The 461,373-nt window shown below is 35.4% G+C and carries 451 protein-coding genes, 17 tRNA genes, 7 pseudogenes, 1 riboswitch and 1 other annotated feature (2 of these 477 running past the window's edge); of the genes and pseudogenes, 356 read left to right on the top strand and 119 right to left on the bottom strand.

What is annotated here, in order from left to right; translation table 11 throughout:
• Nucleotides 1-185 carry the 3' end of an HAD-IIB family hydrolase gene (locus MKX82_RS21725; RefSeq protein WP_237943478.1) on the top strand. The gene continues 661 nt to the left of window position 1, outside the view, so only the last 185 of its 846 coding nucleotides appear in the window; the start codon falls outside the window, past its left edge; the stop codon is at nucleotides 183-185.
• A 169-nt stretch (nucleotides 186-354) separates the two neighbouring features.
• On the opposite strand, the gene MKX82_RS21730 is transcribed toward MKX82_RS21725, so the two are convergent.
• A complete protein-coding gene (locus tag MKX82_RS21730) occupies nucleotides 355-1,374 on the bottom strand; it encodes a LacI family DNA-binding transcriptional regulator (protein WP_233319404.1) in 1,020 nt (339 codons plus the stop codon).
• Between the two features lie 343 nt (nucleotides 1,375-1,717).
• Here MKX82_RS21730 and MKX82_RS21735 point away from each other — a divergent pair, with 343 nt between their 5' ends.
• The 9 genes from MKX82_RS21735 (at nucleotide 1,718) to MKX82_RS21775 (ending at nucleotide 12,967) form a co-directional block, all read left to right on the top strand.
• A complete protein-coding gene (locus tag MKX82_RS21735) occupies nucleotides 1,718-3,388 on the top strand; it encodes a glycoside hydrolase family 13 protein (RefSeq protein WP_341080014.1) in 1,671 nt (556 codons plus the stop codon).
• A gap of 76 nt (nucleotides 3,389-3,464) precedes the next feature.
• Entirely contained in the window at nucleotides 3,465-5,111 is a 1,647-nt protein-coding gene (locus MKX82_RS21740; RefSeq protein ID WP_251647831.1) for a PTS transporter subunit IIBC, read from the top strand.
• 4 nt (nucleotides 5,112-5,115) lie between these two features.
• Complete coding sequence (locus tag MKX82_RS21745) at nucleotides 5,116-5,922, top strand: endonuclease/exonuclease/phosphatase family protein (RefSeq protein WP_341080016.1); 807 nt, start codon at nucleotides 5,116-5,118, stop codon at nucleotides 5,920-5,922.
• 544 nt (nucleotides 5,923-6,466) lie between these two features.
• Nucleotides 6,467-6,922, top strand: coding sequence for a nuclear transport factor 2 family protein (locus MKX82_RS21750; RefSeq protein WP_341080017.1), 456 nt, complete (start codon nucleotides 6,467-6,469; stop codon nucleotides 6,920-6,922).
• A 68-nt stretch (nucleotides 6,923-6,990) separates the two neighbouring features.
• Complete coding sequence (locus MKX82_RS21755) at nucleotides 6,991-7,446, top strand: nuclear transport factor 2 family protein (RefSeq protein WP_341080018.1); 456 nt, start codon at nucleotides 6,991-6,993, stop codon at nucleotides 7,444-7,446.
• 68 nt (nucleotides 7,447-7,514) lie between these two features.
• Nucleotides 7,515-7,970 (top strand): nuclear transport factor 2 family protein, encoded by a 456-nt coding sequence (locus MKX82_RS21760; protein ID WP_341080019.1) that lies wholly within the window; start codon nucleotides 7,515-7,517, stop codon nucleotides 7,968-7,970.
• Nucleotides 7,971-8,094: 124 nt separating this feature from the next.
• Nucleotides 8,095-8,682, top strand: a complete 588-nt coding sequence (locus tag MKX82_RS21765; protein ID WP_341080020.1) for a TetR/AcrR family transcriptional regulator — start codon at nucleotides 8,095-8,097, stop codon at nucleotides 8,680-8,682.
• A gap of 98 nt (nucleotides 8,683-8,780) precedes the next feature.
• Nucleotides 8,781-10,220 carry an MFS transporter gene (locus tag MKX82_RS21770; protein WP_341080021.1) on the top strand — a complete coding sequence of 480 codons (1,440 nt, stop codon included), beginning with the start codon at nucleotides 8,781-8,783 and terminating at the stop codon, nucleotides 10,218-10,220.
• 629 nt (nucleotides 10,221-10,849) lie between these two features.
• Nucleotides 10,850-12,967, top strand: coding sequence for a transglycosylase domain-containing protein (locus MKX82_RS21775; RefSeq protein WP_341080022.1), 2,118 nt, complete (start codon nucleotides 10,850-10,852; stop codon nucleotides 12,965-12,967).
• Nucleotides 12,968-13,027: 60 nt separating this feature from the next.
• Here MKX82_RS21775 and MKX82_RS21780 read toward each other — a convergent pair whose 3' ends face one another.
• Nucleotides 13,028-14,407: an MFS transporter gene (locus MKX82_RS21780; protein ID WP_341080023.1), complete on the bottom strand. Its 1,380-nt coding sequence runs from the start codon at nucleotides 14,405-14,407 to the stop codon at nucleotides 13,028-13,030.
• A gap of 173 nt (nucleotides 14,408-14,580) precedes the next feature.
• On the opposite strand from MKX82_RS21780, the gene MKX82_RS21785 reads away from it, so the two are divergent.
• Together MKX82_RS21785 and MKX82_RS21790 are read left to right on the top strand one after the other, a co-directional pair.
• The gene (locus tag MKX82_RS21785; protein WP_341080025.1) at nucleotides 14,581-14,895 is read left to right on the top strand and encodes an ArsR/SmtB family transcription factor; all 315 of its coding nucleotides are present in this window, start codon (nucleotides 14,581-14,583) and stop codon (nucleotides 14,893-14,895) included.
• Nucleotides 14,896-15,323: 428 nt separating this feature from the next.
• Nucleotides 15,324-15,896: a suppressor of fused domain protein gene (locus MKX82_RS21790; protein ID WP_233319420.1), complete on the top strand. Its 573-nt coding sequence runs from the start codon at nucleotides 15,324-15,326 to the stop codon at nucleotides 15,894-15,896.
• 323 nt (nucleotides 15,897-16,219) lie between these two features.
• Here MKX82_RS21790 and MKX82_RS21795 read toward each other — a convergent pair whose 3' ends face one another.
• Entirely contained in the window at nucleotides 16,220-16,579 is a 360-nt protein-coding gene (locus MKX82_RS21795) for a hypothetical protein (protein ID WP_341080029.1), read from the bottom strand.
• A gap of 1,182 nt (nucleotides 16,580-17,761) precedes the next feature.
• Nucleotides 17,762-18,145, bottom strand: a complete 384-nt coding sequence (locus MKX82_RS21800) for a RidA family protein (protein ID WP_341080031.1) — start codon at nucleotides 18,143-18,145, stop codon at nucleotides 17,762-17,764.
• A gap of 105 nt (nucleotides 18,146-18,250) precedes the next feature.
• Here MKX82_RS21800 and MKX82_RS21805 point away from each other — a divergent pair, with 105 nt between their 5' ends.
• The gene (locus MKX82_RS21805; RefSeq protein ID WP_233318003.1) at nucleotides 18,251-18,589 is read left to right on the top strand and encodes a winged helix-turn-helix transcriptional regulator; all 339 of its coding nucleotides are present in this window, start codon (nucleotides 18,251-18,253) and stop codon (nucleotides 18,587-18,589) included.
• 219 nt (nucleotides 18,590-18,808) lie between these two features.
• On the opposite strand, the gene MKX82_RS21810 is transcribed toward MKX82_RS21805, so the two are convergent.
• Nucleotides 18,809-19,165 carry a winged helix-turn-helix transcriptional regulator gene (locus MKX82_RS21810; RefSeq protein ID WP_341080033.1) on the bottom strand — a complete coding sequence of 119 codons (357 nt, stop codon included), beginning with the start codon at nucleotides 19,163-19,165 and terminating at the stop codon, nucleotides 18,809-18,811.
• A gap of 167 nt (nucleotides 19,166-19,332) precedes the next feature.
• On the opposite strand from MKX82_RS21810, the gene MKX82_RS21815 reads away from it, so the two are divergent.
• Complete coding sequence (locus MKX82_RS21815; protein WP_341080035.1) at nucleotides 19,333-20,079, top strand: SDR family NAD(P)-dependent oxidoreductase; 747 nt, start codon at nucleotides 19,333-19,335, stop codon at nucleotides 20,077-20,079.
• Nucleotides 20,080-20,665: 586 nt separating this feature from the next.
• On the opposite strand, the gene MKX82_RS21820 is transcribed toward MKX82_RS21815, so the two are convergent.
• Nucleotides 20,666-20,809, bottom strand: coding sequence for a hypothetical protein (locus tag MKX82_RS21820; RefSeq protein WP_341080037.1), 144 nt, complete (start codon nucleotides 20,807-20,809; stop codon nucleotides 20,666-20,668).
• A gap of 707 nt (nucleotides 20,810-21,516) precedes the next feature.
• Between MKX82_RS21820 and MKX82_RS30445 the strand changes: the two genes are divergently transcribed.
• Nucleotides 21,517-21,888, top strand: a complete 372-nt coding sequence (locus MKX82_RS30445; RefSeq protein ID WP_445738862.1) for a CBO0543 family protein — start codon at nucleotides 21,517-21,519, stop codon at nucleotides 21,886-21,888.
• A gap of 157 nt (nucleotides 21,889-22,045) precedes the next feature.
• Here MKX82_RS30445 and MKX82_RS21825 read toward each other — a convergent pair whose 3' ends face one another.
• The 3 genes from MKX82_RS21825 to MKX82_RS21835 form a co-directional block, all read right to left on the bottom strand.
• Complete coding sequence (locus MKX82_RS21825) at nucleotides 22,046-23,380, bottom strand: TrkH family potassium uptake protein (RefSeq protein WP_445738863.1); 1,335 nt, start codon at nucleotides 23,378-23,380, stop codon at nucleotides 22,046-22,048.
• Between the two features lie 232 nt (nucleotides 23,381-23,612).
• Nucleotides 23,613-24,182 (bottom strand): CBO0543 family protein, encoded by a 570-nt coding sequence (locus MKX82_RS21830; protein ID WP_341080040.1) that lies wholly within the window; start codon nucleotides 24,180-24,182, stop codon nucleotides 23,613-23,615.
• Nucleotides 24,183-24,653: 471 nt separating this feature from the next.
• Nucleotides 24,654-25,499, bottom strand: coding sequence for a LysR family transcriptional regulator (locus tag MKX82_RS21835; RefSeq protein WP_341080042.1), 846 nt, complete (start codon nucleotides 25,497-25,499; stop codon nucleotides 24,654-24,656).
• Between the two features lie 132 nt (nucleotides 25,500-25,631).
• Here MKX82_RS21835 and MKX82_RS21840 point away from each other — a divergent pair, with 132 nt between their 5' ends.
• The 12 genes and pseudogenes from MKX82_RS21840 (at nucleotide 25,632) to MKX82_RS21895 (ending at nucleotide 38,648) form a co-directional block, all read left to right on the top strand.
• Complete coding sequence (locus MKX82_RS21840) at nucleotides 25,632-26,375, top strand: SDR family NAD(P)-dependent oxidoreductase (RefSeq protein ID WP_233318082.1); 744 nt, start codon at nucleotides 25,632-25,634, stop codon at nucleotides 26,373-26,375.
• Nucleotides 26,376-26,584: 209 nt separating this feature from the next.
• Nucleotides 26,585-27,067: an HXXEE domain-containing protein gene (locus MKX82_RS21845; protein ID WP_341080045.1), complete on the top strand. Its 483-nt coding sequence runs from the start codon at nucleotides 26,585-26,587 to the stop codon at nucleotides 27,065-27,067.
• A 545-nt stretch (nucleotides 27,068-27,612) separates the two neighbouring features.
• Nucleotides 27,613-29,178, top strand: coding sequence for a phytoene desaturase family protein (locus MKX82_RS21850; RefSeq protein ID WP_341080047.1), 1,566 nt, complete (start codon nucleotides 27,613-27,615; stop codon nucleotides 29,176-29,178).
• The gene (locus MKX82_RS21855) at nucleotides 29,165-30,043 is read left to right on the top strand and encodes a phytoene/squalene synthase family protein (protein ID WP_251647824.1); all 879 of its coding nucleotides are present in this window, start codon (nucleotides 29,165-29,167) and stop codon (nucleotides 30,041-30,043) included. The genes MKX82_RS21850 and MKX82_RS21855 overlap by 14 nt, the downstream gene beginning before the upstream one ends.
• Nucleotides 30,044-30,078: 35 nt before the next feature.
• Complete coding sequence (fni, locus tag MKX82_RS21860; protein WP_341080049.1) at nucleotides 30,079-31,140, top strand: type 2 isopentenyl-diphosphate Delta-isomerase; 1,062 nt, start codon at nucleotides 30,079-30,081, stop codon at nucleotides 31,138-31,140.
• A gap of 288 nt (nucleotides 31,141-31,428) precedes the next feature.
• Entirely contained in the window at nucleotides 31,429-32,163 is a 735-nt protein-coding gene (locus MKX82_RS21865) for a carotenoid biosynthesis protein (RefSeq protein ID WP_341080050.1), read from the top strand.
• Nucleotides 32,160-32,822 (top strand): lysophospholipid acyltransferase family protein, encoded by a 663-nt coding sequence (locus MKX82_RS21870; RefSeq protein WP_233318066.1) that lies wholly within the window; start codon nucleotides 32,160-32,162, stop codon nucleotides 32,820-32,822. Before MKX82_RS21865 ends, MKX82_RS21870 begins: the two co-directional genes overlap by 4 nt.
• Before the next feature lie 14 nt (nucleotides 32,823-32,836).
• A complete protein-coding gene (locus MKX82_RS21875) occupies nucleotides 32,837-33,943 on the top strand; it encodes a glycosyltransferase (protein ID WP_341080052.1) in 1,107 nt (368 codons plus the stop codon).
• Complete coding sequence (locus MKX82_RS21880; protein WP_341080054.1) at nucleotides 33,940-35,412, top strand: phytoene desaturase family protein; 1,473 nt, start codon at nucleotides 33,940-33,942, stop codon at nucleotides 35,410-35,412. Before MKX82_RS21875 ends, MKX82_RS21880 begins: the two co-directional genes overlap by 4 nt.
• Before the next feature lie 196 nt (nucleotides 35,413-35,608).
• A complete protein-coding gene (locus tag MKX82_RS21885; protein WP_341080056.1) occupies nucleotides 35,609-36,019 on the top strand; it encodes a DUF1801 domain-containing protein in 411 nt (136 codons plus the stop codon).
• Between the two features lie 196 nt (nucleotides 36,020-36,215).
• Nucleotides 36,216-37,282, top strand: a pseudogene (locus MKX82_RS21890) (helix-turn-helix domain-containing protein).
• 733 nt (nucleotides 37,283-38,015) lie between these two features.
• Complete coding sequence (locus MKX82_RS21895) at nucleotides 38,016-38,648, top strand: trimeric intracellular cation channel family protein (protein WP_233318041.1); 633 nt, start codon at nucleotides 38,016-38,018, stop codon at nucleotides 38,646-38,648.
• Between the two features lie 411 nt (nucleotides 38,649-39,059).
• Here the strand turns inward: MKX82_RS21895 and pdxR (MKX82_RS21900) are convergent, their stop codons facing one another.
• Nucleotides 39,060-40,457 (bottom strand): MocR-like pyridoxine biosynthesis transcription factor PdxR, encoded by a 1,398-nt coding sequence (pdxR, locus tag MKX82_RS21900; RefSeq protein WP_341080058.1) that lies wholly within the window; start codon nucleotides 40,455-40,457, stop codon nucleotides 39,060-39,062.
• Nucleotides 40,458-40,596: 139 nt separating this feature from the next.
• On the opposite strand from pdxR (MKX82_RS21900), the gene MKX82_RS21905 reads away from it, so the two are divergent.
• From MKX82_RS21905 to MKX82_RS22030, 26 genes are all read left to right on the top strand, one after another.
• Complete coding sequence (locus MKX82_RS21905; protein WP_233318035.1) at nucleotides 40,597-41,124, top strand: ECF transporter S component; 528 nt, start codon at nucleotides 40,597-40,599, stop codon at nucleotides 41,122-41,124.
• Between the two features lie 266 nt (nucleotides 41,125-41,390).
• Nucleotides 41,391-41,465: transfer RNA gene (locus MKX82_RS21910), tRNA-Glu, on the top strand.
• A gap of 6 nt (nucleotides 41,466-41,471) precedes the next feature.
• Nucleotides 41,472-41,547: transfer RNA gene (locus MKX82_RS21915), tRNA-Val, on the top strand.
• A gap of 7 nt (nucleotides 41,548-41,554) precedes the next feature.
• Nucleotides 41,555-41,630 (top strand) — tRNA-Thr (locus MKX82_RS21920).
• 16 nt (nucleotides 41,631-41,646) lie between these two features.
• Nucleotides 41,647-41,722: transfer RNA gene (locus tag MKX82_RS21925), tRNA-Lys, on the top strand.
• 5 nt (nucleotides 41,723-41,727) lie between these two features.
• Nucleotides 41,728-41,812: transfer RNA gene (locus tag MKX82_RS21930), tRNA-Leu, on the top strand.
• 18 nt (nucleotides 41,813-41,830) lie between these two features.
• Nucleotides 41,831-41,905: transfer RNA gene (locus tag MKX82_RS21935), tRNA-Gly, on the top strand.
• A 15-nt stretch (nucleotides 41,906-41,920) separates the two neighbouring features.
• Nucleotides 41,921-42,009, top strand: a tRNA-Leu gene (locus MKX82_RS21940).
• 18 nt (nucleotides 42,010-42,027) lie between these two features.
• Nucleotides 42,028-42,104 (top strand) — tRNA-Arg (locus MKX82_RS21945).
• A 3-nt stretch (nucleotides 42,105-42,107) separates the two neighbouring features.
• Nucleotides 42,108-42,184: transfer RNA gene (locus tag MKX82_RS21950), tRNA-Pro, on the top strand.
• Between the two features lie 19 nt (nucleotides 42,185-42,203).
• Nucleotides 42,204-42,279, top strand: a tRNA-Ala gene (locus MKX82_RS21955).
• A gap of 4 nt (nucleotides 42,280-42,283) precedes the next feature.
• Nucleotides 42,284-42,376: transfer RNA gene (locus tag MKX82_RS21960), tRNA-Ser, on the top strand.
• Nucleotides 42,377-42,398: 22 nt separating this feature from the next.
• Nucleotides 42,399-42,472: transfer RNA gene (locus tag MKX82_RS21965), tRNA-Met, on the top strand.
• Nucleotides 42,473-42,475: 3 nt separating this feature from the next.
• Nucleotides 42,476-42,552 (top strand) — tRNA-Asp (locus tag MKX82_RS21970).
• 3 nt (nucleotides 42,553-42,555) lie between these two features.
• Nucleotides 42,556-42,629, top strand: a tRNA-Trp gene (locus MKX82_RS21975).
• Between the two features lie 80 nt (nucleotides 42,630-42,709).
• Nucleotides 42,710-42,783, top strand: a tRNA-Gly gene (locus MKX82_RS21980).
• Nucleotides 42,784-42,787: 4 nt separating this feature from the next.
• Nucleotides 42,788-42,864 (top strand) — tRNA-Ile (locus tag MKX82_RS21985).
• A 20-nt stretch (nucleotides 42,865-42,884) separates the two neighbouring features.
• Nucleotides 42,885-42,959, top strand: a tRNA-Asn gene (locus MKX82_RS21990).
• 542 nt (nucleotides 42,960-43,501) lie between these two features.
• The gene (locus MKX82_RS21995; protein WP_233318032.1) at nucleotides 43,502-45,244 is read left to right on the top strand and encodes a sensor histidine kinase; all 1,743 of its coding nucleotides are present in this window, start codon (nucleotides 43,502-43,504) and stop codon (nucleotides 45,242-45,244) included.
• Nucleotides 45,245-45,321: 77 nt separating this feature from the next.
• The gene (locus MKX82_RS22000) at nucleotides 45,322-45,993 is read left to right on the top strand and encodes a response regulator transcription factor (protein WP_233318029.1); all 672 of its coding nucleotides are present in this window, start codon (nucleotides 45,322-45,324) and stop codon (nucleotides 45,991-45,993) included.
• A 17-nt stretch (nucleotides 45,994-46,010) separates the two neighbouring features.
• The gene (locus MKX82_RS22005) at nucleotides 46,011-46,157 is read left to right on the top strand and encodes a teichoic acid D-Ala incorporation-associated protein DltX (RefSeq protein WP_233318026.1); all 147 of its coding nucleotides are present in this window, start codon (nucleotides 46,011-46,013) and stop codon (nucleotides 46,155-46,157) included.
• A gap of 17 nt (nucleotides 46,158-46,174) precedes the next feature.
• Nucleotides 46,175-47,677: a D-alanine--poly(phosphoribitol) ligase subunit DltA gene (gene dltA / locus MKX82_RS22010; protein WP_341080062.1), complete on the top strand. Its 1,503-nt coding sequence runs from the start codon at nucleotides 46,175-46,177 to the stop codon at nucleotides 47,675-47,677.
• Nucleotides 47,674-48,831 (top strand): D-alanyl-lipoteichoic acid biosynthesis protein DltB, encoded by a 1,158-nt coding sequence (gene dltB, locus MKX82_RS22015; protein WP_341080065.1) that lies wholly within the window; start codon nucleotides 47,674-47,676, stop codon nucleotides 48,829-48,831. The genes dltA and dltB overlap by 4 nt, the downstream gene beginning before the upstream one ends.
• Before the next feature lie 14 nt (nucleotides 48,832-48,845).
• The gene (gene dltC, locus MKX82_RS22020; protein ID WP_237943517.1) at nucleotides 48,846-49,082 is read left to right on the top strand and encodes a D-alanine--poly(phosphoribitol) ligase subunit DltC; all 237 of its coding nucleotides are present in this window, start codon (nucleotides 48,846-48,848) and stop codon (nucleotides 49,080-49,082) included.
• On the top strand, nucleotides 49,082-50,242 hold the full coding sequence (gene dltD, locus MKX82_RS22025; RefSeq protein ID WP_341080067.1) for a D-alanyl-lipoteichoic acid biosynthesis protein DltD: 1,161 nt from the start codon (nucleotides 49,082-49,084) through the stop codon (nucleotides 50,240-50,242). Before dltC ends, dltD begins: the two co-directional genes overlap by 1 nt.
• Nucleotides 50,243-50,728: 486 nt before the next feature.
• Entirely contained in the window at nucleotides 50,729-51,100 is a 372-nt protein-coding gene (locus MKX82_RS22030; RefSeq protein WP_341080069.1) for a DUF5412 family protein, read from the top strand.
• A gap of 742 nt (nucleotides 51,101-51,842) precedes the next feature.
• Here the strand turns inward: MKX82_RS22030 and MKX82_RS22035 are convergent.
• Together MKX82_RS22035 and MKX82_RS22040 are read right to left on the bottom strand one after the other, a co-directional pair.
• Nucleotides 51,843-52,316 carry a hypothetical protein gene (locus tag MKX82_RS22035; protein ID WP_341080070.1) on the bottom strand — a complete coding sequence of 158 codons (474 nt, stop codon included), beginning with the start codon at nucleotides 52,314-52,316 and terminating at the stop codon, nucleotides 51,843-51,845.
• Between the two features lie 274 nt (nucleotides 52,317-52,590).
• Complete coding sequence (locus tag MKX82_RS22040; RefSeq protein WP_341080072.1) at nucleotides 52,591-53,955, bottom strand: TrkH family potassium uptake protein; 1,365 nt, start codon at nucleotides 53,953-53,955, stop codon at nucleotides 52,591-52,593.
• A gap of 252 nt (nucleotides 53,956-54,207) precedes the next feature.
• Between MKX82_RS22040 and MKX82_RS22045 the strand changes: the two genes are divergently transcribed.
• The 9 genes from MKX82_RS22045 to MKX82_RS22085 all read left to right on the top strand — a co-directional run bounded on the left by MKX82_RS22045 (nucleotide 54,208) and on the right by MKX82_RS22085 (nucleotide 65,521).
• Nucleotides 54,208-56,031, top strand: a complete 1,824-nt coding sequence (locus tag MKX82_RS22045) for an APC family permease (protein WP_341080074.1) — start codon at nucleotides 54,208-54,210, stop codon at nucleotides 56,029-56,031.
• Nucleotides 56,032-56,139: 108 nt separating this feature from the next.
• Nucleotides 56,140-57,321 carry a Ger(x)C family spore germination protein gene (locus tag MKX82_RS22050; RefSeq protein WP_341080075.1) on the top strand — a complete coding sequence of 394 codons (1,182 nt, stop codon included), beginning with the start codon at nucleotides 56,140-56,142 and terminating at the stop codon, nucleotides 57,319-57,321.
• 1,159 nt (nucleotides 57,322-58,480) lie between these two features.
• Nucleotides 58,481-58,741 carry a hypothetical protein gene (locus MKX82_RS22055; protein ID WP_341080077.1) on the top strand — a complete coding sequence of 87 codons (261 nt, stop codon included), beginning with the start codon at nucleotides 58,481-58,483 and terminating at the stop codon, nucleotides 58,739-58,741.
• A gap of 234 nt (nucleotides 58,742-58,975) precedes the next feature.
• Nucleotides 58,976-59,449: a hypothetical protein gene (locus MKX82_RS22060; RefSeq protein ID WP_341080078.1), complete on the top strand. Its 474-nt coding sequence runs from the start codon at nucleotides 58,976-58,978 to the stop codon at nucleotides 59,447-59,449.
• A gap of 870 nt (nucleotides 59,450-60,319) precedes the next feature.
• A complete protein-coding gene (locus tag MKX82_RS22065) occupies nucleotides 60,320-61,519 on the top strand; it encodes a MerR family transcriptional regulator (RefSeq protein ID WP_341080080.1) in 1,200 nt (399 codons plus the stop codon).
• Between the two features lie 2 nt (nucleotides 61,520-61,521).
• Entirely contained in the window at nucleotides 61,522-62,538 is a 1,017-nt protein-coding gene (gene nudK / locus MKX82_RS22070; RefSeq protein ID WP_341080082.1) for a GDP-mannose pyrophosphatase NudK, read from the top strand.
• 153 nt (nucleotides 62,539-62,691) lie between these two features.
• Entirely contained in the window at nucleotides 62,692-63,135 is a 444-nt protein-coding gene (locus MKX82_RS22075) for a DinB family protein (protein WP_341080083.1), read from the top strand.
• Nucleotides 63,136-63,487: 352 nt separating this feature from the next.
• Nucleotides 63,488-64,924: an MDR family MFS transporter gene (locus MKX82_RS22080; RefSeq protein WP_341081590.1), complete on the top strand. Its 1,437-nt coding sequence runs from the start codon at nucleotides 63,488-63,490 to the stop codon at nucleotides 64,922-64,924.
• 162 nt (nucleotides 64,925-65,086) lie between these two features.
• Nucleotides 65,087-65,521 (top strand): MarR family winged helix-turn-helix transcriptional regulator, encoded by a 435-nt coding sequence (locus MKX82_RS22085; RefSeq protein WP_341080084.1) that lies wholly within the window; start codon nucleotides 65,087-65,089, stop codon nucleotides 65,519-65,521.
• Between the two features lie 73 nt (nucleotides 65,522-65,594).
• Here MKX82_RS22085 and MKX82_RS22090 read toward each other — a convergent pair whose 3' ends face one another.
• Nucleotides 65,595-67,136 (bottom strand): PucR family transcriptional regulator, encoded by a 1,542-nt coding sequence (locus tag MKX82_RS22090; RefSeq protein ID WP_341080085.1) that lies wholly within the window; start codon nucleotides 67,134-67,136, stop codon nucleotides 65,595-65,597.
• A 159-nt stretch (nucleotides 67,137-67,295) separates the two neighbouring features.
• Between MKX82_RS22090 and MKX82_RS22095 the strand changes: the two genes are divergently transcribed.
• From MKX82_RS22095 to MKX82_RS22120, 6 genes are all read left to right on the top strand, one after another.
• Nucleotides 67,296-69,227 (top strand): beta-glucoside-specific PTS transporter subunit IIABC, encoded by a 1,932-nt coding sequence (locus tag MKX82_RS22095; protein ID WP_341080086.1) that lies wholly within the window; start codon nucleotides 67,296-67,298, stop codon nucleotides 69,225-69,227.
• Nucleotides 69,228-69,304: 77 nt separating this feature from the next.
• Nucleotides 69,305-70,702, top strand: a complete 1,398-nt coding sequence (ascB, locus tag MKX82_RS22100; protein WP_341080088.1) for a 6-phospho-beta-glucosidase — start codon at nucleotides 69,305-69,307, stop codon at nucleotides 70,700-70,702.
• Nucleotides 70,703-71,064: 362 nt separating this feature from the next.
• A complete protein-coding gene (locus tag MKX82_RS22105) occupies nucleotides 71,065-71,451 on the top strand; it encodes a hypothetical protein (RefSeq protein WP_341080089.1) in 387 nt (128 codons plus the stop codon).
• Nucleotides 71,452-72,519: 1,068 nt separating this feature from the next.
• Nucleotides 72,520-72,870 (top strand): hypothetical protein, encoded by a 351-nt coding sequence (locus MKX82_RS22110; protein WP_445738864.1) that lies wholly within the window; start codon nucleotides 72,520-72,522, stop codon nucleotides 72,868-72,870.
• A gap of 182 nt (nucleotides 72,871-73,052) precedes the next feature.
• Complete coding sequence (locus MKX82_RS22115) at nucleotides 73,053-73,424, top strand: cupin (protein ID WP_341080090.1); 372 nt, start codon at nucleotides 73,053-73,055, stop codon at nucleotides 73,422-73,424.
• A 231-nt stretch (nucleotides 73,425-73,655) separates the two neighbouring features.
• Nucleotides 73,656-74,219, top strand: coding sequence for a hypothetical protein (locus MKX82_RS22120; protein ID WP_233317287.1), 564 nt, complete (start codon nucleotides 73,656-73,658; stop codon nucleotides 74,217-74,219).
• Between the two features lie 225 nt (nucleotides 74,220-74,444).
• Here the strand turns inward: MKX82_RS22120 and MKX82_RS22125 are convergent, their stop codons facing one another.
• From MKX82_RS22125 to MKX82_RS22135, 3 genes are all read right to left on the bottom strand, one after another.
• The gene (locus MKX82_RS22125; RefSeq protein ID WP_341080092.1) at nucleotides 74,445-74,861 is read right to left on the bottom strand and encodes a DUF4304 domain-containing protein; all 417 of its coding nucleotides are present in this window, start codon (nucleotides 74,859-74,861) and stop codon (nucleotides 74,445-74,447) included.
• A gap of 382 nt (nucleotides 74,862-75,243) precedes the next feature.
• Nucleotides 75,244-76,626, bottom strand: coding sequence for an MFS transporter (locus tag MKX82_RS22130; protein WP_341080093.1), 1,383 nt, complete (start codon nucleotides 76,624-76,626; stop codon nucleotides 75,244-75,246).
• 358 nt (nucleotides 76,627-76,984) lie between these two features.
• Entirely contained in the window at nucleotides 76,985-78,907 is a 1,923-nt protein-coding gene (locus tag MKX82_RS22135; RefSeq protein WP_341080095.1) for a right-handed parallel beta-helix repeat-containing protein, read from the bottom strand.
• Between the two features lie 124 nt (nucleotides 78,908-79,031).
• Between MKX82_RS22135 and MKX82_RS22140 the strand changes: the two genes are divergently transcribed.
• The 7 genes from MKX82_RS22140 (at nucleotide 79,032) to MKX82_RS22170 (ending at nucleotide 88,680) form a co-directional block, all read left to right on the top strand.
• Complete coding sequence (locus MKX82_RS22140) at nucleotides 79,032-79,787, top strand: AraC family transcriptional regulator (RefSeq protein WP_341080097.1); 756 nt, start codon at nucleotides 79,032-79,034, stop codon at nucleotides 79,785-79,787.
• A 385-nt stretch (nucleotides 79,788-80,172) separates the two neighbouring features.
• On the top strand, nucleotides 80,173-81,612 hold the full coding sequence (locus MKX82_RS22145; RefSeq protein ID WP_341080099.1) for an MDR family MFS transporter: 1,440 nt from the start codon (nucleotides 80,173-80,175) through the stop codon (nucleotides 81,610-81,612).
• 364 nt (nucleotides 81,613-81,976) lie between these two features.
• Entirely contained in the window at nucleotides 81,977-84,004 is a 2,028-nt protein-coding gene (locus MKX82_RS22150; protein WP_341080102.1) for a Na+/H+ antiporter, read from the top strand.
• 420 nt (nucleotides 84,005-84,424) lie between these two features.
• A complete protein-coding gene (locus MKX82_RS22155; protein WP_341080103.1) occupies nucleotides 84,425-85,594 on the top strand; it encodes an FAD-dependent oxidoreductase in 1,170 nt (389 codons plus the stop codon).
• A 37-nt stretch (nucleotides 85,595-85,631) separates the two neighbouring features.
• Nucleotides 85,632-86,312 (top strand): TetR/AcrR family transcriptional regulator, encoded by a 681-nt coding sequence (locus MKX82_RS22160; RefSeq protein ID WP_341080104.1) that lies wholly within the window; start codon nucleotides 85,632-85,634, stop codon nucleotides 86,310-86,312.
• A gap of 553 nt (nucleotides 86,313-86,865) precedes the next feature.
• A complete protein-coding gene (locus MKX82_RS22165) occupies nucleotides 86,866-87,411 on the top strand; it encodes a DUF3841 domain-containing protein (protein WP_341080105.1) in 546 nt (181 codons plus the stop codon).
• A gap of 795 nt (nucleotides 87,412-88,206) precedes the next feature.
• Nucleotides 88,207-88,680, top strand: a complete 474-nt coding sequence (locus MKX82_RS22170) for a DinB family protein (RefSeq protein ID WP_341080106.1) — start codon at nucleotides 88,207-88,209, stop codon at nucleotides 88,678-88,680.
• 229 nt (nucleotides 88,681-88,909) lie between these two features.
• Here MKX82_RS22170 and MKX82_RS22175 read toward each other — a convergent pair whose 3' ends face one another.
• Nucleotides 88,910-89,908, bottom strand: a complete 999-nt coding sequence (locus MKX82_RS22175) for a DUF3231 family protein (protein ID WP_341080108.1) — start codon at nucleotides 89,906-89,908, stop codon at nucleotides 88,910-88,912.
• A 356-nt stretch (nucleotides 89,909-90,264) separates the two neighbouring features.
• Nucleotides 90,265-91,239 (bottom strand): NAD(P)H-dependent flavin oxidoreductase, encoded by a 975-nt coding sequence (locus MKX82_RS22180; protein WP_341080109.1) that lies wholly within the window; start codon nucleotides 91,237-91,239, stop codon nucleotides 90,265-90,267.
• A gap of 255 nt (nucleotides 91,240-91,494) precedes the next feature.
• Here MKX82_RS22180 and MKX82_RS22185 point away from each other — a divergent pair, with 255 nt between their 5' ends.
• The 11 genes and pseudogenes from MKX82_RS22185 (at nucleotide 91,495) to MKX82_RS22235 (ending at nucleotide 102,666) form a co-directional block, all read left to right on the top strand.
• Entirely contained in the window at nucleotides 91,495-92,337 is an 843-nt protein-coding gene (locus MKX82_RS22185) for a MerR family transcriptional regulator (RefSeq protein WP_341080111.1), read from the top strand.
• Nucleotides 92,338-92,535: 198 nt separating this feature from the next.
• The gene (locus MKX82_RS22190; RefSeq protein ID WP_237943546.1) at nucleotides 92,536-92,997 is read left to right on the top strand and encodes an ester cyclase; all 462 of its coding nucleotides are present in this window, start codon (nucleotides 92,536-92,538) and stop codon (nucleotides 92,995-92,997) included.
• Between the two features lie 285 nt (nucleotides 92,998-93,282).
• Complete coding sequence (locus MKX82_RS22195; RefSeq protein ID WP_233317964.1) at nucleotides 93,283-94,137, top strand: MurR/RpiR family transcriptional regulator; 855 nt, start codon at nucleotides 93,283-93,285, stop codon at nucleotides 94,135-94,137.
• A gap of 202 nt (nucleotides 94,138-94,339) precedes the next feature.
• Nucleotides 94,340-96,205 (top strand): beta-glucoside-specific PTS transporter subunit IIABC, encoded by a 1,866-nt coding sequence (locus MKX82_RS22200; protein WP_233317961.1) that lies wholly within the window; start codon nucleotides 94,340-94,342, stop codon nucleotides 96,203-96,205.
• Between the two features lie 65 nt (nucleotides 96,206-96,270).
• Complete coding sequence (locus MKX82_RS22205) at nucleotides 96,271-97,725, top strand: glycoside hydrolase family 1 protein (RefSeq protein WP_341080124.1); 1,455 nt, start codon at nucleotides 96,271-96,273, stop codon at nucleotides 97,723-97,725.
• The gene (locus tag MKX82_RS22210) at nucleotides 97,722-98,588 is read left to right on the top strand and encodes an arginase family protein (RefSeq protein ID WP_233317956.1); all 867 of its coding nucleotides are present in this window, start codon (nucleotides 97,722-97,724) and stop codon (nucleotides 98,586-98,588) included. The genes MKX82_RS22205 and MKX82_RS22210 overlap by 4 nt, the downstream gene beginning before the upstream one ends.
• Nucleotides 98,589-98,661: 73 nt before the next feature.
• Nucleotides 98,662-99,300: a YczE/YyaS/YitT family protein gene (locus tag MKX82_RS22215; RefSeq protein WP_341080125.1), complete on the top strand. Its 639-nt coding sequence runs from the start codon at nucleotides 98,662-98,664 to the stop codon at nucleotides 99,298-99,300.
• Nucleotides 99,301-99,313: 13 nt separating this feature from the next.
• Nucleotides 99,314-100,012, top strand: a complete 699-nt coding sequence (locus tag MKX82_RS22220; protein WP_341080126.1) for a cyclase family protein — start codon at nucleotides 99,314-99,316, stop codon at nucleotides 100,010-100,012.
• A gap of 37 nt (nucleotides 100,013-100,049) precedes the next feature.
• Nucleotides 100,050-100,649 (top strand): annotated as a pseudogene (locus tag MKX82_RS22225) (IS3 family transposase); the annotation flags it as partial.
• A gap of 511 nt (nucleotides 100,650-101,160) precedes the next feature.
• Nucleotides 101,161-102,012, top strand: coding sequence for an ABC transporter ATP-binding protein (locus tag MKX82_RS22230; protein ID WP_341080127.1), 852 nt, complete (start codon nucleotides 101,161-101,163; stop codon nucleotides 102,010-102,012).
• Nucleotides 102,013-102,666: an ABC-2 transporter permease gene (locus MKX82_RS22235; RefSeq protein WP_341080128.1), complete on the top strand. Its 654-nt coding sequence runs from the start codon at nucleotides 102,013-102,015 to the stop codon at nucleotides 102,664-102,666. It abuts the gene before it with no gap.
• 152 nt (nucleotides 102,667-102,818) lie between these two features.
• Here the strand turns inward: MKX82_RS22235 and pdxR (MKX82_RS22240) are convergent, their stop codons facing one another.
• Nucleotides 102,819-104,195, bottom strand: coding sequence for a MocR-like pyridoxine biosynthesis transcription factor PdxR (gene pdxR, locus MKX82_RS22240; RefSeq protein WP_341080129.1), 1,377 nt, complete (start codon nucleotides 104,193-104,195; stop codon nucleotides 102,819-102,821).
• Between the two features lie 184 nt (nucleotides 104,196-104,379).
• Between pdxR (MKX82_RS22240) and MKX82_RS22245 the strand changes: the two genes are divergently transcribed.
• Complete coding sequence (locus MKX82_RS22245) at nucleotides 104,380-105,249, top strand: dihydrodipicolinate synthase family protein (protein ID WP_341080131.1); 870 nt, start codon at nucleotides 104,380-104,382, stop codon at nucleotides 105,247-105,249.
• Nucleotides 105,250-105,582: 333 nt separating this feature from the next.
• Here MKX82_RS22245 and MKX82_RS22250 read toward each other — a convergent pair whose 3' ends face one another.
• Both MKX82_RS22250 and MKX82_RS22255 read right to left on the bottom strand, forming a co-directional pair.
• Complete coding sequence (locus MKX82_RS22250) at nucleotides 105,583-106,986, bottom strand: MFS transporter (protein ID WP_341080133.1); 1,404 nt, start codon at nucleotides 106,984-106,986, stop codon at nucleotides 105,583-105,585.
• A gap of 523 nt (nucleotides 106,987-107,509) precedes the next feature.
• Nucleotides 107,510-107,716 carry a hypothetical protein gene (locus MKX82_RS22255; RefSeq protein ID WP_341080134.1) on the bottom strand — a complete coding sequence of 69 codons (207 nt, stop codon included), beginning with the start codon at nucleotides 107,714-107,716 and terminating at the stop codon, nucleotides 107,510-107,512.
• Between the two features lie 185 nt (nucleotides 107,717-107,901).
• Between MKX82_RS22255 and MKX82_RS22260 the strand changes: the two genes are divergently transcribed.
• On the top strand, nucleotides 107,902-108,342 hold the full coding sequence (locus tag MKX82_RS22260) for a CoxG family protein (protein WP_237943566.1): 441 nt from the start codon (nucleotides 107,902-107,904) through the stop codon (nucleotides 108,340-108,342).
• A gap of 350 nt (nucleotides 108,343-108,692) precedes the next feature.
• Here the strand turns inward: MKX82_RS22260 and MKX82_RS22265 are convergent, their stop codons facing one another.
• The 4 genes from MKX82_RS22265 to MKX82_RS22280 are packed head-to-tail and all read right to left on the bottom strand — an operon-like array spanning nucleotide 108,693 to nucleotide 110,197.
• Nucleotides 108,693-108,821, bottom strand: coding sequence for a hypothetical protein (locus MKX82_RS22265; protein WP_325169594.1), 129 nt, complete (start codon nucleotides 108,819-108,821; stop codon nucleotides 108,693-108,695).
• A 38-nt stretch (nucleotides 108,822-108,859) separates the two neighbouring features.
• Entirely contained in the window at nucleotides 108,860-109,384 is a 525-nt protein-coding gene (locus tag MKX82_RS22270; RefSeq protein ID WP_233317929.1) for a permease, read from the bottom strand.
• A complete protein-coding gene (locus MKX82_RS22275; protein ID WP_341080163.1) occupies nucleotides 109,381-109,863 on the bottom strand; it encodes a hypothetical protein in 483 nt (160 codons plus the stop codon). The genes MKX82_RS22270 and MKX82_RS22275 overlap by 4 nt, the downstream gene beginning before the upstream one ends.
• 4 nt (nucleotides 109,864-109,867) lie before the next feature.
• A complete protein-coding gene (locus MKX82_RS22280; RefSeq protein ID WP_237943567.1) occupies nucleotides 109,868-110,197 on the bottom strand; it encodes a PadR family transcriptional regulator in 330 nt (109 codons plus the stop codon).
• Between the two features lie 395 nt (nucleotides 110,198-110,592).
• On the opposite strand from MKX82_RS22280, the gene MKX82_RS22285 reads away from it, so the two are divergent.
• On the top strand, nucleotides 110,593-111,048 hold the full coding sequence (locus MKX82_RS22285) for a DinB family protein (protein WP_237943570.1): 456 nt from the start codon (nucleotides 110,593-110,595) through the stop codon (nucleotides 111,046-111,048).
• Nucleotides 111,049-111,583: 535 nt separating this feature from the next.
• On the opposite strand, the gene MKX82_RS22290 is transcribed toward MKX82_RS22285, so the two are convergent.
• Nucleotides 111,584-112,042: a nucleoside deaminase gene (locus tag MKX82_RS22290; protein WP_233317920.1), complete on the bottom strand. Its 459-nt coding sequence runs from the start codon at nucleotides 112,040-112,042 to the stop codon at nucleotides 111,584-111,586.
• Between the two features lie 255 nt (nucleotides 112,043-112,297).
• Here MKX82_RS22290 and MKX82_RS22295 point away from each other — a divergent pair, with 255 nt between their 5' ends.
• From MKX82_RS22295 to MKX82_RS22430, 30 genes are all read left to right on the top strand, one after another.
• Nucleotides 112,298-112,849 (top strand): sigma-70 family RNA polymerase sigma factor, encoded by a 552-nt coding sequence (locus MKX82_RS22295; RefSeq protein WP_341080175.1) that lies wholly within the window; start codon nucleotides 112,298-112,300, stop codon nucleotides 112,847-112,849.
• 3 nt (nucleotides 112,850-112,852) lie between these two features.
• A complete protein-coding gene (locus MKX82_RS22300) occupies nucleotides 112,853-113,287 on the top strand; it encodes a PadR family transcriptional regulator (protein ID WP_341080177.1) in 435 nt (144 codons plus the stop codon).
• A complete protein-coding gene (locus MKX82_RS22305) occupies nucleotides 113,284-114,615 on the top strand; it encodes an FtsW/RodA/SpoVE family cell cycle protein (RefSeq protein WP_341080180.1) in 1,332 nt (443 codons plus the stop codon). The genes MKX82_RS22300 and MKX82_RS22305 overlap by 4 nt, the downstream gene beginning before the upstream one ends.
• Nucleotides 114,616-115,401: 786 nt before the next feature.
• Nucleotides 115,402-115,575, top strand: coding sequence for a hypothetical protein (locus tag MKX82_RS22310; protein ID WP_341080182.1), 174 nt, complete (start codon nucleotides 115,402-115,404; stop codon nucleotides 115,573-115,575).
• A gap of 366 nt (nucleotides 115,576-115,941) precedes the next feature.
• Nucleotides 115,942-116,118 carry a hypothetical protein gene (locus MKX82_RS22315; protein ID WP_341080184.1) on the top strand — a complete coding sequence of 59 codons (177 nt, stop codon included), beginning with the start codon at nucleotides 115,942-115,944 and terminating at the stop codon, nucleotides 116,116-116,118.
• A gap of 532 nt (nucleotides 116,119-116,650) precedes the next feature.
• Entirely contained in the window at nucleotides 116,651-117,019 is a 369-nt protein-coding gene (locus MKX82_RS22320; protein ID WP_341080186.1) for a hypothetical protein, read from the top strand.
• An 884-nt stretch (nucleotides 117,020-117,903) separates the two neighbouring features.
• Entirely contained in the window at nucleotides 117,904-118,587 is a 684-nt protein-coding gene (locus tag MKX82_RS22325; RefSeq protein WP_341080188.1) for a hypothetical protein, read from the top strand.
• 362 nt (nucleotides 118,588-118,949) lie between these two features.
• On the top strand, nucleotides 118,950-119,444 hold the full coding sequence (locus MKX82_RS22330) for a hypothetical protein (protein WP_341080190.1): 495 nt from the start codon (nucleotides 118,950-118,952) through the stop codon (nucleotides 119,442-119,444).
• Nucleotides 119,445-119,720: 276 nt separating this feature from the next.
• Nucleotides 119,721-120,017 carry a hypothetical protein gene (locus MKX82_RS22335; protein ID WP_341080192.1) on the top strand — a complete coding sequence of 99 codons (297 nt, stop codon included), beginning with the start codon at nucleotides 119,721-119,723 and terminating at the stop codon, nucleotides 120,015-120,017.
• Complete coding sequence (locus MKX82_RS30450; RefSeq protein WP_445738865.1) at nucleotides 120,017-120,184, top strand: hypothetical protein; 168 nt, start codon at nucleotides 120,017-120,019, stop codon at nucleotides 120,182-120,184. The genes MKX82_RS22335 and MKX82_RS30450 overlap by 1 nt, the downstream gene beginning before the upstream one ends.
• Nucleotides 120,185-120,649: 465 nt before the next feature.
• Nucleotides 120,650-121,405 (top strand): kanamycin nucleotidyltransferase C-terminal domain-containing protein, encoded by a 756-nt coding sequence (locus MKX82_RS22340; RefSeq protein ID WP_341080195.1) that lies wholly within the window; start codon nucleotides 120,650-120,652, stop codon nucleotides 121,403-121,405.
• 101 nt (nucleotides 121,406-121,506) lie between these two features.
• Nucleotides 121,507-122,226: a GNAT family N-acetyltransferase gene (locus MKX82_RS22345; RefSeq protein ID WP_341080197.1), complete on the top strand. Its 720-nt coding sequence runs from the start codon at nucleotides 121,507-121,509 to the stop codon at nucleotides 122,224-122,226.
• Between the two features lie 43 nt (nucleotides 122,227-122,269).
• A complete protein-coding gene (locus MKX82_RS22350; protein ID WP_341080199.1) occupies nucleotides 122,270-122,767 on the top strand; it encodes a GrpB family protein in 498 nt (165 codons plus the stop codon).
• 582 nt (nucleotides 122,768-123,349) lie between these two features.
• The gene (locus MKX82_RS22355) at nucleotides 123,350-124,012 is read left to right on the top strand and encodes a hypothetical protein (protein ID WP_341080200.1); all 663 of its coding nucleotides are present in this window, start codon (nucleotides 123,350-123,352) and stop codon (nucleotides 124,010-124,012) included.
• A 265-nt stretch (nucleotides 124,013-124,277) separates the two neighbouring features.
• A complete protein-coding gene (locus tag MKX82_RS22360) occupies nucleotides 124,278-124,841 on the top strand; it encodes a hypothetical protein (protein ID WP_233317287.1) in 564 nt (187 codons plus the stop codon).
• Nucleotides 124,842-125,130: 289 nt separating this feature from the next.
• Nucleotides 125,131-125,601 carry a VanZ family protein gene (locus MKX82_RS22365; RefSeq protein WP_341080201.1) on the top strand — a complete coding sequence of 157 codons (471 nt, stop codon included), beginning with the start codon at nucleotides 125,131-125,133 and terminating at the stop codon, nucleotides 125,599-125,601.
• A 381-nt stretch (nucleotides 125,602-125,982) separates the two neighbouring features.
• Nucleotides 125,983-126,426, top strand: a complete 444-nt coding sequence (locus MKX82_RS22370) for an ASCH domain-containing protein (protein ID WP_341080202.1) — start codon at nucleotides 125,983-125,985, stop codon at nucleotides 126,424-126,426.
• A 341-nt stretch (nucleotides 126,427-126,767) separates the two neighbouring features.
• Nucleotides 126,768-128,192, top strand: a complete 1,425-nt coding sequence (locus MKX82_RS22375) for a spore germination protein (protein ID WP_341080203.1) — start codon at nucleotides 126,768-126,770, stop codon at nucleotides 128,190-128,192.
• Nucleotides 128,193-128,735: 543 nt separating this feature from the next.
• On the top strand, nucleotides 128,736-129,755 hold the full coding sequence (locus tag MKX82_RS22380; protein WP_341080204.1) for a S8 family serine peptidase: 1,020 nt from the start codon (nucleotides 128,736-128,738) through the stop codon (nucleotides 129,753-129,755).
• Nucleotide 129,756: 1 nt separating this feature from the next.
• Nucleotides 129,757-130,689 (top strand): SAR2788 family putative toxin, encoded by a 933-nt coding sequence (locus MKX82_RS22385; RefSeq protein WP_341080205.1) that lies wholly within the window; start codon nucleotides 129,757-129,759, stop codon nucleotides 130,687-130,689.
• Nucleotides 130,690-130,720: 31 nt separating this feature from the next.
• Entirely contained in the window at nucleotides 130,721-131,185 is a 465-nt protein-coding gene (locus tag MKX82_RS22390) for a stage III sporulation protein AH (protein WP_341080207.1), read from the top strand.
• Nucleotides 131,186-131,396: 211 nt separating this feature from the next.
• Complete coding sequence (locus MKX82_RS30455; protein ID WP_445738850.1) at nucleotides 131,397-131,543, top strand: helix-turn-helix domain-containing protein; 147 nt, start codon at nucleotides 131,397-131,399, stop codon at nucleotides 131,541-131,543.
• Nucleotides 131,544-131,879: 336 nt separating this feature from the next.
• Entirely contained in the window at nucleotides 131,880-132,395 is a 516-nt protein-coding gene (locus MKX82_RS22395; protein ID WP_341080209.1) for a phosphoribosylanthranilate isomerase, read from the top strand.
• Between the two features lie 257 nt (nucleotides 132,396-132,652).
• Nucleotides 132,653-133,279, top strand: coding sequence for an SMI1/KNR4 family protein (locus MKX82_RS22400; protein ID WP_341080211.1), 627 nt, complete (start codon nucleotides 132,653-132,655; stop codon nucleotides 133,277-133,279).
• Between the two features lie 159 nt (nucleotides 133,280-133,438).
• Entirely contained in the window at nucleotides 133,439-133,591 is a 153-nt protein-coding gene (locus MKX82_RS22405) for a hypothetical protein (protein WP_341080214.1), read from the top strand.
• 226 nt (nucleotides 133,592-133,817) lie between these two features.
• Nucleotides 133,818-134,183: a Type 1 glutamine amidotransferase-like domain-containing protein gene (locus MKX82_RS22410; protein WP_341081594.1), complete on the top strand. Its 366-nt coding sequence runs from the start codon at nucleotides 133,818-133,820 to the stop codon at nucleotides 134,181-134,183.
• A gap of 46 nt (nucleotides 134,184-134,229) precedes the next feature.
• Nucleotides 134,230-134,409, top strand: coding sequence for a hypothetical protein (locus tag MKX82_RS22415; RefSeq protein ID WP_341080216.1), 180 nt, complete (start codon nucleotides 134,230-134,232; stop codon nucleotides 134,407-134,409).
• A gap of 115 nt (nucleotides 134,410-134,524) precedes the next feature.
• Nucleotides 134,525-135,115 (top strand): hypothetical protein, encoded by a 591-nt coding sequence (locus MKX82_RS22420; RefSeq protein ID WP_341080217.1) that lies wholly within the window; start codon nucleotides 134,525-134,527, stop codon nucleotides 135,113-135,115.
• A 261-nt stretch (nucleotides 135,116-135,376) separates the two neighbouring features.
• Nucleotides 135,377-136,030, top strand: coding sequence for a hypothetical protein (locus MKX82_RS22425; RefSeq protein ID WP_341080219.1), 654 nt, complete (start codon nucleotides 135,377-135,379; stop codon nucleotides 136,028-136,030).
• 646 nt (nucleotides 136,031-136,676) lie between these two features.
• Nucleotides 136,677-137,303 (top strand): DUF4304 domain-containing protein, encoded by a 627-nt coding sequence (locus tag MKX82_RS22430; protein ID WP_341080221.1) that lies wholly within the window; start codon nucleotides 136,677-136,679, stop codon nucleotides 137,301-137,303.
• 324 nt (nucleotides 137,304-137,627) lie between these two features.
• Here MKX82_RS22430 and MKX82_RS22435 read toward each other — a convergent pair whose 3' ends face one another.
• Nucleotides 137,628-137,771, bottom strand: a complete 144-nt coding sequence (locus tag MKX82_RS22435) for a hypothetical protein (protein ID WP_341080223.1) — start codon at nucleotides 137,769-137,771, stop codon at nucleotides 137,628-137,630.
• 174 nt (nucleotides 137,772-137,945) lie between these two features.
• The gene (locus tag MKX82_RS22440) at nucleotides 137,946-138,206 is read right to left on the bottom strand and encodes a hypothetical protein (RefSeq protein WP_341080225.1); all 261 of its coding nucleotides are present in this window, start codon (nucleotides 138,204-138,206) and stop codon (nucleotides 137,946-137,948) included.
• A gap of 303 nt (nucleotides 138,207-138,509) precedes the next feature.
• Between MKX82_RS22440 and MKX82_RS22445 the strand changes: the two genes are divergently transcribed.
• On the top strand, nucleotides 138,510-138,983 hold the full coding sequence (locus MKX82_RS22445) for a hypothetical protein (protein WP_233317273.1): 474 nt from the start codon (nucleotides 138,510-138,512) through the stop codon (nucleotides 138,981-138,983).
• Nucleotides 138,984-139,365: 382 nt separating this feature from the next.
• On the opposite strand, the gene MKX82_RS22450 is transcribed toward MKX82_RS22445, so the two are convergent.
• The 3 genes from MKX82_RS22450 to MKX82_RS22460 all read right to left on the bottom strand — a co-directional run bounded on the left by MKX82_RS22450 (nucleotide 139,366) and on the right by MKX82_RS22460 (nucleotide 142,018).
• Nucleotides 139,366-139,806: a hypothetical protein gene (locus tag MKX82_RS22450; RefSeq protein WP_341080227.1), complete on the bottom strand. Its 441-nt coding sequence runs from the start codon at nucleotides 139,804-139,806 to the stop codon at nucleotides 139,366-139,368.
• A 416-nt stretch (nucleotides 139,807-140,222) separates the two neighbouring features.
• Nucleotides 140,223-140,861, bottom strand: coding sequence for a glycosyltransferase (locus MKX82_RS22455; RefSeq protein WP_237943612.1), 639 nt, complete (start codon nucleotides 140,859-140,861; stop codon nucleotides 140,223-140,225).
• 302 nt (nucleotides 140,862-141,163) lie between these two features.
• Complete coding sequence (locus MKX82_RS22460; protein WP_341080231.1) at nucleotides 141,164-142,018, bottom strand: LysR family transcriptional regulator; 855 nt, start codon at nucleotides 142,016-142,018, stop codon at nucleotides 141,164-141,166.
• A gap of 135 nt (nucleotides 142,019-142,153) precedes the next feature.
• Between MKX82_RS22460 and MKX82_RS22465 the strand changes: the two genes are divergently transcribed.
• Together MKX82_RS22465 and MKX82_RS22470 are read left to right on the top strand one after the other, a co-directional pair.
• Nucleotides 142,154-143,248, top strand: coding sequence for an NADH:flavin oxidoreductase (locus MKX82_RS22465; protein WP_341080233.1), 1,095 nt, complete (start codon nucleotides 142,154-142,156; stop codon nucleotides 143,246-143,248).
• Between the two features lie 135 nt (nucleotides 143,249-143,383).
• Complete coding sequence (locus tag MKX82_RS22470; RefSeq protein WP_341080235.1) at nucleotides 143,384-144,031, top strand: DsbA family oxidoreductase; 648 nt, start codon at nucleotides 143,384-143,386, stop codon at nucleotides 144,029-144,031.
• Nucleotides 144,032-144,225: 194 nt separating this feature from the next.
• Here MKX82_RS22470 and MKX82_RS22475 read toward each other — a convergent pair whose 3' ends face one another.
• On the bottom strand, nucleotides 144,226-145,038 hold the full coding sequence (locus tag MKX82_RS22475; protein WP_341080236.1) for an AraC family transcriptional regulator: 813 nt from the start codon (nucleotides 145,036-145,038) through the stop codon (nucleotides 144,226-144,228).
• 509 nt (nucleotides 145,039-145,547) lie between these two features.
• On the opposite strand from MKX82_RS22475, the gene MKX82_RS22480 reads away from it, so the two are divergent.
• The 6 genes from MKX82_RS22480 (at nucleotide 145,548) to MKX82_RS22505 (ending at nucleotide 152,008) form a co-directional block, all read left to right on the top strand.
• The gene (locus tag MKX82_RS22480; protein ID WP_341080238.1) at nucleotides 145,548-147,098 is read left to right on the top strand and encodes an extracellular solute-binding protein; all 1,551 of its coding nucleotides are present in this window, start codon (nucleotides 145,548-145,550) and stop codon (nucleotides 147,096-147,098) included.
• A 74-nt stretch (nucleotides 147,099-147,172) separates the two neighbouring features.
• Nucleotides 147,173-148,327 carry a glycoside hydrolase family 88 protein gene (locus tag MKX82_RS22485; protein ID WP_233317265.1) on the top strand — a complete coding sequence of 385 codons (1,155 nt, stop codon included), beginning with the start codon at nucleotides 147,173-147,175 and terminating at the stop codon, nucleotides 148,325-148,327.
• Between the two features lie 154 nt (nucleotides 148,328-148,481).
• Nucleotides 148,482-149,450 carry an ABC transporter permease gene (locus MKX82_RS22490; protein ID WP_233317264.1) on the top strand — a complete coding sequence of 323 codons (969 nt, stop codon included), beginning with the start codon at nucleotides 148,482-148,484 and terminating at the stop codon, nucleotides 149,448-149,450.
• Between the two features lie 19 nt (nucleotides 149,451-149,469).
• Complete coding sequence (locus MKX82_RS22495) at nucleotides 149,470-150,372, top strand: carbohydrate ABC transporter permease (RefSeq protein ID WP_233317263.1); 903 nt, start codon at nucleotides 149,470-149,472, stop codon at nucleotides 150,370-150,372.
• A gap of 10 nt (nucleotides 150,373-150,382) precedes the next feature.
• Nucleotides 150,383-151,006: a YesL family protein gene (locus MKX82_RS22500; protein ID WP_237943633.1), complete on the top strand. Its 624-nt coding sequence runs from the start codon at nucleotides 150,383-150,385 to the stop codon at nucleotides 151,004-151,006.
• 504 nt (nucleotides 151,007-151,510) lie between these two features.
• Nucleotides 151,511-152,008: an HPP family protein gene (locus MKX82_RS22505; protein WP_341081596.1), complete on the top strand. Its 498-nt coding sequence runs from the start codon at nucleotides 151,511-151,513 to the stop codon at nucleotides 152,006-152,008.
• Nucleotides 152,009-152,785: 777 nt separating this feature from the next.
• Here the strand turns inward: MKX82_RS22505 and MKX82_RS22510 are convergent.
• Nucleotides 152,786-153,601 carry a Cof-type HAD-IIB family hydrolase gene (locus tag MKX82_RS22510; protein WP_233317294.1) on the bottom strand — a complete coding sequence of 272 codons (816 nt, stop codon included), beginning with the start codon at nucleotides 153,599-153,601 and terminating at the stop codon, nucleotides 152,786-152,788.
• Between the two features lie 192 nt (nucleotides 153,602-153,793).
• Here MKX82_RS22510 and MKX82_RS22515 point away from each other — a divergent pair, with 192 nt between their 5' ends.
• From MKX82_RS22515 to MKX82_RS22540, 6 genes are all read left to right on the top strand, one after another.
• Complete coding sequence (locus MKX82_RS22515; RefSeq protein ID WP_341080246.1) at nucleotides 153,794-154,693, top strand: AraC family transcriptional regulator; 900 nt, start codon at nucleotides 153,794-153,796, stop codon at nucleotides 154,691-154,693.
• Nucleotides 154,694-155,138: 445 nt separating this feature from the next.
• The gene (locus MKX82_RS22520) at nucleotides 155,139-156,521 is read left to right on the top strand and encodes an MATE family efflux transporter (RefSeq protein WP_341080248.1); all 1,383 of its coding nucleotides are present in this window, start codon (nucleotides 155,139-155,141) and stop codon (nucleotides 156,519-156,521) included.
• A 31-nt stretch (nucleotides 156,522-156,552) separates the two neighbouring features.
• On the top strand, nucleotides 156,553-157,173 hold the full coding sequence (locus MKX82_RS22525; protein ID WP_341080250.1) for a sugar O-acetyltransferase: 621 nt from the start codon (nucleotides 156,553-156,555) through the stop codon (nucleotides 157,171-157,173).
• A 114-nt stretch (nucleotides 157,174-157,287) separates the two neighbouring features.
• Nucleotides 157,288-158,004 (top strand): GntR family transcriptional regulator, encoded by a 717-nt coding sequence (locus MKX82_RS22530; protein ID WP_341080252.1) that lies wholly within the window; start codon nucleotides 157,288-157,290, stop codon nucleotides 158,002-158,004.
• Between the two features lie 172 nt (nucleotides 158,005-158,176).
• Complete coding sequence (locus MKX82_RS22535) at nucleotides 158,177-158,458, top strand: HPr family phosphocarrier protein (RefSeq protein ID WP_233317258.1); 282 nt, start codon at nucleotides 158,177-158,179, stop codon at nucleotides 158,456-158,458.
• Between the two features lie 368 nt (nucleotides 158,459-158,826).
• Nucleotides 158,827-161,484 (top strand): glycoside hydrolase family 3 C-terminal domain-containing protein, encoded by a 2,658-nt coding sequence (locus tag MKX82_RS22540; RefSeq protein WP_341080256.1) that lies wholly within the window; start codon nucleotides 158,827-158,829, stop codon nucleotides 161,482-161,484.
• Between the two features lie 284 nt (nucleotides 161,485-161,768).
• Here MKX82_RS22540 and MKX82_RS22545 read toward each other — a convergent pair whose 3' ends face one another.
• The gene (locus MKX82_RS22545; protein WP_341080258.1) at nucleotides 161,769-163,034 is read right to left on the bottom strand and encodes a helix-turn-helix domain-containing protein; all 1,266 of its coding nucleotides are present in this window, start codon (nucleotides 163,032-163,034) and stop codon (nucleotides 161,769-161,771) included.
• Nucleotides 163,035-163,378: 344 nt separating this feature from the next.
• Here MKX82_RS22545 and MKX82_RS22550 point away from each other — a divergent pair, with 344 nt between their 5' ends.
• The 6 genes from MKX82_RS22550 to MKX82_RS22575 all read left to right on the top strand — a co-directional run bounded on the left by MKX82_RS22550 (nucleotide 163,379) and on the right by MKX82_RS22575 (nucleotide 169,569).
• Nucleotides 163,379-164,689, top strand: coding sequence for an ABC transporter substrate-binding protein (locus tag MKX82_RS22550; RefSeq protein ID WP_237943657.1), 1,311 nt, complete (start codon nucleotides 163,379-163,381; stop codon nucleotides 164,687-164,689).
• A gap of 133 nt (nucleotides 164,690-164,822) precedes the next feature.
• Complete coding sequence (locus tag MKX82_RS22555) at nucleotides 164,823-165,677, top strand: carbohydrate ABC transporter permease (RefSeq protein WP_341081598.1); 855 nt, start codon at nucleotides 164,823-164,825, stop codon at nucleotides 165,675-165,677.
• A complete protein-coding gene (locus MKX82_RS22560) occupies nucleotides 165,677-166,504 on the top strand; it encodes a carbohydrate ABC transporter permease (protein WP_237943658.1) in 828 nt (275 codons plus the stop codon). The genes MKX82_RS22555 and MKX82_RS22560 overlap by 1 nt, the downstream gene beginning before the upstream one ends.
• A gap of 51 nt (nucleotides 166,505-166,555) precedes the next feature.
• Complete coding sequence (locus MKX82_RS22565) at nucleotides 166,556-168,607, top strand: beta-galactosidase (protein ID WP_341080262.1); 2,052 nt, start codon at nucleotides 166,556-166,558, stop codon at nucleotides 168,605-168,607.
• A gap of 385 nt (nucleotides 168,608-168,992) precedes the next feature.
• A complete protein-coding gene (locus MKX82_RS22570; protein WP_237943660.1) occupies nucleotides 168,993-169,130 on the top strand; it encodes a hypothetical protein in 138 nt (45 codons plus the stop codon).
• A gap of 163 nt (nucleotides 169,131-169,293) precedes the next feature.
• Nucleotides 169,294-169,569 (top strand): hypothetical protein, encoded by a 276-nt coding sequence (locus MKX82_RS22575; protein WP_237943661.1) that lies wholly within the window; start codon nucleotides 169,294-169,296, stop codon nucleotides 169,567-169,569.
• Between the two features lie 655 nt (nucleotides 169,570-170,224).
• Here MKX82_RS22575 and MKX82_RS22580 read toward each other — a convergent pair.
• Complete coding sequence (locus MKX82_RS22580; RefSeq protein WP_237943663.1) at nucleotides 170,225-171,037, bottom strand: MerR family transcriptional regulator; 813 nt, start codon at nucleotides 171,035-171,037, stop codon at nucleotides 170,225-170,227.
• Nucleotides 171,038-171,138: 101 nt separating this feature from the next.
• Between MKX82_RS22580 and MKX82_RS22585 the strand changes: the two genes are divergently transcribed.
• Nucleotides 171,139-172,350: an MFS transporter gene (locus tag MKX82_RS22585; protein WP_251647857.1), complete on the top strand. Its 1,212-nt coding sequence runs from the start codon at nucleotides 171,139-171,141 to the stop codon at nucleotides 172,348-172,350.
• 146 nt (nucleotides 172,351-172,496) lie between these two features.
• Here MKX82_RS22585 and MKX82_RS22590 read toward each other — a convergent pair whose 3' ends face one another.
• Genes MKX82_RS22590 through MKX82_RS22600 form a run of 3 tightly spaced genes read right to left on the bottom strand, consistent with a single transcriptional unit; the run spans nucleotide 172,497 to nucleotide 175,545 of the window.
• On the bottom strand, nucleotides 172,497-173,591 hold the full coding sequence (locus MKX82_RS22590; protein WP_341081600.1) for a Gfo/Idh/MocA family protein: 1,095 nt from the start codon (nucleotides 173,589-173,591) through the stop codon (nucleotides 172,497-172,499).
• 34 nt (nucleotides 173,592-173,625) lie between these two features.
• Complete coding sequence (locus MKX82_RS22595; RefSeq protein ID WP_251647861.1) at nucleotides 173,626-174,363, bottom strand: ThuA domain-containing protein; 738 nt, start codon at nucleotides 174,361-174,363, stop codon at nucleotides 173,626-173,628.
• 27 nt (nucleotides 174,364-174,390) lie between these two features.
• Entirely contained in the window at nucleotides 174,391-175,545 is a 1,155-nt protein-coding gene (locus tag MKX82_RS22600) for a Gfo/Idh/MocA family protein (RefSeq protein WP_341080268.1), read from the bottom strand.
• A gap of 264 nt (nucleotides 175,546-175,809) precedes the next feature.
• On the opposite strand from MKX82_RS22600, the gene MKX82_RS22605 reads away from it, so the two are divergent.
• The 7 genes from MKX82_RS22605 to MKX82_RS22635 all read left to right on the top strand — a co-directional run bounded on the left by MKX82_RS22605 (nucleotide 175,810) and on the right by MKX82_RS22635 (nucleotide 183,645).
• A complete protein-coding gene (locus MKX82_RS22605) occupies nucleotides 175,810-176,661 on the top strand; it encodes a helix-turn-helix domain-containing protein (RefSeq protein ID WP_341080270.1) in 852 nt (283 codons plus the stop codon).
• Between the two features lie 1,351 nt (nucleotides 176,662-178,012).
• Complete coding sequence (locus MKX82_RS22610) at nucleotides 178,013-178,342, top strand: PadR family transcriptional regulator (protein WP_341080272.1); 330 nt, start codon at nucleotides 178,013-178,015, stop codon at nucleotides 178,340-178,342.
• A gap of 667 nt (nucleotides 178,343-179,009) precedes the next feature.
• Nucleotides 179,010-179,501 (top strand): hypothetical protein, encoded by a 492-nt coding sequence (locus MKX82_RS22615; RefSeq protein WP_341080273.1) that lies wholly within the window; start codon nucleotides 179,010-179,012, stop codon nucleotides 179,499-179,501.
• Between the two features lie 13 nt (nucleotides 179,502-179,514).
• Entirely contained in the window at nucleotides 179,515-180,534 is a 1,020-nt protein-coding gene (locus MKX82_RS22620) for a hypothetical protein (protein ID WP_341080275.1), read from the top strand.
• 283 nt (nucleotides 180,535-180,817) lie between these two features.
• Nucleotides 180,818-181,678 (top strand): EamA family transporter, encoded by an 861-nt coding sequence (locus MKX82_RS22625; RefSeq protein WP_233317241.1) that lies wholly within the window; start codon nucleotides 180,818-180,820, stop codon nucleotides 181,676-181,678.
• Between the two features lie 271 nt (nucleotides 181,679-181,949).
• Complete coding sequence (locus MKX82_RS22630) at nucleotides 181,950-183,128, top strand: MFS transporter (protein WP_251647874.1); 1,179 nt, start codon at nucleotides 181,950-181,952, stop codon at nucleotides 183,126-183,128.
• 106 nt (nucleotides 183,129-183,234) lie between these two features.
• Complete coding sequence (locus MKX82_RS22635; protein ID WP_251647876.1) at nucleotides 183,235-183,645, top strand: MerR family transcriptional regulator; 411 nt, start codon at nucleotides 183,235-183,237, stop codon at nucleotides 183,643-183,645.
• Between the two features lie 75 nt (nucleotides 183,646-183,720).
• Here the strand turns inward: MKX82_RS22635 and MKX82_RS22640 are convergent, their stop codons facing one another.
• Nucleotides 183,721-184,272: a CBO0543 family protein gene (locus tag MKX82_RS22640; protein WP_251647878.1), complete on the bottom strand. Its 552-nt coding sequence runs from the start codon at nucleotides 184,270-184,272 to the stop codon at nucleotides 183,721-183,723.
• A 257-nt stretch (nucleotides 184,273-184,529) separates the two neighbouring features.
• Here MKX82_RS22640 and MKX82_RS22645 point away from each other — a divergent pair, with 257 nt between their 5' ends.
• Together MKX82_RS22645 and MKX82_RS22650 are read left to right on the top strand one after the other, a co-directional pair.
• Nucleotides 184,530-185,885 carry a TrkH family potassium uptake protein gene (locus MKX82_RS22645; protein ID WP_341080282.1) on the top strand — a complete coding sequence of 452 codons (1,356 nt, stop codon included), beginning with the start codon at nucleotides 184,530-184,532 and terminating at the stop codon, nucleotides 185,883-185,885.
• A 113-nt stretch (nucleotides 185,886-185,998) separates the two neighbouring features.
• Nucleotides 185,999-186,439 (top strand): cell wall hydrolase, encoded by a 441-nt coding sequence (locus tag MKX82_RS22650; RefSeq protein ID WP_233317235.1) that lies wholly within the window; start codon nucleotides 185,999-186,001, stop codon nucleotides 186,437-186,439.
• A gap of 116 nt (nucleotides 186,440-186,555) precedes the next feature.
• On the opposite strand, the gene MKX82_RS22655 is transcribed toward MKX82_RS22650, so the two are convergent.
• Nucleotides 186,556-186,918 (bottom strand): hypothetical protein, encoded by a 363-nt coding sequence (locus MKX82_RS22655; RefSeq protein ID WP_341080284.1) that lies wholly within the window; start codon nucleotides 186,916-186,918, stop codon nucleotides 186,556-186,558.
• Nucleotides 186,919-187,136: 218 nt separating this feature from the next.
• Here MKX82_RS22655 and MKX82_RS22660 point away from each other — a divergent pair, with 218 nt between their 5' ends.
• The gene (locus MKX82_RS22660; protein WP_341080287.1) at nucleotides 187,137-189,215 is read left to right on the top strand and encodes a methyl-accepting chemotaxis protein; all 2,079 of its coding nucleotides are present in this window, start codon (nucleotides 187,137-187,139) and stop codon (nucleotides 189,213-189,215) included.
• Between the two features lie 125 nt (nucleotides 189,216-189,340).
• Here MKX82_RS22660 and MKX82_RS22665 read toward each other — a convergent pair whose 3' ends face one another.
• Nucleotides 189,341-190,183 carry an SDR family NAD(P)-dependent oxidoreductase gene (locus tag MKX82_RS22665; RefSeq protein WP_341080288.1) on the bottom strand — a complete coding sequence of 281 codons (843 nt, stop codon included), beginning with the start codon at nucleotides 190,181-190,183 and terminating at the stop codon, nucleotides 189,341-189,343.
• A 135-nt stretch (nucleotides 190,184-190,318) separates the two neighbouring features.
• Here MKX82_RS22665 and MKX82_RS22670 point away from each other — a divergent pair, with 135 nt between their 5' ends.
• Entirely contained in the window at nucleotides 190,319-190,678 is a 360-nt protein-coding gene (locus MKX82_RS22670) for a MerR family transcriptional regulator (RefSeq protein WP_341080290.1), read from the top strand.
• A gap of 89 nt (nucleotides 190,679-190,767) precedes the next feature.
• On the opposite strand, the gene MKX82_RS22675 is transcribed toward MKX82_RS22670, so the two are convergent.
• From MKX82_RS22675 to MKX82_RS22685, 3 genes and pseudogenes are all read right to left on the bottom strand, one after another.
• On the bottom strand, nucleotides 190,768-191,238 hold the full coding sequence (locus MKX82_RS22675) for a FixH family protein (protein WP_341080292.1): 471 nt from the start codon (nucleotides 191,236-191,238) through the stop codon (nucleotides 190,768-190,770).
• A 26-nt stretch (nucleotides 191,239-191,264) separates the two neighbouring features.
• Nucleotides 191,265-192,611 (bottom strand): annotated as a pseudogene (locus MKX82_RS22680) (PepSY-associated TM helix domain-containing protein); the annotation flags it as partial.
• A gap of 47 nt (nucleotides 192,612-192,658) precedes the next feature.
• On the bottom strand, nucleotides 192,659-193,231 hold the full coding sequence (locus tag MKX82_RS22685; RefSeq protein WP_237943711.1) for a DeoR family transcriptional regulator: 573 nt from the start codon (nucleotides 193,229-193,231) through the stop codon (nucleotides 192,659-192,661).
• A 256-nt stretch (nucleotides 193,232-193,487) separates the two neighbouring features.
• On the opposite strand from MKX82_RS22685, the gene MKX82_RS22690 reads away from it, so the two are divergent.
• Nucleotides 193,488-194,126 carry a YcnI family copper-binding membrane protein gene (locus MKX82_RS22690; protein ID WP_233317227.1) on the top strand — a complete coding sequence of 213 codons (639 nt, stop codon included), beginning with the start codon at nucleotides 193,488-193,490 and terminating at the stop codon, nucleotides 194,124-194,126.
• Nucleotides 194,127-194,216: 90 nt separating this feature from the next.
• On the opposite strand, the gene pdxR (MKX82_RS22695) is transcribed toward MKX82_RS22690, so the two are convergent.
• Nucleotides 194,217-195,638, bottom strand: coding sequence for a MocR-like pyridoxine biosynthesis transcription factor PdxR (gene pdxR / locus MKX82_RS22695; RefSeq protein ID WP_341080298.1), 1,422 nt, complete (start codon nucleotides 195,636-195,638; stop codon nucleotides 194,217-194,219).
• 146 nt (nucleotides 195,639-195,784) lie between these two features.
• Here pdxR (MKX82_RS22695) and pdxS point away from each other — a divergent pair, with 146 nt between their 5' ends.
• A complete protein-coding gene (gene pdxS / locus MKX82_RS22700) occupies nucleotides 195,785-196,666 on the top strand; it encodes a pyridoxal 5'-phosphate synthase lyase subunit PdxS (RefSeq protein WP_233317225.1) in 882 nt (293 codons plus the stop codon).
• A gap of 444 nt (nucleotides 196,667-197,110) precedes the next feature.
• Nucleotides 197,111-197,956 carry an aldo/keto reductase gene (locus tag MKX82_RS22705; RefSeq protein ID WP_341080300.1) on the top strand — a complete coding sequence of 282 codons (846 nt, stop codon included), beginning with the start codon at nucleotides 197,111-197,113 and terminating at the stop codon, nucleotides 197,954-197,956.
• An 84-nt stretch (nucleotides 197,957-198,040) separates the two neighbouring features.
• Here MKX82_RS22705 and MKX82_RS22710 read toward each other — a convergent pair whose 3' ends face one another.
• Complete coding sequence (locus MKX82_RS22710) at nucleotides 198,041-199,045, bottom strand: aldo/keto reductase (protein WP_341080303.1); 1,005 nt, start codon at nucleotides 199,043-199,045, stop codon at nucleotides 198,041-198,043.
• Between the two features lie 599 nt (nucleotides 199,046-199,644).
• Here MKX82_RS22710 and MKX82_RS22715 point away from each other — a divergent pair.
• The 16 genes from MKX82_RS22715 (at nucleotide 199,645) to mnhG (ending at nucleotide 213,766) form a co-directional block, all read left to right on the top strand.
• A complete protein-coding gene (locus tag MKX82_RS22715) occupies nucleotides 199,645-200,802 on the top strand; it encodes a sulfite reductase subunit alpha (protein ID WP_341080305.1) in 1,158 nt (385 codons plus the stop codon).
• A 347-nt stretch (nucleotides 200,803-201,149) separates the two neighbouring features.
• Nucleotides 201,150-201,470 (top strand): PadR family transcriptional regulator, encoded by a 321-nt coding sequence (locus MKX82_RS22720; protein ID WP_233317292.1) that lies wholly within the window; start codon nucleotides 201,150-201,152, stop codon nucleotides 201,468-201,470.
• A 51-nt stretch (nucleotides 201,471-201,521) separates the two neighbouring features.
• Nucleotides 201,522-201,863: a DUF1048 domain-containing protein gene (locus tag MKX82_RS22725; protein WP_233317221.1), complete on the top strand. Its 342-nt coding sequence runs from the start codon at nucleotides 201,522-201,524 to the stop codon at nucleotides 201,861-201,863.
• A 234-nt stretch (nucleotides 201,864-202,097) separates the two neighbouring features.
• Complete coding sequence (locus MKX82_RS22730; protein WP_341080307.1) at nucleotides 202,098-202,859, top strand: ABC transporter ATP-binding protein; 762 nt, start codon at nucleotides 202,098-202,100, stop codon at nucleotides 202,857-202,859.
• Nucleotides 202,860-203,609, top strand: a complete 750-nt coding sequence (locus MKX82_RS22735; protein WP_341080309.1) for an ABC transporter permease — start codon at nucleotides 202,860-202,862, stop codon at nucleotides 203,607-203,609. It abuts the gene before it with no gap.
• 200 nt (nucleotides 203,610-203,809) lie between these two features.
• Nucleotides 203,810-204,346, top strand: a complete 537-nt coding sequence (locus MKX82_RS22740; protein WP_233317218.1) for a sigma-70 family RNA polymerase sigma factor — start codon at nucleotides 203,810-203,812, stop codon at nucleotides 204,344-204,346.
• Between the two features lie 4 nt (nucleotides 204,347-204,350).
• Nucleotides 204,351-205,271, top strand: a complete 921-nt coding sequence (locus MKX82_RS22745) for a hypothetical protein (RefSeq protein ID WP_341080313.1) — start codon at nucleotides 204,351-204,353, stop codon at nucleotides 205,269-205,271.
• 153 nt (nucleotides 205,272-205,424) lie between these two features.
• Entirely contained in the window at nucleotides 205,425-206,180 is a 756-nt protein-coding gene (locus tag MKX82_RS22750) for a lysozyme inhibitor LprI family protein (RefSeq protein ID WP_341080315.1), read from the top strand.
• A 61-nt stretch (nucleotides 206,181-206,241) separates the two neighbouring features.
• Nucleotides 206,242-207,054, top strand: a complete 813-nt coding sequence (locus MKX82_RS22755; RefSeq protein WP_341080317.1) for an SMI1/KNR4 family protein — start codon at nucleotides 206,242-206,244, stop codon at nucleotides 207,052-207,054.
• A 980-nt stretch (nucleotides 207,055-208,034) separates the two neighbouring features.
• Nucleotides 208,035-210,434: a Na+/H+ antiporter subunit A gene (locus MKX82_RS22760; protein WP_341080318.1), complete on the top strand. Its 2,400-nt coding sequence runs from the start codon at nucleotides 208,035-208,037 to the stop codon at nucleotides 210,432-210,434.
• Nucleotides 210,421-210,843 (top strand): Na(+)/H(+) antiporter subunit B, encoded by a 423-nt coding sequence (locus MKX82_RS22765; protein WP_233317291.1) that lies wholly within the window; start codon nucleotides 210,421-210,423, stop codon nucleotides 210,841-210,843. The genes MKX82_RS22760 and MKX82_RS22765 overlap by 14 nt, the downstream gene beginning before the upstream one ends.
• A complete protein-coding gene (locus MKX82_RS22770; RefSeq protein ID WP_233317213.1) occupies nucleotides 210,843-211,184 on the top strand; it encodes a Na(+)/H(+) antiporter subunit C in 342 nt (113 codons plus the stop codon). The genes MKX82_RS22765 and MKX82_RS22770 overlap by 1 nt, the downstream gene beginning before the upstream one ends.
• Entirely contained in the window at nucleotides 211,177-212,658 is a 1,482-nt protein-coding gene (locus MKX82_RS22775) for a Na+/H+ antiporter subunit D (protein WP_341080321.1), read from the top strand. The genes MKX82_RS22770 and MKX82_RS22775 overlap by 8 nt, the downstream gene beginning before the upstream one ends.
• Nucleotides 212,659-212,662: 4 nt before the next feature.
• Nucleotides 212,663-213,139: a Na+/H+ antiporter subunit E gene (locus MKX82_RS22780; protein ID WP_341080322.1), complete on the top strand. Its 477-nt coding sequence runs from the start codon at nucleotides 212,663-212,665 to the stop codon at nucleotides 213,137-213,139.
• 14 nt (nucleotides 213,140-213,153) lie between these two features.
• Complete coding sequence (locus tag MKX82_RS22785) at nucleotides 213,154-213,423, top strand: Na(+)/H(+) antiporter subunit F1 (RefSeq protein ID WP_396953849.1); 270 nt, start codon at nucleotides 213,154-213,156, stop codon at nucleotides 213,421-213,423.
• Nucleotides 213,407-213,766, top strand: a complete 360-nt coding sequence (gene mnhG, locus MKX82_RS22790; protein ID WP_233317209.1) for a monovalent cation/H(+) antiporter subunit G — start codon at nucleotides 213,407-213,409, stop codon at nucleotides 213,764-213,766. Before MKX82_RS22785 ends, mnhG begins: the two co-directional genes overlap by 17 nt.
• Before the next feature lie 75 nt (nucleotides 213,767-213,841).
• Here mnhG and MKX82_RS22795 read toward each other — a convergent pair whose 3' ends face one another.
• The gene (locus tag MKX82_RS22795; protein WP_341080327.1) at nucleotides 213,842-214,618 is read right to left on the bottom strand and encodes a YibE/F family protein; all 777 of its coding nucleotides are present in this window, start codon (nucleotides 214,616-214,618) and stop codon (nucleotides 213,842-213,844) included.
• Entirely contained in the window at nucleotides 214,615-215,715 is a 1,101-nt protein-coding gene (locus tag MKX82_RS22800) for a YibE/F family protein (protein ID WP_341081602.1), read from the bottom strand. The genes MKX82_RS22795 and MKX82_RS22800 overlap by 4 nt, the downstream gene beginning before the upstream one ends.
• 845 nt (nucleotides 215,716-216,560) lie before the next feature.
• Here MKX82_RS22800 and MKX82_RS22805 point away from each other — a divergent pair.
• On the top strand, nucleotides 216,561-217,085 hold the full coding sequence (locus MKX82_RS22805) for a Ger(x)C family spore germination C-terminal domain-containing protein (RefSeq protein ID WP_341080328.1): 525 nt from the start codon (nucleotides 216,561-216,563) through the stop codon (nucleotides 217,083-217,085).
• A 107-nt stretch (nucleotides 217,086-217,192) separates the two neighbouring features.
• Here MKX82_RS22805 and MKX82_RS22810 read toward each other — a convergent pair whose 3' ends face one another.
• On the bottom strand, nucleotides 217,193-218,644 hold the full coding sequence (locus tag MKX82_RS22810) for a DHA2 family efflux MFS transporter permease subunit (protein WP_341080329.1): 1,452 nt from the start codon (nucleotides 218,642-218,644) through the stop codon (nucleotides 217,193-217,195).
• A 172-nt stretch (nucleotides 218,645-218,816) separates the two neighbouring features.
• On the opposite strand from MKX82_RS22810, the gene MKX82_RS22815 reads away from it, so the two are divergent.
• The 6 genes from MKX82_RS22815 to MKX82_RS22840 all read left to right on the top strand — a co-directional run bounded on the left by MKX82_RS22815 (nucleotide 218,817) and on the right by MKX82_RS22840 (nucleotide 224,454).
• Complete coding sequence (locus MKX82_RS22815; protein WP_341080331.1) at nucleotides 218,817-219,362, top strand: TetR/AcrR family transcriptional regulator; 546 nt, start codon at nucleotides 218,817-218,819, stop codon at nucleotides 219,360-219,362.
• A gap of 246 nt (nucleotides 219,363-219,608) precedes the next feature.
• Nucleotides 219,609-220,607, top strand: coding sequence for a DUF3231 family protein (locus tag MKX82_RS22820; RefSeq protein WP_341080333.1), 999 nt, complete (start codon nucleotides 219,609-219,611; stop codon nucleotides 220,605-220,607).
• 403 nt (nucleotides 220,608-221,010) lie between these two features.
• Nucleotides 221,011-221,781, top strand: a complete 771-nt coding sequence (locus tag MKX82_RS22825) for a hypothetical protein (RefSeq protein WP_341080335.1) — start codon at nucleotides 221,011-221,013, stop codon at nucleotides 221,779-221,781.
• Nucleotides 221,782-221,783: 2 nt separating this feature from the next.
• On the top strand, nucleotides 221,784-222,236 hold the full coding sequence (locus MKX82_RS22830) for a hypothetical protein (protein ID WP_233317201.1): 453 nt from the start codon (nucleotides 221,784-221,786) through the stop codon (nucleotides 222,234-222,236).
• Between the two features lie 171 nt (nucleotides 222,237-222,407).
• A riboswitch (SAM riboswitch) is annotated at nucleotides 222,408-222,515 on the top strand.
• A gap of 103 nt (nucleotides 222,516-222,618) precedes the next feature.
• The gene (locus tag MKX82_RS22835; RefSeq protein WP_341080337.1) at nucleotides 222,619-223,899 is read left to right on the top strand and encodes a Na+/H+ antiporter NhaC family protein; all 1,281 of its coding nucleotides are present in this window, start codon (nucleotides 222,619-222,621) and stop codon (nucleotides 223,897-223,899) included.
• 378 nt (nucleotides 223,900-224,277) lie between these two features.
• The gene (locus MKX82_RS22840; RefSeq protein WP_341080340.1) at nucleotides 224,278-224,454 is read left to right on the top strand and encodes an SE1832 family protein; all 177 of its coding nucleotides are present in this window, start codon (nucleotides 224,278-224,280) and stop codon (nucleotides 224,452-224,454) included.
• Between the two features lie 92 nt (nucleotides 224,455-224,546).
• Here the strand turns inward: MKX82_RS22840 and MKX82_RS22845 are convergent.
• Nucleotides 224,547-224,687: pseudogene (locus tag MKX82_RS22845) on the bottom strand (DUF3231 family protein); the annotation flags it as partial.
• A 435-nt stretch (nucleotides 224,688-225,122) separates the two neighbouring features.
• Here MKX82_RS22845 and MKX82_RS22850 point away from each other — a divergent pair.
• The 3 genes from MKX82_RS22850 (at nucleotide 225,123) to rpsN (ending at nucleotide 226,807) form a co-directional block, all read left to right on the top strand.
• A complete protein-coding gene (locus tag MKX82_RS22850) occupies nucleotides 225,123-226,298 on the top strand; it encodes a GTP-binding protein (protein ID WP_341081605.1) in 1,176 nt (391 codons plus the stop codon).
• 23 nt (nucleotides 226,299-226,321) lie between these two features.
• Nucleotides 226,322-226,471, top strand: a complete 150-nt coding sequence (gene rpmG / locus MKX82_RS22855) for a 50S ribosomal protein L33 (RefSeq protein WP_233317196.1) — start codon at nucleotides 226,322-226,324, stop codon at nucleotides 226,469-226,471.
• Between the two features lie 66 nt (nucleotides 226,472-226,537).
• Nucleotides 226,538-226,807 carry a 30S ribosomal protein S14 gene (gene rpsN / locus MKX82_RS22860; protein WP_233317195.1) on the top strand — a complete coding sequence of 90 codons (270 nt, stop codon included), beginning with the start codon at nucleotides 226,538-226,540 and terminating at the stop codon, nucleotides 226,805-226,807.
• Between the two features lie 69 nt (nucleotides 226,808-226,876).
• On the opposite strand, the gene MKX82_RS22865 is transcribed toward rpsN, so the two are convergent.
• The 3 genes from MKX82_RS22865 to MKX82_RS22875 all read right to left on the bottom strand — a co-directional run bounded on the left by MKX82_RS22865 (nucleotide 226,877) and on the right by MKX82_RS22875 (nucleotide 230,534).
• On the bottom strand, nucleotides 226,877-228,541 hold the full coding sequence (locus tag MKX82_RS22865; RefSeq protein WP_341080342.1) for a nucleoside recognition domain-containing protein: 1,665 nt from the start codon (nucleotides 228,539-228,541) through the stop codon (nucleotides 226,877-226,879).
• Nucleotides 228,535-229,635: an NAD(P)/FAD-dependent oxidoreductase gene (locus tag MKX82_RS22870; RefSeq protein WP_341080344.1), complete on the bottom strand. Its 1,101-nt coding sequence runs from the start codon at nucleotides 229,633-229,635 to the stop codon at nucleotides 228,535-228,537. Before MKX82_RS22870 ends, MKX82_RS22865 begins: the two co-directional genes overlap by 7 nt.
• Before the next feature lie 323 nt (nucleotides 229,636-229,958).
• Nucleotides 229,959-230,534 (bottom strand): TetR/AcrR family transcriptional regulator, encoded by a 576-nt coding sequence (locus MKX82_RS22875; protein ID WP_233317192.1) that lies wholly within the window; start codon nucleotides 230,532-230,534, stop codon nucleotides 229,959-229,961.
• A gap of 239 nt (nucleotides 230,535-230,773) precedes the next feature.
• Between MKX82_RS22875 and MKX82_RS22880 the strand changes: the two genes are divergently transcribed.
• The 4 genes from MKX82_RS22880 to MKX82_RS22895 all read left to right on the top strand — a co-directional run bounded on the left by MKX82_RS22880 (nucleotide 230,774) and on the right by MKX82_RS22895 (nucleotide 234,163).
• Entirely contained in the window at nucleotides 230,774-231,994 is a 1,221-nt protein-coding gene (locus MKX82_RS22880) for an MFS transporter (protein ID WP_341080346.1), read from the top strand.
• A 229-nt stretch (nucleotides 231,995-232,223) separates the two neighbouring features.
• Nucleotides 232,224-232,736: a DoxX family protein gene (locus MKX82_RS22885; protein ID WP_341080348.1), complete on the top strand. Its 513-nt coding sequence runs from the start codon at nucleotides 232,224-232,226 to the stop codon at nucleotides 232,734-232,736.
• Between the two features lie 185 nt (nucleotides 232,737-232,921).
• Nucleotides 232,922-233,476, top strand: coding sequence for a thioredoxin domain-containing protein (locus MKX82_RS22890; protein ID WP_341081607.1), 555 nt, complete (start codon nucleotides 232,922-232,924; stop codon nucleotides 233,474-233,476).
• A gap of 126 nt (nucleotides 233,477-233,602) precedes the next feature.
• A complete protein-coding gene (locus MKX82_RS22895; RefSeq protein WP_341080349.1) occupies nucleotides 233,603-234,163 on the top strand; it encodes a hypothetical protein in 561 nt (186 codons plus the stop codon).
• A gap of 1,463 nt (nucleotides 234,164-235,626) precedes the next feature.
• On the opposite strand, the gene MKX82_RS22900 is transcribed toward MKX82_RS22895, so the two are convergent.
• Nucleotides 235,627-236,226: an SET domain-containing protein gene (locus MKX82_RS22900; RefSeq protein ID WP_341080350.1), complete on the bottom strand. Its 600-nt coding sequence runs from the start codon at nucleotides 236,224-236,226 to the stop codon at nucleotides 235,627-235,629.
• 259 nt (nucleotides 236,227-236,485) lie between these two features.
• On the opposite strand from MKX82_RS22900, the gene MKX82_RS22905 reads away from it, so the two are divergent.
• A complete protein-coding gene (locus MKX82_RS22905; protein ID WP_341080351.1) occupies nucleotides 236,486-237,748 on the top strand; it encodes an S-adenosylmethionine decarboxylase related protein in 1,263 nt (420 codons plus the stop codon).
• Nucleotides 237,749-238,687: 939 nt separating this feature from the next.
• On the opposite strand, the pseudogene MKX82_RS22910 reads toward MKX82_RS22905, so the two are convergent.
• The 3 genes and pseudogenes from MKX82_RS22910 to MKX82_RS22920 form a co-directional block, all read right to left on the bottom strand.
• A pseudogene (locus MKX82_RS22910) lies at nucleotides 238,688-239,029 on the bottom strand (type 1 glutamine amidotransferase domain-containing protein); the annotation flags it as partial.
• A gap of 54 nt (nucleotides 239,030-239,083) precedes the next feature.
• Nucleotides 239,084-240,040 (bottom strand): SDR family NAD(P)-dependent oxidoreductase, encoded by a 957-nt coding sequence (locus MKX82_RS22915; protein WP_341080353.1) that lies wholly within the window; start codon nucleotides 240,038-240,040, stop codon nucleotides 239,084-239,086.
• 69 nt (nucleotides 240,041-240,109) lie between these two features.
• Entirely contained in the window at nucleotides 240,110-240,634 is a 525-nt protein-coding gene (locus MKX82_RS22920; protein ID WP_341080355.1) for a TetR/AcrR family transcriptional regulator, read from the bottom strand.
• Nucleotides 240,635-241,700: 1,066 nt separating this feature from the next.
• Between MKX82_RS22920 and MKX82_RS22925 the strand changes: the two genes are divergently transcribed.
• The 4 genes from MKX82_RS22925 to MKX82_RS22940 all read left to right on the top strand — a co-directional run bounded on the left by MKX82_RS22925 (nucleotide 241,701) and on the right by MKX82_RS22940 (nucleotide 244,699).
• On the top strand, nucleotides 241,701-242,087 hold the full coding sequence (locus MKX82_RS22925; RefSeq protein ID WP_341080358.1) for a collagen-like protein: 387 nt from the start codon (nucleotides 241,701-241,703) through the stop codon (nucleotides 242,085-242,087).
• A 221-nt stretch (nucleotides 242,088-242,308) separates the two neighbouring features.
• A complete protein-coding gene (locus tag MKX82_RS22930) occupies nucleotides 242,309-243,160 on the top strand; it encodes a protein-glutamine gamma-glutamyltransferase (protein ID WP_341080363.1) in 852 nt (283 codons plus the stop codon).
• Between the two features lie 145 nt (nucleotides 243,161-243,305).
• The gene (locus tag MKX82_RS30460) at nucleotides 243,306-243,509 is read left to right on the top strand and encodes a YjcZ family sporulation protein (RefSeq protein WP_396953853.1); all 204 of its coding nucleotides are present in this window, start codon (nucleotides 243,306-243,308) and stop codon (nucleotides 243,507-243,509) included.
• Nucleotides 243,510-244,120: 611 nt separating this feature from the next.
• Nucleotides 244,121-244,699, top strand: a complete 579-nt coding sequence (locus tag MKX82_RS22940) for a hypothetical protein (RefSeq protein ID WP_341080367.1) — start codon at nucleotides 244,121-244,123, stop codon at nucleotides 244,697-244,699.
• Between the two features lie 103 nt (nucleotides 244,700-244,802).
• Here MKX82_RS22940 and MKX82_RS22945 read toward each other — a convergent pair whose 3' ends face one another.
• A complete protein-coding gene (locus MKX82_RS22945) occupies nucleotides 244,803-245,624 on the bottom strand; it encodes a MerR family transcriptional regulator (RefSeq protein WP_341080368.1) in 822 nt (273 codons plus the stop codon).
• A gap of 100 nt (nucleotides 245,625-245,724) precedes the next feature.
• Between MKX82_RS22945 and MKX82_RS22950 the strand changes: the two genes are divergently transcribed.
• The 5 genes and pseudogenes from MKX82_RS22950 to MKX82_RS22970 all read left to right on the top strand — a co-directional run bounded on the left by MKX82_RS22950 (nucleotide 245,725) and on the right by MKX82_RS22970 (nucleotide 249,303).
• Nucleotides 245,725-246,186 carry a GNAT family N-acetyltransferase gene (locus tag MKX82_RS22950; protein ID WP_341080369.1) on the top strand — a complete coding sequence of 154 codons (462 nt, stop codon included), beginning with the start codon at nucleotides 245,725-245,727 and terminating at the stop codon, nucleotides 246,184-246,186.
• A gap of 47 nt (nucleotides 246,187-246,233) precedes the next feature.
• Complete coding sequence (locus tag MKX82_RS22955; protein ID WP_341080370.1) at nucleotides 246,234-246,782, top strand: GNAT family N-acetyltransferase; 549 nt, start codon at nucleotides 246,234-246,236, stop codon at nucleotides 246,780-246,782.
• Between the two features lie 110 nt (nucleotides 246,783-246,892).
• Nucleotides 246,893-247,111, top strand: a complete 219-nt coding sequence (locus tag MKX82_RS22960; protein ID WP_341080371.1) for a hypothetical protein — start codon at nucleotides 246,893-246,895, stop codon at nucleotides 247,109-247,111.
• A gap of 101 nt (nucleotides 247,112-247,212) precedes the next feature.
• Nucleotides 247,213-248,166, top strand: a complete 954-nt coding sequence (locus MKX82_RS22965; protein ID WP_341080373.1) for a sensor domain-containing diguanylate cyclase — start codon at nucleotides 247,213-247,215, stop codon at nucleotides 248,164-248,166.
• Between the two features lie 240 nt (nucleotides 248,167-248,406).
• Nucleotides 248,407-249,303, top strand: a pseudogene (locus MKX82_RS22970) (EamA family transporter).
• A gap of 52 nt (nucleotides 249,304-249,355) precedes the next feature.
• Here MKX82_RS22970 and MKX82_RS22975 read toward each other — a convergent pair.
• The 3 genes from MKX82_RS22975 to MKX82_RS22985 all read right to left on the bottom strand — a co-directional run bounded on the left by MKX82_RS22975 (nucleotide 249,356) and on the right by MKX82_RS22985 (nucleotide 251,875).
• A complete protein-coding gene (locus MKX82_RS22975) occupies nucleotides 249,356-250,063 on the bottom strand; it encodes an SDR family oxidoreductase (RefSeq protein ID WP_341080376.1) in 708 nt (235 codons plus the stop codon).
• Between the two features lie 29 nt (nucleotides 250,064-250,092).
• Nucleotides 250,093-251,268 (bottom strand): MFS transporter, encoded by a 1,176-nt coding sequence (locus tag MKX82_RS22980; RefSeq protein ID WP_445738866.1) that lies wholly within the window; start codon nucleotides 251,266-251,268, stop codon nucleotides 250,093-250,095.
• Between the two features lie 196 nt (nucleotides 251,269-251,464).
• On the bottom strand, nucleotides 251,465-251,875 hold the full coding sequence (locus MKX82_RS22985) for a MerR family transcriptional regulator (protein ID WP_233315596.1): 411 nt from the start codon (nucleotides 251,873-251,875) through the stop codon (nucleotides 251,465-251,467).
• A 318-nt stretch (nucleotides 251,876-252,193) separates the two neighbouring features.
• On the opposite strand from MKX82_RS22985, the gene MKX82_RS22990 reads away from it, so the two are divergent.
• Complete coding sequence (locus tag MKX82_RS22990) at nucleotides 252,194-252,448, top strand: HPr family phosphocarrier protein (protein WP_237943991.1); 255 nt, start codon at nucleotides 252,194-252,196, stop codon at nucleotides 252,446-252,448.
• A gap of 190 nt (nucleotides 252,449-252,638) precedes the next feature.
• Here MKX82_RS22990 and MKX82_RS22995 read toward each other — a convergent pair whose 3' ends face one another.
• The gene (locus MKX82_RS22995; protein ID WP_341080385.1) at nucleotides 252,639-253,385 is read right to left on the bottom strand and encodes an SDR family oxidoreductase; all 747 of its coding nucleotides are present in this window, start codon (nucleotides 253,383-253,385) and stop codon (nucleotides 252,639-252,641) included.
• Between the two features lie 311 nt (nucleotides 253,386-253,696).
• Here MKX82_RS22995 and MKX82_RS23000 point away from each other — a divergent pair, with 311 nt between their 5' ends.
• The 7 genes from MKX82_RS23000 (at nucleotide 253,697) to MKX82_RS23030 (ending at nucleotide 261,633) form a co-directional block, all read left to right on the top strand.
• Entirely contained in the window at nucleotides 253,697-253,882 is a 186-nt protein-coding gene (locus tag MKX82_RS23000; RefSeq protein ID WP_341080387.1) for a hypothetical protein, read from the top strand.
• A 344-nt stretch (nucleotides 253,883-254,226) separates the two neighbouring features.
• Nucleotides 254,227-254,520, top strand: a complete 294-nt coding sequence (locus tag MKX82_RS23005) for an HPr family phosphocarrier protein (protein ID WP_233315591.1) — start codon at nucleotides 254,227-254,229, stop codon at nucleotides 254,518-254,520.
• A gap of 101 nt (nucleotides 254,521-254,621) precedes the next feature.
• Nucleotides 254,622-255,293 carry an NAD(P)H-dependent oxidoreductase gene (locus tag MKX82_RS23010; protein WP_233315590.1) on the top strand — a complete coding sequence of 224 codons (672 nt, stop codon included), beginning with the start codon at nucleotides 254,622-254,624 and terminating at the stop codon, nucleotides 255,291-255,293.
• Between the two features lie 312 nt (nucleotides 255,294-255,605).
• The gene (locus tag MKX82_RS23015; RefSeq protein WP_341080390.1) at nucleotides 255,606-256,109 is read left to right on the top strand and encodes a MarR family winged helix-turn-helix transcriptional regulator; all 504 of its coding nucleotides are present in this window, start codon (nucleotides 255,606-255,608) and stop codon (nucleotides 256,107-256,109) included.
• A gap of 198 nt (nucleotides 256,110-256,307) precedes the next feature.
• Nucleotides 256,308-257,759: a cardiolipin synthase gene (gene cls / locus MKX82_RS23020; protein WP_237943996.1), complete on the top strand. Its 1,452-nt coding sequence runs from the start codon at nucleotides 256,308-256,310 to the stop codon at nucleotides 257,757-257,759.
• Nucleotides 257,760-258,047: 288 nt separating this feature from the next.
• Nucleotides 258,048-259,805, top strand: coding sequence for an ABC transporter ATP-binding protein (locus MKX82_RS23025; protein WP_341080392.1), 1,758 nt, complete (start codon nucleotides 258,048-258,050; stop codon nucleotides 259,803-259,805).
• A gap of 85 nt (nucleotides 259,806-259,890) precedes the next feature.
• On the top strand, nucleotides 259,891-261,633 hold the full coding sequence (locus MKX82_RS23030; protein WP_445738867.1) for an ABC transporter ATP-binding protein: 1,743 nt from the start codon (nucleotides 259,891-259,893) through the stop codon (nucleotides 261,631-261,633).
• Between the two features lie 75 nt (nucleotides 261,634-261,708).
• On the opposite strand, the gene MKX82_RS23035 is transcribed toward MKX82_RS23030, so the two are convergent.
• On the bottom strand, nucleotides 261,709-262,593 hold the full coding sequence (locus MKX82_RS23035) for a hypothetical protein (protein ID WP_341080393.1): 885 nt from the start codon (nucleotides 262,591-262,593) through the stop codon (nucleotides 261,709-261,711).
• Nucleotides 262,583-263,050: a flavodoxin domain-containing protein gene (locus MKX82_RS23040; RefSeq protein WP_233315585.1), complete on the bottom strand. Its 468-nt coding sequence runs from the start codon at nucleotides 263,048-263,050 to the stop codon at nucleotides 262,583-262,585. The genes MKX82_RS23035 and MKX82_RS23040 overlap by 11 nt, the downstream gene beginning before the upstream one ends.
• Before the next feature lie 271 nt (nucleotides 263,051-263,321).
• On the opposite strand from MKX82_RS23040, the gene MKX82_RS23045 reads away from it, so the two are divergent.
• The 6 genes from MKX82_RS23045 to MKX82_RS23070 all read left to right on the top strand — a co-directional run bounded on the left by MKX82_RS23045 (nucleotide 263,322) and on the right by MKX82_RS23070 (nucleotide 267,614).
• Nucleotides 263,322-263,642, top strand: a complete 321-nt coding sequence (locus MKX82_RS23045) for a PadR family transcriptional regulator (RefSeq protein WP_233315584.1) — start codon at nucleotides 263,322-263,324, stop codon at nucleotides 263,640-263,642.
• Nucleotides 263,635-264,234 carry a DUF1700 domain-containing protein gene (locus tag MKX82_RS23050; RefSeq protein WP_341080396.1) on the top strand — a complete coding sequence of 200 codons (600 nt, stop codon included), beginning with the start codon at nucleotides 263,635-263,637 and terminating at the stop codon, nucleotides 264,232-264,234. The genes MKX82_RS23045 and MKX82_RS23050 overlap by 8 nt, the downstream gene beginning before the upstream one ends.
• Complete coding sequence (locus tag MKX82_RS23055) at nucleotides 264,235-265,200, top strand: DUF4097 family beta strand repeat-containing protein (RefSeq protein WP_341080397.1); 966 nt, start codon at nucleotides 264,235-264,237, stop codon at nucleotides 265,198-265,200.
• A 155-nt stretch (nucleotides 265,201-265,355) separates the two neighbouring features.
• On the top strand, nucleotides 265,356-265,733 hold the full coding sequence (locus MKX82_RS23060; RefSeq protein WP_341080399.1) for a VOC family protein: 378 nt from the start codon (nucleotides 265,356-265,358) through the stop codon (nucleotides 265,731-265,733).
• 75 nt (nucleotides 265,734-265,808) lie between these two features.
• Entirely contained in the window at nucleotides 265,809-266,255 is a 447-nt protein-coding gene (locus MKX82_RS23065) for a GNAT family N-acetyltransferase (protein WP_341080401.1), read from the top strand.
• 363 nt (nucleotides 266,256-266,618) lie between these two features.
• A complete protein-coding gene (locus tag MKX82_RS23070; protein ID WP_445738868.1) occupies nucleotides 266,619-267,614 on the top strand; it encodes a glycosyl hydrolase family 18 protein in 996 nt (331 codons plus the stop codon).
• Nucleotides 267,615-267,673: 59 nt separating this feature from the next.
• Here the strand turns inward: MKX82_RS23070 and MKX82_RS23075 are convergent, their stop codons facing one another.
• Nucleotides 267,674-268,555, bottom strand: coding sequence for a LysR family transcriptional regulator (locus MKX82_RS23075; RefSeq protein WP_233315578.1), 882 nt, complete (start codon nucleotides 268,553-268,555; stop codon nucleotides 267,674-267,676).
• Nucleotides 268,556-268,679: 124 nt separating this feature from the next.
• Between MKX82_RS23075 and MKX82_RS23080 the strand changes: the two genes are divergently transcribed.
• From MKX82_RS23080 to MKX82_RS23155, 16 genes are all read left to right on the top strand, one after another.
• Nucleotides 268,680-269,588 carry a DMT family transporter gene (locus MKX82_RS23080; protein WP_341080406.1) on the top strand — a complete coding sequence of 303 codons (909 nt, stop codon included), beginning with the start codon at nucleotides 268,680-268,682 and terminating at the stop codon, nucleotides 269,586-269,588.
• A gap of 99 nt (nucleotides 269,589-269,687) precedes the next feature.
• Complete coding sequence (locus tag MKX82_RS23085; protein ID WP_341080408.1) at nucleotides 269,688-270,590, top strand: DMT family transporter; 903 nt, start codon at nucleotides 269,688-269,690, stop codon at nucleotides 270,588-270,590.
• 241 nt (nucleotides 270,591-270,831) lie between these two features.
• Nucleotides 270,832-271,080, top strand: a complete 249-nt coding sequence (locus MKX82_RS23090; protein ID WP_233315575.1) for a hypothetical protein — start codon at nucleotides 270,832-270,834, stop codon at nucleotides 271,078-271,080.
• Nucleotides 271,081-271,094: 14 nt separating this feature from the next.
• Nucleotides 271,095-271,469 carry a nuclear transport factor 2 family protein gene (locus MKX82_RS23095; protein WP_341080414.1) on the top strand — a complete coding sequence of 125 codons (375 nt, stop codon included), beginning with the start codon at nucleotides 271,095-271,097 and terminating at the stop codon, nucleotides 271,467-271,469.
• A gap of 12 nt (nucleotides 271,470-271,481) precedes the next feature.
• The gene (locus MKX82_RS23100; RefSeq protein WP_233315573.1) at nucleotides 271,482-272,099 is read left to right on the top strand and encodes an NUDIX hydrolase; all 618 of its coding nucleotides are present in this window, start codon (nucleotides 271,482-271,484) and stop codon (nucleotides 272,097-272,099) included.
• Nucleotides 272,100-272,330: 231 nt separating this feature from the next.
• Nucleotides 272,331-273,269: a ring-cleaving dioxygenase gene (locus MKX82_RS23105; protein ID WP_233315572.1), complete on the top strand. Its 939-nt coding sequence runs from the start codon at nucleotides 272,331-272,333 to the stop codon at nucleotides 273,267-273,269.
• 90 nt (nucleotides 273,270-273,359) lie between these two features.
• Nucleotides 273,360-273,749, top strand: a complete 390-nt coding sequence (locus MKX82_RS23110) for a DoxX family protein (RefSeq protein WP_341080418.1) — start codon at nucleotides 273,360-273,362, stop codon at nucleotides 273,747-273,749.
• Nucleotides 273,750-273,893: 144 nt separating this feature from the next.
• Nucleotides 273,894-274,877, top strand: a complete 984-nt coding sequence (locus MKX82_RS23115; RefSeq protein ID WP_233315570.1) for a ring-cleaving dioxygenase — start codon at nucleotides 273,894-273,896, stop codon at nucleotides 274,875-274,877.
• A gap of 16 nt (nucleotides 274,878-274,893) precedes the next feature.
• Nucleotides 274,894-275,490: an NADPH-dependent FMN reductase gene (locus MKX82_RS23120; protein ID WP_233315569.1), complete on the top strand. Its 597-nt coding sequence runs from the start codon at nucleotides 274,894-274,896 to the stop codon at nucleotides 275,488-275,490.
• 474 nt (nucleotides 275,491-275,964) lie between these two features.
• Nucleotides 275,965-276,699, top strand: a complete 735-nt coding sequence (locus MKX82_RS23125) for a polysaccharide deacetylase family protein (protein ID WP_341081611.1) — start codon at nucleotides 275,965-275,967, stop codon at nucleotides 276,697-276,699.
• A 140-nt stretch (nucleotides 276,700-276,839) separates the two neighbouring features.
• Entirely contained in the window at nucleotides 276,840-277,730 is an 891-nt protein-coding gene (locus tag MKX82_RS23130) for an anti sigma factor C-terminal domain-containing protein (RefSeq protein WP_341080421.1), read from the top strand.
• On the top strand, nucleotides 277,727-278,362 hold the full coding sequence (locus MKX82_RS23135) for a GyrI-like domain-containing protein (protein ID WP_341080423.1): 636 nt from the start codon (nucleotides 277,727-277,729) through the stop codon (nucleotides 278,360-278,362). The genes MKX82_RS23130 and MKX82_RS23135 overlap by 4 nt, the downstream gene beginning before the upstream one ends.
• Nucleotides 278,363-278,471: 109 nt before the next feature.
• Complete coding sequence (locus MKX82_RS23140) at nucleotides 278,472-278,669, top strand: acetyltransferase (protein ID WP_233315566.1); 198 nt, start codon at nucleotides 278,472-278,474, stop codon at nucleotides 278,667-278,669.
• A 54-nt stretch (nucleotides 278,670-278,723) separates the two neighbouring features.
• The gene (locus tag MKX82_RS23145; protein WP_341080425.1) at nucleotides 278,724-279,332 is read left to right on the top strand and encodes a transglutaminase-like domain-containing protein; all 609 of its coding nucleotides are present in this window, start codon (nucleotides 278,724-278,726) and stop codon (nucleotides 279,330-279,332) included.
• Between the two features lie 27 nt (nucleotides 279,333-279,359).
• Nucleotides 279,360-279,905 (top strand): uridine kinase, encoded by a 546-nt coding sequence (locus MKX82_RS23150; protein ID WP_341080427.1) that lies wholly within the window; start codon nucleotides 279,360-279,362, stop codon nucleotides 279,903-279,905.
• A gap of 2 nt (nucleotides 279,906-279,907) precedes the next feature.
• Nucleotides 279,908-280,372 (top strand): NUDIX domain-containing protein, encoded by a 465-nt coding sequence (locus MKX82_RS23155; protein ID WP_237944038.1) that lies wholly within the window; start codon nucleotides 279,908-279,910, stop codon nucleotides 280,370-280,372.
• 46 nt (nucleotides 280,373-280,418) lie between these two features.
• Here MKX82_RS23155 and MKX82_RS23160 read toward each other — a convergent pair whose 3' ends face one another.
• The 3 genes from MKX82_RS23160 to MKX82_RS23170 form a co-directional block, all read right to left on the bottom strand.
• Nucleotides 280,419-280,835: a DUF1284 domain-containing protein gene (locus tag MKX82_RS23160; protein ID WP_341081613.1), complete on the bottom strand. Its 417-nt coding sequence runs from the start codon at nucleotides 280,833-280,835 to the stop codon at nucleotides 280,419-280,421.
• 175 nt (nucleotides 280,836-281,010) lie between these two features.
• Nucleotides 281,011-282,744, bottom strand: coding sequence for an ABC transporter ATP-binding protein (locus MKX82_RS23165; protein WP_237944040.1), 1,734 nt, complete (start codon nucleotides 282,742-282,744; stop codon nucleotides 281,011-281,013).
• A gap of 280 nt (nucleotides 282,745-283,024) precedes the next feature.
• The gene (locus MKX82_RS23170) at nucleotides 283,025-283,312 is read right to left on the bottom strand and encodes an HPr family phosphocarrier protein (protein WP_233315561.1); all 288 of its coding nucleotides are present in this window, start codon (nucleotides 283,310-283,312) and stop codon (nucleotides 283,025-283,027) included.
• 187 nt (nucleotides 283,313-283,499) lie between these two features.
• Between MKX82_RS23170 and MKX82_RS23175 the strand changes: the two genes are divergently transcribed.
• Nucleotides 283,500-284,414: an AraC family transcriptional regulator gene (locus MKX82_RS23175; RefSeq protein ID WP_341080430.1), complete on the top strand. Its 915-nt coding sequence runs from the start codon at nucleotides 283,500-283,502 to the stop codon at nucleotides 284,412-284,414.
• 43 nt (nucleotides 284,415-284,457) lie between these two features.
• On the opposite strand, the gene MKX82_RS23180 is transcribed toward MKX82_RS23175, so the two are convergent.
• A complete protein-coding gene (locus MKX82_RS23180) occupies nucleotides 284,458-284,853 on the bottom strand; it encodes a cupin domain-containing protein (protein WP_341081615.1) in 396 nt (131 codons plus the stop codon).
• Nucleotides 284,854-284,857: 4 nt separating this feature from the next.
• Nucleotides 284,858-285,190, bottom strand: a complete 333-nt coding sequence (locus MKX82_RS23185) for a carboxymuconolactone decarboxylase family protein (RefSeq protein WP_233315558.1) — start codon at nucleotides 285,188-285,190, stop codon at nucleotides 284,858-284,860.
• A gap of 168 nt (nucleotides 285,191-285,358) precedes the next feature.
• On the opposite strand from MKX82_RS23185, the gene MKX82_RS23190 reads away from it, so the two are divergent.
• The 16 genes from MKX82_RS23190 (at nucleotide 285,359) to MKX82_RS23265 (ending at nucleotide 309,165) form a co-directional block, all read left to right on the top strand.
• Nucleotides 285,359-285,760, top strand: a complete 402-nt coding sequence (locus MKX82_RS23190; RefSeq protein ID WP_237944046.1) for a MerR family transcriptional regulator — start codon at nucleotides 285,359-285,361, stop codon at nucleotides 285,758-285,760.
• Between the two features lie 199 nt (nucleotides 285,761-285,959).
• The gene (locus MKX82_RS23195; protein ID WP_233315556.1) at nucleotides 285,960-287,159 is read left to right on the top strand and encodes an MFS transporter; all 1,200 of its coding nucleotides are present in this window, start codon (nucleotides 285,960-285,962) and stop codon (nucleotides 287,157-287,159) included.
• Between the two features lie 305 nt (nucleotides 287,160-287,464).
• On the top strand, nucleotides 287,465-288,220 hold the full coding sequence (locus MKX82_RS23200) for an SDR family oxidoreductase (protein WP_233315555.1): 756 nt from the start codon (nucleotides 287,465-287,467) through the stop codon (nucleotides 288,218-288,220).
• A gap of 259 nt (nucleotides 288,221-288,479) precedes the next feature.
• Complete coding sequence (locus tag MKX82_RS23205) at nucleotides 288,480-291,182, top strand: alpha-mannosidase (protein WP_341080435.1); 2,703 nt, start codon at nucleotides 288,480-288,482, stop codon at nucleotides 291,180-291,182.
• Entirely contained in the window at nucleotides 291,179-292,504 is a 1,326-nt protein-coding gene (locus MKX82_RS23210) for a glycoside hydrolase family 125 protein (RefSeq protein ID WP_341080437.1), read from the top strand. The genes MKX82_RS23205 and MKX82_RS23210 overlap by 4 nt, the downstream gene beginning before the upstream one ends.
• Nucleotides 292,505-292,519: 15 nt before the next feature.
• Nucleotides 292,520-293,146 carry a YesL family protein gene (locus tag MKX82_RS23215; RefSeq protein WP_341080439.1) on the top strand — a complete coding sequence of 209 codons (627 nt, stop codon included), beginning with the start codon at nucleotides 292,520-292,522 and terminating at the stop codon, nucleotides 293,144-293,146.
• Between the two features lie 19 nt (nucleotides 293,147-293,165).
• Nucleotides 293,166-295,046, top strand: a complete 1,881-nt coding sequence (locus MKX82_RS23220) for a beta-N-acetylhexosaminidase (RefSeq protein WP_341080441.1) — start codon at nucleotides 293,166-293,168, stop codon at nucleotides 295,044-295,046.
• Nucleotides 295,047-295,063: 17 nt separating this feature from the next.
• Nucleotides 295,064-298,168 carry an alpha-mannosidase gene (locus tag MKX82_RS23225; protein WP_341080444.1) on the top strand — a complete coding sequence of 1,035 codons (3,105 nt, stop codon included), beginning with the start codon at nucleotides 295,064-295,066 and terminating at the stop codon, nucleotides 298,166-298,168.
• 183 nt (nucleotides 298,169-298,351) lie between these two features.
• Nucleotides 298,352-299,281, top strand: a complete 930-nt coding sequence (locus MKX82_RS23230) for an ABC transporter permease (RefSeq protein ID WP_341080448.1) — start codon at nucleotides 298,352-298,354, stop codon at nucleotides 299,279-299,281.
• 48 nt (nucleotides 299,282-299,329) lie between these two features.
• On the top strand, nucleotides 299,330-300,319 hold the full coding sequence (locus MKX82_RS23235; RefSeq protein WP_233315548.1) for a carbohydrate ABC transporter permease: 990 nt from the start codon (nucleotides 299,330-299,332) through the stop codon (nucleotides 300,317-300,319).
• A gap of 23 nt (nucleotides 300,320-300,342) precedes the next feature.
• Nucleotides 300,343-301,797, top strand: a complete 1,455-nt coding sequence (locus tag MKX82_RS23240; RefSeq protein ID WP_341080450.1) for an ABC transporter substrate-binding protein — start codon at nucleotides 300,343-300,345, stop codon at nucleotides 301,795-301,797.
• Between the two features lie 209 nt (nucleotides 301,798-302,006).
• The gene (locus MKX82_RS23245) at nucleotides 302,007-303,461 is read left to right on the top strand and encodes an ABC transporter substrate-binding protein (protein WP_233315546.1); all 1,455 of its coding nucleotides are present in this window, start codon (nucleotides 302,007-302,009) and stop codon (nucleotides 303,459-303,461) included.
• 96 nt (nucleotides 303,462-303,557) lie between these two features.
• Nucleotides 303,558-305,342 (top strand): sensor histidine kinase, encoded by a 1,785-nt coding sequence (locus MKX82_RS23250; protein ID WP_233315545.1) that lies wholly within the window; start codon nucleotides 303,558-303,560, stop codon nucleotides 305,340-305,342.
• The gene (locus tag MKX82_RS23255) at nucleotides 305,335-306,840 is read left to right on the top strand and encodes a response regulator transcription factor (RefSeq protein WP_341080456.1); all 1,506 of its coding nucleotides are present in this window, start codon (nucleotides 305,335-305,337) and stop codon (nucleotides 306,838-306,840) included. Before MKX82_RS23250 ends, MKX82_RS23255 begins: the two co-directional genes overlap by 8 nt.
• A gap of 20 nt (nucleotides 306,841-306,860) precedes the next feature.
• On the top strand, nucleotides 306,861-308,246 hold the full coding sequence (locus tag MKX82_RS23260; RefSeq protein ID WP_341080458.1) for a glycoside hydrolase family 1 protein: 1,386 nt from the start codon (nucleotides 306,861-306,863) through the stop codon (nucleotides 308,244-308,246).
• Nucleotides 308,247-308,250: 4 nt separating this feature from the next.
• Nucleotides 308,251-309,165, top strand: a complete 915-nt coding sequence (locus MKX82_RS23265) for an ROK family protein (protein ID WP_341080460.1) — start codon at nucleotides 308,251-308,253, stop codon at nucleotides 309,163-309,165.
• Between the two features lie 156 nt (nucleotides 309,166-309,321).
• Here the strand turns inward: MKX82_RS23265 and MKX82_RS23270 are convergent, their stop codons facing one another.
• Complete coding sequence (locus tag MKX82_RS23270; RefSeq protein WP_341080462.1) at nucleotides 309,322-310,617, bottom strand: sensor histidine kinase; 1,296 nt, start codon at nucleotides 310,615-310,617, stop codon at nucleotides 309,322-309,324.
• Nucleotides 310,614-311,324: a LytR/AlgR family response regulator transcription factor gene (locus MKX82_RS23275; protein WP_341080464.1), complete on the bottom strand. Its 711-nt coding sequence runs from the start codon at nucleotides 311,322-311,324 to the stop codon at nucleotides 310,614-310,616. Before MKX82_RS23275 ends, MKX82_RS23270 begins: the two co-directional genes overlap by 4 nt.
• Nucleotides 311,325-311,798: 474 nt before the next feature.
• On the opposite strand from MKX82_RS23275, the gene MKX82_RS23280 reads away from it, so the two are divergent.
• From MKX82_RS23280 to MKX82_RS23340, 13 genes are all read left to right on the top strand, one after another.
• Nucleotides 311,799-312,935 (top strand): ThiF family adenylyltransferase, encoded by a 1,137-nt coding sequence (locus tag MKX82_RS23280; protein WP_341080465.1) that lies wholly within the window; start codon nucleotides 311,799-311,801, stop codon nucleotides 312,933-312,935.
• Between the two features lie 18 nt (nucleotides 312,936-312,953).
• Entirely contained in the window at nucleotides 312,954-313,862 is a 909-nt protein-coding gene (locus MKX82_RS23285; protein ID WP_341080467.1) for a hypothetical protein, read from the top strand.
• Nucleotides 313,863-313,911: 49 nt separating this feature from the next.
• Nucleotides 313,912-314,835: an ABC transporter ATP-binding protein gene (locus MKX82_RS23290; RefSeq protein ID WP_341080469.1), complete on the top strand. Its 924-nt coding sequence runs from the start codon at nucleotides 313,912-313,914 to the stop codon at nucleotides 314,833-314,835.
• Nucleotides 314,832-315,584, top strand: a complete 753-nt coding sequence (locus tag MKX82_RS23295; RefSeq protein ID WP_341080471.1) for an ABC transporter permease — start codon at nucleotides 314,832-314,834, stop codon at nucleotides 315,582-315,584. Before MKX82_RS23290 ends, MKX82_RS23295 begins: the two co-directional genes overlap by 4 nt.
• A gap of 3 nt (nucleotides 315,585-315,587) precedes the next feature.
• Nucleotides 315,588-316,325: an ABC transporter ATP-binding protein gene (locus MKX82_RS23300; RefSeq protein WP_341080473.1), complete on the top strand. Its 738-nt coding sequence runs from the start codon at nucleotides 315,588-315,590 to the stop codon at nucleotides 316,323-316,325.
• Nucleotides 316,322-317,035 (top strand): hypothetical protein, encoded by a 714-nt coding sequence (locus MKX82_RS23305; RefSeq protein ID WP_341080475.1) that lies wholly within the window; start codon nucleotides 316,322-316,324, stop codon nucleotides 317,033-317,035. Before MKX82_RS23300 ends, MKX82_RS23305 begins: the two co-directional genes overlap by 4 nt.
• A 427-nt stretch (nucleotides 317,036-317,462) precedes the next feature.
• Nucleotides 317,463-320,504, top strand: coding sequence for an endo-beta-N-acetylglucosaminidase (locus MKX82_RS23310; RefSeq protein WP_341080477.1), 3,042 nt, complete (start codon nucleotides 317,463-317,465; stop codon nucleotides 320,502-320,504).
• A gap of 26 nt (nucleotides 320,505-320,530) precedes the next feature.
• Nucleotides 320,531-323,656, top strand: coding sequence for an alpha-mannosidase (locus MKX82_RS23315; protein WP_341080479.1), 3,126 nt, complete (start codon nucleotides 320,531-320,533; stop codon nucleotides 323,654-323,656).
• A 14-nt stretch (nucleotides 323,657-323,670) separates the two neighbouring features.
• The gene (locus MKX82_RS23320) at nucleotides 323,671-325,953 is read left to right on the top strand and encodes a glycoside hydrolase family 3 N-terminal domain-containing protein (protein WP_341080481.1); all 2,283 of its coding nucleotides are present in this window, start codon (nucleotides 323,671-323,673) and stop codon (nucleotides 325,951-325,953) included.
• Between the two features lie 377 nt (nucleotides 325,954-326,330).
• The gene (locus MKX82_RS23325) at nucleotides 326,331-327,572 is read left to right on the top strand and encodes an MFS transporter (protein WP_341080483.1); all 1,242 of its coding nucleotides are present in this window, start codon (nucleotides 326,331-326,333) and stop codon (nucleotides 327,570-327,572) included.
• A 174-nt stretch (nucleotides 327,573-327,746) separates the two neighbouring features.
• Nucleotides 327,747-328,331: an AAA family ATPase gene (locus MKX82_RS23330; RefSeq protein ID WP_251646933.1), complete on the top strand. Its 585-nt coding sequence runs from the start codon at nucleotides 327,747-327,749 to the stop codon at nucleotides 328,329-328,331.
• A 13-nt stretch (nucleotides 328,332-328,344) separates the two neighbouring features.
• Nucleotides 328,345-328,857 carry a GrpB family protein gene (locus tag MKX82_RS23335; protein WP_233315536.1) on the top strand — a complete coding sequence of 171 codons (513 nt, stop codon included), beginning with the start codon at nucleotides 328,345-328,347 and terminating at the stop codon, nucleotides 328,855-328,857.
• Between the two features lie 42 nt (nucleotides 328,858-328,899).
• Nucleotides 328,900-329,502 carry a hypothetical protein gene (locus tag MKX82_RS23340; RefSeq protein WP_341080486.1) on the top strand — a complete coding sequence of 201 codons (603 nt, stop codon included), beginning with the start codon at nucleotides 328,900-328,902 and terminating at the stop codon, nucleotides 329,500-329,502.
• 68 nt (nucleotides 329,503-329,570) lie between these two features.
• Here the strand turns inward: MKX82_RS23340 and MKX82_RS23345 are convergent, their stop codons facing one another.
• Nucleotides 329,571-331,205, bottom strand: a complete 1,635-nt coding sequence (locus MKX82_RS23345) for an alkaline phosphatase (RefSeq protein ID WP_341080489.1) — start codon at nucleotides 331,203-331,205, stop codon at nucleotides 329,571-329,573.
• Between the two features lie 212 nt (nucleotides 331,206-331,417).
• Entirely contained in the window at nucleotides 331,418-331,768 is a 351-nt protein-coding gene (locus MKX82_RS23350) for a hypothetical protein (RefSeq protein ID WP_341080490.1), read from the bottom strand.
• Between the two features lie 170 nt (nucleotides 331,769-331,938).
• Here MKX82_RS23350 and MKX82_RS23355 point away from each other — a divergent pair, with 170 nt between their 5' ends.
• The 6 genes from MKX82_RS23355 to MKX82_RS23380 all read left to right on the top strand — a co-directional run bounded on the left by MKX82_RS23355 (nucleotide 331,939) and on the right by MKX82_RS23380 (nucleotide 335,770).
• The gene (locus MKX82_RS23355; RefSeq protein WP_233315532.1) at nucleotides 331,939-332,085 is read left to right on the top strand and encodes a hypothetical protein; all 147 of its coding nucleotides are present in this window, start codon (nucleotides 331,939-331,941) and stop codon (nucleotides 332,083-332,085) included.
• Between the two features lie 122 nt (nucleotides 332,086-332,207).
• Entirely contained in the window at nucleotides 332,208-333,167 is a 960-nt protein-coding gene (locus MKX82_RS23360) for a LacI family DNA-binding transcriptional regulator (RefSeq protein ID WP_251646925.1), read from the top strand.
• Between the two features lie 120 nt (nucleotides 333,168-333,287).
• Complete coding sequence (locus tag MKX82_RS23365; protein WP_341080492.1) at nucleotides 333,288-333,746, top strand: YrvL family regulatory protein; 459 nt, start codon at nucleotides 333,288-333,290, stop codon at nucleotides 333,744-333,746.
• Between the two features lie 84 nt (nucleotides 333,747-333,830).
• Complete coding sequence (locus tag MKX82_RS23370) at nucleotides 333,831-334,082, top strand: hypothetical protein (protein WP_341080494.1); 252 nt, start codon at nucleotides 333,831-333,833, stop codon at nucleotides 334,080-334,082.
• A 445-nt stretch (nucleotides 334,083-334,527) separates the two neighbouring features.
• Nucleotides 334,528-335,271 carry a siderophore biosynthesis protein gene (locus MKX82_RS23375; protein WP_341081617.1) on the top strand — a complete coding sequence of 248 codons (744 nt, stop codon included), beginning with the start codon at nucleotides 334,528-334,530 and terminating at the stop codon, nucleotides 335,269-335,271.
• A gap of 43 nt (nucleotides 335,272-335,314) precedes the next feature.
• Nucleotides 335,315-335,770: a coproporphyrinogen III oxidase gene (locus tag MKX82_RS23380; RefSeq protein WP_341080496.1), complete on the top strand. Its 456-nt coding sequence runs from the start codon at nucleotides 335,315-335,317 to the stop codon at nucleotides 335,768-335,770.
• 165 nt (nucleotides 335,771-335,935) lie between these two features.
• Here the strand turns inward: MKX82_RS23380 and MKX82_RS23385 are convergent, their stop codons facing one another.
• Both MKX82_RS23385 and MKX82_RS23390 read right to left on the bottom strand, forming a co-directional pair.
• On the bottom strand, nucleotides 335,936-336,310 hold the full coding sequence (locus MKX82_RS23385) for an MmcQ/YjbR family DNA-binding protein (RefSeq protein WP_341080498.1): 375 nt from the start codon (nucleotides 336,308-336,310) through the stop codon (nucleotides 335,936-335,938).
• Between the two features lie 159 nt (nucleotides 336,311-336,469).
• Complete coding sequence (locus MKX82_RS23390; protein WP_341080500.1) at nucleotides 336,470-337,231, bottom strand: MBL fold metallo-hydrolase; 762 nt, start codon at nucleotides 337,229-337,231, stop codon at nucleotides 336,470-336,472.
• Between the two features lie 128 nt (nucleotides 337,232-337,359).
• Here MKX82_RS23390 and MKX82_RS23395 point away from each other — a divergent pair, with 128 nt between their 5' ends.
• Nucleotides 337,360-337,773: an Lrp/AsnC family transcriptional regulator gene (locus MKX82_RS23395; RefSeq protein ID WP_341080502.1), complete on the top strand. Its 414-nt coding sequence runs from the start codon at nucleotides 337,360-337,362 to the stop codon at nucleotides 337,771-337,773.
• A gap of 36 nt (nucleotides 337,774-337,809) precedes the next feature.
• Nucleotides 337,810-338,268 carry a DUF2691 family protein gene (locus MKX82_RS23400; protein WP_341080504.1) on the top strand — a complete coding sequence of 153 codons (459 nt, stop codon included), beginning with the start codon at nucleotides 337,810-337,812 and terminating at the stop codon, nucleotides 338,266-338,268.
• 75 nt (nucleotides 338,269-338,343) lie between these two features.
• Here MKX82_RS23400 and MKX82_RS23405 read toward each other — a convergent pair whose 3' ends face one another.
• A complete protein-coding gene (locus tag MKX82_RS23405) occupies nucleotides 338,344-340,062 on the bottom strand; it encodes a glycoside hydrolase family 2 protein (protein WP_341080505.1) in 1,719 nt (572 codons plus the stop codon).
• Between the two features lie 157 nt (nucleotides 340,063-340,219).
• On the opposite strand from MKX82_RS23405, the gene MKX82_RS23410 reads away from it, so the two are divergent.
• The 5 genes from MKX82_RS23410 (at nucleotide 340,220) to MKX82_RS23430 (ending at nucleotide 343,085) form a co-directional block, all read left to right on the top strand.
• Nucleotides 340,220-341,056: an AraC family transcriptional regulator gene (locus MKX82_RS23410; protein WP_341081619.1), complete on the top strand. Its 837-nt coding sequence runs from the start codon at nucleotides 340,220-340,222 to the stop codon at nucleotides 341,054-341,056.
• Between the two features lie 149 nt (nucleotides 341,057-341,205).
• Nucleotides 341,206-341,799, top strand: coding sequence for a hypothetical protein (locus MKX82_RS23415; protein ID WP_341080507.1), 594 nt, complete (start codon nucleotides 341,206-341,208; stop codon nucleotides 341,797-341,799).
• A 59-nt stretch (nucleotides 341,800-341,858) separates the two neighbouring features.
• A complete protein-coding gene (locus tag MKX82_RS23420) occupies nucleotides 341,859-342,062 on the top strand; it encodes a hypothetical protein (RefSeq protein WP_341080509.1) in 204 nt (67 codons plus the stop codon).
• Between the two features lie 45 nt (nucleotides 342,063-342,107).
• Entirely contained in the window at nucleotides 342,108-342,608 is a 501-nt protein-coding gene (locus MKX82_RS23425) for an NUDIX hydrolase (RefSeq protein WP_341080511.1), read from the top strand.
• Between the two features lie 51 nt (nucleotides 342,609-342,659).
• On the top strand, nucleotides 342,660-343,085 hold the full coding sequence (locus tag MKX82_RS23430; RefSeq protein ID WP_237942405.1) for a stage III sporulation protein AH: 426 nt from the start codon (nucleotides 342,660-342,662) through the stop codon (nucleotides 343,083-343,085).
• A 25-nt stretch (nucleotides 343,086-343,110) separates the two neighbouring features.
• Here MKX82_RS23430 and MKX82_RS23435 read toward each other — a convergent pair whose 3' ends face one another.
• Entirely contained in the window at nucleotides 343,111-343,983 is an 873-nt protein-coding gene (locus MKX82_RS23435) for an AraC family transcriptional regulator (RefSeq protein WP_251646910.1), read from the bottom strand.
• 167 nt (nucleotides 343,984-344,150) lie between these two features.
• Here MKX82_RS23435 and MKX82_RS23440 point away from each other — a divergent pair, with 167 nt between their 5' ends.
• Together MKX82_RS23440 and MKX82_RS23445 are read left to right on the top strand one after the other, a co-directional pair.
• Nucleotides 344,151-345,302 (top strand): DUF2264 domain-containing protein, encoded by a 1,152-nt coding sequence (locus MKX82_RS23440; RefSeq protein ID WP_341080512.1) that lies wholly within the window; start codon nucleotides 344,151-344,153, stop codon nucleotides 345,300-345,302.
• A 48-nt stretch (nucleotides 345,303-345,350) separates the two neighbouring features.
• Nucleotides 345,351-346,529 (top strand): glycoside hydrolase family 88 protein, encoded by a 1,179-nt coding sequence (locus tag MKX82_RS23445; RefSeq protein ID WP_341080514.1) that lies wholly within the window; start codon nucleotides 345,351-345,353, stop codon nucleotides 346,527-346,529.
• Between the two features lie 43 nt (nucleotides 346,530-346,572).
• Here the strand turns inward: MKX82_RS23445 and MKX82_RS23450 are convergent, their stop codons facing one another.
• The 4 genes from MKX82_RS23450 to MKX82_RS23465 all read right to left on the bottom strand — a co-directional run bounded on the left by MKX82_RS23450 (nucleotide 346,573) and on the right by MKX82_RS23465 (nucleotide 349,217).
• The gene (locus tag MKX82_RS23450) at nucleotides 346,573-346,845 is read right to left on the bottom strand and encodes a hypothetical protein (RefSeq protein ID WP_233315517.1); all 273 of its coding nucleotides are present in this window, start codon (nucleotides 346,843-346,845) and stop codon (nucleotides 346,573-346,575) included.
• Nucleotide 346,846: 1 nt separating this feature from the next.
• Complete coding sequence (locus MKX82_RS23455; RefSeq protein ID WP_233315516.1) at nucleotides 346,847-347,236, bottom strand: SHOCT-like domain-containing protein; 390 nt, start codon at nucleotides 347,234-347,236, stop codon at nucleotides 346,847-346,849.
• Nucleotides 347,237-347,611 (bottom strand): DUF2089 domain-containing protein, encoded by a 375-nt coding sequence (locus tag MKX82_RS23460; protein ID WP_233315515.1) that lies wholly within the window; start codon nucleotides 347,609-347,611, stop codon nucleotides 347,237-347,239.
• Nucleotides 347,612-348,329: 718 nt separating this feature from the next.
• Nucleotides 348,330-349,217: an AraC family transcriptional regulator gene (locus tag MKX82_RS23465; protein WP_341080518.1), complete on the bottom strand. Its 888-nt coding sequence runs from the start codon at nucleotides 349,215-349,217 to the stop codon at nucleotides 348,330-348,332.
• A 203-nt stretch (nucleotides 349,218-349,420) separates the two neighbouring features.
• On the opposite strand from MKX82_RS23465, the gene MKX82_RS23470 reads away from it, so the two are divergent.
• The 4 genes from MKX82_RS23470 (at nucleotide 349,421) to MKX82_RS23485 (ending at nucleotide 354,366) form a co-directional block, all read left to right on the top strand.
• On the top strand, nucleotides 349,421-352,144 hold the full coding sequence (locus MKX82_RS23470) for a family 78 glycoside hydrolase catalytic domain (protein ID WP_341080521.1): 2,724 nt from the start codon (nucleotides 349,421-349,423) through the stop codon (nucleotides 352,142-352,144).
• A gap of 104 nt (nucleotides 352,145-352,248) precedes the next feature.
• Complete coding sequence (locus tag MKX82_RS23475; RefSeq protein ID WP_341080526.1) at nucleotides 352,249-353,589, top strand: MFS transporter; 1,341 nt, start codon at nucleotides 352,249-352,251, stop codon at nucleotides 353,587-353,589.
• An 81-nt stretch (nucleotides 353,590-353,670) separates the two neighbouring features.
• Nucleotides 353,671-354,162 carry an HIT family protein gene (locus MKX82_RS23480; protein ID WP_341080528.1) on the top strand — a complete coding sequence of 164 codons (492 nt, stop codon included), beginning with the start codon at nucleotides 353,671-353,673 and terminating at the stop codon, nucleotides 354,160-354,162.
• Between the two features lie 72 nt (nucleotides 354,163-354,234).
• Entirely contained in the window at nucleotides 354,235-354,366 is a 132-nt protein-coding gene (locus MKX82_RS23485; protein WP_233315513.1) for a YuzL family protein, read from the top strand.
• Nucleotides 354,367-354,405: 39 nt separating this feature from the next.
• Here MKX82_RS23485 and MKX82_RS23490 read toward each other — a convergent pair whose 3' ends face one another.
• Both MKX82_RS23490 and MKX82_RS23495 read right to left on the bottom strand, forming a co-directional pair.
• On the bottom strand, nucleotides 354,406-355,242 hold the full coding sequence (locus tag MKX82_RS23490; protein WP_233315512.1) for an STAS domain-containing protein: 837 nt from the start codon (nucleotides 355,240-355,242) through the stop codon (nucleotides 354,406-354,408).
• A 147-nt stretch (nucleotides 355,243-355,389) separates the two neighbouring features.
• Nucleotides 355,390-356,211: an STAS domain-containing protein gene (locus MKX82_RS23495; protein ID WP_341080533.1), complete on the bottom strand. Its 822-nt coding sequence runs from the start codon at nucleotides 356,209-356,211 to the stop codon at nucleotides 355,390-355,392.
• A gap of 189 nt (nucleotides 356,212-356,400) precedes the next feature.
• On the opposite strand from MKX82_RS23495, the gene MKX82_RS23500 reads away from it, so the two are divergent.
• Entirely contained in the window at nucleotides 356,401-358,326 is a 1,926-nt protein-coding gene (locus tag MKX82_RS23500) for a beta-glucoside-specific PTS transporter subunit IIABC (RefSeq protein ID WP_341080534.1), read from the top strand.
• 22 nt (nucleotides 358,327-358,348) lie between these two features.
• On the top strand, nucleotides 358,349-359,758 hold the full coding sequence (locus MKX82_RS23505; protein WP_341080536.1) for a 6-phospho-beta-glucosidase: 1,410 nt from the start codon (nucleotides 358,349-358,351) through the stop codon (nucleotides 359,756-359,758).
• A 45-nt stretch (nucleotides 359,759-359,803) separates the two neighbouring features.
• On the opposite strand, the gene MKX82_RS23510 is transcribed toward MKX82_RS23505, so the two are convergent.
• Both MKX82_RS23510 and MKX82_RS23515 read right to left on the bottom strand, forming a co-directional pair.
• Nucleotides 359,804-360,910, bottom strand: coding sequence for a GGDEF domain-containing protein (locus tag MKX82_RS23510; protein ID WP_341080539.1), 1,107 nt, complete (start codon nucleotides 360,908-360,910; stop codon nucleotides 359,804-359,806).
• A 162-nt stretch (nucleotides 360,911-361,072) separates the two neighbouring features.
• Nucleotides 361,073-361,240 carry a hypothetical protein gene (locus MKX82_RS23515; protein WP_237942420.1) on the bottom strand — a complete coding sequence of 56 codons (168 nt, stop codon included), beginning with the start codon at nucleotides 361,238-361,240 and terminating at the stop codon, nucleotides 361,073-361,075.
• A gap of 175 nt (nucleotides 361,241-361,415) precedes the next feature.
• Nucleotides 361,416-361,640: a binding site (T-box leader), on the top strand.
• 40 nt (nucleotides 361,641-361,680) lie between these two features.
• Here MKX82_RS23515 and argS point away from each other — a divergent pair.
• The 3 genes from argS (at nucleotide 361,681) to MKX82_RS23530 (ending at nucleotide 364,322) form a co-directional block, all read left to right on the top strand.
• Nucleotides 361,681-363,363 (top strand): arginine--tRNA ligase, encoded by a 1,683-nt coding sequence (gene argS / locus MKX82_RS23520; protein WP_341080543.1) that lies wholly within the window; start codon nucleotides 361,681-361,683, stop codon nucleotides 363,361-363,363.
• A 107-nt stretch (nucleotides 363,364-363,470) separates the two neighbouring features.
• Nucleotides 363,471-363,770, top strand: coding sequence for a hypothetical protein (locus MKX82_RS23525; protein WP_341080544.1), 300 nt, complete (start codon nucleotides 363,471-363,473; stop codon nucleotides 363,768-363,770).
• Nucleotides 363,771-364,157: 387 nt separating this feature from the next.
• On the top strand, nucleotides 364,158-364,322 hold the full coding sequence (locus MKX82_RS23530) for a hypothetical protein (protein ID WP_341080547.1): 165 nt from the start codon (nucleotides 364,158-364,160) through the stop codon (nucleotides 364,320-364,322).
• Nucleotides 364,323-364,538: 216 nt separating this feature from the next.
• Here the strand turns inward: MKX82_RS23530 and MKX82_RS23535 are convergent, their stop codons facing one another.
• Nucleotides 364,539-366,020 (bottom strand): glycoside hydrolase family 30 protein, encoded by a 1,482-nt coding sequence (locus tag MKX82_RS23535; RefSeq protein ID WP_341080550.1) that lies wholly within the window; start codon nucleotides 366,018-366,020, stop codon nucleotides 364,539-364,541.
• Between the two features lie 93 nt (nucleotides 366,021-366,113).
• Nucleotides 366,114-368,822: a beta-glucosidase gene (locus tag MKX82_RS23540; RefSeq protein WP_341080553.1), complete on the bottom strand. Its 2,709-nt coding sequence runs from the start codon at nucleotides 368,820-368,822 to the stop codon at nucleotides 366,114-366,116.
• A gap of 149 nt (nucleotides 368,823-368,971) precedes the next feature.
• On the opposite strand from MKX82_RS23540, the gene MKX82_RS23545 reads away from it, so the two are divergent.
• Nucleotides 368,972-369,118 carry a hypothetical protein gene (locus MKX82_RS23545; RefSeq protein ID WP_237942430.1) on the top strand — a complete coding sequence of 49 codons (147 nt, stop codon included), beginning with the start codon at nucleotides 368,972-368,974 and terminating at the stop codon, nucleotides 369,116-369,118.
• Nucleotides 369,119-369,308: 190 nt separating this feature from the next.
• Here MKX82_RS23545 and MKX82_RS23550 read toward each other — a convergent pair whose 3' ends face one another.
• The 6 genes from MKX82_RS23550 to MKX82_RS23575 form a co-directional block, all read right to left on the bottom strand.
• A complete protein-coding gene (locus tag MKX82_RS23550; RefSeq protein ID WP_233315502.1) occupies nucleotides 369,309-369,947 on the bottom strand; it encodes a nitroreductase family protein in 639 nt (212 codons plus the stop codon).
• Between the two features lie 294 nt (nucleotides 369,948-370,241).
• Entirely contained in the window at nucleotides 370,242-370,580 is a 339-nt protein-coding gene (locus MKX82_RS23555) for an AzlD domain-containing protein (protein WP_341080559.1), read from the bottom strand.
• Nucleotides 370,571-371,302, bottom strand: coding sequence for an AzlC family ABC transporter permease (locus MKX82_RS23560; protein WP_251647892.1), 732 nt, complete (start codon nucleotides 371,300-371,302; stop codon nucleotides 370,571-370,573). Before MKX82_RS23560 ends, MKX82_RS23555 begins: the two co-directional genes overlap by 10 nt.
• A gap of 76 nt (nucleotides 371,303-371,378) precedes the next feature.
• The gene (locus MKX82_RS23565; RefSeq protein ID WP_341081621.1) at nucleotides 371,379-372,188 is read right to left on the bottom strand and encodes a TrmB family transcriptional regulator; all 810 of its coding nucleotides are present in this window, start codon (nucleotides 372,186-372,188) and stop codon (nucleotides 371,379-371,381) included.
• Nucleotides 372,189-372,381: 193 nt separating this feature from the next.
• Nucleotides 372,382-373,179 carry a MerR family transcriptional regulator gene (locus tag MKX82_RS23570; protein WP_233315499.1) on the bottom strand — a complete coding sequence of 266 codons (798 nt, stop codon included), beginning with the start codon at nucleotides 373,177-373,179 and terminating at the stop codon, nucleotides 372,382-372,384.
• A 51-nt stretch (nucleotides 373,180-373,230) separates the two neighbouring features.
• On the bottom strand, nucleotides 373,231-373,824 hold the full coding sequence (locus MKX82_RS23575; protein WP_233315498.1) for a GNAT family N-acetyltransferase: 594 nt from the start codon (nucleotides 373,822-373,824) through the stop codon (nucleotides 373,231-373,233).
• Nucleotides 373,825-374,221: 397 nt separating this feature from the next.
• Between MKX82_RS23575 and hutP the strand changes: the two genes are divergently transcribed.
• The 9 genes from hutP to MKX82_RS23620 all read left to right on the top strand — a co-directional run bounded on the left by hutP (nucleotide 374,222) and on the right by MKX82_RS23620 (nucleotide 385,655).
• Nucleotides 374,222-374,650 carry a hut operon transcriptional regulator HutP gene (gene hutP, locus MKX82_RS23580; RefSeq protein ID WP_233315659.1) on the top strand — a complete coding sequence of 143 codons (429 nt, stop codon included), beginning with the start codon at nucleotides 374,222-374,224 and terminating at the stop codon, nucleotides 374,648-374,650.
• 208 nt (nucleotides 374,651-374,858) lie between these two features.
• Nucleotides 374,859-376,370: a histidine ammonia-lyase gene (hutH, locus tag MKX82_RS23585; protein WP_233315497.1), complete on the top strand. Its 1,512-nt coding sequence runs from the start codon at nucleotides 374,859-374,861 to the stop codon at nucleotides 376,368-376,370.
• Nucleotides 376,371-376,434: 64 nt separating this feature from the next.
• Complete coding sequence (gene hutU / locus MKX82_RS23590) at nucleotides 376,435-378,093, top strand: urocanate hydratase (protein WP_341080564.1); 1,659 nt, start codon at nucleotides 376,435-376,437, stop codon at nucleotides 378,091-378,093.
• 14 nt (nucleotides 378,094-378,107) lie between these two features.
• A complete protein-coding gene (gene hutI, locus MKX82_RS23595) occupies nucleotides 378,108-379,382 on the top strand; it encodes an imidazolonepropionase (RefSeq protein WP_341080566.1) in 1,275 nt (424 codons plus the stop codon).
• On the top strand, nucleotides 379,379-380,638 hold the full coding sequence (locus tag MKX82_RS23600; protein ID WP_341080568.1) for a Zn-dependent hydrolase: 1,260 nt from the start codon (nucleotides 379,379-379,381) through the stop codon (nucleotides 380,636-380,638). The genes hutI and MKX82_RS23600 overlap by 4 nt, the downstream gene beginning before the upstream one ends.
• Before the next feature lie 13 nt (nucleotides 380,639-380,651).
• Complete coding sequence (locus tag MKX82_RS23605; RefSeq protein ID WP_341080569.1) at nucleotides 380,652-381,977, top strand: amidohydrolase family protein; 1,326 nt, start codon at nucleotides 380,652-380,654, stop codon at nucleotides 381,975-381,977.
• Between the two features lie 126 nt (nucleotides 381,978-382,103).
• Nucleotides 382,104-383,270, top strand: a complete 1,167-nt coding sequence (locus tag MKX82_RS23610; RefSeq protein ID WP_341080570.1) for an FtsW/RodA/SpoVE family cell cycle protein — start codon at nucleotides 382,104-382,106, stop codon at nucleotides 383,268-383,270.
• A gap of 275 nt (nucleotides 383,271-383,545) precedes the next feature.
• Nucleotides 383,546-384,316, top strand: coding sequence for a TerC family protein (locus MKX82_RS23615; RefSeq protein ID WP_233315491.1), 771 nt, complete (start codon nucleotides 383,546-383,548; stop codon nucleotides 384,314-384,316).
• A 112-nt stretch (nucleotides 384,317-384,428) separates the two neighbouring features.
• On the top strand, nucleotides 384,429-385,655 hold the full coding sequence (locus tag MKX82_RS23620) for a TolB family protein (RefSeq protein WP_341080571.1): 1,227 nt from the start codon (nucleotides 384,429-384,431) through the stop codon (nucleotides 385,653-385,655).
• Between the two features lie 43 nt (nucleotides 385,656-385,698).
• On the opposite strand, the gene MKX82_RS23625 is transcribed toward MKX82_RS23620, so the two are convergent.
• Nucleotides 385,699-386,334 carry a YczE/YyaS/YitT family protein gene (locus MKX82_RS23625; protein ID WP_237942450.1) on the bottom strand — a complete coding sequence of 212 codons (636 nt, stop codon included), beginning with the start codon at nucleotides 386,332-386,334 and terminating at the stop codon, nucleotides 385,699-385,701.
• A 126-nt stretch (nucleotides 386,335-386,460) separates the two neighbouring features.
• Here MKX82_RS23625 and MKX82_RS23630 point away from each other — a divergent pair, with 126 nt between their 5' ends.
• A complete protein-coding gene (locus tag MKX82_RS23630; RefSeq protein WP_341080575.1) occupies nucleotides 386,461-386,976 on the top strand; it encodes a GNAT family N-acetyltransferase in 516 nt (171 codons plus the stop codon).
• Between the two features lie 57 nt (nucleotides 386,977-387,033).
• Here the strand turns inward: MKX82_RS23630 and MKX82_RS23635 are convergent, their stop codons facing one another.
• The 4 genes from MKX82_RS23635 to MKX82_RS23650 form a co-directional block, all read right to left on the bottom strand.
• The gene (locus MKX82_RS23635) at nucleotides 387,034-387,372 is read right to left on the bottom strand and encodes a hypothetical protein (RefSeq protein ID WP_341080578.1); all 339 of its coding nucleotides are present in this window, start codon (nucleotides 387,370-387,372) and stop codon (nucleotides 387,034-387,036) included.
• 14 nt (nucleotides 387,373-387,386) lie between these two features.
• Nucleotides 387,387-387,854, bottom strand: a complete 468-nt coding sequence (locus MKX82_RS23640; RefSeq protein ID WP_233315487.1) for a DMT family transporter — start codon at nucleotides 387,852-387,854, stop codon at nucleotides 387,387-387,389.
• Nucleotides 387,855-387,866: 12 nt separating this feature from the next.
• A complete protein-coding gene (locus MKX82_RS23645; RefSeq protein WP_233315486.1) occupies nucleotides 387,867-388,295 on the bottom strand; it encodes a DMT family transporter in 429 nt (142 codons plus the stop codon).
• 82 nt (nucleotides 388,296-388,377) lie between these two features.
• Nucleotides 388,378-388,692, bottom strand: a complete 315-nt coding sequence (locus tag MKX82_RS23650; RefSeq protein WP_233315485.1) for an ArsR/SmtB family transcription factor — start codon at nucleotides 388,690-388,692, stop codon at nucleotides 388,378-388,380.
• A gap of 164 nt (nucleotides 388,693-388,856) precedes the next feature.
• Here MKX82_RS23650 and MKX82_RS23655 point away from each other — a divergent pair, with 164 nt between their 5' ends.
• From MKX82_RS23655 to MKX82_RS23675, 5 genes are all read left to right on the top strand, one after another.
• Nucleotides 388,857-389,435 carry a LysE family translocator gene (locus MKX82_RS23655; RefSeq protein WP_233315484.1) on the top strand — a complete coding sequence of 193 codons (579 nt, stop codon included), beginning with the start codon at nucleotides 388,857-388,859 and terminating at the stop codon, nucleotides 389,433-389,435.
• Between the two features lie 23 nt (nucleotides 389,436-389,458).
• Complete coding sequence (locus tag MKX82_RS23660) at nucleotides 389,459-390,235, top strand: AraC family transcriptional regulator (protein WP_251647910.1); 777 nt, start codon at nucleotides 389,459-389,461, stop codon at nucleotides 390,233-390,235.
• A 111-nt stretch (nucleotides 390,236-390,346) separates the two neighbouring features.
• Entirely contained in the window at nucleotides 390,347-390,487 is a 141-nt protein-coding gene (locus tag MKX82_RS23665; protein ID WP_233315482.1) for a hypothetical protein, read from the top strand.
• A gap of 29 nt (nucleotides 390,488-390,516) precedes the next feature.
• On the top strand, nucleotides 390,517-390,756 hold the full coding sequence (locus tag MKX82_RS23670) for a hypothetical protein (RefSeq protein ID WP_233315481.1): 240 nt from the start codon (nucleotides 390,517-390,519) through the stop codon (nucleotides 390,754-390,756).
• Between the two features lie 142 nt (nucleotides 390,757-390,898).
• Entirely contained in the window at nucleotides 390,899-391,939 is a 1,041-nt protein-coding gene (locus MKX82_RS23675; RefSeq protein ID WP_233315480.1) for an NAD(P)-dependent alcohol dehydrogenase, read from the top strand.
• A gap of 67 nt (nucleotides 391,940-392,006) precedes the next feature.
• Here MKX82_RS23675 and MKX82_RS23680 read toward each other — a convergent pair whose 3' ends face one another.
• A complete protein-coding gene (locus tag MKX82_RS23680) occupies nucleotides 392,007-392,894 on the bottom strand; it encodes a LysR family transcriptional regulator (protein WP_251647912.1) in 888 nt (295 codons plus the stop codon).
• 230 nt (nucleotides 392,895-393,124) lie between these two features.
• Here MKX82_RS23680 and MKX82_RS23685 point away from each other — a divergent pair, with 230 nt between their 5' ends.
• On the top strand, nucleotides 393,125-394,297 hold the full coding sequence (locus MKX82_RS23685; RefSeq protein ID WP_341080588.1) for an MFS transporter: 1,173 nt from the start codon (nucleotides 393,125-393,127) through the stop codon (nucleotides 394,295-394,297).
• A gap of 30 nt (nucleotides 394,298-394,327) precedes the next feature.
• On the top strand, nucleotides 394,328-394,594 hold the full coding sequence (locus MKX82_RS23690; protein ID WP_233315477.1) for an HPr family phosphocarrier protein: 267 nt from the start codon (nucleotides 394,328-394,330) through the stop codon (nucleotides 394,592-394,594).
• A gap of 31 nt (nucleotides 394,595-394,625) precedes the next feature.
• Here MKX82_RS23690 and MKX82_RS23695 read toward each other — a convergent pair whose 3' ends face one another.
• The 3 genes from MKX82_RS23695 to MKX82_RS23705 form a co-directional block, all read right to left on the bottom strand.
• On the bottom strand, nucleotides 394,626-395,105 hold the full coding sequence (locus MKX82_RS23695) for a hypothetical protein (RefSeq protein WP_341080590.1): 480 nt from the start codon (nucleotides 395,103-395,105) through the stop codon (nucleotides 394,626-394,628).
• A 77-nt stretch (nucleotides 395,106-395,182) separates the two neighbouring features.
• A complete protein-coding gene (locus MKX82_RS23700; RefSeq protein ID WP_341080592.1) occupies nucleotides 395,183-396,259 on the bottom strand; it encodes a saccharopine dehydrogenase family protein in 1,077 nt (358 codons plus the stop codon).
• 241 nt (nucleotides 396,260-396,500) lie between these two features.
• Nucleotides 396,501-397,016, bottom strand: a complete 516-nt coding sequence (locus MKX82_RS23705; protein ID WP_233315474.1) for a CBO0543 family protein — start codon at nucleotides 397,014-397,016, stop codon at nucleotides 396,501-396,503.
• 116 nt (nucleotides 397,017-397,132) lie between these two features.
• Here MKX82_RS23705 and MKX82_RS23710 point away from each other — a divergent pair, with 116 nt between their 5' ends.
• Both MKX82_RS23710 and MKX82_RS23715 read left to right on the top strand, forming a co-directional pair.
• A complete protein-coding gene (locus MKX82_RS23710; protein WP_341080594.1) occupies nucleotides 397,133-397,507 on the top strand; it encodes a hypothetical protein in 375 nt (124 codons plus the stop codon).
• An 80-nt stretch (nucleotides 397,508-397,587) separates the two neighbouring features.
• On the top strand, nucleotides 397,588-398,130 hold the full coding sequence (locus MKX82_RS23715; protein ID WP_233315472.1) for an RBBP9/YdeN family alpha/beta hydrolase: 543 nt from the start codon (nucleotides 397,588-397,590) through the stop codon (nucleotides 398,128-398,130).
• A gap of 39 nt (nucleotides 398,131-398,169) precedes the next feature.
• Here MKX82_RS23715 and MKX82_RS23720 read toward each other — a convergent pair whose 3' ends face one another.
• A complete protein-coding gene (locus tag MKX82_RS23720) occupies nucleotides 398,170-399,093 on the bottom strand; it encodes a helix-turn-helix transcriptional regulator (protein ID WP_341080597.1) in 924 nt (307 codons plus the stop codon).
• Nucleotides 399,094-399,241: 148 nt separating this feature from the next.
• Between MKX82_RS23720 and modA the strand changes: the two genes are divergently transcribed.
• The 6 genes from modA to MKX82_RS23750 all read left to right on the top strand — a co-directional run bounded on the left by modA (nucleotide 399,242) and on the right by MKX82_RS23750 (nucleotide 404,006).
• Entirely contained in the window at nucleotides 399,242-400,051 is an 810-nt protein-coding gene (gene modA, locus MKX82_RS23725) for a molybdate ABC transporter substrate-binding protein (protein WP_341080598.1), read from the top strand.
• 5 nt (nucleotides 400,052-400,056) lie between these two features.
• The gene (gene modB / locus MKX82_RS23730) at nucleotides 400,057-400,713 is read left to right on the top strand and encodes a molybdate ABC transporter permease subunit (RefSeq protein ID WP_251647919.1); all 657 of its coding nucleotides are present in this window, start codon (nucleotides 400,057-400,059) and stop codon (nucleotides 400,711-400,713) included.
• A gap of 80 nt (nucleotides 400,714-400,793) precedes the next feature.
• Complete coding sequence (locus MKX82_RS23735; protein WP_341080602.1) at nucleotides 400,794-401,009, top strand: hypothetical protein; 216 nt, start codon at nucleotides 400,794-400,796, stop codon at nucleotides 401,007-401,009.
• A 138-nt stretch (nucleotides 401,010-401,147) separates the two neighbouring features.
• The gene (locus tag MKX82_RS23740; RefSeq protein WP_233315467.1) at nucleotides 401,148-401,783 is read left to right on the top strand and encodes a LysE family transporter; all 636 of its coding nucleotides are present in this window, start codon (nucleotides 401,148-401,150) and stop codon (nucleotides 401,781-401,783) included.
• 250 nt (nucleotides 401,784-402,033) lie between these two features.
• The gene (locus MKX82_RS23745; RefSeq protein ID WP_341080604.1) at nucleotides 402,034-402,633 is read left to right on the top strand and encodes a histidine phosphatase family protein; all 600 of its coding nucleotides are present in this window, start codon (nucleotides 402,034-402,036) and stop codon (nucleotides 402,631-402,633) included.
• Nucleotides 402,634-403,307: 674 nt separating this feature from the next.
• A complete protein-coding gene (locus MKX82_RS23750; RefSeq protein ID WP_237942470.1) occupies nucleotides 403,308-404,006 on the top strand; it encodes a hypothetical protein in 699 nt (232 codons plus the stop codon).
• 211 nt (nucleotides 404,007-404,217) lie between these two features.
• Here MKX82_RS23750 and MKX82_RS23755 read toward each other — a convergent pair whose 3' ends face one another.
• Nucleotides 404,218-404,667, bottom strand: coding sequence for a rhodanese-like domain-containing protein (locus MKX82_RS23755; RefSeq protein WP_237942471.1), 450 nt, complete (start codon nucleotides 404,665-404,667; stop codon nucleotides 404,218-404,220).
• A gap of 112 nt (nucleotides 404,668-404,779) precedes the next feature.
• Between MKX82_RS23755 and MKX82_RS23760 the strand changes: the two genes are divergently transcribed.
• The 6 genes from MKX82_RS23760 to MKX82_RS23785 all read left to right on the top strand — a co-directional run bounded on the left by MKX82_RS23760 (nucleotide 404,780) and on the right by MKX82_RS23785 (nucleotide 409,171).
• Nucleotides 404,780-405,661, top strand: a complete 882-nt coding sequence (locus MKX82_RS23760; protein WP_237942473.1) for a LysR family transcriptional regulator — start codon at nucleotides 404,780-404,782, stop codon at nucleotides 405,659-405,661.
• Between the two features lie 265 nt (nucleotides 405,662-405,926).
• On the top strand, nucleotides 405,927-406,106 hold the full coding sequence (locus MKX82_RS23765) for a hypothetical protein (RefSeq protein ID WP_233315462.1): 180 nt from the start codon (nucleotides 405,927-405,929) through the stop codon (nucleotides 406,104-406,106).
• A gap of 98 nt (nucleotides 406,107-406,204) precedes the next feature.
• Nucleotides 406,205-406,516, top strand: a complete 312-nt coding sequence (locus MKX82_RS23770) for a DUF6980 family protein (protein ID WP_248574489.1) — start codon at nucleotides 406,205-406,207, stop codon at nucleotides 406,514-406,516.
• A 331-nt stretch (nucleotides 406,517-406,847) separates the two neighbouring features.
• A complete protein-coding gene (locus tag MKX82_RS23775; RefSeq protein WP_341080612.1) occupies nucleotides 406,848-407,645 on the top strand; it encodes a phosphotransferase enzyme family protein in 798 nt (265 codons plus the stop codon).
• 84 nt (nucleotides 407,646-407,729) lie between these two features.
• Nucleotides 407,730-408,167, top strand: coding sequence for a GNAT family N-acetyltransferase (locus MKX82_RS23780; RefSeq protein WP_233315459.1), 438 nt, complete (start codon nucleotides 407,730-407,732; stop codon nucleotides 408,165-408,167).
• 170 nt (nucleotides 408,168-408,337) lie between these two features.
• Nucleotides 408,338-409,171: a hypothetical protein gene (locus tag MKX82_RS23785; protein ID WP_341080614.1), complete on the top strand. Its 834-nt coding sequence runs from the start codon at nucleotides 408,338-408,340 to the stop codon at nucleotides 409,169-409,171.
• Nucleotides 409,172-409,383: 212 nt separating this feature from the next.
• Here the strand turns inward: MKX82_RS23785 and MKX82_RS23790 are convergent, their stop codons facing one another.
• From MKX82_RS23790 to MKX82_RS23800, 3 genes are all read right to left on the bottom strand, one after another.
• The gene (locus MKX82_RS23790) at nucleotides 409,384-409,602 is read right to left on the bottom strand and encodes a hypothetical protein (RefSeq protein ID WP_341080616.1); all 219 of its coding nucleotides are present in this window, start codon (nucleotides 409,600-409,602) and stop codon (nucleotides 409,384-409,386) included.
• Nucleotides 409,603-409,831: 229 nt separating this feature from the next.
• The gene (locus MKX82_RS23795) at nucleotides 409,832-410,140 is read right to left on the bottom strand and encodes a monooxygenase (RefSeq protein WP_233315457.1); all 309 of its coding nucleotides are present in this window, start codon (nucleotides 410,138-410,140) and stop codon (nucleotides 409,832-409,834) included.
• A gap of 15 nt (nucleotides 410,141-410,155) precedes the next feature.
• Nucleotides 410,156-411,076 carry a DsbA family protein gene (locus MKX82_RS23800; protein ID WP_341080619.1) on the bottom strand — a complete coding sequence of 307 codons (921 nt, stop codon included), beginning with the start codon at nucleotides 411,074-411,076 and terminating at the stop codon, nucleotides 410,156-410,158.
• A gap of 173 nt (nucleotides 411,077-411,249) precedes the next feature.
• Between MKX82_RS23800 and MKX82_RS23805 the strand changes: the two genes are divergently transcribed.
• The 4 genes and pseudogenes from MKX82_RS23805 (at nucleotide 411,250) to MKX82_RS23820 (ending at nucleotide 414,387) form a co-directional block, all read left to right on the top strand.
• Nucleotides 411,250-411,819 carry a TetR/AcrR family transcriptional regulator gene (locus MKX82_RS23805; RefSeq protein ID WP_341081624.1) on the top strand — a complete coding sequence of 190 codons (570 nt, stop codon included), beginning with the start codon at nucleotides 411,250-411,252 and terminating at the stop codon, nucleotides 411,817-411,819.
• 748 nt (nucleotides 411,820-412,567) lie between these two features.
• Complete coding sequence (locus MKX82_RS23810) at nucleotides 412,568-412,777, top strand: hypothetical protein (protein WP_341080622.1); 210 nt, start codon at nucleotides 412,568-412,570, stop codon at nucleotides 412,775-412,777.
• Between the two features lie 128 nt (nucleotides 412,778-412,905).
• Nucleotides 412,906-413,385: pseudogene (locus MKX82_RS23815) on the top strand (histidine phosphatase family protein); the annotation flags it as partial.
• Between the two features lie 141 nt (nucleotides 413,386-413,526).
• On the top strand, nucleotides 413,527-414,387 hold the full coding sequence (locus MKX82_RS23820) for a phosphotransferase (protein ID WP_237942488.1): 861 nt from the start codon (nucleotides 413,527-413,529) through the stop codon (nucleotides 414,385-414,387).
• Between the two features lie 42 nt (nucleotides 414,388-414,429).
• Here MKX82_RS23820 and MKX82_RS23825 read toward each other — a convergent pair whose 3' ends face one another.
• A complete protein-coding gene (locus MKX82_RS23825; RefSeq protein WP_237942490.1) occupies nucleotides 414,430-414,975 on the bottom strand; it encodes a PadR family transcriptional regulator in 546 nt (181 codons plus the stop codon).
• Between the two features lie 303 nt (nucleotides 414,976-415,278).
• On the opposite strand from MKX82_RS23825, the gene MKX82_RS23830 reads away from it, so the two are divergent.
• From MKX82_RS23830 to MKX82_RS23850, 5 genes are all read left to right on the top strand, one after another.
• Nucleotides 415,279-416,016, top strand: coding sequence for an alpha/beta fold hydrolase (locus tag MKX82_RS23830; RefSeq protein WP_341080625.1), 738 nt, complete (start codon nucleotides 415,279-415,281; stop codon nucleotides 416,014-416,016).
• A 19-nt stretch (nucleotides 416,017-416,035) separates the two neighbouring features.
• Complete coding sequence (locus MKX82_RS23835; protein WP_341080627.1) at nucleotides 416,036-416,692, top strand: hypothetical protein; 657 nt, start codon at nucleotides 416,036-416,038, stop codon at nucleotides 416,690-416,692.
• Between the two features lie 117 nt (nucleotides 416,693-416,809).
• Nucleotides 416,810-417,394, top strand: a complete 585-nt coding sequence (locus MKX82_RS23840; protein WP_233315446.1) for a hypothetical protein — start codon at nucleotides 416,810-416,812, stop codon at nucleotides 417,392-417,394.
• A 160-nt stretch (nucleotides 417,395-417,554) separates the two neighbouring features.
• Nucleotides 417,555-418,103: a DUF4240 domain-containing protein gene (locus MKX82_RS23845; protein ID WP_341080632.1), complete on the top strand. Its 549-nt coding sequence runs from the start codon at nucleotides 417,555-417,557 to the stop codon at nucleotides 418,101-418,103.
• Nucleotides 418,104-418,266: 163 nt separating this feature from the next.
• Nucleotides 418,267-418,581, top strand: coding sequence for a DUF3221 domain-containing protein (locus MKX82_RS23850; protein ID WP_341080635.1), 315 nt, complete (start codon nucleotides 418,267-418,269; stop codon nucleotides 418,579-418,581).
• Nucleotides 418,582-418,832: 251 nt separating this feature from the next.
• Here MKX82_RS23850 and MKX82_RS23855 read toward each other — a convergent pair whose 3' ends face one another.
• On the bottom strand, nucleotides 418,833-419,621 hold the full coding sequence (locus MKX82_RS23855) for a PhzF family phenazine biosynthesis protein (RefSeq protein ID WP_237942503.1): 789 nt from the start codon (nucleotides 419,619-419,621) through the stop codon (nucleotides 418,833-418,835).
• A gap of 141 nt (nucleotides 419,622-419,762) precedes the next feature.
• Between MKX82_RS23855 and MKX82_RS23860 the strand changes: the two genes are divergently transcribed.
• Nucleotides 419,763-420,554, top strand: coding sequence for a phosphotransferase family protein (locus tag MKX82_RS23860; RefSeq protein WP_233315442.1), 792 nt, complete (start codon nucleotides 419,763-419,765; stop codon nucleotides 420,552-420,554).
• A gap of 94 nt (nucleotides 420,555-420,648) precedes the next feature.
• Here the strand turns inward: MKX82_RS23860 and MKX82_RS23865 are convergent, their stop codons facing one another.
• Nucleotides 420,649-420,858: a hypothetical protein gene (locus tag MKX82_RS23865; RefSeq protein ID WP_237942506.1), complete on the bottom strand. Its 210-nt coding sequence runs from the start codon at nucleotides 420,856-420,858 to the stop codon at nucleotides 420,649-420,651.
• A 179-nt stretch (nucleotides 420,859-421,037) separates the two neighbouring features.
• On the opposite strand from MKX82_RS23865, the gene MKX82_RS23870 reads away from it, so the two are divergent.
• The 6 genes from MKX82_RS23870 (at nucleotide 421,038) to MKX82_RS23895 (ending at nucleotide 426,670) form a co-directional block, all read left to right on the top strand.
• A complete protein-coding gene (locus MKX82_RS23870; protein WP_233315440.1) occupies nucleotides 421,038-421,616 on the top strand; it encodes a DUF6944 family repetitive protein in 579 nt (192 codons plus the stop codon).
• Nucleotides 421,617-421,765: 149 nt separating this feature from the next.
• Nucleotides 421,766-422,758 carry a DUF3231 family protein gene (locus MKX82_RS23875; RefSeq protein ID WP_237942511.1) on the top strand — a complete coding sequence of 331 codons (993 nt, stop codon included), beginning with the start codon at nucleotides 421,766-421,768 and terminating at the stop codon, nucleotides 422,756-422,758.
• A 174-nt stretch (nucleotides 422,759-422,932) separates the two neighbouring features.
• Nucleotides 422,933-424,120: a Ger(x)C family spore germination protein gene (locus MKX82_RS23880; RefSeq protein ID WP_341080638.1), complete on the top strand. Its 1,188-nt coding sequence runs from the start codon at nucleotides 422,933-422,935 to the stop codon at nucleotides 424,118-424,120.
• A gap of 359 nt (nucleotides 424,121-424,479) precedes the next feature.
• The gene (locus MKX82_RS23885) at nucleotides 424,480-425,679 is read left to right on the top strand and encodes an MFS transporter (RefSeq protein WP_237942515.1); all 1,200 of its coding nucleotides are present in this window, start codon (nucleotides 424,480-424,482) and stop codon (nucleotides 425,677-425,679) included.
• A 25-nt stretch (nucleotides 425,680-425,704) separates the two neighbouring features.
• A complete protein-coding gene (locus MKX82_RS23890) occupies nucleotides 425,705-426,265 on the top strand; it encodes a sugar O-acetyltransferase (protein ID WP_341080639.1) in 561 nt (186 codons plus the stop codon).
• Nucleotides 426,266-426,289: 24 nt separating this feature from the next.
• Complete coding sequence (locus tag MKX82_RS23895) at nucleotides 426,290-426,670, top strand: VOC family protein (protein WP_341080640.1); 381 nt, start codon at nucleotides 426,290-426,292, stop codon at nucleotides 426,668-426,670.
• A gap of 43 nt (nucleotides 426,671-426,713) precedes the next feature.
• Here the strand turns inward: MKX82_RS23895 and MKX82_RS23900 are convergent, their stop codons facing one another.
• Complete coding sequence (locus tag MKX82_RS23900) at nucleotides 426,714-427,757, bottom strand: 2,3-butanediol dehydrogenase (RefSeq protein WP_233315434.1); 1,044 nt, start codon at nucleotides 427,755-427,757, stop codon at nucleotides 426,714-426,716.
• 131 nt (nucleotides 427,758-427,888) lie between these two features.
• Between MKX82_RS23900 and MKX82_RS23905 the strand changes: the two genes are divergently transcribed.
• Entirely contained in the window at nucleotides 427,889-428,812 is a 924-nt protein-coding gene (locus tag MKX82_RS23905) for a LysR family transcriptional regulator (RefSeq protein WP_341080642.1), read from the top strand.
• Nucleotides 428,813-428,904: 92 nt separating this feature from the next.
• On the opposite strand, the gene alsR is transcribed toward MKX82_RS23905, so the two are convergent.
• Nucleotides 428,905-429,792, bottom strand: coding sequence for an acetoin biosynthesis transcriptional regulator AlsR (gene alsR, locus MKX82_RS23910; protein WP_237942524.1), 888 nt, complete (start codon nucleotides 429,790-429,792; stop codon nucleotides 428,905-428,907).
• Nucleotides 429,793-429,944: 152 nt separating this feature from the next.
• Between alsR and alsS the strand changes: the two genes are divergently transcribed.
• From alsS to MKX82_RS23965, 11 genes are all read left to right on the top strand, one after another.
• On the top strand, nucleotides 429,945-431,660 hold the full coding sequence (alsS, locus tag MKX82_RS23915; RefSeq protein ID WP_237942526.1) for an acetolactate synthase AlsS: 1,716 nt from the start codon (nucleotides 429,945-429,947) through the stop codon (nucleotides 431,658-431,660).
• Nucleotides 431,661-431,711: 51 nt separating this feature from the next.
• Nucleotides 431,712-432,485, top strand: a complete 774-nt coding sequence (budA, locus tag MKX82_RS23920) for an acetolactate decarboxylase (protein ID WP_445738851.1) — start codon at nucleotides 431,712-431,714, stop codon at nucleotides 432,483-432,485.
• A gap of 196 nt (nucleotides 432,486-432,681) precedes the next feature.
• Nucleotides 432,682-433,125, top strand: a complete 444-nt coding sequence (locus MKX82_RS23925) for an Rrf2 family transcriptional regulator (protein WP_341080648.1) — start codon at nucleotides 432,682-432,684, stop codon at nucleotides 433,123-433,125.
• A 62-nt stretch (nucleotides 433,126-433,187) separates the two neighbouring features.
• Nucleotides 433,188-434,087: an NAD(P)/FAD-dependent oxidoreductase gene (locus MKX82_RS23930; RefSeq protein ID WP_233315429.1), complete on the top strand. Its 900-nt coding sequence runs from the start codon at nucleotides 433,188-433,190 to the stop codon at nucleotides 434,085-434,087.
• A 301-nt stretch (nucleotides 434,088-434,388) separates the two neighbouring features.
• The gene (locus tag MKX82_RS23935; RefSeq protein WP_233315428.1) at nucleotides 434,389-435,825 is read left to right on the top strand and encodes a glycoside hydrolase family 1 protein; all 1,437 of its coding nucleotides are present in this window, start codon (nucleotides 434,389-434,391) and stop codon (nucleotides 435,823-435,825) included.
• A gap of 213 nt (nucleotides 435,826-436,038) precedes the next feature.
• Nucleotides 436,039-436,407: a DUF2750 domain-containing protein gene (locus MKX82_RS23940; protein ID WP_341080650.1), complete on the top strand. Its 369-nt coding sequence runs from the start codon at nucleotides 436,039-436,041 to the stop codon at nucleotides 436,405-436,407.
• Between the two features lie 137 nt (nucleotides 436,408-436,544).
• Nucleotides 436,545-437,003 carry a MarR family winged helix-turn-helix transcriptional regulator gene (locus tag MKX82_RS23945; protein WP_341080652.1) on the top strand — a complete coding sequence of 153 codons (459 nt, stop codon included), beginning with the start codon at nucleotides 436,545-436,547 and terminating at the stop codon, nucleotides 437,001-437,003.
• A gap of 124 nt (nucleotides 437,004-437,127) precedes the next feature.
• Nucleotides 437,128-437,454 carry an antibiotic biosynthesis monooxygenase family protein gene (locus MKX82_RS23950; RefSeq protein ID WP_233315426.1) on the top strand — a complete coding sequence of 109 codons (327 nt, stop codon included), beginning with the start codon at nucleotides 437,128-437,130 and terminating at the stop codon, nucleotides 437,452-437,454.
• Nucleotides 437,455-437,477: 23 nt separating this feature from the next.
• Nucleotides 437,478-437,735 (top strand): DUF2798 domain-containing protein, encoded by a 258-nt coding sequence (locus tag MKX82_RS23955; RefSeq protein WP_237942534.1) that lies wholly within the window; start codon nucleotides 437,478-437,480, stop codon nucleotides 437,733-437,735.
• A 205-nt stretch (nucleotides 437,736-437,940) separates the two neighbouring features.
• Nucleotides 437,941-439,281: an MFS transporter gene (locus MKX82_RS23960; RefSeq protein WP_237942536.1), complete on the top strand. Its 1,341-nt coding sequence runs from the start codon at nucleotides 437,941-437,943 to the stop codon at nucleotides 439,279-439,281.
• Entirely contained in the window at nucleotides 439,271-442,051 is a 2,781-nt protein-coding gene (locus MKX82_RS23965; protein ID WP_445738852.1) for a family 78 glycoside hydrolase catalytic domain, read from the top strand. Before MKX82_RS23960 ends, MKX82_RS23965 begins: the two co-directional genes overlap by 11 nt.
• A gap of 44 nt (nucleotides 442,052-442,095) precedes the next feature.
• Here the strand turns inward: MKX82_RS23965 and MKX82_RS23970 are convergent, their stop codons facing one another.
• Nucleotides 442,096-442,911 (bottom strand): MurR/RpiR family transcriptional regulator, encoded by an 816-nt coding sequence (locus tag MKX82_RS23970; protein ID WP_341080657.1) that lies wholly within the window; start codon nucleotides 442,909-442,911, stop codon nucleotides 442,096-442,098.
• Nucleotides 442,912-443,074: 163 nt separating this feature from the next.
• On the opposite strand from MKX82_RS23970, the gene MKX82_RS23975 reads away from it, so the two are divergent.
• The 9 genes from MKX82_RS23975 to MKX82_RS24015 all read left to right on the top strand — a co-directional run bounded on the left by MKX82_RS23975 (nucleotide 443,075) and on the right by MKX82_RS24015 (nucleotide 448,985).
• Nucleotides 443,075-443,932 (top strand): cell division protein FtsQ, encoded by an 858-nt coding sequence (locus MKX82_RS23975; protein ID WP_341080658.1) that lies wholly within the window; start codon nucleotides 443,075-443,077, stop codon nucleotides 443,930-443,932.
• A complete protein-coding gene (locus MKX82_RS23980) occupies nucleotides 443,929-445,632 on the top strand; it encodes an ABC transporter ATP-binding protein (protein WP_341080659.1) in 1,704 nt (567 codons plus the stop codon). The genes MKX82_RS23975 and MKX82_RS23980 overlap by 4 nt, the downstream gene beginning before the upstream one ends.
• Complete coding sequence (locus MKX82_RS23985; protein WP_233315419.1) at nucleotides 445,611-446,420, top strand: energy-coupling factor transporter transmembrane component T family protein; 810 nt, start codon at nucleotides 445,611-445,613, stop codon at nucleotides 446,418-446,420. Before MKX82_RS23980 ends, MKX82_RS23985 begins: the two co-directional genes overlap by 22 nt.
• Before the next feature lie 30 nt (nucleotides 446,421-446,450).
• The gene (locus tag MKX82_RS23990) at nucleotides 446,451-447,221 is read left to right on the top strand and encodes a PHP domain-containing protein (protein WP_341080660.1); all 771 of its coding nucleotides are present in this window, start codon (nucleotides 446,451-446,453) and stop codon (nucleotides 447,219-447,221) included.
• Nucleotides 447,222-447,320: 99 nt separating this feature from the next.
• Entirely contained in the window at nucleotides 447,321-447,533 is a 213-nt protein-coding gene (locus MKX82_RS23995) for a DUF6366 family protein (protein WP_341080663.1), read from the top strand.
• 41 nt (nucleotides 447,534-447,574) lie between these two features.
• Nucleotides 447,575-447,910 (top strand): MmcQ/YjbR family DNA-binding protein, encoded by a 336-nt coding sequence (locus MKX82_RS24000; protein WP_341080665.1) that lies wholly within the window; start codon nucleotides 447,575-447,577, stop codon nucleotides 447,908-447,910.
• A gap of 76 nt (nucleotides 447,911-447,986) precedes the next feature.
• Entirely contained in the window at nucleotides 447,987-448,463 is a 477-nt protein-coding gene (locus tag MKX82_RS24005; protein WP_233315415.1) for a small multi-drug export protein, read from the top strand.
• Nucleotides 448,464-448,495: 32 nt separating this feature from the next.
• Nucleotides 448,496-448,678 carry a PspC domain-containing protein gene (locus MKX82_RS24010; RefSeq protein WP_341080667.1) on the top strand — a complete coding sequence of 61 codons (183 nt, stop codon included), beginning with the start codon at nucleotides 448,496-448,498 and terminating at the stop codon, nucleotides 448,676-448,678.
• A 121-nt stretch (nucleotides 448,679-448,799) separates the two neighbouring features.
• Nucleotides 448,800-448,985, top strand: a complete 186-nt coding sequence (locus MKX82_RS24015) for a hypothetical protein (RefSeq protein WP_233315413.1) — start codon at nucleotides 448,800-448,802, stop codon at nucleotides 448,983-448,985.
• A gap of 372 nt (nucleotides 448,986-449,357) precedes the next feature.
• Here MKX82_RS24015 and MKX82_RS24020 read toward each other — a convergent pair whose 3' ends face one another.
• Nucleotides 449,358-449,855: a DMT family transporter gene (locus MKX82_RS24020; RefSeq protein ID WP_341080671.1), complete on the bottom strand. Its 498-nt coding sequence runs from the start codon at nucleotides 449,853-449,855 to the stop codon at nucleotides 449,358-449,360.
• 221 nt (nucleotides 449,856-450,076) lie between these two features.
• Here MKX82_RS24020 and MKX82_RS24025 point away from each other — a divergent pair, with 221 nt between their 5' ends.
• The 4 genes from MKX82_RS24025 (at nucleotide 450,077) to MKX82_RS24040 (ending at nucleotide 452,114) form a co-directional block, all read left to right on the top strand.
• Nucleotides 450,077-450,475 carry a cytidine deaminase gene (locus MKX82_RS24025; protein ID WP_233315411.1) on the top strand — a complete coding sequence of 133 codons (399 nt, stop codon included), beginning with the start codon at nucleotides 450,077-450,079 and terminating at the stop codon, nucleotides 450,473-450,475.
• A 207-nt stretch (nucleotides 450,476-450,682) separates the two neighbouring features.
• On the top strand, nucleotides 450,683-451,129 hold the full coding sequence (locus tag MKX82_RS24030) for a hypothetical protein (protein ID WP_233315410.1): 447 nt from the start codon (nucleotides 450,683-450,685) through the stop codon (nucleotides 451,127-451,129).
• Nucleotides 451,130-451,131: 2 nt separating this feature from the next.
• Nucleotides 451,132-451,350: a helix-turn-helix transcriptional regulator gene (locus MKX82_RS24035; protein ID WP_233315409.1), complete on the top strand. Its 219-nt coding sequence runs from the start codon at nucleotides 451,132-451,134 to the stop codon at nucleotides 451,348-451,350.
• Between the two features lie 47 nt (nucleotides 451,351-451,397).
• A complete protein-coding gene (locus MKX82_RS24040; protein WP_233315408.1) occupies nucleotides 451,398-452,114 on the top strand; it encodes a DUF4386 domain-containing protein in 717 nt (238 codons plus the stop codon).
• Nucleotides 452,115-452,198: 84 nt separating this feature from the next.
• Here MKX82_RS24040 and MKX82_RS24045 read toward each other — a convergent pair whose 3' ends face one another.
• Entirely contained in the window at nucleotides 452,199-453,251 is a 1,053-nt protein-coding gene (locus tag MKX82_RS24045) for a LacI family DNA-binding transcriptional regulator (protein ID WP_237942547.1), read from the bottom strand.
• 231 nt (nucleotides 453,252-453,482) lie between these two features.
• Between MKX82_RS24045 and MKX82_RS24050 the strand changes: the two genes are divergently transcribed.
• The 4 genes from MKX82_RS24050 to MKX82_RS24065 all read left to right on the top strand — a co-directional run bounded on the left by MKX82_RS24050 (nucleotide 453,483) and on the right by MKX82_RS24065 (nucleotide 458,863).
• Nucleotides 453,483-454,763 (top strand): apiosidase-like domain-containing protein, encoded by a 1,281-nt coding sequence (locus tag MKX82_RS24050; protein ID WP_341080679.1) that lies wholly within the window; start codon nucleotides 453,483-453,485, stop codon nucleotides 454,761-454,763.
• A 28-nt stretch (nucleotides 454,764-454,791) separates the two neighbouring features.
• Nucleotides 454,792-455,826, top strand: coding sequence for a Gfo/Idh/MocA family protein (locus MKX82_RS24055; protein WP_341080681.1), 1,035 nt, complete (start codon nucleotides 454,792-454,794; stop codon nucleotides 455,824-455,826).
• Between the two features lie 8 nt (nucleotides 455,827-455,834).
• The gene (eutH, locus tag MKX82_RS24060; RefSeq protein ID WP_341080682.1) at nucleotides 455,835-456,926 is read left to right on the top strand and encodes an ethanolamine utilization protein EutH; all 1,092 of its coding nucleotides are present in this window, start codon (nucleotides 455,835-455,837) and stop codon (nucleotides 456,924-456,926) included.
• 71 nt (nucleotides 456,927-456,997) lie between these two features.
• On the top strand, nucleotides 456,998-458,863 hold the full coding sequence (locus tag MKX82_RS24065; protein ID WP_341080684.1) for a beta-glucoside-specific PTS transporter subunit IIABC: 1,866 nt from the start codon (nucleotides 456,998-457,000) through the stop codon (nucleotides 458,861-458,863).
• A gap of 244 nt (nucleotides 458,864-459,107) precedes the next feature.
• On the opposite strand, the gene MKX82_RS24070 is transcribed toward MKX82_RS24065, so the two are convergent.
• The 3 genes from MKX82_RS24070 to MKX82_RS24080 form a co-directional block, all read right to left on the bottom strand.
• Nucleotides 459,108-459,983, bottom strand: coding sequence for a DMT family transporter (locus MKX82_RS24070; protein WP_341080688.1), 876 nt, complete (start codon nucleotides 459,981-459,983; stop codon nucleotides 459,108-459,110).
• A gap of 197 nt (nucleotides 459,984-460,180) precedes the next feature.
• Nucleotides 460,181-461,041, bottom strand: coding sequence for an HAD family hydrolase (locus MKX82_RS24075; RefSeq protein ID WP_233315402.1), 861 nt, complete (start codon nucleotides 461,039-461,041; stop codon nucleotides 460,181-460,183).
• Between the two features lie 84 nt (nucleotides 461,042-461,125).
• On the bottom strand, nucleotides 461,126-461,373 hold the final stretch of the coding sequence (locus tag MKX82_RS24080; protein ID WP_233315401.1) for a TrmB family transcriptional regulator. Its footprint extends 538 nt past the window's final position; the window shows 248 of its 786 coding nt (coding positions 539-786); its start codon lies beyond the right edge, outside the window; its stop codon occupies nucleotides 461,126-461,128.

The raw sequence follows: 461,373 nt of genomic DNA on the forward strand, positions 1-461,373 counted from the left end.
AGTTAGGACCAGAAAATGCGATTGCATTTGGAGATAGCGGAAATGATATTAAAATGTTACATGCAGTGGAATATGGATATTTACTTCAAAATGCAACACAAGAGGCTAAAAATGCTTTCCCTAATATATCAGAAGATGAATACTCTAAAGGAATCAAAATGACTTTAAACAAAATTATCGGATAAAGAAGAGTGAAATAAAAAGTAGGGATTTCCGGTTCAGGTAGGGTGGATAGTATGAAAATAAGCTATTTATTAGGGAGATTACCGTGAAATAATAATGATAAAAACCCCATCATTATGTTGGGGTTTTTGGAATGTTTTACGCTAGAGAAAAAACTTCTAAATTATAAATTTATATCCTTTGACTGGTCTGTCGTTCAACTAATCGATGTGGTACAATGACTTGTTTAGCTTCCTGACCGGGATTTTTTATTAGATCCAATAGGCAGTCTGCAGCATGATAACCTAGATTAAAAATATCAATATCTACTGTTGTCAATGGAGGTCTAGTAAATTCACTCAACATTAAATTATTAAAACTAACAATGGAGAGGTCCTTAGGTATGGAGTACCCCATTTTATCAATTGTGCCCATAATGCTAAAGGACAATAAATCATCCTTTACAATAAGAGCAGTTGGCGGTGACTGCAAGGACATCAACCTTGAGATTTCTTTTATTCCTCCATCATTAAGGAGTTCTTCTTTCACAATATATTCTTCTTGATATGGTATGTTAGCATCTTGTAATGCTTTTTTATATCCAAGTATCCGGTCCATCGAAACAACTGAATCTAAACTTCCGCAGACATAGGCAATTCGTTTATGTCCAAGTCGGATAAGGTGGTCTGTCACATCTTTACCTGCTTGAACATTATCGTTATCGACGTGAGTAATTTGGTTGACATTATTATATGGCTTACCGATAACTGAGAATGGAAACTTCTCTTCTTGAAGGAAAGACATAATTTTATCATCAATACTTGAATAGAGAATGATAACACCATCTACTCTGCCACCATGTAACATTCGCTCAACACCTTCCAGGCTCTCCTGTTCACTTTGTCCTGTTGACATATAAATAGCAAAATCTTCTTCATGTGCCTTCGTACTGATTCCTCTTATTACTTCAGGAAAGAAAGGATTCTGAAAGACTTTATCTACTGAACTTGGCATGACAAGGCCGATTGATTGTGTACTACGGTTTGCGAGGCTTCTAGCATTATAATTAGGATGGTAGCCTAAAGACTCCATTGCTTCTCTTACTCGGTTCTTCGTTTTTTCACTTATACGTGGATTGTTTGCGATGACTCTTGAAACTGTAGATGGAGCGACTTTTGCAAGCTTAGCTACATCTTTAATAGTTACTGACATAAATTTTCACTCCAAATCTCCTAGTACATACATTGTATAGAATTATTTGTGTTAGGTTTTTATAAGGTTAATCAATTTTAAGAATTTGGCTGCTTAATGGTGATAATTTTGGTATTTTCAGTTCATTTTCTTTTATTATAGCTTATTTACCCAATAGGAAGTTCCAGTAAAATCTTAACGAATAAAAATGTTTTTTCATAGTTACATTTTGTTTAGCAATAAATTAGCATAAATAAATAACAAGTAATAAAAAAGAGGTAGCATTATAAAGTTTTTGCGCAAACGGTTGCATAAGTAAATAAGTTATGTTAATCTCGTTATTAGTAAGAGAGGGGTCTTTATAATGAATAAAAATAAATGGTGGAAAGAAGCAGTTGCTTATCAAATTTATCCGCGCAGTTTCATGGACTCAAATGGTGATGGAATTGGTGATATTCAAGGAATCATATCCAAACTGGATTATTTAAAAAATCTAGGGATAGATATTATTTGGGTTTGCCCGATTTACAAGTCGCCAAATGATGATAACGGTTACGATATTAGTGACTATAAAGATATCTTAAGTGAATTTGGGTCTATGACTGATTTCGATCAATTATTAGATGAGGTCCATGCAAGAGGTATGAAACTGATTATGGATCTTGTTATTAATCATACTTCTGATGAACATCCTTGGTTTATTGAAGCTCGTTCTTCAAAAGAAAATGAATACCGAGATTATTATATATGGCATTCAGGTATTGATGGTGAAGAACCGAATAACTGGGAATCTATCTTTGGAGGCTCAGCATGGCAGTATGATGAAAAGACGGAGGAATACTATCTTCATGTATTTTCTAAAAAACAGCCTGATTTAAACTGGGAAAATCCAAGTGTCCGCCAAGAATTATACGAAATGATTAATTGGTGGTTAAATAAAGGAATAGATGGTTTCCGTGTCGATGCCATTTCTCATATTAAAAAGGTTGCAGGATTCCCTAACATGCCTAATCCAGAGAATAAACGTTATGTACCGTCGTTTGATGGGCATATGAACCGCCCGGGAATTAATACTTTCCTTGACGAATTAAAACGTGAAACCTTTGATAATTATGATATTGTGACTGTAGGTGAAGCCAACGGGGTATCTGTCGAAGAAGCCGATTTATGGGTAGGTGAAGAAAATGGGAAATTTAATATGGTTTTCCAATTTCAACATTTAGAGCTTTGGAATAAAAGTGTAAATAATGGTTTAGATATTCATGCTTTGAAAAACACCCTTACCAAATGGCAAAAAGGCCTGGAGGATAATGGATGGAATGCCTTGTTTTTTGAAAATCATGATCAGCCGCGTTCTGTTTCCACTTGGGGAAATGATAAGGAGTATTGGGCTGAATCTGCTAAATGTTTGGCAACGCTGTATTTTTTAATGCAAGGAACACCATTTGTATATCAAGGTCAAGAAATTGGGATGACTAATGTTCAATTTCCAGCTATTGAGGATTACAATGATGTTGCAATTAAGAACTTATATAAATTGGAAAAAGAAAATGGGAAACCTCATGAAGAGATAATGGAGATTATTTGGAAAACGGGTCGAGATAATTCAAGAACACCAATGCAATGGAGCGACGATTTAAATGCAGGGTTTACTACAGGGAAACCATGGATGAAAGTAAATCAGAACTTTAGGAATATAAATGTTGACCTGGCGTTAGAAAATCCAAACTCTATCTATCATTATTATAAAAAACTTATAGACTTACGAAAAGAAAATAAGGTTCTTGTTTATGGCGCTTATGATTTGATATTAGAAGAACACGATCAAATTTATGCATATACACGAACATTAAATACCGAAAAAATGCTTATTATTACAAACCTGTTTCCACAGATTACAAAATTTGTCTTACCTGCAGATCTTACAGTTGAATCAACAGAGTTGTTAATTAGTAATTACGAAGTTGACAATGGTGATGAAATAAAAGAAATCACCTTAAGTCCTTATGAAGCTAGGGTATATCGTTTAAACTAAGATGAATAAAGCATGCACATTTGTGCAAACGTTTGCCTAAAAATAAATTTAATTGGTAGTAGGAGGATGTCAGAAAATGAAAATACTTTCATTTGATTTTTGGCAGAAATTTGGTAAGGCATTACTTGTTGTTGTCGCAGTTATGCCGGCAGCAGGTATTATGATTTCGCTTGGGAAATTGGTTAGTATGACTGGTGGGGATTTGACAGTTATCCAAACAATAGCACGAGTTATGGAGGACATTGGCTGGGGAATCATTGGGAATCTTCATGTGCTGTTTGCCGTAGCTATTGGTGGTTCTTGGGCGAAGGAACGTGCGGGTGGTGCTTTTGCAGCATTAATTGCTTTCATTCTAGTGAACCGAATTACTGGTAATATTTTTGGTGTAAATAGTGAGATGCTAGCTGATCCTAAAGCAACTGTTCAATCTTTATTTGGTAGTGAATTAATTGTTAAAGATTATTTTACATCGATTCTTGGCGCACCGGCGTTAAACATGGGGGTTTTTGTAGGTATTATCTCGGGTTTCTTAGGAGCTACTCTATTTAATAAATTTTATAATTATGATAAGTTACCACAATCACTTGCATTCTTTAATGGTAAAAGGTTTGTTCCATTTGTAGTAATTGTTGGCTCAGTTGTAACCGCTCTCGTTTTATCAATTGTATGGCCATTTATTCAAGGATTATTAAATGATTTTGGTCGTTGGATTGCAACTTCTCGCGATACAGCACCTGTTATTGCTCCATTTATTTATGGTGCATTAGAACGTTTACTATTACCATTTGGTCTACATCATATGTTAACTGTTCCAATGAACTATACAGAACTTGGAGGAACATATCAAATCTTAACAGGTTCTAGTGTTGGACAAACAGTAGCCGGACAAGATCCTCTATGGCTAGCGTGGATTGCTGACTTAAATAATTTTCTTGCAGCTGGTGATGTAGAAAGTTATAAACAGTTATTAAATGAGATAACACCTGCACGTTTTAAAGTAGGACAGATGATACTTTCATGTGCTGCTTTGATAGGTATTGCATTGGCGATGTATCGCAATGTAGATAAGGATAAGCAAAAAAAATATAAATCTATGTTCTTGTCAGCTGGATTGGCTGTATTTTTAACTGGTGTCACTGAACCAATCGAGTTTATGTTCATGTTTGCTGCTCCAATTTTGTATATAGCATATGCAATTATGACTGGTTTAGCTTTTGCAATTGTTGATATTATTGATATACGAGTTCACGCCTTTGGAGTAATTGAACTATTAACTCGTTCACCAATGATTATTAAAGCAGGCTTATGGTTAGATTTAGTTAATTTTGTAATCGCTTGTGCAGTGTTTTTCGGATTAAACTTCTTCGTAGCTTCGTTTTTGATTAAAAAATTCAATTTCCCAACTCCTGGACGTGCTGGCAATTATATCGAGGAGGAAAATGGGGAGTCGAACCAAGAAGGGAAAACTGCCAACACAAATGATAATTCACTTGCAACGACGATTATTGGGTTATTAGGCGGCAGAGATAATATTGAAGATGTTGATGCTTGTATGACCAGATTGCGTGTAACGGTAAAGGACACAAATGCCGTTTCTACAGAACAGCAATGGAAGCAAAATGGCGCGTTAGGCTTAATAGTAAAAGATAAAGGGGTACAAGCAATTTATGGTCCTAAAGCAGATGTCTTAAAATCAGACATTCAAGACCGCTTAGGAATGTAAGATTATGAAACTATTAACTTTAAACTGCCACTCTTGGCTAGAAGAAAATCAGCTGGATAAAATAAAATACCTTGCTAAAACAATTAAAGAAAAATCGTATGACGTCATTGCTCTTCAAGAGGTGAGTCAATCGATTAGCGAAATACTTATAAAGGAAAATATTAAAAAAGATAATTATGGACTTGTTTTACTAGATGAACTTTATAAGCTTGGAGTAACAGATTATCAATTAGTTTGGGATTTTTCTCATATCGGATTTGATATATATGAGGAAGGACTAGCTATTCTTACAAAACATCCCATTATAGAAAAATACTCATTTTTTGTGACAAATAGCAGGGATACAAATTACTGGAAAACAAGAAAGATTGTTGGTGCAAAAATATCCTACGACAATCAACCTATCTCTTTTTATTCCTGTCATCTAGGCTGGTGGCATGATGAAGAAGAGCCATTTAAAAATCAAGTTGATTCTCTTTTGAATTGTATTCCAAAGGAAGATAGGTTCTACTTAATGGGGGATTTTAACAATAATGCATCTATTAAAGATGGAGGCTATGATTATTTAATAAGCCAAGGTCTTTTTGATACGTATCACCTTGCTGAAGAAAAAGATAATGGCATAACTGTTCAAGGTAATATAGATGGCTGGGACAAAAATAAACAAGATCTTCGAATCGATTTAATACTAACAGGACAACTAGAGCCGATTAATTATTCAGGTGTTATTTTTAATGGGAAAACAAAAAGGATTATTTCGGACCATTTTGGAGTCGAAATAGAAGTGGATAACCATAAACAAAGCGGCTGATTGAAAGTCATTGGTTAAATAGAAACAACTGTAAAGTTATACTGTTTTAAAGTGTGAGCGATATAGCTTCTCCGTTGTTTCCCTTTGCGAGTATGGCTGCCTTGAATGCCTAATTTCTCTAATGTTTTGTGGTATTGCTTAGATGTGAAACCTTATTTAAAGAAGTTGTTTAAATCGTATTGTATCAAAAATGGGGCTTTTAATTGAATAAGAATACATTGAAGAATCGCTTTCCTTTTCTTAGGGAAAGCGATTTTTAATTTTCCTTACTAATACAGAACCGTAACTATTATGGTCATTTTGATTTATAGGAGGCAGTATTCCTGTAATAATGAAGTGAGCCGTATAATAAACTTGGCAGTATATTTCTGATAATCAAAAATTATTTATATTTTTTATTGACTGAACGGTCTGGAAAGTGATATGATGAATTCATCAAGAAGGAAAGCTTGCTGAAACGGTAAGAAATAGCTTGAAATACAGCAACTTATTTTTTTGATCTATTTAGACTGAAGAGTCAAAAAAGAAAATGGAGGAAAAAACAATGACAAACCAAACATTAACACAAGAAGCAATCCGAGAAAGAGCACAGGAGGCGTTCCGAAATCATCTGAAGCATTTATCGGGAGGCAACATTAAGGCGTGGGTAGAGCTATGGGAAGAGAACGGTGTTCTTGAATTTCCATATGGTCCATCAGGGTTTCCAGAAAAGAAAGAAGGAAAAGAAGAGCTTTATGAGTATATGCAAAACTTCCCGCAGCACTTCGAAGTGAATTTCACAGAACTGGAGTTTCATTTGACGGTAGATCCAGAGTTGGTCATCGCAGAATTTAAGTCCGTCGGCAAGCATAGAGAAACAGGCAACCCGTATAATCAAACGTATATAAGTGTGGTAGAAACAAAAGATGGAAAGATTACTCGATACCGTGATTTCTGGAATCCGTTAGTTGCGATAGAGTCCGTCGGCAGTGTCGATGAAGCAGTACAATTCTCAGACTAAAGCAAAAAAAAGATATTTTTTTACTAAAAATAGACTGAAAGGTCAAAAATAATAAGGAGGAAAAAACAATGACAAATCAAACATTAACACAAGAAGCAATCCGAGAAAGAGCACAGGAGGCATTCCGAAATCATCTGAAGCATTTATCGGGAGGCAACATTAAGGTGTGGGTAGAACTGTGGGAGGAAAACGGTGTTCTCGAATTTCCATACGGTCCAACAGGGTTTCCAGAAAAGAAAGAGGGAAAAGAAGAGCTTTATGAGTATATGCAAAACTTCCCGCAGCACTTCGAAGTAAATTTCACAGAACTGGAGTTTCACTTGACGGTAGATCCAGAGTTGGTCATCGCAGAATTTAAGTCGGTCGGCAAGCATCGAGAAACAGGCAACCCGTATAATCAAACGTATATAAGTGTGGTGGAAACAAAAGATGGAAAGATTACTCGATACCGTGATTTCTGGAATCCGCTGGTTGCGATAGAGTCCGTCGGTAGTGTCGATGAAGCAGTACAATTCTCAGAGTAAAGCAAAAAAAAGATATTTTTTTACTAAATATAGACTGAAAGGTCAAAAATAATAAGGAGGAAAAAACAATGACAAATCAAACATTAACACAAGAAGCAATCCGAGAAAGAGCACAGGAGGCATTCCGAAATCATCTGAAGCATTTATCGGGAGGCGACATTAAGGCGTGGGTAGAACTATGGGAGGAGAACGGTGTTCTCGAATTTCCATACGGTCCAACAGGGTTTCCAGAAAAGAAAGAGGGAAAAGAAGAGCTTTATGAGTATATGCAAAACTTCCCGCAGCACTTCGAAGTAAATTTCACAGAACTGGAGTTTCACTTGACGGTAGATCCAGAGTTGGTCATCGCAGAATTTAAGTCGGTCGGCAAGCATCGAGAAACAGGCAACCCGTATAATCAAACGTATATAAGTGTGGTGGAAACAAAAGATGGAAAGATTACTCGATACCGTGATTTCTGGAATCCGTTAGTTGCGATAGAGTCCGTCGGCAGTGTCGATGAAGCAGTACAATTCTCAGAGTAAGGTTTGACTCGAATTTAGAACATGTAACAATTCTATTTAAATGAAATAGGCTTAAACTAATTTCTATTCTTGACTGAATGTTCTAGTAAAGGTAGTATTTTGAGAAGGAAGGAGGCGAATCAATTTGGCTCGAAGTAAGGAATTTGACACTAACCTAGTTCTGCATAAAGCTATGGAAGTGTTTGGTCATTACGGATACGAGGGAACATCTCTACAACTTCTACTAGAAGGCTTGGGTATAGCCCGTCAAAGTTTATATGATACTTATGGTACGAAGCGAGATCTTTTTATCAAGGCTGTAAGTCATTATGTAAATGAAAAATCGACTAATGTCGTTGATTATTTAGAACAGACTAACCCTGTTAAAAAAGCTATTTCAGATATTTTCTCCGTTATTGTTGAAACTTTAAATGATGAACAGCGCCGCAGGGAATGTTTTATTTTAAATAGTGCAATAGATCAAATACCGCATGATCCTGAAATTGCTGAGTTATTTAAACAAGATAAAATTCGCTTAGAAAATGCGCTCTATGAAGCTTTACTTCGCGGACAGGAACAGGGTGAGTTTAGTCCACAACAGGACTTACGGGCACTTGCGCAGTATTTATACCACGCTCGATATGCTTTAACACAAGCAGCAAAATTCACCGAGGATTCAAACGTTATTGAACAAATAACAACAGTTACTTTATCAGTATTTGATAATAAATGAAGCGTTAGAGCGCTTCATTTATTATTGAAAATATTAGACTGAACAGTCAAAAAACCTAAAATTGTTAGGTTTAGTCTTAATAAAAGGAGAGTTAGAAAATGAATTCAGATAAAACCAAAGGAATAGCTTTATTTATACTGGCCATATCTCAGCTAGTTATGGCACTCGATTATACCATTATTTTTGTGGCAATGCCTTCGCTTGGAAATGAACTTGGTTTTACAACAAACCATTTACAGTGGGTTGTAAGTGCCTATTCCTTAACGTTTGGTGGGTTATTGCTTATTGGAGGTCGTTTATCCGATCTTTTAGGTAGAAGACGTATGTTTATTATTGCTATGGGCCTATTTGGACTAGGTTCACTCCTTGGTGGCTTAGCAGAATCTCAACTAATGTTAATTACAGCAAGGGGATTGCAGGGGCTAGGTGCAGCCTTACTATCACCAGCAACGTTATCACTTATCATGTCTAATTTTAAGGAAGGAAAAGAAAGAAATCGGGCATTGGGGATTTGGGCTTCTATGGGTGGTGTTGGAATGTCCCTAGGCCTTCTGCTTGGAGGTCTACTTACTAGTTATGTTGGTTGGGAAGCAACATTTTTCGTAAATGTACCGATTGCCATTTTGGTAATTATTCTTGCACCAATAGTACTTAAAGAAAGTAAGAATTTATCAGCAGCGAAGGGTTTTGATATCGCGGGTACGATATCGGCTACACTCGGTTTATTGCTTTCCGTGTATTATCTCATTCAAGCTCCAGCAGAAGGTTGGTTTAGTAAATCGACACTTCCGTTTGTTATGATCGGAGTAGTTCTATTGATTTCATTTGTGGTAATTGAAAAAAGAACAAAAGAACCCTTAATTTCTTTTCAAATGTTTCATAATCGGAACCTAACTGGAGCCGCACTAACTGCATTCTTATTTTCAGCTTCTTTTGGCTCCCTTTATTACTTTTTAACCCTTTATACACAGGGAGTATTGGAATATTCAGCGATAGAATCTGGTCTTAGTTTCCTGCCACTAACTCTTAGTGCCTTTGTAGGTGCAAAGTTAATAAATAAGATGCTTAGCTCTTTTGGAGTGGCAGGAACAATTGGAATCGGAATGGGACTTGGAATCATCGGTTTCCTTTTATTAAGTAGACTTTCGGTAACGGGCTCCTTCATAGAGATAATCCCTGGTACAGTTATTATCGGTATCGGTCAGGCACTTGTTTTTACAACGATGTTTATAGCGGGTAGCACAGGTGTCAGTAAAAAAGAGCAGGGTGTAGCTTCTGCCCTTATCTCTACAGGTCAACAGATAGGAGGAGCCATTGGTTTAGCTGTTATTATGGCGATTATATCAGCAAGTCTCGGATCGAATTCTTCCTCAATGGAAATGATGTTACCATCAGATCTAAATAGTGCCGTCCATATCGCATTTCTAATCTCGGCAGCCATTACTTTGCTTGGTATTTTAGTGGCGTTTGTTACCCTTAAACAGCCTAGTCAAATAAATAAAGAAGAGGAAAATACCAACATTACAATAACCCATTAAATAAATATATCCAGCTGCAGACTTGCAGCTGTTTTTTTTAGTCTATGGCATTCCTGTAGAAAAGAGCATTGTTAATTTATCAATCAGGGCTGTATAGAAAAAAGGTCAAATAAAAAGAGAGCTTTTTTCAATGGTACATATGCTTATAACTTTATGAAGGGTAAGGAACAATACTATGTACAGTTAGTAAATTATGCTGCAAAGTTTCGAAGTTAATTCAGTGTGAGAGTAAAGAAGTTTGCAGAAATTAGCATGATAAATCGTGATTTTAATAGGGTAGTATGTCCTGGGATAATTGAATAAATTTAAAAAAATTACATAATTACGGAGATTTATTTAGGTACTTTTAGCTTCATTCTTATATTATTTTATTTAATAATGTTTCCATCCGTTTAATTTATAGTGCGTGTTGCCCCTTCAAACAAATTAGGCTTATATTTATAATTGTCTCTGGAGATGGAAGAAAGTCCTATCATATAAGATTCTTTTTAAATAAGGCAATAAAATGCAAAGTAAATCGAGTGAAGAAATTAATAACAATTTCATTTCACATTTGGGGTAGGTTTTTATCCTATAGCAATCCATATGGTTATCAACATCTTAAGAAGGTAGGAATAAACTTGGGAAGAATGGAAAGAAGGCAGAACCGAAGCACTACTCCACGTATTTGGAGAAATTGGAGTTCTAAAGGTTTTAAGATTAGGCTTTTAGTAATCTTTTTAGCGATAGTCATATTATCCGTTATTATACTAAATATTTTTATATGGACAAGAGATGTTAGTAAACTAGAAGATCCTGCTCCTCAGTCAACGATTATTTATGACCAAAGTGGAGCTGTGGCCAGTAAAATATCGGTTTCAAATATTGAAGGTGTAGGTATTAAACAAATTCCTGAGGATATGATTCATGCTGTTATTGCAACAGAAGACCAGCGCTTTTACAAGCATAATGGAATTAATTATATAGCCATTATTAAGGCATTTGCTAGTAATATCATTAGCGGTGAAGTCGTGAAAGGTGGAAGCACTGTAACACAACAGTTAGCCAAAAATGCCTTTTTAACTCAAGAACGTACATATACTCGAAAAATTAAAGAACTTATCATTACTAAAAAAATTGAACGAACCTATTCTAAGGACGAAATTATGGAAAAATATTTAAACCAAATTTATTTTGGCGAAGGTGCGTGGGGAATCCAGCGTGCAGCACAAACTTACTTTGGGAAGGATGTTAGTGAATTAACTTTAGCTGAATCAGCTATGATCGCAGGGTTAATCAAAGCTCCATCCATATTATCTCCTTTTAAAAATATGGAGAAATCAATTGAAAGAAGAGATGTTGTTTTATCATTAATGGAAAAGGAAGGCTATATCACTAAAAGTGATGTTAAAAAAGCAAAGGAACAATCAATAGTATTAGAGGGGAAAAAGATGGATGACTATAAAGGAAAGTATCCTTCTTACGTAGATTATATTATTGAGGAAGCAACTCAAAAATACGGATTAACCGAAAATGAGATTCTTTCAGGTGGACTTCATATTTATACAGAACTAAATCCTACCATACAAAAAGCTGCCGAGGAAGTGTATAAAGAGGACGCGTTATTTCCTGAAAGCCAAGCAGATCAATTAATTCAGAGCGGAGCCGTTTTCATCAATCCTTCAACCGGCGGGATTAACGCAATTGTAGGTGAAAGAGGAGAACATACATTTCGGGGATTTAACCATGCTACTCAACTAAAGAGACAGCCTGGTTCTACAATGAAACCATTGTCTGTATATACACCAGCCATAGAACAAGGCTATGATATTTATGATATGTTACAGGATAATCCGATTAATATTGATGGATATCAACCTAAAAACTACGATAATCAATACAGAGGTCAAGTAACGATGTATGATGCGGTAGTACATTCCTATAATGTACCACCTGTATGGTTATTGCAGAAAATCGGATTGGAACATGGGGCAAATGCTGTAAAAAGATTTGGAATTGAATTGGAGGAAGCTGATTATACGCCAGGTTTAGCTCTTGGCGGCATGAGTAAAGGAACTTCTCCTCTATCAATGGCCCAAGCATATTCCGCTTTCCCTAATAATGGAACAATGGTAGATTCACACTCCATTAAAGTAATAGAAGATGCAAATGGAAATACTCTTGCAAAGTGGAAAGAAAATGCCATCCGAGTAACTGAACCAATAATCGCTCAAAAAATGACCTATATGCTTAAAGGAGTCGTAGAAAAAGGAACAGGGATTAAGGCTCAAGTGGAAGGATTGGAGATTGCAGGTAAAACAGGAACTACACAACTCCCATTTGCTAATAATGATGGGGCAAAGGATCACTGGTTTGTGGGCTATACGCCAGAAATCGTAGGAGCAATTTGGTTAGGATACGATAAAACAGACGCTCAACACTTTCTATCAAGTACAAGTGGTTCAAGTGTTACAACAATTTTTAAAGAAATAATATCTCGCTCTAAATCAGAATTCACTAAAAAAGACTTTGCTCTCTCATTAATTGGAAAACAGTTAAGTGAGCAAAAAAAGAGAGAAGAAGAACAAAAGAAGAAGGAAGAGCAAAAGAAGGTAGAAGAAAAGAAATTAGAAGAAGAGAAAAAGATAGAAGATAAAAAGAAAGAAAAGGAAAAAGTAAACAAAGAAGTAAAAAAAGAAGAGAAGGCACAGGAGAAAGAAAAGAAGAAAAAAGAGAAAGAGAAAGAGAAAGAGAAAGAGAAAGAGTAAATAGCTTCAATTGAAAAACTTTCAAAAAATAACCACTCATACAGAGTGGTTATTTTTTATTTAAATTTTGCTTGCTTGTGTAATGGGTGTATATTTCCTATACAAAAATGTACTTAAAACACCCACTACAGCGAGCAATGCTAAGCCCCAGTAAATATTAGAATACGCGACTGCTAAGGACAGTTGGTGCTGTTTTTCTAAAGCAATTGCCACTATAGCTACTCCGAATGCACCACTAAAAAACTGAAGCAGTTGAAATAAACCCATCCCTGAACCTATAAACTTCCTATCAAGCACACGAGAAATTTCATTAGATAAACAGCTAGAAAGTGCTGTAAATGCCAGACTAAGAATCATATAGGTAATCATTGCTCCTATCCAATTGTGTCCAATTAAAATGGCGAAGAGGATTATAGAAGAAAGCAATACAATAGGGCCATACTTTAAAAAATAACCATTTCCAAAGCGGTCAATCACTCGGCCAACCATACGTGATGAAATAATAGCGAGTAAGGAACCGGGAAATATAATTAATCCTGCATGCCCTGCTGAAAAGTGAAAATTTTGAGTCAATATTTGAGGCAACAAAAATAATGTAGCGAAATTACATATATAACCAGTTATGCCTAGCAAAACGAGAATTAAATAAGGCCGGTTTGAAAACAAAGACGGAAGTACAAATGGATCCTTCGTTTTACGAATACGGATTACAAAGAGAACTAACGCGATTAGTCCAGCAATAAGGATAATCCAATTCTGGTTCGTTGTGAACAGAAGCAAAAAGGTCGTACCAAAAGCAAGTAATACCCCACCGAGAAAATCAAATGTCCCTTTGCTTGGTAATTCTTTAGGCAGTGCAAAAGCCATTAAGGGAATTAGTAAAAGAACAAATGAAGTAAGGATAAATAGCCAATGCCAACCCAAATTGTCAACAATTAGTCCTCCAACAACAGGCCCCGTACCTAATCCTAGTGAAACAGCAGACATATTGATCGCCATAGCTGCACCACGACGTTCGATAGGGATATAACGTGTATAAAGCACCATAGAAAGTGAAATAATACCGCCTGCACCTGAAGCCTGCACAATCCTACATAGAAGCAATGTAAGGAAACTATTACTGAAAAATCCAACTAAACTGGCGATTCCTAAAGCCAATACGCCAATAATCAACAGCCTTTTAAGCGGTACAAAATCAGATAAACGACTAAATGTTATCGAAGAAATAGCAAACATAATAGAATATCCCGACACAATCCATGAAGCTGTGGACGAGGAAATGTAAAAATCTAATATTACATCAGGTAAGGCTAAATTAAACATGGATGTATTCATAAGAGCCAATACAATAGCTATGCAAATTGTAATGATTGTAAATCCTTCCCGTGCTAAAAGTGGCTGCTCTGAATTAACCATTGACGGGTTTTTGACTAAACTCATACCATCTCTCCTTTATTTTTTCATATTATGTATTAAGTTTTATTGTTCGTAAACAAGCGAACAATTGAAGTATAGCATGAGGTACTGTAAAATACAATTTGTATTTAGACAAAAAAGTTAATATATAAATTATTAATAATTTGCCGTGGTAAATATATATGGAGGGAAAAATAATGAAATCTCTACATCATCCGGATCGCAAAGACTTCATGTTACCAGCTGTTCTACATGCGCTAAGTGATCCAATTCGTCTAAAAATGGTGGCACAAATGCATAACAGTGGAGAACAAGCCTGTAAGAATTTTGATGTTCCGATTGCTAATTCTACAAGGTCTCAGCATATACGTACATTGCGTGAAGCCGGAATTACTTTTACTCGTTTTGAAGGGACTAAACGTTTGTTGTCACTTCGAACAGAAGACTTGAATGCACGCTTTCCTGGTTTGTTAGATTCAATATTAAATGTTTATGACAAAGAAGAGATTTAGAAGGTAAATTAGGTTAATAAATAAACAAAAATAACCACTCTTTATAAGTGGTTATTTTTCTTATCAACAGTGATAATAAGCATTTTCGTAAATCACTAAAGTATCTTTTTTTACTTAACAAGTAAAAAAGAAAGGGAACTTTGATAATTGCTTTTTTGTAGGAGAATATTTATATATAGTGGTTTAATAAAAAGAGGACAAACCTTACAGATTAATTGAAAGGGGCAATATTTAGTACTTCCATTCTTATAGTCACGCAACTATTATGAGTGTGTGATACACAAGATTTGTTGGGGAAAATTGACGTGGCATAGTACCAAGCTCCTTTAGGTTAGTATGATAAGTGTACTAGCCCTTATATTTTCTGTCCAACTTAGTGTAGCCGATTCAGTATATTAAATGTAAACCATAAGAATTGGGGAGATTAAATGATTGTTTCACAAGAAAATAAGGTTCTTGCAAGAACAGCACTTAAAGCATTTGAAGGAAAGTCCAATGTTTTTAAATATTGGGATGAAAACAATATAAGTTCAGTCGATATTCTTTCTTGTGAAGATAAAAATTTTGAAGGTATTTTATCTTACTCTACTGTTGGCTTATCCGATTTTTCTATTGGATATGAGGATAATAGGGTACCGTTAAGGTGTGAATTCGTGGGGGCAAGTGAATTTGATTGTTTTGCCAATATTATAGCAACCTGTGCGTTTAATATAATCAATTCTAAATTTGATTGCTCATTTGGAACTATCTATAAAGACATAGTGAAAATGTATTTGCCTGAAAGCCCAATGAAACATATTTTATTTCTATCGCCTTTTCTTTGGGAAGATAAATTGAAAACAATTAATTTTGAGAAAAAACAAGTGGCTTGGTTAATGGCTATTCCGATTTCGGAAGATGAAAAGATTTATGCGGATAAAAACGGAATAAAGGCTTTGGAAGCACTATTTTATGAGAACCAAATTAATGTTTTTAATTTAGAAAGGGATTCAGTCATTTAAATATCCTAAAGGGGGCTTTATTCAACAAGGATTTTATTGAGATTAAATTCATATTACATTAAAAAATATTACTAACAACAGATTTTTACTCTTGATGGATTTTAATTAGTATATAAAAGAGGTTTTTCCTAAAATATCTTCAATTGGAACAGTCCCAAATTCGCTACTACCCAGGGAAGTACACCTTTAAGGAGGTTTTTAATGAGTAGGAGGTTTATCACCTAATATAAAGATATGATTGATTCCTTGTCCATTGTGGATACCGTATTTAGAATAAAAATTTTAACAGAAAAAGAGGCTTTCCTTTGAAAAGCCTCTTTCTATTATTTATATTTTATAGTAACCTCTGTAAAATTATCGGGATGCATATAGTCAAACACATATTTTATAATTAATTCGTTAGAATCTTTAGACATGATCTGATAGGAACCATTATAAAATGGTTTATAACCATTATTAGTTTGAATATTAACCAGGTGTTTCATGTACAAACCTGTTTTTGACATCTGATAAATCTCAGTATACCCGGTTTCACGGGCAATAAATTTTTGTTTATAATCAGGTGAATAAAAAGAGGTGTATTCAGCATCGTTTAATATTAAGTTGATAAGGAAAGTAATGCCTAAAAATAATATGCTGAATATAATTACTATCACTCTAATAAATTTCATTTTTATTTCCATAAAAATTATATAGGTAAAAGAAAGTACAGTTGTAAATATAGTAACTATTTTTATAAAACTATTGGTTAATCTAAACGATGAAATGTTTATTTGTATGTATATATTTTTATGATTCAAAATAAATATTAGCAGCAACAAGAAAATACTTAATAATAGAGTAATAATTGATATTTTAAATAACCTTTTACTTGGAAAATTCATCTGAAAATACACCTACTAGAGAAAATCTCATTAGAATGCTTATTACTTAATTTCTAATTAAATATATAACACCTCATTAACAATCTTTTTATATACTCTCCATTTATAATAACTGTTTTTAATTTCTCTAAGCAACTATGAAGATAATCTATGTATTTAAGTAACTAACTAAAATGCTAGATTGTTTTGGAGTCATTTTTATCTAATTAAACATAATGTAGTAATTTAACACTTCAAATTATTTATAAGATTGCATATTAAAAGATACAAGGTAAAAGAAATGATAGAAAAAAACACAACTTCTATAATTATTTCTACTGCATATTAGGAAGATTTATGGGAGACTAATCCTAAATTAAGTATATAAACATAATTTTGTTAAGTAAATAATGTATGATTCCTGAAAAAATTAGAAAGAGTATGGAATAAGATTTAACATAAACCCTTTATTATAAAGGGGCTTTTTTTTGCTCGTCTAAAAACTATATATATGTCACAAACAGAGCAGCATTCATATAATAAATGAACAAATCATGTTTATGGTAGAAACAGGGCAGGTTTGTTCAAGTGAAAACATTCACAAATAATGGAGGTGGTAGGGGAGTAATACCATGGACTGTACTTTTAATTAATTCCTATCTAATTAGACTCACGATTTTTCCATTTCTTTTAACCCATTAATATCTTGTTCATTTTTAATTATCATCTAATGTCTCCTAGTTTCGTTATCTCGTATCTTTATAATGCTTATTATTATATGGTAATAAGCGATAATTAGATACGGCCTTTCTCACATGTCGCTATGAGGATATGGCGTAATCGAGGCAGGTTTATGACAAAAGCAATAAGGAATTACAGATAACAATATTATCTGTAATGATACTTGCTTTTATTTCATTCAAAATCATTACAGATTTAATTGTTATAATATGACCTAAATAGGGTTGACATAATTTACTTTGTGTTTAAAATGTAGCTTGCTTATTCAGTGTGTGCGACAGCCTTGACTTCAATCAATTGCTCTGGGAATGCCAGGTAAGTCACGCCGATGAGGCTGCCAGCTGGTCTGTGTTGTTCTAGATATTCCTTGAACAGACTGATGACAGGCTCGGAGTGCTCTTGTGGATTTGTTAGAAAGATTTCCACATAAGCGAGGTTGGACTTCGTGACACCAAATTCCTCCAATACTCGATCGAGGTTCTCAAATGTTTGTCGCGTCTGAGCTTCAATATTCTCCTTGCCAATAAACATACCATCCTTATCGTGGGAAAATTGACCAGAAATATAGATAGTACCGTTGACGCTGTATCCTTGTGTAATGCCGTGATCCCATAGGTCGTGATTGTAGGTTTTAATATTAGTCATTTTTTCTCTCCTTTATTTCAAAGTAAGGTAAGTATAAAATGAAAACAAAGAAAAAAATAGTACGCACTATTTAGATAGCTACTACCAGAAAGGATAGTGTCAAATATGAGTATGGCTGATTTTAAAGAAAAGGGAAATATCCAAGAGACACCTTTCGGATATACATTGTCTGTTGTTGGAGGGAAATGGAAAATGTTAATTCTGTATCTCCTTTCGGAAAATCAACCCGTTCGCTTTAATGAGATGAAAAGAAGATTAGGTACTATCACCTTTAAAACATTGAGTTCACAACTTAAAGATTTGGAAGCAGATGGGATGGTTAGACGAAAAGAATATCCTCAAATCCCTCCTAAAGTGGAATACAGTCTTACACATAAAGGAGAAACGCTATTACCTGTTTTAGAACAGTTATGTGAATGGGGAGAAAAAAACCGTGATAATTAACTTCTTTTGTATAGTTAATGGGAACCCATTTGGAAACAGAGTGAGACTAATTGACATTTTAGAACAGAAAACAGTTACCTAATTGGGTAGCTGTTTTCTGTTCTAAAAGTCGTGCCAGCAACCCTGTAGTCGAGACAATCTTCTTGGAATTATTATGCCCTCATCCCAGTGCAACATAAAACGCCCTAACATATAAGGTGTTAAAATTTGTATTCCTTATTATGAAGCCTCTTCTGGTGGTACGATTTCGAATTCACCTTCTGCATACTCTTGCTCTGCATAATGGCCTCCCCATTGACAGAGCTGCTGCAAGATAGGTTTAAGAGATTCTCCAAGTTCAGTGGATGAATATTCAACCTTTGGCGGTACTTGATTATACATCTTTCTGCTCACGAGTCCACTGGCTTCAAGCTCTCTAAGTGTTTGAATCAGCATTTTCTGAGTTATATTTGGGACAATGCGCTTTAATTCACTCGTTCTCTTTGGTCCATTCATTAAAAAGTATAATACAAGACCTTTCCATTTTCCGCCAATAACTTCCTTTGTCACTTCAAAACCACAACTAAATTTTTTCATGTCTAAACCTCTCCATTCCACATTTATTACTTTTTAGTTACTATATCACAAAAAAGTGGGTACTTCCGATAATGTGCTTACTGAAGGATACTATATCTTGTAAGTTGTTCTTCAAGTACTTAAAGGTACTAGACATAAAATAAATTAATTCTAAAGGAGTGTTAAGTATGGGTAAATTTGAAGGTAAAATAGCGCTTGTAACGGGAGGAACAAGTGGGATTGGTCTTGCTACTGCACTAAAGTTTGTAAACGAAGGTGCATATGTTTATATCACAGGTCGCAGACAAAACGAACTGGATAAAGCTGTTAACCAAATTGGCAAGAACGTAACCGGTGTTCAAGGGGATATTTCTAAGCTTGAAGACTTAGACAAACTATATGACATTATAAAGCAGGAAAAAGGTAAGTTGGACATTCTTTTTGCTAATGCAGGCACCGGCAACTTCCTTCCATTAGGTAAAATTACGGAAGAGCAGGTTGATAGAACGTTCGACATTAATGTTAAAGGAACCATCTTTACTGTTCAAAAAGCATTATCACTATTCCCGAACAAAAAAGGGTCTATTATTGTAACGGGCTCTACTGCTGGATCAATTGGAAACCCAGCGTTTAGTGTATATGGAGCATCTAAAGCAGCATTAAGAGCACTAGTTCGCAACTGGATTCTTGACCTAAAAGGTACTGAAATCCGTGTAAATGTGGTTAGTCCAGGAGTTATTCTTACACCTGCCTACGATGAGCTTTTTGGTGATGCACTTGAAGAAGTAATGGAAAATAACAGTAATACTGTTCCAGCTGGAAAAGTTGGGACACCTGAAGAAGTTGCAAACGCTGTATCTTTCCTTGCTTCAGACGAAAGCAGTTACTTGACGGGTGTTGAATTGTTCGTAGATGGTGGGCTAGCACAGGTTTAATTTAACATCGCAGAGTACAAATGGTTCCGAAAAAAGGTTAATGGGGCACTATTTAAAGAAGTCAAATAAAAAAGTCGTTTTCCTTTAAGGACAGGGAATTCGACTTTTTTATGTTTGAATTTGCTTAACCTGGTAAATCCGCATTTTCCTGACGCTTCCCCTAAATGAACTGTAAAAAGGACCACTTCGTGAAGAAATGTACTTAAAGTAACGGGGGCGGTAGTTAAAGAACAGCGATAATTACATATGATTTTTTTTACTATACAGCACCTCTTAGGTTATTGCTTTGCCATGTTATCAAAATGCCACGAGAGAAAAGTCGAACAAATCTTTAGGATCCTTAATTGCTGTCAATTGAAGTTGCTAATATGAATAATGAATAGGTTCCCAAAAGGGGAACCTAAACAAGCAACAGTGTAAGGGTTTCTTATACATACGCTATAAATCTACAAGTCTGCGTTAAATTCTTATAAACGCTCATTTACTGAGTGAAACTTCGTATCTTAAAGATAAGTGTTTGGTAATTGAGTATGTTAGTGAGAGAAGTAAATCTAACAGTAGAAACACTAACAAGCTAAGGAAAAGCCTAGCGATTAGATAGTTTTTTTACTCTTTTGTTAGTACTAATAGCAATAACTATAAGTACTGCACTGAACATGCTGGAGAGTATTGCTGCACCAACACCCATCCACATAATTGTAATAAGTTTTCCTTTGTAATTAGGGAACATAGGAGACCTCCTATTTTGTTTTTTTTCTAATATTTGTTTCTTAGGTGAACTTTATACATAGTAATAACTGTTTTTTTGCTTAGGGCACTAATTGGGCAGGATAGTCTATTTACACAAAAATATTTTAACAACTACCGTCCTGACATAAAGCGTAAAGCAGCCTAGAATTTAAAACTAAACTTATACAAATAATAACCTAAAGTAATTGTCTATAGGTGATGATTAATGAGTCCATTGGTGGGTCTTTACTTATTTACCTTGGTTCTTAGTGTTATTCTTTGATCAAGGTAGTGCGCCCTATTTAATGGATTGTTGCATTTATTTGAACACAAATATATAAATGGTTTTTTAGTCTGTTTTGATAATGACTGTCATGTCTTTCATTATGTACATGTATCAAAAGTGCAATATACTGTCATACTAAAATGTTATAAGAAGACTCAGTTGCCATAGGCAGCTGTTTTTTATGTACCCATAAATATAGAGAACCTTCAAAAAAGTTTGATAGAGTGCAACAAGAAGGAGGACTAGCATATCAGGTTTTAGCAACTTCTCCCTTTTCATAATATCTGTGGATGTTTATGGGAAACATAATAACAATACAGTATACCTGAGGACGGTAGCGTACTATGTTACTTATGATTTTGACTATTATAATTTTTAATATGATTGTTTACATTATGCCGAAGAGACTTTCGAAAGTGGAAATGTATGTAACATCCTTATTTGCAATAGGATTACATTTATTATTTGATATATTCTTGGATGTAAAATATGGATTATACGGATACTTTGATCCCCAATTTGTAAACTGGGAGATGTTAGGTGTTACTTTTGGAATTTATCCAGCTGTAAATATAATCTTTCTTAATTTTTTTCCCTTTCATCAAAAATTTTTGAGAAAGGCTTTCTATACAATAATGTGTTCTGGTATGGCTGTTTTATATGAATTGATAGCAGTTCACACAGATCTTTTTTACTATAATGGTTGGAATATAATTTATTCTGCTTTTTTGTATCCTTTTTTGTTCCTCAGCTTAATGTGGAATTATTATTTTATTAAGAAGCTGAAAGAATGACAAATATACTATAAAACTTCAGTAGCAACTTGTTGAACCTAGGGGTTTTTCTTGAAGATGAAAGCTCCTATTACCATTACTAACAGGGAAATTAGTTTAAGTACTATCCTTCAAAAGTAAAAATAATCCTCCTTATTGGAGGATTATTTTTATTGTTTTAACCAATTATTATTTTTTCTTCAGCGTATTTATAAGGTAGCTTGTTTTGTTTTTTGGCTAATGCGAATGCTATTGTCAGTGGTCCAACCCGTCCGATGAACATTAGAAGGGAAATAAAAATTTTTCCAACTGGACTTAAATCAGGAGTTATTCCTAAGGACATGCCTACCGTTGCAAAAGCCGAGATAACTTCAAATAAAATTACATTTAATGGTGCATCTTCTGTGATTGTTAAAATAAACGAAATAAATGAAACAATACCTATAGAATAAACTGTTATGGCGAATGCTCTGTGAACTAAATCCTTTGGAATACGTCTTTCCATTATGTTAATATCATCATTCCCTCTAATTAAGTTCCAAACTGCAAGAAGGATTATTATAAATGTTGTAACTTTAATGCCACCAGCTGTACCACCTGAACCTCCACCAATAAACATTAAAATCATTGTAACAAATTGAGTGCTCAATGTTATTTCAGACATATTTAAACTGTTAAATCCAGCAGTCCTGGGGACTACTGCATGAAAATAAGCACCTAAAAATTTGTCTTTTAGAGATAAGGGCCCCAATGTCCCAGTATTATTGAATTCTAATACAAATATAAGAATAGTAGGAACAGTGATTAGGAACGCTGTGATCCATAGAACTAATTTTGAATGTAAAGAAAGCTTTCCTGAAAACTTTTTTCTCCAAATATCTAGGATAACCGTGTAGCCAAGTCCTCCAATGAGTAATAAAGAAGTTAGAATAAAAACTACAGTAAAGTCTCCTGCATAACCAGTGATACTTCGATAATCTCCCATTATGTCAAAACCTGCATTATTAAAAGCAGAGATGGAGTGAAAAATACCATAATAGATAGAAGTTGAAAAACCAAAGTCAGCAGACCAGCGAATAGCTAAAAACAAAGCACCAATGGCTTCAAATAGGAAGGTGAAAAGGATAATAAACTTTACAAGTCTTACCATGCCTTCTAGTGAAAGCTGATTTAAAGATTCTTGAATCATCAATCTTCCTTTTAATCCAATGTTCTTTCCAAGAAATATTGCGATGATAACACCAATAGTCATAAATCCCAAACCACCAGTTTGGATTAAAAATAAAAGTACACATTGACCAAAGATTGTGAAGGTGGTCCCTGTATCAACTACGACTAATCCAGTAACACAAACGGCAGAAGTTGCCTCAAAGATAGCATCGAGAAAGGAAAGTTCATGACCATCATTTGTTGATATTGGTAACATAAGCAGAAGCGCACCAAAAAAAATGAGTGTTAAAAATCCAACAGATAATATTTGGGCAGGATTAAATTTTAATAATTTTCCCATCATATTTATATCTTCTCGCTTAGTTATTCTCACAATTTATCCTCCAAATTTAATAGCATATATACAACTCGAGGTTACACTATTTTGTTAAATTCTACAATTTACTATTAATTAAAAAACAGTATCTAGGACATTCCTAGCTACTGTTTTTATCTAATTAAGATCCCTCGCTAAATGAAACTTTGACGAACTAATAATTAAAGATTTTGATTTTTGTATACTATCTGAAGCAGATTTATTTTTTTGACGTTTGATTTTTAATAATAATGAATAATTTGGTAACCCAATAAGCTATGTATGCAACAGCAATATCAATAAGAAAGAGGTAAGTTAACTTCATTCCCTTATACATTATTAGCAATTCTACTTTCTTTAATAGGTAACCAAAAGCATAAGCAAATAAAGCAGAAAGTATGATTGTATAAAGATAAAAATTTTTACTTTTATTAGAGCAATATTGATATAGAAGCATAAAACAAACAGGTAATAAGACAGCAGTAACAGTAATACCCATAGGAAGAAAATGTGTAAATCCATGGGGATGAATTAAGTAATTGTTTTGAGATAATATGCTATCAATATTTGACCAAGTAACATGAACTATTAACCCGAAAAAACAGATTTCAAATAATCGTTTTCTATCTATTTTAAAATAAAGAATGGTTAAAGGAATTAAGATCGACATGATATTAAACCAAAAATACCAAGTCTTCCAATTAGAATATTTCATCCAGTGATCCACACGCAGTTCACTAATTCTTTCTTTATAATCAAAAATAGATTGGAGAATATCTTGTTCGTTCAATCAAATCACTCCGTATAATAATCTTTAACTTGATAATTATACTTCCCAAAAAGCGTTCTTTTTATTTTTGTTCAAGGTAGCATTTCTGAAGGAGTTTTTAAATTTCTATACCTGAAAATTGAACGGATATTAAGGGGGGGTTCTAAAAAATGGGAACGTTGATCCAGTAAATAAAAATGCCTTTTTGCTGTATTACTAACCTTGGAGAATTTCTGTAATAACTGAACATGAGGTTTATCTGAAAAGACCTCTTGATAAGAAAAATGTGTCCTGAGCTGGCCAGCAAAAAGGAACAAAATATCTATTCGGAGGTCTCACCATGATTTATAACCAAAAGTACAAAATAGCTCAAACGCCTAATACTTTGATGGTTGGTATTGATATAGATAAACATAATCATGTAGCTAGAGCAGAGGAATATCCCTGGAATAGAACTAGGTTCTGCTTGGATAATACTTAAGAAGTGGTTATCTAGTTATTTAACTGCAAAAACCGAATGAATTTTTTTAAACTTGGTGATTGCTGTTTTCTGGATTTGATTAAAAAGTCTATTTTTATTTTTTTAGGCAGTTCTGTGAAAATGATTTCTTGTGTAGTTTTTCGAGTTTCTGCAATGTCTGCCGGAATTATGCTAATGCCAAGTCCGTCATGAACTGCCTGAATAATGGATTCTAGTGTATCAAACTCAATAATATTGGAACTATGGAAATTGCTTTCTTTGGGCAAGTCCAATAATTGTTTTCTATATATACAATTTATATCACTATTAACTAGTAACTTATAATTAGATTGCCTATCATTTGAATTAAGGTTAGGGGAGATTAGTACAATTTTCTCAAAGTAACTATAAACAATTTCACACTCAGATTTACTTTGGCTACTATGTACAAAAATACCATCTACTTCACCATAGAAAAGCATTTCTTCTAACTTTATTTTATTACTTGTTCTCACTTTTACATCAATATTATTATATTCTTTAAAGAAAGAAGATAGTAAGTGAGGAATTTTGACTGCAGAAATTGTTTGAGTGGCCCCTATTTTTAATGATTCTCTCCATTTGTTAGGATTAACTGCTGTCTTAGCTTCATCTATTAATTGTAGTATTTTATTTGTATAATCTAATAATTTTTTTCCTTCTTCAGTCAATGTTACTCCTCGATTATTTCGCAAAAATAATCGAACACCTAGTTCTTCTTCTAAATTCTTAATCCGTTGACTAACATTTGGCTGTACATATCCCAATTTATCAGCAGCTCTAGATACTGATTGCAGTTCCGCAACTTGTTTGAAGATTTTTAATTCGTGACTTTCCACTGGTTTCACCTTCTCACTGATATCATTTAAAATGATATCTATCTCATTATTTTGTATTATACTCTTCATTTTGACTAAAGCATAATGTAGTGGTACAGATAAAATAAAATCTAAGAAAGGATGATTTTAAAAATGAATTTAATGGATAAAGTAGTAATCATTACTGGAGGTGGAACTGGAATAGGAAGAGCTACAGCTTTAAAACTAGCTTCTGAAGGTGCAAAAGTAGTAATAAATTATAGGCAATCAGAAAATGAAGCTCATAAAGTTGTCAATGAGATTAAACAAAATGGCGGGACAGCTATTGCTTATAAAGCCAATGTAGCAAATGAAAACGAAGTAAATGAATTAGTATCTCAAACTATTCAAACTTTTGGATCTGTCGATGGATTAGTTAACAATGCGAGTGTTACAGCTCAAATAGATATGGATGACTTAGATGCTGTAACAGATGATGTCTGGGATTCTCTGTTCAGTATAAATGTGAAGGGCATGTTCTATTGTGTAAAAGCTGTTGTCCCTTATATGAAAAAACAAAAATCAGGGTCTATCGTAAATATGGGGAGTGTAGCTGGAATGACTGGAATAGGTTCGTCTATCCCATATGCAGCAACAAAATCAGCAATTCACACAATGACAAAATCATTGGCTATCGCTTTGGCACCTTCGATAAGAGTTAATAGCATTTCTCCTGGAGCTGTAGAAACAAAGTGGTGGGCTGGAAATGAAGACAAGATGTTTCAACTTGCAGGTAAATTACCATTACAGAGGATTTCCACACCAGAAGATATTGCAGATGCTATAATTTTTCAACTAACTCAAGAATCTATAACAGGTCAAGTATTTACTATAGATAATGGTCAAACTCTCTTTTAAAGCGATTGCTTATAGGTGCTTGTTCTGTTTGTCATTAAGGTCATTAAGACCAATCCAAACCATAAGACACTAAAGGGTTATTGTGTCTTATAGTTAAATCGCTTTGTTTAACAAACATGCAGCATTGTTGTATCCGAAAATATATGCTCAGTGTAACTTATTTGAAAAATAGACGGATACAAATAAGTACTTGGAAGGGGGAAAGGTAGGTGGCTTATTTAGTCATATTTTTTTGTATGGCAATCACACTACATAATATGGAGGAAGCAATTTGGTTACCTAGGTGGTCTCAACATTCTTCGCAGTTTCAAAAGCCAGTTACTCCAGGTGAATTTCATTTTGCTGTTCTTGTAGTTACAGTTTTGGCATACTTATCTGCATTTAGTTATCTATATAGACCAGAATCAAATTTAACAAAATGGATTTTCATAGGTTTTTTAGGTTCTATGATTTTCAATGCAATATTTCCACATTTAATTGCAACGGTTTTGATGAAAAAATATGCACCAGGCCTACTTACTGGCTTATTGCTGAACATGGCAATAAATTCATTTGTCATTTATCAAATGTTTGCACAGAATTTTATTGTTTGGAAAGAGTTAATAATTTCTACTATAGTTGTAGGAATTATATTATTAGCACTTATTCCGGTATTATTTAAGATTGGTGGAAGTATATCTCCCAATTCATAGGTTCATTTGGAGTAAAGTGTGGGCTTTGATGATGTACTTCCAGATCTTTCGGATAATATATATTTTAGTAGATAGGAGTCAGCAAACTAATAAAATGTAAGAAATGAAAAAAATTAAACAAAAAAGGTTTCAACAGAATGGAAAGAGGGTAGTAAGTAAAAATGCGCCTATATAATGTATTAGACAGGTGCACAGAAGGATGGATAATCCCAATTTTTTTATGCTTTTTAAAAGTGAGAAAGCAATCTTATGTTAATTTTGTAATCTTTACCTGAATCGTTGGTTGGTTTGGATAGCTGTATGTTGACAAGGAACACGTATCTATTGATAATAAAGTTGTTTGAATATCACCTTATCGATTGATAAGGTGATATATTTAGCAGTCATTTATCAACTGATAAGAAGATATTTGTACATCCTCCTTATCAGTTGATAAGCAGTTTGTTTAGTTATTTACCTTATCAATTGATAACCAAGGGTTCATCAAGTTTTTTAATCTTCAAAAACAAATTAAAAAAAGATACAATAGGGGGCAGTTTTCAACAATGAAGAAAAAAGTGGCTATTATTGGTGCAGGTGTTGCAGGATTAGCAAGTGCTATCCGTTTGCAGCATGCTGGCTATCAAGTGGAAATATATGAAAAAGAGGCTATTGCGGGAGGGAAAATGCACCGCATCGAAAAGGATGGCTTTCAATTTGACTTAGGACCATCGATTGTGATGATGCCGGAGTTATACAGAGAAATCTTTGAACTGGTCGGACGCAATCCAGATGATTATATTCCGATGGAAAGATTAGATCCTATGTATTCTGTTTTCTTTGGAAGCGGAAAAAAAGGGTACCATGAGATTTCTTCTGACTTAGTGGAATTAATGAAAACATTTGAACATGTAAGTGAAAAAGATGCAGAAGGCTTTTTAAAATACTTGCAGTTGATTTATGAGCGTTTTATGGTTGCGAAAAATCATTTTCTGCAGCGTCCTTTCCGAAATAAAAGGGACTTCTATAATCCGGCAACTTTGTATCAAGCATTAAAGCTAAAGACCTTTGATAGTGCCGACAATTTTATTAGTAAATATGTTCAGAATGAGCAGTTAAAGCAAATGATTAGTTTTCAAACTTTATATATCGGCGTTTCTCCATATAACGGCCCGTCTCTCTATTCGATGATTCCAATGATTGAGTTTTTCTATGGAGTTTGGTTTATAAAAGGCGGCATGTATACGATGGCTAAGTCAATGGAGCGCTTATTTCTTGAGCTTGGTGGCAAGGTTTTTTATCAATCCTCTGTCGATGAAATTATGATTGATAATCAAGTGGCAAAAGGCATTAAGGTGAATGGTAAAGAAATTCTGGCCGACAAGGTTATTTGTAATGCTGATTTTCCCTATGCTGTGAAAAATCTTGTAAAAGATATCAAAGCAAAAGGAAAATATACAGATAAAAAGATTGATAGTATGGACTATTCTTGTTCTTGCTTCATCTTGTACTTAGGAATGAATAAGAAATATGAGCAATTAAAAACTGCGCACAGCTTTTTCTTTGGAGACGACTTAAAGAAGAACTTAGACGATATTTTCTCTGGAGAAAAACTGGAGAATCCTTCTTTCTATGTATACAATGCTTCCAAACTAGATCCAACATTGGCTCCAGAAGGGAAGGATGGACTATATATTCTTGTCCCAGTATCTGATTTGTCTACAGCTAAATACGAATGGTCAGATGAAACAATATCGTATTATCGTTCTCAGGTCTTTCAAACGCTTAGTCAAGTCGAGGGGCTAGAAGGAATTGAAGAGGATATTATCTCCGAAACCTGTATGACGCCAATAGATTTCGCCGAAAAGTTTAACGCTTATAACGGAGCTTGCTTTGGATTACGGCCTACGTTAGCCCAAAGTAACCATTTAAGACCACAAAGCAAGGCAAAAAATTGTGAAAACCTATATTTTACAGGAAGCAGCACACATCCAGGAGCTGGGGTTCCAATTGTATTATTATCAGCAAAAATTGCTACAGAGGAATTAATGTTAGATGATTCTGTTTCCACCGAAGCAACGCAAACACAAGCATTTCAGTCAGCAGGAGGGGTTGCAAATGAGGGAAGCTAAAACCGTTGATTTGCTTCAAAACGACTATTTATACTGTGAGAATGTTATTAAACAGAATTCGGCAAGTTTTTACCAAGCATTTAAAAAATTACCAAAAGACAAGGCTAATGCTGTGTATGCCATCTATGCATTTTGCCGCAATGCAGATGACAGTGTTGATGAAACAAGAGACAAATCTACCCAGTTAAAGAATTGGCAGGACTTGTACCATCAACTTCAGCTTTTTGAAAAGGGAGAGGAAATTTCATCCCCTCTTTGGAGGGCATTACGAGATGTTTTTACCCGTTATGAGATGGATATTAAACCTTTCTACGAGCAATTAGAGGGACAGAGAATGGACATTAACTTTAAGCAGCCTTCTACGTTAGCCGAGTTAGAAAGGTATTGTTATTATGTAGCAGGAACGGTTGGTTTAATGCTCCTCCCTATTCTTGCAACGGAAAACCATCAGCATTTGCATGGCTATGCTGTTGAGTTAGGGGTAGCTATGCAATTGACTAATATTCTTCGAGATGTTGGGGAGGATTATCGGAATAACCGCATTTATTTACCAAAAGACCTGCTTCAGATGGAAAATTACAAGCAGCAGGATTTGGAATCTAGCAACATTAACTCCTCATTTATAAGCGTATGGGAGAAAATAGCGAACCGTTCGGAAGAGCTTTATGAGTTATTTCAAGTGGGGATTGATTATTTTGATAAAGACAGTCAATTACATGTTCTCCTTTCAGCACTTATTTATAAAGAAATATTAAAAGTAGTCAGGGAAAGCGGATATGACTGCTTTCAAAAACGAAACTATGTTTCACAAGAAAATATGTATCGATTGAAGCAAGTGGTGGAGGGATTAACAGTGAGTTTGTAACTCATTAATTAGAAGATTTGGGAGCTGTATAGTTTATGGACACAATTAGACAAAATCGAAAAGCAGATCATATTAACATAGCATTAACATCACCATTTACTTTAAGTTCCGATTTTGATGAGCTGTCATTCATTCACCGCTCCTTGCCGGAAGTGGGAATGGATGATATTCAGCTCCAGACCAATATCGGTCCTTTAACGCTTGACTATCCAATCTTTATTAATGCGATGACAGGAGGCAGTGAGAAATCAGGAGTGATTAATGCTTCTCTTGCAGAAGCTGCCAGTGAAACAGGAATTGCGATGGCAGTTGGTTCCCAGCATGCTGCCATCCGAGAGGAAGAGCTTGCTCATACATTTAAAGTGGTGCGGAAAAAAAACCCGAACGGTCTTGTATTTGCAAATATTGGTGCAGATGCGCCGCTGGATTATGCATTAAAAGCCATTGACATGCTAGAGGCTGATGCCCTGCAAGTTCATTTGAATGTACCGCAGGAACTGGTTATGCCAGAAGGAGAGCGTACTTTCACTAGTTTACTTGCTAAACTGGAAAAATTATCAGCTACACTGCATGTCCCTGTTATCGTCAAGGAAACCGGATTCGGGATGAGCACAGAAACGCTCATGCAGCTACAGAATGCTGGTATTCAATATGTTGATCTAGGAGGAAAAGGCGGCACTAATTTCATTCATATTGAAAATGAGCGCAGAAGTAAACGGGATTTTGAGTATTTAAAAGATTGGGGCCAATCGACTGTCGTGTCGTTGTTAGAAGCACAGTCAGTATTAGATGAGCTGACGATTATCGCTTCAGGAGGAATACGTAACCCCCTTGACGCAGTAAAATCCTTCTCTTTAGGAGCTTCCGCCGCTGGGATTGCCGGACCATTTTTAAAGATTCTTCACGACCAAGGAGTTGCTGGACTAATAATGGAGCTCGAGGTGTGGAAGGAACATTTAAGAATGCTGCTTCTTCTCCAAGGAGAAAAATCTATTCCAAATCTCAAGCAATGTCCCATTATAGCTGGCGGCAAGGTTAGGGAATGGTGCGAAGCAAGAGGTATTGACTGGCAAAGACTTGCGAGAAGGAAGCCGTGAATAGCAATTTATTTTAGGTAATAGGCATTTCTATCGGGAACCTAAACTAACCGTCTCTACTGAAAAACTAATGTCTTCTTTAAGCTTTTAAGGTTGCTAGGAAAATCAAAACCTAACAATTAATGGCTAAATAGAATGCTGCGTTCAGGAGACAATGTAGCCGTTGGAAATGCAAGTGCTTATAAAAATGTAATTAGTCTTCAAGCAGGAATATTCATTTCTATATTTGTCTCGTCTTTGTATATAGATAATGTAAATATTTGCTTAAATAATGAGAAGGAGAGTTCTATGAGTTTTGGCAATGTTCTATTTCGTTTTTTTATATTTTGGTATATTTGCGGAGTGATTCTTCTCACGTTTGATCTGCTGCCTGCTTGGCTTGAATGGGCGAACGCTGTTTTTCTAATTTTAAGCGGCCTTTTGGCAATAGTTTATTTCTCTAAAAAGTTTGGAAAAAAAGCTGGATTTTTGATTAGTGTGGTTATTTTCCTGTTTTCCTATCTTGCAGAATTCATAGGATCATCTTATGGAATTTTATTTGGGGATTATTATTATACCAATCGGTTTGCTCCCAATCTATTTGACGTGCCAATAGCGATTGGTTTTGCATGGCTAATGGTAATGGGAACCTCTCATGCATTGGCTTGTGCTATCACAGAAAAGAAATGGCTTCAGCCGATTATCGGTGCCTGTGTTGCTGTAATTATCGATCTTATTATTGATCCTGTCGCATTTAAACTAAAACAATATTGGATATGGGAGGAGGATGGAGTGTACTATGACATTCCATTCAGCAACTTTTTAGGATGGTTTATTGTGGCACTTGTTCTTCATGTATTTATCTTATTTTTCTCACCAAACAAAAATATTTTCTGGGAAAAACGGATGTTTTTACTATTTGCCCTTACAATAACCATGTTTGTTTTGCTTGCAGCAACCGGTGAACTTCTTTTTGCAGGCATCCTGACAGCCTGCCTGGCAGGACTGACACTATATGCTGCTATAAGAAGGAAACGAACATGATTGAAGCTAAAAAAGACGTTGTTTTTAATAAACTGTTTTCTATTTTTCATAAGAGAATGCTTGCCTTCTCCTTTGATAAAATCTATTGGCAAGAATCTAGTAAACTGCCGTCCTTTCCTGGCATATTTGTCTGCAACCACTCTTCCTGGTGGGATGGGCTCATCTACTATCAGCTGACGAAGACTGTTATTCTGCAGGATATGTATATTATGATGCATGAACAGGGACTGAAGCAGTTTCCATACTTTAAAAAACTTGGAGCCTTCTCAATTGACCGCTCCAGCCCAAAAGAAATTTTAAAAACAATGAGGTATGCTGAGGTGTTGCTGAAACAAGGAAAAAGTGTATGGCTTTTTCCTCAGGGTGATGAGTACCACCTGGAAAAACGCCCGCTGCAATTTCAGCCAGGAACTTTATATCTGCAGGAAAAGCTTCCCGAAATACCCATTATACCTGTCTGCTTCTACTATTCTTTTGCACACAAACGAAAGCCTGAGGCATGGATAAAAGCAGGAAATCCATTGTATAGCAATGACCTGCCGGGAGATTCGAGGTTTGAAAAAACCTTATTACTTGAAAAGAAATGCACTGACGCGTTGGATGGCTTGAAAAACGATGTGATCAGCGAAAAAACGAAGCATTTCGTAAACTTACTGTAAGGAGCAATGTCTAGATGGTTCTATTTTTAATCACCAGTCTCTTCCTATTTTTCCTATGGACATTGTGGAATATGAGCGGACTCCCAGGTCTTCCTGCTCCTAATATAAATAAAAACTTTCAGCCGCTTGTGTCAGTTTTAGTTCCGTTAAGAAACGAAGCACGGAACGTGGATGGACTAATCAGCAGCCTTAAGTCATTAACATACCCTCATCTGGAAATCCTTCTTCTGGATGACGGCTCAACAGATGAGACTTTGTCCTTGCTGCAGGAAAAAACGTTAGGTGACAGCCGTTTTAAGATTTTAAGAGGGAGAGAACTTCCAGCAGGGTGGGCTGGCAAGGTGCATGCCTGTCATCAGCTGCAGGAAAAAGCAAAAGGAGAGTATTTCCTTTTCATTGATGCAGATGTCCGTCTAAAATCGGGAGTGATTGAAAAAGCACTTACACTGGTAAAGAAAGAAAATGCCAAGCTGTTAACAGGGTTTCCCTCCTTTGAAGTTCCAGGAATTTTGAGCAAGCTTCTGATTCCGATGATGCATTTTGTTGTGCTATTCCACCTCCCGATTCATCTTGCGAATAAGGGCAAGATGCCTGCCGCAACGGCTGCCAATGGAGTATTCATGTTTTTTGAAAGAAGGGCCTATCTAGAAATAGGCGGCCACGCTTCAGTCCAGACTTCTATAGTGGAAGATGTTCATCTGGCAAGACAAATGAAGAGATCAGGAGGCAAAGTCTGCTTGGGCAATATAAGTAATGACGTTTCATGCCGGATGTACGAACGGAATAGTGAGGTATGGGAAGGTTTTATAAAGAATATTTTTTCAGGCCTTGGCCGTTCTGTCATGATGGTGATGCTCTTAAGCGTATTTTATGGCTTTTTTTATGTGCTGCCTGGGGTTTTATTGGTATACGGGCTATGGATGTTTCAGCCGCTCTATGTGTTTCCTTATCTCCTGATTGTCCTGCAGCGCATGTTAGTGGACTGGAAAGCAAATCAGCATTTATCTCTATCATTTTTCATGCCGTTGTCGGCAGCAGCACTGGTTATTATCATGAATGCTTCTATGTGGAGATGGATCAGGAAAAAGCCTTATAGCTGGAAAGGGAGACAGTATTCATGAAGAAAAAGGTGTTAATCATTGGCGGCGGACTGGCAGGATTGTCAGCAGCCATAACGCTAGCCAACAAAGGATTTGATGTAGAACTGTTCGAAAAGAATAAGCATTTCGGAGGTAAATTAATGTCTGTAGCATTAGGGGATTATACTTTTGATTTCGGACCGAATACCATCACCATGCCAGAGGTATTCCGGAAAGTGATTGAACAGACAGGTGACAAGGCTGAAGACTATTTCCATATGATTAAGCTTGAATATCATACGAGAAATGTGTTTTCTGATGGAACGTCCTTTGATCTTTCGAGCAGCAGGGAATATATGATGCAGCAGTTGAATCAGATGGATCCTGCACATAAATATGATGATTTTTTAAAAGAGATTACAAGATTATTTAAGTTATCTGAGAAACACTTCCTGCCAAAAACATTTCAATCATGGCAGGATTATTTGTCGCCATCACTTGGGGCAGCTCTCTTGCAGGTGAGGCCGCTGCAAAGCCTCAACAGCTTTTTTCGGCAGTATTTTTCACATCCTCATGTACTTCAGGCTTTTAATCGATATTCGACTTACATTGGCTCGTCTCCCTATAAGACTCCTGCCACATTTGCCATGATTGCCTATTTGGAAATGATTGGCGGAGTTTATTATGTCGAGGGAGGTAATGTGACAATTGCCGAAGCCTATGCAAAAATAGCAAAAAAACTGGGTGCTAAGCTACACGCCGACTCACCTGTGAAAAAAGTCATCGTAAAAAACAAAAAAGCAATAGGCATAGAGCTGGAGGATGGGGAGAAAATACATGGGGATTATTTTATTATGAATGCAGATTTACTCAAAGCTTATCCCGAGCTGGTTAGCGAAAGCGACCGTCCCTCCTTTCCGAACTCAAAGGCAGCAGGTCTATCACCTTCCACATCAGCTTTTGTAGTCCTTGCAGGTGTTAACAAACGGTTTTCAGAGCTGAGGCATCACAATGTCTATTTTTCCGATAACTATGAACAGGAATTCATTGATCTATTCAAACACAAGCAGTACAGCAGTGAGCCTACCATTTACATCAGCAATTCTTCCTATACAGAGCCTGACCGTTCGCCAGGGGGAAGCAATCTTTTTATACTGGCAAATGCTCCAGCCCTTCCTGCTGATGGAAAACTGCAGGTGAATCCGGAAATGTATAAAGAGCTAATTTATCAAAAACTCTCAACCTTTGGACTTGCGCTGAAGGATAATATCGTAGAAGAAAAAGTTTATACACCTTCTGATATCGCTGCTCAATTCGGCTCATTCCGCGGGGCGCTTTATGGTCTATCTTCCAATCGAAAAAAAGATGCCTTTTTACGTCCCAAAAACGTGAGCAAGGATATCGCCAATCTCTTTTTCGCAGGAGGAAGCACACATCCTGGCGGCGGGTCGCCAATCGTGACATTGAGCGGTATGAATACGGCCAATTTAATTATTAAGGCAGAAAAATAGCTGGAAAAAAGCTAGAGAAGCACGTCATAGTTTCTCTAGCTTTTTTTCTTGTCAGAAGCGCCTGCTTTTCTTCATCTTATAAAAAGTTTTTAGGGAAACATCTTTTTGCATGAAATGGGGCTTGTTTTCTAGAATGTAATAATGATGACAATAATGTAAGTAAGTATGTACACAGAGAAGAGGAGAGAACCCAGATATGTATGAACCGAAGTTGAAAGAAACGGACAACAGTGTCATTGGTTTTATAGAAGGTGTGGAAAATGAGAAAAAGAAGGCAGATGCCTATCAGTTATTAAAAATTTTTGAAGAGGTAACTGGCTATGATGCAAAAATGTGGGGTCCAAGTATTATAGGCTTTGGCAGCTATCATTATAAGTATGCATCAGGACATGAAGGAGATGCGCCTTTAGTCGGTTTTTCTCCAAGGAAGGCAAAAATTAGTCTTTATTTGGCCTATGAAAGTGATGAAAGGGAAAAATTATTAGAAAGCTTTGGTAAACACACGAAGAGTAAGGCTTGTATTTATGTGAATAAATTAGCTGATATTGATACAAATGTGTTAAAGGAACTAATTAAATATACATTAGAAACATATCAGAACGACTAAAGTTATTGCCATAGTTCCAGGCTTTATGCCCTATTAACTTTTTATAATAGAAGGAATGTATAAATTAAGCGATTTATATAAAAAGAGGTATAATACAAGCTTTTTTACGTAAAAAGGATAGGAGATAAGATGAACACAAGAAATATCAAAAAATAGAAATTAATACCTCTTATTATGTATATAGGAGTGAGACAATATGAATGAACAGGTACAGCTTATGTTTGATTGGATTGAAGCTAATTTAAAAAATCAATTTTCCTTAGATGAACTTTCAAATTATATGGGATATTCCCCTTACTATTGTTCATTTAAATTTCACCAGATAACTGGAATAAGTATAAGATGTTATATTCTTCTTAGAAGATTGTATTTATCTACGGAAGACCTGGCGGAAAATTAAAAAATTATCGATGTTACAATGGATTATGATTACTCTTCACAAGAAGTGTATAGCAGAGCATTTAAAACTATTTTTGGTATCAATACCAGATTAACAAGTTTCCTGTTCAATCAGTTGTTAAACTCACTCTTGATAAAAATGGGGAGTGGTTTAATATGAATATTTCTAAAAAAATGGAGGTTGAAAAGCTACTGCATGAGCAGAGTGATCTCTTTGATAAAGATGTAATACATATATTGAATGGGCAAGTTATGTATGAGGAGTTTAAAGATAACAAACTAATGGGAAATGCTGATTATGCTCCATTTAATGAAGCAATGTGTATGAACGAAACTACTGAACGTATTTTTGAGAAAGAGTTTATATATACTCGCGCTACTGGCCATCATGAACTAGTAGAAGGATATATGGAAAAAGTTATAGTTCCTTTAGATAATCTTTTTAATAAAGAGTATAAATGTATCGTATTGTGGTTTGGAGAAGACATGTTTTGCCAAATGAATCTGCTAACTATACTTTCGTATCTGGAGCAGTCAGGCTACAAGGGAAAAGTGTTCTTAAATAGTTTCAGAGAGGATGAGTTTAAAGTTAATCAAACGGAAATTAAATTAGGTTGTTATTATTCGGTATATAAAGAAGTGTTGGTTAATCATACTAAACCATCTCATGAACTAGTCCCTGTTATGTATCAAGCAATAAACATGTATTTAGAAATGCTAAGAGAAGATAATGAGGTGGTGAAATTTATCAAAAAAAATAAAGATATATCAACAAATGAACTAATCCAGAAGTTGTTTAATCTTTTCCCAACAATAGGTTACGGAGATACACAATATAAAGAGATAATTAGTAAAATTAGATGAGGCTCAGTAGCAATAACACAATCCCAATATTGTGAACTAATTCTATATTTTTAAGGGGCTTTCTCTATTAAAAGGAAAGTCCCTTTATTTGTTTCATTTTCTTTTAGACAAAATGACTAACCTTTAATTGTAATAGACAATAATATATAGTTTTCTACATTAATTGTATTCTTTGCCATGTTATCTAGATGCCACGAGGGAAATGTCCAATAGAGCTCAAGATTCTTAATTGCTGCCAATAGGAACGCTCCCTAAAAATCAATGGACATGTTACCAAGAAGGGGTACCTATACAGCCAATAAGAAAGTGTTTAAATTTGGTGGTGAATACGTCTAACCCTTCGATATATAAGGGATCAGGCGTATTTTTATTATATTCAATTTTCATTCAAATAAGGATTAACGAGTTAACGCTCATTTACTGCGTGTTCAAAAGGTATAATAGTTTGATTATTTCCCTGTCTTTTCGCCACGGGCAAGTATTCTAGGAACACGATTGTACTGAAAAGATAACCTTTTTTGTTGAAGGAAATGTAATGCGAAAAGACAATCTAGGATGGTTGCTTCAAAGCGAAATAATAATTAAAGATAAATGTTTGATTGGCTTAGGTAGAGAGTTTAAGAGATTTATAATGGCCCAATGAACAAAAAATAAATTTAGGTTGTATAAATGCATAGTCAGAATTTATAATTATATGGGTTATTAAAGAAATAAAGATAGGAGCAAAAGAGTTATGTCCTGGGACATTTGGAATTATCTCGGCACTATCGCATTTGCGATTAGTGGGGCGCTTATTGCCTCGGAAGAAGATTATGACCTGATCGGATACTATGCATTAGGCTTTATAACTGCTTTTGGAGGCGGAGCTATACGGAATTTATTGATAGGGGTGCCAGTTTCGGCATTATGGGAACAAAACACATTATTTCTACTAACATTCCTATTGATTACGGTCATATATTTTATACCTATTCAAAAAATTGTTAGTTGGAAGCATTGGTATTATTCATTTGGTCTAACAGATGCGGTTGGATTAGTGGCTTTCGCCATTCAAGGTGCTCTTTACGCGAAAAATTCAGGATTACCTGCAAGTGCTAGTATTGCTTCTGCTTTATTAACCGGTGTAGGTGGAGGTATCATTCGAGATGCCTTAGCGAAAAGACAGCCATTTGTTTTTAAATATGAACTATATGCTTTTTGGACTATCATTACGGGGGCTTTAATAGGTCTTAATTTTATTAATGGGACTATCGAAACTTACGTATTATTTATAGTAATTGTTGTCTTAAGGATGTTGTCTTTAAAATATAAATGGCATATTCCAAGGCCAAAAAGACAAGCATCTAATACTGAAAAAGCAATTTAATCATAGTGAAATTTTCTTCGAGCAGGGCACACCAGATAAAAAAGAAGTCTGGGATAAGCATTGTTGCAGGAACTTTTTATTGAAATAACTCCTAGTGAGTGGCTGTTTTATTTAAACAGGAATAACAGTGAAGATTTGTGAAATGAATGATTTAGTTTTATAAGGTTTAAATCATGCTGCCGCAACGGTAGCTTTTTTTTATGTGAAAAAAGGGTTATTAAAAAGATCAAAATTGATAAAATCGCTCCGTCAAAAATTAAAGCCTCGAAAAAGACTTTTGAACACCCAAAAGGGGGATTTGTTATCTCAGAACTACAGTTAGGAAGAGGGTAACTAAATAAAAAAACTGTCAAAACCACATAGTCATAAAAATACCGGAAAGCTCTTCCGGCATTTTATGACTGCCTCTAATTATTTTGCTATTCCCCAACACTGCATTAATTGGTGAATACTGTCCTCAATTTTTTCTAGTGGAATACCGCCAAATCCTAACAAAAATGTTGGATACTTATATTCTATTGGTTTTAACAGATAATCAGTTACCGGGTAAATGGCGATGGAGCTTTCTGCCGCAATTGTTTTTAACTCCTTTTCACTTTTCTGCAGGGGAAGGGAAATTAAAATATGCATCCCAGCCTGATCTCCGGTGATAATGACTTCAGGATAATCTGTTTTAAAGATATGGGTCAGTTTATCAAGCTTTTTATGGTAAATTTTCCGCATACGGTTTAGGTGTTTTGAAAAATAACCGTCTTTCATGAAGCTGGCTACTATATGCTGGTCAAATCTCGGAACTGTTGCTGAATAATAACTGAAAGTTTCTTTATATTTTTTTAGCAATGTTGAAGGCAAAACAAAATAAGCCACTCGTAATGAAGGCATTAATGACTTGGTAAACGTACTCAGATAAATCACCTTATCGTTTTTGTCCATTCCTTGCAATGCGGGAATCGGTTTTCCAGTGTAACGAAATTCACTGTCGTAATCATCTTCAATGATGTAGCGATTTTCAACTTTTGCTGCCCAATGCAATAACTGTGTTCTTCTCGTGGCGGAAAGAACTGCACCTGTCGGAAATTGGTGCGAAGGGGTGATGTAAACCACATTTGCGTTTGTTTTTTTTAGTTCATCTACAATTAATCCATCTTCATCAACTGGAATCGGAATTGCTTTGTTTTGCAGATGAATTCTTGGGATTGCTGAATAGCCAGGATTTTCGAGGGCGAAGTTTGAATCATTTTCAAGCAGCCTTAAAATCATAGGAAGAAGTTGTTCCGTTCCAGAACCAATCACTATTTGCTCCGGTTTACACACAATCCCCCTTGATTGATAAAGATATTTTGCTATTTCAGTCCGTAACGCGTATTCTCCTTGGGGTTCTCCAATCTGCAGCAGCTCCTTGGAAGGAAGATCATATAGATTTTTTGCATATTTTCTCCACTGTGAAAAAGGAAAGGAATCTGTATCAATTTTTCCTGGGTGAAAGTCAAACTGGATAATTTTTTCCTCAGTATCCTCCACTGGCAGCTCGACCTGCTCTGTTCCGATATAAGGTAATTCATTAATATCCTCTACAAAAAAACCAACCCGCGGTTTTGAGACAATAAAGCCCTCTGCAATCAGCTGAGCATATGCAACTTCTATGGTTGTTTGACTGATATTTAAAAAATCGGCCAACTTTTTTTTAGATGGCAGCTTTGTTCCAACTTCAATTTGTTGGCTCAAAATGGCAGTTTTAATTCCAATATAAAGCTGTTCATACAAGGGTTTTGTTGCATGTTTATTCAATTCAAACATTAGCATATCCATTCAAGAATCCTCCTCTCTGACCATGTTATATTTTAAAAAAGTGGCACTTTTTATATTGTCAGATTTCATTATACTAGTAATCATTAAAGAAGTGGAGATTCTTTTGAACACACACTCCGAAATAACGAGGGGGATTTACATGTTTACGACAGAACATAATAAAACGAGAACTCTGGTTCTTAATGCACTTTTTATTACCTTAACTTTCCTAGCTACTATGTTTATCAACATTAGGCTGCCACTGATGGGTAACGGGGGCCTCATTCATTTAGGTAACGTGCCGCTTTTGATTGCTGCCTTTGTATTTGGTAAAAAATCAGGCGCAATAGTGGGAGCCTTCGGAATGGCTCTGTTCGATATTGTTTCAGGCTGGACATTATGGGCTCCGTTTACATTTGTTATCGTTGGTGCAATGGGATATGTAGCTGGCCTTATTGCTGAAAAGATGCCTGGCAAAAAGGTATACGTACACGTACTGGCAGTGGCTGTTGCCCTGATTATCAAAGTTGTCGGCTACTATTTTACAGAAGTTATCCTTTATAGCAACTGGATTCAGCCGTTCGGCTCTATCCCAGGTAACATCATGCAGCTCGTTATTGCCGGTATCATCGTCGTGCCTCTAGCAAATGGGTTTAAGCAAAGAATTGGGCGTTCTAAATCAATCTAGTTTTGATGACCGGCTCTGTCCGGTCTTTTTGTTCGAATACTTTTGTAGCGTGAAGTTTTTAATGAAGCGGGAGTTACCTTAATATCAGTAAAAGTGGTGGCTAAGATCCAATTTAAAATGTCTAATCCACATGGAGGGTTAGCCACTTATATAAATTTATTTAAAAAAATATAAAAAATATGTTGACGAATATAATATAGTTTTTATATAATAACTTTTGTCGCCAAATAAGAAGTTTAATTGGCTACTAGAATTAATGGTAAACTGGCCCATTGGTCAAGCGGTTAAGACACCGCCCTTTCACGGCGGTAACACGGGTTCGAATCCCGTATGGGTCACCAATATTCGGAGGATTAGCTCAGCTGGGAGAGCATCTGCCTTACAAGCAGAGGGTCGGCGGTTCGATCCCGTCATCCTCCACCATATAAATGCCGATGTAGCTCAATTGGTAGAGCAACTGACTTGTAATCAGTAGGTTGGGGGTTCAAGTCCTCTCGTCGGCACCATCTTTTAAAATGAGATGAGTCATTAGCTCAGTTGGTAGAGCATCTGACTTTTAATCAGAGGGTCGCAGGTTCGAATCCTGCATGACTCACCATTTACGCGGGTGTGGCGGAATTGGCAGACGCACTAGACTTAGGATCTAGCGCCGCAAGGCGTGGGGGTTCGACTCCCTTCACCCGCACCATTTAATTTCATACTCTAAGCGGAAGTAGTTCAGTGGTAGAACACCACCTTGCCAAGGTGGGGGTCGCGAGTTCGAACCTCGTCTTCCGCTCCAATTTTTAAAAACAATGCCGGGGTGGCGGAACTGGCAGACGCACAGGACTTAAAATCCTGCGGTAGGTGACTACCGTACCGGTTCGATTCCGGTCCTCGGCACCATTGTTTTTCGAAAATTTAGCGCCCGTAGCTCAATTGGATAGAGCGTCTGACTACGGATCAGAAGGTTATGGGTTCGACTCCTTTCGGGCGCGCCATATCGGGAAGTAGCTCAGCTTGGTAGAGCACTTGGTTTGGGACCAAGGGGTCGCAGGTTCGAATCCTGTCTTCCCGACCATTAATATCCCAAAAATAACGGGGCCTTAGCTCAGCTGGGAGAGCGCCTGCCTTGCACGCAGGAGGTCAGCGGTTCGATCCCGCTAGGCTCCACCAATACGGAGGAATACCCAAGTCCGGCTGAAGGGATCGGTCTTGAAAACCGACAGGCGGGTCAAACCGCGCAGGGGTTCGAATCCCCTTTCCTCCTCCATTAGTTAAATAAATAATATTATCGCGGGGTGGAGCAGTCTGGTAGCTCGTCGGGCTCATAACCCGAAGGTCGCAGGTTCAAATCCTGTCCCCGCAATCTGGTCCGGTAGTTCAGTTGGTTAGAATGCCTGCCTGTCACGCAGGAGGTCGCGGGTTCGAGTCCCGTCCGGACCGCCATTTAGGAGTATAGTTTAAAGGTAGAACAGAGGTCTCCAAAACCTCCGGTGTGGGTTCAATTCCTACTACTCCTGCCAATAATAATATTATGGCAGGTGCTTAACAGTTCGAATGAACCAGTTTAGCCACATCTTAAATCTTTTTTACAACCTATTATGCGGGTGTAGTTTAATGGTAAAACCTCAGCCTTCCAAGCTGATGTCGTGAGTTCGATTCTCATCACCCGCTCCAATATGGGCCTATAGCTCAGCTGGTTAGAGCGCACGCCTGATAAGCGTGAGGTCGATGGTTCGAGTCCATTTAGGCCCACCATATAATACATACTTTTTTGTTCCGCAGTAGCTCAGTGGTAGAGCAATCGGCTGTTAACCGATCGGTCGTAGGTTCGAGTCCTACCTGCGGAGCCATTTTTTTATCTATTTAAAATACTGAATATTCAAACATATTAATATGTACCTATAGTTGTTTTGATAGAACTACGGATTTTTAAGTCAATATAAGTGTTTAAATCCATTAATCGTTATTTGTTAGGCTTATGTCTAGTTAGCTAAACCGAAAATATTCCTTTAATAATATAATAGAGAGGTTTAGTGAGCATTAATCGATGAAAAGATTAATGCTCCTTTTATTGTGGAATTAACTGAAGCATCTAGTAGAAGAAATGTGAAAAAGGTTAACTTTGTGTAAGGACATTAATCAGTGCAGGCAGGCATCTAATTACTAGATGTTTTTTTATTTTAAATAAGTAGTTGATGTTAACAAGGCTGTCTAAATCATACATCTATTTTGCCAATGATACCTTCATTTCTGATGGAAATGCTCAAGTAAAAAAAGGTTCCACAACATCAAAAAGATGGTTACTATATGAAGTGGTGTTTGTGGACACACAAAAAACATACGAATAGCTTAAGTTATTAATAAACAGTCGTATGAAATAAAGGAGTAGAACATGAGAAAACGCGGTATTACCGTTAAATTATTTGCTGTAACAGCTTTATTCTTTTTGGTGTTTTACGCCATGATTATGATATTTCAATTGTCATTATTTGATCGTTTCTATCAGCATCATAAAACGAAAGAAGCAGCAAATCGCATACATCAATTAGCAGAAGGTTATGAGGAAAACTCCTGGAGCGAAGCGGAACTGACAAAACAGACTTTATCTTACATGAGGAAGTCCAAAAGTCCGTTGACGATTGTGGACGAAGAAGGTTTTCAGTTAGTTCAGGATCCGTTTAATATTATGCTGGAAACAGGAGATGGAAATGTAGTAGAAGTATCGCTGTCCTTACTAGTCTCGTCTTACGGACAACAGTTACAAGCATTGAATATCAAAGAGGGAGATACATTGATTGTTCGAGGAGAACCAGATGCTAAGGTTCCTACGGTCATTTATCCATCTGTTATTACAAAGAATTCGTCAAGTGCAGGGGAAGATCCAATCGAGAATGAAGTGGCTATTGAAGGAAAGGTAAAAAGCATTTCGCTGCCTAAGGGTGGAATGATTAATAGAGGACTAGGAATACTCTATGATGCGTTGTTGGAATGGTTCCCGCTTGAGGAGGAACAGTTAAAGCAGCTTACTGAAGGGGAAAGTCTGCAGTTGGATTGGGTGGAATCATGGAGTGGAAAACATAATTTAGTACTAATTGAGCCAATTAAGAAAGATGGAGAAATGCAATTTATGTTCTCTGTCACATCTATTCAGGAAATTAAAGATACCAATGAAGCACTTCGAATATTTTATATATATATCGGCATTATTGGCTTTATTCTCATCATTTTGTTGTCGCTATTCTATTCCCGTCTTGTCAGCAGACCATTGATTAAATTGAATGAAATGGCAAAAAAAATGGTGCATCTAGACTTCTCATCGGCGAAGCCGATTAAGCAGAAGGATGAGCTTGGGAGCCTTTCAAACAATATGCTTGTTATGGCACAGAATTTAGATGTTGCATTAAATGACTTGAAACAAGCTAATGGAAAGCTAAAGCGTGATATGGAAAGACGTGTGCAGATGGAAAAGGAGCAGCGCGAGTTCTTCGAGCATGCGTCCCATGAACTGAAGACGCCGCTCAGCATTGTCAAAAGCTTCGCTGAGGGGCTGCAGGATGGTGTTAGTCCGGATAAGCATGACCACTATGTAGAAGTGATCATTGAGGAGTCAGAAAAGATGGAAGTGCTTATTAAAGATATGCTCGATTTGGCTAAGTTGGAGAACGGTGCGATTAAACTAAGAAAAACATCTTTTTTGCTTAGTGAAATGATTGAGGTATTGGCCTCTAAATTATTCTGTATTGCGCAAGAGAAAAATGTTGTCATTGAAATCATGCCGAAGAATGAACAGCATATTTTGGCGGATTATGAGTGGATGGAACGAGTAATGCAAAATCTTCTTATTAATGCGGTTCGGCACAGTGAGCCTAATTCTGTTATTGTGATTCGAATTGAATTGGATCAGGAAAATGGCGGTTGTGTGTTCAAAATTGAGAATAAAGGCCAGCAAATACCAAGTGAGCATCTGGATAATATTTGGAAAAGGTTCTATAGGACTGAATCTTCGCGAAGCCGAATGACAGGTGGTACAGGCTTAGGGTTGGCGATTGTCCAGCAAATACTTAACTTGCATGGATTTCATTATGGTGCGGAAAACATGCCAGACGGTGTACGTTTCTATGTTCATTTCAAATAATGGTAATAATTTCTTATTAGGACACATGAAAGACATATAACCTTGTTAATATCTATAAATTGGAAGGAAGATTCACGATGGGGAAGAAAGTATTGCTTGTCGAGGATGAAGTGAGAATTCGAGAAGTTGTAGCTGATTATTTCAAAAAGGACGGTTGGGAAGTGTATGAAACGGATAATGGCAGCAGTGCGATAGATTGGTTTGATGCCATTTATCCGGATTTAGTCATTCTCGATATCATGATGCCGCAAATGGATGGATTTGCTGTCACCAAGCAGGTACGAATGAGTTCTGGTGTACCGATTATTCTGCTGACAGCGAAATCCAGTGACGATGATAAAATTCATGGTTTTGAACTTGGGGCCGATGATTATGTTACGAAGCCATTCAGCCCAAAAGTATTAGTAGCACGTGCTAATTCTTTAATGAAACGGGCAAACGAACATTACTTGCCGACTGGTCATATGCTAAGCTTCGGTGAAGCAATCGTTAATACGAAGTCCCATCAGCTTCAGCTCGGGGGCCAACAGGTCGAATTGACGCCAAAAGAATATGAATTATTGGTGTTCTTGCTTCAGCATAAAAATAATGTCCTTTCACGGGAAACAATTTTGAATCACGTATGGGGATTTGACTTCGATGGTGATAGTCGAGTTGTGGATACACATATAAAAAAGCTAAGAGCTAAATTAAGCTTTGAATCACATCATATCCGGACTGTTATTGGAACCGGCTATAAATTTGAATAAAAGAAAGGAGAGAGAAGATGAATAAGCTTAAACAGCTGTATATGCACACTGGCGTCCGGTTTGCTTTACATACTTGTTTTTATTTGGCTATCCTCGTTACCTTATTTTTGATGTACGGCTTCCATACGGCCAATACTGGCAACTATATTTATAATGATTTCTAAATGGAGAAGATAATAAAATGAAACTTTTAACTCGTATTGCACAGCATGCGGAAAGAAAACCGGAGCATATTGCATATCGTACAGAGGATCAGGTGCTGACCTATGGAATGCTTTGGGACAAATCGAGGAGACTAGCAAGCTTATTACATGCCATTCAGCTCGAGCGGCAGACGCCAATTGTTGTGTATGGACATATGGCAACTGATATGCCGGTAGCGTTCCTTTCCTGTGTGCAGGCTGGATACCCTTATATACCGGTAGATACATCCATTCCAATGGAACGGGTGCGTCTTATCGTCGAAAAATCTGGTGCTGGATTAGTAATTAATACAACAGATAGCAAGCTGGATTTTGATAGTGTTGCAGTTTTACATATGCTAAACCTGGAATTGGAACAAGAAGAGCTTATTGGCGATGAGTACTGGGTCCATCTTGAAGAAGTTTTTTACACCATTTATACTTCCGGCAGTACAGGAAATCCGAAAGGTGTTCAAATAACTGCAGCAAATCTGCAATCTTTTACCGATTGGATGACAGGTGACTTTCCATTAGATGAAGGAAAAGTATTCTTGAATCAGGCGCCTTTTTCATTCGATTTGTCTGTGATGGACTTTTATCCAGCGTTACAGAGCGGAGGCTCCATTCATGCGCTAGAGAAAGATGTAAGCAATAAGCCGAAGCTTTTGTTTGAGAACTTGAGCCGCTCTGCCTTGCAAGTGTGGACATCGACACCATCCTTCGTGCAAATGTGTTTTCCAAATCCAGATTTTAATGACAAGATGCTTCCAGAGCTTGAAGTATTTCTTTTCTGTGGAGAAGTACTGCCGCTAGCTGTGGCCAAGGAGCTGAAAGCACGTTTCCCAAAAGCAAGGATTTTTAATACCTATGGGCCAACAGAAGCAACAGTGGCTGTGACGTCTATCGAGATTACAGAAGAATTGCTTGCGAAAGAGAAGGCTCTGCCAGTTGGCTACCCAAAATCTGATATGCGTATTTTCGTTGTGGATGAATTGGATAATCCGTTGCCAGAAGGGGAAAAAGGGGAGCTTATTCTTGCTGGGCCAAGTGTGTCAAAAGGCTATCTAGGTGAGCCGCTACTGACAGAAAATGCATTCGGCATGATTAACGGAATGAATGCCTATCGTACCGGAGATGCCGGCATTATTCAAGACGGGTTGGTGTACTGCCAAGGCAGAATGGATTTTCAGATCAAGCTTCATGGCTACCGGATGGAGCTGGAAGAGATTGAGTTCCACCTTAATCTGTCTGATTTTATTAAGGCTGCGATTATTATTCCTTATGCACCAAACGAAGAAATTGAATACTTGATTGCGGCAGTTGTGCCGGCGGACCATGATTTTGATAAGGAATACAAACTGACAGCTGCAATTCGCAAAGATCTTGCTCTGCGCTTGCCAGCATATATGATTCCGCGTAAGTTCTCGTATCATACTTCTATTCCAATGACGATAAATGGAAAAGCAGACCGCAAGAAAATGAAGGAAGAGGTATTCGCATGACCCCGTATAGCTCGTTCCTTTTCTTTATTATTCTAGGTATCTTGCTTCTGCCGACAATGATACTCGGCATAATGGGCAAGCGCCTGCGTTATTATAATGTTTTTGTCTCAATTGTTGTATTGGCTATTATATTTTCAGGAGGGAACGCGGGCTTTTTCTCATTAGTAGTCTTCACCATCCTTCAAGTTATATTGGTCAAAGGCTATATTTCGTATCGACAGACAAAGAATAGCAGCCTCGTATTCTATGTAATAAGTTTTCTATCCATCCTGCCATTAATTTTATCCAAGATTTTACCGATTTTGGCAGTGGATAATTGGGCTAGTTTTCTAGGTATCTCTTATCTGACATTCCGAGCTGTCCAAATTATTATTGAAACAAGAGATGGTTTGATTAAGCAGCAGCTCTCGATTTTTAAGCTTGTTAATTTTATGCTGTTTTACCCGACAATTTCCTCGGGTCCTATTGACCGCTTCCGCAGATTCCAGAAGGATGAAGAAAAGCGCTGGAAACCGGAGGAGTACAAAGAGCTGCTATATAAAGGGATCAACAAAATCTTCCTTGGGTTTTTGTATAAATTTATAATCGGCTATTGCATTAATACGTACTTCATTATGAATCTAGATTATATTGCAGATGGTAAGTTTTCATATCACCTGTTGTACATGTACAGCTATAGCTTGTACCTATTCTTCGACTTTGCCGGCTATACGGCATTTGCAGTCGGAGTCAGTTATATAATGGGTATCCGGTCACCGGAGAACTTTAATAAACCATTTATCAGCCGCAACATCAAGGATTTCTGGAACCGATGGCATATGTCACTGTCGTTCTGGTTCCGTGATTATGTGTTCATGCGCTTTGTCTTCCTCATAAGGAAGAAAAAATGGATACAAAACAAAATGCTCGTTTCGAATTTAGGTTATATCCTGCTGTTCCTGCTGATGGGAGCATGGCATGGATTAGAAATTCAGTACATCATTTATGGAGCATATCATGCCATGATGATGACCGGATTTAATTTCTTCGAGACTTGGAATAAAAAACATAAACGCTGGCCAACAGGAAAAGCAATGACAATGGTGTCTATCATCATCACTTTCCATGTCGTTTGCTTCGGTTTTTATCTGTTTTCCGGCAAACCATTTCAATAAAAGGGGATATATAAATGAATTTTAAAGAAGAAGTACTACAAGTTATTGCAGAAGTTTGTCAAGATGATGTTGTGAAAGAAGAGCTTGATTTGGATTTATTCGATTCAGGACTAATTGATTCTTTTGGAACAGTAGAATTACTAGTTAAATTCCAGGATCAGCTTGATATTAATGTACCAATTACGGAGTTCGACCGAGATACATGGAATACACCAAATGCTATCGTTGACCGTCTGAATGAGTTGAAATAATGAAGAAAAAGTATTTGTTTGGACCAATCATTCTTGCATTGGTCCTGTTTGCCGGGGTTGTATTCGTACCCGTATCATGGCTGGCTAAGTTAGTTCCTGCTGATCGCTTGGAGGAATCGGCTATCAGTCTGGAGCCAAATATGTTTCAAGGAACCTATTTACAAAGTGAAATGCTCAAACATTCAAAGTATGTTCCGATTTATGGTTCTTCAGAATTATCGCGCTGGGATCCATTCCATCCATCAAATTATTTTGAAACGAACGCAGCTCCCTTCACACCTTATTTAGTAGGAAAAGGCGGAATGACCTCTATTATTCACGACTTAAACTTTGCAACCCATGCCGCTCGATTGAAGAACAAGCAAATGGTCATCATCGTATCACCGCAATGGTTTGTAAAGCATGGTACAGACGAGCAGCATTTTGCACCAAACTATTCCTCTCTGCAAGCATACGAGCTTCCTTTCAATAAGGAAGTGGACGAGCAGGTGAAACGAAAATTGATGCAACGCCTGATGACGTATAATGCAGTCAAGAATGATACCATTCTTTATCAGCTTTATGACGCTTATCTGAATGATAAAAAGATTAAGTTTAATATTTTATCAGTTCCTGCAAAGACCTATCTTTCCGTACTGAAGAAAAAGGATTTGTACTTCACACTTCTGAATGATTCAACCACTAATAGGCATCAATCAGCTGAAGTTAAGGATAAGACATGGGAAGAATTGCAAACACAAGCTGATTCTTATGGAGAAGAACGAACACAGCAGTCCGAATTTTATATTGATGACAAAGTATATAATCATAAGAAGCACTCCATCAAGGAAATGAAAGGAAAGAATAAAGGCCGTTCCTATGCAGAATCACCAGAATACGATGATTTCCAGCTGATGCTTGATATACTCAAGCAATCTGGCGCCGAACCGCTTTTTGTCATTATCCCGGTTAATGGCGCTTACTATGATTACACAGGCTTTCCCGAAAAAGGCCGGCAAGACTATTACACTCGTATAAAGACACAAATAAATGATAGCGGATTTACTTACGCCGATTACTCTGACTATGAATACGAGCCTTATTTTATGCGTGACACAATTCATATCGGCTGGAAAGGCTGGGTATATTTAGATGAGGATATGCAGAAATTCCTTGAATAGCAGGAAGGGACGATTCACCTAATGGTGAGTCGTTTTTTTTTGCTATGAACAGTCTCGATTTTGCTAATAAGTAAAATTTACTACCAATAAATATTAAAAAATATCATAAGAAAATTATTCACAGAATTATCACTTTACTCACAAAAACATCCCATTATTGATATTCCATTATATTCTATTATTTCGTATTATATTCTTAAAGCTGCCAAGTGGTAGATTTTTTATTTATAGTTAATAAAATGTCGGCATATCTTATTAAATGAAGATAAACTTTCTTGTGTCGCAAACAGGGCAGTTTTGTTTAAGTACATTTATTCACAATGTCACCTAAAATAACTGCTTATAATTTATGTACCAACCATCTTATCGAGTTAGAAAATGGTATTAAAATAAGATCGGTAGTGCTATTTATTTAGAAAAGATAGGCTTTTTTAAAGCAAGGGAAAAGGTCATTAATGATGTTTTACTATAATTAGGAGGATACTATTGAAAAAGAGAAAATTAATTATAAGTTTACTGCTTTCCATAATACTTATAATAATACTGCTAGCTTACGGCATTTACCGGTGGTCCGTTAATATGAATAATCTACCTAAGGGAGACTTTCTATCAGAGGTTGAATCTCCTAATGGGGAATATACTATAAAAGCTTATCTTTCAAGTGGGGGAGCTACTACAGGTTATGCAGTAAGAGGGGAATTAATCTTTAATAAAGAGGATAAAAAGACTAAAAATATTTATTGGGATTACCCACAGGATAAAGCAATAATAGAATGGAAAGATAACAAAACAGTTATTATAAATAATCATAAATTAGATATACTTAGGGATACTTACCATTTTAGACAAATAGATTAAGTCTAACTCTTTAATACGAGAGAACGTTTTATTAATCATAAATAGTTTTGTACCCATTAGCAGCCATTAATTAGGCTGCTATTTTTGGTAAAAAAACATGATAGTCTTCCATGATAAAAGAAAAGAGTATTGCTTATGTAACAATCATGGCAGTTTTGTTTAAGTACATTTATTCACACAATGATGATTGAAGCAAAATCTAATAATGCCTTAAGACTCTTTGTAACCTTATAAAATAAGTTTTGTTATATATGCACATAATATAGTCGAGCATTTAATTGTGCTTGCTGACAAAGAAGAGTCTAACGTATGTTAGACTCTTCTATTTTGTGTATTAGCATAATTTATAATTGCTCTGATAAATATAACTAATTCTATATGAATGAGGTTTTTTGGCGTAATTTGGAAATTAATTTTCTGTTTTGAGAAATGATTACACTGCTATAAATAGTAGTTGCAACAATACTTAAAATAGAAAAGAGTACCATAATCATAAATTGTTCATTAGAACGCATGGGAATACCTCCATAAGGATTTCTATACTTTAGTTTATAAATCTAAGGGGATTTTATACACTGTTAGAAATAAGATAAAAAACGATTTGCACCTATTTATGAAGCTCACCTGGCAGGTTAAGTTAACAAGATTTGAATCCTTTGTATAGATGAGGCAATAAAAGAACCCTGGTTTGAACAACAATTAAACTAGGGTTCTTTGGTATAGTATATATAAATAAATATTCTCATTTACTTTCATTATTATTCCTTCTTGAAGGTTCAACAAATAATGATTGATACAAGTAGTTAAGTATTGCTACTGCAATGCTTAGTAAGAAAAGTTGCTTTCGGCTCATTCTTACCAATTTATATACTCCAAGCTTCTCTGCTAATGTAGTTAACGGATAAGCAAATAAATAATCAGCAAAAACGTTAGTAATTAAATATATCCAAAATCTTTTATAGGTTAATTTGAAAATCCAAAAGTTTAGAATCGTAAAAGGTCCAAAAACAAAAGAGACATCTGTTGCTAATTTTGGAAATATAGGTTTTCTTACTTTCCACCATTTTAAATTTTGGGAAAGCTCACTTATTAGTGCAATAACCAAGTCACTAAAAATAATAGTGGGCAGGAAGCGAAGTAAGGAGTTTTTTCCAAGATATCTTATAGATAACCAAGGTAATACCAATAATAAATACATTTTCCATTTCCCTTTCATATAAAACCTCCGAAAATATACTAGCTACATTATAAACAATGGTATTCTCACCTAAAATTACTCCTTATATTCAAGTTGTTATTACTATTGTAAAAGCCGTTGTTATTTTACTTGATAATGCTTGTTATTGAACTATCATGGCAGCATTCCTGTAAATAGACGAACATGAACTTATGAAGGAAAAATGGCAGATTTATTTAAGTACAGTTTTTCACAAAATATAATAATCCTCCTTAGGAGGAGGATTATTATAAGAGTTATATAGTATGAAATTTTAACCAATCATAATTTTTTCTTCTGCGTATTTATAAGGTAATTTGTTATGTTTTTTGGCTAATGCAAAGGCTATTGTCAATGGTCCAACTCGTCCTATAAACATTAGAAGGGAAATAACAATTTTGCCAACTGGACTTAAATCAGGGGTTATTCCTAATGACATGCCTACCGTAGCAAAAGCCGAAATAACTTCAAATAAAATTGCGTTTAGTGGTGCATCTTCTGTAATCGTTAAAATAAACGAAATAAATGTAACAATACCTATAGAATATACTGTTATGGCAAATGCTCTATATACTAAATCTTTGGGAATACGTCTTTCCATTATGTTTATATCATCATTTCCTCGGATTAAGTTCCAGACGGCGAGAAGAATTATGATAAATGTTGTCACTTTAATTCCTCCAGCAGTTCCACCAGAACCTCCACCAATAAACATTAAAATCATCGTAACAAATTGAGTGCTCAGTGTTAATTCAGGCATATTTAAACTGTTGAATCCGGCAGTTCTTGGGACTACTGCATGAAAATAAGCTCCTAAAATTTTATCTTTTAGAGATAAGGGACCCAATGTCCCAGGATTTTTGAATTCTAATACAAATATAAGAATAGTGGGAAGAACGATAAGGAAAGCTGTGATCCATAAGACTAATTTTGAATGTAAAGAGAGCTTTCCTGAAAACCTATTTTTCCAAATATCTAATATAACCGTGTAACCAAGTCCTCCAATGAGTAATAAAGAAGTTAGAATAAAAACTACAGTAAAGTCTCCAGCATAGCCAGTGATACTACGATAATCTCCCATTATATCAAACCCTGCGTTATTAAATGCCGAAATAGAGTGAAATATACCATAATAGATAGAAGTTGGGAAACCAAAGTCAGGAGACCAACGAATAGCCAAAAACATAGCACCAATTGCCTCGAATAGTAAGGTAAAAAGGAGGATGAATTTTACTAGTCGTACCATACCTTCTAGTGAAAGCTGATTTAACGATTCTTGAATTATCAATCTTCCTTTTAATCCAATGTTTTTACCAAGGAATATGGCAATGACAACACCGATTGTCATAAATCCCAAACCACCAGTTTGGATTAGGAATAAAAGTACACATTGACCAAAGACTGTAAAGGTAGTACCGGTATCTACTACAACTAACCCAGTAACACAAACAGCAGAAGTTGCTTCAAATATAGCATCGATAAAGGAAAGTTCATGACCATCATTTGTTGAAATTGGTAACATAAGTAGAAGCGTACCAATAAAAATGAGTATTAGAAAACCAATCGATAGTATTTGAGCAGGATTAAATTTAAGTAACTTTCCAATACCAATACGGTCAGCTATATTATTTCTTCTCACAATATCCTCCAACTTTATACAAGAATAAATGAAGTTTACACCGTATTGTTAAAAACTTCAAATATTCATAAGGGAATCTTTTATTAGCTTTTGATTTTCAAAAATAGCAGGTATTTAAAAACAATACTATATAAATAAAAATGTTTATTTACAGCATGATAAATGCAGTAGTATGATATATGAGTTTCGTTGCGAGTTTATTTATTTGTTTAGGGGAACATAAAAAGTGAATACATACTATAGAGGTGTAACATGATTTCGTTAAAGAGATTATTAATTGGAAGACCGTTAAAATCGAATGCATTAGGAGAACAAAGAATCAATAAAAAAAAGGCATTAGCCATCCTCTCATCCGATGCTTTATCTTCCGTGGCTTATGGACCGGAACAGATATTATTAGTATTAGTAACGTTAGGTACGGCAGCCTATTGGTATTCTTTGCCCATTGCTGTGGGAGTACTAGTTTTACTAACTGCTTTAATATTATCTTACCGTCAAATCATTTTTGCTTATCCACATGGTGGAGGGGCATACGTAGTATCAAAAAATAATTTAGGTACTAATGTAGGATTGGTTGCTGGTAGTTCTTTGTTAGTAGATTATATTTTAACAGTTGCTGTAAGTGTCTCGGCTGGAACAGATGCTATTACTTCAGCTTTTCCAGGGCTGCACTCATACAACATCTTAATTTCTGTATTTTTTGTGATAGTTTTAACGATATTAAACTTGAGGGGTGTCACTGAATCTGCTTCTGTTTTAGCGTATCCTGTTTACTTATTTGTTTTAGCTCTATTCATTATGATTGGGGTAGGATTATTTAATGTTGTTACTGGAAAAGTGCCAGAGCAATTACATTCTCCAATTGGTACTCCTATTCAAGGCGTAACTTTATTCCTGCTCCTAAGAGCATTTGCTTCTGGTAGTTCGGCGTTAACAGGGGTAGAAGCAATTTCGAACGCCATACCTAATTTTAAAGAACCGGCACCTAATAATGCTGCTAAAACTTTAATAGCGATGGGTGTTTTACTAGCCATTTTATTTACTGGAATTGTTTCTCTAGCTTATTTCTATGGCGTTTCTCCACGTGAAGATGTAACAGTGGTCTCCCAAATTGCCGAAGAAATATTCGGTAGAAACGGAATGTATTATTTTGTTCAAGGGACAACGGCACTAATTCTTATTTTAGCAGCTAATACAGGGTATACGGCATTCCCGTTATTAGCAGTGAACTTAGCAAAAGATAAGTTTATTCCAAGGATGTTTACCATTAGAGGAGATCGTTTAGGTTATTCAAATGGTATTTTGTTTTTAGCTTTCTTTTCCATTATCCTGATTATTGTATTTGAAGGAAAAACAGAGTCCCTCATTCCTTTGTATGCGGTAGGAGTATTTATTCCATTTACGTTATCTCAAACAGGGATGGTACTTAAATGGTTGCGAGAAAAGCCAGAAGGTTGGAAAGGAAAACTTATTATTAATACCCTTGGTGCTATTATTTGCTTAATAGTGACCATGATGTTTTTCCTTACAAAGTTCTCTCAAGTTTGGCCAGTATTGATATTCGTTCCGGTTATTGTGTATTTGTTTTATAAGATAAAAAAACACTATGATTCTGTAGGAGAACAATTGCGAATTACTGACTTAGCTGAAGTGGAAGAAATATCAGGTAATGTTATTGTTGTACCTGTTGCAGGCATTACTCGTGTTGTGAATAATTCACTTGCCTATGCAAAATCTTTGAATCCTGATAAATTAATTGCTGTTTATGTTGCATTTAGCCGGGAGGATGAGAGAAGATTTGAAGAGAAGTGGAATGAATGGCAACCCGATGTTCGCCTTGTTACCTTACATTCCCAATATCGAAGTATTATCCAGCCTTTAACTAAATTTATAGATACGGTGGAACATAAGGCAGGAGAGTCAGATTATCGGGTAACAGTAGTTATACCGCAGTTTGTACTACGAAAAGGATGGCATAATATTTTGCATAACCAGTCTAGCTTATTAATTAGAACCTTTTTACTTTACAAAAGAAATGTCATCGTTTCTACAGTACCTTATCACTTTAAAGAATAACATAGAATAAAAAAAGATACCTAAAGGTATCTTTTTTTATTCTAAGCAGGATATTATAACCAAACTTACTGCAAAATAACTATATACTTATTATGAGGTGTTATAGATATGAAATTGTTAAAAGGTTTATCATGTCTATTCTTGCTTATTTTTTTGACTGGGTGTTGGGATCGAAGAGAATTAGGAGACGTTTCTATTGTTACGGGAATGGCTGTAGATAAAGGAGAAACGTTTAAGTATAAATTAACTATTGAAACTACGGAAGCAAGAGAAATGAGTTACCAAACAGCAGCAGGTTTAGCCCCATCAACTGTTTCTTCGTTAGAAGGTAATAATATTGGAGAACTGACTTCTAAATTTAATATTATGAATGCTACCCATCCTGTTTATTCCCATACAAGAGTGTTAGTTATTAGTGAGGAAATAGTGGAGGATGGATTGTTAGAGTTCATGGATTTTTTCGATCGTAACAGAGAAATAAGAGATGATTTTGCCATTGTAGTTGCAAGAGGTTCCGATGCTGGTGATATCCTGAAAGTAAACAATATGTACAAAAAAAGTCCTTCACTAAAACTCTTTACTCAATTAAATACGATGCAAAAAGAGTGGGGAGGAGCTCCAGATATTAGGTTAAATGATTATACTCGTATTTACATCTCATATGGCCAAGCACCAGTACTGCCTGCTATAAAGTTAGTGGGTGATCCAAAAAAAGGTGGAAATATTGAAAATTTGAAAAGTGAGGATCCAGAAAGTGAAATAGACCTTCATTCCATGGCGGTTCTTAAACTTGGGAAACTTGCAGGATATGCCTCAATGAATGAAGTTCGCGATATGCTTTTCGTACAAAATAAAATTAAAAGCACAGAAATAACTTCTAATTGTACCAAAGGAAAATTTGGATATAGTATTACTAATTCAAAAACAAAAGTTACTGCCAAAGAGTTAAATGGAATTCCCCATTTTTATATTAAAATTAAAACGGAAGGTACTTTAGATGGAACGGAATGTGTTCAAGATTTCAAGAATCCTTATGCATTTGAGGGATTAGAGGAATCTATTAATAAAAAGATGGAAACAGAAATAAAAGAATTTTTTCATAAAACAAAAGAGGAATTTAATGCAGATGTTTTTGGATTAGGAGAACTGCTGAGAGAACAAGATTATAAGCATTTTAAGAAATACAAGGACACATGGGATGATGGTTATGCTAAAGCACAAATACATATTACTTTTAATTCAGAAATCAAAAGAAGTGGATTAAGGAAAGATCGTTATATAATGAAATAAAAATATTAACATAAAAAGGTTAACAATAAATAGAACTAAATTTAAGTGGTTAAAATATATTCACAGTCTATACTTTCTGGAAAAAATGGGATTTTTCTTTTGGTCCAGATAGGAGTACAAACAAACAACAAAATGCGTTGAAAAACTAGGCATATTTGCGTAAAGAGCATGCTTCAAAATAAAAATTACCATGGATTGGACAAGTGCCGTATCTATAATGGACAAGGGATAATATTATATATTAGGTGAATAACCGAAACCATCTTACTTATAAAAACCTCCTTAAAGGTGTACCGTGGTCCTGGTGCACCTGTATTTATTATTTAATCCTTAGGTAAGAGTGTCCATATATATCGTTTCTAAGTGGATTTATTAAACCAAACAAAGAGTGCGTAATGCACTCATAATGATCTATGCTGGAGGTTTGGTACAGATAAATGACTTAATAACATCCTATGCGGCATGTCCTTATTTTGACACATAAATAGATGAATTTAAAATTAGCAATGTCTCTTATTAAACATATTATATAATGATTCCATCACTCAATTGTATTCGGAGACAACCTTGGTGGGGTTGTCTCCTATATAAGTAAAAGAGGTATACCCAGTAACTAAGAGTTAGGAGAAGCTTGACCAGACTTTTACGAAGTTTTTTAGAACAAGTATCGAAAGCAAAACTTATTGAATAATATATTGAGACTATTTAGTCTTAAGCTTTCCTTTTAATGAAGAATCAAATTTGAACTCTATAGATGCCAGTAGAGTTCTTTTTTTGACTTCTCCTAAGAGCAAAAGAAGGTGTACCTTTTGGCACACCTTACCCTATAAGGGGTTTGGAGAAAATTGAAAAAATGACTTGTGACTTCCACATCACACTATAGTCTATTCACTTATGTAATTTTTTTGAACGGCACTTGTCCAAATGGCAGTATTTTTGTGAGTTAGTCTGTGAGAAAGATAGGTGCTTTCTGTAATAAACAAAGACAATCCTGAATGCGTCACTAACTGGACAGTTTCATGAAAGACAGAATTGCAAAAAACTTGGAGGGATTTTGTAAATAATCAAAGAGATTGTCTACTTGATTTCTTTATCTGGAAAATTTTATTTGTCTTATTAGTTCCTTTCCTTGATAATTAATAGGAAATGGAGATGTAATATGGGAAAAGAAATTAAAATTAATATTAAGTTTTTTGATTTAGACCTAAATAAAGAAATTTATTTTACAGAAGAAATACTTTTGGCTGCTAATCCCCTATTAACTCCACAATTAATAATTAAAGATGGAACTAATTTGAATGGGTTACTATTAACCTTCAAAAGTGTAGTAAAAAGCATAGTTGGAATAAAGGTTGAATTTGAAGATACATTCTCTAGAGAAGAACGAACTATTACTATTAAGATAAAAAAAGTGCCATAATCTGAAAATATTTAAAGGAAAGTGCTCATAATTTTCAAAGGTGATGTAGAAAAATCAGCTCTACAGAATTTAAATTGTCCAGTAACATAAAAATTTATTCATAATATTTACTAATGAGTTTTCCTTATGATATGTCGTTATTTGACGAGCAATAATGTTTGTCCATTTATTTCCTTTCTCTAATAATTAAGGGGAGGGGAGGTAAAGGAGATAAATACTAAAATTCATATAGAAATGTTGTGTAAGGATATATTAAAAAAACATAATCTGGACAATATTATTTTAGAGGAATTTAATGATCCAACTTATGTTATGTCTTATAACCATCGTGATAAAACAATTAGATTTAACAGGGATACTTTATTCAAGGATTATAAGAATACGAGTTACGGATTAAGTTTCGATGAATACATAGTTATTATTATGTATCATGAAATAGGTCATGCGTTAGATGGCAGTATGGACTTAATAATGCAAAGAATTTCTGTACACGAAGAAACTATTATTAATAACTTCGGATCAGAAAATGATTATGGTTATCAAAGGCAGCAAATAATTGATGACTATATGACATTAGAAATAAATGCTTGGAAGATTGCAGAAGCTCTAATAGCTGAAGTTTATTTAATGACTGAGTTTCATAATATAAAGAATGATTCACTTGAAGAATCTGAAAAGTTTATAAGAGATAAAATAGGGCGTTTGTAATGACGCCTTTTTATTTTGGAGAAAGGAAGGTTATTAACATTCATTGTTCCGACTTTCCAACAGCAAGGACTAAACCAAAATGAAAGGGTGAAGAATATGTCTTTGAGAAACCAAGTATTACAGTTTAGACCAGATAACTAGTTATAGAATAGTGAACTAAGTTTAGATGTTGAATACTATCAGCATTGGCAGTATTAAATGAAAAATTTGGCAGTTAGTGAAAGAAGGATTAAGTAAAACCATCAATGCTAACTATTGATGGTTTTACTTAATCCTATAGATGAGTAATTTTTGTTTAACTAAAAAAATAGAGTTTGTATCAGGATCTATAATTTCTAATAATCCATTTTCATGATTAAAGAAACAAAAGTGTATTTTACTGTTGTATATAACTTTTTGACCGAACGAGATAATACTAATATGGTCTAAATACTTGGCTGTTGACATGACAATATTTTCTTAGCCCCCTTCACTGTATAAAGGGAAGGTGACTAAGAAAAGTCTAATAGAACCCAATATAATATGTGATGTATAGAAACCGTAACATAGTACTTGCCTATAAGTAAATCCCGTTTTACTTATCAAATGATAGAAATTAAACTGAAAAATAGTCTCACATTTAGAATTTTTTTTTATGTTACTAAAATGGCAGGATAGTGAAAGAAGGGGTTATTGGAAATAGTGAAGAATTACATATCTTTAATAAGCTTTTTGGAGGGGGTTATTTGCGTGGTCGATCACAACCACGTAAGTACCGGGCTGGTATATCGAATGATTAATTTTTGCTTGAAGGTGACGTTACGTTACCTTGTACAATGAAATTTGTAGACTGTATGGAAGAAAATTTGGAATGAGAAAGGAGGGAAGGTTTTGACAAAAAAAATAGATTATTTGACGACCGGACAGCTTGCTAAAAGTACTGGGATAACAGTTAGGACATTACGATATTATGATCAAATTGGTCTATTAATTCCCCAAGACTATGGTACAGGTTCAACTCGTTTGTATACAAAGGACGACATAATACGGCTTCAGCGGATTCAAGTACTGAAGTATTTAGGTCTGTCTCTTCAAGAAATTCAGGATATTTTGAATACGGATACTCAATCTAAAGGAGAGATTAGACACTCTTTACAAGCGCAGCTTGATGTTATTTACCAGAAAATCGCTCATATGGTACACGTTGTTCGAGCAATTCAAAAAATAATGGAGCTCACGACAAATGGAACCCATGAGTTTGATATAGATCAATTGGTAGATGTTATTCAAACCATACAGATGGAGCAGAACTGGGGGGAACAGTACCGTACTGCGTCCCTACTTCAATCGAGGATAAACCTGTACGATAAGTTCAGTACCAATCCACTTGGTTGGCATCGTTGGGTCTTTAATCAGTTGAAGGTATGCAACAACGATGCCCATGTTCTCGAATTAGGCTGTGGAGATGGTACCTTTTGGGTAAGAAATGCTGAAGTACTTCCAAGCAATTGGCGCATCACGCTTACTGATATTTCGATAGGGATGGTGGAAGAAGCACGTTGTAACTTGGCTGGTAGAGAAGCCCAGTTTAAATTTTTGGCTGTTGATACGCAGCAAATCCCTTTTCATGACGGACAGTTTGATTTGGTCATCGCGAACAATATGCTCTATCACGTACCTGATATGCCAAGGGCGCTCCAAGAGATGAATCGTGTATTAAAACCAGGCGGTGTGGTGTGTCTCTCTACTATGAGCACGCGGCATCTTCAAGAGATAGACCATTTAGCTGCGGGATTCGATTCCAAATTACGCGTTCTGGACGACGTCATTTATCGATTTCACCTTGATAACGGAGAAAGATTGTTGTCGGACTACTTCAAAGATATCCAACTACTCCAATATGAAGATCGCCTACTGGTCACCGAAGCTGAAACTCTCATTAACTATATGATATCGACACCTATGATCATCCGTGAAAAGCTTTCTGGAGATAAGATTGACGAATTCCGAACTTATATCAACCAAGCTCTTAAGCAGAGCGGAGTAATGGAAATGACAAAAGAGAATGGGATTTTTCTAGGGAGGAAATGACGATGACAATGGAAAACGAAAACGAAAACCCAAGAGTAAGAAATATAAACGAAGAACTTTTATCGAATAATTGGTACTTACTCAAAAAGGTTACGTTTGAATATAAAAAGGACAACGGACAATGGGAGACACAATCCCGTGAAGTTTATGACCGTGGGAACGGTGCTACGATCTTGCTGTATAATCGGCAAAAACAAACTGTGGTACTGACTAAACAGTTTCGAATGCCTACTTATCAAAATGGCAATGAGTCGGGAATGCTTATTGAAACCTGTGCAGGTCTTCTTGATAAAGAAACACCAGAAGAAAGTATTTTGAGAGAGACTAGGGAAGAAACGGGATACCAAGTCAACCGTGTTCAAAAGGTTGGCGAAGCTTATATGTCACCTGGATCCGTGACAGAACTTCTGTACTTTTATGTGGCTGAGTATACTGAGGATCTGCTAGTGGGAAAGGGTGGAGGTTTAGAAGAGGAGCAGGAAAACATCGAAGTGATAGAACTGCCGTTTCAAAAAGCTCTCGACATGATTCAAACCGGTGAAATCAGGGACGGCAAAACGATCATACTGCTTCAGTACGTGCAAATCCATGGACTACTTAAGGTAAAGAAAAAGACTCAGAAACCTATGCATATCCTTGTTGCAGGTCCTTACCGTTCTGGTACAAATGACGACCCTAAGTTAATTGAGCAGAATGTCCAATTTATGAATGAAATTAGTCTTCAAGTTTACGAACTAGGACACTTGCCAGTCCTTGGGGAATGGTATGCATTACCTCTTATCGCGACAGCCGGATCAACGAATATTGGGGATGAAATTTTTAATCGAATTTTCCATCCTTCTTCTGTCCGCTTACTTGATCACTGTAACGCAGTACTACGGGTTGGAGGAGCATCGCAAGGAGCTGATGAAATGGTAAAGGTAGCAAGGGAGAAGGGCCTTCAAGTTTATGAACGAATTGAGGATATTCCACTAGTAGTAAAGACAATGGATAAGAAGAGCAACCAAGTGTGTATTTGAAATTAAGTTGAACCGTTTTAAAAAAGAGAGAGCTTCTCAAAAAACTGAACAGGCAAGAAAATACTGTAACTATATTGGCATTTTAGTTAAGATGGAGTATTAATGGATAAGAAGAATATTGATTTTTAGATACATGTTAAAGGGGTGTTGAGAGTGGAGGATATAATTAATGAAATAAACCACTGGATACAAGCATTACCAAAGAAATACAACTCTATGTCAGATATAGAAATATCAAATCGTCCATTACCAAATAAATGGTCTAAAAAAGAGATATTAGGACATCTTTGTGACTCTGCAATAAATAATATTCAGAGGTTTGTAGAAATTCAATATACGGAGCAACCTTATGTCATCCAATCGTATAATCAAGAACAATGGGTCGTAGTTCAGAATTATCAAGAAAGACCACTTGATGAAATACTGACTCTTTTTCAAGACCTCAATAAGCAAGTGATTAATATCATTAAGAATATTCCTTCCGAGAAATTAACCTATCTTTGTAATATTGGGAATACTCAAAAAACATTAAAATGGCTTATACAGGACTACCTTAACCATATGGAGCATCATATTAACAAGCAAATCTTAATTTAATTGAGTTAACGGGGCATTACTGAAGCATCAGTAATGCTTTTTTCTACTTTAAGTAACAGGCCAGCATTGCTGTAATAGCTGAAAAAACAGCTTATGGAAGAAACATGGCAGGTTTGTTTAAGTACACTTATTCACAAAGACGAAGTACTTGATGGCTTAGAACAAGCTTTTTGAATCAACTTGTTATTTTATGCTTATGTAAAAAGGTCAGCCTATAAAGCTAGACAAAAACCACAAAGTGTTTGCATATGCACATATCATGCGGTATTATAATTTATGTGCATATGCACATTATTTTGATATTTATGTGCGTACGCACATAATAATTTGTTAGGGGGAATAAGTTTTGGAAATCGTCAATGGTAAGAATAAAGTGAAGAGTGAAGTGAAAACTTTACCTATATTATTTTCATTATTAGCGGCAGCCTTTATTGGTATGTTTAGCGAAATGTCTCTTAATGTTGCGTTAAGTAGCTTAATGGAGGAATTAAATATAACTGCTTCCACTGTCCAATGGTTAACTACAGGCTACATGTTAGTTATTAGTATTCTAGTACCCATTTCTGCATTGTTAATACAATGGTTTACTACAAGACAATTGTTTTTAACATCCATGATCTTATTTACATTTGGCACTATAATTGCAGCGATTTCACCAACTTTTACAATATTACTCATAGGGAGATTAATACAAGCTGCTGGTACAGGACTGTTAATCCCCTTAATGTTTAATACTGTCTTAACAATTACTCCACCTCAAAAAAGAGGTTCTATTATGGGAATTGTCGGACTTACTATCATGTTTGCCCCAGCAATTGGACCAACATTGTCAGGATTGATAATACAAAACTTGCATTGGCATTGGTTATTTTGGGTTCTTTTACCATTTCTGCTTATTATCATAGGTATAGGTTATGTTAATATCCAAAATATATCAGAAATATCAAAACCAAAGATTGATTTAATATCTATTATCTTGTCTACGATTGCATTTGGTGGTTTAGTTTATGGACTTAGTAGTGCAGGAGAAGGAGAGGGTGGTTGGTCATCACCAGCAACAATTTATTCCCTTATTATGGGAATTATAGCCCTGATTTTGTTCATATTACGACAGTTTATGATGAAACAGCCTTTGGTAAACTTAAGAGCATTTAAATATCCAATGTTCAGTTTAGGCGTAGTGTTGGTAATGATTTCAATGATGGTACCATTCGCTTTTTTAATACTCATGCCAATGTATCTTCAAAATTCACTTGGTTTAACGGTTTTTGTCTCAGGATTAGTACTATTACCTGGTGGAACTGTAAATGGATTTATGTCACCAGTGACAGGTTATTTTTTTGATAAATTTGGACCAAAACCTTTAGTTATTCCAGGATTACTTATAGGAGCTGTTGCATTATGGTTTTTTACAGATCTGACCACTTCAACAACAATAATAACTGTTATAATAATCCATTGTGTCTTAATGTTCGGTATGTCTATGGTAATGATGCCAGCTCAAACAAATGGGCTAAACCAGTTGCCGCGGGAACTTTATCCACATGGTACAGCAATTATGAACACTCTTCAACAGCTTGCAGGTGCAATGGGAACAGCATTATGTGTAACCATTATGTCTGCAGGACAAGAAAACTATATGAAAGACTTAGATCATCCACTTGGTGCTAATGATATAAAAGAAGCATTGACAGCGGGTATACAGAATGGTTTTATGTTTGGTCTAATACTTGCCATTATCGGTTTTGTCTTTGCTATCTTCATTAGAAAATCACATCATTCTCAATAAATTTACACAATATGTTTAGGTAGGAATTTCGATTTCCTGCCTTTTTTCATAATAATATTTATCTAATAATGAAATATATTTATTTGCTAATTGTTTTGAAAATCAATAATATAAACAGTTGTATATGCACATTATTTCAACTTAGTGAAAGGATGCTTATTTATGAAGAATTATAGATTTGAGGAATCTTTAGGACATAAGATTGAAATTTGTTCACGACTAATGAGTGCCCAGTTAAATCAAAGATTTAAGAATTCAAATTATCCCGTTACTTCTGAACAGTGGGGGGTAATAAATGTTCTTCTTGATAAAGATGGTATTTCTCAAAACCAACTTGCTAACGAGTTGCAAAAAAATCATACTTCCATTTCAAGGTTGATTGATAACTTAATTAAAAAGGGATTAATTAGACGAATCAATGATCCAAATGATGGACGTACAAATTTAATATGTTTAACTAAAAAGGGAAGAGAATTACAATTAGGTGTTAAGCAACAAGTACAAAATCATTTGGAAAATGTACTTGATGGAATTGAAACAAATGATATTATTATTTGCACAAAAGTCCTCGACAATATTATTAGTAATTTGAAATGACTTATAATTTTTATCATGTTTAAACGATAAACAAGGAGACTAGTTTGGAAACTTGCTCCTTGTTTTACAAAAACTAATGTAATTGATGATTAAAATAATGTAAGATCTTTATGGTTAACTGAATATTAAATCTTTCCTCCCCATTATTCAAATCTAATGCAAATAGTTCCTTGATTTTGTTGATTCGATAAAACAAAGTATTCTTGTGGATATGTAAGTTATTTGAAACCAGTGCTGGATTATTGATATAGGTTAAATATTCATTTAGAGTCTCCAGTAAGTTTGTGTTATACAATGTATCGTACTCAATAATTTTCAATACTTTTGAATTGAAGATCGTTTCTAGATGTGATTCTTTATTAAATACATTAATTAAATGGTATACCAGATAGTCCTGATAAGCATATAAATATTGTCCTTTGCTAAGAGAGGTTCCTAATTCATAAGCAATAATAGCTTGCTGATAATATTTGTTAGTATCGACTAAGGAGGTATATATGTTGCTTACTGATGCTATCAATTTGTTGGCCATCAAATAATCTAGTAAGGATTCATTTTCTAGAAAAATCGAAACATCCATATTTTCGCTACTGATAATAAAAATAATTTTATTATCGAAAAGTATCCAACGGTTATTTGGTAAAAAGACTGCTACTCTCTCTGCAACTAATTCAGCTTTTTGAGTTGTAAGGTTACTTTCCTTTATAAATAAACTGAAGATAATAAAATGAGAATTTGTTTTCCAATTAATTTGTTTTAGACGAAAATTTAAAATGGAATTACTCGTTATTTGGTTGTTTAACAATTCAGATAGAAAGAAACTATGGTTTAATCCTTTATTTCTTCTCAAAAAACTACTTTTTTCAAGTTCTAAAGAAATAAGCGAGCATAAAAAGTTTACTATCTCAAAATCATATCTAGAAAAGCTATGATTGACCTCAATAACAGCTATATGTGCCACTTCGACATCTTGTATATAAATATGTCCATGCATCCAACCGTTTCTTAAATAATCAGAGTTATCATAATATGGATAACGTGCTTTACGAGTATTCTCATAAATTTTATGCTTTTGTAAATGTTCCATGTTCTGGTTGGAAAGGTAACCAAATTCCTTTTGTTCTTTAATATCTGATCGATAATTAACTGCATCTTGTGACATGGCAATAATTTTAGAACTTGCATCAATCAGAATAATTGGGTTAATTAAGAATTGGTGTGTTAGTTCAATTTTCTCTGATAATGAAGAACTTGTGTTAAAAAGCGTAAATAGCTTCTGTTTGTCATATGAAAGTTTAATATCTAATTCTAATATATTAGTAATTTCCTCGTATAATTTCGGTACATTGTAATCCACATTAATATTAATAATATTCCAGTTGTCAATCTTAGGTTGCATCCATGTTTTTGAATTGACTAAAAGTACACTAATGTTATTTCCTCCGATTATTGTAGGCAAATCTTCAGCTAATCCTATATACAAAATTCCTTCTTTTAAAGTTGTTTGATTCTTTAGTAGGCGAACTGAATATATTTCAATTTCTGGATACTCACTTGATAACCAAACAGGAGTACCCATTGATGAAAATTCGTTTACTAATAATGTAAGATTCATTTCATGCTTTACCCCTTTTGTGTTATAACACAATTTTATTAAGTGTTTATAGTTGAAATTTTAAAATGAGATACATTGGAAACGGTTTAATTATTATATATTATTAATTTGTAATAAACAACAACGTTGTGTTACATCATAATGAGGAGGTTAACTTAATTGGGAAAATATGATGAATTAGCAAAAAAAATAATAGATAATGTTGGTGGAAATAAAAACGTTTATAGTCTAATGCATTGTATCACTAGGTTACGATTTAAAGTAAAGGATGAAAGTAAAGTAAATATACAAGAATTAAAAAAACTCAACGGTGTAGTCACAGCACAGAAAAGTGGTGAAGAATTTCAAGTAGTTATTGGAAATCATGTCGGAGAAGTATATAAAACTGTATTATCTATAAGCGATATTCCTCAAACTTCTAGTGAAGGATCAATCTCAACTGAGAAGAAAGGTCTTTTCGCAAAGTTTGTTGGTATGATCTCGGGTATTATTGTTCCAATAATAGGGATTTTGACAGCTGCAGGGTTAATGAAAGGTTTGTTATCCTTGTTTACGTCATTACATTGGCTAGATAGTACTTCTGGTACTTACCAAATTCTTTATACAATTGGCGATGGCTTGTTTTACTTCTTTCCAGTTTTCCTAGGATATACTGCGGCCAAGAAATTTAATTTAGACCATTTTGTTGGAATGGCAATAGGTGCAAGTTTAATATATCCTACTATAGTTCAATTAGTTCATGGTGAACCACTTTATACTATATTCACAGGAACTATTCTGCAATCGAACGTAAACTTAACCTTCTTAGGAATTCCAGTTATTTTAGTAAGTTATACATCAACACTCATACCAATAATTGTTGCCTGCTATGCTGCTTCAAAAGTTCAAAAAATCTTATCTAAATTTATTCCTAACGTAGTTAAGATGTTTTTGTTGCCACTAGGAACTTTAATAATTATAGTTCCCCTTACATTTATAGTTATTGGACCAGTAACTACACTTATTGGAAATTTAATTGGTGTAGCTACAACTTCTTTGTTTGCATTAAATTCGGGGATTGCTGGTATTTTATTCGGTGGTTTATGGCAAATACTTGTTATGTTAGGTCTTAACTGGGTGTTTTTCCCAATAGCTATTAATAATATTGCTACATTAGGTTTTAACTCTGTAACAGTTACAAACTTTGCTGCTACCTTTGCTCAAACAGCAGTCGTCCTAGCAATTCTTATTAAAACTAAAGATAAAAATTTAAAATCAATGGCTATTCCGGCTGCAATTTCTGGATTCTTTGGTGTAACAGAACCTGCAATTTATGGGATTACCCTACCTAGAAAAAAACCATTTATCATTAGTTGTATAGGTGCTGCTATTGGTGGAGGTATCATTGGTTTTGCTGGTGTAAAAAGTTATATTATGGGTGGTGTGGGGTTGTTTGCACTTCCGAATTTTATTAATCCGGAAACTGGTAGTATGAATGGGCCAATATCTGCAATTATAGCTGTTTTAATCGCTATGTTAATTAGCTTTATATTAACATATATTACATTCAAAGATGACAAAGGAGAAGTTGATAATAAAAGCCTCCAGCAAGTAGAAGAATTGGAAAACAAGGAGCAGGTAGTTAAAATAGCTGATTCAGAAATATATTCACCCATAAAAGGTAAATTATTCTCTTTATCAAAAGTAAATGACCCAACATTTGCAGAAGGCTTGCTCGGAAACGGTGTAGCCATACTACCATCAGTTGGTCAGGTTGTCTCACCTTGTAACGGAACTATCATTACTGTCTTCCCTACAAAACATGCTATAGCCATTAAGTCAGATAGTGGGGCGGAAATTTTAATTCATATAGGTCTTGATACTGTCAAACTAAATGGACAATATTTTACTGCATTTGTTCAAGAAGGTGACTCTATAAAAATAGGGGATAAATTGGTCGAATTCGATATAGAAGGCATTAAAGCGGAGGGTTATGACATAATGACTCCATTAGTTATCACAAATACTGTAGAATTTGGTGATGTTATCAGTACCAGTATTTTAGAAAAAGAAATAGATGAAAAAGAAGTTATCTTAACATTGAAAAAATAATAATTATACCTATGTATTTAGTAGAGAAAATTAATGAATTTTGATTGTCTCTAAAAAGAATAAGGAGAGTGGAATAAATGGGGAATGAGGTAGAATTTCCAAAAGACTTCCTATGGGGAGGAGCTATTTCAGCTATTCAAACTGAAGGAGCATTTGATAAAGATGGGAGGGGATTGTCTGTATTTGACGTATATCCTAAAGGCGGTCCCACTCCAACTATCCCGTTTAGTGAAGGAAGGTATAACTATAAGGAAGCAATTGACTTTTATAGTAATTACAAAGATGATATAGCTTTGTTTGCGGAGATGGGATTTAAAGTTCTTCGTACATCCATTTCTTGGACGCGTATATTCCCTAGTGGGGATGACGTTGAACCCAATGAAAAAGGATTACAGTTTTATGACGATGTATTTGACGAATTATTGAGGAATGGAATCCAGCCATTAGTTACTTTATTGCATTTGGATTTCCCCTATTCTCTCGTAGAAAATTATGGTGGATGGAATAATCGAAAAACAGTTGAATTATTTGAAAGATATGCAAGAACTGTTTTCGAGAGATATAAAGACAAAGTGAAGTATTGGATAACTCTTAACGAAATTAATATTATATTGCATAGACCACATTTAGTAGGCGTTAGCCTTGGTGAGAATAAATATCAGTCTATCTATCAGTCTGCGCATCATCAGTTAGTAGCTAGTGCACTAGCGGTAAAGGCCTGTCATGAGATTATACCTGACGCAAAAATTGGTTGTATGCTTGGTGCAATGCCATTTTATCCATACTCTTGTAAACCAGAAGATGTTTTTGAAGGTTTACTTAGAGATCAAAGTACGTTCTTTTTTTCAGATATACAAGCAAAGGGCTATTATCCATACTTCACAAAAAAATTATTTAAAGAAAAGAAAGTTACACTTGATATACAACCGGAAGATGAAAGAATTCTATCTGAGAACTTAGTGGATTTTGTTTCTTTTAGTTATTATATGAGTTTAACTATTGCTAAAGATTTACATGGTAAGGAGACAACAAGTGGAAATTTATTTGGTGGGTTGAAAAACCCGTATATTCCTTCTTCAGAGTGGGGATGGCAAATAGATCCATTAGGTTTAAGGATAACTATGCATCAACTTTATCAACGATATGAGAAGCCATTATTTATTGTAGAAAACGGTCTAGGATCTTTTGATAAGCTAGAAGAGGACAAGTCCGTACATGACCAGTATCGAGTAGAATATCTTAAAGAACATTTTAAAGCAGCTGCAAATGGAATTGAGGATGGCATAGAACTGCTTGGATTTGCAGTTTGGGGTCCAATAGATCTCGTTAGTGCATCAACTGGACAAATGAATAAACGTTATGGTTTTATCTATGTAGATAAAGATGATGATGGCAATGGAAATCTTGAAAGATACAAGAAAGATTCCTTTTACTGGTACAAAGAAGTAATTGCAACAAATGGAGAATCACTTTAATAGTTGAGTAAAATCAGCCATACTTTTGGACTGCTCTTTACTCTTCCTGTGGATTTATATAAGAACTCACCTAATAATCGTTCTGCCGAACAATTTAATTTAGTGGTAAGTGGTAGCATTTACTGTAAAAAGTATTATTTGTGAATAAATGTACTTAGACAACAGGGGGCTTTCCTTAAATATAAGGAGCCCTTTTATTATGTCGCTAAAAGGGCAGTTTTGTTGAAGAAGGTTTTAAGATTGAAAAGAGTATTGTGACGTTAATTGAAAATGAAGACCTATCTGAAAAAATCACTTAAAGTAATATAAGAAACCTTTTATTTTAAAGAACGTAATAAAAGAAGGGACAGGGAGGTAAATTTATGAATGATCATATAATTTTTTTTATTATAGGTGCGTTTGTTTTATTAATACTAATTCCATTCTTTATTATTAGAGATATAAAAAATGGTAAGAATCTAACCGATATCTTTACTTCTAACATGAAATTTTTATTGTTAATGTTAATATTTGTGGGTGAAGTATTAAGGTCAATTTTATCTACTGAATCAATGAATTACTTTAATCAAACACTATTCCTTTTCTGTATGATGTTTGGAGTTACACCAGCAATATTTTTAATGGTATATCACCTTAAAAATGACATTAAGAAATTGAGTAATCCAAAAGAGTACAAACACTATTGGGTATACAAGATTAGATACATATTAATCACACTACAAATTAGTTTATTAATAATTGGAAAATGATATTTAAAGTAACTAGGGACCATACTGTTTAATATTTACAAACTGCATAGTTTTCGTTCTGATATGTGCTAACCGGTTAATAATTAAGGTGATGTAATAAAGAGTGTTATGCCAGAAAGGATTATTGCTCTGGCACTAACAGGGCAGTTTAGTTTAACAAGGAAAATCACACTAAATATAGAAATAAACTTATATGAGCTAACCTAAATAAGATAACTTGTTAATATGGAGGTATCTATGCCAACTTTAAAAATAGGAAATGTTTGTGTAAATAGGAATTCAAACTGAGATACGGTAATTATAAACGAATTTAGTGCAATAAAAGAAAGTATTAATTATATTAATGAGTTTAATGTAACGAACGTAGATATAGAGGACTTTGATTGTTATGATTTAAATTTCCTGAGTGATTGCCCAGATATTGAAAAGCTGTCGGTACATAATCATTTTGTGAAAGATCTAGGTGGTATTTATGAGTTGAAAAAATTAAGAGTGTTGACAATTAATGAAACCACTACAAAAGTAGAATTCAGAATACACGAGATAAAAAACTTAGAAGAATTATATGGTACATTACCGAAAAACACCATAGGAATTAATGAGTTAAATAAATTAAAAAAGGTTGCATTGTGGGGTTATAAACCTAAATCAAAGAGTCTTAATGAATTTAAAAACTTGATAAGTTTAAATGAACTTAGCTTGACACAATCAAACCTCCACACACTTGATGGTATTGAAGAATTAGTAAATTTAAAGAGCCTGGGATTGTACTACCTAAGAACATTAGCTGATATAACAGCATTGAAAAATTTAATTGCTCCAGTTTACGAATTGTCTTTTGAGAATTGTAAAAAAATAGAGGATTTTTCTCCTATTCAAAATTTAAAGAAACTTGAAGATCTTAAAATAATATCCTGTGGTGATATACAATCTCTTAGCTTTGTTCCAAAATTAACAAAACTTAAAAGTCTAGTGTTCCCGGAAACAAATATCTTAGATGAAAATTTAACAGTTTGTAATGGAATTGAGTATGTTCATTATACGAAACAGAAACTTAAAACAAAGCAGATTTCAGGTGGAAAAGTTAGTCTTCATGATTTAACCAAACCTACATATGAGTGGACTAGCAGATTGGCTGATGGAGATGAGATATTTAATCCAGAAAATATTGAATCCACCAACAAGGTTCTTGATGCATATATTAACAACCTAATAAAACTAGGAGTTAATCCTAAAAAGAAAGAAATAATACATTTTGTTAAAGATGTTGTAATCAGCATAAATGAACTAAATGAAAACAATGATTATTTTATTGAGACAATGGAGAGAGAAGAGCTGTGTGAGTATATTATTCAAGCAGCCAATATAGCTGGTTTACAAACCTATGAAGACATTACCGAACCATGGAGAGAGTGGTAAAGAAAACACCTTGGGAATCGCTACTGTGGTTTTTCTTATTAAAGAAAATTGTCAGCATTTCTGTAATATATTAAAACATAGCTTATAGCACAAACGGGGCAGGATAGTGGAAGAAGGATTTTATTAATGTATTGTAGAAGGTAATTCATACATCAATAAAATTCTTATTCTAGGAGGCTTGTATGGAGTTTTATAAATTTGATAAGGACAATGGTATAAATGTTTCAAAGTTCAACTCTAATTTTATTATGTCTCGTATTATTCAAACTGACCAGGAAACAAATATTGGTTGTATGCATTTGGAAAGGAACGGTATTGTAGGTTACCACCAAGCGGTAGTTCCTCAGCTTCTTTTAATACTGAACGGAGAAGGCTATGTAAGGAATGAAACATCTGAATATTATAAAGTGGTATCTGGAGATGCTGTATTCTGGGAAAAAGATGAGTGGCATGAAACAAAAAGCAGAGAAGGTCTAACTGCTATTGTAATTGAAAGTAAGAAATTGGAACCTTCCTTATTTATGCAGTTGGAAAATAAATTGGTTAAGGACTAAGGGAGATTTCCATTTACTAAGGAAATCTCCCTTTCTGTCACTATCAGGGCAGGTTTGTTGAAGAAGAATTAAAATTAAAATAGCCATATACTTACTGAATTTTAAAATAGGTAATTAATCAAGAACGGAGTGTTCCATAAATGATTATTATTTATAACTAGTTAGTATTCTGTTTAAATAGCTTAGCTTTAGGCATAACTTAGCTAACATTAATAGTAGGAAGTGAACATAATGTCGGTTTTTATTCAAAATAGCGATATAAGCATTATTAACTCAATTAAGTTTAAAAAGAGGAATCTCACAGTTTTAAGTCTTGGAGTAAATTTTAGAGATCTTGAAGGTTTTTCAAATAATTTTATAAAAAATACTTTTGAGTTTCCTTTATTCTTTGTATTATCAACTGAGTTAATGGATGATGAAGATATAGAAAAGGTGAAGGAATTACATATTGATTATGTATGTAATAAAAAAAATGAATGGATGATTCTTAAAGTAGAGTCTGCTGCTCAATTAAAACTAACAACGAGATATTGTGAGGGGTTTGCTTCTAATGGTTTCCGTTCGTTTATGATAAAAGGTGAGAGTTTACTATTGGGTGAGTTATGTCCAAGTGTGAATTGGAATCATCCAATAGAATTCCCTGATCTTAATTGGGACAAGGTAATAACCTTAATTGATATAGATGAAGTTGGGTTAACGGTATTCACTGATGATAATAGAATCAATAGTACATTAAAATTGTTAAATTATATTCCTAAAGAGTATGAAATTGATTTGAAGAATTGTGATATTTAATTTAAAAGTTCATAAGCTAACAGGTCTTTCCTTAAATAATGGAAGGTTCTTTTTTATACAACAATCTGGTCAGAATCCTTATAATAACTTAAGCATTAACCAGTGCAGTTTATGTGCTTCTGGTACTATCATGGCAGGATAGTGAAAGAAGGATTAAGTAAAACCATCAATGCTAAACTATTGATGGTTTTACTTAACCCTAAGGGAAATACTAAAAAGAATTGCCTATTTATATAGAGAAGAAATCCATGTTCTATCAGAGGTATGTAGAAGATTCAGTACACTATTGGCAACTTCAATGTAATCTTGGTCGCTTTTTGCAGATTCAAAATTAAACCATATACCGTCTTCTTCTAAAGATTCACTTCCTAATCTAAACCGATCATTTATAAAATGTGCAGTTACTTTATTTGGTGGAAGCTTTTCTCCCCTAATAACGGGGGTATCTTCCTTAGAACAACTAGCTAACTCAACAACAAATGAGCCTCCCCAATTGTTGAATTGAAAGGTAATTAAATCAATGTTATTCTCATTTATTCTTCTGAAATGTGGAAGTGATCCCTTGAAATTTTGTTCTCTTAGGATTGGGATTACTACTTGTTTTAAAGCATTATCCATTTTCTTTCTTTCAATAGAGGCCATTCTATTACTCCTTAGAATGATTTTTCCTTACTTAAATTACGGTTTATGTTTTTATTTTAGTTGATTTTTCTTTGTAGAACAATCGTGGCAGGTTAGTTCAAGAAGCATTTAGAAAAATGAAGCAACAAACCCATCAATAATTGGCATTGATGGGTTTACTTAATTCTATAAAAAGTAGTTTTTTTCTAACTAAAAATATGGGGAGTGAATCAATCTACTTTTCTAATATTCCATTTTTACGATTAAAAAGCAAAGAGTATTTTTTTATGGGGTTTTAATTTTAAAACTAATTTCAATTTTTGTACTTCAAATTGTACATTCTACTTAGATGTAATAGAAATCCTAGTTATTTTATTTTATTTTTTCCAATTTTAAATACTATTTATTGTCTAGTTTTTAATATAGAAAGAATTCGCTTATGTTCCTTTTCATCCAAGTTATAAAAGAATATTGCAGCAAGTTCAATTATAACAAATACAGCCGGAATGACGGTCAAAGTCATCAAAATACCGTGTAATGCTTCTGGCGTTTGTGTTTGATTGGCAATATACCCAAATTTGGCCAAAATCAAACCAGGAACAATGCCTCCAATTGCCATGCCGAATTTGAAGAAAAATCCAACTAATGCATAGATAACACCACTCGCACGTTTACCAGTCTTATATTCGCCATAATCAATAGTTTCAGGTATTAACGCCCATGTAAATGCACCTGCTGTAAGTGTACCTAGTGCGGTTATTAAACGTCCAACAAATACCAGTGGAATAAAGGTTGGTGGAATAATGAATAAAGCTAATAATCCGATTGCTTTTAATAATAAAGCTGTAAATAATAGTTTTTTCTTACCCATCCATTTATACATCAATGGCATTAAAGGCATTAGAATGAGGGCAGGTAAAGTTCCCATTAGACCGTACCATTTTACTAACTCAGGCCTTGCTACATTATAAGTTACATAATAAATTCCAACAGAGTTAACAATAGAGTTTACCCCAAAGTTAAGTATAAAGAAAAAGCATACTATAATTAGAGGACGATTTGTTTTTAATTGTATCCAAATATCTTTGAAATTAATTTCAGCTTCTTTTGAATGATTAAGTGGTACGCGTTCTTTTGTGGTATAAAAGCAGACCAGCAATAAAATTGCTCCAAAAATACCCATGATAGTCATAGTAATTTGCCATCCGGTGTCTTTTTCTCCCGTCATATTTGTGAAAATTCCAGCTAAGAGGGGTACACCGAATGAAACAATCAATCCACCAATATTTCCGAAAAGCATACGGACAGAGGTCAAGCTGACAACTTCAGTGTTATCTTGAGTAATAGCAGATGTAAGTGCTGCATACGGAATGTTTATTACTGAATAAGTAATGGATAATAAAATATAGGTCGTATAAGCATAAACTAGCTTCACAGGATCAGAGAAACCCGGTGTTGTAAAGCAGAGAATCGCCACACCGGCAAATGGAAAAGCGCCATATAAAAGGTAAGGACGAAATCTGCCATATTTGGTCTTAGTCTTATCAATAACTGCACCAATAAATGGATCAAGAATCGCATCAACGATACGAACAATTAGAAACATTAATCCAGCAGCAGCGGCTGTAATTCCAAAAATGTCCGTATAAAAAAATAATAAATAACTACTTACAGTTTGGTAGATGAAATTACAGGCTAAATCCCCAGTGGCATAGCCGATTTTTTCATTCAGTCTTATTTTTTGACTTGAATTTCCTATAAGATGTTCTGCAGTACTTGTTTTCATTTTAATCCTCCGTGATTGTTTTATAAGGTTAAAATCAAAATACTTAGAAACTTTCTAAAAAAAACAATGTGTAAACACTTACAAAAATATATAGGTTAAGTCTTACTACTGAATGAAAAAGTAGCAGGGAGTATGTTGTTTCATGTATGGTGTCAAAAACAAATTTTTTGACACCATAGTCCAATAATATTTAAAATTGAATACATTGCTCACAGTAGGTAGATTTTGACATGTTCTTTGCTACTTCAACATTTATTACTCCATTATTATAGTTCCAATTATAAGTTTGGAGTTCTATTAGACTGAATAAAAAGGTAAAAGATAAAGCGTTTTCATTTCGTGGTTTTTAAAATGTTTATTAACCCCAAATTTTTATGTTATTTTTCCCCTTTTTTAATTTAAGGATTGGTCCAAGTATGCCTTTTTCCATTCTTTTTTCTCCTAAATAATCTGTATCTAAATTTACTTCGCTTCCGTCTGGATTTTCAAAATCTGCATCTGCAATTCGGACTCTATTCAATGTTTTAGTGCCTAAAATACTTCCGTACATGTCCTCGAAATTTTCGGGCAACTCGATAGAAAGATAGACTTCATTTCCCTCTTCAATTACTTTTAGGCTTGTATTGAATTTTTCTACTTCTAGTTTTTCAAGCTCCTTATTAAAAGGTTTAGCTCCATTTATGTATGCATTATTGTTAATATAAACCGGTTGTTCTACTTGCATAAAGCCTTCTACACTTGGACAATCAGGCTCAATTGACTTAATATATTCCTCCAATGAAGTTGTATAACCATTGTAATGAGCAGTACCAACACCTTCAAGACCTTCCTCCCCGATAAAGATATTATTGTAAAAACGATCATCTCCTCCATAAGTAACTGCAAACCCCTTAATCTTAGTACTATGTGGAATATGATATGGAGTTGAACGATTAAGCATTTTCCGATGAACCATTTTTCCACGAATTAAATTGTTTACGTAGGCCCCTCCTTGGGCATGATTATCTAAAGCATAATCTGCAGTTAAAATATTGTGATCGACGATATATGGGCCACTGCTCACCTCTATAAACAAGTCTCTATTATTTTTGTAGTAAAGATTACCACTAACTCTGGTTCCTTGTGTCTGCCAATCTAGCCATGTACCTAAAGAACAATCATGGATTCGATTGTGTAATATTTGTACATCAATAGCAGCGTGGAGTTTTATACCTGCAATCTCATGTCCATAAAACTCTCGCTTTAAAGCAATATTATATATATGATTGTTATAGATTTCGCTAAATACACAGCCTAAATGACCAACAATAGCATTCTGACCACAATTATATATTGTGTTGTTTCGAATAATATGTGAACCAATTTTCTCTTTACTCCAACCAGCTTGTTCTGCAAGAAAGATAGTTTCTATTTGATATAGGTAGCCTGGCTTGTCTTTTCGTTTAGTTCGATAGTTGTCTCCTGTGGAAATGTCTTTCCCAATGCTAATACCACTACATTTAGAGTCATGGATAATATTGTCTTCTATAATCCATCCTTTGCTCCAATGAGGACCTATTAGCCCCGGCTGATCGGCTGTCGGAGGAGTCCATGGAGTTGCTGCCTGTGCCATTTCAAAGCCTCTTACCGTAATATAATCAATGCCTGTTTCTTCTGGATAAAAGCAACTTTTTCTAACGTTTATTTCTACTAATTCTTCGTTAGGATAATAATCGTGAAAATTAGCGTAGATTGTTGTCTGGTTGGCATCCACTTCTGAAAACCAGACATACTTTGTTTGATCTGGATTATGGACAGGAACAATTTTCTCTGTCCAATGGTCTAATACTTCCAATTGTATTGTGGGATTTAGTACTTGCTCTAAATTTTCAGCTTCATAAAAAGACATTCCATTAAGATATACATCACCCAGATGTTTTCCAGGGTTATATGCAACCCAATCTCCAAAAATCTCTTCCCTATAAGGGTTAAAGTTTCCAAAGTAATCATTAGATAATACTACTTTCCATACTGATCCTTCGACATGATTCCAATTTTGGATCTGCTCTGAACCTTTAATAACTACTTTCTCTCCATCGGCGGCTTTGTAGGTAATCCTTCTCGTATTACTTAATCCTGGATTCTTTGGTTTCACCCACTCTCGATACTCACCTTTATGGACAATAATAGTATCTCCAGCTATTGCAATTGATGCTGCCTGAGTTATTGTTGAAAATGGTTTTTGTCTTGAGCCATCCCCGTATTCTGAGCCATTTTTTGCTACATGATATTTTGAAGCCATCGTATTTCCTCCTTATCTGATTGGTATCTTAATCAAATTATAAGAATTAGAAGAGCTAAAATATATACATGACATGGTATAATAATGGTCAATATTAGTGTTTTTATGAAGGGGGAAATAGATTATGGTGTTTTTTGAACATTACGGACTTAAAGAGCAGGAATCATTTAAATATTTCACCTTAGTTAATAGTAATTTTCCTCTTCACTTTCACCGAGCATATGAATTTATTATTGTTCATGAGGGGGAATTGTTAGTAACAATTAATAAAAAGGAATATATACTTCGTAAAAATGATTTAGCATTTATTTTTAATAATCAATTACATGAATTAAAAATGATTACTCAGTCAAACATTACAATCTTGATTTTTTCTCCTGAATTAATTGGACATTTTTTTATGAATTACAAAGGATATATTCCAGAAAACAATGTATTGCATCTAACCCATTTGCCTAATATCAAAGGGTTAGACTCCATTTATCAACAAAAAAGTTTTTTATATGATATTTGTAGTAAATTGGTAAGTAAAACTAATTTTATTCCAGTAACCCATTCCCCAAAAACTAAAGTCCTATACAAAATTCTACTTTATGTGGATACAAATTATATGAATGATTGCACATTAAAAGTTGTTGCGAAAAATCTTCAATATGATTATGCATATGTATCTAAACTTTTTGTTCAAATGACTAATATGACATTTACGGAATACCTTATGCATTATCGGGTTTCACAAGCATGTTATTTATTAAAAAATAGTGAAAATACTATATCCGAAATAGCGATGGACTGTGGTTTTAATAATATTCGTTCTTTTAATAGAAATTTTAAAAAAATTACTAAAAAATCTCCCAGACAATATAAGGAGTCTTCTTAAAATTTATAAATCTTGAACATACTAGGTATTTGCCTTCTTATGAAAATAGATAATTCTGGTTATCCTTTGTTGAATAAGAAGGTCATAAATTTCTTATTCCAACTGAATTTTTAAGATATTATGCTAATGAAAATTATAATAATGTAAAGTTTTTCAGGGATTTAACACACGTTCTTTTATTGGTGAAAGTAAAGAGTTAATTAAGCCTTCACCTTAGAAATGATTGGTATGACTAGGTAGTTTGGATAGATGAAGAAGGAAATTGATGACAAATACGAATGGTGTTCTTGACGAACGTTGTTCGTGATGATATAAATAGGAAGACCTTATTAAAGTAAATTAAACACGTTTCAAAATTTATAACAGAAAGAAGTGTGATTCTATAATGTCTTTAATAAATAATTCTGGAAGTTCACAAACTGCCTTTTCATTAAAACAAATTTTACCAGTACTACTTGCAGTAGCATCGGGGATGTTCCTCGTCATACTAGACAGCACAATCATGAATGTGGCTGTTCCAAAATTGGTAAATGCCTTTCATACCAATCTCAGTACCATCCAATGGGTGATTACGGCATATACATTGTCACTGTCAGCCGTTATTCCGCTCGCTGGATGGTTCTCGGACCGTTTCTCTCCAAAACGGATGTTTATGACAAGTATTGTGTTGTTTGTTTTGGCTTCTGTGTTGTGTGCCATGGCGCAGACACCTAATCAACTGATTATTTTCCGTATCCTTCAAGGGCTTGGGGGAGGCATGGTTGCTCCAATTGGGATTGCAACCGTATTTTCCGTTTCTCCACCTGATAAACGTGGTTCAGTTATGGGTATTCTTGGTATCCCGATGTTACTTGCACCGATTCTTGGCCCAGTTTTATCTGGATGGCTTATTGAGTATATAAATTGGCACTGGATATTTTACATCAATGTGCCAGTTGGACTACTCGCATTATTCATGGCAGGGAGGTATCTACCTAAAGTAAAACCGCGGAATAATAGTAAACTTGATTTGGTCGGCGCAATATTGGCACCTATTACCTTTGCTTCACTTGTATTTGCGGTACATCAAGCGGGTGAGAGGGGATGGTCTAATTCATGGACTATTGGTTCCCTCGTATGCGGCATCCTTTTTCTAGCAATATTCATTTGGCACGAACTGCGTCAGAAATCTCCGCTTCTGGAGCTTAGAGTTTTCCGTTCTCGTGCATTCGTACATGGAATTATCGTTGCATGGCTTAATCAGATTGCGTTGTTCGGCAGTATTCTGTTATTCCCTTTGTTTTTGCAACAGGTGAAGGGACTCTCACCTCTGGAGGCAGGACTATATATCATTCCGCAAGCAATTCTTACTACGATTGGGATTAATCTCGGTGGAAAATTGTTTGACCGATATGGTGTTCGTCCTGTGGCAATTACAGGGATTATTTCCTTGTCTGTTTCATTATTTGCACTAACACAACTCAATGCTCAAACAAGCCCGGTTTACATTATGACCAGCTTTGCATTTGCAGGTCTAGGTCAAGGCTTGACTATGATGCAAATCAATACTCATGTGCTTAAATCTGCTCCAAAGGAACTTGTTAGCCGAGTAACACCAATCACAACTTCTGCTCAACAAATAATGTCCTCATTCGGTGTGACGTTTACGACAGCTTATCTTTCTATTCAAATTAGAGAGCTTCCAGCCAATTTTTCATTAGAACAGCTTGGTGAAGCTTTCGGCAATACATTCTGGATAACCCTTTGTTTTTCGCTTGTGGCACTCGTGCTTAGTTTCTTCTTCACAAAACGTGCGCTTCCATCCCAGAAGGCTAAAGCAAAGTAACACGATCTTTGTTAGGAAGGTTGAAAAGGATTTATTGTTAGTTTTACTTCCTTTAAACGATGTTATTTAGGAATTTAGCATTTATGCAATGCATAAATGCTAAACAACTCTTTAATAGGACAGCCCAACTAATAGGGCTGTCCTATTAAAGTCGTCTGTGTTATAACGAATTGCTTAAACAAAGACATTTCCAGTAGAAAGACACTAATAAGTAATATTGGAAAGTTTAGCTCTAGTTGTCTAGTTTGTATAGTCTAGAATAACTCCTACATACTAAGATTTATCGCCTTGAAAACATAGGCTTTGTAATTAAAAGGAACTGAAGAAAATTTTGTTTTGCGATATGACAAAGGAGAATAACGAAATGGAAATCTTAATGACCATTATATTACTGCTAGTGTGTTTAATAATTTCTAATATTATTAGCCACTATTTACCATTTATACCTACTGCTCTGACCCAGATTACTTTTGGAATCGCGTTAGCTCTCCTATCAAATGAATTCCATCTAGAAATCGAATCGGAGTGGTTTTTACTACTCTTCGTTGCTCCACTTCTCTACAATGATGGAAGACATTTTCCAAGAGATGAGTTATGGAAAATGCGGGCTCCGATTTTGGGTAATGCAGTTGTTCTAGTCCTGTTAACTACTCTTGGTGGAGGGTACTTTATCCATTGGCTTATTCCTAATATTCCTATACCTGCAGCCTTCGCTCTAGCAGCCATTCTGTCACCTACAGACCCAGTCGCGGTAAACGGTATTGCAAAGCGCGTGCGTCTTCCTGAGGCAGTATTGAATCTTGTAAGAGGAGAGTCACTTATAAATGATGCCTCTGGACTAGTTGCTTTCAATTATGCGGTAGCTGCAGTAGTTACAGGTTACTTTTCAGTAAAGGAAGCAATATATGACTTTTCATATATGTTTATCATTGGTGCTATTTTAGGAATCGTACTTAGTTTGTTATTGACGTGGATTCGATACAGCTTACGCAAAAGAGGAATCAGTGACGTTACTTTACATTCATTACTTCAATTAATGTCTCCATTTTTAATATATATCATCACGGAAGAGTGCTTTCATGCTTCCGGGGTCATTGCAGTAGTGGTAGGGGGAATTGTTCATTCACTGCTTCGAGAAAAAACGGAACGTATGCAGGCGGAGGAACAGGTTTTAACCGAAAACATTTGGACCACGCTTTCGTTTATCTTAAATGGAACTGTATTCCTACTGCTAGGCTTGATCATTCCTAATTCTATAGGCTCAACAATCGAGAATCCTAACATTCAAACTTTTCTTGCAGTAGGTTATGTATTGGCAATAGGAGGAGCAATATTGGCAATCAGATTTATATGGTCATACGTGTTTTCTTATTATGAGTATTGGTTCAAAAGAAGGAAGATTGTAGATAAACCGACGGTGAAAATGACCCTATTAATCAGTTTAACCGGGGTTCGTGGGGCTGTGACGATGGCCGGAGTCTTGTCCATTCCGCTTGTGACTATGAGTGGAGAGGCTTTCCCTGAGCGTTCCCTGCTATTATTCATAGCTGCAGGTGTTATTTTGTTCACATTAATTGTAGCTACCATATTCCTTCCCTTAATTAGTAGAGAAGATATACCTGACGGGAAGCTATCTAATTATTTGGATGTTAATACAGCCAAGAACAAGTTGCTTCTAGCATCTTTGAAGCAGATGCGATTACAAATAAACGAAGAAAACGAAACTGCTGCATATCAATTGATGGACGATTTTAAGGCATTGTTTAATCAATCTGATTTTGAAAAGGGATTAACGGAGAATAGTAGTACTGAATTTGTACAAAAGGTAACGGAAGTTCGTTTAATGGCTTTGAAATCAGAGAAGAAATACATACAGGATACGAGAGATAAAGGGGAAATGAATGAAGAATTGTTTGAACTCTTCATGAAAATCTTAGATCTGCGAGAAGAGATGCTTTTACAAAATGTTCAATCTCGGTTTGGACTCCTCATCCGAAATGTATTTCGAGACTGGAAACGTTCGAACAGTAAACGTTCAAAAGGTGGAAAAGATCGATTGGTACAAAAACAAGAAGGAAAACAACATCTTATTAAAGCTTCCCAAATTGCACTAGAACAACTAGAAGCCCTGGCGAATGAGTACGAGGAACCGAGCATCATATATACTGTCATTTATGATTATCGGAAAATAATTACTGCTAATGGGACTCCAAAATTCAATGCAAAAATTGAGGCTCAAAAAGAAGAACTTCGTATTATGTTGATGGATGTACAACGTACGGAAATACGAAGGATGTACCAAAATGGCGAAATAAGCAACGAACAAACAAAAGACTTGCGAAGAATGGTTAATTATTTCGAGAGTGCAGCGCTTATCGAGCATACAGAATAATGGGAAATTCAAGTTGGGATTTATTATTAAAATCATAACAAAAAGAGTCGCTATATAGCGACTTTTTTAGCCAAAAAATATATATTTCATGGCAACTTAATGGCGAAATCCATATACTTTGGATAAAATTCCTAAAAAAATAAACGAACATTGTTCTTTACGAACGATGTTCGTTATGGTATAACATATATGTACCCGATTTAATAAGGTCTAAAGAAAGTTTAATTTGAAGGTACTAAGTATTTTTATAAAAAAGGTAAAGAATATATTCTAAGTTATAGACCAAACTATAGGCGTTATCTCTTAGCTACTTTTTAACATATAGTTTGATTTGTAAAAGAATAAATGTAGTTTATTTTTTTAACTTAAAACGAACGATGTTCGTTAAGTTCAAGAATTAATTATTAGGAGGATTACAACATGAATGAAAATAAACGTATAGCAATTATTGGTGGAGGCCCAGGAGGATTAACACTTGCTCTACTATTACAACGCAATGGTATGCAGCCTGTCATCTATGAACGAGAACAACTTGACATGAACAGTCAAAGAGGTGGTTCTCTTGATATTCATGAAGAATCAGGACAAATGGCACTTAAAGAAGCTGGTCTTTACGAGGATTTTCAGAAAATTGCTCGTTATGAAGGGGAGGATTTCCGTCTTCTTGATAAAGATGGGAAAATTTTCATTGATGAAATAACTGCACCTGATGAAAAGGGTGACCGACCTGAAATTGATCGTGGCGCGCTTTGTGATCTTCTATTAAACGCTCTTGATAAAAGCTGTATAAAATACGGATATAAGTTAGAAAAGGCTGTTTCACTCGATAATGGTATGACAGAACTTCATTTTGAGAACGGATTTGTAGAAACGGTTGATTGCCTTGTTGGGGCAGACGGAGCATTTTCACGTGTTCGTCCGTTGCTAACGAATACAGATATTAAATATACTGGCCTAACGTTCTTTGAACTTAATATACTGAACGTGGCAGAAAATCATCCAGATTTGTTTGAATTCAACAGACGTGGTAAAGTATTTGCTTTAGGCGATAATAAAGGGATTCTTGCTCAACTAAATGGGGATGGTAGAATAAAAGTATATGTTAGTCTAAGAGTTGATAAAGACTGGCCAGATAAAAACGGTATTTCTATGGATAAGCCTATTGAAGCAAAAGAAAAATTATTAGATATACTTAGTGACTGGGACGAAGATCTTAAGAGATACATTCGATATGCAGAAGACTCTATCATACAAAGACGAATTTATATGCTACCAATTGATTTCAAGTGGGAACGTAATCCTGGTGTTACTCTTATTGGGGATGCAGCTCATGTAATGTCACCATTTGCAGGTGAAGGTGTTAACTTGGCAATGTTTGATGCGATGAATTTAGCTCTTTCCATTATCCGAAATAATGATTTTGCTAGTGCAATTGAAGAATATGAAGAAAAAATGTATGAGTATGCCTCAGAAAAGGCACAGGAATCACAGGATAACTTAGAGTTAAGTTTCTCTGATAATGCAGCTCAAAAGTTTTTAGATTTAATGAATTCATTACATGAGCAATACAATAATGAACAAAACAATTGATATTTACTAATTTATTTTACCATGGTATAAAGTAATTATGGAAAATTCGAATCGAAAAATAATTAGTCGCAGGGATCGACCAGCTAAAGAACCATTAAGTCATGAACTTATCATACGAACAGCCTATGAACTTCTTAAAGAGCAGGGTGTTACAGGTATGAGCATGCGTAAGGTTGCAAAAGCATTGGATACTGGCCCGTCATCATTGTATGTTTATGTTAAAAATTTTCAAGAATTAAGTTCATTGGTATTGGATTATGGCCTTGGCCAAATGGTTTTACCTGAGCCAAAACAAAATTCATGGAAGGGAAATTTATTTGGAGCATTGAACACATATTTCTTGTTACTACACGAGGAACCTGGTCTCGCAGAACTTTCTTTCTCTACTATTCCGAGAGGGACAAACTTTCTAAGATTGACTGAATACATCCTTGCTACCTTGCTGGAGGGTGGAGTTAAGTCTAGATCAGCAGCATGGGGAGTAGACCTGTTATTACTCTACGTTTCTTCAGTAGCATATGAACGTACTTCAAGGAAAAAGAATGGAAATATGCAAATAGCTGATATTAAAGAAATCTTTCAAAGTGCGGACCCAGTTCTGTTTCCAATTCTATTCAGTCTAGGTGAGGAAATGTTTTCTGGAGATACAGAGTCAATGGAACGCTTTCACTGGGGACTTGAAGTACTATTACACGGAATTCTACATTTCAACAAATAGTAAATAGTATGGTTCAGAATTTTTAAAAAGAACAATTGGCTTAATGATTGGGCCTCTTGTTCTTTTTTTATTAAAAATGTAAAAAATGTTAGTAAAAGTTTATGTTGTGATTTTCAATATTCATTTTGCTTAATAACGAATGTAACTCAAGACAAGTATGACACAAAGGCATACTAACCAAATCCTAACCAATTATATGAACAGTAAAAACGGAAGCTTTGTGAAGAAATACACTTAAACTAACGGGGGCGATAGTTTAACTAGAATTATAATAGACCGGATAATTTTAAATCTAATTTTTTCCTCCTAATACGAAAGGAATAACTACGCCTAATCAACCCAATCATTAATTAGGATAAAAAGTCAGCCCATAAAATATTAGTACGAATTAAAAAATCAATTATGATTAAAAAATTCCTTTCTTTTTTAGTACGAGTTTGCAGTGGAAATTTACCTATTCATTGATAGTAATAGACACAGAACAAGCATTAAAGCTAAAATAATGAAACGTAGAAAAATAATGATGGGAAAAGAGATGTAAGGTTGGTGTAATATGAAAGTTTATACAGTACAACGGTTAGAAACATATTACCGAATGAGGGAACAAGGATATTTAATCGGTGATGAGAAGTTCGTTTGGGAAGACTTTAAGAAACCTTACCAATGGATGATGCAGCAAATGGAAAAGAAGATTGAAGGATACAACGGAAAGGACTACCCTATTTGGGTTTGGAAGAGAAAAGTTAATAGAAATGAACATGCTTTGCTTAGTAAAGGGATAAAAGGAGTAATACTTACTTTAGAAATACCTGAAGATAAAATTTTATGGTCTGACTTTGATCATTGGCATTTTGTACTTAATAATGGTCCAATTACAGAGTCAGAGGACGAATGGGAAAGATATTTAGAGGATGAGGAGAGTTATCCTACTGAAGATTCGTGGGAAAAGATTTTTGACTTTAATCTATTGAGAAGTCTCGATAATGACTGGAATGGTAAATTCAATGAAGACTGGATTCAAGGTGTTACACCAAAGATTACTATGAGTATGGTCAAAAAAGTAACAAGATTTATTGCTAAAGGTAGTAAACATTATTAATCCCTTTCTTATTAAAAGTCTTTCTCTCTGTGGATAAAGGTAAAATGCAAATATTTTGGAACAAACTTGGCAGCATTTCTGTATTAAAGGAAAATTTGTAAAATAATATATTTAGGCTATAGTTGAATTAGAGGAAAATCCTATATGTCCAAAATTAATCCGACACGCCCCTATAGATTATATTTAATATTATTATCGCCTTGTGCCAGATAAAAAAGTAAAAGTATATTCGTATTTCAAGAAGCTTAATTGCTACCAGATAAATTTAGCAACAAAACGACCAAAAAGGTAAAAAATTACTTACATAATAATAGTATGTAGTTTATTTAACAGACAAGAGAAGAAGTATAAACAAGAAATATAAAATCTGTAAGTCTGCGTTAAATTCTTATTCGTGAAACTGCGTATTTAAGAGAATCATCCCACAAAGCTATTTATTGATTTAAACTAACTGATAATCTCCATTCGTTTGTTTAAAAAATAAACCTTCATTTTTGTAGAACTGATAATTCTATGTATCTCTATATTAATTTAAGTTGCGAACTATGTACAAGAGACAAAGGCTAACAGGGAATTTAGTTTAACGAGGTAACTTAGATGTAATTTTAACTTGTTGAGTTTTTTACGATAGGAGGTTCATCTTTCTTAAAAAATAGATAATTTCAGTTCGTGAAAATGGGGTAGCATCAAACGTAAAAAAGTATTTTTAATAGGTTAAACATGTAGCCAACAGGATTAATGTATACCTTTCTTGAATAAATTAAAATAGGTGAAAAAAGGGGGATATATATTAATATGAACGTTTACAGCAATGGTGTTATCAAACAAATGGAATTGGCTGTTAACTCTATAATTAAGTTAATAGACACTATAAGTGAGGAAGAACTGAATATAAGGCCGACTGCTGGTAAATGGTCAATTGGTGAGCTACTTTCACATATATCTGTTTTATGCAAAGCAGATTTTTTAATCGGTGCTGGTGCTTCAGAAGAGGAATTAGACCATTTCTATGTAGATTCTGAACCAGAAGCTACTAAATTAGCAATAAAGGAAGCCCTTATTAACAATTTTAATTATTTAAAGGAAGGCGTAACATTATTACGGGAAGAGGAGTTGTTACGTGAAACCACTTCTTTTTTTGGAGTAAAACATTCTAGATACGAATGGCTGTTGGATACACAGGCTCATCTATTTCATCACCGTGCACAGTTACACTCATTAATCGTACATGTATTGAAGCGTGAGCCGAACGTCCAATTATTTGAGTAAGGAACGATTGCTATCGGGTGTTATAATTTGAGATACTTGCGGAAATTCTCTCAATAAGGATAAACAAATAGTCCTAAGGGGAGCATTAAACAGAGCAGTGTTAACACTTTTTTTGGCTTTAATTTACAGTATTCATGGAATAAATTGTCCAAATGTCGCATTCTGGGCAGTTTAGTGAAAGAATAATTAATAAACTCTTGCCCTACCAATATGGAAGGGCAAGAGTTTGTTAATTCTTTTTAGCAATTTCGTTCCTATTAGGTGCAAGTGGTGGTTGTTCTAACCATTTATTTTTCACCATAAGATCAAACCAATTTTTGGTAACTAAAAGATTTTGTAGAATAGTCTTCTCATAAGTGGCTACAAGATCTGTTCTCATGGCTGAAGCCAAGCCAGCGCCATGATAATTTTGGGCAGCTTGAAATAAAAAACCCATATGGAAAAGCATTAACTTATCTGAAAATGGTGAGTCAGTAGAGGTGGTAACTTCTGTTTCCAATGATTTTGGAACGGGTAAATTATCCGCTTGAAGTATTTTTGCTAATGCTTTTATTTGGCCATCTGCTGTCTTTTCTGACTCAGTTAGAAATTTTCTTACTTCTTTAGATTCTGCTACCTGTGAGAATGCAATGGAAAGAGTTTTAGCCATTATACTTTTCTTAAGGTTCAAGGAAAGACTTACAATTTCTGTAGCGGCAAGCATTCTACCTTTTCCCAAAAAACCATCACTAAAATCTTTACTGCTAATAAAAGTTGGGTGTTCGTACGAATAGTATAGTGGATCCCTTTGAAATAAACCTTTCTCAAGCAATAACTCAATTGTTTTATGATACATTTTATTTCCTGCAGTACTACATGAATCGTAAAAAGTTCTCAAATCTTTTCTGACTGAAATACATAGTGCTGTGTTATGCCCTAAAGTTCCATGTATAGTCATGATGTGTAAATAATTTAGGCAAAATGCATCTGAAAACAATTTCTGTTTTCCAAGATATAAGTCAGTTTCATTAAATCCAATGGGAACAGGAAATCCTTCTTTAACGAAGAAATTACCAATTTCGTTTTTTTGTTGGCCAAATGTCTTAATAGCGATATTAAATAGTTCCTTTATTGCTTTATCTTCTATAATGGAAAACATATACTTATTAATAATATTTGTGGCTGTTCCATTTATATACTCTGCCCATAAGGAACCTATTTCAGAAGAAGTAAGGGCTGATTTTTCCATATAAATTCACCTCCATCATAATATTTCCAAATGTATTCAGAATATGCTCTGTACTAAAGCCCAAAAAATTAAAGATTCCTAAATATTTGTGGAAAATTGGAGGGATGGCTGCTAGGCAATAGTCTTTTTTAGAAATGCAGCCAGCTTATTTGTGCTTCAAGCGGTAAGGTAATCAAGTATTTTAGGGGACACTTTTTCTTATGTGATAACCAGGCAAGCATTTCGTATATATAAGACGTAAGTTAGTGTTCAATAAAAAATCTTAAAAAACTGGTAAAAACCGATGCTATATCCTAAGGATTTTACCAGTTCCAGCTTTTACTTGAAGATAATATGATTGTGGTTCCTAAATGCCTTTACTTAATAAAGTCAGCCATTAATTCCTTGACTATATCTTCGCATGTCTTTACATCCTTAATGAGATCAATAGCGGTATTTACTGAAACAATCCCCGCATCCATTTTCCCTTCTAGCATTCCAGTGCGAATGCCACCGTCTTCACTTATTTTTTTATTCACTAGATCAGAAGGTAACCCATTTTTGTACAAATTCTCGTATTCTTGAGCTGCTTCATTAGGTATGGAACGTTGGTTGGCAGAAACTGAAAGAAGGTCAGTACCTTTTGAATGAATAATTTGTTGCTTTGTTGTATCTGAAGCAGGGCATTCATTGGAAACAATAAAACGAGTACCCACATAAACGCCTACAGCTCCAAGAGCAAAAGCTGCTCTCACACCACGGATATCATTAATTCCACCTGTAGCAATTACGGGTATATCAACTGAATCTACAATAGTTGGAACAATGGAAAATGTTCCAATTGCTTGTTGCGGAATAACACCACCTTCATCATAACCTGTAGCTATAATGATATCAGCGCCTGCTTCTTCGGCAATTCTTGCAGCTTCAGTTGTAGGAGTTAATTCACGATGGATTATTACACCTCCTTGATTCTTGATCTCTTTAAATACTTGACGATTTACATTTCCAACTGTTACAAAATATTTAACACCCTCATCAAAAGCTACATGGAGAGTAGTTCGAACATAAAATCCGTTATCGTCCATTCCTTCTTCAGGTAGGATAATATTTACCGCAAATGGTTTATCCGTTAGTGATTTAATTTTTCGTATTTCATTACGGATTCTTTCCTCCGTGTTAATTTGTCTAGCTCCATCTTTCTTTGGTCCAGCGTTGGGACCTAATACTCCCATTCCTCCTGCATTCGAAACAGCAGCAACCATGTTTGCGTTTGTAATCCAGTTCATGGCAGCTTGCACGATAGGATATTTTATACCGAGTATCTTACATACTCTATTGTTATTCATCATTATCACTCTACTTCCTTTATAAAAATATTTGATCTGTATCAGAGTATAAACTCTATAGTAAGAATAGAGTCAATAATTATTTGTTGAATATGCAAAAAATCATATGAAAAGGATATGGGGAATGACGAGAGTGAAAGGAAACAAATTATTGACTTTCTAAATGGTTGTATTTATATTACAAAAAAGAACAAAATGAAAAGTAGCTATAGAATTAAGTTGATTTGCTTCTAAAGAGGATAGAAAGGGAATTTTAAAATGAACGAACATTTTTCAATCGGGGAAACTGCGAAGCTGAACAATATTTCTATTCAAACATTGCGGTACTATGATAGGCTAGGAATTTTTAAACCGGATTATACTGATCCGAGTAATGGATATAGATACTATCATATTAGTCAATTCTTTTATCTTGATATTATAAAATATTTAAAAAGCATACAAACTCCATTAGAAGAAATTAAACAGATTATCCTAAATACACCGCAAGATATGCGAAACTTTCTACAACAACAAGAGACTGTAATTGAAAATGAGTTTAAAAAATTGCAAGATGCAAAATGCATATTAGAGAAGAAAAAACGTCAACTAAACGAACAGTTAGAAATTTGCGGGAAAGAAAGAGGAAAAGTCTATTACCGTACGATAAAAGAAGAACGGGTTTTAATTATGCCTACAGTTTCACTCACTCCTTATAATGGTCGTCCAGGTCTTTATGTTAGAAAGTTGGCTAACGTATTAGAAGAGAAGGGATGTATCATAGATAATCAGTATGGATATATCTTTCCTTTGAAATCATATAAAGATACTCCCATTAACTATGAGTTTATTTATACATCAGTATCAGAAGAAAGTCTAAATATAGAAGCACCAATGACCCTAGATACAATTACCTCAGGAGATTATGTTTGTATTGCATTTGATAGAACAGAGAATAATAATGAGTACAATCATTATTATCAAATGCTCTATCATTATATTGAATCTAATAAAATTCAAACCGAGGGGAAGGTTTATGAAGTTTCTCTTCCTACAAATTATAGTTCATTAAAAGAAGAGGCATTTCTTATTGAATTGAGAGTGAAAAGAATACATCAGTAAAAAAGGTCCTACTGTATGGTAGGAGCTTTTTTTATTTTTTTGGTGGATGTAATAGAAGGGAAGAGGTGAGATTGCTATACATAACGTATGCTGTATTGGGATACATAAAAATCAGTTGACCCTATTCCTACTATAGGGTTTATGATTTGGTTCGTAGAGCGCTACTAAAAATAGAAAAGACATTTAGGAGGTACTATTTTGAATATACTAGAGAATAATAAAGAAATTGTTAGAAAATTTATTACTGAGGCTTTACCAACTAACGATGTAGATTACGTTCGTCAAGTTGTATCAAAGGATGCTGTTACCCATAGAGCTGGCTTTGCCGCACTTTATGAAGCTACAGGTGATGCAATTCCGAAAAAAGGAAACTTCTTAGAGTGGATGACAGAAGGTTGGGCTGTACTGCACGGTGCATTGAGTGAGCAAAAGGTGGAAATGAACTCCATTGTTGCAGAAGGAAATAAAGTCATTGCACAATTTCATTATTATGTAACTCATAAAGATACATTCGTTGGAATGCCTGCTACTTATAAAAGAATAGAGTGGGATGAGGTGGGTATCTTTGAATTTAATGAAGATGGACAAATAACTGATATGTGGTATATGTGTGAAGAAATCAAATTGGCAATGGAAATAGGCTTTAAGCTAGAAAAATAATAGTTGTCCATAAATATTAGTAACTGTTATTGCTAATCTATTATTTACAAAATGTGTTTGTAGTAAAATTTTATTTTCTGCCAAAAAACCTGCTAAGCAACTCTTGGCAGGTTTTTTGGCAGTGTTACTTTGTTTTTCTATTGTTAAAAACTGTAATATTGGCTTTAGTATTGCAGATTATGTTGTGCTTACTATCTTTAGCTCTAGTGAATATGAATTTCTACCAATCGGTCCCTTGATGTAAAATGAGATAAAGTGAATAATCTGTCTGGGAGTGAAAAAGGAATGCTTATTGAACAATTGGAAAATAAAATAGAATTTACTTCTTCTGAAATACAAATAGCGAATTATATTCTTGAACACGCCTTAGAATCGGTTGAATTAACTGCTGAAGAACTTGGTAAGAGATCGTATACCAGCAAGGCCACTGTTCTTCGGTTTTGTAAAAAGTTAGGAATTTCTAGCTATAATGAATTCCGTCGAAAACTAGAACTTGAAATAGTTGAAAAGGAAAGACTAATTCAAATTCTAGAAAAGGAACCTTTTAATAAAAACAGTTCGGTTAAGGAGATAGTAAATATTGTTCCTTCTGTGTATGACAAATCAATTACTAACACTAAAATGATGTTAAATTATAACTCATTAAATAGAGTTATCAATCAATTAAAAAAAGCAGATAAAATAGATATTTATGGTCAGGGAATAACGTATAGTTGCGCAACAGCTGCTATGTTTAAGTTTCTTTCTATCGGTATTGAGTGTTCAGCACAAACAGGTATTAATGAACATTACATAATGGCTACTAAAAAACATAAAAATAGGGTGGCGATAATTGTATCTTTTACAGGCGGGAATCCTGCCATGATTAAAACTGCAAAATATCTTAAGGGAGTAGGAACCTATATTATTGGAATCGGCGGTGCTGAGTCCGATAACTTGAAAAAGGAATGTAATGAATATATAGAGATAAATTCAAAACAGCTTATCATGAGTATGGAGGTGCTGACACCATTCATTTCCATTACTTACATCTTTGATCTTTTGTTCTCTGCACTTTTAATCTCTGATTTTGACAACAATTTAGAATATGCCTTAGACGTTATTGATTATGAAAAGAGAAAAGAAAAAGATAACTTTTAAAAGTCATTTGATTTAGTCAAATGACTTTTTATTATGGACCAGGAGTGTCAAAGGAGATGTTTTAAATAGAGCTTTTTATGAACTATGGGACCGATATCCATTAAATCTAATGTATTCTGAATTATTTTTCGATATTATCTAACTAATATAAAAGCGCTTTTATAAAGATCTTTCCCAAACTGGTTAACGGGGGTTATTAACAATGAATGATAAGCAACTAGCAGAGGAGATTCTCAGATTTAGCGGTGGTGAAAGTAATATTAAAGGAGTTACTCATTGCGTTACTCGTTTACGTTTATCGGTAAATGACACAAACGTAATTAAAGTGAATGATATACAAATATTGCCTGGTGTGTTGGGTGTCAACATAGTCGGAAATCAACTTCAAGTAATCCTTGGAGGAAAAGTTTATGCAATATATGATGCTTTTCTTCCGCTTGTAAACGCATCAAGTTCTAATGGTGAAGGCAAGGGGGGCAATAAAGAAAGTCTAATTAGTCGGTTTTTAGATACACTTTCTGGTATTTTCACACCTATTATTCCCGCAATTATTGGAGCAGGCTTACTTAAAGGAATAATGATATTTTTAATGTTCTATAATATTGTATCTACTGAAAGTGATATCTATAAATTTTTAAATATTTTTTCAGATTCAGCATTCTATTTTATCCCACTATTATTGGCCTTCAGCACAGCAACAAGATTCAAGTGTAATCCTTATGTTGCTGTCGCGATTGCAGGTATTTTAGTTCATCCTAGCTTAATAACTATGATGAATGAATCTAGTTCACTGAAGTTTATTGGAATTCCTATTACTAATGCAAGTTATGCAAGTAGTGTACTGCCAATAATTTTAGGTGTTTGGCTTATGTCTTATGTAGAAAGATGGTTAACAAATGTTATTCCTAAAATTTTAAAAACAATATTAGTTCCTTTATTGACTGTGCTTATTGTTGCACCAATTATTTTAGCTGTATTAGGTCCGATTGGAACAATAGTTGGAAATTCAATAGGTCAAGGATTTATTGATTTTTACTTAAACTTTGGCATACTTGCTGGGGCTGTATTAGGTGCTGTTTATCCATTCCTTGTTATCTTAGGTATGCATGTCGGGTTTACACCAGTTATGGTTCAATCACTATCAAAGTTTGGTGTGGATTATATGATGGCACTTTTTGTTGCAGCTAATTCTGCTCAAGCAGGAGCAACTTTTGCCGTATACACAAAAACCAAAAATAAAGGATTCAAGGCTTTAGCAGGTACTGCTGCTTTAAATGCATTTATAGGAATTACAGAACCAGCATTATTTGGCGTGACGACCAAGCTGAAGAGACCTTTAATTGCTGTATCAATAGGTGGTGCTTTAGGAGGAGCAATTGCTGGTGCCTTTCATGTTCAAGCATCTGGTATGGGAACAGGTCCTATTGCAGGTATTCCGTTATTTTTAGGTCCAACCTTTATCTATTTTGTAATAAGTAGTCTTGTCTCCTTGGTAGTGGCCTTTATTCTTACATTAGTAATTGGTTTTGATGATATCCCTGAAGAAAATACAACTACAAATACTAAAAAGAGTGAAAATCATAAACGTGCTGTAACAGAAACCGAAGAGAAGCAGAAGATTTTTAGTCCATTATCAGGAAGCGTCATACCACTTGATCAAGTAAATGATAAAGTCTTTTCACAAAAGATGATGGGGGATGGTATTGCGATTCGTCCAAATATCGGAAAAGCAGTTGCACCTTTTGATGGGGTTGTTGAAATGGTGTTTGATACTAAACATGCGATTGGCTTAAAAAGTAATAATGGTTGTGAACTGCTAATACATGTCGGCTTAGATACTGTTGAATTAAAAGGTGAATTCTTTATATCACATGTAACTAATGGTCAAGAGGTTAAAGCCGGTGATTTACTGTTGGAGTTTGATATAGAGCAAATCCAAAAAACTGGCTATGATACTACAACACCAGTGATTATTACAAATAGTAGCGCCTTTGAGTTTGTAACAGGTTCAAACAAAACAGAATCAAATTCAGGTGATGTACTTTTTGAGGTAGTTGCTGCACACTGAAATGTTTATTTACCTTATTGAACAAACATTTACAACTTAGACAAAAAGAAAGAGGGTAAAAAGAAATGGTAAAAGAATTAAAAGCAGGATTCCCTAAGGATTTTCTCTGGGGAGGAGCTTTAGCAGCTAGTCAATGTGAAGGAGCATCATTAGAAGATGGGAAAAAGTGGACAACAGGTGACGCAATGCCGTATGGGGTATTTGGTGATGTTGTCATCCCTCCCCCTGAAAATTATTTAAAAAAGGAAGCTATCGATTTCTATCATCGTTATAAAGAAGATATAACGTTATTTGGCGAAATGGGTTTTAAGATTTTAAGAATCTCGATTTCATGGGCACGGATTTTTCCTAATGGCGATGAAACAGAACCAAATGAGAAGGGTTTAAAATTCTACGATGATCTTATTGATGAACTCCATAAACATGGAATAGAAGTTATGGTTACACTCGTCCACTTTGAAATACCGCTGTATTTAGCAACTGAATATGGCGGTTGGACCAATCGGAAGATGATTGATTTTTATCAGCACTTTGTAGAAACAGTTTATACTCGTTACAAAGATAAGGTAAAGTATTGGCTTACTTTTAATGAAATAAACGTAATCTTAGATGCACCTTTTAACGGGGGAGGAATTCAAGGAAAGTCAGAAGAAATTGATAAATCTATTCTTTATCAAGCTATTCATCACCAGTTTGTAGCAAGTGCTTTAGCTACAAAAATTGGTCATGAAATTAATCCGGAATTTAAAATTGGTTGTATGGTTGCTAACAGTCCATACTATCCTTTAACACCAAATCCAGATGATATACAAGAAGCATTAAATCGTGACCGGGAAACATTATTCTTTGCTGATGTACATGCCCGTGGACAATATCCTGGATATATGAAACGTTATTTTAAGGAAAATAACATCCACATTGAAGTAACTAAAGAAGATGAAGAATTAATGAAGCAGCATACTGTCGACTATATTTCTTTCAGTTACTACATGAGTTACTGTGCGACTGCTGATCCAGAATTAAATATTCAGGAACTTGGAAATGTGAAAAGTACGGTGAAAAATCCATACCTTAAAGCAAGCGACTGGGGATGGCAGATTGATCCGAAAGGCCTAAGATATGCGTTAAATCAATTCTACGATCGCTATCAGCTACCATTATTTATTGTCGAAAATGGTTTAGGTGCAGTTGATGAACTAGTTCCTGATGAGAAAGGAAGTTACACAGTAATTGACGATTACCGTATAAATTACTTGAAAGAGCATCTTCAGCAAGTATCTGAAGCAATTAAAGATGGTGTTGAGCTACTAGGATATACAAGCTGGGGGCCAATAGATATTGTAAGTAATACTGTTTCTGAAATGAAGAAACGATATGGTTTTATTTATGTAGATAAACACAATGATTGCAGCGGGACGCTTGAACGTTACAAGAAGAAAAGTTTTGATTGGTATAAAAATGTAATTGAGTCTAATGGTGAGTCTTTATTTGAAGGTTTAGAAAGGGTGGATAAAAAATGAGTAAAAAAACAATAAGAATTTTATTACCACAATGGCAAGGTGGTAATGACCCGAGATATGCTTTTGGAGCTGAATTATTAGCACATATTGCACCTAAAAGTAAAACAAGCGAGACTTTTGAAGTGGCAGTAGACAAAGACTTCGGAAAAAAATTAGAAGTTGAAAATGGCGTTATTGGAGAGCAAGTATTATTTAAGCAAATGGAAGATACAGCAAGAATTCTAGACGAACAGCAACCTGATAGAGTTATTATTTTCGGAGGTGATTGTTCAATAGATCAAGTTCCTTTTGATTATCTAAATGGAAAATATACAGGGAAGCTGGGGGTATTATGGTTGGATGCGCATCCCGACGTTTCAACACCAAATGATTGGCCAAATGTTCATGCAATGGTATTAGGCAATTTGCTTGGAAAAGGAGCACCACGATTTGCATCGAAAGTAAAAAATCCAATCTCAACAACCCACGTAATGTATGCGGGATTAATAGAGAAGAATCTGGGTGATAAAGAAGAAAAAACAGTAAAAGAGTTGAATTTACAATTTGCTGGTCCAGATGAGTTAAGGGACAGCAGTCAGCTAATTATTGATTGGATCGAAAAGAATCAAATTGAATATTTAGCTGTGCACTTCGATTTAGATGTTTTATCACCGACAGATTTCCGTTCTATTTTACCTGCTGAACCATATTTAGAAAATTTTGAGCCTGCAATCGGCGAGATGACGCTTGCACAAGTAGTTCGAATTTTAAAAGATGTTTCAACAAAAGCAGAAATTGTAGGTCTTGGAATTGCTGAACACTTGCCTTGGGATGCTATTAACCTTAGAAAGGCACTATCTGAAATCTCTATCTTTAATGACTAAGCAACGGAAAAATCGACTAATACATTTAGTCGATTTTTTCGAAAGAAATTTTGATAGCCAGAAGAGGAGCACTATGAAAAAGAATCTTTCTATAAGAATTAGTATGATGCTAGTTGGTAATTTAATGGTTGGATTTGCTATTGCATTATTTCGCATTACTAACCTTGGTACTGATCCATTTACAACGATGAATTTAGGATTAAGTAGTTTTACTAAACTTTCATTTGGTTTTTATACATTACTAGTAAATCTTATTTTAGTTTTGTTCGCCTTACTGTTTGTTAGAAATCAAATTGGTTTAGGGACTATTATCAATATGATTGGTAGTGGTTATATTGCTGATTTCTTTGTATATATGTATATTTACAGTTTTGGTAGTAATTTATCGTTAGCCCTTAAATTGGTAATTTTGGTGTTAGCTGTTTTTGTAATAACTCTAGGATTCTCCATCTACTTAACTTCTGAATTAGGAGTTGCACCTTACGATACGATAGCTCTCATTATTATTAAGCTTAGTAATAACAAAATTCCCTTTGCTGCAGCAAGAGTAATGACAGATTTAACATGTGTCATTGTTGGATTTTCATTTGGAGCAGTTGTAGGGATTAGTACTGTAATTACAGCATTTTTCACAGGTCCGCTAGTACAATTCTTTAAAAAACGTGTATATACAATGTTAATTGAAAAAGAACAGAAACAAGAAGTTGTATAAGGAGGAATAAAGGATGAGTTTTTTTGGTGAATCAGCAAAATTAAAGTACATTGATCTTAGCCACTCTGTTGAAAATGGAACGGTAACATACCCGGGAGATCCTCCAGTATTAATTGAAAATTATCTTAGTAGGGATATGATCTCTAAGCAGAATGGAGGAGGACCAAACTCTGGTGCAGAAATCAATAAAATTACGTTGGTTAGTACTAGTGGGACATATTTAGATGCTCCTTATCATGTTTTCAAGGATGGGAAAAAGATTAAAGATTGCCCATTAGAAAAGCTTGTCAACATCCCTTCCGTAGTAGTCACATTAGCAGACGATAGAAATTATTTTGATGTGAAGGATATTGAAGGTTTAGATTTAAAAGACAAAGCAGTTTTATTTTACAGTGGACACGACAAATTTTTTATGACACCCGAATATGGGGTGAATTCAGCATACTTAACAATTGATTTGGCTAGGGCACTAGTAGAAAATCAAGTAGCGTTTGTAGGTATTGATACCCCTCTTGTAGATGATATTTCTAATCTTTCTGACAATGGTACACCAGTACACTATATTCTTCTAGGTGAAGAAATCCCTATATGTGAAGATATGACAAACTTACAAGCATTACCTAGTGATGGATTTATGATAACCGCAGTGCCTCCCGCTGTAGCCATAGAAAGTTTTCTTGCGAGGGTATTTGCAACTGTAATAGATAAATAAAGAAGATTGGAAAAGACGCTACAGTTAAGGTTGCGATATCATGACAAAATCAAAAATTCGTTCGATAACCAAGAAAAAATACCGTCCATACTCCAGCCGAGAAAAAGTGATGGAACGCAAGAACCTATTAAATAGAGACTTTTCGACCACCACTATCAATGAGAAATGGGTCGCATATATCACCTACATTCACACGGTAAGAGACCGATGGTGTTACCTGGCTTCCGTAATGGATTTACATTTCAAGAAAATTGTAGGTTTTTCGTTTTCTCGTTCCATTACAACCGACTTAGTAATGACTGCTTTAGGAAACGCCTACTCTACTCAAAAGCCAGCTAAAGGTTTACTTCTACACACAGATTTAGGTTCACCATACACTAGCTCAGCATTTATACATTACGTTCAATCTCATGGTATCAGCCAAAAAGGTTGTCCTTATGATAATGCCTGTATCGAGTCCTTTCACGCTATTTTAAAGAAAGAAGAAGTAAATCATGTACAATATTCAAACTACCACACAGCCAAACTAGCGATGTTTCAATTTATTGAAGGTTGGTACAACAGAAAAAGAATACATAGTAGTTTGGATTACAATACTCTCCAGACAGTGGAAGATCAAATGAAACAATCAGCGTAGTACTTAACTTTTTTGTGTCTAAAATATTGACTCAAATCCACTAAGATATAAATTTGCAGGTCATTAAAAGACTTATAGAAACATTATCAGGTCATTAAAAGACTTATAGAAACATTATATAAAAGCAAACGACAGAATCTCGATTAAAAATAGATTAAGAATTATGTCTTAATATTAAAAAAAGATTAAAATTAATGGTAAAAAACTTGAAATTAAATTGTTGGTTTTTTATAATGTATGTAATCATTAATTAATTGGAATAAAAATGGATAATATGGATATTTAAGTAACGTAATGAAAAACCTCTATTAGAACTACACACATAACTTCATAACTAAATAGTTTGACCCGCTCCTAAAAAATATATTATTTCCTAGATATATAAAATATTAAATTAAATTAAATATATACATACCTTAGTACTCAAATGAATGTGCACTTTAATCTATCGATTATATCTTAATTAAAGAATAATTATTGATATAGGGGTTGAAAATATGGGAGTGAAAAGATGGTAAACCTACTAGAAATAAAAAATATTAGTAAATCATTTGAGAATAAGGAGGTCTTAAAAGACATTACATTTAATGTTCTACCTGGCTCAATAGTTGGATTTATTGGTGATAATGGGGCAGGGAAATCAACAACATTTAAAACTATTTTAGGATTAATCACAAAAAATAGTGGTAAAGTCAAAATTTTCGGTGAAGAAAATTTAAATAAAAATAGTAAGTTAAAGGAAGATATAGGAGTGGTGTTTGATGCTATGAATCTACCTGCTCATCTTACAATAAAGCAACTAAATAGAGTTTTTAATAAATTGTTTAAGGGCTGGAATCAACAAGAATTTTTTCGTTTGGTTAAATCTTTCTCTTTACCTATAGATAAAAAAGTGAATAAATTTTCACGAGGAATGTCTATGAAATTATCTGTTGCTGTAGCATTATCTCATAATGCAAAGTTATTAATCCTTGATGAAGCAACCGGAGGTTTAGATCCTTCTTCCCGAGAAACATTGTTAGAAGAGTTAAAACGTTTTGTAAGTGAAAATAATGGAGGAATATTACTTTCTTCTCATATTATGAGTGATGTAGAAAAATTAGCTAGTCACATCATATTTATTAAGGATGGCGAAATCATACTGAACGAAGAGAAAAACAAGGTTTATGAACACTATGCAATTGTAAATGTTGATATGAAACTGTTTGATTTAATCAATAGCAATATAGTGGTTGCAAAAAGGAATAATGGTTCTCAAATGACTGTCCTTGTTTCGAATAAAGACAAATTGCCATCCGAAGTTGTAGCTAAGAATATCTCAATGGAAGAATTGAGTATCTTGTTAACAAGGAGTGAGTTATAAGTGCTCGGTTTACTCTTAACAAACTATTATTTGGTTTATCGCAGTTTCTTTGCATATACAGGATTAGCTATATTGGTCTCTGGGTTAATCTTGTACTTTGGAGATACCTCAATGTATCGTATAACTGCAATGTTAATAATCTTGCTTATGTCAATGCCTGCACTAGAAGTCATTAAATATGAAGGTAAGACTGGTTATGATAAATATGTCTTAACACTACCTGTCACTAGAAAAAATATTGTACAAAGTCATTATTTTTTCTATCTGTTAGTTGTATTTATTGGGTCGTTATTATCATACGGATTCTTTTATGTTTATGGTTTAATTACAGATATAACAATAGATGGTATTTTTAATATAGTTTCATTTGGTATTTATATAGTTCTTTTTGCTGGATCTATAGTTTATCCCCTTCTTTATATATTTGGGTCAGAAAAATCAGATGCTATTGTAATTGGAGGTGGAATTGGCGGTCTTTTTTCGACTTTTGCTTTACAAAGTTTAGTTGGAAATATATTAGAAAAATTACCGACTTATAACCAACAAATAGATTCATCATTTTACGTTTCAATTATATATATAATTTTTGGAATTCTCATTTATTTTCTTTCGTTCTTTATCGCTGTAATTATTTATCAAAAGAAAGACTTTTAATTAAATATAAGATGATTCAAACGAATTAATTATTGAATACCAAAGGAAGAATTTTTTCTAGAAAAGTTGTTGCTTTATGTTATAACGGCATTAATATACATATTAAGATGCCATGTAGTTGTTAGTAATTTACTAACGACTACATGGTATTTTTATGACCAAGCTTCTTTTAAAAGATGAACCCCTAATTGAATTTCTTCACATGTTAGGTTGCTAAAGCCAAGCTTTATAGTGGGCTCATTCATGTGATTTTCTAGCGTATATATGGAGGTAGGATACACTACTACTTCATATAATGAAGCGCGATTGATTAACCATTCTTCAGTACGGTTAAGATGGAGTTTAACGAGCACAAATAATCCAGACTGTTCTCCAATTATCGTTATAGTTTGTTTGAAATGACTCTTTAATTCTGAAACGATATAATTCATTTTTTGCTTATAAACAAGACGCATTCGTTTAAGATGGCGATTCCATTCACCATCTTTCATAAATTTAGCCATTGCAAGCTGATTATGAAGCGAAGCAGGGCTTTCAAAAAGGTAAAATTGCTTTTTATACTGGTTTATTAATGAATCTGGAAGAACCATATAACTTATACGTATTCCAGGAAGAAATGACTTCGAAAAGTTCCCAAAGTAAATGACTCTTGTTGAATCAATGGAAGCTAATGCTGGGAATGGTTGCTGTGTATAACGGAATTCACTATCATAATCATCTTCAATAATATATCCCTGTCTGACACTGGCCCAATTTATAAGCTTTAACCTTTCTTGTATGGACATACTAACGCCTATTGGACTTTGGTGAGATGGTGTTACATAAATCAGTCTTGATTCCTTCTGATTTAGTGTAGAAAAATCTGTACCTGTTTCACAAACAGGTACCGTTTCCAATATAAAATCATGAAACTTCAAAGCTTCTCTAGCACCAACATATCCTGGATCTTCAACAATAAAGCTAGAGAAATTTTCCCTCAGAAGCTTCCCTAAATTAATTAACATAGGCTGAGTGCCACTGCTGATTATGATATTATTTGCATTTGTTTTGAGTCCACGAGATTGAAATAAATAGGCTGCAATTTGTTCACGTAAGCATTCTTCACCAAAAGGGTCTCCATATTGATAACTATGGTGCATAGTTAGAACTTGATTGGTCACTCTTCTCCAAGTTTTCAATGGGAAATGCTGTTGATCTACGGTTCCTGCTCGGAAATCAATGCGGACATTTTTTAATTCTTTTTTTTCATTTTTAGTTGGCATTTTTACACTTTGATATAAAAGCGGATCTAATTCGTTTACAAAATAGCCTTTACGTCCATCACTACGAATATAACCTTCTGCCAAAAGTTGTTCATAGGCATTAAGTGTAGTATTTCTGCTTACCGAAAGGGAGTCTGCAAGTTGACGAATAGATGGCAGCTGTTCGTTAACGGAGATATTTCCATTCTCAATATATAATTTAAACTGTTCGTAAATTTGTTTGTATTTCGGTGCGTCGTCATTAAGAGCAAAAATAGTATTTTTCATTAAATGCCACCCTTGACATGTTTATTTGTTCATAATTGTACCTTTTTTTATGTCAGATTACATTATAGAATTTTTCTGAAGCCATCTATAAAACTTAATATTTCCCAATGATGAAGCAGGTATAAAGAACTTGATTCTAAGTGGCACAAGTGGTGAAGAAAATAAAATATAAGGAGAACTTGAAATGAAAAATCCTTTTCTTGAATTCAGTATTGCGATGGTAACACCGTTTACTTATGACGGTAAGCTTAATTTAGACGGTATACCGCCATTAATTGATTACTATAAAAAGAATAATGTTCCCTCCTTACTGATTAGTGGATCTACAGGAGAGCAACATTCTATGACTATAGAAGAACGTATTACTTTATTTCATAAAGTAAAAGAAGCAGCGAAAAATGAAGTTCTACTTTATGGAGGAGTTGCAGCAGTTCAAACGAAAGATGCGATTTCACTGGCTATTGAAGCAGAAGAAGCTGGTTTAAATGGAATTATGTTAGGTTTCCCTCCATACCTCCGAATTAATCAAGAGGAAGCCTTTCATTATGTAGCAAAGGTTTGTTCCCATACTTCTTTACCAATTATGCTATATAATAACCCTCCAAGAACTGGTTTTAGTTTAAATATAGAAACATTATTTAGATTAGTTAAACAGTTCCCTCAGATTATTGCATTAAAGGAAGCGGGTGATCGAGCTACAGTAAAGGAAGTAAAAGAAAAACTCGGTTCTTCATTTATTGTATTAACTGGATCAGACCAAACTATATTAGAAGATGCTGAACTTGGTTTTAATGGTATTTCTAGTGTGTTAGGAAATGTATTTCCTAACGAAATACATGAGATAGTTAAACAAATAAAGTCTGGTAAGATTAATGTTGCAAAGGAGCTACTCTCTAAACTGTCCCCTTATATGAAGACTATTACAGAGATTGGAGCACTTCGAGCCATTAAGTATATATTAGATAAGCAAAATGTATCTGCAGGTATTTGTCGGGAACCCATTTCTACTTTAAACAAAGAGGAGCAAATAATAATTGATGGTTTTCTTAAATAGTTAAGAAAAGAAGCAGTCGTTGAAGAAGTATAAACAAGTATCATTAAATTTATATTGGGAAATGCGTAGAAACCTTGGTGTGTAAAGGATTAGACGTATTTTTCAATTTCAACTTAAGAAGGATAAACACTTATATTGGAGTTAACACTTTTATAGTTATGTGTAATTTATTTCAATTAATACTAAAAAAAGCACCAGCAAGTATGCTGATGCTTTAATCTATTGAGAACTCTATACATATAAACACGTTCTCTTTCAACCTTTGATGTAATAATAAGCTAAAAAAGTGTCAGTCGAACCTTGTCTGATTGGTGATTATTAATAAAGTTTGCTTTATTCTTGTTCCGTCCGCCACCATAGTGCATCCTCAGGATTCTCAACAACTTCTTTAAATTCAGATTTCGTCGCAACTGTTGGATAAGATCCTTTTAAGGATTTTCCTGTAGTACTCTTAAATAAGAATAGTATTACAAAGAATCCGACAAGGCTTACGATTGTTAAATACCAGGCAGGCGCTAAGTTATTGCCTGTTTGGTGAACAAGCCAGGTGGAAACTAATGGTGTAGTACCTCCAAATATGGAAACAGAGACATTAAATGTTACAGATAGTGTTCGGTAGCGTATATCGGTATAAAACATTGCTGGCAATGAACCGGGCATGGAGCCTTCATATGTTGCAAGCAGTACGCCCAGAATAAGGATACCTAACGAAATAAATAGTAAGCCATTCAGATTCACGAAATAAAAAGCTAGTACAGATAAGAGTGATAGTCCGCCTAAACCAATTAAGAAGACATTTTTATTACCAATGTTATCACTTAACTTACCAAATAGTAATGTAAGTGGCACCATGATGACCATCACAAGTGTAATTAAAATAGTACCGGTCGTGCTTGATAAACCAATTATCTCGTTTAAATAGGAAGGCATGTAGGATAGTAGCATATAATTTGTCACATTAAAGAAGGCTACAGATACGAAACAGACTATTATATCTTTTTTATGATTTCTTAGAATAGAAAAGAAGCCTTCTTCTGTTTGTTCTTCAGCTTCAGTAGAAGAAATTTCATTTTCAAAAATAGGTGATTCCTCTAAGGTTTTTCTCAGGTACATTCCAATAAGTCCTAGCGGTAAACCAAGCAAGAATGGGATTCTCCATCCCCATGTGGCCATCTGTTCATCAGATAATGCGACAAAAAGTATGCTTGCTACGAGGGAAGCCAATATATACCCAGTTAGGGTACCAATTTCTAATCCACTTCCGAGGATGCTGCGCTTATTGTCAGGAGATGATTCAGCAATATAGACCATTGCACCAGCATATTCGCCTCCAGTTGAAAAGCCTTGAATAATTCTTGCGACTAATAACAGGATGGGAGCCCATATACCAATTTGATCATAAGTAGGTAATAAACCGATCAATAAGGTAGAAAAGGCCATTAAAATAATGGTTGTAGTTAAGACGACTTTTCTTCCTGCTTTATCACCAATTTTACCGAAGATAATACCGCCTAATGGACGCATTAAAAAGGCAATGGCGAAAGTCGCGAAAGTAAATATTAATTTTAACTCGTCATTTTGTACTGCACTAAAAAAGTTCTGGCTAATAATAACAGCTAAGTAGGAATATAAACCAAAATCAAACCATTCCATTGCATTTCCAACCCCAGTTGCAAACACACTTTTCTTTGCCGTTTGGATATCTACGATGTTAATCTTCTTCTTGTTAAACTTCATTTTTTCAACTCCGTAGTCTGTGGTTATACAAAGACAACAAATAAGTTAAACGGATGCTACTTATCATGCTGCTTACATGTATCATATTGTGCACAAAAGCATCTGCGGCATACTAAAAGTAAAAGATTCGAGCAGTGCCAAATTCTTCAGGTTAAAATTAATAACAAAAGTAAGTTATTCAAAAAAGGGGAATAGTTGTTCCCTCCACGTATTAAGTCCTTAAGTGTTCACTTTCAATCGTTCTCCTTATAAAACCTTTGATTTTATCGCATACTAATTACCCGAAGGAATCTAATGTTATGTGAAAAAACTTAGTAAGGTGTGCTTATAATGCCATTCAGATAGGGTTAACTATTTTGAGTTTTAAAGTAGCAATAAGAAGAACGATTATATAATTTACATCGGAGAAAATTGATGATATCAAAAGAGGAAAGAAAGTGGAGAAATAATAACCATAATAATCAGGGAGAACAGATATATGTTGCTATTAATACGATGGTTTACACTGGATAGACACAAGGAATTAAATAAATGATTTTGGTTGAACTATTACTTTCTCTTCACCTTTAAATAAGAAGGCTGGCAAACTTCCTACTACTTCTATACCTGTTTTACTAATGGGAATTCCAGTTTCTTTTGGTAAACACCTAACAGAAGATACTAGCCTTAAATTAACTGAATAGCCTTTCTTTATGTGATAAATTCCATAAAGAATAGTATTAAGTAACATAAAAGTCGTTTGAAAACGGAAGTGCTGTTTATTTCATTAAACAGCTGGGTTGTGGAGAATGTAAATAATTGGGGAAGTGGAAGTAGGAAAGCTATGTGTCATTATAGATGAAAGTTTATGATTTTTATGTAATAATTAAACTGTAGAGATGTAAAGTTACATACATAGGGAAGGTGGGGGTCATAATGGCAACAGGAACTCATACTGTAGTAGTTCCAGTAGATGTACAAGCAGTTTGGGATTATGTCAGTGATCTTGAAAAATGGGCAACGACAGTACCAGCCTATAAAGAACATAAAATCATAAATGACAAGCAATCTATTTGGACATTTGAAGGTAGTCTGAAAGGCATTAAAAAAACAATACAAGCACAGGTAGATATTACCGAATGGAATGAACCTTCAAATATTAAATTTGAACTAAAAGGTTTATCAGATAATTTTTCAGGAAGCGGTCTCTTTACTGCAGAAGATATTAATGGTGAAACAATGATGACTTGTACGGTGGAAATCCATGCAGGCGGATTATCTGGTGCAATGTTAACACCAATTATTAAATTGGCAGTTCCGAAAGTAGCATCTCGTTTAACAGAATCTATCGCACGTAAAATAGCAGTATACTCATAGTTTTCAAGATTGAATGTATTATAGATGATACATTCTGTAGTGGCTAATATAATGATATCTTGCTCTGCTAGAAATTTTATAATTAGCGGAAAGGGGGCTGTCCAAAAAGGATGGCCTCTTTTTTTATATTCAGGATTACTTTTCTAATAAAACTAAAGTGGCAGCACTTCTGTAATAAATGAAAAAAATCTTGCTTATGTAACAATCGGTGCAGTTTTGTGTTTAGTAAGCATATGAAAATAATAGGTGCAATAAGACAAAATAAAAGGACTAATTAAGACAATTAGTCCTTAGAAAGCAGGAGTTACACCCATTTGATTAATGAATTTTACAAAGGCCTATTATAGGAGTTAATGATTCTCTACTATTTTCAACCTCGATATCGGCCAAAATAAAATTTTAGAAAGTTCCAGCAATATTATCTTTTGGAATACTCCAATTTGGCGACTATCTTTACTATCTCTTCTATTATCCCCCATAACAACGCAAATCTGAATTGTCCTTAATGCTTTTAAATCTAGATTTTCTTTTTTATTTCATATTTTAAATTTTTGTCGGTCATAAATTTTTCGAAAAGAATTCCTGTTAAATAGTAAAACACGAGGCCAAAACAAATGTGAATAAGTGTAAATTTAGAGCCAAATGAAGTGATTTCATAGACTATAACTGGTAATTTCACTGTTGACCAAGCTCCTAAAAAAAACACTATATAGCGGACACTTGCTCCTTTTTTTAATAATAATACTGCAATTGGAAAGGCAATATAAAGAGGGCCTGCAGCCACCGTTGCTAATATTATAGTAAAGAAGACTCCGTATATCCCTGATTTTTCACCCATATACCGAATAAGTGATTCTTTCTTTACCCATTGATCTAATAATCCCACCAAGATGAATATAGGAGGAAGTAGGAATAACATATCTAAAATACTTTTACTAGTTATCTGAACGGTTTTCAAAGCTATAGAGTGATTTATAAACGCAATTATAAGAAGCCCTAATAATAAGATGAAAAAGAACCGATATTCTTTTAGCTTTGTCATGTCATTACCACCCCAATAATCAATCCGAATAGAAGAGACATTATTATGGCAGAAATATTTCGGGCATAAGCAAATCTTCTTCCGAAAGTTTTTTGTTCCATAGATAAAGTTACAAGTCCTACTGACATCATTGTTGACATTAATACGGCTACTTGTGGAAGCGCGGCACCATTTTGAATTAATGTATGTCCAAGAGGAAAGACAATAAAGCTCGGTACTAAAGCAATAGAGCCGATGATTGTTGAGTAAATGATACCTAGTAAGCCCGAAGTTTCACCAATAATTGATGAGATAAGAGTCGGAGTAAATAACGATAATGCAAGCCCAATAAAAAGCATTATGGCTAATAAATCCGGTAAAACATTGCGAAACATTTTCCATGAACTCAATAAGGCAGCCTTTGTTTTATGTTTGTCTTTTATGAAGGAAATTCCCAAATAAATAGCGGCAATAGTATAAAGAATAATTCCACTAATCATTATTTTAATCGTTCCATTCTTTATATCTTTCTAGGAAAAACGATAAATTTTTAATTTTTTCTTCAATATCTATTTTAAATTCCTCTAATCTCTTTTTACCAACATCAGTGATTTTGTACATCCTTATTGGTTTATCTCTTTCAGATGCATCAAGATAAGACTCTACAGAACCTTCTTCCTCTAATTTTTTTAGTGTGCGATATAAGATCGAACTATCAATGGGATTAATGGGAAGTTCTTCCTCGCATTTTTGTAGGAGTTTCCCTCCATAGTTATCGCCCTCTGTTAAAAACAGCAATAGAAATGCACCTGTATGTCTCCCAGTATGTTTCATAAAGTATAAAACCTCCTTATTTTTTATCAATAATAAAGTACTGTTAATAACAGTATGCTGTAGATAACAGTATTGTGTCAATTTTTTATTGATTATTAAAAACTTTATTTGAAGGAATAAAAAGGGGAATTATGGATTTACCAAGTGTTATAGCGAATTAATAAAATTTTATACCGACTGTTTTAGGATGCATTTCTTTTTTTACTGAGGGGGAAGCATTCCTCTAATATATTACCTACGAAAAACCAAATTTGTGAAGTGATACACTTAAATTGACTGGGGCATTAATGCTTTTATTGGCTATGGTGCTAACATGGCACTATAGCGGAAGAAGGGATATTTACGACTTTAGAAGAATATTGTTTTTTAGATACATATTAAAGGAGTGTATGAGTGTGGAAGATATAATTAATGCAATAAACCACTGGATACAAGCATTACCAAAGAAATACAACTCTATGTCAGATACAGAAATATCAAACCGCCCATTACCAAATAAATGGTCTAAAAAAGAGATATTAGGACATCTTTGTGACTCTGCAATAAATAATATTCAGAGGTTTGTGGATATTCAATATACGGAGCAACCTTATGTCATCCAATCTTATAATCAAGAACAATGGGTTGTAGTTCAGAATTATCAAGAAAGGCCGCTTGATGAAATACTGACTCTTTTTCAAAACCTCAATAAGCAAGTGATAAATATCATTAAGAATATTCCTTCTGAGAAATTAACCTATCTTTGTGATATTGGGAATAGCCAAAAAACATTACAATGGCTTATACAGGACTACCTTAACCATATGGAACATCATATTAACAAACAAATCTTAATTAAGGGAAACGACTAAATCTTAATTCCATTGAACTAACAGGGGAGTTTAGTGAAAGAAGGATGAAGCAAAACAAAACCATCAATGCTAAACTATTGATGGTTTTACTTAATCCTATAAAGCTTGTATCAGGATCTATTATTTCTAATAATCCATTTTCATGATTAGAAAAGCAAAAGTGTATTTTACTTTTGTATATAACTTTTTGACCGAACGAAATATTACTAATATGGTCTAAATTCTTGGCTGTCGACATGATTTATAAAGGGAAGGTGACTAAGAAAAGTCTAATAGGACCCAATCTATTATGTGATGTATTTTAACGGTAACATAGTACTTGCCCATAAGTAAATCTTGTTGTACTTATCAACGGATAAGAATAAAATTAACAAACAGTCTCCATTTAGAATTAATTTTCTATGTTACTATAGGGGCAGTTTTGTTAATAAAAAATTCAACTATAGAAACAAATGGCTAGTAATGAGAATTCAAATATCCATGTCATTCTAAGGTGCTTGAATAACATGGATAAATATTGCTGTGAACTATAATGTTAATGAGCAAATTTGTACCCTTCAAATACTTTTAACCCTTCAACATTTAAAACTTGTTCTACTACTACTGGCTTATTTGGACTTTTTTCAATAACTTCTTTACATGAAATCATGATATTACTACCTGCAATTTTGGCTAGCTGATCATGAGATACACTGTAGACTATTTTGCCTAAATTAGACCATACCATTGCCCCTGTACACATCACACAAGGTTCACAGCTGGTATACAAAGTATATTCGCTAAGATCAAAAATGTTATTTTCAGAGCAAAAAGTACGAATAAGTCCGATTTCAGCATGGTGCGTAGGATCACAATAACTATTAATTTTATTTTCACCAAACATTACTATTTCGTTATTTTTTACTAAGATAGCACCGAATGGTTCATTTCCATCCTCTCTAGCCTTTAAAGCCATTTTAATGGCTATTTCAATAAAATCTTCATCTTTTGTCATAAATAGTCCCTCCTGTCCGATGCTATTATAACGGAAAATTAAACAGTATGAAACTGAGTCATTCCGTTGAACAGTAATGCACAATTCGAGGATGCTGAAAAAAAATAAAGCTTAAGTGGACTAGAGTTAAACATTACGATCGCTACGTAGGTTATTTTCTTATACCTTAGATTATAGAAGGTCATAAAAATCCAATATTTTTCAAACCAAATGAAGGTTAGCTACGTCTATTATATGTGAGAGGGTGATAACAAGATGAATGGACTAAAACAACTGGCGGTGACAGATGAAAGTATGTTGCTTGAGAGAGAGGAAATAATTGATCAATTAATGCAAGAATATAGCGATGATATCCTGCATCTCGTATATACATATGTTAAAAATCGAACGACAGCAGAAGATTTAACACAGGAGATATTTTTAAAATGTTATGAAAAGTTAAATCAGTTTAATCAGCAGGCAACACTAAAAACATGGGTATATCGTATTGCTAGTAATCATTGTAAGGACTACTTAAGAAGCTGGCATTATCGCAAAATAACGCTTAGCGATAAAATTTTGGAGTATATACCTTCGAAATCAAAACAGGTTGAAGAAGAGATTATCGCGAATAGTGAAGGAAACATCTTAACAAATGCTGTCATGAATTTACCTCTAAAGTACAGAGAAGTAGTATTTCTGCATTATTATGAAGAACTATCTTTAGCCGAAATAAGTAAGATTACGACAGTAAATATAAATACAATAAAAACTAGGTTAAAACGTGCAAAAGAATTATTAAAAGACAAGATGATCGAGGAGGTTTAGGAGATGAATGATCCATTTACTAACCTGAAGAGTTCGATGAAAAAATCAATTTTTAAGGATTTTTCTTTTTCCAATGAAAGAAAAAATGCGGTGAAAGAATCCATTCGTATGAGACAATCTCAATCACAATTTCACTCCTGGAAAATAGAAACCATCATAGCTATATTAGAATCGGTTCAGCATGAATCAAAGGATGGCTACAATATTTCTACCCAACTTTTTCAAAAAAGTGAACATACTTTCCAAAAAAATGAAGGGCAGCTTTATTCACTTTTACATCTACTAGAAAATAAAGAAATTCTTCATTCAAAATGGATAAACAAAAAGAAATATTACTCCTTAAATTCCAAAGGGGGAAAATACTTAGCTACCTATAAACAAGATAAATCAAAACAAGAGTTATCCCTTAAACACTTACTAGAGGAGGCGTCCTTATGAGTTCTCCCAAATTTGAAGAATTTTTAAGTAAAGTAACTTCCAAAGTGAAATCTAAGGAAGCCCACAACATGATAAAAAAAGAGCTTATTCATCATCTGCAAGAGTTAAGTCAATCTTACAAAAAGAGAGGGTTTTCTAAAGAGGATGCAGAGGAAAAGGCGATTCAAGAAATGGGAAATCCATTTACTATTGGGGAGAGATTAAATCCCCTACATAAGCCGAAAATGGATTGGGTTCTAATTGTGTTATTTGTTCTTTTTGCTGGTATTAGTTTTCTCCCGTTAGTTGATGGGATTCCTGAATTTTCCCTATCAGGTACCTATTTTATAGGGAGACAGACAATTTGGTACACCCTGGCTATTCTTGTAATCATGGGATTCCTTTTCTTTGATTACCAAAAATTAAAGAACGGATGGATATACTTTTATGCGATAGGCCTATTGATCCATTTATATCTTCATCTTTTTGGAATTATGACCAACGGAGCAAAGAAGTGGGTTTCCCTCCCAGGCCTGACGGTCGATGGAACCATGATGAGCTTATTTTTCTTTTTTCTTGCTTGGGCTGGTATTTTTAACAAAATAAATGAGTTTCGTAGTTGGGAAAAACAAGGTTTACTGTTTGTTTTATTTTGGATTCCCATCTCGCTCTACATGATGGTGCCAGACTTTATGGTTAGTATTATTTACTTCTTCTGCATACTTGGGATGTTTGCTTTCGCTCGAATCCATAAGAAATTAGCTGTAAATCTGATCCTAACAAATCTATTGGCTGTTATTATTTTCATTATTATGTTCTACATGACCTCACGTCAAAGTTATTTGTTAACTAGATTATCTGCTTTTATAAACCCTACTGCCGATTCAAATGGAGCAGGATATATGTATAAGGCGATTAGGAATGTCCTTTCAGAAGCGGGATGGTTCGGTAACGGACTTTCCAACGAGTTGAATTTTCAATTGTTACCAGAATCACATACAGATTTTGCTTTTCCCTTCCTCGTCTATTCTCTTGGCTGGGCTTTCGGATTCGTTCTATGTTTGATTCTACTGATATTTATTTCAAGGATCTCAAAAAATGCGTTTAAAACACAGGACCTCTATGGGAGATTGATCGTAATAGGTGGTGCTACATTGTTTGCGGTTCCTACTACCTGGAACATTTTAATGAGCTTTGGAGTGGTGCCTATAATGGGAATTTCTCTGCCTTTTATTAGTTATGGAGGCAGTGCGATACTCTTTTACGCTGCTGTTTTAGGACTCATTTTAAATGTTTATCGAAGAAAAGATCTTGTAGAACCCACGATTGCAGATGAAAATAAAAGTTAAAGTCGAACATGTAATTGCTTAAAAAGGGCGACAGCTAAAGTAATAGTTGTCGCCCTTCCCTTATTGAACTATTGGAGGCTTTTGTTGAATAAGAGGATCATTCTATATGGCCAAAATTAATCGGTAACTCCCTTTGAATTTTTACTTTATTAGGTTATCCAAATGTTTCATGAAAAAAGTGAAAGTATGACCCGTATTTCAAGATGCTTAATTGTTTCGAGATGCATGCATCTTGAAACAAGAACGAATGATATTTCCATCAAAAGGAGAAAGTAAAATTTCAATATCTAGGTTCTTAAAAAGAAAAGAGAATAAGTTTAAACATACTATAAATAATAAATATATAAATCTACAAGTTTTCGTTAAATATAGATAAACGCTTAATAATCTTCAAAATAAAAATGTCTAAACCCTTGGTATATATGGGATTAGACGTTTTTTTTATTATAACATATTTTCAATCTAAGAAGGATTAACGCTTGTCTTAGGAGTTAACGCTTATTTCCTGCGTTAAACTAAGTATTTAAGAGATTAGGGGATGTTTATTGAGGAGCATTCCTGTAATAAATGAAAACTTAGCTTGTGGAAGAAACATGGCAGGTTAGCGCAATAACAATGGAATTAGTTTTTTAAGGGATTGCATTAGCAATCCCTTAGGTTTTTTATTGAGTTCAAATTCCTTAATAAATTCGTCTTATTTACAAATATTACTAATCGTAATATGATGATAGTTAAATAGTTATTTATACCTCCATTAAATGAAAAAGGTTAGGAGTAATAAAACTCATGAAAATACTTGGCACAATTCTTTTTAGCTTTTTCGTAGCGTTTTTAGTCTCAAAAATTCCTTATGTAGCTGAAGTTTTACGATATGAAATCCATGGTATGTTAACTGTAGCTATTTTTGTTATTCTAATTTTTATTTACAAAGAATTATTAAGCTTAAAAAAGAATAAATAAATTTACATAAACATGGTAGTACTCCTATATTATATTAAAAATAGATTATGGAAGAAACGCATGTGAGCGCAATAACTTTAATCTATTTCAATGAGACCTAATTAATAAAGAAATGTATAGAAATAAATTAGAAAAAATGTATGTGCAATATGCTTAGAGAATAACTATATCCAACTAGAAAGGAGAGAAGTTATCTTGATGGATTATGCTAAACCTATACTTAAAAAGGTTAATGAATAAGGTGAATTCATTAAAGCCAGCATCTATGTAATGGTTGGATTTTTATTAATATTAGTAGGTTATGGTGTTGGACGTTTAATTGGAATGATTGCATTTTAAGTAATAGATATATTTAGGAGGAAAAAAATGAGCTGGATTGTTAGAAAAGGACATTGGTTTTTGTTATTAGTTGTCTGTTTTTCTTTAATTAAAGATTTGACAACATCTACACATATATCTGTGAAAATCCTTTCTATCCTTTGTTTATTTGCAGCTTTATTTGTTGTATTAACTATAGAAAAGGGTAGAAAAAGGATAAATTAGCTTATGGTAGAAACATGGCAGTATAGTGAAATAGTAGAAATTTATAGGAACTAAACTGTAAGTAATACGTATATGTAAAATAATGTGATTTTTTTCCGGAGGTCATAGTTGCCTTTTTTTATCTAATGTAGGAAATTATAGTAAAGGAGTTGATAATATTTATGGAACTTTTAATTAAAGGTCTTTATGGCATTGGGGAAGCTATTGCAGTTTTTGCTATGTCAGCTTGGAATAAGATCTACAAAGTTGAAAATAATTAATTTATCATATGAAATAGCTAATAAACAAAACACTCTCTAGATGGAGAGTGTTTTGTTTATAAATAAATGAATAGCTCTATTCTTGTGTCACAAACGTGGCAGTTTAGTTGAAGAAGGAGAAGAATTCAAGTTTGACCTAAAAAATCCGTCTTAGTTAAAAGAATGCAAATTCAATAGTTAAAATTGTGGCAGTTTGGAAATATGAAAAAGGGTTTAAGTTTAATGGTATAATCTAGCTTAGGTAAAGACCACATCTCACTGGAGGGATTAATTTGTTAAATGAAGATATAGAAATAATTTTAAGTAAAATTGAGGAACTTGAAAGTTATGATGTTGAGATTGAAGTAGATGATCCTGAAATTGAATCTATATCTATTCACCTATTTTCAAGAGAAGAATTTGAAGAAGGTCAGTTAGGATATAGAATTGACGAAGATAGCAATTCTTTAACAGGGGATAACGAGGGTGATTGGAAAGAAAATTGGTATGTTATTGGATACGATGAACTTGTAGGAGACCCAATTTTTATTGATATAAAAAATAAAAACTATCCTGTATTGACCGCAATACACGGTGAAGGAGATTGGGAACCAGAAGTAATGTACTCCTCATTAAATGAATTTTTAGAATATGTATCTTAAAAAGGACGGTTTTACCAAGTCCTTTTTTATGTGATTTTATTAAGGATTTTGAATGCTAAAATAACCAATTATTTTAACTTTCCCTGCGAAAAGAAAACCTGTTATGCGGCAGCTCCATATTTTTTTTACTAACAGGGCAGGTTAGTGAAAGAAGGATTAAGTAAAACCATCAATGCTAAACTATTGATGGTTTTACTTAATCCTATAAATGAGCAATTTTTGTCTAACTAAAAAAATGGAGTTTGTAGCAGTATCTATAATTTCTAATAATCCATTATCATGGTTAAAGAAACAAAAGTGTATTTTACTATTGTATATAACTTTTTGACCGAACGTGATATTAGTAAAATGTTCTAGATTTTTGGCTGTTGACATGACTATATCTTCTTAGCCTCCTTCACTGTATAAAGGGAAGGTGACTAAGAAAAGTCTAATAGGACCCAATATATAATGTGATGTATTAAAACGGTAACATAGTACTTGCCTATAAGTAAATCCCGTTTTACTTATCAAATGATAGAAATTAAACTAAAAAATAGTCTCGTATTTAAATCTTACTAAAGTGGAAGGATAACTAAATAACATTTAAAAACAAAGAAAACCCTCGTTTAAATAGTGAGGGTTTTACGTGATAAGGAACAAAATCCAATCAAACCTTTTATAACTTTCCCCACCTGGTAAGAATTATTCTATAAGCACGATGCTGATAATTAAAAATCCTCCATATGGTAGAAACGTGGCAGCATTCCTGTAATAAATTAAAACCTTTCTTCTGGAACAATCAGGGCAGTTTACTTTAAGTACACTATTTCACAAACTAATGAATTTTTAAAGTGAAAATCACTGTATAATAAAGTTATTAACTATTCTAACTGGGGGCAAGTATGGTTGAAGTATGGATTGTAGAAGAAAAAGTTACAAATAAATTTTTAGATGAATCAGGGCATCATATAAGGATTGATGGAGAATTAGATACTGCATTTTTTATTGGTGCCGATGGAGAAGGATATGCAGAACGAAATAAAAACTATTTATTAGATTATTTACTTTGCCAAAACAAGTTTCCTTTTTATATTACCTTTATGGTCGATGATGGCCAAACAGATGAATATATTGAATTTTTTAATGAGAATAGAATGGAATACTCCTTAAAGATACTTGAAGAAAAAAGAACTTATTATAATTACTCGGGGAAGCACCAATACAACCCTCCATGCTTTACTGTAAAAATTAACGATTCGAATTCTTTAGTTTTGTTACTAAATGAAACATATTGGTTGCCAACTCAAAATGAGTTTTATTCCATTTCCTTTTCTGATAATTTAAAGTTTGAATTAAGAGAAGTAAAAGAGTGGGGAAGAAAAAGAAAACGTTCCATTCCGATTTTTAAGATAGAGCAAGAAACTACATTTATTACAATTTTTCCTGATGGACATGGTTTTTACTTATTTTCAAATGACAATAAATACAATAGTCTTAATAAAATTATTAAAACCTTGCCGAAAGGTACAGTTATAACACAGATAAACGATACATTAGTTAATATTGAAAACGTTAAAGAAGAATAATGTTTAACCAAAAAAGAGATCTCTCATTAGATAATTGAGGTCTTTTTCTTATGTAAAAATGGCAACATTCCTATAATAAGTGTAGAGATCGATTTTATGTCACAAACGGAGCGGCTTTCCTGTAATGAATGAAAATTAGCTTATGGTAGTAACATGGCAGCATTCCTGTAATAAAGGTAGAACCTTTCTTATGTTACAATCATGGCAGTTTAACAGAAAAAGAAAATTTCTGTTTTATAGCTACTAGGTGAACGATTTAAGTAGAATGGGCAAATTAAATTATACTATAGGAAAAATTTATATTACACTTAGTATTTTGGTATATAATGGATATATAAATGAAATATAATTTGGAGGTTTTTATGTTTTTAGTTTCTAAGTCCATGGATACACTTATTGAAAGCCTAAGTAATCATACTGAAACTCTTATAAAAAAATTAAAGGAAATACAAAAATACAATTTTTCCCCAGATATTGATTTATTAGATTTTGTAGTTTTTATGAATCAAACCTCATTTGATATTAGGATGTTTTCTATGGATAGGGAAAATAATGAAGTATTTAAAAAATCAGAGGATTCGTTGCTATTTGCTGGTAGCCAAGGAATAATCTCAGATGTGGAATTTAGACACATACTAGATGAACAGTTTGATGAATTTTACAGCTTTTATGAGGAAAATGAAGAAGAGTTATGGCCAAAGGAAGAAAAAGCAATTACAGAATGGTTTCAAAATTGTTGGAAAGCTGCTGAAACAGATGTTTTAAAACTACCTACTTATTTTGTTTTCCATGACGCTTCTGATTCATTCGAATTAACTTCCTGGAAATGGATAAATGAAAATGAGAAATACTCATGATTAAGCTCTATATATTATATCCTTATAAAGCAAAAGCCTACTAGAGTAGGCTTTTGCTTTACCACTCAAATATGGTAGTTAGTGGAGAACTTTCTACCAATGTAACAGACGTGGCAGCATTACTGTAATAAATGAACAAAACAGTGTTTATGGAAGAAACAGGGCAGTTTAGCCTGAGAAGAATATTTTAAAAGCCTATAAAATACGCCTTTTCTTTTCTATTGCAACTTTTACATAGGAACTTAAAATGTTAATCTTATTTTAGAAAGTAGGTGTATGATGAAAGATACATATTTTTTAAAATTTCCATATGCTGAATTATGCTCACAAGATGGAATGTCTTCGTTTAAGATTTGTAGTTATGAATATGCTTATCCCGATGCGGATAACAAGTATGATTTGGATTGGCATAAAAATTACCTAATACTAACTGTTCCAAGATTTAAAGCAGAAATCAATGAGATTATCTTAGAGGGACGTCTTATAAACCACTATATTCATGAGCTTCATTCTTTCTCCAATCTTCATAAGAAAAAATCGTTTTTGAACCCCTGGAGCCTTATTTTGAATTAATATTTAAGTTAAATAGAAGAAAAAAGGTCGATATTAATGGTTGTGTACGTTACCCAATGGATTCGACTACTTTTCTTCAGTTTGATTTTGAAACAGATTTAACATACGTAGATGTATTTATTAAGGGATTAGAATCTATCTTAGCGAAATATCCAATCAAAATATAGGTATATTCCTCCTAAGTAAACAACTGTTATAACAACAAACAAATCAGTCTACAGTTATAATAAACTCACATACAAACATGCTATAATCCTTGTGGGTCTATGGGTTGGCTTAACTATACCCATTGTGTTAACAGTTGGTTTTATACTCCTTAAACCACTGGTTATGGCTGATAGTACCGGCATAAGTATGCTTGTCTTTGGGCTATTAGTTATTATTGTGGATGTATATATAGGGATAAAAATATATCAAAAGAAAATTGCACCCTGGTTAGATATTAAAAAGAAAAAAAGAAACTACCCTTAACCTATGAGGACTTTCCATTTTAGTGGAAAGTCTATTTCTTATGTAACAATCAGGGCAGTTTAGTGGAAGAAGGATTTGAAGAAATTAGGAGGGAATTAACTGGTTTTGTTGAATCCTAATGGCATGTAATGCGTTAATATGCGATTGGGAGTTGTAAAAAAATGACTTGGATGCCAAATAAGTTCTCCAATGAAGAAAGATTTGAAGTTGCATATGAAATACTTAATGAGTTACTAAGTAAATACAAGAAAAACCTTCTCACTGTTGCGATTGAAGGATCTACCGCAAAGGGAATGGATGGCCCTGAATCCGACTTAGAATTAAGAGTAGTAATAAATGGGCGAGAGAGCAGTTGGGAAGCCTTTTTTTACAAAGGTATGTTTGTTGGAATTAGTTTTAGTACTCTAGAAAAAATGAAAACGAAAGCAAGAAGTATTGATTATGAGTGGCCAGTAAAAAGTGATTCTCTTTTTACATGTAAAGTTTTATATGATCCAACAAATCTCTATGAAAAAATAAGGAATATTGCAAAAAAAGCAGAAGAGCAAGTGGACTTTAACATCTTAATTAAAGATGCACTTACAGATATGTATGAACATGTTTATAAAATTTTTGCAATAAAGGATACAGAGTCTATACTTGCTGCGCATGAATCAAGACAAGTTGCTTATTGGGCGGTAATGTCCGTTGGCTTAAAAAATAAGCACAGATATTTATCAAGTAGGACAATGTATAAAGAAAGTTTTGAGTTGGAATGTTTGCCTGAAGAATTTGAACAGAAAATACGTGGCTTACTATCTTTAAATACGGATGTCCAAAGTTTAAAAAATAATGTGGGAGGATTATGGGTTTCTATTCTTAATTGGATTGAAAATATTAATATAAATCTTGAAAAAACGGAACTTTCCTTTTTATAAAAGAGGTACTGTATATCAACTTACTTGTTTCTAAGCATCAGGGCATGCATTTTAAATAACTTACAAAGGAAACAGTAACATTGTTTAGGGAGTGAGAATAAATGGATAAACTGCTCCAGCAGTTACAAAGTGTCGGTGTTCATTACATTAAAAGTGATCGTTTAATCATTTTAGAAATTCTGGAGAATAATATTACTCAAGCTTCAGAAATAGATATGCTAATAAACAAGCTATTAAATAAACTGAAAAACAGTAAGCTAAAAAAAATAAAGTTTGAGTGTCCTAAAACATTATTAGATAGCTTGAATATTACTAAAACTAAAATGAAAATTGTTGGTGAGAGGGCTATATATACGAGGCCTTTTACAACACCATTAGATAATTTGGTACCAAATTATGAGATTTGGTCAATTTCTGAGCATAACTCTATCTCCTTTTTATCTGATGTAATGCGTAAAAATTTTATTGATACAGAGAAATTTTTAATAGGAATGAGGACGGAGCTTCCATCGCAAGCAGAGAAAATGTATACAGTGTACATAGTAAATAATAAACCAGTTGGTGTAGTTTTTCCTCATATAGAACCGAATACAGACAAAGAAGGTCGCATTTTTTGGATAGGCATTCATCCGAATTTTATAGGGACAGGGATGGGTAAGAACTTACATTCAATCGGATTATACAGATTGAAAAATGATTTTAAGGCAAATTATTACTTAGGAATGACTCAAGTTGATAATATTCCGATGAGAAATATTATGGTATCAAACGCTTGCATTCAAAATAAAAATACAGTCATTTCTTTACAATATTCCATTTAATAATAGTTTGTTCGTAAAGTAATTAAAGTATGGGGAGGGAACCATGGAACAAGTTAAATTTTTTGAAAGCAGTCTTTTTAGTGCAGATGTTGAGAAATCTTTACTAGTACATAAGAAGATCATTAAAGAATATCTTCCAGAAGCTGATGTTCAGCACGTTGGAAGTACTGCTATACCTAAAAGTTTGACCAAAGGAGATTTGGATATACAAGTACGTGTATCTTCTCAACATTTCTCAAGGGCAGTTCAATTACTTTCATCCTTGTATGAAAGTAATAACGGTAGTGTGAAAACGGAGTTTTTTAGAGCTTTTAAAAAGGATTCGACTATTCCTCCTTTAGGTATTCAATTAACTGTAATTGGCTCTGAATATGATTTCTTTTGGAAATTCCGGGATGTTTTATTACATAATGAAGCTTATAGAATCGAATATGATAACTTAAAGAGAGAGTTTGAAGGAAAAGAGATGGATGAGTATAGAAAGCAAAAAAATATTTTTTTCCAAAAACTAATGCAAACTCCTGAATTTAAAAAACTTTAAACGTTTATTATTATTTTTTTGCTTCTTCACTAACGGGGCAGCATTCCTGTAATAAAAGAAAGCTAGCTTATGGTAGAAACATGGCAGGATAGCTTAAGTACAATTTTTCACAATATTTATCATTTCCCAGATTGTTTCTTATAGCTATAATAAAGATTGAGTACAAAGGAAAAATAAGGAAAATGAGTTTGAGATATGAACCTTGTTAAATATTTTAGTATACAGTGTGCACTAATTGGTGTAATTATCCTAACTAATTTCTACCTAGGAAGTTATATTGGTAAGCCATTTACATACACGGACTTAATGGCAATACTTATTGAATTCACTATACTGATTCTTGCTTTAACTCTTTTTGATAAATTAAAAAAACATCTAAAAACTATTCCTGTATTTAGCAAGGTTTCACTTTCTGTATTAGCATTTTTTATTGCGTTTATCTTTATAGGAATTATAACAGGAGAAATACAGTTTTAATTCTTATTTCACTAAAATGGCAGTTTAAGTGAATAAACAGTAATTCCAAAATTGATATAAGATAAAAAATATAAATACTATATGTCTGTTTTCTAAGGAGGACGTATGAATAAGGAAGAAATTGTTAAAGAAATCAAATCACATCTTAATAATACAAGTAATTCACAAACAGTATCAGAAATCCAAGATTTTTTAATTGAATTATTAAATTATGATTTTCGATTACTTGATGGAATAGTATCAGAAGTGAAAATAAAGCAACCTAAAAAAACTAAGTATTTTAAACAAATAAAAGTAGGTCAAATCTTTGAAATTTACCTTGATGATATTCAAAAGTATAATTATGGTGTGATTATTAAAGGAGATTTACTCCTTAATAAGGATGACAGTATTATCATAGGATATATAGATGCTTTCTCAGAGATCCCTTTAAATGTAGAAGAAATAAATAGGTATATTAGAAAGCATAAGTTTTTAATGATTGCTAATTCTGGATATGCATCAATAATGAGTTATGATTGGAAGTTGACTAGTCAGTATACTGAGGTTATATTTTCTGATGAAGAATTACATAACATTGAATATGTTGCTTGTATGGAAGGGACTTATTACAGAAGCAAGGGAATTAGTGACAGAGAAATATTTGATTGTGACATAATTGAAGAGAAAGCGGCTTTAAAAATACAAAACCCATTGGGGATAGTTGGAGATTTGGCCATTGTGGATATCTTGATAGAAAGATTTAAGAAAAAGCATATATTAAAATAGAGATAACTTTACTTTATGTATTAAATAAACGGAGCAGCATTCCTGTAATCATTGAAATAACCATTCTTATGTCACAATCATGGCAGGTTTGTTGAAGAAGAATTAAAATTAAAATAGCCATATACTTACTGAATTTTAAAATAGGTAATTAATCAAGAACGGAGTGTTCCATAAATGATTATTATTTATAACTAGTTAGTATTCTGTTTAAATAGCTTAGCTTTAGGCATAACTTAGCTAACATTAATAGTAGGAAGTGAACATAATGTCGGTTTTTATTCAAAATAGCGATATCAGCATTATTAACTCAATTAAGTTTAAAAAGAGGAATCTCACAGTTTTAAGTCTTGGAGTAAATTTTAGAGATCTTGAAGGTTTTTCAAATAATTTTATAAAAAATACTTTTGAGTTTCCTTTATTCTTTGTATTATCAACTGAGTTAATGGATGATGAAGATATAGAAAAGGTGAAGGAATTACATATTGATTATGTATGTAATAAAAAAAATGAATGGATGATTCTTAAAGTAGAGTCTGCTGCTCAATTAAAACTAACAACGAGATATTGTGAGGGGTTTGCTTCTAATGGTTTCCGTTCGTTTATGATAAAAGGTGAGAGTTTACTATTGGGTGAGTTATGTCCAAGTGTGAATTGGAATCATCCAATAGAATTCCCTGATCTTAATTGGGACAAGGTAATAACCTTAATTGATATAGATGAAGTTGGGTTAACGGTATTCACTGATGATAATAGAATCAATAGTACATTAAAATTGTTAAATTATATTCCTAAAGAGTATGAAATTGATTTGAAGAATTGTGATATTTAATTTAAAAGTTCATAAGCTAACAGGTCTTTCCTTAAATAATGGAAGGTTCTTTTTTATACAACAATCTGGTCAGAATCCTTATAATAACTTAAGCATTAACCAGTGCAGTTTATGTGCTTCTGGTACTATCATGGCAGGATAGTTTAAGTTAAATTATTCACAAACAAAAACTATTTTAAGGAAAATAAAACTTACCTTGATGTAGACTCGTCTATTAATTGGAAGGGAGTAAACAAAATGAAACAAGTAAGTATATGAAACATATCAAGTAATGGGGGAAAGAAGTAAAATGAAAAAAATAATAAAAGTAATTCTAAATATAAGCTTTATATTTTATTTATCAGCTTTGGTATATTTACTGTTTTTAGGCTCAAGAGGATATTTTTGGTCAGAAATATCTTTGATAGAATATTTAAAGTACTCATCTAATTTTGTTCCATTTAAAACTATTAGTACTTATATTATGGCAATGATCGACGGAAGTATGAACATGGATATACCTATAAAAAACCTTTTTGGTAACTTATTTATGTTTTTACCAATGGGTATTTATCTGCCTTATTATACAAAAAAGTTATCAAAATTATTTACTTATAGTATATCGATGATGCTATTGTTATTTTTGATTGAATTAATACAAGTAATTACAAGATTAGGAAGTTTTGATATTGATGATTTCATTCTAAATATGTTTGGTGCTTTAATGGGTTTTTGTATTTGCAATATAAAAGTTGTTCAGAAGTACTTTGCCATAGTATAGAGAATAAAACTTGAATTTAACTAGAGGGGATAATGTGATTGGGACTTAAATAGTGAATTAATATCCTTAATAAATTAGAATCAAAAAATATATTTTACAAGCTAAACAAAGTTAGAGATCAAGCTATATGGAAATTGCAGTTCCAGGTCAACGTTGGGAAGTGGAGTTTATGGAAGATGGTACTGTAGAAATTGAAAAGTCATTAGCGATGGAGACTTTTATGATGGTAAGGAAATAGAAACCCTGATAAAAGATTTTAGTCACTAGTTCAAAACGTCATATCACTAACGAGGCAGGATAGTGCAAGAAGGATAATTCAAAGTAACCTAGAATAAGTATTTAGATTGAAGGATTTAAAATATTAATAAAGGAAGTAGTCAAATGAATAACAGGGTTAAAGAATTTTGGAATCAATTTTGTATAGACACCCAAAAAGAAGGGGTTCAATATATAGATGCTTTCCAATTTGGTGCTTCTGCTGATTGGTTAGCAGAATTAGTTGTTAATGGAAAAAAGACAGCTACAACTTCCGGTTTCGTGTTTTATGAAAAGGAAAAAGAAGATATTCCTAAAGTTGGTGAACATTATATTGTTTTAAATGGTAAGGAAAATCCAGTTGCTGTTATTGAAATTGAATCTGTTCAAATTGTTCCAATGAATGAGGTAACCGAGGAATTTGCTTTAGCCGAGGGTGAAGGTGATTATCAATTCTGGTGGGATGCTCACCGGAAGTTCTTTACAGAATTATTAAAAGAATATGATATAGCATTTACACCCAATATGTTAGTTGTGTGTGAACGATTTAAAAAAGTATATCCTAAATAAGCAAAGCAAATGATAAATAATAATAAATACATTTGATTTAATAGTTATACCCTATTCCTAAAAACAAGTTGAATATAGCCAACTTGTTTTTTTATTTTAAAAGTTTAGCATTCCTGTTATAAATATTTTTCTTGTACCACAAACAGGGCAGTATTCCTGTGAAAAATGAAAACTTAGCTTATGGAAGAAACGAAGCAGTTTAGCTCAAGAAGTTTCTTACTACTGATGTTTATAGAAAGAGGAGATTAGAATGTTCTAATCTCCTTTTCCTTAATGAAACAAGAATAAAAAAATACCTAAATTCAAATGATATGTTTAATATAACTTCCCGGGGAGCTATCATGAACATAAAAGTAAATATATCATTAGAAGAAAATATAAATAATATGAAAAAGAAATTCCATTATTCAAATGAATTAAAAATAAGGAATATTAAACCTAATGAGATTATTATTATTTATTTGGATGGAATTATTGATTCAAAACTAATACAGGAATATGTTATTAAACCAATGTTGTTAGATTCCATTAATGTTGAGAATCCACATAGTATAAACCAGAAATTAGAAAGGATTATTGAATCAGTAGAAATAAAATATTCAAGTCTATTTGATAACCTAGTAGATGCTATAGTGAGTGGAGATACTGTAATGTTTATAAATGGTTATTCAAATGGCATAATCTTTCCTTCCGGAGAGTGGAAAGAAAGAAGCATTGAAGAATCAATAGGAGAGCGTTCTCCGAGAGGACCAGTAATCGGATTAACAGAAAAACTTAAAACGAACATTAACATATTAAGAAGTTCTATAAAAACTCCGGATTTGTGTGTAGAAAATATGGAGATAGGTATGCAAGCCAAAACAAGCGTTTCTATACTATACTTAAATGGAATTGTAGATATTGATATTCTTGTCGAAGTCAAAGAAAGGATCAATAAATTAAAGGACATAAAATATCTTCCTAATTCAAGAATTGTAGAAGATGCCATTGAAGGTTGGCCACCTGCAATTTTTCCGTTAGTTAGCTCATATGAGAGGATTGATTCCATTACATCCTCCTTATTCGAAGGAAGAGTAATTGTGTTAATCGATGGAATTCCTCATGCTATTGTTGCACCATCTTTATTCATGGAATCCCTTCAAGCACCCGATGAGTATCATGTGAAATTCGGTAGATTCTCTATACGTTTTCTTAGATTTTTAGGATTACTTGCAGGTATCTACCTGCCTGCAATTTACATTGCTTTATTTAATTTTCATTTGGAATCTTTTTCAAAAAAACATGTTAAGCTATTATTTACTAATGGAGAATTTATTTCCCCTTTCTGGGAAATCGTAATATTACTTTTAATCATAAGGGTTTTAATTGATGCTTCCTTTCGACTACCAAAAAGTGCTGTATTATTAGTCTCCCTCATTGGTACTATTGTTATTGGGCAAACTGCAGTTACGGCTAAGCTTATTCATCCTGTTTGTCTAATAATAGTTGGGATTACTACTTTATCTAGTTTTTTGGTAATAAATAAAGGGTTTGCCGCAGCAGAAAATATTCTTAGGATTATTATGCTTATTATTAGTTATTTCTTTGATTTTGTAGGATTAACTATAATGACAACCCTATTGATTATTTATTTAATTAGTTTAAAATCTGTAGGGGTCCCTTATTTCGCTCCTTTGATTCCATTAAGGATCAATGAACTAAAAGATACTTTGTATAGAGGGAATTTAAAGAAATTAATCAATAGTAAACATACATTTCGTGAATAAAACTAGTTAGAATATAAACGGTAAGGTAACAATTAAAATGAAGGAAAAAATAAATGGTTTATAATTATTAAAGAGAATTTCATCAATAAAGACAGATGCCATAGGCATCTGTCTTTTATATAACAAAGGGATATCATCTCTCAGTTTGTGAATTATTCCACTTAAAGAAACGGGGCAGGTTTGTTTAAGTTCATTTATTCACAATATATTAAAAAGAACATTAAATACTTTCTTTCTATAATTAGTACTAGTACTTTTTGTAAATATTTCAATAAAGATCACCTCCTAGAAAAATACTAACATCCTTATTTTCTTTAATACAATTAATAAGACTGGAATAATAGGGTTAAAAAGAAAGAAGTTGCAATTTAAAATAGACCCAGGCGCAATAATACAATTGTACAGCAATCAGCAAGATCTCTTTGATTGTTTTTTATTTAATCTATCAACATCAATTGTTTAAGATAGAGTCTTATATATTTTTTAAAACTAAAATTGTAAGCATGTTTAATTAAAAAAGTTATTTTACTATATTCAGAATCTTTGATAAAATATTTTTTAATGGTAAAAGGAGGTGAATATAGTATAAAAAGGTATTTATACATTTGGATAATAATTCTTTTAATTATCGGAGTGACTACTTTAATTTTTTTAAAAGGAATCATTGAATCCCAGGATGAAAAGTCTGAATTAATAGATTTTAGTAATGCAGGGGAGGAAGAATCCGATGATGTTAGTACTTCACAGATTATACCATGGGGAATAACCGCAATTGGAGGTCCTTTTCCAGTTTCAAATCAAACAAAAAAAATTAAAGTAGCAATTTTAGATAGTGGAATTAATAAAAACCATCCAGACTTAAGGAATAAAGTTGTTAAAGAGTTTAACGCTATCAATCCAAAAGATCCAGTAATAGATGACTATGGCCATGGAACTGCTATAGCTGGGATAATTGCTGCAAATGATAATTCTGAAGGGGTAATTGGGGTTTCGCAAAATGCACTTTTATATTCAGTGAAAGTTTTAGATAAGCATGGAAATGGCAATATAGATACTCTAGTAAAAGCTATAAGTTGGTGTATAAAAAACAAAGTTGATATTATTAATCTTAGTTTTGGTTTAACAAATGATAACGAAGTACTATACAATAAAATTAAGGAAGCAAATAAAAAAGGAATTATTATTGTTGCAGCGGCTGGGAATAACATTGGTTTAAAAACAGACTATCCTGCCAGATATAAAGAAGTAATTTCTGTTAATCCAACAAATAAGGAATATAAATATATTACTGAATTATCTTCTAAGGGAAAAATTGATTACACCTTGCCGGGTGTACAAATTCTAACAACTACAAAAGACGGTAAATATGCAGAATTTGAGGGTTCTTCTATTGCTACAGCATACTTAACTGGATTACTGGCTGTTTTATTAGGTGATAAAGATAAGTACTCTATAAACAACGAAAACTATTTAAGCTCTATTAATAAACACTCATATACTCTGGGTTCAAAAGAATTGTTCGGGAATGGATTTATTAAAATAGATAAGAAAGGGAGTAAATAAAATGGATAATTTAAAAATACTTAATATATATAATAAAAGGAAATTTATATCCTTCGCTATAATTCTTGTACTTCTTTTGGGGTTGATACCACCAAATTTAGTGAAAGCTGAGGAAACTGATAATATTGAAGAGCAACTAAGTGAAGAGTTAGGGTTAGACCCTTCAAACTCCAATCTAAATATTGAACATAAAGATAATGAATTCATTATTAACACAGAGATCAACCTTCTAGATGAAAATACTTCTTTTCCTTCACAAGAAAGTACTTCATTTAGTGAAGAAATAGACAACATAGGTGTATCTTTAGTAATAAACTTAGACACCGATACAGTCATGATACAATCTAAAGAAACAAACATTAATGGTGATGAGGAAGAGAAAGAATATACTTTGGATTTATCTTCTTCTACAGATAACGAAGTAAAAGGAACAATTGAAGACAGGGACACTGGAAATACTTATAACTATAATCCAAATGAAGTAACTGCTTCTGCTAGAGCAGCTATACCTGCGGGTGTTAAAATAGCACAAAAAGTCTTAGATAAACTGATAAAAGCAGGTTATGCAGCAATATTAGCGGGTTCTACTTACATTGTAGTAGATGAGTTTTATAAATTAAAAAAGACTAAGTCTCATTATCGTGCTGAAATTCATAATGACCAACTTTTTATTGGTGGAGGTATTTCTAAGTCTGCTGCTATAAATCGTTTGAAATCTGGTTATGATACTTGGTCAACAAATAGTTCGGGTGCAAAGTCTGTAGCACAAGGGGCAAGCCCTGTAAATACTTCTACTAAATCAGAAGTTGATAAGAAAGGAACAGGGAAAGTAAGACATTATCACCCCTTAAAATCAATAAATACGGGTGAAAGATTAAAAGCTGGTAAAATGAAAAGATCGGTGCATGCATTTTTCGGTAAAGCTGAACGGTAAAACCACTAAATTTTTTTATTAGGAGTTACTTATGAATACCAAAACGATTTTTATTACTAAGAATCCAACTAAAGATGTTTATGCTTCATTAATTGATATTGCAATTAAATACTGTGATAAGTTCCAATTAATTCTTAGAACTGATTTAGGAGTTAAGGCCAGTAGTTATAATGTATTAATAAATAGATTGCAGTCTTCATTTATCATGAAAAAGGAAGAGTCTGAGTGGGCAAGTACTGCTTTAGAAGAAAGTGATAAAGCTGAAGTTTACTACTATACTGCTGATGAGAATGCAAAACAAGTACTTAAAAGCTTCTCGAATTCTCTTTATAATTGGCAACATCCAAATTTACTTGAAGATTTGTCCTTCTTTAAAGATGATAAGGAATGGTTGGTTACTGTAAGTCATGAAGAGATTTGTGAAATTTATCCCACTAGTAGCGTTGAAATAGAGGAATTAAAAAACCTTAATGGTTTAAAGTTTAAATTTAAATAAGATTTAACTTTAAAAAGTACACAATTACTAGTGATTGTGTACTTTTTAAATTGTAGGAACTTACAAATCGCTTTAAAGGAATGGTCAACTTGAAAACTCTGTATAACCATATCTTATGAACGCGAGTATTGATTTAGCAATATATTTCAATGCGAGAGCATGTTTATAATGGTTTAAAATATAAAACATTAAATGTGATCAATAAGTATGGATGACTTATAATAGAGAATTACGTAACAAAATATATTCATATAGAAAAGCACTTAATATGACTATAACCCAACTTGCTAAATTGTCAGGAATGTCTCAAGGTACTTTTACGGTTATCATTCAATTACTAATTAAAAATAGTGATTAATTAGCAGTAACTATTTCAGATATTCTGCCTGGAGAAAATTTCGGAAATAATCAGGTGGATGTGTCAATTGAGGAGTTATTTTTCTCCCTTTTATGAAAATGTAATATCACCAAGATAGGTTACCTAGTCTTATTTACTGAGTGGATTTAATAATATGCCACTAAGTTGGTAAAATCCCTGTAATAATTGATGCATATTAAGGAAAAGGTTATTAAGTTCTTAGGGAACTAACAGGGCAGCATTCCTGTAATAACTGAATTAACCACTCTTATGTCACAATCATGGCAGTTTTGTTGAAGAAGATTTATGGTGACTAAAGGTAAAACGGGGGGTCAAATGGATAATTATAAGTTTAATGAGTTTATTAAAATTGCAAAAATGCTAAATGATAATGAAATTATTCCCTTGTTAATGGGTTCAGTTGGTTTAGAAGTCGTTACGGGAAAGAGTTGGGATGCAAAAGACTTAGATATTCATGTACCAGGTGATAAAAGAGGGTGGGAAGTCCCGCCCGAATTTAATATATATAACTGGAATAATATAGTCAACATTATGAATTCAATGGAATATAGACTAATTGATTTGCATGAACATGAATTTTCTAAAGAGGGATTATCAGTTGAAATTGGTATTATTAACACTTTACCAAGTTTCGCAGGAATACAATTAGAGGAGTTAGAAATGCACCAAATGGGAGAGATAAAATATTATTTACTAAATCATGATCAATACTTAAGTGTTTACGAATCTTCATCCAAGGATAGTTACCGAGCAGATAACAATAATAATAAAGATATTAAAAAAATAGATTATTTAAAACGAAGGATATTGGGAAACCAAAAATTATACTAAATCTAATGGGTTAATCGGTGCTTTACATAAAAATCTTTGGGCTTATTAGACGGCTCTTTTTCTTATTCAACAAAGTGGCCATATTCTTGTTCTAAGTGACTAATCATATTCTTGTGTCACAAACGGGGCAGGTTTGTTTAAGTGAAACTAATCACAATAAACTCTAAACTATATTTATTGAATCAGTATAAAGGATTTTAATAATTTTAATCGAAATTACTCATAGTTATTTATCCGAGAGCATCATGGAGGAAGAAATGAAGAAAGTAATAAACATGATTAATCAATGTTCGAAAGTGGCAAGTGTGTCGTTAGTTGAATTGAAAAAAGCAGAAAAAGAAATTGGTGCTATGTTTCCGGAGGAATACAAAGAACTCTTTTTAGAAACAAATAACGCAAAATTTGGTGATTGGACTTTATTCCCTATCCAAACTAAGGATAAATCAGTACTACCAATTGATATTTTAAGTCATAATCGAGAGAACAGACCGGCAAATATGCCAAGTGATATGGTTTGTATAGGGGAAAATATCAACGGTGATAAACCTTGCTACCGTATTAGAAAGAGATTTATGCAGGAACTAATCTTTATTTGGAGTGATAAAACTGGATTAAGTGATTGTAAAGCATCAACTTTTAGCCAATTTATTGATTGGTATGTACCGAAAGTAAGTAATAAGCCTAAAACAGTGGGTACTTTTACAGTTGAAAGTGGAAAGTTAATTGTAACTGATCCATGTTATCTGGAGAATGAAGAAGAACTTCAAATCATACTTTCTAATGTAAAAAACGGGAAATGGACAGCAAGTCTTAATTACAATGATGAAGAAGTTGTTGAAAGTCTACTTGTATTTTATGGAGAAAAGATATCAAGTGGAAAATAGCATGAATGTGATAAACCAATTGGGGTTGACTCGGCACAAGCTGGAATATTTGATCTTGCAGTATTCGGTATCGATGATGCCATCAATTATGAAGTAAAAAATTTTTATGACATAGAGATAGACGAAGTTGGATTAAAATATTATGTTGCATGTTGTGATATGGTTGCTTCTGATGCACAAGGAGGAGTTGTTCCTAGTGGGGCTGTTTCAATGTCTGGATATGGTGACGGAATGTACGAGGTGAAAGTAAAATATAACCTTTCTAAAGAGGTTGTTGGAGTGAAGATTGAATTTGGAGATGATGATGGTTAATACCACTCTGCATAACGGATAGGAAATACTTTTTCTTGTTCAAATATAAAGGGGGAGAAAGTATTATTAGCTGCTTAGGCAGCTTTTTTGTTTGGTCCACTAACAGGGGCAGCATTCCTGTAATAAAGGAAAGACTAGCTTATGGGGGGTAAAATGGGTTGCTTTTTTTTCAGGAGGTGGAGATAAGGAACAAACGAAGGAAATAGACCAAGAATTTATAAAACAAATCAATCTAAACAAACCATTACTATATATACCAATAGCGATGGATGGGGCTATTCCATTTGATGAATGCTATAAATGGATTAATAGTGTTTTTAAACCTTTGGGTATTCAGGAAATAACAATGTGGACCGATTTGAGTAATAAAACTCTGGAGGATCTAAAACAGTTTTCAGCTATCTACATTGGCGGAGGAAATACATTTAGTTTACTAAATGCTATACAAATTTCCAAGCTTGATAAGGTATTAGAGGAATATATAGAAAATGAAGGTGTAATCTATGGAGGAAGTGCGGGAGCCATAATATTGGGTGCGAATATTACTTGTTCTCATATGGACGCTAACAAAACCAACTTGCAGAATTTTTGAGGGATTAAACTATATTCAAGGTTATTCCTTATGGTGTCACTATGAAATGGAAAATGACAGTTTGATATGGAGTTATATCAAACAAAATAAAAAGACTGTAATTGCTTTGCCAGAAGATACTGGAATTTTCTATAGTAAATCAGGTATAGAAGTAATAGGAACTTCACCAGCCTTCATATTTAAAGATGATGGTAAAATAATAGTTCAACCAAAATCATATATTTAACTCCTTGTTCAGCTAAAGATGCTATCCTTTAAATAACTGGATAGCCTTTTCTTGTGCATCGTGGCAGCAGTCCCGTAATAAATGAAAATTTGGTAACTGGTGGTGAAATAAAAGAATGATATCAAACATTTCAAAAGCGTTAGAAGATGGTCAATTTTTAAGTGATGTGTTTCTAAGTCTTGATGGATTAAAAATTAATAATGATGATTTAGAGTTAACTATTCAAGTAACTTATGAAAATAATGATGAAATACTACAACTTTGGAAAGTAACCTGTACAGATTTTAGGGAGCATCAGTTAAATGTACACTATTTCGAGGAATTTAAGGTATTAGATGATCACGTATATCTTTGGAAATACAATAATTCTTTAGCGGATTTATTTTTTAAGGGAGTTTGTTATGATATTAATCAAGTGGTAAGAGAGTTGTATATTAATCACTCTAATAAAGTAAAAGGACAGATACCTATGGAAAAATATCTAAATCTCACTGGAGATTTAGTGGATTTATTACAGCAGGGAGAAGGGTTATTTAGTAAAGGTCCCCTTAATATAATCAAGGTACACGAAAAGGTATTGTCTAACAATGGATTTAAGACAACAATTATAGATTATTCAAACACTGAAAGTGGACCATTCAAGTTGCTTATGTTTGAAGATTCTTTCGTTGTGGCAAAAAGTTTTAAGGCAATACAAATGTTTTAAATTTTATGATTAAGTGTCGTGGCTGATCCTTTAGGTAAATGTATAAAACTCTACACTTATATAACAATCGGGGCAGCAGTCCCGTAATAAAGAAAAGAGCCTTGCTTATGTAACAATCAGGGCAGCATTCCTATAATAATTAAAAAACTATCATATTATGGAATGGAAGAAACGGGGCAGTTTAGTTTAATAAGCCTAAATGATATGATAAAAGAAATATTGGCAATATGGGGTTGAATCAAAATGGATAATTGGAGGAATATGGCGATTTGGTTTGAACAAATACCAGATAATCTTCAAGCTTACTTTAACTTGAAGGAAGATGAATTTAATGCGATTCAGTTTGAAAACATTCAATATTTAACTCTTTGGCATCATAAAAAGAGTAAGTTAGGCAACTTTGTTGATATTCCAGAAAATCTGCTCTATTTAGAATTAAACTGGTCCAATATACAAGATTTCCAGGGTATAGTAAAAATGAATAAATTAAAGCGTTTAGAGTTACATTATTGTACTAAATTACAAAATGATTCTGGTCTGTCTGGATTAGTCGATACGCTAGAACATTTACATATTAATCAATCAAAGAAATTTGCACCAAGCGAAGAATTATTATCTCTGAAGAATCTTCGTGTTTTGTGTCTTACTTCTTGTGGTAATCTTGAGAATCTGAATTTTTTACATCAATTTCCTAATCTAATTGACTTTAGATTTGTTAATACTAATGTGTTAGATGGTGACTTAACACCAATTTTAGACCATCCAACTATTCGAAGTGTGGGCTTTCTGAATAAGAGACATTACAATATTAAAGATGTTGAGATAGATGCTTTATTAAAGGATAAAAATGGTGGAGAGGAATTTCAAACTGTTATTAAGTATGGAAAAAATGAAACTTTTAGATATATTTATTAATTAAAATTGTTATTGAACTACTAACGTGGCGTTAATCCATTAAGGATTAATGCCATTATTTCTTATATCTCTTTTGGAACTATCGGGGCAGCATTCCTGTAATAATGAAAACTTGTCTAAGGAAGAAACAGGGCAGTTTAGTGAAAGAAGGATTAAGTAAAACCATCAATGCTAACTATTGATGGTTTTACTTAATCCTAAAAATGAGTGATTTTTGTCTAACTAAAAAAATAGAGTTTGTATTAGGATCTATGATTTCTAATAATCCATTTTCATGATTAAAAAAACAAAAGTGTATTTTACTGTTGTATATAACGTTTTGACCGAAAGTGATATTACTAATATGGTCTAAAGCAGTTGACATAATCTGTTTTTCTAGCCCCCTTCACTATATAAAGGGAAGGTGACTAAAAAAAGTCTAATAGGACCCAATATATTATATGATTTATTAAAACCGTAACATAGTACTGGCCCCTAAGTAAATCCTGTTGTACTTATCAAATGATAAGAATTAAACAACAAAATAGTCTCGCATTTTTAATTTTTTGTGTTACAAAATGGCAGGTTAGTGTAATAAAGTTATGGAGGATTTATAATAAACGAAGGAGAATATAACTCATCAGAAAAACGAAATGGAGAATAAAAGATGGTTATGCAGGAAGTATTTAAACAACTTATAAAAAATGAAATTGCTCCTTTATTTAAAGAAAATGGTTTTAAAAAGAAAGGGAATAATTTTGCAAAGCTATTCTCGGATTTTGCATGGACTGTAAATATCCAATCATCTAAGTGGAATACAAAAGAAGAAGTAGAGTTTACTATCAACACTGGAATTTTTACAGATAAATTATATGGTATGGGTTATAGAAAGGAACCACCCAAATTTCCAACAGAAATTAATTCAGTTCTAAGACACCGAATTTCTGAACTGAAAAATGAACAGGATTACTGGTATAAAATTAACTTATCGAGTGACCTAGAGAAAGTGAAAGATGAAGTGAGAAGTGACATAGAAAATCTTGTTTTTCCGTATTTCAAGAAATTCCAAACAATTGAAGACGTTATGCAAGAGATGAAAAGAGAAGAAGCAGAAGACTTTTATGGTAGCGATTTTGATCTTACTATTTTGTATCAAGTTTATGGATTTAATAAGGAAGCACAAGAAAGAATGATGAAAGCATACAATCATTACGATTATATACAAGATAGGGAATATATTAGGGATCTGGCTGACGAATTAAATTTATCGATAGATAAACAAAACACTCTCTAGATGGAGAGTGTTTTGTTTATAAATAAATGAATAGCTCTATTCTTGTGTCACAAACGAGGCAGATTAGTGGAAGTGAAATTTTGTACAAGTTTTGATTGTGATGCTACAAAAAAGATTTCTAACTTTTGGTTAGGAATCTTTTTGTACTAAATATATTTAGGTGAAAGTATAGATTATCATCATATAGTTATCCTTTTACTATTTTCACCATTTTGAAATTAATTTATATTTAGGTACCTTCCAAAAAAAAGTAATAGTCCACTTAATGATTAGTAGAATGAACAACATACTCTATAAGGTTTAAGGGAGGTGGGGGATAAATAATTATTCAGGAATCCGTATTCTTAATTTATCAATTGAATAGCTTAATTCTTCTATTGCATTATTTAATTGGAATATTTCTATACCTATAAAGATTAAGGTTATTAAAATTGCTGATAAAAGAATGTATAAAAGGCTTTTATTCATAATTTCTCCTCCGTAATTAATAAATTTTAAACTAACTGTATTTTTTATCATAGATAATTGAGATTTATCTGTGAATAGTTTTCATATCAATATAGCCATTATGGTTACTTATCTGATGGTTTTGCTTGGCTAAAAAATAACCCAATAGGATCCATATCTATCATTAGAATAGAATTATGCCATGGGTTGTTCATTATCATCTTCCAATATCTGATTGAGAAGAACAAACAATGCATCCTGCGCATCCATTTCGGAAATAACTATACTTCTATCAACAAAAACATGTGCAGCTAACTGATCCCATTCTTCTAATGTTTTAATTTGTTCTAAACCTGCTTTTACTACTTCATGTTGTCCTTTTCCTGCAAAAATCCCTACACGATTTTTGTCCCATTTATCACCATATATATTTGATAAGTAGCCATAAAGATTCATTATTTACCTCCTTTATCATTTTGAATTCTTCATAATTTGATTTGCATATTTAAACCTTAACATAGTCATATACATGTTCAATAGTTGTTTCAAATAAAGTGAAGATAACAAATTTCACTAATAAATATACTAGGTAAAAACCAACTTTGTGAAAGATTACACTTAAACAATAGGGGGCTTTTGTTGAATAAGAGGATCATTCTATATGGCCAAAATTAATCGGTAAATGATATCTTCATTTAATAATTCTTCTTATTTTAGGGGAAATTAACTCGGATATTAGTTTGCATTGGAGGTTACTCAGTGAAAATAAAAATAAAAAAATATTCAAAAACAATGGCAATGTTAATTTTAATTATTCCTTGGTTAACAGTACCTTTATTAGGAAAAGAATCTATAAAGCGTTTTTTGCCCGCTGGAATATTTATATCTTTCATTGTTCACATGTTTAATTTTGTAGCCAAAAAGCGTAAATGGTGGTTTTGGTACCAAATTCTATCTCCGAAGATAACTTGGGTATTCCCTTTTACATGGGGACCGTTTTTAGTCGGATCTTTATGGATACTAAAGTATACGTATGGGAAAATTTTTAGTTATTTAGTGTTAAATTTAATTGTAGATGGAGCATTCACGTATATATTTGTTTCTTTCTTTAAAAAAATAAAAATTTTTGCGTTGTCAAAATTTAAGAAATTTCAATTACTATGTATATTTATGATTGATACCTTGTTATTGTATTTATTTCAATTTGTTCTCGAGAAGCAAAAAGGGAAATGATCATTAAGTGAGCGTTAATTTAGAAATAATTAATGCTCTTTTTTCTGGCAATTTATTCTAATTGAATTTTCTTCTTAAAAATGAATGTTTAGAAGTAAGTGTGAAGTTCACTTATATAGACAAGAGAAGAAGTATTAACAAAGTATTTATGAATCTACAAGTCTGCGTTAAATTATTATTAATGTTTAATAATATTCATGGTTTACTCAGGCACTAATGGTAGTTTAATTTAAATGAACCATGACATAAAAATATCTTATACTGGAATATTGTCTGTCCTTATTAACATTTTCCTTTTTAGTGTATTCAGTTCGAAGAAATAAACGACTGAGGGGAATATAAAACCTATTGTTCCAGTTGTTTAAATTAAAGGATTTTTAATCTAATTTGTTAATATTAAAGGATTATAATCTGATAATACTTCCATTACTTCATCACGAGTAATATAAACATGATGCTCTAAATTTGGATGTGTCGTGCTATTGAAAAGGGGATTTTGATTGTCAAACCAATTAATGTATTCTGAGTTTTCCATTTTAAAAAAATATGCTTTTCCTTTTTCTTTTAAATTTGATTCATCAACCTCTAAATTATATAAACCAAACCTTCCTATCTCTGTTGTATATCTAAAGGACCAAACAAAATATTCCATAGGTCCGTTTAATTGGTTATATACAATTTCCGTTATATTGTCGTCATAATCTTCCAGGATTATTTTAAAATAGTCATCATGTTTAATAATACCCCTAAAAAGAATATGAACAGGATGATCAGAGTTTAGGTTTGTTTGTGGTTGCCAAATTTTTAGACTCTCAACGTGCATATGCTTCTCCCCTTATTGTTCATATGTAATCTTACCCCACGATTTCCCCTTACTAACTTGATATCTTGGTACCGGTTTTTCGGTTTCTCTGTACTCATGTACTTAATAAGTAAATGTTTTCCCTTCACTATTCATATAATTTTGGGGGCAATTGTGTTGTACGTTCTGCATTTTTCTTTTGTATTGCTATTATAATTAATTATTATTCAATTAGTATTGTCTTTATTTAAAAAGTTGAAAGGAAAAAAATTTCTTATAACAACATTAATGGGAAACATTAAATTATTGATTGGATAATTAGACCTTAACAAAAATTTCCCTTTTTTCTGTCCAGCTATATTTACCAATAGCGAGGGAGTGGCTATCAATAATATGACAGGCACCTCTAATAGAAATAGAGGTGCCTGTTCCATTTATTATTTGAATTTATCAGGAAACTGTTTTACAACTCCAGTTGAAATAGCATCAGCCATTATGATTATATGAGTTACACCCTCATCAATTGAGATGATTCTAGCATTCCAGTCTTTTTCCAGGCTTGCAGTTAAATCATTTGTGACTAATTGGAGATGCATAGCTAATAATTTCTTTAGCTCTTCCTTTTTGAGGAAAGGGTTGGCTTCACTGAGAAAAGCAGCTATATCATCTGCATTTCTATCCCATTCTTTGTTTAGCTGAGTCACTGTAGTTTTATTTCCGCTTTTAGCTGCATCTATAATTTTTCCTGCTATAACAATATGCTCCTTAAGCAGCTCTGTCAGTTTGTTCCCTGCTTTCTCGCCGTAAACAGGCTTTATTGCATTTCCAATATCCTCTTGATTTTTTAGAAGTCTCGTCAGAACCTGTTTTTGATCCTCTGCACCTGCTGTAGTTGCGCTTGTAATATAGTTGCTTGTCCACAAAACATGATCTAACCAAAGCTTTCGGAAATTATTTTCAAAATCTACCTGTGATTGGCTAATGTGTTTTTCTTGCGGTTTAGCGTAAGTATTTGTTCCCGTCACCATGATTAAGGAAAAAAGCAAAATCCAGCTCATTAAAAATATCTTTTTCATCAAAAATTGCTCCTTATTAGTTAGTAATTGCTTATATTATTTTCAATAGTTCTGGATTTTTTATACATAATAAACGGATTTAATGATGCTGTTTAGAAGGATATTTTTTAAGCTACAATTGGTTCTTAGAAAAAATTTGTTCGGACAAGAGAGGAAGTATAAATAATGAATATATAAAGCTGCATTCTGCGTCTTATTAACGTTTAAAATGCTTAGTAAAAAAACTTCTAATCCTTGATAGAAGTTTTTTATTGCCAACGCCATTTTTCTACGTAAAACTGCGGTATTTAAAAAAGACATTGTTACTCCCAAGTTATTGAGTGCTTCTGCACAAGACTTATCATACTGCTTATAGATGGTGACAACCATTTATCTTTGTGATAAGCCAAATAAGTGGATAGTGAATTTTGTTCTTTTGTAACTTCTTCTCCTATGAAGATCCCGCCTTTAAGTTCTTCTTTTACAGAAAAGTATGGAACAAGTGATACGCCTAACCCAGCTTTTACACAGTGTTTGATTGCTTCTATACTTTGGAATTCTAGACTATCTTTAATATCTAATTGATTTAATGAAATATATTCGTCAAATACAGATTTATAACTGCATCTTAAATCGGAATATAGCGCTGTATTTAAAGCATCTTTTTTATTTTTAGGCTGGATGAAGACCATTCTTTCTTTTACTAATTCTCCTATATGCAACTCTTCTTGTTTCCAATTTTCCTTTTCTAATATTAAAGCTAAATCTATATCACCACTCTGGAGGCTCTTAGTAACATCATAATTTTCTAATGACTTAACGTGAAGGCTCACTTTCGGATATTTCTGCTTGAATTCAAGCAGAATCTGAGGAATTCGGCAAATGGTTAATGATTCCGATATTCCAATGGTTAATTCACCTTGAGGTTCCTTTTCAATAGTAAGTGACTGATTGTAAAGCTCAATTATTTGATTTGCATACGGAAGAAATTGCTTACCGAAGTGAGTTAATATTATTTTTTTTCCGAGACGGTCAAAAAGTGGATTACCTAATACCTTTTCTAGTTCTTTAACATGGGTAGTAATAGAAGACTGTGCGTAACCCAAGTGTTCTGCTGCTTTATTAAATCCGTTCTTTTCAACGATGGTTTTAAATGTAATTAAATGGCGAAGCTCCAAACTAACATCTCCTAATAATAGTTCAATATTTTTGAACTATCCTATCAAATATATTCGTTTTACTAAACTGTACTCTTCATTTAAGCTAATAACAGTGAGGATGTCAATTACTTAATACAACAGGAGGAAAATGACTTGGATAAAAGTATTTTGTTTCAATCTTTAATAATGAATAAAACAGAATTAAAAAATAGAGTTGGACTAGCACCAATGACTCGAATTAGTGCGACAGTAGACGGATATGTTACGGATAAGATGGTCAAATATTACCGTTCTTTCGCAAAAGGTGGATTTGGGTTAATTATTACAGAAGGTACGTATATTGATGATAAAAGTAGCCAAACGTATCAATATCAACCAGGTATTGCATTGGATGGACAAGCACAAGCTTGGAAAAAGGTTGTGGATGCCGTTCATGAAGAAGGCGGTAAAATTTTTATGCAGTTACAGCATAGTGGACCACTCTCACAAGGAAGTCACTTTTCAAAGGACACAATTGCCCCATCAGCAGTAAAGCCTAAAGGCGAACAGCTTAAATTTTATTTCGGAGAAGGGGAGTTTAATGTTCCGAAAGAAATGACAAAAGAAGAAATGAATGATGTGAAAAAAAGCTTCGTAAATGCTGCTCAAAGAGCAAAGGCTGTTGGATTTGATGGGGTTGAAATCCATGGTGCCAATGGTTATCTCTTAGATGCATTTCTTACAGAATATACAAACCTGCGCACTGATGAATATGGTGGAAGTACTGAAAACCGAGTAAGATATTTAGTTGAAATTGCATCTGAAGTGACTAAAGCTATTGGAAATGATTTCATAGTTGGAATGCGAATCTCTCAATCACAAGTAAACGATTATTTCTACAAATGGTCAGGAAAAGAAGAAGATGCAAAAATTATTTTCACTTCCTTAGGTCAATCAGGCTTAGACTATATTCACGTCACAGAGCTCGAAGCATGGCAGCCAGCATTTGATGGAGGAGAGGAATCTTTAGTTTCTTTAGCGAAAAAATATAGCCAACTGCCCATAATTGCGAATGGTCAATTAGAAAAAATAGAAAAAGCTGCTGAAATCTTAAATAGCGGTGATGCTGATATTGTAACATTAGGAAAAGGTGCTTTAGCTGATCACGATTGGGTTAAAAAAGTGAAAAATAACGAAGCTTTATCAGTATTTAAACCAAATGATGTGCTTTACCCAGCAGCTAATATTAAGGATTTCGAGATTGAATAGAGGCGATTAAAGAAAACGGGCAACAGCAGGATCAACAATTCCCCATTTTATCTGATGTAGCAGTTGTTTTTATGTAAGCCAAAAACATGGCTTTGCAAAAGTAGGAGATTATGAATCAAATCGGAGTGAAGCATTTTGACAGTCAAAATTAAAGTTTATTCAGATTATGTGTGCCCTTTCTGTTTCTTGGCAGAAGCACCATTAGAAGAAGCGATAAAAGGAAAAGATGTAGACATAGAATGGATGCCATTTGAGCTGCGTCCGTATCCAAACGAAACGTTAAGGCCAGAAGGAGATTATTTACAAAGAACTTGGAAGCAGTCTGTTTACCCAATGGCTGATAGGATGGGAATTAAGATTGTCTTACCAAATGTATCACCACAACCTTATACTCACTTGGCATTTGAAGGTTTTCAATATGCTAAGGAGAAGGGAAGGGGAAATGAGTATAACATTCGTTTACTGCGTGCGTTTTTCCAAGAAGAACAAGATATTAGTAACATGGATGTTCTTACAAAGCTAGCAGGTGAGGTTGGCCTCGATGTACAAGCATATCGAACGGCACTGGAAAATAGAACGTTTCGTGATGAACACCAAAAGGCATTACAACATGCTTATACTGAAGCTAACATATCTGCAGTTCCTACCTTTATTATAGGAGATACAGTCGCTGCAGGTATTCATTCGAAGGAAAATCTAGAGAGAATCATAAATGAAGAAAAAAGCAAGCAGAATTCTAGTGAAATACCGGAAGGACTGGCTTGTGGAATTGATGGATGCTAAAAATTAGTAAATTTAAGATTCGTTTACTTTGAGCGATACTTCTAGTATCGCTCTATTCATTTGTTTAAAGGGACGGCGAATTCGCCTAAATCAAAGAGACACATGGGAAAAATCTGAAGCACAATTCCTAACAGGCGAGCTTTTAAGAAAACTTTCTTTATTGCTTATTCTAAAACATTACATATCCGTAAATTTTAATACTTACTTGTGCTTTCAAAAAACGGCATATTACGATAATCGGATGGATTTCTGCCGGTTTCTTTTTTAAATTGACGAAAGAAATGTACTTCGGAAGAGTAACCACACATTTCTGAAATGTCATTCAATGTCAATTCTGTATGAGCAATGAGATATTTAGCTTGATCAATTCTGAACCGAATTACGTCTTTGTGGAAAGAGATGCCAAAAAGTTTCCTGTACAAATGCTGGAAATAGGAGGTGCTTATTCCTAAAGTAGAGGCAACGTTCTCTGCCTTGTACGACTGCATGACATCAGACTGAATGCGTAATCGTAAATCTCTTAATTTTGAATGAAAAGGACTATAGTTATCATCACTGCCTATTTCAAGATAGTAGGACATTAGTTTATTAATAAGGACTTGAAGAAGTATTGAAACATTTTGCTTCTTAAATTCTTCTCTTGAATAGTTATACTCCCAAATAATTTCTTGAAAGATAATATTAATATGCCTGGAATCAGCTAGATATATAAGAGTATTAAGAGGAAAGTTCATCTTGTCTAAAATCGTAGGATCATGTGATTCAAAGCGCAGCCAGTCATCAATATACACTCCATCTGGATTCTCGTAGTAATAAGGAGTGTTAGGACTAATAATTATAGCTTCGTTAGGTCGACCTTTCATGGATACACCGTTAACATTATAGATTGCATTGGATTTCAGTGATAATAAAACATAACAAGGGATACCATGGGGTTTTGACATTCTAAACGTTAAAGGATGACGCATATTTATTCCGCCATTTATTATCGAAAAAAGTTCGTTCATTTAGAATGCTCCTTCCTATAATGCTAGCGATACTAGTGATGAAGTAAGTTTAGAAGTATTGCTTTTAAGGAAACTTTCAAATTTTTGTATAAAGCTAAGTCTAGTGTCATGTCTACGTTAATTACATTCTATTTTCAGGGTCTATGCTTCACTTAATATTTTAATAGTTGATTTGGCGCGTTTTGAAACGCTCACAAATATTTGAATTTATTATATTATAATCAGAAAATTTTTCATAGGGTTCTTGTTCAATTGTTCTAAACATGGCAGAAAACAAAAAAGTTAAAAATGTTAGTATTTATAAATTACGTAATTGTTTTTGAACTCGGTTTTAAATAAACTACAAATACAGTTTGGTACTGATTTTCCATAAAATCTTTCGAAAGGATCGAAAGATTTTTAAAGAAACCAAATTGTAAGCGTAACCATAAGCGTGATTATGTTTTAAGCAGTAGATTTTTATCAGTGCGATAAAAATTATTAATTAGTGAAAGGGGAGAGAGGTACGAATGAAAAAATTAAAAAAGTTATGTTTTTTCACATTCCTTATTGTGTCAGTAGTATTAGCTGGTTGTCAGAACAATAAATCGAATGCAGTGGAGGATGGGACATTAACTATTTGGAGTACGTGGATGACGCCTAGTCCAACAGTCAAAAGCTATGAGGAATCACCTTTTCATCAAAATTTAGAAAAGGAATCTGGTGTTAAATTAAAATGGCAGTTTCCAACGGAAGGTTCAGACTGGAGCCAGGCGTTTAATTTAATGCTCTCTGAAAAACAATTACCTGACCTGATTTATTATGGCTGGATGGGAGTGGCTGATAAATACATTAATGAAGGGGCCATACGAGATCTGACAAAAGATATTGAGGAAAAAGCACCAAACTATTGGAAGTTTTTAAAAGAACATCCTGAGTTTGATCGTGCAATGAAAACGGATGATGGAAAGTATTATATGTTTGGCTTCTTTAGAGAACAGCCGTATCAAGCTTCTTACATGGGGCCAATGATTCGCCAAGATTGGCTAGAGGAACAGAACTTATCAATGCCCGAAAATATTGCAGATTGGACCAAAACTATTGAAATTTTCCATGAGAAATATGGTGCTCAATTAACCTTTCAAACTGGTTGGCGTATGAGTCCAGGATTTGCAGGGGCCTTTGATGCTCATGGGTCATTTGACACTCGTTATTTCATTGATAAGAATGGCCAAGTACAGTTAGCACAAGCTCAGCCTGAATGGAGAAATTATATGGCTTGGTTTAACGATTTATATAAGAAAAACTTAATTGATCCTGATTTTGCAACAATTGATGATCAAGGCGTGAAAACAAAGGCATCTCAAGATAAAACTGGTGCAACTATCATGAATGCCGGAACTTTATTAGCAATGAATACGGATGCAACAACAAATGAAACGGGTGCCGAGTGGGTAGGCGCACCATATCCGAATCAAGCAGATGGCACAAAATCAGCATCAATCTTCACAGAAGATTTATATAATGCACAAGGCATCGCAATCTCAACATCATTACCAGAAGAAGAATTGGATGAAGCGTTTAAATTTTTAGACTGGGCTTACACGGAAGAAGGAATGCAATACTGGAATTTTGGTAAAGAAGGTGAAAGTTGGGAAATGGTAGATGGGCAACCTACCTTTACTGACTTAATAACAGAAAATAAGTTAGGTAAAGATGAAGCAATTGCTCTTTATACAGGTAACTGGTTATCCGGACAAGGTGTTCAACTTTCACGATTTATTGAACAACGTTTGGATGAACCATCATTTAATGCTTCAAATTCATGGTCAGATGGTCAAGAAGAGGCAATCGACTCTATTTTCCCTGCAGCTGTTTCTATGACATCTGAGGAACGTAAAGAAGCTTCTAATCTTGAAAATACGATAAATACTTATGTTAAGGAACATGCATTAAAATTTGTGACTGGAGAGGAAAGCCTAGACAAGTTTGATGACTTTGTAAAGGAATTAAATAATCAAGGCTTGGAACGACTGTTAGAAATTCGTCAAGCTGCCTATGAACGTTATTTAAAGCGCTAAATATCCATAAGCTGATACCTATTTTTGAAGGTTATCAGCTTTAAAATCATTATTACTATTAGGAGTGAAGAAGCTTGGTTGGAAGGTATCAAACGGAATTTGAAACGTATTTAGATAAATGTGTAGACAAATTAAAGTGGGTAAGTGAAAGGAATCGCAATGGAATTCCTTATTATGTATTAGAGGATGGTAAATACAACAATATGGATAATGCATATACCAAGTCAACCACAGGCGATGTTAGTTGGTGGACGAATGGTTTTTTTGCAGGTATGCTGTGGCAGCTTTACAACTATACTCGAGAAGAAAAGTATCGTGAATGGGCAAGAATTCAAGAAGTCAAATTGGATCGATGTTTTGATATTTTTCAAGGTTTAAATCATGATGTAGGTTTTATGTGGCTGCATACATCGGTGGCAAACTATCAAATGACACAGGATCCTAAGGCAAAAGTGCGTGCTGTCCATGCGGCTAATATTCTTGCTGGACGGTTTAATCTTAAAGGAAATTTCATACGTGCGTGGGGTGGGATAGATAATCACTGTACAGGGTTGGCTATCATTGATTGTTTAATGAACTTATCGTTATTGTATTGGGCAACAGAAGAAACCGGTGATCCTAGATTCGAACAAATCGCACGTGCACATGCGGATATGGCACTTGACCAGTTTATACGTGAGGATGGTTCAGTCCATCATATTGTGAAATTCGATGCTGCAACAGGAGAAGTAATAGAAGCGGAGCGCGGTCAGGGATATGAGGTAGGAAGCAGCTGGACTCGTGGTCAAGCTTGGGGTATTTATGGTTTTGTGAATAGCTTCCTTCATACAAAGGATGAACGCTACCTTGATGCGTCAAAAGAAATTGCAGATTATTTTATAAAGCACTTACCTGATTCGCATCTAGCACCTATTGACTTTCAACAGCCTGCAGAAGATGACTTTGAAGATAATAGTGCAACTTGTATTGCCATTTGCGGATTGTTGGATTTGGGAAAAGCACTCAATAAAGAAAAAACAGATGGAAACAAATATATTGAGGTTGCAGAAGAAATGCTAAAAGCTCTTTGTGAAAATCGTTTGTGTTTAGATTCGACTAGCGAAGCATTGGTGGAACGTTGCGCAGTTGCCTACCATTTTGACAAACATATAACAACGTTAATTTATGCTGATTATTTTCTACTGGAGGCATTACTAAAGGTTAACAATCAAGAATTAAAAATGTGGTAAGGGAACGACCGAACCACTAATGTTGTTGAATTGGAAGGATGTTCAGGATGTTGTAAAGTGAGTGTCTTTGGTCTAAACGATTGAACAACTTGGGGTGTCGCTCTTAGTTGGTAAAAGAATCGAAAATGGATGATTGTTGAAAGGGGGAAAAAAGTTGTCGGACAATAACCTAGCAATAAACAATAACCTACCAACAGAGAATAATCCGAAAATTAGTTTTTATAGTAAGTTAAAGAAAGATTTTCAACTTAATAAGATAAAGTATTTAATGGTATTGCCTGTAATAATTTACTTTCTTATCTTTGCTTATAAACCAATGTATGGGTTACTGATGGTTTTCCAAGATTTTAGTCCTCGTTTAGGTATATCGGGGAGTACATGGGTTGGATTTGAGAATTTTCAGCGCTTTTTTGCTGATCCGAGTGCTTGGCGTATCGTTAAAAACACATTTAACATTAGCTTTTGGAGTTTAGTATTTGGCTTTCCAGCACCAATTATTTTAGCGCTACTGATTAACGAAATTAGAAATAAGTTTTTTAAACGTATCGTCCAAACTGTTTCCTACATGCCTTACTTTATATCCATCGTAGTTTTATGCAGTTTAATTAAGTTTTTTACACAATCCGATGGACTAATTCCCGAATTCTTTAGCTATTTTGGGATTGAAAAGACTAATTTATTAGCAGAACCTAGTGCTTTTGTTCCGATTTATGTAATTTCGGATATATGGCAAACAATCGGCTGGGATTCTATCATCTATCTAGCAGCCTTAGCTGGTATTGATCAAGAACAATATGAAGCTGCAAGAATAGATGGTGCCAGCAAATTACAACAGATTTTCCACATTACTCTCCCAGGATTGAAAACAACGATTATAATCTTGTTAATATTGCGAATGGGAACGTTGCTTAACATGGGGTTTGAAAAGATCTTGCTTCTTTACTCTCCATCCACTTATTCAGTGGCAGATGTAATATCAACTTATGTTTACCGTATGGGTATATTAAATGCGGATTATAGTTATGCAGCAGCAATTGGACTACTCAATACATTAGTTAACGTTACATTGTTGTTAATAACGAACCGCTTAGCAAAGAAATTCGCAGGTTCTGGCCTATTCTAATAGAAAGGTGGTTGAAGATATGCTTAGAAAACGAAAAGTTAGATCACTGAGAGAAAGTAAAGGCGACCGAGTTTTCTCTTATATTAATACTATTATCATGATATTAGTAATCATCGCTTGTTTTTACCCTATATGGTATGTAATCGTCGCTTCATTCTCCAGTTCAGCGGCGATTAATGCGAATATTGGAAAATTAATTTTCCCAAAAGATTTTACTCTAGGGGCCTATTCTAAAGCGTTAAGCCACCCGTTAATTATCTCTGGTTTTCGAAATATCTTTTTGATGTTGTTAATCTCCTTGCCTATTAATATGTTAATGACCATTCTGTGTGGGTATTTTATGGCTTCCAAGAATGTATTGTGGAAAAATGCGATCGTTTCCTTTTTTATGTTTACGATGTTCTTCCATGGTGGCTTAATTCCGAGCTTCTTGAACCAAAAAGAATTGGGCTTATATAACAATATTTGGGCATTAATTATCCCAGGTGCACTGAGTTTGTTTAATGCCATAATTTGCAAATCTGCCATTGAAGGAATTCCTGATAGCTTGGTAGAATCAGCGAAAATAGATGGTGCTGGGGATTTTACCATTCTAGGAAAGATTCTAGTTCCAGTAATTAAACCGACTTTGGCAGTTTTGTTGCTGTATTATGGTGTTGGATTATGGAATAACTGGTTTAATGCGTCCATTTATATTACAGATAATGATTTATTACCAATCCAAAACATTTTAAGGGCTGTTTTATTAGCAAATAATGCATCGCTAAATCAAGGGGCTGCAAGTGCAGATGTTGTTAACCAATATGCTGAGACGATTAAGTATGCAGCTATTTGTATCTCAACTATTCCAATTCTATGTATCTATCCATTCCTGCAAAAATACTTCGTAAAGGGTGTTATGATTGGGTCCGTAAAAGGTTAGGAGGTACTTAATGCTGAAGCATTTTATAGATTCAAATAGTAAAATTTATAAGTTTTCATCCTATCTAATGGATTTGTTTACATTAAATCTGCTGTTTTTAATTACCTGTTTACCAATAGTTACAATTGGTGCCAGCACATTAGCTCTCTCAAGAGTTACTATGAAAATGGCAGAAGGGAAATTGTCTTTTCCAACAAAAACTTATTTGCAGGAGTGGAAAGACAACTTTCTTCGTGGAACTACAATTGAGCTGATTTTGATCATTTATGGAGTTTTGTTAGTTGTTGCGATAAGGCTGTTACCAATTCTCCCGATTATATCCTTTGTTATTGTAGGTGTTGGTATTCTCTTAGCGTTAATTACCTTTGTAGTATTTTGCATCTTTATTTTTCCGTACAGTGCACGTTATGAGAATTCATTGCTAGGTAGCTTTCGTGTCGTATTACAGGTTTCTTCATTAAATCCTAAAATAACAGCTGGTTTGCTAATCCTTATAATTGCTGTAGCAGCAATAATGTCATTAGATCCTTTTTGGTTAATCTTTGTTTCTTTCTTCTTTTTTATGATTGGTTTTTCAACAGTCAGCTTTGGTATTTCTCATATTTCTTTAAAGCTTTTTACCCCTTATGAGTAGAAAAAAATCTGAAACTATATAAGATAATTCCATTATGTTCATTGATTAATGCTAATCAGATTAATTTGTTATACCTGGATTGGTTAACCTACAAAAGCATTGGATGAAAACAGCAAGATAAGATGAGAGGGCATTTCCTTTATTACTGTTTTTAATGATGTGATTAACATATCAAGTATAAGTTTATACGAAAACAAAAAGGCATCGGTTCTTGTGAGCTTACAGATGTCTTTTTGTTTTTTTTGATTACATAACTTGTTAGTATATATGTTTTGTATAGTGTTTCGTTAAAACTATCGAGGGAAAATGAAGGGTTCTTTGCAACTTTTAAATGTTCTATTGTTATAAACATGACATGCAAATTAAGAAGTAATGGGATTCACTAAAAATAAGAAGTAGTGTAATATATTTAGGATAGTTTTTTAACAAGGAGGCAGACATCTTTTGATTACAGAAGGAAATCTTGCAAAAAAGGAACATAATGATGAAAATACTTCCTATTTAATGAAAATGAAAGGGGGAGGGGAAAAGAGCCCTCTGAAAGTAAATATAAATGATATTATAACAGGATTTATGGGTGGAGCTATAACCATTTTTATTCTCGGTTTATTAACACGTTTTACCTATACTCCTTTGCTAATAGCTTCATTTGGTGCAAGTTGTGTATTAGCATTCGGACTCTGGAATTCACCATTATCACAGCCTAGAAATATTATAGGGGGCCATTTCATTTCCACTTTAATAGGATTAATTATTTATCATTTATTTGGTAATGAACCATGGTCATTGGCTTTGGGAGTTGGGTTAGCTATCGGTTTAATGATGTTAACGAAAACAACCCATCCTCCCGCTGGAGCAGATCCAATAATAATAATACTCGGCTCTTATTCATGGGAATATCTATTTACACCAGTATTAACAGGATCTATTGTAATTGTACTGTTAGCATTAGTTATTAATAATTTAAGAAGCAACAGGAAATATCCAGTTTTTTGGATATGAATTATTGGTTAAAAAATAAAGAATACGTTAATGTAAAGGCGACCGTCGAATCCACTGGTATAAATGGGGTTAGACGGTTTTTCTTTGTGAATTAATCAATCTAAAGAGGATTAATGCTTATATGGAGAGTTAACGCTAACTTATTGCATGAAAGTCTGTGTTTAAGAGAAAAATGTTTGTTTATGGAGGGAGATAAGTCTAATTACTTTATTTGGTAATAATGTTATGATAAGTATAAAAAGGCAATGGAAAGAGTGAGATTAATGAATCATGTCACTACCAGAAGACCATTATACTTTTGGCTATCCATCACCTTATTACTTTGTGGAATAGTTTCATGGATGCCATATTTAGCTTTTAAAATTCAGGAACCTTATGGATTGCTTACTTTAATCATTAACCCTGTTGGAATGATCCTAGGAATACTCTCAGCAAAAAAATGGGTTGCTTTAAGTAATTTAATTATGATATTTAGTATTTTTCCCGTAGCAATATTTGTATATCTGACTAAAGGGTATATTCCTATGTGAGGGTTCTGTTTTTATTCAAAGCTTAATTAAACTATATCATCTCCAATATTCCAAATGATGGTGAAAAGGCAATTCTTAAAGCATATACAGTAGTAGGCTAGTTAAAAGCAGTTTTAGAAATTACTTATATGATTTTTACAAGCCCAAATGAATGAAGGCAACTTTCAAAATCTGTGTCCAGTAAATCCGAAACACAGATCATAAAAGTTGCCTAAATATAAATTGTAGTTATGTTACTTATCTAGTTTTATTTAAAATATTTATTTAATGTATAAGCAATTCCGTCTTCTTCATTTGAACGCGTAACTTCATCAGCTACAGCTTTTAAATCGTCTACGGCATTAGCCATCGCAACTCCGATACCAGCATATTCGACCATAGTAGCGTCATTATGTCCATCTCCGAAAGCAATCATCTCTTCTTTTTTGTATCCTCTAGGAATTAGCACTGTATCTAATGCTTTTGCTTTATCAATTCCTTGAGCAGTAAATTCAAAGTAAAAGGGAGCTGTAAACACACAATTTAACGTATCTTTGAAAGGCTCCATCATCTCTTTGTAATGTTTCTGAAGATAATCATCAGATCCTGCAGTTAGGATTTTATTTAGTGGATAATCAGCAAATGCCGCCAAATCATCTACTTCACATAGTTTATATTTACCACCACGGGATTCGTATTTCATTATGTTAATATCATTACCATTATACTTTATTTCATTATTGAAGACATCAGTTACATACATATAGTTATCTTTATCAATCATAGGAATTACTTCAAATTTTTTCATATGCTCAAGCACGGCTTGACCTTGTTCAACAGTCATTGTTTCATTAAATAATACTTCATTGGTTTCACAATCCACGACTTTAGAACCGTTAAAAGAAACTAAAAGTCCATGATGCTTTTCCATTTCTAATTCTTTCGCAAAATCCATTAATCCAGATGTTGGTCTACCAGAAGCAAGAACTAAGATTGCTCCAGCTTTTTGTGCCTTTAGTAAAACCTCTTTTGTTTCTGCAGATATCGCTTTTTCATTATTCGTTAATGTACCATCCACATCCATAATAATTACTTTAATATCATTCACAATTGAATCCTCCCTTGAATTTACCGTATAAGTATTATTTATAATATCTTATATTTATTATCTCTTTATCAGTTCTCTTTCAATAGCAATATTATATTATTTATACTTGCGTTTTCCATCAAAATTGGGTTTAATATTATCAAAATCGTATTTTCTTTGGAGGCAATCATGAATTCAGTATTGGAAATATTTTCGGATTCATCTGAACGAGTAAACTATAATATACCTGATTTCCCTTTATATGTGCGAAAAGGAAGATTACTTTACTTTGATAAATATGTTGCACCAAGTCATTGGCATTCCGATTTAGAATTTATTTTAGTACTTGAAGGTTCTATGGAATATTTTGTGAATGGTCATACGGTTAGTATTAAAAAGGGAAATGGTATTTTTGTAAATAGTAAGCGTATGCATTATGGTTATTCTAACAATATGAATGATTGCCACTTTATTGTTGTAGTTATTCATCCTATATTGCTTGGTGAGCACACTCAAGTAGGAAAAGTCTACCTCGAGGAAAAATTCGGATTATATACTGAAGACTATATATTATTGAATGAACAAGTTCAATGGCAACAAGAAGCACTGACGAAATTAAATGAAATATATGAAGAAATGCATGAAAACGCAAATCCACTTCGTTTAAATGCACAAGTTATGTCTCTTTGTGCAAATATAGGAGACCATATACAAAAAGTCCCTAGGAACCATGTTGATGACAATTCATGGGAGACAGTCTGGAAAATGACAAATTTTATTCATGAACATTATGAAGAAAAAATAACACTGGATGACATTGCGTTTGCTGGCAATGTTTGTAGAAGTATATGCTGTAATTTATTTAGTAAATATATTGAACAAACTCCCAATAATTATCTAATAGGCTATCGAATTCAAAAAAGTTGCGAAATGCTAAAAGAAACCAATAGATCTATCAGTGAAATTGCAATTGCGTGTGGTTTTCAAAGTGGAAGTTATTTTTCCTATACTTTCCGTAAGAAAATGGGCTATGGGCCACAGGATTATCGAAAGCAAATTACAATAGCCAATCCTAGTTCTACTTACTAAAGTTATAATTTAAAATGTTCTAATGTATTTTGTCACATCTAATTCAGACGTAAGAATGAGGATGAGTTATAAGTATGTAAATCTGCATAAAAACCGAACTATTTTATCGTTTTTGATAATTAGTTCGGTTTTTTGTGTATTCGGTGTTAATACAATAATTAAAAAATCTTAGTAGAATGGATGGGAGCGTTATGAAATGAACTAATTTTAAAGCCATATCCCAAATTTAGCTGAAATTACATTATTCATGTTTAGATAGGTTATATATTGTTTTGTCTCAAACACTATTTTTATAGATTTTATGTACAAGACCTAAGTAGAAATATAAGGGACGATTCTTATGAAATACACGATTTCGAAAGAATGATATTTGATTTTGATGGAAGTGATCTATGTAAACATATACAATTTATTTATATTTAAAATGAGAAAGACGGGGTGTGAAGTGTCAAAACAAGAAAAGAAATCAAATAGTGAATTTAATCGTACCCTTAATCGTTCCTTGTTTTCGTTAGTATTACCAATAGCATTTCAAAATTTAATTTCAGCAGCTGCCATTGCGGTAGATGTTATAATGCTTGGTGTCATTAATCAATCTGTAATGTCTGCCGTATCACTTGCGGGACAAGTAACTTTTGTATTGTCGCTATTTTATATGGGTATTTCAACTGGAGCAGGTATACTCACGGCTCAATATTGGGGAAGGAATGACGTAAATGTAATTCAACGGGTATTTAGCATTACTAGTATTTTTTCACTGAGTATATCGATAATATTTTTTGTGTTTTCGTTTTGCTTTCCCGAAGTGCTAATGCGATTACTTACAAATGATACGGAGTTAATTTACTATGGAAAGATCTTTTTGCGTACTGTATCGTTTTCGTATATCGCAATGGGACTATCTCAGGTTTATTTTAGCGTGATAAAAAGTATGGAGAACGCAAAATTCAGTGCATGGATTAGTTCCATTTGTCTTTTTCTTAATATCGGCTTAAATGCACTTTGTGTTTATGTATTCTTTCCGGGTATGCCGGAAAAGGCCATTACAGGGGTAGCTGCGGCAACTGTATGTGCTAAGTTCGTAGAGCTTGGATGTTGTATCATTCATTCAATCAGATACAGCCAAGTTAAATTTCACCTACCATTAAAAGATAAGATTAATCGTCAGTTACGTAAAGACTTTCTAAAATATACAATTCCTATACAAGCTAATTATTTTGTATGGGGCGGTGGCTTAACAGTTGCTACATCCATAATCGGACATGTAAGTGCTGATATGGTTGCGGCAAACTCTATCGCAACCGTAGTTAGAAACTTAGCAGTTGTGTTTTGTGCAGGTATCTCTAGCGGAGGTGCTGTGCTTATTGGAAAATATTTAGGAAGCAATGACACAGTGATGGCAATAAAAGCATCCAAAAGAATCAATTTATATGCATTGCTTTTAGGTATTGTAGCAGGCGGGACTATATTGGTGATAAAGCCATTGGTGTTCCTTATAGTAGACCTAAACGTTAATGCCCAATCATACTTAGATGGAATGTTATATGTATGCGCTTACTATTGTATTGGTAAGTCCATTAATTCAACAATCATTGGGGGTTTTTTTCCAGCTGGAGGAGATGCGAAATTTGGGCTTTGGTGTGATATTGTTGTAATGTGGATTATAGTATTGCCATTAGGCTATTTGAGTGCATTTGTGTGGAATTTACACCCTATATTACTGTATGCAGTACTCAATTTAGATGAAATTCTCAAGCTGCCGTTGGCTGTATATCGTTATAGTCAATATAGATGGGTTAAAAATATTACAAGAGATGTGGCATCATAATGAATAATAGAATGAAAAGGAGAAATGACATATGACAATGAGAGAAAGAATCCATTCAGGAAAGTTATTTACTGATTATTGTGAAGGATTACCAGAAGATAGGATGCAAGCTAAAAGAAGAATGATGGAATTTAATGCAACAAGACCAGATGCATTAGCAGACCGAGTTCAAATAATGGCAGAAGTATTCGGTAAGGAAACTAAAGCATGGATTGAACCACCATTTTATTTTTGCTATGGCACAAATATTGAAATTGGAGAAGGTACTTACATTAATTTTAATTGTAATTTTGTTGATGACACGAAAATTATCATTGGAAAAAAAGTGTTGTTTGGTCCGGCCGTAACAATTGCTACTGTTGGCCATCCAATCAATCCTAATTACAGAGAGTATATGTATGCTGAACCAGTAAAAATCGAAGATAACTGTTGGATTGGAGCAGGTAGTATCATATGTCCAGGGGTAACCATTGGTGAAAACAGCGTTATAGGGGCTGGAAGCGTAGTGACAAAAGATATTCCAGCTAACTCAGTTGCTGTTGGTAATCCTTGCAAAGTAATGCGAACAATAAATGAACATGATATGGAATACTACTATAAGGACAGAAAAATAACACAACAAGACTTAGATGAGGAAGCAAGCTTAAGGTAGTGTAAGATAAGCTAGGTAAAACGAGTGAGCAGTGAGTGGCGAAAAAAATTTTCCCACTCACATAAAAAAATCTGCATTATATAATATTACATCGTTGTAAAAGCGAGGATCATAATGTTGAAATATCAGTATATTGCTTTGGAAATGGAAAGGTATATTACAGAAAATGCATTACAACAAGGAGACAAGTTACCTATAATTGAAACGTTAATAAGTCACTATAAGGTTAGCAAAAGTACTATTATAAAAGCACTTAAACTGTTGGAGGACAAAGGAATTGTTTTTTTGGTGAGAGGAAGTGGGATTTTTGTAAGAGGCCAAAGCAGACAAGGTTATTTTAATCTTTTGCCATCTCAGAAATTTCAACAAGTTGATCATAATAGTTCTCCTGCTTTGCAAAAAGTAGTCGGCATGGAAATAGTAAGTGCATTACCAGAGGTTGCAGATGCTCTTGATTTAGACAAATACTCAAAAGTATATTCCGTAAAGTTAGTTCATTATATGGAAAAGCAAGTGTTATGCACGGAACAAGTGTTTTATAATAAGGATATTATTTCTTATCTGGACAAAGAAATAGTTTCTAATTCAATTAATAATTATTTGAAAGACGTCTTAGGATTAAAAATAGGATTTCCTGATATTTATATAAATTTGGATAAACTGAACTCTGAAGAAGCAAGTTTTTTTGGATTGAAATTAGGGGATCCAATGCTGTGTAAAGAAATCATTTACCATCTTACAAGTGGGCAGCCATTCTGTTACTCAAAAGCAATATATCATTATAAACAAGCTAAATTCGTTATTAAAGGAAATAGTTTTAATTCCATATGATTTATGTTAAGTCAAAAATACATAAAATAATTGATTTTTAAAATGAATAATTTCACTTTTTTAATTCGTTTAATAAGTTGCTAATGATGAAAGTCCCACTTGATAAGGGATAAAAGATATTTGATTAGTTGAAAGGAATACTCAAAATTAATTTGTGTTTGAGGTGCAGATTATGTTGAGAAGTCAGGTTATTGTTAATCTTCCAAGAGGACTACAGGCAAGAAACACATGTTATTTTGTTGCAATTGCTTCTTTGTTTGATTGTAAAATACATATTATTTATAAGGGAGTTACTAGTGGGATTGATTTAATGGATATTATGAATTTAAATGTTTTGGAGAAAGACGAAATAATTTTAGTTGCCAATGGAAAAGATGAACAGAAAGCTATTTCCACTTTGGAGAAATTTTTTAACGAAGGAAAGTTGGATAATAACTCCTTAATCATACCATAGCTGCACTTGGAAATGATAATAAATCATTAAGAATCCCTGTTCAGAGAAATGAATGAACTCTGTATAAACTCAACCGTCAATAAGCGATGATGAGTTTAGATTGAATTTAATATTAGTTGAATAATTTTCTTATCGTACATTTTATAGCCAAAATGTACGATTTTTTTATTTTATTGGAATGTTATTATTTTCTATATTTTAGGGGAAATTATCTCAGATTCGATGATTTGGAATGATGAATAATGTAGCCTATTCATTACTACAAAATTCTGCTCTTAGGACTATGAGGCATTAGATCTAGAAAATCATAGTTATATAGGAGAAGAACGTTGAAATTACTACTAAAAATAATAAAAAGGAGTGGGATAATGGCCGATTTTTCAGTAGTGAGACGCAAGTTGATGAAAGTCATGATTCTTTTCGCGATGATTCTTAGTCTTTCAACATTACCTTTAAATGCATTTGCCAAAGAGTTTCCGTGGATGAACAAAGGTCTTTCTGCTGAAGAAAGAGCTCGTACTTTAGTCGGAAAAATGTCATTGGAGGATAAGGTAGACTTTATTACCGGAAACGTCAACAGTGATTACGGATTTTATAATCAGGGATTAGCAAAATACGGCATACCAGCCTTACAAATGGCAGATGGACCAGTTGGAGTCCGCATAGCTAATCCTGAAATTCAAAATAGACAATCAACTGCCTTGCCTTCTGCAATAAGCCTTGCAGCAACATGGAATATAGAGACTGCAAAAGAATATGGAAACCTGATTGGGAATGAAGCTTTTAATACGACGCATAATGTTATGCTTGGTCCAGGACTTGACATTGCCCGCATTCCTTTCGGCGCAAGAAACTTTGAATCTTTCGGTGAAGATCCATATTTGCAAGGACAAATGGCAACAAGCTATGTGAATGCTCTTCAAAGTAATAGTGTTTTGGCGACAGCCAAGCATTATTTATTGAATAATCAAGAGAAAGACCGCTTTACGATTGACTCTCAAGCAAGTGCACGAGCAATAAATGAAATCTATGCAAGACCATTTGCAAGCATCATTGAAAATGCTGATTTAGGAAGTGTCATGTGTTCATATAATAAGGTCAATGGTATTCATGCTTGCAATAATGTTGATTTACTAGCAGGTCTACTTAGAGAACGCTTAAACTATCAAGGATTTGTCATGAGTGACTACGGAGCTAATAACAGCACAGTTGAATCTATTAATGCCGGACTTGATTTAGAAACACCGGGAGAGCCTTCTGGAGTATGGGGAAATAAGCTTCTACAGGCTGTATATGAAGGGAAAGTAAAAAAAGAGACAATTAATCAAAGTGCTTATCGAATTCTTTACCAAATGTTTAAAAAAGGTTTATTTGATAACCCCACGCAGAACAATCCAATTGATATAAAAGCCCATGGGGAAATAGCTCGTAAAATCGCTGCTGAGACAATGGTATTGTTGCAAAATAAGAAGGATGTTTTACCATTAAATACACAAAAGCTGAAGTCAATTGCGGTCATTGGACCTGACGCGGATAATGCTTCAGCAGCTGGCGGAGGGAGTTCTCTTGTTAATCCTACTTATACAGTAAGTCCGCTAGAGGGTATAAAGAGACGTGCAGGAGCAAATGTACAAGTTGAATATGAGGCAGGGACAGATCCAGTTAATGCCGGTGATATTTTTCCTGGGCCTGATGCAGTTCCTTCTTCTTTCTTATTGCCAGCTGCAGGTTCAAAAGAGAATGGTTTAACAGCTGAATACTGGTCGAATGAGAATATGGAAGGAAATCCAGAATTTAAACATACCGCTAAACAAGTTAGCTTAAATCTTGGTTTCTATAATTATAAAGGTTTTAACGCACAATCAACTAAGTTAGACAAACTGCCAACTAGCTTAAATGGCAAGATGTCTGCAAGATATACCGGTGTAATAAATGTACCGAAAACAGATAAATACACCTTATCTACGACAAGTTATGGATCGAGTAAAGTGTATATTGATGGAAAGTTAGTGATTGATAATGCTGGTGAAGAACTGAAAACAGTACAACAGACAATTACTTTGGAAGCAAACAGAAATCATAATTTGAAAATAGAGTATAAAACAGACTACAAAGAGGCTCCTGGATATAAGAATGGCGGACAATTACGCTTTGGATGGAAAGCTTCAGACAAAATTATTGACAAAAATATCAAGCGTGCCGTTAACTTAGCGGAAAAATCAGATGTAGCGGTTATTGTAACAAGAACGTATGATAGCGAAGGTTACATAGATCGGTCAGATATGGAACTGCCTAATAACCAATCACAATTAATTAAAGAAGTCGCAAAGGTAAATAGAAATGTCGTGGTTGTTAATGAAAGTGGGATTGCTGTAAAGATGGGTGACTGGAAAGATAAGATCGCTTCTATTGTACAAGCATGGTATCCAGGTCAGGAACAAGGAAATGCTATAGCTGATGTATTATTCGGAGATGTTAATCCTTCTGGAAAGCTGCCAGTCACATTTCCTGTCGATGAAGACTCAACACCTGTTTCTACGGAAGAACAATATCCTGGAATTAATAAAGTTATAAAATATACAGAAGATATATTTGTCGGTTATCGTGGCTATGAACAAGCTGGAATTAAAGCAGCTTTCTCCTTTGGACATGGTTTATCCTACACTAAATTCGATTATAAAAATTTAAAAACAAAGGTTAAAAATTCGTCAGAATCCACTGATCCAATGGTTGAAGTTACTTTCAATATAATAAATACAGGTAGGGTGACTGGTTCTGAAGTAGTACAAGTATACATTGGTAAACTTCCTGCTAACATAGAGACATCTCCCAAACAATTAGCAGGATTTAAAAAAATTGAACTAAAGCCTGGGAACGAAAAGAGAGTAAGAATGAAACTCGATTCAAAAGCCTTTTCTTATTATGATGAAAAGAAAAACAAATGGATCTTTCCTTCAGGAGAAGTAGCTATATATGTAGGCAGCTCTTCAAGTGATATTCGTCTAGCAGGAAGTGTAACTATCTAAAGCGAAATCAACTTTAAAAGATAAAAAAGTCCAAATTGAGGGAAGGTGTTATCTTTTATCATTTAACGATTAAGTAAATTTGGCAGCAAAACCGTCTAATCCTTGATATATAGGGGGTTAGACGGTTATTTTTTTAAAGCTTTTATCGCTTCCGTACAAAGTTTTTTTTGATTAATTTATTGCTGTATGTCACTGCCGCTACAGAAAAAAATCCAGTTCTTAAGAGACATTAAGCATCTCTATGAATGATCCGCAATTTTAAAAGAGAGAATGCCTAATTTGAATCAGAAATTAAGATTTTTCTCCTTTCCGATGTTATTTTTCATGTATTGCTTTGGTGTAAAACCTGTAAACTTTTTGAACACCTTAGTGAAATAGCTTTGATCGGTAAAATTAAGCAAGGTATATATTTCTGATAAAGAGTAATTAGAAAATATCATTAATTTTATGGCTTCATCAATTTTAGATTGCTGAATATATTCCGTAACTGAAATCCCAACCTCTTTTTTAAATAAGTTTGAAAGATATTTTGGATTCATGGAGACATAGTCAGCAAGGACAGCGAGAGAAATATTTTCGTATATATATTTAAATATGTAATGCTTGCAATCACTTATTGTTTTGGAGCTTTGCTGTCTTTTACCTTTATATACTCTTTCAGCAAAGTCCAAATAGGCACTTTCAGTAAGTGTCTCAACCTCTTTAATCGTATGAAGTTCCTCAATATCCTGAATATACTTATCTCCTAAAGTATAAGCAATTTCAGGATTTAAACCACCAGCAATTGCCGCTCGAGTAGCCAGCGTAATCCCTGCTATTTTTAAGTTCTTATGACTTCTCATTTCACACTGCTTTGACAATACTCCAAATTCAAAATCGGATCTTTGATGAAAGGCTTTATAATAGATGATTAGATCTTCTTTATTTCCATCCGTAATATATTGATACAATTTCTTTTCGGCAGCAGGGTCATGATGAAAGGAGGAGTTTTGACGTAAATCTGAAATGCTTTTGTCTGATACTTGGTGTTGATGGAAATTATCTATTGAATAGAGATTTTTTTCCGTAATGTCGTTCATGTCAAATTTTTCTTTAAATAAAACATAAGAAAGAAGAATACTTGATTTAATTAACCTCCATCTACTTATTACAGGCAAGGAATAAAAATAGTCTTTTACTTTTGGAGTGAGTTCACCTAAATCATTTGCATAAAATATGTTGGTTAACATTGCTTCTGAAGGATTTGCGAATACCGTTGGGCCTAAGAAAATTGTCCCGATGTACGTATGGTTTTCAACAATAGGAATTAGAACGAACTGTTCCTGAAATATAGTTGAACACATGATTGGAAGTGTTTTCTCTTTTTCTGATAGATTGATGCTTTTTAAATGCTCCTCATAGGAAGAAAACATTGGATTATGAGGTAGGTTAGATGAATGATTGAGTATTAATTTACCTTGTTTGTCTAGGACTGAGATTGGGATACTCGTTGTCTCATTAATTAAATTGCAGCCAAATTCCAAACCAATTTCCCTGAATGTATGATCCATTATAAAATCCCCCTTAACTATTTATAGTGAAATTTGTTAAAGCACAGTTTTACGGTTAAAAACAGGTTGCTCAAACTAGGGAGGATATGAAAGAGAAATTCGGAGAGAACGCAAGGTATCCTTTAAGAACGGACATGGAAAAGTAAGCCACTTGAAAGGAAAAGGTAAAAAAATATATTTTTAAAAATGATTAAGTACCATTTTAGTGGAAAATCTACCATAAAAATGTTCTGAATAAATATATAATTCTAACTAATCCTCCTTGTAATGCTGATTATTTTAAAATGAAAACGCATCCATTACAAGGGTATTATGTTCTAAACATTAAGGGGAGTGAGTGACAAGTGAGAAAGTATTGGTTTATTAGTTTTTTCATGATGATGTCTTTAATACTAGGTGCCTGTAGTAATAGTGCATCAAATTCCGAAGATCTGACCATTCCAGAAAACCCAGAGGATGTAAAAGGGGAAGTTACTGTATGGGCATGGGCGCTAGAAGCCAATTACTTAGAAAAAGATGTAACACCTGCGTTTAATAAGATTTATCCAAATGTAAAAGTAACAGTCGAAAATCTAGGGGTAGACCAAGTGTATCAAAAACTAAGTGCTGGATTATCAAGTGGTGGTAGTGGTTTACCTGATTTAGTCCAGGTTGAAAATAATCGTGTTCATTCATTTACTAATAAATTTCCTGATGCTTTCACAAATCTTAGTAAGCTAGGTTATAGCGAACATGAAGATAAGTTTTCGACCTCTAAGGTGGAAGGTTTGAAGGATCAAGACGGTAACATTATCGCTGCACCAAGAGACTTGGGTCCAGTAGGCGTAATTTATCGCAGAGATATTTTCGAGGAGGTAGGGATAGATCCTGAAAGTATTGAAACATGGGATGACTATATCGAAGCTGGTAAGAAAGTAGTTGCCCATACAGGCAAGGCATTTTTAGGGACTGATAGTGAGGCGCTTTTGCGGATTATGCTGCAACAACAAGGTAAATATTATTTTACGGAAGATGGAAAATTAGATCTTACTTCACCTGAAGCAGAGAAGGCCGCTGCTATCATCCAAAAGATGAAGGATGCAGGGATTATTACGTATACAACTAACTGGGATGGTCAAGTAGCTGCGATGAAAAACAGTGAGGTTGCGTCACATCCAGGGGCTGTATGGTGGAGCGGAACTATGCTAGAACAGATGCCCGAATTAGCAGGTAAGTGGGATATGTTTAGACTTCCAGCTGTTGAAGAAGGTGGAGTTAGGGCTGCAAATGATGGAGGATCTGCTTTAGCGATCCCAAGTTCGTCTGAGAATAAAGTAGCTGCTTACGTGTTTGCAGAATTTGCCACAACTGATGTGGATTCGCAAATTCTAGGATTAACAAATAGGGGGTTATTCCCATCCTTATTAGAAGCATATGATAGTCCGATCCTAACGGAAAACCAAGAGTATTTTAACAATAAACCATTCTTTAAGAATTTTTCAGATACAGTAGCAGACATTCAACCGATTAACCATGCTCCAGCTGAACTAGAGGTTAGATCAATCATGACAAGTGAATTTCAAGCGTTTTTACTAGAAGATAAAGCGGCGAAGCAAATGTTAATTGATGGGGAAAAACAATCGAAGCAGCAAATAGGAATAGAAGTCTCAGAATAAAAAAGCTAATAGACTAGGCGGACTAGTCCTCCTAGTCTAATTCTAACTATATGGAGGAGTGATGATATTGCAAACAGGTCGTTCTTTAAAAGAGGAGTCGGAAGCCGTTATACAGCCTAAAAAGAAGAAAAAGCTGCTTACCGCTAAAAGTACACCCTATTTCTTTATTGGGCCAGCTCTTCTGCTGTTTTTAGCTTTTACCGTTTATCCAATTATCGCTTCCTTCTTACTGAGCTTTAAGACAAAGGTTATGGGGGAGTTTACATTTTCTGGTTTGGCAAATTACACTAGACTGTTTAGTGACCCGCTATTTTATAAAGCTTTGGGAAATACATTCATTATTTTAATCGTCCAAGTTCCAATTATGTTGCTTATAGCAGTTATATTAGCTGTTTTCCTTAATTCAACATTACTAAAAATGAAAGGCTTTTACAGAGTAGCCTTTTTCACTCCAGCTGTTACTTCGTTAGTTGCAGCGTCTGTCATATTTGTTCTTATGTTGAATACAGATTATGGGTTGATTAATTATTTATTAGCCTCTATTGGGGTGGAGAAGGTTGGTTGGTTAACAGATCCATTTTGGGCAAGGGTTTCCTTAATCGTCGTAACCACCTGGAGATGGACGGGGTATAATATGGTCATTCTTCTCGCAGGGCTGCAAAGTATCCCCCACAGTCTTTATGAAGCGGCTAGTATTGATGGAGCAGGCTCCATTCGTAAATTTTTTACGATAACGATTCCACAATTAAAGCCAGTATTATTATTTACTTTCATCCTCTCCACAATTGGATCATTCCAATTGTTTGATGAACCTTATAATTTAACAAGCGGTGGACCAAACAATGCAACACTTACTTTAACCTACTACTTATACAACCAGGCCTTTGGTTACTTTGACTTTGGGTATGCTTCTGCGATTGCTTATGTCATTGTAATATTTATTGCATTCTTTTCTTGGATTCAATTTAAAGTAGTGAGGGATGACTAATGGGAAATCATAAATTGCTGAAAAAAACTTCTTTACACATTTTTCTACTAATAGGGGTTGTCATATCTCTAGCTCCTTTTTATTGGATGGTGGTAGGAGCTACTAACCCATCTGGGGACGTGTTATCCTTTCCACCTAAACTGGTGCCAGGAGATTATTTATTTGAGAACTATAAAAACTTAAGTGAATCAATTGATATTGTTCAAGCAGTTCTTAATTCATCTGTCATTTCCATTATTTATGTACTTATGAGTTTATTAGTCTGTTCGACAGCAGGATATGCTTTTGCTAAATATAAATTTAAAGGAAATAATCTGATTTTTGCATCCTTCCTGCTTGCGATGATGATTCCATATCAAGCAACAATCATTCCATTATTCCAAGTATTTGGTTCATTAGATTGGATTAACACCTACCGAGCTGTTCTATTACCACAAATTTGCTATCCTTTTGCCATTTTTTTGATAAGGCAAAATATGAAGGGTATTCCAGATTCATTGTTAGAAGCAGCTAGGATAGATGGGGCAGGGGAATTGTATATATTTTTTAGAATAGTGTTACCAACCATGAAGCCTACTTTGGCTGCAGTCAGTATTTTCTTGTTTACACACCAATGGAATAATTTTATGTGGCCATTAATTGTCATGACAACACAAGAAAACTATACACTGCCTGTTGCGTTATCTACCCTTGCAGGACTTAATTCTATCGATTATGGACAATTGATGTTAGGCACAACTATTTCTGTACTTCCAATTATGATAGTTTTCCTCCTTCTTCAAAAGCACTTTGTATCGGGGATTCTTGGAGGGTCTATTAAGGAATAGAAGGAGTTATGATTTTATGTAAGATAAAATTAAATCTATGGAGGAATAAATATGGAGAAAAGATTAGTAATAAATAAATTAAAGCTTGGTGTATGCTACTATCCGGAGCATTGGTCAGAGGACCTATGGGAGGACGATTTTAAGCGCATGAAAGACCTAGGTATCACTTATGTTCGTATGGGGGAATTTGCTTGGACAATATTTGAACCGGAAGAAGGGACTTTTTCCTTTGATTTATTTGATCGAGCAGTAGCTAAGGCTCATGAATTTGGATTAAGTGTCATTATGGGAACACCAACAGCAACCCCTCCAGCTTGGCTAACTGAGAAGTATCCTGACGTACTAAATGTTGCTCAAGACGGTATTTCCTATCAACATGGTGCACGACGCCACTATAATTACAACTCGGAAAATTATCGAAAGCTATCATCGATAATTGTCACCCAAATGGCTCAACATTATGGCAGCAACCCAGCGATCGTAGGATGGCAAATCGATAACGAGTTAAATTGTGAAATTGATGTGTTTTATTCAGAAGCAGATCACCATGCGTTTAGAAAATGGGCAAAAGAGAAGTATAAAACACTGGATAACTTAAATAATGCCTGGGGAACAGTATTTTGGAACCAAACATATACGAGCTGGAATCAAGTTTATTTAACTCGTAAAACTGTGCCGAATTCACCTAACCCTCATCATATGCTGGATGAAAAACGGTTTATTTCTGACAGTGCCATATCTTATGCTGCATTACAAGCAGACATTTTACGTAAACATGCACCGAATCATTGGATTACAACGAACGGTATGTTCAAGCATATAGATAATCATAGAATGACAAATGAAATACTTGATTTCTATGCCTATGATTCTTATCCAAACTTCGGAAGGGTAATCGAAGACCACTCAGAAAAGCCGTTGCGAGACAGAAAATGGAGCTGGAATTTAAGTGTTGTAAGAAGTATTTCACCAAACTATGCTATTTTTGAACAACAATCTGGTTCTGGTGGATGGACAACGAGACTTGAACAGCCCTCTCCAAAGCCAGGTCAGCTAAGACTTTGGACTTATCAATCTATCGCTCATGGTGCAGATATGGTGATGTATTTTAGATGGAGAACGGCTACAAAAGGAACGGAAATATATTGGCATGGAATCAATGACTATCATAATCAACCAAACCGCCGTGTAAAAGAGGTTGAACAGGTCAGCAGCGAGGTGCAGCAAATTGGGGAGAAGATAGCAGGTTCCTCTTATCAAGCAGAAGCTGCTTTAATTTCGAATTATGATAATGAATGGGATGGAGAGTTTGATCAATGGCATGGGCCATATGCTACTAAAAGTAAGGATGCATGGATTAAAGCTTTTCAATATAATCATATCCCAGTAGATGCCTTTAACCTGCATTCAGAAACTACAGTTGATGATTTAAAGAAATATAAAGTATTAATTTATCCACATGCCGCAATTGTCACCAAGCAACAAGCTAATCTATTTAGTGAATATGTTCAGCAAGGCGGAAATATTATTTTCGGATGCCGTTCAGGCTATAAAGATGAAACGGGTCAAACATATATGAAGGAATTCCCAGGATATCTTGCTGACTTGGTGGGCATAACAGTAGAAGAGTTTACGAGAGTTGCTCCTTTTGAACAGGTACCGAGCATTAACTTTAAAGGAGCACATGATATTGAGGCGAATGATTTCAACGAAGTCCTGCAACTACAAGAAGATGTAGAGGTAATCAGTACATTCGCGGGCGCACATTTTGAAGGAAAACCAGCTTTAGTCAAACGTAATGATGGATTAGGTAGTAGTTATTATTATGGTGGAGTATTTAATTTAGACTTGGCTTCCCTATTAATCAATGAATTTGAACTTAATAGCTATCAAGACAAATTTAAGCTGCCTGAAGAAATTGAGCTAGCTATTCGACAAAAGGATGGGAATGACTATACATTCTTATTAAACTATTCTGATAAACCACAAGAAATTGTTGTCAAAAAAGAGTTTAGAAATATGTTAACAGGTAATCAAGTATGTGGTGGGGTTACTTTAAAGCCTTATGGTGTATTGGTGCTGGAATCGAAGAATACCAAATAAGCTAATCATTGTTGGGAATATTAAATATAAATAATAACTTATTTGGTAGGGGAGCTTCATTAACGTTAGCAAGTGATTCGAAGTGACTCCTATGTCAATTGGCTGCTTACTGGGGCTTGAGTTCGATTTTTAATTGGACTCATGCCTTTTTAATTCCCTTAAATTCATATGTGATTAAATTGGGATAGAAAATTACTAATTGTTTTCCATGATAGATTCCTTCTCATTACACAAAATTGTCATAGAAGTTAGTCGATTAACATCAATTTTATATAGTACTATCGGGCTTTTTTTATAATTAACAGAATGTTCAAAAATAAAACCGTATAGATGTGTTATATTTTCACTGAAACTCTAAATTAATTTAGATAAGGAGTGTCATTCAATGAAAGTATTTAATGTAAAGCGCATAGGGGGTGTAATGTTAACTTCCATCTTGTTAGCAGGGAGTATTTTACCGCATGTTTCTATTGCAAAAGAAAGTGCACTCCCCTTTATTGGAGAGTTACCGGAGAAGCTATAGATACAGCTTCTAATAATAGGGTGATGGATGATTTTATTAACGAAGATAATTCTGAGGAAGTATTGAAACAAATGGTAATGAAACTATTTGTTTCATAACTGATGAGGAGTTTATTAAGGCAGCTGAGCGTTCAGGAATTGAAATTTCTGCTGAACTTAAAAAAATGGCCAGAGGTGCAGGGGTTACAAAAGTTGTTTGGACTGGAGCGAAGAAAAACGGAAATGTACAATTAAATCTTTCTAAAGTGGCTTTAACTACAATTAAAGGAATTGGTGTTGCAGGTTCAATGTGCTGGTATATAATAAATATGGCTTTTCAAAATTATGTTTTGGCCGGAAGGAGTATGGCTATTGTGGGTACTATTTCAGCTGGCAATACTAAAAATGGACGGATATACACTGTTAAGAGCTGGAAATATAAAGGCTTCGTGAATCAATAATGGTCAGTTTATGGTCAAAAAGACAATCGTTAGCAGAACGATATAGAAATAACACCAGTAAATATACTAAAGCTAATAAAATTATGGAGTTTCTTTTAATAATAATTATAGCGGTTATAGTAGTATCGCTTTTTGCGGATAATAATTCTTTTGTCAACAGCTTTGTGATGGATATACTAATATATCCTGTATATTGGATATTATATACAATAATTGCCATATTGGATATTCGTGGAAGATTGGCTAATGATAGAAAAATAAATAAAGGCAACTGACCTTAGATAAGGAGTAAGTAAGAATCTTATTCTTTTGGGAAGCTACTTAATAGATGTAATAAAAGGTTAAATATTACATTTTTTTAGATGAACTTGTGAATAATTGCACATAAAAAGGATTTTCCTACTTTAGCGAGTGTTAATCGATGAAGGATTAATGCTCTTTTTTTGCTTTGGCATTAACCTTGAGCAAAGTTAAATAAGAAAATGAGCTATAAGGCCATAAAAATCCGCCAAAGACAGCATTATTAGATTCGGATAATTATGTCCTTCTATTAAATTTACATTATTGCTTTCATTCTTGAATCTTAAGCTCCAATCTTCCATTTTCATAATCGAAAAAACCAATTGCATGGGTGTCCATAAGTTGTCTTTGTTTCCTAAAGTTTCACTTTAATACTTATTTTAGTAATATATTCTTCTTCCTGTTTTGAAACCAAAGAATGAAGTAGATACTCTTCATATGCATCCCCATCTATAGTTAATTTCCGGAAGGCTATTTCTTTTAACAAGTAAGAATAAGCGATTTTTATATTATCATATGATCCTTGATAATAATAGATAGCATACAAGCCAGCAGGTTTCTGAGTAGTTCCTGGTCCTTCCATCCGACAAAATAAACAATCAGCTTGTAGAAAGTTTTCACTTAACAGATTTTTCTTATTAAGAACAGAACCAAATGCTGCTGCTCCATTAACGCCTACTTCTTTTAAAAACTCATCATAAATATGCGATAAATCTTCCACAGAGGCTTCCCAATCAATATTCTTCGATGAACTGAAAAGAACAGATTCTGCGGGAAGCTCTTTTAGTATCAACTCCCCAATAATTACATTCTTCAACTCATTTGTTACTTCAATTAATCGAGAAAGAAATAATTGATTCTCCTTAAGTTTATTAATTTCCTTTTCAATATTTTCAACTTGTCTTGAAGCAAGTTCATTTAATTTAGGAACGGAAGGTGATGCGAAATAAGATTTTAAATCATTGATTGGAAAGTTAACGGAACGAAGTGATTGGATTGCGCTAAAGGTATCTAATTGCGGCAAAGTGTAATAACGATAGCCATTTGAGTGTATACCTGCCGGATTAAATAAGTTGATTTTATTGTAATACAGCAAAGTATCTTTTTTAACACCAAATAAATTGGCAAATTCTCCTGTTGAAAATGTTTTTATGTGATTATTTATCATCTTTATGAATCCTCTCTTTACTATGGAGTTACTCCACACTTTATAATAACACTCAGTCAAGTGAATTTCATTTCTAAATAAAAAGGATTGGTGTTAAATAAATGAAGGAACTTCTTAAGAATAGAGTATTTCTAATAGTACAGGGGGCAGACCTATTACAACAAATTGGAATTTGGACCCGTAATATGGCTTTGCTTTTTTATATTATGGAAAGAACGAATAATAATCCGACAGCAGTCTCTTTACTAACTACATTAGAATATTTACCTATATTTATCTTTTCTTTAATTGGCGGAACATATGCTGATAGGTGGAACCCCAAAAAGACTGTGGTCTATGGAGATGCTTTAAGTGCTCTTTCTATGCTGTTAATATTGATACTAATATCTAATGGAGTTTGGCAATCTGTTTTTGCAGCGACAGTAATATCTGCAATTATTAGTCAGTTTTCACAACCATCTTCGGCAGTCATTTACAAAAAACATATTCCAGTGAATTTGGTGGGTAGTGCTATAGGGATCAGCCAAAGTTTAATGGCGATATTTACTATTTTAGGTCCGGTGCTGGGAACATTTATATATACACAATTAGGGTTAGAAACATCCATTTGGGTATTGTTTGCCATTTTCACCTTAGCATCTGGACTACAATTGTTTTTACCGAAAACAGAGAAAAATAAATCAAAACAGGAAAGAAAATCAGCATTAATAGACGTAAAAGAGGGACTTGTTTACGTATTTAAGCATAACAATTTAAAATATATTGCTTGCTTATTTTTTATTGTTGGTATTTCTTTTGGAATTACTCAACCATTAGATGTGTTCGTAATCATGGAAAGGTTAGGATTACCTAAAGAAAGTGTTCAGTGGTTTGCTGCTGCAGAAGGAATCGGGATGTTGCTTGGGGGAGGACTTGCGGTAACACTATCGTCGTTTGTTGAGAAATATAGCAAATATGTCTTAACAACAACCATAATAGCTCTTTCTCTTATTACCATTATTGAAATCTTGTCATTCTGGCCACTTTTAACTGCAGCTGCGCGGATATTATCAGGACTGTCTGCTGCTTTTTTTCAAGTAATATTTAGTACAATGATGATGAAAGAAGTTGCTTCTGATTATATTGGCAGAACAAATGGGATTATTATGCCACTCATGATGGCAGGTATGCTTTTAGGCAGTGCTAGCTCAGGATTTATTGTGCTTAAAGTAGATTTATTTGGTGCTTATGTTTTATCAGCTATTTTAACACTTTCCTGTATTATTTTGACAAGTCGACTTCAATTAGAGAAGGTTGAATTAAGAACGAACTAATTAGATACAAAAAGGGGTTCTAATAAAGAAGGGGAGATATACCTTTTTAATATTGTCTATCGGCATTTTGTAAGACAATTGAATTACACAACAAAGGCTGCCCTTAAAAAGGGCAGCCTTTGTAAAAATTTAGCCTTTAATTACTTTCAATTACTCTGTATTTTTATGGAGACTGGCTCAGGACGATTACATGTACTTTCCATCATATAATGTCTGCCGCTATCAGAGGAATCGTGGAAGCCATGCATCGCTTCTAACACATGATATGCTAACTTGCCATTGGCCCGGTAGTGACCACCTTCCATAATCGCTTGGGCCATATCTGCCACGCCAAGTCCTCTGCTGTTTTGAGCGTGACCGTATTCTAAAGGCACCTCTTTAAATTCATTTTCGTCACGTTTTCTAATCTTAACAGGTCCCCCAAATGTATTTGGATCAGGAACTAATAATGTTCCTTCGCTGCCGTATATTTCAATAGGTGGAAGAGAGGTACCGCCAAATGCATCGAAACTTGTGGTAATATTTCCAATCGCCCCTGAAGCAAAATCTATAACACCTGAGATATGGGTGGGAATCTTTACGTCGATCGTAGTACCTGCTTTTGGTTCGCTCAGTACTGTTCTTTCAGGATAGCTAATCCGGGTGAAGCCGGAAATTCGCTTAATTGGTCCTAATAAGGCAACCAAGGCTGTTAAGTAGTATGGTCCCATATCAAACATTGGTCCACCACCGACATCGTAATAGAAGGCTGGGTCTGGATGCCAATGTTCATGACCGCGGCAAATCATAAACGCAGATGCCCCAATAGGCACACCAATTTCACCTTGCTCTATTAAATGGATGGCTGTTTGAATTCCGGCACCTAAGAAGGTATCAGGCGCACTGCCAACAAGCAGATTTCTTTCTTTTGCTGTTTCTAAAATTTGTTTGCCTTCATCGCGTGTAACTGCCAGCGGTTTTTCCGTATAAACATGCTTGCCTGCTTTAAGTGCTTGAATACAGACAGAGGCATGTGCTTTTGGAATGGTTAAATTGATCACAAGGTCAATCTCCGGCTCATTCAGCAGTTCCATCACAGAACAGGCTTTGGGAATATTAAATATTTCAGCTTGAGAATGGGCCCGCTCTATATCTAAATCGGCACAGGCGACAAGTTCGAGATGCGGGAATTTCGGACAGTTTTCCATATAAATAGAACTAATATTTCCACATCCAATGATGCCAACTTTAAGTTTTTTCATAAGGGTCCTCCTAGATTTTAGTCTAAAGGCTTTTTTATTGACTGTCTCCCATACCAGTATAGGTACGCACATTTCCGAAAGACGAAGCTTCATCTACTTTATGGGCCAGTGCCTTTCCAGCAGCGGCCCATAAAAATCCTCGGCGCATAATAAGAGAGACTTCCGGCATTGCAACAATATTGGCCTGATGACCTAACGAATTATAAAATACATTTCCGTGGCCCCAGCGTTTTGTCCAGACAACAGGCATATCTACTGCTTTGTTGGCTGAATGAGGTCCGTGAAACACTGGAAAGCGGGTAGTTGCTAACACTTCTACAGCTGGATCATAATGAAGGTAATATTGCTCACTAGCGACTTTAAAATCAGAAATATCCTTTAACAGCGGGCTAGACGAATGCTTAATGTTTACAGTGTATTCCACGCCATCATTACCAGGATGAGCGACCCAATTTCCACCCGTCATAAACTGCCAGTCAACATTATTTCGGAAAGAGTCACACATTCCACCATGGCATCCAGCTAAGCCGACACCTGCAGCCACTGCTTCAGAGATATTTAAGACATACTTTCTTTCGATTTCTCCCATTGTCCAATGAGGAACAATCAAGTCTAATGACTGTAACTTTTCCTTGTCTGCATAAGAGTCTAGTGAATTGGAGACTTCTACTTGGAAATTTTCTTCTTCGAGGATTCCTTTAAAAATGTCTGCAACTTGTTCAGGCTGATGGCCATCCCACCCGCCCCAAACAATCAAAGCCTTTTTATTCATTTTCAACCACACACCTTCAACAGTATTTTAAACATCGGAAATTCGAATCCATTGGCGTTTCTCAATCGATAAATCAACCGCTTCCAAAACTTGCTGGCACTTGACGCCGTCACGGAAGTTTGGGACAGGCTGACGATTCTCACGGAATGCTTCCATAAGTTCTACTACTTCGTGAATAAACGTGTGTTCATAGCCAATTGTATGTCCCGGCGGCCACCAATTTTCAGCGAAAGCATGACTTGGATCAGTTGCTAAGACGCGGCGGAAACCCTGTACATCTTCATCATCATCAGTAAAATAAACCTGCAGCTCATTCATCCGCTCAAAGTCGAAAATTACACTGCCTTTACTTCCATTGAGTTCAAACGAATTCGTACAGCGATGGCCTGCAGCAAACCGTGTCGCTTCAAAGCTTCCTAATGCTCCATTGGCGAAACGAGCTAGAAATAAGGTAGCGTCATCCACCGTAACAGCTGCTTTTTCCTCGCTATTGCTGCCTTTTGCAGTTAAACCGGACATTTGGGCAGGAATTGGCCGCTCTTTAATAAAGGTTTTGCTCATCCCAATTACCTCTTCTATATCGCCAATTAGGTAATGAGCCAAATCAATCAGATGAGCGCCAAGGTCTCCATGTGATCCTGAACCGGCAATTTCTTTCTGCAGTCTCCAGGCAAGGGGAAAGTTAGGATCAACAAGCCAGTCCTGTAAAAAACAAGCTCTGAAATGATAAATTTCACCTAATTTACCTTCATCTAAAAGCTTTTTTGCCAGTATAACAGCAGGAGCGAAGCGATAGTTAAATCCAACCATATGTTTAACCCCACAAGCCTCAACTACTTCAAGCATTTCTCTAGAGTCCTTTAATGTAAGCGCTAACGGTTTTTCGCAAAAAACATGCTTGCCTGCCTTTGCTGCAGCCAATGCGATTTCTTTATGTGCATCACTTGGGGCATTGATATAATCAATATCGTCTCTTTCCAATAAAGTCTTCCAGTCGGTTGCATACTCCTCCCAGCCAAATTGTTTGGCAGCAGCTGAAACACCGCTTTCATCCCGGCCGCAAATGACCTTCATTTCAGGATGAACAATGTTCGGGAAGAACATGGGAAGATCTCGGTATGCATGACTGTGCGCCTTGCCCATAAATTTATAGCCGACCATTCCAATTCTGAGTTTCTCCATAGTAATCTCCTTTTTTGATAGATGTAAAGACAAGGACAGAAATAGAAGGATAAACAAACCTTTCCCATTTTAAAGAGTATTAAGAAAAGTGATGATACCATATGTAACAATAGTAAAAAGGGGAGCATGCCCGCAAGAGATAGATCAAAGCCTATGTCTGTGTGTCTAATATTGGTAAATGTATCATTTTTTCGTTTGACACAACAAGATAAAACTTATATAATCCTAGACAAAAATTATCCTATTGGGAAAAGGTGAACCTCAATGTTATTATATGAATCCCACCATTTTGATTTCATTTCAAACTATGACTCCAGCAATTTAAACTTTCCAAGCCATCTCCATCGTTGTTTTGAATTAATCTTTGTTGTTGGTGGCGAAATGGAAGTGATGATTGAAGAAAGAAGTTTTCATTTACACACTGGACAATATTTACTAATATTACCGAACGAAATTCACTCCATTTCGACAGTATCTCAATCAAGGGCTAAAATTTGTATTTTTTCTCCTGATTATGTACCGACCTTTCAAAAGATGATCGAAAATCGTTCCCTTGAAAATCCCATTTTCGACCTATCTGTCCAGGCAAAAATACTTCTATCAAAAACACTCTTTAAAGATGACCTCAACTTGTTAGAACAAAAAGCTAGTCTTTATTTGTTATTATCCGAGCTAATGGCCCAAACAAGCCTCATTAAAACAGAAAAAAAAGACTCAGCATTGCTTCATACCTTGTTAACATACATACAAGAACATTTTACAGAACCGATTACCTTACAAAGTTTAGCTGGCACACTTGGATATAGCTATAATTATTTATCGAAATATTTTAATGCCCGTGTCAAAACATCGTTCACAGAGTTTTTAAATGATACTCGGGTTAACTATGCTTGTCATCTGCTCAGAACAACAGAAAAAAATATCACGGAGATTGCTTATCTTTGTGGATATGAAAACATCCGCTCATTTAATCGTAACTTTATCAAAAAAGTTTTATGTACACCAAAAGAATACCGAAGTACACTTCCATCACTTTTTCTTGGTTTGCATCCTGTCCACAACATAAAAACTGCTGATGAAAAAGATACCGAGACTGACTTATATGGCAGAATATGAGTTACTCAAAGCAAAATAGATGTTTAGACATTTTTATACTGAGTGTTTAAAGTTTTATTATCTTTGGTGACTTACTTAATTCCATAAAAAAATCCAGAGAAAGGATAAGGTTTTATTACCTGTTTTCCTTTCTCTTTTCGGCATGCTTGTAAAGAAAGAGCGATTACCACACCTCTTATTACACAAAGTTGTCATGGATTTTGGTTAATTTACATCAATTAATAGATAGTAATATCGAACTTTTTAGCTGGTTAACAGAATGTTCGAAAAATGAGTTAGGAAATTATGTTACCTTTTTATTGAACAACCACGTGACTTATTAAGTAACTGTTCAAGTAAACGCATAAAGAGGTGATAATAAACCCGAAATCAAACAGTCTAAATAATTTAGAATCATTACTTTAGTAAGTGAAAATATATCTTTCTAAAGTGTCGCTAACTCAATTCAGAAATTAAGGTTACAGGTAATATGGTCGCGGTTTTATAATATATGTGGTTTTCTAATTATGTTGGTGTTGCAACGAGTATGGTTAAGGTAGTTACAAATGCCTTTAAAGCATTCAGTATTAAGCATGGAAAGAAATATACTATTAAGAATTGGATATTCAAAGGAGCTGTGAATCAATAATGACCAGTTTATGGTCAAAAAGACAATCGCTAGTTGAGCGATATAAAAATAACAGCAGTAAATATACAAAATTTTTTAACATGTTGCAAATTGTTTTTGTAGTTGTTGTTACACTTTCCGTAATATCGCTTTTCAAGGACGAAGATTCTTCTATTCTCAACAGTGTTTTTTTAATAATTTTAGATAAGTTTTTGGGTTGCTTTATCTTATAGTATTAATCTTAGATATTCGTGGAAGGTTGAAAAATGATAGGAAATATAAATAAAGGCAATATATCTAAGATAGGTAATAAGCAAAGTAGGGAAGGCTACCGGCATCAGACCCAATACCAAGGTTCTGATAATTAAAAATGACAATGTTCAACAGCATCCTTTGGATGCTGTTTTTTTAATGAATAAGATGGAGAGAAGTAATGAAACATACTGATTAAGAAGTTAAAACTTTACGCCCATTGGAAGTAGAAAGCAAAATTTGAATAGTTTCCTTGATATAAAAATACTATATCTAATTATTACGCTATATTAGATAATTATGCTAGTAAAAATAACCAAAAAGAGAGAAGGGATGGCTATGACAATTTTTAAAATATAATTTCTAAAAGGAATCTAATTTTACTTTCTTATAAATATATAGAGGCAGAAAAGTATTTCTAAAAAGTAGTATATACAGTACCCTTTAATGCTTATTAGCGTTAAATTAAACAACAGATGCTGGTGATAAATAATGAACGCTCAGTTTAAAAAAGGTGTACTTGATTTAATAGTCTTGTTAATAATAGATAAAGAGGATGAATACGGGTATTCACTAGTAAAAAAAATATCTTCTAAAATAATCATTTCTGAAGGTACTGTTTATCCGATATTAAGAAGATTAGTTAGAGAAAAAAACCTAACCACATATAATAAGGAATCTAAAGAAGGGCCATTTAGAAAATATTATAGTATTACAAAGGATGGGATTAATAAACTAGAAACATTGAAATATGAATGGAATGAATTTTTTCTAATAATTAACTGCTTTATTGAAGAGAATGATAAATATAAACAAGATTAATTTTTTTGGAGTATATGAATGAAAATGAAAAAACAAAGAGTAGATATGTGAAATTTTAAAGGATTAACACTGTATATACTATATTATGCTTGGAAATAATGTTGGTTTTAAAAGTGTATTAAGTAATGTGTAGGCATGGAACCGGTAATGTACCGAGCTATGCCTTTTTTTTATTATAATCCTATTTATGTTAAGTAATTTCTATTACCCTATAGAGAGTACTATGCTTTAAACCATAATATACATAAGATACTACTTTATAAACAAAATATTGAACCTCCATTATTTCGATAGTATTTTGAGAATATACCAATTAAAAGGAATAGGAATTGAACACAGCTTTTAATAAGGAAACTAAGGAAAATAAACAAATGGATCAAAGTTAATTCAAAATATGTTATAAGTATTACTTCATTAATAAAGGGTTAGAACTATCCATTCGTTAGTTGCTGAGTAATGTTCCTTTAATTGGTATAAGCAATGTGTGTTCATGAAGTACCTTAGTAACTTATTGAGATTGGTGAAGGGGGAATGTGATTTTACTGCGATAAATGGTTCAAGCAATTAATTAACTATATCTTAAGAGAAATAGTAAAACGATAGCTTTAATTATTCACCATTTGTATCATGCAGAAAGAACTAATACGGTATAAAGGAGAGGAAAACAATGAATAAAAAAAGAAATCTGTTAAATAAATTTGGTGCGGTTGCTTTATCGGCAGGTATTCTAACGGGCGGATTTTTACCAGTTGTAGGACATGCAGCTGAACCAGAAGTGACAGCTGAATCAAGAATAATAGAAAAAGATATTGTATTAAGTGATAAATCTACAGTTATTTTTAGTGATAATGTAAGTAGAGCCACAGTAACAATTAAAGGAAACTTAACAGGTTCCAAGCCACCTCTTTTAAAGCCTCGTGCAACAGCAAAAACTAGTACAAGTCAAAATGTGTATTCAATTAGAGCAAAAGTAGATAGTAATAATAATGGAACTAGTACTTCTTCATCTGGATGGAAAACGTTAAACAATACTTCTATAGCAAATAGTGGGCAACTAATAGCTAATACTACTAAAGCAAAATTTACTGGATATCATCAAATGAAAATTACTAGTTCTTCAAGCTGGTTTTCTACTGCTAATACTAGTTTAACTTATTGAGCTAGTCGTTAAAATGATGGAGAAATTTTCAAAAGGGAAGAAAATAGTTTTTTGTTTGCTAGTAATTACTATTTTCTTCTTTTCTTCTTATTATATTAATAAACAAAGTATAAAGCCCACTGAGCAATCTTCTGAAATGATTTCTGATACACCGCAAGACGTTTTAGATTTAGGGAAAGGTTATTCTCTTGGTGTTGATATTCCTATGAACAGTAATGCCAATCAAAGTATAGATAATGTTAATGGAAGAATTTTAATGGATACACCACAAGATATTTTAGAAGTTTCGTTTTCAAATAACTTAAGAGACGAACAATTTATCCTTAAAATTTTCTATGATTATGAAGAAATTAAATTTAAACCTTTGGATGAAAATAAGTTTGATTCATCATATATATTTGAATTAGAGACCGGAAATACCATTACATTACCCTTTGAGTTAAATGGAGATATATTAAAAGATAATAAATCACATAAACTTACAGTTGGTATATATGCTTCTCCAAATGAACATACTAAAATCCAAAAATTAATGACAAATTTTTTCGGGATGACTTTAGATTATGAAATTTTTTATGAAGATAATGGAACAATATCTTTAAAAAATCAAGATTCGACAATAAGTAAAACAGTTGATGATGTATCTTTTGAAGGGTTAGTAATTAATAATAATATTGGAAATGTGGACGAAGTTTTATTCCCACCATATTCAATAAAGGTAAAAAAAGAAGAGAGAATAGAACTAGCATATTTTGCAAATTTAACTCAATCTATACCTGAGGAAGTAGAAAATTATTTGATTTTATCTATGCTGGATTGGAAACAAATTAAAATGAATGGCCACTCCTATTTATTATTAGATAAAAATTCCATAAATCCAGAATATGGGACATATTATATCACTGCACCAGATAAAGCAGGGTTATATGAATTTGTTGCCTTTATAATACCTAATCCAGAAAATAGAAAAAATGAAGATAATTATTTTCCGATCGAAACCGCATATAAATTCACTATAGAAGTTGTTGATTAATTGGTTACTATCTGGATTACTTTTTCTGAAAATGGCAGCATTAATCTAATAGGATTAATGCTCTTTTTTATTAAACCTCTGTTGAGCCAAACGAGAATGTTAGTTAAATAAAAAACGGAAAGGGATTGTTAGAAAAGGCCTTTGGTTGTTGTTATTGTTAGTTTTGTTCTTTTCTTAAATTTGCACATATATCTATAAAAATGTACGATACAAGATGTAGGTTTACCGATTAATATCAATGAGTATCCATTGTTCCAAATAAATAGATAAAGAGATGATTAGCATGAGTATTATATTGGCATTATTAGCAGCAGTATTTGCTGCATTAACGGGGATTCTAGCAAAGATAGGAATAAAAAATGTAAATTCTAATTTGGCTACAGCGATTAGAACTATTGTTGTATTAATCATGTCTTTCTTAATGGTTGTGGTTACTAATAACTTAGATAATATTTTTCTAATTAATTGGAAGGACTTTATCTTTATTGTACTATCTGGAATAACAACTGGACTATCATGGCTTTGTTATTTTAAAGCAATACAAATAGGGGATGTTTCAAAAGTAGTGCCTATAGATAAATCTAGTGTAGTAATGACAATACTCCTTTCATTTATTATTTTAGGTGAGCCTGTTACAACAATGGTTGTTATCGGTAATACTCTGATTACAATAGGTACATTTATATTAATAGGAAGACTCAAAAAAAATTCAAATACGTCCTATTCCAACTCATACATATTATTATCTTTCCTATCAGCAATCTTTGCCGCACTAACAGCGATTCTCGCGAAGATTGGTATAGAAGATGTAGATTCAAATACAGCTACTTTCATACGTACCATCGTAATTATTATTTTTGCTTGGGGGATTGTATTCTTTCAACGTACACATACTCAAATGAAAACCATAACTAGAAAAAGCTATATATTCTTAATCTTATCTGGTATGGCAACAGGGCTGTCATGGTTATGTTTTTTTGCAGCTATTTCCATCGGGAAAGTGTCTATAGTCACACCAATAGATAAATTTAGTGTGGTGATTACGATGATTTTAAGTATCATTATATTAAAAGAGAAGCCGACGAAGAATACCATATTCGGATGTTTTATTATCACAATAGGAACTATTTTTCTTTTATTCTGAGTTTATTTCATAATTGTTATGTCCCTTCATTTAAGGAAGGGTTTTTTTATGTCTAATAATGTTTTAATGGCTTCTAACTTAATTGAATTAAATGTTTCTAACTAACATTTATCTTACAGGTGTAAGAATTAACAATCGTCAGTCATCCCTTATATAAAATAGCTGCTTCTTTCTTACAAGCAACGACCATGTACTTGCTTTAAAGTAAACTTCAAACTGTATAATTACTTTCCAAGTGCTTTAAATATTTTGGAAAGTAGGCTTGATACAAATGAGAAATTATCCAATTTCTATATTTATCTTAGCAATAGGAGCATTTGCTATTGGTATGACTGAATTTGTGTTAATGGGTATTTTGCCTGATGTTGCACAGGACTTAAATATACCCATTTCTAAAGCGGGGCACTTTGTTTCTGTTTATGCCCTAGGAGTTGCTATAGGTGGTCCAATTATGACCTTGCTTACATTAAAAATACCTCGAAAGAAATTAATTCTCTTATTGATTCTTTTTTCTATGATTGGAAACCTTTGCTCGACATTTGCGCCTAATTATGAATCTTTAATTTTATTTCGTATCATCGCTTCGCTTACACATGGAACCTATATGGGTGCTTGTGCACTATTAGCAACTAATTTAGTTTCAAAAGAACGATCCGGACGTGCAGTTAGTTTTATTTTTGCAGGCCTTTTAAGTTCAAACGTTTTAGGAGTTCCAATAGGGACGTTTATCGGTCAACAATTAAGCTGGAGATATAGCTTTGCGGTTATTACAATTCTAGGAATCATTTCATTTCTCGGAATTATAATGTTTGTACCTTCCAGTAAAGATCGAGCAGAATTTAATGTAAAAAAAGAAATTCTTGCTTCAATCAATCCACAAATAATTCTGGCATTGTTCATTACTTTTTTCGGATTTGGAGGAATGTATTTAGCGTTCACTTACATTACACCCATTTTAACAAACTTAACTCACTTTGAATCTAGTAGTATCTCATGGATACTGTTAATATTTGGAGTAGGTTCAACTGTTGGGAGTATTATTGGTGGAAAACTGTCAGATTGGAGGCTAATGCCTTGGCTTAATATAAATATCGTTTTACTTATATTAGTAATGATTTTATATGGGGTTGTTAGTTCAAATAAAGTATTAGTTATTCCTATCACATTTATTTGGGGGTTAATTGCATATGCGCTTCTACCTACTATCCAGTCCCGGCTAGTACTTCTAGCAGCAGATGCTCCAAACCTTGCTTCCACTTTAACTAATACAGCTTTTAATATTAGTATCTCTTTTGCTTCCTTCTTTGGGGGAATCATTATAGATTCATTTAGTTTAGCTTATATTTTCTATATTGGTGCTCTTCAATCATTTGTAGGTCTAATACTTGCATATATTAGTTATTTGGTAGATAAAAGACTTACAATTAGAAAAAAACTACTAAAAATCTAATGTATGATGACTACTAGATATGGTTTTTTAGGTTGCGTTAAAGTTTACTTTAAAGTTTATACTGTTTACAGAAGCAGAATATAACACTCATAAGTGAGGTTTCATTATGGCAGAGTATACGATTAAAGAAGTATCAAAAAAGATGAAATTACCTACTCATACTATACGTTTTTACGAAAAAGAAGGGTTATTACCATTCGTAAAAAGAGATAAAAATGGTTATCGTGTTTTTCGAGAAGAAGACCTTGGATGGTTAGATTTTATTGTTTGTTTAAAAGTAACTGGAATGCCAGTAAGTGATTTAAGAGAAATTATTACCCTAACAGTAAATGGAGAAAATAATTTTGATTCAAGACGGTCTATATTATTAAAACAATTTGCAGTTCTAAAAGAAAAACAAAGGCAACTAGATAAAGCCTTTGACAAAATAGAGGTTAAGTTAAAGTATTTTGATAACCTCGAGCAAGAATTTAATCAGAATTCTAAACACGAAAGTAATTTAAAATCAGAAGTGTAAATTATAAATAATGAATAAAGTCTGCCATGTTGGAATTGGCAGACTTTTTCTTATATGTTCAGGTTCATACTCCCTTTACTCTTCATTCAACTTCGTAAATCTATCCTTTTTAGATAAATAATCAGCAATTAAATAAATAATAAATATTACGGGAGCCGAATAATACATTTTCCAATGAACAGGGTGATATATCCCAATGAACTTAAGAAATGGCAGGATGACAAAAGATACTATTAGTGATAATGCAAGTGCTTTAATATAGGGACTTGTATTAGGTTTTACTTGCAATAAGAACATGATTGAAACTGGTATTATGGAAATACTCCAAGGAAAATAATTATCTGTAAATGGTATGACTTCATAATGATAATGAAAAAAACCTAGAGAATTGCCAACTAGATCAAGTAAGGAGGATAGCAAGGCAGTAAAAGTTCCTACGTAAAGTAGGCGGTCTGTGCTATTTCTCTTCCTAAATATAATAAATATTACGATTGAAATGATAAGCAATAAAGCACCGAACCACCATTGGAATGTAAAAAGGGAATGATCAAACCACATCTGTAATTTTTCATCTTCTAGCTGTTGTTGTTTTTTAGCAAAATCGTCAAAAACATGATTGCTTTTCATAAGGAACTCCTTGTACATGTTGTCATATATATATTTTTAACTGTTAATGGAAAATTATCCGTTGTTCCTGCTAAGAGGGAAATCCTTTAGAAAGCCCTTGTAACACGATTAGAAAAACTTCTTTTTCAGAGCTGCAGTTGGTAAGGGAGTATGGAATATTAGCAACTAACTTTTCCTTTATATTGCTTACGTGGTATTTCAGTTTATTATCCAATATAAAGGACAAAATAAATGTAAAATAAAGAAGTTGGAGAAAAATGAAAAGTAAAATAAAGATTTTAACAAAACGACTATCAGCTGCTCAAATAATTGTTTTTTATTACATAGTAGCTGTGATGATTTCAACCATTTTGTTGCTGCTGCCTATAACTCAAAAGCAGGATACAGAGCTCGCACTAATTGATGCGCTCTTCATTTCAATAAGTGCGGTAACAGTTACAGGATTAGCTACGGTTGATGTGAGCCAGCTGCTTAGTGTTCCCGGTACGTTTATATTTTCGGTCATCCTCCAGTTTGGTGGTATTGGAGTCATGGCATTCGGTACAATACTATGGCTTGTATCTGGAAAAAAGATCGGATTAAGAGCAAGAATACTCATGACAACAGAACAGAACAGCCCGACTTTTTCCGGAATCGTTCGGCTTATACGATTGATTTTCTTTTTCTTTGTCACGGTTGAGCTATTAGGGGCTATTGCCATCGGTACATATTTTCTGAAGTATTTCCCTACATGGCAAGAGGCTTATTTGCAAGGTTTCTTCGCTTCTGTTGCTGCTACAACCAATGCTGGTTTTGATATTACTGGAAAGTCACTAATTCCATTCGCAGATGATTATTTTGTGCTAACCTTTAATATTGTCCTTTTTATTATCGGATCCCTTGGATTTCCTGTGTTAATGGAGGTAAGTCAGTGGGTCAGACATAAGGGGAAGAGCACATTCCAATTCTCGTTGTTCACAAAAATTACAACAGCAACTTTTTTTATACTGATTGTTGTTGGATTTTTTATCATCTACTTGTTTGAGTACAATCATTTCTTTGCAGATAAGCATTGGCATCAATCCTTTTTCCATGCTTTGTTTTATTCCATATCTTCAAGAACTGGCGGAATGGCGATCAGCAATGTGAACGAACTATCGCTACCTACCATTTTGTTAATGAGTATATTTATGTTTATAGGAGCATCTCCAAGCAGTGCTGGCGGGGGGATAAGGACCACAACGTTTGCTGTGATGCTGCTAACGATATACAATTATGCAAACGAAAATAGAACAATAAAAATATTTAAAAGAGAGATTGATGAGGAAGATATCATTAAGTCGTTCATTGTATTCACTACAGCTATGATACTTTGCAGTGTAGCGGTTGTCATTCTTACATGCATCGAATCAAGGTTTTCCTTAATGGAAATTTTATTCGAAGTTTCCTCTGCTTTTGGCACTGTAGGCCTTTCGCTTGGAATTACTCCAGATTTGAGTGCTGCTGGTAAGTGTGTAATCATGGTATTAATGTTTATCGGGAAGATCGGAATGTTTACCTTCCTATTCGCTATGGGAGGCAAATCAGTTAAACATCCGTATCACTATCCAAAAGAGCGCATCATTATAGGATAATAATGTTATATTTCTAAGAATGTATAAGAAGTAATAAATTTATCTGTTAATATTTCATTAACAATGTCATATAAGCTGGCTTTTTTTTCATACAATATTTTGGAGGTGGAAAAATGGCCAGAATAGCGTACAGAGATTCAGACATTGACTTAATGGCAAGAATGATGAGAGCTGAAGCTGAGGGTGAAGGAAATCAAGGCATGCTCTATGTTGGAAATGTCATTGTAAACCGTGTTGTCGCCAACTGTACAGACTTTAAAGATTTAAGAAATGTTCAACAAGTCATTTTTCAAGTTCAAGGAGGAAATTACTCTTTTGAAGCTGTTCAAAAGGGCAATGTGTTTTATCAAAGAGCAAGAGAGTCTGAAAGAAGATTAGCACTGCAAACGGTGAAGTTTTGGAGAGATCATCCAGCGAAATTTGCTTTATGGTACTTTAATCCAAGTGGTGCATGTCCCCCAACCTGGTATAACCAACCTTTTACGGGGCAATTTAAAGAACATTGTTTTTATGAACCAGCGGCTGGAACATGCGAAAGTGTTTATAGAGGATGAAATGAAAAGGAGCTGGAAAAATGCAAGTTTATTTTTGCATATTTTCGGCTTTTTTAATTTGGATGTAAATAGGGGTCAGTAACTGACCCCGTTACAATTAACAATGAACGTTAACCTTATATACTGTACGCTTCATCAATAGAATCTACAAAAATTCCAGGAAAGTTAATTTCTTTTACACAATTTTCAACCTGCATTCTTGAAGCTGGAGAGGAAGGATTAATAATGATTATCTTTTTAAAATTAGCCATCGCATATAATTTTAAAACGAATGTGATATCTTCCACCACATGACCAGCCACTTTTTCTTGACCGCGTCCATCAATAATTAGTTTATACCTTGAAGGGTTAATCGTATTAACGATGGTTTGAAACTCGCTTAAATATATTTTTGCATCTTCTTCTTTAAAGAAACCGCCGACTTTTACAAATAACGTGCTTTTTTCTTCATCCAACTCAAAGGTATATAGCTTCCCCATTTTTTCCTCCAATGTGTAAAAATAACTACTGGTATCATAATACATAAAACGACTACTTTCGACAATCCTGCTTTTTTTTACCTCTTATGATACGTAATACTCTCAAAAAAAACCATATGTCGAAAATTGCGGTTTTTTCGTTAATGTCTTCATTATTCTTTATCCCTTGACGATAGTATCAATATAGCACTCTAAAATTAAAGTAAACAGGAGAGATTATGAGAATCAAACATCGTAAGAAGAGTATTGCAACATCATTGATTTCGTTTGTTGTTCCTATTATTATCGTTGCGCTAGTCGTTATTTCGTCCATTGGATATACATTTTCCAAACAAATTATTAAGCGACAGTTGGACTATGCAATGAATACAAAGCTTGAGGAAACTGCTCAAGGTATTAATATTATTTTGGAAAAAGAGAATGGTTTAGCGCAAAGTCTTGCCAAAACAGTTGAAGTAAATTCAGATTTATTAAAGGAAAAGGATTATGATGATTTGTTAAAAAATTATGTTCCTATGTATAGTGAATCATTTGGTATGGGTGTTTGGTTTGAACCGAATGCCGTTAAAGGCAAGCAGAAATATGCACCATATGCATACAAGGATGGAGATAAGATTATCCTTGATGATTCATATACTACTGGAGACGTTGATATTTGGTCGACAGAGTGGTATAAAGTTGGTTCTCAAACAGATGGTGGCTGGACGACAGCATATTCTGACCCTGCTACTAATGTTTCGATGGTTACAACTGCATATCCATTTAACAATCAAAACGGTAACTTAATGGGTGTAGTTACAGTAGATGTGGATATTAGCAGTATTCAAAAATTAATTACAGAAGCAGAAATTGATTATGAAGGAAAAGCCTTATTGGTACAGAGTGATGGGGTACTTCTCGGTGGTGTAGATGAGAAGCGGTTAACAAAGGAAAGCATATTGGATGATCAAAATGATTCTCTTGCAGCTGCTTCTAAGTACATGTTAGCGAACGAAACTGGCAAAACAGAATATACAGCTGAAAATGAAAAGTACTATTTCTACTTCTCGACTATTCCTAATACAAACTGGAAGATAGGGATCAGTGTTAGTGAAACACATCTCTTTAACAGCTTAAATGACTTGCTAAAAATATTCGTTATATCTAGTTTTGTCTCCATCGTGCTGGTAACTTTAGCGATAGTTGTTTTTTCAAACCGTATGGGTAGAACAGCTAGGAAATATAGCAAAATAGCAGAAGTTGTCGCTGATGGTGGGTTAGTGAACAAATTTGAAGAGAAAGATTTAGCTAGAAAAGATGAGTTGGGGGATATTGGAAGATCTCTTTGCAACATGCAGAATAACTTAACAGATGTTATTAATAATTTTCAAGCTAATGCATTAAGTATTGATGATCATGCTCAAAATCTGTCTTCTTTTTCTCAGCAAATGTCTGCCACTTCAGAAAATGTTGCGACAGCTATAACGACTGTGGCTGAAGGAGCAACAGAGCAACATCAGAGACTAAAAAGTGTAAATTCAGGGCTGAATGAATTTGGAACAAGCTTGGATTCTATGGCGCAATCCATTAATGATGTTGATTCTAGCACTAATTCCATACTAATGATGGCTAATGAAAGCAGTCAAGAAATGAATATGATGATTAAGGCTTTCGGCTCACTGAATGAAACGTTTAAAGAATTGATAGAACGAGTGAAATCAGTAGAACTAAACATCCGCAATGTAAACGAGATGACAGAAATAATTAATTCCATTTCTGAGCAAACGAACCTTTTAGCTTTAAATGCGGCGATTGAAGCAGCTAGAGTTGGTGATTCTGGAAAAGGCTTTGCGGTAGTTGCGAATGAAATAAGAAACTTGGCAGAAAAAAGCAGAGAGTCTTCTGAAAAAATTGATTCTATTATTAATGGTGTGTCTAAAGATACTACACAAATGGTTGAATCAGCAGAAGATGTAAACAAAGAACTTCAATTACAAAGAGAACAGTTAGATACAACTATTCACTCTTTTGAAGGAATTATCCATGCAGTAGAGGAAGTATCTCCTAAAATAAAAGAAATTAAAGAATCGTCCATCAAAATTCAGAATGATAAGAGTACAATAATGAAGGAATTGGATCAGACTGGAACGATTGCAGAAGATGTAGCTGCATCAGCTGAGGAAATTTCAGCATCAGCTCAGGAGATGTCTGCTTCAATTGAAGAGGTCAGTGCATCAGCTGTAAGCTTAGGTGAGATGACCACTGAAATGAAACATAAAATAAACTTTTTCGAAATAGAGAAAAGAAGTAGTAATTAATAAAAATATTATGTAAACAGGTGCGAAGCTTTATATTCGTACCTGTTTTTTTTGTAAGTTAACATTGCCGATAATAGATAATTAAAAGGCTGTCTTAGAAAGTCTCGACTGCCTGCAGTACTCACTCATAGAGGCAAATATTCTTTTTCGTATACAGATTGTACTTGTCGTAAAACTTGAAATCCGTGCTGTTTGAATTTGAACGAAGCAGGCTTTCCTTTAGATATATACAATCCAGCTTCTTCCGGGGATCTGTTTAACCCAGAAAACAAATGGCATGCTCCTACACTAGGATGGGGACCAAACAAATGAATGAACGGCTGTATAATCAGTGGCAAGCCGCCATTTCTGCCTTTACGCATTGTATTGTTATTGCCCGGATCAACGCTGATAATTGTCACGCCTTCTCGCTTCAGCTCTGGTGCCAATGCATATGTCCACAACGTAATTGCCAGCTTAGTCGTTGCATAAGGACCAATCAGCTTCTGAAATTTAGGCGGGTTTGCCAATTCCTCCGGAACGAAAGATCTTTTAAATTTAAATGCCTCTGAACTAGTTTGGATAACGATACCCGGTGATCCCTTTTTCAAAAGGTCAAGCAGTTCCATCGTGATAATGAAGGGAACGACTGTCTGGAGTTCATAATGCAATTCTCGTCCTTGCGGAGAAAAGAGGAGATTTGGGAAACTGCCTCCTGCATTATTGAAGAGAGCATCCAGCTTCGGTTCGTTCTCCTTTATTTGCCTTAAAGCAGATTTTAGTTTCGTAAAATCAGATAAATCGGCAGTATAAATTCGGATATCCTGTTGACGGATTTTTTGTTGGAGCTCCAGCTCTTCCTCTGGAAATTCAGAGCGTATTAAAGCAGCTACCTCCCAGCCATTCTCGACTAATTTCTTCGTCAGCTCCAAGCCTATTCCGCTGTTTGCTCCAGTAACAAGAGCTGTTCTTTTTTGTATTTGCACCATTTTTTTAACCTCCTATTAATGAATGACTGTAGTATAAAACATGGAGCTAACTTCAGGTCAAGAGTAAAGATTATAGCTTGACCTGGAGTTGACTTCATGTTTTATAATTACATCTAAAAGAAGGAGGCGATTGTCGTGTATACAATCAAGCAGGCAAGCAAACTGACTGGGTTAACCATTGATACAATTAGATATTATGAAAAAGCAGGCTTGCTTCCTAAGATTAAACGGCTACCAAATGGACATCGTGCATTTTCATCATCCGATATTGAACGGTTGCAAATGGTCATCTGTATGAAAAAAGTAAATCTTAGTTTAGAAGAGATAAAATTATATCTTGATATAACGGAATCAAGTAAAATGATTCCTGAAATGGTAACAGGTATGCTCGAGCATAAAGAAAAAATAAAACAACAGATGGCTCAATTGCAGACTGTATTAGATTTTATTGATGAAAAATTAGCTGAAGGAACATGGCTAAAGAAGAAAGCATAAGAGTTTGTATGCTAAAGAATTTGTCCATACATAAGCTGGCTTTTTTGGCACAAAAAAAGAGCTTTTCCGCTCTTTTTCAAAGTCTACTATTAATGATGGTGCTCCTGACTTTCTTCTTGTACTTTGACATCCTTTTGTAAATACTCTAGTTCACTGTCCGAAAGCTCTCCGACAATAAATTGCTTTTGCGGCATAATGATTGAATCATTATTACTAGCATGTAGCTTTACAAAATAAAGACCATCACTGTCGATTTTTACCGTTATACTATAAACTCCATTCCCTTCATTCTTAGCATCTCTCATATTTTTCTGGATAGTGCCATCTTGCTTCCATACCTCATAATGGACATAGTCTGCGTGTTCTACTTTTTCACCATTTTGAGTAAGTGTCACCTTAATGGTAGCTGGTTCTTTTGCTTCTAAAGAAGAGGGGATTTCTAATTGAGCTTCAAGGGGTGTTTCTTTTTTATATAAAGCAGCTGCATCTTCCTTAAGTGAACATGCGCTTAATAAGAGTAAAGTTAAAGCAACTACCAAGCTATTTCTAAACTTCTTCACGAATAAGCCACCTTTTCATTATCTTATTAAGCATTTAATACCTTTTTCATGGCCGGAATTCTTTGGATAATCAATAAGTCAACAACCCATACAATAATAAGGGATAATCCCACTAAAGGAAACACAATGCCTAATATAATCAGTATGAAAAGAAGGTATCGCATTTTTTTAATACTTGGAGCCTTTGGTGCTCCTAATTCTTGTTTAGGTTTACGTTTCCACCACATATAAACACCGGTAATAGCTATAAGAATGGTACCAAGACATATTAGAAGGCTGATTAATTGGTTAATCAAACCAAATTCTGTGCCTTTATGCAAGGTAATACCGATAGCAATCAACTTACCCAATGGTCCGTAATGATCATAACGGTAATCAGCTAACACCGCCCCAGTATATTGGTCAATATGAATGGTCGCTTCATCTTTTGCTTTTGGCGGAAAGGCAGAAAATGTGTAAACACCTTCTTGGGTTGTTGGGAAAATAACAGAATAGCTAGGGTGCATTCCTTCTCGATTGGCAATATCGACCACATCATCAATAGAAAGAGGGGTATAACCTTGTATGTCTGATTTTGGCACATCTAACGTTTCAGCAGCCCAAGGGACTTCGGCAATATCTTTTGTTTGTACTGATGATGTTGGAGCACTTCCTACCCAAACTGATGGAGGATAGCCTTCTCCTGTATTAGTAACTAAAGATTGGAAATTAGTACCCCAGAACCCTGACCAAGGTAATCCTGTTAAGATTAAAAATAACAATCCGCCTGTTATCCAAAACGCAGGCACGGCATGTAAATCTCTTCTGAAAATTTTCTTTCCTTTATGCAGTCGCGGGAATAGTATTCCAGCAAAGCCTGTTTTCTTTTGTTGCGGAAACCATAAATATATTCCAGTGACAATTAATACAATTGCCCAACAAGCAGCTAGTTCTACTATTCTATCACCTAAAGTGCCAGCCATTAATTCTCCATGAAATTCTTCTATTCTATCCATAATTCTGTCTTCACTATTCAACTCACCGAGAATTTTGCCTGTATAAGGATTAACAAATAGTGTTAAAGACTCGTCTTGGTAGTTTATATTCACTTCACTTGAACGTGTTTCACTATCCCCAGGCAGATAGCTTGTTATATTTGCACCGGGATATTCACTTTTCACGATGTTAATTTGCTCTGACGGGGTCATTCTGTCTTCTTGCTTCGTAACCTCGTAATAATCTTTATATAAAACTTGCTCAATCTGTGGTTTAAATAAATATATAGATCCAGTGACAGAAAGAATAAGGAGAAACGGTGCAAAGATTATCCCAGCATAAAAATGCCATCTCCATACGGCTTTATATAAAGAGGCTTTTGTTTGTTTCGTTTTTTCCCTTTTGCATGGATTTCTCTGCTTTCATTGACTCCATTCTTTTCCTCCTATTTTGGGTGACAGCAATTCGAGCTTTGCATGTGTGAGTTCAAAGCTGTAAATACTTGCTCAAAGTTATAGATGTCTCCTCCAAATCCTGTTTGAAACTTAATGGCTTCATCCATTGAGTTAAAAGTAAGAAGCTGTGGTTGACAGCAATTTGAATGAAGGTCTGGATTAATCAGAAAGAAGCCAGTTTTAGCACTCAGTGTTGTATCATGAAGAAAATCACGACATATGATTTGAGATATTTCTGCTTGAGTTTCTTGATATCTAAGCAATCCACAATGAATACAACATGTTTGTTCTACCTGGTGATTTGTTTTTATTAACTGCACAGATAATCTTGTATTAATTCCTTTATAGCAATAGGAACAATGATTGGAGGGCGTAATGGTTTCTTTAGTCAGGGAAATGCCGTTCGATGTCTTTACAATTTTCTGTTGGTCAATAAGTTGTTTAATATCACGATATACCGTCATTTCCGATACATTTAATTTTCTGCTGATATCAGATACCTTTAATGTTTCTTCTTCCGTTAGCCATGATAATAGCTGTTTTTGTCGTTCTATTGGTAACATTGGTTTCTTCCACCATTCTTTCTAATAATTCAACCTAGAAACAGGGTAATTTATTTACTGGTTATTTGACAAGAGATAATATGATAAATAATGTTAAAATGATGTTAATAATATCAAATGTTCACAAAAAAGTCACAAAGTTAGGGAAAGGAGCATTTTAAGATATAGTTAGATTTGTTATGATTATGATTGTTAGTTACTAAGATTTATACAGTGTATAAATGGGAACATTTTAAAAGAGGAGTTGTGTATACATATGAAGAAGAAGCTTTTTGCGTTTTTATCAGCGTTTGCTGCCGTTTTTCTTATTGCACTTCCAGCAAGTGCACATGTAACTGTTAATCCTTCAGAGTCTGCAACAGAGGCTTGGGAAACATATACAGTAAAAATACCTGTTGAGAAGGACATTGCGACAACGAAGGTAACACTTAAGATAGCCGATAATGTGGATTTTAAAATGTACGAACCAGTAGATGGTTGGAAAGTAACAACCGAAACCAATGATAGTGATAAGGTAACTACTGTGACTTGGGAAGCAGAGAATGATCAATCAGCTATTCAGCCAGGTGAGTATAAGCGATTCAGCTTTACAGCACAAAACCCGTCTGATGCAGGAGAAGTTGTTTGGGATGCCTTTCAATATTATGCAGATGGAAGCATAGTAGAATGGACTGGAGATGCGGATGCAGAACTTCCTCATTCTGTAACAGAAATTGCTAAGTCTGATGCAACTACAGATAGCCATGGACATACACATGATGCTGATTCCGCTGATGAAGATACGGCAAGTGCAGAAGATGATCATGAGCATAGCTCTACAAGCACAGTGTTATCAATCATTGCCATAATCGTTTCTGTTCTTGCTATTATCTTGACTTTTGTGAGACGAAAATAACATAAATTAGGTAAGCTGCCTGGGTAGGCAGCTTTTTTTGTTATCTTCCTATTTATGGAGAGAAATAATGCATAATTAATTTTTTGCTGCTTAGAACCATGCCTTTGAAAGCAATATTACGCCTTCTTGAATCTTACTCTCATCCATACCAGCAAAACCAAGCAGAACTCGAGGATATTTTTGATCTGGTAATTGTTCATAGAAGGAGGAAACAGGATACACCAACACGCCATTCTTTTTAGCTGTGTCAATTAGCTCTTGCTCTGACATATCATTACGCGGCTCTATTACTATATGTAATCCGGCACCTGAACCCATAATTCTGACTTGATTGTACATGTTCGCTTTAAGAGATGTTAGCAATGCATTATGTCTTTTCTTATAGACATTTCTAACTTTATTCAGATGTCTTGACCAATGCTCGCTTTCCATAAAGAGTTTTAATGTATATTGATGCTGTCTGGAAACGGTTTGTTTATAACCAATATACTTCCCATGGTACGTAGCTAATAGATGTCTTGGAAGAACCATATAACTAAAATCCAAAGATGGAATCAGCGATTTAGCAAAAGTCCCCATATAGATAACTTTTTCATAACTGTCTAAGCTTTGAAGGGCAGGAATAGGCTTGCCTTCATATCGAAATTCACTATCGTAATCGTCCTCTATTATATAGCCATCTGAATCCTTCGCCCATTTAATTAATTCTAATCGTCTTTGGATTGGCATAACAATTCCAAGAGGGAATTGATGTGCAGGTGTGACAAAGACAGCTCTGACCTCGCTTGCTGTTAATTTCTTTATATCAACTCCATAACTATCAAGGGGAATCGGATGCACTGCTTTGCCATATTCCTGTAAAACAATACGGACTCTATTATAACCAGGCTCTTCAATCCCATATGTGTATTCTCTGCCAATGATTTTACATAACATACTTAACAGATATTGTGTTCCAGCTCCTATGATAATTTGATGCTCTGAGCATTTAACGCCGCGAGATTCATACAGATATCTTGCTATTTGCTTACGAAGATCTAGATCACCTTGTGGGTCGCCATATAGTAACAGCTTTCCTTGTTCAGCAAATATGCTTTTCATCGTTAATTGACTCCATAATTTAAATGGAAAATGCTTTAAATCTATTTCTCCATATTTAAAATCATATAGAATTCTTGAAGATTGCTCTTCTTGTTTACTGCAATTGTTATTCAAGATTTCATCATGGATAGCATGTGCGTTTTTGTCTAAAAACAGCTCATGCTTTATATCCTCAACAAATAAACCTTTTCTTTCTTCGCTTCTGATATAACCCTCAGCGAGGAGCTGCTGATACGCAGCATTAACAGTGTTTCTGCTTAAGTTTAAATGCACTGCTAATTTCCTTTGAGAAGGCAATTTACTATGAGGAGGAATATTTTCTGATTGTATTTCATTTTTAAGAAAACGATAAAGTTGTATATATACGGGTGCATCACTTTGAGTATCTAAAATGGGAGTTATTTCTAACATGGTTTTGACCTCCATCAAACTGGTACCTGAATAATTTTAATATCTGGCTCTTTTAATAGTTCCAGATTAATTACTATAATTAGTTTACAATGCGCATTTGAAAAAATAAAGGTTGATTACATACTAAATCTATAGGAGGAATATGAATGAAAACTGGTACTAATCGAGTAAAACGTGGAATGGCTGAAATGCAAAAGGGCGGCGTTATCATGGACGTTATTAACGCCGAGCAAGCGAAAATTGCTGAAGAGGCAGGAGCAGTAGCAGTAATGGCTCTTGAAAGAGTTCCTTCTGATATTCGTGCTGCAGGTGGAGTAGCGAGAATGGCTGACCCTTCTATTGTAGAAGAAGTTATGAATGCAGTATCTATCCCTGTTATGGCTAAAGCACGTATTGGACATATTGTGGAAGCTAGAGTGCTTGAAGCATTAGGCGTTGATTATATCGATGAAAGTGAAGTTTTAACTCCTGCAGATGAAGAATATCACCTAAATAAAAATGAATATACAGTACCATTTGTTTGTGGATGCCGGGACCTTGGCGAAGCAGCAAGGCGCATCGGAGAAGGTGCTTCCATGCTCCGCACAAAAGGCGAACCAGGAACAGGAAATATTGTGGAAGCAGTCCGTCATATTCGAAAAGTAAATGCACAAGTTCGTAAAGTAGTTCATATGAATGAAGATGAGCTAATGACAGAAGCAAAATTATTAGGTGCTCCCTACGAGCTTTTGCTGGAAATTAAAAACTTAGGGCGCCTGCCAGTAGTTAACTTTGCAGCAGGAGGTGTTGCAACACCTGCAGATGCAGCATTAATGATGCAATTAGGAGCAGACGGAGTATTTGTCGGCTCAGGTATCTTTAAATCAGATAATCCTGCTCTATTTGCAAAAGCAATTGTGGAAGCAACTACTCACTACCAAGATTATAAATTAATTGCTGAAATCTCTAAAAATCTAGGAACAGCAATGAAAGGGATTGAAATTGCTAGTCTTGCTCCGGAAGCTCGCATGCAAGAGCGCGGTTGGTAAACTGATAATATAGTAAAAAAAGCCAAATTCACCAGTATGGGGGATTTGGCTTTTTTTGCGCTAAAGGAATAGCAGAGAAATAAAAAAGAGATTGGCAATGCATCAAGTTATTTAAAAAGATATATATATATCTTTTGCCAAGGAAGAAGTATAAAAATCTTTTTTCTAAGCCTTTCAGCCATACAGTCAAGACTATCGCAACCAGTAATTAAAGTATACCGTACTTTTTTGAGAGGAATAGGTAATCATTTGATAGAAATGTGGTACCTATTCTTTTTTTATATAAAGGATAATGAAAGGGTTAAAACTTTTTTTGCTGATATTCCTTGCACCATCTGTGAATTATCCAGAAGTAATTTTTAAAATTCCTGTGTTGACTTAGAGTAACTCGAATCTAGTAAGATTATGAAGTGCAAGGCAGGAAACTTTTAGGAGGAATATTAGATGGAAACTGTAACTTTATCAAATGGAATAAAGATGCCTATTTTAGGGTTTGGAGTTTATCAAATTAATGACCTGGAAGAATGTGAGCGTATAGTAGGCGAAGCAATAGCAGTTGGCTATCGATCAATCGATACTGCTCAAGCTTATGGGAATGAAGAAGCAGTTGGTAGTGCAGTACGTAAAAGTGGTATACCTCGTGAAGAGTTCTTTATTACTACAAAGGTATGGATTTCAAATGCTGGCTATGAAAAAGCTAAAGCATCAATGGATGAATCCTTGCGTTTACTGCAAACAGAATATATTGACCTCATGTTAATTCATCAACCATTTAATGATTATTATGGTACGTACCGTGCAATGGAAGAGTATTATAAAGCAGGTAAAATCAAAGCAATTGGCGTAAGTAATTTTTATCCAGACCGTTTGATTGATATTGCTCAGTTTAGTGAAATTACACCAATGGTTAACCAAGTGGAAACACATGTGTTCAACCAGCAAAAGCAGGCCCAACAAATAATGGAAAAGTACGGAACACAAATTGAATCTTGGGGACCTTTTGCAGAAGGGAAAAATGACTTCTTTCATAATAAAACGTTAAAAGAAATCGGGGAGCAATATGACAAATCTGTGGCCCAAGTGGCTCTGCGCTACTTAATCCAGCGTAAGGTTGTTGTTATTCCAAAAACGGTAACGAAAGAGAGAATGGTTCAGAACTTTGAAGTCTTTGATTTTGTTCTATCACAAGAAGATATGAACAAGATTGAAAAACTTGACCAGGAAAAGAGTTTATTTTTCTCTCATTATGATCCAGAAACAGTTGAATTTTTGACAGGGCTAGTAAGATAACCTAGGATTTCACATAGTAAACTAACAGTAAAAACCCTAATGTCCTGCTTGTAGGAAATTAGGGTTTTCTTATATATGGCTTTTTTACTTAGAATTTAAAGCACCAACCACAGGATGTGGAACATAAGGCTCTTCCAAATATGCAACTTCTTCAGTGGTTAACTTCACTGATAACGCACCGACTGAATCTTCAAGATGAGAAATTTTCGTAGCACCTATAATAGGAGCTGTTACTGGTTCTTTCTGAAGCAGCCATGCAAGTGCTATTTGGGATCTAGCTGCACCATGTTTTTCTGCTAACTCGGCAACTCGTTCCACAACTAAACGGTCGTTATGCTCTGTTGAACCGTATTTAGACTTTTGCGTTGCATCTGTTTCAGAACGGAGCGTATCTTCTGACCAATCATGTGTTAATCTGCCTGAAGCTAACGGGCTGTATGGAATTACGCCGATTTTTTCTTCTTTGCATAATGGAAGCATCTCTCGTTCTTCTTCCCGGTATATAAGGTTAAGGTGATTTTGCATAGAGATAAATTTCGTCCACCCGTTCTTCTCAGCGGTATGGTTCGCTTTCAAAAACTGCCATGCATACATGGCTGATGCTCCTATGTATCTTACCTTACCAGCCTTCACTAAATCATGAAGAGCTTCCATCGTCTCTTCAATCGGTGTGTTGTAATCCCAGCGATGTATTTGGTACAAATCGATATAGTCTGTTCCAAGACGTTTAAGACTTTTATCAATTTCACTCATAATATGTTTTCGGGATAGCCCTTTACTGTTTGGACCTTTGCTGTTTAAATCTTTGCCTAATGGGAAGTAAACCTTAGTTGCAATCACAACTTCATCTCGATTAGAAAAATCTTTAAGAGCACGTCCGAGAAATTCTTCACTCGTACCATCTGAGTAGACGTTTGCAGTATCAAAAAAATTAATGCCGGACTCAACCGCTTTTTTAATAACCGTACGACTGCTTTCTTCATCAATTACCCAAGGATGCATCCAGCGTTCCTTCACACCAAAACCCATACATCCAAGGCAAAGTCTAGATACATCTAATCCTGTGTTGCCAAGTTTCGTATAATCCATTGCAATTCCTCACTTTCCCAAATGTTTTTAATCTTTCATTACTAGTATAAAATTATACAGCATTCTTACAATTGTTAAATGATTGGAATATGTATATTAATGAACAGTTTTAACGGAAATGTACATTATCTTTGGTTGAAAGGGAAAAAAATTTTTTGTTTATTTATATGTATAAGTATGGAAGAAATGGTCATAATAAGTGATAACAGTTTTATGCACAACACTGTTAACAGCCTTACTCTTTTTGAGTAGGGCGTTTTTTTTTATATGTGGGCGTTGGATGTATAGGAAAAAGAATTTTTCTATTAATAAGTGCAAGCGATTTTTCCTTCAATTATTACAGTTGCGAAACAAGCAGCAGTTTTTATTGCGTTATTATGGAGTTTAGGTGTGTTTGGTTAACATAAAAGAGAAAAGCTAAAAGTCAAAATGGTATAAAAATTTACAAATACGATAGAGATAAATAACTATTTATACTTTTTGGTTGAAAAACTTCTGAAAGCTAAATTATAATTAAAATTATAGTGGTACCTTAATTAAGTGGTTTTTTCATAAAAAACCTCAATTTAAGCATAATCAAATTTTAGGAGATAAAAATTATGAATACACCTGCAAGCCAAACAAATCAAGCGTTCACCAGAAATAACCCATTTCAAGCTAAAGTTCTTAAGAATATTAACCTAAATAGCACAGGTTCAAATAGGGAAACAAGACATCTGGAATTATCTTTAGAAGGATCAGGAATTACTTATAATCCAGGTGATGCTCTAGGTATATACCCGGAAAATGATTCAGTATTGGTAGAGTCCCTGCTTCAAGAAATGAAGTGGGATGGAAATCAAAACATTGTTATAAATAAAACAGGTGATCAGCTTCCTTTAAAGGATGCTTTAACAACATACTTTGAAATTACTTTATTAACTAAGAAAGTATTACAGAACTTTTCTAAAATGGTTGATAATGAGAATTTAAATAGTCTTGTTGCTATAGAAAATGCTTCAGCTTTAAAAGAGTATATGTATGGTCGGGATTTATTAGATATGATTCAAGATTTCGGACCATGCCAAATTGAAGCTCAAGAGTTTGTGACATTATTAAGAAAGATGCCGCCGCGCTTGTATTCGATTTCTAGCAGTCAATCGGCTCACCCAGATGAAGTTCATTTAACAATCAGTGCTGTGCGATATACATCTCACGGCAGAGACAGAAATGGTGTTTGTTCTGTTCAATGTTCAGAACGAACTTCTGAAGGAGATACACTTCCTGTCTACATTCAGGCGAATAAACACTTCGGACTGCCAGAGTCAAATGAGACAGATATCATTATGGTTGGCCCAGGAACGGGAATTGCTCCTTTTCGCTCCTTTATTCAAGAACGTTCTATTAACAAAGGCAGTGGAAGGACTTGGCTGTTCTTTGGGGCGCAACATTCACAAACAGATTTCCTTTATAAAGAAGAGCTAGAAAAACACCAAGAAAATGGGGTTCTTACAAAATTAACTACAGCTTTCTCTCGTGATACAGATGAAAAAGTTTATGTCCAAAATAAAATGCTGGAATCTAGCAAGGAATTATATGAATGGTTACAAGGTGGAGCGCATTTTTATGTTTGTGGTGATAAGGAATATATGGCTAAAGACGTTCATAACACTTTGATAGAGATATTCTCAAAAGAAGGAAATATGAGTCAAGAAGAAGCAGAAGAAAAAGTGCAAGAACTGCAAAAGACTAAAAGATACCAAAAAGATGTGTATTAATTAGTTGCGATAATGCTAAGTAAATGAGCGTATTTTCCGGGAACATTAATCTAAGATAGATTAATGTTCTTTTTTGTGTTTAAAGAGTTGTTAGCAGGCAATCCTAAATTAACATATATTATTTTCTTGAAAGAGACCTTCAAGGTGGCAGGGAAAGCAAATGGGTATTAGCTGGTTTTTAAAATATGTAATAAATCCAATTGACACTCTTCGCTACTCGGTGATACAATGTACTTGTAATAAGTAATACTTAATAGCGAGATGGCCAAAGCTATTGAGTAAATAGGTTAGCTAAGGTACTAAGTGATACTGAATATAAGTCTTACATTATAGAGGAGGTGCCGGGCATCGAAAATTTAACGGAAATGCTGAAAGGTTCGTTAGAAGGATGCGTGTTGGAAATCATCAGCCGTCAAGAAACATATGGCTATGAAATTACTCGCCGCCTGAACGACCTTGGATTTACTGAAGTCGTCGAAGGAACGGTCTACACCATTCTAATGCGATTAGAAAAGAAGAAACTAGTGAATATCGAGAAGAAACCATCGGATATGGGACCACCACGCAAGTTTTATTCACTTAATGAAGCAGGCCGTCAGGAACTAACATTGTTTTGGAAAAGATGGGATTTTGTTTCGTCAAAAATTAATATGTTAAAGACAACTTAACGATAAGATATCACGTGTGCATTGTTCTGCTTATTAAAAGGAGGAATAAACATGATGGAATTATTTAAAAAATTAATTGGTGATAAAAAAGAATACAAGATGATGATGGCAAGGGTAGAGGCACTTCCGGAGGACTACCAGTTTGTATTTAAGAAAATTCAAGACTATATGTGGAAATTCTCAGCGGGCAATGGTATGGATATGCTTCATATGCAATATGAATTAATTGATTTATTCGAAGCAGGCTCCGCAGAAGGAAGGCAAGTGCTAGAGATTACTGGGGAAGATGTTGCTTCCTTTGCTGACGAACTAGTGGCTAATGCTAAAACTTATGTCGCTAAATACCGTGAAGATTTGAATAAGAGCATCATTGATCGATTAGGAAAAAAATAAAATTACAAGCGATAATACAGACTGAATAGCTGGTTGAAATCAAAATTTGCCACCTTCGTTATTCAGTTAAATTTTTACGCAGGTACTAAGTATCACTGATTATCAGTCAGACTAAATAGCGGAGTATAATTGGTTGCCTCTACAAAATAACAGATAAATACTTCGCATTGTCTAAAAGGCAGCAGCTTGTTATTGTTGAACAAATCCTGCTGTCTTATAAAAGGAGGAAGAAGAATGAGCAATGCCGTTATTTCTGTAAAAGGATTAAAAAAATCATTTAAAGAGAAGGAAGTTTTAAAAGCAGTCGATTTTGAGGTGAAGCAAGGGGAAGTTTTTGCATTGCTTGGCTCAAATGGAGCGGGTAAGACGACAATAGTCAACATTCTCTCAACCCTGTTGAAATCTGATGAAGGGCAAGTGAGTATCTGCCAATTTGACGTCAGGAGTCAGCCGGAACATGTTCGCCGGAGTATCAGCTTAACAGGACAGTTCGCCACATTAGATGACATGCTCACTGGACGTGAAAACCTAATATTAATTGCCAAGTTGCGGAGAGTTTCTAATCCTTCCGAAGTTGCTGACAATCTGCTTGCAAGATTCAGTCTGCGTGAAGCGGCCAACCTTCGGGCAGATAAATATTCTGGCGGAATGAAACGCCGGCTTGACATCGCCATGAGTTTAATTGGAAAACCAGCCGTTATTTTTTTAGACGAACCGACGACAGGGCTTGACCCTGAAGCACGCCTTGAAGTCTGGGATACTATCAAGGAACTTGCTGGCAGCGGTACGACTATATTGCTTACGACCCAGTACCTAGAAGAAGCAGAACAATTAGCGGATCGTATCGCCATCTTGCATAGTGGAAAAATCATCACTACAGGTACTCTTACAGAATTAAAAGAGATGTTTCCACCAGCTAAAGTGGAGTATATCGAAAAGCAGCCGTCATTGGAGGAAATCTTTCTCACAATCATCGGTAAAAAGGAGGGCATTTAAATGAAAAATAATACTGGGGTGTTACTGGGGCGGTTAATGCGTAATATAATGCGCAGCCCTGACACAATTATTACAGTAGCAATTACACCAATAATGATGATGTTGTTGTTTGTCTATGTGTTTGGCGGAGCTATACAGACAGGAACAGACAATTATGTTAATTATTTATTGCCGGGAATCTTGCTTATGGCTATAGCAAGTGGTGTTGCCTACACATCTTTGCGGCTCTTTACAGATGTGAAAAGCGGTCTGATGGCTCGTTTCATTACGATGCCGATTAAGCGCTCCTCGATATTGTGGGCTCACGTGTTTACGTCTATTTTCTCTAATGCGTTAACAGTTGTGATAGTTATCCTCGTTGCACTCTTAATGGGATTCCGTTCAAGCGCTAATATCTTGGATTGGTTCGCCGTAGCTGGAATCCTGGGATTGTTTACACTAGCATTGACATGGCTAGCGATTATTCCTGGATTGAAAGCAAGTTCTATGGAAGGAGCAACAGCATACTCGTACCCGCTCATTTTTCTGCCGTTTATCAGTTCAGCTTTTGTTCCCACTGAGACCATGCCTAAAATTGTCCGTGCGTTTGCTGAAAACCAACCTGTTACTTCAATCGTGAATACGATTCGAGCTTTCTTATATGAAGAGTCTGTTGGCCACGATATTTGGCTAGCGCTAGCCTGGTGTGTCGGCATTATGGTCGTTGCGTACTTCTTTGCTAGTAAAGAATTTAAACGGAAGCTAGGGTAAGGTACGTATCATCTTACTTTACAGTTCGCCAATACGACTGTTCAGTCAGAAAGACTCTTTAAAGCTTCAACTATTAATTAACATGAAGGGAATTCATAATTTTCTCGATGGATTCCCTCCTATTCTGGAGAAAGTGAAACATTTTATTGTTTTGAGTCGTCAATAGTTAAACCAACCAGAAGGAGATGTTTTATTGCGTAATGATATTAAGCAAAGAGGAATCCCATCCAAAGCGACGTGAGGAAATATTAAGAGAACTTATTGATCTCTATGCAGAAAGTATTAAAATGTTAGCTTATACATATGTGAAAAACTGGTCAGCTGCAGAGGATATCACACAAGACGTATTTATAAAGTGTTATGAAAAAATGGAAGGTTTCAGAGGGGATAGTACATATAAGACATGGCTTTATAAGATTACCCGAAATAAATGTAAAGATTATTTGAAAAGTAGATGGTATCGATCGTTTATTCCTACAGATTTTATGAAAGAAAAGATTGAAACAACGGAGGAACTTTCTACTGAAGATCAAGTAATAAACAAATTTGATGACTTAGAATTATCCCAAAAGGTATTAACCCTGCCGACTAAGTATCGAGAAATTATTATATTATTTTACTATGAAGAGTTAAAAATTAAAGAAATACAAACTTTAACAAATTTGAATGCTGATACTATTAAAACTAGGTTAAGGCGAGGAAAACAAATGCTTCAAAAGAATGTAGAAAGGGGTTAAGGGAATGAGTGAAGATTTGAAGTCTTTAAGAAGGAGTTTGAATAGTACTGTTCTAAAAAATGGGAAAATGAGTATTGCTGACAAGGAAAGATTGTATCAAACTGTTATTTATCATAAAGACTCAAAAAAACGTTTTTCTTTTGCACCCGTACTCTCAATTGCTGCTATTGCTTGTTTTGCTCTTTTTATTGGTAGTTTTGTATTTAAGCAAATGGAAAACACGGAAAATCAGCAAAATCAACTGGCTCTAATTAACAATCAAGAGGAGAATGAAGAAAAAACAAATAGTAAAAGGGAAGAACAAAAAGGTAATAATTCAAATTTAGCAAGTTCTTTATATGAACTAAACCTTAAGCTAAGTGATGCGGCTACAAGAACTCCGATTGGAAAGGATTACGCAACCGAAGTGGGGAGGTCTGCCGAAAATCTTTCTGGTGAATATACTTCAAAGGAGAAAGAGACAACGATTGCAGATAAATTGATGGAAATAGGTTCACTAGGTAAAAGTCTACAAAAGGCAGATAATGATGAAAAAAGAATGGAAGATATTGTAGAGCTACAAAGAGTAGTTAACCAATTGATAATGATTGCAGAAGCTCATGGAATTATAGATGAAAGAAATAATATTATAGAAAAAACTGAATTTGAAAACTTAGATAGTTGGTTAAGCAGTTTAAAAGAAAGTATTCATGCTGATTCCTATGAACCATATAGTGATCGTGAACAATACGAAAATCATATAGGCAATGCTGCTAAAGCATATGCTAAGCATTTTGCAGCGTTAGAGAAAAATACATCTGTAAAAGAGCAGTTAGAGGAAATCGCAGAAATATCCAATCAAATTGAAATAGAAAAAGAAAACGCAAAGAGAACAACATTACTGAATAAATTGGATGGAATGGTTGAGCAACTGTTAGTAGATTAGTAATACAAGAGATTATAAAAAAGAATTATTTGTACAACTTCAGTTACTAATTTACCGAGATACTTACTGTAATGAATAAATTTAGGTAAATCATATAGGAAATACCCAATACTTAAAGTGAGTTCTTTTAAAAAGAAAATTGGAGTTGTAGTAATGAAGAAGAGAAAAATTTTTATCCTGACAACCTTATTAGTTATTTTTTTACTAGGAATGTCAGCTTGTAGCAAATCATCTATTGATGATACAAACAATACTAAGTCTAAACCTAATAATACAGATAATGAAACCAATGATTCAAATACTGACGATAACAGCAATAACAATCCGGAGGAAGTATCAATTACAAATAGCGGTTCGAAGAAAGAAGATAATATTGGTACAAATAGAAATACAGACAATAAATCTTCGACCTCGTCTAGTGATGTAAAGGGAAGTGAAGATACTCAAGAGAAAAGCATACCTGCAGAAATGGATGAAAAGCGGAAAGAGGTTTTAGATAATATCCAAAAAGAACTTAATGCCTTACCAACCGAAATAGAGGGAAGTAGAAAAGAGTTTTTAGAAAGATTAGATAACATCCAAAGAGAACTTAATTCCTTACCAGATAAGAAGTATTCAGATACAGGTACAACTAACGCTATGAAAAACTACTATGGAATTTCTTATGAAAAGTATGACATTGCATTAAATAAGATTTATGATTTACTAAAAAAAGAATTACTTCCTGAGACAATGAAGAATTTAAAAACGGAACAGAATAAATGGATAGAACAGAAAGAAGCAAAGGCAGAAAAAGAGAGAAAAAAGTATGCGGGAAAGACGCATGAATGGGTTGCTGATTTTATATCGTCTTACGAATCAACCAAAGAAAGATGTTATGAATTAGTTAATTTGTATATTACAGATTAAAAGATAAAACTTAACTATAATATTTAGAAAAAACTATAATCGTTGGAAAGGCTGGTTTTAAATGGACATTTGGCATGTTGAATCAAGCCAATACAGATTGGATAATCTGTCAGATGAAGATATACATTTGGCAGAAGATTATTTTGGAGTTAAATTACCTGATGGTTATATCAAACTATTAAAAAAACAAAATGGTGGAACACTAATATATAATGCATTACCTATAGCTTTAAATAGATGGGATGGAGATGACTATTTAGAAATAGATAATCTTCATGGAATAAAAAAAGATAAAGGGATAATGGAAACAGATTATTTCAGACAAGAGTGGGGGATTAGTAAAAGTAATATTATTTTAATCAGCGGGGATGGTCATAGTTGGTTTGCCCTAGACTACTATCATGGCGAAGAACCAAAGGTTATATATATTGAAACAGATACAGATAGAATCACCCAACTATATGATACTTTTCAAGAATTCATCAACCACTTATACGTACATGAGCATGATGAAGAGGAAGGCTTAAGAACAACGCCGCTTCCAACAATTGAGGATGCTAGAAAGTTAATTAATAGTACCGAAGAGGATCATATTATAGAGGGTTTTGATATATTTAATTCGTTTATATATGATGAAAGTATCCATGAGGAATATTTTGGTTATGTAATGAATTTTATAAAAAGTGGAAATGAAGATTTAAAAGATTATGCAGCAGAAGCGGTATGGAGAGTAGTAACTGCACAATATGTAATAGATAAATCTTTAATTCAGAAAGTTATTGTTGAACTTAAAAATGATAATGATCCGACCATTCAATATTTTCTTGAAGAAATAGAAGAAACTATTAAAGATATAAATGAAGGAATTATGTGAACAAAGTAAAATACCTAATACTTAAAATTCTTCTTAAGAGAATTATTGTATCGGTTCAACTTTCATGTAAACTTTCTTAATATAATAAACCACATTTAAGCGGATTAGCTACCAGTTTTAAATATTTCATTAAGAATTGTAAGGACCGACATTGCATAAAAACGGATTACTATTAATGTTTATGTTCAGTTGGCAGCAAGTTTCCTGTCGGCTTTACACAGAAGGAGAAGAAATCTCCTCTAATGTATCGGGGGAAATAAATGCTCTTGTTATTTGCCTAGATAGAAAGGGTTCATTACGATTATTTTTAATGTCTATTTATAATTAATACATTATAAACATATAGTTATAAAAGGGAGACTAACTTAAATATTTTTTTAGGTTTTTTTATAGATAAAAAGGGGTATTAAAGATAAGTACTTGAATGGAATTTGGTTTTAGGATAAAATGGTGCAGATAAGAATTGAGTTACGAAAGTTAAATGATAATGTGAGTAAAAAATGGAGGAGCCTGTCACTAGGGGATAACTATGCCCTAATGACAGGCTTTTTTTATTGTACTTTTATAAAACTTTATTAACTCTAACATATTCCTCTTGATTGAAAAGAGGCATGCATTTTACTTTGAAAAACCTTTTCTAGTTCATTAGTAGTTGGGATTAGTGCTTCCATTTCTAAAACATGAGTGAGTAAAGAAGTTTCACGTTTCTGCTTTTCAGCCAGTTGCCAAAAACTTAAAAAAAGTAAAACAAGTATAAAAATAGAGATAGATTTTTTCCATTTTATCCTGATCAGCACCACCAGTATTAGGTTTGGTTTATAGGCAGTAATTTATACAAATTACCAATCTATATAGGTTTTCACATATTTGGTTAGTCTGAAGAAGACACTACTAAAGAGTCACAACGTGGGATTATTAAGAAAAACATAATTTGCTGTTCCTGTTTATAACAATAGATATTTATATTAGGGGGGATTTCTTTGTCTTTGCTTCATTTAGCGGTAATTTCACCATTCTTACTTGCTATTTTTGTACCTATCCTGTTTAAGGTTTTTAGGCGAGTACATACGGGGTGGTTTGTTCTTACATTGCCAGTTCTTTTGTTCAGTTATTTTTTATCTTTTATATCAATCACCTCTGCTCAACAAACTGTCACCAAATCCTTTGCTTGGATTCCATCTCTAGGAATAGACTTTACGGTTAAGGTCGATGGTTTAGCTTTGTTATTTGCACTTTTAATTACAGGTATTGGTTCTTTAGTGGTTCTTTATTCTGTGTATTACTTACAAAAGGATAAAGAACAGTTAAATAATTTTTATGTATATTTGCTGCTGTTCATGGGAGCAATGCTCGGTGTTGTTCTGTCAGATAACTTGATTGTTTTGTATACTTTTTGGGAATTCACTAGCTTTTCTTCCTTTTTACTAATTGGCTATTGGTACAAACGTGAAAAGTCACGGTATGGCGCCCAAAAATCAATGCTGATTACTGTTTTTGGCGGACTTTCCATGTTAGGAGGTATCATTCTACTCTATGTAATGACAGGGACCTTCAGCATTTCTGCGATCATTCAGCAATCGCCAGAACTAATGACAAATCACTTCTTTATACCAGCAATGCTTTGTATTTTACTTGGAGCTTTTACAAAATCAGCTCAATTTCCATTTCATATTTGGTTACCGGATGCTATGGAAGCTCCAACGCCTGTAAGTGCCTATCTTCATTCAGCAACAATGGTGAAAGCGGGGATTTACTTAGTAGCGAGAATGAGTCCAGTCTTTGCTGAAACGGCTCTATGGGTTTGGTTAGTAGCAGGGTTTGGGATTGTCACCTTGTTTTGGGGTTCTTTCTCAGCCGTTAAACAAACAGACTTAAAAGGCATCCTTGCCTTTTCAACGATTAGTCAACTCGGGATGATTATGACATTGCTTGGTATTGGAGGAGCTGCGTTACACTTCGATTCTATTAAAGACAGTTATTATATGGTCGCTACAGCAGCAGCTGTATTCCATTTAATTAATCATGCCACCTTTAAGGGTGCTCTATTTATGGTAGTTGGAATTGTCGATCATGAAACCGGAACAAGAGATATCCGTAAGCTTGGTGGATTAATGCCATTCATGCCAATTACCTTTACTGTTGCGATTATTGGGACGTTTTCGATGGCTGGTCTTCCGCCTTTTAATGGGTTCTTAAGTAAGGAAATGTTTTTCACTGCTATGGTACGTGTGTTAAGCATGGATATCTTAAATATGGAAACGATTGGAATACTGTTTCCTGTTATCGCGTGGATTGCTAGTATTTTTACTTTTGTGTACAGCATGATTTTAGTATTTAAAACGTTCACTGGCAAATTTCAGCCTGAGAAGCTTAAGAAAAAGCCGCATGAGGCTCCAATTGGCATGTTAATTCCACCGGTTGTTTTGGCTTCACTTGTTATTGCATTTGGATTTTTTCCTAATGTTCTTTCAAATACCATTATTTCACCAGCCGTTTCTGCTATCATGCCTGACTTTGCAGTCGATGTTCATATTTCATTCTGGCATGGTTTTAATACGGAGCTATATATGACTATTGGTGTTATTGCAATTGGTTTCTTGCTGTATAAGACTTATCCAAGATGGAGAGAGGTTTATAAGATTTTCCCTGAGAAACTGTCCTTAAACCATCTTTATGATGGTGCATTAAATAGGACAGAAAAGGTTTCTCGCAGAATAACCAGCAGTATCTTAACGGGATCTTCTAGAACGTATCTTCTCTACTTGTTTATATTTTTTATTCTTATTCTAGGAACTACGTTATTTATAAAGGATGCCTTTAAGTTTGATACAAGTAATATATCAAACATTCATATTGCTGAGGTCATCCTTGCTGTCGGTATTTGCATTGTAGCGATAAGCATTCTTTTCGTTAAATCACGATTGACTTCAATTATTTTATTGGGAGCGGTTGGCTATTCTGTTTCCTTATTTTTTGTGATATACAGAGCTCCTGATTTGGCATTAACTCAACTTGTTATTGAAACAATATCTGTTGCGTTATTTTTGCTTTGTTTTTATCATTTGCCAAAGTTAAAGAAGCGCGAAGAACGAATTTCGTTTAAATTAACAAATGCCCTTATTTCTATAGGGGTCGGAGCCATTGTTATTCTGATTGGCTTATCAGCACACAGCAATAAGTTATTTGATTCGATTGCACACTATTATATTGAAAACACGTATAAAGAGGCAGCGGGGAAGAATATGGTAAATGTCATCTTAGTTGATTTCCGCGGACTTGACACCATGTTTGAAATTACTGTCCTGGCAATTGCTGCAATTGGTATTTTTGGATTAATTAAGCTACGCCTTAAGGGAGGGAAGAAAACTGAAAACAAATGATGTAATTTTACAAACCACAACGAAAATCGTATTATTTATCATTCTTATCTTCTCTGTGTTTATTTTCTTCACAGGTCATTACACACCAGGAGGAGGCTTCGTAGGGGGGCTATTAACATCTGGAGCTATTGTATTATTACTATTGGCTTTTGACTTAAAGACGGTAAAAAAAATATTGCCATTTAATTATATGTACATGATTGCAACAGGGCTTCTTTTTTCCATTGGAACAGGAGCAGGGGCATTGCTTTTCAACATTCCCTTCCTTACGCATGCGTATACGCATATAGATATTCCAATCTTAGGAGACCTTTCCCTGCATACAGCTACGATTTTTGATTTAGGTGTTTTCTTAGTAGTTGTAGGAGTAACAATGACTATTATTCAAACGATTGGAGGAGATGAATAATGGAAATAATCATGATCTTTGTTATTGGGATATTGTTTATGTGTGCAACCTATTTAATGCTTTCCAAAAGTTTGCTGCGCATTATTGTAGGAACTGGGTTATTAAGTCATGGAGCTCATTTGCTTATTTTAACAATGGGAGGCTTAAAAAAGGGAGCTGCGCCATTGCTTGGGGAAAATGCAGAAACCTATACAGACCCAATTCCTCAGGCATTAATTTTAACGGCTATTGTCATTAGTTTTGGGGTAACAGCCTTTTTCTTAGTTTTAGCCTATCGTGCGTATCAAGAGCTTGGTACTGACAATATGGAAAAATTGAGAGGAATGGATGGCAATGATTAATTTTTTACTTTTACCCATACTAATTCCTTTAATTACGGGAGTTATAATGATTTTCTTTTCGAAAAACGTTATCGCTCAAAGGTGGATTTCAGGTATATCCTCCAGTTTAAATGTAATTGTATCTGTCCTAATAGTACAAAAGATTAGACAGGATGGTATACAAACACTGGATGTTTCTAGCTGGGAAGCTCCATTCGGAATTACGCTCGTATCTGACATGTTATCAGCATTGCTTGTGCTTACTACTAGTATTGTTGCATGTACTACTCTCCTTTACTCTTTCCGAAGTATTGGAGAAGCGCGGGAAAGGTTCTATTACTATCCATGTTTTAACTTTTTAATTGTTGGCGTAAATGGTGCATTTACAACAGGAGATATTTTCAATCTGTTTGTATTTTTTGAAGTGATGTTGATGGCATCTTATGCCCTTATTGTACTTGGAGGAACAAAAATACAACTGCGTGAATCTATAAAATATCTTCTTGTGAATATTATTTCTTCTGCTTTATTTGTTATCACAGTTGCTTATTTGTATTCAGTTGTTGGGACACTGAATATGGCCCATATTTCGGAAAGAATTAGTGAAGTGGGGCAGCCGGGAATTGTAACAGTCATTGCTATTTTATTTTTAGTGGTTTTTGGGTTAAAAGGAGCGGTTTTCCCCTTATACTTCTGGCTTCCAGGTTCTTACTATGCTCCGCCTATTCCCGTAATGGCGTTATTCGGGGCTTTGCTGACAAAGGTAGGGGTATACTCGATTATGAGAACATACACTTTACTTTTTTATCATGATACTGGCTATACTAGCAAGATTTTAGCCATTCTGGCCATATTGAGTATTATCTTTGGTTTAATTGGTGCACTTGCTTTTTCGGACATCAAAAAAATTATTATTTACAATATTATAATTGCAGTTGGCGTTATTCTATTTGGTATTTCTGCGATGACACCAGATTCGCTTACAGGTTCGGTGTTTTATTTAATTCACGATATGATTATTAAAGCCACGCTATTTCTATTAGTAGGTATTATGATCAGTATTACTGGAACTAGTAATTTAAAAGAGATTAGTGGACTGATTAAACAATACCCTGGTTTAGCCTGGACCTTTTTCTTAAGTGCATTATCCCTTGCAGGAATTCCTCCTTTAAGCGGTTTTATCGGAAAGCTTTTAATTGTAAAAGGTGGTTTTGAAGCAGAGAATTACCTTGGTGCTGCTATTGTATTACTATCTAGTCTTCTAATATTGCTTTCGATTATGAAAATTTTTATAAATGGATTTTGGGGTACACCTCGTTCCTATGATGGGGAGGAGAAAGTACCAGTGAAGACTTTAATGATTGCACCAATAATCCTAATTATGATTTCGATTCTTTATGGTGTTGGAGCTGAAGCGGTTTATCCGTATATCTCACAGGCAGCTGAGACATTGGTTAAACCAGAAATTTATATTGATGCAGTCTTAAAGGAGTGATAACGTGGCATTTCAACTATTATTAAACGTGCTTCTTGGATTTATGTGGATGGTAATGACTGTATCGTTTGAACCTGTTGCTTTTTTTAAAGGATATCTTTTTGGTTTGCTAATCCTCTATATATTCAGGAATTTCTTTTCATCTCGATTTTACCTTTTTAGAATACTTGCTGTATTGAATCTCACATATATTTTTATTAGAGAATTAATCAGCTCAAACATAGCAGTTGTAAAAACGGTCTTAAAGCCAAAGTTGGATATGAAGCCGGGTATTTTTGCATATCCCACCATTTTAGAAAAGAATTGGGAGATAACCATTCTAGCAAATCTGATCACCTTGACACCTGGAACTTTAGTGATTGAAGTATCTCCTGATAACAAAATATTATATGTGCATGCTTTGGATATTAATGATGCACAAGAATCCATTGACTCTATTAAAAACACATTTGAGAAAGCAATTCTGGAGGTGGGGCGATAATGTTTGAAACATTTATGTATATTGCAATATTGTTAATCGTCATTGCTATGATAGGATTTACCTACAGAGCAATTAAAGGCCCAACAACACCTGATAGAGTGGTTGCACTAGATGCTATCGGTATTAGCTTAGCAGGTCTTACCGCACTAATATCCATTGTATTAAATACGAGTGCTTTTCTTGAAGTTATTTTAGTCATTGGTATTCTGGCATTCATTGGTACTGTAGCCTTTTCTAAGTTTTTAGAGAAGGGAGAGGTGATTGAAAATGACCGAGATAGTTAAGGTGATTGTTGGCTTATTAATTGCCATTGGAGTTCTTCTTCATTTAGTAGCTGCTTTAGGTGTTATAAGACTTCCAGACGTATATACAAGGAATCACGCAGCATCCAAAGCATCAACACTTGGAATCATGGTTATTCTACTGGCTACTTTTCTATATTTTTATTTTATTAATGGTCATTTTAATTCAAGGATTTTACTGGGGATTGTTTTCTTCTTTCTAACGTCACCTGTTGCAGGGCATTTAATCGGTAGAGCTGCCTATAATTCAGGCGTAGAGCTATGGGATAAAAGTATACAAGATGATCTAAAGAGTAGTAAAGACGAAAAGAGACTTCAGAAATAAGGAATATAAATAACTCAAACCCTTCCGTTTAAATAGATGGAAGGGTTTTGGAGTTTCCAAAATAAGCTAACTGTTTTAACTTACTGTATTGTTTGATTTATTAGCTTTTGTTAAAAAGTACGCAGTTACCCAAGCAGTGATAGGAATAACAATCGCAACTCCAATACCAGAACAAAGTATGGTAATCATTTCGGAGCTGAAAATTTTTGAATTTACTACTTCTCCAATAGAATAAGCCAAATCTTTAAACCAAATTAACAAAGCCAAATATCCTCCGACAAAGGCGAAAAACAACGTATTTGTACTCGTTCCTAATATATCTCTTCCAATACTCATACCAAAAAGGAATAACTCTTTTCGGCTTATGTTTGGGTTATGATATTGCATTTCTCGCATAGGGGAAGAGACGGCTATAGCGGTATCTGTTATCGCACCTATCGTACTCATAATAATGACAGATGCTGCAATTTTTACAAAATCTAAGCCTATGAAAAAGGAAAACATACCAAGCTCTGCAATTTCTTCTTCACCAAACCCTTGAATCATCGCCTTATTAGTTGTGTAAATAATAATTATCAGCAATAAAACTGTAGAAATAAGTGTTGATATAAAGGCCGGCTTTGTCTTATTATTGACTTCGTTTATATAGAACAAATTGATACAGCTAATTATGACACATGCAACAATAGTTAAAATAACTGGATTGAAATTTGCGTCGTTCATTAGTATAACCGTGAAAATAATGACACCAAAGTTCAAAAATATAGCAAAAAAAGACTTTACACCCTTTCTTCCACCAAAAATGAACATTAAGAGAAATAATATAACGGCAAGCAATACTAATACATTCATAGACTTTTCCTCTTTCGATTCACAAAAAATATAGTTGTGTATAGGCCAATAGGAATTGTTAGTACTATTCCTATGCCCCCGGCTAAAGCTCTAGCAATTTCTAATGATAGGTTCAGGGAAAGAGTATAGCCAAATGGTGAGCCATTTTTAAAATAGAGAATGAGAAGAGGAATCGAACCGCTGACATACGCAAAAAACAGAATATTAGTCATCGTCCCCATAATATCTCTGCCAACTTCCATGCCAGATTTAATAAGAGCCTTTATCGGTATATGATTGTTTTTATCATACAATCCAAAAACGGTAGAGGACATTGTAATGGCTACATCCATTACAGCTCCTAATGAACCAATGAATAAACCAGCCATAAAAACCATTTTGTATGGGCGCGTAATAAATTGCAGTTCCTCATAGCGAAGTCCCTTCTCACCAGTTATGAAAAGAACTAGATACGTAATTAATAAGGAGCTAAAGGTTCCAAGAAGAGTGGCAATAATAGCAGCATATGTCTTTTCATTAAATCCATTTACTAACAATAAAGTAACTATAGTAAATAATATAACGCTAAAGACACAAATCCAGACTAAGCTCAAGGTTGAATTATTTATGTATAAATCTAATGCGTCAGATAAAAGGAAAGCATTAACAATTAAACTGATAATGGACAGCAGCCCTTGCTTTTTTCCAATCAAAAGTAAAACTATTATAAAGACCCATGCAATCATCAGTAAATATTTATCACGTTTCACATCAAGAATCGTGCCAGTTAATTTACCGTTATGGTTATCATGGAGAGAAACAAATAAATCATAACCTGCATGAAGTTTATTATCTAAAGCTTTAGAATCTGAATATTCATTAATCAAATATATCTTTTTACCTTTGTCACTGCCATTTTGTAATTCAGCAACGATATTTTGTACATGTATCCGATCTTCATTATTTGCATCTTTTACTGCAGTCACTTCCTCTATATTTGTTTTCATGACCTTAGCAATAGGTTTTTCATATAAGGAATAGTTATTTTGAACAAAAATAATAGAGAGTACAAAGGAAAGTAATAAAAGGGTATACAATACCTTATTTTTAGTTGGCATCTGTTTAGATAGTCTACTTAACAAGCATCTTCACCACCTTATAAAATGTTAGTAAGTTTGACTGAGTTTCAAAATGTTTCGTGAAGGAAACATTTTGCCTATAGATACAATAACACTACTCAGTAGATAATTACAAAAAAGAATAAAAAAGAAAAGATTCCTAATTCTCTGTGAGATAGGAATTCATTTCTAGTAATAAAATAAGTAAGCTATGTTTTCACTTTGGTCTTAGTATACTTCTTGTATTAATCTTACCACCGGTACACATATTAAAAGTAAAGAGATGATAGGTGATAATATAATGAGTCAAATATTATGGTGGTCCTTACTAATTTTACCGTGGATACTATTGTTGTTTTTTGATAAGCAGAAGGTAAAAAGATTCTTTCCAGTATTGTTATTATCCATTGTTTTAAACTCAGTCGTATATCAGTTAGCACAAAAACTAAATTGGTTTACTGTTACGAAAAATTTGCCTTTTTTAACTAATATATCTCCATCAGTTTATGGGATGTTTGCTGTAGGGACTTTATTGATTTTTTATTTTACATATGGAAATTTCCTGTTGTATTTTATTATTAATTTGCTATTTGATATCTTCCAGAGCTATATTGTAACCCCCTTTTATGGGGAAGCTTCATTTATTTGAACGGCAAGAAATGAATGGATTTGAATCAGTGCTTTTGATGACTGTCATGTCTCTCATTATGTATGTATATCAAAGGTGGCAAGATACGGTACTGAGAAGTGAATAATTATTCTTCAAAGATGATAATCCTAAAAAAGGCGGAAGTACTGATAACTTAAAAACAGAGGTACCAGATAGTCAAATAATAGTAGATTCTATGGCAGTATTCAAAATGGGCAAACTTGCCGGGTATGCGAATTTAAATGAAGTTAGGGATATGCTCTTTGTACAAGGGAAGATAAAAAATACAGTGCTAACGGCAAAATGTGAAAAGAGTGAAAAAAGGTTTGGTTATCATATTACTCATACTAAAACAAAAATTACGGCAAAGGAGACAAACGGAATACCAAAATTTTATATAAAAATAAAGACAGAGGGATATTTGGAAGGTAATAATTGCCTAGAGAATATTAGTGAAGCTGGTGCCTTTGAAGGATTAGAAAAAGCGATGAATGATAGGATGGAAGAAAGCATTAAGAAATTTATTGTTAAAACAAAAGAAGAGTTTAATGCTGATATTTTTGGATTAGGAGAAAGCCTTAGAGAACAAGACTATCAACATTTCAAGAAGTATAAAGATACTTGGGATGACGGGTATGCAAAAGCCGAAATATATATTGATTTTAATTCTGAAATAAAAAGAGCAGGCTTAAGAAAAAATCCATACTTAATGAAAAAGTAAGTATTAGTGTAAATTACTTCTTATATAGTAATGTGGTTGGAAGATGAATACCAACATTAAAAAGCATATCTGAGAAGAACAGATATGCTTTCCTTATCGCTGATTATTTATGTCTGATTTACTTTTGTTTCGATAACAGCAGCCTTTTTAGGCATAAAGCATGCTACAACGAGTGCTATAAAGGATAATACTAACATAAATAAATAAGCATCACTTGAGCCATAAATAGAGGCTAATTTAGCAAGCATTGCAGCAGACGTATTTTCACCTTTTATGGCCAGCTCTGTAGCATGTGAACTTGCCTGTACTGTATAGACAGTAATGACAACGGCTGTTCCGATGGCACCAGCTAATTGACGAATTGTATTATTAACTGCTGATCCATGTGAACCTAAGTTTCTAGGTAAAGCATTCAATCCTGCCGTATTTAAAGGCATTGTAATACAACTCAGTCCTATTCTTAAAATGATAGTCCGAACCATTAAATACATATAAGTAGTTGATTCACTTAAATCGATAGCTCCCCACATAGAAATAATGATAAATACTAAACCAGTTACAAAGAGAGGTCTAGCCCCGTATTTGTCATACATTTTACCTGTGACTGGAGATAAAAACGCATTAATCACAGCTCCAGGCAACAGTAACAGGCCAGCTTCAAATGCACTAAACCCTCGTCCATTTTGAAGGTAAATAGGTAAAAGAATAAGGTCTGCATACATAATCATAGTAATCAGTATGTTAATAAAGGAGGTAAGGCTAAAAATTCTATACTTAAAAACAGTTAAATTGAGTAAAGGGTCGTTAGATCTTAATTGACGCATACAGAAAAGGGTAGTCACAATTATTCCAATTACAAGAGTAGTCAGTACCACTGGATGATCCCAGCCTTTGCTTCCTGCGCTGCTGAATCCAAATAAAATACACCCAAACCCAAGCGTTGATAAAGTAACACTGTGTATATCTAATTTTGCTTTTGAAGTTTCGGAAACATTCATCAAAAATTTGAATGCTAACAATATCACCAAAACAACAAACGGAACTAATCCAATAAACAGCCATCTCCATGACACATATTCAATGATAAACCCAGATAAGGTCGGGGCAATTGCAGGAGCGAAAATCATTGCAAAACCAATGGTTCCCATAATGCTTCCACGCTTTTCAAGAGGATATAAATATAAAATAACTGTCATCATCTGAGGCATAATTATACCTGCTCCAATAGCCTGAATCATTCGTCCAACTAGCAAGATGCTGAAATTCGTGGCTATTCCGCATAATATCGAACCAACCAACAAAAAGAACATAGAGCTAATAAATAATTGTCTAGTAGTAAACCGCTTCATTAAAAAAGCAGTAATAGGAACTAAGACGCCATTTACTAGCATAAAGCCCGTTGATATCCATTGAATAGTGGCAGCATTCACCTTAAAGACATCCATTAAACTGCTTAGTGCAACATTTAATAAAGTCTGATTTAAGGTAGATAAAAAACAGCCTGCAATGAGCACAACCATTAAAATCTTTTTATTTGTATCTGTTATTTCCATTTGCATTTCATAACTCCTTTGTTTCATAATTAGTTTTACGACATCGTGTCGATAAAGTTCATAGTATCAAAATAAGTATTCCATGACCATGAACAGATTTATAGACTTTGTCTATTACTCGACAATCATAACTTTAAGTGTCGATGAAACTAGCAGAAAAACTACAAAGGAGTTAAAAATGACTATATATAAAAAGGAAGATCCTCGCTCCATTCGTTCTAAAGAAATGATAAAAAATGCCGTTTTTGAACTATTAGCTGAGAACCATTCTGTTTCAGACTTAACGATAAAAAAAATTACAACGAAAGCTAACTTAAACCGCACAACTTTTTACTTACATTATCAGGACATTCAAGATTTACTTGCACAAATCGCTGATGAGCTTCTAAATAGCCTTTCTGAAAAAATCACGGCACTTACCCACACAAAAGATTTATCAGAAAAACAGAAACTAACCCAAATGCTTGATAATCTTTATGCTCATCGTATTTATTTGCTTCGATTATTTAGTATGGATGACTTTGAAGAGCAGCTATTTGGCATGCTAAAACATTTAGTAGAAACGAGAAGGGACAACTCCCATACAGATTTACCAGAAGATTATGTAACAGTTGAGATTAAAACAGCATCTTTGGTAGGAATTATTATGTGGTGGATAAGAAATGGACTTCAATATAGCTCAGAATATATTGCAAAGCAAATTAGCTTGCTGTATAGAGGGTAATATTTTGAAATTATAAAATATTCAGTTGGGATATATTTATCTTCAAGGATAGCAGATTCCTTATGTATTGCTTTCATTGAGGTATAAAGAGTATTAATTAAAACATAATAAAGCTAGGAGTGTCTGAATAATTTAGGAATTTCTTTTATTATGTCATTCAAATTAGAAAATGTCCTAGAACTGAAAGACAATGAGAAGAAGAGCTATGGTAAGTAAAGGGCTATTGTAAAAACGGAGGGAACTACTTTGGAAAATCATCATATTCGTCTCACATCATCTGAAATTGGTGGATTATGGGCCAATTATCTTAGTGATTCTCTTTACATTTGTGTGTATAAGTATTATTTAGCAAAAGTAGAAGATGCAGAAATCAAAACAGTGTTGGAGCATGCATTAGATTTGTCACAACAGCATGTAAAAGTTATCTCAGACATATTTAAAGAAGAAGGTCATATTATACCACATGGTTTTACAGATGAAGATGTTAATGTAAATTCTCCTCGGTTATTTTCTGATGAATTTTTCCTTCTATATACAAGACAGATGACTAAGGGAGCTTTAGCAACTTACAGTGTCATATTGCCACATACCTTTCGTAAGGATGTGAAGGAACATTTTATGTCTTGTATTTCTTCGACTATGGAGTTGTTCAATGAGGCGGCAAGTTTATTATTATCTAAAGGACTTGAAATTCGTTCTCCCTATATCCCTTATTTAGAAGAAGTAGACATGGTAGAGCAACAAGGGTTTATAGCAGGATGGTGGGGAAAGCAAAGACCATTAACAGCTAGTGAGGTTACTCACTTATTCTCAAATATCCAAACGAATCATATGGGGTCAGCAATGGCTACTGCTTTTGGACAAGTAGTTAAATCAGACGAAATAAAAAAGTATATGAAACGAGGAAAGGAGATTTCTAAGAAACATGTGGAAATCTTCAGTAAGTATTTAATTAAAAATGATTTGCCTGCTCCTACAACTTGGGATGCACATATTCAGCCAATAAAAGAGCCTCCTTTTTCAGATAAATTAATGATGTTTCATATCTCCTTAATGGTTGCTGCTGGCGTTGGTAATTATGGGACAGCACTCTCTGCTTCAATGAGGCGTGACATAGGTGCTGATTACACACGCTTGTTAGGAGAAATTGGTCTCTATGCAGAGGATGGTATGGATCTGCTTATTAAAAATGAATGGTTAGAGAGACCGCCATTTGCCGCTGACCGAAATCAGTTAATGAACTAACCCTTTACTAAAGAGGAAGGTTCAGTACATAAATATGCAAAATAACCCTCTTTACGAAATGTACAGGCCTTATTAATAAGTTAATCTAATTGTTAATGCTGGTTAACATCTTATTTTTTTGACTATTAAAAGCCATATAACAAAGAGTAGACATGTTGTTATATGGCTTTTGGTTGTCTGAATAATTCAAGGATTGGAATGATATATCAGCTTTGTCTGCTTTTTTTCAGGATGTGCGGGTACACCCTATATGTGCAAACTAAAGGAAAATTAGTTATTAATAAATATTCATACTCATTGTGAAGCATACTTATAATACAAAACCGAAGGGCGTATTTCAAATTTTCAAATTTTTAATTATTTCTGAGGTTGTAAGCCTGAGTAAATTCGTGGAGGAACCTCTATGACTAAAAAAGTTCGTCGCAAACTAGCCAAGATAAGTATTTGGGGCACAACCTATATCCATCCGAGAAGCCCTTATATAGTAGCTTTGTGGTCTGTTACTTTTCCTGGCTATGGGCACTTATTACTTCATAAATATATAAGAGGATTTGCCCTTATTATTTGGGAAGTATTTATTAACCAGAAATCTCAATTAAACCTCGCGATGGCCTATTCCTTTATGGGAGAAATTCAGTTAGCAAAAGATGTATTAAATATTAATTATGTGTACATGTATATACCGGTTTATTTGTTTGCCATATGGGACAGTTACCGTGCAACGGTAGAATTAAATAATATTTATTTATTAGCTGAAAAAGAAGAACCACCAATTGAAGCGATCACTGTAAAACCCTTTGAAATAAATTATGTGGATAAAAGAGATCCACTCATCGCAGTCATTTGGTCATTAAGTATACCGGGTATGGGTCAGTTATATTTGCATCAAATATTTTCAGCCATCTTCGTCCTTATAACAACTGTCTTCTTTGTACATTTTTCCCATGTAATTGCTGCATTTCATTACTTATTATTAGGAGATATTCATAAATCAACAGATATCTTAGATAAACAATGGTTCTTTTATTTGCCGTCATTATATTTCTTTAATATTTATGAAACGTATTTAAATACTGTTGAGAATAATAAACTCTTTGCAGCAGAACAAAAGATGTTTTTAATAAATAATTATCAATCCTTTAACTTAAAATTTAAAAGTAACCGGGTGAAATAACGATGCAAGTTTTTTCTACTTTTGAATATTCTCTTCAATTGGAACTAGCAATAAGAGAGATTGAACAAAAAGGTATTCATAATATTTTAACTGTCCCTTTAGATTCTATTAATACAGAGAGCGTTGGGCTTTTTGATACAATCCATCAGTCAGATGGAGTCTCCTTAATAAATAAAGGAATCGTTTTTTCTGTGTTTTTTTCTGTGTTAGGAGCAAGCAGGGGATTTGAACTAGAGTGGGGGCCAATTTATTGGGGGTTAATTGGAGCGATATCTGGTTTTATTTTTGGTTTAATTATCGATTTATTTATCCACCGGAGAAAAAAAGTAAGCGTTAGAGTAAAAGGCAAAAAAACGGAAGTTCTTCTTATAATTGAATGTATGGATTCAGAACACAATGAAGTGGAGAAAATTCTTTGGAAACACTTTGCATTAAGTGTGGGCAAAGTAAATTAACAAAAGAAATCCAGAAACATCAAAGCAGAGAGGTTTAAAAACTAGCTGCCTAAAGCATAGTCCTACTAGAACTTTTCATCAAGAAACCATAAGATCTAAAAAAATAGGTTGAAAAGAGATCCATAATCATGGTATTCTACTATCTATTGTGACAAAAAATAAATTAATATCTTCTTATCAAGAGAGATGGAGGGACTGGCCCGATGATATCTCGGCAGCGGAACTTAACATTTAAGTTGCTGTGCCAAATCCAGCAAGCACCAGCTTGAAAGATAAGAGGAGTGTTTTATAGATAAATATAAGACCTCTTCTTGTCGTTCAAGATAAGGTCTTTTTTGTTGCAAAAAAAACGTTTTATTTCATATTCTTTGGAGGTTTTTGAATGAAGAAAGGGAATCCATGGGCGTTGATTCCATTTGTTGTTTTTTTGATTTTATTTATTGGTTCAGGGGTTATTACAGGTGATTTCTATGCTTTTCCTGTCCTAGTAGCCATCGTTATTTCGGGTGCTGTGGCACTGGCGATGAATCGTAAGGAAACTTTTGAACGAAAAGTTGATATATTTTGCAAAGGAGCAGGAAATTCCAATGTAATGCTGATGGTTGTCATTTTTCTGTTAGCCGGAGCATTTTCAGAAGTAGCAAAAGGTATGGGAGCGGTGGACTCCACTGTTAATCTGACTTTATCCTTTGTTCCGCAAAACTTGCTTGTCGTAGGTATATTTATCATTGCCTGCTTCATTTCCCTATCAATGGGTACTTCAATGGGAACAATTGTTGCACTAGCACCAATTGGTGTTGGGATAAGCGATCATACCGATATTTCCATGGCTTTAGTAATGGCTGGTATTGTTGGTGGTTCAATGTTTGGCGATAACTTATCCTTTATTTCCGATACAACCATTACGGCTGTTCGTTCACAAGGTGCAGAAATGAAGGATAAATTTAAAGTTAATTTTTGGATTGTATTGCCAGCAGCTATTATAACGAGCATTATTTTAGGAGTTATTACAATCGGGGGAACGTCGCAAGTTGAGCATTTAAGCTATAGTTGGGTAAAAATCGTTCCATACCTTCTAGTTATTATCTTTGCATTAGCAGGTATGAATGTATTCCTTGTTTTAGCATTAGGGACTGTTCTCGCCGGAGCCGTTGGTTTATTAGATGGCAGCTATCAAATAATGAGCCTTCTGCAAAAGATTGGAGAAGGAATGGCCGGCATGTATGAAATAGCCTTTCTGGCAATATTAATAGCTGGAATGGTGGAAGTTATTAAGTTTAACGGTGGTATCGACTTTCTGCTGCATCTCGTGACTAAGAGAATTAAATCCAAAAAGGGTGCAGAATTTGGTATTGCAGGTTTAGTGAGCTTAGCCGATATATCAACGGCTAATAATACTATTGCTATATTAATTACAGGTCCTCTCGCAAAAAATATCGCTGATCAGTATGGAATAGAACCACGAAAGTCTGCAAGTATATTGGATCTCTTCTCATGTACGTTCCAAGGTCTTCTACCATACGGAGCTCAAATACTGGCAGCGGCAAGCGTAGCCGGAATATCTCCAGTGAGTATCATGCAGTATTCATTTTATCCTATTCTCATCGGCATCTGCGGTATTATTGCTATTCTTATTGGCTATCCGAAAAAAAAGAAGATATAAACATCAGTGATTTTCACATAAAATAGCTGCCAATTTGGCAGCTATTTTTTTAGCAATTTAGTGACCTAAAAGAACCGCTTATGAATGTCTCATTAAGTAAAGTCAAAGCCTATGTAAATCAAGTGTAAAAAAGGAGAAGACAGTAGTTATTTTGCAGTAATATCGGTGGCAGATACTTTCCGTGAAAGCTTCGCGTTTGCGCAAGAAACTCTTAGTATATAGTGGAATTATGCAAACAGTTATGTTAACAGGAGATAATGGCAGTATGAAGTGATACAGAAGCTGCTTTGATCTTAACTTTAAATATATTGCGATTATTGCGAACAAAAAGTTAAACTAGAAATGAGATATCTATATACGACATAGGGGGAGGAAAAAATGAATAAAAAAGACATTGAATATAAAATTCTGGAATTAAAGAACGAATATTTACAGGTTCAAGATAATTTAGAAAAATTGGAGTATGTAAAAGGAAACTTAGCTCCTTTACAAAAAAGGCTCACTGAAATGGAGGAAGAATTAAGATCACTTAATCAGATGTTAAGTAAAGCTTAAAAGAATGTAAGTTCCAAGATTAACGAAGGTAATTACAAAGCCATCCCTTTTACAAGTGGATGGCTTTTAAAGTAATAAGATAATGTCAGAACTCAGCTCTTATCCTTAATGATCTGATTGCGGTCTTCCATTTGAGGCGGTTCTTCAAACCATCTGTGCTTAATTTTAATTTTACTGCCTTCTTGAGCGAAAAAATATACATCTTTCGCAAGCATAATCGACTTCATTGAAAGATCATTTCTTAAACGAAAGAAAGCACTCTAATAATGAAGTTTCTAAAAATATTATTTGGGAGAATTACGACAGAAACTTATGGAGTATAGTGGAAGATGGCAGTTCAAGTAATAAGATTACGTTACACTTCACACAAATTTATTATTACTGAAAATAAAATAGTAGAGTCAGAATTATATTTATTGGATGAAGCTGACTAGTCCTATATAAATCCAGCAGCCAGCTGGTGGTGCAAGACGATATATAAAAGGTACAGAAGTAATTTGATCATAAGTCGTTTAGTTTAATACCTGTTATATTCGTTTATACATTATTGATTAACAGGTAGAAGAATTAAATTATCTAAAATGTAAATCGTAATTATTGCGATTTACATAATATCCGTGTATAATGCAATAGTAGTTGTTATTGTAAGGAGTGAAAATATTTGAGTAATAAAAATCCCGGTAACGGTATTAAGCGGATATCTTGGTTCAGGTAAGACAACTCTGCTTAATCATATTTTATCTAATAGAGAAAATCTTAAAGTTGCTGTTATCGTAAATGATATGAGTGAAATTAATGTTGATGCATCATTGGTGAAGCAGGGAGGATTTTCGAGAACGGACGAGAAGCTGGTAGAAATGCAAAATGGCTGTATATGCTGCACACTTCGCGAGGATTTAATAATAGAAGTGGAAAAACTCGCCCAAAACGGTGATATTGATTATATTATAATTGAATCCAGCGGTATTAGTGAGCCAATCCCGGTTGCGCAAACATTTACATATGTGGATGAGAGTATGGGGATTGATCTAACTGAATTTTGTAGACTGGACACTATGGTAACGGTAGTAGATGCTAATCGGTTTTGGCATGATTATGGTTCAGGGGAAAGCTTGCTGGATCGTAAACAAGCTGTTGATGAACTGGATGTTCGAGAAGTAGCTGATCTGCTAATAGATCAAATAGAATTTGCCGACGTTATCTTACTGAACAAAATGGATTTAATTTCAAAAGAAAATCAAGAAAAATTAACAGCAATCATTAAACAATTTAACCCTGAAGCGAAAATATACAGAAGTGAATTTTCACAAGTTCCACTCGATAAAGTGTTAAATACAGGCCTTTTTGATTTTGAAGCTGCTAGCCAAAGTGCAGGTTGGATGAAAGAACTTAATGAGGAACATATTCCTGAAACAGAAGAATATGGAATATCTTCTTTTGTATATCGGAGAAAGAAGCCGTTTCATCCAGTAAGACTAATGGCTTGGATTGAAACATGGCCAGCAGAAGTGGTACGTGCTAAAGGGTTTATATGGCTAGCGACTAGGAATAATGATTCTGGGCTGTTATCACAAGCAGGCACATCTTTATCGATTCAAGGAGCTGGGAAATGGGTAGCTACATACCCGGATACGGAAATTAACCAAATTCTAGAGGAAGATGCTGTGCTGCAAAAAAGATGGGATCCTGTGCATGGTGACCGAATGACAGAGTTAGTTTTGATTGGCATTGGAATGGATCAAAAGCAACTAGAAAATGATTTAGATAAGTGCCTTCTTACAGAGATAGAAATGACTAAAGATTGGACCAAATTTTTAGACCCATTTCCATCATTTAACGTCTAATAAAAGAATCAGGAGGAACAAAAATGAGAGTGAATATTACATTGGCATGTACAGAAACAGGAGACAGAAACTATATTACTACAAAAAACAAACGAAATAATCCAGATAGAATAGAATTAATGAAATATTGCCCACGTTTAAAAAGACGAACTTTGCATAGAGAAACAAAATAAGTATTGATTAATTAGTTATAGTTTTTAAATCGTAATAGTTTCGATTTATAAAAGGAGGTTAAATAAGTGGCAAAAAAATCTAAAGTAGTAAAAGAGAAAAAACGGCAAGCTATGGTGGAAAAGTATGCAGCTATTCGGATCGAATTAAAGGAAAAAGGTGATTATGAAGGACTTAGAAAACTTCCGAGAGATTCCTCTCCAACACGACTAAAAAACAGATGTGAAGTTACTGGCAGACCTAGAGGGTACTTAAGAAAATTTAAAATGTCCCGCATTGCCTTCAGAGAGTATGCTCATAAAGGGCAAATTCCAGGTGTTAAGAAAGCAAGTTGGTAATAAGTTAATAACCAGAGTAATGCCCCCCTATTTTTGGAGTAGGGAGGCATTTATCATGTTGTACAGTTTTTATATAAAGTGAATGATATGATTACCCGCTACTAAGCATAATCCAAGTAAAATCGCTGTTAGTGATTGTTGACCTATAAGTTTAAAAGCTTGTATGAATCCTAACTCTTTCCATATTGTAGCCAAGGTTACGACACATGATGTCAATGTAGAGGCTAAAAACACTAATAAGAATAATTGGAAATTAGTAAGGATAGAAAACAGCGCGCCATTTCCTTCATTTAAAATAAGGATTCCATCTTTTCTTATTATTGAAAAAGCCAAAGCTGCTGCGCCTTCTACTGGCAAATGGAAAAGTTGTAATAAAGGATGAAACAGTAAAGCAATAAACGAAATGATATTCATATATTGCAACAGACTAGCAGTAATGCAAATAAGTAGAAAAATAGGCATTGCCTGCTTAAAAAATTGCGCTAAGTCACTACTTACTTGAAGCTTTATCGTTTTTAATTTTGGTTTTTGAATAAAAGCTTTTCGAGTAATAGTTGATGGAGGGAATGATTGCTTTTTAAACCACAGATAATTGTGAATGATACCCCCTGTAAGTAACAGGAAAATATAGGGAAAGAAAAGCCAAACAGCATGGGCTGAATTAAAAATCGATAAAGTTGCACCAATTTGATAACTGCATGCAGACCCAAAAGAGATAAACGAGATACATTGGGACCTGTTGCAAGTATGACAACCTCTGCTTTGAAAGACTGCAACAACATTACAGCCAAACCCAGTGATGATCGGTAGTATATCTCTGCCAGTTAAACCAATTTTATATAACATTGGTTCCAATGTATCTACTATGCGATCCTTTATGCCGGATTCTTCTGTCATTGCTTTACTGCAGCTAATCATCAACACAACTGGAAAGGCCCAAATAAAGGAATAAATTCCGAGTGTTAATAGTCCATAGTTCCCTACGAAAATTTCTTTAATAATGCTGGGAGCACTAGTAAAGAATAGTGTAAGTTGACTGAGTATATACTTTTCAATCAACGGCTGTAACAAGTTAGAAAACTGGTATGCGACGATAACAGGAAACAAAAACATGGCTACTAAACTTAATAAAGCAACGAAGCTTTTGCCAAAGTAACTTTTTTCAAAAAACAGAGTAGGAGGGTCTACTTTAGAAATCGGTAAGTTTATAAGTTCCTTTAGTTGTGATTGATTTATCGTATCATTTTCCTTTAAACACTCTTTAAATAAGTTAACAGTATCCTTTTCTACTTTTCGGGTATCTACAATAAAGATAGGCAGCTTTTTTCTTGTTATTTGTTTAAGAAGCAAACTCTTACCTTCAGGAGACATTTTATCTGAAAAGGTAACAAATAAAAGAATCTTTTTGGTTGCTTTTTCAATATAAGGAAACAGCTTTTCCAATTCCTCTGCAAAATGTGTACCTCTTACTACAAGAATAATAGTAGAAGCACTATATATATCTTCATAAAGTTTTGTCTGTATTAGTGAATTTGCGTTATTAATGCCGGGTGTATCAATTAAATTTCCATTCACAAAATAAGTACTTTCATTATGGATAGTTGATCCTTTCACATTTATCTCATTACCTATCGACCTACCAGCTAACTTAGTAAATAAGGTTGATTTTCCAGAAGATTCAAAGCCTAAAATTAATGTATTTAGGCTTTGGGTTTGAATTTTCTCCTCTAACACTCACAATTCACCTCGCAACAAGATAAATCGTCTAAAAACAGATTGTTTTTTCGGTATAAATCAAAAATTTCGGTTGGATATTGGAAATTAGTACGATCAAGTATTTCTTTAACAATCACAGCAAATCTTTGGCGGAATTTATATATATAGCAGAAAATAACCTGCTGATGCCTAACATTTGGTCCTGCTAAAAATACCCCTGCAGTAATAGTAGATTCATCTTTATCTGTTAATTTAGGCGACTGTTCATTTTCCCACTCAAAAAGAGAATAAATTTGTTTAACACCAGGAATAAAACCAGCAGCTAAAATTGGTCGGGTTTTTGAAACATGAGTAGTTTCATCAGACAAATATAATACATAGTCATCATCTCTTTTAGAGATTTTTAAAACCTCTACATCAAGCAGTTCTAACCGACCTGTCTCATCAGCAATTTCTAATCTTTCCTTTGTAAAAGGAGACAAGGATTTACTCGGATCAGCCTCAACATTGTCCCATGGAGCACTTCTAGAAATGACTGTAACATTCTTTTCATTTGCTGTAAGATGATAGGCAGCATCTATTCCGCTTTCGTATCCGCCTATAACGGTGAATTCATCTCCTTGCAAGTTATCCCACGATTTAACTAAACTGTTATGAAGAGCAAGCTCCGCACCCTCAAAGGGTTTTAAATTAGGTGTTTGATATTCACCTGTTGCCCAAACTAAAAAAGGTGCTTCTATCATTTGCTTGTCTGTATATAACAGAAATTTATTATTATCTTTAACTACTTTATCAACATAAGCCTTCTTTATTGGCAATTCATAGTGGTGAGCTAATAATTGAAGATAATCTGCATATTCATTGCCTGTTAAGTGTTCTTTCCCGAAAGTAAACGCTGGAGAAGTTTCAGGAGTCAGGGCATTCAAATCTAACATCCCGAATCCATGCCCTGTAAAGGAAGGGGTAATCAGCTTCATTTCCTTTGGCCATTTTCGAAAACTGGCACCAATTTCTTCCTTTTCTAAAATCACAAAGTCCTCAAAGTTCATTTTCTTTAATAAGATACCTAAGCCAATTCCAGATGGCCCTGCACCTACAATAACTAATTTCATTGAAAAGTCATCTCCTGATTAAATATAAGAGAGCAAATTTAATATAGATTGCCTCGAATGTTATGTAAATAGTAATGATTACGATTTGAGGTATAAATTAATATAAATCGTAATCATTACGTTTTATATTAAGCATTTTAAAAAAATAAGTCAACTAATTATTTCTAATTATTTTAAAAAGCTAAGGAGTTTTAATAGAGTTGGCTAAGGTAGATAGGATGTGAGCAATCGTTAAAAGTTAGAAAGGGGGAGGACCGCTATTAAGTTGGCCCTCCAGTGTTATGAGTTTGCTTATGTACATTGTTCTTACAATAAACTACAACTTAAGAACGAATTCCTGCAAAGGCGTTTTCTACTAAATGCTGGACATATGTCTCATCCAATGTATCTCCAGTTACAAGCAATCGATAAAAAATCGGCCCATAAATGAGATCAATGCATATGTCAATGTCGAGTCCTTCTTTCAATTCTCCTTGTGCGATTGCCTGCTCCAAAAGACCTCTTGCCTCCAGTCGGCGAGGGCGAAAAAAACGAGTTCGATAGGCTTCTGCCAATCCTGAATCAAACTGTCCTTCACCTAGTAACTGCGTTATGATTGTCCCTTCTCGACTGGTTAAAAAATTGGTTAAGTTAGTAGCATGAATGACAATATTATCTAATGCTGAACCAGTATCAGGCACAGGCAACCTAGCAGTGGCAGCATCTAGGAAACTCTCCATTATTACAGCAGCCTTATTCGGCCACCACTTATAAATCGTTGCCTTGCTGACTTGAGCACGCTCGGCTATTTTATCAACCGTAACGGCTTGGAAGCCGTTTTCTAATAATAATTCATAAGAAGCGGAAAGAATAGCCTTATGTGTTTCCACATTGCGGGGCCGGCCTCTTTTTCCATTCATGAAGATCTTCCTTTCATTCATTAATTCTGTAAAAAAACTATACGTTCAGTATATCAGTTAAGTATCCAAAATAAAATCCGGTTTGCCTATTTACAAAACTAAACGTTCAGTATATTATTTAATCATTAATTAATGAACTAAACGTTTAGTATTTAAAATTAAAAGGAGAGGGACTAAAACCAAGTTCCAAAAGAAGTAGCAGGAATGAATAAAACCATATTTTATAAGGAGTTGTTTGAATGTCTATTTTTAAATCTCAATCAATGGAAAAAAATATCCCGTCGTGGTTAACCATACTAATAGCTGCAGCATGCGGTATTATTGTTGCTAATCTCTACTATGCACAGCCACTAGTGGGAATCATCAGTGAGTCCATCGGATTGTCTGCAACCAGTGCTGGTTTGATTGTAACTTTAACACAGTTTGGTTATGTTATAGGTTTGTTATTTATAGTGCCTTTAGGTGATATTATGGAGAACCGAAAATTAGTTTTTTTCGCGCTGCTTCTCACCGGAATAGCCCTTGCCATCACTTCAGTAACAAAGCAGGAGGCCCCATTTTTAGCAGCTTCCTTTTTCATCGGTTTAGGATCAGTCGCAGCACAAGTACTTGTGCCTTTTGCATCATACCTTGCATCCGATTCTTCTCGAGGCCGTGTTGTCGGCAATGTGATGAGCGGTTTGTTACTAGGCATAATGCTTGCCCGTCCATTATCAAGCTTGGTAGCTGACTATTTTGGCTGGAATTTTGTTTTCGCTTTTTCTGCAGCAGCAGTAATGCTTTTGGCTTTCGTACTATTAAAGGTACTGCCAGAAAGAAAACCTACTACAAACACAAGCTATAAAGCTTTGCTCGGTTCGATGTGGAATTTGCTGAAAACAACACCAATATTAAGACGAAGAGCTGCTTATCATGCATTTGTCTTTGCGTCATTTAGTTTATTTTGGACAACAGTGCCAATGTTTTTAGCAGGTCCAACATTTGATTTTTCACAAAAAGAGATTGCACTATTTGCACTTGTCGGTGTATCAGGTGCAATTGCTGCACCAATAGCTGGGCGGTTGGCAGATAGGGGGTGGACCAGACCAGCAACAGGAGTGGCACTCGCCACCGTCATCATCTCCCTGCTGTTGCCGCTGCAGATTCATACTGGTCCCAATACAGGAATAGTTATACTCGTCGTTTCTGCGATTTTATTGGATGCAGGTGTATCGGCAAATCTTGTTCTTGGACAGCGCACTCTCTTCTCATTAAGTCCAGAAATCCGCAGTCGTTTAAATGGGTTGTTTATGGCTATTTTCTTCTTCGGAGGCGCTATCGGCTCTGCGGTTGGAGGTTTGACATACGCAAAAGGCGGCTGGAGTGCTGTGTTATGGATTGGAGCGGCATTTCCAATTATCGCAATACTTTATTTTGCCACTGAAAAAAAGAAAAAAGACATGTTGCATGCGAGAAAGTGACGCCATCTATTACAGACTTCCTTGTAAGACACAGAAAATCATGTAATGAGAAGAAAAGAAACCCTTTAAATAAAAAATTCACAGAATATACAAGAGAATATTGCAATTATGTGAAGCTTACTAGTACTTTTTATTCAATAGAAAAAAACATGCTACAATAACAGTGTAGTAAAAACATACAAGATCTTGTGAAGTAATGAACAAATGAAAATAGAGGAGCTGGAGTAAAATGTTAGACCTATTAAGAAAAAATAATATCGCAGCAGGTATTTTAGCAGTATTCCGCATTTATCTTGGTTATCAATTTATTCATGCTGGTTATGGAAAAATAGTGGGCGGCAGCTTTGATGCAAGTGGTTTCCTTCAAGGAGCCATTGCTTCTAGCACAGGCGATCATCCTGCGGTACAAGGCTGGTGGGCAGCATTCTTAGAAAACGTTGCATTACCGAATGCCGGTCTGTTCACATTCCTAGTACAATGGGGAGAACTACTTGTAGGTATTGCCTTAATTCTAGGTTTATTCACTAACTTTGCAGCCATTATGGGAATGATGATGAACTTCTCTTTCTTATTCAGCGGTACAGTAAGCACAAATGCCCAAATGATTCTTCTTGCAATCTTCGTCGTAGTAGCAGGAGCAAATGCAGGTAAATTCGGATTAGACAAATATACAATGCCTTATCTTAAAAATGTTCTTACAAACAAAACAAATAAAAGAAAAAAAGATGCAGCAGTTGTATAAGTAAAATGATAGTAAAGAAGTCAGGCAGCGATGTCTGGCTTTTTTTGTATCTTTTTTTAGCTAATAATAATTAATTAGAACGCTTTTTTGGCTATGTAATTGAAATAATTCTTTCGATAAAATAGAAATAAATTGAAAGGAGGCTGCAATGAATACTAAATGGAAATGGGTCGCTTGCATTTTTGGTGTGTTTAGCATTTGCTGTTATTTTCATACCAGTTGGATTGAAGAAAGATCAGAAACGAACAATTTATGATATAAACAGGATTCGTGCAGAAGAAACTTTTAATCAGGAAGAAAAGGAATATATCGTGTATTTTTGGCAGAAAACTTGTTCTTCTTGTAAAGAAATAGAACAAACAGTATTAGAGTATAGGGAAAAGTATCCCCTTTATATTGTCGATATGGAAAATGATAAGAATAAAGCTGCTTGGTATGATTGGGAACAGCATCATAAAGAATACGACCAGGTTATTGGCGAGGTTAAAAATGGTAAAGAAATAATAAATGGACATGTGAATATGGATGAATTCTTGTATGATCGTGAGGTTGAGTGGTCCATTGAATTAACAGAGGATGAAAGGATAGTAGCTGTTCATAACACACCACTTGGTAATACAAAACCGATTGTGAGTGCAGAAATAGAAATTACAGGTACACCGACTATGATAAAAGTTAAAGAAGGAAGGACGGAAGAATTTAGTGTTGGGACTATCGAAGCTTTAGATATATTGAAGTGAAGGACTTATATTTATTACCAATTATTCCAGTGTTATGGCTATTAATTGAACTTTTCTATTAATTCAATTAATTTGAAATAGATATTGATATACTTTGTTAGAAGCCAAATAAAAGGAGGTATATCAATGAAAAAAATGAAAAAACTAATTGTATTAGTGGTAATTATATTATGTTTAGGGGCTGCTTTACCTAAATATAATCAAAGTGTTTCTGCGGAATCAATCGTAAGCGCTTCAAGTGACGAAAATGATTTATTAGGTATTATGGAAGAAATAACTGATGAGCAATTTAATAGTAGTGTACAAGCAATAAATGATGGGATTACTATTGAAAATGGAGTGTACAAGTTTGACAAAAACCTAGTTAAAGATACAACCTTAACTGAAAAGGAGATTGAAAATATTGATGCATTATTTTCAAACTTTCTTACTCAAGGCGAAATTGCTGAAATTGATAAGGTTGTGGTTGACGATGAATTAGCAAAAGACGACATTAATAAGAATGGTAGAGCTATACCAGCTGTACTACTAGCAGCAGCTACAACAGTTGCTGCATTTGTTGCCCTTGCTATTATTGTGAATATAATAAATGATTTGTATAAACTTTCAATGTCAGGATATTGTAGTAAATGGAAAAAGTATTCTCAAATCAAAAAGGCTTGTAAACAATTAGGATATTTAAAATGATTATCCCTATAATTATAATTATTGGATTTGGGGCTACTACCTTAGGAGTGTTGTTTTTTGGAATTTACTTTTTCTTAAAGTATTTTAAAAAATTTTGGAAAGAATGAAATTTATAAATAACGTAAACGAAAGAACTTTTGCAACTACGTACTGTAGTTTAATTTAAAACTTTACCTAATAAACCTAACAGTCTTCAAACTGTTAAGTTCGAAAACTGCTGGGGTTATATTGTAATAAAAAAGAAGGATTTAAACTTGAAGTCCAAAGTCACTTTTCCTGATTTTCTCAATATATTAAGTTCATCTATCTTTGCGATTTTCTCTATCTCTTTTAAAAGGGAAGATCTTAGCCATAGAGTTTTTAAAATGGATACGGTTGCCTCAATAATGGGAATCAATATAATTTCTGTTAGCCTTTGTCTTCTGAACATAGTTGGTTAACTCATAGGTTTTTTTATGCTTTGTTAAATATAATGAATATATACTCAACAATTGTAGTTTAATCATTTTAAGGTTATAAAGGGCAGCATTCCTGATTAATTAAAACTAGCTTATGGCAGAAACGGGGCAGTTTAATTTAAGTTCACTATTTCACAAACTAATGAATTTTTAAAATGAAAATCACTGTATAATAAAGTTAGTAGCTTTTCTAACTGGAGGAAAATATGGTTGATATATGGATTGTAGAGGAAAAAGTTACAAACAAATCTTAGATCAATCAGGGCATCATATAAAATAAATTTTTAAGGGAAGGATTACGAGAAGAGGTAAAAAAATGTTTGATGTTGGTATAAGTATATATTCCCCATACGTTAAAACTTTTAGTCCGGTGGATTTCAATTGTAAACTTTTTAGAAACATACTTATAAGTAAGGTCTCTAAGAAAGAGATTTTCAGTAATTGTACGCAAGTTGATTTTAATAAATGTTAACAAGAGATATAGTCAAAAGATTAACTAGATTTTATATAGTGTTTAAAGGGGAATATTTTATAAAGGAGTAGTTTATATTTATATGAAAAATAAAGTTTTAGAATTCTTTTCAGCGTATGCTGTAGTTTTCTTCATTACTATTCCAGAGTGTACACGTAACAGTACACTCTTCAGAGTAGTGAGGCTTGGGAGACATATACAGTAAAATACCTGTTGAAAAGGAAGTACTTCTAAGGAAACGCTAAAATACCGGAAAATGTAAACTTTGAAATGTATGAGCCGGTAAATGGGATGGAAAGTAACGACCGAAACTAATGATAGTGATAAAGTAACCTCTATTCTAGGGGAAGCATTTCAATACTATGCTGATGGTAGCATAGTAGAGTTAGACAGGAGTCTTAAGGAGGATTTATTTTTTATTCTGTATATTAGTGCTACTAAAGGGGTTATATCTATTCGAGTTTATCTCCATTTAACTTTACCGGTTTCTAATTCTAGTCTACAAAAATCCACTTATTCTTCTAAAATTTTAACTATTTTTCAGGATGGTCATAATTCCATAAAGTGAGGATGGAATCTATTGGTTCAGTTCCATTAGCAACAGCATTTACTTTATCAATAAATTTTTCGTGGATTAAATATTTTAGTGGTTGGTCTACCTTATTGAAATACTTAAAAGCCTCTTTTGCCATGTTATCCCACTCTTTATAATAAGTTAAATAGTCATTTGAATACACTCTTGTTCTTGATGATCCTTCTGCTGGTGGACTTTCAAACTTTTCGTCGCCACCCAACGTTCCATAATCACATGTTAATTGTTCGCCAGGTTGAATGTCTCTAGCTGCTAACTCAAAGTCATATGCTGTATCTACAATATTTGGATTAAAACTATGATTAATATACTTTGCGTGATCCCAATTAAGAACATATTCGATGTCATTATCTTCATATGCGTATTTATATATTACCTTTTTTCGTGCATCATCAAGACTTTCAATATACTCTTTTTTTAGAATGATATCTAATTCATCTTTAATCCAGGTAATGGTTCCTTTAGGGATTAATTTTGTTGCAAACAGACCAACGCCTATTTCCTCACTTACGAACCGAATTTCTGTATCAGGGTGCATCATGGTTTTATTCCTCCTTAAAATAGCGGAAATTTTCAGCTAATCTTCACTGACTAACATATTTATGTAAATAGTTTTCGATAGGAGTAGACTCTAATCATGTGTCCATTACATTTTTTTAAATCAATATTAAAATAAGTATTTATTCCTACATAAAAATTTATTTTATGATACTGATAGACAAGGGCCGTCACTGGTTTACTTATTGTTCATATGCTATTAAATCTAAACTTAGATAATTTACTTTCAAAGGATGGATGATATGCGTGATATTGGGGGGGCAATTTCAATATTTGGAAGTGCTGGTGGTGTTGCGAGAGCATTGTTGTCTTTGTTAAATAAATCTATTACAGACTCAACTGATCCACTACACAAATTTACAAAGCAAAGTATGTTGCACTTAATTGATATAAAACAAAAGGATATTGCTTACTACAATGAAATATGTCCTAATTTGATTAATCAAATAGTTCTAAATCAGATCGATCTTACAGACTTAAAAGAGGTACGTAAACATATCTCCGAAACTGAAACTTCGTTAATTGTTGATTTATCTTGGGCAGATACAATAGATATTCTAGATATATGCAACGAATTTGGGGTTTTTTACGTAAATTCAGCTTTAGAAAATATAGAAGTAAATGAAGACGAAAATCTAAAAGGATTTACTTTACTAGAACGTTTTTATCGATTTGAAAATGCTAAACATAGGTTTACAAATATGAAAGGGATAGTGTGTTCTGGAATGAATCCTGGGGTTGTGCAATGGATGGCTTATTCCATAATGGCCATGCATCCTAATGAAAAACCACTAGCATGTTATATTGTCGAAAAAGATACCACATTCTACAAGGATAAGTCACTTCTGGACAAGGATATTATATATTCTACATGGTCACCTGAGTGTTTTTTAGATGAGGCAATTTTAAACTATCCGATGATAGTTAAGGGAAAAGTGCCTCTTCATCTATATAAAGAGGTTTATGCTCAAGAATTTAAGGTTACATTAGGGGATACCCAATTTTATGGATGTTTAATGCCACATGAGGAAGTTTTGAGTTTAGGAACCCTTTATGATATGGAAACTGGGTTTATATATAAAGTAAACGATTATACAACACAAATAATCCGGGATAATCTTGGATGTGCAGACGATTTATTGAATTGGAATTTAAAAGTTTTAGATCCTTCGGAGGCTGAATTAGAGGGTGAAGACCTGGTAGGAGTTCTACTTGTATACAAGGACAAAGAGCGATATATGTATAATGTTATGAACAGTCAATTTGCATTTGAAAAATATGGAATAAACGCTACTTATTTACAGGTTGCTTGTGGTGTTTATGCAGGGATTTGTACGTTGTTATTAGATAAAATCTCGAATGGTGTATTTTATGTCGAAGAATTGCTGGAAAAAGACAAGAGTGTTGGTTACGGTAAATATATCACTCAATATATGAAAGAATTTGTAATAGGTGTGAACCAAGGGTCTGATGGTCTTATTTTAGACAGAATGAAAAAAGTTTGAAGTAATAAAGAAGTACAAAAAGATTTCCCAGGCGGTAAACAAGCATTAGGAAAAACGCCTTTGGAATGCACAAAACGGGTGATTCTGTTAGTGGTGTACCCTTTATAAAGAAACTTGATTAATTAAGGGAATCAGTTTTGTAAATAGTGATGAAAAAGTAAAATTCCCCAATAGAGTTATCACAAGTTATATAAAAATATTTAAGAGCAATCTTGTCTATGATAAAACAATCTTTTGGGTAAGTGTTCGATTCTAAGATAAGTTTGTGAACAATTCCAATTAATCTAAAGGGAGTGTTGATTCAGTAAGGATTAATGCTTCTTTTTTGCGCTGGTTTGGTACTAACAGGTCAGCATTCCTATACTAAATGAAAAATTAGCTTATGGAATAAACGTGGCAGCATTCCTGTAATAAATGAAAACTTAGCTTATGGAAGAAACATGGCAGCATTCCTGTAATAAATTAAAACCTTTCTTCTGGAACAATCATGGCAGTTTACTTTAATAAGCAGCTGTTGATGTTATGTTTAAAGAACTAATTTATATCAACCATAAGATGGTGATATTATGATTTTTAAAAATAGCAAAGGTGAATTAAATAATGTTTTACAATTGGTTAGTTCAAATAATTAACCCCCAAAAAAACAATCAACCTTATTAAATGGAAAAGATGGGTCTGGGGGTTCAGGAAGGGTTATTCACTTAAAGGATAATTTTGGATTGGTTTCCTCCTAGCCAAGTTCAAGTAAGAAAACATTTACTGCTAGTACTGCTATAAGTTTTTAACGGCTTAGAAGGTTAATTTCTAGTTTAAAACACATCGACTTAAAGATGGACATATTACCAAAATATCCATCTTACAAGTCGTGATTTTTCCTAGAACATTCACTTTTTTAATAAATTGACTTTCCTATTTCCTGGAATTATATTTATTAGATCCTCAATGGTTCAAATGCTTGATAACGGCATCAGCAACTGCAAGAGTTGATTGGGGATTCTGACCAGTAATTAGATTGCCATCAATTTCGACGTGACTAGTCCAATTTGGTGCAGCAACATAAATTGCCCCCAACTCGCGAATTTTGCTTTCGAGTAGAAATGGTAAATCTGATACAAGGCCAGTCTGATTTTCTTCATAATTAGTAAATGCATTAACCCTTTTTCCAGCAATCAAAGGATTACCATTTGATAAGGTTGTGCTGACTAACCCGGCAGGGCCGTGACAAACCGCAGCTAAAACTTTGTTGCTTTGATAAAACTGTCTCAAAAGCTGTTGGAGCCTAATTGGTTTTGATCCAAATACTCGGCTTTTCGTTATTTGATAGAAATTTTTCTCTTATTGAGTTTCTTTTTGATTTGCACGAATAGTTTCAAGTATTCCTACTTCAAACGAAGTTTGGGTTAAGGGGCCAATCTTCTTTTTATACTTGCTTCCATCTAAGTAGACAGGAGTCTCTGTTAAATAAGACATTTCTTCCATCTCCCTCATTACAGCGCTAAATATTCCAATCATTTTTAACATGTATCTTGTTAAGGGGATGACCGGAGCAGTTTTTCCTGCTGCAGATTGAGCAATCTGGATGAGTCTCTTACCAGTTATAATTTTTCCTGGAATATTCCAGTTTTGTCCGTATGCCTCATTATCCATAGCAAGTTCTATAATCATATTTGCCGCATCGGGGAGATACACATATTCCCTTGGGATAGACAGAGAACCAATATAAGAAGATATTTTTCCATTCGCTATATTTACCATAGTCATCCCTAAATAGGAGTTGAAATTTGCTGTAGGACCATAATAATCTGGAAGTCTTATAACCATTGGTTCTGCATTTATCCAATCTTTACTGAAAATTAGTTCTTCTAACTCAAGTTTTATTTTTCCCTTCTTTGTATGGGGTTTTTTTGGATGTTCCTCATTGACTAATGGGGTTCTTGCTTTTCCATATGGATATATTCCATCTACAAAAACGATTTTTTTCCTAAGTTTATCTGCTGCAGTCATGACAGCCTTTCCTAAAGGAATCTGGGAACGCTGCATTTCCTCATATGGAACAGCTACACATTGAAAAATTACGTCAACATCTTTAGCAGCATCATAAATGCTGTTATAGTCAAAGGCATCCCCTGATTTCAACGTCAATAAATTGCTATTTCCCAAATTTTCTTTTAGTAGACGAAGTTTTTCAATTGATCTGCTAAAAGCTATTGTTTTAATTCCTCTCTTTAGTAATTCCTCTGTAATTGCAGCTCCTGTACCGCCAGTTGCACCTAATACAATAACATTTTTCATAATATGTTCACCCTTTGTGTTTTATTTAGTGATTAATCAATAACTAATTTTTATAAAAATAGACGATAGTTAATCGTCTATTTCCATTAATTTTGGCAAATTTAAAGATAATGAAATGTTACACAGCATTCCTCGTGCTAAGAATAACAAAGTTTTTTCAGAAGGAGTAGAGACACCAGCTGTTTTAAATGCATTATAAACAGTAGTTTGTATTTTTAAAAACTCCTCTTGCATAAGAGTAACAATATTGGATTCTCTTATTGTTTGAGCCTGCATTTGTAACAGAATTTCATTCTCATTATTCCTCATAATTATTTCATAAGCCTGAATAAGTTCTTTTTCTAGATTTTCTGCAGAAGCAGATTCAATAACTTGTGCAAAGGCAGCATGAATTCTCGACCATGATAACTTTAAGGCATCTTCTAATAAAAGTTCTTTAGAGGAAAAAAAGCGGAATATATACGGTTGAGAAATTTCAGCTTTATTTGCAACCTTCATGGTCGTTGCACGGTAATAGCCTTCTTGCGCAAAAACTTCTATGGCAGCTGATAAAATTTCATTTCGGCGATTACTTGTATTTTGTTTTTCTTTCAATAAGTTCACCTCTTAGTTAGTGATTAATCAATTACTAACTAAAATATACTTTAGAGTTTTAAAAAAATCAAGAGTAAATATTAAGAAAAATAATTAGTAAAGGAAAATTAAGTATATCCACTGAGATACTAATATGTACTTATTGAAAAACATTACATCTATAGTGTATAATTACAACAAATGTTTCGGTTTTTATTTAAAAATTTATCGGAGGCTAATATGATTTTATCTCTTATTGCAATTGTGCTTGTAACACTTGTATTACTGTTAATTCCATTTTTGTTTTTCATTAAGAACCTGAATAAGCGAAGAAAAGATCTCGTTTTCTTGTCTATTATAGGTTACTTAGTATGTGCTGTGCCTATGTTATACTTTGCAATTGATCATATGACTAATAATTATGTAGATGCAAATATCGGTTTGGGATTAGGGTTCTTTATAACATGGGCACTAACTGCTTGTGTTTACTTGGGGTGGTTAATTCTTTTCATTAAATCTAAGCTACGAGTTAACCTATAATAAAACAGACTTTCCAGTTCATAAGAATTTTAATTAAAGAAACTTGCTTGAAAAAGTCCCCTAAAAAAAGGGGACTTTTTCTGAATTATAACTGCAAATCCTAAAATGTTATGTAACTTTTTGTGGCAGCGATCCTGTGAAAAAATGAAAAAAACAGCTTATTGATTAAACGGTGGTAGCATTTCCATAATAAATGAATAAAAAAGGAAGAGTTTGTGAAGAAATGTACTTAAAGTAACGGGGGCGATAGTTGAACAAGAAACACAAAAAACCAAGGTGTTTTCGTGTTTCTTTTTTTTAGTAAAATCAACAGTGAAGTTCAGCGAACCGTGAAAATTTATAGTAAAATGTAATAAAAGAATATGCAATGTTATCAATCAACTGCAAAAGCCTTTTAGAACGTTTAATTACTTTTAAGAGGCTTTTTCTTATGGTTTTGAACTTTTATAATTTCACAGCCTAAGTTAAGGCGAATAAGCTTCACAAAAAACAGTAAAACATACAATACCTTTAGAGATTTATTTAAAATAAGGTGGCGATGTTTCAAATGTATCAATATATAAATGATGATCGACAATTTCTAAACTTTTTATTACCATCATTTCCAGGCCCATCAGGTCCACCTGGTTTCCCGGGACCTGGGTTTGGAGGTCCATCAGGTCTACCACCATTACAACCTTCACAAGCTCCAACAGCTCCTCCTCCACCATTTATTCCTCAACAAGCAGCTGCTTCACCATTTGCTGTGGATCCTGGAGCAATAAGATTTTGCCTGTTTCGTAATACTTTTATTTGGCTAAGTAATGGTACAGGATTTTGGTTTTATCCCGTATTCGTAGGTCCAAGATCTGTTGCTGGTTTCAGATGGAATGGAAGGACTTGGGTGATTTTTGGTATTGACACAAGAAGAATTATTTCATTTACATGTTACTAAATACATTTAGGGTGATGCTTTCTTTCATTAGAGCATCGCCCTTTTACTTAGTTAAGAATGAATTGGCATTTAGATTAAAGAATCTGTTTATTGAGGGAGCAACTTAATCAAGGATTTAATATTTACTTAGTCATTATGCATAAATAGCTTCCTACCAACAAGATTTGATTTCATTTTTTAAAGAAGACGGGAATAAAAAAGCAGAGAATGGAGGAATAAAAGTGATACAAGTAATGGGTAAATCCTTTGAATTCCAAGGGAATTTGGAATTGGATCAAGTTGAAAAAAATATACTGCAATATATGCAAGAAGATCATATCGTATATTCTTATATATCTTCGAGAGAATTACTTTTTGAAATTAAATTACGGAAAAATATTATTAAAAGTGCAAAAGAAATGAATGAAACCAAGCCTGAATTTACTATTTTTGAGCAAGCTCGATGTAACCGGAATTACTGGCAATTAACGAAGGCTGGTGGTTTTTTGTTAAGACCGGATGTAAGGCCTTCTGATGCAATTATGGACATTTTTAAGAACAGTTCGCTGTATGCGTTTGAATGTGCAACAGCTTCTGTGATTATCTATTACTATGCTACGTTAAAGACCATTGGACATCATTTATTTAATGCACATTTTCAAGAACTTTATTTATATAGCTGGCATACAGATACAGATCTTGGTCTAGTTACGTTTTATTCAGATGGTTTTTTACCTGGTGACGTTGTTTATTTTGATAATCCTGACTATAATTCACAAACACCATGGTTTAGAGGGGTAAATGCCATACTTTTAGATGATTGGAGATATTTCGGACATGGATTTTCCATTAAGACAGATGAAGAAATTGTTCAGGTTCTAAATAAAAAGAGAATGGAAGGGAGTAAACAGTCCGCAGTCCTGACAAGTTTGTTGACAAGACCTTCTTTTTCCCGTTTATCAGCATTAACAAACAGACAACAGACTAGCAGTGATTTCAAAATAAAACAACATGTCGCGCACCATAACCGGAGTTCCATATCATTACTAAATTATTATAATTATATAATTTCATTGGGATATCAGTACTTCTAAGATAAAATAAGCATAAGCAAATTATACGATAAATTTCATTTTTAATTACCGGGTAAAAACCCAATTTTCAGTAGACGGGCTCCATTTTCATATTTGAGCGTATCATGTAGTGATAAGCTTACTTAAAAAGAAAGGATGTTTAAATATGTATGCAAACGTAAACGCACCTCCAACTGTCGGAGCAAATGTTCCTCCTCAACCGACTACGGCCCCTACTTTTGTTCAATCATTCCCATCCTATACGGCTCCAGCTTACAGTTATGCCTGTCCAACATATCAAAATAATAACTTTATCTTAATTGTCGTGTTATTTATTTTATTAATCATTGTGGGAGCATGTATCTGTTAAATATTTTTTCTGCTTAGGTAGAAAAAATATAGCTCATTTGGTGGTATTAAAGATACGGTAACAATGAGATTTACAATTACAATGCAAGAGAATATAGAAAGTCCCCCTAGCAATGTCGTGGCAAAGCTGTAATAAAAAACGTAAGAGATAAAGTGGGGGAGTGCATTCCTTTTTTAAAGGGGAGTGCTTTTCTTTGTTTGCGAATAGGTAGATTGTTGAAAAGGCAGTTTACATATTCTATTTTTCAAAAAAGCTTACTGATTAAGAAATTCTGGCTGATCTTATAATTCGATAGGGGCGTTAGTTGAAGAAAACAAATAATATAGAATTTACGCATCCATAGTTATAGTGAATAAATAATTAAACTATTAAAGAAATTCTATAATCTATATATTTTTAAGAATATATATTAATTTCCGCTTCATGGTTTGCAGTAGGTATTGGTGTAGCCGCTGCCTTAGGTTTGTTCGGAAATAAATAGAATAAGAAAAAAACATTAACAATTGCACTCAGAATAGGAGTGCTTTTTCTATGACATTACAAGATAGTTGTAATGAAACTTCATATTGGTAATAATGGAACAAAAAGGGGATGAGGGGAGGAGAGTAGAAGTGGAAAATACACTTTTATTGGTTACAGGAACATCTTTTACATTAAATTTTTTAATTTATATACAAAATATCTATCTCAATCAAAATCAAACAGATGAAGAAATAAGATTCCCTTATTCATCAACAGAAATAGCCTTTAAAGAGGATTTTCCCAAGCAATATGAACAATTATGGAAGGCTATTACAGAAAAGGTCAAACTAGATAATAGCTATATATATGAACTATCCAATGAAGATAAAAAATTATTTTACGATAGATTATTGGAGGGTAAGTCAGAGGCCCCCGAATGTTTTAATCAGATTTATAAAAGCTTTCAAGCATGGTGGAACAGCTTGGCAGGATCTTTTTCACTGGAAAGATCCATTGATTCATCAACGATTGGAAAATTATATGAGGATTTATCTAATTTACTGAAAGTAAGGGGAAAAACTCCACAAAACTCATTGTACATTAGTTTAATTTATGACAAATGTTTATTAGCTAATAGTCCGTCCTCTCCTTCTTTTGCAGTTTTAGCTATTGAGGAATTTTTTATTAGATACAGAGAATTAGTTCCCAAATTAGAAAAATCCTTTTAATGCGTTTTTTTTCAGTAAATGGATTAAACTACTAGCGGCATTAATCATCAGATTGATGCCTTTTGGGTTTTCCATTTAGAGAAATGATCGATGGTTTTAAATATTAATTGACATGAACCATAATTTTTGTGATGTACTCTTCTTCTCGATTTTTGACCACATTATCATATATATATTCCTCAAAAACATACTCTCCTAAGGTTAAATTTAAACGATTCATTTCAGCAAAAATACGCGTATATGTTTTATCGATGTCTTTTTCTAAACCGATGTGGTAGCCGATTAAATAATAACCCTTTAAAGATGGATGGAATGTGTAGCTGTCTTTTTGTTTCGGTTGCTCCATATATAAATAAGTATAGTTAGTGTACTCTCCTTTTAGTACTTCCTCACGCATAGTCATACCGCCGATTGGATAGCCTGTATCTAGTTTTTTCACATATAGTTCGGTAATAAAATCAGACACAGCCTCCACAAATTCTTCATCAGGTATGTCTTTTATATTCCTGCTTAAATACAGGTTAGCTGCAGAAATTTGTTCTAGTGATATTTGCTCAAAGTTGAGGCTTGAGGCTTGTTCCATTAGCTTAATTTTTGCTTCGATAATCTGCTCGTTTTTCTCTAATTCCTTCCTTTTTTGTATCAATAAATCTTTTTGTTGATACATTAGTGATAAAAATTCTTCTGGTGATTTATTCTGCGTATATTGTTGGATATCGTTTAATGACATTCCTAAATCTTTTAATAAATCAATGACAATAAATAACTCTAATTGGCGAATTGAATAGTAACGATAGCCCTTAGAGTCTTTAATAACAGGTGATAAAAGGCCAATTTGATCATAATAAATTACTGTTTGCTTATTAACTTTACATAGTTTGGCAAACTCGCCAGTAGTGAAATATTTTGAATTATCATGTTCCATATTTTTGAATCTCCTTCTTGACTATATAGTTACTATATACATTAAGATGATTTCAAAATCAATCATTATGTTGTCCACATTTAAGGATGGAGATGTCAATATGAAAACTATTGAGATTAGGCCAGTAACCAAAGCAAATGCTTCAGAAGTTCTAGCCTTAAAAGTCAATGAAAGCCAGAGGCACTATATTGAAACAACCGAACAGTGTTTAGAAGACGCAAAAAATTGCGTTTACTACAAGCCTGTCGGTCTTTATAAGGAAGGTGTTTTAGTTGGTTTTGCCATGTACGGATGGTTTCCTGAATATGATGAAAATCATAAAAAGGGAAAAGTATGGCTAGATCGGTATTTAGTTGATGAAAGATTTCAAGGCCAAGGTCTAGGCAGTATATTTTTAAAAACGCTAATCAGCAAGTTAATTAATGAATTCGCATGCACAAAGATTTTTTTAAGTATTTATGATACTAACATACATGCTTTAAGCCTTTATAAGCGCTATGGTTTCACCTTTAATGGAGAATTGGATTTTAACGGAGAAAAAGTGATGGAATTAATCGTATAGCTTTTTATGTATCATTTTAGACCAGAAAAAAAAGGAGCAATAAGCAAATGCATTTTAAAATCGAAGCTATTAAAACTACAAAGGAGTTTAATAAAGTGAAAGCATTAATCTCCGAATCATTCCCTAGAAATGAGCAAATTCCATTTTGGTTTCTTCTATGGAAGTCGAAGAAAAACTTCGTAGACCTATTAGGTGTATATGCTGATAATTCGTTAGTAGGTTTTATTTATTTAATTACACATAAAGATTTAACCTTTGTTTTGTATTTTGCTATTGATAATAAGCATAGATCAAAGGGGTTTGGTAGTATGGCAATTAGTAAGTTGAGGGAGTATTGCCCAAATAATCGAATCATGCTTAACATAGAAGCAGTTAAAGAAAATGCAAGTAATTATGAGCAAAGAGTTAAAAGAAAGAAGTTTTATATAAATAATGGGTTTAAAAACGCTAGTCTTATGATAGAAGAGAATAGTAATAATTTATTTGAAGTTTTAGTAAATAACAGCGATGTTACAGTAGCAGAATACACTAATCTGTTAAAGCGATTTACTGGAAGATTGCTATATCTATTTTTTAAGCCGAAATTTATCCGATAGATTCAACATATCAAAGCTAATGTAAAAATTGGCTTTGATCTTTTTTATGTCTGAAACCTATTGTTCTATATTTCGTATTTGTAAACAAAGCCTATTACGAATAAAGTCTCTTGAACCAAAAGGAGGTAAATCAAAATGAAAAAACTATCGACTATCGGAAAGATAAATTTAATTCAGGTACGCTATTTGTACTAATGGGGATATTGGCTTTTTTTAGTGGATATTTGCCAGGCAGCTTTTTTGTGGAGATGGAGCCTTTCTTATTTATTCCTATTGGCCTTTCCTTATTATTGTCCGCTTTGTCCTTTCAAAAGGCAGATGGAAATTAACGTATTTTTATAACTTTTGGCTGGTTTTGTCAATGAAGGCTTAACGAGTATAATAAAAGTAGATAAATGTAATACGTATCTAAACTTTGGGGAGCACACTAATGATAACTAATATAAAAGAGTATCTATTATATAATAACTTTAATGAACTTGCCGTTGATATTTTGACCTTGGCAAAAGAGATATTACCAGACAGCTTTCTGTTTTTAAGTGCCATTGTCAATAATGAACAGCATATTTTGAAGACTTCTCCTAATACGGAGCATATTAACATTAGAGAGGGAATATCGCTCCCGCTGAAAGTGGCAGTTTGCAGCAGGATTGATTTTACTAAAGGTATCCCATTAGTCTATGAGGATATAAGTAAGGAATCTAGCCTAGATGATATCAAGGGAATATACTCTAACACGAATGTGAACGCTTATTTAGGTGTGCCGGTAATCTTAAGGGATGGCGAGGTTTTTGGGACTTTATGTGCTGTTCATGAGAAGGCTGCACAGTTTAATGAGAAAAGTATAAAGCTGATTGAAAAAATTGCGAAAATGTTTTCTTATTACTTAGAGCTAGAGCAATTAGCATACAGAGACCATTTAACAGGCAGTTATAATCGGCATTTTCTTGAAAGATATTTTAATGAATTTGCCCATGAGGATGGCGCAATTTTCTTTCTAGATTTAGATTGTTTTAAAGAGATAAATGATAGCCTTGGCCATGATACAGGTGATTTGATATTAAAAGAAGTCGCCCTTAGAATGGAGGCAGTCATGCGGCAGAGGAATATAAATGGAGCGGTATTTCGGTTAGGCGGAGATGAATTTATTATTAACTTAGTTGGAAAATTAAGCGTTCAAGAAATCGAGGAAATAGCAGAGGCTTTTATTGAAAGATTATCGTCCTGGGATTTTCAAATCAAGGAGTTTAACTTATCTGTGAGCATTGGCATTGTTCAATACACAAATACAATGAAACTGACGTTAAATAAACTGCTGAAAAAAGCAGATAATGCTTTATATCGGGCGAAAACTAGTGGGAAAAGTACCTACTGCTTTTTTTGATTTTTGAATGAGATTTATATGTGCAGAACCAGTAGAGCACAAAAAATATCCAAAACTAAGCAAATAAGCAGGGAAATTATTTATTGACTTCTACATTAGTTGTAATTATAATGAAAAACGAAATTCGAATACTAAAATTATTTAGGTCGTGGATTTTTCTAGAGTGAACTCTATTTTCGCCACACAAATGTTGTGAGACATTTGTGTGGCTTTTTTTATGCGCAGAAGGGGGACTTAAATTTGAGTAAATGGCATTATGTATTATTTGTTTTTTTAGGTGGCTGCAGTTACGGAATATTATCTACGTTTGTAAAGCTTGCATACGGAGCTGGGTTATCTGTTAACGAGGTAACGGGGGGACAATATTTTATTGGTACTTTAATTATTTGGATACTCGTTTTAATTATGAAAAAGAGGGGAGTTGCTGGTAATCAAGCCATAAAGTTAATTTTATCGGGCATTCCATTTGGACTGACAGGCATATTTTATTATCAATCCTTACAAACACTTCATGCCTCATTAGCCATTATCTTTTTGTTTCAATATATCTGGATAGGATCATTATTAGAAATGGTGTTTTTAAAGAACAAGCCTTCGAAGGAAAAATTAATAGCAATAGGTATTCTGCTGGCAGGGTCGCTATTAGCTGCAGGGATTACCTCGGAAAATGGTGTTCACATTACATGGCAAGGTATGATGTGGGGACTGCTTGCTGCTATAACCTTTGCAACGTTTATTTTTCTGAGCGGTACAGTTGGACATAATACGGAGCCGCTGTTGAAAAGCGCACTGCTTTCCTCAGGCGGCTTAATCGTTGTTTTTATCATCTTTCCACCAGTATATTTTGTGGATGTGTCTGTTCTAGGCGGATTTATACAATATGGATTAATACTAGGAATATTTGGTGCAGTGCTTCCGCCGCTTTTATTATCCATTGGTATGCCTAAAGTCGGCCCAGGACTCGGCACAATCCTGACAGCTTCAGAGCTTCCGGTAGCTGTATTAATGTCTGCGTTAATACTGCGTGAATAAGTAGGTGTTTGGCAATGGTTTGGTGTTGCTCTCATATTAGGAGGCATTATGGTGAGTAATGTCAAAATGTTTAAACCAAGAAATATTTCAAGTCCCAATTGGTAAGGGATATGCGGAGCTGTCCATTAATTAATGGACAGCTCCAGTTTATTGCATGCTACCAATCAATGCTGTTTTTGCCTCTGAAAAATTTTCCCGATGGTCCGTCAGACCCAATAGCAGTTAACCATAAAATGGACTCAGCAGCTTGCTTCGGTGTCGTTGGAGCAGAAGTTCCACCCATATCTGTGCTTACCCAGCCAGGATCGGCTGCGTTTACTTTAATATCACCTTTGACTTCTCCCGCAATTAATTGTGTTAAACCGTTTAAAGCAAACTTAGACAATTTATACGCTCCGACTTCTGGAGATGTTAATTGGCTTAAACGGCCATAATCAGAAGAAATATTAATAATTCTTCCATATCCGTATTTTTCCATGAGAGGCAGAAAGGACTGAATGGTATAGTAAGCCCCAAAAAAGTTTGTTTCCATTGTTTTTTCCAAAATGGCAGGGGCCATAGTTAATAAACTTTCATCTTCGTCTAAATAAACACCTGCATTATTAATCAAAACATCTAATCTTCCAAAGTGCTGATCTACCGTGATGGCGGCTTGGCGAATGCTTTCATGATTGTTCACATCCATCTCGAGAAAAGATACTTCTAAATTTGATTTGCGAAGTTTTTTAACAGCTTCTAGCCCTTTTTTTGAGTCTCGGCTTGTTAAGATAACTTTAAAACCTTTCAAAGCCAATTGGCGGACCAGTTCATAGCCAATTCCGCGATTACCGCCAGTGACTAGGGCAACTTTTGAGTCTGTAAACATATTATTATCCTCCTTGAAAAGAATGGAATTTATCTTGACACTTGATGTACAGGAGTCATCATATAGTTTCTAAGTACAATAGTTACTAAACTTAACACTAATGAAAGAATTCCAACTAATACAACATATTGCGTACCCATTGATGCTATTAAAAGTCCGCCTGCAGCTGACCCGACAGTTGTCCCAACGTTACAAGAAGAGATAAAGAGTCCGTTAGCAAAATCAGGTGCTTCAGGGGCTGAAGACGTAATTAAATATTGATTAATATTCGCCATTATTCCCCCTGCTAAAATTCCCCAAATGAAAGTAAGCATTGCCATTGGCAGCGGATACTGTCCTGTGAAGAATAAGAGGATGTAAACAGCAATTAATAGTAGAGGGAAATATACTACAGATTTAATCGGGTTTTGCGTAAGCAGCTTTCCTGCGACAATATTACCAATCATATTGGCCCCGCCAAAAATAAACAGCGTTAAAGTTATTGTATTTGGAGACATATTCGTTACTGTCTTCAAATATTCCGTGAAGTAGCTGTAAACTCCAAATACAGATGCATTTAATAAAATAACTGTCACAATAGAAATCCAGATTATTGATTTCTTTAAGACAGACAGCTGTGCACCGTAAGATTGTTTTACTTCGACAGGCATAGAAGGGACAAAAATGAATGTCGCAATAAAGACTATAACAGTAACAACAGCAAAGAATGCCATCGCCATTTCATAAGATAGGACACTATCAATAAAACTTGCGATTGGCACACCGGCTACCATACCCGCAGATACGCCAATAAATACTTTAGAAACAGCTTTTGGAGCTTCTTCTTTACTAACAGAGGAAGCAGCAACTGTAAAAGCCATCGAACAATAAATAGGATGAAAAAAACCTAGAACGACTCGTGTTAATAATAAAACAGTAAAATTAGTAGTAAATACAGACACAATATTCCCTAGCACAAACATGCCTAAAACAATTAACATGACTGTTTTTCGATTTATCCCTGAAAACAATAACGGCATTATTGGACCAGAAATAGCAATCGCAAGTGCAAACAGACTCACCAGCAAGCCGGCAGTTGATACACTGACATTAAATTGTTCAGCAATCGAGGGCAATAACCCGATAACCCCCATTTCGGTATTTAAGATGCCAAAAACTCCTATAGTTAAGATGAATATTAATAATTTTTTATTATACAAAAAAATCCCTCCATAAAATTCTTCATTTTACCGGTGCAGCAAAGGTATTACGCGATGACAAGTTTTTTGTAAGTATAAAGGTTAGAGTTAACTCTAGTTCAAGAAGTATTTTTGAAAAAAAATTGTTTTTTTTATTTGGAGGGAGGGGCATTTAATAAAAAGAGCCATCTAACCTACTGGTTGTAGGTTAGATGGCTCTATGTTAATTTAAACTGCCAATTTTTTCAGTTTTATGAATATCTTCTGTGCCTGCCTCTAAGGCAGTCTTATAATAGTCGCATTTATGTTTAATAATTTCCATCGTTTTATTTATTTCTGCCAGCTGTGCTTCAACAGCGGCTTTCCGTTCTAAAAACATGTCATATCTCTGCTGGAGGGTAGCATCTCCATCCTGACACCAATCAATGAAACTTTTAATTTCCTTTATAGGCATCCCAGTAGATTTCAGACATTCAATGATCCTTAATGCGCCAATATCCGACTCTTTAAACAATCTTGTTCCATTAGTTGTTCGTTCTACAAAAGGCAAAAGGCCTTCTTTGTCATAATAACGGAGCGTATAGGTGGTAAGGTTTAATTCTTTCGCTACTTCACTAATAGAGTATGTGTTCATTGTTTCACTCCTTATTCTTCTATAAATATAGATTTAGAGTTAACTCTAGGACGCGAGGCCAATTCTATCATGGTTTTTTACTGATTGTCAAAGCTGATTTTAAAAATATTGTAAATTATCATAAAAATGGATAATTCACTTGACTTAGAGTTAACTTTAAGGTTTATCATATTTGCTAGTAAAAGTTTTAACTAGGAATATAGTGTAATTTGTTTTGTGTTTAAACTAAATTATTAACATGAAAGTTAACTGCTTTTTATTAGGTGTTATTTTATATCCAAAACAGTTAACTGAATTTCTAATAGGAAGGTGATTATCATGTTGGTAACAAAGGAAACGGTAAGACTGATCCGGGGACTGCAAGCAAGAAATACGACGATATTTGTTGCTAAAGCCCGTTCTTTTAGTAGTGATGTGTTTCTAACTAAGAATGGTAAAGCTTCAAATGGAAAAGAAATTATGAAGGTAATGGACTTAAATGTAAACACTGGTGATGAAATCACCTTGTTAGTCGATGGACCAGATGAGAAGGACGCCATCCATACATTAAAAAAATTCCTATTTAATAAGTAGAAATATTTAGTATTTACTTGGAATTTTCTATGACCAATCTGCAAAAAAGACTCACTACCAAGAACGTTATTCCGATGATTCATATCACATCTGTCCATGACGACGAAGTTTTCCTATTCAGAAAATACAGCTGAAGTTAATCATAAAGAAAAGGGGAATAACCAATGAATTGGTACCCCTCTTTTTCTTATTACCAAGGTTGTTTAGTTGGTCCAATTGTAAACTCATTAACATTCGTATCCTCAGGCTGGTCAATAGCAAACGCTACAACATTAGCAACACGATCTGGTGATATACCATATTGCTCGTACGTTGCCGTCATGCCTTTTGAAATATTCTCGTCCGTAATCGTATCCAATAATTCCGTATTGACTGCTGCTGGATAAATAGTGGCTGTACGGATATTTGTGCCTTCTTGGGCAGACTCCATGCGCAATACTTCCATTAAGTCACGAACAGCCCACTTTGTTGCACCATATACTGCACCACCTGGATAAGCTTTTAGTCCGGCAACCGATGAAGTAGTAATAATATGCCCGGACTTCTGCGCTGTAAATGACGGCAATACTGCTGCAATCCCATTTAAAACACCTTTAATATTAACATCAATCATGCTGTTCCACTCGTTCGTTTTTAATGCAGAAAGCGGTGAATTCGGCATTAATCCAGCATTTAAGAATATAACATCAACACCACCAAAAGTATCTTTAGCCAATTGAACAAGCTGATGATTATCATCAGGGTTAACTACATCTGTAACACGATATGTCGCTTGTCCGCCAGCCTTTTGAATAACTTCAGTCAAAGCCTTCAATTTGTCTTCACGGCGCGCTCCTAGAACAAGTTTAGCGCCTTTTCTGGCCAATAATTTTGCCGTTGCTTCACCGATTCCAGAAGATGCTCCAGTTATGATAACTACTTTGTTTTCCACTGCCATGTTTCATTCCTCCTTTACATTTAGGTAGAGTTTAAAGGATAGAGTTAACTCTAATGCAAGGGGGAAGCTTGAAAAACTTTTAAACTATCTCACTTTTGAGAAGATAATACCTTCAATAAAATAGGATGAAATAAGTAATAAATAATGGGGATATTCGTAATAAATTAGCAGAGAATGTTGGACTAAAGGCATAAAAAGAGAAATTAATCCTAAGAATTCTTAAGGTTTTTATGGAGTTTCCCTTCAGGATTAGCATTTATATTTTATCTATAAATCAACAATGAAGAGGAGCAGTTATATGAAAAAAAAGTTTGTTTCTTTATCAATATTTAATCAATCCAAAGACGGTTCGGGCAGTCCAGCCCAGTTCGCAATTTCTCAGTAATAAAATGATAGAAGCAATCCATTTTAAGGATACAAAATACATTATTGAATATGGCCCAGGAACAGGCGTTTTCACCGAAAGGTTATCGAAAGAAGAAATAAGGACACAGTAATCATTTTAATCGAAAATAATCCAGCATTTTATCAACTGCTTAAGGAAAAGTTTCAACATGTATGCAACTTAATTGTGATACATGGATCAGCCGTAGATGTTCCAAATATTTCTGTCAAACTATCCTTCTATTGGATTTAATTCACCATATATTCCTGCAAGAATAGTAAATTTAAGCAAGACACTTGTCTAATTCAGACTAGTTGCCTTTATTTACTTTAGTAATACGTTAGGATTATGATATTAATATAAGTTGCCCTTTATTTTCTGTAGTTAAGATGAATCTTGAGTTTAATTCTTTTGTAAACGGATATAAAACTAATTAAATGTATAAGGATGAAGATTATGTTGATAAGTAGAGTTATAGTTAGTCTTCCAAGAGGACTTCAGTCTGCTAAGAACACTGTTGATTTCGTTACGATTGCATCGTCTTTTGCAAGTGAAATTACCATTACATATAAGGACGTTACAAGCAGTATGGAGATAATGGAAATTATGGATTTGAACGTGAAAAAGGGACAGGAAATAACGATTATTGCTAAAGGAACGGATGAACAAAAGGCATTGTATTTTCTTAAAGGTTTTCTTTTAGGTGATAAAGGGCTTGGAGACAATTATAAGAAGTTTAATGCTTGTTAAGGGAAGAAGTCATAGAGCAAATTTTTTGTTTGTGGCATGTAAAACCGATACAATATCCATATTCAACTGGATAAATCCAGTAAGAAGGAGATGAATCGAACATGAGTAATTACGAAACAAAAAAGCAGGAAATCTTAGATGCATTTAACTTTCGTCATGCTACAAAGGTATTTGACCCTACGAAGAAAATTTCTAAAGAGGACTTTTCATTTATCCTAGAAACTGGTCGTTTATCTCCAAGCTCTGTTGGTTATGAACCATGGAAATTTCTTATCGTGCAAAATAAGGAGTTTCGTGAGCGATTGAAGGAGGTTGCATGGGGAGCGCAAGGTCAGCTTCCGACTGCTAGTCATTTTGTTATCATTCTTGCACGGACAGATGCAAGATACGATTCTGAGTATGTATGGCAACTGCAAAAAAACGTGAAGCACATACCGGAAGATATAATTGAAAAGATGAAGTCTGCGTACAAAAGTTTTCAAGAGGGCATGAAGCTGTTGGAAAGCGATAGAGCATTGTTTGACTGGGCTAGCAAGCAAACATATATCGCCCTTGGCAATATGATGACAGCAGCGGCACAAATCGGAATTGATTCTTGTCCAATTGAAGGCTTTAGTCCTGAAAAAGTGAATCAGCTTCTGGAGGAAAAAGGTTTGTTGGAGAATGGCAAGCTTGCGGTATCTGCTATGGTTGCTTTTGGCTATCGCGCAGAAAATCCAGACCGTCCGAAAACACGCCGAGCTATGGAAGATGTAGTACAGTGGATAGACTAATGGATAAACGATACTAAGAAGTCTGTGCAGCGATTGTTTGGGCTGCATGGACTTATTTTTTGCATATACACAAAGAATAAGGGGGAAATATGAGATAAAACTTGGGGAAACGCTGAAGCGTAAATTAAACAAATAGTAGTAGTAAATTTGGCTATATTTCTCATTATAAAAAAAACAAGTAATACTATGTGCTTAAAAGAGTTATACCATAGATAGGCAATTGACATTAATAAATCCATCATGTAAGATGTATTTTAATAAATATATCTAACACGATGTATCGTAACTGATGTTAATGAGAGGATTGAAAAAATGTTAGAAAGAGCTGATTATCTTCGAGAGTCGATCGATTTTTTACAGCGGTTTATAGCAAAAAGTATGCAGAAGGAAGCTGAGGGCTATGGATTTACAGTGCCGCAGATTAGGGTTATTGCGGAAGTAATGACAAATAAAACTTCAAATATTAAGCAATTAACTCATAATTTGAAAATGACCCAAAGTTCTGTTTCTGATATAGTGGAAAGACTTATCGGAAAAGGCATACTTGAGAAAACTCCCAATCCTAAAGATAAACGCTCAGTGGTTATCACATTAACGAAGGGTGCAGAAGATGGAATAAACAAAAAGGATTACACCCATTTAAATGAAATGATAACCGGTGCGCTGAGTCAGCTTAATGCCGAAGAACAAGAAATCGTTATGAAGGGAATGCAGCTGCTCGTCGGAGCCGTAAAAGAAAAAATGACATCAGAAGGAATGAACTATAATGAGTCCTTTGATGTAATGCTATTTCCTACTCATGAAAATAAACAATAATTTTCTATTGTAATGTTTTATTAACAATACTTGTAGTGGGCATGATGAAAGACTTTAGGTGAATTAGCATTCAAGCCTCATACATATAAGTTTACAAGTAGCAATATACTTAAAATAATCGCTTTTCATCATGAATAGCGTTTTTTTGTATGGATAACTTTTAATGATTATTGCAGGAGAAAGGATAATACTGAATATATGGAAACAAGCAACATAATAACGCTGTTAATTTCGTTAATTTCTTTTATAAATATAGCGCTTGGTATTGCTGTTATCTTTTTCGAAAGAAGGGATGTTGGCTATACATGGGCTTGGTTATTAATACTGTTTACTGTTCCGGTCGTAGGTTTTCTTATTTATATTTTCTTAGGCCGCCAAGTGAGAAAAGAGAATTTTTATAAGTTAACTGATTTTGAAAAAAGTGATTTTGAGATGGCTGTTAATAGGGAGCTAGAAGCGGTAAAAGAACATTATTCGCATAATGAAATGCTGGATCAATATTCGGATTTAATTAATATGAATTTAAACTCTTCTAATGCATTCTTAACTACTGATAATGAAATTAATATCTTTACCACTGGGCAGGAAAAATTTGCTTCACTTTTTGAGGATATCAAGAAGGCAAAAGAAGAAGTGAATATACAATACTATATTATTCAACCTGATAATCTTGGTAAACAACTAAGAGATTTATTAGTTCAAAAAGCGAAGGAAGGAGTTAAAGTGCGTTTGCTTTTTGATGCAATTGGTTCGAAGAAAATATCACCCTCTTTTTATCAAGAGATTATTAAGAATGGCGGAGAGGTCGAAGTTTTTTTCCCTTCTTTTCTAAGATTAATTAACTTTCGTATTAACAATCGCAACCATCGAAAGCTTTGTATTATTGACGGAAATATTGCTTATATAGGCGGATTTAATGTTGGTGATGAGTATATGGGCATGAAAAAAAAGTTTGGGTATTGGCGTGACACTCACTTAAAAATTACGGGTAATGCGGTTAATCACGTGCAGGCGAGATTTATCTTGGATTGGGTTTATTCAAGTAAAGCTGAGCAAGTAGCTGGAGAGGATTTCTCCTTTACAAAAGGGGAGCATAACGGAAACAGTCCTGTTCAAATTGTTTCAAGCGGCCCAAACTCAAAAACAGAGCATTTAAAAAATATGTATGTAAGACTTATTATGTCTGCGAAGAAAAGTATCTATATCCAGACACCGTATTTTATTCCAGATGCGAGTTTTATGGACGCATGTAAAATGGCCCTTTTATCTGGTGTGGATTTGCGTATTATGATTCCGAATAAGCCTGATCATCCCTTTGTGTATTGGGCCACATGGGCATTTGCAGGTGAACTGTTATCATATGGAGCTAAAATCTATTTGTATGAGAAAGGCTTCTTGCATGCTAAGACAATTGTAGTCGATCAAAAGACATCGTCTGTTGGAACGACCAATATAGATAATAGAAGCTTTAAGTTGAATTTCGAAGTTAATGCAACTGTATATGACAAAGCTATTGCAGACGAGCTTGCACATATCTTTCATGAGGATATAAAAAACTGCTCCCACTTAACAATAGAAAGATATGAGGAAAGACCACTAAGCATAAAATTTAAAGAAGCTATATCAAGGCTTTTAGCGCCTATTTTATAAGATGGAAACGGAAACGGAAGAGTTTCCGTTTTTTTAATGAAAATACATCCTTTTATTAAAAATTGACAATCGAAATTATATCGTATAAGATGCATATTATACGATATATCCTGTGCGATGTAGTTTGCAAATTGTTACTACTGTAAAAAATTTACTTGTGTTTTGGCAGGTGAAAAAGCACATTATGTTGAAGCATTAAAAGGTTCGGAATCAGAAATGAACTAACACCTAACAAGACTTTGAAATGGACAAAAGGAGCAGGTTTTATGCAAAGGGAGGGTTTCAGCAATGTTAAAAATATTTAGCCACTTTCAAAGAAAAGATTGGCTGTTAATTACATGTGCGTTAGTATTCATTGTTATGCAAGTCTGGCTTGATCTGAAGCTTCCGGATTATATGTCGGAAATTACTAGGCTTGTTCAAACAGAAGGAAGTGAAATTAGTGATGTTCTTTCCCAAGGCGGATTTATGCTGCTGTGTGCGGTGGGAAGTATGGCCGCTTCCATCATCACTGTGTATTTTGCCGCAAAAGTAGCAGCGAGATTTTCAAACAGATTAAGGGGAATGGTGTTTGATAAAACCTTATCCTTCTCGATGCAGGAGCTTTCTAGTTTTTCTACGGCAAGTTTAATTACACGTTCCACAAATGATATTATGCAGGTTCAAATGCTCATCATACTTGGGTTGCAAGTTGTTTTGAAAGCCCCGATACTAGCGGTTTGGGCTATTTTGAAGATTATGGGGAAATCTTGGCAGTGGACTGCCGCGACTGGAGTCGCTGTGTTCGTACTATTGGTGTTAATTGCTATCATAGTTTTAATCGCATTACCTAAATTCAAAGTTATTCAAACATTAACAGATAATTTAAACATGGTTACAAGAGAAAATTTAACGGGAATACGTGTTGTTCATGCCTACAATTCTACTAAGTTCCATCAAAGTAAATTTGAAAAAGCGAACAACGATTTAACAGACACAAACCTGTTTACAACGAGAACAATGGCCATATTAATGCCGACTATTTCGCTTATTATGTCCGGAATCAGTCTTGCGATTTATTGGATTGGCGCCGTATTAATAAATGATGCGCCAATGACAAATAAACTGACGATATTCTCTGATATGGTCGTATTTTCTTCTTATGCGATGCAGATAATTATGGCATTTATGATGGTTTCCATTACTTTTGTTTTGCTGCCTCGTGCAGCTGTTTCTGCAAAGAGGATAAATGAAGTTCTCGATACGGAAGTCAGCATTAAGGATGGAACAGCAACAGAAGGAACTACAGAAGCAGAAATTGAATTTCGAAATGTCAGCTTTAAATACCCTGGGGCATCTGAATATGTTTTACAGAATGTAAGTTTCAAAGCGTCTAAGGGAGAAACGCTTGCTATTATCGGTTCTACAGGCAGCGGAAAGAGTACCCTTGTTAACTTGATTCCTCGTTTTATGGAAGCAACAGAAGGCGAAATTCTTGTGGATGGTCTTAATGTCAAAGAATATAATTTAGAATCGTTAAGAGATAAATTAGGCTATGTATCCCAAAAGGCGGTTATGTTCAGCGGGTCCGTTTCTTCCAATATTGCTTTTGGTGAAGCAGACAAAAGCATAAAAGCTGAAAGCGAAATAAAGAGAGCCGTAGAGATAGCGCAAGGAAAAGACTTTATTGAAAAAATGGATCAGCAATACGAGGCAGCTATTTCACAAGGTGGTACCAATCTCTCAGGTGGTCAGAAGCAAAGACTATCCATTGCACGTGCCATCTATAAATTGCCTGAAATTTATCTATTCGATGATTCCTTTTCTGCTTTAGATTATAAAACAGACCGTGTCCTCCGTTCTAAGTTAAAGCAGGAAATTAAGGATGCTACTTCCATTATTATTGCGCAGAGAATCGGTACAATCAAAGACGCGGATCGCATTCTTGTCCTAGATGAAGGCAAAATAGTAGGAATTGGCAGACACGATGAATTAATGCAGACATGTGATGTATACCAAGAAATTGCTTATTCACAATTGTCAAAGGAGGAGCTTGAAATTGGATGAAAAAAGTCAAGCTGGTCAAGAGCATACAAACATGGAACCAGATAAACAACCAAAAGATGCTAACATTCAGAGCACGCAAAAAGGCATGAATATAAAAAGCCTAAATGAGCTTGCCTCGTATTCGAAGGCTTACTTCCCAGCAATAATTATTGCCTTAATTCTTGCTATGGCGGCTGCCATCTTTAGTATCGTTGGCCCTAATCAGCTAAGCAAGATGACAGATCTTATCACAGAAGGTTTAGTGGGCAGTATTGATATGGACGCTGTTTTCGATGTTGCTATTTTACTTGTGTTTTTGTATGGCGTAGGATTCATTTTCAACTATATCCAAGGCTATATTATGGCGACTGTTACACAAAGAGTTTCTAAGCAATTAAGACATGATATTTCCGAGAAAATAAATCGTCTTCCCTTGAAGTATTTTGATACGACTACAACAGGAGATGTGTTAAGCCGAGTAACTAATGATGTAGATATGGTCGGTCAAACGATGAACCAAAGCATCAGTGGTTTAATTACAGCCATTACTATGTTTGTAGGATCATTAATTATGATGTTTTACACAAACTGGATTATGGCAATTTCAGCTGTGCTTTCAACCGTAGTTGGGTTTGTATTGATGGTCTTTATCATATCAAAATCTCAAACCTACTTTGCACAGCAGCAAGCAGACCTAGGTAAGCTCAATGGTCATATTGAGGAGACTTATTCAGGGCATAATGTGGTAAAGGCATATAATGGCGAAAAACAAGCGCAGAATGATTTTTCTGTCATTAACACAAGATTATATGATAGTGCATGGAAATCGCAATTCATGTCAGGTCTTATGATGCCACTCATGATGTTCATCGGAAACTTTGGATATGTAGTCGTTTGTATTGTTGGGGCTGCCCTTGCAGTAAATGGCACGATCTCCTTTGGTGTAATTGTTGCATTTATGCTTTATATTCGGCTATTTACACAACCGCTTCAACAGCTGGCCCAAGCAGCCACTAATTTACAGTCTACAGCGGCAGCGAGTGGAAGAGTCTTTGAATTTTTAGGAGAAGAAGAGCTTGCGAAAGAAAGCAACAAATTAGAAAAGTTAGAAAATGTTAATGGCGATGTAGAATTTAAGCATGTGCAATTTGGTTATGACGAAGATAAGTTAATTATTAAGGATTTTTCTGTAAAGGTGGCAGCAGGGCAAAAAGTTGCTATTGTAGGGCCAACAGGTGCGGGAAAAACAACGCTAATCAACTTACTGATGCGATTTTATGAATTAAATGGCGGAGAAATCACGATTGACGGCATTTCGACTAATCAAATGACAAGAGAGTGTTTGCATGATCTGTTCTGTATGGTGCTTCAAGATACATGGGTGTTTGAGGGGTCTATTCGCGATAATATTGTTTATTCAAGGGATGATGTATCAAATCAAGAGGTAGAAGCAGCCTTCAAAGCAGTAGGGCTAGATCACTTTATTAAAACATTGCCTGATAAATATGATACGATTTTAAATGACAAGTCAAGTTTATCTGCAGGACAAAAGCAGCTGATTACCATTGCCCGGGCTATGGTGAAAATGGCGCCATTACTTATTCTCGATGAAGCAACAAGCTCAGTCGATACGCGCACAGAGGTGCTTATCCAGCAAGCAATGGATAAACTAACGGAAGGAAAAACATCCTTTGTTATCGCGCACAGATTGTCTACGATAAAAAATGCCGATTTGATTTTAGTAATGAAAGATGGCGATATTATCGAAGCTGGTAACCATCAAGAATTAATCAGCCAAGACGGCTTCTATGCAGAACTATATAATAGCCAATTTGAAGAGGCATCTTAAAAAGATTACAAAAATATTAATTAGTAAAAGTCTATAGATATATATTCTATAGACTTTTTTGTCTTTAACTCCAAATTAATGAAGTACCTTCTTTGCCTTGAAGCTTTCTTGTATCCACTTGCACTCCTCTCCACCAGCTAAAAATAAGTCTCCTGCACTTACAGCTGCCGAAAAACAATGACCTTTTATCGTTTCAACTGGCACTAAACTCATGTGCGAAAAATCGTATTGATAGATTCGGGAATAGCCATATTCGTCCTTGCTGGAACAAACATATATATTATCATCAGCATGAACCATATGTAAAAAAGCACGCTCTTCTATTTGAGAAGTAAGAGAATGCCAGATGGTTTCCCCATGTTTTCGAAAAGAGATGGTACCTTTATTTGTCTGGCATGCGCCAGTTGTCATCCATAGGTAAGTGGAATCTACGTGAATGGATGACACCATTTTTTCTTGTTCATAAAGTAAAGCTTCTAGCACCTTGGTAGATAACGAATATTTCCACAGACCGCCATTTTGTTTATGTATTTGTGTTCCAATGTATATTTCATCAGCAAATAATGTTAAGGAGCGAATAACTGGTCTAACGGATAGTTCTTTAAAAAGCGAAATCACATTCCATTTTTGTCCGAAATCATAGGATACTAGTAATTGTGTGCCAGCATGTGTAATAACTAAGCCGCTGTCATTGCCGACGATATTCCACAGGCGTTGACTAGTTGGGAAGGAAGAGGTGCGCCATCTTCCGGTTTTCAAATGAAGCTTAATATATCTGCCTTTGTCACCAACTCCCATAATATACTCACCAATTCTTTTCAGCTGGTAAATGGATTCTTGTAATGGAATCATTAGCTTCGATTTATTATGTTTATACGAAAAGATTCCATGCCCCTTAATGGAGACTAAAAATTCATGTGGGGCAGGGGAGACAACAGCGGTCGCTCCATTAGCGTGCATGACTAGTGTCCTTTTCCTTTACCCATTCATATGCACCAAGAGCAAATTGCTCACATTCCTGTATTTCCTCCTCACTATCAGGACTAAATTCGATTTTTAATCTAGTGGTAAATACTTCTCCGCCTCTTTCTTTAACTTTGTCTGCCAAAGTATCTACAGCTTGACAGAAGGCAGGATAAAAAGTATCTCCAGAGCCAAAAATACCGAAGGACATTCCATGTAAATCCATTTCACATAGCTCATCATACATATCCTCCAGTTCGTATGGTAAATCCCCATCTCCCCAAGTATAGCTTCCGAAAAGAACGAGATCATATGATGATAAATTTTCAAGAGGAATTAAATCTAATTCCTCTACGTCTATGTCACAATTTAAAGATTCTAATTTATTTTTAATAACAGTAGTTATATCCTCTGTATTGCTCGTCAAACTTACATATCCAATTAATACTTTCATTCTGTCCACCTCTTAAATGAGAATAATTTTCATTTGTTATTAACTATAAGTGATAATGATTATCATTGTCAACATAATAAATAATTCATTTTATGACAAGAGGGGAATGAATTTTACAATTGTGGCAGAAAGGAAACGATTGATTACTATTTATCCAGAAAAATCCAGAAATGGTTCTTGACGTTCTTATATTATACGCCGTATAATATGATTATCCTAATACTATACGCCGTATAATATTATAAACGAACATGGGAGGTGTTCCATTTAAATGTCTTTTCAGCTTGGTTCCTCGTTACTTGATGCCTGTGTTCTTGCAGTCTTGGCTAAGAGTGATGCATATGGTTATTCCCTTACACAGCAAGTGCGTGAGATTATGGATATTTCCGAATCAACACTTTATCCTGTACTGCGCAGGCTTCAAAAGAAAGATTACTTAACAACATATGATCAACCATATCAAGGCAGAAATCGGCGATATTACCGAATTACAGATAGTGGGATTGAAAAGTACCAAGAACTTATTCAAGAATGGTTGGAGCATAAGCAAAAAATTGATTCTGTCCTATTAGGAGGTATAAAAGATGACTAAAGAAGAGTATTTAAAAAAGCTCCGATCGAAGATTAAGAAATTGCCAGATGAGGAGGTAAATGAGGCAATAGAATATTATCATCAATATTTTGAGGAGGCTGGCGCAGAAAATTCCCAAGCAGTGATTGCTAGCTTAGGTTCTCCAGCATTTGTTGCATCCCAAATTCTTGCAGATTATGCCACTAAGGACTTGGATACTCATAAAAACACTACCAAGAAGAATTTCTCCGCCATTTGGTTTATCATCCTGGCTACTGTAGCTTCTCCCATAGCTTTGCCATTGGCACTATTCATCATTTGCTTAGCAGTAACATTAATTTTAGTATGCGGTGTTACCATTCTTACTTTTTTCATTTTTATCATAGGCTTACCTATTTGTGGCCTATTCAGCATTATTTCTGGCGCTGCAGTTATTCTGCAAGATTGGCAAACAGCTATTTTCTTTATAGGAATAGGCATTATTGCATTGGGAATAGGCTTACTCTTATTTTCACCATTTGTCCAATTCTCCAAAAAGGTAAGCGCGAGTATTGTTAAATTACTAAAAAAACTGCTCGATACATTTAGCATGAAACGCAAGGAGGAAATATAAATGAAACAACCTGTAAGACGGATTACGATAATTGCCAGCGGATTAATTGTGCTCGGCATCCTTCTTGCTGCTATTGGCTTTTTCTCTGGTGCAAAATTATCGATTATAAAAACAGAAACTGGCTTAAAAGCAGTTGGACCAGAAGATAGAAAGCATGAGGAATGGGTACTAAATGAATTTAAAAATCTTGAAGTTGATCTGGCTGATGCTGATATTGAGATAATTCCTTCTAATGAGTACAAACTGGAAATACACAGAATGGAAGGCAGTGAAATAACCCATCAAATTAAAAATAACACACTAATTATTAACGATAAAACAGCTTTTCCAGCAATTACATTTAGTATGAATTTCTCTGGGGCCATCCAACAAACGAAGATCAAAGTTTATATTCCTGAAAGTACAGAGTTTGACGACGTTTATATTGTTAGTAAATTTGGAGATACAAACATTAATGGAGTGACTACAAATAATTTTAAGATTGCATCTAATGATAGTGATGTCGTAATAAAGAATGTTAAATCAAATAAATTAGCGATTGAAAACAAATTTGGAGATATTACCGCTTCGAATGTTGAAGCAGCCCAATTAGCTATCCAAATAAATGATGGAGATGCCGAGTTGAGTAAAATTGATATTACAGAAAATGCAAGTGTGATTAACCAGTTTGGCGATACTAACTTAAGCGATTTTACAAGTCATGACATTAAGCTCGAAAGTAAAGACGGTGATATCAACATAAAAGGTAAATTATTAGGTCAATCAATCATAGATTCTAAATTTGGCGATATTAACTTGGCATTAGCAAACAAGGAATCAGAATTGAGTTATGATATCGACAATGATTTTGGTGATATTACTATTAATGGAACAGAAATAGTCTCCAAAGCGTCTAAATCCGTAAATGGAGAGGATACGCTAACCGTTCAATCAAATGATGGTGATGTTGAGATTACTTTGGAATAAAGAAAGGGTAACACCAAATAAATTTATACGGTAACGTATTGGGGCTTTCCAGAGTTGGGAAGCCTTTTTATCAGGAAAGGTTAATGAAGGATTTTCACTCTATAAAAAAGAATATTAGTTTATAAACACAGTCTTTTAAAAGGAGTGAAAGGTAAATGTTTAGTAGTGTCGGTCAAATTATGTTATATGTTCATAACCAAGATGAGGCAGTGAACTTCTGGACAGAAAAATTAGGGTTTGCTGTAATCTCTGAAGAAAACAACAATCAAGGAATGAGATGGATTGAAATTGCTCCAAAAGAAGGAGCGGAAACGAGCATCATTTTGCATAATAAAGAATTCGTTGCTAAAATGTCGCCAGGATTAAATCTTGCTACACCATCTTTAATGTTTTTCACAGACAATCTTGATCAATTATACAGTGAGTTAGTAAACAAAAAAATAACAGTTGGCGAGATTGTAAATATGCCATCTGGCCGAGTATTTAACTTTGCAGATAATGAAGAAAACTATTTTGCAGTAATGGAAAAATAACTCGTTAAAATAAGTATCTCCTCAAAAAACAATATGGGAAGAGGAAATAGAAACGGAGAGAAGAGGTATCGTAGTATGGCCCGACACAACTACATCATAAGCCCTTACCATCCTATGTATGCTGACCAGACGGTCAAGATGTGGAGAGACAGCAAGGAAAAAGCTATTGGTCAAAAAGAAGTTCATAGTATGGAAAACCATATTACCTTTTTAAATGATATATTGCCTGACAAATATAAAATAGAATTGGCGATTGCCGATGACAAAATCGTTGGAATGATTGCCTATAATGATAGGGAAATAAGCCAGCTTTATATCCATCTGGACTATCAAGGAATCGGGATAGGTCAAACATTATTAGACAAGGCAAAAGAACAATCCAGTGGGAAATTATCATTATATACATTTGAAGTTAATGTAAACGCACAACGTTTTTATGAGAAGAATGGTTTTAGGATCATTGGCAGAGGACATGAAAATGAAGAGAATCTACCTGATATTCAATATGAATGGACAGTTTAACAGCTAATATTTTCTATAGTAATCCGACTAGCTGAAATGATTGGTCTCTGTATTTCTGATAATTTCCATTCGCGCTGTCGCTCTAGCGAAAATGCTAACACATCTTCCTTTATTTGGAGATATTAATAAAACAGAAAAACCATGCTATAATTGGATATTTTAATAGTTAAAGGTCATCAGAATTTCCTGATGACCTTTAACTATTAGGATATGTAAATGGATAAAACCTCTTTTTTTACTTTCATATAAGCCCCAACCTAACATCTTACGGTAAAATATTACTATTCGGATAATGTAAGCAGTAATGGAGGAAAAAACTTGAAAAAACCGTGGATATTTATAATTATTTTCGCTGTTTCAGCAATGGTGGCTAGTGCCTATATTTATAATAATGCTAAAGCTAACGGAGATAAGGAAATGATCCTTGGCTATACAACTGGAGATAATGATTCTTATAAATCACTGACATCCTTTCATAAATATATAAACACGATAGCGACAGATACTTTTTCATTTAATGAAAATGGCTATATAGTAGGAGCGACACCAGAAAATGAACTGGGGTATGCAAAAAAGAAGCAGATAAAAACATATGCAGTTATTTCTAACTTTGGGGAAACTGATTTTGATGCAGAGTTAGCACATATAGTTATGACGGATAAGGAAGCAAAGAATAGATTTATAAAACAACTGATAAGCTTATCGAAGGAAAATGGATATAGCGGAGTTAATATCGATTTTGAAGCAATTAACCCAATTGATCGTTCAAACTATTCTAATCTTATTAAAGCAGCCTCCTCCGCTCTGCATAAAGAAAAAGTGAAAACAATGGTATCTGTGCCGGCAAAATCATCCGATGATAAGAAGAATGATTGGACTTGGCCGTATGATTACAAACAAATTGGCAAATATGCCGATTATGTTCAAGTGATGACGTATGATGAACATGGTTCTTGGGGAGATTCTGGCTCTATAGCAAGTAGAGATTGGTTACAGGATACATTGGACTATTCAATAAAAAATATAAAATCAAAGAAAATACTTATGGGGATTCCAGCGTATGGATATGATTGGAATCTGGATGACTCTGCACAAAATAAACTAGTGCAGTGGGATTATATTCAGGAGCTTTTGAAAAAACATAAAGTAAAACCTACATATGATAAAGTGACAGCGTCTGTATTTTTTACTTATAATGATAATCAGAAGCAAAAGCATGTTGTCTGGTATGAAAATGTATCAACCATTGAGAAGAAAACAAAACTCGTAAAAAAATATAAACTTGGCGGTGTATCAGTCTATGCACTTGGCCATGAATCAACAAGCTTTTGGAAAGCGATTCAGCAAGGGATTAAATAAGTTTACTATTCTATGAACTAAAACAGAGACAATTCTTCAAATTGTCTCTGTTTTTAATTCTATTTTTTAATGACTTTAGGCTCCCGATATCTCTCTAATACAAAATCAATAAAATGCCTGCAGGCAATCGGCAGTACTCGTTTGTCTTTGTATGCAAGGCTGATGGTGCGTACAACAGAAGGGATGAGTGGTTTTGTGCTGATGCGGTAAGGGCATCTTTGGAGCACAAGACCAGGCAAAATAGAAATGCCAAGTCCCTGTTCTATCATGGACATAATCGTATAGTCATCATGTACGTGGTAGTGAATATTTGGTTCAAAACGGTGTTGCTCAAAAGTAGTCAAAGCTTCACTGACTTCACCTTCCTCTAACAGAATGAAGGGATCTTCGGTCAAGCTGTGGAGGGGAATACGATCAAGGCTTGCCAATGGATGATCTACTGGCAAGACAGCAAGCATATCATCAGCTTGTAATCTGATTATTGTCAGATTTGTTATTCCATATGGATTTACAAAGCCAAAATCGACACTTCCTTCTTTAATCCAATTGGCGATGTCCGTATAATCTCCTTGATGCAGTTCAAAATGAACAGCTGGATACTTCTCTTTAAAATCCTTCATTAGTCTTGGTAGCCACTGGCTGGAGACACTCGAAAAGGTGCCAATCCGTATAAGCCCGCTTTCAAGACCTTCCATTTCTTTTCGTCTCTCAATCAGCTCTCGATGAGAATTATATATTTTCCTGATGAATGGGAGAAGTTCTTCTCCGTCAGGGGTCAGTGTTATCCCTGTTCGAGATCGTATGATTAACGTAGATGAAAGCTCTTTTTCAAGTGTATGTATCATTTGACTGACGGCTGATTGCGTATAGCCAAGCTGTTCGGCAGCTTTCGTAAAACTGCCTGTTTCAATCGCTTTGATAAAGGCGTAATATGGATTCATTTCCATCCCTCCTAAAGCATTAGGGTTTCTAATGGTTAAATTATAAATATTCGTTTTACTAATGTAAATACAGTTGCTAATATAAATCCAGAAGAATATAAGTAGAGGGAAGGGCTTAGGCACTATGACACAAAAAAAGGCAAATTTGATTTTAGCTACTGTCTCGATGGGATGGGGAACTTCATATATTTTTATGAAGCTTTTGGCTGATACCGTATCACCTATGACAATGGTGTCCCTGCGATTTGGGATTGCATTTATCGTAATGGCTTTATTGTTTTCAAAACGGATTTTTCCAATAGATAGGAAGACATTGAAATATAGTATGATTACAGGATTGCTTTTATTAGGAATTTTTATGTTTCTTTCAATTGGAATGAAAAGCACCACCGCATCCACTGCAGGTTTCCTGACTAGCACAACAGTGATTTTAGTTCCTGTTTTGCAAGCAATTATTAATCGGAAATGGCCAAGTACAAAGATTACTTTAGGAGTTATCATTGTGTCTATCGGACTTTCGCTTCTGTCATTAGGCGATGACTTTGCCTTGTCAGCTGGAGCTCTCTACTGTTTAGCTGGAGCACTTTTTTATGCAGTGCATATTATCGTGACAAACCGCTTTATAAAGGTAGCAGATCCATTAAAGCTCGGTGTGTATCAGCTTGGTTTTGCGGCCATTTATGCTGCGATTAGCGGGATATTCCTATTTGATAATCTCACGCTGCCTCAAGCGGGGATGGATTGGTTGGCAATTCTCGGTTTAGCGCTGATTTGTTCTGCATATGGATTTGTAATGCAGCCGATTGCGCAAAAGTATACTACACCTGAAATGACAGGGTTTTTATTTGCGCTGGAGCCGATTTTTGCAGCCGTGTTTGCCTTTGTTTTTCTCCAGGAAAATATCGGCCTGCAAGGATATGTAGGGGCATTACTTGTGCTTTGTGGCGTGTTGACCGCAAGTATGAATACAGATAAGATAGGAAAAGCAAAAAGGAAGCAGCAAGTTGAACTAAAGACAAAACAGCCTGTGTAAAAATCACAATAGAGCGTATTATTTGTAGTCTGAACACGTTTGAGATACTCTTTTCATGGTAGAAATACTGCTTTTAAACATAGGGGAGAGGTTAAACCGATGAATAAAATATCTCGAACAAGAACAGTATTGCTTCTGACTTTTCTCGTTATTGTCTGGGGAGTCAACTGGCCGTTATCTAAAATGGCGCTTAGCTACACACCTCCATTGCTGTTTGCAGGAATTAGAACAGTACTTGGAGGATTGATATTGCTTGTGTTTGCATTGCCAAGAATAAAGCAATTAAGATTTAAAGAAACATGGCACTTATACGTAATTTCTGCAATATTAAACATCATCATATTTTACGGATTTCAAACAGTAGGCTTAGGCTATATGCCAGCTGGATTATTTTCAAGCATCGTCTTTATTGAACCAGTTCTACTGGGAATATTCTCATGGATTTGGCTTGGAGAGTCTATGTACGGGTGGAAAATCATCGGCTTGATACTTGGCTTTGCTGGTGTTGCCATTATCAGTACTGGCGGGTTAACAGGTGATATCTCTATGCTTGGTATTCTACTTGCGCTTGGTTCAGCAATTGGCTGGGGATTAGGAACTGTATTTGTTAAGAAGACAGGCAGTTCTGTTGATTCTATATGGATGGTCACAATGCAGCTCCTCATTGGAGGGCTTTTCCTGTTAGGTGTAGGTTCAAGCATAGAAAGCTGGTCAAGTATTGAGTGGCAAATGCCGTTTATTGCTAATTTGCTGTTCATTTCCATCTTTGTCATCGCCTTTGGGTGGCTTGCTTACTTCACCCTAGTAGGCACTGGAGAAGCAAGCAAAGTAGGTTCCTACACCTTTCTCATCCCGCTGATTGCGATTTTTTGCAGCTCTATCGTTTTAAATGAATCGATTACTTTCAAGCTTGTGCTTGGACTTATCTGTATCATCATCAGTATCTGTTTTGTGAATATTAAGCTGAAACCAAGACGAGTGAAAACTCAAATAGAAGGATAAATTTATCTCCATGAAAAGAGCCTTTTGTGTGTAAAAGGCTCTTTGATTTTTTGCCGGCAAACTATAAATTTTATTAAAATCTATTAAAAAATACAAAATGTGGAATATTACATAAGCTGCGAAGGATTAAAACCAAGAAATTTGTTATTTTTGCTTGCATCCCGCGCCTGAACATAATAATGTGGATATAGCCTTTTTATAAAATGAACATATAGGAGTAATTTCAATCAGGGGGTAACAAATGTCACAAGCACGTCATCATGAGCTGACCATAATAGACTTTGAAAAGACAGGTCAGCAAACTATATTTGTAAAGTTAGCAGGTTTTGATGCTAACTTAGAGAAAAACTTTGCCGGCGAGGTGAAATTTGTCGGAGCTATGCCGTACGGAGATCTTATACATGCCAAAAGATCATTTTTGTCAGCTGAATGCAGAGAATATATTCAGTCATTGTTGGTGGATAAGTATAGTTCTGGGGCATTTAATTAATAAGGGGGGGTAGCATGAAAGTAGTGAGTGCAAAAGATTGTGGGAACTCCCCTAAGAAGCTTTTTATCCAAAATCATCTTATAGCTTCCGCAAAAAAAGACATTTTTGAGCTGGAAGCAACTTTCGCTGCTGATATTATTTGGACAATAGCAGGGAGTGACAGAATTTGTGGAAAAAAAGAAGTATTAGATAGCTTCCATAAAAATTGCACTGATAACATAGTGGAAGTCGGAATCCATCATATTATTACACATGGCAGTACGGCCGCCGCTAACGGCAGCTATAAAACAGCTAATAACAGCCAAATTTCCTTCTGTCATGTTTACAGCTTCGTTAGTGCTGGTAAAAATATCATTAAGGAAATGACTACATATTTAATAAGAGTATAAGGGGGTAAGTAAATGGAACCTAAATGGCTGGAATGGTCGAAGCAACTACAAGCGATTTCCCAAGCAGGCTTATCGTATTCAAAGGATGTATATGATATAGAAAGGTTCGAAGCAATCCGTAAAATAAGTGTAGAGATAATGGCTATGCATACAGAGGTGGATTCCACTATTATTAAAGACTTGTTTGCCAATGAAACAGGGTATGCCACCCCAAAGGTAGATATTAGAGCAGCTGTGTTTAAAAATAACAGAATCTTATTGGTGAAAGAAAAGACTGACGGTAAATGGGCGCTACCTGGCGGCTGGGGAGATATTGGACTGTCACCAAGTGAAGTGGCTGTTAAAGAAGTGAAAGAGGAATCGGGGTTTGATGTGAAAGCAACAAAATTAATGGCTGTGTTTGATAAGAAATTTCATGGCCATCCACCGTCTCCTTCGCATGTATATAAGATACTTATACACTGTAAAATTATTGGCGGAAATGCTGAGGTTGGAATAGAAACAAGTGAAGTTCAATTTTTTGCGGAGGATGCGTTGCCGCCTTTATCTCTGCCAAGAAATACAGAAGCACAAATCCAGATAGCTTTTAAACATCATTATAACGCTAATGAGCCAGTTTATTTTGATTAATCTTTAAAAAAGTTTTTTTTTGTATTGACACTTACTAATATTTGTTTTATTATTATCTCATATTCAAGATATCTTAAATCGAGATAAACAAAAAAGTTTTTGCTTTTATTTTTGTTAAATATCTCGAATTCGAAATAAATTCACTTAACAGTGGATGCAATTACAAGTGTAAGTAAACAATGAAATGGAAAATGCTAAAGATTATGAATTAATGAAGCGGAGGAAGAAATAATGAGCAAAAAAACAATGGGAATTCACCACATTACAGCAATTGTCGGCCATCCACAAGAAAATGTAGACTTTTATGCAGGGGTTCTAGGCTTAAGATTAGTAAAGCAAACAGTCAACTTCGATGATCCAGGAACATATCATCTATACTTTGGTAATGAAGGAGGAAAACCTGGTACCATCATCACCTTCTTTCCATGGGCCGGAGCAAAACAAGGAGTAATCGGAGATGGGCAAGTTGGTGTTACTGCGTATGCAGTGCCAGCAGGAGCAATGGCATTCTGGGAAAAAAGGCTGGAAAGTTTCCAAATACCATTTACTAAAATGGAGAGATTTGGAGAACAGTATCTTGAATTCGATGACCCACATGGTCTTCATCTAGAAATAGTCGAAAGAGCAGACGGAGAAACAAACACATGGACTTTTGGTGGCGTGACTCCAGAAGTCGCAATAAAAGGTTTTGCTGGAGCTACTTTATTATCCGCACAGCCAGAAAAAACGGCTGACTTGCTGGAAAATGTGATGGGTCTTGAATTAGTCGGCAAAGAAGGAGATTTTGCCCGCTACCGTGCAACAGCTGATATTGGTAATATCATCGATCTGAAATTAACATCTATTGGCCGCGGTCAGATGGGAGTCGGAACAGTCCACCATATTGCATGGCGTGCTATTGATGACGCAGACCACTTAGATTGGCAGGAATATATTGCAGACAATGGTTATGGAGTAACAGCTGTTCGTGACAGAAACTACTTTAATGCCATTTACTTTAAAGAACACGGAGAAATTTTATTCGAGATTGCAACAGATCCTCCAGGATTTGCGCATGATGAATCTCAACAAACAATGGGAGAGAGTTTAAAGCTGCCAGCTCAATACGAGCAGCATAGAGCACAGCTTGAAAAAGTGCTTATTCCGATAGAAGTAAGACCACTTGATTAACAGGGCAGAAGCCATTTTCAATGGCTTCACCCGCCAGGTTTTTAGATAGCATTCGTAAAATAAAATGGAATAAAAAAGGAGAAGATAGTAATGGAAGATGTAGGTTTGCTTATAATTAGAATAATGGTTGGAATTGTGTTTTTATATTATGGATCTCAGAAGCTGTTTGGCTTATTTGGAGGACATGGTATTAAAGGAACAGGCGGATGGTTTGAGTCAATCGGTGTAAAGCCAGGTATTCCGGCAGCGTTTTTAAGCGGTCTGGGCGAATTTGTAAGTGGGATTTTAATGATTCTCGGTTTGTTTTTACCTGTAGCAGCAGTTATTATAACCATTATTATGGCAGGAGCAATTGTAAAGGTGCATGGTTCTAAAGGCTTCGCTGCTGGTGGTGGCGGGTTTGAATATAACCTAATGCTAATAGTTGTGGCAATAGGACTTGCATTAATTGGTCCAGGAGCATTTGCAATAAGTTTATAATGAAAATTTAGAGGTACACTAGTATTGACCGTAATAAAAGTTAATGTTATAATTATCACGAATTAGAGATATTTTAATTAAAGGTATTTATATTTTTTTCGCTCATATCTCGAAATCGAGATAAAAAATAGGAGGATAACTTACATGAATGAGTTAAAAGGACTTCATCACATTACCGCTATAACTAGCAGCGCTGAAAAAATTTATGAATTTTTCACATACGTTTTAGGATTGCGTCTCGTGAAAAAAACAGTCAATCAAGATGACATTCAAACATATCATTTATACTTTACTGATGATGTTGGAAGTCCTGGGACAGATATGACATTCTTTGATTTCCCTGGTATTCCAAAGGGAGTGCATGGCACAAACGAGATTTCCAAAACCTCCTTCCGCGTGCCGACAGATGCAGCTCTTGAGTATTGGGTGAAACGTTTTGACAAATACGATGTGAAGCATAAAGGTATTCAAGAACAATTTGGGAAAAAGATACTTTCATTTGCTGATTTTGATGACCAGCAATATCAGTTGATTTCAGATGAACAGAATGAAGGGGTTGCAGCAGGTACACCTTGGCAAAATGGTCCAGTTCCATTGGAAAATGCTATTACTGGACTTGGCCCAATCTTTGTTCGCACCTCTTACTTTGATTATTTTAAAGAAGTGTTAGAAAAAGTATTTTTAATGAGAGAAGCAGCTCAGGAAGGCTCCTTCCATCTGTTTGAAATGGGAGAAGGCGGCAACGGAGCACAAGTTATTGTGGAATTCAATAATACCCTTCCACAAGCAAGACAAGGCTTCGGTACTGTTCACCATGCTGCCTTCCGCGTTGCCGATCGCAAAGAATTAGATCAGTGGCAAAGCCGTTTAGCAAGCTTTAAGTTGCCAAACTCCGGGTTTGTAGAGCGCTACTACTTCGGATCACTGTACTCTAATGTTGCACCACAAATATTATTCGAACTAGCAACAGATGGGCCTGGGTTTATGGGGGATGAGCCATATGAAACACTAGGCGAAAAATTATCACTGCCACCATTTTTTGAATCAAAACGGGAAGAGATTGAGAAGCTTGTCCGCCCGATTAACACTGTTCGCAGCAATTTAGAAATAGACAAAGAATACTTGTAATAAAAGGGGAATGAACATGGGTTTTTTCAATAAATTATTTGGAACAAAACAAGAGGAGGTAGTAAAAATGGAAAAATTAAATATTGGAATCGTATTAGGATCAACTCGTGAGGGACGTGTAAGTCCACAAGTAGGAGCATGGGTAAAAGAACTAGCAGACAAACGCGGTGACGCAAACTACACAATCATTGATATTGCAGATTATAAATTGCCATTCCTTGGTGAGCCAGGAGCAGACGCATCAGGTGCAGCAGCATGGTCAGAAATTATTGCTAAACAAGATGGATTCGTGTTTATTGTGCAGGAATACAACCACTCCATTACAGGTGCTTTAAAAAATGCTTTAGACTTCCTGCGTGATGAATGGAATAACAAAGCAGCAGGAATTGTATCGTACGGCTCAGTCGGAGGAGCACGCGCTGCAGAACATTTACGCGGCATTTTAGGTGAGCTGCTAGTTGCAGATGTTCGTGTTCATCCAGCATTGTCCTTGTTCACTGATTTTGAAAACGGCACAGAATTTAAACCGAAAGAAGTGCAAGCAGATTCTGTTAACCAAATGCTAGACCAAGTAATTCCATGGTCTACTGCTCTAAAAACAATCCGTAAATAAATTAGTTAGTAAAAAAAGCTTGTGCTTCAGTGCACAGGCTTTTTTTTGGAAGAATGCTGATTGATTCCTTTTCTATAGTTTCTTACCCACTGATTATTGAGGTAATATATCTATTTTTTTTCACAAGTAACTGGAGACCAGAAACTATCCTTCTTAATTACTACCGACTCAACCTTCTCGAAATGATCAAAACATTTCTCAATAATAAGGTTATTTTCCTGATGATTTTTAACAATCAAGTTAATAGCTAATACACCAATGATGAGAATAAAAATGCTTGTAATTATTATTGTATTAAGTTTGTGTTTGTACAAATAGGAAACGCTCCTTCCTTATACAAAATATTAACATTAATAACAGATTTAACCTGCTGAAATTTTCTCTTTGACCATTACCTTATCTAGTAAGGCTAAACATAATTAGCCACTAATAGCGAGAAACTACAGAAAAAGAAAATAAGGTGAGGTTGTATTGATGAAAATGCTTAGAATATTTCTTTTCCTTTTTACCATCCTTGTTATACCACCTTCTGTTTCCGCTCAACAAAAAGTGCCAATCTTAATTTATCATTCAATTGACGAATTTTCCGGACAAGGCTCCAAAGAGTTGTATGTTACTCCTGAAAACTTTGAAAAGCAAATTGAATATTTACGAAAAGCTGGCTTCACTTTATTAACATTTGAGCGCTGGGAGGACATTTCAAAGGTTAACAAGCCGATTTTTCTTACATTTGATGATGGATACAAAAATAACTGGGAAGTATATAAGATTTTTCGGAAATTGAAAACAGAGCAATTCCAACCGACTGCAACATTTTTTGTTATTGCAGATTTTATTGGTCGCTCTAATCGGTTATCGAAGGCAGAACTAAAAGAACTTGCTGATTCTGGGATTATCTCCATCCAGTCTCATACAGCAACACACCCTGATTTAACAAAAATAACAAACTATCGAGCAGAACTAAAAGGATCGCGAGACACTATTCAAACGATTACTGGCAAACCAGTGATAGCAGTTGCCTATCCGTATGGGAGCTTTAACAGTAGCGTTATGGAGCAAGCAAAGAGGTACTATAAATTTGGACTTACTACAACTCCTGCCTATTACGCTAACGAAGGCTTGAAAGATGGGGAGTATCTGCTGCCTCGTATTTATATTAAGTACACAACCTCATTGGATGAATTTACAAAAATAGTGGAAGGAAATTAGGGTGGAATGGTGTGTACTCTATGCCAAGCTGGCGAAAAATATGAATATTATATGGCATTTTTTGCTAAAGTGAAGACGCTTACCATCAGATAAGATATGATAGAAAAAAGCAGCTTAATTAAAGGGGGGGATGTAAAGGAATGACTTTAACGAAACTTTCTATTAGTAAAAATAGACAGCTATTAATAGGTGGTATCGCATTATGTATTATCATAGGTTGTATTTACACAGCAGCAATACTTCATCTAAAAAGGCAAGTGGAACAGGAAAATATGGTCTTAAATGAAGTGAAGGGTGCAAATACAGAATGGAAGAGTAATGGAAAGGAGTATCATTTATTAAGTGCAGTTGCGTATTTTCAAATGGAAAAAAAGGTTGGAAATCAGATTATTTTGTCTGGTTCAATGGAGCAAAAGGTAAACGTTCTTGGGAGTGAGGAATTGATAAGTTCCGCAGAGATGATGGTTGAGGGCGAAGAAAGTAATGAACTGCTTTTTTTTGATCCGAAAGTAGAGTATGCTACACTTCCTCAAGAACTGAACAAAGCAGTTACAGAAGATACAAACACATTGATGGAGGCCGCAATTTCCTTTGATAAGCCTTATTCATTAACAGAGCTGGAAGATATTTTAGGCACCAAGCATGTTAATTGGCTATGGGTCGAATTGGATTCAGCGGTTGATAAAAAATTAAAAGAAGAGGAAGGACAATCAGAAGATTACACCACATATGTGGAAGGGCATTCGGCTATCGGTTTTCCAGTAAATGGGTCCGGATTCGAAATAAAAGGGCAGCTTTTTCTTAATAAGCTAGCAAAACAAATGCAGGAAGAGACATATCGCAAGGAAGCTCAGCTTATTTTAACAGCGCTTAACAAAACCTCTGCCCCATCTGTTACGGATATTAAGGCAAGAGGCACCGTTGTTTCTGGAACACCGGAACAGCTGCAGACTCTAGCGAAATTAAAGATAATCAGAGCATCTACAATTGGCGCTAAAATTACTCAACAAAAGGAGGATCAGGCACTTTGAAGCATGAATGGCGAAAACATGAAAAGGGGTTGTACTTGCCAAAAGCAAAACCAGAGCTTGTGACTGTTCCAGAGCAAAAGTTTTTTATGATAGATGGACAAGGAAATCCGAATGGAGAAGAATTTGCAGAAAAGATTAAGGTCTTATATTCCCTTGCATATGCAATTCGGATGATGCCAAAAGGCGGCTATACACCTCAAGGGTATTTCGAATATACTGTTTATCCTTTAGAAGGGATATGGAGCTTAACAGAAAAAGGCAGGCAGCTGCAGGAATTAAATAAAGATGAATTTTTATACACGATTATGATCAGGCAGCCGGACTTTGTATCAGAAGAATTAGCCCAATTAGTAATGGAACAAGTAAAGAAAAAGAAGCCTCATCCTTATCTGGAGGATGCATATTTCCAAACAGCAGAACAAGAAGAATGTGTGCAGATGCTCCATGTAGGTCCATATGATAATGAACCCGAAACCTTCGCGATAATGCATGAGTTTACTAAGAATAATAACTTAGAGAGAATATCCCTTGAACACCGGGAAATATATTTATCTGATGCGAGAAAGGCAGCTTCAGCAAATTTAAAAACAGTATTAAGATATAAGATTAGTCATATGCAAACAGAAATATAAGGGGGAAAAGGGAACTTAGTCAGTTCCCTTTTTATATGGTTGACTAAAACCTACCAATATTTGTATGATTATTGCAAGGAAGCAAGTAACCTCGATTGGAGTGGGGAATATGAATCAATCAAGCTGTCCGAATTGCAACGGAAGTGACATCAAGAAGGGGATTATCGCATCAGGTGTTAATGCTTTGCATATGTACGCTTACGAAAATAGAAGAAGCGAGCCTTCGCCAATCCTGTCATACTATTGTGCAGATTGCGGGTATATTATTGGTTCGTTTGTGGAAAATCCCAGCAAAATAAAAGAATGAATATTTTTATAGTAAGTTAATGTAATTGTTCCTAAATAGATATGGAGGATAGTTATGAATCTCATTCTGGAAACTAGTAATCTTCAAGATTATTTAAAAGAACAAGTTGAAGTTGATTTTTCTCATCCTCTCATTCAAGCTGCCTCAGAGGAGCTGTTTGTTAATACATATTCAGACTTGGAGAAGGTTAAAAAGGCTTTTGAGTTTGTTCGTGATGAAATTTATCATTCGTGGGATATACAGGGAAAGCTCGTAACTTGTGCTGCTTCAGATGTGTTGGCAAATAAACAAGGCATATGTTATGCTAAGTCGCATTTGCTAGCAGCAATTCTGCGGTCACAAGGAATTCCAACAGGCTTTTGTTACCAGAGGCTGCTGCTGTTTCAAACTCCTGAAGAAGGATACTGTGTGCACGCATTAAACGCTGTGTATATAAAATCCCTTTCAAAATGGATTAGATTGGATGCCAGAGGCAATAAAAAAGGAATTAATGCTCAGTTTTCCATTGAAAAGGAAAAACTAGCTTTTACTATCAACGAGGAGCTTGGTGAAGTGGACTATCCTGTCATATACGTTCATCCACATCCGAAGGTACTTGCTGTCCTTAAGGAAAATAAGGATGCGATTACCATGTATAAAGAGCGTTTGCCAGAAGCGCTTTGAGTTTAATAGAGCGGTGGAGGAAAACCTATGAAACATAAACCTTACGTTATTTCTATTGCTGCTGTGTCTGGCGGCGGCAAAACGGCAGTAGCAAAGCACTTAGCAGCTAAGTGGAATAAAGGAGTGCAACTTATTCATTTTGATGACTATGAGTTAAAAGGACCGCATCACTTTGGGGAATGGGCCAAGAACAGTGGAGATTATAATGATTGGGATGTTCTACCTATTGTTGTCGATATTTGCTCATCACTTGAAAATCCAGCGGTTGAAATTATTATTTTAGATTATCCGTTCTCCACTCTTAATACCCAGTTGCAGCATTTGATAGATTTATCTATTTACATAGACACTCCGTTAGATATTGCGATGGCCCGAAGGATAGTTCGTGATGAGTTTAGCTCTATTACTGAAATACGAACAAATTGTCAAAGTTACTTGAATGAAGGCAGACGCGCATATCAAGGCATGGTTGAAAAAGTAAAGCCAAGCGCTGATATAGTAATCGATGGTACTTTACAGCTGGAAGAAATAACAGCTAGGATATTTACTAACATAAAACAGGAGCGGAAGTAGTAATGAATATAAGGATTTCAGCTAAAGCAATAATCATAGATAATGACAAGTTATTGTTAACGAAGAATCAAGACGACGAAGGGTATTTTTATTTATTCCCAGGCGGCGGGCAGGAGCACGGTGAAACATTGGAACAGGCCGTTAGAAGAGAGTGCCTGGAAGAAGTCGGGGAACAAGTGGAAGTCGGTTCATTGGTTTTTATTCGCGAATATATCGGCAAAAACCATGAGCATGCTTCGTTTGATTATGACTTCCATCAAGTTGAGCATTATTTTATTTGTAATATAGAAAATGGTCAAAGTGAAAAAACAAAACCAGCAAATCCTGACACTAATCAAGTCGGTCTTGAATGGCTGCCTATCGATAAGTTACTTGACTACAGGATATATCCGAAAGAACTGCTTCAACAAATTATTAACTATACACAAAATATCACCACACCTGTATATTTAGGAGACATTAATTAATATACGCTTTTGAAACCAAAAAGGAGGAAAGATACTGCAGCATTGATTAGTTTATTTCCCGCAGTCTCTTCCCATCATGCATCTCTTGAATGCCTTCCTCACAGACTCCGTATGAACGCCAAGAGCATGTTTCACATACTACTTGAATATCGGCAGGCACAGTTCGATTTCGAACAGCTGCTTCAATATTCCGCCACTGCAGTATCTCGCCAATTTGAAGGCCTAACTTTTTGAGAATGGCAGCATCTCTTTCATATATATGTGCATCCTGACAGTGATACTTCCCTGAGTTTGGGTATTTTTCGCATAAATGATCAGGTTCATTTACGATTTGAATATATGTATGAGGATTATTTCTCAATGTTTGATGCAGTTTTGTCATGTTTTTTACATATTCCTCTGAATATCCCATGCCTCTGTATCCTAATAGACAAAAAAGATGATGACCTCGCAATTTATACATCATTCTAATCCTCCGTAAAAATAATAAGTTAACCATAAATAATATATGGTTAACTTATTATTAATATAACATTTAATGATGTTATCGTAAATATAGATGGTTTTTACATGTTTAAATAAAATCAATTTAATGAGAAATCAGCTGCCAATATTATGGAAGCTGATTTTTTTTGCAGCTAATTCAAATCGAATTGTCGCGAGTAAAGCTGGGCATATGTTCCATTGTTTCGAATTAACTTATCATGTGAGCCTTCCTCTAAAATACCATCTTTATTTAAAATGATGATTCGGTCTGCATTGCGAATGCTTGACAGGCGGTGTGCGATTACAATCGTAGTCCTATTCTTTGTTAACGCTTCCAACGATTTCTTGACAACTGCTTCGCTTGCGTTATCCAAGGCACTTGTCGCTTCGTCAAAAATAAGAATGGACGGGTTTTTCAGAAAAACTCGGGCAATGCTGAGGCGCTGCTTTTGGCCACCAGACAGCTTAATGCCTCGTTGACCTATTTCAGAGTGGTAGCCGTTCGGTAAGTTCATAATAAAATCATGGGCATCAGCATGCTTTGCGGCTGTGATTATTTCATCTATCGTTGCAGCAGGCTTGCCATAGCGAATATTATCTAGAATGGTGCCTGTAAATAGATAAACATCTTGCTGGACAATGCCAATTGATCTTCTTAAATAATCGAGTTTATAATCTCGGACATCCATATTATCTACGAGCACTTTGCCTTCTGACACATCATAAAAGCGGGGGATGAGGGAACATAATGATGTCTTTCCGATTCCTGACATCCCAACTAAAGCGACATACTCACCTGGCTGTATACACAAAGACAAATTCTCGAAAACATTATGCAAACGGTCTTCATAGCGGAAGGAAATATGGCGAAACTCCACTTTTCCAGCTATGACAGCTCTGGGTAAGCTTTGTGTTTCTGCTTCAGGTTTGGTTTTCATAATTTCCATAAATCGCTGAAAGCCTGTAATCCCTTCTTGTAGCTGTGTGCTCATATGTGCAAGATGAGAAACAGGTTCAATCATAAAGTTGATATACAGCAAAAAAGTCAGCAAATCAGCTAAGTCTAATGTTTCGTTGGTAATTTTGGCACTGCCGATGACGACTACTGTTACAGTGATTAGTTGGAGCAATACTTGAAAAATATTATAGAAAGTTGCTTCTGCTTTATATGTGTTTTTACGGCTTTCAAAAAAAGAGCTGTTCTTTTGGTTGAATTTTAGTATTTCTTCTTGTTCGTTAACAAAGGATTTCACTGTTCTTATACCGGCTAAACTGTCCTCAACCTGAGCATTAACCTCGGCAATCCGTTCTTTGTTGTTACGTAACGCTTTATTAACCACCTTATTAAACAAGAAGGCACATATAGCCAAAACTGGGGTAAAACAAAATACAACAATAGTTAAAGCTGCATTGATATGAAACAGAATAACGAAAGCGCCGAAAAAGCGGACGCTGTATTTCAGATAATCTTCCGGTCCATGATGGTACAGCTCTGAGAGGAGCAGCAAATCATTGGTAATTCTGGACATTAGCTGACCCGTTTTTTCTTTATCAAAAAAGCTGAAAGGCAGACTTTGCATATGCGCAAACAGCTCACTTCGCATGTCTGTTTCCATGCGAGCACCAAGCTCATGCCCTTTATAATCAACATAAAAATAGATAAGATTTTGCACGATAACCAATGCAAGCATTAACCCGCCGACCCAATATATCTGATCCAATCCGGCCGAATAACTTCCAGCTAGAAAATCCTTTGTAATATAGCGCACAAGCAATGGAAAAGCCAATGCTAGAGTTGATGCGAGCAAAGCACAAGCTAGAATGGAAAAAAACTGCTTTAAATATGGCTGATAATAGGAAAGAAATTTCTTTATAGGAAAATCCATGTTTTAACCCCTTAAATGTATTATTTAAATAATTCATATAAGGGGATACACATCTGAAAAATTATGAATCAGTGCGCCCCTTATAGTTTTCTGCGCATAAAATCATGTTTTTGTTTTTCATCTGAATTCCTCCTTAGCTTAGATAGATTCATTATATACTGCAGTCAGAATGTTTAGAATACAGGTATGTAAGTTAATTGTGCCTAAATAATTACATTTTGCGCTCTATAGATGAAAGCAAGCACCAAACTTAAGAGCGCTTGCTTTTTTATGTATAAAATTAGACTTCATTAGGGAGAAGCCCCCATGCTTCTGTTAAGGCTTTTGCGATTGCTTGCAGTGCCTTCTGTTCGTCTGCACCATCTGCCCACACCTTGAAATATGCTCCCGGTTTTATTTCCAATGACATAACCTCCATTATGGCACAGGGAGAGTTTTGTAGATTTACTGAACGGTTATTATATTCGAGGAAAATTCGCGATTGAAACATAGAGGCACTGCTTACTAACAAACATGCCGGGCGGGCAAATCCTGTTATGGCAATAATGTTAAAATGCATTTCTGTCATTTTTTGAATCTACTCCTTTCATCCAAGGTAAAATATGGATGTCTGTATCTTTATTATGGTATAGAAAAACAGTGTACCGGTAACCTAATCATCGCAAAAGATTGCCTAATACTCTCACAGCACTTACTAAAATTACAGGAATTGGTTTATAATCACTAATAGTGAGTGAGGTTTTAAGGAGGCAGTTATGACAGAACTATCAACAAATCAATTGAATGAGCTGAGCAAGCTTATAAACCGTTTTACAAATAGTGAAGGTTCAAATAAAACAGCTATTCCGTCATTATTTTTTATCCGAGAATCTGATATTACTGAACCAATTCATGCCGTATTTAAACCGTCGTTTTGCATCATTCTTCAAGGAGAAAAAGAAGTGCTACTTGCTAGTGACCGCTTCCGGTATGGTCCTCAAGACTATATTGTTTCATCTGTTCACTTGCCGGTAACCGGACAGGTAATTAAAGCTTCTAAAGAAATACCTTACTTGGCATTTAAGCTTGAATTTACACCGAGTGAAATTTTATCGCTTTTAGATGAAGCTAGAAATGAAAGAGCAAACCAGAAGATGAACAGAGCAATGTTCATAGACAAGGCAGAACCAGTTTTGTTGGATGCAGTAACTCGCCTTGCCCGTTTATTAGATAGACCACAGGATATACCTGTACTGGCTCCACTTTATAAGAAAGAAATATTGTATTTAGTTTTGCAAGGGCCACATGGAAACATATTAGAGCAAATGGCGTTAGAAGGAAGCCAAGTCTATCGAATTAGGGAAGTAATTGAGTATATTAAACGTCACTACGTCGAAGCTTTCCGGATAGAAGAGCTTGCGGAAAAGGTAAATATGAGTGTGGCGACACTGCATCGGTACTTCAAACAAGTTACAGCAATGAGCCCGATACAATTCCAAAAGAACTTAAGGCTGCAGGAAGCAAGGAGGCGTTTATTGGCAGAAGCAACAGACGCAGCAGAAGTTGCCTTCCAGGTCGGCTATGAAAGTCCGTCCCAGTTCAGCCGAGAGTATTCCCGAATGTTTGGGCTACCGCCTAAAGAAGACATTAAACAGCTTAGGGAAAACCAAGTACACAGCAAAAATGCCTAATAGTAAAAAGCGGACCGAAATTATGAGTTCGGTCCGCTTTTTCTTATAAAGAATTATACGTGCTATCACTTACAGGCTCCAGCCACTCTGTTTCTCCCGGTGTCAAAGCAAGATGGACAAACCAGCTGTCCTTGGTTGCCCCATGCCAATGTTTTGTATTAGCTGGTATATTGACTACGTCTCCAGCTTTAAGAAGCTGAGCCGTTTTCCCTTCTTCTTGGTACCAGCCTTCGCCGCCAGTAACTAACAATACTTGGCCGACTTTATGTGAATGCCAGTTATTGCGCGCACCTGGAGCAAATGTAACATTACCGATGGAAGTATTAAGGGGACTTGGGTCTGTGAAAACCATCTGTAAATAGGCATCCCCGCTAAAATTTGCTGTCACTTTTTCTCCACGTGGAAAAATGATGCTGTTATTCAACTGTTCGTTTGCCATATTATTACCTGCCTTCTTCTGATTCATAGATTGATTTCGCAATGTTGAATGCTGACCAGGCTTTTGGCCAACCAGCATAAAATGCAAGATGTGTAATTATTTCGGCGATTTCTTCCTTTGTTATTCCATTAGCCTTTGCCTTATGCAAATGGGGTGTTAACTGTTCAAAGTTGCCGCCTGCTAATAATGCGGAAACTGTTATCATGCTGCGGTCCCGGGGTGAGAGCTCTTTTTCTCTTGACCAAACCTCTCCGAATAGCACATCATCATTTAACTCAGCAAATTTTGGAGCAAAATCTCCTAATAAATCTCGTCCAGCTGTTTGTTTTTCCGCCATTTAGCTCATTCCTTTCTTAAACTATCGCTTTACAAGATGAAGTATAGACCTTAAAGTGTACTTTAAGGCAAGGGAATGGATGATAGTTTTTAAGAAAATCGTTTATTTTCTTAAGCATTTACATAAGTGAATGCTGTTAAAAGCAATATACAAATAGAGGTGGACCATTTGACTTATTCTATTGGAGAGTTTGCTAAGATTATCGGTGTAACATCAAGCATGCTCAGATACTACGAAAAAGAAGGGCTATTAACTCCCGGACGAGATGAAAATAATCTGCGGGAATATACAGAACAGGATATTGGCTGGGTTCAATTCTTGCTGCATTTAAAGAGTTCCGGCATGTCGATTACAGAGCTGAAACAATATACAAATTGGCGTGCAATAGGCGAATCGACTATTTTAGAAAGAAAAGATCTTCTCGAAAAACGGAAAAGTCTTCTAGCAAAGCAAATACAAGAGCTGCAGGAAAGTATGAATATCTTAACCAGTAAAATTGAATTTTATCAAGATCAGCTAGACGGTAACAAATACGATTTTGTTCTTTATCATCATGAAAAGTCAAAATAAGGCTAATGGTTTCATAAACCCATTAGCCTTATAATTTCTTCTATATGTAGCATCCTAAAGAGGCTGTTTTAAAAAAATTTGTTGTAAAAAAGTAAGAGTAATTGCTGAAAGTGCTTTTATTTGGTATGATAACTAACGACCGTTCGTTAGAATGGTTTCGCAAATAAAAGATTACATCTTACTAGGGAAGTGAGTGCATATGCAAAAACCAATCAAAGAACAAAAAATGGTTTTAGTTATTTTATTAAGCAATCTTTTTATCGTATTTTTAGGAATAGGCTTGATTATTCCTGTCATGCCTTCTTTCATGAACATGATGCATATAACAGGAAGCACAATGGGCTATCTTGTTGCTGTGTTTGCTTTCTCGCAGCTTGTTGTGTCACCTTTTGCAGGAAGATGGGTAGACCGGTTTGGCAGAAAAAAGATGATTGTTATCGGTCTTGTAATATTTGGAGTGTCTGAATTGATTTTCGGATTGGGAACCAATGTTGCTGTATTATATATATCGAGAATATTGGGTGGTGTCAGCGCTGCGTTTATTATGCCAGCTGTAACGGCATATGTTGCAGATATTACAACCATTCAGGAAAGATCAAAAGCGATGGGCTATGTTTCTGCTGCAATCAGCACGGGCTTTATTATTGGCCCGGGAGCAGGGGGCTTTATCGCTGACTTTGGCATTCGAATGCCGTTTTTCTTTGCTGCTGCGATTGCATTCCTGGCAGCATTCACATCTGTCTTTATTTTGAAAGAGCCGTTGTCTAAGAGTGAGCTTGCTGAGCTTGCTGAAAATAGTCAGAAAACTAACTTCTTGAAAGACTTGAAACAATCACTACATCCGATTTATCTGATTGCCTTTATCATTGTGTTTGTTCTTGCCTTTGGTTTATCTGCTTATGAAACGGTGTTCAGCCTGTTCTCTGATCATAAGTTTGGCTTCACACCGAAGGATATTGCCACAATTATTACGATTAGTTCCATTTTCGCTGTTATTGTTCAAATTGCATGGTTCGGTAAATTAGTAAATAAGCTTGGTGAAAAAAGGGTTATCCAGCTTTGTTTAATTGTTGGTGCAGTATTAGCCTTCGTTTCGACATTTATGTCAGGATTTATCGTTGTCTTGCTTGTTACATGCTTTATTTTCTTAGCATTCGATCTGCTGCGCCCAGCATTGACAACTTTTTTGTCCAAAGCGGCTGGCAAACAGCAAGGTTTTGTTGCTGGAATGAACTCAACCTACACAAGCTTAGGAAATATTTTTGGTCCTGCCCTAGGCGGAATTTTATTTGATCTAAATATTAATTTCCCATTCCTTTTTGCAGGCGTTGTTATGATAGTAGGCTTATGCCTTACTGTCGTGTGGAAAGAAAAAGCGTTAAATGAAGTATCATACTAAACAAAAGGCCTTCACTTACGGTGGAGGTTCTTTTTTGTGGAAATGTTCTAAAAATAATTGTCTCCAATGTTCTAAGAAAATATAATAAAAGCAGAGATGGAAGAAAGGGGAATTAATATTTCATATGTGGCTAACTCTTTAATGACTATCGAATCGAAACAAATCCTGATAGGGAAGTTGTATGTTGCGGTATTTAAATATCATTAAAGGGATGCGGGGTAGGAATTATTTATTTCCGCTGCTAAGCAGAGTCCAATTGGATCTGTTATCTATATCGGTGTGTCCCTTGAATAGGGGAGATATTAATGACTCAATTAAAAAATAAAACAGCAATTATAACAGGTGCAAGCAGCCCACGAGACATTGGAACAGCCATTTGCAGAAAATTAGCATCACAAGGGATAAATATCTTCTTTACGTATTGGAAAGCTGAAAATGATTGGGTAGAGGAGTTTCAGCAAGAAATGGTTAATGTAGGAGTCCGTTGTGAAAGCTTAGAAATTGATTTAGCTAATGCAAATGCTGCATATGTCTTATTTGATACAGCGGAAACCAAACTTGGTTTTCCTTCTATTCTAGTAAACAACGCAGCTCATTCAAAGAATGATGGATACAAATTACTTGATGCTAAAACGCTTGATGAACATTATGCAGTTAATATGAGAACCACTCTTCTGCTTTGTGTCGAGTTTGTCCGCCGTTTTCCAAAGTCTGGTTTCACAGCAGGCAGAATTATTAATATGACATCAGGACAAGATATCGGACCAATGCCGGGAGAGCTTGCATATGCTGCAACGAAAGGTGCTATTTCCGCATTCACAAAGTCACTGTCACAAGAGGTTGCATCATTAGGAATTACAGTTAATGCCGTAAACCCAGGACCTACTGATTCCACGTGGATGAACGATGAAATAAGAGAGCATCTGCTGCCTAAATTTCCGATGGGGCGCATTGGGCTGCCAGAAGATGTTGCATCCACCATTGCTTTTCTTGCAAGTGAGGAAGCAAAGTGGATAACTGGACAGATCATCCATTCAGAAGGTGGATTTATTAGAGGTTAAATAAGTGATTCACAAAGCTGTGCTATGATTCATTGGCACAGCTTTTTTGATTTTTATTTATTGGAAAAGGCAAAAAAGGGGACAAACCTGATGGCATGAATCATTTTCATGGACTAATATTAGATACACTGTAAAATCTATAGAACTTCCCCCCAATCTATTGCTCTGTCATGCAGGATGATTAAAATGAAAGAAAAGCAATAATTCTAAAATGATAGCGTTTTCTTAAAGCTGGCATAAAGAAAGGCGGGTAAAATCAATGAAAAAAACGGCACATATTATCTCCCACACTCATTGGGACAGGGAATGGTATCTGTCCTTTGAACAGCACCGTTACTATTTTCTAAAACTGATGAATGAATTGTTAGACCAGTTTCAAGCAGAAGGAAATGCTTTTCAATCCTTCCATCTGGATGGTCAAACTGTACTGTTAGAGGACTACTTTGCTGTTCATCCGGAGAAACGGGAGGCAGTCAAGCAATTAATAGAAAACAAAAAGCTTCATATTGGACCATGGTATGTGCTGCAGGATGCTTTTTTAACAAGTTCGGAAGCCAATGTACGGAACTTGCAAATAGGTTTGCATGATGCAAAAGACTATGGGCATGTATCAAAGCTTGGGTATTTTCCTGATACTTTTGGCATTTACGGGCAGGCACCACAGCTGTTAAAGCAAGCTGGCATTGATACAGCTGCTTTTGGAAGAGGCGTAAAACCTACTGGCTTTAATAATATGGTGTCAGATTCTCCTAATTTCGAATCACCTTTTTCTGAGATGATTTGGAAGGCGCCAGACGGCTCTGAAGTACTAGGAATTCTTTTTGCTAATTGGTATTCAAACGGTAATGAAATACCAGTTGATGAAGCGGAAGCGAAAATATTTTGGGACCGCAAACTGCAGGATGCGGAAAAATATGCGTCCACAAATCAGTTATTGTTTATGAACGGATGTGATCATCAGCCGCTCCAAAAAACAATTCCAAAGGCCATTGAAACCGCAACGCGCCTCTACCCTGGCTATTCTTTTAAGCATTCCAGCTTCGCTGATTATACAGAAGCGTTAAAAGCAAATCTGCCTGACGAACTCCAAGTTATTGAAGGAGAATTGCGCAATCAACGAACAGATGGCTGGTCGACGCTTGTAAATACAGCATCCAGCCGCATTTACTTAAAGCAGTGGAACAATCATTGTCAAGCTCTTATGGAAAAGATTGCAGAACCGCTCGCAACTTTTGGCTATTTAGCAGGAGGAAAGTATCCAAGAGAATATTTGCGCTTCATGTGGAAATCATTAATGAAAAATCATCCTCATGACAGTATTTGCGGCTGCAGTGTTGATGAAGTTCATCGCGAAATGGTGACCCGTTTTGAAACAGTTATGCAAATGGGTGAAGTATTCGTTCGTGAGCACGGTGCGGAGCTTGCAGGTAAAATTGATACTTCTAAAACACCAAAGGGGGCAGTTCCGCTTGTAGTCTTAAATACAACAGGATGGGATAAAAATGAAGTTGTTGAAAAAACAGTCGATTTAGAAAAAGTGTATTTCTCAGAGATGCATTTTGAACAAATACCAGCTTATTTACAGGAAAAAGCCATGCCTGCATACAGATTAGTTGATCAAGACGGAAAGAGCATCAACTGTTTTGTGGAAGAGCCAGTGATTGAGTTTGACTATGATTTGCCTAGTGATAAATTTCGCCAGCCGTTTTTTGCTAAGCGGGCTAAGCTGTCTTTTTTTGCTGAAGGAATCCCAGCATTCGGCTATAAAAGCTTCTATCTTATCCCACAGGAGCAGTTTGCTGAAGAGATTCAGGAACACACAGCTGACAAAGCCATGGAAATGGAAAATGAATATGTTCACGTCCTCTTTCATGATGATGGTACATATAATTTAACAGATAAAGCAACAGGCAAGACCTTGAATCACCTCGGTATTTACGAGGACACAGGGGATGTTGGAAATGAATATATGTTCAAGGAAGCAAAGGGGCAGCGTATAACTACAATGAATGTTCCAGCTGTATTTCGTCTAGTAAAAAGAACATCCCTTCGAACAGAGCTTGAATTCACACACACTTTAACTATTCCTGCTTCAGCAGACAATCAGCTTGCCATGGAACGAAACAGCTTAATTTGGCATAAAGACAGGCAAGCAGGCAGATCATGCGATACGAAAAAGATTATATTGCGCACAACAGCCATTCTCGAAAAGGGGATGAAGGGACCAGCCTTCAAGCTGACAATGGATAATCAAGCAACAGATCATCGCCTGCGCGTCCTGTTTCCAACAAAAATGGAAACGGATACACATCGTGCGGACAGTATTTTTGAGATTGTGACTCGTCCCAATATTCCGGAACAAGAGTGGGAAAACCCTAGCTTTTGTCATCATCTGCAGCGTTTTGCCAGCATTGCTGATGAAAAAAAGGGCTTCACTGTAGTGACGGATGGCCTTCAAGAATATGAAATTCTGCCAGAAGACGGAACGATTGCCATCACCGTACTTCGTTCTGTAGCTGAGCTTGGTGACTGGGGATATTTCCCGACACCTGAAGCACAATGCTTAGGGACTCAAACAGCTGAGTGGCAAGTTTTTATCCATGAGAATGATGTTATTGCATCAAAGGCATATGTGGACGCTTATCAATATAAAGTTCCTCTTCAGGTTATTCAAACCAGTGCACATAAGGGGGAATTGCCTGCTGAACACAGATTTGTGAAGTGGGAGTCAGAAGGGCTAGCGTGGACATCTATGAAACTGGCAGAGGATTGTGATGACATAATGATTCGTTGGTTTAACCCTAGCCCAGAAAGCGGCAATCTAAAGGCTTCTATAGGGACAGATTTTGCAGCCTATAAGAGTACGATACTTGAAGAAAGAAGCAATGAATCTAGTAATCACTACAATGCAGCAGGTCATGAAATTATAACTATCGGTTTTCAAAAAGGAGAGAGACTATGACAACAGCAATTCCAAAATCATTGCAAAAATTAATTCAACATGTAAAGGATTTTTTTCCTGAGGATGAAAAGCTGCAGCAAATGTTTGAACAATGCTTCGTTAATACGTATACAACAACAATGAAAAAGCTGGCAGACGGAAAAACCTTTGTTGTAACTGGAGATATTCCGGCGATGTGGTTAAGAGATTCAGCTGCCCAAGTGCGCCCGTATTTACTTGCTGCAGAGGAGGATGAAGAGCTTGCTGATTTACTTGAAGGAGTCATTCGTCAGCAATTTGCTTTCATTATGCATGATCCATATGCAAACGCATTTAACGAAACAGAAAACGGCAGAGGGCACCAAACCGATTGTACCGATATGACTCCGCATATTTGGGAACGGAAATACGAAATTGATTCGTTATGCTATCCCATTCAGCTTGCTTATTTATTTTGGAAGTCAACTGGACGGACTAAGTATATACAGGAAACATTCAAAGAGGTGTGTGAGACGGTTATTGAAGTTTGGAGAACAGAGCAAGATCACGAAAACAAGTCATCATACCGGTTTGAGCGGGCAGATGTGCGCCAATCAGATACATTAATCCGCCAAGGAAAAGGCGGCCGGGTGATCCCTACTGGCATGACCTGGAGCGCCTTCCGCCCAAGCGATGATGCCTGCACCTACGGATATCTTGTTCCGGCTAATATGTTTGCGGTAGTCGTGTTAGGATATGCTGCAGAAATAAGTGGTGAGGTATTAAATGATGCTTCCTTAAAGGAAGAATGCTTAAAGCTTCAGAAGGAAATCAAGCAAGGCATAGAGCAGTATGCGAAATTAGAGCATCCGATTTACGGCGAGATGTACGTTTATGAAACGGACGGAGAAGGTCGTGTGCATTTAATGGATGATGCCAATGTTCCAAGCTTGCTGGCAGCTCCGTATTTAGGGTACCAACATTTTGATGATACAACCTATCTCAACACACGGAATTTTCTTTTAAGCAGGGATAATCCTTATTATTACGAAGGCAAATTCGCAAATGGGATTGGCAGCCCGCATACTCCAGACCACTATATTTGGCATATTGCCTTAGCTATTCAAGGGATGACAGCAGCAAGTGCGGAGGAAAAACGACAGATTTTAGCTTCATTCAAAAACACAGATGGCGGCACAAATTTTATGCACGAAGGCTTTAACGCAGATTGTCCTGAGGAATTTACAAGAGATTGGTTTGCGTGGGCTAATACAATGTTCAGCGAATTTGTACTCAGTTTAACAGGTAAAGCAGTTAAAGGGAGTCCTCTGTATCATCAATTGCAGAAACACATTACCAAATAGAAAGGGTGGCCAAAATTGAAGAAAGGTTCATCGATTATTGTTGTGTGTGAATGGATATGGCGAGGAATCTTCGTAAACTTATGCTGGATTGCCTTTATCGTCTTAGGACTAGGGATTTTTGGTTTTTTTCCAGCGACTGTCGCCCTGTTTACAATTGTGCGTAAATGGCTGCGGAAGGATACAGATTTCCCAATATGGAAAACCTTTAAGCAAGTGTATTTAAAAGAATGGAAGAGAAGCAATCAAATAGGCCTTGTTTTTTTTTACAGCATAGGCCTGTTTCTTTATCTTGATATCCGATTGACAGAAACCTTTATGTCAGGTGTTTTGGCCAGCTTCCTGTCTATCATTTTTTCCATTATGCTGCTGATTCTGTTATTAGTAGTAAGCTATTTCTTTGCTGTTTATGTTCATTACGAGTTGTCGAATAAGGAATATATTAAACAATCATTTCTGATCACTTTAACGAGCTTACCATCAACGATAGGAATTGGTGCAGGCTTTTTTGTGATTGGGAGCCTGATTAATCAGATGCCCGGTCTCATCCCCTTCATTTCTGCGGTGGCTCCTGCTTTTTGGATGATGAAGGTTTGTCTGAGCAGATTTGCTTTTTTAGAGAGTAGAGTACAGCATCAATATTAACTAACATAGGGGGAAACAAATGGAACTGTTTTTAAAGGGAGACACAGCGAATGTGGCAGCGGGTCTTGAATTTATTACACAGAAATTAAAGATAAAGCTGACAAGTGATGGTTACCCTATTCAAGTTAAACAAGTTCAGGGGCCGTTGCGCATTACTAGTAGCAGCGGCAAAGGAGAAATATCGTTTGCAAAGCCAATTCATTTCTTCCGAGCACTTGGATTATGGCTGGAAAATTATCGAAAGAATCATGAATTCGATATAACAGAGACACCACAATTTACGATGAGCGGTGTCATGCTGGATGCATCGCGAAATGCTGTACCAACTGTTCATGAAGTGAAAAAGCTGCTCGAGCATATGGCGCTGCTAGGATTAGATACTTTGATGCTATATACAGAGGATACGTATGAGGTGAAGGATTATCCTTATTTCGGATATATGCGTGGGAAATATACTATCAAGGAGCTCAAGACCTGCGATGAATATGCGGAGACACTTGGGATAGACATAATCCCATGCATCCAAACCTTGGGGCATTTACGAGAAGCTCTTAAGTGGAATTATGCTTCTAGTTTTAAAGATACAGATGATATTTTACTAGTCGACAAAACAGAGACATATGAGTTTTTAGAAAGTTGCTTAAAGGCAGCTTCTGAGCCGTTTCGTACAAACAGGATTCATATTGGCATGGATGAGACATTCCAGCTTGGCTTAGGAAAATATTTGGAAGAGCACGGGTATGAGCATCATATTGATATTATGAATCGTCATCTTCAAAAGCTTGTCTCTATAACCGAGAAGCTTGGATTACAACCAATGATTTGGAGTGATATGTATTATCCATTGTTTGCCGAAAACAGCCCGTATAAGGATGAAACGGGAAACATCCGAGCAGATATTATGAATGGAATTCCTCCTATTGAGTATGTGTACTGGAATTATTACCGCAACGAACAAGAAGTGTATGAACAAGATATCCAAAAGCATAAGTTGCTTGGCGGGAAGCCAATTTTTGCTGGTGGTGCTTGGACTTGGAATGGACTGGCGCCGAACTACGGCAAGGCAATTAGTACCACAAGAGCAGCTCTTTCTGCCTGTAAAAAAACAGGGGTAGAGCAAATCTTTGTAACACTATGGGGAGATAACGGAGCAGAAACGCCGTTTGTTGCTGCTTATCCAATATTGCAATTATTTGCCGAGCACTCCTACCAGCAGGAAGTTACGTTAGAGAAGGTATCTGAGCGGTTTGCATTTTGCCTCGACGGCACTTTTGCCGATTTTATGAATTTGCGTTTATTGGATGAAACTCCCGGTGTTATGAAGGATAACATGAACAGCTCGATGACGTCTAAAGTCCTGCTTTACCAAGATATTTTAATAGGTTTATATGATGAGAATGTCCGCGGTCTATCGCTAGGAGAGAATTATCAGCGCTTGGCAGCAGTGCTCGCAATCAGTAAAAAGAACAATCCAGCCTGGGAAGCTTTGTTTGGTTTATATGAACAGCTCGCAACAGTTTTAGCAGACAAAGCGGAAATCGGGATAAAGCTAAAAAGCGCATACGAAAATAAGGACTTTGAACAACTGAAAGCACTTCTAACCGTTTTGGATAGCATCAAAGCAAATGTAGATCTGTTAAGACAAAAACACCGCAGTCTCTGGTTTGCAGCATACAAGCCCTTTGGCTGGGAAGTAATGGATATACGTTACGGTGGTGTTATCACAAGGATTGATTCGGTCAAGTACCGGATTCAGGAGTGGATGGAAGGAAGAATATCCGAAATAGAGGAGTTAGCAGAAAACCGGCTGTACCATGATGGACCTTGGGAAATGGCTGATGGGCTGGTAGGCGGCAATGTCTATCATCGTATCGTCACTGCCGGCAGCTTTTCATTATAATCTACGAGGTGAAAATAATGTTTTTAACAGATAGAAAATTTGAAGAGCGTATTAAGGAATTGGCAGGTTACCGGTACCGGGATCTTGTGGAAATCTCACAGTTTAATATACAAGAAGATGATGGGGAAATTGGAACATATCCTCCATCTGTCTATGATGAACAGCATAAAATGAGAATAGGTGATTACTGGAAAGGGAGAGACCGTTATATTTGGCTTCATACAGAGGTTGATACGCATTTGCATCATACCAATCAGCAAATTGTCGGTCTCTTTTCATTCGGCAAGACAGGAGGAGGTAATAACTCCGGCTTTGAATCCCTACTTTTTGTGAATGGAAACCCTTATCAAGGTGTCGATTCTAACCATGAGGAAGTTCTTTTTGATACAGCAACAGCCAAAGGGCCGATTCATTTGGATTTCAGACTTTGGTCAGGATTCGAAGGGGGAGGCATTCCTGTTCAGAATGAGCTGAAGCTTGAAATGGCGGCAATCGGTTGGCTTGATAAGCAGGTAGATAATCTGTATTACACGCTTTTAGCGGCTTTTGAGGTATTGTCAGAAATCAGTGAGTCTGATTCTGCCTACAGTATTTTAAAAAGACTGATTTCGGACGCTCTAAAGCGGATTAATTGGACCGAGCCTGGCAGCCCTGTATTTTACGAATCTTGTTATGCAGCGGAAGTAAACCTTTCAGAATCCATTCAAGCTGTTACTAAATCATCTGATATTACAATTCATACAGTCGGGCATACCCATATTGATGTAGCTTGGCTTTGGCGTTTAAAAAATACAAGAGAGAAAGCAGCTCGTTCCTTTTCAACCGTCTTACATTTAATGAAGCAATATCCTGACTATGTATTTCTGCAAACACAGCCGCAGCTCTATGATTATCTTAAAACAGATTATCCTGATATTTACGCCCAAATTAAGGAAAGAGCTGCAGAAGGCAAATGGGAAGCCGGCGGGGCAATGTGGCTCGAGTCTGACTGTAATATACCAAGCGGAGAATCACTTGTCCGCCAAATTCTGCATGGTAAACATTTTTTTAAAGAGGAATTTGGAGTGGACTGTGACTATTTATGGCTGCCTGATGTGTTCGGTTACAGCTGGGCGTTGCCGCAAATCTTAAAAAAATCTGGTATTAAAACGATGATGACAACAAAGATTAGCTGGAATCAGTATAACCGGATGCCACACGATACATTTTACTGGAAAGGAATCGATGGATCAGAAATTTTAACGCATTTTATAACAACACCTGAACCATGGAATTCTCCTGACTCTTGGTTCTATACGTATAATGGCTTAATTACGGCTAAAACAGTCAATGGATCATGGAAAGGCTATCGTGATAAAGATTTATCTAAAGATTTGCTTCTTTCCTATGGCTATGGAGATGGCGGCGGTGGTGTGAACCGGCATATGCTTGAAATGCGCCGACGCTTTGATTCGCTGCCAGGCATGCCGAACGTCAAAACATCTACAGCAGGGGAATTCTTTAATAAGCTCCATCAAAATGTTTCAGAGGCTGATGGCTATATCCATAAATGGGATGGAGAGCTGTACTTGGAGTATCATCGCGGCACTTATACAAGCCAAGCGTTTATGAAGCAGACTAATCGTAAATTGGAGCTATTATACAGACGGGCTGAGTTTCTAACAGCTTGGCTTTCCGAATTTGGACAGCAGCTTGCAAACGAGGAGCTGAAAAAAGGCTGGAAGATTATTTTACGGAATCAATTTCATGATATTATTCCTGGCTCCTCCATTCATGAAGTCTATGAGGATGCTAGAGAAGAATATAAGGAAGCACTTCAGTTAGTGGAAAGCTTGGAATCTCGTATTCTTCAGCAGAATATGAACAAGGATGACCAGTCTGTTGTGTTAGTGAACGCAACAGGCTACAAAGGGAAGAGGAATGTTGCTGTGCCTTCATTTGATGATATGACTGAAGGTGTCTGGAAGAACAGTAAAGGAGATATCTTGCCACAGCAAAAGCGGAATAATAGCTGGCTTGTTGAGGCGGATACCCTCCCAGCTTTTGGTGCAGCATCATTATATTTTGACCATTCAGCAGCCGTTCCAAAGGCAGAATCTAATTTTCTCTATCAAAATCGGAAACTTGAAACAAAATATTATACAGTTGAATGGAACGAATATGGCCAAATGACGTCCATATTTGACAAGGAAGCAGGTCGTCAAGTGCTCAGCAGCAGGCAAAACGGGAACGTACTGCAAATTTTTGAGGATAAGCCGCTTGCTCATGATGCGTGGGATATCGATATCTTCTATCAAGAAAAAATGGAAGAAATCCGGAATTTATGCTCATTTGAAGTCGTGGAAAATGGCGAATTGGTATTTACGATTCTGGCGAGGTGGACCTATCATCATTCGGAAATTTCCCAGCGCATCATCTTTTATCATAATGATCGCAGAATAGATTTCGATACAACGGTCGATTGGCATGAAAAGCATAAGCTGCTTAAAAGCGCCTTTCCTGTCGAAATCCGTGCAACGGAGGCAACATATGATATTCAATATGGAAATGTGAAGCGTCCGACCCATTGGAATACTAGCTGGGATATGGCTAAGTTTGAAGGTGTTGCCCACCAGTGGGCCGACCTGTCAGAACCAGATTACGGGGTGAGCTTGCTGAATGATTCCAAATACGGCTATGATATTAAAGATAAAACAATGCGAATCTCCTTATTAAAAGCAGCGACACATCCTGACCCGCAAGCAGATCAAGGAAGACATTCGTTTACTTATTCTCTTTATCCGCATATGGGTGATTGGCGCCAAGCTGGTACAGTGGAGAAAGCATGGGATTTGAACGACCCTGTTGCCGTTTTTAAAGGAGGATGGACAAAGGCAGCGTCCTTCCTAGAAATTGACTCAGACCATGTTTGGGTAGACGCGATTAAACCAAGCTTCGACGGCAACGGAATTATTATCCGCTTGCATGAATATGAAGGCCGAAGAGGAAAGGTGAATCTTTTAAAGGATAGCACATCATGGGTGGAAACCAATTTAATGGAGGAACCGCTTGGAGAAGAGTCTGCCTCACCGATTCAGTTTGAAATAAAACCATATGAGATAAAAACCTTTAGAGTTTTGTAGAATAAAGATGACCGGAGAGCAACACTTTCCGGTCTTTTTTGCGCTTTGTTGACTAATTTCCGCTAATTTTTTATAATTCTAAGATTTTTGCACTTAATCCTAAATTAGTCAACTATAAATAGGGGGCGTTTTACTATAAGATAGATGTATGGAAGCGCTAACATTAATGAGAGGAGGAGAATAATGAAAAGGGTAGTAAAGGATCTTTATAAAAATCGAATTTGGCTGCTGATGGTTTTACCTGGAACAATCTGGTTGCTGTTATTTTCCTATCTGCCGATGTTCGGACAAGTGCTGGCCTTTAAGAAATTCCGGATTGATCCTGATGGTTTTTTTGCCAGCGTAATAAACAGTGAATGGGTTGGCTTTGATAACTTTAAATATTTGTTTAGTACGAATGACGCGTGGGTCATCACAAGAAACACGATTCTTTATAATCTGATTTTTATCGTACTAGGTCTTGTTACAGCAGTCGCAACAGCTGTTTTGCTTAATGAGTTAATCAATAAGAAGCTGTCAAAGGTTTATCAGACATCTATCTTGTTTCCTCACTTTATTTCATGGGTAATTGGCAGCTACTTTGTGTTTACGTTTTTAAGTACAGAACATGGTTTGTTAAATCTAATTCTTGGCTGGTTTCATGTTGACTCTATTTCCTGGTATAACGAATCAAAATATTGGCCGTTTATTCTCGTCGTTATGAGTATTTGGAAGGGTGTAGGATATGGCAGCATCGTTTATTTAGCATCTATTGTCGGAATCGACCGAACATATTATGAAGCTGCCATGATTGACGGAGCTTCGAAATGGAAGCAGATTAAGCATGTTACGCTGCCAATGCTTAAGCCACTGATGATTATCTTAACCATCATGAATATCGGGCGCATATTTAACTCCGATTTCGGCTTATTCTATCAAGTGCCTAGAGATTCAGGTGCTTTGTATGGCGTAACAAATGTTATTGATACATTTGTTTACCGCGGACTAATGAATTTAGGAGACATCGGCATGAGCACTGCAGCAGGGCTGTATCAATCAGCTGTTGGCTTTATCCTAGTTATCATCACAAACTATGTTGTGAGAAAAGTAGATGAGGAAAGTGCATTGTTTTAATGCCATTCCAATACGAAGGGAGGAAAAGTCGCCCGTGCGGCTAAGTGTATGCCAAATTTAGAACAACCGCAGCCAACACCTGCTGTTCCAAACCCAATCGATAAAGTTAAAGAGGGGAAGACGAAAACCTCCAGAAAAAAGTATCGGGATCCCCAACATTTGCATCCAGCCGCAAATGCTGTTATTAGCATACTGCTTGGGGTCCTTGCGTTTACGTGTATCTTTCCTTTTATCTATGTCATTATCATCTCCTTTACAAATGAAGAAAGTATTGTCAGGAATGGTTTTGAACTAATCCCAAAGGAATGGAGCATTGATGCTTATAAGTATTTATGGAGTATGAAGGAGACTTTATTCCGCTCCTATGGTGTCACCATTTTAATCACCATTTTGGGGACTGTTATCAGTGTGTTTATGATTACCTTTTACGCATATGCAATTTCAAGACCGCAATTTAAATATCGTCGATTTTTCACCTTTTTAGCATTTTTCACAATGCTGTTTAGCGGAGGTCTTGTGCCGACTTATATCGTTGTTACTCAATTTTTACATTTGAAGAATTCGATTTGGGCTTTAATCCTGCCTCTAGCGATGAATGCATTTTACATCATCATAATGAGAACCTTCTTTCTGAAGTCTGTTTCTGAATCTATTTTAGAATCAGCAAGAATGGATGGAGCCAGTGAATGGCGAATCTTTTTTCAGATTATCTTTCCACTTTCCTTACCGGGAATTGCCACAATTGCCTTGTTTAGCACACTCGGTTATTGGAACGACTGGTTTGCAGCATTGCTGTATATCGATAATCCCAATCTCGTGCCGCTTCAAGCATTGCTGATGAAAATAGAAGCAAATCTTGAATTTATGAGAAAGAATATGGATGTTGCTATCTTGCAGAAGAGCTTATTCGATACGATTCCGCAAGAATCAGCCAAAATGGCCATGGTAGTAATCGCCACATTGCCGATTGCAGTTTCTTATCCGTTTTTCCAAAAGTACTTTATTAGCGGACTGACAATTGGCGGCGTTAAAGAATAACTAATAGAAAGAGGAGAAAAGGTATGAAGAAAAAGAAGCTAAGTGTTATTCTCGCAGCTGCTTTGGCAGCAGGTACTCTTCTGTCTGCCTGCAGCAAAGACAGCTCCACATCAGAAAACGGCGGCAAAGATGGTCAACCATATGAAATTAAATGGTACACGATTGGAACGCCGCAAAAAGATACAGATAAGGTTTTTGAAGAGGTTAATAAGTATACAAAGGAAAAAATCAACGCCACTGTAAAGATGACACAGATTGACTGGGGCGATTGGGACCAAAAATCTCAAGTGATGATCAATTCAGGGGAAGCAATTGATATTATCTTTACAAATGGCACGTCATATGTTCAAAATGCCCAAAAAGGTGCATTCCTGGCTATAGATGATTTGTTAGATAAGGAAGGTAAAGCACTTAAAGAGGTTATTAACCCTGACCTGCTGGAAGGAAATAAGGTGGACGGAAAACTTTATGGTATCCCTTCAAACAAAGAGGTTGCCAGACAGGATGTTTATACGTTTAACAAACGCCTTGCAGATAAATATAAATTTGACCTTTCAAAAGTGAAAACATTGCAGGACCTTGAACCTATGCTAAAAACAATTAAAGAAAATGAATCTGGAATTACTCCAATGGCAACATTTAAAGCACCTTTACGCTACGACTATGTGTTCAATAATGAAATGCCGTTTGCCTTCCCGTTTGAAGGAGATACAGACAAAGTCATTAATCCATTTGACACAGAGGATGCTATGAAACAATACACAACGATGCGAGAATACTATAAAGCAGGCTATCTGAAGGAAGATGCCGCAACAAGCAAAGACAGCTGGCCGATGGATGTGGAAAACTGGTTTGTCCGCATGGGCGGTTCCCAGCCGTATGCAGATTTATTATGGTCTCGCTCTGCTAAGTACGAAGTAGTGTCAGTTCCTGCTGAGCAGCCGACCATTATTAATGATTCTGTATCTGGTTCCATTCAGGCGATTTCTGCCACATCACAAAATCCGGAAAAAGCCATGGAATTTTTAACACTGCTTAATACAGATCCATATCTTCGCAATCTTGTCGATAAAGGGATTGAAGGAACGCATTATAAGAAAAATGATGATGGCACTATCGAGGACCTTCCAGCTCGTATTGACGGATACAATATGCCATCCTACTCTTTAGGAAACCACTTTATTTTAGATTTGTATAAAGATGATCCAAAGGATAAATGGGAAAAATTCAAAGAGTTTAATGCCTCAGCAGTAAAAGCACCATCACTTGGCTTTAAGTTTAACAGTGATCCTGTCCGCTCTGAGCTTGCGGCCATTACGAATATTTCTCAGGAATTCTACCCAGCTTTGGCAACAGGTTCTGTTGATCCAGAAGAATATTTGCCAAAATTCAATGAAAAGCTGAAAGAGGCTGGTGTGGATAAGGTATTAACCGAAATTCAAAAACAATTTGATGACTGGAAAAGCGCCCAGCAATAAGCAACCAAGTCAAGCTGGATCTTCTCTGCCAGCTTGACATTAACTATATTTTTTTCGATCTCTTCCATTGAATAGACTTAAAACGGTAAACATTGCATACCGAAGGGATTGAAATTGGTAATACAGTCTTATATAAGTTTTCCAAACTTATATGTCGGTCTGACAATTGTTGATCGTTTAAAGTAATCAATAAAGAAGAGGAGAAAAAAATGAAGAAAGCGAAGTTAAGTCTTATTCTCGTAACTATTCTCGTCCTTGGAACGATATTGTCTGCTTGCAGCAAAAACAGTGCCACACAAAGTAACGATGGTAAGGATGAAAAGCCTTATGAAATCAAATGGTACACACTTGGAACACCACAAAAGGATACGGATAAAGTCTTTGCAGAAGTGAACAAATATACAAAGGAAAAAATTAACGCGACCGTGACAATGACACAAATTGACTGGGGAGATTGGGACCAGAAGTCTCAAGTGATGATCAATTCAGGCGAAGAATTTGATATTATCTTCACCTTTGGGAACCCATATGTCCAAAATGCCCAAAAGGGTGCATTTATCGCGGTAGATGATCTGTTAGAAAAGGAAGGGAAAGCACTTAAAGAGCTGATTAACCCTGTTCTGCTGGAAGGAAATAAGGTCGATGGAAAACTTTATGGTATTCCTGCAAATAAAGAGATTGCCAAACAAAATGTTTATACATTTAACAAACGCCTTGTGGACAAATATAACTTTGATCTTTCAAAGGTAAAAACATTGCAGGATCTCGAGCCAATGCTGAAAACAATTAAAGAAAATGAGCCTTCAATAACACCGATTGCTTCATTTAAGGCACCTTTACGCTTTGACATTGTCTTTAATGGTGAAATGCCCTTTGCATTTCCATTTGAAGGGGAAACAGACAAGGTGATTAACCATTTTGAAACAGATACTGCGATGCAACAATTCAAAACGATGCATAAGTACTATAAATCAGGATTTCTTAAAGAAGATGCGGCCACAAGCAGCGAAAACTGGCCATTGGAAGTAGAAAACTGGTTTGTGCGCATGAACTATTACCAGCCGTATGCAGATTTATTATGGTCTCGTTCAGCTAAATATGAGGTAGTATCCATTCCTGCCGAACCGGCTGCGATTGTCAATGATTCTATATCTGGATCGATTCAAGCAATTTCCGCTACCTCAAAAAATCCACAAAAAGCCATGGAATTTCTGACACTCCTTAACACAGATCCATATCTTCGCAATCTTATCGATAAAGGGATTGAAGGAACTCACTACAAAAAGAATGATGATGGTATGATTGAGGATTTGCCTGCGCGTATTGACGGCTATAATATCCCATCCTACACATTAGGCAACAACTATATCCTCGATTTATACAAAGGTGACCCAGAGGATAAATGGGAAAAGTTCGAGGAATTTAATGAATCTGCAGTAAGGGGACCTTCACTAGGCTTTAAATTTAGCAGTGACCCAGTTCGTTCAGAACTCGCAGCCATCACTAACATTACGAAAGAATTCTACCCTGCTCTTGCAACAGGCTCTGTTGACCCAGAAGAATATTTGCCGAAGTTCAATCAGAAATTGAAAGAGGCGGGAGTTGATAAGGTATTAAAGGAGATTCAAAGTCAATTTGACGAGTGGAAAAGCGCTCAAAAATAAGAGTACTAGTAACTTACAAGGTATATTAGCTCATCTTCGATCCTTTCCATTGTGTTAAACTAAAAAAGGTAAACTATCATATTTGAGGGATTGAAAATGAAATTAAAACAAACAGGCCGCTTTCAGCAAAAGATGTTTAATAAGCTTTTTTTAACGTCCTCTATTACGATAATTGTAACCGTTATCATTTTGATTGTAACTATTACAAACTATTATTCTGAAATCATCATTCAGAAGGAAGTGAATGTGAATACAAGGACGATAGAACGGGTAGAGGATTATTTTTCTGCCAAGGATTCAGATGTAAATAAAGCAATTAGAGATATTTATGTTCAAGGAGATCTCATTGATGATATCTCCTTTGCCCTTCATAACGGATATGGAAAATATTTGGAGTATCGCCTTAATCGCTTTACAGAGGACCATTCATATTTTCCTAGCAATCTAGATACTTATTTTAATGGTTTTTTTAGTCAAGATAGTGATATTAATGCAATCAGTCTCCGCTCATTGGATAGTCACAGTGTAGAATATTTGCTTATCAATAATTATCTTCGCTGGAATGAAAGCATGAAGAACGCAGAAGTAACGGAGAACAAACCTGAAGCAAATTTAAGGAGTGCCGGCCTGCCGAAAGGGCGGAGATTAAAGGATACCATCACCAAAAAGGTGGTCATAAATAATCCTGTCACACTGGAGAAAATAGGTGAAATTTCCATCTTTTACTCGACTGAACATTTAGATAAGATGGTCCAAAAGGATGAAGGCGCACCAGCCTCTTTCTTTTTATTGGATGCTGAAGGCAAAACCATTTATTCTCATAATGAAGGTGTGCCATCAGCAATAATCCAGCAATTTAAACAAGAAACGAATGAAACGAAGCTAAGTTATAAATCAAAAAAATTTTACATTAATACAGTTGCCAATAAGGGTGATTATACATTTGTCAGTGTCATAACGAATGAAGGCTGGCAGAAGCTATCGATTGTCAGGGGAACGATGTGGGTCGTCATAATTCTCCTTATAGTCGCAGCCATTTTGATGTCTTATACATTTATGCAAAATTACTCACGCCGCATTAACAAAATAGTATCGACCATTCGTCAAGTGGAAAAGGGAAACCTGGCTGCACGGATTCCTGCATCTGATGAAGAGGATGAATTAGCGAAGATTGCCTTTAATATAAATTCCATGCTCGATGAATTAAATAATTATATTGCCCAATTTTATTTACTTAACTTAAAGCAGCAGCAGGCAGAATTGAAGGCGCTTCAAGCACAGATTAATCCGCACTTTTTATTTAATACGCTTGAAGCCATCAGAATGGTGGCAATGTTGGAGGGTTCTAAAACTTCCAGTAAGATGACCTTTCATTTATCAAAACTGTTCCGCTATTCACTGGAATCGAAAGATATTGTCCCATTATATACCGAGATTGAATATGTTAAACAATATTTAACATTAATGCAGTTTAAACATCCCGATAAGCTGGAGGTTCAGTTTCATTTAGCAGAGGAAGTAGAGCAAACACCTGTGCAAAAATTAATCCTTCAGCCGATTATTGAAAATTACTTTGTACATGGCTTTAAAAAGGATCGAACTGACAATCTCTTAACAATTAGCGGCGTTAAACTTGGCGAAAAAATTGAAATCAGGATTGACGATAATGGGAAGGGCATGTCAGAAGAAAAACTGTCCCAAATTGTTCATCATATTAATTGTGAAGAGGGCGATGAAATGAAATCAATTGGATTAAGAAATATTCATCAGCGTTTAAAGCTAAAATATGGAGACCAATACGGGCTCTCGGTAAAAAGCAGTCCAGCAGTAGGAACAACCGTTATTTTAACCATTCCAGTTCAGGGGATTTACCATGTTTAAAGTACTGTTGGCAGATGACGAACCGATTATTACAAAAGGACTTTCAGCGATTTTGGATTGGGAAGATTACGGATTTGAGATAGTACATACAGCAGAAAGTGGCGAGGAGGCACTCTCTTATATAAAAGAGAATCCGATTGATATTCTCATTTCGGATATTTTAATGGGAGAAATGTCCGGTCTTGATTTAATCCAAGAGGTTAAAAGCATTCGGTCTGACACAAAGAGTATTGTTTTAACAGGTTATCAGGAGTTTGACTATATAAAACGAGGGTTGTTATTAGGGATTGAAAATTATTTAGTTAAGCCTGTTGATGAAGAGGAATTATTAAAAACACTGCAATCTGTCGGACAGAAATTAAAGGTTGCAACTGCTGGCAGCCAGACAAAAGACTCAACTACCATGCTGGATAATACATTATGGGGCTTTCTGACAGGGGAAGTTAGCCAGCATGATTGCTTGGAAAGATTAGCATTGTATAACATTGAATTTAATAAGCCGTTTTATAATGTTTCTATCTTAAATATTGAACATTTTCAGCAGTCTGAAGTGGTAAATCACATCCGTCATTATATTGAAACACAGTACGCTGCCGTATGTCTCCATAATCCGAATCAAGAGATCATCATTATATTTGACGGTTCAAGTGAAGAGGAACTAATAAAGCAAAACCAGCGTCTAGTGACTGACCTCTGCAATGAACAAAAAAGAATAGGCTTATTTTATTTGGCAATGGGCAAACCAGTTCAAATGCTGGATGAATTAAATGAAAGCTTTACGATGGCAAGAGACTGCAGCGCCATGCAGTTATATTTAGAACCTAATGTGCTGATTACAGATAAACAGGCATTAGATCGGCATGATGAACAGAAACAGCAGCAGGAATTCAAAGATTGCCTTGTGAAAATGCTTATGAATGCGGAGGAAGAATCGTTAGCTCTAGTTGATTTATTTTTTAAGAATTTAACAGAAAAAGACAATCTTATCTCGCCGCAAGTAGCGAAAAAATATACATTTGATTTAATCTCTTATATTCATTATTCAGTGCGTCCAGATGATCTTTGTCTTTATACAGCTGTTGTGGAACGGATTGTCTATAGTTCGGATATTGAGCAGATGAGGGACATTTTGACTGAATATTGCTATGAACTGATTCTGACTGTTCATAATCATGTTCATTTGCGAAGTCCAATTGTCCAAAATGTTCTTACCTTTATTCATGCTCACTTTGACCAAGGCTTGTCCTTAAAAACACTAGGGCAGCAATTTCATGTTAATGCTATTTACTTAGGTCAGTTATTCCAAAAGGAAGTAGGAGTTGTCTTTTCAGAATACCTTAATCGTTATCGCTTGGAAAAAGCGAAGGAATTATTGAAAGCCACTCATTACAGGGCAGGCGATATTGGGAAAAAAGTAGGTTATTCTGATACGACTTATTTTTATAAGCAATTTAAGAAAATGGTTGGCACAACTCCGAGTGAGTGGCGGAAAATTTAAAAAAGGAAGCGGTGATAAATTTGAAATATCTTTTTCCTGAAAAATTTTGGTGGGGAAGTGCGGCATCTGGTCCGCAAACAGAAGGAGCAGCTATGATTGATGGCAGAAAGGAAAGTATGTGGGATTTTTGGTATAGCCAAGATCCTGAATGCTTTCATCATGGCGTCGGACCGACCCATACATCAGATTTCTATCATCGATTTAAAGAAGATATTCAGTTAATGAAAGAAACGGGTCATAACTCTTTTCGCACATCTATCCAATGGTCACGGTTAATCCCAAATGGAACCGGGGAAGTAAACGAGAAGGCTGTTGATTTCTACAATCAGGTCATTGATGAGCTGCTGGCAAATGATATCGAACCATTTATAAATTTATACCACTTTGATATGCCAATGTGCATGCAGGAAATAGGCGGCTGGGAGAACCGAAACGTGATTGATGCCTATGTGAACTATGCTACTACCTGTTTTCGGTTATTTGGAGATCGTGTGAAGTATTGGTTTACCTTCAATGAACCTATTGTGCCTGTCGAGGCTAGTTATTTATATGATTTGCATTATCCTAATGTAACTGATTTTAAGCGGGCGGCCATCGTTGCCCATCATACCATTGTCGCTCATGCAAAAGCCGTCGAGGCATTTAGGAAATTAGAGTTAGCTGGGAAAATCGGCATTATTCTTAACTTAACACCCTCTTATCCAAGAAGCGAGGACAAAGAGGATAGGGCAGCAGCTCATATTGCAGATGTATTCTTTAACCGCAGTTTTCTCGACCCAGTCACAAAGGGGGTATATCCTCGTGAATTGGTTGAAATTTTACAAGCAAGAGAGTTGCTTCCGCCTGTTGAGGCCGATGATTTGGAGGTAATCCGCAATAATCCGATTGATATTTTAGGAGTGAACTACTATCAGCCTCGCCGCGTAAAAGCGAAAGAAACCCAAGAATCAGAAAATGCTCCGTTTATGCCTGAACATCTATTTGATCCTTATATTATGCCAGGCCGAAAAATCAATCCCCACCGCGGCTGGGAGATTGCAGAGGAAGTAATTTACGATATTATGATTGATATTCGTGATAATTATGAAAACATACCTTTTTTTATCTCAGAAAATGGTATGGGGGTTGAAGGGGAGGAAAAGTTCCGCAATGACGCAGGATATATTGAGGACGATTACCGAATTGAGTTTGTGAGAGAGCATTTGCAATGGGTGCATAAAGGTATACAGGAAGGAGCCAATTGCCTTGGATACCATATGTGGACATTTATGGATAACTGGTCATGGACAAACGCTTATAAGAACCGCTACGGATTTGTAGAGGTAGATTTAAAGAATAGCCTGAAACGTACTGTGAAAAAATCAGGGCGATGGTACAAGCAGCTGGCAGAAAATAACGGATTTTAACAGAATGGAGAGTGAAATTCTGATGGAAGCCTATATGGTATTCGATATTGGCGGCACCTTTATCAAATACGCAGTAATGGATGAGTCTGCCAGAAAACTAAGAAGTGGCAAGCTGGCAACACCTAAGGATGGACTGGACAGTTTCTTGCAGACCATACAAAGAGTAGCAGAGGAAAATGCTGCTGACTTTGAGTTGCAAGGAATAGCAGTAAGCTCACCAGGGGCGGTCGATATAAAAACAGGTTATATTGGCGGAGCGAGCGCTATCCCCTATATACATGGGGTAAACATGACAGCACTCATCAGAGAAAAGACCAGACTTCGGACAGTAATAGAAAATGACGCGAATTGTGCAGCCTTGGCAGAAGGCTGGTTAGGAGCAGCCAAAGCAACAGATTACTATATTTGTATTGTAATAGGAACAGGAATAGGCGGCAGTATCGTCCTCAATCAAACCATTTTACGCGGCGCCAATCTTCACGGCGGAGAGTTCGGCTGCATGATAATGGGAGCACCAGCACAAGAGCCACTACAAGGCACATGGAGCCTTGCAGCTTCCACGAATGCTCTAGTAGAGGAAGTAAAAAAGAGAAAACAGATAGAAGAAGGAACATTCGATGGAGAAGCTGTATTCCGCTTAGCAAAAGAAGGCGATTCGATTGCCAAAGAATGCATTGCTGAATTTTATAAAAGGCTTGCCATCGGTATATATAATTTGAAATATGCCCTCGACCCTGAAAAAATCCTAATTGGCGGCGGAGTCAGCAGCCGTCCAGAAGTAATAGAGGGAATTAACCGTGAATTACAGCAGCTGCGAAATGATGTTTCTACCTTACAAATAGAAGTGGAAGCTTGTCAGTTTGGAAATGATGCAAATTTAGTCGGAGCGTTGTTTCATTTTCTTAATACCAAGTATTGATAATTGCCCACCTATATTAAGTGCTGAAATGCACTTGAATATAGGTGGGTTTTATTTTTTATGGATGCGAAAAAAGATATAAATATATCCATTTAATACTTAACACTAGAAGAAACGAAAGGGAAAGATATCGCCTTTGCAGGCAGCCTGTCCCAATTATTCCTCATAAGTAATATTAAGTAATGCTATACTCACAATATAGAGTTCTCCTGTTGTCCATTGCTCATATATCCCCCCATTTTCCTCAACAGCCTTAATGACATTTCGTATCCCTATTCCCTCAACCAATCGATTTTTACGTGTATAAATTTCTGTTGTATCAAAATTATTGGATATTTCAATTGTTAAGTTATTTTTGAAGTAATCTATTTCTAAAGTTACTTCCTTATGTTCAGTTACTGATAATCGTTTGCATGCATGAATAGAATTATCTAATAGATTTCCAAATATGGCCACTAGCACATCGTCATGTAAATTGACTTTTCTCGGCAAAAAGGCTTTAATATTTAATTCTATTCCTTCTGAATTTGCATATGTATATTTTTCATTTAACAAAAAGTTTAAAGTATGATTTTCAGTAAAAATGTTAGTGCAATCATTTGTCAAAGCAGAAAGCGATTGGCTGATAGAATTAATTGCTTCTTCAACTTTTCCTTTTTGTAATTTGCTTAAAAGCACCAAATATTGATTTTTTAAATCATGGTTAATGGCCTGGATTTTAGTTTGTGACTTTTTTACTTGATCATAAAATTTCATTTCATTCGCTAGTGTCCTATTTTGTATAGTAGTTTGAACAAACTTCTCATAATGATTTGATAAGCTCACGTAAAGATATAAGATACATAAGTTCATATATACTATCCCAATAAACATAAGTGGAATTAATGTATGTGGAAGATTTTTTGTGCTTATTTCATTAATAAATATTACACATAACGTAAGTATGGATACGGAGGGGATAGAGGTTAGAGCTGTGACTTTAAATAGATCTAAATTGTGATTGGACCTATTTCTTTCATAAACTTTTAGTTTTATAAGTACAATGCAAATTAGTTCTATTATAGTAGAAACACTTGTACTTGCAGAAACAAATAATAAATCAAATGGTGAAATTTGCTCAAATGGAAAGAAATAAGAGAGAATTAAATAACCTGCATATTCACATCCTATTGATATAACTAGGAGAACAGTTGCCCAAAAAGTTGCTTTTTTTAAAGGGACATAATTTCTGACACCTACTGTTATTAAAATGAATATGGTTATAGCAATATTTAGAAAAGGGACAATTTGAATAGAAACAATAAAGCGCATTACACAAAAAATAAGAAGAAGAGCCAGTAATAATATATTTATTTTAGAGAGGTAACTTCTTTTTATTTTATTATAATTGGAGAAAAAATAATTTGCTAGAAGGATATGAGCACATAAATTTAATATTATTAATAGAATCATCGTATTTTTTCTCTCAATTTAAGCAATATTGATTTTCTTGCTGTCGTCTTATAGTTTTTACTGATCGGAACCCAAATGTCTGAACCTTTTTCCATATTAAGTGTAAGGTAATCGTTTCGAATTTCCCTAACAAAACGAATATTAATAATGTAGGAATTATGAACTCTTACAAAGGTATCATCTAAATTAGATATTAGTTCTCTGGTTGTCATCATAACGGAGTGTTCTTCATCTATTGTGTGGATTAATACTTTTCGCATTCTTTTTTCGAAATAGACTATTTCTTGTAGTGGAAGAGAATAGTCCACTTTATTATATTGAAATACGAAGTGTTTCTCTTCAAAGTTAAGGTATTTTATAACCTTATCTAAAACGGGGAATAGCTCCTGTTCTGTCAAAGGTTTTAAGATAAAATCAAATGTATGTAGCTTAAAAACTTCCATAGCATAATTATCGTAGCTTGTTACAAAAACGATAGGAACATTAACATCAAATTCACGGATTCTGCTTGCTATTTCCAAACCAGAACTCTCAGGAAATTCAATATCTAAAATGAATAAATGGTAGTTTGATTTTGGAAGTATTTCTATAAGTTTGGTTGCATTATAGAAAACATCAACAGAAAAATTCGGATTATATCTTTTTATAAGGACTTCTGTTTGGCTAGTGACCTCAAAGACATCATCGCATATTGCTATATTTAACAATCTTAACACCTCCTGTAATATGCAACTCCATTTTACCCCCAGCCGTTTCATTTTAGCAATCATCCTTTGTGATTTATTGCACATATTTTTTATTGTATTTAGGTTATTACATATAAATGGACAATTATTACTCGCTTTATAGAGAGAAGAGTATTTGTGATATTCTTCGCGTATGTGGACAAAGTATGTTCGTTAAAGTGTTTTTCGTAGAAGAAAGATACTCAAATAATAGAATAACTTTGTTGCAAATTTACCAATCCTTCTGTAGAGGATGAGGGGGTGATAAATATGAAAAAAGTAACAGTACGGCGTGCGTCCAAAGTAGAAGCTACAGCATGGTGGATTATTTTCTAATGTAGATAATGGCACAACGCAAAAATTGGCACTAAGTTGGTATATCAGACCATAATCTATGTGAAAATATCATTAACTTAGTGCTATCTATTTAACTGATAACATTTTTGGAGAGGAACTATGAAATATAAAAACCCTCGGATTAAACCAATTTATCCATTGTATAGATTAAATCAAGACGAATTTAGAATTGGAGCGCAGCTTGGCATTACAGCAGAGTTTAATGATCCAGATCAGCAGATGTGGGAGTTAGCAAAAAGGTTGGATGGACGCGATATTAAAGAAATCTTTAATGAAGTTAGAGAATTGTTTCCAGAACTAACCGTAACAGATATTTTAGAGGGAATCCAGTTATTGGATGAAGAAGGTTTTATTGAAGAAACACATCTAGATGTTGAAAAAACAGTTCCTGAACGTTACAAACCGAATGTAAATTATTTTAGTCGATTTATTGGAACTAGAAGAAAACGTTTTGACATTCAACAAAAAATAAATGAAACATCAATTTTGTTATTAGGTCTTGGAGGTGGAGGTTCAAATATTCTAACTCTTCTTGCTGGATTAGGTCCAAAGAAAGTTATCATTGTAGATTATGATATCGTTGAAGAAGGAAACTTAGGTAGGCAGCTGATATATCGGGAAAAAGACATTGGTAAACTTAAAACGGAAGTAGCACAACAAGCTTTCAAAGAAATGAACTCAACAATAGAAATAGAAGCACATAATCTTAAAATTACAACACCAGAAGATTTGATAACTTTGGCTGAAGGAATAGATTTAGTAATCTGTGCTATTGATGAACCACCATTCATAGCACAAAGAATTGTAAATCAAGCAATTGTTCGTACTAATTTACCTTGTGTTTTTGGGGCTTCTCAAGTAAGTCGCGGAAGAATTTTTACAGTTCTACCTAAGGTAACTGGTTGTTTCGATTGTCTAAACTTGCAATACAGCATAAATGATCCACAATTTGTTGAACAATTTATAGGTTTTAGAAATATTAACTTTTCTCCACCAACTGTTGCATATGCACCTGGGATTTACCAGTTGACTGCAGCTATAGTCGATGAAGCAGTAAGAGTAATAACTGGTTATGCTCAACCTAGAAGTTTGGGAACGCAATATGAAATAAATTTTGAAGATGGTTCTTCATTTACTCATCCCACTTGGAATAGATATGAAGAACAATGTCCAACCTGTGGAAATGGGAATATTTACGACTGGGAAATATTTCAATATTATGAGAACAAGAAATAATTAAAGTGCGGTGAAAGTATGCCAAGTAAAATGATTGTAAAACACATAGCAAGTAGAAATTTAAAAAATGGAAAAGCTGTTATTATAGCTTCCGATTCCATTCCACTAGTTGTTGATAGAGAAATTGCTGACTCATTAATAAAAAATCCCATGTTTTTAAATAACTGTAATCCAGATGTACGATCATTATTTGAAGAAAGTGGGTATTTTCGGAAATTTGATGAGGAAGCGAACATACTCCCAATTGAACAAACTACAACCAGGTGGAACTTTTATCGGAAGCTTTCATTATTAGTTGGTATACTTTCGCTTATTATTATTATATTTGCTCTTCCTTTTACTGGTGGAATTCCAACTGGCAATAAAATATTAGCACAAAATGTGCACTTTTTTTATACTTTTCTGTTTGTTATTTTTGTCTCTGTATTATCAAGTCTTTTACATGAGTATATGCATATTTTTTTCTCGAATTCTGCTAAGAGATCCAAAGATATAATTAAGATACGATTTATAAAATCGACAGCAACCGTTTCAATGTCACATATATGGGTTTGGTCACTTTTCCCCAGATTTATTGCTTTATCAGCTGGTTTAATTTCGGATTTATTCCTATTAGCAATAGTTACAGTAACACAAGTTTTTATTGCAAATTGGATTTTAATAGTGACATCGGCTGTTTTGTGGGTTCGGATTTTGTGGCAATTTCGTTTTCACAAAAAATGTGATGGTCAATTAATCTTTCAAACATTGTTGGACAACCCATTATTTGGTGATATGACTGCACTTACTGATAATTCTTTAGAGCAAAGGAAAGAAAAAAGATTAATGAGGATTCTTAAGTTTATAGGTTATACCATCAATATTCTCCTTTTAATATTCTGGTGTTTACCCTTTTTTTTGAGTATTTATAGATACTTTGCTAATTAAGTCTCTAAGAATAAGCAATTAAATAAGTCAGATATTTATCGAGGTGGCTATGGCACAACAAGAAAATAATTTACAGATAATATCATTGAAAAAGGTTTATAAAAAAAATAGAATTGTGGCTAATTTCGACATTACCTTGTCGTTTAAGGCTGGAGAGGTTGTTGCGTTAATAGGGCATAATGGTGCTGGGAAATCAACGCTGTTAAACCAAATTTTAGGATTGGTAAAACCAACTTCTGGAGTAATCCAATTTAATAAAGTAAATATTATTGATAATCCACAAAAAGCAAGAGCTTTTGTTTCTTTAATGCCTCAATTTCAAGCACCATTAAATGGTGTTACGATGAAACAAGCGGTTGAATCGATTTTTTTAATTCGTGGTGGAAGAAGTAAAGAAATGCAAACGATAGTGAATAGTCTCTTGAAAGATTTACAAATTGAGAATTATGCATTACATTCGGGTGATAAACTTTCTGGAGGTTTACAGAGACTAACTTCCTTTGCGATGACTGTAGTTTCTCCATCACCAATTTTGTTATTTGATGAACCGACAAATGATGTTGATCCAATACGTCGGAAGTTAATCTGGCAATATATGAAAAAACTCGCTAATAACGGGCATATTGTTCTTGTTGTATCTCATAATTTACTTGAAATAGAACAGTATGCAGATAGATACATCATGCTAGAAGAGGGGCAAGTTATTAAAGAATCAGACCTCCGATCATATCCAGCAAAATCCGTAAGTCTTTTAAGTATCTTTATTCTAGATACTGATATTTTAAGTGAAATACCTGTAGATATAGAGATTAAATATACAGAAAAAGAGCTTAGAGCAGATTTAATTTTAAATCCAGAGCAAATTTTAAATACATTGGATTGGGCACTGCAATTGCTTAAGTTGGGGAGGATTTCTAACTATAAACTTTCTCCGATTTCTCTGGAATATTCTTACGGAGGTCTAAAGACATGAGGGATAATCTGATTGAGAATCCGATTTCTAATCAATTAATAAGTTTGATTAGGTGGAGTATATTGCGTCATAAGCATCTATTAGTTGTTTTTTCATTTGCACAGATAGTTCTTTCGTTAGCAATAGTATATGGATTAGCACTAATGCTTCCAGATATAGATGAAGAAACAGCTATTTATCTATCTTCTGGATCAATCACATTGGGAATAATTGCTGTTGGTTGTGTACTATCAGGCCAAATTATAAACACAGCTAAGCAAGAAGGAATTATCTATTATCAAAAAACTTTACCAGTCTATCGTTTAAATATTATTTTTGCTGACATTATTATATGGGGTCTTGCTTCGTTACCGGGAATTTTTATGAGTTGTTTAGCGGCGATTTTTCGATTTCATTTAACTATTGAAGTTTCTATACAATGTTTATTAGCTATCGCTATTATACAAATTAGTATGATTTGTATTGGATTTGCCATAGCCTATTGGTTTTCGGCAAACATTGTTGCCTTAGTCACGCAAATAATTATGATTGGTGGCTTACTCTTTTCGCCTATTTTGTATCCAACAAATAGATTGCCGATATGGACAAAAGTGATTTACGAAAATCTGCCATTTGTGCCAGCAAGTAAGCTTATTAGATCGACTTTATTTAACAATGGAACAGTTTCTATTCGGGATGTAGTGGTGGTATCAATCTGGGGAATAGTTACTATGCTGTTATCATTAATTGCATTGTCGAGGAGAGAGTAATTAATGGAAAGAATCAATGTAACAAATTTATATAAAACAATTGAGAATCAAGGATTATTAAATAATGCAAATTTAAGGGTTGATAATGGCGAGATTTGCGCAGTAATCGGTCCTAACGGAGCAGGAAAAACATCCTTAATTAAATGCATTTTAGGTCTTTTGAAGCAAGATGTTGGCGACATTCTAATTAATGGACAACAAATGTCTACTATTACACGCAATGACCTTTTAAGAGAGATAGGCACAGTTTTACAGTTCCCGTTAATCATCGGAAAATTAACCGTTGAACAAGTATTTAATGAGCACTTTCACTATTATGAAGTAAATACAACTGGAGCTATCCAAGATTTATTAAAAAAAGTTGAGTTGCCAGTTTCCATGAACAGCTTAGCTAAAAACCTATCCTTAGGCATGAAACAACGTTTATTATTGAGTTTAGCCTTGGCTCATCAACCGAAAATATTAATACTTGATGAACCTTTTAATGGGTTAGATGTGGATGGAATTAAGCTAATAAAAGATATTTTAAAAGCGTTTGCTGCAATGGGGAATAGTGTTCTTATAACGAGTCATTCATTAAGTGAACTGCAAGATTTAGCAACTAATGTAGTCTTTATGAAGAATGGCACAACAACTTCGAATCAAAAGATGGGAGATATTGTTCGAGATTTTGAAGGTGGATTGCTCCAATATTATGAGAAATCAAAAACTGTTGCAAATGTGGAGGGAGAACGGAGATGAAGAGACACTATAATTATGAGAAGAGAAAGCTAACACCTATTAGGTATACTATTTTTTTAATAGCTTTCCTATCACAATTAGTATTTCTATTCTTCTTTGCGATTGTTGGTCACTTTGAGTCTGGCGACTCCTCAAGTGATATATTAAAAAATATATCGGGTATTGGGGGCTTAGCTAGTACAATAACAATGTGTATTCTAGCTATATACGGTGCTGTACTGCTTAATAAAATTATTATTGAAAATTATATTGGAGAGAATCGTATTCGTGTTTATTTATATCCATATGGCAGAAAGAAATTGTTTTTATTAAAAGTAAAATGCTTCGTATTGGTATTTTTAAAATTTCAGTTCCTAGGACTTGTTCTTTCGAATGTCATTTTTTTATTAGTAGAGTTTGTTTTTCCTATTGTGAATTCTGGAGAAGGAATATTTTCAAATTTATTAATGGCAATAAACAGCTCTATAGCTAGTTCGTTGATAACTTTGGTTGTTATTCTATTTTCTGGGGTTATTGGTATTCGTTTTTCATCACTGCCAGCAACGATTGTTTCTAGTATAGTACTGGTTGTTATTTTAGGAAATTTAATTGCAATGTCCTTTGCAGCTAACGTATTTCTCTGTCTGCTAGTTGCGATAGCTTTAACAGTTCTAATCTATTTCATCATTGTATATGCGGGAGTTCGGATTGAAAATGAGGATGTTGTATAGTTGCTAATTAGAATGATATAAGTATGGGAAGAACCTTTTCAGAAGCATTCACCTCAAATAATGACTTCTGCTGTTAAAGGTTCTTTCCGATAAGCTTCCGTCAATTTCTATTCTTATTAATTTAAAGCAAATTTAAGTCAAACTTCTGCCTGTCATTTGATCAACCTTATAATAGGTTTCCCTTCGTACTGGTTTTCCCGACATTTTTGGATACATCAAAAGGGTGTACGCGTTTCTCCGCTATTGAAGCCCCTTCATAAGTCTGCTCCCAGCAAAAACAGTTCTTTATTTTAACCAATGAATCTATGCTTTTACCAATAGGATGAGAAGTATAGTCCTGATAAAATTATGTAAGGGTTTACATATTATTTAGGCATCTATTGAAAATAACGTCTCAAAAGGGGGGAGAGTAGCACTTATTCCAAACATGGACGAAATACGTGGTGAGTACTTTGCAGAAATGGTTAAACAAAAAAGCGTTCACTTAACTTCTTTTGTTATCACATACAGTAGTAAAAATAAAGGAGGACAATGGATGTTTTCGCGATTCGGAAAAACTAAAAAAACACTAATCGTCACAGTTTCGTTGCTTTTTACTTTGCAAACAGGCTTGTCTACAGCTTTGGCGGGAGATACTTTGCCATACACAGGTGACAGTGCAACTGGATTAAATCAGCCAACTCAACACGGTTATACAGCGAATGACATTTTAGAATGGACTCCTGAAGCGGATAAAAATGCGGAAATGCTGCGGTCACGAGTTCCTTTACAAGAACGTAATCAGGCATTTTCTGCTACACAGGCTAACCCAAATGTAAGCTCTGAGACACAAATGTTAAATCTTGCTGGTGATTATGGCAATGCTTTTATGGACAGCACAGCGTATACGAATAAATTCGGTCAATATACATTCCCGTACTGGCAGTATATTGACTATTATTCTTATTGGCATGGTACAGCGTCAGCTGATGTGCCGAATTACTTATATAATCCGAGCCTGCCATGGTATGAAAGATGGTTTGAATTTGGAGTACTTAATATTCCGAATCCTGCTTATACAAATGCCGCACATAAAAACGGGGTTAAATCTCTGGCGGTTATTTTTTTCTCGAGCAATGACAGGGGACCGCAAACGTATACACAAATGCTGGTAAAGGATAAGAAAGGTAACTTTCATGTTGCTGAAAAGCTGATAGAGATGGCTCAATATTATGGTTATGACGGTTATTTCTTTAACCAGGAAGAAGCTAGCTCAGGGGTAGCTGTGAAGGATATACCTGTTTATAAAGAGTTTTTAAAGGTGTTAAGAGACAAAGGATTGTATGTGCAATGGTACGATTCTGTTCATAATACTACTGGCAAAACGAGGTATGAAAATGAATTTACGGCAGTTAATAGTCCGTTTGTAAAGGATGAGCAGTATGGTGATTTGGCTAACTCGATTTTCTTAAATTACTTATGGAACAAACAAAAAATGGTGAATTCTAAAGCACACGCCGAAAGTCTAGGGTTAGATTCATTGAAGACAGTGTTTGCTGGAATTGAAGCGGGCGGCGACAGGTTTAATAAACAGCGTAATGATTTGCGAAATAATTTGGACAGCAACGGAAAGCCGTTAAATAGTATTGCTATGCTGGGGTCTGATTTTACGCATCACGGCTTGGATGAAGATCTTGGCGGGGAAGATACAAATCGACGCAATGACAGTGATTATCAATGGATGTCATTTATCCGTGATCGTGCTTGGTGGTCAGGACCAAATTTGGACCCGACGAAAACGGGAAGAAACGCAAATGCACAGCTTTCAGATGTAGCAGCCAAAGGCGATAACTGGGATGGTGTTGCGGCATATATCGCTGAGCGCAGCGTGATTCAAGGTGCCAATTTTGTGTCTGATTTTAATATGGGCCGCGGTCAGGCTTATTATGTCAATGGCAAGGTAAGCAATGCAGAAGAATGGTCCAATATTAATATTCAAGATATTCCAGTGACATGGCAGTGGTGGCTGGAAACAACAGGTACGGCGCTTCAGGCTGATTTTGATTTTGGTCCTGAGTATAATGCAGGTTCAAGATACAGCTATGAAAAAGTCGGTGCCTTTAATGGGGGCAGCTCGCTAGTCGTAAATGGCGCACTAGATGCGGATAACTTCTTACACCTTTATAAGACTGATTTGCAAGTTAAACAGGGCTCAGAATTTTCCCTTACTTATAATAAAACATCGCCAGACGATTCGTCTGAAATGAGTGTCGGCTTCATTTTCAAGGACAATCCAGACAAGGTTGTGAAAGTAAAAGTTCCTGATTCCGGCAAGAAAACAGCAGGATGGGTAACCGCCGGCGATAAAAAAATCGATGATTATCAAATGAATATTGGGCAAGTGAAAATAAGTGACGGTTCTATTAAGAAACCGCAGGCACCAACAGGGCTAAAAATTACAAAAGCTTTACGGGACTCCAATGAAATGAATATTTCATGGGATATGGAAGCTTACGATAATGTGAAGCAATACAATGTCTATAATAATGGAGTTTATGTCGGCGGCATATACGATGAAGTCTTTTACATGAAGAATTTGCAAAGTCTATCTGGTGAAATTACGTTGACGGCTGTGAGTCAGGACGGTCAAGAAAGCGACCCTGCAGCAGTGCATTACGACTTAACAAAAGGTGTAAGTAATATTAAAACCGTGCAATCAGATAACGGCGATATGGTAGTGTCCTGGAAAAATCCAATGGACATAGACGGTAAGATTTCTATCAATATTACTACAGAGTACGACTATGCGAAGAAAGTAAACGAAACAGTCACTGTGAAAAACGGCAAAACAGAAGTGAAACTGCCTGACATGCCAATTAACGGTGATAAATATCTTATTAAAATAAAAGTCGGCAGCAATGACTGGATTAGCTACAGAGGCACGTTCTTTGATAAATCCATTGAAGCTTATTCAGCAGAAAAAGTGACGATAGAAGGGAATTCTGTTACATGGGGACTACCTGAATCAAGGGATTGGCACTATCTGTATGTCTATGAAAACGGTGAAGCGAAAACATTTGATACTACCTACAGTCAAGGACACAAACCTTATATTGTCCGCGGCCGCACACATACGAAAGAGCTCACCTTTGAAACGGAAGCAACAGACAGCAGTTTAGAATTTGTGCTGGAAGATTATTCTGGCAACAAAGCCAGTACTGTTATTAGAACCACATTAGATAATCTTTACAGTATGATTAATGATCTTGTTGAAAGTGGAGAATTGAATAATAAGTCAGGTGAGCAGCTGACAAAAACCTTAACTGCTGCAAAGAAACATTATGACGGCGGCCGTTTAAAGCAGGCAGCAACCAGCCTTAATAAGTTTAAGGATGAATTAAACGATAAAGAAATGAAAAATGTTTCAGAAGACACGAAGAATAGGTTAAAAGCTAATGCTGATTATTTCCTAAGAAATTGGAAGAAGTAAGAGTGATAGATTAGGAGGGAAAGATTTTGACATTACAAAGGGTTCAGCGTTTTATTCAACATTTATCGAATTATGTGCTTTTGGAATCTATTTCGATCAATGATTGGCAAGCAAAGCGCGGCATCTATGTTAAGCCGGGAGAGTATGAATTTGAATCAGACGATACTGTTCTTATAAATGAAGGTGACTGGTTGATTAATGCAGGCGCCACAATGCTTTTGGAAAAGGAGATAACCATTCCAGCTGATTGGCAGAATCGGCCGTTTGGACTTACATTCCTTTCTGGTGCAAAGGACCGCCGGACTCTTCATGAAGGGTTAGTTTCATTAAACGGCATGCCACATCACGGTATTGACCGCAACCGATGCTATGTTCCGTTTCCAGAGGAGGTTCGCGGGAAAGAAAAGGTTAACATAAAAATTGAACTATATAATTACGCTGGCCAAACACTCGATGAGTTAAATTATCAAAATGAACCAGCAGAATTCGACCCGCCGCCCTTGAATCTTTTAAAAGCCAGCCTTGATTTAATAAATACAGGTGTTCAAAGTTTACTGGCTACTGTGAAATGCTACTATGAAACTGCAAAATTACTGCCGGAAGATGATAGTGATCGAGTTAAAATCATCGAGGCATTGCAGGAAGCTGAGAAAAGAATTCTGTCAGAAAAGCCGGAAGCATTTACGAATCAGTTATTAATTGCTGACATGGAGGCTGACTTACAGAAAAAGTTAAATATGTTGACGAGCAGTACGGCAGGTCAAATGCTGATGGTAGGTCAGTCTCATATTGATTTGGCATGGCTATGGCCTGTGAAGGAAGCGATTCGTAAATGCAGCAGAACATTTTCAACAATGAGCACCTTGCTTGATGAGAATCCGAGCTTTACTTATGCTCAAAGCCAGCCTCAAGCCTATGCTTTCGTAAAGGAGCATTACCCTGAAATCTATGAAAGGGTTAAAAAGCAAATTGCTGATGGGCGCTGGGAAGTCGTCGGCGGGATGTGGGTAGAGCCTGATTTAAATATGCCGTCTGGTGAATCATTAGTTCGTCAGCTTCTCTATGGAATGAAGTTTTACAAGGAAGAATTCAGCAAACAGCCAAGAATTGAGTGGCTCCCAGATACATTTGGCTATTGTGCATCACTGCCGCAATTGTTAAAAAGTGCTGGCATTGACTATTTCATGACATCCAAGATGAATTGGAATGATACCAACCCATTTCCTTTCGATTTATTTTACTGGGAAGGAATTGATGGGACGCGCATCCTTTCCTTCTTAAATCATGGCTTAAATGAATATACCCATCCTGAAGAAATCAAGACACATTGGGATAGTTATAAGCAAAAAAATCTCCATTCAAAGCAGATGCTGCTATACGGCCATGGAGATGGGGGCGGCGGTGTTACCCAAGAAATGATTGATTATATTGATCGGTCTTCGTCTTTGCCTGGCTTACCAGCCGTCGTAAACAGCACAGCCCATGAATTTTTCGATGAAATAACGAAGTCCAATCCGTCCTTGCCGACATGGGTTGGTGATATGTATTTGGAGCTCCATCGCGGAACATACACGACCCATGCCAGAAATAAGAAATGGAACCGAAAGGCAGAGGTGCTGTACCGGGATGCGGAAATTTGGGGAAGCGCAGCTATAAACTTCGCTGGAGTGAAGCTAGCTTCGTCATTGGAACAAGGCTGGAAGCAGCTTCTTTTCAATCAATTTCATGATATTATCCCTGGATCTTCCATTCCTGAGGTGTACGTTGATTCTGAGGCTGACTATAAGGAAATCTTTGCCTGTGGTGAAAAGGTGCAACAAGAAGCTATCCATGTGCTGGAACAGCAAATAGACACAGAAGGTGATGGAATACCAGTTATTCTCTTTAACAGTTTGTCCTGGAAAAGGTCGGAGACAGTGAAAATATCAGGTGGACTAGAATTGGCAGGAAAGGGAGCAGTAACTCGGGATGGTGAAGAGCTGCCCACAGACATTATTCTATTAGAAGATGGTCGCATAGAGTTATCTGTTTACGTTCCAGAAATCCCAGAAATGGGTTATCAAGTGATTTGGTTAAAAGATTTGGAGAAACAGGGAAGTAAAGTAGAAGAGGCGAACGTTCGCCAATGGGAGACGGAATATTATCATATAGAGTGGAATGAGCAAGGAGAAATTTCCCGTTTATACGATAAAAAGGTCAAGCGTGAAATCTTGCCTAATGGTGCTTTTGCCAATCAATTGCAGCTGTTCCATGACCGCCCGATGCTTTGGGATGCTTGGGATATCGACCCTGAATTTGCAAATCAGCCGGCAGAAACGGTTACTCTGTTAGAACAAAGCATCCGAAAAGGAGCAACAAAGGATATCATTCACTTTAAATGGCAGCTTTCACAGTCAACTATTGAACAAGAGCTGATTTTATATCACCACAATCAACGAATCGATTTTCAAACTAGGGTCGATTGGCAGGAGCAGCACAAATTATTAAAGGTTGCATTCCCTGTTGATGTAATGAGTAACAAAGCTACGTTTGAAATTCCGTTCGGCTCAGTAGAAAGAGCCACACATACTAATACAAGCTGGGAGAAAGCCCAGTTTGAGGTGTGCGGCCATCGCTTTGCCGATCTCTCCGAATCTGGTTATGGTGTCAGTTTGCTGAATGACTGCAAGTACGGCTATGATGTAAAGCAAAATGTGTTGCGTCTGTCCTTGCTGCGGGCACCTAAATGGCCAGATAAAGGGGCAGACATTGGTTATCATGAATTCACTTATTCGTTTTTCCCACATAAAGGCGACTGGAGAGAAGGGGCCGTTGTTAAGGAAGGATATGAGCTGAATCACCCTGCTGTTATTTACCGTGCTTCTGCCCATCCAGGAACTTTGCCTAGTTGCTCTTCTTTTATAAAAACAGAATCCAGCCACGTCATCCTTGATACAGTTAAACAGTCAGAGGACGGCAAGAGTCTCACTTTAAGAATGTATGAGTCAAGCGGCGGCAGAGGGGAGATTCATGTATCATTTGCTCGGAATATTCTCTCGGCATATGAAACAAATCTGCTGGAAGAGAAACAGACAGAAATCTTTGTACAAGAGAACAGGCTGTCCTTAAACTTAAAGCCATTTGAAGTAAAAACGATCGTCGTTAATTTATAACGGTATTGAGGGGGATGAGTCATTCTAATATGGAGAATGAGACAATCAATCATGAAATAGAAGCATTGTTAGCAAACATGAGTTTAAAGGAGAAGGTCGGTCAGGTTAATCAGAAGCTGTATGGCTGGGAAGTATACGAGAAAACTGACACAGGTTATATCCTCACAGAGAAGTTTAAAGAGCATGTTCGCATATGGGATGGAGTCGGAGTGCTTTATGGGTTATTCCGATCCGACCCTTGGTCAGCTGTCCATTTTGACAATGGCATTACAAAGGATGCAAGTGCTGATGTAGCCAATATGATTCAGAAATATGTAAAGGAGCATACAAGGCTGGGCATTCCTGTCCTGCTTGCGGAGGAATGCTCCCACGGCCATCAAGGCTTAGACAGTCTGATTACGCCTGTTAATTTAGGAATAGGTGCGACATGGAACCCAGAGCTGCATGAAAAATTAATGGCAGCAGTGGCAGAGGAAGTTCGGGTAAAAGGCGCCCATTTAGCTTTAGTTTCCACATTAGATATTATTCGTGACCCACGATGGGGCAGATCTGAAGAGTGCTTCAGTGAAGATCCTTATCTTGCATCCCGGTTAACAGAGGCGGTTGTATCAGGGATGCAAGGAGAGAAAAGTGAATTTATTCCCGCTGAAAAAATGGCTGTTGTTTTAAAGCATTTTGCCGCACAAGGTAACGGACTAGGTGGAAAGAACGCTGCTCCGGCATCAATCGGTGAAAGAGAATTACGAGAAATTCATCTGCCGCCAATGATAGCTGCCATAAAGTATGGAGCTCTAGCCTGTATGGCAGCTTACAATGAAATTGATGGAATTCCCTGTCATGCCAATGGCTATCTCCTCAATCAGATTCTGCGCAAGGAATTTGGATTTAAAGGAGCGGTAATGGCGGATGGCTGTGCTCTTGACAATTTAGTCTCATTAACGGAAAGCAAAGAAAAAGCAGCTGCTTTAGCACTTGAAAATGGAGTGGATATAAGTCTTTGGGATGATGTGTATCCCGCTTTAGAAGCTGCCGTTCAAAGGGGGCTAGTCAGTGAAGAAAAGCTGAATGATGCGGTAAGAAGGGTTTTAACTCTCAAATTTAAAATGGGGTTATTTGATAAACCTTATATGAATCGTGCACAAAGCAAGACGAAGGAGAATAATGAGAGAATTAACCTGGAATCTGCTCGGCAGTCGATTGTGCTGTTAAAAAATGAGGGAATTCTGCCTTTTAAAAAGACTATTAGTAAAATTGCTGTAATCGGCCCTAACGCAGATTCTGTCTATAATCAGCTTGGCGATTACACACCGTTTCAACGAGAAGGCAGTGTGATAACAGTCCTGAAAGGAATAACTGCGCTAATGAAAGAGGCAGAGGTTGTTTATGAACAAGGCTGCGGTATTCGTTCTCATGATGAGGAAGGAATAGAAAGAGCAGTTGATTTAGCGAAAGCTTCAGATGTAGCAATAGTTGTTGTAGGCGGATCAAGTGCAAGAAATTTTGATGCCCAATTTGACGTAAACGGAGCGGTTATCGATACAACTGGCGAGGAAGAAATGGATTGCGGAGAAAATGTGGATACAGCTGATTTAGAGCTGGGAGGGCAGCAGATGCAGCTCCTCAAAAAAGTGATGGAAACAGGCACACCGATTGCGGTGGTGCTCGTTCAAGGCAGGCCTCATGCTATTTCCTGGATAGCAGAACACGCTAAGGCAGTCATAAGTGCTTGGTACCCTGGACAAATGGGTGGTCAGGCGATTGCAGAGATTTTATTTGGGGATGTCAATCCGAGCGGTCGTTTACCTGTTTCTATCCCAAGGTCGTCTAAACAGCTGCCAGTTTTTTATAACTACAAAGAAGGAGGATACAAGAAAGACTATTTTGATATGTCTGGCAGTGCCTTGTATCCCTTTGGCTTTGGCTTATCTTACACACAATTCGACTACAAAAATCAGCAAGCAGAAAGACAAATGCTGTCAGTCAGTCAATTATCAGCAGGGGAGAAATTCTCCCTAACTGTAGACGTCACTAATAAAGGAGAACGAGCCGGATATGACGTAATACAGCTTTATATAAAGGGAAAGGGCTCTAGTATTACGCGAAGGGTAAAGGAATTAAAAGGCTTTAAGAAGGTCTGGGTTGACGCTGGGGAAACAAAAGAAGTTACGTTTGAACTTGGGAAGGAAGAATTACAAGTTTTCAGCAGTCAGAACATCTATAAAGTGGAACAAGGATCATGTGAAATTGAGGTTGGCAATCCTGTTACTTGCTTAAGTTTAGACTTGAGTATCTGCTGATTGAACAGATATAAAAGAGGACTGACATTAACTGGTTAGTCCTCTTATTTCAGTAATGGAAGCGCTTGAAAGGGGTGGCTGTATTTGGTATGATTGAATAACTACATAGGAAATGGAGGTTTTTCTTTTGACAGCATCCATGAGATTAAGATAAGGGAAGTTCATTCGTTAATGGAATACGTTTGAATGCTAAAACCTATGTTTATAGCTAAAGGATTGGTCTGTCTATTTTTAAGAAAACCTTATTTAACGGTTGTTTGAAAAAGGGGATATGTCTGTCCTCTTTTTCATTTGTCTTCGAACCAATATATATAGAACAAAACGAATTTTAGTAAATGTAGGTGAAGCATAATAAAGGGAAGAAATGAGTGAAATAAATGAACAATGTTAATGATCAACAGAAGTCGTGGTTAAGAAATATTATTCTTTTCTTAAGCAGTCAGACGATTTCTCTATTTGGTTCGTCACTTGTGCAATATGCGATTATGTGGCATATCACCTTAACGACAGAATCAGGTCTAATGATGACACTTTATATTATTTGCGGCTTCATTCCGACCTTTATTCTGTCGCCAATCGCAGGAGTGTGGGCAGACAGGTATAATCGAAAAATGCTGATTATCGTGTCAGACGGATTAATCGCCTTTTCGACTTTAATACTGGCGATTCTCTTTATGATGGGATTTGATTCGATTTGGCTCCTCTTTGTGATGGCGGCGATTCGTGCATTTGGAACAGGAATTCAAACGCCTTCTGTTGCAGCGATTTTGCCTCAAGTGGTTCCAAAGGAAAAGCTTACAAGAGTAAATGGAGCAAATGGCAGCATTCAAGCTGTTATTATGTTCATATCACCGATGGTCAGTGCTGCACTGTTAGCTAATACGACTATTGAGATAATCTTTTTTATCGATGTTATTACTGCCGCTATTGCAATTTTTACGATGCTGACATTTGTGAAAATTGCTGTTCATGAAAAAGCTGCTGTAAAGCAGACGACAAGTTATTTTGCTGATTTTAAAGAAGGCTTGCAATATATAAACAACAACAGTTTTCTTAAATCCTTCTTTTTATTCTTTGCCATCTTCTTCGTGTTAATGGCACCAGCCGCATTCTTAACACCGCTTCAGGTAACGCGAAGCTTTGGCGGTGATGTTTGGCAGCTGACTGCGATTGAACTTGCTTTTTCAATCGGCATGATTGCCGGCGGAGGAATCATTGCTGCATGGGGCGGTTTTTCCAACAAAATCAGTACAATGACACTCGCAAGCGTTATTATGGGAGCATGTACATTGGCACTTGGCATTGCTCCGGCATTTTGGCTGTATTTAATCTTCATGGGAGTGTTTGGGGCAGCAATGCCAATCTTTAATACTCCTACAACAGTACTATTACAAGAAAAAATTTCTGAAGAGTATTTAGGCAGGGTCTTTGGTGTAATGGGAATGATTTCTACTTCTATGATGCCAATCGGCATGCTTATTTTCGGACCACTCGCAGATGTTGTTGATATCGAATGGCTGTTGGTAGGCACTGGTTTATTCATCTTGATTCTCACAATATTCTTAAGCCGCAACAAGGCATTGATTGAAGCAGGGCAGCCTGCTGTAACAGAATCTTAATTAGAAGGGCGAAGAATGAATCTTCGCCCTTTTCATGTTATAACAGTAAGGAAGTATATATTTAACACTAATGTTATTTTTAGATATAATCTAATCAGAATTCTAAATTTGCAGTCAAACATCAGCAGGTTTTCATAAAAATTTTTCTAGTAAAATATAGGACAGGGTGGCAGGATGATAATTTGGATAAACGGAGCATTTGGAGCTGGGAAAACACAAACTGCACACGAGTTACATAGAAGAATACCAAACTCATGTATCTATGACCCAGAAAATGCCGGTTATTTTTTGCGGGAAAATTTGCCTGCATCTACTTTTAAAGGGGATTTTCAAGACATGCCAATGTGGCGTACCATTAATCATTCTCTATTATCTTATATTAATAAGGAATATAAGGGAGTCATCATCGTGCCGATGACGATAGTAAATCCTGTCTACTTTTCTGAAATTATTGGTGAATTAAGAAAAGAAGGTGTCACCATTCATCACTATGTATTGTGGGCTTCCAAGCCCACCTTAGTTAGTCGGCTAAAGGGGAGGGGCGAAAGAAAAGCTTCCTGGGCAATAAATCAAATTGACCGCTGTATGGAAGGCCTTTCTAATAGTGTATTTGAAAATCGGATTAATACAGATAATATCACAGTAGCTGTAGCAGCTAAAACAATTGCGGCATTGTCAGATGTTCAACTGCTGCCTGATAATCGCAGCTTCTTAAGAAAAAAATGGGATCATTTTAAGTTGAGATTACGAGATAGATAGGCGGGATAAAAATATGACAGTATCAGTCGTAGAGCTTCAACCTTACAATCCTGATTGGGAACAACAATTTGAATGGGAGAAAAAAAGAATCCGTGACGCGATAGATGGTGTAATAGAAGTTGAACATATTGGCAGCACCTCTATAAAAGGATTAACAGCCAAGCCCATCATTGATATCATGGCAGGGGTACCTAATTTAGAGCAAGTGGATAAATGGGTACCAACCTTAATGGAAATAGAATATGAATATGTGCCTAAACCAGAGTTTACAGATAGAAAATTCTTTAGAAAAGGACCGTGGGGACAAGGGATTTGCCATCTTCATATTTGTGAATATGGCAGTACAGAATGGCGAGATAAATTACTTTTTCGTAATTATCTCCGCCAACATTCGCAAGCACTTAGGGAGTATGCTTCCCTCAAAGAAGAACTGGCACATATACATAAATTTGACCGCCATGCTTATACAGACCGAAAAGGACCATTTATTAGGAAAATAATTGAATTGGCAGCAACGAAAGATTAAGTAGTACAATAGCAGTCTATAAAGTGTAAAGGAATAATCACAATGAAGATGGAATTAGGTATCCTTATAATAGAAGAAGGAACTTTTCTTACAAACAATAGGAAAAAAGCGAAAGTGCAAATCGTAGCAGGAAAGTATCCTATATACGCAAATATTAGTGATAGTAACACAACTCCCATGACTTGTGGCAGTTTTGTTGAGGCATATGTTGATTTAGTTCAAATAAACAACACCAAAACAGAACAGTTTCATTATATAATGGATCAAAAAGAGCTGGTTGAGAAAATCTTGAAAAAAGATGAAAATATCATTCTTCATGATACATTTCATATAAGACAGGATTATTATGTTTATGACGCAAAATTATTTAAAACAGATGGTCTGTATTTCAAAGCATGGGACTCTGTCTATGAAATACAGAAACTTGCCGGGGACGATTATATAGTGCTGTATGGAAATAATGAATGGGAAAAACCATTAGCGATAGCTGTAACGGAAGGCTTGGATAAGTACCATTTGTTGAAAGTAGATCAAGGAAAAGCGATATCCCTAAAGACTTTTAATATACATGAAGATTTGTTTACAGATGAATTCCTAGATGCAATGGACGCACTTAAATCCATCGTTTACTTTAATAGATTATAAGAAAAAACGTTGACTCGGACGACAAGTTAAAAGGCTCTCGAAATATGAGAGCCTTTTAATATATAAGCTTATTTACCTTTTTTAACGATATTCACCGCTTCTTTTGAAACATAGAATTTGCCATTAGTTTGAACTGTAACTGTTTTAAGTTCTTTATCTTTGCCTTTGATTGTGACAATATTCTTATTTACTGGAATTTCTGCAGTTGTTTTGCCTTTTGTGACAATAAGAACAGGGTTGTTTTTGTCAGATGAGTCGATGCTGACTTTTGCGCCAATTTTTTTGAAAGCAGCTTCTGCTTCAACGAAAACTTCTTTGTCCAGCTCACCTAAATTGAATCCTAAAGCTTTTGCGGCAGACTTAGCGACATCTGTGTTTTCAATTAAACCAGTCGGTTTGCCTGGGCCGTAAGAATACATGAATAGATCCTCACCTGTATGGCCGCCTGTTGTAAAGCCAAGATTAGCTCTGTTTGCAAGCAGCTGAACAAGCGTTTTGCTTAAGTCTGCAGATGAATTTAATGCTTTTGTTTCTTCTGCAGTTGGATTGTCAATCCCGTACAATGCCGCAACTTCCAGCACATTTGATTTATCTTTATTAAGCTGCTTTAATGCACCTTCTAAAGTCATTTCAGCCTTTTTTAATGGGTCAATATAGCTTGAGACTGGAGTAGAAGGGTAAGTAGAGTTTGTGTTTTGGTTTCCGATAGAAATACCGCTGTTGCCATGATCAGATACGGCAATAACTAACGTATTTTTATCTCTCTTCGCAAAAGCCACTGCTTCTTTTACTGCTTCGTCAAAAGCAAGTGTATCACTGATCATCCCAATTGGATCATTAGCATGAGCTGCCCAGTCCGGCTTGCTTCCTTCCACAAACAGGAAGAATCCATCTTTGTCTTTAGAAAGCGTGGAAATACCTTTTTTCGTCATTTCAGCAAGAGTTGGCTCTTCAGGATTTGTTTGCGGGCGGTCCATATCATAAGCTAAAGCTGCTGGCGCGAATGTTCCCCACAATTTTTTTGATTTAGAATTTAAGAGCTCGTCACGTGTCTCGACTATATCGTAGCCGTTGTCCTCAATGACATCAACTAAATTTTCGCCGTCCTTGCGGTTTTTTGCTTCAAGAGACGTTTTACCGCCACCTAAAACTACATCCATGTTTTGGTAAACCTGCTGTTCAGCAATACTGTCATAATCAGTCCGGTGTGTTGCATGGGACGAGAATGCAGCTGGTGTGGCATGCTGGATTTCGGATGTCGAGATAATTCCAGTAGATTTCCCTTCAAGCTTAGCTCCTTCCAATACGTTCGCCACCGGTTTATACGGATTATCGGCAAGGGAAGAATCTACACCAGGTGACGCAACCTTTTCAGGCAGAACCCCAACAAACTTGTCATTGGACTTATTGCCAGTTGCCATGGCCGTTCCAGCTGGTGCAGAGTCTGTGACAGCCGATTCAGCAGAATACGTGCGGACACCTCCAGACAGAATTTCGTCCATTGCAAGAGGTTCACCCTTATACCATCTAGAAAGGGTAGTAGTAGTAGAGCTTACTCCATCCTTTACAAGCACAATGACATTTTTTGCTTGCTCTGATTCTTTTTTTGCTTCTACCTTTTCGTTTGCTGATGTGTAGGCAAGCGTCCCAAGTGCTAACGAGCTTGCTAGAGTGATCCCCATGACTTTTTTATTAATCTTCATGTTAAAGTTTCCCCTTTCAATTCTGTAAACTTAGTTTGTTTTGGATGAAGTAAAGCTGTTAATCTATTAAACTATGTAATCACCCCTAGATAGAATATAATCAATTGCTTATGAGTATAAAGCAGCTAAGTTAATAGATTGTAAAGGAAATGTAAATTATTGATAATAACAGGAAAAATAGGAATATTTACTTACTTGATTTAAAAGCGTTTTCATTTTGTGTTAATTCTTATTTCCTGCAATTTAATTTCTTTAGTGATTTGATTCTCACAAGCAATAGTAAGCTTGCCACATAAAATAAAACAATCAGCGACCCTGCTTTCAACAAAATCACAAGTACCGCTGTGAAAGGTTGAATCTTTACAGAAAAAGTTGAATATTACATGGAGAATGCCAGTTTTGTTTACTAATCCTACAAGCTCTCCGTAATAAATGCTTTTGCTGTAAAAGGTAGCTGTCACGATATCCTTATCTTGCGTATAGTGAAAAATAGAGTCATTTAAATAATACAGGCTGCTATCCTGAGCTGATAATAAAAAAACTTTGCCGTTTAAGTTCTCCATACGAAATCCCTTCCTTTTCTTGATTTTTATTGCAAAATAACTTCTTTCATAAAGGTAAAGTATGGAACGCATTTCAAGTCAAGGCAGTCTTGCATATAAAAAATTAGTTGACCTGGGAAGCGTTTCATAATTTACGATAAAAGCAAATAAGAAGAAAGTGGGGAGAACTTATGCTGTCACTCATCTTACTTTGCTTTATAATACTTTGCGGCACATATGCTTGTATAAAAACAGCAGGAGAATCAACAGACATCACACCGATTGAAACATTTGATGACTATTTTATTGATTCACAACCAAAATCCAGAAAAAGATAAGTGAACTTTTTATAGAGAGGACCAGTAGCGGTCCTTTTTTTAGTGGATTGACCTGGTACCCGTTTCATACATTAAAATGTTTTCAATAAGTGCAGACTATTCAGGCTGAAAAAGGTGAGGATATGACCAATATTAGAGATTTGGCAAAAATGTCGGGAGTTTCCGTTTCGACAGTATCTCGTGTCTTGAACAATCATCCATATGTAAGTGAAGAAAAAAAACTAGCTGTTTTAGCAGCAATTGAATCCACGAACTACAACAGAAATATTAATGCTGTGCATTTGAGCAGGGGAAAAACACAGCTGATGGGTGTCGTGCTGCCATTTACCGATACGCCATATTTTGCGTTGCTGCTTAAGGGGATTGCTCAAAAGGCGTTAGAATATGATTATAAGCTTGTGTTGTTTCAAACAGATTATGCGGAAGAAAAAGAAATGGAAGCGTTACAAATGCTTAAGCAAAAGCAGATTGATTCATTAATTATCTGTTCAAGAAAATCCGATTTATCCCTGATTCAAGAGCATATCCAATATGGAACAATTGTCCTTTGTGAAAAAATGAAGAAAGAAAGCCTCCCTTCAACTTTTATTGATCATTATAAAGTTTTCTTCCAAGCGTTAGAGTATTTGTATCAAAAGGGTCATAAAGAAATTGGTTATTGTGTCGGTAGGAAAACTGGTGCAAACAGCTTCTTGCGTGAACAGGCTTATATGGACTTTTTAAAAAAATATGAGCTGCCGTTTAATGCTGACTACATTATGGATGATTGCCTGTATTTCGAAGATGGGGAAAAGGTAATAGAAAAGATGAAGAGACTTGATACACGACCAACTGCACTGTTAGTCACTAGTGATCAAGTGGCTGCAGGTATAATGATAGCATGTCAGAAGGAGCAACTATCCATTCCCAAACAGCTTGCGATTATCGGATTCAATAATGAGCCTATTGCAAAGATGATGAATATTACCACTATTGATATACCGCTTGTTGAGTTAGGAAACAATCTATTTCTCCAAGCAATGGGCGAAGATGTATCTAGTAAAGAAATTTCAGTTAAATTAATAGAAAGAGGAACCGTTTAAAACTTTAGGGTGATTGCATCCTAAAGTTTTTTAAATTAATGTAAAGCTTGTTTTAACCATGAAACCTTTCTGTGTAAGTAACCGTAAACTAACCATTCAAGCAAAATGGAGGTGGTAACAGTGAGTGCTGATAAACCATTTAAAGAAGAAAGCCTTCGTACAAAAATATTCATCATCACTGCAATAGTGTTACTATTCTTGGTTTCATTTGGAGTAATTACGGCAGGATATTTCTTTGGAATTATCGGGTTGTTTAAGCTGCTAGGTGTACACTATGACTCCTTTGCAGCCTTATCTTGGTTTATTGCTGGCTATATAGTATTCGGAGCAGTAGGTGAATTGTTGACAAATATCATGCGGATTTTTATGCGAAAGGCAAATAAATGGTCTGACAAGCAAATTAATGCTGGATTTCTATTCTTATCGTTTCTTGTAAGTTTGACTATTATTTCAACTTTAGATAATATGATGCACACTATTGAAATTGAAGCCGTCACAAGAGTAATAGTTTCCATTGTTTTAGCATTAGTCGATTATATAATGGATGCAAAACTAGAGAGTAAACAGGAAGACAAATAATATAATACATAGCTAGCTATTATTTGCCATTTTTCTTCATAATAAATAGAATTAAATGGAAGCATATAAATATTGGAGGTTACTATGTCTATTAAACAAGTAAAGCTTGCCTATAAGTGGAACCTTATCTTTCATGAAAAATATTCATTATTCGCTGAAATCGACTCTAAGAATAAATACAGCATTATTGACGGAGAGAATGACTTAATTGCGATCTTCTCATTAGAGGAATCATCTATAGACTTCCTGTACAGTGTTTATAACTTAGAGCATAAAATTGATTTCACTACGAAAACGATTGATATTAAACACCAACCCTATGAGGAAGAGGAGTAAAGTAATGTCCTTGCCTCTTCAAAGCAAAATAACGTTATAGAAACATGTCCCGCAAAACATATGGAGGGGTTTGGTGTGTTTGGAAAAACTTAGTCTGGGATGTTTGCAGGCTATGATAATGACTACAGGCTTATAGAAAGTAAAAGTTGGAGACTCAGTGGATGTATGAAAGATGATTGAATATAAAGATGGTAAAGAATACAGGAATGGACTGGGGTGTAATAGTAATTTTATCAATCGTACACTTTGAGATATGTTACTTACATGGTTATGAGAGATATCGAAAGGAATCGAGAGAAATCAAGCAACATACCGTCCTACGCTGCAAACAATGTTTCTATGAATGGGTCAATGAATGTTCAGGTTTAAGTGCTCAGTGTCCATCCTGCAATGGAAAAAGTTTTGAAAGAATAAACTTCTAAAACAAGAGGTGACAGAAAAGAAGATGCAAATTCCAAAAAAGTTTATTAGGCCATTCCCGTCTTATGAAGAAGTATTTCATGAACAGATAGAACAACATAAAAAACATTTCTTGCCTATATGTTCGATAAATTTACAATGTGTTAATTCAGAGTGGGAAGAGTGGCTACATATTATCTCAGTAAAGGAAATTCATGATGGGTGCGTTGGTGAACTAACTTCGCAATTTCATTCAAAATTTACGAAAGAAGATATGATAGGTTTTGATGTTATTGACGGAAAATATAAATTTGAGGCAGACTGGAGATTCTTTGAGATAGAACAAGATCAGTCTGAAATGTTACAGGAAGCATATCTTAATAATGATATAGATTACAACATAAGAAAGGAATACTATCAGCGTAAAGGCAAGATTTATCCATATTCTAGCTTTGGAAAAACGTTTACTGCGGTAGAAGTGTTAGAAGATGAATTCACAAAAAAACAGGAAAGTGGCTGGGGACTGAGCTATCCTCCTGTCAATGGAATTTTGGATGATCTTCGATTTTTGACTGAAGAGGGGCAGAAGTTATTAGAGGATTGTAATAATGAAAACGAGGTATTTGAATATACAAATTTAATCAATGTACCTAAAGATGAGACGGGCCAAACCTTTACCTATATCGGGTTTGCTACAGGTTATTATTTTCAAGCGTTTGGGGCAGATCGGATATATTTATTTTTCAATAAAGAATTAAGAAAAGCAGTGATTTGTTTTGAGTATACTTAAGCACTTTTAAAATGATAGTTATTAATAATAATAGGAGGAGTACATGGCTTTAGAACATGAATTTTATTTAATTGCCCAAGATACGGATATTCGGGAATATTGGCAGTATACACACGATGAAAAAACATACGTTGATTGTGTTGTTCTTCACGATGACTTAATTTTGTATATAATAGACTCTTTAAAGTGGATTCCTACAAAAAATCCAGGCATTCGGACAGTGCAAGGCTATGGCATTAACTATCATGGCATAACGCTTTTTGATAAACAATCAGCTATCCCACTTAGAAATGTTTTCACTGCATGGAGAGATTTATTTAAAAATGCTCCTGAAATAATGAAGCTTACAGGAAGTTTTGTCTGGAGCGAGAATGAAGAAGGAGAGTATGAAAGATTAATCCTTGACAGAAACAAAGTACTCATGCAGCTTGAAAGAATGATTGCAATGGCTGAGAAGCTGTCAGATGGTGAGTATTATATATATCATTGCGGAATTTAAAGAGTGCTTTTACATGATATTTCATCAACATGAAGAAAATGGAGAAGTATGGCATGGTGAATCTATTAAATAAATTGATAGAACAAGAATTAGTTAGTGTATTATTTCGATTTTTGTACTCAACCTTTTTTACAAAATAAAAAGCAATCCCACCGAAAGGAATGCTCATTTACTAATCTCATTATTTTTCATTATTTCATTCTGCAGCTTCTTTGTTAACTTATCAAAAATCAATTGGTAGGAACCAACTATTAAATGTTGAAGAAATTCAACGGATAAATCTGCTTCATAATAAACGGTAATCCAATGCGTTTTATTCATATAATAGCCTGGAATGATAATATCTTTGTATGTTTCTTGAAGTTCTTCTGATTTAGCTGGATTACATTTTAAGGTTATGTATTTTTGCCCTTTTTCGTTGGTGCTTAACATAGCAAAAATTTTTCCGCCAACATGGAAACGAACTGCATTCCATTCTTCTTGAAAATCATATGTTGCGCCCAATAAACTTTTACAATATTTCTTTAAGGTATCTTCCATAAATAACGCCTCCTTTTTCCTTCATTATCAGAGAAAAGAGGAGGAAGGACAATCTATCTTACTCGACAATAACTGACAAGCTATTAAATACATTGAAAATCGATACTTAAAATAGATCCCGGACTAATATATACAAACCGCCCAGGATCTTAATAGTATTTATAGTGTATAAGACTCACCATCATCTGGGACTAACACATTGGTAGAGATTCCTTTTTCTTTTACAAATGATTTTAATTCCTCTCTCGATAATGTCCAGTGGTTAACTGCTTCCATATGAACGGCGATGATTGCTACTTGAGGGGCAGTCTTGTAAACTTCATAGACATCCTTTTCATCCATCACTAGAGAGCCGCCTTCAAAAAATTGATTGTTACCAGCGTTAACAACAATAACTTCAGGTTTATATGTGTTGATTTCTGACTTAACTCCGTCATACCAGACTGTATCACCTGCAACATATAGTGTCTTTTCGCTTGGATGTTTAAAGACAACACCGCAGACAGGACCGGCATATTTTAGTATTTCTCCTCTGCCGTGCTCGCCTTTTGTTTTGATGAGCTGAATATCATTAAAAGAAGTATTTTTAGCTAATATTTCTAAATTATGAAATCCTGCTTTTTTGACTTCTTCAGCATCTTCTTCACTTTGTACATACATTTTAATATCCTTTGACAGTGCGTTTTTGGCTGCATCATCAAAATGATCCAAATGCAAATGTGTCACAATGACAGCATCAACATCTTTTAACATGTCATCAAGTGAAATTGGCAGGCTTACTAACGGATTTTTTTGATCTTGTCGTAATGAGTTGGGAAAAGGGGGGTACGTACCCTTTTCAGCAAGGAAGGGATCAATTAGAAACTTTTTTCCTGCATAATGTACAAGAATTGTAGCATTGCGAATGTGTTGGATATTCATTGTGTGTGCTCCTTTTATTGTTTATTTATGGTATGGGTATAGTTTATACTATGACCATCACCCACTTACACAGATAAAATCAAGTCTTTTAGCTGTTTTACATGATAAATGAAAGGAGTTGGATTTGTTTGTTAGATAATACAGATCTGCTTATTTTAAATGAGCTGTCTGAGAACAGCCGTATTACAATGAAGGAGCTTGGCCAAAAGGTTCATTTAACAGGGCAAGCAGCTTCGACAAGGGTTGGCAGGCTAGAGGATAATGGAATAATCGAAGGATATACCATTAAAGTCAATGAAGTAAAATTAGGCTATTATATTCACGCCTTTCTCAATATTTTCACCAAAAGCACCCACCACGAACCATATTTATCCTTTGTTAGGACGCAAGAGAAATTTATATTAAATAATTATAAGATTAGTGGAGACAGCTGTTACATACTTGAATGTAAGTTCTCCTCTAACGAACAGTTAGACGAGTTTTTAGTCAGCCTTAACAAGCATGCTAATTATAAATTATCCCTTGTCATTAAGAAGGCGTGAACTATTTAAATAAATCGAGTTAGACAGGAGAAAAGGATGAAGCGAGGAGTCAGTTTCGAAATTCCAAATTCACATGGGAATTATCTAGGGGAAATATTAAGAACAATTGATATTTCTTCCTATAATTGGCGTATGGATGGAGAAGCCTATCTTGTGGAAAACGGAGAGCTAAAGGAGCCGCTGCTGCCAGCTAATGTGATGGACGGGTTGGGGTTTTCTGAAAGGTTAGAAGACAATCTATATTATTGCATATTTGCTGATTTAAAAGCTTTTCCAAAAGGAAAGGTAATAAAAGAGATTCATACATATGACGATTTTCTAAAGAGTGATTGTCAAGTAGTGCTGTTATTAGTGGATGGCAGTTTTGTTGCAATTTATGTGAAGGATAGCCGCGCACTTGAACATCTTTATAAGCATGCAATATCACAGGGCTATGGGGGAATTGAATATATTACAGAGGAAAATGATGAAAGAATAAGGTTATCTGTTTGGTGATCTAGCTTTTCAGCTTTCTATTTTCTATAACGAAAGAAAAAACCACAATAGTAACTTGTGGTTTTTTTGATATATTCAAAGTTTGCCAGATGACCAAGAATGGTAGATGCGTTTCACTTCTCGGAACGATAATTTTGGCTTGCGATATTCATTAACGATTCCTTTGTTGTTAAAGCTCCGAGCTCTATCTCGGAAATGGGCACCATTGCTTTGCAAATCTGCTCGCGTATCTGCAAACTGCCATATATATGTTCCGCTAATCTTAGGATCATTGCGAAAGATTGTCAGTGCTTCAGTGAGAATTTTCGCTTGATAATCCTCACTGAACAGCCTCGGCTCCCAACCGGTATCACCATAGATACCTGCTCCTCCGAACTCGGTCATAATGACCGGTGTATCACCAGCTCCCATGTCTTCTGCACGCTTATGGAACTGCTGCAGCATTTCTTTAAAGCCGCCTACATTGCCTTCATACCAGCCAAAGTATTTATTAATGCCAATCACATCAAAAAGCGGGAGAAGAATATCCTCTAGAGGATGCATGGTAGCGTATGTAATCAGTCTCGAGTTGTCGAGTTGTTTCGTCTTTTGTATCAGTTGCTCTGTCATTTTGTAAGCACTGTTTGTACGTGTATCAATCTCATTATGAATCGACCAAAAGATAATGGAAGGATGGTGATAATGCATAGTAATCATTTCAGCCATCATCGTCTGTGCACGCTCCTGGAACAACGGATTACTGACGGTTTCGTCTGGCAAGAGAGCACCCCAAATGGGAATTTCGCTCCAGAACAGGATGCCGTTTTCGTCAAGTAAATCAAGCCAATACGAACTTTGAGGATAATGAGATCCGCGTACAGTATTGCACCCCATTTCTTGAATGATTTGAAGATCTTTATACATCAGCTTAGGTGGAAAAGCAAATCCCCATTCAGGATGTTCTTCGTGGCGATTGACGCCTTTAAGAAAAATAGGCGAGTCATTAATAAGAATCTGGTGATCCTTCGTTTCGATTTTTCGGAATCCAATGCGTTCCACTTTATCATCCTGTTCAAGGCATGCTTGAATCGTATACAACTCTGGCTCGCCAACATTCCATAACCGCACTTCGTTCCAATTCAGCTTTATTGTATAGTCTACAGTTTGATTTGCACAAACAGCTACATGGTCAGAATATAAGCTTTGGCCATCTTCATGAAGTGATAATGCTGTAATCATATCGGTTTGAGCGAGTGAGCTAATTCGTACTTGGAAAATGACGGCGGCATCGGCTCCTTCTAATTCATAGTCAATCTTAAGTTTCTCAATGTATAAGTCTGGTAAAAATTGCATCTCCACAGATCGAATGATACCACCATAGTGAAACCAGTCCACAAGTCTTGTCGGAATGGTAAGGTCATCAAGAGTACTATCTGTTCGAACAATAAGTTCATGCTCTCCTGCTGAAAGGGATGGGATAATGAATTCAAACGGTGTATATCCACCAAAGTGATAACCGAGATGTTGGCCGTCTAGATAGACATCGGCAGCACCGAGCACAGCATGAAAAACTAATCGGACATGGTTAGTATCCTCTATTCTTATTGTTCTTCTAAACCATGCAACACCTTCATAGTCGTACATATGCAACCCGTTATTCCAGCATGAGGGAACATAAATGGACTTAACAGGCTGTGGAAAACGAGCAAACCATTTTTCTTTAAGACCGACATTTTCAGGATCTAACACAAAGTCCCATGGTCCATCTAAAAGACTTGTCTTACGGATATGATGTTCTTGAAAGGTTCTTAGCAAAGCTATTCCTCCTTAATTTTTAATACTTGCATAGCCATCTTGGTGAGGGATTGATAATATGAATAGTATCATGATAAATTCTCGTTCTGAATGGAAAAAAGACGGCGTCTACTTGTAAAAATCGAGCTTAATTATAAGGGGAGATAGAAACTTGAAAATGCCAAAATATGATTTGAATCAGTTCGTCTTGCATATTCATTTTACGCTCGACAAAGTTACATATCCTGGTTGGAAGGATGTCCGCAATCTGGTGAATGTTCATAGTTTATATTGGATTCATGAAGGAGAAGGGAGTTTTTATACTAATACTGAACATAAGGTGAAGAAAGGAATGATGGTTTACTTAAGACCTGGTCTGCAGATGTCAATGCGTTCAGAAATACATGCGCCGCTACGCATGACAATGGTGCTGTTTGATTGTGCGGAGCTTAACTACGATGTAGTTTGGAAGGACATTAAGAGAGTTGCGAAACTGAGTCTGCCTTTTTTAAATCAGTACAATTGCAAACAGGCAGAGGAATTAGGCATGCTCTTTGAGGAAATTCATCAAGAATGGGTGCCTGGAGTTGCACATGGTGCTGCAGTTTCCCAAGGTAAACTAAAAATAATGCTTCATAAGCTCCACAACATGGAGCAGCCCGATTGGAGCATAAATGAATCAAGTACATTAAGCGCCTTTAATAAGATAAAAAAATATATGGAAAACGGATACCAGGATAACATTAAAGTCGAACAGTTAGCGGAGCAATACAGCATTTCAGCAACCTATCTTCGCAAGCTCTTCCTTAAGTACACAGGAATGGGACCAAAAGAGTATCTTAGTTATATCCGTAACGAGCGAGCGTGCAGTTATTTAATATATACAGACTATCAAATTAAAGAGATTGCAAGATTATGCGGTTACTTTGAAGAATATCATTTTAGTAAGATGTTTAAACAATTAAATGACCTATCACCAAGTTCTTATCGGAAGATTCATAAAAAGATAGAGTGAACTTTTAAAAGGCTTTAAACAAAAAGAATCAAAAAAGTGCAGAATATCGCTCCTCATGGAACCTCTTTAAGAAATGGCACGTATATAATTTAGTTTAAATAGGTGGAAGTTTGATCTATATAAAAGTTAATAAGGGGGAGGGATTCTTTATGAATTTTTCTAACAAACAGTTGCAAGATTTAATTCAAGGAAAGATTGTTGGCGATAGCTTTCCTTATTGTACAAAAAATGAGGAAGAAATTGAGGCACATATCCGAAGGTTATTTCATCGAATAAATCGAATACCTAATATCGTTTGTGAAGCAGAATGGAATCATTTTGGCAGTGGCTATGCCTCCTTTATTGAACTTTTTTGTTATCAAAAAGAGGATGTTACTGTCGTTAAGGAAATTAACAACATTCAAGAGTTACAGACAGAAGGAATTATTATTGATATTTGTCGTTTAGCTCCTGTAGCAATTATGGGGGAAGATACTAGATATAAGACAATGCGGACAGATACGAACGAAATAATTGGCGGTGCATACGGTTGTTTATTTGGTGGTCCACATCTGTTAAATATTAGTGAGAAATACGAGACTATTGTGAGAAAATTGGAGTATGCGCTAAAAGAATTTGAATATGAACGGTTAGAAACAGAAAAAATACACCAGCCTTTATCCTTTCAAGCAAAAATCCCAACTATATATAGTAATTCTAACGATTATGTAATTATGGACGCTATCTTTTATTGGGAAGATTAGATTTTCTTGTATTCCAAAAAAACTCTGTATGGATAAATAACTTAAGGTGGCGACATGTTATGGCTTTTCCTATCAAGGTTATGGCATGCTCATGTAAGATAATAGATGGATTCATGCTTGAGCTGCCAGAGAGTCCTGATATCAATCAAATCGGAGTTAATTGGGTAAAGCTGACAGAATTAAAGGATATAGCTCTTTATTCAAATATAAAGGAGCATATCATTAACTATACAAACAACAAGATAAATATTGAGTTATTGTAATAGCTGACTTTAGAAGATAACTTTACGAAAGATGGTGGCTTGTGAATGGGGATGTCAGAATACTATAAAAATATACGTTCGAAAATTGGTAACGAGCTAATATTAATGCCAAGTGTTGCTGCCATTATCAGGAATGATTCTGGAGAAATCTTATTACAAAACAAGGGGAATGGGGAAAAGTGGAGTCTTCCTGCTGGTGCAATAGAGCCAGGAGAAGCACCTGCCGAAGCAATGGTTCGTGAAGTATGGGAAGAGACCGGATTAATTGTTTTGCCGAGAAAGTTAGTAGGAGTGTTTGGCGGAAAAGAATTTCGTTATCAATATCCAAATAGCCATCAAGTCGAATATAACGTTTTTATGTTTCAGTGCGAAATTACCAGCGGCAATCTGAATCCTCATGATCAAGAAACGGCAGAGCTTCAATACTTTAGACCAGATAGGATGCCGGAACTTGCATTACCTTATCCAAAAGACATATTTTCACAAAAAAGGGATGAGCTTTATTTTCAGTGGAATAAACATTGGCTAGAGAAGCTTCCAGAGTAGGATTGTTCGATTTCTAACGTAAAAAAGCAGTGTAACTGAGGAGAAATAAACATGCTGATAATAACAGAAAATGTAAAAGGGAAACGGTATAACCATTTAATGGATTTGCTTACCAGACATTGTAATAAGTTTGCCTTCGTTGAGAATGAGATGGAGGAAGAGAGCCATGCTGCAATTGATGCCAGGATTGTTTATATAAAGGAACACTTGCTGGAAAGGAAAATTCAACGAGAATGGGAAACAACGAAACTTCCTGAGGCCACCGCATATGTTTCTTATTTTCAATTAAATAATGCCACAAGGGATTTCCTGAAGGAAAACAGCAATTCCCTTTTTAGCTGGCTCCATCCAAAATTGCCGGAAGACTTAATGTTTTATCAGAATGATAAATGTATATTAGCTGGATGTTCACACGAGGGCTACTTTATAGTGGAAGAGACCTTGTGGGGAGAATTTCTATTAAATACAGAGCGGTGATTTGCCAGCTCTGTATTTAATTTTTTTAGTTATGAGACCTTCTATGGGAGAGTCTATACTGGTGAGGAGTCGTTCCAACGAGTTTTTTGAATAACTGGATAAAATAAGATACACTTTTGAAGCCTAAGCTTTCACCAATTAATTCAATAGATTTATTTGTCATTTCTAGCAATTGACAAGCTTCTTTTATTCTCCGAATGGTAAGATACTCTGTTAAACTACTTCCCGTTTCACGCTTGAAACTTCTTGATATATATGATTTTGATAAATGAAGCTCATTTGATAAATGTTCTAAGTCAAAGGGCTCCTTATAATGTGCTTCTATCCAATTCATTATCTTTTCAGAGTAGAATAATGGCCGTAATTTATTGTTTGAGGTTGAATCAGGATTAGCATCGGTGCTGTTTATACGGATACATGAGAGCAATTGCATTAAAAAAAGCTGGCTGTCTTCTTCCCAGTTGTTTGTTTGCAGTGATTTATTAAATTGTTCATACAGCTCATACATATAGTTATAATCATTTTCTAAATCAAAAGCTTGAAGTTCGTTTACTCCAAACTGTAATTTTTTTAACAAGGCACTCAGTCCTGGGAAAAAATTTAGGTTTTTCTCTCCGAATGACATTGTATCAAAGTGAAGAATACTTCTCTCATAAGGAGATTGGGGGGATACTTCTACATATACCTTATGTAACTGAAATGGCTGGAAAAAGAAAAGCATTCCTTTTTTTAACTCATAAGTTTGTTGGTTAACTATTACGCGCCCTTGTCCACGATATACAAATAAAAGTTCGCAACCTTGATGCCAGTGATAATATCCTTGGAAATTCTGCTCAGAAACCCTGCGATAAACCCAGTTAAATGGTTTAAGATCTATTTGTTCAAATAAATTCTTCATATAATTCCTCCATATAGTATTCAAACATTGAAAAACTTATTATTTAAGGTTCAAGAACAATAGAGCGACATTTTTGGTTATTTAACAAACACTTTTAGAATAATACGTAAGTTATAATTTAGTAAAGAATTTGGTGATAAAAAGAAAGGAAATCGGAGGAGGAAAATGTGAGCGTCTCAAATGATAACGATCGAGAGTATTGGCTGCAATCCATGCTGAAAATTGCAAGTCCGGTGCTTCAAAACTTAAAAAATAAATCATTAAAAAAAGTAATGCCAGTCGAGATGAAGGAAGGCACAAATCGTCAACAATTCACTCATTTGGAAGCGCTGTCCCGACTGCTCGTTGGGATGGCTCCATGGCTGGAAAGGAAAAGTGAAAATAAGGAGGAAGAAGCACTTCGTATGGAATATGGTGAGCTGGCACGCATAGCTATTGATGCAGGCACAGATCCTCACTCTCCTGATTATATGAATTTTTCAACAGATTTTCAGCCGATTGTTGATACTGCTTTTTTAGCGCATGCATTTCTTAGAGCTCCTGATGAACTATGGAAAAAACTAAGTGGTAGGGTTAAAAACAATGTGATACTTGCAATGAAAGCTACCCGAACAAAAAAACCAATCTTTTCTAACTGGCTTTTATTTTCTGCATTAATTGAAGCCTTTTTATATAAAGTGGGAGAAAAGGATTGGGATCCGATGCGTATTGATTTTGCTGTAAAGCAATTTGATCAATGGTATTTGGGAGATGGTGTATACAGTGATGGACCTGAGTTTCATTATGATTATTATAATAGCTTTGTTATCCATCCTATGCTTGTAGATTTATTAGAAACTGTTGGTGAAGAGTACACAGATTGGCTGGGAAAAAAGGAAACCTTTATGGAAAGATCAAAAAGATATGCAGTTATTCAAGAGCGCATGATTTCGCCGGAGGGAACATTTCCGCCAGTGGGAAGATCTATTGCTTACCGTTTTGGTGTTTTTCAAACTTTAGCTCACCATGCACTTCGCAAGGATTTACCTAAGACACTTGCTCCAGAACAAGTTAGAAGTGCACTGACTCAAGTTATAAAACGGACACTGGAAGCTCCGGGCACATTTACAGAGTCAGGGTGGCTGACTATTGGTTTTTGCGGCCATCAACCAGGGATTGGGGAAGGATATATTTCTACAGGCAGTGTTTATTTGTGTGCGGCCGTTTTCTTGCCATTAGGTTTGGCCGAATCAGATTCATTTTGGAGTAATTCTTCAATGGAATGGACGGCAAAAAGAGCTTGGTCAGGGAATAACTTTCCAATTGATTATTGTTTATAATACTAGAACGAATCTGATGAAGTCCATATCTGAAAGGGGAAAGTAGAGATGAGTACGATTCACGAAGAAATGAAGCATGATAAATTTAAAGCCAAAGCTGTTTTAGATTCAAAATGGCTTGAAGAGGAAATTCAGTATGTTTTGCAAAAAATCGATGAAAATCTAGACCTATTCACGGAGAAGGTACCACCGGCTGCATCAACAAATTTAATGTATATTCCTGAAGATAATAATGATTGGACTGCTAGCTTTTGGATTGGAATGCTTTATTTAGCTTACGAATATACAGGGAATGATAAATATCTTGATGTAATAAAAACCCAGCTTGAAAGCTTTAGTGAACGCTTAACGAAGAATATTCAGTTAGAAACACATGATATTGGTTTTTTATACTCTTTATCCTGTGTGGCGGGCTACCAAGTGCTGAAAGATGAAACCGCAAAAGAAATAGCGATAAAAGCAGCTGATAAGCTGATTACTCGGTATCATCAAAAGGCGAAGATTATTCAAGCATGGGGCGATTTATCTGACCCAGAACAGCTTGGAAGGATGATTATAGATTGTAACATGAATTTGCCGTTATTATATTTTGCTTCCAGAGAAACAGGTAATCAGAAGTATTATAATATTGCCGTAAATCATGCTAAACAAGCAGCCAAGTATATTGTGAGAGAAGACGCATCAACATACCATACCTTTTATATGGATACAGAGAATGGTGAACCGCTTTATGGAAAGACTGCGCAAGGATATACCGATCAATCGTGCTGGGCCCGTGGCCAGGCATGGGGAGTATACGGTTTTGCATTAAGCTACGTACATACAGGGGATAGAGAGTTTCTTGATATTGCTGAAAAACTGGCAAACTATTTTTTAAATCGTCTTCCTGATGATAATATTTGCTATTGGGACTTAGTCTTTACAGAAGGAAAGGAGGAACGTGACAGTTCTGCTGCAGCCATCATGGCTTGTGGACTACTCGAATTAAGCAAGAACTTGCCAGTTTCCCATCAATATAAGGAAGTCTATGAAAATGCAGCCATAAAAATGATTAAGTCACTAGCTGAAAGCTATACTACTAAAAAAGTTCACTCCAATGGTATTTTGTTGCATGCAGTCTACTCTAAGCCTGACAATAATGGGGTAGACGATTGCTGTATCTGGGGAGATTACTATTATTTAGAAGCATTAATACGCACAGTCATGAGCTGGAAGATGTACTGGTAAAAAAAAGAAAAAAAGCACAATCCCATGATAAAGGAATTGTGCTTTATAACCTTATAGAAACTTCTGTTCCATCTTTAAGGCTTGTTTCAACCAGCAGTAAACCGCTTTGGCTGGAAAGCTCTCTTAGCAAAGGCTTTAAGTCATACCTGCTAATATAAGGGATTTGAAATTTTGTTTTTCCGGATTTTTCGATTGCACCATTCACAAGCACGAGAATTCTCTTTGAAGTTAGAATTCTAATGACAAGATGTAAAATAGCATATGGAACTGGAATAATAAAGCGTTTCCCATTTACTTTAACTTTTACCTTCATCATATTACTCAACTGTAACCAATACTTTGTCACCATTTGCTGCTGTAACATCTACAATTTGTCCGTCCAATTCATTATCAATTGCATCTATTAACAGTGCAATGTCAATATCCTTCACATATTTTTCGGATTGGGGAATTCTCTCCGCAATACTAGAGCCTACATTTAAGACAGCTTTTATAAGTTTAATTGGCAGATTAACGTTGACATTATCCCCGTTTTCCGAAGTAACACGGATCTTTAGCATTTTGTTTAAATAGGATGCTGAGGTATGTTTTTGTAGATTGACCTTGTTGTCTTTTCCTTGCAGGGCATCAATTAATTCAGCAGCTTTGTCTTTACTCAGCTTACCTTCTTCAACCATTGTTAAAACTCTTGAAATTTCTTCGCTCATTTAGGATTCCTCCCCATTTAATAATTCAATTGCTTCTTCAGCAGTTATTTCGCCTTTTTCCAGCATTAAGATTACTTTTTTACGATCAATTTTATCTGCTTTCTTAGTGGTAGAATAACCAAGAGAAGAGATAATATCATCTAATTTCCCGCGGACAGTTGGATAAGAAATACCAAGGTCTTTTTCAACCTCTTTTATATTTCCGCGGCATTTTAAGAAAGTCTCGATAAAGCTGAGCTGTTCTTTGTTAAGATTTGCAAAATTAGAAAGTTCGAATTCATTTTCGATAGTGGTATGACAATGAGTACACTGTAGCCGGGTAATTTTTAATTGCTTTGCACAAACAGGGCACTCTGAAATAAGAGGATAAGCCATAATTCCCTCCTTTTTTTATTTATAATGCAATCATACATTAATAATTTAAGAAAATAAATACTTAAATTAAACAAATGGAAGATATAACTTAATTTTTTAAATGTATTCAATTTAAACATTAAATTATTTTATTTTTAGTTTAAGGAAATTAATTTTAATTATGGGTTGTTTGAAGAAGGGGGTTATAGGAACGGGCGAAATATCTTTATCCAATAATAATAGGTTATAACTGCCTTAAGAGTGCTATTTTTTGATGATGAATGTATAAATTCTATCTGATTTTGAGTAACACTGCTTATATACTTTTGTGTATTACACTCATCTTTATTATAAAGGATAGCTATATAATTCGGTGAAATTCTTACCACTTGTAATAGAAGAAAATGCAGTAATCATCCGCTTAGGTTATTAAAGAAGTGTTAGGATATACGTAGAGGAATAGCCTGATGCAAACAATTTATTTACAAAAAAATAAGGAGGCATATTACTATTACGCACTATAAAAAATCAACCAACTCCATAATCTTAAAAGAGCCGGTATATATGAAAGGAGCAAACGGAAAAAACGCTTGTACTAACGAACGGTTATATGGAGAGTTGTCAGGGGAGAGGCTTTAAAAATTTAGTTTTAATAAAAAGGAAGAAACAAACAGCTGAAATGTTAGCTGTTTGTTTGTGTTGAATAATCTTTCTTAAACATAGATTTATTGTCTAAAGCTCACAAGATAGTATTCATTTTTCTAAATGCCTTAGGAGAGACACTTATTTTTTTTACAAAGAGTTCACGGAAATAGTCTATATTAGTGTACCCGACGAGATAACTGATTTCTTTAATGCTGAAATCAGTATGAAGCAAGAGATGACAACTTTTTTCGATTCGGATATTTTGTAAGTATTGAATAAAGGTTTGATTTGTATATTTCTTGAATAGACGCACAAAATGACTTTCACTTATATTCATGAGACTGGCCATGTCGGCTAAAGTTATCATTTTATGTAAATTTTGATGCATATAGGATAAAACTTCATTAATGGCATAGGAGGTTATTTTAGGATTTAAGTTAGGAAGTGCTTGGTGTTCTATGCGGAATAATTTGATTAATAGTTCTCGTAATTTAGCATTTAAAATAAGGGAATACCCAATTTGTTTTTCTTGGAATTCTACAAACATATAGCGAAGTAATGGTAAACAGGTATCATGGTTGTCTTTTAAATGCAGGTAATCAAAAGTGTTATTATTTTCTAATTGAGTACACCATTTTGCAAATGAATTCTCACCATGAACAATTGCTGTATTTACTATCTGTTTTAAGAATTGGCAATCAAAAAGGATGTTACAGACTATAAGCTTATTCTTTGAATTGGAAGAGGAGGGACGAAAAACATGTGATGCCCCAATGGGAATCACAAATAAATCTCCTTTTTGCACTTTAAGGACCTTTTCATTAACATAATGAAAACCACTGCCCTCTTCAATGATGGTAATTTCAATAAAATCATGATAATGGTGAGGTCTAGAAAAATCTTCTTCTAATCTATTTAAATAAATAAATAAGTCCTCTGAAAAATATTTCTTCCCCTTAAAATTTTCTATATTTCTATTCATTAAGTTTATCCTCCTTTTTCTAAATGATTAGATTACCATGTATTTATAGTAATATTACCAAATGTTTTTATAATTGTAAGCGCTATAATTAACTCGAGTTTAAAAATGTTTAATAAATAAGACAACTAAACTCTAATCAAATAATATGATTTCGTGTTTAGTTCTTTTTTTAAAGTTGAAATGATAAGGAGGTAAGCACAGCGATGCTGTTGATAAAAAAAGTCACATGTGAATACAGAACAAACTTATTTGGTACAGATATACAAGCTCCCCGATTGAGCTGGGTGCTTGATTCAGAAAAAAGAGGGACGTATCAGCGAGCTTATCAGATTCAAGTCACAGGCCCAGACGGAAACTTCGAGTTTCCTATCTGGGATACTGGCCGAATTGAATCAGAACAATCTCTGCATGTTGAATATATTGGTCCAAATCTTGAATCTCGTACTCGCTATCATTATAGAATTAAGGTCTGGGATAACTTCGGAAGGGAATCTAGCTGGAGTGAATCTTCATGGTGGGAAACCGCTTTGCTGACTACGAATGAATGGAAAGCTAGTTGGATTACACCAGATTCAACTGACATTGATCCACATGCTAACCCTGTTTTTTTATTAAGAAGAAATTTTCATCTGAAAAAAGGCATTCACTCTGCACGTCTTTATGCCACTGCTGCGGGGGTTTATGAAGTCTATTTAAACGGCAGTAAAGTTGGAGAAGACTTATTGGCGCCTGGGTGGACCAGCTATCTTCATCGTCATCAATACCAAACATATGACGTCACTAGTCAGCTGCAAAATGGAGCGAATGGAATTGGTGTCATGGTAGGGGATGGCTGGTATAAAGGGGAGGTGTCATTTATACCTAGAAGAAATTTTTATGGTGACCGCCGAGGAGTATTGTTACAGCTTCATGTTCAATATGATGATGGAACAGAGGAAGTAGTTTCAACTGATTCAACGTGGAAGTCACAAACAGGGCCTATCTTATTATCTGAATTCTTTGCTGGTGAGACATATGACGCACGCTTGGAAAAAGACGGCTGGACTAGTGGAGGTTATGAGGATTCCAATTGGTATAGGACGACTATCCTTAATCTCCCAATTAATACTTTAGTTGCACAAGAGAATTGGCCGACTACGGTAACTGAAACTATTAGGCCCAAGAAGATTATTCAAACTCCCTCTGGAGATACTCTTCTCGACATGGGACAAAACATGGTTGGCCGTATCCGTATGACTCTGAATGTACCTGCTGGGACCTGTATCACCTTACAGCATGCAGAAGTCTTAGATAAGGATGGAAACTTTTATACTGGTAATCTCCGTTCAGCCAAACAAATGGTTACTTATACAGCCAAAGGCGGTGGTGTGGAAACGTATGCTCCTTATTTTTCGTTCCAAGGCTTCCGATACGTTAAGATTGAAGGCTTTCCTGAACAAGAACAAAATCATAAGCTCCTCATAGAGATCTTTACTGGAGAAGTCATGCATTCAGATATGGAGCCAACTGGTGAATTTGAATGTTCTCACCCACTGGTAAACAAGCTGCAAAGCAACATAAAGTGGGGACAAAGGGGGAACTTTCTAGATGTGCCAACAGATTGCCCTCAACGTGATGAGCGCCTCGGCTGGACTGGTGATGCACAGGTTTTTATTCCAACTTCTGCATTTAATTATCATGTTGGCCCATTCTTTACGAAGTGGCTGCGTGACTTAAAAGCAGATCAAAAGTCTGATGGCAGTGTGCCATATGTAGTACCAGATGTATTAGCTAATTTTGTGCGGAGATCTGGTAAGAAGACATGGGGAGATGAGACGTATACTTCATCAGCATGGGGAGATGCGGCCTCCGTATGTCCATGGACACTTTACCTATGTTATGGTGATAATCGGTTGCTTGCTGAGCAGTATGAAAGTATGAAGGCATGGGTCGAATATATACGAAGTCAAGGAGACAATGAATTTGTATGGAATACAGGATTCCAATTTGGTGATTGGCTTGCTTTAGATGCTGAAGAAGACAGCTATTATGGTGCAACACCGGAATACTTAGTTGCAAACGCCTACTATGCGCTATCGACAAGGATTCTTCGAGATAGTGCTCATGTGCTCGGCAAAGAAAATGATTTACATATCTACAATAAACTATTAAAAGGGATAGTTACAAGCTTTCATGAGAACTACCTCACTTCTGATGGCAGGATAGCTGCAAATACACAAACTGCGCATATACTGCCTCTCATGTTTGATTTAGTAGAAGGAGAGGTTCGTAAACAAGTTGCATACGATTTAAATGAATTAGTTGTTCAGAATGACTATCATTTGACCACCGGCTTTGTTGGTACACCATATCTTTGTTTAGTTCTCTCGCAAAATGGTTATCACAACACAGCTGTTAAGCTGCTGCTACAAGAAAGCTATCCATCTTGGTTGTATTCGGTTACGAAAGGAGCGACAACTATTTGGGAGCATTGGGATGGCATTAAACCTGATGGTACCTTCTGGAGCGATGCGATGAACTCGTTTAATCATTATGCGTATGGAGCAATTGGTGATTGGTTGTACCGATATGTTGCCGGATTGGATATGGATGAACAGGTAGCGGGGTATAAGCGTATTCGGATACAACCTCATTTTTCAAATGGAGCATTAACGTATGCTAAGGGCTCTCTTATTTCTCCGTATGGGAGGATTGAAACTAACTGGAGCCTGCAGGAGCAACAAATCTTAGTTAAAGTAGAAATCCCTGTGAATACAACTGCAGAAATTCTTCTTCCAAATGCTTTATTAGGCAATGTATTGGAAGGAGGACAAAGCTGGAGTATTGGAGAGGGAATCAAGTCAGCTAATGAGGTAGAAAATGGGGTCCATTTTACGGTTGGCTCTGGTTCTTATTGTTTTACTTATTCAGCTACGCTCGTCAATTAAGTAAGCTCTGAAACTTTAAAAACATCCTTCTTATAAAAAAACGTCTTAAAAGGGGAAGGATGTTTATCATTATTAAAATAGAATGGATGCTAGGAGGAGACGAAGTGTTAAATTTCCGACAAAAATTATTTTTTGGGACAGGCAGTTTAGGCAAAGATTTATTTAATGGAATTATTTCAGCCTATCTAATAATATTTTATACAGATGTATTCGGCCTGACAGCCTCCTTGGCAGGATTAGTTCTGTTAATTACCAAATTGGTGGATGGAGTATCAAATCCTCTTATCGGAATGATGGTGGATCGTACGAATACTCGCTTCGGTAAGTTTAGACCATATTTTTTAATTGTTCCCATACCTTTTGCTGTATTTACGATACTTACATTTACTGCACCAGATATGAGTGAAGGGATGAAATTTGTTTATGCATTAATCACATACAATCTTGCTGGAATTTGCTTTACCATTTATGATGTCGCTTACTGGGGAGTAGTTCCAAGTTTATCTAAAGATACAAAAGTGCGGACGGAGCTTATTTCCTTTGGCAGAGTCTTCACGGCAGTTGGAGGATTAATTGTATCTACCTTTGCATTGCCAGTCATTCATTATTTTGGTAAAGGAGACAACCAAACAGGCTATTTTTATCTGGCAGTAATTGTTGCAGTCTTAGGTGTAATATTTTCGTTTTTTACATTTTTTAATACGAAAGAACAGTACACAAGAAAAACAGAACCGCCAACACTTAAAGAATATTTTAAAGTAATATTAAATAATAAAGGTGTGCTATCAGTAGTTACAGTAGTTCTAAGTTATGGACTATGTTTTGGATTACAGAATGCAGTAGGTTTATATTATTTGACTTATTATATGAAAAAGCCTGAGTTAATCCCAATATATATGTTTTTGACATTAGGAGCTAAAGTCATTGGGTCTATCTTTGCCCCAGTTTTTACAAAAAAATGGGGGAATAAAAAGATAACAATAAGCACTTTCATAGGGATAATGGTATTTAGTCTTATCATGTATTTTGCTCCAATACAATATCCTGCTGTGTATTTTATCTTGGCAGTGCTGGTGTCCTTCTTTATAGGTTTAGTGCTGGTATCAATGACAGCATTAATGGCAGATTTAGCTGATTACACAGAGTTTAAAACAGGCAAAAGATCTGATGGTGTCCTTTTTTCGCTCAATGCCCTATCTATCCAAATTGGGTTCGCAGTATCGGCAGGAGTTGCAGGACTGCTGCTTGATTCCACAGGCTATGTTCCAAATCAAGAAATTCAAAATGATGCAACATTGCTATGTATTAACATAATGAGAACAGTTGGACCAGGTTTGGTATGTTTACTTGCTTTATTTATGATTAAATATTATCCAATCAATTCAAATAAAGAAATGGAGAAAATTTATTCTGAATTAGAGAAAAAAAGCAAAGCAGCTGTTTGAGTTTGAAATTGAATTATTTGAAGTAGTATGAAAACAAATAGGAAAGTTGAAATAGAAGGTTATCATAATAGGGGGATTCTAATGAAGAATATAACCTTATCTAACGGCACCACTGTTGAAGTTGAATGTTTAAGCTGTGCCTTAACAAGCGGAATAATTGAACCAGATGGTGGTGCAGTATATGAAACTGAACATTTTCACGCACATCAAGATGTTGCTTATCCAATTAAAGGGTTAATGATATTAGCTTCTAAGCAGCATATAAAATGCTTCGATGAACTAACGGACCAAGAGCAGTTAGATTATATAAAGACCTTGTCAAAGATTAGGCATGCCCAAAGGAAAGTTTTGGGAATAGAGTATGTTTATTATTTTTATAATGAAGACACAGCACATCATTTTCATACTTGGATGGTCCCAAGGTATGATTGGATGGCGGGCTTTGGACGTTCCATTGAATCAGTAAGACCAATCTTACTTTATGCTAGAAACGAAATGAATAATAAAGAAAATATAGATGAGGTAATGGCTGCAATTAATTCTCTCAGGAAAGAGCTAAATAATGATGTTTAGGAATTAGTACATTACGAAACAAATCTCATAACATACACGATTTGCGGAACAATATAGTTGGAGGTGAATACAGTGTCTAACAGAAAAGCTGATCCATCAACAATTGGTTTAGGTTCTACAAATGTTCAAGGACAAGGTACTACAATGAAAGAAACGGGGAACAGAAAGTCTGATTCTTCGCGAAAGAAGCAAAAACAATCTTAATATTGGATGAAGAAAAAACAGACGGACTCCGTCTGTTTTTTAGATATTCGCCAACTTGATGGCATTTGCGAGAGAGGAATTGACTGAGATATTATCGAATTTTAAACCGAGCTGAATAGCAGTTTGAGCAACTTCAGGACGAATGCCAGAAAGGTCGGTTTTAACGCCGATTAATGATAATGCTTCGATTAGTTGAAAGATTTGATGTGCAACCATTGTATCAATAATGACTACACCGGAAAGGTCAAGAAGCAATCTGTTTACTCCTAAACGGTTGCATTGCTCTAACGTTTTCTCAAGTAGGATTTTCGCACGTGCTGTGTCAATCTCCCCAACTAATGGCAATAATGCTGTTTGGTTATTTAAGGCAATAACAGGTGTGCTGAGTTCAAGAATTAACTCCTGCTGGGCATGCAGTCTTTTTTCGGAGTTGCGATTATACTCTTTTGTAAACCATTCAATCACATTTGCCATTGTTTCTGTAACAACCTGATATATTGTATGTATTTCGCTTACGGCAAGATTATCTTTATGTTCCTCGATAAATTCCGTCATTAAATCAAGGTACTGCTTTTGCGTTCTGTGAAATTCGCGGATGATAAAATGAATCGGGGTTTGCGAATGTTCCTGATCCTGCGCTACCTTTAGTATCCATTGTTCAAAATCAGCTGAAAATTTTCCTTCTTCCTTACGAAATACTTCTGCAAAGTTCTCGTGGAACTCATAGTTTTGTTGCTTCACGCCTTTAATGATTTCTGGATCATTAGAAGCATAAACTCCGCTGCTATTGGATTTATCTAGACTTTCATACCAGTCTTCTGTTATTTGCCATGTTTTTTTAACAAAAAAATGATAAAGTTCATTATTTGAATACATTTCAATCCTCCTGTTGGTGCAATTAATAGGTTGTCCATAGAATTTTACACTATCTGAGTTCATCCGTCTAAAGTATTGGGTGGCGATCATGTATTTTTACTGCATTGTAAAACAAAATCCCCCTTAATGGGGGATGGTAAAATAATTTTACAAATAGGTTTTTAATGTATCTTGCAGTGTACCTCGTGTTTCCGCATCTTTTTCGAAGCGGATGCCTGCATGAACCATTTTTTTGACAAGTTCAGGTCTAAGTCCTGTAAGGATTGCCTTACAGCCCATCATGGAGATTCCAGCTAAAATCTTTTCAAAGTAATCAATCACATCCATTTCCATTCTCGCAATCCCGGAAAGGTCAATGATGAGTGTTTGAATTCTTGAATCTGCAATATCATTTAATACCTTTTCTTCAATCACTCTAATTCGATACGAATCAATTGCTCCAATAAGAGGTAATACCGAAACAGATTGCTTAACTGGAATGATTGGAACAGACAAATGTTCTACCATTTCTCTTTGTCTATATAGCATTTCATCTTTAAAGTTTGAGTAATTAAGAAAGAAGCTGTTTAAGAATTTATCCATTTTTTCATTTATGCTTTTTTCTAAGATATAAAAATTATTGCGGTCTGATATTATATTCTGCTGTTCATCAATAATATAGATAAAATGCCATATTGTTCTTCTAATTGCCTGCACCCACTCCAGTTTTAACTCTAAAGTTAATGAGTGCTTTGCCCAAGCGATTCCTTCGACTTTAGCAAAAGAAACCAATTCTTCCTCTTTTTCGTCCATAACGAAAAATGTCATTTTTTTGGCGTTTTTTAATAAATCGATGTTTCCCTTATTTAAGATATCCGTAATTTTTGTTGAGACATTAACTGCTTCCGTAAGCAATTTGCTTTCAAACTTATCCCCATTTTCATTAATAAATATCTTTACTTCATCTCTAATATTATTAATTGGATTCATTTTTAACTACTCCTCTTGGCTTTGTTAATTAATATGTACCCCTTTATCTATAAATCATTATATATAAAATACTGCTTGGAGAGCAATTATTGTTTCATTACCAAAATATTTTAGGGGAAGGATAAGCTTCCTATCTTTGCAACACAATAAATATATGAGTTACCCAATAAAGGAAAGTAGGTGGAATTAATGAAATATGAACAGTTGGCAAAGGATATTATTGCAAATGTTGGAGGTAAAGAAAATGTCAACAGCGTTGTTCATTGTATTACTCGCTTGCGCTTCAAGTTAAAAGATGAAAGCAAGGCTCAGACCGATATAATTAAAAATATGGAAGGCGTAGTAACTGTTATGAAAAGCAGTGGCCAGTATCAAGTGGTCATCGGAAATCACGTTCCAGACGTATATAAGGCGGTAGTGGAGGTTGGCGGGCTTAATACACAATCGTCGTCTGAAGATAACGGAGGCGGAGAAAAGCAAGGGATATTTAATCAATTCATTGATATTATTTCCAGCATCTTTACACCTGTATTAGGTGTTTTGGCAGCAACCGGGATGATTAAGGGGTTTAATGCGTTATTTTTAGCATTAGGCTGGCTTGAGGCAACATCTGGAACTTATCAAATATTAAATGCACTCGGTGATTCCTTATTTTATTTCTTCCCGATATTCCTAGGATATACAGCCAGCAAAAAGTTTGGTGGCACAACTTTTATTGGGATGGTAATAGGTGCTTCCCTTGTTTATCCGACCTTAACAACGTTAACGACAGGTACACCGATTACTACATTATTTTCAGGCACTGTGTTTCAGTCACCAGTATTTATTACGTTTTTAGGGGTGCCTGTTATATTAATGAGCTATGCTTCTTCTGTAATACCGATCATCCTAGCTGCTTATTTTGGAGTGAAGCTGGAGAAGTTTTTTAAAAAAATTATTCCAGATGTTGTTAAAACCTTCTTAGTTCCATTCTTTACACTTTTAATCGCAGTGCCGATAACGTTTTTAGTGATTGGACCGATTGCCACTTGGGCAGGCGTATTAATTGGACAAGCTACACTTTGGCTATATAATCTCAGTCCAATTATTGCCGGTATTTTCGTCGGCGGATTATGGCAGGTTTTTGTTATTTTCGGCCTGCATTGGGGGCTTGTGCCGATTGCGATTAACAACCTGACTGTGCACGGAGCAGATCCGATACTCGGCACGATGTTTGCTGCATCTTTTGCACAAATTGGTGCTGTGCTTGGTGTATGGTTAAGAACAAAACAGCAAAAATATAAAACATTAAGCATTCCTGCATTCATTTCCGGCATATTCGGGGTTACAGAGCCTGCCATTTACGGAATAACGTTGCCATTAAAAAAACCATTTATTATCAGCTGTATTGCAGCGGCTGTCGGCGGAGGAATTCTTGGCTTTGCCAAGTCGCAAATATATATGGTCGGAGGTTTGGGAATCTTCGGAATTCCTACTTATATTGATCCAAAAGCTGGCATAACTTTTGCCTTCTGGGGTGCTGTTATTGCCATTATTGTCGGCTTTATCTTAGCATTCATTTTAACGTATTTGTTTGGCAATTCTAAAACAGAAACAGCAGATACGACGGCTAACAACCAGGCAAATAAAGAGGAACCGCCAGCAGTTAAGCTCGCTGATGAGGTTATATATAGTCCGATAAACGGCGAAGTCTTATCATTATCTTTGCTTAAAGATGAAGCATTTGCATCAGGAGCGTTAGGTCAAGGGGTTGCAATTGAACCTTCTGAAGGTAAAGTATATTCTCCAGTAGATGGTACTGTCACAGCGCTTTTTCCTACAAACCATGCAATTGGAATCACTTCTGACAATGGTTCAGAAATCTTAATCCATGTTGGGATGGATACGGTTGAATTAAATGGCAAGTTTTTTACCGCACATGTCAGCCATGGAACGAGAGTAAAAAAAGGTCAGCTGTTAATTGATTTCGACTTAACGGAAATCAAAAAAGCGGGCTATGTTGTTTCTACACCTGTGATTGTGACAAACCAAGGAGATTTTGAACAAATAACACCAACCGAACAAAAGCAAACAAAAGTTGGCGAACAATTAATAGAAACAAAAATAAAAGCTTAAATAATGAACAGAGGTGATGAAAATGAGCAGGTCTGTGCAATTTCCAGACGGTTTTTTGTGGGGCGGTGCTGTTGCTGCAAATCAGTTGGAGGGTGCTTATCAGGAGGATGGCAAAGGTTTATCGACAGCAGATGTTTCTCCTAATGGAATCATGAGTCCACCTGATTTCTCGATGGAAAAATTTAATTTATATCATGAAGGTATTGATTTTTATCATAAGTATAAAGAGGATATTGCTTTGTTTGCGGAAATGGGCTTTAAAGCATTTCGTTTTTCCATTGCATGGTCGCGGATCTTTCCTAATGGAGATGACCAGCAGCCTAACGAAAACGGACTTCAATTCTATGATGACATGATTGATGAATTGCGAAGACATAATATAGAACCAGTTGTAACGATTTCCCACTATGAGATGCCGCTTAACCTTGTTGAAAAATATGGCGGCTGGAAAAACCGGCAAGTTGTAAGCTATTATGAAAAATTTGCGAAAACTATTTTCAAGCGGTACCGCAATAAGGTTAAATATTGGATGACTTTTAACGAAATCAATGTACTGCTGCATGCTCCATTTACTGGAGGCGGTCTATTGTTTAAGGATGGCGTTAAAAATGAACAAGACATTTACCAAGCGGCACACCATCAGTTTGTAGCAAGTGCCCTGGCTGTGAAAGCAGGTCATGAGGAAATTCCGGAATCGCAGATTGGCTGTATGATTGCTTCAATGATAACTTATCCATACAGTTCAAAACCAGAAGATATGTTTGCTGCTTTAACTCAAGACAGAAAGACATTGTTCTTTTCAGATGTTCAGTCTCGAGGATACTATCCAACTTATATGACGAATTATTTTGCTGATAATGGCATTAACATTGAAATGGATACAGGGGATTTGGAGCTTTTACAAGATTATACGGTTGATTATATCGGATTCAGCTATTATATGTCATTTGTAGCTAGCACAGACCCCGAACATCAAGCAGGCAAGGCATCTGGCAATTTATTTGAAGGCGTAAAAAACCCTTATTTAGAATCATCTGAATGGGGCTGGCAAATTGATCCGGTCGGATTAAGAACAGTCTGCAACCAGCTGTATGACCGCTATCAAAAGCCATTATTCATTGTTGAGAACGGACTTGGTGCAGTGGACAAACTGGAGGAAGACGGTACCATTCAAGATGATTATCGAATTGACTACCTACGGAAGCATATTTATGAAATGAAAAATGCAATTGGTGATGGTGTGGAAATAATGGGTTATACCTCCTGGGGTCCAATTGATTTAGTCAGTGCCTCTACAGCAGAGCTGAAGAAGCGATATGGCTTTATTTATGTAGATAAAGACAGTGAAGGAAAAGGCTCGAATGAGCGACTAAGAAAAAAGAGCTTTTATTGGTATAAACAAGTGCTTGAATCAAATGGAGAAGTATTGTAACGCATAAAGATTAGGACCCTAGAATAGAGATAGGGTCCTGATTGTTTACACTGTTAAAACAGGAACAGCATTAACATCCTGATTGATGCAGACCTTGTTTCTTCCTGTTCTTTTTGCTTGATACAAGGCTTTATCCGCTTCTTCTATAAGGGAGCAAATATTATCCGTTGTTTCAGGGAAGCTTGCTGCACCGATTGACACTGTAATGTTTATGGTCTCATTCGAGCTAATAATAAATGGTGTATTTTCGACGATTTTCCTGATGCGTTCACCAATTTCGTAAGCCCTTTCGAGCGAACAATCTAATAAAATAACCGAAAATTCTTCTCCGCCATTTCTGCTCACGATGTCGAAAGAGCGGGTTGTATTATGGAGGAGATTTCCTAATGCTTTTAATACGATATCTCCATCGCCATGTCCGTAATTGTCGTTAATATGCTTGAAGAAATCAATATCGATATACAAAAAAGAAAGCTTTTCTCCTTTTTGCCCAACACTTTCAGCGAGTGAATTAAAAACCTCATCAAATTTCCTAACGTTATTTAAGCCAGTCAGTCCATCAGTTGTTGACTCTAATTTATACTTCTCAAATAGTATTGTCTTTTTTCTTAATAGCTCCAGCATATAAAAGGCAAGGATGCCAGCAGCATAAGAGGCGATCCAATAAATAGGAAGGAGGACATACAGTGCTGCTGTGCTTTCAACTAGAAAAACAGCCGTAACTGACAAGATAATATTGTTAGTAGTTAAAAGAATTGCAATTTTCACCTGCAAGCTGCCTTTTGATTTAGGAGAAAACAGGACTGCAAATAATGACACAATCGTGATATACCCTATTGCTATTAAAGATGTCACACTTATTCCTATTAACAGCCTTCCGACAATAAAGAACAACAAAGATATGGTTACGGGAATAAAACCGCCATAGAACCCCACCAAAATAATAGGGATATGTCTCAAATCAAAGATGGAATCGCCAATATGGATACTGTAAAACATTAATATATCAGACGAGATACCGGCAACTATCCCAGCAAAAATTTTATAGTTCATATTAGAATTACGATTTAATGGTGTTTTCAAAAGTTGTGTATATAAAAAAATAAGTGATGTCAAAATGGCAAAATTTGCGAACAGTTCTTTTAATATCATAATTATCACCACAGCTAATTTACCATAACAAGAGCCGTTTTGTAACTAGTACTTTTCACCAAACTTTTTGGTAGTTTTAATGGTGCTTACATATCAATACGAGGAAGCTTACCTTTATGCTAAGCAAGAAAAAATCCCGGTGGAATTATCCATCGGGCTGACTCATTTAATAGTCTTTAATAAAACTTCAGGGAGGTCACTTAGGAACAGCCCCTCGCTTAAAAGCTTAATATCATGATGTATTTGTTGCTTGATTGCAGGATCTTCACATTTATAGTAATCGTCCATTAATCGTTTCAGTTCATGGCAAATCAGTTCAATTTGAATCATCCAACTATCCTTTCATTTGTAGACCTAATAATTATTATGCAATAACTGTAAGAATGATGGAAGAGCTTCGACAAAAGAAGTGAGATAGTGATACAAATTATGTAAAGAATTTTTCGATTAGATGAAAAAAATGGTTGCTATTTCTTAATAATTGGATATAATAACCATAATATTAAGAAAATCGAAGATGAAGAGAGTAGTCAGTTGTGGAGAGTAAAGCGAGTCAAGAATGGTGGGAGCTTGGCATGAAGCAATTGATGAACCGCACTTTTGAGATGCATTCCTGAAAAATCAAATAGGGAATGCCGGGGAATGCCTCGTTAAAAACTGGAGTGGTTTTTCATTTTGGAAAACAATTAGAGTGGTACCACGGGATAATATTAAAGCTCCCGTCTCTTATTTATATAAGAGACGGGAGCTTTTTATTTGGAGGGAAAGAAATGGACATTAAAGGTGAATTTGCTGAAATTCTTTTTGAGGCTTTAGGTGGAGAAATTAATAAAGGCAAGCTAATTTTTATGATGGAAAAACCGAAGTTTGCAAATTTAGGAGACTTGGCTTTTCCTTGTTTTGAATTGGCAAAAGTATTCCGAAAATCGCCCCAAAGTATAGCTCAGGAATTAGTTCCAAAAATGAAGGCATCAAAGTTTGAAAAAGTGGAAGCTGTTGGCGGCTACTTAAATGTGTTTTTGAATAAAAACAAAGTGTCACAGGCAGTCTTGGAACAGGTGCTTAACAAAAAATCGCAATATGGGGATTTAAGTATTGGCACAAACAAGGTAATGACAATTGATTTTTCTTCTCCCAATATTGCGAAGCCTTTTTCAATGGGACATTTACGTTCAACAGTAATTGGGAATGCTTTAGCATTAATTTCTGAAAAATGTGGATACCGCACAATTAGAATTAACCATTTAGGCGACTGGGGAACGCAATTTGGAAAATTAATACTTGCATATAAACTATGGGGCAATGAGGAAGAGGTAAAGCAGCAGCCCATAAGAGAGCTGTTGAAATTGTATGTGAAATTTCATGAAGAAGCGCTTCAATCCCCTGACTTAGAGAGTGATGCTCGGCATTGGTTTAAAAAATTAGAACAGGCTGATCCAGAAGCAGTGGCTTTGTGGGAATGGTTTCGGGCTGAATCCTTACAGGAATTCACAAAAATTTATGAATTAATGGGTATTCACTTTGATACCTTTGACGGGGAGGCGTTTTTTAATGACAAGATGGATAAGGTTATCCAAAAACTTGAAGAACTGAATCTGCTTCAAGAATCAGACGGAGCACAATTAGTTCCTCTTGAAGGCATGCCTCCATCCTTAATTAAAAAAAGGGACGGAGCAACACTGTATGCAACCCGTGATTTAGCAGCAGCGATTTACCGGCAGGAAACATATCACTTTGATCAAGCACTGTATGTTGTCGGCAATGAACAAACATTGCATTTTAAGCAATTATTTGCTCTGTTAGATAAGATGGGAAACAAATGGCAGCAAGGAATGAAGCATGTCTCTTTTGGCATGATGCTTAAAGAGGGCAAAAAAATGTCAACGCGAAAAGGGAAGGTAGTTCTATTAGAAGAAGTGCTAAAATGTGCCATCTCCCTTGCATTGGAAGATATTAAACTGAAAAATCCTAATCTTAGCAACAAAGAGGAAATCGCTAAACAAGTTGGTACAGGTGCAGTTATCTTTCATGATTTAAAGAACTTCCGCCAAAACGACATTGAGTTTTCTCTCGAAGATATGTTGAAGTTTGAAGGAGAAACTGGGCCGTACGTACAATACAGCCATGCCCGGGCTGCTTCGTTGCTGAAAAAGGGTAATTTTAAAGCAGAGGCAGCAGCTTTAGGGACTCAAGAGGAAGAAGCATGGTCCATTATTATGACGTTAAATGCTTTTCCGGAAACAGTCAAAAAATCACTGGAAGATTATGATCCGTCTCAAATTGCTAAATATGTTGTGGAACTAGCGAGAGCTTTTAATAAGTATTACGGAACTGTACGCATTTTAGATGATGAAAACCTTAAGCAACAAAGATTAACACTTGTATATGCAGTGAGAATGGTTTTGAAAGAAGGGCTCCGGCTGTTAGGGTTAAAAGCACCAGAGGAAATGTAAGTGTATATTGGAGTACTTAAGGCAGGAGGCAGTGCAGCTTTCCTGCCTTTTATTTCGTTTTTCCTAATTTAAGGACCATACTAATTATCATTAAGGAGGTAAAAAACATGAGATTATCCTATATCATTGATCTAATAATTGCGATGATGGGTTCTATGTCTAATCAGAGAACTCTCGATACTAGAAGAGTTGATTCTCACATAGAGAAATTAAATCAACTGGTTTGGTTTCAACAACTATTTGCAGAGGAAAAATATCGGAAATTATTTATAACAAATTATAAGATACGCCACTATTTGGACAGTCCATTTCGCGTGAAAAGATTGGAGAACAGCACAAAAACGCAAGAAAGGTTTTTGAAACTGCTGAATAAGCAATTAGCAAAGGCAAGGAAACATGGTATCTAAAGAGATAAATTATACCCTATCAAAAAAAAGGGAAATGATAGGGATATATGCTGCTAGACAGTTTCTTTATATGAATTAAATTTTATGTTCTTTTACTATTTTCAAAAAAATGGATGTGTCTATGGGGAAATGCGGTTTCTGCAAAGGGGGAGCGTTAATATACTGTAATTGTAAATAAGAATTCATTGGTGATAGGAAAGAACGCCGTGAAAATCAGTTTGATATAAGAAGGCTGCATCTACATTTTAAAAGGATTTTTGTTAACTACAAAAAAATGGACAAGCCAATTTTACTAGTTTATAGCCTTCCACCATTTTTTATATAAAAGCAGAAAATATTATACCTAAAATTAAAAAACCTGTATTCCCTGAACCTGAAGAGCCAGAAGTGCCAAAAGAAATGATGGTACTCGCTGCATATATTCCGATTGCAAAATTGGGCCGCTTTGCAGGTATTGCTATTGGCACACCTGTAACTGTTTATACAGACAATGCTTACTATCCAAGGACTTGTGAAAGACAAAAAAGATATCCTTGCGTTAATCTTGTCTAACGGAGTTCTATTCAGCATTCCTGTTAAAGAAGCTAAATTTGTAGCTCCAGGTGCTTCATATCCAAAAGAGTAACATTTAAGAAAAATTAAGTGATTTGAATAAATGATGTTAGGAACTTTCCATCCTAATGTTTTCTTCTTTACACCCTCAAAGCTTATGGAATTCCTCTATTAAAAAGGTGCATTTCATGGAAATGCACCTTTTTCTATCTTCTATTAAGGTTGCCAAGAGAATGTGACAGCACTTTTGGGAGGAAGACTGTAAGTCAAGTAAGTGCCGTTAGTCTCGATTTGAAAGCTTTTCTCCTTATCCATAGGATTCAGTGCTAGGAGGATAATAGATTTGTCTGGATTTTGGTAAGCAACCGTTTCAATAGTGCCTGGAAAATTGGATGAATAAATTCTTACTGCATGAGGCTGGACAAATTTGCTGGCATGTCCAAGGGCATAGTATTCTGCATTTTTTGTTGTAGTCCCTGTTTTTTTGTCTATTGTTAACAACCCTGTACATATACTGCAGCCTCCGTTTACAGGACCGTTATTTTCATCTAGTGCGATATTCCACATTAGCACAGCTTTTGCCCAATTGCGCGGGCCGCCAATCATAAGATTGCTCATCTGCCAGCTGAAATTATCAGCAAAGCTTTCACTCCATTTACCTGAACTGCATTCGGTAAGATAAATATGTTTAGAAGGAAAATTTTCATGAATTTGTGCCATAGCAGCTGGAGTTCCTTCGTAGCAGTGGAAAGCAGTTCCATCGATATACTCTGCAGCTGTACTGTCTTCAAATAATGCGCTTGTGTATTGGACAGCACTGTCCCAATTATGATCAAACCCTATGATTTTTGTCTCCAAGTTATTTGCCTGAAAAGCTGGACCTAAATACTGTCCAATGAATTTAGCCTGCTCCTCGGCACCCATACTCATAGAAGGGTAGTTAGCTGAAGTGAATTCTGGCTCATTTTGAATGGTAACGGCAGAAATATCTATTCCGTTGCTTTTATATGCTTTAACATAACGAACAAAGTAATCAGCATAAGCTTTATACACTTTGTCATTCGTATAATCTAAATACCAGCCATTCAACGTTTTTTCACCGAATTTCATCCAGGCAGGTGCACTCCAAGGGGTACCCAAGACTTGAATATCTTTATTTAATGTAAGAATATCTTGCAGACTCCCTACAACATCCTTGTCTTTTTTGATAGAAAAATAGTTCATATCATAATCTGGTTCACCGTTTGTGTCATTATACGTATAACTGCTTGGATTTCCATTGACATCGACAGAAAAATCGGAAGATCCAATAGTATGCCTGACTATTGATAGATTAATTCCCTTGCTTGTAAATAAGTCCGTTAAAATGCTGTTTCGCTCAGAATCATCTTCATTCTGTAGCAAATAGGCAGTTGAACCAGTTACAGCAGCACCAAACCCGTCCATTTGTTGATAGGCAGTATTCGGCTCAATTGCTACAGTAGGGAGAGAAGGGGAGTGCTGATTTGAAAAATACAGGGAATCCTTTTTCTCTAGTAAATCTGCCTGATCACCTGTCGTCTGCCAGACCAATACTTCTGTTTCGTCCACTGTCTTTTGGTTACTCGTCTTGTTAACAGGGTTCATATATGCAAAGATAAGCAGTGCTAGCAGGAGCATAAGCAGCAAAAGGAACGTCCATATTTTGTATTTAATCATAAATTTAGTTCCTCCTGAAAAAAGATCCCCACAAAGCTTTTTTGTGGGGATTTTCTTTTCGATTATCTTTTCTATCTTTGTTGTTGTTTGTTATTAGTTTTTAGTATTGTTAGCTTTGTTTAACTGCTTGCTTGTTGATTTAGAAATAGTAACACTGCCTTTTAGACGAATGTCACTGGAAGAGCTGCCCACATAAACAGGCACATTACCTGAAGGAGTAACCCATTCGTTTTTCTTTTCATCATAATAAGAGAAGGCTTTTGCATCCAGTTTAATGGTCACTTTCTTCTCTTTTCCAGGTTTAAGCTCAACCTTACTGAAGCCTGCCAATTGTTTAGGAGCTGTCTCTACATTAGTAGGAAGCTTTCCAGTATAAACTTGGACAACCTCAGAGCCTGTAACATCACCTGTATTTTTTAAGTTTAATGTAACTTCAACTGTTGGTTCAGTAGATTTCTTTGTACCTTTCACCTTTGTTTTTAACTTGTTATACTTGAAATCTGTATAAGACAAGCCATGTCCAAAGGAGAAGGCTGCTTCAATGCCAGATTGCTCATAGCCGCGGTAGCCAACAAAAATATCCTCTGAATACTTAACAGCTTCGTCAATGCCAGGATATTGTTCCTCTGAGGAAACTGGTGTGGAATCTTCATCGACTGGGAATGTGACTGGCAGTTTTCCAGAAGGGTTTACATCGCCGAATAATACATCAGCAATCGCATTTCCTTGTTCTTGACCTGGATACCATGCTTGCACGATCGATTCAACCTTATTTTTCCAGTCGCCCATTTTAACTGCAATGCCGCTTTCATTGACAACTACGACATTTTTATTTACCTTCGCTACTTCTTTAATTAACTGTTCTTGGTTATTAGGCAGTTCCATGTCCGAACGATCTACATAACCTTCACTATCATATGTTCTTGTTACAATAACAGCTGCATCTGATTTTTTCGCTAAGTCAACAGCATCAGCAATATTTTCGTCAACAATATTGTCTGCAGCTTCCCAGCCAAAGCGTAATTGACCGCCATTATCATTTCCAGACGCTTCTTTGTAGTCTGTTTTATACTCGATTTTTACATCATAATTTTTGTTTGCTTCCAGAGTAACTGTTTTTTCAATTGTATTCAATTGTTCTCCAGCGTTATCAATCACTAGAGTTCCATCAAGATACACTTTGCTTGAACCATAGCTTGTCGTAGAAAGGTTATACTCTCCAGACTTTGGAACATTGATTATACCAGTGTATCTTGCAGACATCATGCCGTTTAAGCTTGTTGGCAGGCTGTCCAATTTTGAAGATTGTGCATTAAAACCTTCATAGTTATAGAAACCAAGATTTAAGTTTACTTGTTTAGCAGTATGCTCATATTCTGGATTTCCTTCCATGTTCTTATTAGACCAGTATTCAGCTTTTAATCCATTTTCATCAGAATCAGCCTCTGGCATTAAGAAAGAAGATGGAACGGCATCAGGACCTGGTAAGATATCTCCAGCACTGATGGAATCTGTACCAGGCGCATATTCAACTTGTACATCTGCTCCTGCACGATTCTTAATACCTTCTAGCGGACTTACTGTATATGTTGGATTAACTAGGGAGCTTCCTCCGCCAGCTGCTGATGCAGTATCAGCATCAGGTCCAATAACAGCAATTGAATCCAGCTTATCTGTATTTAATGGCAAAATGTCCTTCTTATTTTGCAGTAACACCATCGTTTCTGCAGCTATTTGTCGGGCGATTTCGCCATGTGCGGCCACATCGATTGGGTTGTTTTGTGTTGGGTTATCGAATAATCCTTTATCAAACATTTGGTAAAGAATTCGGTATGCACTTTGATTAACTGTTTCTTCACTTACTTTTCCATCCTTCACAGCCTGCAAGAGCTCTTCGCCCCATACTCCAAAAGGCTCACCTGGTGTTTCTAAGTCGAGTCCTGCATTAATTGACTCAGCTGTGCTGACATTAGCTCCGTAGTCACTCATCACGAAACCTTCAAAGTTTAAGCTGTCTCTTAACAAATCAGTCAGTAAATCAGGATTTTCGCATGCATAAACGCCATTTACTTTATTGAAAGAGCACATAACACTTCCTAAATCAGCATTTTCAATGACGCTTGCAAAAGGTCTTGCATAGATTTCATTGATTGCTCGTTCACTAGCTTGAGAGTCGCTTGTAAAGCGGTCCTTTTCTTGATTGTTCAATAAGTAATGCTTGGCTGTTACCAAGACATTATTGCTTTGAATGGCATTTACATAACTAGATGCCATTTGTCCTTGTAAGTATGGATCCTCACCTAAAGATTCAAAGTTTCTTGCCCCGAAAGGATTGCGGGCAATATCTAACCCAGGGCCAAGCATAACATTATGTGTTGTATTGAATGCTTCATTTCCAATCAAATCACCATATTCTTCTGCTGTCTCAGTATTCCATGTTGCTGCAAGGCCGATTGCGGAAGGCAAAGCAGTTGATTGTTTGTTTTGAATTTCAGGATTGGCAATGCGGACACCTAGAGGCCCATCTGCCATTTGTAAGGCAGGAATACCGTATTTCTCTAATCCTTCGTTATAAAATCCGTAATAGTTGTTAACATTGCCAGTAATAAAGTCTACTTTATCCTCCAATGTCATAGCTTCTACTAAAGTTTGAGTTCTTTCCTCAGCAGAAAGACTCTTGTCCATCCATGAAAACTCTTCTGCAGATGTTTCCAATGGAGGCGCTGCAAGACCGAGCACCATTGTAAATAAGATGCTGGCTTTTGTCAGTTTGCGTTTCCCCTCTGATAATAAAGCCATCATTTCACTCCTTTTTTTATATTGAGTAGGCCTTGTAATATTTGTCTCTAATTAGTTTGGCCTACCGCTTGAACACCTAACATCATAGCGGAGTGAGTCAGAAAGACCATAGAGAGAATGTTGTAATTTTTAAGAGAGGAAAAAGTGAGATTTTGGCTAAGAAAAGGAAGATTGTTGAAGGAACATCATCTGATTCTCCTGCGAAATTTGTAAATAAAGGAATGAGTGACGGTTACAGAGAAAATGACCAAATATCTATTGAAAAAAGTGAATTGCATAATTATGACAAACTATTCTGAAATATTAGCAATAGCTTGGACAACAGAATGTAACAATAAAAAATAAGCGTCATTTTAAGAAATATTGGTGTTTAGATTTGTAATATTATTACGGAAAAATGGGAGAGATATAAAAAAGAGAACCAAGGTCAAGATTGTCCCTGGTTCTTTTCTTCCTAGTATTCTTTAAAGTAAATGTAAAAACTAGTTATTATCTCCATTCTGTTGTTGTTTCAACAGGGAGGCGGTATGATTCGAAACCTTCATGTGCTGCTTTACCGATAGTCAGAAGCATAATTGGAATATAGCGGTCTTTCTCAAGGCCGAAGCTTTCAGCAATTTGATCTTTTTCATATCCGCCGATAGGGTTTGTATCATATCCGTAAGCACGTGCCACCAGCATTAATTGCATAGAAACAAGACCAGCATCTAGCATAATAGTATCCTTCATGACTTCCTCGGACATATTTTCATAATATGGTGTAAAAGCATTCAATTGAGCGTCTTTTACTTCCTGAGGCATTAGGCCAAGCTCAACAGCCTTGCTGTAGATTTCCTCCGCATAATCAAAGTTCTTCTTGTCACCGAACACAGCGATAACAGCAGAAGAGCTCAAAACTTTATCTTTGTTAAAGCGTGATAGAGGAGCTAGTTTAGCTTTTCCTTCTTCACTGTCAATAACTACAAAGCGCCATGGCTGCATATTAATAGAAGATGGAGCTTTAGAAGCTTGTGTTAAGATTTCACTCATCTCTTCACGGCTGATTTTAACAGTAGGGTCATACACCTTAATAGAACGGCGTCCGTATACAATCTCATTGAAATCATTTATTTTTTGAAATTTACTCATAGTAAACTGTCTCCTTTATAATTAAAGTTATTTATTGACTTATCAATATTTGATATATCAACTATTGATACGTCAAATAATAATATATTTTTACGGAAAATGCAAGTCATAAGTTTAGGGAATTCTTTTTTTAGAGATTTTGTCTATATTTTAGTTGGAGGATAGGGGAGTACATTTTTAAACATTCATGCATAGAAAAGGAAGATGGCATTTAACGATGAGAACGGTACAAATTTTCTAAGATAGATTAAAGGTAATAGTTGCACCTAAAAAAGGTGCAATTATTATATTCTTTCATATTGAAAAACCAGCAAGTAACCATCTCATTAATACAAACGCAATAACTCCAGCAACAACTGTCCATAATAAACTGCGAGTCTTAATGGCAATAAGAGCTGTTATAATGGCTGCTGGCAGCTCCTCGTTTAGCATTATCTGTACTTTGTTATCTTCCATAAATAATTCCTGTCCAATTATAGCGGCGAGTATGGCAATAGGCACAAAATGCAGCCAGGTTTGAACGATATCTGACAGCTTTAATCGGCTGAGTACCATTATAGGCACAACTCTTGGTATAAAGGTTACGATAGCTCCTCCAATTACAATTAAAAGTACAGCAGCGTTTATTTCCATTTGGTCATCACCATCCCGATAGTGGCTGCTAAAATAGTGGCAATGATAATGCTTAAACTGCCTGAGAGCCACCGTGAACACACTATTATCATTATTGTTGCTATTATGCTGACAAGTATGTCAATACGCACAGTTTTTCTGACTGAAATGGATATAGCTAATAAACCAATAAAAACAGCTGGCAACGCAAATTCCAGACCAAGTGCATCAGGATTTGTTATCCACTTTGCAAAGTAAGCACCTGCCAAATTAGCAATTAGCCAATTTACATACGCTGTTATATTAAGACCGTGCATCCATTTTTCACTTATATTGTTCTTTTCTGCACTTTTTTGGATAGCCACACCGAAAGTTTCATCTGTTAACACTGCCCCAATTAACATATTACGAAAAGGGGACAAATGCTGAAAATAAGGTGATAGAGCAGCACTTAGAAGTAAGTGACGTATATTAACAAAGAAAATCGTTGTGATTACAACAAGTGGAGTACTGATAAGATACATACTAGCCACAATAAACTGAGCGGAGCCTGAATAAACAAATAAGGTTAGTAATATTATTTCAGCAATGCTGAGTCCTGCTGTTTTTTGCACGATTCCACAGGCAAAGCCAATGCTTAAGTAAGCTAATAATGTTGGTATACATGCTTTGACTCCTTGTAAGAATGTTTCCTCTGATCCTTTTTTCATCACTATGCTGTAGTTGGGACTGTCAAGCTGCATAGGTAAAGCTCCTTTCTTCGGTAGAGGTTATAAAACTAACTACTAATAAAAATTGCTAATAAAACGGTTCAAACAATTATTTGAACCGTTTTCCTGTAACAACCCGCAATAAATCTTTATTATCTCTCCAAAGAGCTTCTACTCTTTGTTCGCCAATTTCATTTGTCAATGCTGCAAAAATAATATCATGGCCAATATATTCGAGTGCTACCAATACAAGGGCAGGATCTTGTGTTTTTATAGCCCAGCCTTGGGAAGCTGGGGAACAATTCGCAATAATCACTTCTTCGTTATCACGAGCCACAATGGTCAGCCGGCCGTTTGTACGTTCCTCTGCGACTTTAGGAGACATATAATCATGATGTGTTGTATAGCCAAGCGTTGTGTTTGGCGCACCAAATAAAATGGAGGTGACTGCAACACCTTCTTTTTCTTTCCGTAATACAGCATCCTCAATAGGCGGTATTTGCGGAGCCCATACAGATAGCCAAATTTCTTCTTTTGCTCGTAAAATCAAATTATTCATTTCTGCTAGTACATTTTCATCACCGCTAATCCGGTGGATAGTATCTACCTCTTGTTCACTTTTAAGTGCTGCTAAGTTTTTCTCTAAATAATCAAAAGACTGTTCAAAGTTCTGCCGCAGTCGGGAAATTAAATCTTTTGCTGGCAGCGGCGCATATTGGACAGGTTCAGAAGGAACAATGTACACAGCACCTTTATCAAGCAGTTTTCCAAGCACTTCATAAATCATAGACCGAGGGACACTGGATCGTTTGCTAATCTCATAGCCTGTCATAGGTGAATGCTTTAAAAGGCTGACATATGCTTTACATTCATATTGGGAAAAACCGAGCTTCTGCAATTCTTTAAAGATTTCTTCCAACATAACACGTCCTTTCTTTTACTACTTTAGTAGTTAGGGTAATACTTACGTATATTTATAGTAGTTAGTTTAATACTTACTAATAATAATTTCAAGAATTTTTGTACTTTTATAATAAAAAGAGTGAATAGAATAGGGGAATTGTCAATGAAGCGCAAAAAAAGCATGAACAAATCTGTTCATGCACTAAACTTTATATAGGGTCTTTAATCCTTACTTCCATTCTTGTCACATATTCTTCTGTTATATGAGTTTCATGAAAATCAATGAGATACGTTTCAAAAAGGTGGCCATCGGCTGTGTAATTGTTTGTTTTGATATACTCTTTCAGCTTCGTAATATACTGCTGTGTTTTTTTATAATTGCCTTTATAACAAGTAGATGCATATTTTCCTTTAGGTATTATCATTGTATTCGGATCTGAATCATTTTCGATATAATAAAATACACGGTGATTAATCGAATTAGTTGAAGTTTTAACGTACAGAAAGCTGCCAATCATCTGTTGCTCTAAGTACGGAAGATTGTTTTCGTATTTTTTATACAGCTCTTTCAATGATAAGTCTACATGTTCACCATCAGTATCTTTATCATTACTGGCAATCACATATCTGTCAGGGTACTCAATCACCTGACATTCACCTTCAGACATTTGGGCAGTATGTGTAAATAAATCAATTCTTTCCTCGACGATATGCTGCATTTCTTGCAGTGCAGCTAACTCTTGTTCAAGAAAGTTTTGCTGTTTTTTCAATAAGTTTAAGGTCTTCTCAACCGTGCGTTTCTCTAAATAGTCTTTAATTTCTTCTAATGGTATATTAAATTTCCTTAAATCACGGATGATATTCAGCTGTTGTAAATGTTCATCTGTATAAATACGATAGTTATTTTCGCCTCTGCTAGGGACTACTAAATTAATTTCCTCATAGTAGCGCAAAGTATGTGCACTAATGTCATAAAGATTAGCGATTTCGTTTATTTTCCAATTCATAATTCCGCTCCATAACTGCGCCCATCTCTATTGAAATGGCAATTCTGCAGATTATTTTTGTACTACTGCTGCAGCAGTATTAGATAATGCTTTACATAGATGTTCATAACGATGGCCGCTTAAGACAAGCTCTGCCACCTTTGTATAGCCTATACTTGAATATAACTTTTTTGCTTTAGGGTTGGCAATATCTACATTGAGCCCGATTCTCTTAGAGCCTGCCTTTAACGCCATTTGCTCCATTTCTCTTAGTAACGCAGAACCAATCCCTAACCCTCTGTATGTTGGATTAACAACAATAGAGTCTAAATACCATTCGTCCGGTAATGCCTCTTTATCAACAAATAATTTTTCGTTATTATCATACCCGTTATTTACTAATATTTCCATGAACGGGTCATCAATGACCGGCTCATCAACAGCCTTGTATCCAAAGCATACACCAGCTATTTCTCCATCTAGTTCGTATACAATACCTCTCTTAAAGCCATAACGGTAAACAGGGTCTGCAACTGCTTCTGCTACCATTTCTAATAATGTGTTTTTAGGTATTTTCTTGAGCAATGATAATTCCATGTCCTCGAATATTTCCCATAGTAAGGACGCTATCGCCTTCGCATCCTTCTGTGAAGCTATTCTAATCATTTTTAAACCAACTTTCCATTTATATATATTTATTATTGCCTTAAGTATAAACCTTCTAGTAATTCTAAGGTCAAACACTAATTTGTGAAGTGACAGCTAAATATAAAAAGTGGATGATTCGGAAAATTAAGAAATCTATATTGACACCTGTTTGGAGATGTAAGAAAATAGAAATAGATATTTAGTTCAATAAACAGATGTAAGAGAAGTAAGTAAGAGCAAGAAATACAGTGCAGGTTGTGGAATTAGGTACATACATATGAGTCTTAGTTTAGTGTTTAGTTAGTAGAAGGAGACTTGGCAAGAGGAATTTTTTTGTTCTTTCATGCGAGGTTTTTTTGTTGTATACCTAAAACAAACTACAGGGAGGAGGATTGTCTTCGTGAAAAACTACTCAATGGGTAAGTTAACTTCATTGTTAACACTTTTAAATAACAGCAGCAGCGAGCAAACACTAAAAGATGAACTAAGCAGAAGAGGATACCGCTATACTGTTGGTAAAGTAGGAGCAATGGACTTATTTAAAGTTATTGCCGCTATTGAAACGACTGCAAAGTCAAATGAGATAATTGACGGAGACTCCTACAGAGAGGTTCATGCTCTATATCATACTATTTTAGAAGCACTGCAAGGTGTAGGGAGAGGCAATGTTCAATTTGGAGAAATATTGCGGACAGTCGGTTTGACATTTGGTATTGTACGAGGGGAAATTGAAAAGTACGGATATAATGGGGAATGGATCTGTGTCTGTATTTTCGGGACAATCGGTGCACCAAAAAAGGGTTTTGAGCATGATGCTTTAGGGCTTGGATTTAATCATATTTAATAAATAAATATTTACAAAATATTCTGTCTACATATATAATAATGGTATTCAGTTATTAGCCATTTAGCCGATTTTTAATTAGTTTATAAAACCAAATAAATTGTATGCCCATAGTTTATAGTCTATTAGGGGGCTGTATGAAGAATTCATTTTCTTTGTGCAGCCCCTTTTTTATTTTAAAAAAAGCATAAAGAGAGGTTGAAGGATCATGAATATCCTACTTGATGGGAACCATTTGACGTTAAAGGAAATTCAATTAGTATTAGCCAACAAAGCGACGGTAACCATCCATGAAAAAGCTTGGGAAAATGTAAAAAATAGCAGAGCTGTTGTGGAGAAGCTTATTGAGGAGAAAAAGGTTATTTATGGTGTTAACACTGGATTTGGCAAGTTTAGTGATACGGTTATTTCAAATGAAGACTTAGAGCATTTACAAATTAACCTTATTAGAAGTCATGCTTGTGGTGTCGGTAAGGCCTTCTCTGAAGATATATGCAGGTTGATGCTGCTGTTGAGAGCGAATGCTCTGGCGAAAGGCTTCTCAGGAATTCGCCCGGAAACGCTCCAACTGCTGGTTGATTGTTTAAATTTCGGAATCTCTCCTGTCATTCCGAGTCAAGGCTCACTTGGAGCAAGCGGTGATCTTGCACCATTAGCTCATCTGGCCCTCGTCTTAGTTGGGGAGGGAGAGGCTGTTTATCAAGGGGAAAAGCTGGATGGCAAGGAAGCATTAAAGCGTGCTGGCTTAAAACCGATACAGCTTAAAGCGAAAGAAGGGCTTGCTTTAATAAATGGCACGCAAGCCTTAACTTCAGTAGGCGTGATAGCTTATTTAGAAGCACAATCCCTCGCTGTTTTAGCAGACAGAGTAGCTGCCTTGACGTTAGAAGGACTTAGAGGAATAGTCGATGCATTCTCTCCTGAATCCCATCAAGTAAGACCTTATCCAGAGCAGCAGGAAGTAGCGGCACGTATTCTTTCCTATGTAAAAGGCAGTCAATTAACTACAAAGCAGGGAGAGCTCCGCGTGCAAGATGCTTACTCTTTACGCTGCATACCACAGGTACATGGTGCTATATGGCAAACATTAAATTATGTACAAGAAAAGCTGATGATTGAAATAAATGCGGCAACAGATAATCCATTGATTTTTGCTGAAAGCGGAAAAGTCATATCAGGAGGGAACTTTCACGGTCAGCCTATCGCATTTGCGATGGATTTCTTAAGTATTGCAACTGCAGAGCTGGCAAATATTTCCGAGAGAAGAATTGAAAGACTCGTAAATCCGCAGTTAAATGATCTGCCAGCCTTTCTAAGTGCTAATCCAGGACTTGAGTCAGGATTAATGATTACCCAATATGTTGCTGCGGCCCTTGTTTCGGAAAATAAAACATTGGCACATCCCTCCAGTGTTGATTCCATCCCGTCGTCTGCAAATCAAGAAGATCATGTCAGCATGGGAGCTACTGCGGCACGCCATGCCTATGAAATCGTGCAAAACACACGGAAAGTGCTTGCAATCGAAGCTATATGCGGTGCACAGGCAGCAGATATTAGAGGTGCTGAAAAACTCTCTCCCCAATCGAAGATATTGCATGAAAAAATTCGTGCAGAGGTGCCATTAATTACAAGCGATCGTATCTTTTCCACAGATATTGAAAACTTAGCACAAGCTATGAAAACACAAGAATGGTCCTTTGCTGCGAAACTATCACTCTAGCTAAGGAATAAAAGTAGAAGATTATCCATCTAATTATATAAATGAGTAGCAGGAGGAATGAAAAATGAAACTTGAAAAAAATGCAATTAAAGCGCCACGGGGAACTGCTTTGAATACGAAAGGCTGGGAGCAGGAAGCTGTTCTCCGAATGTTAATGAATAATTTAGATGCAGAAGTAGCGGAGCATCCAGAAAAACTGGTTGTATATGGAGGGATTGGCAAGGCGGCTAGAAACTGGGAATCCTTTGAACGAATAGTTGCGTCATTAAAAGAGTTAGAAAGCGATGAAACCTTGCTTATTCAATCAGGCAAACCAGTGGCCGTTTTTAAAACACATGAAGCAGCACCCCGTGTTTTATTGGCTAATTCTAATCTTGTGCCGGCTTGGGCAAACTGGGATACCTTCCATGAGCTTGATAAAAAAGGACTGATGATGTATGGCCAAATGACGGCAGGAAGCTGGATTTATATTGGCACACAGGGAATAGTTCAAGGAACGTATGAAACGTTTGCTGAATGCGCGAACCAGCATTTTAATGGAACGTTAAAAGGAACAATTACCGTAACAGCAGGACTTGGTGGAATGGGCGGGGCCCAGCCACTGGCTGTAACAATGGCTGGCGGTGTGTTAATTGGCATTGATGTCGATCGAAGCCGGATTGAAAAGCGAATCGAGACTCGTTATTGTGATGTACTTGCTGAAACATTAGAGGAAGCAATTGCACTAGCAAAAGATGCAAAGCATGCGGGCAAACCGCTTTCAATCGGCTTGCTTGGAAATGCAGCTGAAATGCTGCCAGAAATGGTGAAGCGCGGATTTATTCCAGATATCGTTACAGACCAAACATCTGCCCATGATCCACTTAATGGCTATCTGCCAGCTCATTTTTCTTTGGAAGATGGAGAGAGGCTTCGTTCAGAAAATCCAAAAGAGTATGTAAAAAAATCAAAAGCAAGCATGGCTGTACATGTAAAAGCTATGCTGGCAATGGAGGAGCAAGGAGCTGTCGCCTTTGACTATGGCAATAACATTCGTCAAGTTGCCTTTGATGAAGGAGTAGAAAATGCTTTTCACTTTCCAGGATTCGTTCCAGCCTTTATTCGTCCCCAGTTTTGTGAAGGAAAGGGACCATTTCGCTGGGTAGCATTATCAGGCGATCCGGAAGATATTTATAAAACAGATGAAGTTATTTTACGAGAGTTTGCTGATAATGAGCATCTGTGCAATTGGATCAGAATGGCACGAGAAAAGATAGAATTTCAAGGCCTGCCAGCGCGAATTTGCTGGTTAGGTTATGGAGAGCGGGCCAGATTTGGAAAGATCATTAATGAAATGGTGGCACGCGGGGAATTGTCTGCACCAATTGTAATAGGAAGAGATCATTTAGATGCTGGCTCTGTTGCCTCACCAAACCGGGAAACTGAAGCAATGAAGGATGGCAGTGATGCAGTGGCAGACTGGCCGATATTGAATGCATTGCTCAACACGGCAGCAGGTGCAAGCTGGGTTTCTGTTCACCATGGAGGCGGTGTGGGAATGGGATATTCCCTTCATGCTGGAATGGTTGTTGTTGCAGATGGCACAGAGCATGCTGCCAAGCGCCTTGAAAGAGTGCTGACAACAGATCCTGGAATGGGCGTTGTGCGGCATGTGGATGCAGGCTATGAAGCTGCAATTGAAACGGCAAAGCAAAAAGGTATCCATATTCCAAATCTAAAGTAAAGGTTGAGATACAAGTGACAGATCTTCTTTATATAAAAAAAGCTTCACAAGTAATTACCGTAAGCGGAAGCAGTGACAAGCCGAAATCTGGAAAAGCAATGGCTGAAATAGGCGTCATTGAAAATGGCAGTGTCGTAATAAGCGGTGACCGCATTGTATATGTCGGTACAGATCAAGCAGCAGAGGAATTTGTTAACACGCAACCTGAGACTGTAACTCTTGTAAGTGGGGAAGGCAAAGTGTTAACTCCAGGGTTGATTGACCCTCATACACATATTGTGTTTGCAGGGAGCCGGGAACAAGAATTGGAAATGCGCTTAAAAGGCGCCAAGTATATGGATATTTTAAAAGCTGGCGGAGGCATTTTAAGCACGACGAAAGCGACAAGAGCAGTTTCTGAAGAAGAACTGATCGCACAGACCGCTAAGCGATTAAATCGGTTTTTATTACATGGTGTCACAACATTGGAGGCGAAAAGCGGCTACGGCTTAACCTTAGAAGCTGAATTAAAGCAATTACGGGCAGCCCAAAAGCTAAATAACATACATCCCATTGATTTAGTTTCAACCTTTATGGGCGCACATGCTGTTCCTGCTGAATATAAAGAAAATCCTGACGATTTTGTTCAGCTGATTGTAGAGGAGATGCTCCCTGTCGTTGCTCAAGAAAAACTGGCTGAGTTTTGTGATGTTTTCTGTGAGGAAGGTGTTTTCACAATTGAGCAATCAAAACGTATTCTGGAGGAAGGAAAAAAGCTGGGGTTATTACCAAAGATTCACGCAGATGAAATTGTCTCTTTTGGAGGGGCGGAACTTGCAGCAGAGTTAGGTGCTGTGTCAGCAGATCATTTGTTACGTGCTTCAGAGCAGGGGATAAAGGCAATGGCAGAAAAAGGGGTGATTGCTGTGCTGTTGCCTGGGACTGCCTTTTTCTTAATGACTGAACCAGCCAATGCCCGAGAAATGATAGAAGCAGGCGTGCCAATTGCCCTTTCGACAGATCGGAATCCAGGCTCCTCGCCAACAGAATCATTGCCTTTTATTATGAATTTAGCTTGTTTAACAATGAAGATGACACCAGAAGAAGTGCTGACAGCCTGCACTATTAATGCAGCCCATGCCATTAACAGAGCTGAAGAGATCGGCAGTATTGAAGTAGGCAAAAAAGCAGATTTAGTTTTATTTGATGCTGTTAATTATCAAACACTTCAATACAATTATGCAGTTAATCTCGTAGATACAGTTATTAAAAGCGGCGAAATTGTAGTCAAAGGTGGTGCGATTTGTTGAAAGGAAAGAAACTTTCCATTCATATAGCTCGCTTAATGACAGATATTGATGAGCTCGGCCAGATTGGCATAAATGCTTTAGGTGGTCTTGACAGGACCACCTTTACTCAAAGTGAATTGGCAGCAAGAAATTGGCTGAAAGATCAACTTCATCAAGTGAATTTGATTGTTAAAACGGATCAGGCAGCTAATATTTGGGGCAAGCGTACAGGACAAGAAAAGCTTCCGAGCATTGTTTTCGGCTCACATCTTGATACTGTTCCAAATGGCGGGAAATATGATGGAGCGTTGGGTGTGCTGATTGCACTTGAAATCATGAGAGTATTTGAAGAAAACGAAATAATGACAAGACATCCGTTACAATTAGTGTCTTTTAGTGCGGAAGAGCCGAACCCTTTTGGAATATCAACATTTGGAAGCAGAGCAGTTACTGGTAAATTAACAAAAGAGGAAATTTTAAATGTAGCAGATCCAGCAGGAACTTTACTAACTGATGCCTTACAGGCAGCAGGCGGCGATCTGGATACTTTTGAGAATTGTGTGCTTCAGCCTGAGGAGTTAAGTGCCTATTTAGAAGTGCATATAGAACAAGGCAAAAGATTGCTAAATAGGTCCGTTCCCATCGGGATAGTAACCGCCATTACCGGAATTTATCGTGAGAGCATTACGGTAATTGGCGAGGCGAACCACGCGGGAACGACAATTATGGAAGATAGAAAAGATGCTTTAACTGCCGCTTCGGAGCTTATTTTATCCCTTGAGCGTGCCTGCTTAAATCATCCTTCGAATGAAGTGGTTGGCACAATCGGCAGGATGAACATACTCCCTAATGCGCCAAATATTATCCCTCACAAAGTGTGTATGACTTTAGAGATTAGAGGGAAATCATCTGTAGAAATACAAGATATATTGGCGGCATTTACGACAGAGTGCTTACGAGTGACAGAAAAGCGGTTTGTTCATATAGACAGGAAGGTCTTGCTTAATCAATCGCCTGCAAGTATGGATTCATTCATAATTGATACGATGAAAGAAATTGTGAGTAACTGGGAATATCCTTATTATCTCCTTGGCAGTATGGCGGGTCATGATGCTGCCCATATGGCGAATATCACCAAAAGCGGGATGCTGTTTGTTCCAAGTCTTGGCGGAAAGAGCCATTGTCCAGACGAGGAAAGCCGCTTGGAAGACATTGAAAAAGCAGCAAATACTTTGCTGCATACAATTCTTATGCTAGATCAAAAATTAGACACATAAAGGGGATAATAGATTGAGTGTTTTATATATGGCCGATTCTATTTATATAAATAATCAATTTCAAAAAAATCAAGCAATCTATGTCTTAGACGGAGTCATTAAAGAAATTGGTTTTAAAAATCGCTTATTAGAAAAATACAAAGGCGTTACTGTAATTGAATGGGAAGGAAAAGCAATTGTGCCTGGCACTGTGAATGCTCATAATCATTCTTTTCAAAGCTTATTAAGAGGAATTGCTGTAGATCGCCCATTTCTAGAATGGAGAGATCAAGCACTTTACCGTTATACTCCCTTACTAGATGAGGAGGCAATTTATACAGGTGCCTTATTTGCATTTGGAGAAATGCTGAAATACGGAGTTACGGCAGTAAGTGATTTCTTCTATGTTCATAATGGCGGTACTGCTACAGATGAAGCTGTCATTCAAGCTGCTAAAGATTTAGGTATTCGTCTCGTTTTTGCAAGAACAATGTACGATTGGGAAGGGGCCCCAATAAGTTATCGGGAAACAGTGGGAGAGGCAGTGGACCGGACACGAAAATTAGCGATTAAGTATCAAGGTGATCCCATGGTTTCCATTCATCCTGCACCTCATAGTCCTCATGCAGCTTCTCCTGCAATGATTCAAGCAGGACATCGCCTCGCTAAGGAGCTAGGAACACCCTTTCATATTCACGTGGCAGAAGAAACATTTGAAGTCGATGAAATCCTTGGAAAATACGGCTTGCGTCCAGTTCATTATCTCCATTCACTTGGTGTGGTAGATGAAAGCATGATTGCTATTCATTTAGTGTGGTTAGAAGATAGTGAAATTAAGATATTAGGCCAAAAAAACGCAAGGCTTGCGTATTGCCCATCCAGCAATATGTTTTTATCAGATGGAGTAACAAGAATTCCTGACTTACTGGATGCGGGAGTTCGCATTTCACTCGGATCTGATGGAGCTTGCAGCAATAACCGCATCAGTATTTTTGAAGAAATGAGAATGTGTTCTCTGCTGCAAAAAGTTACACGCCTTGATGGAACATGCATTAATGCTAAACAAGTATTCGACATGGGCACGAAAGCAGGAGCTGAGATGTTGCAGCTTCCAACTGGAGAGTTGAAAGTAGGCATGAAAGCAGACTTTGTTACATTAGATTTAAATGATTTATCTCTTTCTCCTAAATCTGAACTATTTGCCAATATAGTCTATTCCATGCAGCCAAATGCTATTTCAGATGTTATCGTCGATGGAAAGCTGATAGTAGAAAACGGTCAAATTAAGACAGTTTCAGAAGCGGAAATTGTGAAAAGAGTAGACAGCTTAATGGGAAAATGGCAAAGCATACAAGAATAATAAAAAGATGCAACCAAAAAAATGCTGGTTGCATCTTTTTGTTGAAACAATATAATTCCTAACTCCGTTATAAGTATTGGTAATAAAAATAGAGGACTTATTCAAGTTTTGTTGGAGATGGAAAGTATGAACAACCAAAACAAATCGCAGTTTGATTATTATTTATTGTTAATCATTCTGCTGTTAATGATAATCAGCACGATAAATATCCAAAGTGCTCAAAAATTTCTGCCATACACAGCAAATTTTGCTGGCCAGCAAGTATTTTGGTACATAGTTGGACTGGTTATGTCGGCTGTCATTTATTATTTTGATTTTGAACAAATAAAAAGAATGTCTTTTTATGCTTATTTATTAGGAGTATTAATGCTCGTTGCCTTATTTTTTGCTCCTTCGTCGATTGCACCTGTTATTAAGGGAACGAAAGCCTGGTTTGTGATTGATAAGATTGGCTCCTTGCAGCCTGCCGAATTCATGAAGGTATTTTTAATTGTTTTCTTAGCAAAGGTCACCGTCGACCATAACAAGAACACCATTCATCGAACAATTGCGACTGATATAAAATTAATTGGGAAGATTTTAGGAGTTACAGCGATTCCCATCCTGTTTATCTTAAAGCAGCCAGATGCAGGAACAGCAATGGTTATTGCCACCATTATGTTTGGGATTATTTTTGTGTCAGGTGTAAATTGGAAGCTGCTTGTCATATTCTTCTCGAGCGTAATTTCCATCATTGGTGCCTGCGTTTATATCTATATATATCAACCTGATACTTTATTGTTATTTCTAGATCAATATCAAATAGAGAGAATCGATTCATGGTTAAACCCGTTTGAATACAGAGGAGGAATAGGATATCAGTTAACACAATCAATCTTGGCCATTGGCTCAGGGACAACATCAGGCAAAGGTTACTCCAATGGAGAAGTCATTATCCCCGAAGCCCACTCGGACTTTATATTTTCCGTTATTGGGGAAGAATATGGATTTTTTGGGGCAAGTGTTGTATTAGTTTTATATTTTCTGCTAATCTATCGAATTATTAGAATCTCAATAAACAACAAAGGGGAATACGAAAGCATCATTTCGGCTGGAATTATATCAATGTTAACCTTCCATATTTTTGAGAATATTGGCATGGTAACAGGACTTGTGCCGATTACCGGTATTCCTCTGCCTTTATTAAGCTATGGCGGTAGCTCCATTTTCGGAACGATACTGTCCTTAACATTAGTATTAAATATCTCTGCTAAAACGAAATACTATATGTTTGAAGGAAATAAGTATGATTAGCATTGTTATTGGCAGACTAAAAACTAACAAAGCATAACTATACGGAATTAAGGGTATACTTTATTGAGTTATCCAAAGAAGATTATTCTCTTATGTATTTTAGTTTGGTGTGGCTGGAGAAAGTTAAAGAAATTTTAAATAAGTTTATAAATAAATACCCTTGTTAAGGAATAAATAAAGTTACAGGGTTATTTGGAAATTTGCAGACTTATTTAATTTTCTTTATTGTCAGCTTAAACCTTTCACATAATACATATTAGAAAGGAGAGAAAAAAATGGAGTCAATATGGTTGGAATATGCTTGGGCATTGTTGATTTTAATTGGCTTAGAAGGGTTGTTATCTGCTGACAATGCATTGGTTCTTGCAGTAATTGCGAAGCATTTACCTGAAGATGAGAAAAAAAGGGCAATAAATTACGGTATAATTATCGCCTTTATTTTTCGATTTGCAGCACTGTTTGCGATATCATTTATTGCAAACGTCTGGCAGGTACAGGCAATCGGTGCCGTTTATCTGCTTTATTTAGGCTTAAAGCATATCTTTAAGGCATGGTTTAAGAAAGAAAAGCCGCATACGGAAGTGGAAGAAGAGGCTAAAGGAAAGGGCTTCTTACCTACTGTGGGAAAGATTGCATTAGCAGATTTAGTTTTTGCGATTGATTCCATTTTAGCGGCAGTTGCTCTTGCCCTCGGCCTTCCTGATTCACCGCTTGGTGAGTTCGGCGGTATGGATGGAGGACAGTTTCTCGTTGTTCTTCTTGGTGGGATTGCCGGCCTAGTTTTAATTAAATATGCAGCCACATGGTTTGTACAGCTGCTTGATAAGCGACCTGCATTAGAAACAACAGCATATGTAATTGTAGCTTGGGTCGGTGTCAAGCTTAGCGTAATTACCCTGGCACACGAAGATATTGGTGTACTGGACCATCATTTTCCCCATAGCACTGGCTGGACGTTAATCTTTTATGGAGTATTAGTAGCGGTAGCATTAATCGGCTGGTTTGCGCCAAACAATAAAAATAAGGCTAAGAAAGACCCTGCCTAAAAATCAAAAGCTTTATTCCCTTATCCACTTGGGAGTAGAGCTTTTTTAGTGTGTTTTATAGCATTAGAAATAATAACTCAGGGCATCTTAGTAGCAGAATGGAGGACTAGTTATGAATTATCGAATGCTCTTATCTCTTTTTGTTATTTTTTTTAGTTTATCTACTGCTGCTGGAGCCGCAGGGGAAGTGCCTTTAACAGCTGCATTTGTGCGCAACAATCAGCTGTGGGTGAAGGAGGGAAGTGAAGAAAGACAGCTCACCTATTCTCAGCATGTATATAACCCTAAATGGTCCTTTGATGGCCGTTTTATTGCGTATATAGATGGGGATGAGCAAGGTGAAAAGTCTGATCTGTATATTTATGATATGGTCAAAAACGAAAGCTATCAACCATATGTGCAAGTGAGTGCAACGGATTTCAAATGGTCACCAAATAATAATCAGTTAGCTTATAATGATCAAGGAATATTAAACGTCACTAAAATAAAACACGGACGGCCTGAAATGTTTGAGAACGTTTCTTTAGGTGTCAGCGGATTTGAATGGTTTCCGAACGGCAAAGAATTTATTGTGTCTTCTCAATCCAATTTATTACCGACAGGTTGGGGCCCCATTGAATTATTTAAAGTTGCAGCTGATGCAAACTTACAACAAGAAAAGATTCATCCCTTTTTTACAATCCTGACTAATAAAGATTTATTTGCAATAACGGCAGAGGAGTTTAAGTGGAGTGATGATGGAAAGTGGCTTAGCTTTCTGGCTATTCCGACAGCATCCTGGTCCAATGACAGTAATTCATTATGTGTTATTACAGCAAAGGGAGAACGTTTTCAAGAGGTCGGCAAAATGCTGAACAATCAGGATTGGTTTAATTGGGCCCCGAATAAAAATCAGCTTGCCTATATTTCTGGTGAAGGAAGATTTCTCGTTGAAAATAAGCGGACAACCATCGCAGAAATGCCTGCTTTTATCGGACAGAAAGTTTATACACCAAAGGGGGATGTTGACTTGGATTTGTCATGGTATTCTCCTGATGTAGTGATTGTTGCTCGTTCTAAGGAAAATAAAGAATGGAAGGAAGGCCCGGTACCTACAATGTATACTAGCCTTTATTCCATTCATTTGAAGTCTAATGACCAAAAGCAATTGACAGCACCTAAAGAAAAGGAACGAGATGATACCCCTCAAGCCGTTAATGGCTATATAACTTGGGTCCGGCATATGGAAAATGAGCAAAATAATGTTTGGATTAGAGAAGGGCTTGAAGGCAAAGATAGTATATGGATTAAAAATGTTGAGTCTGAACCTGTTTTTTATATAGAGAAGCATAAATTATAGCAGCTTGTAAAAAGGCGTGAGTATGGAGAAGTCTCACGTCTTTTTATATGGCCTGCTTTTTATCATGTGTAGACGGATTAGAATCTGCGATAAACCTGTTTAATACTTTTTTCGCTGCTGGCATAAAGTATTGCAGAACAAGTCCTCCTAAACAAACCGTTAGTAACGTACCAATGCCAATTGGTCCACCTAAACTGAATGCAATAATTAAAAATACTAAATAAATAAATGTTCTCGAAAGAAAAATAGTTGTGTTAGTTAGTTCCTGAATAATTAATGTTAACCGATCGACTGGAATTGGAGCGAAGTTTGTGTGTAAATATATGGCGGTTCCAAATCCAATCACAATTAAGCCGCTAATAAAACAAATCAATTGGCTATACCAAATTTCAGGTGTTATTAAACCGTGCAATAAAAACAGCCATAAATCGATGCCAATTCCAGTTATAAAAGCTGTTACCAATCCTAAAGCTTCAGGCTGCTGTCTTTTTAACAAGGAGTTAAATAAAATCAAGATAATTGCTAAGATAAATTCCCAGCTGCCGGCAGTTAGCCCTATATTTTGAGATAAGCCAACTAAAAGGGCGTCAAAAGGTGAAGTTCCAAGATTCGATTGAATCGTTAAGGAAATTCCACAGGTTAAAATAAATATCCCTATTACATAAAATACATATTTCACATGATTGCCTCCTTGGAATTTTATTGCAAATGCAACAAAAATACATTATATTTAATATAAGATATCTTTATTGCATTTGCAATAAAATTAGTGGGCTTATTATAAATAAAAGGAGCAGCATTTCAAATGACATTAGAACTTAAAATATGTACAGTTAAAGATTTACAAAAGCTTCGAGAAATCAGTTATGAAACCTTTAATGAAACATTTAAAGACCAAAATTCACCTGAAAATATGAAGAACTACTTAGATAAAGCATTTACTTTAGAGCAGTTAGAGAAAGAGCTGTCCAACATTTCATCCCAATTTTTCTTTCTATATTTAGATAAGGAATTGGCTGGATATTTAAAGGTAAATACGAATGACGCACAAACTGAGGAAATGGGGACTGAGTCACTTGAAATCGAAAGGATTTATATCAAAAGCCGATTTCAAAAACACGGACTTGGGAAGGTTCTTTTCCAAAAAGCACTTGATATTGCCAGAGAAAACAATAAAAAGAAAATATGGCTTGGCGTCTGGGAAAAAAATGAAAATGCTATAGCCTTTTATAAGAAAATGGGATTTAGGCAAAAGGGAGCTCATTCCTTTTATATGGGTGATGAAGAACAGACTGACTTTATCATGTGTAAAACACTTTAATAAGGCGCAAAAGAGAAATGAACAAGAATAACGTTCATTTCTCTTTTGCTTAGTCTTTTAACGCTTCAGCACTTTTAGAAAGCAGTCTCTGTATTTTGCTCCATTCGGCAGCAATCCAACGACAGGATAAACATCATTAATTCCTTGTATAGGGTCATGTAACACCATCTTTGGTTGCATGTGTTTTTCGTCTACGAGAAGGGAAGTACGAACAGCTCTTGCTACTTGTCTTATTATATTAAAAATTATTATATGGTATGGATCTTCCTTTAACCGGAACGATTGTGTCCTGACGGTGTATTGATATGCCGTACACACTGAATTATCTTGCAGTGCAATTTTATATATAGCTGATATATCAAAAAAAGATGGTGTTCCTATTGTTAGGAACACCACCTTTTATCAGGTTGTTAAGAATTTTGTGCTTCTTCATTCGAACGCTTATTGCCTTTATAGATGAAGTATAAAGAAATAATCATAAATAGTAATGCAAAGGCCCGTTTCATATCCAATTCAATAACTAAACTATTGAACCAGCCAAAATGATCAATTATCACTCCAATTACTAGTTGACCGGCAATCCCCGCGATATTTGTTGCGATTACCCCAATTCGAGGAACGGCGATAACAGTCAGCAGCAAATAGGCTGTGCCTAAAAAGGCTGCACTTAATTGCCACTTAGGTGCTTCTAAAAGTGCAAGAATATCCCCATGTCCAAAAAAGATAATGAAAACAGTAAGAAACAAGGTTCCAGTTAGAAAAGTTAAAAAAGTAGTTTCAATTGTGCCTGCTTTGCGGCTGAATGTACCATTGATAGAAGATTGAGCGCTTAGTGTGATACCGCCGATTAATGTGAATAAAATCATAAATAACCCCAAATTGATAACCTCCTAGTTTATTAATATAAGTGCGATAATCATAGAGATTACGGCAAATATCTTTTCCTTGTTAATTTTAGTCTTTTTACTGCCAAGCCATCCGAAATGCTCAATTACCATGCTCATCACCAGTTGTCCGATGATGACTGCAACCATTGAGATTCCAACACCGACGTATGGAACACTAATAACAATAGCAGTTAAATAAACGACACCTAATCCGCCGCCAAGCAATGTCCACTTAGGTGCTTTTAATGTATAAGAAAGATCTCCTTTACCAAAGAAAATCCATAATAGCCCCATAATAATAGAGCCCATAAAGAAGTTATAAAAACTTGTTTCTATTTGTCCAATTGTTTTTCCCAGTTCAGCATAAATAGCTCCTTCAAAGCTGAGCGCTGCTCCAGCCAGAAGGGCTAACAAATAAGAAAGATAGCGCATAAAATCAGTTCTCCTTTTTTGAATAATTATATATCTAGAAATATAGATATAGAGTCTTAAAAAAACAGAAATCCATGCAAAGTTAGATTTCTGTTTGAAAATACTTTGCTAGCTGTTGAATAAACTCCTCATTTCGCCTGTAGTATGTCCATTGACCATGACGAATAGAGTCAAGCAGTCCAGCTTTTTGCATCATGTTTAAGTAGCTAGAAACGGTAGATTGAGAAACTTTAGCCTTTTCTTGAATATCCCCAACACAAACTCCGCCTTTGTAGCTTACCTCCTTAGGCAAATGAGCGCCTTGTTTTGGGAAATGCTTCTCAGGTTCCTTCAGCCACTCTAAAATATTCAATCTTGTTTCATTAGAGAGTGCTTTAAATACATGAATAGGTTCCATGGTACCGATTATATCGGTTTTTTTAGATATGTCAATTTTTACTTTTATAAGAAATGCTTAACGGCCTTTTATTGAGTAAATGAGTTAATATCTGCAATAATATACTATATACATTATAAACATAGATGTAATATTCATAAGGACAAAAGGAAAGGAGTTCCCTCATGAATATTACATCATTTATAATATACTGCTTTATCGTAACATTTACACCAGGTCCTACTAATATCGTTATTTTATCAACAGTGCACAATTTTGGTACTAGAAAGGCAATGGAATATACATATGGAGCAACGGTTGCGTTCGGCCTACTGCTTGTTGTATCTGCTTTTCTGAACTCTGTGCTTTATACAATCATACCCAAGCTTTTAATGGTGATGCAGATTATCGGCAGCTTATACATGATTTATCTGGCAGTGCAAATATATAAAAGTGATTCAGCAAAAGGCAATTTAATAAATAATACAGGCACGTTTTTATCTGGATTTATCATGCAATTTGTAAATCCTAAAGTAATTCTGTTTACGATGACCATTATTCCAAGCTATATCATGCCGTATTTCCAGTCAGCATCAGCATTGATGACAAGTATAGCCGGTATTACTTTCATCGGTTTTTTAGCCTTTATTACTTGGGTGCTTTTCGGCGCAATATTTAAAGCCTTTTTGCAAAAACATAAAAAGGCAGTCAATCTTCTAATGGCTTTATTTCTAGTATACGCCGCTGGAATGATGTGGTTTTAGCAGAGAAAAAAGGGGTGGTTGCAGTGGAGAAATTTATTTATAAAAAATCAGCTGGCATAACTGCCTTAGCAGCCAGTATGTATGAGTTTACCTATAAAAAGCATGCTCATAAAGAGTATGCAATAGGGGTCACATTACGCGGCATTCAACGATATCATTTAGATGGCAGTTTGCAGTTGTCCCATAAAGGCGGCGTCATGTTTTTTAATCCAGAACAAGCTCATGACGGGATGGCACATGATGATGCAGGCCTTGATTATGTGATGCTTTATATCGATCCACAACTGTTCTTAGAGGTATCGGAGAAAAAGGAAATAATCAAGTTTTCAACACCTATTGTATACGATAAAATCCTTCAGCAAAAAGTTATAAGACTAGCTAATGCTATTCTTAATAAAAAAGGGGAAGCTGTCTGCAGTGAGTTGCTGCTGTCGCTAACAGACAGTCTTGTTCAAACAAACCTCTCTCAAGAATATAAAAAAGATAATGTTCTGATAAGAAAAGCAAAGGAGATGCTTCGTGCTAACTTACTGGCCGTTCCTAAGCTTGACGATATAAGCGGTGAGCTTGATTTATCAAAATATCAATTTATCCGAATATTCAATGCTCATACAGGAATCTCCCCATATCAATACTTTCTAAACAGCAAGCTAGAACAAGCAAAGCAGTTAATAGAAAGAAAGAGAGATATCTATGCTGCTGTAGCAGAATGCGGTTTTGTAGATTTACCTCATTTAAATAAACATTTTAAAAGTGTCTATGGAACGACAGCATATGAATATTTGTCTAATTTAAATTGACTGCTAGACTTTGTCTAACAGTTTTTTTATGCATGAGGAGGATGAAACTTATCTGATGAATAAACGTATGTAACATTACCGGATTATGAAGAAATGGATAGGAGGGCTTTTTTGAAAAATAATGATGAAGAGAAAAGTAAAATTGAAACAGACGACAGTTGGAATCGAGCGCTGTATGGCAGTCCTACCATCGGTGGCTTTATTGTTATCGGAATCATCATTATCATCATTGGATACAAAATTTTATTTTAGCAAGGCAATAACCTTAATAGGAGTTAAAAATGAATCTTAAAAAAAGCCAAGAATATGTTTCGTTAGAAATTAGAGATTGGAACAATACAAATTTTGCAGCAACTTTATACGAGATTTGTGATTCTCACAGAACCTATTCTAATGATCAGATTGAAGTCCACCAAGTAGTTAAGCTAGGCAAAATTAATAAAGAGTGGAGATTTGTGATTATCTTAAATATCACACAGGATTTAGATAATTTAGGTACTTTAATAGAAGGACTGGGTTGATATACACATGTAATAAATTCACTTGAACTAATTTATATAACGTTCAGGTGTTTTTTTTAGTCTTTTTACTTGACTTAGAGTTAACTAGAAGGCGTATTCTAGTAATGTTAAAAAAAATGAAACTACTAGGAGGCTAAGAAACATGACAACAGCTAAAGCGCGAGCAGTTGATGGTCCAGACAAACCGTTCAGAGCGGCAGAAATTAAGAGACGGGACCTTGATTTACATGATGTTTTAATTGAAATTAAATATGCAGGTATATGTCACTCTGACATTCATACTGCCCACGGCGAATGGGGTCCTGTAAATTACCCTCTTGTTCCAGGTCATGAGATTGCTGGTATTGTTACGGAAATCGGAGCGGAAGTAACAAAATATAAAGTAGGTGACCGCGTTGGAGTCGGGTGTATGGTTGATTCTTGCGGCGAGTGTGAAAACTGCCAAAAAGGAGAGGAACAATACTGCCTGAAAGGAAATATCCCTACTTATGCTGGTGTAGATAAATATGGCGAGCCTACACAAGGTGGCTATTCTACACATATCGTTGTAATAGAAGATTTTGTTGTCCGAATTCCTGATAATATTGAATTAGATGTGGCAGCACCGCTGCTATGTGCAGGAATTACAACTTATTCACCACTGAATCGCTGGAATGCTGGACCAGGTAAAAAAGTAGCCGTTGTTGGGTTAGGCGGACTTGGTCATATGGCTGTGAAAATTGCCCATGCGATGGGTGCTGAGGTTACTGTTTTATCTCAAACATTGAACAAAAAAGAAGACGGCTTACAATTTGGGGCAGCTGATTATTATGCTACTAGCGATCCAGCTACATTTGAGAAGCTTGCTGGAAAATTTGACCTTATTATCAATACAGTAAGTGCAAAGCTTGACCTTGATGCGTATTTCTCTTTGTTAACCCTTGATGGAACAATGGTGAATGTTGGCGCACCTGGCGAGCCTTTGTCACTAAATGTGATGTCTTTAATCGGCCATCGCCGTTCATTTGCTGGTTCTATGATTGGCGGTATCCGAGAAACACAAGAAATGCTCGACTTCTGTGCGGAGCATAATATTGTTCCTAATATTGAAATTATCTCTGCAGATGAAATTGACGAAGCATATCAACGTGTTTTAGCTTCTGATGTAAAATATCGATTCGTTATTGATACAAGCACCATGTGATTTTTTGAGTGAAGGATGTCCCAAAGGGGCATCCTTTTTAGCTGTTTACAAATTTTATCAGAAAGCTTTAAAATTTCGCTTGGATAGCTTTAATAAAGACATTAGCAGCTTCAGAAAAAACTTGATGCTTGCGCCACACAATATTTAAACCAGATTCAAGGTTAGGCTCTAGCGGTCTAAAGCATAAATTGCTATCACTCGATGTATTCACTATTTTATCAATAGTAATCGCATAACCAATCCCTTCATCCACCATAATGGCGGCATTATAGGCAAGATTATATGTGGTGACAATATTTAATTTATCAAAATCTTCACCGAACCAGTCTGCAAATTTATTTGTCGAGTATGTCTGTTTGATAGCCTGTCGTGAACATATTAAAGGCAGCTCCAAAAGTTCAGCTGCTCGTATTGCCGGTTTATCAGCGAGAGGACTGTCTTTGCGCATAACAACACCCCAAACGTCCTTAGCTGGGATATTCATATAGTTGTATTTGGATATATCTGCAGGTTCAATTAGGATGCCAAAATCGAGCAGCCCTTTGTCAAGCCGATCTGTAACATCGTCCTCGTTTCCGCTGTAAAGATGATAGCGTATATTAGGATACTTTAACTTTACGTCGTTAATTACACGGGCAATCCATCTCATCGCATCCGTTTCACCGCCGCCGATATAAACATCTCCGCTAATAGTTTCCTCCATTGAATGAAATTCCGATTCCAATTTATCGACCATGTTAACAATTTCTGCTGCTCTGTTTCGCAGCAAAATGCCTTCATCTGTAAGAATGATACTGTGACTGCTGCGAATAAACAATTTTTTTCCTAATTCCTTTTCCAAATCTTTCATTTGTCTTGATAAAGTCGGCTGTGTAACATGCAGCAGGTCTGCAGCAGCTGTGATATTACCAACCCTGGCAATTGCGAGGAAGTAGCGTAACACCCTTATTTCCATCTGTATTCCCCCTTCATTATGTTTAAGTATACATGTATCCAGAAATGCTTAACAGACATTTCTAGATATGAGATATAAGTATTGGTTATATGTGAAAATCGAAGCTAAAATAAAAGCAAATGATTAAATCACATATGAAGGGAACATAAAAAAATGTCCGTAATTGCCAACAAAGTAGTCATCATTACGGGGTTTTGTGTTTTGAAATTCAGAAAGTTTGAGGTGTAATTTTGGTCAAGAATAATAAATTGCTTATCATGATATTAACCATCGGTGTATTTGGCATTATCAATACAGAAATGGGGGTTATCGGAATATTGCCTGCTCTTGCTGATCACTTTAGTGTCAGTGTCTCAAAAGCAGGCCTGCTGGTTAGTCTCTTTGCCCTTGTTATCGCAGTTTCTGGGCCGACAATGCCATTATTTTTTTCAGGCTTAGACCGAAAAAAAGTAATGCTACTTGTGCTTGGAGTTTTCATTATCGGTAACATTGTGTCCATCTTTACTACTAATTTTACCATTGCATTAGCTGCTAGAGTTGTACCTGCGCTGTTCCATCCTATTTATTGTTCATTAGCGTTTTCGGTAGCAGGTTCTTCGGTCCGTAAAGAAGAAGCACCTAAAGCTGTTGCTAAAGTATTCATAGGAGTATCTGCCGGAATGGTCATTGGTGTGCCAGTCGCAAGCTTTATCGCTGGCAGTATGTCATTACAATTGGCGATGTCGTTCTTTGCTGCAGTGAATATAGTCGCGTTTATTGCGACATATTTATTCGTGCCAAGCATGCCTGTTAAAGAAAAGCTTTCATACGGCTCACAGTTAGCCATCTTGAAAAAGCTGATTACTTGGCAGTCTATCATTGCAGTCGTTTTCCTTAACTCTGCAATATTTGGTGTATACAGTTATCTTGCTGAATATTTAACATCAGTAACATCCATGTCTTCTGCCTCGATTACTATTATGCTGACTGTATTCGGTGCAGCCAATATTATTGGAAATATAACAGCAGGAAAGCTGTTGACGAATAATGCTCGAAGAACGGTCATCGCATTTCCGTTTTTATTAGGAGCTGTTTATATGGTGTTGTTCCTATTTGGTCATTTCTCCATCCCAATGGCAATCATAACGTTTATTTGGGGAATTCTAGCTGGGGTGGGCGGCAATATCAATCAATATTGGATCATGTCCTCTTCACCAGAAGCTCCAGACTTTGCTAATGGATTATTTATTTCAGCTTGTAATTTAGGTACAACGATTGGCGCTGCTGCTGGCGGATTATTTATAGCTCAATTAGGAATTCAATATGTAGTCTTAGTAGGTTTTATATCATTAATTTTCGGGACCATCTCAATCTTGCTAAGAAACTATAAATATCGTTCTAGAACTAATCAGCTTGCTGGTTAATAGCACTATAAATGGGCAGGTGGAAAGCATTTGTTAATAACAAGGATTACAGTGGAAGTAAATCGGCTTCAAGCGCGAAATGCTGCCCTTTTTGTGGCAATAGCTCAGACCTTTCGCAGCGAAATAATCCTGACTAAAAAAGGAAGGTCCGCCAATGGCAAAAATATAATGAAAGTGATGGACTTATCTGTAGCAGAAGGTGATAAAGTTACCTTATTTGTAAATGGGGAAGATGAGCAGGCTGCCATTAGCAAGCTTAAGTATTGTCTAGTAGAAGAAATAAATGCCGAAATCTGATTTCCAAAATGAAAAAAGAAGTTAATCTCACTTAGATATAACTTCTTTTTTCATTGGAAAACTTAAGCAGTATGTATCTAATAATAAAACCAGTAACAACCCCAGGAATTACAAACATCATTGGCAAAAAAACAGGGCCGAGTGACTGGCCAAATAAAGTAATCTTACTAGAATAAATTAAGCCGAGTGTAACGAAAGCAGCCGCAGATAAAAAGGGAAGAAAAGACAATTGTTCATCAGCAGGCATCTCGTATTGATATGCATCCCACATAGAGAAGAAGTATAAACAAGCATAAAATAATAACCATTCATAATTGATTACTTCTTCTGCTTTAGAGAATTCCCCTAAATAGCTGTACATAATGGAAGTATTAAAATGACTATATACGTTTATAAGAATCTCTGTTAGTACAAATAATGTACCTTTAAAGAAATGTCCAGTTAATAATTGGCTGAAACCTGGTAACGCAATACTCCACATAATCGCCTGGAATTTACCGATTTTCTTCATATAAACCCTCCTTTACTATAGTTTGGATAGAAAGACAGTAGTTATTCCAGTTATTTGTATAAATTAGCAAAATTTGTTCATTGTTCCTTTTGTAAAAGTTGCGGAGCTTCCCAAATAATATAGTTCTTTAATTCATCCTGAAGAGCAGTCCAATCCAATACTTCTTCCATGTGGAAAACACCTGTGCGGGAATTGTTTTCACACATATAGCAAGCAGCCCATACGGTTACCAATGCAGTTATTTTTGCTTCTTCTTTCCCATAAAGCTCTGTTTCTAACACGATTGGCTTCCCTGATTTACGTCCGGTAACGGTAATTTTTACACAAAACATCGGCTTTCCAATCGAAATTCTAGTTAACAATTTTGTAGACAAGCGAATAGGCAGGAAACGAAGCAGTCCAATTGCTTTCAAAAAGGCTAAAGCACCAGTTGCAAAGCGTGAATCAAAACAAAGATAAGTGGTGACAACATCAACTGCTATTGTATGATGCAAAACATGTTGATCTGCAAAATCAAAATGATAAGCGTTTCGCCAGCCAAGCTGTTCACCAAAATAGGCAGACTTCATGCCGCCAAAGCTTTTCAACTTCACCTGTTTACCTTTTATCCATTTATAATAGTCCGTTTTTGCTTGCCGTATTGTCCAATCAATGGCAGCATGCCCATGTGTATCTCCTAACCCGAGCATTAAGAAAATATCCACTGCGTCTGTATGGTCGACTTTTTCTGCCATCCAACTAGCCAGTAGATTCGTTATTCCCGGATTTAACCCGACACTGAGCATCGCTGCAGCATTGGAGTTAACTGCTAAATCATGGAGCTGTTCCACTTCAGCTAAAAACCGGTATGATGCAGAAATATCGATATAATCAATCCCTGCTTGAAGACAGGTGGTAGCAAATAGAGCATTTTCTTGTTCCAGACAAACAATGACGAGTTTTACACCTGCCAGTAAGGATGCAGGAACAGCTTTATTGATATCTAGTAACAGCGGCAATACCTTTCCATTTGTTGATGCAGAAAACGTTTCCGCTTTCTCCATGCTTCTGCCAGCAGCATACACATAGCCGGGATAAATTTCTCCTAACTTACTGCATATCAATCTTCCTACATGTCCATAACCACCAACGATAACAATATCTTTCCTTTCCAAAAAAACCACACCTTTCTAAATTTCCATAACTATAGGAACAGTGTATAGAAAGGTAAGTTAAGAAAATATCCCAGAATCATGGGATATTTTTTATTTATGGAAAAGTGTGGAAGTGTTAATATGTGCTTAGTAGGTTTTTGTTGAAAGAGGTGAAGTTAGTGGAATTATCGGAGGGTCAAGTAGTTAACTTTATTAGTACTATTAAGAGCAGTCTCTATAAAGTAAGCGCCCTCCCTTTCCATTACTTAGGAAGGGGAGGCTGAAATATAAACCATAGCGAGCTTATGCTTAATAAGGATAATAGCCAAGCGACCCAAGGTTTCCATTTATGTACAGCTAATAAAGAAAAAGTAATGATGTTAAACAAAAAGGACCAGCCAAGAGTCCAGCCGTAATGATGGAAAATACTTTTATTCACATAAGCAATTATTTCAATACTTTCAAAAATCACAGCCCATAATATAATCCAACCAATTCTATGAAAGAAAGAAGAAGGAAATCGTCCTAAGAACACAACAATAACAGACGGATAAATAAAAAATGCGATTGCGGTGCTAATTAATGTGTGGGTAGGGAGAATAAAGTGATCAACCCAGACAGGGTGAAACTCCCACACTCTAAAATCATGAAGTAGGGAAGCGTACAGCAAATCACCAATTATCCAAAATAATAATGTCGAATACCATTCATTAAAACGTCTCCAAACACCAAAAAATAAACTAATGAAGATAAAAAATACAACAAACATTGTTTGCATAATTGCATAATAACCCCTAAGTAAATGTATTTTGTATTTATTTTCAGCTTATAGATATATTATTATGCAATATTTGGATTACAGCTTTTTAAATCGATTGTTAGGGGGGGCTTTTTTTGAAAAAGAGTAACTGTTTTTTCATAAGTCTTGGTTTATTAGTAATTTTGTTGAGCGGCTGTTTAAGTAATGACAGATATTATATAGTCGTTGAAAAACGTGCAGGAGAAAATGCTGATTACAAGGAATTCAAAAAGATCACTAAACAAAAGCAGATTGAAAGAGTGAATCAGATTGTAGGCGGATTAGAATGGAATAACGGAAGTATAGATATACGACCAGCAGATTACAGATACAGTGCGCAGTCTGATGATTCTGACACAGAAATTAAATCATTAAGCTATGATATTTGGCTAAATGACGAGAAAGATAAAGTAGAATTTATTGTCTCATCTTCTAAAAAACCAATATATGCAACTAAACAGCGACGATAAAAGGTCGGCAGAACTGTTTGAAATACTTATAGAGGAGAAATAAATAAAAGACACAACGGCATAAAAGGAGAAGAATAATCTTGGATAAACTATATTTGATAGATGGATTCGGCGGCTCACCTGATATAAATTGGCTTGCTGATATTAAACAAAACTTTAAAGATTTTTTAGAGATACTAGTAGTGGAATACACGACTGTCTCAGTTGCAGATGTAAAACAATGGGACAGTGACTTAGACCGAGCTGTCAGCAATGCGCAAGATGCGTATTTTGTATGTCATAGTTTAGGTTGTGTTACTTTTTTAAGATTTCTTCTTCGTCATCATATACAGATAAAGGGAGCGGTGTTTGTATCAGGATTTGCACAAGCAATTAAAGATTTTCCACAATTCGATAATTATATGGATAACTTAGATTTAAACAAAATCACGCATTTATTAGGAAAGTCATTTATAATATCCTCTAGAACAGATCAGATAATTGATTGGCAGATAACGAATGTGTTAGCAGAAAAATTAGGGATTCCATTTATTTTATTGCCTGATGGAGGGCATTTTACTTCAGGTGAGGGTGTAATTGAAATGAATTGTGTTAAGGATATCATCCGTTCTCAGTGGCTTTGATAGACATTAAAAAGGAGACTGCAAAAAATGCAGTCTCCTTTAAAATGTTTCATAAACAATATCTCCAGTTCTAGAAATATCATAATCTCTTAAAAGTTGTATTTCATCCCGAAAGTGGGCAGAGTTTAAAATATCTTTTACTGTCTGGATTAACGGTTCATTTTCAGAAGTTTTTAACATAACTAAATCGTAGCTTTCTGATATTAACGGTACAAAGTCGATTCCGACCATTTTTGCGGCTTTTTCAATTCCAACCCCAACATCAGCCATTCCATTTGCAACAGCTGTTGCTACACTATAATGGTTCGATTCTTCCTTATCATATCCATTTACCTCACTTGAAAGGATATTGTTTATTCTGAGCTGTTCATCAAGGAGAATGCGTGCTCCTGAACCTTTCTCACGATTGACGATTTTTATGTTTTTTCGCTGTAAATCTGTCCAAGCAGTCAAGCTTAACGGATTGCCCTTTTGAACATAAAAGCCTGCTTTTCTTGATAAGAGATTAAGTAAAATAAGGGGGCGTCCGACTAATATTTTTTTTAAATAAGGAACATTATAGTCTCCAGTATCTCCGTCAAACATATGTAAACTAACAATATCTCCTTTGCCATTGTACATGGAAATCAGGCTGTTTAAGCTTCCCGTGTAGGAACGCAATGCTTGATAAGATGAGTGTTTCTCCATATATTTACTCAGAATATCAAGAACCATGTCTTGTCCGCTTATTACAATGGTTTTCGCATCAGTTTCGCCTTTCGGTACAGTTACAGAAAGGTTCGAAGTTTGTTTTGTTTTATGGTTATTTATATAAACGTCTAAATCTCTTGAATCAATCCTCATCTGCCTCCCAACACGGAAAACTGGGATATCTCCTTTTTTAACCATATCATATAAGGTAAGCTTGGAAACTTTTAATAGTTGAGATACCTCTTCAATCGTATAAGAAAATTCTTTTGACATTGTGCACCCCTCCATTAATATTTTAACGTAATCGTTAAAAAAATAATTAAGTAAATAAAAATTTCTAAAAGTTTTCACAATTTTCGACTTGCAATTAGTTATAATTAGTTATAATCAATTATAACTAATTATAAGAAGGGGATAAAAAATGAAGAATTACTATCGTTCCTTATTAAGTGTGCTTTTATTATTGATTTTCCTTAGCGGGTGTTCAGCAAACGACAAAACGACTGCAGAAAATAATAATAAACAAGATGCTAGTCAAGATAAAGTGGAATTGACGGTCTCTGCTGCTGCGAGTTTGCAAGATGCTTTGACTGATATTAAAGCAGACTTTGAAAAGGAAAACCCAAACATAATCCTCCATTTTAATTTTGGCGGATCAGGAGCATTGCAGCAGCAAATCTCCCAGGGAGCACCTGTTGACGTATTTGTCTCGGCAGCAGAAGATAAATTTCAGATTTTGGTGGATGAGGGACTTATGGAAAAGAGTGACAGTACAGATTTAGTTGGAAATGAACTTGTATTGGTAGTCCCTAGAGATTCGGATAAAGGGATTAAGGGCTTTGAAGATTTAACAAAGACAGGTAAGATAGCTCTTGGTACGCCTGAATCTGTGCCTGCAGGACAATACGGTAAGGATACATTAGAAAGTTTAAATCTTTGGACTAAGTTAGAGGATAAAGTGATTTACGCCAAAGATGTGCGCCAAGTACTTACATATGTTGAAACAAATAATGTGGACGCCGGGATTGTATATAAAACAGATGCATTAACTTCCGATAAAGTAGAAATAGCTGCAACTGCAGAGGAAAGTAGCCATGATCCGATTATTTATCCAGCAGGGGTGATCAAAAATAGTACTTACTATGCAGAAGCAAAGACCTTCTATGACTATTTGCAAGGTGTTAATTCCTTAAAAATATTAGAACAATATGGTTTTAAAGGGATGAAGTAAAAAAGATGACTGCTGACTTTTTAGCACCTGTTATATTATCAATTGAAATTGCAGCTGTTTCAACATTATTTGTCATTGTATTTGGAATAATATTCGGGAAACTGATGGCAGGCAGAAAATTTAAGGGAAAAGTATTAGTTGATACAATTTTGCTTTTACCTTTAGTACTGCCTCCAACGGTGGTAGGTTTTTTATTAATTATTATTTTTGGCCGGAACAGCCCGGCAGGTCAATTTATCGAATGGGTTTTTAATCAGCCGATAATGTTTACTTGGTGGGCAGCAGTGATTGCTTCTACAGTTGTTGCATTTCCTCTTATGTATCAGTCATCCAGAACAGGCTTTGAAGCGATTGATGCAGATATAGAAAATGCAGCACGTGTGGATGGAGCCGGTGAATTACGTTTAATGATGTTTATTTCCATTCCGCTCGCCTTAAAGTCAATTGTGTCTGGAGCAATCTTGAGCTTTGCAAGAGCATTAGGGGAATTCGGAGCAACCTTAATGTTTGCAGGCAATATCCCAGGAAAAACACAAACAATCCCAACAGCTATCTATGTTGCTATTGATTCAGGCAATATGGACATGGCTTGGCTGTGGGTAACGAGTATAATAGTTATTTCGTTTTTTATGTTGGCAGTTGTATATTTTATAAGGTCTTAAAGGATATATCGCCCTTATTTGTACTTAAGCGTAATTAACCTCGGCAGCATATAATAAACAAACTGTAAGGAGGAATTATTATGCATCCGAGTATTATTACTGGGTTAAATGGTGGTGCACTTTATCAAAACTTTCCGAATCCATCATATGGAGCTTGGAATCAAAAGCTGCTTGGAGTCACACCATATCACTATATGTTAGGAGGGCAACAATATAATATTGCTCCAAGACCTCCAGGGGCACATCCTTTTTTTCCTTATTTAGGACCAAATTTGCCGGTAACATTTAGAAGTTAATTTTAACCAGTTAGTATAAACTAACTGGTTTTTTCTTTAATTTGTCTATTAATATTTTATTTTTATTGAATGTTATGTATAATAATGCATATAAAACGGACGTAAGAAGCTATTCTTTAAGTTGAAAGAAGTGTTTATGTGAGTTTGTATTTTGCTTATGTAATGGTGGGACTTGCTATTGCAATGCCAGTAGGTGCAATTACAGTTGAAATGACAAAGCAAGGTTTGAAAAATGGTTTTATGCATGGCTGGGCAGTTGGTATTGGCGGAATGACAGTTGATCTGATCTTAATATTTGCCCTGTATTTTGGATTAGCAAAAGTTTTGGCGATTCCTTTTATTCAAATGCCATTATGGATAGTCGGGGCGATTTTCTTATTCTTTCTAGCCTATGATTCCATAAAAAATGCCGATAAAGATATAACAATGGCAGGGGAGAAAGCTAATAAATCACTTTTCAAAACATATCGTAATGGTCTGCTTGTAGCTGTTTCTCCTGGGAATTTAGTGTTTTGGATTTCGGTATTTGGAGCTGTTTTAGCAGATTCATATGAAGGCAGTGATTCAAACAGCTTTATTATTGTAGCACTAGGAATTATCTCAGGCATTTTATTACACGATATTGGCTTACTGACAATTGTGTCTTTCACCAGAAAAATAATGAACCGCCAAATGATTAAATGGACTTCCATCATTGCAGGCATTTTATTATTTGGATTTGGGTTTTATTTCTTATATGAATTCTACATAGGTATTCAGTCGCTTTTTTCTTAAAAGTTAATGTAAAGGTAAAGACAGCTGCTAACAATTGCAGCTGTCTTTTTCATGCTTATTTGTCATTTTTAGATTTTAACGTAAATAAAGATATAGGGAAAGTGTTATTAAGATGTACTTTGAGAGTTTTAGGCAATGATTTAAGAGAATTATGATAACGCTTTTTTTCGATTTAGAGGATAATTTTAATAAGGTAGTTGAAATGCTATTGACTAAAAAGATGTTCTTTATAAAAAAGAGGGGGATACACGTGAAAAAGACATTATATTTAATGAGACATGGTCAAACATTGTTTAATTTACGAAAAAAAGTACAAGGCTGGTGTGATTCACCGCTAACAGAATTGGGGATTAAGCAAGCAGAGGCTGCTGCAGCTTATTTTAAAGAGCAAAATATTGTCTTCGATCAAGCTTATTGCTCCACCTCAGAAAGAGCAAGTGACACATTAGAGATTATTACAGATTTACCATATACAAGATTAAAAGGGTTAAAGGAATGGAATTTTGGGACATTTGAAGGAGAAAGTGAAGATTTAAATCCGCCTTTGCCTTACAATGATTTCTTTGTACAGTACGGAGGAGAAGACCAGAAGGAAGTACAGCAAAGAATGGCTGAGACATGTCAAAAAATAATGGAAGAAGATAATGAAGTAGTGTTGGCAGTATCCCATGGGGGAGTATGCCGAAACTTTATGAGAGTTTGGGAACATACAAGCACGATCAATCAGCTACAGAAAATTGGAAATTGCTGCATCATGAAGTTTGAATATGAAAACAAAGAATTTAAACTAGTGGGAATTATCAACCAGAACGTTAGTGATGTAAAAGGTGAATTACCAGTTGTTTCTTAAATTCATGTGAAGACACCCTGTAGTTGGGTGTCTTTTTTGTTTTGAAAAAATTATTGCGTATGGTGGTAGTATCATTAGGAACCATCCACAGCTCTATATGACTTATTTATCAGTGAACTGCAAAAAACAGAAAAAGAGATATAAGAACTCCTGTGATGTCAGGGGTTGTATTTATATTTCAAGGTTACTATAAAGGAATGCCCTCATACTGTCTACATTACACAAGCTGCCTTAAAGGGAACTATGGGAACAGAAATATTAGCTTGAAAGAAAAAATAATATATTATCAGTAATATCAGGTCATGGTAGGTTCATATTTGTGTGAACTTTAGGTAAATACTCACCTTAGTATAAGTTTTAATAAATACCCATTATATGTTAAAGTCGAATTATAAATTAGAGTAGGAGGAGGTTCAAATGGACATATATCTTATCAGTACATAGTGTCACCGCCCCTCCCTGACGATATGTCAAAAATTAAATTCCTGTTCAAGGAATACAATGAACCATTTAAAAGAAAACCAACCAGCCTTGAATTTGTCATTACTGTAGCTGAGTAATTATTAAAATTTCATTTTAGTTAGCTCTTTATTAATGATGAAGTGACTGATTTTCTTTATATTAAAAAGGATTTTAAAGAATTACTAACATGTCAGAGGCAAGGAGGATGTGTTATGAGACATATTTTAGGTGGGTATTATATTATTTCCTCATCAGAACGGCCTGAATATTTAGATAAAGAAGTTATTCCAGAGCTAATATACTCAGCGAGTGAATGTCTATGTGATATTCATCCTGATATAAATATCTTATGGGCTAGTTCTAAAAAGAGCAAAAAAGAATATAGTGAAAAACTGCGAATATCTGAAAATACTTACTATCATTTAGAAGCAGAGGTTGAAGAAATGTTTGAATTAGGTGAAATTACTTATCCAAATCTATTTACAACTGTGGCTGTTGCTAGAAAATATAAACAGAAATATTTGAGTAATTTACAGAATACCAAAATTTTTGGTATTGGTTTGCCAGAAGGATTGGTACATGAGTTTATTGCAGAAGAAGAATCTGAAACTAAACCGGAAGAAAACCAATATGTACTAGAAAAGAAGCTTTTAAATAAGAATTTGATGTCAAAAGCAGATTGTAAGATGTTGGGCTATGAAATCCTTGGATTCGAAAGTGGGAAATTTCACTCCTATTTGTGCAACGGACTGGAAAAGGATTTTAAAGAGAACTTTAGATTTACTTTAAATGAAAATGGCTTTATCAGCTCTTTAGAAGAAGCAATCAGCTATTGTCATTATTGTAATGATGAGGAAGTAGAAACCGAACCAGTTTTGTGGCTGCCTTGGGCAATATATGAATATAGATAACTACCACTTATAGAAAAATTGCTGAATCTATGAGGACCTTTTTAAATCAAGGTAGACATGTAATGTTGTTAATAAGCAAATAATGAATCCCCGAAATATTTGAAAAAACTTCTTGATAAAGTATGTTCATAAGTTGTTAAGATGACTGTGCAATAAGGAACCTTAGAATAATATTTAAAGGTTCCTTCTAACTTTATATGGGGAACAGGAGTTAATGTTTATGGGCCCAATACATAGGCGCTTTTTCACCTAATGTCCCGCTTACTGCGCCGCCTTCTTTCCGCCAGTATTCAAGCCCGCCGATCAATTCTTTAACTTTAAATCCTAATTTGGACAGTTTAGCACATGCTCTTGTTGCACCATTGCAAGCTGGTCCCCAACAATAAACTACGATTAGTTTATCTTTAGGTAGTGTACCAACAGTACGATCAGATATTTTATTTCCTGGAAAAGAAATAGCCTCCGTAATATGACATTCTTCATAAGCCAATTCATCTCTAACATCAATAACAGTCAGGCCTTGGTATCCCTTTTTCAAATCAATTAATAAATCAGCAACATCTGCCTCAAAGGATAGTTTTTTCATAAAATGAGCATAGGCTGCTTCTGGTTCACTTGGCTGAATGTCCAATGTTAATGAATATCTAGGTTCTTTTTTCAAAATAATTCCTCCTTAGTTGATTTCTTCTTCAGTATAAATGGAAAAAGTATTCGCTGATCTGATAGTTATTGATTTATACTATCAATAATACTGATAGTTAGGGTGTGAGAAGATGGAGCTGTTATACTTCAAAACATTTATTCAAGTTGTGAAAAGCGGCAATTATACACGCGCTGCGTATGTATTGGACTATGCACAATCAAGTGTTACAACCCATATTCAAAAGCTGGAGGCACTTTATGGGGGAACGCGCTTATTAGAAAGACATGGGAAATTAATGAAATTAACTCCATCAGGTGAGCTTCTTTATAGCTATGCAGAGAAAATGCTCGCATTATTTGATGAATCACAGCAAAGATTACAAAACCAAGAAGTAAAAACGATAAGAATTGGGTCGATTGAATCGTTAGCAATTTATGAACTGCCCGCAATATTATCCGAATTTAAAAAGCAGTATCCTGATGTAAAAGTGCAAATCATTCCTGATACAGAAGCAGTAATAATTGAAAAAATTTATAATAAAGAACTAGATTTTGGACTAATAATTGATAAACCATTTGTGTCAGAAAGAATCAACAGTCTCTCTATTGAAAAACAAAAAATGAAAGTCGTATTACCTCATGATCATATTTATACAGGAAAGTCATTATTTACGTTGGAAGACTTTAAGGATGAAACAGTTATTCTAACAGAAGAAGGCTGTACATACAGAGCTTATATATTGAATCAGTTACAAAAAAATCATATTGAATTTACCTTATCTATGGAGCTAAGCAGCATTGAAACAATCAAAAAAGCGGTTCAGAATAAATGGGGAATCGGCTTCTTGCCTGAGTTTAGTATGGAAGACCATGATCAAGTTACCGGGATTCCTTTTCAGGATGAAAATTTCCATTTTTACAGCCAATTACTTTATCGGAAAAGCAGCTCTGACATTCCTGTCTATCAATACTTCATAAATCTCTTTGCAAAAAAGTCTAGGTTTCCTCAATAAAGTTTTTTTGAAACTTCCATGATTTAATAACCGTATTACTAGCACCTAATCATGGAGGATGTTTTTTTATTATAGGTAATGTTACAGTCGGCTGGGGAATAATGTTATGTTAACTGCAAATTATGCTGCATTATCTTACACTTCTAAAATATTCCTGTTATCTTGATGCTTTAAGGATGTTTGGCCTCATTTTATATAGCGCAGTTCAAAAACTTAAATAAGAAATATTAACAATAACTTGTTGAAATGGATTAGGAGGGAGTATATGAAATTATTAAGTGCTGTTATATCGCTTTGCTGCAGTTTTTGGATGATTATTTATTTATACGGATTGAAAGAAGTGAGTTCTGCAAAATATAATTCTATTTTTCAAATACTGCCATTAGTGTTAATTGCGATAGCCATTTACTGTTTCTATGCCTATGGAAGGGAAAAGGAGAAGTGAATCTATATGAAGGTTGGTATAGGTGGTCCGAAGATTTACATTAAGACTATTTTCTTGAGAATAAAGAACATACTTTCTTTAGGAGAAAGGAAACTTACATGAGTAAACACTGCTGTGAAATGATGACAGGGCAAATTAATTATAAAGGTGAATTTCATACAAACGAATCAGATTGTCCAGACATTTTAGTAAGTTATCATGAAAAATTTGATGAATATGGCTTAATTATCCATGATGGAGGAAGTTCGAGTATACAAATATTTTTCTGTCCGTGGTGCGGTACAAAATTACCAGAATCAAAAAGTGACTTATGGTTTGATACATTAGCACAATTAGGGTTTGACGATCCAGTGGAGCAAAATATTCCAAAGGAATTTCATACAAATAAGTGGTATACAAAAGGTAAATGAGAGATTTTATGTTTACGGAGTATAGAGACTTATCGAATAAACGGAATAGTTCTGCAAATTGATTCACATAATTAACATCTTTTGGTAATATGAAGTAGAGATGTAAAGAAAGGGGAATCTATACTGCACATGTGGACTTTGTAATGATTATCTAATTGATAGAGTAGTAACGAAAGTTTATAAGTCTGTCTGTAATCATTTTCGGGATTCATGGTGTGGACAATAGAAACTCCCGTTTTCAAAGCAGATACTTTTCTAATCTGCTTTTATTTATGAGTAAAAAACATCGCTATTGTCACATTCATAAATACCCTAATGGGGGGTTTTTTTAATGACAAATCAATTTGAAAAGGAAGAAATATTAACAGGCGGTAATATTTCCAATGTCTATCGTGCAGGAGATACTGTTCGCCGTGAACTAAAAAAAGAAAGCAGCAAAATTCATAAATTATTAAACCATTTAGAAAATAAAGGGTTTGAATATGCTCCAAAGTTATTAGGCATAGACGACAAAGGTCGAGAGGTTTTAACATTTATTGAAGGAGAAGCGGGAAAATATCCTTTGAAAGAGTATATGTGGTCTAATAGTGTTTTAGCAGAGATAGCAAAAATGCTTCGTCAATATCATGATGCTGTCAGTGATTTTCCGATAACAGATGAATGGGTTCCTATGGTTAATACTCCAGATAAGATGGAGGTTATCTGTCATAATGATTTTGCTATATACAACATCATTTTTCATGACAAAAAGCCAGTTGGGATAATTGATTTTGATGTCGCTGCACCTGGTCCGAGACTTTGGGACATAGCGTATACTCTATACACATGCGTTCCTTTAAGTCGACTTTATCACAACGAAAATGGAGAAGAAATCTATTATAATTCTATAAAAGATGCCGAACGTATTAAAAATAGAGTGAACGTGTTTTTTGAAGCTTACGGGATCGAGGGGCTGAAAGAGAATTATTTAGAGATGGTTTTGCTAAGGTTGGCTGGGTTATGTAAATATATGATAAAAAAAGCAAATGAAGGTGATGTTGCTTTTCAAAATATGCTGAAACAAGGACATCTCGAACATTATCAAAAAGACATTATATTTATTCATGAACATGGAAACGAGTGGAATTAGGAAGGTTATCGTAGCGTCAGTTTTTGACGCTATTTTTTTAGATAATCTGAATATTATTAAAAGAGACAGACAGGGGGAATTCAAATGACATTGCAAATTACGAGAGAGGTAAATAAAAAAGATAAACAATACATTGAAGAAGCACTGTACAAGTATAACCTAAGTCATTTTCCTAAAGATTTAGGAGGCAGATTCGAAGAAATATGTCTGTTTCTGAAGGACGATAAAGGAACAGTCCGTGGCGGAATCCTGAGTGAAGTATGCTGGAATTGGTTAGAAATCCATACATTTATGATAGATGAAGACATGAGAAAATCTGGTTATGGTACGAAATTATTAGCAGAGGTTGAGAAAATAGCAGTGGAAAAAGATTGTGATTTCATAAAGGTAGATACTTTAAGCTTTCAAGCATTAGGCTTCTATGAAAAGAATGGTTACCAAGTATACGGTACTTTAGATAATGTGGGGAGAGAACATAAGCATTACTATTTGAAAAAGGAATTAAAGGAAGGGAAACAATGAGTCAATCAGTGAATGTTAAGATGTGGACTGTTTGCATGATTCGGAAAGAAGAAGGTTTAGAGGTTTAGGGTATGGAATTAATTTCTTTATTTGTTACACTCTGCAAGTAACTTATGGGTGATTATATCAATGGTGTAAATTATATTCTATATCTTAAGGGGGCAATCAAAATGAATACTAATTTTGGTAAATACGCAGTACCAGCCACGCTTCAAAGATTAGTTGAATTAGAGAAATTACTTAGTGATCCTGAACAATTTTATCTTGGTCTTCATTTTTACCTTTCTCTAGAAAACGATATTAGATATTTCAATACCCCAAGTGATGTAGTTGTTTTTGGAAATATTGGTGTAGATGGTGTTCATTATGGATTCCTTACTGATTATGGTCTTGTTATGAATCTTGAGAAGGCACCTATAGTTTGTGTCTGTCCCGTTGACTTTGACAGGCCAGTCCGTATTATTGCCCAAAGCCTCAGTGAATTTTTAAGATTAAATGTTTCGAATAGTGAACTGTTTTATAATGAATTTAATAGTGAAGGTGCTTATTTAGCAGCTAGAGAACAATGGGAAGAAGAGGAAGCTCACTCATTTTACCACCAAACAAAAAATGAGACGTTAACTCAGGAAAGGGTCGAAAATTATTTAATGAATAATTTTCAATTACCTTTTATTGAGAATCCGTTTCGATATATTCAAGAGGTTGAATCGGAGCGAAAAAGAAATGTAAGTATTGCTACACAGGATGGATTAGGCATTATTACTCCACTACTTCCATGTGAAAATCATAAACCATTTGAGATTAATAAGGAAAAAGATTTGGATTTGAACTTGTTGCGGGAATATCTTAATTCTGCACCAGTTGCCTCACGACTTGCAGTGTTTAGGGACATACAGTTTAATTATGTTTTGCAAGATTACCCAGAACTAGCTCAAATAGTAATAGAGACAATGGTCAATTTAGGTCTTATTGATGAAGTCAATCGATTATCCGAAAGTATCTAATTGAAGCCGTCTAAAAAGAACCGTTTTTTTATTTATGAGCAAGTCTTCTATTTTTAATAGGAATGTCAGAAATCAAAAACTACAACGAACGGAACAGCGAAAAAGGATACTAAAAAGAAAATTTTTTATTGAAGGATACTAAAGCAGAGTGCTATTTACAATTATTATATTTATCTAGAAATTCTTCGTACATTTATGCTGAAATATACCATTTATAAATGGGGAGTTCTGATGCCTGCAAACAACCTTTCGTTTTCTTGTATAGCTTTCAATATAGCCTTACTTATACTTGCCTTTACACCTGTCACATATATAAATGTTTTGTTTCTTTTAAGTCCGATGTTTGCTTTTTGTGGAGTCTTACTTGGAATAGGAGCGATCGTATTAAAAGAATCCTTTCTCAAATCAGTTCTTGCTATTGTATTAAGCATGGCTTATGTGCCGTTTTTCTTCGAACTTTTTAAATGGTGAAACTTCTTGCGACTGTATCTGTCAGCAAGGAAGAATGACTAAAGTACAGTGGGAAAACACATGAATGGATTGCTTATTATATTTCTTCATACGAATCAACAAAGGAAAGATGTTATGAGCTGATAAATGAATATATGACAGATTAAAAAAGGGCTAGAGAAAAGGGGATGTCCTTTTCTCTAGCGTTGTTTATTGTGAATTTATTCCTTTTGTAATTGCTGTTAATTTCGTATTAATGGAGAAAATTTTAGTGTTAATATTAGTAATACCAAAGCTATCTAACCTTTTAGAATGCATCTCTAAGTAACTTTGAGCTGTTTCTTTTGTTTGAAAGCAATAGATACCACCAGCTTCACGAGATTCCTCGTTCTCTGTCCAAATCTTCCACAGGAAACCTTCTTCTTTATTAATGCTTTCTGCCAGTTCTGAAAAAGCTTCCGCCATTTCATCACCAAAGGGACCATTCATGTTAAAATCTATTTGTAAAATATATGCCATTTTATTCTCCTTAAGTTAATATGCTGATAGATAATAAGCTTCGCCTAGTATTTCCTTTTCTTCGTAACTATCTGAGGAAAGTTCTTTTTTTATAAAAGAGTGAATGTCTGTTTGTTTAATGCTATACATGATTTCCAGTTCTTTTGAGAATAACAGCTGTTCCTTCTTTAGTAGTTCTGAAAGAGAAGGCAGAGTCTTTGGTTGGAGTTTATCCTGATTGAGCGCTTGCTTTAGTCCGTTTATATAATATTCTAATGGACGCGCACCAACAACTTTTACACCTTTATTATCTTTATTAACAATGATAATAGATGGAAATCCTCTCACTCCTAAACTAGCCGCTAAATGAAAATCTTCGTTGAGAAGATTTTTTCCAATCTCCTGTTGAGCGTCTTTCAATATAGATTTTCCATCAAGATTTAATTTATTTACTATATCTAGGAGCACAACAGGATCTCCAATATTTTGATTAAAAGCAAAAACTGCTTCTCTCGCACGGCGCAAAAACTCGGTTGCTAAAGAATCATCTCTTTGCTGAATAACTTTAAACACTATCGATGGAGGGAAAGAAGACTGTATCGGGTTATTTAGCCAAAGTGAGCCATCTATTGGCATGCGGCTATGTTCACCAACTTCGCGCCAATGATCTGCAACGTCAGCTGGTTTAGAAATACCATTTGCACTGTCACTAAAATCTTCCCATTTTTCTAACAATCCGCCCATTATCGTATGGAAATTAAAGTAGTGACCATATTGAGAGACAAAACGGCGAAGTACTGGTTCCAGTGCCCAGCAATGAGAACAAATTGGATCTGTTACATAGTATAAATTAAGGGATATATCAGACTTGTTAAAATCGATTACTTCCATTGCTTCCTCTTCAACTGCCCCACAAATTCCTGTTTCCAAATCACAAGCCATTGGGTTTTTACTCATATTTACATTTCACTCCTATCATTCTAATGATTATTTAGCAAGCCAAGAAGCTGGCTTAAAGTTGATTTACGATATTATGTTAGTACATAATGAAAAACAACAATACCAATAAAAATGAATTATTATCGTATATACGACATATTCAGCTATTTGTCTAAAAAGGAGAAACAATGATGAAAGAAACAAAAAAGGATTTACGGTATGTTCGTACCCGTAAATCAATTATGGATGCGTTTATCGAAATCTCGGGGAAGAAGGATTTTAAGGATATTACCATAAAGGATATTACGACAGAGGCTATGATAAACAGAGCAACATTTTATTATCATTTTGTTGATAAATATGAATTGCTGGAAAAGGTACTGTCCGAGGTGTTCTTAATAAATTTAAATGATGAATTAATAAAAAGATATATACTGAATGAAGAAGTTATTATAAATATATTTACAGCAATAACTAATTTTCATAGTACTTTACATAATCGCTGTCATCGCGGCTATGAAGATACCATTGCACGGATTATTAAAGAACAGCTTGAAATTATCTTTTATAAAATGCTGCAAAAGCAAGGTCGAGCAGAAACTAGCACAAAAGTTTCCTCTGTTTTGTTAAGCTGGGGAATATATGGAGCTGCAATGGAGTGGAGCAAGAATAGGGAATTACAACCAGAAGAATATATTAAGTTTGCAATTCCTTATTTTGAGAATGGCTTTTATAGTAGTGATACCGATAAAAATAATTAAGATACATTCATTCCAAATCCTGTAGAAAAGGTGATAACAGTGTTACCGCAATAGCGATTATAAAAATATCAATCATGAGATAAAATGTATATTAATTGTATAGATGTGTATTTTTGTATACTTTTTCATCATTTAGTGGTTTTTAAATATGTTGTTGTTATATCATAATATAAGTTAGATAAATATATTTTAGAGGAGGATAAACAAATAAATACTTATTTAAGTACAAATATTAAACATGGTAAGGTTTTTAGATTTGGGAAAAACTTTATCCTTAAAAAGGTTTGGTCACAGTTATGAGTAGCATCGTCGCTATTATAGTTATAGTTGCCTCAATTATTGTGGTGTCTAATTATGTGAAAAAGTTAAAATTCACTAAATATCAATCAAGTAGTGTTAAGCTATATTTTGCACGTGCTGGTGTAGGGATTATACCCGTTATTGTATTGTCAACCATGCTTTATATTCTTTTGAATTTTATTTAAAGCGAATAAGTTTATATCAGTTTTATACTGTTTAGGGATTGCCATCTGTTTCTAATGAATACCTCTAGACTATTAACTTCATATAACTTAAAAAGACTGCTCCTATAGTGGGCAGTCTTTTTAAGTTGGTAAATAATAGTTTAGCTGCAGGTATAAAAAAGTCAATTTTCTGTCAAATTACAAGATACATAGATGTATCAATATGGTAAAATTGTTGGTAATTGGAGATTGTTTATCACCCCTTGAATACAGGAGGAAAATGTATGAATGAAAAAGCAAAAAATAAAATCCACATGCAAAAAAAGGTTCAAGGAATATACAGAGAGATAAAAAAACAGAAAGAAATAGAACAAGATGACAATATTATCGGAAAAATTATTGTAAACCTTTGTGTAGTAATCATTCTGTTCTTTTTTATAATGAGTACATTATTTGATCTGGGGGTTCAGTTACCAGAGTTTTTTGGGGTATAAAATGTATGCGGAAATTTTTTAGTTAACTTTAAAGTTTAGGAGAGGTAATATTGCTAACAAATTTGTATTTTGTACGCCACGCTCACTCTATTTATTCTTCTGATTAATCAGGGAGGCCTTTATCACAAAAGGGGCTGGCCGACGTAAAAAAAGTAACAGATCTCCTGAATAAAGAAAATGTACATGTGGTTATTTCTAGTCCTTATAAGCGGGCAATTCAAACTGTCAAGGAAGTTGGCCTAAAGAGTAGCAGAGAGATAATTATTGATAACAGCTTTAAGGAACGAATGCTTTCAAAAAATGCTGTAGAGGACTTTCAAACGGCGATTTCGAAATTATGGGAAGAGCCATCTTTTTCTTGGGAAGGCGGAGAATCGAATTTAATTGCACAAAAACGTGGAGTCTATGCAACGTTAAATACCTTGGAAAGATTTAAAGGTAAAAATATTGTAGTAGGATCACACGGTAATCTGATTGCTTTAATAATGAATTATTTCGATAAACAATACGATTTAAATTTCTGGAGAGGTTTGGATATGCCGGATATTTATAAATTAAGCTTTGATAAAACAGTATTGAAAGAGGTTGTTAAAATCTGGCATAGGTAAGAGATGTTCACTGGGACTTTGAAGGTATAGTTGAAAAAGATACAGTTATTTTTATTACAAAATGCAACCAATTATCTTTAACAGACAGCAGTATGGATTAGCCATTATAAAAGAAGATAAAATCACGATATAGGAGAAAATATGGATATACAAAAAGTAATAAAGCTATTGCTGCACAATAACATTCTTCATGAAGCACCACTTGATTATCACAGGTTAAATGGTGGAACGGTAAGTGAGTTGTATGTTCTAAACCTTGATAATAGTAAAGTGGTAGTGAAGAAAAATCAGCCAAAGATAGTGGAAGCAGAGGCAAAGTTTTTGCAATGCTACAAGGATAATTCGTTACTACCTAAGCTTTTATTTGTTGAACAAACAAATGGATATTTTGTTTATTCCTTCATTGAAGGCACTGTGAATGACAAGAGAGTAAATAAAAAAGATATGCTACAAAAGCTTGTACAAGGTCTTTTAAATACATATACCCCTGTAGCAACTGAAAGTGGGTGGGGTTGGGCTGATGAGCCATCGGTATCTTGGGAAGATTTTATTACCGCGGAAATGAAGGAAGCGAATGACATTTTACAGCACTATTTAGACAACTATGTTTATCAGTACATATTGAATGTTGCTACTAAAAGAAGCGGTGAAAGAAAACAATATTTATTGCATGGCGACTGCGGTGTGCACAATTTTATCTTTCATGACAGGCAATTAGCAGGTGTTATTGATCCAACCCCAGTAATTGGCGAACCTCTTTATGACTTAATATACGCCTTTTGTTCGAGCCCAGATGATTTGACGAAAGAAACGTTCAACAGTGCAGTAGGATTGCTAGCAAGCAAACATAATCTGAACGAAGCTTCCCTTTATGAAGAAGTACTTATTGGATTATATCTTCGTCTTGCAACATGCATAAAGCATCACCCAAGCGCTTTAGAGGACTATTTGACTGCATGGAATTACTGGGTCAGGATAGTTGAAGAAATGAATAGGAAATAAAAAAGCACAGAGAGCAATTATTGCCTTTGTGCTTTTACTCTTTTAGTTGTTATCCGAATTATGGTTGTGTAAATATTCCTTCACCCATTTGCACCAATTTAAATACATTTCTGCATAACGAATACCATATTCTGAAGTTATTACAGAGCCTAAATTTGTGTTTGGAGATTTTTCAGAGAAGTTTTCCTGCCATTCTTTTGTCATGCTCAGCACTCTTTCCTCTCTTGTAATAACTTCGTCTAATAACTGAATAATTTCTGCTTTTGACATAATATCAAATGCTGCTGCCTTAATTAGAAATTCATCCTTTATTTTGGCAGGCTTTAATGGGCTATGGAGTATCCAATCCAATAATTCTTTTTTTCCCGTATCCGTAATCGTATATATTTTCTTATTAGGTGAAGAATTTTGGATAATAAGTTCATGCTGCAGCAACTCTTCGTTTTCTAATTTATGAAGCTCTGTATAAATTTGACTATGGGTAGAGTTCCAAAAATACACTACCTGCTCTTTGAAAATATTCACAACCTCATAACCGCTAACAGGTTTTTTTGCAATTATTCCTAATAAAGCATACCGTAAACTCAATGTATCCCACTCTTTTCCATTCTTATAATGTTATCAAATTATACCATAACTCCTTGTCTAAGTTGAATAAAGGCATATATTATTATATTATTAACATATGTCATTTTAGACATATGACTATTTAGGTTAGGAGTGAAGATGTATACAAGTGAATAAAATTACTAAAGGATTCTAAATCCGAAGTTAGTAATTGCTGTTTTAAGTTATAAGGCTAACGGAAATATTAACTACTAAAGAAAAAACTAGAAAGGGCAAATAATTGCCGCAATTCATCCATGTTTAGGCAATTAAGGTATTAGACATATGAAAAAAATATTTAACAAAAAAGTTCTTCTTTCTTTACTAATCGTTATTTTATTAGCTGTTTCAGCATTTTTTGTCTGGACACAGATCACTTATGAAGCAATTGATGATCCAGCAATTAAGATGGACAATAAATATTCTAAGGATGGTGATTGGCTAATTTATGGAGATAAGGACAGTACAACAGGTATCATCCTTTATCCTGGAGCAAAAGTGGAACCTGAAGCTTACGGTTACTTAGCACAAGAGCTTGCTAAAAATAATATGCTGGTAGCTATTCCAAATGTAACATTGAATTTGCCTATTTTCGATTATAGTAAAGCTGATGAGCTGATCAGTGAATATAAAGGTGTGGAAAATTGGATTTTAGGCGGACATTCAATGGGCGGAGCGGCAGCAGCGATGTATGCCGATAAGAATATTGATAAAGTTCAAGGGCTAGTATTATTAGGTTCTTACGCAGCTGAAAATGAAACGCTGTTTAGTTCCAGCCTGCCAGTGCTATCCATTAGTGGTTCAGAAGATGGCTTAAGTACACAAGCAAAAATTAAAGAAAATAAACCACATCTGCCTGACACTGCTGATTATGTTGAAATCGCAGGTGGAAACCATGCTCAATTTGGTGTTTATGGTGAGCAGTCTGGCGATAATGAAGCCAAAATCAGTGTGAAGGAACAACAAGATAGTATCGTAGACAATATAGAAAATTGGGCAGAAGAGCATAATTGGACTAAATAATTCGAGTAAGGAGTAATGTATGGACAGTTTGTTATTTTTGCTATTTACGATTATATACTTAGTTATCCTTATTATAATCCTTAAAATATTAAAAAAATCTTCTATTTTAAGCCTGTTTTTCCTATTACCAGTCGTAATCGGCCTTTTATACGATAATGGTGTTATTACAATAGGGAAATTTCTTGGAGAAGGAACGCTAGCAGAGAACTTAAATCTCCTGCGCTTTCTTCTTCATGCACTATTCACACCTTTTCTGGTCTTTTATGCTTGGGCTGCGATAAAGAAAACAAACAGCCGTTTTGGTCAGAGTGTTAGTTTTCAAATAGCGCCTTTTATCGTAACGCCATTATTAATACTAATAGAACTTTATACAGAAGTGGTTGGCCTGAGAATCGTTCCTAAGTGGGAGTATGGTGTTCTTTCATACAGTTCAGAGCACAGCGGCGGGCCGCCTATTATGGTTATCCTTGTTTCTATTATTCTTTTGATTGCTGCTATTATCGTGCTAATTAAACAAAAATGGATTTGGTTTTTTGTCGGAGCTTTTTTAATGATTGTTATGAGTGCCGTACGAATACCAATAAACAGTAATGCTGTTACTAATCTTTTTGAAGTCGTTTTAGTAGTATCATTGTTAGTAACAAGTTTATTCCAAGCAAGAAATCCAGTAAAGTAATAGAAGTTTATTACCCCTCTTTTATAAAGAGGGGTTTTGGGCTGTTTCAAAAGATTTAATGAAACCATTTTCATACGTTTCCGTATATATAGGTAATACTTATTCGGGGGTTTTAATATGATAAAAGTAATTCCTTGGCAATATAAAGCGCTTTCTTCTTTTGATACGATTGTAAATATGCAAGATGGCAACGGAAATGTAATAGGTACTATTAGATTAGAAACAGAGGGGACAACTAAAAAATTAGCAAAAAGAAGTATTCTTGGCCAAAAAGAGGTTTTTGTCAGACAAAACCATATCACAATTCAAAATGCTTCGGAGACAATAAAAATAAAAGCGACATGCGATACAAGCATGTCATCAGCAGCTAATCGTGTATTAAATAGAGAAGTGGTTTATAAAAAGGCTGGAAGCAGCCAAACCATTACACTCACATATCACAATGAAACCGTAAAATATTTCTACGAATTTCCCTTTAATGATGAGATTTATCAACTATTTTTTGATGATGATGGCTTAACATTTGAGATTTTAAAGGACAAATCGTTTGTGGCAAAATATCAGCATCACAGTGAGGATAAGCATAGCTTTGAAGTAGAGTCAGCATATGAAGAGGATTGTTGGTTATGGCTTACTTTGTTCATACATTTACATTATAACTTTAATAGAAATAGAGGTATTGTATTTAGAGGATTATCCTAATTATGTGTAACTTGTTTATTATATTATAAAGCTGGTTCTTTATGAAAAGAGTCCGCTTTTTTTTATTTACAATAACTTAAACAATATTGAATTTATGGTGGAAGGAAGTCGTTTACAATATGTCGAACATAAACTTATAAAACATAATGGAGGTTTTATAGTGGAACAGAAGGACTTGTGGAGCTTAATAGAATTGTCTAAATCAGGTGATGATCAAGCAGAATGGATAATTGAGGAACTAGCTCAGAAAAAAATAGAGGAAGTGATAGATTTTGAATGTCATTTCCAATCACTGATGAATAGCAGTTATCAATCTCGCCTATGGGGAGCGGCATATGTGTTAATGGGTGGATGTTCTGACGATGCTTTTGATTATTTTCGAGGATGGCTGATTGGACAAGGAGAGGAAGTGTTCAATAAAGTATTGAAAGACCCTGAGTTTCTAGCAGAGTATATCAGCGAAGATAATCTTGACGAAGAAGGTTTCCCTCAAAATGAAGAATTGCTTTCTGCTGGCTTAGAGGCTTATAGTCTCATTAAAACAGGTGATACAGAATGGAATGATAATATTTATGATGAGTTTCTAGAAGCACTTGATCAGAAGGGCTTACAGCCTGCAAAAGAAATAGAGTTTGATTGGGAAGAAGAAGATTTAGAGGGTTTATTTCCAATACTATGGAAAAGGTTTGAAGAAGATCCTCTTGGATGAATTTACATAAAGGGCATGTTTTAGACACTGACGCGGCGTTGATTCTAATTAATTGGAATTAACGCTGCTTAAAATGGTGGAGGTGCTGTGACTTTGAAAAAACGAAGAAAACTTTTTTTTTATCATTGCAGCAGCGATATTAGGACTAATAGCAATAGGTGTTTTGCTATTTTTCACTGTCACCCCGATTTATCATGGTACCGTTTTAGAAGTTCAGCAAAATAATCAGCAAGATAGGCACCCTTCCATATGGGGAAAGGAATATTCCCTTGATGACACCACAAATAAAACGAAAAGAGAATTAAGGAAGATGTATGAATACCAAGGGATTGTTTTTGATATGCCAGCCTATATTCCTGATAAAGTAATAAAAAATCTATCTCAAGGCCAAGAAGTGAAAATTTACTATAGTGGGATAGTTGAAGCTTCTGCTCCTGGCGGTGGTGATGCTTATTGGGTAACCATTGTAGATGAATAGGAAGTATACAGAAAAGTTAGCAGTGTTTTTAGCAAACCAAATCAATATTCTTTTTTGGAAAAGGAGTTAATACGATTGAGGCATGGAGTGATTAAAGCAACAATTCCTTTAAAAAACCAAAAAACAACCAGCTATTAGATTGTCCATTGGTTAATTAAGTTACAGCTTATGTTGCTTCCGTTTTTTGGAAATAAATATATAACTTTCAGTACAGCGCTAACTATGCATGCTGTGATAGAATATCATCCCTGTTAATAGTCTGCTTCTAATTGCAATTCTGCAACAGAATAGAGTACAGCATAGCCGCTGATTCTGACTCTCTCACCATCCAGCTTGCAATATAAAGTTCCGCCCCGCTCAGATAGATGTCTTGCTACCATTTCTGTTTTGTTTAATTTTTCTGACCAGTAGGGAATAAGCTGGCAATGTGCAGAGCCGCACACAGGATCTTCGTTAACATTTAATTTCGGGAAAAAAGCTCTTGAGACAAAATCAAACTGATTGCTTTTAGCTGTTAAGATGACACCGACTCCGTCTTCTATTTCCTTCAGTGCAGTGAAATTAGGAGTTGCTTGAAGCACATTATTTTCATCTTCCAAAACTAACATAAGATCTCTCGCTAAATAGGCTGCAACAGGAGTAACGCCTAGTGCGTTTATTATATTATTAGAGATGTCTATTTTAGCTGGCATCCTGCTTGGAAAATCCATTTCAAATAATTCTCCTTTTTTTAATACAGTTAAATCACCGCTTAGTGTTTGGAATATCCATTGTTTTGCTTCTTTCGTATAAAAATTGGCTAAAACGAAAGCTGTCGCAAGGGTAGCGTGGCCGCACAAATCAATTTCTCCTCCTGGTGTGAACCATCTTAAATGATATTTATCACCGGTTTTTACAGCAAAAGCAGTTTCTGATAAATTATTTTCTTTGGCAATTAACTGCATGAGATTATCAGAAGGCCATTTCTCTAAAATACACACAGCAGCTGGATTTCCTTCAAATACTTTTTCAGCAAAAGCATCGACAAAATAACATTTCATTACTATTAGCCTCCTAAAGGTTCGAATAATTATAAATATTAAAATATCATGTAGCTTGTATGCAATCAATAGTAAAAGTGAAATTTGTAAACAGCCATAAATTATGGGGAATTATTTCATAATAAATAGGGGGGGATTTGAATGCAGCCTATCAAAACTACGGAAATTCCAGCTGCTATAACAGATTATCTTAAAAATATTAAATCAATTAAGTTTCCTCGGCAGGGATGCACCTCAGATGTTGGAATAATTGAAAGTACACAAGGAACTTATGCGCTAAAAAGGGCAAAGGGTGACCTTTATTGCTCATGGCTGGACAAAGAAATAGTTGTTTTAAACTGCTTAAGTAATCAGACAACATTACCTGTTCCAAAAGTGATAAAGTATGTAAAACAAGCCAAGCTAAATGAATGCTGGGCTCTTCTTGAATTTATAGAGGGAGAAACAGTGAGAGCGGCTTTATCGAAAGAAGAAAATAAGGAGCAGAGGCGAAAAATATTGGTTAATTTTGGCGCAACTTTAGCTCAGATTCATGCCACTCCATGTCCTGGTGAACTAAGGAACACGCATTGGCTAAGCCGCATGCTAGAGGAGGCGGACTTCTACCTAGAAAATTATCAGGTGGATGGAAATAAGGAGTTATTAGAAAAAATGAAGAAAACGAAACCTACAAGCTATGTATCAACGCTCATTCATGGAGATTTTACGATTGATAATGTATTAGTGTCTGCTGGCGAAATAACTGGTGTCATTGATTGGGGACGCGGGGATTTTGGCGATCCAAGATATGATGCAGCCTTAGCTGTACAGCCAAGAACCAATATTTTTGATGAAAGAGGAGATAAAGAACTATTTTTTAAAGGATATGGAGATAATATTATAGATGAAAATATTTACGATTTTTATGTAAATGGATTGTATGAATTTTTTTAATGCTCCCCTCTCTTCTTAATGAGCCTATGAAATAAGCTCGATATGGTAATAAAGCCTTCACATTACTGTGAAGGCTTTATTGGATGACACAAAATTATTTTTCTAATGCTAGCATATTCATTTGGATGGAATAAGTATTAGGAGAAAAAGCTATAGATATATTTTCATTCGATTCATCAATTATGCTGAAATAGCCTTGATTAGAATCAACCAGTCTTTCTTTAATTTGATTTTTTATTACTTCTAAATATTCCTTTTGTTTGTCATCTATCTCGATTGCTATTTTCAAAGTAGGATTGTTCATATTTTTAAATCCCTCCTAATTAGTTTATAAAATCATTATGGCCCATACATGAAAAGGATAAACAATATTGCTAATACGGACGTCCGAAGCTCTGCACTCGTTAACTAGAATCACTCCACTAACCAAACAGCTGCCTGACGAATAAGATACATCAATTACTTTATTTGGAATGGTGTTATATGAACGGTCATTGGAAAGAAATAACTGGTTCCCTTCTTTCTACAATTGGTACGATCCAAGCTGCGATTGGGAGCACTCCTGATTTTCATTTGAGCAAAAATCAAAACTATGAACTCCGCTTAGTGGGTAATGTGCTGCAGGCTTCTGGGAGTGCATTATCTGCTGATGGTCAAGGAACCGTATCGTTAGAAAAGATCGGGGACGAAATCCAGGCTGTTGGTAATTCGACAGTCATTACTGGTCTGATCCTTTATGGAACTTCTAATACAGAAACGGAGCAAAGACTTATTATTACTGGTAACTGGCTTCAAGCATTAGGGAGCTTTGTGGGTCTTGCCGATGAATTCTTTGATTCAACAGAAATGGGCAGGGCAGAGAATATTATCGGTAATCTGCTGCAAGGAATCGGCAATTCGTTACAAGCTGTAGGTGGTGTGCAAGCGTTAAACACAAATAATTTAAACCAAGGTAAAACAGGGGTTGCTGGCAGCTGGATACAAGCTGCAGGTTCTGTCATCTCCCTTATTGGGCAAATACAAGAGGAGCTGGAGGAAATTCGACTTAATATTAATGAATAAATTATTACAGACTATTAGTAGTTGTTATATGTAGATTCGTTGGTCAAAAATCCAAAACAATCAGCTTACTTTAACTTTTGGACATATTTTTAGGAAAAGTAAGGGAACAATATTAAGGCCAATAGTAAGGATAAAGATGGAGGAGTAAAATGGAAGTAAATCACGACCGAATTAAATTAACTGCTGCAGAATTGTCCTACTTATGGGCTACCTTCCTTGCAGATAGTATGTCTATTTGTGTTTTTAAGTATTTTCTTAAACATATCGAAGATGAAGATATTAAATCAATTATTATTCATGCAAAGAAGCTCTCAGAAGAACATGTTGAATTTATTAGACAGATATATTCAATGGAAAAAATTCAAATACCCCAAGGATTTACTGAGGAAGATGTCAATTTAAATGTTAAGCGCTTGTTTTCAGATACTTTTTACTTAGTTTATCTTAGAAATATGTCTAAAGGGGGGCTAGCTACACATGGAAGAGTATTGCAGAACACTTACCGTCAAGATATACGTACTTTTTTTACCGCTTGCCTAACTGAGACAATTGAAATTGATAATAAAATAACTAGCCTGTTATTAGAAAAAGGAATAGCAGTTCGTCCACCTGTTATTCCATATCCCGAAAAATTAGAGTTCGTACATAAGCAAGCCTTTATTTTAGAAGGTTTTGGCAGAAGGAGGGTACTATCTGGCACTGAGGTAACCAATCTGTTTGCTAATGTCCAAACAAATCATACAGGAATATGCTTAGCGATGGCTTTTAGCCAAGTTACAAAAAATGAAAAGGTTCGTAAATATTTTTTAAGAGGGAAAGAAATTGCTATCAAGCATGTGAAGGTATTAGACAGTTATTTAGAAATGGCTTCACTGCCGACTCCCATGTCTGCTGTTCACGAAATAACAGAATCAATGGAAGCACCTTTTTCGGATAAACTCATGATGTTCCACTTTAGTTTGATGGTTTATGCTGGGATTGGCAACTATGGAATATCTATTTCTGAAAGTCAGAGAAGCGATTTAGTTGCGGATTATCTGCGTTTAATTGGGGAAGTGTTGAAGCTCTCTGAAGACGGTTCAAATATCATGATTGATCATGAGTGGTTAGAACAGCCGCCAGTGTCAGCCGACAGAAATTAACTAAACTGGAAATAGCAAAACATAGGGAGCTCCGTCCAGCTTCCTTGTTCACTTTTTTAACTTGTTAATAGCAAGTAAATTGGTGGTATCGGATAAAAATTCAAAATAAAAAGCATAATAAATGGAAGTGTCTCACTCCTAGCGAAAATGCCGCTGATTAAAGAAGGGGATTTTTTGAAAATCACAAAATTAATAATATTGATTGTTTTAGTTAATCTTTTAAGCGGTTGTTGGGATCGGAAAGAATTGATGAATGTTTCCATTGTTACAGGGATGGCGGTGGACAAGGGTGATAATCAAAAATATAGACTGACAGTTGAAACTACGGCAGCTTCAGAAGTCAGTCCTCGTACGGCGGAAGGCTTTGCTCCTGCAAACGTTCAGACATTAGAAGGTAACACGATTGCGGAGATTACCCATAAATTTAATATTACAAGTGAACAAAGTTTTATACTTTCCCATATGAGGCTGTTAGTGATTAGTGAAGAAATAGCAGAAAAAGGCATGCTTGAATTTATGGATTTTTTGGATAGGAATCGGGAAATACGCGATGATTTTGAAGTAGTTATCGCAAGAGGCGGCGATGCTGCCGATGTATTAAAAGTCAATAACATGTACAAAAAAAGTTCATCCTTAAAAGTTTATACACAGCTCGTATCCATGTATAAAGACTGGGGAGGGGTGCCTGAATTAAAGCTGAATGATTTTATTCGAATTTATAATTCTGACGGACAAACGCCTGTACTTGTAGCGATGAAGGTTAGAGGAGACCCCAAAAAAGGCGGCAATATTGAAAATATGAAAAGTGTAACTCCTGAAAGTAAAGTAGACGTTGATTCTCTCGGTATTGTAAAAGGTGGTAAATTGCTTGGTTATATCTCTTTCTACGATGTTCGAAATATGCTGTTTGTCCAAAATAATATTAAAAGTACCGTTATTTCTGCTGTGTGTGGGAAAGATGATAAAAAAATAGGCTATCGTGTTACAAATTCGCTGACAAAAGTAACTGCAGCAGAAAAGGAAGGGGTACCAACCTTTACAATAAAAGTTAAAACAGAGGGATTTCTCCTAGGGACGCAATGCCTAACTAATATTAAGAAGCCATATGCTTTTGAGGACTTTGAAAAAGCAATTAACACTCTGATGGAAAAAGAAATAACCGATAGTATTGAAAAAATGAAAGAGGATTTTAATGCAGACATATTTGGGTTGGGAGAACTGCTAAGAGAACAAGACTACAAGCATTTTAAAAAATATAAGAATAATTGGGATGAGGGGTTTGCAAAATCAAAGATCCAAATTATTTTTGATTCGGAAATAAAAAGAACTGGACTAAGAAATGAACGTCTTATCATGAAATAGAAAATAATGTATATTTAAAAATAAATTTCAGTTGCAGATTGCAGCTGTTTTTTATATGAAAAGAAAGGGATCCTATATTTTAAAAAAGCCCTGATATAATGAAAGTAATATCGTATAGGTAACAATAATGAATTGATTGCTTAAAAATAGACATTAAATTTAATCATCTAGAATAGTAATATAAATAACTATAAAATGAGGATTTAATAATCGTAATTGAATTGGCTAATTTTATATGTTATAGTATTTTCATAACTTATTAAGGTTGTTTAATAAGTTTCTGGAGACTTATTAAATGGTTTTAAAAAGTCCTTGAAGCGGCAATGAAATTACTAAAATAATGATGAGCGAGGTTAACTATGGCATTATTTCTATTAATCATTATTTACTTGGCATTTATCAGCTTAGGCTTGCCGGATTCGCTGCTTGGGGCTGCATGGCCGGTCATGCAATTAGACCTTGGCGCACCGCTTGAGACTGCCGGCTTGCTTTTTATGGTCATTGCGGGCGGTACAATTATCTCGAGTTTAATCAGCGGTAAGGTGCTCAAACGTTTCGGAACTGGCAAGGTTACATTTGTCAGTGTTCTAATGACAGCTGCTGCCTTGCTTGGATTTTGCTTTGCGCCCTCTGTTGTTTGGCTAATTGTATGCGCTATCCCGCTTGGTTTAGGAGCGGGGGCCGTTGATACAGGCTTGAACGATTATGTAGCTGTTCATTATAAAGCCCATCATATGAGCTGGCTGCATTGCTTTTGGGGAGTGGGGGCTACTCTTGGCCCGATTATTATGGCTCAGTTTATCTCAGAGGGAAATATGTGGAGAAGTGGCTATTTTGTTATCTCTGCCATTCAATTTGTATTAGTAGTCATTCTTTTGTTCACATTGCCTTTATGGAAAAGAGTCGGTAATAATCATAATACATCTGTACAGGAAGAGTTATTAGAAGCTGCTTCTGTTGATGATGAAAAAGCGCTAAAGCCTTTACAGGTTAAAGGGGTAAAACTGGCTATGGCGACGTTCTTGTTTTATTGTGGAGTGGAAGCAACATTAGGGCTATGGGGCAGTAGTTTTCTCGTAAACGTGAAAGGACTAAGTGCCGCATCTGCCGCACAATGGGTTTCCTTATATTATGCAGGAATTACTGTGGGCAGGTTTTTAACAGGGTTTATCACCTTCAAATTGACTAATCGAACATTAATACGTTCAGGGCAATTAATTGCCTTGCTTGGTGCAATCATATTATTGTTACCACTGCCATCACTGTTTTCGCTAATAGGCTTTATCATTATAGGCTTAGGGTTAGCACCGATTTTCCCATGTATGCTTCATGAAACGCCTGCCCGTTTTGGAAAGAGACATTCACAAACGATCATGGGCTACCAAATGGCATTAGCTTATACTGGCACAACCTTCATGCCGCCGCTCGTTGGGTTTATTTCATCTTCCTTAACAATTGGAATCTTTCCAATTTGTATCATTATCTTTGCTGCGGCAATGCTGTTATGTTCTGAAAAATTGAACCAACTATTAAAAAGAAATACAAAAACTGCTTTATAAAAACATATTAAAGGTAGGACTCGTCATGAAAACAGAAAAAGAAAAGATGCTTGCGGGAGAAATGTATAATCCAGCAGATCCAGTACTAACTAGTGAGCGTAAGGAAGCAAGACAAAAGGTAAGGCTATATAATCAAACAATAGAAACGGAGGGCGAAAAACGGGCTGCATTATTAAAAGACTTACTTGGGGCAACAGGACAAAACATTTATATGGAACCTAATATCCGTTTTGATTATGGAAGAAACACTTATGTTGGAGAAAACTTTTATGCCAATTTCGATTGCACTATTCTTGATGTGTGTGAAGTCCGTTTTGGTGACAACTGCATGCTGGCTCCAGGTGTGCAAATCTACACAGCAACACATCCGCTCCATCCAACAGACAGAAATTCAGGCAAGGAATATGGTAAACCAATCACATTTGGAAACAATGTCTGGATTGGCGGAAGTGCGATTATTAATCCAGGAGTGACAGTAGGGAATAATGTTGTTATTGCATCAGGTGCGGTTGTTACAAAGGATGTTCCAGACAATGCAGTCGTTGGTGGAAATCCGGCAAGAATCATTAAATATATTGAACTATGATACAGAAAACGGAGTGATTCAGAAATGAGAATAGAGCATGTGGCCATTTGGGTCAATGATTTGGAAGCGACGAGAGCTTTTTATGAAAAGTATTTTAATGGTAAGTCATCAAGCAAGTATCATAATAAAGTAAAGGAATTCGAGTCTTATTTTCTTTCATTTGACTCAGGTGCAAGATTAGAGATAATGCGCAAAGCAGGTATTGATAAGAAGAGCAACGAGGAAATACTCGGCTGGGCTCATATTGCCATCTCTTTAGGAAGCAGGGAGGCAGTGGATGATATGACCGCCAGATTAAAAAATGACGGTTACCGTCACGTAAACGGTCCTCGGGTTACTGGTGACGGCTATTATGAAAGTGTTATAGAAGATTCGGAAGGGAACTTGTTAGAGTTAACTGTATAATGTGCAGGGCAGGGCTGTCGTTAAAGACAGCCTGCTTTTTTTATTATTGCTCTGATTTAACTAAGATTTTCACTTGCTTTTTTTCGTTAATCAAGCTTTCAAATCCTTCTTCAATAACATCGTCTAAAGCAATCTTTTTCGTCACAAGCTTTTCAGCCGAAAAATAGCCTTTTTGCATTAAAGACAGGACTGCAGGAAAAACATTGCGATAGCCGATAATACCTTTAACAGTGCGCTCTTTAATAACAATATCATTCGGCAGAATTTCGGCGCCTTTTTCCCATATGCTGACAATGATAGTTTCCCCGCCAATTCCGGTAGATTGGATTGCTTGGCGAAGCACAATTGGCACACCTGTCACTTCAAATGACACGTCAACACCGCCGTCTGTTAAGCGGGCAATTTCTGCAACAGTATCTGTAATTTTAGACGGGTCAATAATGATTGCTCCTAACTCTTCTGCTTTTGCCTGTCTTTCAGGAGAGAGCTCAACAGCATATATATCGGTAGCTCCTGCTGCTTTTAGTGCTTCAATAACAAGTAAGCCGATTGGTCCGCATCCGAAAACTGCCACTTTGTCGCCGGCCTTCACTCTGCTTGAACGGACAGCATAAAGTGCTACTGCTGCTGGTTCAACGAGTGCACCTTGTTCATATGACAAATCATCCGGTAATTTAAATAAAAGTTCTTCATCTACAGCTACATATTCACTAAGACCGCCGCCGCCTCCAGCAAGGCCTAAAAAGCCCATGTTTTCATCAAGATTATACGCCCCTTGGTGTCCATATGTAGCGAAAATTGGTTCTACGACAACGCGGTCGCCAACTTGATAGTTTGTTACTCCTTCGCCAATTTCCACGACTTCACCAGAGAATTCGTGTCCTAATGTTACTGGAGCAACCTCTTTTGTTAACGGATGAGGCTGATCAACTGGAATAAAAATAGGTCCGCCTAAATACTCGTGAAGATCACTGCCACAAATACCGCACCATTTAACCTTCATTTTCACTTGGCCACGTTTTACTGTTGGTTCGTCTATTTCCTCTAAACGAATGTCTCTTTGATTATGCCATCTCAATGCCTTCATTCAAAACAGCTCCTTATGTAATGTTGTTTACAAATATTAGTATACAGCTAGTTTCACTTATGATAAATTTAGTTAATATTAACTATGGTTAAGGGCTGCTTAACTAAAGAGATTAAAAGGAATAGATACTGATGAATATTGAACAACTGAAGTACATGGTAGAAATAGCACGGACAGGCTCGCTAAAGGAGGCGGCTGATAATATGCATGTAACACTGCCTGCGTTGAGTCAATCTATTAAAAATCTTGAAAAAGAATTAAATATTATGCTTTTTCATCGCTCCAGAAGAGGATCTGTTCCGACTGATGAGGGACAAAAGCTTGTGGAAAAGGCAAATTCAGTTTTGCAGAAATTACAGGAGTTTATGGATGAGGCCGAAGCTTACACGAATACAATGAATGGTGAAATCAAGATTGCAACATATCCTGGACCGATGGAAATGCTCGTTGGTTTAATTTCTGACATAAAATGTGAATATCCGAATATTAAGGCATCTATCTATGAAAATAGCACTGAGTATATTATTGAGAAAGTGCTAGAAGGGGAAGTGGATGTTGGTTTTATAACTTATACCGAAAAAGAGGAAAAAAAGTATAAGAATCTCGTATTTAAGAAGCTGCTGGATGGACACATGGTGGTAGCGGTTAATAAGGACTCCCCATTGGCCCGTAACAAACTCATTAAACAAGAAATGTTAATTAACCAGCCTATCGTTCTTTACAATGATATATATATTCAGGAATTTATGAAGAGTTTTAGCTCGCTCCCCTACGATATCCTGTTCACAACAAATAATGTGGATACCATACGTCATACGCTTGAAAATAATACTGCCATAAATATAGGATTTGATTATGCCTTTCAAACAGATGCGGGATTATCAAGAAGTGATAAATATGTGGTCATTAACTTTGCAGAACCTCATTACAAAACATATTCCTTTGGCTATTTTTATAATGCCAACAATGGGTTATCCCGTATTATTAGAGAATTTTTAAAGCGTATTCATCGAACGATAAAAGCAAGCGATGTTAACAATGGGAGTAAAATGTAAAAGATAGATGGTTAGAGAGCGTTATCATTTTTAGCTTTTGTCAGCTGCCGATGGGCAGCTTTTTTAATAGTTTAGAAGAAGGTTTAGAGGAGCTAAAATAAGCTCGTGCGCTGTAATACATGGTGAACTAAGTGAAAAAGAGCTGGGTTATGATTTTCTCGCCGGTAAGAAATAATCCATTCAGCTATTAGTTCTTCCTGATCCAGTTTTTTATAAAGCACATCTAGATTAAACAGCTTTTTAGCAGAGTCAGGCACAACGGCAATGCCAATACCAGCGGTGACTAAACCAATTACCATTTGGTATTCAGTGGACTCTTGAACAATATTCGGCTGAAATCCATGCTTATTGCATAGTTGGATAAAGTCCTCGTAGAGGGAAGGCCACGCCTCCTTCGATAAGGAGATAATCGGTTCATTCATCATGTCTGTTATTGCAACAGCTTGTTTATCAGCTAAACGATGATTTTTAGGTATCGCAATCACACATTCACTTTTTTTCAAGCTTCTGCTGATAAGCTCACAGCTTGCTACAGGAGGATGGGAAAAGCCGATATCTATATCACCGTTCAATAACGCATTCAGCTGATTTGGCGCTGATAATTGCCGCAATTCAATATCAATTGACGGAAAAATAGTCCTAAATTCCTTAATAGCTGGCGGCAAAATTTCGTATGTAGCGGTACCGACAAAGCCGATAATGATTTTTCCAAGTTCGCCTCTGGCTGTATGGCGTGCTGTATCAACTGCTCTGTCTAATTGACTTAAGATAGACCGAATTTGCCCTAAAAACACATCTCCGGCAGTTGTTAACTCCACAGCTCGACTGGAGCGATGGAACAGGGGGAAACCCAATTCTTCCTCCAGCTGTTTTATTTGCTGGCTAAGAGGGGGCTGTGTCATATTCAGTCTGGCAGCCGCCCTACCGAAATGAAGCTCCTCGGCCACTGTTTGAAAATACTGCAAGTGTCTAAGCTCCATTAAAAATTCCCACCTTACTAATTCATTCGTAAAACATATCAATAACACATTAAATGGATATTGGAAAAAATATCATGTGAAATGTATAGTAAATCATATCATGAAATTCCAACTTATAGAAAGAATTTCAATTTTTAAGGAGTGAACAAAGAATGGATTCTCACGAAGGAACAAACATTACAAGACGTGGAGCTGAGCTGATTGTTGATACATTGATTGCTCAAGGTGTCACACATGTATTTGCTATACCTGGTGCAAAGATAGATGCAGTGTTTGATGTGCTTAAAGACAGAGGCCCAGAATTAATTCTATGCAGACACGAACAAAATGCAGCATTTATGGCAGCGGCCGTAGGCAGGCTGACAGGGACTCCAGGAGTATGCTTGGTTACTTCAGGTCCTGGGGCTTCCAATCTTGTTACAGGTTTGTTGACAGCTAATACAGAAGGAGATCCAGTTGTTGCGATAGCTGGTAATGTCATTAGAACGGATCGATTAAAACGTACGCACCAATCGCTAGATAACGCAGCTTTGTTTAAACCCGTTACCAAATATAGTGTGGAAGTACAAGATGTTAAAAACATACCAGAAGCACTGACTAATGCATTTCGGGCAGCTCAATCAGGCCAGGCTGGTGCTGCATTTATCAGCTTTCCTCAAGATGTCGTCACAGAAGAAACTTCAGTTGAAGCTTTAGCACCGCTGTTTGTGCCAGCACTCGGCCCTGCTTGTGAAAGCAGCATTCGAGCAGCTGTTACAAACATCCAAACTGCAAAATTTCCTATTGCCATAGTAGGAATGAAAGGAAGTAGACCGGCAGCTGTCAAAGCTATCCGGAACTTATTGCAAACACTCCAAATACCTTTTGTTGAAACATATCAAGGAGCTGGCGTTCTTTCAAGAGAGCTAGAGCATCAATATTATGGACGAATCGGTCTTTTTCCTAATCAACCAGGTGATCTTTTGATTGAGCAGGCAGATGTAATTCTTTCTATCGGCTATGATCCTATCGAATTTGATCCGAAGTTTTGGAATAAAAAGAAGTCTCCTATTATTCATATCGATGAGATTCAAGCAGACGCAGACCATTATTATCAGCCTGTTCATGAATTGATTGGTGACATCCCGGCAACTGCAGATAAAATGGAAATGTTTTCTGCCCAAATTAGATTAAATGAAGAAAATAAACACTTTCTTTCTCGACTAAAAGAGCTTCACACGGAAATGGAAGCCCCACGAACGGTAGAAGAAAACGGATTGTCTCATCCTCTGAATGTAATTCATGAGTTAAGAAGGCAGATTGCAGATGATGTAACTGTAACATGTGATATTGGGTCTCATGGGATTTGGATGTCTCGTCATTTCCGAACATATCAGCCTAATAAACTGCTGATTAGCAATGGTATGCAGACACTTGGTGTTGCACTGCCATGGGCTATTGCGGCCAGCATTATAAATCCAGATGAAAAGGTCGTTTCCGTTTCTGGAGACGGAGGTTTCCTCTTTTCAAGCATGGAGCTTGAAACAGCAGTCAGAGTTAAGGCAAACATTGTGCATTTAGTTTGGAATGACAGCTCATATGATATGGTTTCATTCCAGCAAAAAATGAAGTATAACCGCAATTCATGTGTCGATTTCGGGCAAGTTGACATCATTAAATATGCTGAAAGTTTTGGAGCAACAGGACTTAGGGTAAACTCTCCTAAAGAGCTTGCAAGAGTAATAGAAGAGGGCTTAAAGCAAGAAGGACCTGTGATTATTGATATTCCAATCGACTACAGTGAGAATATGGATTTGGCTAACCAAAAATGGCCGGATTATTTTAAACAACAAATGATGGAAAAAGAACTGTGGCATTCTTCCATCTAATATGCCACATCCCGTTTATAAGTGAATTTTAAAGAATAGAGGTGATTATGCATGGAGATGGTTAAATCAATACATGCTGACATAATAAAAGACGAACAAGATCAAAAGCAGGAAGTTTATCAAGTATCCACCATGACTGCACTTCTGGATGGCGTTTACGACGGAGACTTTAGTTTAGGAGAAATACCTGAACACGGAGATTTCGGGATTGGCACTTTTAATAAATTAGACGGAGAATTAATTGGGTTTGACGGAGAGTTTTACAGGCTCCGCTCAGATGGAACAGCAACACCTGTGAAAGAAAACGACAAATCGCCATTTTGTTCCCTGACATTCTTTGAAACGGAAATCGTTCATCGTGTGGATCGGCCCCTGACATTAGAGCAATTAGGAGAAGAATTAGACGAAATTCTTCCTAGTAAAAACGTATTTTATGCTATTAGGATGGACGGTGCGTTTAAAAAGGTCCAAACTAGAACAGTAGAAGCTCAAAGCAAACCATATGTACCAATGATTGAGGCAGTTCAAACACAGCCAATTTTTAATTTAGAGCATATAGAAGGTACGATTGCTGGATTCCGCACACCACAATATGCAAATGGTATAGCAGTTGCTGGCTACCATTTACATTTTATTGATAAAGACAGAAAAAGCGGCGGCCATGTTTTCGATTTTACGATAGAGAACGTCACAATTCGTATTTGTAAAAAACAAATAATGAACTTAAGACTGCCTCAGACAGAAGAGTTTTTTAAAGCCGATTTAGATCGCGCTGATATCGCCAATGATATCGCCGAAGCAGAAGGAAGTCCAGAAAAGAGATAATTTTACGTAAAAAGCGAAGCCTGAACTATAACGGGCCTCGCTTTTTTTGTTTAAGAACAGCAAGTGATAGTATTGTAGTTTTGGCCTTTTTTAGGAATAAATATTGATAAAGTGAAATAACTTGTTATATATCCTTTTTTAGTTTACTATTAATAATAGACATCAAAGGTCTTTAATATGCTTAAAGGGGATTTTTATGAAATATTCAAAAGCTACTAACTACGCTTTGCATACAATGGTATATCTATCATTAATGCCGAAAGGAAAGTTAGTTGGAGTAGAGCAATTAGCTAAAATCCAAGATCTTTCCCCGACATATTTGTCAAAGATATTAACTAAATTAGTGAAAGCTGGCCTAATTGAATCAACTCCGGGAGTGAATGGCGGCTATAGTATTGTGAAACATTCACGTGAAATTTCTTTTTTAGATGTAATTCAGGCAATTGAAGGGAAAACATCATTGTTCAGCTGTTCGCGGGAGCATGAGGATGCTAAAAATGGTGTATGTTTAATTGAAAATGTCATGATGGAAGCAGAAAGAAATATGGCTGATGAGCTGGCAAATAAGTACATCATGGATATTGCTGCAAAATTAGAAAAAACAAAAAAAGGAAAAACAGTAGTTACAGACTTAAAGTAATTTTTTTCGTGTAATTACAGATATTAAGAGTCTTTAATATATTTAATAGGAGGAACTGGATTATGTTACTAGATTGTGTAGTAGTCGGCGGAGGACCAGCAGGATTAAATGCCGCACTTGTATTAGGAAGAGCGAAAAAGAAGATCATTTTATTTGATGAAAACAAACCAAGAAATGCTGTTACACATGAATCTCACGGTTTTATTACTAGAGATAAGATAAAACCTTCAGAATTTAAACAGATTGCTTTGGAAGATTTAAAGGCATACCCGGAAATAACCATAAAAAATCAAAGGGTATACGATATAAAAACAGAAAATGATCATTTTGTTATTCTAACAAGTGACGGCCTAACCTATCAATCGCGTAAGATAATTCTGGCAACAGGACTTAAAGATATATTGCCAAACATTAAAGGTATACATGATTACTATGGAACAAGCATATTCAGCTGTCCATTTTGTGATGGCTGGGAATTGAAAGACCGCCCATTAGTTGTGATATCAGAAAATGAGCGCGCTTTTCATATAACAAAGATGATATACAATTGGAGCAAAGATGTTGTTGTTTGTACAAACGGAAAAGCTGTTTTTACAAACGAGCAAAAGCAGTTATTAGCTAATAACAATATAGAATTAATTGAAGAAGAGATAGAATACTTAGAAGGGGATAAAGGGCAGCTTCGCCATATTATATTGAAAAGCGGGAGAGAAATTGCAAGAGCTGGAGGCTTTGTAACAGCAGGTTTGCAACAGGCATCACCGTTAGCACAAGTATTAGGATGCAGTTTGAACAATATGGGCGGAATCGAAACAGACAATTCTGGCCGAACGAATATTGCAGGAGTGTACGCATGCGGAGATAATGCTGTTATTGCGCCAGCTCAATTGATTGTTGCAGCAGCAGAGGGAAGCAAAGCCGCTATGGCAGTTGTTGGTGATTTAGTGAATGAGGACTTTTAAAAATGTAATTCTTAAAATATAACGGACAAGGGCCTATAAGAAATGGCCCTTTTTTTATTTAATATGGTAGGAACTCAGAAGTATGGGAATAGTAACAGAAGCCAGTTGAATAACTAATTAGCTCGTCTTTTACTAAGTTAAACTTTCTTACATAGCCTTTACTATATTTACTTTTGATAAAAATGCAAATTACAAAACTAGTCTCTTTCAGACCAGTTTTTTTCGACTGATAATAGTATCATTAGGTTAGATATTACAAAATCTATTACTAGATCTTAGTTAAAATAGGAGGAAGTCACTCATGTCAAAACTTAACTTTCCAGAAAACTTTTTATGGGGCGGAGCTACTGCTGCCAACCAATTAGAAGGTGGATATAATGAAGGCGGTAAAGGTCTAAACCTAGCAGATGTATTGCCAGGTGGAAAAGTCCGTCTAAAAGTTATCGCTCAAACTGGCTTTGATTTTGAAATCGATAAATCAAAATATGTATATCCAAACCATGATGGAATTGACTTCTATCATCGTTACAAAGAAGATATTGCACTATTTGCTGAAATGGGCTTTAAAGCATACCGCATGAGTATTGCTTGGTCTCGTATCTTCCCAAATGGCGACGAACTAGAGCCGAATGAAGAAGGCCTAGCATTTTATGACAAAGTTTTTGATGAACTAGCTAAATATGGTATTGAGCCAGTTGTTACTATTTCTCACTATGAAACACCGCTTCACTTAATTAAAGAATACGGTGGCTGGAGAAGCCGTGAACTAGTTACATTCTTTGAGCGTTATGCAACAGTGTTATTTAACCGCTATAAAGACAAAGTAAAATACTGGTTAACATTCAATGAAATCAATGGTGCAACACATATGCCTATTTTAGGACTAGGCTTCTCTCCTGAAAACGAGGAAACAAAGCTGCAAGACAGCTTCCAAGGTTTGCATCACCAATTTGTTGCTAGCAGCTTAGCAGTTAAAGCAGGACATGAAATTATTCCTGATGCACAAATCGGCTGTATGTTAATTTACGCACCAGTTTATGCGTATGATAGCAACCCTGAAAATGTGCTTCATGCTATTAAAGAGGAGCAAGTGTTTAACTATCTGTGTGGTGATGTTCAAGTAAGAGGAGCATATCCAACTTTTGCTAAGCGCTACTTTAAAGAAAATAACGTTAATCTGAAGATTGAAGATGGCGACTTGGAATTGTTAAAGCAATATCCAGTTGATTTCATCAGCTTAAGCTACTATATGTCTCGTACAGAGAAAAAGGTTAAAACAGATGAGGAAAAATCACAAGGTAACCTTATCGGCGGAATTAAAAACCCATTCTTGAATGCAAGTGAATGGGGCTGGGAAATTGACCCGACTGGACTTCGCATCTCTTTAAACAATCTGTATGACCGCTACCAAGTACCATTGTTCGTTGTAGAAAATGGTCTAGGCGCATACGATAAAGTAGAAGAAGATGGTTCTATTAACGATGATTACCGCATTGATTACCTTCGTGAACATATTAGAGCGATGGGTGAAGCTATCGAAGACGGTGTTGAGTTAATGGGTTATACTTCATGGGGCTGTATTGACTTAGTAAGTGCATCTTCAGGAGAAATGTCTAAGCGTTATGGTTATATCTATGTAGATAAACATGATGACGGAAGCGGTACATTTGACCGCAGCAAGAAGAAATCCTTCTTCTGGTATAAAGATGTAATTGCAACAAATGGTGAAAATCTGTAATAATATGAAGCGCTTGGGATTATCCCAAGCGCTTTTGTTATAGGCATTTATTCCTTAACGGCCTTCACTACAAAGGTATATAGTCTTCTAGGAAGTTAATAAATATATGCCTTGATAGTAGTTATTATCCTGCTAGAGTAAAAATAAATCTAGTAACTTATTGTTTTATTTGGTATATTCTTTAAAAATATACTGCAAAAGGAATGACCTGTGATGAAGTTAATTAAACAGTTTATGTTAAATCGTCCTGCTGATAAAAGAATGGCCTATTTCTACGGTGTTGTGACAACAGATGAACAAGTCTGGCTATTGCGTAATGAAGAAGATGACTTATTAGTATTAGAAGGCGATGAACAGTATTCTTTTGTACTGCCAGTCTGGCCAAGCAGAAGCTTTGCCGAAATGGAGTCAACCCATTTAGAGGATCCATATGAAGCATTTAACATGCCATTGAGCCAATTCATAGAGGAGCTGCTAATTGATGTGGAAAATGACGGCGGTGCAGCAGCTATCTTTCCAAACCAAAAGGATGCAAGTATTCAAACAAGGGAAGAAATAATAGAAATGATACGTAATATTTAACAGATACGCATAAGTTTCATTATCATTAAGATTTTGAATATAACAGCAGGTGAAAAAATATTAGAGTTAGACTTTATTTTTATATTGACTTTGAGGTGGGGGAGCCGCTGTTGAATGATGCTGCTGCCCTTTAATATATGGACATGGAGGAAGATATGGAGTCTGAGCAACGATTTAAGAAACTGAAAGAATTTCAGGAGCTGTTTGAAAATATTTTTAGTAAAACGAAAACACAGCATAATTTTTTCCCGAAAACAGAATACAATCTTAGTGATGGTCACATCTTAATTTTGACTTATTTGTACAGAATCAAGACTTGCACAGCATCCGATATTACTAAATATTTAGGGATAACATCAGGTGGGGGAACGGTATTAACTGATACGTTATTAAAGCATGATTTAATCAATCGTCAAAGGTCTGCAAGTGATCGAAGAGTCGTAGAGCTTACATTAACACCTGAAGGAAAGAAAATTGTTGATCAAATTATTGAAAGCAGAGCAACTGCGTTTGTAGAACTTCTGCAAGATTTAGAGGAAACAGAAATTGATCAAATGTTAAACGTATTTCGTAAATTAAATAAAAAACTAAAATAACTAATATTATCATTAATTGATATAAATTCTCATTGACTATTATCAGTAACAATGATAACTTTACTACTAACTAATATCTTAGTTAGTAAGATAATTATTTAATAATATAAAGGAGGTATTCATAATGTTTGTTAATCAGGCCCATTTTGAAGGGGAGAAGCACAATGAAGATAAATTAATAAACAAGATGAAAAAAACGCAAGAGGACTTGAGTGGTGTAGAAGGATTGCATGCTGTTGAGTTTTGGAAAAAAGAAAAAACCGATACAGTCGAATATGTAATTGTCTCAAAATGGACAGCAAAAAAGGACTTCACAGCATGGTTATCTAGAGAAGAGCATGTTAACGAGCATAAAGAAATGATTAAACAGAAGAAACAAGGCATTAGTGAGAAGCCTGTGATGAAAAAGACGATTGTTCAATACGAAACGGTAGAGGTTTCTGCTTTATAATAAGAATTTTGTAAGGGGTATTTATGAAGATTCATATAAAATATAAACAGCTTGTATTTGCATTCTTTATGTCGTTAAGTATGAGCGTATTTATTTCTTTTATTCTTGTATCCATTAATTTTGGATACAGCAGTCATTTTCTCCCACAATGGTTAAAAATGTGGGGACAAGCATTCATTTGTGCATTTTTTGGAGCTTACTTCTTCCCAAAATTTATCCATAAGATTATGATAAAAATTAGCTTTGTGGAAACGAAGGTTAAAGAGACAAAAGGGATATAATTACTAATAAGCGAAGCTGCTGTCTTTACATAGACTTAAGCTTCGCTTTTTTGTTCTATTTTTATGATGATAGTGAAGCAGTTTTTTTTCATTAAGGTTATCATTTGCCATAAAACGAGATATATTTTGATATTAAAAATTTGCTTTAATCCTTATATGATAAATATGATAACGTTTACAAATTAAGGTTAAAGGGGGTTTTAATATGAAGAATACTGGTTCACTTGCATTAAAAGAAAAGCTTGCTTTTGGCATGGGTGCTTTCGGTAAGGATTTTGTTTATATCTTTATATCGATGTATCTTTTGTACTTTTATACAGATGTACTGCAGATTCCGGCGACAACAGCTGGTGCTATCCTTTTAATCGTTCGCCTTGTAGATGCGCTGTTTGATCTGCCTTTTGGTTTTTTAGTGGATAAAACGAGGACTAGATGGGGAAAGCTGCGACCGTACTTGCTATTTGGAGCGGTTCCTTACGGAGCTTGCGCTGCATTCTTATTCTATGCTCCTGCTTTTTCTCAGTCAGGAAAGATTTTTTATGCTTTCACTTTATATTTATTGATTAGCATTTTATACAGTATTGTCAGCATTCCTCATGCAGCTTTAAACACAGTAATGACAGATAATATTCAAGAAAGAGCACATCTTTCTAAATACTTGGTTATGTTCTCAGGAATCGCTGCAGCTGTAGCAGGAGTTATTACTGTTCCGATTGTTAGTTTGTTTCCAAATGAAAAGAGCGGCTATTTTTTTATGGGAGCATCATTAGGAATGTTAGCGATCATTTTTATTCTACTTTGTTTTAGGGGAACAACAGAACAGGTTACAAATACGGATAACAAATCAGTACCGTTAAGACTTGCACTGAAAACTGTCATGACAAATATTCCATTCTTGATATTATGTGCTTCGTTCCTATTGGCCCAGCTTAGCTTAGGAATTCGCGGTGCTGCCGGTATCTATTACTTTATCTATAATGTAGGCAACGCCAATCTATTCAGTATCGTTTCTGGTATTGGCGGAATTATCGGGTTAGTTTTAACATTCTTGTCTCCATTGCTCGCATTGAGGATAGGCATGAAAAAATATTATATTCTTGTAGGTGCATTTACTGTTATAGATTTTCTCTTGATTTACTTTACACCAGTAAGCAATATTCCACTTGTTTTAACGCTTAATATTATGGCAGGAACATTGACTGGATTAACGATGTTTGCTGGTTGGGGCATGCTTCCAGATGCCATTTCCTATTCTATTAAAAGGAATGGGTTGCATATAGAAGGTGTTTATTATTCTCTTTACAACTTTATTCAAAAGCTGGGAACTTCCCTTGCCGGCGGTCTTGCTGGCTTTGTGTTAGCTGCATATGGCTATCAAACAGGCAATGCGCCAACTCCTCAAAGCTTAGAAGGAATTCTCGTAACATCTGCATTAATACCAGCAGCTTGTGCCCTTTTGTTTTCTATATTAATGGTGTTTTATAACTCCAATAAGGCAGAAGCAATAAACTCACAGATAGAAGGTGACCGTTCCAATGTGTTGTAAGGTTAAGGTGGATAACTTAAAAGTAGAAAACCAGGTAAACCCAATGGGAATAGATATAATGAAACCACGATTTAGCTGGACAATTCTTTCATCTAAACATAATGTTTTGCAAACGGCGTATCACATTATAGTGACAGATGAGCAGGGGATAAAAGTATGGAATTCAAACAAAGTAGAAACGGATCAGTCAGTATGGATTGAATATAATGGCTCTCCCCTCCAGTCTCGAACACGTTACAGCTGGCAAGTTAAGATTTGGGATAATCATGGAAATGAGACAGATTGGAGTGTGCCGCAAAATCTGGAAATGGGTTTATTATGCAAAGAAGATTGGCTGGCAGCATGGATAGAACCAGAGCAGCAAGAGGCAGTTGAGGAAGCGGAGATTACTGTTCAAGACATATTTTCAGGAGCGTTAAAGGCGGAGAGTCTTGAGGAAAGAACGAAAAATCTTCATCCGCCAAAGCGGTTAAGACGATTGTTTACAATTAATAAAACGGTAAAAAAAGCCCGTCTCTATATGACAAGTCATGGTATTTATAAGCTGGAACTAAACGGGCGGAAACTAGAAAATATTGAATTTGCTCCAGACTTTACAGCATATAATGTTCATTTGCAATATCAGACATACGATGTGACTGGATATATAAACAAAGGAGAAAATGCCCTTGGTGTAGAATTGGCAGATGGCTGGTATATCGGCCGGATTCAGTTAACAGGCCATAGCTGCCAATATGGTAATAAATTAGGTGTGCTGCTCCAATTAGAGATTGAATTAGAGGATGGAACGAAAGAAATTATCACCTCAGATGAACAGTTTGTGTCAAGCTCAGGACCTTGGCAATATGCTGATTTGTTTATAGGCGAAAGCTATGATGCCCGTCTAGAGCAAGAGAATTGGAGCTGTGCAGAGTATGATGCTGCAGACTGGACTCCGGTTAAAAGAGCAGAATATTCCTTGGGAAATCTTTCTGCCCAATATGGTCCTGTTGTAAAAGCAATGGAGGAAATTGCTCCCCGAGAAATACATTATGAAGAGGATGGAGCTCAAATCATTGATTTTGGCCAAGTGATCGCTGGCCGCATGCGTATTCAAATGACTGTTCCTAGAGATACAAGGATAATTTTTGAGCATAGTGAGGTATTAGATGAAAACGGCAAATTTTTTATGAATATTATGGGCAGAAATAAAGATCAAACGAACTTTTATGTGGCAAAAGGGGATGACAGAGAGACATATGAACCAAGCTTTGTGTTCCATGGCTTCCGGTATGTGCGAGTAACTGGTCATCCGACACCTATTCAAACAGAAGATATTACAGCAGTTGTTTTATACAGCGATATGGAGATGACAGGGAACTTCACTTGTTCAGATGAGCGCCTAAATCGCCTGCAGCAAAACATTCAGTGGAGCCAAAAAACAAATATGCTGTCGATCCCGACAGATTGTCCGCAGCGGGAACGGGCTGGATGGACAGGTGATATTCAAGTGTTTGCTCCTACAGCTGCATATAATATGGATGTTGCTTCCTTCTTAACGAGGTGGCTTAAGGATGTTCGTTTAGAACAGTTTCCTGACGGGCAAATTGCTAACTATGTACCAACTGGAAAATATTATGTGAATGAAAGTAAAGCTAGTTTTGGAAATCTTTCAAGTGCAGGCTGGGGAGATGCTATCATTATCGTCCCATGGGTGCTGTATGAAAGATATGGTGATACAAGAATTTTAGAAGAGAATTATACTGCAATGACAAAGTGGTTGAATTATGTTCGGCAAACAGCAGAGTCAGAAATTCCTGACAGTTTAAAGGATGAACAAGATGCTGTTCGCTTAAATCGGCAAAAATATTTATGGAACACAGGCTTCCATTTTGGAGATTGGCTCATACCAAGCATGAAGGATCCAATTGAAAGTGCACTTAAGACAAAAGAACTTGTAGCCACATGCTTTTATGCCAATTCGGCTTTGCTTTTAGCGAAAATTTCCATTATCCTTGGCAAAAAAGAAACAGCAGCTATGTATGAGGAATTAAATCAACAGATTCGAAAAGCCTTTGAAGAAGAGTATATAGATAAGAACGGCAGAGTATCCTCACCTACACAAGGGATCTATATTTTAGCGCTGCAAATGAATATGGTTTCGGATAGTAAACGTCCTCTCGTAGTAAACCAGCTGATTCAATTAATTAAAGAGAATGGATATAAGTTAGACACGGGCTTTTTATCGATTCCATACTTAATGGATGTGCTGTGTAAAGAGGGCGAGCACGAAACAGCTTACCGTTTGCTTTTTCAAACACAATGTCCCTCCTGGTTATATGAGGTGGAAAATGGAGCAACAACGATTTGGGAGTCGTGGTCTGCAATTGCTCCAGACGGAACGGTTGGCCATATGTCCTTTAACCACTATGCTTTTGGCTGTGTAGGGGATTGGTTATATCGTTATATTGCCGGGATTAATCCAGGCGAGCCTGGATATAAAACGAGCATCATTGAACCACATACAGATTGTGGATTAACGTCGGCAGCTGCTGAAATAAATACTAAGTACGGAAAATTAAGCTCCTCTTGGACAAAAACAGACAATTTGGTGACATTGATTGTTGAGGTGCCTGCTAATACGACAGCAACAGTTGTGCTGTCACATAAATCAAATATACGATTAAATGGTACAGTCCTTGAAAATGATGAAAATAAACGTTTACAAATTCAAATTGGCAGCGGTTCTTATCAATTTGATTTTGCTGACAATTATGTTCCCCAATCATGATAAGAAAACAACATCCTTTCCAAACAGACAGGATGTTGTTTTTTTTAACGAGGCAGATAATCTTTAAATCTTTTACGAAGTAAATCAAGCTGCTCCATATTTTTTAATGATGTACCTGATTTGCCTATTTCTACAATCAAATTTTCCATCAGAAAAAGAGGGGCAATCATCGAATGGAATTCATTTTTTTCGCCTCTATCTGCATAAAGCAAAATGTCAAACTTTACTGGAGCTTCCAATACAGATTGATCACTGACAACAATGGTTTTACATTTTTTTTGACTAGCATGCTTTAGGAGCACCTCTGCCTCCTTCAAAAGCCTTCCAAAGCTGAAGAGCAGAACAGAATCATGCTCATCGATGTGTATAAGCTCCTCCATTATTTCACTCCCCAGCCACCGGATAATCCGTACATCCCGTCCATAACGGCGCAGCCGATAGCATAATAGCTCACCTAAACCAAAAGAAGGACCAGGAGCATAGATAAATAACTTATTAGTGTTGCGAATGCAAGATACCGCCTGTTCAAACGTCTCTTTTTGGAAAAAATTCAAGGTAGCTTGCAGATGCTGAATACTCCGGTTTAAATGATGGCTTTGCAAGTTGGAATATTCTAAATCTGTCATCGTGTTCAGCAATTTTTTAGCTGGTGTAACATCTCGTTTTTCCTTCAAAAATTGTTTGAATTCCTTCAAGTTTTTAAAGCCGACTGCATTCCAAAAACGAGATACAGAAGCAATACTAACACCGGCTGCCTTTGCTATGTCCTTTTCAGTAGAAATAAGAACAGCAGATTCATTGTGAACAATCCAATTTCCAACTCTGCAATGACTTGGTGACAACGAATTTAGGTCAAACATCGATTCTCTCCTTTTTCTTTCATCGTAGCATGAAGTGATAAAAAAATATCAAAATGTAAGAAAATGATAAAAAGTTTACAGTATTCTTACAATTGCCATATCGGATATTTATATTGCCTTCTTACAATGAAATAGAAGTTTAAATAAGAAGGGAGCTAGCACTATGAAACAAAAGTACACACTTACCCAGTCACAAAAAATGATGGTTTTTATTTTGTCTATGTCACTTTACGGTCTGTCCAACATGATTACTGAACTTGTACCTTCCATTTATTTAGGCCCAGTCGAATTTTCCATTGAGTACTTTGCTTTTATTCCTCTTACATTATGTATCTTGTTTCACCCGCTAATTGCTGGTGTTGGTGCGGCATTAGGAGAGATTATCTTCGGAGAAATAATGCTCGGTCAATTCGGAGGGTTTGGCGAGCTGGAGAAGTTTATCTCTTTTTCTCTAGCCATGTATATAGCTGGAATAATGGTCAAGGATCCAAGAAATAAACGGCAGGTTGGGATTGCTGCGATAACTGGAGTAACTATTCATCAATTAATCAGCATGATGGTTGATATTGGAAAAGTATGGATAGGGGTAGATGATTTTGAAACACTTCCAGGTCTTGCCGAAAGTGTTGTAGTAGTAGAGGGCTTTTCTTTCCTGAATGATATTCTATTTTCCGGAATCTTATTTGCCTTGCTGCCAACACTGTATCTTGTCCCGCGCCTTTACGGCAAGATAGAACCATTGCTAGGTATGAAGCCGCGGACGCCTGATAATTCTTATGCTATTACGGCTATCTTACATCCGAAGTTAATTATTCCTTCTATTGTATTGGCAATGGCTGCATTTGGTTTTGAGTACTTATCAGAAACAGATTTAAACATATTCGAATGGGAGGCATCCTTTTCAAGTTTGTCAGAATCGATGCTAACACTGATTTCCATCGTTGTTGCCGCAATAGTCACTGTTTCTATCATTATTGCTCTTTTAAAACGTTCTAAGAAGGAAAGGAATAAAGCAGCATGAACTCATTAATAGACATAAAGAATGTAAGCTTTACTTATCCAAACGAGAAAGAACCAATCCTTAAGGATGTCCATCTGACAGTAGAAAAAGGAGAGTTTTTAGCTGTTATTGGAGGAAATGGAAGCGGGAAGTCGACACTATGCAAGCTTTTAAACGGCTTAATTCCTCATTATTATTCAGGCGATTTTGAAGGAGAAGCGGTCATTAATGGTCTAAATTCGGCAACAAGTACGGTAGCAGAGCTGTCTGAGCATGTTGGCTATGTGTATCAAGATTTCGAAAACCAAATCGTCCAGGCGCGGGTTTTAGAGGATGCAGCCTTTGCTCCATTGCATTTTGGTTATTCCGATTATCTGGAAAGAGCACGGAACGCCCTTACTATTGTCGGTTTACAAGATTATGAGGACGAATTTGTGTGGCAGCTGAGCGGAGGGCAAAAGCATTTGCTGGCTTTGGCAGGATGTCTCGCTTTAAATCCGGAAATTATTGTATTAGATGAACCGATTGCACAGCTTGACCCATACCATGCGAAGCAGATGTATGAGATATTGCGAAAGCTTCATTGCGAGCACAATAAAACGATAATTGTGATTGAACATCATACAGAGTTTATTGCTGAATATTGCTCTGAAGTGCTGTTATTAGATAAAGGGAAGATTGTCTGGAAGAAATCTGTTAAAGAAGCGCTGACTGCAGTTTCTGACTTAACGGTACGCAATATTTTTCCACCGCAAGTAACTCAGGCAGCAAACGCACTTAAACTTGAAACATTGCCAATTACGCTAAGAGAAGCTTGTGATACCTTTGCAAAGTTTAAAAGACACGAATTGTCTAGTAGTAATGGTGTCAGTTCTTCATCCATATCAAAACCAGTAGCAGAATTTAAAGAGGTAGATTTCTCCTATCAAACGGTGGAGCGGTCGTATAAAAAGATACTAGAAAACATAAATATCTCGTTTTATCAAGGCGAGAAGGTGGCAATCGTCGGCAATAATGGTGCTGGAAAATCCACGCTGCTTCGGTTATTGACAGGCTTTCGCAAGCCTCAATCAGGCCAAGTTTACGTAAAGGGAAAGCTTACTGCAAAACAGTCGCCAGAAAAGCTTGCAGATATTGTCACATATATCTATCAAAATCCAGAACAGATGTTTATTGAAGATTCTGTCCGCAAAGATGTGGAATTCTATTTAAAAGCACGTAACCGAAAGGGATATGAAGAAACCGTAGATTATATTCTTGAACTTTTTCATTTAACAGAATTGCAGGATAAAGACAGCAGGCTTATGAGTGGTGGCCAGCAGAGGAGAGCATCTTTAGCTATAGGAGCTGCTATGGATCCAGCTGTTATCTTGCTTGATGAACCGACAGCCAATCTTGATATTGCCACACGCAAGCAGTTAATTCAATTTATTGATAAATTGGCTGACAGAACGGAGCTAGTTTTAATGGCTACTCATGATATGCAGCTTGTCAGTGAGTGGGCGACACGTGTGGTGGTAATGAATAATGGCCAAATTATTTATGATGGCAATAAAGACGGATTATTTTCTAACCCTATGCTGATGAGAAGGGCAGGAATCATTCCACCGCAAATTGTGGAGTTATCGAATCAATTAAACATAACTCCTGCGAAATATACGATTGACTCATTTATTGAACTTTTTCAGGAGGAACCAGGATGGATTATGCAAAAAACATGATAGACAAGCTGAATGTAGAGCAAATGAAAATCGAATTAATGAACACAGCTTATGCGAATGATAATACGTTCATTGCAAAATTAGACCCGCGTATCCTATTTATCTGGTATGGTTTTTTCGGAATTGCACCATGGTTTATCCATAATGCAGCTATTTTAACAGGAATGCTTGCTGCCACCATTGTGACAACTGTAATGACGAAAGTGAGCAGGCTGATTTTAGTTGTATTGATTCTGGGAATCCTCGGTCAAGGGGGCTATCTCATTATTGCCACATTATTTTTTGGCGGAGATTTCATTGTATTATTGCCTTTAATCACACTGACCGTTAAGCTGGCAGTCATATCCCTTGCAAGTATTACGGTTTTTTGTTCAATGAGCCCTGAAAAACTGAGTGTAGGTTTATTAAGTATTGGGGTGCCAGGCCAAGTTTCATTTTCGATTTCCTACGGATACAGAATGCTTCCGTTGCTCCTTGAGGAATATAACCATGTGTTTATGTCATATAGGTTAAGAGGGAGAGCACCACAAAGGCAGGGATTTCTGTATTGGAGAATAACCTGTTACTTTATTAAGCTGGCAGTCTTGTCCTTTTATCCTCTTCTGCTCAGCATTGCAAAACGTGCAAGAACAACGGTGGAAGCGCTTGAAACAAAAGGGAGCAGAAATGCTTTCAAAAATCCTGATGTAAAAAAATTAAAGCTGCAATCACTCAAAATTCGCAAAAATGATTACGTATTTTTAGCAATCAGCAGTCTTTATGTTATTTCGTTATTTTTATTTTCTTAAAAACTAATAATCTTAAAGGAGCTTAAAATCATGAAGATAGATCTACATACACATGTGAAAATTTCTAAGAAATCGGAGTTTTCACCAGACTATTTTACGACAATGTTAAAAGAGGCAAGAGATGCTGGATTAAATGCCATTGCACTGACTGAGCATTTTAATACTCAAAACTTTCTGGACGTTTATAGCTATTTGGATCGTCATTATGCTTATATAGAAGACTATTATGAAGTAGAAGGGATTAAGATCTTCCCCGGAATGGAGGTAGATGTAAAAGAAGTTGGACATATTCTTATCATAAGTAATCGTCAATCTATTGTGCAGATGTTTAATAAGCTGCAATCTCATTTAGAGGAGGAGAATTTCATCTCACTTGCTGCCTTAATCGATCTTGCTGATTCTTATCATGCAGTCAAAATTGGCGGTCATCCCTTCCGGCCAAGCACACCTCTTACCCAGCATGATCCGGGCCAGTTAAAAAGACTAGATGCGCTTGACTTAAATGGAAAAGACCTCTATTCGATAGGCATAGAAGAAAACAGCGAAAGTGTATATTGGCTGGCTGATAAACTAGATATTCCAGTTGTTGCCGGAAGTGATACACATCAATTTCTTCAATACGGTTCCGTTTATAACCACTTAGAAACAGACTGTTCGACGATTACAGAATTAAAGACAGCAATTCAGAATAGACAGTATTCAGTACAGATTTCACCTGATCTTCATCTGCGTGTCCGTTCGGCCACATTAGCTAAAAAGCTCTTGAAGCAGCTGCTTGCTAAAAAAGAAGCAATTAAATAAATAATGGAGACTGCTTATGGCAGTCTCTTTTTTTTTTGTAATAAAAGAAGCAAATTAATATGTTATAATGGTAAAAAAAGTAAGAGGTGGAGGAGTTACATGAAAGAAACGAAAGAAACAGCGGAGCGAAAACGAGAAAGATTACGACAACAAGAGATAAAAGGAAATCCAGCAGGAAATTTGCGTGATTCTTTCAATCGAGCAGAGACTGGCGGCCTCGTTGATTTAGTCGGCAGCTTAGGGTGGAAGGGCTCGGGAATACTTATTCTTGTCATCATTATTGCAGTTATAGTAGTATCTCTATTAGGTTAAATGGAAAGGACAGAAATTTAATCCTTGGAAAAGGGGCAACAATGGAAAGCAGAAAGGAAGCAATTGATTTTTGTTTGCGTTTAGAAAATACATATGAAGATCACCCGTTTCGTGATAAGAATTGGACGGTAATCCGTCATAAAGAAAATAAGAAAGTGTTTGCGTGGATCTTTGAAAAAGATGAACGTATTTGGATTAATGTAAAAGCAGAGCCTGGTTTTCTCGAGTATTGGCGTCAAATCCATGACTCAGTAGTACCGGCATTTCATCTTAATAAAAACCACTGGAATTCAATAATTCTTGATGGTTCAGTTCCACAGGCTGAAATATCTGATATGATTCAACAAAGCTACCGGCTGACTAGTAAAAAACGATAAAACGCACAGATTATAGAAACTTTTTCCATCATGAGTCGTATTAAATATTAACCAAAAATTAAGGGAGCTGTTTTAGATGATGGATTGGGTTCAACAGGCAGATGGAATATGGCAATATGCGGCGTTATTTATCGTTTCTTTATTGCCATTCCTTGATGTTTTTTACCTTATTCCAGCTGGAATTTTGTTAGATATGTCACCAGTTGCTGTCGGTATAATTGCTTTTTTAGGGAATTTTCTTATGGTGTTAGTTTTTGCAATATTCTTTAAACAAATCTCTGACTGGAGAAATAGACGGAGACAAAAAAAGGGGAAATTAGAGCCAACTAAAAGAGAAACAAGAGCAAGACATATTTGGGAAAAATACGGTCTTCCCGTATTTGCATTACTTTCACCCGCCATTCTTGGAACAGATTTAGCTGCGCTAATGGCACTTTTATTCGGATTATCTAAAGTTAGAGTGATTTCTTGGCTTGGTATTAGTCTAGTAATTTGGTCTGTTGTTACAACCATTGCCTCTGTTTATGGCCTTCCGTACCTTATTAATTATTAATAACTAGATTATATAGGATGGGGGAATGAATCGTGAAACACACTATCAGAAAATCAGCAACAGACAAATCAATTTCCGGTGTTTGCGGAGGACTGGCTGAGCACTTTGGCATTTCTTCTTTTTCGGTAAGATTGGTATTTATCTTTTTGCCTGGAAATGTACTGATTTATATAATTTTAGTAAATATAATGGGCGATAGTCCTCCATCCTTATAATTTTTCTTTGATAACAGGGTGACTTTCAATATGTTTCATCTTGTTTTCAGCATCATATATAAACAAATGATAATTAAAAAAGCAATATAATAAGTGCTTGATTAAAGGAGATTAAATTACATTGCGAGCAGTCTTTGCAGTTATTCTTATTATTATTGGCAGTATTTTGCTTAGTATTACCTTTCATGATGAATTGGTTAAAACGATTATTTATAAACTGGTAGGTTTTTCTATGATGAGTATAGGTGTTGTTAATCTCAGAAAGTTTACAAGAAGGAGAAGAAAGGAAAAGCATAGTGCAAGATGATGAATCTCCCCGCAGGATGCAGGGGAGATTTTTGTTTTTAGCTAGGAAAGGAATTTTATTTGAAACTTTCTTTTTTGTTCGGAAATTTCGTTATGGTGTAATCATAATTAATTGGTCGTTTTCTTCATATCAATTAAGACGATAGCTACAAAAGCTGCTACCGCAAAAAATATTTGCTGCTATTATGCTTAAAATCAACAAATTGATCTGGTCCTTCTTTACTGCTCACAAGAATAAGCCACTGTATAATAATGACCAAATTAAAGGCGGAGCAAAAGTAATATCAGTAATGGATTCGTTAAAACTACAATGACAAACAGGAAACATCCGCCTATTAGCATTTGCCATGTAGTCATTTTTATTGTGTCGTAATTAGGCACATGCCCAAAAGAACGCAGCCAGAACAATTAGACCTTCTCCCAAAACTGTTCGGTCAAAGCTTAGATGTTTTATTTGTGGACCAATAATGATGAAGAGTCCTATGGCCCCAATAACGAACCCTGTCGTTTTTTTAGCTGTTAATCTTTCATTTAAGAAATAATGAGCTGGTACACTTATAATAATAGGCATGGTATAAACTAGTACAGAAGATAGGCCTGAGCTGACAAACTGCATGACAAATGTAGATAATCCATAATAACCTAAGCACATCAATGTACTCATAATTATTAATTTACCCCAGTCAGCTTTTTTCGGAAATAATTTTGTTTTTCGGACAGCTTGGACAATAAATAATGGGATAGCGCCAATTAAAAGACGCAAGGCAGTAAAAAGGAAAGGAGGCATATAGTTAAGCCTGATTTTCATCGGAACCCATAAATAACCCCAAATAAATGTGACCATAATAATAGAAATAATGATTTTTAACATCTTACATACAACCTTTTAAATAATAGTGCAGTTATTATCCTAATGGATGGAGTTAACTCCATGTTAATGGGAAATTATAAAAAAATGAAGTAGTATAGAGCGGCAGAATTTTTTGGTTGACAAATATTTCGGAAAATTTTAATATGAAAGTCCTGCCAATTAAATGTTTGGCATAAAGGGAACTTTGAAAAGTTCATTCTTCTTTGAAAGGGATGGCTAGTATGAATAAAGAACAATTGGTGGAAAGTGCACGCAAGATTAAGGAAAGCGCATACGCACCTTACTCTAAGTTTCCAGTTGGTGCAGCATTATTGCTTAAAGATGGCACCGTAATTAATGGAGTTAATGTTGAAAATGTATCATTAGGTGCAACAAATTGTGCCGAACGAACAGCTATTTTCACGGCAATTGCTAATGGATATAAAAAAGGAGACTTTAGTGCTATTGCTGTTTCCGGTAATACGGAAGATTATCTTCCGCCCTGCAGTATTTGCAGACAAGTATTGGCGGAATTCTGTTTGCCAGATATGCCTGTATATTTAACAAATGAGAAAAAAGAAATATTAGAATTGAGTTTAAAGGATTTATTGCCTTACGCTTTTACAGATTTAGATATGTAATAAAACAAGGGCGAGTTTTGAATAATCTTCAAAGCTTGCTTTTTTATTGTTTTCAAACAAATAGGGCAAGAGAATTAGAAAATAGTTAGAAAACTAAGATTATTTGCTCAATTATTCTTAACTCCTTGATTTGATGTAAAGTTTACTATACATTATGTATAAGAAACTTTACTAATTGTCAAATTAAATATACAAAGGATGTTGAGGATGACTTATCAAGAAAAGAAAAGTATTGTATCGATTATCAGTTCGATTGTTATTTTTGCCGCTTTTTCATTTTACATGTCCCCCCAGTACCCTAGAGGAGATTTGATAGTAAATGAAACCTTACGTTTTTGGGGTACCTTTGTTCTTCTCTTGACACTAATTTCTATCATGGCCCATATCTTTATTAGCATTATTTTTAATATTGTATTTAGAATAACGACCAATGAAAAGGAACCATCCTTTGAAGATGAACTAGATAAGATTATTGCTCTTAAAGCAAACCGAAATTCCTTTTTTATATTTATCTTAGGCTTTCTTTTTTCCATGACAGCATTAGTACTACTGCAACCATTGCAAGTAATGTTTATCATCCTCATCGCAGCCGGTTTTATTGCTGATATGACTGGATCTGTCACAAAACTTTATCACTACAGAAAAGGAGTTTAATCATGGGTAAACATCTTGTCGGCAATCATATCAGAAGATTGCGATTCAGCCATAACGAAATGACCCAGCAGCAATTGGCTGACAAGGTAGGCGTAACAAGACAAACAATCGTGGCACTCGAAAAGGGCAACTACTCCCCATCATTAGAACTAGCCTTTCGTATTTCCCATGTGTTTCAATTGCCGTTAGAGGAAATATTTTTTTATGAAAAAAATGTTTAAGGTGACCGTTTAACCGTTTTTGAATTTATTAAGAAAAGGGGATTTTTATGAATTCAAACAAAAAGCAGGCTAGAATTGTAGGGGTATTTTTTATACTAGCAGCCGTTAGTGCAGTTGTAGGATTATTAATGTATGACCCAATTTTATCTAATTCTGACTATCTTACTGCAGGAGCTGAGCATTCAAACCAAATCCTGGTCGGTGCAGTTATGGAATTGATTCTCGTTGTTTCTGCAATTGGCACTGCTGTCACCATGTTTCCTTATCTAAAGAAATATGATGAAACGATTGCACTTTGGCATGTTAGTTTCCGGTTTTTTGAAGCAGTTATTATTGCAATTGGCATTATTAGTGTCTTGGCATTGCTGACATTAAGCCAAGAATTTATAGCAGCAAACTCTCCAAATTCAGAAACATATCATGCTTCTGGAACGGTTTTAAAAGCGATTCACGATTGGACGTTTTTACTTGGTCCTAACTTTATGCTTGGTATCAATACTATGATGTACAGTTATATATTTTATAAATCTAAACTTGTTCCAAGGTTTATCCCTATGATAGGTATGACTGGTGCTGTCCTTGTATTTAGCTGTTCTCTATTAGTAATGTTTGATGTGATTGAACAAGTATCTGTTTGGGGCGGGATATTAGCTTTGCCAGTAGCAGTAAATGAAATGACGTTGGCAGTTTGGCTCATTTTAAAGGGGTTTAATGAAACATCACTAAACAATCTGCCTCAAAACAGAAAACAAAATGCTAGTTAACATGAATTGAAGAATAGTTAAAGAAAATCCGCCTAGTTTTTAGAAAGCTAAGCGGATTTTTTTTTGCATTTATTAAGTTGAGATTTAAAGGGAACTTTCCTGCTGAAGCTTATAAGGTATACAAGAATTTCTTTGGATAATCTCCGTATTGACAAGGCTTTGAGTAGCGCCAATATTAGCATTGGCAAGGTATGTGACTAGTTTTTCCACAGCTGATTTAGCCAGAATATCTTTTCTTACCTGAATCGTTGTGAGTTCAGGGCTAATAATGTTTGCTTCGTATATGTTATCAAAGCCCATGATTGATACTTGTTCTGGTACTTTGATGCCAAGCTCATGCAGTGTTTTAATAGTACTAATGGCCATATAATCATTTTCACAAAAGAAGGCAGAAGGAAGGCTCTTCAAGTTTGAAATAGCTTTTTTTAAGCTCTCTTGTGCCAAGACTTGCATAGGCGGCACTTCGAATACATTAGCTTCCCTCAGACTAAGGCCATGCTTGTCCAATGCTTGCAGAAAACCAGCCTCTCTTCGTGAAAAGTTATATATACGCATATTTGATTTAATAAAGCCAATTTCCCGGTGTCCTAGATTATACAGAAATTCTCCAGCTTGGTATCCGCCGAGAAAGTTATTAATGGAAACAAAACTCGTATTTGATGCTTCAAAAAGAGTATCCAATACAACGATGTTAGGATGCACAGATCTGGCTTCTTCAATCTTCTCTAATGTTAAGTCTGTTCCCAGTAAAAGAATCCCTGCTGATTCTTGCTCTGTTTCCAATTGGGACAAGTCATCCGCCAATTGATGGATATCAATAGAAGAGATAGCTAATGTAAATCCATTTTCCCTTACGATATCTGTTAAATAATTCAGCAGTTCACTAAAGAAGGGCTGGGAATCGTATTGTTCCGTAATTACTTCTGTGTTTTTACAAGCAACAAAGCGGATAATATGATTTTTCTTTAGTGGCGTATCATTTCTTTTTTTTACGGATCTAGGTTTATAACCATATTGCGAAGCTGTCTTCAAGATATGATCTTTTGTTTGCTGACTGATGCCGGGTTTATTATTAAAAGCCAAGGAAACAGCTGTTTTAGAAACACCGGCTAATCTTGCAATATCATCTATTTTCAATCGTATTCCTCCTATATTTCTCATCGTAACTTAATTATATCACTTTTACTCTGTTTAGTTTAGTGGATTTAGTTTAGTATAGTTTAGTAAATTTATGTGAAGAATACTGAAAAATACATTGACGTTAAAGGATGGTGGTGTTAATATCTAATTGTAAAGCGGATACATTCAATAAAGTTTATATAAACTTAACTAAAATTATTATTTTTAATTTAGGAGGTTAAGAAAAATATGACCATAAAAATCAATAAACAGGAAAAGATTTTTATAAAAAATAATAAACCATTTTTTTATTTAGCTGACACCGTATGGAGTGCTTTTACAAATGCAACATTGGAAGAATGGGAGGACTACCTCAGCTACCGTAAAAAGCAAGGGTTTAATGTACTCCAAATCAATATGTTAAGACAGTGGGATGCAAGTGGATCAAATCTGAATCTGCATCCATTTAAACAAATGGAAGATGGCACATATGATTACGGCTCAATGGACATAGAGTATTTTGACCGAGCTGAAGTTATGCTGGAAATGGCAGTCAAACATGGGTTTACTCCAGCACTTGTACTATTATGGTGCAATTATGTACCAGACACTTGGGCAGACATGTTTCAAGCTGATAACAAAATGCCGCTTGAAAATGTTGAGCCATACGTCGAGTATGTAGTGCAAAGATATGCTAAATTCTCACCGATTTATTTAGTTAGCGGTGATTCGAATTTCCCAACAGAGCGATCTATTGCTTACTATGAAAAAGCTTTGGAAACAGTGAAAAGAATCAGTCCTGAAAGTGTAACAACTCTTCATATTCAAGGAAGGCTCAGAGAGATACCGGATGTCTTTACAGAAGGACGTGATTTGGATTTTTATATGTACCAATCAGGACATAATTCTCAATTTCAGCCCACTGCCTATGAAATTGCTGAATATTTGTACGAGAGTTCAGAAGGAAGACCTGTTGTTAACGGGGAGCCATGTTATGAAGAAATCAGCTACAGCCGTAATATATATGGAAGATTTACAAGATTTGATGTCAGAAAAGCTGCTTGGCAAAGCGTGCTTGCAGGCGGAGCTTCGGGAATAACTTATGGAGCACATGGTATTTGGAGCTGGCATAAAAAAGGACAAAGCTTCGGAATCGTTGAAGGGGAAGGGTTTGACACACCATATGATTGGCGAGATGCCTTAAAGTTTGAAGGAGCATGGGATTATTCCTTCTTGAAATACTTAATGGAATTGTATGGTCTGCATGGTTTAAAACCGTTGGATATTATTAAAGACAAATCAAAAGAAATTAGAGCTGCTGGGAATGAAGATACGATTGTAATCTATATGCCTGTTAATACGAAATTGAAGCTTGAGCTTGACAGCAGTGATTATGCATTCACTACTATCGACTTAGTCAATAGAAGATTTAGTCAAACAGAAGTAGTAGCATCAGAAGAGGCGAACACAATAATCCCTTTACACGATTTTACAAACGATGTCCTGATAATAGGAACACGAAACAACTAGAATTATAGAAAGCTAGAGGTGTCTTAAGATGTGGAAAGTTGGAATTATAGGGGCTGGTTATTGGTCTGAAAAGCATGTAATAGCATGGCAGTCCATTGAAACGGTTCAAATTAACGGATTTTGCGATAAAAATGCGGAACTGTTAAAGGAAAAAGGCGAATTGTTTCATATTCCGAGTGAAAACCTGTATCTGGATATCATTAATATGATGGAAAATGCAGATATAGATGTAATTGATATTGTGACGCCTCCTGAGACGCACTTAGAACTTGTGAAGCTGGCAGCAAAGGCTGGAAAGCATATCATGTGCCAAAAGCCGTTCGCTAATACATTAGAAGAAGCAGAAGAAATGGTGAAAATAGCAAATGAGGCAGGAGTGCGTTTAATGGTTACGGAAAACTGGCGCTGGCTAGAGCCTTTCCAAATTATGAAAAGCATGTTGGCTGAAAACATTGCAGGAATAGTTCAAACAGTGCGCTACATCCATACAGATTGGTATTCACCAAGGTTTTCACCTGAAAAAAACCTGCCTCAGCCATTCTTTCGCGATATGCCAAAGCTGTTATTTTTTGAGATGGGTGTACATTGGTTTGATACGTGGAGATTTTTGTTTGGGGAACCAAAACGCCTCTATGCAGAAACGAAACAAATTAGTCCGTTTATAGAAGGGGAGGATACCGGTTTAATTATGTTAGGCTATGATGACTTCTTCGGCTATATGGATATGAGCTGGGCGACTAGAAGAGATTTAGAAGCCGAAGTGCCAGAACAAGTATTGCCTGATCATAAAGAGCAATTAATTATTGAAGGAGATAAAGCTACCATTAAGCTGTATAACAATGGCAGAATATCTATTATCGATAATAAAGGTGCGGAGAAGACATATATAGAATCAACTGAGCTCAATTATATTGAAAGTCATAAAAAACTGCATGCTCACTTCATTGAATGCTTAAATGAAGGAACAGATTTCCAAACAAGCGGGGAAGATAATTTAAAAACGTTACAGCTTGTATTTGGCACATATGAAAGCAGCCAGAATAAGCAAGTGATTCATTTTTAACATCTGCTATGATCATAAATACATTATTGATGATTATTATTGCTCTGCTGTTTTTTGTAGGAGCTTTAGACTACAGCTTTGGCAATCGTTTCGGCATTGGAGCGAAATTTTATGAAGGTATACAAACAATGGGATCTTTGGCATTAGTCATGATTGGAATTGTCTCATTAGCCCCGCTGCTGGCTGATGCCCTGATCCCGATTATCACACCGATTTACAGCTTTATCGGTGCAGATCCTGCATCTTTTGCCAATACAATCCTTGCTGTTGACATGGGAGGATATTCATTAGCGCAAGAAATGGCTTTAAATGAACAAGCAGGCCTTTTTTCCTCTGTCTTTCTTGGCACAACCTTTGGCTCAACATTAGTGTTTACTATTCCAGTTGCGCTTGAAATTGTCAGAAAAGACGATTATGAATATTTTTCAAAGGGCATTCTGATTGGAATTGCAGCAATTCCCTTTGGATGCATCGTAGGTGGAGTTGTAGGAGGATTTGATTGGGAAATTATTGTTTATAATCTTATTATTCCTATCGGATTATCTATATTAATCATTATTGGGTTACAGCTCTTTCCGAAACAGACAGTCGTCCTTTTTCGTTTATTTGGAAAAATGATAAGTGTTATTTCTATAATAGGTCTGGCATTTATCGGAATACAAACAATTACTGGCTTTACGATATTGCCTAATTTAGTTCCTTTGTCAGAGTCGATTTTAATTGTCGGTAAAATAGCGATTATTCTTGCTGGGGCTTTTCCGCTCGTCCACATTTTAACAGTTCTGCTAAAGCGGCCGTTGGTCAAGTTAGGAAGAGTATTGTCTGTTGATACTAATACAACAGGTGGAATGATCGCCTCCTTAGCACATAATATTCCGATGTTTATGATCGTCAAAGATATGGAGCCAAGGGGAAAAATCATATCGATTGCTTTTGCGGTAAGTGCTTCTTTTGTTCTGGGAGGGCATTTAGGATTTATCGCCAGCATCAATCAGAAAATGATCGTGCCAATGATAGTTGCAAAATTAGCAGGGGGAATAATCGCTGTTATCATTGCTTGTGTAACTACAAGAAATCTTACGGAAAAAAGAGGGAACTAGAGCAAAATGCTCTTTCCTTCTAAGAAATAAGAAAGCGTATTCAGTGTATTAATATAGGGGAGTGATTACGAATGAACCATAAAAAAACGGCAGAAGAAGTTTTAAAGTCAGTTGGGGGAAAAGATAATGTAAACAGTGTCATACATTGTGTGACACGGCTGCGTTTTAAGTTAAAGGATACTAATCTGCCAGATAAAGAGGAAATTAAACAAATAGATGGAGTTATTACAGTAGTGGAAAGCGGAGGACAATTCCAAGTAGTTATTGGAAATGAAGTTCCCCATGTCTATAAAGAAGTGACCGCACTTATGGGCGGCGAAGCAGCAGCTTCTGCTCAAAGTGATGAAAAAGAAGAGAAGGGCAATTTGTTTAACCGGTTTGTTGATATGATATCTGGTATTTTTATGCCAGTTGTTGGTGTTATGGCTGCAGTAGGTATATTAAAAGGGCTATTATCTTTATTTACATCACTTGGCTGGCTGACAGACCAAATGGGAACATATAAAGTTCTGTATGCGACATCAGATGCACTATTTTATTTCCTTCCTATTATTTTAGGTTTTTCAGCAGGTAAGAAGTTTAATGGTAATCCTTATTTAGCAGCAGTACTGGGGGCCGTTTTAGTATACCCAACATTTACTACAGCTGTTAATGATGGCACAGAACTCAGCTTTTTGCAGATTCCTATTACATTAATTAACTATACATCTTCTGTATTGCCAATTATTATTGGAGCGTTTATTTTAGCAAAAATAGAACATCTTCTTAAGAAGGTAGTTCATAACTCAATCAGCATGTTTATTGTGCCATTAGTGGCAATTGTTGTTGCATCGCCCCTAGTTTTTCTAGTAGTAGGCCCAATCTCTACAACTATTAGTGACTTTTTAGCAAAAGGGGCAATGAGTGTTTATGATTTAAGTCCGTTAGTTGCCGGATTTATTTTAGCAGGAGTATGGCAAATTCTAATTATTTTTGGATTGCATTGGGCATTTATTCCGATTTTACTAAACAACATTACTGCAAATGGCTTTGATCCAATTAACGGAATGTTATTCTGTACAACATTTGCACAAACCGGTGCAGCGTTTGCTGTTGCACTAAAAACAAAGGACAAGAAATTGAAACCAACAGCAACATCTGCAACAATAGCAGGTATTATGGGTGTAACAGAACCAGTTATTTATGGTGTAACATTGCCAACGAAAACTCCATTTATTTTAGGCTCTATCAGTGCAGCTATCTCAGGGGCTATTGCTGGATCAATGGGATCCACTGTATATGGATTTGCTTTAGGCGGTATTTTTGGAATTCCATTGTTTATTAGTCCTGACGGCATTAATCAAGGCTTTTTCGGATTTTTAATCTCCATCGTCCTTGCATTCGTATTAGCATTTATTCTGACTTATTTATTCGGATATAAAGAAAACAGTAAAGTTAACACTAAGGAACAGCCAGCGGCAGAGCCGAAAGAAAAACAAGAAAAAAACACTATTATTTTTAGTCCATTGAATGGTGAATTAGTACCGCTTTCATCTGTCCCTGACGAAGTATTTGCTGGCGGGTTAATGGGAAAAGGGGCTGCAATAATACCAGCAGCTGGTATCGTCAAGGCACCTTTTGATGGGAAAATAGTTACGGTGATGGCATCCAAGCATGCGATTGGTTTGCAATCAGATACAGGAGCAGAGCTGTTAATCCATGTAGGTATTGATACTGTCAGCTTAGAAGGAAAATACTTTACTTTAAACCTAAAAGAAGGGGATTATTTCAGCAAGGGTGATGTTCTTTTAGAATTCGAAATAGAAAAAATTAAGGAAGCTGGTTTGAATACAATTACACCTATTATTGTTACAAATTCTACTGACTATCGTGAAATTTTAGTTGTTGATAGTCAGTCGGTTATAACAGGTGAGCAGATTATATCTGTAAATAAGTGAGGTATAGATTTTAGGAAGTAACTCTGTAAAAAAAAGCTGTACTTTTTCGTTAGCAGCACTAGGTAATTTGATGACCTAACTAGAGAGATTATCCTTTTTGTTGCAAACATCTTGTTCGTTGGAGTAAACATATTTGAATCAGGCTGTCGAGATATCTCTCGATGGCCTGATTTTTTTGTCTGCAATACCGAAAAGAATCCTTTTAGATAATAAAAAACCCCTTCCTATGAAGGGGTTCAACCCACTATTTATCCTCTCTAATTACGAATAAGACACCTATAAGAATTAGGAAGGAGCCAATCCAAAACATAATGCCAATCCTCTCACCAAGCAGAAGCCAGCCTAGTAATGTTCCGACAACTGGTTGGAAAAAGAAGTAGATACCGCCGCTTGAAGCATTCAGCATTTGTAAGCCGCGATTCCATAGCAGAAATCCGCCTGCTGTTGAGATAACTCCTAAATATAAGAGACCTCCCCAAATAGTAGGGTGAGTAAGTTCAGAAAAGTTGATTGCAGACAGACGCGGTAAAACAAACGGCGTCAGCAATACTAGCGCCACCAATGTGGCGTATGTTGTGACAACTATTTGTGAGTAATCACTTGGCACACGTTTTACGAGTACGGACATTAATGCCCATGTTAAGGCGGCGATTACAAGTGATACACCGCCAAGTGTGTTTGACACACTCATATTTCCGATTCCAACAATTAATACCACTCCAACTGTAGCTAAACAAACAGAAATTGCCTTTTTTATAGTCAAGCGTTCTTTAAGAATAAGGCGTGCGAATATAACCATAAAGGCTGGTGTCGAGGATGTAATAATCGCACCCATTTGGGCAGTCGACAGCATAGTACCCGTTTCTTGAGCAACAATGGAAATGGTATTGCCGATTATGCCAATTGCTATAATTAACAGGATATAACGTTTTTCAATTCTCCACTTCTGTTTTGTAAGTAATCCGATTAAAAGAAGTGCAAGAATGGCGACCATATAGCGCATCCATACTAATTCTAGGGGAGGTATAACCGCTACGACCACTTTCACAACAACATACATACCGCCCCAAATACTGGATGCTAATATTAAATATAATGAACCTAATAAGGTGTTTTTCATTTATATATTCCCTCCGATTATTATTCAGGTCAATAAATGCCCTAACGGAGAGATGCAGCCATCACATCCATTAGAAGCAGGAGGATGCTGCTGGTACATCATTTTCAAACAATGGCTTGCAAAACATATTTATCACCTCGGAAAATTTTGTTTAATTATAGCGAACCAATCTATATGAATAAGAACTTCTTAATTTACTAGATTTTCACAGTAGAGAATCTAGTTAAATAATGATGAACGCCATCTTCATCGCAAGTGAATTCTGTTACATCATCAACAATTTGCTTAATTGGCTCAGCTGCATTTTTCATTGCTACTGCAAAGCTGACAAACTCAAACATAGGCAAATCATTATAACTGTCACCGATAGCCAATATATTTTCTTCCGGTAATTCGAAATGAGCTAACATTTGTTTAATTCCTGTTGCTTTGTTAACATTTGCGAACATTAATTCAACATTATGACTGGAAGAGGTGGAAGTAGTAAAATCCATTTCTTGTTTTAATTCATGAAGGACTTCCTTCCATTCATTAATATGCTCCTTTGTTCTGGCAAAGAAATAAAACTTCGAAAACATATCTCCTTCAATCTTATCCTTCCAAGCGATTTCTTCTTTAATTGCTTGTTTGCGTGATAGCCACTCATTAATTTCCACATCGTCTGGTTTTGGATCTCTGATTTCATTTACTACATAATCTTTGTCTTCATTTAAAGTAATGCGAGACGCCCCGTATGGAAAAAGCTCATAATATATTTTATTTTGACGTGCTTTTTCAATCACTGTTTTTACTAAATCTATAGACAAGGAATGTTGAAAGATTGGCTTGTCTCCAATATATCCTGCCATTCCATTTGATGTAATAAAGCCATCTACTTGAAAGCCCTCTGGAACTAAATCTGCTATCTCATCGAAAGCTCTTCCAGTAGCAATAAAAACAAAAATGCCTTGGCTTCGTAGATCATCAATTATTTCTTTTGTTTTCATATTTACTTTATTTACAGAAGTTAAAATGGTACCATCCATGTCTAAAAAGATGGCTTTAGGTTTAAATGACACTTTAATTCCCCCTATAAAAGTTTCTTAGCTGTAAGTGGACCGAATATTTTCATATAACGTTATTCTCGTAAGAAGTTTATATTCTTAATTTTTCTTAAAAAAGGCTTGGCGTTCCGTTGTAATCCATTTTTCCAAGTCATCGGAACTGCGCCGTACAAGCCGATTGACAAGAACATCATGCCATACATAATCCTCTAACAAATAAATATGGACAGGGTCATCTGTATAAAAAGCAATGCTGCGCTCCTCAAAAGAAGGACCATAAATCATCTCTTTAGAATCAATCGATAAAATAAACCAATGCTCAGTGGAGGATGTCTCCGTAAAGGACG

The sequence above is a fragment of the Niallia sp. FSL R7-0271 genome, from assembly GCF_038005785.1.
Classification (GTDB): domain Bacteria; phylum Bacillota; class Bacilli; order Bacillales; family Cytobacillaceae; genus Niallia.

Coding starts and splice junctions, on each gene's coding strand:
- MKX82_RS21730 (WP_233319404.1), bottom strand. CDS start 1,374: ATGTCAGTAACTATTAAAGATGTAGCTAAGCTTGCAAAAGTCGCTCCA.
- MKX82_RS21735 (WP_341080014.1), top strand. CDS start 1,718: ATGAATAAAAATAAATGGTGGAAAGAAGCAGTTGCTTATCAAATTTAT.
- MKX82_RS21740 (WP_251647831.1), top strand. CDS start 3,465: ATGAAAATACTTTCATTTGATTTTTGGCAGAAATTTGGTAAGGCATTA.
- MKX82_RS21745 (WP_341080016.1), top strand. CDS start 5,116: ATGAAACTATTAACTTTAAACTGCCACTCTTGGCTAGAAGAAAATCAG.
- MKX82_RS21750 (WP_341080017.1), top strand. CDS start 6,467: ATGACAAACCAAACATTAACACAAGAAGCAATCCGAGAAAGAGCACAG.
- MKX82_RS21755 (WP_341080018.1), top strand. CDS start 6,991: ATGACAAATCAAACATTAACACAAGAAGCAATCCGAGAAAGAGCACAG.
- MKX82_RS21760 (WP_341080019.1), top strand. CDS start 7,515: ATGACAAATCAAACATTAACACAAGAAGCAATCCGAGAAAGAGCACAG.
- MKX82_RS21770 (WP_341080021.1), top strand. CDS start 8,781: ATGAATTCAGATAAAACCAAAGGAATAGCTTTATTTATACTGGCCATA.
- MKX82_RS21775 (WP_341080022.1), top strand. CDS start 10,850: ATGGAAAGAAGGCAGAACCGAAGCACTACTCCACGTATTTGGAGAAAT.
- MKX82_RS21780 (WP_341080023.1), bottom strand. CDS start 14,407: ATGAGTTTAGTCAAAAACCCGTCAATGGTTAATTCAGAGCAGCCACTT.
- MKX82_RS21785 (WP_341080025.1), top strand. CDS start 14,581: ATGAAATCTCTACATCATCCGGATCGCAAAGACTTCATGTTACCAGCT.
- MKX82_RS21790 (WP_233319420.1), top strand. CDS start 15,324: ATGATTGTTTCACAAGAAAATAAGGTTCTTGCAAGAACAGCACTTAAA.
- MKX82_RS21795 (WP_341080029.1), bottom strand. CDS start 16,579: ATGGAAATAAAAATGAAATTTATTAGAGTGATAGTAATTATATTCAGC.
- MKX82_RS21800 (WP_341080031.1), bottom strand. CDS start 18,145: ATGACTAATATTAAAACCTACAATCACGACCTATGGGATCACGGCATT.
- MKX82_RS21805 (WP_233318003.1), top strand. CDS start 18,251: ATGAGTATGGCTGATTTTAAAGAAAAGGGAAATATCCAAGAGACACCT.
- MKX82_RS21810 (WP_341080033.1), bottom strand. CDS start 19,165: ATGAAAAAATTTAGTTGTGGTTTTGAAGTGACAAAGGAAGTTATTGGC.
- MKX82_RS21815 (WP_341080035.1), top strand. CDS start 19,333: ATGGGTAAATTTGAAGGTAAAATAGCGCTTGTAACGGGAGGAACAAGT.
- MKX82_RS21820 (WP_341080037.1), bottom strand. CDS start 20,809: ATGTTCCCTAATTACAAAGGAAAACTTATTACAATTATGTGGATGGGT.
- MKX82_RS30445 (WP_445738862.1), top strand. CDS start 21,517: ATGTATGTAACATCCTTATTTGCAATAGGATTACATTTATTATTTGAT.
- MKX82_RS21825 (WP_445738863.1), bottom strand. CDS start 23,380: ATGATGGGAAAATTATTAAAATTTAATCCTGCCCAAATATTATCTGTT.
- MKX82_RS21840 (WP_233318082.1), top strand. CDS start 25,632: ATGAATTTAATGGATAAAGTAGTAATCATTACTGGAGGTGGAACTGGA.
- MKX82_RS21850 (WP_341080047.1), top strand. CDS start 27,613: ATGAAGAAAAAAGTGGCTATTATTGGTGCAGGTGTTGCAGGATTAGCA.
- MKX82_RS21855 (WP_251647824.1), top strand. CDS start 29,165: ATGAGGGAAGCTAAAACCGTTGATTTGCTTCAAAACGACTATTTATAC.
- fni (WP_341080049.1), top strand. CDS start 30,079: ATGGACACAATTAGACAAAATCGAAAAGCAGATCATATTAACATAGCA.
- MKX82_RS21865 (WP_341080050.1), top strand. CDS start 31,429: ATGAGTTTTGGCAATGTTCTATTTCGTTTTTTTATATTTTGGTATATT.
- MKX82_RS21870 (WP_233318066.1), top strand. CDS start 32,160: ATGATTGAAGCTAAAAAAGACGTTGTTTTTAATAAACTGTTTTCTATT.
- MKX82_RS21875 (WP_341080052.1), top strand. CDS start 32,837: ATGGTTCTATTTTTAATCACCAGTCTCTTCCTATTTTTCCTATGGACA.
- MKX82_RS21880 (WP_341080054.1), top strand. CDS start 33,940: ATGAAGAAAAAGGTGTTAATCATTGGCGGCGGACTGGCAGGATTGTCA.
- MKX82_RS21885 (WP_341080056.1), top strand. CDS start 35,609: ATGTATGAACCGAAGTTGAAAGAAACGGACAACAGTGTCATTGGTTTT.
- MKX82_RS21895 (WP_233318041.1), top strand. CDS start 38,016: ATGTCCTGGGACATTTGGAATTATCTCGGCACTATCGCATTTGCGATT.
- pdxR (WP_341080058.1), bottom strand. CDS start 40,457: ATGGATATGCTAATGTTTGAATTGAATAAACATGCAACAAAACCCTTG.
- MKX82_RS21905 (WP_233318035.1), top strand. CDS start 40,597: ATGTTTACGACAGAACATAATAAAACGAGAACTCTGGTTCTTAATGCA.
- MKX82_RS21995 (WP_233318032.1), top strand. CDS start 43,502: ATGAGAAAACGCGGTATTACCGTTAAATTATTTGCTGTAACAGCTTTA.
- MKX82_RS22000 (WP_233318029.1), top strand. CDS start 45,322: ATGGGGAAGAAAGTATTGCTTGTCGAGGATGAAGTGAGAATTCGAGAA.
- MKX82_RS22005 (WP_233318026.1), top strand. CDS start 46,011: ATGAATAAGCTTAAACAGCTGTATATGCACACTGGCGTCCGGTTTGCT.
- dltA (WP_341080062.1), top strand. CDS start 46,175: ATGAAACTTTTAACTCGTATTGCACAGCATGCGGAAAGAAAACCGGAG.
- dltB (WP_341080065.1), top strand. CDS start 47,674: ATGACCCCGTATAGCTCGTTCCTTTTCTTTATTATTCTAGGTATCTTG.
- dltC (WP_237943517.1), top strand. CDS start 48,846: ATGAATTTTAAAGAAGAAGTACTACAAGTTATTGCAGAAGTTTGTCAA.
- dltD (WP_341080067.1), top strand. CDS start 49,082: ATGAAGAAAAAGTATTTGTTTGGACCAATCATTCTTGCATTGGTCCTG.
- MKX82_RS22035 (WP_341080070.1), bottom strand. CDS start 52,316: ATGAAAGGGAAATGGAAAATGTATTTATTATTGGTATTACCTTGGTTA.
- MKX82_RS22045 (WP_341080074.1), top strand. CDS start 54,208: ATGATTTCGTTAAAGAGATTATTAATTGGAAGACCGTTAAAATCGAAT.
- MKX82_RS22050 (WP_341080075.1), top strand. CDS start 56,140: ATGAAATTGTTAAAAGGTTTATCATGTCTATTCTTGCTTATTTTTTTG.
- MKX82_RS22055 (WP_341080077.1), top strand. CDS start 58,481: ATGGGAAAAGAAATTAAAATTAATATTAAGTTTTTTGATTTAGACCTA.
- MKX82_RS22060 (WP_341080078.1), top strand. CDS start 58,976: ATGTTGTGTAAGGATATATTAAAAAAACATAATCTGGACAATATTATT.
- nudK (WP_341080082.1), top strand. CDS start 61,522: ATGACAATGGAAAACGAAAACGAAAACCCAAGAGTAAGAAATATAAAC.
- MKX82_RS22085 (WP_341080084.1), top strand. CDS start 65,087: ATGAAGAATTATAGATTTGAGGAATCTTTAGGACATAAGATTGAAATT.
- MKX82_RS22090 (WP_341080085.1), bottom strand. CDS start 67,136: ATGAATCTTACATTATTAGTAAACGAATTTTCATCAATGGGTACTCCT.
- ascB (WP_341080088.1), top strand. CDS start 69,305: ATGGGGAATGAGGTAGAATTTCCAAAAGACTTCCTATGGGGAGGAGCT.
- MKX82_RS22105 (WP_341080089.1), top strand. CDS start 71,065: ATGAATGATCATATAATTTTTTTTATTATAGGTGCGTTTGTTTTATTA.
- MKX82_RS22115 (WP_341080090.1), top strand. CDS start 73,053: ATGGAGTTTTATAAATTTGATAAGGACAATGGTATAAATGTTTCAAAG.
- MKX82_RS22120 (WP_233317287.1), top strand. CDS start 73,656: ATGTCGGTTTTTATTCAAAATAGCGATATAAGCATTATTAACTCAATT.
- MKX82_RS22125 (WP_341080092.1), bottom strand. CDS start 74,861: ATGGCCTCTATTGAAAGAAAGAAAATGGATAATGCTTTAAAACAAGTA.
- MKX82_RS22130 (WP_341080093.1), bottom strand. CDS start 76,626: ATGAAAACAAGTACTGCAGAACATCTTATAGGAAATTCAAGTCAAAAA.
- MKX82_RS22135 (WP_341080095.1), bottom strand. CDS start 78,907: ATGGCTTCAAAATATCATGTAGCAAAAAATGGCTCAGAATACGGGGAT.
- MKX82_RS22140 (WP_341080097.1), top strand. CDS start 79,032: ATGGTGTTTTTTGAACATTACGGACTTAAAGAGCAGGAATCATTTAAA.
- MKX82_RS22145 (WP_341080099.1), top strand. CDS start 80,173: ATGTCTTTAATAAATAATTCTGGAAGTTCACAAACTGCCTTTTCATTA.
- MKX82_RS22150 (WP_341080102.1), top strand. CDS start 81,977: ATGGAAATCTTAATGACCATTATATTACTGCTAGTGTGTTTAATAATT.
- MKX82_RS22155 (WP_341080103.1), top strand. CDS start 84,425: ATGAATGAAAATAAACGTATAGCAATTATTGGTGGAGGCCCAGGAGGA.
- MKX82_RS22160 (WP_341080104.1), top strand. CDS start 85,632: ATGGAAAATTCGAATCGAAAAATAATTAGTCGCAGGGATCGACCAGCT.
- MKX82_RS22165 (WP_341080105.1), top strand. CDS start 86,866: ATGAAAGTTTATACAGTACAACGGTTAGAAACATATTACCGAATGAGG.
- MKX82_RS22170 (WP_341080106.1), top strand. CDS start 88,207: ATGAACGTTTACAGCAATGGTGTTATCAAACAAATGGAATTGGCTGTT.
- MKX82_RS22175 (WP_341080108.1), bottom strand. CDS start 89,908: ATGGAAAAATCAGCCCTTACTTCTTCTGAAATAGGTTCCTTATGGGCA.
- MKX82_RS22180 (WP_341080109.1), bottom strand. CDS start 91,239: ATGATGAATAACAATAGAGTATGTAAGATACTCGGTATAAAATATCCT.
- MKX82_RS22185 (WP_341080111.1), top strand. CDS start 91,495: ATGAACGAACATTTTTCAATCGGGGAAACTGCGAAGCTGAACAATATT.
- MKX82_RS22195 (WP_233317964.1), top strand. CDS start 93,283: ATGCTTATTGAACAATTGGAAAATAAAATAGAATTTACTTCTTCTGAA.
- MKX82_RS22200 (WP_233317961.1), top strand. CDS start 94,340: ATGAATGATAAGCAACTAGCAGAGGAGATTCTCAGATTTAGCGGTGGT.
- MKX82_RS22205 (WP_341080124.1), top strand. CDS start 96,271: ATGGTAAAAGAATTAAAAGCAGGATTCCCTAAGGATTTTCTCTGGGGA.
- MKX82_RS22210 (WP_233317956.1), top strand. CDS start 97,722: ATGAGTAAAAAAACAATAAGAATTTTATTACCACAATGGCAAGGTGGT.
- MKX82_RS22215 (WP_341080125.1), top strand. CDS start 98,662: ATGAAAAAGAATCTTTCTATAAGAATTAGTATGATGCTAGTTGGTAAT.
- MKX82_RS22220 (WP_341080126.1), top strand. CDS start 99,314: ATGAGTTTTTTTGGTGAATCAGCAAAATTAAAGTACATTGATCTTAGC.
- MKX82_RS22230 (WP_341080127.1), top strand. CDS start 101,161: ATGGTAAACCTACTAGAAATAAAAAATATTAGTAAATCATTTGAGAAT.
- pdxR (WP_341080129.1), bottom strand. CDS start 104,195: ATGAAAAATACTATTTTTGCTCTTAATGACGACGCACCGAAATACAAA.
- MKX82_RS22245 (WP_341080131.1), top strand. CDS start 104,380: ATGAAAAATCCTTTTCTTGAATTCAGTATTGCGATGGTAACACCGTTT.
- MKX82_RS22250 (WP_341080133.1), bottom strand. CDS start 106,986: ATGAAGTTTAACAAGAAGAAGATTAACATCGTAGATATCCAAACGGCA.
- MKX82_RS22255 (WP_341080134.1), bottom strand. CDS start 107,716: ATGTTACTTAATACTATTCTTTATGGAATTTATCACATAAAGAAAGGC.
- MKX82_RS22260 (WP_237943566.1), top strand. CDS start 107,902: ATGGCAACAGGAACTCATACTGTAGTAGTTCCAGTAGATGTACAAGCA.
- MKX82_RS22265 (WP_325169594.1), bottom strand. CDS start 108,821: ATGGGGGATAATAGAAGAGATAGTAAAGATAGTCGCCAAATTGGAGTA.
- MKX82_RS22270 (WP_233317929.1), bottom strand. CDS start 109,384: ATGACAAAGCTAAAAGAATATCGGTTCTTTTTCATCTTATTATTAGGG.
- MKX82_RS22275 (WP_341080163.1), bottom strand. CDS start 109,863: ATGATTAGTGGAATTATTCTTTATACTATTGCCGCTATTTATTTGGGA.
- MKX82_RS22280 (WP_237943567.1), bottom strand. CDS start 110,197: ATGAAACATACTGGGAGACATACAGGTGCATTTCTATTGCTGTTTTTA.
- MKX82_RS22290 (WP_233317920.1), bottom strand. CDS start 112,042: ATGACAAAAGATGAAGATTTTATTGAAATAGCCATTAAAATGGCTTTA.
- MKX82_RS22295 (WP_341080175.1), top strand. CDS start 112,298: ATGAATGGACTAAAACAACTGGCGGTGACAGATGAAAGTATGTTGCTT.
- MKX82_RS22300 (WP_341080177.1), top strand. CDS start 112,853: ATGAATGATCCATTTACTAACCTGAAGAGTTCGATGAAAAAATCAATT.
- MKX82_RS22305 (WP_341080180.1), top strand. CDS start 113,284: ATGAGTTCTCCCAAATTTGAAGAATTTTTAAGTAAAGTAACTTCCAAA.
- MKX82_RS22310 (WP_341080182.1), top strand. CDS start 115,402: ATGAAAATACTTGGCACAATTCTTTTTAGCTTTTTCGTAGCGTTTTTA.
- MKX82_RS22315 (WP_341080184.1), top strand. CDS start 115,942: ATGAGCTGGATTGTTAGAAAAGGACATTGGTTTTTGTTATTAGTTGTC.
- MKX82_RS22325 (WP_341080188.1), top strand. CDS start 117,904: ATGGTTGAAGTATGGATTGTAGAAGAAAAAGTTACAAATAAATTTTTA.
- MKX82_RS22330 (WP_341080190.1), top strand. CDS start 118,950: ATGTTTTTAGTTTCTAAGTCCATGGATACACTTATTGAAAGCCTAAGT.
- MKX82_RS22335 (WP_341080192.1), top strand. CDS start 119,721: ATGATGAAAGATACATATTTTTTAAAATTTCCATATGCTGAATTATGC.
- MKX82_RS22340 (WP_341080195.1), top strand. CDS start 120,650: ATGACTTGGATGCCAAATAAGTTCTCCAATGAAGAAAGATTTGAAGTT.
- MKX82_RS22345 (WP_341080197.1), top strand. CDS start 121,507: ATGGATAAACTGCTCCAGCAGTTACAAAGTGTCGGTGTTCATTACATT.
- MKX82_RS22350 (WP_341080199.1), top strand. CDS start 122,270: ATGGAACAAGTTAAATTTTTTGAAAGCAGTCTTTTTAGTGCAGATGTT.
- MKX82_RS22355 (WP_341080200.1), top strand. CDS start 123,350: ATGAATAAGGAAGAAATTGTTAAAGAAATCAAATCACATCTTAATAAT.
- MKX82_RS22360 (WP_233317287.1), top strand. CDS start 124,278: ATGTCGGTTTTTATTCAAAATAGCGATATCAGCATTATTAACTCAATT.
- MKX82_RS22365 (WP_341080201.1), top strand. CDS start 125,131: ATGAAAAAAATAATAAAAGTAATTCTAAATATAAGCTTTATATTTTAT.
- MKX82_RS22370 (WP_341080202.1), top strand. CDS start 125,983: ATGAATAACAGGGTTAAAGAATTTTGGAATCAATTTTGTATAGACACC.
- MKX82_RS22375 (WP_341080203.1), top strand. CDS start 126,768: ATGAACATAAAAGTAAATATATCATTAGAAGAAAATATAAATAATATG.
- MKX82_RS22385 (WP_341080205.1), top strand. CDS start 129,757: ATGGATAATTTAAAAATACTTAATATATATAATAAAAGGAAATTTATA.
- MKX82_RS22390 (WP_341080207.1), top strand. CDS start 130,721: ATGAATACCAAAACGATTTTTATTACTAAGAATCCAACTAAAGATGTT.
- MKX82_RS30455 (WP_445738850.1), top strand. CDS start 131,397: ATGACTTATAATAGAGAATTACGTAACAAAATATATTCATATAGAAAA.
- MKX82_RS22395 (WP_341080209.1), top strand. CDS start 131,880: ATGGATAATTATAAGTTTAATGAGTTTATTAAAATTGCAAAAATGCTA.
- MKX82_RS22400 (WP_341080211.1), top strand. CDS start 132,653: ATGAAGAAAGTAATAAACATGATTAATCAATGTTCGAAAGTGGCAAGT.
- MKX82_RS22405 (WP_341080214.1), top strand. CDS start 133,439: ATGGTTGCTTCTGATGCACAAGGAGGAGTTGTTCCTAGTGGGGCTGTT.
- MKX82_RS22415 (WP_341080216.1), top strand. CDS start 134,230: ATGGAAAATGACAGTTTGATATGGAGTTATATCAAACAAAATAAAAAG.
- MKX82_RS22420 (WP_341080217.1), top strand. CDS start 134,525: ATGATATCAAACATTTCAAAAGCGTTAGAAGATGGTCAATTTTTAAGT.
- MKX82_RS22425 (WP_341080219.1), top strand. CDS start 135,377: ATGGCGATTTGGTTTGAACAAATACCAGATAATCTTCAAGCTTACTTT.
- MKX82_RS22430 (WP_341080221.1), top strand. CDS start 136,677: ATGGTTATGCAGGAAGTATTTAAACAACTTATAAAAAATGAAATTGCT.
- MKX82_RS22435 (WP_341080223.1), bottom strand. CDS start 137,771: ATGAATAAAAGCCTTTTATACATTCTTTTATCAGCAATTTTAATAACC.
- MKX82_RS22440 (WP_341080225.1), bottom strand. CDS start 138,206: ATGAATCTTTATGGCTACTTATCAAATATATATGGTGATAAATGGGAC.
- MKX82_RS22450 (WP_341080227.1), bottom strand. CDS start 139,806: ATGCACGTTGAGAGTCTAAAAATTTGGCAACCACAAACAAACCTAAAC.
- MKX82_RS22455 (WP_237943612.1), bottom strand. CDS start 140,861: ATGAAAAAGATATTTTTAATGAGCTGGATTTTGCTTTTTTCCTTAATC.
- MKX82_RS22475 (WP_341080236.1), bottom strand. CDS start 145,038: ATGAACGAACTTTTTTCGATAATAAATGGCGGAATAAATATGCGTCAT.
- MKX82_RS22480 (WP_341080238.1), top strand. CDS start 145,548: ATGAAAAAATTAAAAAAGTTATGTTTTTTCACATTCCTTATTGTGTCA.
- MKX82_RS22495 (WP_233317263.1), top strand. CDS start 149,470: ATGCTTAGAAAACGAAAAGTTAGATCACTGAGAGAAAGTAAAGGCGAC.
- MKX82_RS22500 (WP_237943633.1), top strand. CDS start 150,383: ATGCTGAAGCATTTTATAGATTCAAATAGTAAAATTTATAAGTTTTCA.
- MKX82_RS22505 (WP_341081596.1), top strand. CDS start 151,511: ATGAAAATGAAAGGGGGAGGGGAAAAGAGCCCTCTGAAAGTAAATATA.
- MKX82_RS22510 (WP_233317294.1), bottom strand. CDS start 153,601: ATGGATGTGGATGGTACATTAACGAATAATGAAAAAGCGATATCTGCA.
- MKX82_RS22515 (WP_341080246.1), top strand. CDS start 153,794: ATGAATTCAGTATTGGAAATATTTTCGGATTCATCTGAACGAGTAAAC.
- MKX82_RS22525 (WP_341080250.1), top strand. CDS start 156,553: ATGACAATGAGAGAAAGAATCCATTCAGGAAAGTTATTTACTGATTAT.
- MKX82_RS22530 (WP_341080252.1), top strand. CDS start 157,288: ATGTTGAAATATCAGTATATTGCTTTGGAAATGGAAAGGTATATTACA.
- MKX82_RS22535 (WP_233317258.1), top strand. CDS start 158,177: ATGTTGAGAAGTCAGGTTATTGTTAATCTTCCAAGAGGACTACAGGCA.
- MKX82_RS22540 (WP_341080256.1), top strand. CDS start 158,827: ATGGCCGATTTTTCAGTAGTGAGACGCAAGTTGATGAAAGTCATGATT.
- MKX82_RS22545 (WP_341080258.1), bottom strand. CDS start 163,034: ATGGATCATACATTCAGGGAAATTGGTTTGGAATTTGGCTGCAATTTA.
- MKX82_RS22560 (WP_237943658.1), top strand. CDS start 165,677: ATGGGAAATCATAAATTGCTGAAAAAAACTTCTTTACACATTTTTCTA.
- MKX82_RS22565 (WP_341080262.1), top strand. CDS start 166,556: ATGGAGAAAAGATTAGTAATAAATAAATTAAAGCTTGGTGTATGCTAC.
- MKX82_RS22570 (WP_237943660.1), top strand. CDS start 168,993: ATGAAAGTATTTAATGTAAAGCGCATAGGGGGTGTAATGTTAACTTCC.
- MKX82_RS22575 (WP_237943661.1), top strand. CDS start 169,294: ATGGCCAGAGGTGCAGGGGTTACAAAAGTTGTTTGGACTGGAGCGAAG.
- MKX82_RS22580 (WP_237943663.1), bottom strand. CDS start 171,037: ATGATAAATAATCACATAAAAACATTTTCAACAGGAGAATTTGCCAAT.
- MKX82_RS22585 (WP_251647857.1), top strand. CDS start 171,139: ATGAAGGAACTTCTTAAGAATAGAGTATTTCTAATAGTACAGGGGGCA.
- MKX82_RS22590 (WP_341081600.1), bottom strand. CDS start 173,591: ATGAAAAAACTTAAAGTTGGCATCATTGGATGTGGAAATATTAGTTCT.
- MKX82_RS22595 (WP_251647861.1), bottom strand. CDS start 174,363: ATGAATAAAAAGGCTTTGATTGTTTGGGGCGGGTGGGATGGCCATCAG.
- MKX82_RS22600 (WP_341080268.1), bottom strand. CDS start 175,545: ATGGAGAAACTCAGAATTGGAATGGTCGGCTATAAATTTATGGGCAAG.
- MKX82_RS22605 (WP_341080270.1), top strand. CDS start 175,810: ATGTTATTATATGAATCCCACCATTTTGATTTCATTTCAAACTATGAC.
- MKX82_RS22610 (WP_341080272.1), top strand. CDS start 178,013: ATGAACGCTCAGTTTAAAAAAGGTGTACTTGATTTAATAGTCTTGTTA.
- MKX82_RS22615 (WP_341080273.1), top strand. CDS start 179,010: ATGAATAAAAAAAGAAATCTGTTAAATAAATTTGGTGCGGTTGCTTTA.
- MKX82_RS22620 (WP_341080275.1), top strand. CDS start 179,515: ATGATGGAGAAATTTTCAAAAGGGAAGAAAATAGTTTTTTGTTTGCTA.
- MKX82_RS22625 (WP_233317241.1), top strand. CDS start 180,818: ATGAGTATTATATTGGCATTATTAGCAGCAGTATTTGCTGCATTAACG.
- MKX82_RS22630 (WP_251647874.1), top strand. CDS start 181,950: ATGAGAAATTATCCAATTTCTATATTTATCTTAGCAATAGGAGCATTT.
- MKX82_RS22635 (WP_251647876.1), top strand. CDS start 183,235: ATGGCAGAGTATACGATTAAAGAAGTATCAAAAAAGATGAAATTACCT.
- MKX82_RS22640 (WP_251647878.1), bottom strand. CDS start 184,272: ATGAAAAGCAATCATGTTTTTGACGATTTTGCTAAAAAACAACAACAG.
- MKX82_RS22645 (WP_341080282.1), top strand. CDS start 184,530: ATGAAAAGTAAAATAAAGATTTTAACAAAACGACTATCAGCTGCTCAA.
- MKX82_RS22650 (WP_233317235.1), top strand. CDS start 185,999: ATGGCCAGAATAGCGTACAGAGATTCAGACATTGACTTAATGGCAAGA.
- MKX82_RS22655 (WP_341080284.1), bottom strand. CDS start 186,918: ATGGGGAAGCTATATACCTTTGAGTTGGATGAAGAAAAAAGCACGTTA.
- MKX82_RS22660 (WP_341080287.1), top strand. CDS start 187,137: ATGAGAATCAAACATCGTAAGAAGAGTATTGCAACATCATTGATTTCG.
- MKX82_RS22665 (WP_341080288.1), bottom strand. CDS start 190,183: ATGGTGCAAATACAAAAAAGAACAGCTCTTGTTACTGGAGCAAACAGC.
- MKX82_RS22685 (WP_237943711.1), bottom strand. CDS start 193,231: ATGTTACCAATAGAACGACAAAAACAGCTATTATCATGGCTAACGGAA.
- MKX82_RS22690 (WP_233317227.1), top strand. CDS start 193,488: ATGAAGAAGAAGCTTTTTGCGTTTTTATCAGCGTTTGCTGCCGTTTTT.
- pdxR (WP_341080298.1), bottom strand. CDS start 195,638: ATGTTAGAAATAACTCCCATTTTAGATACTCAAAGTGATGCACCCGTA.
- pdxS (WP_233317225.1), top strand. CDS start 195,785: ATGAAAACTGGTACTAATCGAGTAAAACGTGGAATGGCTGAAATGCAA.
- MKX82_RS22705 (WP_341080300.1), top strand. CDS start 197,111: ATGGAAACTGTAACTTTATCAAATGGAATAAAGATGCCTATTTTAGGG.
- MKX82_RS22710 (WP_341080303.1), bottom strand. CDS start 199,045: ATGGATTATACGAAACTTGGCAACACAGGATTAGATGTATCTAGACTT.
- MKX82_RS22715 (WP_341080305.1), top strand. CDS start 199,645: ATGAATACACCTGCAAGCCAAACAAATCAAGCGTTCACCAGAAATAAC.
- MKX82_RS22725 (WP_233317221.1), top strand. CDS start 201,522: ATGATGGAATTATTTAAAAAATTAATTGGTGATAAAAAAGAATACAAG.
- MKX82_RS22730 (WP_341080307.1), top strand. CDS start 202,098: ATGAGCAATGCCGTTATTTCTGTAAAAGGATTAAAAAAATCATTTAAA.
- MKX82_RS22735 (WP_341080309.1), top strand. CDS start 202,860: ATGAAAAATAATACTGGGGTGTTACTGGGGCGGTTAATGCGTAATATA.
- MKX82_RS22740 (WP_233317218.1), top strand. CDS start 203,810: ATGATATTAAGCAAAGAGGAATCCCATCCAAAGCGACGTGAGGAAATA.
- MKX82_RS22745 (WP_341080313.1), top strand. CDS start 204,351: ATGAGTGAAGATTTGAAGTCTTTAAGAAGGAGTTTGAATAGTACTGTT.
- MKX82_RS22750 (WP_341080315.1), top strand. CDS start 205,425: ATGAAGAAGAGAAAAATTTTTATCCTGACAACCTTATTAGTTATTTTT.
- MKX82_RS22755 (WP_341080317.1), top strand. CDS start 206,242: ATGGACATTTGGCATGTTGAATCAAGCCAATACAGATTGGATAATCTG.
- MKX82_RS22770 (WP_233317213.1), top strand. CDS start 210,843: ATGGAAATAATCATGATCTTTGTTATTGGGATATTGTTTATGTGTGCA.
- MKX82_RS22775 (WP_341080321.1), top strand. CDS start 211,177: ATGATTAATTTTTTACTTTTACCCATACTAATTCCTTTAATTACGGGA.
- MKX82_RS22785 (WP_396953849.1), top strand. CDS start 213,154: ATGTATATTGCAATATTGTTAATCGTCATTGCTATGATAGGATTTACC.
- mnhG (WP_233317209.1), top strand. CDS start 213,407: ATGACCGAGATAGTTAAGGTGATTGTTGGCTTATTAATTGCCATTGGA.
- MKX82_RS22795 (WP_341080327.1), bottom strand. CDS start 214,618: ATGAATGTATTAGTATTGCTTGCCGTTATATTATTTCTCTTAATGTTC.
- MKX82_RS22800 (WP_341081602.1), bottom strand. CDS start 215,715: ATGCCAACTAAAAATAAGGTATTGTATACCCTTTTATTACTTTCCTTT.
- MKX82_RS22805 (WP_341080328.1), top strand. CDS start 216,561: ATGGCAGTATTCAAAATGGGCAAACTTGCCGGGTATGCGAATTTAAAT.
- MKX82_RS22810 (WP_341080329.1), bottom strand. CDS start 218,644: ATGCAAATGGAAATAACAGATACAAATAAAAAGATTTTAATGGTTGTG.
- MKX82_RS22815 (WP_341080331.1), top strand. CDS start 218,817: ATGACTATATATAAAAAGGAAGATCCTCGCTCCATTCGTTCTAAAGAA.
- MKX82_RS22825 (WP_341080335.1), top strand. CDS start 221,011: ATGACTAAAAAAGTTCGTCGCAAACTAGCCAAGATAAGTATTTGGGGC.
- MKX82_RS22830 (WP_233317201.1), top strand. CDS start 221,784: ATGCAAGTTTTTTCTACTTTTGAATATTCTCTTCAATTGGAACTAGCA.
- MKX82_RS22835 (WP_341080337.1), top strand. CDS start 222,619: ATGAAGAAAGGGAATCCATGGGCGTTGATTCCATTTGTTGTTTTTTTG.
- MKX82_RS22840 (WP_341080340.1), top strand. CDS start 224,278: ATGAATAAAAAAGACATTGAATATAAAATTCTGGAATTAAAGAACGAA.
- rpmG (WP_233317196.1), top strand. CDS start 226,322: ATGAGAGTGAATATTACATTGGCATGTACAGAAACAGGAGACAGAAAC.
- MKX82_RS22870 (WP_341080344.1), bottom strand. CDS start 229,635: ATGAAATTAGTTATTGTAGGTGCAGGGCCATCTGGAATTGGCTTAGGT.
- MKX82_RS22875 (WP_233317192.1), bottom strand. CDS start 230,534: ATGAATGGAAAAAGAGGCCGGCCCCGCAATGTGGAAACACATAAGGCT.
- MKX82_RS22880 (WP_341080346.1), top strand. CDS start 230,774: ATGTCTATTTTTAAATCTCAATCAATGGAAAAAAATATCCCGTCGTGG.
- MKX82_RS22885 (WP_341080348.1), top strand. CDS start 232,224: ATGTTAGACCTATTAAGAAAAAATAATATCGCAGCAGGTATTTTAGCA.
- MKX82_RS22895 (WP_341080349.1), top strand. CDS start 233,603: ATGAAAAAAATGAAAAAACTAATTGTATTAGTGGTAATTATATTATGT.
- MKX82_RS22900 (WP_341080350.1), bottom strand. CDS start 236,226: ATGATGCACCCTGATACAGAAATTCGGTTCGTAAGTGAGGAAATAGGC.
- MKX82_RS22905 (WP_341080351.1), top strand. CDS start 236,486: ATGCGTGATATTGGGGGGGCAATTTCAATATTTGGAAGTGCTGGTGGT.
- MKX82_RS22915 (WP_341080353.1), bottom strand. CDS start 240,040: ATGAAAAATGTTATTGTATTAGGTGCAACTGGCGGTACAGGAGCTGCA.
- MKX82_RS22925 (WP_341080358.1), top strand. CDS start 241,701: ATGTATCAATATATAAATGATGATCGACAATTTCTAAACTTTTTATTA.
- MKX82_RS30460 (WP_396953853.1), top strand. CDS start 243,306: ATGTATGCAAACGTAAACGCACCTCCAACTGTCGGAGCAAATGTTCCT.
- MKX82_RS22945 (WP_341080368.1), bottom strand. CDS start 245,624: ATGGAACATGATAATTCAAAATATTTCACTACTGGCGAGTTTGCCAAA.
- MKX82_RS22950 (WP_341080369.1), top strand. CDS start 245,725: ATGAAAACTATTGAGATTAGGCCAGTAACCAAAGCAAATGCTTCAGAA.
- MKX82_RS22955 (WP_341080370.1), top strand. CDS start 246,234: ATGCATTTTAAAATCGAAGCTATTAAAACTACAAAGGAGTTTAATAAA.
- MKX82_RS22965 (WP_341080373.1), top strand. CDS start 247,213: ATGATAACTAATATAAAAGAGTATCTATTATATAATAACTTTAATGAA.
- MKX82_RS22975 (WP_341080376.1), bottom strand. CDS start 250,063: ATGTTTACAGACTCAAAAGTTGCCCTAGTCACTGGCGGTAATCGCGGA.
- MKX82_RS22985 (WP_233315596.1), bottom strand. CDS start 251,875: ATGAACACATACTCTATTAGTGAAGTAGCGAAAGAATTAAACCTTACC.
- MKX82_RS22990 (WP_237943991.1), top strand. CDS start 252,194: ATGTTGGTAACAAAGGAAACGGTAAGACTGATCCGGGGACTGCAAGCA.
- MKX82_RS22995 (WP_341080385.1), bottom strand. CDS start 253,385: ATGGCAGTGGAAAACAAAGTAGTTATCATAACTGGAGCATCTTCTGGA.
- MKX82_RS23005 (WP_233315591.1), top strand. CDS start 254,227: ATGTTGATAAGTAGAGTTATAGTTAGTCTTCCAAGAGGACTTCAGTCT.
- MKX82_RS23010 (WP_233315590.1), top strand. CDS start 254,622: ATGAGTAATTACGAAACAAAAAAGCAGGAAATCTTAGATGCATTTAAC.
- MKX82_RS23015 (WP_341080390.1), top strand. CDS start 255,606: ATGTTAGAAAGAGCTGATTATCTTCGAGAGTCGATCGATTTTTTACAG.
- cls (WP_237943996.1), top strand. CDS start 256,308: ATGGAAACAAGCAACATAATAACGCTGTTAATTTCGTTAATTTCTTTT.
- MKX82_RS23025 (WP_341080392.1), top strand. CDS start 258,048: ATGTTAAAAATATTTAGCCACTTTCAAAGAAAAGATTGGCTGTTAATT.
- MKX82_RS23030 (WP_445738867.1), top strand. CDS start 259,891: ATGAATATAAAAAGCCTAAATGAGCTTGCCTCGTATTCGAAGGCTTAC.
- MKX82_RS23035 (WP_341080393.1), bottom strand. CDS start 262,593: ATGCACGCTAATGGAGCGACCGCTGTTGTCTCCCCTGCCCCACATGAA.
- MKX82_RS23040 (WP_233315585.1), bottom strand. CDS start 263,050: ATGAAAGTATTAATTGGATATGTAAGTTTGACGAGCAATACAGAGGAT.
- MKX82_RS23045 (WP_233315584.1), top strand. CDS start 263,322: ATGTCTTTTCAGCTTGGTTCCTCGTTACTTGATGCCTGTGTTCTTGCA.
- MKX82_RS23050 (WP_341080396.1), top strand. CDS start 263,635: ATGACTAAAGAAGAGTATTTAAAAAAGCTCCGATCGAAGATTAAGAAA.
- MKX82_RS23055 (WP_341080397.1), top strand. CDS start 264,235: ATGAAACAACCTGTAAGACGGATTACGATAATTGCCAGCGGATTAATT.
- MKX82_RS23060 (WP_341080399.1), top strand. CDS start 265,356: ATGTTTAGTAGTGTCGGTCAAATTATGTTATATGTTCATAACCAAGAT.
- MKX82_RS23065 (WP_341080401.1), top strand. CDS start 265,809: ATGGCCCGACACAACTACATCATAAGCCCTTACCATCCTATGTATGCT.
- MKX82_RS23070 (WP_445738868.1), top strand. CDS start 266,619: ATGGTGGCTAGTGCCTATATTTATAATAATGCTAAAGCTAACGGAGAT.
- MKX82_RS23075 (WP_233315578.1), bottom strand. CDS start 268,555: ATGAATCCATATTACGCCTTTATCAAAGCGATTGAAACAGGCAGTTTT.
- MKX82_RS23080 (WP_341080406.1), top strand. CDS start 268,680: ATGACACAAAAAAAGGCAAATTTGATTTTAGCTACTGTCTCGATGGGA.
- MKX82_RS23085 (WP_341080408.1), top strand. CDS start 269,688: ATGAATAAAATATCTCGAACAAGAACAGTATTGCTTCTGACTTTTCTC.
- MKX82_RS23090 (WP_233315575.1), top strand. CDS start 270,832: ATGTCACAAGCACGTCATCATGAGCTGACCATAATAGACTTTGAAAAG.
- MKX82_RS23095 (WP_341080414.1), top strand. CDS start 271,095: ATGAAAGTAGTGAGTGCAAAAGATTGTGGGAACTCCCCTAAGAAGCTT.
- MKX82_RS23100 (WP_233315573.1), top strand. CDS start 271,482: ATGGAACCTAAATGGCTGGAATGGTCGAAGCAACTACAAGCGATTTCC.
- MKX82_RS23105 (WP_233315572.1), top strand. CDS start 272,331: ATGAGCAAAAAAACAATGGGAATTCACCACATTACAGCAATTGTCGGC.
- MKX82_RS23110 (WP_341080418.1), top strand. CDS start 273,360: ATGGAAGATGTAGGTTTGCTTATAATTAGAATAATGGTTGGAATTGTG.
- MKX82_RS23115 (WP_233315570.1), top strand. CDS start 273,894: ATGAATGAGTTAAAAGGACTTCATCACATTACCGCTATAACTAGCAGC.
- MKX82_RS23120 (WP_233315569.1), top strand. CDS start 274,894: ATGGGTTTTTTCAATAAATTATTTGGAACAAAACAAGAGGAGGTAGTA.
- MKX82_RS23125 (WP_341081611.1), top strand. CDS start 275,965: ATGAAAATGCTTAGAATATTTCTTTTCCTTTTTACCATCCTTGTTATA.
- MKX82_RS23130 (WP_341080421.1), top strand. CDS start 276,840: ATGACTTTAACGAAACTTTCTATTAGTAAAAATAGACAGCTATTAATA.
- MKX82_RS23140 (WP_233315566.1), top strand. CDS start 278,472: ATGAATCAATCAAGCTGTCCGAATTGCAACGGAAGTGACATCAAGAAG.
- MKX82_RS23145 (WP_341080425.1), top strand. CDS start 278,724: ATGAATCTCATTCTGGAAACTAGTAATCTTCAAGATTATTTAAAAGAA.
- MKX82_RS23150 (WP_341080427.1), top strand. CDS start 279,360: ATGAAACATAAACCTTACGTTATTTCTATTGCTGCTGTGTCTGGCGGC.
- MKX82_RS23155 (WP_237944038.1), top strand. CDS start 279,908: ATGAATATAAGGATTTCAGCTAAAGCAATAATCATAGATAATGACAAG.
- MKX82_RS23160 (WP_341081613.1), bottom strand. CDS start 280,835: ATGTATAAATTGCGAGGTCATCATCTTTTTTGTCTATTAGGATACAGA.
- MKX82_RS23165 (WP_237944040.1), bottom strand. CDS start 282,744: ATGGATTTTCCTATAAAGAAATTTCTTTCCTATTATCAGCCATATTTA.
- MKX82_RS23170 (WP_233315561.1), bottom strand. CDS start 283,312: ATGACAGAAATGCATTTTAACATTATTGCCATAACAGGATTTGCCCGC.
- MKX82_RS23175 (WP_341080430.1), top strand. CDS start 283,500: ATGACAGAACTATCAACAAATCAATTGAATGAGCTGAGCAAGCTTATA.
- MKX82_RS23180 (WP_341081615.1), bottom strand. CDS start 284,853: ATGGCAAACGAACAGTTGAATAACAGCATCATTTTTCCACGTGGAGAA.
- MKX82_RS23185 (WP_233315558.1), bottom strand. CDS start 285,190: ATGGCGGAAAAACAAACAGCTGGACGAGATTTATTAGGAGATTTTGCT.
- MKX82_RS23195 (WP_233315556.1), top strand. CDS start 285,960: ATGCAAAAACCAATCAAAGAACAAAAAATGGTTTTAGTTATTTTATTA.
- MKX82_RS23200 (WP_233315555.1), top strand. CDS start 287,465: ATGACTCAATTAAAAAATAAAACAGCAATTATAACAGGTGCAAGCAGC.
- MKX82_RS23205 (WP_341080435.1), top strand. CDS start 288,480: ATGAAAAAAACGGCACATATTATCTCCCACACTCATTGGGACAGGGAA.
- MKX82_RS23210 (WP_341080437.1), top strand. CDS start 291,179: ATGACAACAGCAATTCCAAAATCATTGCAAAAATTAATTCAACATGTA.
- MKX82_RS23220 (WP_341080441.1), top strand. CDS start 293,166: ATGGAACTGTTTTTAAAGGGAGACACAGCGAATGTGGCAGCGGGTCTT.
- MKX82_RS23225 (WP_341080444.1), top strand. CDS start 295,064: ATGTTTTTAACAGATAGAAAATTTGAAGAGCGTATTAAGGAATTGGCA.
- MKX82_RS23230 (WP_341080448.1), top strand. CDS start 298,352: ATGAAAAGGGTAGTAAAGGATCTTTATAAAAATCGAATTTGGCTGCTG.
- MKX82_RS23235 (WP_233315548.1), top strand. CDS start 299,330: ATGCCAAATTTAGAACAACCGCAGCCAACACCTGCTGTTCCAAACCCA.
- MKX82_RS23240 (WP_341080450.1), top strand. CDS start 300,343: ATGAAGAAAAAGAAGCTAAGTGTTATTCTCGCAGCTGCTTTGGCAGCA.
- MKX82_RS23245 (WP_233315546.1), top strand. CDS start 302,007: ATGAAGAAAGCGAAGTTAAGTCTTATTCTCGTAACTATTCTCGTCCTT.
- MKX82_RS23250 (WP_233315545.1), top strand. CDS start 303,558: ATGAAATTAAAACAAACAGGCCGCTTTCAGCAAAAGATGTTTAATAAG.
- MKX82_RS23255 (WP_341080456.1), top strand. CDS start 305,335: ATGTTTAAAGTACTGTTGGCAGATGACGAACCGATTATTACAAAAGGA.
- MKX82_RS23265 (WP_341080460.1), top strand. CDS start 308,251: ATGGAGAGTGAAATTCTGATGGAAGCCTATATGGTATTCGATATTGGC.
- MKX82_RS23270 (WP_341080462.1), bottom strand. CDS start 310,617: ATGATTCTATTAATAATATTAAATTTATGTGCTCATATCCTTCTAGCA.
- MKX82_RS23280 (WP_341080465.1), top strand. CDS start 311,799: ATGAAATATAAAAACCCTCGGATTAAACCAATTTATCCATTGTATAGA.
- MKX82_RS23285 (WP_341080467.1), top strand. CDS start 312,954: ATGCCAAGTAAAATGATTGTAAAACACATAGCAAGTAGAAATTTAAAA.
- MKX82_RS23290 (WP_341080469.1), top strand. CDS start 313,912: ATGGCACAACAAGAAAATAATTTACAGATAATATCATTGAAAAAGGTT.
- MKX82_RS23295 (WP_341080471.1), top strand. CDS start 314,832: ATGAGGGATAATCTGATTGAGAATCCGATTTCTAATCAATTAATAAGT.
- MKX82_RS23300 (WP_341080473.1), top strand. CDS start 315,588: ATGGAAAGAATCAATGTAACAAATTTATATAAAACAATTGAGAATCAA.
- MKX82_RS23305 (WP_341080475.1), top strand. CDS start 316,322: ATGAAGAGACACTATAATTATGAGAAGAGAAAGCTAACACCTATTAGG.
- MKX82_RS23310 (WP_341080477.1), top strand. CDS start 317,463: ATGGACGAAATACGTGGTGAGTACTTTGCAGAAATGGTTAAACAAAAA.
- MKX82_RS23320 (WP_341080481.1), top strand. CDS start 323,671: ATGAGTCATTCTAATATGGAGAATGAGACAATCAATCATGAAATAGAA.
- MKX82_RS23325 (WP_341080483.1), top strand. CDS start 326,331: ATGAACAATGTTAATGATCAACAGAAGTCGTGGTTAAGAAATATTATT.
- MKX82_RS23330 (WP_251646933.1), top strand. CDS start 327,747: ATGATAATTTGGATAAACGGAGCATTTGGAGCTGGGAAAACACAAACT.
- MKX82_RS23335 (WP_233315536.1), top strand. CDS start 328,345: ATGACAGTATCAGTCGTAGAGCTTCAACCTTACAATCCTGATTGGGAA.
- MKX82_RS23340 (WP_341080486.1), top strand. CDS start 328,900: ATGAAGATGGAATTAGGTATCCTTATAATAGAAGAAGGAACTTTTCTT.
- MKX82_RS23345 (WP_341080489.1), bottom strand. CDS start 331,205: ATGAAGATTAATAAAAAAGTCATGGGGATCACTCTAGCAAGCTCGTTA.
- MKX82_RS23350 (WP_341080490.1), bottom strand. CDS start 331,768: ATGGAGAACTTAAACGGCAAAGTTTTTTTATTATCAGCTCAGGATAGC.
- MKX82_RS23355 (WP_233315532.1), top strand. CDS start 331,939: ATGCTGTCACTCATCTTACTTTGCTTTATAATACTTTGCGGCACATAT.
- MKX82_RS23360 (WP_251646925.1), top strand. CDS start 332,208: ATGACCAATATTAGAGATTTGGCAAAAATGTCGGGAGTTTCCGTTTCG.
- MKX82_RS23370 (WP_341080494.1), top strand. CDS start 333,831: ATGTCTATTAAACAAGTAAAGCTTGCCTATAAGTGGAACCTTATCTTT.
- MKX82_RS23375 (WP_341081617.1), top strand. CDS start 334,528: ATGCAAATTCCAAAAAAGTTTATTAGGCCATTCCCGTCTTATGAAGAA.
- MKX82_RS23380 (WP_341080496.1), top strand. CDS start 335,315: ATGGCTTTAGAACATGAATTTTATTTAATTGCCCAAGATACGGATATT.
- MKX82_RS23385 (WP_341080498.1), bottom strand. CDS start 336,310: ATGGAAGATACCTTAAAGAAATATTGTAAAAGTTTATTGGGCGCAACA.
- MKX82_RS23390 (WP_341080500.1), bottom strand. CDS start 337,231: ATGAATATCCAACACATTCGCAATGCTACAATTCTTGTACATTATGCA.
- MKX82_RS23400 (WP_341080504.1), top strand. CDS start 337,810: ATGAAGCGAGGAGTCAGTTTCGAAATTCCAAATTCACATGGGAATTAT.
- MKX82_RS23410 (WP_341081619.1), top strand. CDS start 340,220: ATGCCAAAATATGATTTGAATCAGTTCGTCTTGCATATTCATTTTACG.
- MKX82_RS23415 (WP_341080507.1), top strand. CDS start 341,206: ATGAATTTTTCTAACAAACAGTTGCAAGATTTAATTCAAGGAAAGATT.
- MKX82_RS23420 (WP_341080509.1), top strand. CDS start 341,859: ATGGCTTTTCCTATCAAGGTTATGGCATGCTCATGTAAGATAATAGAT.
- MKX82_RS23425 (WP_341080511.1), top strand. CDS start 342,108: ATGGGGATGTCAGAATACTATAAAAATATACGTTCGAAAATTGGTAAC.
- MKX82_RS23430 (WP_237942405.1), top strand. CDS start 342,660: ATGCTGATAATAACAGAAAATGTAAAAGGGAAACGGTATAACCATTTA.
- MKX82_RS23435 (WP_251646910.1), bottom strand. CDS start 343,983: ATGAAGAATTTATTTGAACAAATAGATCTTAAACCATTTAACTGGGTT.
- MKX82_RS23445 (WP_341080514.1), top strand. CDS start 345,351: ATGAGTACGATTCACGAAGAAATGAAGCATGATAAATTTAAAGCCAAA.
- MKX82_RS23450 (WP_233315517.1), bottom strand. CDS start 346,845: ATGATGAAGGTAAAAGTTAAAGTAAATGGGAAACGCTTTATTATTCCA.
- MKX82_RS23455 (WP_233315516.1), bottom strand. CDS start 347,236: ATGAGCGAAGAAATTTCAAGAGTTTTAACAATGGTTGAAGAAGGTAAG.
- MKX82_RS23460 (WP_233315515.1), bottom strand. CDS start 347,611: ATGGCTTATCCTCTTATTTCAGAGTGCCCTGTTTGTGCAAAGCAATTA.
- MKX82_RS23465 (WP_341080518.1), bottom strand. CDS start 349,217: ATGAATAGAAATATAGAAAATTTTAAGGGGAAGAAATATTTTTCAGAG.
- MKX82_RS23470 (WP_341080521.1), top strand. CDS start 349,421: ATGCTGTTGATAAAAAAAGTCACATGTGAATACAGAACAAACTTATTT.
- MKX82_RS23480 (WP_341080528.1), top strand. CDS start 353,671: ATGAAGAATATAACCTTATCTAACGGCACCACTGTTGAAGTTGAATGT.
- MKX82_RS23490 (WP_233315512.1), bottom strand. CDS start 355,242: ATGTATTCAAATAATGAACTTTATCATTTTTTTGTTAAAAAAACATGG.
- MKX82_RS23495 (WP_341080533.1), bottom strand. CDS start 356,211: ATGAATCCAATTAATAATATTAGAGATGAAGTAAAGATATTTATTAAT.
- MKX82_RS23500 (WP_341080534.1), top strand. CDS start 356,401: ATGAAATATGAACAGTTGGCAAAGGATATTATTGCAAATGTTGGAGGT.
- MKX82_RS23505 (WP_341080536.1), top strand. CDS start 358,349: ATGAGCAGGTCTGTGCAATTTCCAGACGGTTTTTTGTGGGGCGGTGCT.
- MKX82_RS23510 (WP_341080539.1), bottom strand. CDS start 360,910: ATGATATTAAAAGAACTGTTCGCAAATTTTGCCATTTTGACATCACTT.
- MKX82_RS23515 (WP_237942420.1), bottom strand. CDS start 361,240: ATGATTCAAATTGAACTGATTTGCCATGAACTGAAACGATTAATGGAC.
- argS (WP_341080543.1), top strand. CDS start 361,681: ATGGACATTAAAGGTGAATTTGCTGAAATTCTTTTTGAGGCTTTAGGT.
- MKX82_RS23525 (WP_341080544.1), top strand. CDS start 363,471: ATGAGATTATCCTATATCATTGATCTAATAATTGCGATGATGGGTTCT.
- MKX82_RS23535 (WP_341080550.1), bottom strand. CDS start 366,020: ATGATTAAATACAAAATATGGACGTTCCTTTTGCTGCTTATGCTCCTG.
- MKX82_RS23540 (WP_341080553.1), bottom strand. CDS start 368,822: ATGATGGCTTTATTATCAGAGGGGAAACGCAAACTGACAAAAGCCAGC.
- MKX82_RS23550 (WP_233315502.1), bottom strand. CDS start 369,947: ATGAGTAAATTTCAAAAAATAAATGATTTCAATGAGATTGTATACGGA.
- MKX82_RS23555 (WP_341080559.1), bottom strand. CDS start 370,580: ATGGAAATAAACGCTGCTGTACTTTTAATTGTAATTGGAGGAGCTATC.
- MKX82_RS23560 (WP_251647892.1), bottom strand. CDS start 371,302: ATGCAGCTTGACAGTCCCAACTACAGCATAGTGATGAAAAAAGGATCA.
- MKX82_RS23570 (WP_233315499.1), bottom strand. CDS start 373,179: ATGAATTGGAAAATAAACGAAATCGCTAATCTTTATGACATTAGTGCA.
- MKX82_RS23575 (WP_233315498.1), bottom strand. CDS start 373,824: ATGATTAGAATAGCTTCACAGAAGGATGCGAAGGCGATAGCGTCCTTA.
- hutP (WP_233315659.1), top strand. CDS start 374,222: ATGGGTAAGTTAACTTCATTGTTAACACTTTTAAATAACAGCAGCAGC.
- hutH (WP_233315497.1), top strand. CDS start 374,859: ATGAATATCCTACTTGATGGGAACCATTTGACGTTAAAGGAAATTCAA.
- hutU (WP_341080564.1), top strand. CDS start 376,435: ATGAAACTTGAAAAAAATGCAATTAAAGCGCCACGGGGAACTGCTTTG.
- MKX82_RS23610 (WP_341080570.1), top strand. CDS start 382,104: ATGAACAACCAAAACAAATCGCAGTTTGATTATTATTTATTGTTAATC.
- MKX82_RS23615 (WP_233315491.1), top strand. CDS start 383,546: ATGGAGTCAATATGGTTGGAATATGCTTGGGCATTGTTGATTTTAATT.
- MKX82_RS23620 (WP_341080571.1), top strand. CDS start 384,429: ATGAATTATCGAATGCTCTTATCTCTTTTTGTTATTTTTTTTAGTTTA.
- MKX82_RS23630 (WP_341080575.1), top strand. CDS start 386,461: ATGACATTAGAACTTAAAATATGTACAGTTAAAGATTTACAAAAGCTT.
- MKX82_RS23645 (WP_233315486.1), bottom strand. CDS start 388,295: ATGCGCTATCTTTCTTATTTGTTAGCCCTTCTGGCTGGAGCAGCGCTC.
- MKX82_RS23650 (WP_233315485.1), bottom strand. CDS start 388,692: ATGGAACCTATTCATGTATTTAAAGCACTCTCTAATGAAACAAGATTG.
- MKX82_RS23655 (WP_233315484.1), top strand. CDS start 388,857: ATGAATATTACATCATTTATAATATACTGCTTTATCGTAACATTTACA.
- MKX82_RS23670 (WP_233315481.1), top strand. CDS start 390,517: ATGAATCTTAAAAAAAGCCAAGAATATGTTTCGTTAGAAATTAGAGAT.
- MKX82_RS23675 (WP_233315480.1), top strand. CDS start 390,899: ATGACAACAGCTAAAGCGCGAGCAGTTGATGGTCCAGACAAACCGTTC.
- MKX82_RS23680 (WP_251647912.1), bottom strand. CDS start 392,894: ATGGAAATAAGGGTGTTACGCTACTTCCTCGCAATTGCCAGGGTTGGT.
- MKX82_RS23695 (WP_341080590.1), bottom strand. CDS start 395,105: ATGAAGAAAATCGGTAAATTCCAGGCGATTATGTGGAGTATTGCGTTA.
- MKX82_RS23705 (WP_233315474.1), bottom strand. CDS start 397,016: ATGCAAACAATGTTTGTTGTATTTTTTATCTTCATTAGTTTATTTTTT.
- MKX82_RS23720 (WP_341080597.1), bottom strand. CDS start 399,093: ATGTCAAAAGAATTTTCTTATACGATTGAAGAGGTATCTCAACTATTA.
- modA (WP_341080598.1), top strand. CDS start 399,242: ATGAAGAATTACTATCGTTCCTTATTAAGTGTGCTTTTATTATTGATT.
- modB (WP_251647919.1), top strand. CDS start 400,057: ATGACTGCTGACTTTTTAGCACCTGTTATATTATCAATTGAAATTGCA.
- MKX82_RS23735 (WP_341080602.1), top strand. CDS start 400,794: ATGCATCCGAGTATTATTACTGGGTTAAATGGTGGTGCACTTTATCAA.
- MKX82_RS23750 (WP_237942470.1), top strand. CDS start 403,308: ATGAGACATATTTTAGGTGGGTATTATATTATTTCCTCATCAGAACGG.
- MKX82_RS23760 (WP_237942473.1), top strand. CDS start 404,780: ATGGAGCTGTTATACTTCAAAACATTTATTCAAGTTGTGAAAAGCGGC.
- MKX82_RS23765 (WP_233315462.1), top strand. CDS start 405,927: ATGAAATTATTAAGTGCTGTTATATCGCTTTGCTGCAGTTTTTGGATG.
- MKX82_RS23770 (WP_248574489.1), top strand. CDS start 406,205: ATGAGTAAACACTGCTGTGAAATGATGACAGGGCAAATTAATTATAAA.
- MKX82_RS23775 (WP_341080612.1), top strand. CDS start 406,848: ATGACAAATCAATTTGAAAAGGAAGAAATATTAACAGGCGGTAATATT.
- MKX82_RS23780 (WP_233315459.1), top strand. CDS start 407,730: ATGACATTGCAAATTACGAGAGAGGTAAATAAAAAAGATAAACAATAC.
- MKX82_RS23785 (WP_341080614.1), top strand. CDS start 408,338: ATGAATACTAATTTTGGTAAATACGCAGTACCAGCCACGCTTCAAAGA.
- MKX82_RS23790 (WP_341080616.1), bottom strand. CDS start 409,602: ATGCTTAATACAATAGCAAGAACTGATTTGAGAAAGGATTCTTTTAAT.
- MKX82_RS23795 (WP_233315457.1), bottom strand. CDS start 410,140: ATGGCATATATTTTACAAATAGATTTTAACATGAATGGTCCCTTTGGT.
- MKX82_RS23800 (WP_341080619.1), bottom strand. CDS start 411,076: ATGAGTAAAAACCCAATGGCTTGTGATTTGGAAACAGGAATTTGTGGG.
- MKX82_RS23805 (WP_341081624.1), top strand. CDS start 411,250: ATGAAAGAAACAAAAAAGGATTTACGGTATGTTCGTACCCGTAAATCA.
- MKX82_RS23810 (WP_341080622.1), top strand. CDS start 412,568: ATGAATGAAAAAGCAAAAAATAAAATCCACATGCAAAAAAAGGTTCAA.
- MKX82_RS23820 (WP_237942488.1), top strand. CDS start 413,527: ATGGATATACAAAAAGTAATAAAGCTATTGCTGCACAATAACATTCTT.
- MKX82_RS23830 (WP_341080625.1), top strand. CDS start 415,279: ATGAAAAAAATATTTAACAAAAAAGTTCTTCTTTCTTTACTAATCGTT.
- MKX82_RS23835 (WP_341080627.1), top strand. CDS start 416,036: ATGGACAGTTTGTTATTTTTGCTATTTACGATTATATACTTAGTTATC.
- MKX82_RS23840 (WP_233315446.1), top strand. CDS start 416,810: ATGATAAAAGTAATTCCTTGGCAATATAAAGCGCTTTCTTCTTTTGAT.
- MKX82_RS23855 (WP_237942503.1), bottom strand. CDS start 419,621: ATGAAATGTTATTTTGTCGATGCTTTTGCTGAAAAAGTATTTGAAGGA.
- MKX82_RS23860 (WP_233315442.1), top strand. CDS start 419,763: ATGCAGCCTATCAAAACTACGGAAATTCCAGCTGCTATAACAGATTAT.
- MKX82_RS23865 (WP_237942506.1), bottom strand. CDS start 420,858: ATGAACAATCCTACTTTGAAAATAGCAATCGAGATAGATGACAAACAA.
- MKX82_RS23870 (WP_233315440.1), top strand. CDS start 421,038: ATGAACGGTCATTGGAAAGAAATAACTGGTTCCCTTCTTTCTACAATT.
- MKX82_RS23875 (WP_237942511.1), top strand. CDS start 421,766: ATGGAAGTAAATCACGACCGAATTAAATTAACTGCTGCAGAATTGTCC.
- MKX82_RS23885 (WP_237942515.1), top strand. CDS start 424,480: ATGGCATTATTTCTATTAATCATTATTTACTTGGCATTTATCAGCTTA.
- MKX82_RS23890 (WP_341080639.1), top strand. CDS start 425,705: ATGAAAACAGAAAAAGAAAAGATGCTTGCGGGAGAAATGTATAATCCA.
- MKX82_RS23895 (WP_341080640.1), top strand. CDS start 426,290: ATGAGAATAGAGCATGTGGCCATTTGGGTCAATGATTTGGAAGCGACG.
- MKX82_RS23900 (WP_233315434.1), bottom strand. CDS start 427,757: ATGAAGGCATTGAGATGGCATAATCAAAGAGACATTCGTTTAGAGGAA.
- MKX82_RS23905 (WP_341080642.1), top strand. CDS start 427,889: ATGAATATTGAACAACTGAAGTACATGGTAGAAATAGCACGGACAGGC.
- alsR (WP_237942524.1), bottom strand. CDS start 429,792: ATGGAGCTTAGACACTTGCAGTATTTTCAAACAGTGGCCGAGGAGCTT.
- alsS (WP_237942526.1), top strand. CDS start 429,945: ATGGATTCTCACGAAGGAACAAACATTACAAGACGTGGAGCTGAGCTG.
- budA (WP_445738851.1), top strand. CDS start 431,712: ATGGAGATGGTTAAATCAATACATGCTGACATAATAAAAGACGAACAA.
- MKX82_RS23925 (WP_341080648.1), top strand. CDS start 432,682: ATGAAATATTCAAAAGCTACTAACTACGCTTTGCATACAATGGTATAT.
- MKX82_RS23930 (WP_233315429.1), top strand. CDS start 433,188: ATGTTACTAGATTGTGTAGTAGTCGGCGGAGGACCAGCAGGATTAAAT.
- MKX82_RS23935 (WP_233315428.1), top strand. CDS start 434,389: ATGTCAAAACTTAACTTTCCAGAAAACTTTTTATGGGGCGGAGCTACT.
- MKX82_RS23940 (WP_341080650.1), top strand. CDS start 436,039: ATGAAGTTAATTAAACAGTTTATGTTAAATCGTCCTGCTGATAAAAGA.
- MKX82_RS23945 (WP_341080652.1), top strand. CDS start 436,545: ATGGACATGGAGGAAGATATGGAGTCTGAGCAACGATTTAAGAAACTG.
- MKX82_RS23950 (WP_233315426.1), top strand. CDS start 437,128: ATGTTTGTTAATCAGGCCCATTTTGAAGGGGAGAAGCACAATGAAGAT.
- MKX82_RS23955 (WP_237942534.1), top strand. CDS start 437,478: ATGAAGATTCATATAAAATATAAACAGCTTGTATTTGCATTCTTTATG.
- MKX82_RS23960 (WP_237942536.1), top strand. CDS start 437,941: ATGAAGAATACTGGTTCACTTGCATTAAAAGAAAAGCTTGCTTTTGGC.
- MKX82_RS23965 (WP_445738852.1), top strand. CDS start 439,271: ATGTGTTGTAAGGTTAAGGTGGATAACTTAAAAGTAGAAAACCAGGTA.
- MKX82_RS23970 (WP_341080657.1), bottom strand. CDS start 442,911: ATGTTTGACCTAAATTCGTTGTCACCAAGTCATTGCAGAGTTGGAAAT.
- MKX82_RS23975 (WP_341080658.1), top strand. CDS start 443,075: ATGAAACAAAAGTACACACTTACCCAGTCACAAAAAATGATGGTTTTT.
- MKX82_RS23980 (WP_341080659.1), top strand. CDS start 443,929: ATGAACTCATTAATAGACATAAAGAATGTAAGCTTTACTTATCCAAAC.
- MKX82_RS23985 (WP_233315419.1), top strand. CDS start 445,611: ATGGATTATGCAAAAAACATGATAGACAAGCTGAATGTAGAGCAAATG.
- MKX82_RS23990 (WP_341080660.1), top strand. CDS start 446,451: ATGAAGATAGATCTACATACACATGTGAAAATTTCTAAGAAATCGGAG.
- MKX82_RS23995 (WP_341080663.1), top strand. CDS start 447,321: ATGAAAGAAACGAAAGAAACAGCGGAGCGAAAACGAGAAAGATTACGA.
- MKX82_RS24000 (WP_341080665.1), top strand. CDS start 447,575: ATGGAAAGCAGAAAGGAAGCAATTGATTTTTGTTTGCGTTTAGAAAAT.
- MKX82_RS24005 (WP_233315415.1), top strand. CDS start 447,987: ATGATGGATTGGGTTCAACAGGCAGATGGAATATGGCAATATGCGGCG.
- MKX82_RS24020 (WP_341080671.1), bottom strand. CDS start 449,855: ATGTTAAAAATCATTATTTCTATTATTATGGTCACATTTATTTGGGGT.
- MKX82_RS24025 (WP_233315411.1), top strand. CDS start 450,077: ATGAATAAAGAACAATTGGTGGAAAGTGCACGCAAGATTAAGGAAAGC.
- MKX82_RS24030 (WP_233315410.1), top strand. CDS start 450,683: ATGACTTATCAAGAAAAGAAAAGTATTGTATCGATTATCAGTTCGATT.
- MKX82_RS24035 (WP_233315409.1), top strand. CDS start 451,132: ATGGGTAAACATCTTGTCGGCAATCATATCAGAAGATTGCGATTCAGC.
- MKX82_RS24040 (WP_233315408.1), top strand. CDS start 451,398: ATGAATTCAAACAAAAAGCAGGCTAGAATTGTAGGGGTATTTTTTATA.
- MKX82_RS24050 (WP_341080679.1), top strand. CDS start 453,483: ATGACCATAAAAATCAATAAACAGGAAAAGATTTTTATAAAAAATAAT.
- MKX82_RS24055 (WP_341080681.1), top strand. CDS start 454,792: ATGTGGAAAGTTGGAATTATAGGGGCTGGTTATTGGTCTGAAAAGCAT.
- eutH (WP_341080682.1), top strand. CDS start 455,835: ATGATCATAAATACATTATTGATGATTATTATTGCTCTGCTGTTTTTT.
- MKX82_RS24065 (WP_341080684.1), top strand. CDS start 456,998: ATGAACCATAAAAAAACGGCAGAAGAAGTTTTAAAGTCAGTTGGGGGA.
- MKX82_RS24070 (WP_341080688.1), bottom strand. CDS start 459,983: ATGAAAAACACCTTATTAGGTTCATTATATTTAATATTAGCATCCAGT.